This is a genomic window from Oleiagrimonas citrea (genome assembly GCF_012395255.1).
In the GTDB taxonomy this organism is placed as follows: Bacteria; Pseudomonadota; Gammaproteobacteria; order Xanthomonadales; family Rhodanobacteraceae; genus Oleiagrimonas; species Oleiagrimonas citrea.
This window is the reverse complement of the sequence record NZ_JAAZQD010000004.1, coordinates 1-461,373: the sequence shown is the minus strand read 5'-3', so window position 1 is coordinate 461,373 and position 461,373 is coordinate 1. Positions and strand designations below refer to the sequence as shown.

The 461,373-nt window shown below is 65.4% G+C and carries 391 protein-coding genes, 3 tRNA genes, 1 rRNA gene, 2 other RNA genes and 1 riboswitch (1 of these 398 only partly in view); of the genes, 177 read left to right on the top strand and 220 right to left on the bottom strand.

The window, feature by feature from the left end:
* Positions 1-2,079, bottom strand: the 5' portion of a protein-coding gene (locus HF690_RS11970) for a S9 family peptidase (protein WP_168609601.1). Its footprint begins 33 nt before the window's first position; 2,079 of the gene's 2,112 nt are visible here — the first part of the coding sequence; its start codon is at positions 2,077-2,079; the stop codon falls past the left edge of the window.
* A gap of 505 nt (positions 2,080-2,584) precedes the next feature.
* On the opposite strand from HF690_RS11970, the gene HF690_RS11965 reads away from it, so the two are divergent.
* The 10 genes from HF690_RS11965 (at position 2,585) to HF690_RS11920 (ending at position 14,383) form a co-directional block, all read left to right on the top strand.
* Positions 2,585-3,040, top strand: coding sequence for a pilin (locus tag HF690_RS11965; protein WP_168609600.1), 456 nt, complete (start codon positions 2,585-2,587; stop codon positions 3,038-3,040).
* Positions 3,041-3,204: 164 nt separating this feature from the next.
* Positions 3,205-3,666 (top strand): pilin, encoded by a 462-nt coding sequence (locus tag HF690_RS11960; protein WP_168609599.1) that lies wholly within the window; start codon positions 3,205-3,207, stop codon positions 3,664-3,666.
* A 114-nt stretch (positions 3,667-3,780) separates the two neighbouring features.
* Positions 3,781-5,748 carry a hypothetical protein gene (locus HF690_RS11955; protein WP_168609598.1) on the top strand — a complete coding sequence of 656 codons (1,968 nt, stop codon included), beginning with the start codon at positions 3,781-3,783 and terminating at the stop codon, positions 5,746-5,748.
* A 43-nt stretch (positions 5,749-5,791) separates the two neighbouring features.
* On the top strand, positions 5,792-7,843 hold the full coding sequence (locus tag HF690_RS11950) for a tetratricopeptide repeat protein (protein WP_168609597.1): 2,052 nt from the start codon (positions 5,792-5,794) through the stop codon (positions 7,841-7,843).
* Between the two features lie 239 nt (positions 7,844-8,082).
* Positions 8,083-9,270, top strand: a complete 1,188-nt coding sequence (locus tag HF690_RS11945; protein WP_168609596.1) for a DegT/DnrJ/EryC1/StrS family aminotransferase — start codon at positions 8,083-8,085, stop codon at positions 9,268-9,270.
* Between the two features lie 16 nt (positions 9,271-9,286).
* Positions 9,287-10,465, top strand: coding sequence for an aminotransferase class I/II-fold pyridoxal phosphate-dependent enzyme (locus HF690_RS11940; RefSeq protein ID WP_168609595.1), 1,179 nt, complete (start codon positions 9,287-9,289; stop codon positions 10,463-10,465).
* Positions 10,462-11,154: an acetyltransferase gene (locus HF690_RS11935; protein WP_168609594.1), complete on the top strand. Its 693-nt coding sequence runs from the start codon at positions 10,462-10,464 to the stop codon at positions 11,152-11,154. The genes HF690_RS11940 and HF690_RS11935 overlap by 4 nt, the downstream gene beginning before the upstream one ends.
* Entirely contained in the window at positions 11,147-12,607 is a 1,461-nt protein-coding gene (locus HF690_RS11930) for a lipopolysaccharide biosynthesis protein (protein ID WP_168609593.1), read from the top strand. Before HF690_RS11935 ends, HF690_RS11930 begins: the two co-directional genes overlap by 8 nt.
* Before the next feature lie 35 nt (positions 12,608-12,642).
* Positions 12,643-13,599 (top strand): glycosyltransferase family 2 protein, encoded by a 957-nt coding sequence (locus HF690_RS11925; protein WP_168609592.1) that lies wholly within the window; start codon positions 12,643-12,645, stop codon positions 13,597-13,599.
* Positions 13,600-13,735: 136 nt separating this feature from the next.
* The gene (locus HF690_RS11920; RefSeq protein ID WP_168609591.1) at positions 13,736-14,383 is read left to right on the top strand and encodes a class I SAM-dependent methyltransferase; all 648 of its coding nucleotides are present in this window, start codon (positions 13,736-13,738) and stop codon (positions 14,381-14,383) included.
* Between the two features lie 30 nt (positions 14,384-14,413).
* On the opposite strand, the gene HF690_RS11915 is transcribed toward HF690_RS11920, so the two are convergent.
* From HF690_RS11915 to HF690_RS11900, 4 genes are read right to left on the bottom strand one after another with little or no spacing between them, the layout of a single operon-like run.
* A complete protein-coding gene (locus tag HF690_RS11915) occupies positions 14,414-15,307 on the bottom strand; it encodes a glycosyltransferase family 2 protein (RefSeq protein WP_168609590.1) in 894 nt (297 codons plus the stop codon).
* Positions 15,304-16,242: a glycosyltransferase family protein gene (locus tag HF690_RS11910; RefSeq protein WP_168609589.1), complete on the bottom strand. Its 939-nt coding sequence runs from the start codon at positions 16,240-16,242 to the stop codon at positions 15,304-15,306. The genes HF690_RS11915 and HF690_RS11910 overlap by 4 nt, the downstream gene beginning before the upstream one ends.
* Complete coding sequence (locus HF690_RS11905) at positions 16,235-17,416, bottom strand: glycosyltransferase family 4 protein (protein WP_240151737.1); 1,182 nt, start codon at positions 17,414-17,416, stop codon at positions 16,235-16,237. The genes HF690_RS11910 and HF690_RS11905 overlap by 8 nt, the downstream gene beginning before the upstream one ends.
* Positions 17,417-17,435: 19 nt before the next feature.
* The gene (locus tag HF690_RS11900; RefSeq protein ID WP_240151736.1) at positions 17,436-18,287 is read right to left on the bottom strand and encodes a glycosyltransferase family 2 protein; all 852 of its coding nucleotides are present in this window, start codon (positions 18,285-18,287) and stop codon (positions 17,436-17,438) included.
* A gap of 200 nt (positions 18,288-18,487) precedes the next feature.
* Here HF690_RS11900 and pilB point away from each other — a divergent pair, with 200 nt between their 5' ends.
* The 4 genes from pilB (at position 18,488) to coaE (ending at position 23,184) form a co-directional block, all read left to right on the top strand.
* Positions 18,488-20,218, top strand: coding sequence for a type IV-A pilus assembly ATPase PilB (pilB, locus tag HF690_RS11895; protein ID WP_113063610.1), 1,731 nt, complete (start codon positions 18,488-18,490; stop codon positions 20,216-20,218).
* 71 nt (positions 20,219-20,289) lie between these two features.
* Positions 20,290-21,546 carry a type II secretion system F family protein gene (locus HF690_RS11890; RefSeq protein ID WP_113063611.1) on the top strand — a complete coding sequence of 419 codons (1,257 nt, stop codon included), beginning with the start codon at positions 20,290-20,292 and terminating at the stop codon, positions 21,544-21,546.
* A gap of 95 nt (positions 21,547-21,641) precedes the next feature.
* Positions 21,642-22,517 (top strand): prepilin peptidase, encoded by an 876-nt coding sequence (locus tag HF690_RS11885; RefSeq protein ID WP_168609587.1) that lies wholly within the window; start codon positions 21,642-21,644, stop codon positions 22,515-22,517.
* Positions 22,518-22,554: 37 nt separating this feature from the next.
* Positions 22,555-23,184 (top strand): dephospho-CoA kinase, encoded by a 630-nt coding sequence (gene coaE / locus HF690_RS11880; RefSeq protein ID WP_168609586.1) that lies wholly within the window; start codon positions 22,555-22,557, stop codon positions 23,182-23,184.
* Here coaE and mutT read toward each other — a convergent pair.
* The 3 genes from mutT to HF690_RS11865 form a co-directional block, all read right to left on the bottom strand.
* The gene (gene mutT / locus HF690_RS11875; RefSeq protein ID WP_240601688.1) at positions 23,181-23,600 is read right to left on the bottom strand and encodes an 8-oxo-dGTP diphosphatase MutT; all 420 of its coding nucleotides are present in this window, start codon (positions 23,598-23,600) and stop codon (positions 23,181-23,183) included. The genes coaE and mutT overlap by 4 nt on opposite strands.
* A complete protein-coding gene (locus HF690_RS11870) occupies positions 23,593-24,078 on the bottom strand; it encodes a dihydrofolate reductase (RefSeq protein WP_113063613.1) in 486 nt (161 codons plus the stop codon). Before HF690_RS11870 ends, mutT begins: the two co-directional genes overlap by 8 nt.
* 106 nt (positions 24,079-24,184) lie before the next feature.
* Positions 24,185-24,979 carry a thymidylate synthase gene (locus tag HF690_RS11865; RefSeq protein ID WP_168609585.1) on the bottom strand — a complete coding sequence of 265 codons (795 nt, stop codon included), beginning with the start codon at positions 24,977-24,979 and terminating at the stop codon, positions 24,185-24,187.
* A 131-nt stretch (positions 24,980-25,110) separates the two neighbouring features.
* Between HF690_RS11865 and HF690_RS11860 the strand changes: the two genes are divergently transcribed.
* Entirely contained in the window at positions 25,111-26,121 is a 1,011-nt protein-coding gene (locus HF690_RS11860) for a TIGR00266 family protein (RefSeq protein ID WP_113063998.1), read from the top strand.
* Here HF690_RS11860 and lgt read toward each other — a convergent pair whose 3' ends face one another.
* Positions 26,122-27,051: a prolipoprotein diacylglyceryl transferase gene (gene lgt, locus HF690_RS11855; protein ID WP_113063615.1), complete on the bottom strand. Its 930-nt coding sequence runs from the start codon at positions 27,049-27,051 to the stop codon at positions 26,122-26,124.
* A 150-nt stretch (positions 27,052-27,201) separates the two neighbouring features.
* On the opposite strand from lgt, the gene HF690_RS11850 reads away from it, so the two are divergent.
* Positions 27,202-29,205, top strand: a complete 2,004-nt coding sequence (locus HF690_RS11850) for a S9 family peptidase (RefSeq protein WP_168609584.1) — start codon at positions 27,202-27,204, stop codon at positions 29,203-29,205.
* A gap of 75 nt (positions 29,206-29,280) precedes the next feature.
* Here HF690_RS11850 and HF690_RS11845 read toward each other — a convergent pair whose 3' ends face one another.
* Complete coding sequence (locus tag HF690_RS11845) at positions 29,281-29,652, bottom strand: diacylglycerol kinase (protein WP_113063617.1); 372 nt, start codon at positions 29,650-29,652, stop codon at positions 29,281-29,283.
* A gap of 292 nt (positions 29,653-29,944) precedes the next feature.
* Between HF690_RS11845 and HF690_RS11840 the strand changes: the two genes are divergently transcribed.
* The 3 genes from HF690_RS11840 (at position 29,945) to HF690_RS11830 (ending at position 33,481) form a co-directional block, all read left to right on the top strand.
* Entirely contained in the window at positions 29,945-31,492 is a 1,548-nt protein-coding gene (locus HF690_RS11840; protein WP_168609583.1) for a peptide MFS transporter, read from the top strand.
* 95 nt (positions 31,493-31,587) lie between these two features.
* Entirely contained in the window at positions 31,588-32,850 is a 1,263-nt protein-coding gene (locus HF690_RS11835) for an ATP-binding protein (protein ID WP_206098351.1), read from the top strand.
* 52 nt (positions 32,851-32,902) lie between these two features.
* A complete protein-coding gene (locus HF690_RS11830) occupies positions 32,903-33,481 on the top strand; it encodes a response regulator transcription factor (protein ID WP_113063619.1) in 579 nt (192 codons plus the stop codon).
* 271 nt (positions 33,482-33,752) lie between these two features.
* Here HF690_RS11830 and HF690_RS11825 read toward each other — a convergent pair whose 3' ends face one another.
* A complete protein-coding gene (locus tag HF690_RS11825; protein WP_168609582.1) occupies positions 33,753-34,397 on the bottom strand; it encodes an arylesterase in 645 nt (214 codons plus the stop codon).
* Between HF690_RS11825 and HF690_RS11820 the strand changes: the two genes are divergently transcribed.
* The 3 genes from HF690_RS11820 to HF690_RS11810 all read left to right on the top strand — a co-directional run bounded on the left by HF690_RS11820 (position 34,396) and on the right by HF690_RS11810 (position 38,124).
* Complete coding sequence (locus HF690_RS11820) at positions 34,396-35,082, top strand: ABC transporter ATP-binding protein (RefSeq protein WP_168609581.1); 687 nt, start codon at positions 34,396-34,398, stop codon at positions 35,080-35,082. The two genes, HF690_RS11825 and HF690_RS11820, sit on opposite strands and share 2 nt — an antisense overlap.
* Complete coding sequence (locus tag HF690_RS11815) at positions 35,079-37,559, top strand: ABC transporter permease (protein ID WP_168609580.1); 2,481 nt, start codon at positions 35,079-35,081, stop codon at positions 37,557-37,559. Before HF690_RS11820 ends, HF690_RS11815 begins: the two co-directional genes overlap by 4 nt.
* Positions 37,560-37,647: 88 nt before the next feature.
* On the top strand, positions 37,648-38,124 hold the full coding sequence (locus tag HF690_RS11810; protein WP_168609579.1) for a hypothetical protein: 477 nt from the start codon (positions 37,648-37,650) through the stop codon (positions 38,122-38,124).
* A gap of 57 nt (positions 38,125-38,181) precedes the next feature.
* On the opposite strand, the gene mazG is transcribed toward HF690_RS11810, so the two are convergent.
* From mazG to HF690_RS11785, 5 genes are read right to left on the bottom strand one after another with little or no spacing between them, the layout of a single operon-like run.
* On the bottom strand, positions 38,182-39,024 hold the full coding sequence (gene mazG, locus HF690_RS11805) for a nucleoside triphosphate pyrophosphohydrolase (protein WP_168609578.1): 843 nt from the start codon (positions 39,022-39,024) through the stop codon (positions 38,182-38,184).
* Positions 39,025-39,054: 30 nt separating this feature from the next.
* On the bottom strand, positions 39,055-39,864 hold the full coding sequence (gene cysQ, locus HF690_RS11800; protein ID WP_168609577.1) for a 3'(2'),5'-bisphosphate nucleotidase CysQ: 810 nt from the start codon (positions 39,862-39,864) through the stop codon (positions 39,055-39,057).
* A 9-nt stretch (positions 39,865-39,873) separates the two neighbouring features.
* On the bottom strand, positions 39,874-40,431 hold the full coding sequence (nudE, locus tag HF690_RS11795) for an ADP compounds hydrolase NudE (protein ID WP_113063626.1): 558 nt from the start codon (positions 40,429-40,431) through the stop codon (positions 39,874-39,876).
* Between the two features lie 26 nt (positions 40,432-40,457).
* Entirely contained in the window at positions 40,458-41,237 is a 780-nt protein-coding gene (locus tag HF690_RS11790) for an inositol monophosphatase family protein (RefSeq protein WP_205300834.1), read from the bottom strand.
* Positions 41,234-41,995, bottom strand: a complete 762-nt coding sequence (locus HF690_RS11785) for a type II secretion system protein N (protein WP_168609576.1) — start codon at positions 41,993-41,995, stop codon at positions 41,234-41,236. The genes HF690_RS11790 and HF690_RS11785 overlap by 4 nt, the downstream gene beginning before the upstream one ends.
* A gap of 66 nt (positions 41,996-42,061) precedes the next feature.
* Here HF690_RS11785 and HF690_RS11780 point away from each other — a divergent pair, with 66 nt between their 5' ends.
* The gene (locus HF690_RS11780; RefSeq protein ID WP_168609575.1) at positions 42,062-43,429 is read left to right on the top strand and encodes an adenosylmethionine--8-amino-7-oxononanoate transaminase; all 1,368 of its coding nucleotides are present in this window, start codon (positions 42,062-42,064) and stop codon (positions 43,427-43,429) included.
* Between the two features lie 10 nt (positions 43,430-43,439).
* Here the strand turns inward: HF690_RS11780 and HF690_RS11775 are convergent, their stop codons facing one another.
* The 4 genes from HF690_RS11775 to hrpA form a co-directional block, all read right to left on the bottom strand.
* Positions 43,440-43,832 carry a DUF1761 domain-containing protein gene (locus HF690_RS11775; RefSeq protein ID WP_113063629.1) on the bottom strand — a complete coding sequence of 131 codons (393 nt, stop codon included), beginning with the start codon at positions 43,830-43,832 and terminating at the stop codon, positions 43,440-43,442.
* Between the two features lie 122 nt (positions 43,833-43,954).
* On the bottom strand, positions 43,955-45,649 hold the full coding sequence (locus HF690_RS11770; protein ID WP_168609574.1) for a tetratricopeptide repeat protein: 1,695 nt from the start codon (positions 45,647-45,649) through the stop codon (positions 43,955-43,957).
* A gap of 75 nt (positions 45,650-45,724) precedes the next feature.
* The gene (locus tag HF690_RS11765; RefSeq protein WP_168609573.1) at positions 45,725-47,821 is read right to left on the bottom strand and encodes a RelA/SpoT family protein; all 2,097 of its coding nucleotides are present in this window, start codon (positions 47,819-47,821) and stop codon (positions 45,725-45,727) included.
* Between the two features lie 60 nt (positions 47,822-47,881).
* Positions 47,882-51,898 (bottom strand): ATP-dependent RNA helicase HrpA, encoded by a 4,017-nt coding sequence (hrpA, locus tag HF690_RS11760; protein ID WP_168609572.1) that lies wholly within the window; start codon positions 51,896-51,898, stop codon positions 47,882-47,884.
* A 203-nt stretch (positions 51,899-52,101) separates the two neighbouring features.
* Between hrpA and HF690_RS11755 the strand changes: the two genes are divergently transcribed.
* From HF690_RS11755 to HF690_RS11730, 6 genes are all read left to right on the top strand, one after another.
* Positions 52,102-52,569 carry a Dps family protein gene (locus tag HF690_RS11755; RefSeq protein WP_113063632.1) on the top strand — a complete coding sequence of 156 codons (468 nt, stop codon included), beginning with the start codon at positions 52,102-52,104 and terminating at the stop codon, positions 52,567-52,569.
* A gap of 233 nt (positions 52,570-52,802) precedes the next feature.
* A complete protein-coding gene (locus HF690_RS11750) occupies positions 52,803-53,213 on the top strand; it encodes a hypothetical protein (protein WP_113063633.1) in 411 nt (136 codons plus the stop codon).
* 252 nt (positions 53,214-53,465) lie between these two features.
* The gene (locus tag HF690_RS11745) at positions 53,466-55,997 is read left to right on the top strand and encodes a glycosyltransferase (protein WP_240151750.1); all 2,532 of its coding nucleotides are present in this window, start codon (positions 53,466-53,468) and stop codon (positions 55,995-55,997) included.
* Between the two features lie 80 nt (positions 55,998-56,077).
* Positions 56,078-57,850 carry an autotransporter assembly complex protein TamA gene (locus tag HF690_RS11740; protein WP_168609570.1) on the top strand — a complete coding sequence of 591 codons (1,773 nt, stop codon included), beginning with the start codon at positions 56,078-56,080 and terminating at the stop codon, positions 57,848-57,850.
* Positions 57,847-61,599 carry a translocation/assembly module TamB domain-containing protein gene (locus HF690_RS11735; protein WP_168609569.1) on the top strand — a complete coding sequence of 1,251 codons (3,753 nt, stop codon included), beginning with the start codon at positions 57,847-57,849 and terminating at the stop codon, positions 61,597-61,599. Before HF690_RS11740 ends, HF690_RS11735 begins: the two co-directional genes overlap by 4 nt.
* A gap of 101 nt (positions 61,600-61,700) precedes the next feature.
* The gene (locus HF690_RS11730; protein ID WP_168609568.1) at positions 61,701-63,824 is read left to right on the top strand and encodes a M13 family metallopeptidase; all 2,124 of its coding nucleotides are present in this window, start codon (positions 61,701-61,703) and stop codon (positions 63,822-63,824) included.
* 293 nt (positions 63,825-64,117) lie between these two features.
* On the opposite strand, the gene murD is transcribed toward HF690_RS11730, so the two are convergent.
* From murD to HF690_RS11715, 3 genes are read right to left on the bottom strand one after another with little or no spacing between them, the layout of a single operon-like run.
* Positions 64,118-65,470: a UDP-N-acetylmuramoyl-L-alanine--D-glutamate ligase gene (gene murD, locus HF690_RS11725; RefSeq protein ID WP_168609662.1), complete on the bottom strand. Its 1,353-nt coding sequence runs from the start codon at positions 65,468-65,470 to the stop codon at positions 64,118-64,120.
* Positions 65,451-66,803 (bottom strand): UDP-N-acetyl-alpha-D-muramoyl-L-alanyl-L-glutamate epimerase, encoded by a 1,353-nt coding sequence (murL, locus tag HF690_RS11720; RefSeq protein WP_168609567.1) that lies wholly within the window; start codon positions 66,801-66,803, stop codon positions 65,451-65,453. The genes murD and murL overlap by 20 nt, the downstream gene beginning before the upstream one ends.
* Entirely contained in the window at positions 66,800-69,352 is a 2,553-nt protein-coding gene (locus tag HF690_RS11715; RefSeq protein WP_168609661.1) for a bifunctional aspartate kinase/diaminopimelate decarboxylase, read from the bottom strand. Before HF690_RS11715 ends, murL begins: the two co-directional genes overlap by 4 nt.
* Before the next feature lie 215 nt (positions 69,353-69,567).
* Here HF690_RS11715 and HF690_RS11710 point away from each other — a divergent pair, with 215 nt between their 5' ends.
* The 3 genes from HF690_RS11710 (at position 69,568) to HF690_RS11700 (ending at position 73,653) form a co-directional block, all read left to right on the top strand.
* Positions 69,568-70,437, top strand: a complete 870-nt coding sequence (locus HF690_RS11710; RefSeq protein ID WP_168609566.1) for a PhzF family phenazine biosynthesis protein — start codon at positions 69,568-69,570, stop codon at positions 70,435-70,437.
* 430 nt (positions 70,438-70,867) lie between these two features.
* Complete coding sequence (locus tag HF690_RS11705; RefSeq protein ID WP_338042912.1) at positions 70,868-71,401, top strand: (2Fe-2S)-binding protein; 534 nt, start codon at positions 70,868-70,870, stop codon at positions 71,399-71,401.
* On the top strand, positions 71,398-73,653 hold the full coding sequence (locus HF690_RS11700) for a xanthine dehydrogenase family protein molybdopterin-binding subunit (protein ID WP_168609565.1): 2,256 nt from the start codon (positions 71,398-71,400) through the stop codon (positions 73,651-73,653). Before HF690_RS11705 ends, HF690_RS11700 begins: the two co-directional genes overlap by 4 nt.
* 9 nt (positions 73,654-73,662) lie before the next feature.
* On the opposite strand, the gene HF690_RS11695 is transcribed toward HF690_RS11700, so the two are convergent.
* From HF690_RS11695 to HF690_RS11685, 3 genes are all read right to left on the bottom strand, one after another.
* The gene (locus HF690_RS11695; protein ID WP_205300833.1) at positions 73,663-75,399 is read right to left on the bottom strand and encodes a hypothetical protein; all 1,737 of its coding nucleotides are present in this window, start codon (positions 75,397-75,399) and stop codon (positions 73,663-73,665) included.
* Between the two features lie 162 nt (positions 75,400-75,561).
* Positions 75,562-76,140: a hypothetical protein gene (locus HF690_RS11690; RefSeq protein WP_205300832.1), complete on the bottom strand. Its 579-nt coding sequence runs from the start codon at positions 76,138-76,140 to the stop codon at positions 75,562-75,564.
* A 678-nt stretch (positions 76,141-76,818) separates the two neighbouring features.
* The gene (locus tag HF690_RS11685; protein ID WP_168609562.1) at positions 76,819-77,367 is read right to left on the bottom strand and encodes a glycine zipper 2TM domain-containing protein; all 549 of its coding nucleotides are present in this window, start codon (positions 77,365-77,367) and stop codon (positions 76,819-76,821) included.
* Positions 77,368-77,865: 498 nt separating this feature from the next.
* Between HF690_RS11685 and fusA the strand changes: the two genes are divergently transcribed.
* Complete coding sequence (fusA, locus tag HF690_RS11680) at positions 77,866-79,917, top strand: elongation factor G (protein ID WP_168609561.1); 2,052 nt, start codon at positions 77,866-77,868, stop codon at positions 79,915-79,917.
* Positions 79,918-80,112: 195 nt separating this feature from the next.
* A complete protein-coding gene (locus tag HF690_RS11675) occupies positions 80,113-80,526 on the top strand; it encodes a hypothetical protein (RefSeq protein ID WP_168609560.1) in 414 nt (137 codons plus the stop codon).
* Between the two features lie 78 nt (positions 80,527-80,604).
* Here the strand turns inward: HF690_RS11675 and HF690_RS11670 are convergent, their stop codons facing one another.
* Together HF690_RS11670 and HF690_RS11665 are read right to left on the bottom strand one after the other, a co-directional pair.
* Positions 80,605-81,102, bottom strand: coding sequence for a GreA/GreB family elongation factor (locus HF690_RS11670; RefSeq protein WP_168609559.1), 498 nt, complete (start codon positions 81,100-81,102; stop codon positions 80,605-80,607).
* A gap of 43 nt (positions 81,103-81,145) precedes the next feature.
* A complete protein-coding gene (locus HF690_RS11665) occupies positions 81,146-81,613 on the bottom strand; it encodes an SET domain-containing protein (protein ID WP_168609558.1) in 468 nt (155 codons plus the stop codon).
* Positions 81,614-81,746: 133 nt separating this feature from the next.
* Here HF690_RS11665 and HF690_RS11660 point away from each other — a divergent pair, with 133 nt between their 5' ends.
* The 3 genes from HF690_RS11660 (at position 81,747) to HF690_RS11650 (ending at position 84,614) form a co-directional block, all read left to right on the top strand.
* The gene (locus HF690_RS11660; protein WP_168609557.1) at positions 81,747-82,217 is read left to right on the top strand and encodes a hypothetical protein; all 471 of its coding nucleotides are present in this window, start codon (positions 81,747-81,749) and stop codon (positions 82,215-82,217) included.
* 27 nt (positions 82,218-82,244) lie between these two features.
* The gene (locus HF690_RS11655; RefSeq protein WP_168609556.1) at positions 82,245-84,020 is read left to right on the top strand and encodes an acyl-CoA dehydrogenase C-terminal domain-containing protein; all 1,776 of its coding nucleotides are present in this window, start codon (positions 82,245-82,247) and stop codon (positions 84,018-84,020) included.
* 114 nt (positions 84,021-84,134) lie between these two features.
* Positions 84,135-84,614 (top strand): GNAT family N-acetyltransferase, encoded by a 480-nt coding sequence (locus HF690_RS11650; RefSeq protein WP_113063651.1) that lies wholly within the window; start codon positions 84,135-84,137, stop codon positions 84,612-84,614.
* Positions 84,615-84,696: 82 nt separating this feature from the next.
* Here the strand turns inward: HF690_RS11650 and HF690_RS11645 are convergent, their stop codons facing one another.
* Positions 84,697-85,512, bottom strand: a complete 816-nt coding sequence (locus HF690_RS11645; RefSeq protein WP_168609555.1) for a SapC family protein — start codon at positions 85,510-85,512, stop codon at positions 84,697-84,699.
* Positions 85,513-85,818: 306 nt separating this feature from the next.
* Here HF690_RS11645 and HF690_RS11640 point away from each other — a divergent pair, with 306 nt between their 5' ends.
* Complete coding sequence (locus tag HF690_RS11640) at positions 85,819-86,391, top strand: HNH endonuclease (RefSeq protein ID WP_240151735.1); 573 nt, start codon at positions 85,819-85,821, stop codon at positions 86,389-86,391.
* A 131-nt stretch (positions 86,392-86,522) separates the two neighbouring features.
* The gene (gene dxs / locus HF690_RS11635) at positions 86,523-88,409 is read left to right on the top strand and encodes a 1-deoxy-D-xylulose-5-phosphate synthase (protein ID WP_168609554.1); all 1,887 of its coding nucleotides are present in this window, start codon (positions 86,523-86,525) and stop codon (positions 88,407-88,409) included.
* 71 nt (positions 88,410-88,480) lie between these two features.
* On the opposite strand, the gene HF690_RS15195 is transcribed toward dxs, so the two are convergent.
* The 5 genes from HF690_RS15195 to prmC all read right to left on the bottom strand — a co-directional run bounded on the left by HF690_RS15195 (position 88,481) and on the right by prmC (position 98,940).
* Entirely contained in the window at positions 88,481-91,228 is a 2,748-nt protein-coding gene (locus HF690_RS15195; protein ID WP_168609553.1) for an autotransporter domain-containing protein, read from the bottom strand.
* A gap of 84 nt (positions 91,229-91,312) precedes the next feature.
* Positions 91,313-92,122, bottom strand: coding sequence for a sulfotransferase family protein (locus HF690_RS11625; protein ID WP_113063656.1), 810 nt, complete (start codon positions 92,120-92,122; stop codon positions 91,313-91,315).
* 285 nt (positions 92,123-92,407) lie between these two features.
* Positions 92,408-97,078, bottom strand: a complete 4,671-nt coding sequence (locus HF690_RS15190) for an ESPR-type extended signal peptide-containing protein (RefSeq protein ID WP_168609552.1) — start codon at positions 97,076-97,078, stop codon at positions 92,408-92,410.
* A gap of 95 nt (positions 97,079-97,173) precedes the next feature.
* Positions 97,174-97,938 (bottom strand): hypothetical protein, encoded by a 765-nt coding sequence (locus HF690_RS11615; RefSeq protein ID WP_168609551.1) that lies wholly within the window; start codon positions 97,936-97,938, stop codon positions 97,174-97,176.
* A gap of 159 nt (positions 97,939-98,097) precedes the next feature.
* Positions 98,098-98,940, bottom strand: a complete 843-nt coding sequence (gene prmC / locus HF690_RS11610; RefSeq protein WP_168609550.1) for a peptide chain release factor N(5)-glutamine methyltransferase — start codon at positions 98,938-98,940, stop codon at positions 98,098-98,100.
* A 105-nt stretch (positions 98,941-99,045) separates the two neighbouring features.
* Here prmC and HF690_RS11605 point away from each other — a divergent pair, with 105 nt between their 5' ends.
* The gene (locus HF690_RS11605; protein ID WP_168609549.1) at positions 99,046-99,978 is read left to right on the top strand and encodes an alpha/beta hydrolase; all 933 of its coding nucleotides are present in this window, start codon (positions 99,046-99,048) and stop codon (positions 99,976-99,978) included.
* 99 nt (positions 99,979-100,077) lie between these two features.
* Here HF690_RS11605 and HF690_RS11600 read toward each other — a convergent pair whose 3' ends face one another.
* The 3 genes from HF690_RS11600 to HF690_RS11590 all read right to left on the bottom strand — a co-directional run bounded on the left by HF690_RS11600 (position 100,078) and on the right by HF690_RS11590 (position 104,140).
* Positions 100,078-102,756 (bottom strand): M1 family metallopeptidase, encoded by a 2,679-nt coding sequence (locus tag HF690_RS11600; protein ID WP_168609548.1) that lies wholly within the window; start codon positions 102,754-102,756, stop codon positions 100,078-100,080.
* Positions 102,757-102,906: 150 nt separating this feature from the next.
* Positions 102,907-103,470 (bottom strand): alkylhydroperoxidase, AhpD family, encoded by a 564-nt coding sequence (ahpD, locus tag HF690_RS11595; protein ID WP_113063662.1) that lies wholly within the window; start codon positions 103,468-103,470, stop codon positions 102,907-102,909.
* A gap of 130 nt (positions 103,471-103,600) precedes the next feature.
* Positions 103,601-104,140 (bottom strand): peroxiredoxin, encoded by a 540-nt coding sequence (locus HF690_RS11590; RefSeq protein ID WP_113064004.1) that lies wholly within the window; start codon positions 104,138-104,140, stop codon positions 103,601-103,603.
* Positions 104,141-104,295: 155 nt separating this feature from the next.
* On the opposite strand from HF690_RS11590, the gene oxyR reads away from it, so the two are divergent.
* The 5 genes from oxyR (at position 104,296) to HF690_RS11565 (ending at position 108,395) form a co-directional block, all read left to right on the top strand.
* Positions 104,296-105,246, top strand: a complete 951-nt coding sequence (gene oxyR, locus HF690_RS11585) for a DNA-binding transcriptional regulator OxyR (RefSeq protein ID WP_168609547.1) — start codon at positions 104,296-104,298, stop codon at positions 105,244-105,246.
* A complete protein-coding gene (locus tag HF690_RS11580; RefSeq protein ID WP_168609546.1) occupies positions 105,243-105,776 on the top strand; it encodes a hypothetical protein in 534 nt (177 codons plus the stop codon). The genes oxyR and HF690_RS11580 overlap by 4 nt, the downstream gene beginning before the upstream one ends.
* Positions 105,777-105,910: 134 nt before the next feature.
* The gene (locus tag HF690_RS11575) at positions 105,911-106,330 is read left to right on the top strand and encodes a rubrerythrin family protein (protein ID WP_043102137.1); all 420 of its coding nucleotides are present in this window, start codon (positions 105,911-105,913) and stop codon (positions 106,328-106,330) included.
* Between the two features lie 119 nt (positions 106,331-106,449).
* A complete protein-coding gene (locus HF690_RS11570) occupies positions 106,450-107,775 on the top strand; it encodes a heterodisulfide reductase-related iron-sulfur binding cluster (protein WP_240151734.1) in 1,326 nt (441 codons plus the stop codon).
* A 38-nt stretch (positions 107,776-107,813) separates the two neighbouring features.
* Entirely contained in the window at positions 107,814-108,395 is a 582-nt protein-coding gene (locus tag HF690_RS11565; protein ID WP_168609544.1) for a DUF3501 family protein, read from the top strand.
* A gap of 23 nt (positions 108,396-108,418) precedes the next feature.
* On the opposite strand, the gene HF690_RS11560 is transcribed toward HF690_RS11565, so the two are convergent.
* Positions 108,419-108,940 (bottom strand): adenine phosphoribosyltransferase, encoded by a 522-nt coding sequence (locus HF690_RS11560; RefSeq protein WP_168609543.1) that lies wholly within the window; start codon positions 108,938-108,940, stop codon positions 108,419-108,421.
* A gap of 52 nt (positions 108,941-108,992) precedes the next feature.
* Positions 108,993-109,271 (bottom strand): putative signal transducing protein, encoded by a 279-nt coding sequence (locus HF690_RS11555; RefSeq protein ID WP_168609542.1) that lies wholly within the window; start codon positions 109,269-109,271, stop codon positions 108,993-108,995.
* A gap of 124 nt (positions 109,272-109,395) precedes the next feature.
* Here HF690_RS11555 and HF690_RS11550 point away from each other — a divergent pair, with 124 nt between their 5' ends.
* From HF690_RS11550 to HF690_RS11525, 6 genes are all read left to right on the top strand, one after another.
* Positions 109,396-111,123, top strand: a complete 1,728-nt coding sequence (locus tag HF690_RS11550) for a glutamine--tRNA ligase/YqeY domain fusion protein (protein WP_168609541.1) — start codon at positions 109,396-109,398, stop codon at positions 111,121-111,123.
* Entirely contained in the window at positions 111,120-112,181 is a 1,062-nt protein-coding gene (gene rlmM / locus HF690_RS11545; RefSeq protein ID WP_168609540.1) for a 23S rRNA (cytidine(2498)-2'-O)-methyltransferase RlmM, read from the top strand. The genes HF690_RS11550 and rlmM overlap by 4 nt, the downstream gene beginning before the upstream one ends.
* 108 nt (positions 112,182-112,289) lie before the next feature.
* The gene (locus tag HF690_RS11540; protein ID WP_113063671.1) at positions 112,290-113,006 is read left to right on the top strand and encodes a TVP38/TMEM64 family protein; all 717 of its coding nucleotides are present in this window, start codon (positions 112,290-112,292) and stop codon (positions 113,004-113,006) included.
* 117 nt (positions 113,007-113,123) lie between these two features.
* Positions 113,124-115,019, top strand: coding sequence for an ATP-binding response regulator (locus HF690_RS11535; protein ID WP_338042911.1), 1,896 nt, complete (start codon positions 113,124-113,126; stop codon positions 115,017-115,019).
* 96 nt (positions 115,020-115,115) lie between these two features.
* On the top strand, positions 115,116-115,778 hold the full coding sequence (locus HF690_RS11530) for a LuxR C-terminal-related transcriptional regulator (RefSeq protein WP_168609538.1): 663 nt from the start codon (positions 115,116-115,118) through the stop codon (positions 115,776-115,778).
* Between the two features lie 118 nt (positions 115,779-115,896).
* The gene (locus HF690_RS11525; RefSeq protein ID WP_168609537.1) at positions 115,897-116,154 is read left to right on the top strand and encodes a hypothetical protein; all 258 of its coding nucleotides are present in this window, start codon (positions 115,897-115,899) and stop codon (positions 116,152-116,154) included.
* 27 nt (positions 116,155-116,181) lie between these two features.
* On the opposite strand, the gene HF690_RS11520 is transcribed toward HF690_RS11525, so the two are convergent.
* The 20 genes from HF690_RS11520 to HF690_RS11425 all read right to left on the bottom strand — a co-directional run bounded on the left by HF690_RS11520 (position 116,182) and on the right by HF690_RS11425 (position 133,099).
* Positions 116,182-116,454 carry a DUF2845 domain-containing protein gene (locus HF690_RS11520; RefSeq protein ID WP_240151733.1) on the bottom strand — a complete coding sequence of 91 codons (273 nt, stop codon included), beginning with the start codon at positions 116,452-116,454 and terminating at the stop codon, positions 116,182-116,184.
* A 145-nt stretch (positions 116,455-116,599) separates the two neighbouring features.
* Positions 116,600-116,675 (bottom strand) — tRNA-Lys (locus HF690_RS11515).
* Positions 116,676-116,749: 74 nt separating this feature from the next.
* Positions 116,750-117,436: a 7-cyano-7-deazaguanine synthase QueC gene (queC, locus tag HF690_RS11510; protein WP_113064007.1), complete on the bottom strand. Its 687-nt coding sequence runs from the start codon at positions 117,434-117,436 to the stop codon at positions 116,750-116,752.
* A gap of 87 nt (positions 117,437-117,523) precedes the next feature.
* The gene (gene queE, locus HF690_RS11505) at positions 117,524-118,210 is read right to left on the bottom strand and encodes a 7-carboxy-7-deazaguanine synthase QueE (RefSeq protein ID WP_168609536.1); all 687 of its coding nucleotides are present in this window, start codon (positions 118,208-118,210) and stop codon (positions 117,524-117,526) included.
* A 6-nt stretch (positions 118,211-118,216) separates the two neighbouring features.
* Positions 118,217-119,107 (bottom strand): tol-pal system protein YbgF, encoded by an 891-nt coding sequence (gene ybgF, locus HF690_RS11500; protein WP_193568473.1) that lies wholly within the window; start codon positions 119,105-119,107, stop codon positions 118,217-118,219.
* Positions 119,107-119,619 carry a peptidoglycan-associated lipoprotein Pal gene (pal, locus tag HF690_RS11495; RefSeq protein ID WP_113063685.1) on the bottom strand — a complete coding sequence of 171 codons (513 nt, stop codon included), beginning with the start codon at positions 119,617-119,619 and terminating at the stop codon, positions 119,107-119,109. The genes ybgF and pal overlap by 1 nt, the downstream gene beginning before the upstream one ends.
* Before the next feature lie 74 nt (positions 119,620-119,693).
* On the bottom strand, positions 119,694-121,016 hold the full coding sequence (tolB, locus tag HF690_RS11490; RefSeq protein ID WP_113064009.1) for a Tol-Pal system beta propeller repeat protein TolB: 1,323 nt from the start codon (positions 121,014-121,016) through the stop codon (positions 119,694-119,696).
* Positions 121,016-121,957: a cell envelope integrity TolA family protein gene (locus HF690_RS11485; RefSeq protein ID WP_168609535.1), complete on the bottom strand. Its 942-nt coding sequence runs from the start codon at positions 121,955-121,957 to the stop codon at positions 121,016-121,018. The genes tolB and HF690_RS11485 overlap by 1 nt, the downstream gene beginning before the upstream one ends.
* The gene (tolR, locus tag HF690_RS11480; RefSeq protein ID WP_113063687.1) at positions 121,944-122,399 is read right to left on the bottom strand and encodes a protein TolR; all 456 of its coding nucleotides are present in this window, start codon (positions 122,397-122,399) and stop codon (positions 121,944-121,946) included. Before tolR ends, HF690_RS11485 begins: the two co-directional genes overlap by 14 nt.
* A 4-nt stretch (positions 122,400-122,403) precedes the next feature.
* The gene (gene tolQ / locus HF690_RS11475) at positions 122,404-123,090 is read right to left on the bottom strand and encodes a protein TolQ (RefSeq protein ID WP_113063688.1); all 687 of its coding nucleotides are present in this window, start codon (positions 123,088-123,090) and stop codon (positions 122,404-122,406) included.
* A gap of 3 nt (positions 123,091-123,093) precedes the next feature.
* Positions 123,094-123,513, bottom strand: a complete 420-nt coding sequence (gene ybgC / locus HF690_RS11470) for a tol-pal system-associated acyl-CoA thioesterase (RefSeq protein ID WP_168609534.1) — start codon at positions 123,511-123,513, stop codon at positions 123,094-123,096.
* Between the two features lie 285 nt (positions 123,514-123,798).
* On the bottom strand, positions 123,799-124,842 hold the full coding sequence (ruvB, locus tag HF690_RS11465) for a Holliday junction branch migration DNA helicase RuvB (protein ID WP_113063690.1): 1,044 nt from the start codon (positions 124,840-124,842) through the stop codon (positions 123,799-123,801).
* A gap of 308 nt (positions 124,843-125,150) precedes the next feature.
* Complete coding sequence (locus HF690_RS11460; RefSeq protein WP_168609533.1) at positions 125,151-127,064, bottom strand: potassium transporter Kup; 1,914 nt, start codon at positions 127,062-127,064, stop codon at positions 125,151-125,153.
* Positions 127,065-127,078: 14 nt separating this feature from the next.
* A complete protein-coding gene (gene ruvA, locus HF690_RS11455) occupies positions 127,079-127,678 on the bottom strand; it encodes a Holliday junction branch migration protein RuvA (RefSeq protein WP_168609532.1) in 600 nt (199 codons plus the stop codon).
* The gene (gene ruvC / locus HF690_RS11450; protein WP_113064011.1) at positions 127,675-128,193 is read right to left on the bottom strand and encodes a crossover junction endodeoxyribonuclease RuvC; all 519 of its coding nucleotides are present in this window, start codon (positions 128,191-128,193) and stop codon (positions 127,675-127,677) included. Before ruvC ends, ruvA begins: the two co-directional genes overlap by 4 nt.
* A gap of 87 nt (positions 128,194-128,280) precedes the next feature.
* Positions 128,281-129,018, bottom strand: a complete 738-nt coding sequence (locus tag HF690_RS11445; protein WP_168609531.1) for a YebC/PmpR family DNA-binding transcriptional regulator — start codon at positions 129,016-129,018, stop codon at positions 128,281-128,283.
* Positions 129,019-129,073: 55 nt separating this feature from the next.
* Positions 129,074-129,721, bottom strand: a complete 648-nt coding sequence (locus HF690_RS11440) for an alpha/beta fold hydrolase (RefSeq protein WP_168609530.1) — start codon at positions 129,719-129,721, stop codon at positions 129,074-129,076.
* A gap of 138 nt (positions 129,722-129,859) precedes the next feature.
* A complete protein-coding gene (gene aspS, locus HF690_RS11435; protein ID WP_168609529.1) occupies positions 129,860-131,629 on the bottom strand; it encodes an aspartate--tRNA ligase in 1,770 nt (589 codons plus the stop codon).
* A gap of 138 nt (positions 131,630-131,767) precedes the next feature.
* Positions 131,768-132,331: a DUF3011 domain-containing protein gene (locus HF690_RS11430; RefSeq protein ID WP_168609528.1), complete on the bottom strand. Its 564-nt coding sequence runs from the start codon at positions 132,329-132,331 to the stop codon at positions 131,768-131,770.
* Between the two features lie 474 nt (positions 132,332-132,805).
* Positions 132,806-133,099: an FmdB family zinc ribbon protein gene (locus HF690_RS11425; RefSeq protein ID WP_168609658.1), complete on the bottom strand. Its 294-nt coding sequence runs from the start codon at positions 133,097-133,099 to the stop codon at positions 132,806-132,808.
* Positions 133,100-133,356: 257 nt separating this feature from the next.
* On the opposite strand from HF690_RS11425, the gene HF690_RS11420 reads away from it, so the two are divergent.
* The 4 genes from HF690_RS11420 (at position 133,357) to HF690_RS11405 (ending at position 140,952) form a co-directional block, all read left to right on the top strand.
* The gene (locus tag HF690_RS11420; protein ID WP_425495910.1) at positions 133,357-135,804 is read left to right on the top strand and encodes a TonB-dependent receptor plug domain-containing protein; all 2,448 of its coding nucleotides are present in this window, start codon (positions 133,357-133,359) and stop codon (positions 135,802-135,804) included.
* Positions 135,805-136,159: 355 nt separating this feature from the next.
* Positions 136,160-138,490 carry a glucosylglycerol-phosphate synthase gene (gene ggpS / locus HF690_RS11415; RefSeq protein WP_168609527.1) on the top strand — a complete coding sequence of 777 codons (2,331 nt, stop codon included), beginning with the start codon at positions 136,160-136,162 and terminating at the stop codon, positions 138,488-138,490.
* 33 nt (positions 138,491-138,523) lie between these two features.
* Positions 138,524-139,786, top strand: coding sequence for an MFS transporter (locus HF690_RS11410; protein WP_168609526.1), 1,263 nt, complete (start codon positions 138,524-138,526; stop codon positions 139,784-139,786).
* A gap of 71 nt (positions 139,787-139,857) precedes the next feature.
* The gene (locus HF690_RS11405) at positions 139,858-140,952 is read left to right on the top strand and encodes an NADH:flavin oxidoreductase/NADH oxidase (RefSeq protein ID WP_425495909.1); all 1,095 of its coding nucleotides are present in this window, start codon (positions 139,858-139,860) and stop codon (positions 140,950-140,952) included.
* Between the two features lie 67 nt (positions 140,953-141,019).
* On the opposite strand, the gene clpB is transcribed toward HF690_RS11405, so the two are convergent.
* The 3 genes from clpB to rluD all read right to left on the bottom strand — a co-directional run bounded on the left by clpB (position 141,020) and on the right by rluD (position 145,474).
* On the bottom strand, positions 141,020-143,605 hold the full coding sequence (gene clpB, locus HF690_RS11400; protein WP_193568471.1) for an ATP-dependent chaperone ClpB: 2,586 nt from the start codon (positions 143,603-143,605) through the stop codon (positions 141,020-141,022).
* An 83-nt stretch (positions 143,606-143,688) separates the two neighbouring features.
* Positions 143,689-144,441 carry a peptidoglycan editing factor PgeF gene (gene pgeF / locus HF690_RS11395; RefSeq protein ID WP_168609523.1) on the bottom strand — a complete coding sequence of 251 codons (753 nt, stop codon included), beginning with the start codon at positions 144,439-144,441 and terminating at the stop codon, positions 143,689-143,691.
* 73 nt (positions 144,442-144,514) lie between these two features.
* Positions 144,515-145,474, bottom strand: coding sequence for a 23S rRNA pseudouridine(1911/1915/1917) synthase RluD (gene rluD / locus HF690_RS11390; protein ID WP_168609522.1), 960 nt, complete (start codon positions 145,472-145,474; stop codon positions 144,515-144,517).
* Between the two features lie 36 nt (positions 145,475-145,510).
* Between rluD and HF690_RS11385 the strand changes: the two genes are divergently transcribed.
* The gene (locus HF690_RS11385; RefSeq protein ID WP_338042910.1) at positions 145,511-146,362 is read left to right on the top strand and encodes an outer membrane protein assembly factor BamD; all 852 of its coding nucleotides are present in this window, start codon (positions 145,511-145,513) and stop codon (positions 146,360-146,362) included.
* A gap of 9 nt (positions 146,363-146,371) precedes the next feature.
* Here HF690_RS11385 and HF690_RS11380 read toward each other — a convergent pair whose 3' ends face one another.
* The 3 genes from HF690_RS11380 to sucC form a co-directional block, all read right to left on the bottom strand.
* The gene (locus HF690_RS11380; protein WP_168609521.1) at positions 146,372-148,021 is read right to left on the bottom strand and encodes an NAD+ synthase; all 1,650 of its coding nucleotides are present in this window, start codon (positions 148,019-148,021) and stop codon (positions 146,372-146,374) included.
* A gap of 200 nt (positions 148,022-148,221) precedes the next feature.
* On the bottom strand, positions 148,222-149,094 hold the full coding sequence (sucD, locus tag HF690_RS11375) for a succinate--CoA ligase subunit alpha (protein ID WP_113063706.1): 873 nt from the start codon (positions 149,092-149,094) through the stop codon (positions 148,222-148,224).
* A gap of 13 nt (positions 149,095-149,107) precedes the next feature.
* Positions 149,108-150,268: an ADP-forming succinate--CoA ligase subunit beta gene (sucC, locus tag HF690_RS11370; protein ID WP_113063707.1), complete on the bottom strand. Its 1,161-nt coding sequence runs from the start codon at positions 150,266-150,268 to the stop codon at positions 149,108-149,110.
* A 284-nt stretch (positions 150,269-150,552) separates the two neighbouring features.
* Here sucC and HF690_RS11365 point away from each other — a divergent pair, with 284 nt between their 5' ends.
* On the top strand, positions 150,553-152,148 hold the full coding sequence (locus HF690_RS11365) for a sensor histidine kinase (protein WP_168609520.1): 1,596 nt from the start codon (positions 150,553-150,555) through the stop codon (positions 152,146-152,148).
* 27 nt (positions 152,149-152,175) lie between these two features.
* Here HF690_RS11365 and HF690_RS11360 read toward each other — a convergent pair whose 3' ends face one another.
* A complete protein-coding gene (locus HF690_RS11360; RefSeq protein WP_113064012.1) occupies positions 152,176-153,135 on the bottom strand; it encodes a LacI family DNA-binding transcriptional regulator in 960 nt (319 codons plus the stop codon).
* A gap of 302 nt (positions 153,136-153,437) precedes the next feature.
* Here HF690_RS11360 and pgmB point away from each other — a divergent pair, with 302 nt between their 5' ends.
* From pgmB to HF690_RS11330, 6 genes are all read left to right on the top strand, one after another.
* The gene (gene pgmB, locus HF690_RS11355) at positions 153,438-156,458 is read left to right on the top strand and encodes a beta-phosphoglucomutase (protein WP_168609519.1); all 3,021 of its coding nucleotides are present in this window, start codon (positions 153,438-153,440) and stop codon (positions 156,456-156,458) included.
* 77 nt (positions 156,459-156,535) lie between these two features.
* Positions 156,536-159,046: a TonB-dependent receptor gene (locus tag HF690_RS11350; protein ID WP_168609518.1), complete on the top strand. Its 2,511-nt coding sequence runs from the start codon at positions 156,536-156,538 to the stop codon at positions 159,044-159,046.
* Between the two features lie 132 nt (positions 159,047-159,178).
* A complete protein-coding gene (locus HF690_RS11345; protein WP_168609517.1) occupies positions 159,179-161,464 on the top strand; it encodes a glycoside hydrolase family 65 protein in 2,286 nt (761 codons plus the stop codon).
* Positions 161,465-161,543: 79 nt separating this feature from the next.
* On the top strand, positions 161,544-162,800 hold the full coding sequence (locus tag HF690_RS11340) for an MFS transporter (RefSeq protein WP_168609516.1): 1,257 nt from the start codon (positions 161,544-161,546) through the stop codon (positions 162,798-162,800).
* Positions 162,801-162,816: 16 nt separating this feature from the next.
* Positions 162,817-163,878: an alpha/beta hydrolase gene (locus tag HF690_RS11335; RefSeq protein ID WP_168609515.1), complete on the top strand. Its 1,062-nt coding sequence runs from the start codon at positions 162,817-162,819 to the stop codon at positions 163,876-163,878.
* Between the two features lie 87 nt (positions 163,879-163,965).
* The gene (locus HF690_RS11330; protein ID WP_113063714.1) at positions 163,966-165,357 is read left to right on the top strand and encodes a sigma-54-dependent transcriptional regulator; all 1,392 of its coding nucleotides are present in this window, start codon (positions 163,966-163,968) and stop codon (positions 165,355-165,357) included.
* 15 nt (positions 165,358-165,372) lie between these two features.
* Here HF690_RS11330 and HF690_RS11325 read toward each other — a convergent pair whose 3' ends face one another.
* The 3 genes from HF690_RS11325 to HF690_RS11315 form a co-directional block, all read right to left on the bottom strand.
* Entirely contained in the window at positions 165,373-165,783 is a 411-nt protein-coding gene (locus HF690_RS11325) for a VOC family protein (RefSeq protein ID WP_168609514.1), read from the bottom strand.
* A gap of 187 nt (positions 165,784-165,970) precedes the next feature.
* Positions 165,971-166,495: a single-stranded DNA-binding protein gene (ssb, locus tag HF690_RS11320; protein WP_113063716.1), complete on the bottom strand. Its 525-nt coding sequence runs from the start codon at positions 166,493-166,495 to the stop codon at positions 165,971-165,973.
* Positions 166,496-166,755: 260 nt separating this feature from the next.
* Positions 166,756-167,958, bottom strand: coding sequence for an MFS transporter (locus HF690_RS11315; protein WP_168609513.1), 1,203 nt, complete (start codon positions 167,956-167,958; stop codon positions 166,756-166,758).
* A gap of 125 nt (positions 167,959-168,083) precedes the next feature.
* Between HF690_RS11315 and HF690_RS11310 the strand changes: the two genes are divergently transcribed.
* On the top strand, positions 168,084-169,085 hold the full coding sequence (locus HF690_RS11310; RefSeq protein WP_113063718.1) for a polyprenyl synthetase family protein: 1,002 nt from the start codon (positions 168,084-168,086) through the stop codon (positions 169,083-169,085).
* A 42-nt stretch (positions 169,086-169,127) separates the two neighbouring features.
* On the opposite strand, the gene HF690_RS11305 is transcribed toward HF690_RS11310, so the two are convergent.
* The 4 genes from HF690_RS11305 to ubiH all read right to left on the bottom strand — a co-directional run bounded on the left by HF690_RS11305 (position 169,128) and on the right by ubiH (position 174,124).
* Positions 169,128-169,916, bottom strand: a complete 789-nt coding sequence (locus HF690_RS11305) for a dienelactone hydrolase family protein (RefSeq protein ID WP_425495913.1) — start codon at positions 169,914-169,916, stop codon at positions 169,128-169,130.
* Between the two features lie 93 nt (positions 169,917-170,009).
* Positions 170,010-171,590, bottom strand: a complete 1,581-nt coding sequence (locus HF690_RS11300) for a tetratricopeptide repeat-containing sulfotransferase family protein (protein WP_338042909.1) — start codon at positions 171,588-171,590, stop codon at positions 170,010-170,012.
* A 117-nt stretch (positions 171,591-171,707) separates the two neighbouring features.
* Positions 171,708-172,919 carry an FAD-dependent oxidoreductase gene (locus HF690_RS11295; protein ID WP_168609510.1) on the bottom strand — a complete coding sequence of 404 codons (1,212 nt, stop codon included), beginning with the start codon at positions 172,917-172,919 and terminating at the stop codon, positions 171,708-171,710.
* The gene (gene ubiH, locus HF690_RS11290) at positions 172,916-174,124 is read right to left on the bottom strand and encodes a 2-octaprenyl-6-methoxyphenyl hydroxylase (RefSeq protein ID WP_168609509.1); all 1,209 of its coding nucleotides are present in this window, start codon (positions 174,122-174,124) and stop codon (positions 172,916-172,918) included. The genes HF690_RS11295 and ubiH overlap by 4 nt, the downstream gene beginning before the upstream one ends.
* A 97-nt stretch (positions 174,125-174,221) precedes the next feature.
* Between ubiH and HF690_RS11285 the strand changes: the two genes are divergently transcribed.
* The 9 genes from HF690_RS11285 (at position 174,222) to HF690_RS11245 (ending at position 183,542) form a co-directional block, all read left to right on the top strand.
* Positions 174,222-174,794: a DUF6580 family putative transport protein gene (locus tag HF690_RS11285; RefSeq protein ID WP_146742237.1), complete on the top strand. Its 573-nt coding sequence runs from the start codon at positions 174,222-174,224 to the stop codon at positions 174,792-174,794.
* Positions 174,795-174,804: 10 nt separating this feature from the next.
* Positions 174,805-175,371: a cob(I)yrinic acid a,c-diamide adenosyltransferase gene (locus HF690_RS11280; RefSeq protein WP_113063723.1), complete on the top strand. Its 567-nt coding sequence runs from the start codon at positions 174,805-174,807 to the stop codon at positions 175,369-175,371.
* A gap of 7 nt (positions 175,372-175,378) precedes the next feature.
* Positions 175,379-176,296 carry a histone deacetylase family protein gene (locus HF690_RS11275; protein WP_206098362.1) on the top strand — a complete coding sequence of 306 codons (918 nt, stop codon included), beginning with the start codon at positions 175,379-175,381 and terminating at the stop codon, positions 176,294-176,296.
* Positions 176,297-176,447: 151 nt separating this feature from the next.
* A complete protein-coding gene (gene lptD / locus HF690_RS11270) occupies positions 176,448-178,865 on the top strand; it encodes an LPS assembly protein LptD (RefSeq protein WP_168609508.1) in 2,418 nt (805 codons plus the stop codon).
* A gap of 135 nt (positions 178,866-179,000) precedes the next feature.
* Entirely contained in the window at positions 179,001-180,350 is a 1,350-nt protein-coding gene (locus HF690_RS11265; RefSeq protein WP_168609507.1) for a peptidylprolyl isomerase, read from the top strand.
* A complete protein-coding gene (gene pdxA / locus HF690_RS11260) occupies positions 180,350-181,375 on the top strand; it encodes a 4-hydroxythreonine-4-phosphate dehydrogenase PdxA (protein WP_168609506.1) in 1,026 nt (341 codons plus the stop codon). Before HF690_RS11265 ends, pdxA begins: the two co-directional genes overlap by 1 nt.
* The gene (gene rsmA / locus HF690_RS11255; protein WP_113063728.1) at positions 181,372-182,145 is read left to right on the top strand and encodes a 16S rRNA (adenine(1518)-N(6)/adenine(1519)-N(6))-dimethyltransferase RsmA; all 774 of its coding nucleotides are present in this window, start codon (positions 181,372-181,374) and stop codon (positions 182,143-182,145) included. The genes pdxA and rsmA overlap by 4 nt, the downstream gene beginning before the upstream one ends.
* 50 nt (positions 182,146-182,195) lie before the next feature.
* Positions 182,196-182,579 (top strand): Co2+/Mg2+ efflux protein ApaG, encoded by a 384-nt coding sequence (apaG, locus tag HF690_RS11250; RefSeq protein ID WP_113063729.1) that lies wholly within the window; start codon positions 182,196-182,198, stop codon positions 182,577-182,579.
* Positions 182,580-182,606: 27 nt separating this feature from the next.
* Complete coding sequence (locus HF690_RS11245; protein ID WP_168609505.1) at positions 182,607-183,542, top strand: symmetrical bis(5'-nucleosyl)-tetraphosphatase; 936 nt, start codon at positions 182,607-182,609, stop codon at positions 183,540-183,542.
* A 72-nt stretch (positions 183,543-183,614) separates the two neighbouring features.
* Here HF690_RS11245 and secA read toward each other — a convergent pair whose 3' ends face one another.
* Positions 183,615-186,332 carry a preprotein translocase subunit SecA gene (gene secA / locus HF690_RS11240; RefSeq protein ID WP_168609504.1) on the bottom strand — a complete coding sequence of 906 codons (2,718 nt, stop codon included), beginning with the start codon at positions 186,330-186,332 and terminating at the stop codon, positions 183,615-183,617.
* Between the two features lie 177 nt (positions 186,333-186,509).
* Positions 186,510-187,442, bottom strand: a complete 933-nt coding sequence (locus tag HF690_RS11235) for a M23 family metallopeptidase (protein WP_113063732.1) — start codon at positions 187,440-187,442, stop codon at positions 186,510-186,512.
* 29 nt (positions 187,443-187,471) lie between these two features.
* Here HF690_RS11235 and HF690_RS11230 point away from each other — a divergent pair, with 29 nt between their 5' ends.
* Positions 187,472-187,951 (top strand): DciA family protein, encoded by a 480-nt coding sequence (locus HF690_RS11230; protein ID WP_338042908.1) that lies wholly within the window; start codon positions 187,472-187,474, stop codon positions 187,949-187,951.
* 240 nt (positions 187,952-188,191) lie between these two features.
* Here HF690_RS11230 and lpxC read toward each other — a convergent pair whose 3' ends face one another.
* The 18 genes from lpxC to rsmI form a co-directional block, all read right to left on the bottom strand.
* Positions 188,192-189,103 (bottom strand): UDP-3-O-acyl-N-acetylglucosamine deacetylase, encoded by a 912-nt coding sequence (gene lpxC / locus HF690_RS11225; RefSeq protein ID WP_113063733.1) that lies wholly within the window; start codon positions 189,101-189,103, stop codon positions 188,192-188,194.
* A gap of 372 nt (positions 189,104-189,475) precedes the next feature.
* Positions 189,476-190,684 (bottom strand): cell division protein FtsZ, encoded by a 1,209-nt coding sequence (gene ftsZ / locus HF690_RS11220; protein ID WP_168609503.1) that lies wholly within the window; start codon positions 190,682-190,684, stop codon positions 189,476-189,478.
* A 143-nt stretch (positions 190,685-190,827) separates the two neighbouring features.
* A complete protein-coding gene (gene ftsA, locus HF690_RS11215; protein ID WP_168609502.1) occupies positions 190,828-192,063 on the bottom strand; it encodes a cell division protein FtsA in 1,236 nt (411 codons plus the stop codon).
* Positions 192,060-192,812, bottom strand: a complete 753-nt coding sequence (locus tag HF690_RS11210; protein WP_168609501.1) for a cell division protein FtsQ/DivIB — start codon at positions 192,810-192,812, stop codon at positions 192,060-192,062. The genes ftsA and HF690_RS11210 overlap by 4 nt, the downstream gene beginning before the upstream one ends.
* Positions 192,809-193,783: a D-alanine--D-alanine ligase gene (locus HF690_RS11205; protein ID WP_168609500.1), complete on the bottom strand. Its 975-nt coding sequence runs from the start codon at positions 193,781-193,783 to the stop codon at positions 192,809-192,811. The genes HF690_RS11210 and HF690_RS11205 overlap by 4 nt, the downstream gene beginning before the upstream one ends.
* Positions 193,780-195,225 carry a UDP-N-acetylmuramate--L-alanine ligase gene (murC, locus tag HF690_RS11200; RefSeq protein WP_113063738.1) on the bottom strand — a complete coding sequence of 482 codons (1,446 nt, stop codon included), beginning with the start codon at positions 195,223-195,225 and terminating at the stop codon, positions 193,780-193,782. The genes HF690_RS11205 and murC overlap by 4 nt, the downstream gene beginning before the upstream one ends.
* Positions 195,222-196,304, bottom strand: coding sequence for an undecaprenyldiphospho-muramoylpentapeptide beta-N-acetylglucosaminyltransferase (murG, locus tag HF690_RS11195; RefSeq protein ID WP_168609499.1), 1,083 nt, complete (start codon positions 196,302-196,304; stop codon positions 195,222-195,224). Before murG ends, murC begins: the two co-directional genes overlap by 4 nt.
* Complete coding sequence (gene ftsW / locus HF690_RS11190; protein WP_193568470.1) at positions 196,301-197,545, bottom strand: putative lipid II flippase FtsW; 1,245 nt, start codon at positions 197,543-197,545, stop codon at positions 196,301-196,303. Before ftsW ends, murG begins: the two co-directional genes overlap by 4 nt.
* A gap of 3 nt (positions 197,546-197,548) precedes the next feature.
* On the bottom strand, positions 197,549-198,631 hold the full coding sequence (gene mraY, locus HF690_RS11185) for a phospho-N-acetylmuramoyl-pentapeptide-transferase (RefSeq protein ID WP_168609498.1): 1,083 nt from the start codon (positions 198,629-198,631) through the stop codon (positions 197,549-197,551).
* On the bottom strand, positions 198,621-199,991 hold the full coding sequence (locus tag HF690_RS11180) for a UDP-N-acetylmuramoyl-tripeptide--D-alanyl-D-alanine ligase (protein ID WP_168609497.1): 1,371 nt from the start codon (positions 199,989-199,991) through the stop codon (positions 198,621-198,623). Before HF690_RS11180 ends, mraY begins: the two co-directional genes overlap by 11 nt.
* The gene (locus HF690_RS11175) at positions 199,985-201,463 is read right to left on the bottom strand and encodes a UDP-N-acetylmuramoyl-L-alanyl-D-glutamate--2,6-diaminopimelate ligase (protein WP_168609496.1); all 1,479 of its coding nucleotides are present in this window, start codon (positions 201,461-201,463) and stop codon (positions 199,985-199,987) included. Before HF690_RS11175 ends, HF690_RS11180 begins: the two co-directional genes overlap by 7 nt.
* On the bottom strand, positions 201,460-203,238 hold the full coding sequence (locus tag HF690_RS11170) for a peptidoglycan D,D-transpeptidase FtsI family protein (RefSeq protein WP_240151732.1): 1,779 nt from the start codon (positions 203,236-203,238) through the stop codon (positions 201,460-201,462). The genes HF690_RS11175 and HF690_RS11170 overlap by 4 nt, the downstream gene beginning before the upstream one ends.
* Positions 203,235-203,507 (bottom strand): cell division protein FtsL, encoded by a 273-nt coding sequence (gene ftsL, locus HF690_RS11165; protein WP_168609495.1) that lies wholly within the window; start codon positions 203,505-203,507, stop codon positions 203,235-203,237. Before ftsL ends, HF690_RS11170 begins: the two co-directional genes overlap by 4 nt.
* Positions 203,504-204,415: a 16S rRNA (cytosine(1402)-N(4))-methyltransferase RsmH gene (rsmH, locus tag HF690_RS11160; protein ID WP_240151731.1), complete on the bottom strand. Its 912-nt coding sequence runs from the start codon at positions 204,413-204,415 to the stop codon at positions 203,504-203,506. The genes ftsL and rsmH overlap by 4 nt, the downstream gene beginning before the upstream one ends.
* Positions 204,416-204,471: 56 nt before the next feature.
* The gene (gene mraZ, locus HF690_RS11155; RefSeq protein ID WP_113063744.1) at positions 204,472-204,918 is read right to left on the bottom strand and encodes a division/cell wall cluster transcriptional repressor MraZ; all 447 of its coding nucleotides are present in this window, start codon (positions 204,916-204,918) and stop codon (positions 204,472-204,474) included.
* Positions 204,919-205,217: 299 nt separating this feature from the next.
* Positions 205,218-205,583, bottom strand: an RNA gene (gene rnpB, locus HF690_RS11150) — RNase P RNA component class A.
* A 14-nt stretch (positions 205,584-205,597) separates the two neighbouring features.
* Positions 205,598-206,773: a GGDEF domain-containing protein gene (locus HF690_RS11145; protein WP_168609493.1), complete on the bottom strand. Its 1,176-nt coding sequence runs from the start codon at positions 206,771-206,773 to the stop codon at positions 205,598-205,600.
* A 197-nt stretch (positions 206,774-206,970) separates the two neighbouring features.
* Positions 206,971-207,786 carry a 16S rRNA (cytidine(1402)-2'-O)-methyltransferase gene (gene rsmI / locus HF690_RS11140; protein WP_240151730.1) on the bottom strand — a complete coding sequence of 272 codons (816 nt, stop codon included), beginning with the start codon at positions 207,784-207,786 and terminating at the stop codon, positions 206,971-206,973.
* Positions 207,787-207,871: 85 nt separating this feature from the next.
* Here rsmI and HF690_RS11135 point away from each other — a divergent pair, with 85 nt between their 5' ends.
* The 10 genes from HF690_RS11135 to HF690_RS11090 all read left to right on the top strand — a co-directional run bounded on the left by HF690_RS11135 (position 207,872) and on the right by HF690_RS11090 (position 219,043).
* Positions 207,872-209,734, top strand: a complete 1,863-nt coding sequence (locus HF690_RS11135; RefSeq protein ID WP_168184636.1) for a penicillin-binding protein activator — start codon at positions 207,872-207,874, stop codon at positions 209,732-209,734.
* Positions 209,734-210,093, top strand: coding sequence for a YraN family protein (locus tag HF690_RS11130; RefSeq protein WP_168609491.1), 360 nt, complete (start codon positions 209,734-209,736; stop codon positions 210,091-210,093). Before HF690_RS11135 ends, HF690_RS11130 begins: the two co-directional genes overlap by 1 nt.
* Position 210,094: 1 nt before the next feature.
* Positions 210,095-211,465 carry an FAD-binding oxidoreductase gene (locus HF690_RS11125; RefSeq protein ID WP_168609490.1) on the top strand — a complete coding sequence of 457 codons (1,371 nt, stop codon included), beginning with the start codon at positions 210,095-210,097 and terminating at the stop codon, positions 211,463-211,465.
* Between the two features lie 221 nt (positions 211,466-211,686).
* Complete coding sequence (locus HF690_RS11120; protein ID WP_193568469.1) at positions 211,687-212,298, top strand: uracil-DNA glycosylase family protein; 612 nt, start codon at positions 211,687-211,689, stop codon at positions 212,296-212,298.
* A gap of 102 nt (positions 212,299-212,400) precedes the next feature.
* Positions 212,401-213,756 (top strand): nucleoside permease, encoded by a 1,356-nt coding sequence (locus HF690_RS11115; RefSeq protein ID WP_168609488.1) that lies wholly within the window; start codon positions 212,401-212,403, stop codon positions 213,754-213,756.
* Between the two features lie 6 nt (positions 213,757-213,762).
* Positions 213,763-214,728, top strand: coding sequence for a ribokinase (locus HF690_RS11110; RefSeq protein WP_168609487.1), 966 nt, complete (start codon positions 213,763-213,765; stop codon positions 214,726-214,728).
* Between the two features lie 49 nt (positions 214,729-214,777).
* A complete protein-coding gene (locus HF690_RS11105; RefSeq protein ID WP_205300830.1) occupies positions 214,778-215,398 on the top strand; it encodes an NUDIX domain-containing protein in 621 nt (206 codons plus the stop codon).
* A 151-nt stretch (positions 215,399-215,549) separates the two neighbouring features.
* A complete protein-coding gene (locus HF690_RS11100; protein ID WP_168609486.1) occupies positions 215,550-216,611 on the top strand; it encodes a PepSY-associated TM helix domain-containing protein in 1,062 nt (353 codons plus the stop codon).
* A 160-nt stretch (positions 216,612-216,771) separates the two neighbouring features.
* Positions 216,772-217,758 carry a tRNA dihydrouridine synthase DusB gene (dusB, locus tag HF690_RS11095; protein WP_168609485.1) on the top strand — a complete coding sequence of 329 codons (987 nt, stop codon included), beginning with the start codon at positions 216,772-216,774 and terminating at the stop codon, positions 217,756-217,758.
* Positions 217,759-217,918: 160 nt separating this feature from the next.
* Positions 217,919-219,043: a transporter substrate-binding domain-containing protein gene (locus tag HF690_RS11090; RefSeq protein ID WP_168609484.1), complete on the top strand. Its 1,125-nt coding sequence runs from the start codon at positions 217,919-217,921 to the stop codon at positions 219,041-219,043.
* A gap of 8 nt (positions 219,044-219,051) precedes the next feature.
* Here HF690_RS11090 and HF690_RS11085 read toward each other — a convergent pair whose 3' ends face one another.
* Positions 219,052-220,404: a hypothetical protein gene (locus HF690_RS11085; protein ID WP_168609483.1), complete on the bottom strand. Its 1,353-nt coding sequence runs from the start codon at positions 220,402-220,404 to the stop codon at positions 219,052-219,054.
* Positions 220,405-220,605: 201 nt separating this feature from the next.
* Between HF690_RS11085 and metK the strand changes: the two genes are divergently transcribed.
* Positions 220,606-221,850: a methionine adenosyltransferase gene (metK, locus tag HF690_RS11080; RefSeq protein WP_113063758.1), complete on the top strand. Its 1,245-nt coding sequence runs from the start codon at positions 220,606-220,608 to the stop codon at positions 221,848-221,850.
* A 131-nt stretch (positions 221,851-221,981) separates the two neighbouring features.
* Here the strand turns inward: metK and HF690_RS11075 are convergent, their stop codons facing one another.
* Both HF690_RS11075 and HF690_RS11070 read right to left on the bottom strand, forming a co-directional pair.
* Positions 221,982-223,067, bottom strand: a complete 1,086-nt coding sequence (locus HF690_RS11075; RefSeq protein ID WP_168609482.1) for an ATP-grasp domain-containing protein — start codon at positions 223,065-223,067, stop codon at positions 221,982-221,984.
* A 144-nt stretch (positions 223,068-223,211) separates the two neighbouring features.
* Positions 223,212-223,385, bottom strand: a complete 174-nt coding sequence (locus tag HF690_RS11070; RefSeq protein ID WP_168609481.1) for a hypothetical protein — start codon at positions 223,383-223,385, stop codon at positions 223,212-223,214.
* Between the two features lie 265 nt (positions 223,386-223,650).
* Between HF690_RS11070 and HF690_RS11065 the strand changes: the two genes are divergently transcribed.
* Positions 223,651-224,154 carry a hypothetical protein gene (locus tag HF690_RS11065; protein ID WP_168609480.1) on the top strand — a complete coding sequence of 168 codons (504 nt, stop codon included), beginning with the start codon at positions 223,651-223,653 and terminating at the stop codon, positions 224,152-224,154.
* A gap of 149 nt (positions 224,155-224,303) precedes the next feature.
* Positions 224,304-225,332, top strand: coding sequence for a phytanoyl-CoA dioxygenase family protein (locus HF690_RS11060; RefSeq protein ID WP_168609479.1), 1,029 nt, complete (start codon positions 224,304-224,306; stop codon positions 225,330-225,332).
* A gap of 119 nt (positions 225,333-225,451) precedes the next feature.
* Here HF690_RS11060 and HF690_RS11055 read toward each other — a convergent pair whose 3' ends face one another.
* Positions 225,452-227,116 carry a hypothetical protein gene (locus tag HF690_RS11055; RefSeq protein ID WP_168609478.1) on the bottom strand — a complete coding sequence of 555 codons (1,665 nt, stop codon included), beginning with the start codon at positions 227,114-227,116 and terminating at the stop codon, positions 225,452-225,454.
* 819 nt (positions 227,117-227,935) lie between these two features.
* Positions 227,936-228,598 (bottom strand): hypothetical protein, encoded by a 663-nt coding sequence (locus HF690_RS11050; protein ID WP_205300829.1) that lies wholly within the window; start codon positions 228,596-228,598, stop codon positions 227,936-227,938.
* Positions 228,599-228,809: 211 nt separating this feature from the next.
* Between HF690_RS11050 and HF690_RS11045 the strand changes: the two genes are divergently transcribed.
* Positions 228,810-229,346: a DUF924 family protein gene (locus HF690_RS11045; protein ID WP_168609476.1), complete on the top strand. Its 537-nt coding sequence runs from the start codon at positions 228,810-228,812 to the stop codon at positions 229,344-229,346.
* Between the two features lie 133 nt (positions 229,347-229,479).
* Complete coding sequence (locus HF690_RS11040) at positions 229,480-229,902, top strand: hypothetical protein (RefSeq protein ID WP_146742240.1); 423 nt, start codon at positions 229,480-229,482, stop codon at positions 229,900-229,902.
* Between the two features lie 133 nt (positions 229,903-230,035).
* Here the strand turns inward: HF690_RS11040 and HF690_RS11035 are convergent, their stop codons facing one another.
* Complete coding sequence (locus tag HF690_RS11035) at positions 230,036-230,233, bottom strand: hypothetical protein (protein WP_113064017.1); 198 nt, start codon at positions 230,231-230,233, stop codon at positions 230,036-230,038.
* Positions 230,234-230,605: 372 nt separating this feature from the next.
* Here HF690_RS11035 and HF690_RS11030 point away from each other — a divergent pair, with 372 nt between their 5' ends.
* A complete protein-coding gene (locus HF690_RS11030; RefSeq protein ID WP_168609475.1) occupies positions 230,606-231,226 on the top strand; it encodes a hypothetical protein in 621 nt (206 codons plus the stop codon).
* A gap of 12 nt (positions 231,227-231,238) precedes the next feature.
* Positions 231,239-231,613 carry a hypothetical protein gene (locus tag HF690_RS11025; protein WP_168609474.1) on the top strand — a complete coding sequence of 125 codons (375 nt, stop codon included), beginning with the start codon at positions 231,239-231,241 and terminating at the stop codon, positions 231,611-231,613.
* Positions 231,614-231,695: 82 nt separating this feature from the next.
* On the opposite strand, the gene HF690_RS11020 is transcribed toward HF690_RS11025, so the two are convergent.
* The 4 genes from HF690_RS11020 to HF690_RS11005 form a co-directional block, all read right to left on the bottom strand.
* The gene (locus HF690_RS11020) at positions 231,696-233,645 is read right to left on the bottom strand and encodes a prolyl oligopeptidase family serine peptidase (protein ID WP_168609473.1); all 1,950 of its coding nucleotides are present in this window, start codon (positions 233,643-233,645) and stop codon (positions 231,696-231,698) included.
* A gap of 203 nt (positions 233,646-233,848) precedes the next feature.
* Positions 233,849-235,666: a hypothetical protein gene (locus tag HF690_RS11015; RefSeq protein ID WP_168609472.1), complete on the bottom strand. Its 1,818-nt coding sequence runs from the start codon at positions 235,664-235,666 to the stop codon at positions 233,849-233,851.
* Between the two features lie 57 nt (positions 235,667-235,723).
* Positions 235,724-236,629, bottom strand: a complete 906-nt coding sequence (locus HF690_RS11010; RefSeq protein ID WP_168609471.1) for an ABC transporter ATP-binding protein — start codon at positions 236,627-236,629, stop codon at positions 235,724-235,726.
* Between the two features lie 23 nt (positions 236,630-236,652).
* Positions 236,653-237,060, bottom strand: a complete 408-nt coding sequence (locus HF690_RS11005) for a GntR family transcriptional regulator (RefSeq protein ID WP_168609470.1) — start codon at positions 237,058-237,060, stop codon at positions 236,653-236,655.
* 551 nt (positions 237,061-237,611) lie between these two features.
* On the opposite strand from HF690_RS11005, the gene HF690_RS11000 reads away from it, so the two are divergent.
* The 9 genes from HF690_RS11000 to HF690_RS10960 all read left to right on the top strand — a co-directional run bounded on the left by HF690_RS11000 (position 237,612) and on the right by HF690_RS10960 (position 245,488).
* Complete coding sequence (locus tag HF690_RS11000) at positions 237,612-238,253, top strand: transglycosylase SLT domain-containing protein (RefSeq protein WP_168609469.1); 642 nt, start codon at positions 237,612-237,614, stop codon at positions 238,251-238,253.
* Positions 238,254-238,341: 88 nt separating this feature from the next.
* The gene (locus HF690_RS10995) at positions 238,342-238,776 is read left to right on the top strand and encodes a MarR family winged helix-turn-helix transcriptional regulator (RefSeq protein ID WP_113063773.1); all 435 of its coding nucleotides are present in this window, start codon (positions 238,342-238,344) and stop codon (positions 238,774-238,776) included.
* 2 nt (positions 238,777-238,778) lie between these two features.
* Positions 238,779-239,537 (top strand): siderophore-interacting protein, encoded by a 759-nt coding sequence (locus tag HF690_RS10990; protein ID WP_168609468.1) that lies wholly within the window; start codon positions 238,779-238,781, stop codon positions 239,535-239,537.
* 242 nt (positions 239,538-239,779) lie between these two features.
* Positions 239,780-241,990 carry a patatin-like phospholipase family protein gene (locus HF690_RS10985; protein ID WP_168609467.1) on the top strand — a complete coding sequence of 737 codons (2,211 nt, stop codon included), beginning with the start codon at positions 239,780-239,782 and terminating at the stop codon, positions 241,988-241,990.
* A 67-nt stretch (positions 241,991-242,057) separates the two neighbouring features.
* Positions 242,058-242,414 (top strand): DUF1304 domain-containing protein, encoded by a 357-nt coding sequence (locus HF690_RS10980; RefSeq protein ID WP_168609466.1) that lies wholly within the window; start codon positions 242,058-242,060, stop codon positions 242,412-242,414.
* A gap of 12 nt (positions 242,415-242,426) precedes the next feature.
* Complete coding sequence (locus HF690_RS10975; protein WP_168609465.1) at positions 242,427-242,846, top strand: hypothetical protein; 420 nt, start codon at positions 242,427-242,429, stop codon at positions 242,844-242,846.
* A gap of 73 nt (positions 242,847-242,919) precedes the next feature.
* A complete protein-coding gene (locus HF690_RS10970; RefSeq protein ID WP_240151729.1) occupies positions 242,920-243,801 on the top strand; it encodes an aldo/keto reductase in 882 nt (293 codons plus the stop codon).
* A 268-nt stretch (positions 243,802-244,069) separates the two neighbouring features.
* Complete coding sequence (locus tag HF690_RS10965) at positions 244,070-244,510, top strand: NfeD family protein (protein ID WP_168609464.1); 441 nt, start codon at positions 244,070-244,072, stop codon at positions 244,508-244,510.
* Between the two features lie 42 nt (positions 244,511-244,552).
* Entirely contained in the window at positions 244,553-245,488 is a 936-nt protein-coding gene (locus HF690_RS10960; protein ID WP_113063779.1) for an SPFH domain-containing protein, read from the top strand.
* Positions 245,489-245,622: 134 nt separating this feature from the next.
* Here the strand turns inward: HF690_RS10960 and HF690_RS10955 are convergent, their stop codons facing one another.
* The 4 genes from HF690_RS10955 to HF690_RS10940 all read right to left on the bottom strand — a co-directional run bounded on the left by HF690_RS10955 (position 245,623) and on the right by HF690_RS10940 (position 249,282).
* The gene (locus tag HF690_RS10955; protein WP_168609463.1) at positions 245,623-246,510 is read right to left on the bottom strand and encodes an alpha/beta hydrolase; all 888 of its coding nucleotides are present in this window, start codon (positions 246,508-246,510) and stop codon (positions 245,623-245,625) included.
* A gap of 87 nt (positions 246,511-246,597) precedes the next feature.
* Complete coding sequence (locus tag HF690_RS10950) at positions 246,598-247,728, bottom strand: oxidoreductase (RefSeq protein ID WP_168609462.1); 1,131 nt, start codon at positions 247,726-247,728, stop codon at positions 246,598-246,600.
* Positions 247,729-247,819: 91 nt separating this feature from the next.
* Positions 247,820-248,608: a glutaminyl-peptide cyclotransferase gene (locus tag HF690_RS10945; RefSeq protein WP_168609654.1), complete on the bottom strand. Its 789-nt coding sequence runs from the start codon at positions 248,606-248,608 to the stop codon at positions 247,820-247,822.
* 68 nt (positions 248,609-248,676) lie between these two features.
* A complete protein-coding gene (locus HF690_RS10940) occupies positions 248,677-249,282 on the bottom strand; it encodes a class I SAM-dependent methyltransferase (RefSeq protein ID WP_168609461.1) in 606 nt (201 codons plus the stop codon).
* Positions 249,283-249,349: 67 nt separating this feature from the next.
* Here HF690_RS10940 and HF690_RS10935 point away from each other — a divergent pair, with 67 nt between their 5' ends.
* Positions 249,350-251,242, top strand: coding sequence for an ATP-binding cassette domain-containing protein (locus HF690_RS10935; protein ID WP_168609460.1), 1,893 nt, complete (start codon positions 249,350-249,352; stop codon positions 251,240-251,242).
* Between the two features lie 236 nt (positions 251,243-251,478).
* Here HF690_RS10935 and HF690_RS10930 read toward each other — a convergent pair whose 3' ends face one another.
* From HF690_RS10930 to HF690_RS10890, 9 genes are all read right to left on the bottom strand, one after another.
* The gene (locus HF690_RS10930) at positions 251,479-252,822 is read right to left on the bottom strand and encodes a sensor histidine kinase (RefSeq protein ID WP_240151728.1); all 1,344 of its coding nucleotides are present in this window, start codon (positions 252,820-252,822) and stop codon (positions 251,479-251,481) included.
* The gene (locus tag HF690_RS10925; RefSeq protein WP_240151727.1) at positions 252,812-254,212 is read right to left on the bottom strand and encodes a sigma-54-dependent transcriptional regulator; all 1,401 of its coding nucleotides are present in this window, start codon (positions 254,210-254,212) and stop codon (positions 252,812-252,814) included. Before HF690_RS10925 ends, HF690_RS10930 begins: the two co-directional genes overlap by 11 nt.
* A 28-nt stretch (positions 254,213-254,240) precedes the next feature.
* Entirely contained in the window at positions 254,241-254,513 is a 273-nt protein-coding gene (locus HF690_RS10920; RefSeq protein WP_168609459.1) for a hypothetical protein, read from the bottom strand.
* A gap of 4 nt (positions 254,514-254,517) precedes the next feature.
* Positions 254,518-256,953 carry an ABC transporter permease gene (locus tag HF690_RS10915; RefSeq protein ID WP_168609458.1) on the bottom strand — a complete coding sequence of 812 codons (2,436 nt, stop codon included), beginning with the start codon at positions 256,951-256,953 and terminating at the stop codon, positions 254,518-254,520.
* Between the two features lie 4 nt (positions 256,954-256,957).
* Entirely contained in the window at positions 256,958-259,378 is a 2,421-nt protein-coding gene (locus HF690_RS10910) for an ABC transporter permease (protein WP_240151726.1), read from the bottom strand.
* 16 nt (positions 259,379-259,394) lie between these two features.
* A complete protein-coding gene (locus HF690_RS10905; RefSeq protein ID WP_240151725.1) occupies positions 259,395-261,914 on the bottom strand; it encodes an ABC transporter permease in 2,520 nt (839 codons plus the stop codon).
* Positions 261,866-264,316: an ABC transporter permease gene (locus HF690_RS10900; protein WP_168609456.1), complete on the bottom strand. Its 2,451-nt coding sequence runs from the start codon at positions 264,314-264,316 to the stop codon at positions 261,866-261,868. Before HF690_RS10900 ends, HF690_RS10905 begins: the two co-directional genes overlap by 49 nt.
* Positions 264,316-265,077 carry an ABC transporter ATP-binding protein gene (locus HF690_RS10895; protein ID WP_168609455.1) on the bottom strand — a complete coding sequence of 254 codons (762 nt, stop codon included), beginning with the start codon at positions 265,075-265,077 and terminating at the stop codon, positions 264,316-264,318. The genes HF690_RS10900 and HF690_RS10895 overlap by 1 nt, the downstream gene beginning before the upstream one ends.
* A 279-nt stretch (positions 265,078-265,356) precedes the next feature.
* The gene (locus HF690_RS10890) at positions 265,357-266,610 is read right to left on the bottom strand and encodes an efflux RND transporter periplasmic adaptor subunit (protein WP_168609454.1); all 1,254 of its coding nucleotides are present in this window, start codon (positions 266,608-266,610) and stop codon (positions 265,357-265,359) included.
* A 231-nt stretch (positions 266,611-266,841) separates the two neighbouring features.
* On the opposite strand from HF690_RS10890, the gene HF690_RS10885 reads away from it, so the two are divergent.
* Positions 266,842-267,471 carry a glutathione S-transferase family protein gene (locus HF690_RS10885; protein WP_168609453.1) on the top strand — a complete coding sequence of 210 codons (630 nt, stop codon included), beginning with the start codon at positions 266,842-266,844 and terminating at the stop codon, positions 267,469-267,471.
* A complete protein-coding gene (locus tag HF690_RS10880; protein WP_338042907.1) occupies positions 267,468-267,737 on the top strand; it encodes a GIY-YIG nuclease family protein in 270 nt (89 codons plus the stop codon). The genes HF690_RS10885 and HF690_RS10880 overlap by 4 nt, the downstream gene beginning before the upstream one ends.
* Positions 267,738-267,766: 29 nt before the next feature.
* On the opposite strand, the gene HF690_RS10875 is transcribed toward HF690_RS10880, so the two are convergent.
* From HF690_RS10875 to ppc, 4 genes are all read right to left on the bottom strand, one after another.
* Entirely contained in the window at positions 267,767-268,861 is a 1,095-nt protein-coding gene (locus tag HF690_RS10875) for a HEAT repeat domain-containing protein (RefSeq protein ID WP_168609451.1), read from the bottom strand.
* 100 nt (positions 268,862-268,961) lie between these two features.
* Positions 268,962-269,270, bottom strand: a complete 309-nt coding sequence (locus HF690_RS10870; protein ID WP_113063794.1) for a hypothetical protein — start codon at positions 269,268-269,270, stop codon at positions 268,962-268,964.
* Between the two features lie 109 nt (positions 269,271-269,379).
* Entirely contained in the window at positions 269,380-269,817 is a 438-nt protein-coding gene (locus tag HF690_RS10865; RefSeq protein ID WP_168609450.1) for a hypothetical protein, read from the bottom strand.
* 2 nt (positions 269,818-269,819) lie between these two features.
* On the bottom strand, positions 269,820-272,543 hold the full coding sequence (gene ppc, locus HF690_RS10860; protein ID WP_168609449.1) for a phosphoenolpyruvate carboxylase: 2,724 nt from the start codon (positions 272,541-272,543) through the stop codon (positions 269,820-269,822).
* Between the two features lie 125 nt (positions 272,544-272,668).
* Positions 272,669-272,773, top strand: a riboswitch (S-adenosyl-L-homocysteine riboswitch).
* A gap of 19 nt (positions 272,774-272,792) precedes the next feature.
* Here ppc and ahcY point away from each other — a divergent pair.
* A complete protein-coding gene (ahcY, locus tag HF690_RS10855) occupies positions 272,793-274,220 on the top strand; it encodes an adenosylhomocysteinase (protein WP_168609448.1) in 1,428 nt (475 codons plus the stop codon).
* Between the two features lie 224 nt (positions 274,221-274,444).
* Here the strand turns inward: ahcY and HF690_RS10850 are convergent, their stop codons facing one another.
* Positions 274,445-274,813, bottom strand: a complete 369-nt coding sequence (locus HF690_RS10850; RefSeq protein ID WP_168609447.1) for a hypothetical protein — start codon at positions 274,811-274,813, stop codon at positions 274,445-274,447.
* On the opposite strand from HF690_RS10850, the gene HF690_RS10845 reads away from it, so the two are divergent.
* Positions 274,787-280,423 carry an alpha-2-macroglobulin family protein gene (locus tag HF690_RS10845; RefSeq protein ID WP_168609446.1) on the top strand — a complete coding sequence of 1,879 codons (5,637 nt, stop codon included), beginning with the start codon at positions 274,787-274,789 and terminating at the stop codon, positions 280,421-280,423. The genes HF690_RS10850 and HF690_RS10845 overlap by 27 nt on opposite strands.
* 1 nt (position 280,424) lies before the next feature.
* On the top strand, positions 280,425-282,632 hold the full coding sequence (locus HF690_RS10840) for a transglycosylase domain-containing protein (RefSeq protein WP_168609445.1): 2,208 nt from the start codon (positions 280,425-280,427) through the stop codon (positions 282,630-282,632).
* Here HF690_RS10840 and arsB read toward each other — a convergent pair.
* From arsB to HF690_RS10820, 4 genes are read right to left on the bottom strand one after another with little or no spacing between them, the layout of a single operon-like run.
* The gene (arsB, locus tag HF690_RS10835) at positions 282,629-283,714 is read right to left on the bottom strand and encodes an ACR3 family arsenite efflux transporter (RefSeq protein ID WP_168609444.1); all 1,086 of its coding nucleotides are present in this window, start codon (positions 283,712-283,714) and stop codon (positions 282,629-282,631) included. The two genes, HF690_RS10840 and arsB, sit on opposite strands and share 4 nt — an antisense overlap.
* Positions 283,711-284,214, bottom strand: a complete 504-nt coding sequence (locus tag HF690_RS10830; RefSeq protein WP_168609443.1) for an arsenate reductase ArsC — start codon at positions 284,212-284,214, stop codon at positions 283,711-283,713. Before HF690_RS10830 ends, arsB begins: the two co-directional genes overlap by 4 nt.
* Before the next feature lies 1 nt (position 284,215).
* Positions 284,216-284,668: an ArsI/CadI family heavy metal resistance metalloenzyme gene (locus tag HF690_RS10825; protein ID WP_168609442.1), complete on the bottom strand. Its 453-nt coding sequence runs from the start codon at positions 284,666-284,668 to the stop codon at positions 284,216-284,218.
* Positions 284,665-285,006: an ArsR/SmtB family transcription factor gene (locus HF690_RS10820; protein ID WP_168609441.1), complete on the bottom strand. Its 342-nt coding sequence runs from the start codon at positions 285,004-285,006 to the stop codon at positions 284,665-284,667. The genes HF690_RS10825 and HF690_RS10820 overlap by 4 nt, the downstream gene beginning before the upstream one ends.
* A 330-nt stretch (positions 285,007-285,336) precedes the next feature.
* Between HF690_RS10820 and metF the strand changes: the two genes are divergently transcribed.
* The 9 genes from metF (at position 285,337) to HF690_RS10775 (ending at position 294,041) form a co-directional block, all read left to right on the top strand.
* The gene (gene metF / locus HF690_RS10815; RefSeq protein ID WP_168609440.1) at positions 285,337-286,158 is read left to right on the top strand and encodes a methylenetetrahydrofolate reductase [NAD(P)H]; all 822 of its coding nucleotides are present in this window, start codon (positions 285,337-285,339) and stop codon (positions 286,156-286,158) included.
* A 46-nt stretch (positions 286,159-286,204) separates the two neighbouring features.
* The gene (locus HF690_RS10810) at positions 286,205-286,744 is read left to right on the top strand and encodes a DUF4124 domain-containing protein (protein ID WP_168609439.1); all 540 of its coding nucleotides are present in this window, start codon (positions 286,205-286,207) and stop codon (positions 286,742-286,744) included.
* 84 nt (positions 286,745-286,828) lie between these two features.
* Positions 286,829-287,746 carry a branched-chain amino acid transaminase gene (locus tag HF690_RS10805; protein ID WP_168609438.1) on the top strand — a complete coding sequence of 306 codons (918 nt, stop codon included), beginning with the start codon at positions 286,829-286,831 and terminating at the stop codon, positions 287,744-287,746.
* Positions 287,747-287,834: 88 nt separating this feature from the next.
* Positions 287,835-288,680 carry an SAM-dependent methyltransferase gene (locus tag HF690_RS10800; protein ID WP_193568468.1) on the top strand — a complete coding sequence of 282 codons (846 nt, stop codon included), beginning with the start codon at positions 287,835-287,837 and terminating at the stop codon, positions 288,678-288,680.
* 162 nt (positions 288,681-288,842) lie between these two features.
* Positions 288,843-289,103 (top strand): hypothetical protein, encoded by a 261-nt coding sequence (locus HF690_RS10795; protein WP_168609437.1) that lies wholly within the window; start codon positions 288,843-288,845, stop codon positions 289,101-289,103.
* A gap of 24 nt (positions 289,104-289,127) precedes the next feature.
* A complete protein-coding gene (locus tag HF690_RS10790; protein WP_168609436.1) occupies positions 289,128-290,933 on the top strand; it encodes a tetratricopeptide repeat-containing diguanylate cyclase in 1,806 nt (601 codons plus the stop codon).
* A 43-nt stretch (positions 290,934-290,976) separates the two neighbouring features.
* Positions 290,977-291,810, top strand: coding sequence for an SAM-dependent methyltransferase (locus tag HF690_RS10785; protein ID WP_168609435.1), 834 nt, complete (start codon positions 290,977-290,979; stop codon positions 291,808-291,810).
* 44 nt (positions 291,811-291,854) lie between these two features.
* Positions 291,855-292,220: a hypothetical protein gene (locus HF690_RS10780; RefSeq protein ID WP_168609434.1), complete on the top strand. Its 366-nt coding sequence runs from the start codon at positions 291,855-291,857 to the stop codon at positions 292,218-292,220.
* 45 nt (positions 292,221-292,265) lie between these two features.
* Positions 292,266-294,041 (top strand): tetratricopeptide repeat-containing diguanylate cyclase, encoded by a 1,776-nt coding sequence (locus tag HF690_RS10775; protein WP_205300828.1) that lies wholly within the window; start codon positions 292,266-292,268, stop codon positions 294,039-294,041.
* A 246-nt stretch (positions 294,042-294,287) separates the two neighbouring features.
* On the opposite strand, the gene HF690_RS10770 is transcribed toward HF690_RS10775, so the two are convergent.
* The 3 genes from HF690_RS10770 to HF690_RS10760 form a co-directional block, all read right to left on the bottom strand.
* On the bottom strand, positions 294,288-295,586 hold the full coding sequence (locus tag HF690_RS10770; protein ID WP_168609432.1) for a sensor histidine kinase: 1,299 nt from the start codon (positions 295,584-295,586) through the stop codon (positions 294,288-294,290).
* Positions 295,570-296,256: a response regulator transcription factor gene (locus tag HF690_RS10765; RefSeq protein WP_113063812.1), complete on the bottom strand. Its 687-nt coding sequence runs from the start codon at positions 296,254-296,256 to the stop codon at positions 295,570-295,572. Before HF690_RS10765 ends, HF690_RS10770 begins: the two co-directional genes overlap by 17 nt.
* Before the next feature lie 289 nt (positions 296,257-296,545).
* Positions 296,546-296,619 (bottom strand) — tRNA-Gly (locus HF690_RS10760).
* Positions 296,620-296,896: 277 nt separating this feature from the next.
* Here HF690_RS10760 and trmB point away from each other — a divergent pair.
* On the top strand, positions 296,897-297,610 hold the full coding sequence (gene trmB, locus HF690_RS10755; RefSeq protein WP_113063814.1) for a tRNA (guanosine(46)-N7)-methyltransferase TrmB: 714 nt from the start codon (positions 296,897-296,899) through the stop codon (positions 297,608-297,610).
* Positions 297,611-297,776: 166 nt separating this feature from the next.
* On the top strand, positions 297,777-299,594 hold the full coding sequence (locus HF690_RS10750) for an SLC13 family permease (RefSeq protein WP_113064023.1): 1,818 nt from the start codon (positions 297,777-297,779) through the stop codon (positions 299,592-299,594).
* Positions 299,595-299,601: 7 nt separating this feature from the next.
* Here HF690_RS10750 and HF690_RS10745 read toward each other — a convergent pair whose 3' ends face one another.
* Complete coding sequence (locus HF690_RS10745) at positions 299,602-300,042, bottom strand: Rieske (2Fe-2S) protein (protein WP_240151724.1); 441 nt, start codon at positions 300,040-300,042, stop codon at positions 299,602-299,604.
* On the opposite strand from HF690_RS10745, the gene HF690_RS10740 reads away from it, so the two are divergent.
* Positions 300,023-300,304, top strand: a complete 282-nt coding sequence (locus HF690_RS10740; protein ID WP_113063816.1) for a hypothetical protein — start codon at positions 300,023-300,025, stop codon at positions 300,302-300,304. The two genes, HF690_RS10745 and HF690_RS10740, sit on opposite strands and share 20 nt — an antisense overlap.
* 71 nt (positions 300,305-300,375) lie before the next feature.
* On the top strand, positions 300,376-301,296 hold the full coding sequence (gene yedA, locus HF690_RS10735) for a drug/metabolite exporter YedA (protein WP_113063817.1): 921 nt from the start codon (positions 300,376-300,378) through the stop codon (positions 301,294-301,296).
* An 11-nt stretch (positions 301,297-301,307) separates the two neighbouring features.
* Here the strand turns inward: yedA and HF690_RS10730 are convergent, their stop codons facing one another.
* Genes HF690_RS10730 through HF690_RS10720 form a run of 3 tightly spaced genes read right to left on the bottom strand, consistent with a single transcriptional unit; the run spans position 301,308 to position 304,528 of the window.
* The gene (locus HF690_RS10730) at positions 301,308-302,630 is read right to left on the bottom strand and encodes an ABC transporter permease (protein WP_240151723.1); all 1,323 of its coding nucleotides are present in this window, start codon (positions 302,628-302,630) and stop codon (positions 301,308-301,310) included.
* Positions 302,631-302,640: 10 nt separating this feature from the next.
* Positions 302,641-303,804, bottom strand: coding sequence for an ABC transporter permease (locus tag HF690_RS10725; protein ID WP_113063819.1), 1,164 nt, complete (start codon positions 303,802-303,804; stop codon positions 302,641-302,643).
* A gap of 37 nt (positions 303,805-303,841) precedes the next feature.
* Positions 303,842-304,528: an ABC transporter ATP-binding protein gene (locus tag HF690_RS10720; protein ID WP_113063820.1), complete on the bottom strand. Its 687-nt coding sequence runs from the start codon at positions 304,526-304,528 to the stop codon at positions 303,842-303,844.
* Between HF690_RS10720 and HF690_RS15020 the strand changes: the two genes are divergently transcribed.
* Positions 304,527-304,694, top strand: coding sequence for a hypothetical protein (locus tag HF690_RS15020; protein WP_168184641.1), 168 nt, complete (start codon positions 304,527-304,529; stop codon positions 304,692-304,694). The genes HF690_RS10720 and HF690_RS15020 overlap by 2 nt on opposite strands.
* Positions 304,695-304,720: 26 nt before the next feature.
* On the opposite strand, the gene HF690_RS10715 is transcribed toward HF690_RS15020, so the two are convergent.
* On the bottom strand, positions 304,721-305,962 hold the full coding sequence (locus HF690_RS10715; protein WP_113063821.1) for an efflux RND transporter periplasmic adaptor subunit: 1,242 nt from the start codon (positions 305,960-305,962) through the stop codon (positions 304,721-304,723).
* Between the two features lie 135 nt (positions 305,963-306,097).
* Between HF690_RS10715 and HF690_RS10710 the strand changes: the two genes are divergently transcribed.
* Positions 306,098-306,784, top strand: a complete 687-nt coding sequence (locus tag HF690_RS10710) for a fumarylacetoacetate hydrolase family protein (RefSeq protein ID WP_168609430.1) — start codon at positions 306,098-306,100, stop codon at positions 306,782-306,784.
* Between the two features lie 70 nt (positions 306,785-306,854).
* The gene (gene mscL / locus HF690_RS10705) at positions 306,855-307,259 is read left to right on the top strand and encodes a large-conductance mechanosensitive channel protein MscL (protein ID WP_113063823.1); all 405 of its coding nucleotides are present in this window, start codon (positions 306,855-306,857) and stop codon (positions 307,257-307,259) included.
* Between the two features lie 35 nt (positions 307,260-307,294).
* Here mscL and HF690_RS10700 read toward each other — a convergent pair whose 3' ends face one another.
* Positions 307,295-307,780, bottom strand: coding sequence for a MarR family winged helix-turn-helix transcriptional regulator (locus tag HF690_RS10700; protein ID WP_113063824.1), 486 nt, complete (start codon positions 307,778-307,780; stop codon positions 307,295-307,297).
* 80 nt (positions 307,781-307,860) lie between these two features.
* On the opposite strand from HF690_RS10700, the gene HF690_RS10695 reads away from it, so the two are divergent.
* Positions 307,861-308,376 carry an O-acetyl-ADP-ribose deacetylase gene (locus HF690_RS10695; RefSeq protein ID WP_168609429.1) on the top strand — a complete coding sequence of 172 codons (516 nt, stop codon included), beginning with the start codon at positions 307,861-307,863 and terminating at the stop codon, positions 308,374-308,376.
* On the opposite strand, the gene HF690_RS10690 is transcribed toward HF690_RS10695, so the two are convergent.
* The 12 genes from HF690_RS10690 to HF690_RS10635 all read right to left on the bottom strand — a co-directional run bounded on the left by HF690_RS10690 (position 308,373) and on the right by HF690_RS10635 (position 322,132).
* Positions 308,373-309,713 carry a dicarboxylate/amino acid:cation symporter gene (locus tag HF690_RS10690; protein WP_205300827.1) on the bottom strand — a complete coding sequence of 447 codons (1,341 nt, stop codon included), beginning with the start codon at positions 309,711-309,713 and terminating at the stop codon, positions 308,373-308,375. The two genes, HF690_RS10695 and HF690_RS10690, sit on opposite strands and share 4 nt — an antisense overlap.
* Before the next feature lie 60 nt (positions 309,714-309,773).
* The gene (locus HF690_RS10685) at positions 309,774-311,501 is read right to left on the bottom strand and encodes a BatD family protein (protein WP_168609428.1); all 1,728 of its coding nucleotides are present in this window, start codon (positions 311,499-311,501) and stop codon (positions 309,774-309,776) included.
* Between the two features lie 23 nt (positions 311,502-311,524).
* Positions 311,525-313,477: a VWA domain-containing protein gene (locus HF690_RS10680; RefSeq protein WP_168609427.1), complete on the bottom strand. Its 1,953-nt coding sequence runs from the start codon at positions 313,475-313,477 to the stop codon at positions 311,525-311,527.
* A complete protein-coding gene (locus HF690_RS10675) occupies positions 313,474-314,460 on the bottom strand; it encodes a VWA domain-containing protein (RefSeq protein ID WP_168609426.1) in 987 nt (328 codons plus the stop codon). The genes HF690_RS10680 and HF690_RS10675 overlap by 4 nt, the downstream gene beginning before the upstream one ends.
* Positions 314,457-314,927, bottom strand: a complete 471-nt coding sequence (locus HF690_RS10670; RefSeq protein WP_168184642.1) for a DUF4381 domain-containing protein — start codon at positions 314,925-314,927, stop codon at positions 314,457-314,459. The genes HF690_RS10675 and HF690_RS10670 overlap by 4 nt, the downstream gene beginning before the upstream one ends.
* The gene (locus tag HF690_RS10665) at positions 314,924-315,880 is read right to left on the bottom strand and encodes a DUF58 domain-containing protein (protein WP_338042905.1); all 957 of its coding nucleotides are present in this window, start codon (positions 315,878-315,880) and stop codon (positions 314,924-314,926) included. Before HF690_RS10665 ends, HF690_RS10670 begins: the two co-directional genes overlap by 4 nt.
* The gene (locus HF690_RS10660) at positions 315,877-316,872 is read right to left on the bottom strand and encodes an AAA family ATPase (RefSeq protein ID WP_168609425.1); all 996 of its coding nucleotides are present in this window, start codon (positions 316,870-316,872) and stop codon (positions 315,877-315,879) included. The genes HF690_RS10665 and HF690_RS10660 overlap by 4 nt, the downstream gene beginning before the upstream one ends.
* Positions 316,873-317,040: 168 nt before the next feature.
* Positions 317,041-319,227, bottom strand: a complete 2,187-nt coding sequence (locus HF690_RS10655) for a type IV pilus secretin PilQ (RefSeq protein ID WP_168609424.1) — start codon at positions 319,225-319,227, stop codon at positions 317,041-317,043.
* Between the two features lie 58 nt (positions 319,228-319,285).
* The gene (locus HF690_RS10650) at positions 319,286-319,810 is read right to left on the bottom strand and encodes a pilus assembly protein PilP (RefSeq protein WP_240151721.1); all 525 of its coding nucleotides are present in this window, start codon (positions 319,808-319,810) and stop codon (positions 319,286-319,288) included.
* The gene (locus HF690_RS10645; RefSeq protein ID WP_113063833.1) at positions 319,807-320,460 is read right to left on the bottom strand and encodes a type IV pilus inner membrane component PilO; all 654 of its coding nucleotides are present in this window, start codon (positions 320,458-320,460) and stop codon (positions 319,807-319,809) included. The genes HF690_RS10650 and HF690_RS10645 overlap by 4 nt, the downstream gene beginning before the upstream one ends.
* Positions 320,457-321,074 carry a PilN domain-containing protein gene (locus HF690_RS10640; RefSeq protein ID WP_113063834.1) on the bottom strand — a complete coding sequence of 206 codons (618 nt, stop codon included), beginning with the start codon at positions 321,072-321,074 and terminating at the stop codon, positions 320,457-320,459. Before HF690_RS10640 ends, HF690_RS10645 begins: the two co-directional genes overlap by 4 nt.
* On the bottom strand, positions 321,074-322,132 hold the full coding sequence (locus HF690_RS10635; protein WP_113063835.1) for a pilus assembly protein PilM: 1,059 nt from the start codon (positions 322,130-322,132) through the stop codon (positions 321,074-321,076). Before HF690_RS10635 ends, HF690_RS10640 begins: the two co-directional genes overlap by 1 nt.
* 429 nt (positions 322,133-322,561) lie before the next feature.
* Here HF690_RS10635 and HF690_RS10630 point away from each other — a divergent pair, with 429 nt between their 5' ends.
* Positions 322,562-325,090 carry a penicillin-binding protein 1A gene (locus HF690_RS10630; protein WP_168609423.1) on the top strand — a complete coding sequence of 843 codons (2,529 nt, stop codon included), beginning with the start codon at positions 322,562-322,564 and terminating at the stop codon, positions 325,088-325,090.
* 98 nt (positions 325,091-325,188) lie between these two features.
* The gene (locus HF690_RS10625; RefSeq protein ID WP_113063837.1) at positions 325,189-325,872 is read left to right on the top strand and encodes a hypothetical protein; all 684 of its coding nucleotides are present in this window, start codon (positions 325,189-325,191) and stop codon (positions 325,870-325,872) included.
* A gap of 111 nt (positions 325,873-325,983) precedes the next feature.
* Here HF690_RS10625 and HF690_RS10620 read toward each other — a convergent pair whose 3' ends face one another.
* The 7 genes from HF690_RS10620 to rpoZ form a co-directional block, all read right to left on the bottom strand.
* Positions 325,984-327,276 carry a citrate synthase gene (locus HF690_RS10620; protein ID WP_113064026.1) on the bottom strand — a complete coding sequence of 431 codons (1,293 nt, stop codon included), beginning with the start codon at positions 327,274-327,276 and terminating at the stop codon, positions 325,984-325,986.
* Positions 327,277-327,575: 299 nt separating this feature from the next.
* Positions 327,576-327,818: a type B 50S ribosomal protein L31 gene (locus HF690_RS10615; RefSeq protein ID WP_113063838.1), complete on the bottom strand. Its 243-nt coding sequence runs from the start codon at positions 327,816-327,818 to the stop codon at positions 327,576-327,578.
* Between the two features lie 97 nt (positions 327,819-327,915).
* Positions 327,916-328,857: a nucleoside hydrolase gene (locus HF690_RS10610; protein WP_168609422.1), complete on the bottom strand. Its 942-nt coding sequence runs from the start codon at positions 328,855-328,857 to the stop codon at positions 327,916-327,918.
* Positions 328,858-328,939: 82 nt separating this feature from the next.
* A complete protein-coding gene (gene recG, locus HF690_RS10605) occupies positions 328,940-331,036 on the bottom strand; it encodes an ATP-dependent DNA helicase RecG (RefSeq protein ID WP_168609421.1) in 2,097 nt (698 codons plus the stop codon).
* Positions 331,037-331,128: 92 nt separating this feature from the next.
* Entirely contained in the window at positions 331,129-331,512 is a 384-nt protein-coding gene (locus tag HF690_RS10600; protein WP_168609420.1) for a RidA family protein, read from the bottom strand.
* Between the two features lie 67 nt (positions 331,513-331,579).
* The gene (locus HF690_RS10595; protein WP_168609649.1) at positions 331,580-333,742 is read right to left on the bottom strand and encodes a RelA/SpoT family protein; all 2,163 of its coding nucleotides are present in this window, start codon (positions 333,740-333,742) and stop codon (positions 331,580-331,582) included.
* A gap of 114 nt (positions 333,743-333,856) precedes the next feature.
* Positions 333,857-334,150 carry a DNA-directed RNA polymerase subunit omega gene (gene rpoZ / locus HF690_RS10590; RefSeq protein WP_113063842.1) on the bottom strand — a complete coding sequence of 98 codons (294 nt, stop codon included), beginning with the start codon at positions 334,148-334,150 and terminating at the stop codon, positions 333,857-333,859.
* Positions 334,151-334,335: 185 nt separating this feature from the next.
* Between rpoZ and HF690_RS10585 the strand changes: the two genes are divergently transcribed.
* Positions 334,336-335,220 carry an MlaA family lipoprotein gene (locus HF690_RS10585; protein WP_113063843.1) on the top strand — a complete coding sequence of 295 codons (885 nt, stop codon included), beginning with the start codon at positions 334,336-334,338 and terminating at the stop codon, positions 335,218-335,220.
* 48 nt (positions 335,221-335,268) lie between these two features.
* Here the strand turns inward: HF690_RS10585 and HF690_RS10580 are convergent, their stop codons facing one another.
* From HF690_RS10580 to HF690_RS10545, 8 genes are all read right to left on the bottom strand, one after another.
* A complete protein-coding gene (locus HF690_RS10580) occupies positions 335,269-335,769 on the bottom strand; it encodes a GNAT family N-acetyltransferase (RefSeq protein WP_168609419.1) in 501 nt (166 codons plus the stop codon).
* Between the two features lie 22 nt (positions 335,770-335,791).
* Positions 335,792-336,097, bottom strand: a complete 306-nt coding sequence (locus tag HF690_RS10575) for an STAS domain-containing protein (RefSeq protein WP_113063845.1) — start codon at positions 336,095-336,097, stop codon at positions 335,792-335,794.
* A 5-nt stretch (positions 336,098-336,102) separates the two neighbouring features.
* Positions 336,103-336,771, bottom strand: a complete 669-nt coding sequence (locus tag HF690_RS10570) for an MlaC/ttg2D family ABC transporter substrate-binding protein (protein ID WP_240151720.1) — start codon at positions 336,769-336,771, stop codon at positions 336,103-336,105.
* Between the two features lie 48 nt (positions 336,772-336,819).
* A complete protein-coding gene (gene mlaD, locus HF690_RS10565; RefSeq protein WP_113063846.1) occupies positions 336,820-337,302 on the bottom strand; it encodes an outer membrane lipid asymmetry maintenance protein MlaD in 483 nt (160 codons plus the stop codon).
* Between the two features lie 70 nt (positions 337,303-337,372).
* Positions 337,373-338,146, bottom strand: coding sequence for a lipid asymmetry maintenance ABC transporter permease subunit MlaE (gene mlaE, locus HF690_RS10560; RefSeq protein ID WP_113063847.1), 774 nt, complete (start codon positions 338,144-338,146; stop codon positions 337,373-337,375).
* Positions 338,143-338,985 (bottom strand): ABC transporter ATP-binding protein, encoded by an 843-nt coding sequence (locus HF690_RS10555; RefSeq protein ID WP_113063848.1) that lies wholly within the window; start codon positions 338,983-338,985, stop codon positions 338,143-338,145. Before HF690_RS10555 ends, mlaE begins: the two co-directional genes overlap by 4 nt.
* Positions 338,986-339,119: 134 nt before the next feature.
* Positions 339,120-339,761: a guanylate kinase gene (gene gmk, locus HF690_RS10550; protein WP_113063849.1), complete on the bottom strand. Its 642-nt coding sequence runs from the start codon at positions 339,759-339,761 to the stop codon at positions 339,120-339,122.
* Positions 339,758-340,618 carry a YicC/YloC family endoribonuclease gene (locus HF690_RS10545; RefSeq protein WP_113063850.1) on the bottom strand — a complete coding sequence of 287 codons (861 nt, stop codon included), beginning with the start codon at positions 340,616-340,618 and terminating at the stop codon, positions 339,758-339,760. The genes gmk and HF690_RS10545 overlap by 4 nt, the downstream gene beginning before the upstream one ends.
* A gap of 134 nt (positions 340,619-340,752) precedes the next feature.
* Here HF690_RS10545 and rph point away from each other — a divergent pair, with 134 nt between their 5' ends.
* A complete protein-coding gene (rph, locus tag HF690_RS10540) occupies positions 340,753-341,481 on the top strand; it encodes a ribonuclease PH (RefSeq protein ID WP_113063851.1) in 729 nt (242 codons plus the stop codon).
* A 12-nt stretch (positions 341,482-341,493) separates the two neighbouring features.
* Entirely contained in the window at positions 341,494-342,102 is a 609-nt protein-coding gene (rdgB, locus tag HF690_RS10535) for an RdgB/HAM1 family non-canonical purine NTP pyrophosphatase (RefSeq protein WP_168609418.1), read from the top strand.
* On the opposite strand, the gene HF690_RS10530 is transcribed toward rdgB, so the two are convergent.
* Entirely contained in the window at positions 342,087-342,854 is a 768-nt protein-coding gene (locus HF690_RS10530) for an oxygen-binding di-iron domain-containing protein (RefSeq protein ID WP_113064029.1), read from the bottom strand. The genes rdgB and HF690_RS10530 overlap by 16 nt on opposite strands.
* 121 nt (positions 342,855-342,975) lie before the next feature.
* On the opposite strand from HF690_RS10530, the gene hemW reads away from it, so the two are divergent.
* The 4 genes from hemW (at position 342,976) to pepQ (ending at position 348,191) form a co-directional block, all read left to right on the top strand.
* The gene (gene hemW / locus HF690_RS10525) at positions 342,976-344,130 is read left to right on the top strand and encodes a radical SAM family heme chaperone HemW (protein ID WP_168609417.1); all 1,155 of its coding nucleotides are present in this window, start codon (positions 342,976-342,978) and stop codon (positions 344,128-344,130) included.
* Between the two features lie 63 nt (positions 344,131-344,193).
* Entirely contained in the window at positions 344,194-346,440 is a 2,247-nt protein-coding gene (locus HF690_RS10520) for a DUF1631 family protein (protein ID WP_168609416.1), read from the top strand.
* A complete protein-coding gene (locus tag HF690_RS10515; protein ID WP_168609415.1) occupies positions 346,437-346,790 on the top strand; it encodes a PilZ domain-containing protein in 354 nt (117 codons plus the stop codon). The genes HF690_RS10520 and HF690_RS10515 overlap by 4 nt, the downstream gene beginning before the upstream one ends.
* Before the next feature lie 75 nt (positions 346,791-346,865).
* Positions 346,866-348,191, top strand: a complete 1,326-nt coding sequence (gene pepQ / locus HF690_RS10510) for a Xaa-Pro dipeptidase (protein WP_168609414.1) — start codon at positions 346,866-346,868, stop codon at positions 348,189-348,191.
* Between the two features lie 37 nt (positions 348,192-348,228).
* Here the strand turns inward: pepQ and HF690_RS10505 are convergent, their stop codons facing one another.
* Together HF690_RS10505 and HF690_RS10500 are read right to left on the bottom strand one after the other, a co-directional pair.
* Positions 348,229-349,581: an aminopeptidase P N-terminal domain-containing protein gene (locus tag HF690_RS10505; RefSeq protein ID WP_168609413.1), complete on the bottom strand. Its 1,353-nt coding sequence runs from the start codon at positions 349,579-349,581 to the stop codon at positions 348,229-348,231.
* 1 nt (position 349,582) lies between these two features.
* Positions 349,583-350,146 carry a UPF0149 family protein gene (locus HF690_RS10500; protein ID WP_113063858.1) on the bottom strand — a complete coding sequence of 188 codons (564 nt, stop codon included), beginning with the start codon at positions 350,144-350,146 and terminating at the stop codon, positions 349,583-349,585.
* A 186-nt stretch (positions 350,147-350,332) separates the two neighbouring features.
* On the opposite strand from HF690_RS10500, the gene HF690_RS10495 reads away from it, so the two are divergent.
* The 7 genes from HF690_RS10495 to rpiA all read left to right on the top strand — a co-directional run bounded on the left by HF690_RS10495 (position 350,333) and on the right by rpiA (position 357,691).
* Positions 350,333-354,958: an EAL domain-containing protein gene (locus HF690_RS10495; RefSeq protein ID WP_168609412.1), complete on the top strand. Its 4,626-nt coding sequence runs from the start codon at positions 350,333-350,335 to the stop codon at positions 354,956-354,958.
* Positions 354,959-355,030: 72 nt separating this feature from the next.
* Entirely contained in the window at positions 355,031-355,255 is a 225-nt protein-coding gene (locus HF690_RS10490) for a TIGR02449 family protein (protein ID WP_113063860.1), read from the top strand.
* 30 nt (positions 355,256-355,285) lie between these two features.
* A complete protein-coding gene (locus tag HF690_RS10485; RefSeq protein WP_113063861.1) occupies positions 355,286-355,591 on the top strand; it encodes a cell division protein ZapA in 306 nt (101 codons plus the stop codon).
* Positions 355,592-355,650: 59 nt separating this feature from the next.
* A non-coding RNA gene (ssrS, locus tag HF690_RS10480) (6S RNA) lies at positions 355,651-355,838 on the top strand.
* Between the two features lie 82 nt (positions 355,839-355,920).
* Positions 355,921-356,532 (top strand): 5-formyltetrahydrofolate cyclo-ligase, encoded by a 612-nt coding sequence (locus HF690_RS10475; protein WP_338042904.1) that lies wholly within the window; start codon positions 355,921-355,923, stop codon positions 356,530-356,532.
* Positions 356,529-356,984: an EVE domain-containing protein gene (locus HF690_RS10470; RefSeq protein WP_168609410.1), complete on the top strand. Its 456-nt coding sequence runs from the start codon at positions 356,529-356,531 to the stop codon at positions 356,982-356,984. Before HF690_RS10475 ends, HF690_RS10470 begins: the two co-directional genes overlap by 4 nt.
* 65 nt (positions 356,985-357,049) lie before the next feature.
* Positions 357,050-357,691, top strand: coding sequence for a ribose-5-phosphate isomerase RpiA (rpiA, locus tag HF690_RS10465; protein WP_168609409.1), 642 nt, complete (start codon positions 357,050-357,052; stop codon positions 357,689-357,691).
* Between the two features lie 10 nt (positions 357,692-357,701).
* Here the strand turns inward: rpiA and HF690_RS10460 are convergent, their stop codons facing one another.
* Positions 357,702-359,321, bottom strand: coding sequence for an alpha-glucosidase family protein (locus HF690_RS10460; protein ID WP_168609408.1), 1,620 nt, complete (start codon positions 359,319-359,321; stop codon positions 357,702-357,704).
* A gap of 403 nt (positions 359,322-359,724) precedes the next feature.
* Between HF690_RS10460 and HF690_RS10455 the strand changes: the two genes are divergently transcribed.
* The 4 genes from HF690_RS10455 (at position 359,725) to HF690_RS10440 (ending at position 369,153) form a co-directional block, all read left to right on the top strand.
* Entirely contained in the window at positions 359,725-362,571 is a 2,847-nt protein-coding gene (locus HF690_RS10455; protein ID WP_168609407.1) for a TonB-dependent receptor, read from the top strand.
* A 105-nt stretch (positions 362,572-362,676) separates the two neighbouring features.
* On the top strand, positions 362,677-364,191 hold the full coding sequence (locus HF690_RS10450) for a tryptophan halogenase family protein (RefSeq protein WP_168609406.1): 1,515 nt from the start codon (positions 362,677-362,679) through the stop codon (positions 364,189-364,191).
* Between the two features lie 418 nt (positions 364,192-364,609).
* Positions 364,610-366,955, top strand: a complete 2,346-nt coding sequence (locus tag HF690_RS10445) for a TIM-barrel domain-containing protein (RefSeq protein WP_240151719.1) — start codon at positions 364,610-364,612, stop codon at positions 366,953-366,955.
* 191 nt (positions 366,956-367,146) lie between these two features.
* Positions 367,147-369,153 carry an alpha-glycosidase gene (locus HF690_RS10440; RefSeq protein WP_168609405.1) on the top strand — a complete coding sequence of 669 codons (2,007 nt, stop codon included), beginning with the start codon at positions 367,147-367,149 and terminating at the stop codon, positions 369,151-369,153.
* Positions 369,154-369,213: 60 nt separating this feature from the next.
* Here HF690_RS10440 and HF690_RS10435 read toward each other — a convergent pair whose 3' ends face one another.
* From HF690_RS10435 to HF690_RS10420, 4 genes are all read right to left on the bottom strand, one after another.
* On the bottom strand, positions 369,214-369,633 hold the full coding sequence (locus HF690_RS10435; protein ID WP_168609404.1) for a hypothetical protein: 420 nt from the start codon (positions 369,631-369,633) through the stop codon (positions 369,214-369,216).
* Positions 369,634-369,767: 134 nt separating this feature from the next.
* Positions 369,768-370,208: a GFA family protein gene (locus HF690_RS10430; protein ID WP_113063869.1), complete on the bottom strand. Its 441-nt coding sequence runs from the start codon at positions 370,206-370,208 to the stop codon at positions 369,768-369,770.
* Between the two features lie 71 nt (positions 370,209-370,279).
* Positions 370,280-370,639 (bottom strand): VOC family protein, encoded by a 360-nt coding sequence (locus HF690_RS10425; protein WP_168609403.1) that lies wholly within the window; start codon positions 370,637-370,639, stop codon positions 370,280-370,282.
* Positions 370,640-370,804: 165 nt separating this feature from the next.
* Positions 370,805-371,422, bottom strand: a complete 618-nt coding sequence (locus HF690_RS10420) for a cation efflux transmembrane domain-containing protein (RefSeq protein WP_240151718.1) — start codon at positions 371,420-371,422, stop codon at positions 370,805-370,807.
* Positions 371,423-371,793: 371 nt separating this feature from the next.
* On the opposite strand from HF690_RS10420, the gene HF690_RS10415 reads away from it, so the two are divergent.
* The 4 genes from HF690_RS10415 (at position 371,794) to HF690_RS10400 (ending at position 378,755) form a co-directional block, all read left to right on the top strand.
* The gene (locus HF690_RS10415; RefSeq protein WP_168609402.1) at positions 371,794-372,858 is read left to right on the top strand and encodes an endonuclease/exonuclease/phosphatase family protein; all 1,065 of its coding nucleotides are present in this window, start codon (positions 371,794-371,796) and stop codon (positions 372,856-372,858) included.
* Positions 372,859-373,354: 496 nt separating this feature from the next.
* Positions 373,355-375,547, top strand: a complete 2,193-nt coding sequence (locus tag HF690_RS10410) for an alpha-L-rhamnosidase-related protein (protein ID WP_168609401.1) — start codon at positions 373,355-373,357, stop codon at positions 375,545-375,547.
* A 3-nt stretch (positions 375,548-375,550) separates the two neighbouring features.
* Positions 375,551-377,011 carry an MFS transporter gene (locus tag HF690_RS10405; protein WP_168609400.1) on the top strand — a complete coding sequence of 487 codons (1,461 nt, stop codon included), beginning with the start codon at positions 375,551-375,553 and terminating at the stop codon, positions 377,009-377,011.
* A gap of 31 nt (positions 377,012-377,042) precedes the next feature.
* On the top strand, positions 377,043-378,755 hold the full coding sequence (locus HF690_RS10400) for an alpha-amylase family glycosyl hydrolase (RefSeq protein ID WP_168609399.1): 1,713 nt from the start codon (positions 377,043-377,045) through the stop codon (positions 378,753-378,755).
* A 111-nt stretch (positions 378,756-378,866) separates the two neighbouring features.
* On the opposite strand, the gene HF690_RS10395 is transcribed toward HF690_RS10400, so the two are convergent.
* A complete protein-coding gene (locus HF690_RS10395; RefSeq protein ID WP_338042903.1) occupies positions 378,867-379,904 on the bottom strand; it encodes a LacI family DNA-binding transcriptional regulator in 1,038 nt (345 codons plus the stop codon).
* A gap of 413 nt (positions 379,905-380,317) precedes the next feature.
* On the opposite strand from HF690_RS10395, the gene HF690_RS10390 reads away from it, so the two are divergent.
* Positions 380,318-380,617, top strand: coding sequence for a hypothetical protein (locus tag HF690_RS10390; protein WP_168609397.1), 300 nt, complete (start codon positions 380,318-380,320; stop codon positions 380,615-380,617).
* A gap of 388 nt (positions 380,618-381,005) precedes the next feature.
* Entirely contained in the window at positions 381,006-382,112 is a 1,107-nt protein-coding gene (locus HF690_RS10385) for a restriction endonuclease, SacI family (protein WP_168609396.1), read from the top strand.
* On the opposite strand, the gene HF690_RS10380 is transcribed toward HF690_RS10385, so the two are convergent.
* The gene (locus HF690_RS10380; protein ID WP_168609395.1) at positions 382,109-383,098 is read right to left on the bottom strand and encodes a DNA cytosine methyltransferase; all 990 of its coding nucleotides are present in this window, start codon (positions 383,096-383,098) and stop codon (positions 382,109-382,111) included. The genes HF690_RS10385 and HF690_RS10380 overlap by 4 nt on opposite strands.
* A 756-nt stretch (positions 383,099-383,854) precedes the next feature.
* Between HF690_RS10380 and HF690_RS10375 the strand changes: the two genes are divergently transcribed.
* A complete protein-coding gene (locus tag HF690_RS10375; RefSeq protein ID WP_168609394.1) occupies positions 383,855-384,178 on the top strand; it encodes a YkgJ family cysteine cluster protein in 324 nt (107 codons plus the stop codon).
* A 422-nt stretch (positions 384,179-384,600) separates the two neighbouring features.
* Here HF690_RS10375 and HF690_RS10370 read toward each other — a convergent pair whose 3' ends face one another.
* The 4 genes from HF690_RS10370 to rplM form a co-directional block, all read right to left on the bottom strand.
* Positions 384,601-385,290: a VIT1/CCC1 transporter family protein gene (locus HF690_RS10370; protein WP_168609393.1), complete on the bottom strand. Its 690-nt coding sequence runs from the start codon at positions 385,288-385,290 to the stop codon at positions 384,601-384,603.
* Positions 385,291-385,659: 369 nt separating this feature from the next.
* Positions 385,660-385,733, bottom strand: a tRNA-Gln gene (locus tag HF690_RS10365).
* A gap of 33 nt (positions 385,734-385,766) precedes the next feature.
* The gene (gene rpsI, locus HF690_RS10360) at positions 385,767-386,159 is read right to left on the bottom strand and encodes a 30S ribosomal protein S9 (protein ID WP_168609392.1); all 393 of its coding nucleotides are present in this window, start codon (positions 386,157-386,159) and stop codon (positions 385,767-385,769) included.
* A gap of 9 nt (positions 386,160-386,168) precedes the next feature.
* Positions 386,169-386,597, bottom strand: a complete 429-nt coding sequence (rplM, locus tag HF690_RS10355) for a 50S ribosomal protein L13 (RefSeq protein ID WP_113063894.1) — start codon at positions 386,595-386,597, stop codon at positions 386,169-386,171.
* Positions 386,598-386,730: 133 nt separating this feature from the next.
* Between rplM and HF690_RS10350 the strand changes: the two genes are divergently transcribed.
* Together HF690_RS10350 and coq7 are read left to right on the top strand one after the other, a co-directional pair.
* Positions 386,731-387,963 (top strand): (Fe-S)-binding protein, encoded by a 1,233-nt coding sequence (locus tag HF690_RS10350; protein ID WP_240151717.1) that lies wholly within the window; start codon positions 386,731-386,733, stop codon positions 387,961-387,963.
* Positions 387,960-388,601, top strand: a complete 642-nt coding sequence (coq7, locus tag HF690_RS10345; protein WP_168609391.1) for a 2-polyprenyl-3-methyl-6-methoxy-1,4-benzoquinone monooxygenase — start codon at positions 387,960-387,962, stop codon at positions 388,599-388,601. The genes HF690_RS10350 and coq7 overlap by 4 nt, the downstream gene beginning before the upstream one ends.
* Before the next feature lie 358 nt (positions 388,602-388,959).
* Here coq7 and HF690_RS10340 read toward each other — a convergent pair whose 3' ends face one another.
* Together HF690_RS10340 and speD are read right to left on the bottom strand one after the other, a co-directional pair.
* Positions 388,960-389,601 carry an HAD-IB family phosphatase gene (locus tag HF690_RS10340; protein WP_240151716.1) on the bottom strand — a complete coding sequence of 214 codons (642 nt, stop codon included), beginning with the start codon at positions 389,599-389,601 and terminating at the stop codon, positions 388,960-388,962.
* Positions 389,602-389,652: 51 nt separating this feature from the next.
* Complete coding sequence (gene speD / locus HF690_RS10335; protein ID WP_113063898.1) at positions 389,653-390,435, bottom strand: adenosylmethionine decarboxylase; 783 nt, start codon at positions 390,433-390,435, stop codon at positions 389,653-389,655.
* Positions 390,436-390,892: 457 nt separating this feature from the next.
* Here speD and crp point away from each other — a divergent pair, with 457 nt between their 5' ends.
* The gene (gene crp, locus HF690_RS10330) at positions 390,893-391,507 is read left to right on the top strand and encodes a cAMP-activated global transcriptional regulator CRP (protein WP_193568481.1); all 615 of its coding nucleotides are present in this window, start codon (positions 390,893-390,895) and stop codon (positions 391,505-391,507) included.
* A 51-nt stretch (positions 391,508-391,558) separates the two neighbouring features.
* On the opposite strand, the gene HF690_RS10325 is transcribed toward crp, so the two are convergent.
* The 8 genes from HF690_RS10325 to panE all read right to left on the bottom strand — a co-directional run bounded on the left by HF690_RS10325 (position 391,559) and on the right by panE (position 399,606).
* Complete coding sequence (locus tag HF690_RS10325) at positions 391,559-392,254, bottom strand: haloacid dehalogenase-like hydrolase (RefSeq protein ID WP_168609390.1); 696 nt, start codon at positions 392,252-392,254, stop codon at positions 391,559-391,561.
* 5 nt (positions 392,255-392,259) lie between these two features.
* The gene (gene trpC / locus HF690_RS10320; RefSeq protein ID WP_113063901.1) at positions 392,260-393,051 is read right to left on the bottom strand and encodes an indole-3-glycerol phosphate synthase TrpC; all 792 of its coding nucleotides are present in this window, start codon (positions 393,049-393,051) and stop codon (positions 392,260-392,262) included.
* A 77-nt stretch (positions 393,052-393,128) separates the two neighbouring features.
* The gene (trpD, locus tag HF690_RS10315; protein ID WP_168609389.1) at positions 393,129-394,163 is read right to left on the bottom strand and encodes an anthranilate phosphoribosyltransferase; all 1,035 of its coding nucleotides are present in this window, start codon (positions 394,161-394,163) and stop codon (positions 393,129-393,131) included.
* Positions 394,164-394,190: 27 nt separating this feature from the next.
* Positions 394,191-394,787, bottom strand: a complete 597-nt coding sequence (locus HF690_RS10310) for an anthranilate synthase component II (protein ID WP_113063903.1) — start codon at positions 394,785-394,787, stop codon at positions 394,191-394,193.
* Between the two features lie 95 nt (positions 394,788-394,882).
* Positions 394,883-397,042, bottom strand: a complete 2,160-nt coding sequence (locus HF690_RS10305; RefSeq protein WP_168609388.1) for a TonB-dependent copper receptor — start codon at positions 397,040-397,042, stop codon at positions 394,883-394,885.
* A gap of 69 nt (positions 397,043-397,111) precedes the next feature.
* Positions 397,112-397,477, bottom strand: a complete 366-nt coding sequence (locus HF690_RS10300) for a DUF2946 family protein (RefSeq protein WP_168184647.1) — start codon at positions 397,475-397,477, stop codon at positions 397,112-397,114.
* A gap of 101 nt (positions 397,478-397,578) precedes the next feature.
* Positions 397,579-398,607, bottom strand: coding sequence for a 2-dehydropantoate 2-reductase (locus tag HF690_RS10295; RefSeq protein WP_113063906.1), 1,029 nt, complete (start codon positions 398,605-398,607; stop codon positions 397,579-397,581).
* 69 nt (positions 398,608-398,676) lie between these two features.
* Positions 398,677-399,606, bottom strand: coding sequence for a 2-dehydropantoate 2-reductase (panE, locus tag HF690_RS10290; protein WP_168609387.1), 930 nt, complete (start codon positions 399,604-399,606; stop codon positions 398,677-398,679).
* Positions 399,607-399,707: 101 nt separating this feature from the next.
* Between panE and HF690_RS10285 the strand changes: the two genes are divergently transcribed.
* Complete coding sequence (locus HF690_RS10285) at positions 399,708-400,745, top strand: aminopeptidase (protein WP_168609386.1); 1,038 nt, start codon at positions 399,708-399,710, stop codon at positions 400,743-400,745.
* A gap of 187 nt (positions 400,746-400,932) precedes the next feature.
* Here the strand turns inward: HF690_RS10285 and HF690_RS10280 are convergent, their stop codons facing one another.
* The 8 genes from HF690_RS10280 to pdsR all read right to left on the bottom strand — a co-directional run bounded on the left by HF690_RS10280 (position 400,933) and on the right by pdsR (position 409,407).
* Positions 400,933-401,232, bottom strand: coding sequence for a hypothetical protein (locus HF690_RS10280; protein WP_113063908.1), 300 nt, complete (start codon positions 401,230-401,232; stop codon positions 400,933-400,935).
* A gap of 10 nt (positions 401,233-401,242) precedes the next feature.
* On the bottom strand, positions 401,243-401,566 hold the full coding sequence (locus tag HF690_RS10275; RefSeq protein WP_168609385.1) for a YbjQ family protein: 324 nt from the start codon (positions 401,564-401,566) through the stop codon (positions 401,243-401,245).
* Positions 401,567-401,640: 74 nt separating this feature from the next.
* Positions 401,641-402,432, bottom strand: coding sequence for an SIMPL domain-containing protein (locus tag HF690_RS10270; RefSeq protein ID WP_168609384.1), 792 nt, complete (start codon positions 402,430-402,432; stop codon positions 401,641-401,643).
* A 32-nt stretch (positions 402,433-402,464) separates the two neighbouring features.
* Positions 402,465-403,940 carry an anthranilate synthase component I gene (gene trpE / locus HF690_RS10265; RefSeq protein ID WP_425495912.1) on the bottom strand — a complete coding sequence of 492 codons (1,476 nt, stop codon included), beginning with the start codon at positions 403,938-403,940 and terminating at the stop codon, positions 402,465-402,467.
* Between the two features lie 146 nt (positions 403,941-404,086).
* A complete protein-coding gene (locus tag HF690_RS10260; protein WP_168609382.1) occupies positions 404,087-405,859 on the bottom strand; it encodes a peptide-N4-asparagine amidase in 1,773 nt (590 codons plus the stop codon).
* Between the two features lie 204 nt (positions 405,860-406,063).
* Positions 406,064-408,064, bottom strand: coding sequence for an ATP-binding protein (locus tag HF690_RS10255; RefSeq protein WP_113063912.1), 2,001 nt, complete (start codon positions 408,062-408,064; stop codon positions 406,064-406,066).
* A gap of 39 nt (positions 408,065-408,103) precedes the next feature.
* Positions 408,104-408,730, bottom strand: coding sequence for a hypothetical protein (locus tag HF690_RS10250; RefSeq protein WP_113063913.1), 627 nt, complete (start codon positions 408,728-408,730; stop codon positions 408,104-408,106).
* The gene (pdsR, locus tag HF690_RS10245) at positions 408,718-409,407 is read right to left on the bottom strand and encodes a proteobacterial dedicated sortase system response regulator (RefSeq protein ID WP_168609381.1); all 690 of its coding nucleotides are present in this window, start codon (positions 409,405-409,407) and stop codon (positions 408,718-408,720) included. Before pdsR ends, HF690_RS10250 begins: the two co-directional genes overlap by 13 nt.
* Positions 409,408-410,024: 617 nt before the next feature.
* On the opposite strand from pdsR, the gene HF690_RS10240 reads away from it, so the two are divergent.
* The gene (locus HF690_RS10240) at positions 410,025-412,010 is read left to right on the top strand and encodes a marine proteobacterial sortase target protein (protein WP_168609380.1); all 1,986 of its coding nucleotides are present in this window, start codon (positions 410,025-410,027) and stop codon (positions 412,008-412,010) included.
* Positions 412,007-412,624 carry a class GN sortase gene (locus HF690_RS10235; protein ID WP_205300826.1) on the top strand — a complete coding sequence of 206 codons (618 nt, stop codon included), beginning with the start codon at positions 412,007-412,009 and terminating at the stop codon, positions 412,622-412,624. The genes HF690_RS10240 and HF690_RS10235 overlap by 4 nt, the downstream gene beginning before the upstream one ends.
* On the opposite strand, the gene rpe is transcribed toward HF690_RS10235, so the two are convergent.
* From rpe to HF690_RS10220, 3 genes are all read right to left on the bottom strand, one after another.
* Entirely contained in the window at positions 412,582-413,250 is a 669-nt protein-coding gene (gene rpe / locus HF690_RS10230) for a ribulose-phosphate 3-epimerase (RefSeq protein WP_168609379.1), read from the bottom strand. The two genes, HF690_RS10235 and rpe, sit on opposite strands and share 43 nt — an antisense overlap.
* Positions 413,251-413,329: 79 nt before the next feature.
* Complete coding sequence (gene djlA, locus HF690_RS10225) at positions 413,330-414,121, bottom strand: co-chaperone DjlA (protein ID WP_168609378.1); 792 nt, start codon at positions 414,119-414,121, stop codon at positions 413,330-413,332.
* The gene (locus tag HF690_RS10220; protein ID WP_113063918.1) at positions 414,121-414,447 is read right to left on the bottom strand and encodes a c-type cytochrome; all 327 of its coding nucleotides are present in this window, start codon (positions 414,445-414,447) and stop codon (positions 414,121-414,123) included. Before HF690_RS10220 ends, djlA begins: the two co-directional genes overlap by 1 nt.
* 106 nt (positions 414,448-414,553) lie before the next feature.
* Here HF690_RS10220 and HF690_RS10215 point away from each other — a divergent pair, with 106 nt between their 5' ends.
* From HF690_RS10215 to HF690_RS10200, 4 genes are all read left to right on the top strand, one after another.
* On the top strand, positions 414,554-415,450 hold the full coding sequence (locus tag HF690_RS10215; protein WP_168609377.1) for a phosphoribosylaminoimidazolesuccinocarboxamide synthase: 897 nt from the start codon (positions 414,554-414,556) through the stop codon (positions 415,448-415,450).
* 238 nt (positions 415,451-415,688) lie between these two features.
* A complete protein-coding gene (locus tag HF690_RS10210) occupies positions 415,689-416,135 on the top strand; it encodes an HIT family protein (protein ID WP_168609376.1) in 447 nt (148 codons plus the stop codon).
* A 113-nt stretch (positions 416,136-416,248) separates the two neighbouring features.
* On the top strand, positions 416,249-416,713 hold the full coding sequence (locus HF690_RS10205) for an Mpo1 family 2-hydroxy fatty acid dioxygenase (RefSeq protein ID WP_168609375.1): 465 nt from the start codon (positions 416,249-416,251) through the stop codon (positions 416,711-416,713).
* A gap of 44 nt (positions 416,714-416,757) precedes the next feature.
* Complete coding sequence (locus HF690_RS10200; protein WP_113063920.1) at positions 416,758-417,171, top strand: hypothetical protein; 414 nt, start codon at positions 416,758-416,760, stop codon at positions 417,169-417,171.
* A gap of 104 nt (positions 417,172-417,275) precedes the next feature.
* Here the strand turns inward: HF690_RS10200 and HF690_RS10195 are convergent, their stop codons facing one another.
* Complete coding sequence (locus HF690_RS10195) at positions 417,276-418,085, bottom strand: SDR family oxidoreductase (protein ID WP_168609374.1); 810 nt, start codon at positions 418,083-418,085, stop codon at positions 417,276-417,278.
* Positions 418,086-418,226: 141 nt separating this feature from the next.
* Between HF690_RS10195 and HF690_RS10190 the strand changes: the two genes are divergently transcribed.
* From HF690_RS10190 to dinB, 3 genes are all read left to right on the top strand, one after another.
* Positions 418,227-418,535, top strand: a complete 309-nt coding sequence (locus HF690_RS10190) for an antibiotic biosynthesis monooxygenase family protein (protein ID WP_043102629.1) — start codon at positions 418,227-418,229, stop codon at positions 418,533-418,535.
* Between the two features lie 47 nt (positions 418,536-418,582).
* Positions 418,583-419,929 carry a DNA polymerase Y family protein gene (locus tag HF690_RS10185; RefSeq protein WP_168609373.1) on the top strand — a complete coding sequence of 449 codons (1,347 nt, stop codon included), beginning with the start codon at positions 418,583-418,585 and terminating at the stop codon, positions 419,927-419,929.
* Between the two features lie 70 nt (positions 419,930-419,999).
* On the top strand, positions 420,000-421,097 hold the full coding sequence (gene dinB / locus HF690_RS10180; RefSeq protein ID WP_168609372.1) for a DNA polymerase IV: 1,098 nt from the start codon (positions 420,000-420,002) through the stop codon (positions 421,095-421,097).
* 52 nt (positions 421,098-421,149) lie between these two features.
* On the opposite strand, the gene HF690_RS10175 is transcribed toward dinB, so the two are convergent.
* Together HF690_RS10175 and HF690_RS10170 are read right to left on the bottom strand one after the other, a co-directional pair.
* Positions 421,150-421,584 carry a hypothetical protein gene (locus HF690_RS10175; RefSeq protein ID WP_168609371.1) on the bottom strand — a complete coding sequence of 145 codons (435 nt, stop codon included), beginning with the start codon at positions 421,582-421,584 and terminating at the stop codon, positions 421,150-421,152.
* Positions 421,581-422,147: an RNA polymerase sigma factor gene (locus tag HF690_RS10170; RefSeq protein WP_113064039.1), complete on the bottom strand. Its 567-nt coding sequence runs from the start codon at positions 422,145-422,147 to the stop codon at positions 421,581-421,583. The genes HF690_RS10175 and HF690_RS10170 overlap by 4 nt, the downstream gene beginning before the upstream one ends.
* A gap of 137 nt (positions 422,148-422,284) precedes the next feature.
* Here HF690_RS10170 and HF690_RS10165 point away from each other — a divergent pair, with 137 nt between their 5' ends.
* Together HF690_RS10165 and HF690_RS10160 are read left to right on the top strand one after the other, a co-directional pair.
* Positions 422,285-422,605 (top strand): DUF6249 domain-containing protein, encoded by a 321-nt coding sequence (locus tag HF690_RS10165; RefSeq protein ID WP_168609370.1) that lies wholly within the window; start codon positions 422,285-422,287, stop codon positions 422,603-422,605.
* Between the two features lie 201 nt (positions 422,606-422,806).
* The gene (locus HF690_RS10160) at positions 422,807-424,306 is read left to right on the top strand and encodes a sensor domain-containing diguanylate cyclase (RefSeq protein WP_168609369.1); all 1,500 of its coding nucleotides are present in this window, start codon (positions 422,807-422,809) and stop codon (positions 424,304-424,306) included.
* A 60-nt stretch (positions 424,307-424,366) separates the two neighbouring features.
* Here HF690_RS10160 and lpdA read toward each other — a convergent pair whose 3' ends face one another.
* From lpdA to HF690_RS10140, 4 genes are all read right to left on the bottom strand, one after another.
* Entirely contained in the window at positions 424,367-426,163 is a 1,797-nt protein-coding gene (gene lpdA / locus HF690_RS10155; protein WP_168609368.1) for a dihydrolipoyl dehydrogenase, read from the bottom strand.
* Positions 426,164-426,175: 12 nt separating this feature from the next.
* Positions 426,176-427,270, bottom strand: a complete 1,095-nt coding sequence (locus HF690_RS10150; protein ID WP_168609367.1) for a mechanosensitive ion channel family protein — start codon at positions 427,268-427,270, stop codon at positions 426,176-426,178.
* 10 nt (positions 427,271-427,280) lie between these two features.
* The gene (locus tag HF690_RS10145) at positions 427,281-428,636 is read right to left on the bottom strand and encodes a dihydrolipoyllysine-residue acetyltransferase (RefSeq protein ID WP_113063927.1); all 1,356 of its coding nucleotides are present in this window, start codon (positions 428,634-428,636) and stop codon (positions 427,281-427,283) included.
* 150 nt (positions 428,637-428,786) lie between these two features.
* The gene (locus tag HF690_RS10140) at positions 428,787-429,626 is read right to left on the bottom strand and encodes a mechanosensitive ion channel family protein (RefSeq protein ID WP_168609366.1); all 840 of its coding nucleotides are present in this window, start codon (positions 429,624-429,626) and stop codon (positions 428,787-428,789) included.
* A 139-nt stretch (positions 429,627-429,765) separates the two neighbouring features.
* Between HF690_RS10140 and HF690_RS10135 the strand changes: the two genes are divergently transcribed.
* The gene (locus HF690_RS10135; protein WP_168609365.1) at positions 429,766-430,386 is read left to right on the top strand and encodes an RNA methyltransferase; all 621 of its coding nucleotides are present in this window, start codon (positions 429,766-429,768) and stop codon (positions 430,384-430,386) included.
* Positions 430,387-430,399: 13 nt separating this feature from the next.
* On the opposite strand, the gene HF690_RS10130 is transcribed toward HF690_RS10135, so the two are convergent.
* Positions 430,400-430,924 (bottom strand): hypothetical protein, encoded by a 525-nt coding sequence (locus HF690_RS10130; RefSeq protein WP_168609364.1) that lies wholly within the window; start codon positions 430,922-430,924, stop codon positions 430,400-430,402.
* A 161-nt stretch (positions 430,925-431,085) separates the two neighbouring features.
* Positions 431,086-431,532: a hypothetical protein gene (locus tag HF690_RS10125; RefSeq protein WP_113063931.1), complete on the bottom strand. Its 447-nt coding sequence runs from the start codon at positions 431,530-431,532 to the stop codon at positions 431,086-431,088.
* A 174-nt stretch (positions 431,533-431,706) separates the two neighbouring features.
* Between HF690_RS10125 and HF690_RS10120 the strand changes: the two genes are divergently transcribed.
* Together HF690_RS10120 and HF690_RS10115 are read left to right on the top strand one after the other, a co-directional pair.
* The gene (locus HF690_RS10120; protein ID WP_168609363.1) at positions 431,707-432,123 is read left to right on the top strand and encodes a universal stress protein; all 417 of its coding nucleotides are present in this window, start codon (positions 431,707-431,709) and stop codon (positions 432,121-432,123) included.
* A 121-nt stretch (positions 432,124-432,244) separates the two neighbouring features.
* Positions 432,245-433,066, top strand: a complete 822-nt coding sequence (locus HF690_RS10115; RefSeq protein ID WP_113063933.1) for a ferritin-like domain-containing protein — start codon at positions 432,245-432,247, stop codon at positions 433,064-433,066.
* Between the two features lie 66 nt (positions 433,067-433,132).
* Here the strand turns inward: HF690_RS10115 and HF690_RS10110 are convergent, their stop codons facing one another.
* The 3 genes from HF690_RS10110 to HF690_RS10100 all read right to left on the bottom strand — a co-directional run bounded on the left by HF690_RS10110 (position 433,133) and on the right by HF690_RS10100 (position 435,535).
* The gene (locus tag HF690_RS10110) at positions 433,133-433,852 is read right to left on the bottom strand and encodes a pepsin/retropepsin-like aspartic protease family protein (protein WP_168609362.1); all 720 of its coding nucleotides are present in this window, start codon (positions 433,850-433,852) and stop codon (positions 433,133-433,135) included.
* A 72-nt stretch (positions 433,853-433,924) separates the two neighbouring features.
* Positions 433,925-434,398, bottom strand: a complete 474-nt coding sequence (locus HF690_RS10105; protein WP_146742254.1) for a DUF6491 family protein — start codon at positions 434,396-434,398, stop codon at positions 433,925-433,927.
* Between the two features lie 63 nt (positions 434,399-434,461).
* Complete coding sequence (locus HF690_RS10100) at positions 434,462-435,535, bottom strand: NAD(P)-dependent alcohol dehydrogenase (protein ID WP_168609361.1); 1,074 nt, start codon at positions 435,533-435,535, stop codon at positions 434,462-434,464.
* Positions 435,536-435,634: 99 nt separating this feature from the next.
* Here HF690_RS10100 and HF690_RS10095 point away from each other — a divergent pair, with 99 nt between their 5' ends.
* Complete coding sequence (locus HF690_RS10095; protein ID WP_168609360.1) at positions 435,635-436,891, top strand: MFS transporter; 1,257 nt, start codon at positions 435,635-435,637, stop codon at positions 436,889-436,891.
* A 252-nt stretch (positions 436,892-437,143) separates the two neighbouring features.
* Here the strand turns inward: HF690_RS10095 and HF690_RS10090 are convergent, their stop codons facing one another.
* From HF690_RS10090 to rsgA, 4 genes are all read right to left on the bottom strand, one after another.
* On the bottom strand, positions 437,144-437,464 hold the full coding sequence (locus HF690_RS10090) for a hypothetical protein (RefSeq protein WP_168609359.1): 321 nt from the start codon (positions 437,462-437,464) through the stop codon (positions 437,144-437,146).
* Positions 437,465-437,753: 289 nt separating this feature from the next.
* Positions 437,754-440,459, bottom strand: a complete 2,706-nt coding sequence (aceE, locus tag HF690_RS10085) for a pyruvate dehydrogenase (acetyl-transferring), homodimeric type (protein ID WP_168609358.1) — start codon at positions 440,457-440,459, stop codon at positions 437,754-437,756.
* Between the two features lie 158 nt (positions 440,460-440,617).
* Positions 440,618-442,915 carry an NADP-dependent malic enzyme gene (locus HF690_RS10080; RefSeq protein WP_168609357.1) on the bottom strand — a complete coding sequence of 766 codons (2,298 nt, stop codon included), beginning with the start codon at positions 442,913-442,915 and terminating at the stop codon, positions 440,618-440,620.
* Between the two features lie 266 nt (positions 442,916-443,181).
* Positions 443,182-444,231 carry a ribosome small subunit-dependent GTPase A gene (gene rsgA / locus HF690_RS10075; protein ID WP_168609356.1) on the bottom strand — a complete coding sequence of 350 codons (1,050 nt, stop codon included), beginning with the start codon at positions 444,229-444,231 and terminating at the stop codon, positions 443,182-443,184.
* Between the two features lie 94 nt (positions 444,232-444,325).
* Between rsgA and HF690_RS10070 the strand changes: the two genes are divergently transcribed.
* The 7 genes from HF690_RS10070 (at position 444,326) to HF690_RS10040 (ending at position 451,075) form a co-directional block, all read left to right on the top strand.
* Positions 444,326-445,570 carry an aminotransferase class I/II-fold pyridoxal phosphate-dependent enzyme gene (locus HF690_RS10070; protein ID WP_338042902.1) on the top strand — a complete coding sequence of 415 codons (1,245 nt, stop codon included), beginning with the start codon at positions 444,326-444,328 and terminating at the stop codon, positions 445,568-445,570.
* A 46-nt stretch (positions 445,571-445,616) separates the two neighbouring features.
* Entirely contained in the window at positions 445,617-446,252 is a 636-nt protein-coding gene (locus HF690_RS10065) for an SGNH/GDSL hydrolase family protein (RefSeq protein ID WP_113063946.1), read from the top strand.
* Between the two features lie 114 nt (positions 446,253-446,366).
* Complete coding sequence (gene grxD, locus HF690_RS10060; protein ID WP_168609355.1) at positions 446,367-447,287, top strand: Grx4 family monothiol glutaredoxin; 921 nt, start codon at positions 446,367-446,369, stop codon at positions 447,285-447,287.
* A gap of 95 nt (positions 447,288-447,382) precedes the next feature.
* On the top strand, positions 447,383-447,865 hold the full coding sequence (locus tag HF690_RS10055; protein WP_113063948.1) for a thioredoxin family protein: 483 nt from the start codon (positions 447,383-447,385) through the stop codon (positions 447,863-447,865).
* Positions 447,862-448,443 carry a GNAT family N-acetyltransferase gene (locus HF690_RS10050; protein ID WP_113063949.1) on the top strand — a complete coding sequence of 194 codons (582 nt, stop codon included), beginning with the start codon at positions 447,862-447,864 and terminating at the stop codon, positions 448,441-448,443. The genes HF690_RS10055 and HF690_RS10050 overlap by 4 nt, the downstream gene beginning before the upstream one ends.
* Positions 448,444-448,619: 176 nt before the next feature.
* Entirely contained in the window at positions 448,620-449,699 is a 1,080-nt protein-coding gene (locus HF690_RS10045) for a glycerophosphodiester phosphodiesterase (RefSeq protein ID WP_425495911.1), read from the top strand.
* A gap of 83 nt (positions 449,700-449,782) precedes the next feature.
* On the top strand, positions 449,783-451,075 hold the full coding sequence (locus HF690_RS10040; RefSeq protein ID WP_168609354.1) for an MFS transporter: 1,293 nt from the start codon (positions 449,783-449,785) through the stop codon (positions 451,073-451,075).
* A 23-nt stretch (positions 451,076-451,098) separates the two neighbouring features.
* Here the strand turns inward: HF690_RS10040 and rodA are convergent, their stop codons facing one another.
* From rodA to HF690_RS10015, 5 genes are read right to left on the bottom strand one after another with little or no spacing between them, the layout of a single operon-like run.
* Positions 451,099-452,214, bottom strand: a complete 1,116-nt coding sequence (gene rodA / locus HF690_RS10035) for a rod shape-determining protein RodA (protein ID WP_113063952.1) — start codon at positions 452,212-452,214, stop codon at positions 451,099-451,101.
* Positions 452,211-454,127: a penicillin-binding protein 2 gene (gene mrdA, locus HF690_RS10030; protein WP_168609353.1), complete on the bottom strand. Its 1,917-nt coding sequence runs from the start codon at positions 454,125-454,127 to the stop codon at positions 452,211-452,213. The genes rodA and mrdA overlap by 4 nt, the downstream gene beginning before the upstream one ends.
* Positions 454,128-454,173: 46 nt before the next feature.
* Positions 454,174-454,665: a rod shape-determining protein MreD gene (mreD, locus tag HF690_RS10025; RefSeq protein WP_113063954.1), complete on the bottom strand. Its 492-nt coding sequence runs from the start codon at positions 454,663-454,665 to the stop codon at positions 454,174-454,176.
* Positions 454,662-455,603 carry a rod shape-determining protein MreC gene (gene mreC / locus HF690_RS10020; RefSeq protein ID WP_168609352.1) on the bottom strand — a complete coding sequence of 314 codons (942 nt, stop codon included), beginning with the start codon at positions 455,601-455,603 and terminating at the stop codon, positions 454,662-454,664. Before mreC ends, mreD begins: the two co-directional genes overlap by 4 nt.
* 55 nt (positions 455,604-455,658) lie before the next feature.
* Positions 455,659-456,705, bottom strand: coding sequence for a rod shape-determining protein (locus HF690_RS10015; protein ID WP_113063956.1), 1,047 nt, complete (start codon positions 456,703-456,705; stop codon positions 455,659-455,661).
* A 284-nt stretch (positions 456,706-456,989) separates the two neighbouring features.
* Here HF690_RS10015 and HF690_RS10010 point away from each other — a divergent pair, with 284 nt between their 5' ends.
* On the top strand, positions 456,990-457,928 hold the full coding sequence (locus HF690_RS10010) for a carbohydrate kinase family protein (RefSeq protein ID WP_113063957.1): 939 nt from the start codon (positions 456,990-456,992) through the stop codon (positions 457,926-457,928).
* Positions 457,929-457,938: 10 nt separating this feature from the next.
* Here the strand turns inward: HF690_RS10010 and glpK are convergent, their stop codons facing one another.
* The 3 genes from glpK to rrf form a co-directional block, all read right to left on the bottom strand.
* Entirely contained in the window at positions 457,939-459,447 is a 1,509-nt protein-coding gene (gene glpK / locus HF690_RS10005; RefSeq protein ID WP_168609351.1) for a glycerol kinase GlpK, read from the bottom strand.
* Positions 459,444-460,961 (bottom strand): glycerol-3-phosphate dehydrogenase, encoded by a 1,518-nt coding sequence (gene glpD / locus HF690_RS10000; protein WP_168609641.1) that lies wholly within the window; start codon positions 460,959-460,961, stop codon positions 459,444-459,446. Before glpD ends, glpK begins: the two co-directional genes overlap by 4 nt.
* A 316-nt stretch (positions 460,962-461,277) precedes the next feature.
* Positions 461,278-461,373, bottom strand: a 5S ribosomal RNA gene (gene rrf, locus HF690_RS09995); the annotation flags it as partial.

Here is a 461,373-nt window from a genome sequence, read left to right as displayed (position 1 = left end):
CGGCTTGTCCGTGGCCGGCGTCCAGCGCTTGAGCCAGGCATTGACCGTGTCGTGCCACTGCACGCTGTTATGCGGCTTCAGCACCCAGTGGTTCTCGTCCGGGAAGGTCAGGAATTCGCTCGGAATGCCCTGACGCTGCAAGGCTGTGAACGCGCCCAGCCCCTGCGTCAACGGAATGCGATAATCGTGCGCCGAATGCACGACCAGCATCGGCACGCGCCAATCCTTCACGTGGTCGATGGGATTGAACTTCTCGTAGTTCTGCGGCACCCGGAACTGCATGCCGCCGTTCTCGTGCTCCTCGAACCACAGTTCGTCCGTGGCGTAGTACATCATCCGCGCATCGAACACGCCGTCGTGGTCGACGAAGCACTTCCACGGCTTGTTCCACACGCCGGCCATCCAGTAGACCATGTAGCCGCCGTAGCTGGCGCCCAGTGCACAGGCGCGGTCGCCGTCGAGGAAATCGTACTTGTCCAGCGCGTACTTCCAGCCGGCCTTCAGGTCGTCCAGCGGCTTGCCGCCCCAGTCGCCCGAGATCGAATCGGTGAAGTCCTGACCGTAGCCCGTGGAGCCGTGGAAATTGACGGTGACCACGGCGAAACCCTGGCCCGCGTACGTCTGCGGATTCCAGCGATAGCTCCAGCTGTTGGTCATCGCACCCTGCGGGCCGCCATGGATGATGAACGCCACCGGATAGGTCTTGTCGCTGTCGAAGTCAGCCGGCGTCACGACATAGCCCTGCACTCGTTCGTCGTTCCAGCCCTTGAAGGTGAACCAGCGCGGCTGGCCCATGCTGACCTTGGCCAGCGCCGCGGCGTTGACGTGCGTGACCTGCTCGAGATCGCCACCGTCGGTGTGCGCGGTATACAGATCGCCCGGCGCGGTCAGGCTGTCGCGCACCAACACGATGCGGTCGACGGCGAGAGCGACGTCGTAGCCGGCCACATGTCCGTCACCGACCACTTTGTCGACACCACCGTCCTCGGCGTCGATGGCGAACAGCGGGTGCTGTCCCTCATCGTCGGCCGTGGCGTAGAGGGTCTTGCCATCGTGCGAAATCGACAGGCTTCCCGGCGAGCGGTCCCAGCCTTCATCCAGCTCGCGGGTCTTGCCCGTGGCCAGATCCATCTTCATGATCGCGAACCGGTCGGATTCGAAGCCGGGCGTCTTCTGCGCCAAATAGAACAGACTGCGGCCATCCGGCGAAGGCACCGGCCAGGCATCCCAGGCCTTGTTCGACGCCGTCAGATTCTTCGGCGCTGCCGAGCCGCTGGTCGGCACGCGGTAGATGTCGAAGTTGGTCGACCACGGCTCGGTGCGCCCGGCGATGCGGACGTCGAAGTACACCCAGTCGCCTTGCGGTGAGAAGCTGTACTCGCCGTCGTCACCGAAGGGTTTGGACGGGATGTCGCCATCGATGCCACGGCTGACGTGCACCGGTTCTCCGGCTACCTTGCCGCCCGCGCCGAGCTCTGCCACATACAGCTGCGAACGTCGGCCGTCGGACCAGGTGTCCCAATGCCGCACGAACAATTTCTTGTACAGCGTGCCGCTCGCCTTGTCCGCCGCGCGCGCGTCCAGCCGCTGACGCGTGCAGGCCAGCGTGGCGCAATCGGTGAAGGCATCCATGGTCAGGGCCACATGCACGCCATCGGGCGACAGCTTGAAGGTGGTGACGTTAAGCGGGTAGTGCGTCGCCTGCACCGGCGCTCCGCCCCGGGCCGAGACCCACCACAACTGGCTGCTGCCCGAGCGCGAGGAAAGGAAGAAGATACGGCTTCCGTCCCGCGACCAGCGCGGACTGGACGCGTTATCGACCAGGCGGTGCGGCTTGGCATTTCTCGAGCGGAGATCGAGAACATCGATGGCATGACGCCCCTTGTTGGCGTCGTAATCGGTACGGCGGATCGAGAACGCCACCGTATTGCCATCCGGCGAAAGATGCGGATCGCTGACGCGCTTGAGCATCACCAGGTCACGCACGTTGAACGGATGCTTGTCGCTCTTGCTGTCGGCGGCCGAGGCCTGGAAACAGACAGCACACAGCGACAGCGCCAAAAACGCTTGCTTGATCATGTTCGGAAGATCCCCGGGAAGACTGGCTCCGAACGGTAAGCCGCGAACCGCCGGCGTGCAAGCACGCAGAACTTCTCCCGAGCACTCGCCCACCATTCGAACTAGACCCTTTGCTTTACTTCGCGCAGCGAAGTGATTTTGTTCTGCCTTGCATCGGCCGATTTAGCCATCCATTACCTGCACTGCTGCGTCACACTGAATGTGACGTTTTTTGTCAGTCTATGCCGCAAGGCGTCACGATTTGCGTAGAAAATAAGCAATCTGATGCAAGCCTCGCACAATGCTCCACGAGCGCTTGTGGCAATTCGTGACCGCGGGCACAATCAACCGGCCTGCAACCATGAGGCAATAGGGGTGCGGGGAGCGTGGCATGTTTCATGCTGCGTTTCACGTGAGCTTTCTGGTCATTCCTGACAGTGGTGCGGGCCGATCCCGCCTAGGGGGATTCGGGACCGGAGCTCAGGGGCATCACAAGATTCATAGCTAGCTAAACAGAGGAATCACCATGAAGACGCAAAAGGGCTTTACCCTCATCGAGCTGATGATCGTGGTCGCGATCATCGCCATCCTGGCGGCCATCGCCATTCCGCAGTACCAGGATTACATCACCAAGTCGCAGTTCTCCGAGTCGCAGACCATCGCTGATGGCCTGAAGACCCCGATCGTGGAGTACTTCAACCAGACCGGCTCCTGCCCGACCAATGGCACCGGCGGCATCGTCAGCGCGACCAGCTATACCGGCAAGTACGTCGTCTCGGCCACGACTGCCGGTACCGCGGCCGCTGGCTGCACCATCGACGTGAAGTTCAAGCCTGCCGGCTCGGTCTCCACCCCGCTGGGCGGAAAGGACGTGATCTTCACCGGCCAGGACAATGGCGGCACCTTCTCGTGGATCTGCGACAAGGGCGGCGCCAGCGGCATCGCCGACAAGTACAAGCCGCAGGTCTGCAACGGCAACTAATTCGCCGACGCATACCGACAGGGAAACCACACAAATGGTTTCCCTACGGTTACGGAAGAAGCCCCTCATTCGAGGGGCTTCTTTTTTTGCATTAGCGCACAGATTGAATGCAACCATGGCATGCCCCTTGCTGCAAATCAGATAATTGACAGGGGAACCATGCCATGGGCCACCAGACCAAGAAGCAAGCAGCACCGAGTTACGCCAGAGGCTTCACATTGATCGAACTGATGATCGTTGTCGCAATCATCGCGATCCTCACTGCCATCGGCATCTCTGTCTACCAGGAATCCATCGCCAAGAGCGAGTTGAGCGAAGCCCTGACCATTTCAGACGGCCTCAAGACCAGCGTGGCCGAATACGACCATCAGGTGGGTTCCTGCCCCGCTGCCGGCGACGGCGGTATCCTCACACCTGCCAGCTACGGTGGGAAATACGTCGCCAGCGCATCCGTGAGCGGCAGCAGCGGCAACTGCGTGATCACGACACTGATGCGCAGCAATACCGTGGCTCAGAAGCTGCGCGGAAAGAAAGTCGTGTTCACCATGACCGCCAACAGCGGGACCGCGGAATGGAAGTGCACCAGTGATGCTCCCGTCAGCTACCTGCCGCAAGTCTGCCGCTGACTGCCGAACAGCCGCACAAAACCAAACCGGGATCGCGCTTCGAGTAACCCGAACTGCCCGAATGCATGAATTCGGGCATAGTGCGCACTTGCATTCCAAGACAAGCTCCGGCTCATGAAATATCGCATCCCGGCACTGATTGCCATGCTGTGCGTGACGGCAGTGCTGTACTGGCCTACGTTGCATGCACCATTTCTGTTTGACGACATCCCGAACCTGAGCGCCCTGGCCAGTATCGATCACATCGCCAGCTGGCGTGATCTGGGCATCTATCTTTCGCAAGCCCGAAGCTTCCCCGGTCGACCGCTTGCCATGCTCAGCTTCCTGCTGCAGAAATCGAGCTGGCCAGACCATCCACTCCCCTTCCATCTTGTCAATCTGGGTATCCATCTGCTTTGCGGATGGCTCCTGTACCTGCTGACACTGCGTATCGCGCGCGCATGGCTGAATGAAGAAGATCAACGCGCTCGGGCGTGGATCCCCGCGACCATGGCAGCTGCGATATGGCTGATCAATCCGATCCAGCTATCGGGAGTCGTGCTGGTTGTGCAGCGTATGACGCTGCTGATGGCCATGTTCGTGCTACTCGGCCTGCTGGCCTATACGCACGGCCTGCTTCGCCAGGAACTGTCGCCCGCCAGGCGCGGCGCCTGGATATTCCTGGGCTTGGGTATTTGCATGCCGCTTGCTTTTCTCAGCAAGGAAAACGGCATCCTTCTCCCGCTCTACGCATGGACTCTCGACGCTACCGTGCTCCGCGTGCACGTCAAGCGCCTGCCCCGGAATCTGCTCTGGTGGCGGCGACTCCTCATCATCCCCGTCGTGGCATTCATCGTCGGCTATCTGTTCTGGCTCATCCCTGCACAATGGGGTTACGACGGTATTCGCCACTTCGATGTCGGTGAGCGCCTGCTCACCGAGCCCAGGGTGGTACTTGACTATCTGGGCAAGATTTTCTTCCCACGCTTCGGCACTTACGGTCTCTACCATGACGGCTACCCGGCATCGCATTCATTACTATCGCCGTGGTCCACGCTGCCCGCCTTGGCGACTGTCATCGCACTCGTGATTGTCGCATTCGTTCAGCGGAAGCGATGGCCGCTGATGGCGCTAGCTGTTTTCTGGTATTTCGGCGGCCAGCTGATAGAAAGTTCCAGTGTGATGCTTGAACTGTACTTCGAGCACCGCAACTACGTCCCGCTGATGGGAATCGTGCTCGCGTTCTCGCTACTCCTGAGCAGCACAAACTCGCCATCGCGCAAACAACTTCTGACCGCAGCAAGCACGTTGTGGCTGATCGCTTGCGGTATTGCCACTGCATTCAGCGCACGCGTGTACTCATCCGAGGACAGTCTGGCCGTGACATGGGCTCACGCTCAGCCATACTCGGTTCGTGCACAGAGTTTCCTCGCCGACAGGCTGTTGAAGCACGGGCAGGTCGGCGCCGCACTGAAAACCATCGACACTATTGCTCGGCGCGCCCCCGACAATTCCATGCTCGCTGAGAACCGCGTCTATCTTCTGTGCATGCAAGGGCGCCTTGAATCGAACGATGTCGAGAATCTCAAGACCATTCTGCGCGATGCCACCTTTGATCGTGGAGGCTTCGAGAACATGGAAACACTGCGCAAGCTGGCCTTCACCCACCGATGCCCAGCGCTCGACCCAGCCACTTGGCTGGAACTAGCCGACACACTGCTCGCCAACCCGGCCTATCGAGACAACGGCATCGCCGCCGGCTACCTCCATTACCAGAAACATCTATGGGCTGTAAGCGAAGGAAATCTCGACATGGCCGTCCATCAACTTGATGCCACGTACCGCAATGATCCTGACGCAGAAATTCCGCGATTGAAAGCCAAATATCTTGCCAGTGCAGGACTCTACGACCAGGCTATCGCATCGCTTCGCGATACTGATTATGCGCGCCTCCCAAGACTCCGCAGATGGCTGGTCGACGACCGTGCAATCAATGCGCAAGACATGGCCCGGATTGAGGCCATGAAGCACGCAGCGCAAACGAAGATCTCCGGCCACCATGCAAATTTGAACAAGGCGCACACTCAAATCCCTCAGCCATGATCTCCCCGTTGCGCCCAAAGGGGCCCCGCCGTAGGCTGCGCCGATGACACTGCCCCCACACTCTCGCCGCAAAAGTGGCTGGCTGCTTCTCGCCATCCTTGCGATCACCGCGTTCGTGTACGCCCCCGGACTTACTGGGGGCTGGCTATTCGACGACTTCCCGAACATCGTCGAAAACCCCGGCGTGCAGCCGTCACACATCGATGTAGCGAGCCTGACACGAGCAGCGCTGTCCTCACCTTCCAGCCAGTTCAAACGACCGCTCTCATCCCTGAGTTTCGCGGCAAACTTTCTAATCGATGGCCTGCACCCGTTCGGCTGGAAACTGGTGAACCTGATCATCCACCTGCTCAACGGCCTGCTTCTTTACTTACTGGCCCGACGCCTTCTCACGCTCACCAGTGCCAGTCATCGCGCCCGCCCTAGTACCACCGGACCTCCCGGAAGTAGCCTGAAGCGCGAAGAACTCGTTGCACTCTGCATCACTGCCGCGTGGCTGCTTCTGCCCATCAATCTGACCGGCGTTCTGTATGTGGTGCAGCGCATGGAGAGCCTGGCCAACCTTTTCGTGCTATTGGGCCTGATCGGCTACATCAACGGCCGCGGACGCATGCTCGGACTATCGACATTCGACACCGTGCATGCCGCCAACCCAAGTCTGCGCAAGCCGCACGGACTGCTGTTGTCGGCAACCAGCATCATTGCATGCACCGTCGTCGGCGCCCTGGCGAAAGAAACGACGGTCATGCTGCCCCTGTACGCCTTTCTAGTTGAGTGGATCGTGTTCGGCTTCCAACGAACCCCGCCCCCCGCACGACAAGCACCACAGGACGCCGAAACGCAATCGAGCAAACGAGCAGATCCACGCATTCTTGTACTTTTTCTCGCAGTACTGGTCATCCCAATGCTTGCGGGCCTTTCATGGCTGATCCCTCACGTACTTTCTCCAGACAGCTGGGCAACGCGCGACTTCACTTTGCGCACACGCCTGCTTAGCGAGGCCCGCATCGTCGTCGGATACATAGCCTGGTCGCTGCTGGCGCTTCCTCACTGGCTGAGTTTCTACCACGACGACTACCATGTCTCGACCGGATTGCTGTCTCCATGGACAACTGCCGCCAGCATCGCGGCAATCGCCGCCATGCTGGCCATGGTGTTCGTTTTACGTCGTCGATACCCGCTCGCAGCGCTCGGCATCGCCCTGTTTCTGGGCTGCCACGTTCTCACTGCAACCATCTTGCCGCTCGAGTTGGTCTACGAGCATCGCAACTACTTCGCCAGCATCGGGCTGCTGCTGGCATCGGTACCGATGTTCGTGGTTTCCCCTCGGATGCCTTTCGGGCGGCTACGCATCGCTATATTCGTGTGCGCACTTCTGTTTTGGACCTCAATGACGGCCACCACCGCCTATGCCTGGGGCAATCCACTGCGCCTGGCCCGAGAACTGGCCTCACGCGCACCGGACTCACCGCGGGCACAATACGAGCTCGGCCGCAGCTACATCGTCGCCTCCCACTACGATCCGGATTCTGTGTACACACCGCAGGTCTACGCCCCTCTCGAGCGGGCCGCCAAGCTACCGGATTCATCGATTCTTCCGCAGCAAGCCTTGATTTTCTTTAATGCACGCATGCACCGCCCAATTAAGAAAGCATGGTGGAACAGCCTCATCGCCAGCCTGAAACGCCGTAAGCCCGGCGTGCAGGACGGAAGTTCCCTGGCAGCTCTCACCCGCTGCGCACGCGAAGGCCTCTGCCCTCTTTCGGAAAAAAACATGCAGGCCGCGTTCGAAGCCGCTGTATCGCACCCCGACACCGATGCACGAATCTGGGCCTATTACGGCGACTACGCATGGAACGTGATGGGCAAGCATGACCTGGGACTGCGGCAAATCAAACACGCGGTGGCCGCAAACCCCGATGAACCGGCCTACCACATCACGCTGGCGCGCATGCTGCTTGCACAAGGAGACATCAAGGGCGCTAACGATCAGATACAGGACCTGATAGGCCTCAATATCGGCGGCCGACTCGACAACAGCATTGCGACCCTACGGTCCAAAATTAGCAACATCGAGAATACGCAGGAACACTAATGGCGCGCTCAGGCTCCACGTTCCATGCGGTGTCTCCTGCTTTTTCATATACCCGGATGAAGTGTGCCGCGCACGAAGCAAGGGGCTGGTGGTATTCCGCGACGCACAGCACATGACGGCTAATTTCGCACGCTCGCTGGCCCCCAAACTTGTGGAGAAGATGAAACTCGCGCCCATGACACCGAACGCGGTCGCAAACCGCACTCGCCCATAACTGCTGCCCTGACAAATTACAGCCTATGTCGAAAGAACGCCCTCCGCACCTCATCTTTGGCGCACCACAAATCGGCGAAGAGGACATCGCCGAAGTCGAGGCCTGCTTACGCTCTGGCTGGCTGGGCACCGGGCCGCGCGTGGCACAATTCGAACGTGATTTCGCAGACTACAAAGGCATAGGCGAACAGCAGGTCGCCGCCGTGAATTCCTGCACCGCTGCGCTTCACGTAAGCATGATCGCCGCGGACCTCGAACCGGGCGACGAAGTCATCACGACGCCATTGACTTTCTGTGCCACAGTCAACGCGATCATTCACGCCGGCTTGAAGCCGGTGCTGGCCGATGTCAACCCGACGACGATGAACATTGATCCAGCAGCCATCGAGGACGCCATCACCTCACGTACCCGCGCCATTCTTCCCGTCCACTTCGCTGGACGCCCCTGTGACATGGAGGCGATCATGGCGATCGCCCGCAGGTACAATCTAGTCGTGATCGAGGATTGTGCGCATGCCATTGAAACCGAATACCACGGCCGCAAGGCAGGCACTTTCGGTAGTTTCGGATGCTTCAGCTTCTATGCCACCAAAAACGTCGTAACCGGTGAAGGAGGCATGATCATCGGTCAGGATACGGCACACATAGACCGTGCCCGCATCCTGGCTCTGCACGGCATGAGCAAAGATGCCTGGCATCGTTTCGGAGACAAGGGCTACAGGCATTATCAGGTTGTCGAAGCCGGCTTCAAATACAACATGATGGACATCCAAGCCGCCCTCGGCATCCATCAGCTATCGCGAGTGGAAGCCAACTGGGAGCGTCGTCGTGATCTATGGAATCGCTATACGGAAGCCTTTGCCGAGCTACCGATCGAATTGCCGGCCCCCGAGGAACCCGATACGCGCCACGCGTATCACCTCTACACGCTCCAGATTGATGGAGTACGTTGCGGCATGTCCCGCGACGATTTCATTTCCACGCTGAATGCCCGGGGCATCGGCACCGGCGTGCACTATCTTTCGATACCCGAACATTTGTTCTACCAGCAGCGATTCGGCTGGAAGCCCGAACAATGGCCGCACGCAATGCGTATCGGACGCAAGACCGTGAGTCTCCCACTGTCGCCAAAACTCAACGAAGACGAGATTCAACGCATTCTGGATCAGACTCGCCGGATCCTTGACCCGCCATCTCCAACCTACCCAGCCTGACTTTCAAGATACCCTCGTGACGCTCAAGACGATACGCTCACCAGCTGACCTCGCCATCCATGGCGCACCGCCCGCGTTCGACGACCCGTTGCACGTAGGCCGACCGAACATTGGGGACAAGGACACCATTCTCGAGCAGATCGCGGAGATTCTGGAGCGGAAGTGGCTGACCAACAATGGTCCAGTCGTACAGGAGTTCGAGCGAAGCATCGCTGACCGTCTGGGCGTCAAGCACTGCATCGCCATGTGTAATGGGACTATCGCATTAGAAATCGCCATTCGCGCCCTGGGACTCTCCGGAGAAGTGATTGTTCCCTCCTGGACCTTCGTCGCCACAGCGCACGCCCTACATTGGCAGGGCATCACACCCGTCTTCGCGGACGTCGATGGAAGTACCCAAAACCTCGACCCTGTTTCGGTCGAACGCATGATCACGCCCCGAACGACGGGCATCATCGGCGTGCATCTATGGGGGCGTGCTGCGCCAATCGACGCATTGCAGGCATTGGCCAACCGGCACGGTCTGAAGTTGATGTTCGATGCTGCGCACGCATTCGGCAGTACCTACAAACAACGGAGCATCGGACAGTTCGGGGCATGTGAAGTACTGAGTTTTCATGCCACCAAGGCTTTCAACTCGATGGAAGGCGGCGCCGTAGTGACGAACAACGACGAACTGGCGCAAGCCATGCAGTTGATGCGCAACTTCGGTTTCATTGGCTACGACGATGTCGCCTACCCAGGTACCAACGGCAAGATGATCGAGGCGTGCGCCGCCGTGGGGCTTGTCAATCTGAAGTCCCTTGATGACACGTTCGATCACAATCGGAGCAATCACGCGGCTTATGTCCGCGAACTGGCAGGCATAGAGGGCATCACCGTCCTGCCTTACGATCCGGCTGAACACAACAGTCACCACTACGTGGTGATCATGGTTAATGGCCACTCGAATGCAAGCCGCGATCAAATTCTCTCCGCGCTGCATGCCGAGAATGTCCTTGCCCGCAAATACTTCTGGCCGGGCGTACACATGATGCAGCCCTACCGTGACCTGCAACCCAATGCGGGTCATCACCTCCCGCAAACCCTCGCGGTAGCCGAGCAGGTGATCGTTCTGCCAACGGGAACTGCGGTGAATGAGTGCGATATAAAGACCGTTGCGGATATCGTACGAATGGCTGGACATCGAACATGAATGCTTCACGGAACCGTAGCGACGCCCTCTCCCCCGGTTTTTCCCGACTATGCATTTTCGGCGCAGGTGGATTCGGCAGGGAGGTCGCCTGGCTGGCTCGGCAGACCTGGGGCAAGAATGTCGACCTCCTCTTCGCTGTCGACGACGCCCGATTCCTGTGCGACGAAGTGAATAGGATCCCGGTCGAATTACTCGCGAACCTGAAGCCTGACGAGGATTTTCGCTTCTTGGTGGCGATCGGCGCTCCGGATGCCCGCCGTATCGCCGCACGGTCCTGCAGGGAAGCGGGCATGCGCGCCGCTCGACTTGTGCATCCGCGTGCTGAGACCTCGGAGCACGTCGAGCTCGGCCTCGGCACAATCATCTGCGCCGGCAACATCCTGACGACGAACATCTCAGTCGGAGAGCATGTTCATATCAATCTGGCATGCACGATCGGTCATGATGTGCGCATCGGAGACTTCACAACCATCTCACCCGGGTGCCACATTTCGGGGCATGTCCACATCGGTTCGAATGTTTTCATTGGCACTGGCGCAAACATCATCAATGGTGTGTCCGATGCACCCCTGACCATTGGAGATGGTGCAATCGTCGCAGCGGGGGCCTGCGTGACGCGGTCCGTCGAGCCCGACTCGATGGTGGCAGGCGTCCCCGCCGTGCCGAAACATCTCCGTCGCCATGGCTGAACTCGAACAACGCGCCACACATGCCACATGGTGGAGCGCTCTCGAGATTCTTGCGCGCTACGGCATGCAGCTTTGCGTCATGATCGTGCTCGCACGCGTGCTCTCACCGGCCGATTTCGGACTCATAGCGATGCTGCTCGTGTTCACAAGTATCGGAGCACTGCTCGTCGACTCGGGATTCGGCACTGCCCTGATCCAACGGCGCGATATCACCCTAGACGATGAAACCACGGTATTCACGTTTGCCATCACGAGTGCATGGATCCTGGCTCTCGTGCTGTGGTTCACTGCTCCTGCAATCGCAGATTTCTATCGTCAGCCGAAACTCGTATCGTTGACGCACCTGATGGTATTTCTTCTCCCATTGGGCGCATTGGCAGCCGTACCGGATGCGCTGCTGACCCGACGACTCGATTTCGCGTCGCGCGCCCGAGCAGAAGTATTCGCCTCGTTCATCGCAGGCGCTGCGGCAATCGCCCTGGCAATGGCAGGTTTCGGAGTGTGGAGCATGGCCTGGCAGGCGGTCATCGCACTAGGGCTTCGTGCTGTACTTCTTGCACGCTACGCGCGCTGGATTCCCCAGGGACGTTTCACGCGGACAGCATTCCGGAAACTTTTTGGCTTCGGTGGCTACATGTTGCTAGCCCGCCTGCTGGACATGGCCTATGTGCGACTGCAGGCACTCCTGCTCGGCCGGTTCTTCGATGCAAGCACACTTGGCTACTACACGCTTGCGCAAAATACCGAACAAGCGCCATCTTCCTTCATCGGCTCGCTGCTTAATCGCGTCGGCCTACCGGTCTTTTCGGAAGTTGCGGAAAAACCGAAACAACTGCGCGATGCCCTGCGGCAATCCCTTCGTGTATCCAGCTTCCTGTTCATGCCGTGCATGATTGGCCTCGCTCTGATTGCCCGACCTCTGATCGAACTCGTATATGGAACGCGCTGGGTAAATGCAGCACCGATTCTCAGCCTGCTTGCACTGGCATCCGCGTTGTGGCCCCTGCATGTACTCAACCTCGCTGCCCTCGCGGCCTCGGGGCGCTCGGATCTATTGTTTCGGCAAGAAGCAATCAAGAAGCTCTTCGCCATCGGCATGGTGACCGCTGCCAGTCCATTCGGTCCCCTGGCTGTGGCTGGCGCGGTCCTGGCCAGCAGCCTGCTTAGCGCATTCATCAATACCTGGTACATCCGCCGATTGCTCGATTATGGCTTGCTCAAGCAATTGTCCGACCAAGGAAGAACCATCGCTGGCTGCATCGTCAGCGCAATCGCTGGCAGCCTTCTTCTTCACTATCTGCCATCGACTCCCTGGATTGTCTCGGGAACAATTCTTATCGCAGGCTTGCTGTACCTGATTGTGGCCAGATGGTTGAACAACCCTGCATGGAAGGCCATGCTGCGCATCCTGGACAACCTTCGCCATCACACATCGCCCCATGCCCACGAATAAGCGTCACACATGCTCTTATCACATCCGGGTGACGCATGCCCATTCGTGACATATCCGTCTGCATCATTACCTGCAACCAGGAACGCTACATCCGACACTGTCTTGACAGCGTGCTCGCGCAAAACCGAACTCGCCTGCTCGAAATTCTTGTCGCGGACGATCATTCCGATGATCGCACCGGAGACATACTTCGCGAATACACAGAGCGTTATCCCGAGTGGATACGAGGCATCCACAATCCACGACGGCTTGGGGCATCGGAAAACCTCAAACGACTATGGGGCATGGCTCGAGGCGCCTATCTCGCACACCTCGATGGGGATGATTTCTGGCTTCCGGGAAAACTCGAACTACAGGCGGACTTCATGGATCGTCATCCCGAGTGCTCCGCGATATACACCAATGCGCGCACGGTGCTTCCGAACGACGAGAACCAGGGTTTGTTCAACGATGCACGCGCTGGCATGTACGACCTTGCCGCGCTGTTTCGAAGGGGAAATTTCCTCAACACAAGCTCCATGCTGCTTCGTCGTCCCCTGGCGCAGCCGGTGATTGATACGAAGAAGCCGTTCATCGACTTCCATATCCACCTTCTACTGGCACAACAAGGACTTCTCGCCCAACTCGACCGCGTCCTGGTCGGCTACCGCGTACATGCCGAGGGCGCCATGACCCGCACTTCCGGCGACCTGGTGCGCGAACTCTACTGGGAAGCCATGCTCAACGTTCCTCCCGAGCGTCTCTCTCGTTCGGACAAAGCGCACGGAATGGCCGACTTCCTTTGCCGCATATTCATGACTTCACGGCGCATGAAGCGCTGGGAATTGTTCCGCGCTTGGCTGCCCCGCATTCGCCGAGCGTCGCCATGCTCCGGCCTTACAACCGCTGCTCTGACGCTATTCGCCTTGATTCGGCGCATCATGTCCGAAGGATGGGACAGAATCCGCCGACGTTTCGGCTGCAAGGTCGAGCATGTGCTTTTCCGACGTTGATATAGAGGCTTTGATGAAATCGCTCCGTAGAACTGCACGATGGCTTGCAGCGAAAGTTCCCGGCGGCGACAAGTACTGCGTGCTCTGCGAGCAAAAAGTACGTCGCTTTCTCCCTTACAGAGACGGCTTACGAAGCATGCCTGCCCTGAGTCGCGCGCTGTGCATGATCGGCAGTGACGTCGAACAATTCTCCTGCCCCCATTGCGGCGGACATGACCGCGAACGTCATTTGCTCCTGTATATGCGCCACGCGGACATCTTCGACCGTGTACGTAATGCCTCGATCATGCACTTCGCACCGGAAGTCAAACTCTCGAGCCGGATAAAGCATGCAAAACCGTTGCGCTATATCCCGTGCGACCTGCATCCGCGATCGGAGGATATGCAGCGAGTGGACATGACGGCGATGCATCAGGGCGATGCATCGCTCGACCTACTGATCGCCAACCACGTGCTTGAACACATCCCCGATGAACCGAAAGCGCTGCGGGAAATTCACCGCGTCCTGAAACCCGGAGGTCTTGCCATTCTGCAGACTCCTTTTGCATCGCACCTGCAGCACACATGGGAAGATCCCGGCATTGTCCAGAAACAAGCGCGCTTGGAAGCCTTCGGACAAGAAGATCATGTCCGACTTTATGGCCTCGATATCTTTGCTCGCTTCGAACAGAGCGGGCTGCAGGCCCGCATACACGCCCACGAAGAACTTCTTCCTGACATCGACCCGACATATCACGGCGTGAATGCACTCGAGCCGTTCATGTGCTTTGAAAAACCCAGATGACCCGATGCGCAATCTCGCCTTGACTGCGGTTCAATCGAGCGGAGGCGTCAGATCCCGGAAACGGCCGCGAAGAAGATCGAAGCTTGCTAGCCAAAACCCCCTCACCGGGCTCAGGGATCTCGAACGCACCGAGCGCAGCAAGGCTCTTGAGGGCAAAGTGATACTACGGAACAACCATCCCGCCCACTTATCAAAACGGTTGCGAGCAAGCTTTCCGGCCAGCAACCAGTGCGCGCGCACCATGTGATACTCATAGAACAGCGAGCCGTTTCGTGAACTCAGCGACCCGCTATGTACCACCGCCGCATCCGTGCAGGGCACTACGCGGGCGTCTGCTTCGCACAGACGCTTCCCGAGAAGAACGTCTTCTCCATAGAAGAAGAAGTCATCGTCGAACAGAGCAACATCCAGCAGCTCGCTTCCCAACAGCAGACAGCAGCCGCTCGGGTAGGCGACAGTACCGGGAAACGGTTTACCCAAGTAGAGTGCGAGCAACGAATGATAATGCACGATCAATGGTCGGCCGCATGTGTCTTCTTCCGCGCGCACGGCCGGCACCACGACATCACGGCTCGTCGACAGGCATGCCTTCATCGCAGGCAATGCCCCCTGCATGGGATACGCATCGGTGTTCATGAGAAGCACCGGGCCCGGGCACGTCCGGCGGACATGTGCCAGCCCGAGATTGACACCGGCGGCAAAGCCCAGATTACGCGACGGTGCAAGCACCTCGATCTGCATGCCTCGCGCACGCAGTGCCTCCAGCTCCGCCTTCATCGCTGTACGTGAACGCCCACCGTCCTGCGAATTATCAACCAGCACGGCATTGCAGACGCCTTCGGAGAAAAGGGACTGCAGACATCTCAGCGTCTGCGCTTCCGTTCGGAAGTGCAGGATCAAGGCAACGACACCGCAGTGAATCATCTATCCACGCCCTCGAGAGGATCAGCGCGGAGTCCAGCACGAATCCCCGACCACATCCGCTCGAACTGCGTCTTGCGCTGCGGCCCCAGAATCAGCACGACCAATGCATTCACAGCCAGTTTCACCACGGCCCAGAACTTCCACACCCTTGGAACATACGTACGCCGCATCAAGATGACGGCATTGCGGTAAAGGAAGAACATGCGCAATGGCGAGCGCACTGGCCACACGCGCCAGCCCAACAACCAGAAACGCGCACCCGACACCCCCATGCTGTGCTCGAACACGGCACCTGGCACCCCCCAGAGGCTGTAGCCCGCCGCAGCGACCCGGAACGACCATTCTGTATCGACATGATCGATGAACAGCGATGCATCCAGACCACCCAGCGCGCGATACAACTCGATCGGAACCAGCGTGCCGCTTCCGTTCAGATTCGCGCAATGGACATAAGCATCATCACTGGGGTAGGCACGCTTCCAACGCCACCGCGTCGCCTGATGAAAACCATGCCGAAGTCCGGTATCCACATCAAGCAGGCTTGGGCCAACGCAACCGACACGCTCCTCCCGTTCACGCAGCGAATGCAGCGCGCGCTGAAGTACGTGCACACTATCCTTCAGCGGCACGCTGTCCTGATCGAGGAACAGAACCTCCTCGACTTCCGATGCACTCGCGCAGATTGCGTCCACGCCTCGATTGAGCGCTGCGGCCAACCCTTCATTGCGCTCACATTCGATCAACATGGTGCGCGGAACGGTATCGACCAAGCGGCGAATCCGAGAAAGCACCGGCTCTCCGGACGCATTGTCGACAAGGACCTTCAGACTCTTCGCAGGCAACGCCCGCAACTGGGCTTCGAGCGCGGGAACCTCGGGGTGATAGGTCACTGTCACGGTAGCCAATCGTGAAGGCATCGCGGTCGAATCATGCATCATCGCATTCCGACTGCTGTACAGAGGAGCCTGCTCCCTTGGCTCCTCCCGCCATGCCAGGCAGCGCAAGGAGATCCCTGAGACCCTCGCCAAAACATTCCCAGGTGAATGACTCAGCATGACACCGCAGCGCTTCCCGAGGCAAAGGTGAATCCAGCAATGCGAGCACGGCTGACGCGAATGACGAGGCGTCTCCGGGCGGCACCAATCGCCCGGAATCGCCTTCTCGCACCGCATCCAGGACACCTCCCGTGGCATAGGCCACTGTAGCAAGGCCGTGGGCGGCCGCTTCAACGGCAACCATCCCGAAACCTTCAGGATCGCCCGGTATTTCACGCACAGGAAAGACATGCACATCCGCTGCGCGATATGCAGCAGAGAGTTCCTGTCTATCCGTAATCACCCCCAGAAAACGGAGATTCGACTCGAGACCGAGTCTTGCGGCCAGTTCACGGATGCTTTCCACGCTCTGCGATTTCGCGTGCAAAGCCTGAGCGGCCGTATCGCCGATGACGATCAAAACAACGCTGGGTCGTTGCGCGACGATGACCGGAAGCACATCTCGTACAAATTCACGCAACCCCTTGCGCTCCGTCAGACGCCCAACGGAAAGAAGCACCGGACGCTTTGCCAGACCATGCGTCATACGAAAAACTGGAACATCACTCTCGAATGGGGTGCTATCCGGCATTTCCACGCCGGGATGCAGCAAGCCGATATGCTCTGATGGCACCCCCCTCTCTTCGGCAAGCAACCGAGTCGCTCGACTGTTGGCAATAACACGGTCCATGCGCCGAATGGCCGGAAACCACAGTAGACGATAGAGGCGATGACGCAACGCCAAGTCCAGGCCGTGCACATATACGGCTGCCCGTGCACCACACGTACGAGCAGCCAACCATGCAAGAGGTGCGGTGAGACCGCTTCCCGCCAGCACCCAATCGGGACGCCAACGACGCGCCTCCCTCCAGACAACCCAAGTCGCAGACCAAAGAAAGCGAGCCAGCGGCATCAAAGCCACCTCATGTACACGAACCCCCTCGGGGGCCAGAGCAGCCGAACCCCGAGGCCCGACAATCAGCACATCAGCGACTCGCGCAAGCTGCCGCGCCATGTTCCAATTCAAGCGCTCCATGCCGCCGACCAGCGGAGGCAGATTGCGCGTGACGAGCAAGACTTTCGGACGCCCCAACTCAATCTTCCCGTCGATAGGTAAGCGCAGTGATCTGCTCAGAGACCAAGCCAATCAGAAAGACGATCACCGCAGCACTCCACAACAAGGTGCTCATATTGGTCAATCGACCATAATCGAGGAAAGTCCGCGCATAGTTCAGACACCCCAGCGCAAAGAACACCGCGCTCGCGGGCACGAACAATTTCAACGGCGAGTACAGGGTCGCGATCTTGAAGATGATCAGCAGAAATCGCAGACCGTCGCGCAGAGGCTTGATATGGCTGGTCGTGCCGTCGCGCTGCGCAACCTTGATCGGGACATAAACCACACCATAGGCGCTACGGAAGAAGGCCATCGTGCTGGTGGTGGGGTAGCTGAAGCCGTTGGGCAGCAGATACAGAAACTGGCGAAACTTGTCCGCACGCACGGCGCGAAAGCCCGAGGTGAGGTCTTCGACACGGTGGCCCGTGATACGGCTGGCCAGCCAGTTGTAGAAGCCGTTCGCCAGGCCGCGGCCGACCCCGGCCTGACCGTCCCAGTCGCGAGCGCCCACGGCCATGTCGTATCCCTCGTCGAGTTTGCCCAGAAGACGCGGGATATCGTTCGGATCATGCTGTCCGTCGGCATCCATGAAGACCAGTATGTCGCCACTCGCGGCACGTGCGCCACGCTTGATGGCCGCGCCGTTGCCCATGGAATACGGCGACGAGACGCATTGCACGCCATGACGTTCGCAAAGAGCCTCCGTGTCATCGGTGGAACCGTCGTTGACGACAATGATCTCGGCTTCGGGTTGCAGGGCCCTAAGATGCGGCAGCAATTCGGCCAGCGCCGCCGCCTCGTTCTTGGCTGGAAGGATGATGCTGATCAAGAAATTCGCCCCTTGCCGGTTGCCCGGATGATAGCGTGAAGCCACTTCGACCGGTCTGGCCCGGAGGGTCCGACGACCGACCGAGGCCGGAAACGCGACATGGTAGGCCGTTCCGGACACCAAAAGCCGCATCCGGGCTGCCCAAACCGCCGTATTTGCGGTAGATTCGTATCATATTCGGGGGATTACGAAACATTCTTATGGCAACTCAGATGCAGCCCCCGCCGCTCACGGGCTTGACCGGCATGGCCCGGCGGCTGGTTCTCGATGGCGTCCTTCAGGAAGCCGATGCCCGCTCGGCTGCGCAAAACGCGGCCGAGAAAAAGGTGCCGCTGACCAAGTGGCTGATCGAGAAAGGCATGGTCGACAGCGCGCAGATCGCACGCGTGACCAGTGCCGAGTTCGGCATCCCACTGATGGATGCTTCCTCGATTCCGGTCAAGCAGATGCCGCTGTCCAGCGTCAGCGAAGCCCTGATGACGAAACACAAGGTGCTGCCGCTGTTCAAGCGCGGCAAACGCCTTTTCGTCGGCGTATCCGACCCGACCCAGTCGCACGCGCTCGACGAGGTCAAGTTCCATTCCAACTGCATCGTCGAGCCGATCCTGATCGAGAGTCAGCAGCTGGCGCGCACCATCGACCACGCGCTGGCCTCCGCCTCGACCACCATGGACGGTCTGGACGACGAGGAGGGGCTGGACGAGCTGATGACCGAGTCCGGCGACCTGGAGCCGGCCGACAACTCGGGCGTCGACGCCACCGGCGGCGACGACACGCCGGTCGTGAAGTTCGTCAACAAGGTGCTGCTGGACGCGATTCGTCGCGGCGCCTCGGACATTCACTTCGAACCGTACGAATCCCAGTTCCGCGTGCGCCTGCGCATGGACGGCATCCTGCGCACCTCGGCCAAGGCGCCGATGGCGCTGAGCAGCCGCATTTCCTCGCGACTGAAAGTCATGAGCGGCCTGGACATCGCCGAGCGCCGCGTGCCGCAGGACGGCCGCATCAAGCTCAACCTGTCCAAGACCAAGGCCATCGATTTCCGCGTCAGCACCCTGCCGACCCTGTTCGGCGAGAAGATCGTGCTGCGTATTCTCGACGCCTCCGCGGCCAAGATGGGCATCGACAAGCTCGGCTACGAGGACGACCAGAAGCAGCTCTTCCTCGAAGCCATGCACAAGCCCTATGGCATGGTGCTGGTGACCGGCCCGACCGGCTCGGGCAAGACCGTCTCGCTGTACACCGCGCTGAACATCCTCAATACCGAGGGGCGCAACATCTCCACGGTCGAGGACCCGGTCGAAATCCGCGTCGAGGGCATCAACCAGGTCCAGCAGAACGTCAAGCGCGGCATGACCTTCGCGGCCGCCCTGCGCTCGTTCCTGCGTCAGGATCCGGACGTCATCATGGTCGGCGAAATCCGCGATCTGGAAACCGCCGAGATCGCGATCAAGGCCGCACAGACCGGCCACATGGTGCTGTCGACCCTGCATACCAACGACGCGGCGCAGACCGTGGCGCGCCTGATGAACATGGGCATCGCGCCCTACAACATCACCTCGTCGGTGACGCTGATCATCGCCCAGCGCCTGGGGCGCCGTCTGCACGAGTGCAAGACGCACCTCGAACTGCCGCCCGCCGCACTGCTGGCCGAAGGCTTCAGCCAGGAAGAAATTGACGAAGGGCTGCACATCTACGACGCCAACGGCTGCGATGGCTGCAATGAAGGCTACAAGGGCCGCGTTGGCGTCTATCAGGTGATGCCGATGCTCGAGGATATCCAGAAGATCATCCTCGAAGGCGGCAATGCCATGCAGATTGCGCAGGTCGCGCGCGAAGCCGGCGTCTCCGACCTGTTCACCTCGGCATTGCTGAAAGTCAAGCAGGGCGTCACCAGCCTGGCCGAAATCAATCGTGTGACCAAGGATTAACGACTCCGTCGTCCCGCCCCTGACCCCGGAACGACGGAACCATCGCATAACCAACGTGGAAGAACGTGCCTATGGCTACCGCCACTGCCACCAAAAATGCCGGCGCTTCACGCGCCAGCGTGAGCAAGCTCACCATGTACGAGTGGGTCGCGCTGGACAAGCGCGGCAAGAAGATGAAGGGCGAGCTGCAGTCGAAGAATGCTTCGCTCGTCAAGGCCGAGCTGCGCCGTCAGGGCATGAACCCGCAGACCGTGCGCGAGAAGCCCAAGCCGCTGTTCGGTTCCACCGGCAGCCGCGTCAAGCCGCGCGACGTGGCCATCTTCAGCCGCCAGATCGCCACCATGATGGCCTCGGGCGTGCCGATGGTGCAGGCCTTCGAGATCATCGCCGGCGGCCAGCGCAATCCGCGCTTCAAGAACATGCTCACGGATATCAAGCAGACCATCGAGGGCGGCTCCACCCTGCATGAAGCGCTGGGCAAGTATCCGATCCAGTTCGATGAGCTGTTCTGCAACCTGGTGCAGGCCGGTGAATCGGCGGGTGTGCTCGATACCGTGCTGGATACGGTGGCCACGTACAAGGAGCGCATGGAGGGCATCAAGTCCAAGATCAAGAAGGCCCTGTTCTATCCGGCCATGGTCATGGCCGTAGCCTTCCTGGTCAGCATGATCATCCTGCTGTTCGTGGTGCCCGTGTTCCAGGATGTGTTCAAGAACGCCGGTGCCGCCCTGCCGGCGGCCACGCAGATCGTCATCAATGCATCGAAGTTCGTGCAGGCCTACTGGTGGCTGATCCTCCTGATCCTGGTGGGCAGCATCGTCGGACTGGTCATGGCCAACAAGCGCTCGCGGAAGTTCGCGCACTTCCTCGATCGCATGCTGCTGCGCTTCCCCATCATCGGCAATATTCTTCGCCAGTCGGCACTGGCCCGTTTCGCACGTACGCTGGGCGTGACGTTCCAGGCGGGCGTGCCGCTGGTCGAGGCCATGGACGCCGTGGCCGGCGCCACGGGCAGTATCGTCTACGGAGACGCCGTGCGACAGATGCGCGACGATGTCGCGGTCGGCCATCAGATGCAGCTGGCCATGCGCCAGACTGGTCTGTTCCCGAACATGGTGGTGCAGATGACCGCCATCGGTGAGGAATCCGGCGCGCTGGACAGCATGCTGTTCAAGGTCGCGGAGTTCTACGAGGAAGAGGTCAGCAACGCCGTGGACACGCTGAGCACCCTGCTCGAACCGCTGATCATGGTCGTTCTGGGCGTGATCGTCGGTGGCATGGTGATCTCGCTGTATCTGCCGATCTTCAAGCTGGCCGGCACGGTCTGATCGACCGCTCGGACGCATAATCATGAATCACCGGAAGGGGCGAGCATCACTCGCCCCTTCTTGCTTGCAGAACATCAACAGGGGTCCATCACGTCATGCTGCAGCCGCACCTGCTCGCCATCCTTCCATACTGGGCCTGGATCCTGGTCGGTGGCGTGCTCGGCCTGATGGTCGGGAGTTTTCTCAATGTCGTGATGTTGCGCCTGCCCGCGCGCATGGCGCATGCCTGGCGCAGCGAAGCACGCGAAATTCTCGAACTGGAAAACGTCGAGGAGACACCGCCGCCGGATCTGGTGCGCGAACCCTCGCACTGCCCGAAATGCAAGCACCGGCTCTCCGCGCTGGACAACATTCCCCTGTTCGGCTGGCTGCTGCTGGGCGGCCGCTGTCGCTACTGCAAAGCGCGCATCTCGATTCAGTATCCGCTGGTCGAACTACTGACCGCGCTGCTCAGCGCCGCCGTGATCTGGCGCTTCGGACCCGGCTGGGTCGGTCTCGCCGGACTGGCCTTCACCTGGATCCTGATGGCGGCATCGGGCATCGACTTTCGCACCCAACTGCTTCCCGACCAGCTCACGTATCCGCTGCTCTGGCTGGGACTGCTGCTCAGCTTGCTGCCGATGTTCATCCTGCCGCGAACCGCGATCCTTGCCGCCGCGATCGGCTATCTGAGCCTGTGGAGCCTGTACTGGCTGTTCAAACTGCTGACCGGCAAGGAAGGCATGGGGTACGGCGACTTCAAGCTGCTGGCCGCCCTGGGTGCCTGGATGGGGCCGATGGCGCTGCTGCCGATCATGCTGCTGTCCTCGCTGATTGGCGCCATCGTTGGCGTGAGCCTGATCGCGCTTCGCCGCCACCAACGCGACGTGCCGATGCCGTTCGGCCCGTTCATCGCCGCGGCAGGCTGGGTATGGTTCGTGTTCGGTCCCTGGCTGCTGCATGCCTACATGGCGACATTCGGACTGCGGTGAAACGCGCATGACCCGCAGCGCAACCAGCAATCAACACATGCATGCGTCCCCACACTGGGTCGCCGCGCTGACCGGCGGCGTCGCCGCGGGCAAGAGCGCAGTCGCCGAGTGTTTCGAGCGCCTTGGCGTCGCCGTCTACGATGCCGACGTGGCCGCACGCGACGCGGTTGCACCTGGAAGCGAGGGGTTGCGCGCCATCGTCATCGCCTTCGGCGCCGATGTGCTCGACGCGAACGGCGCACTCGACCGTCGCGCCATGCGTGAACGCGTGTTCGAGAATGACGCCGCTCGGCAGCAACTGGAGGCCATCGTGCATCCCGCCGTACGCGCATGGCTGCGCGACCGCGTGGATGCGGACCAGGGGCCCTACTGCCTCCTGGCGATCCCACTGCTTGCGGAAACCTGGCCGCAGTACGCATGGGTCGACCGCGTGCTGCTAGTCGACACGCCGGACGAAATCCGCCTGCAGCGACTGATGCGGCGCGACGACATCACGCCCGAACTCGCACGCAGCATGCTGGCTTCGCAGACCACTCGCGAGTGCCGCCTCGAACTCGCCGACGATGTCGTCGACAATGCCGGCACACCGGCGGAACTGGACGACCAGGTACGTGCACTGCACGAGCGCTATCTGCGGCTCGCTGCGGAGAAAGGCGAGAAGTCCTAATCCACCGACTCGGCCAGCAGCGCCATGATCGGCCGGTCGGCCGGCGTCAGTTGCTCGCGATCGAACGTTCTCGCGTCGACCCATTGCAGCGCCTGACCCTCGCAGGAACGCGGCTCGCCGTCCCAGTGCGTCACGCGCAGAGTCTCCAGATCCAGCTGCTTGTCGCCGTAACGCCAGGGAAATCGCGTCAACACCTCGCCGAGTTCGGCGTGGATGCCGAGCTCTTCGTGCAGTTCGCGCGCCAGCGCCTGGGCGGCACTCTCGCCGGGTTCGGCCTTTCCGCCGGGGAATTCCCAGAGACCTTCCAGCGACTTGCCCGGTGGACGCTGCGCCAGCAGCACGCGCCCCTGTCCATCGTTCAAGACGCCGGCGACGACGTGAATCGTCTCCGGCGTCGTTTCCAGCACGTCACTCACGCACGTATTCAACCGTGTCGAACGCGAAGGCATGGTTCTCGTCCTTGCGATGATGAACGCGCGAGACTTCCACCCAATCGCGGAAATTGACGCGCGGGAAGAATACGTCGCCGCCGTCGATATGGGTATCGACCCAGGTCAGATAGAGGCGCTGTGCGAACGGCAGCGTCTCGCGGTAGACCTCGCCACCGCCGATCACCATCAGTCCTGTACCTCCGGCCAGCGCTTGGGCCTCGGGAAGCGAGCGCACCGTCTCCTGCCCCGGGAACGGTGCACTGTGGCGCCGGCTGAGTACCAGATTGCTGCGGTCAGGCAGCGTGCGGCCGATTGAGACCGCTGTGTTGTAGCCCATCAGCACGTACTTGCCGACGGTCAGTTCCTTGAACCGCTTCAGGTCGTCCGGCAGATGCCACGGCATCTTGCCGTCCTTGCCGATCACGCTGTCGTTGTCCAGCGCTGCAATCAGGGAAATGGACATGGATTCTCCTGCAATGGAATGGAAAGCGGCACGCGCCGCGTCCGAATGCTGCGTGCAAGTTTACGTCCGAACGCGGACAGCGCCTACCGCACCATGAAGTCTTCGTTCACACCGCCACCACGGCCTTGATGGCCGGGTGCGGTTCGTACCCCTCGAACTGCACGTCTTCGAAGCGGAAATCGCCGAGCGCACGAACCTGCGGCGCCAGTTTCAGACGCGGCAGCGGTCGCGGCGTGCGGGTCAGTTGCTCGCGTGCCTGCTCGACGTGATTGGAATACAGATGCGCATCGCCAAGCGTGTGCACAAAGTCACCCACCTCCAGTCCGGTGACCTGGGCCACCATGTGCGTGAGCAGCGCATAGCTGGCGATGTTGAACGGCACGCCCAGGAAAATGTCGCCCGAACGCTGGTACAGCTGACAGGACAGCCGCCCGTCCGCAACGTAGAACTGGAACATCGTGTGGCACGGCATCAGCGCCATCTTCGGCAAATCGCCGACATTCCAGGCGGACACGATCAGACGCCGCGAATCCGGATTGCGGGCGATCTCGCGCACCACCCAGTCGATCTGGTCGACCACCTGTCCGTTGGCGGCGGTCCAGGCACGCCACTGCCTGCCGTAGATCGGGCCGAGATCGCCGTTCTCGTCGGCCCACTCGTCCCAGATACGCACCCCGTGCTCCTTCAGGTAGGCGATATTGGTGTCGCCGCGCAGGAACCAGATCAGTTCGTGGACGATGGACTTCAGATGCAGTTTCTTGGTCGTGACCAGCGGAAAACCCTGCCGCAGGTCGAAGCGCATCTGCCAGCCGAACACGCTGCGCGTTCCGGTGCCGGTGCGATCCGACTTGGGCGTGCCGTGATCAAGGACATGGCGTAGAAGATCGAGGTAGGTCTGCATGCCGCAAGGATAGCCCAAGCGCAGCGTCCGGTCGCGAGCGAGGGAAACGCCGGGGCATGACGAGCGTCACTCGAATGTGCCCCTTGCCCCGCCTAGAATCGAGGGTCTCCACTCCCGCACAAGGAATGCACATGGCCCAGTGGTTTTTCAGCTACAACGGCGAACAGGTCGGCCCGATGGACGATGCCGCCGCCCGCGAACAGGCGGCCCGCCGCCCCGAAGGACACTGCTGGCGCGAAGGCTTCGGCGCCTGGCAGCGCATTGCCGACACGCCCGAACTGCGCACCGGCGGCAGCGCCATCGCGCCCCCTGCCGCTCCGCCGCCGATGGCAACCGGCAGTGCCGACGAGATCGACTACCGCATCGTCGGCACTGACATGCAGTTCGTCGAGATCGAGCTGGACCCGGGCGAAAGCGCCGTCGCCGAGGCCGGTGCGCTCATGTACAAGGACGCAGCCGTGAACATGGACACCGTGTTCGGCGACGGCTCGCACAGCGGCCAGGGCGGCGGCTTCATGGACAAGCTGCTGTCGGCCGGCAAGCGCGTGGTCACCGGCGAGAGCCTGTTCACCACCGTGTTCACGCACGGCGGCGCGGGCAAGGCGCACGTGGCCTTCGCCGCGCCCTACCCCGGCACCGTGATGGCGATGAGACTGTCCGAGCACGGCGGCCGCCTGATCTGCCAGAAGGACAGCTTCCTGGCCGGCGCGCGCGGTGTGCAGCTGGGCATCTTCTTCCAGCGCCGCATCCTCACCGGCCTGTTCGGCGGCGAGGGTTTCATCATGCAGAAACTGGAAGGCGACGGCTGGGTCTTCGTCCATGCCGGCGGCACCGTGATCGAACGTGAGCTGAAAGCCGGCGAGCGCCTGGACGTGGACACCGGCTGCGTCGTCGCCTTCCACGACACCGTGAGCATGGACGTGCGCACCGTCGGCGGCATCAAGAGCATGCTGTTCGGCGGCGAGGGCATGTTCCTGGCCACGCTGACCGGCCCCGGCAAGGTCTGGCTGCAGTCGCTGCCGTTCTCGCGCATGGCCGGCCGCATGCTCGCCGCCGCACCGCAGGGCGGCGGCGAACGGCGAGGCGAAGGTTCGATTCTCGGCGGTCTCGGCGACCTGCTCGGCGGCGACCGCAACTTCTGATCAGGACTTCTCGGCGTCGGGCTTCGTTTCCGCCTGCACGACCCGGCGCTCCGGAACCGGCGCCCGACGCGAGAGCCACAGCAGCCACAGGCCGACCAGCACCAGCGGCACGGACTGCACCTGCCCCATCGTGACCCAGTTCGTGCCGAACAAATAGCCAGGCAAGCCATGATGGCCGAACTGCGGATCCGGCATGCGCACGAATTCAACCGCGATACGGAAGCAGCCGTACATCAGCGCGAACAATCCGGAAATGCGGAACCGCGGCCGCGGCTTGCGCGAGTACAGGTACAGCACGGTGAACATCACCACGCCCTCCAGCAGCAGTTCGTACAGCTGCGAGGGATGCCGCGGCAGCATGCCGTAGCGCTGCCAAGTCGCCTGCCAGCCCGGATGATGAACCAGGAACTCCAGATCCTCATTGCGCGCATCCGGAAACATGACCGCCCACGGCAGGTGGGTCGGCTTGCCCCACAGTTCGCCGTTGATGAAATTGCCCAGCCGCCCCAGTCCCAGACCGATCGGCACCAGCGGCGCGACGAAATCGACCGTGTCCATGGGATGCACCTTGTGGCGGCGCGACCACCACCAGCCGGCCAGCAGTACACCGAGCAGCCCGCCGTGGAACGACATGCCGCCGTCCCAGATGCGGAACAGCGCCAGCGGGTCGGTCCACAGCCAGTCCGCCGGGCGGTAGTAGGTCGCCATGTACCAGATGCGCCCACCGGCGATCACGCCCATCATCAGGAAGAACAGCAGATCGCTGTAGGCGTTGGCGCTGACCGGCAGGAACCCTCTGCGACGGCGGCGTTCGCCGAGGAACCAGGCAGCGGCGAATCCCAGCAGGTACATCAATCCGTACCAGTGCACCTGAAGAGGCCCCAGACGCAGGGCAACCGGATCGATGTGGTCAACGAAGGGTTGAATCATGGACGAGAAATCCGCGCGCAAAGCACAAGTTTAGCGACGTTGACGCGCGAAGCCAGTCCCGCACGCTGAAGCCGCCCTGTGGTCGGCCATGCTGTCGAAGCTATAATCGTGGCGGGGTGAGCTTGTTCCAAAAGCCAATTGGGGGATTTCATGCAAAAGCGTTTCTTGCGCCTTCTGGCCGCGTGCTCGTGCTGCCTGTACTTCAGCATCGGCGCCGCCTGGGCCTTTCCATCCACTGCGACGATTCCGCTCAAGGACTTCGCGCGCCATCCCGAACTGAGCGACCCTGCCCTGTCCCCGGACGGCAAGTACCTCGCCGTTCGAACCGATGATCCTGACGGCACGCATCACTCGGTCGTGGTCTACCGACTGGCCGACATGCACGTCATCAGCATCCTGAAGATGCCGCAGTACGAACTGCCCCTGGACATCACCTGGGTCAGCGCAACGCGTCTGGTCATCACCAAGGGCAAGGCCATGGGGTCGATCGGCAAGCCCATCAATCTCGGCCAGATCATCGCCTCCGACTACGACGGCAAGAACCAGCGCTACCTCTACGGCTACGACGCCAAGGGCAAACGCGCGGCCAACCGCGCGCGCGACGAGGGCTTCGGTACGCTCGCGGGTCTTCCCGACAAACCGAACGATCACTTCTATATGGACGTCTCGTTGTGGGACAACGAGAACATCAGCTCGATCTACAACGTCAATGCGGCGCGGAACACGCGCCATCTGGTCTCCGACATCGACCAAGGCGGCATGAATTTCCTGATCGACAAGGCGGGTCAGGCCACCTACGCCTTCGGCGTCAACACACAACAGGATTTCCGCGCCTTCCGCAACATCGACGGCCACTGGACTCCGTTGCCGGATAAGCTCGTGGGATCGCACTTCAAACCGTTCGCGTACACCCCGGACGAGAAGAAGATCTATGCCTACTCCAGCAAGGATGGCGGCCCATACCGCCTGATCCAGGCCGACGCGGACGCCAGCCATCCGGTTACCTTGACCGCCGACCCGTTCGCCAGTTTCGGCGGCTCGCAATGGTCGCCACCGCCCTACAAGCTGTTCGCGGTGACCAACCTCACCGGCATCCCCAAGGCGCACTTCCTGCAGCCGCAACTGCCCTCGGCCAAGCTGTACAAGGCGCTGAGCAAGGCGTTCCCCGGGCAGTACGTCAACTTCATCGCCTTCAGCCAGGACGGCATGACCCTGCTGTTCTCGACGCTCAGTGATCGCAATCCGGGTTCGTACTATCTGCTCGACCGGCACCACAACAAGGTGCGCAAGCTGTTCGATGCAGCACCGTGGATCCACCCGCAGCAGATGTCCGAGCGCCGCTCGTTCCGCTTCAAGGCCAGCGACGGCTTGATGCTCGAAGGCATCCTGACCCTGCCCAAAGGCCGCAACCCGTCGAACCTGCCAATGATCCTGCTCCCGCACGGCGGACCGTACGGCATCCACGACGACTGGCTGTTCACCGATGGTGCGTGGGACGCGCAAATGCTCGCCAGCCGCGGCTATCTGGTGCTGCAGGTCAACTTCCGCGGCTCGGGCGGACGCGGCCCGGCCTTCGAGCAGGCCGGCTACATGAAGTGGGGTACCCGCATTCAGCAGGACCTGATCGACGGCGTGAAATGGGCCATCGCCAAGCAGTACGCCGATCCGAATCGCATCTGCGTGTACGGCGCCAGCTTCGGTGGCTACTCTGCGATGATGACCGTGGTGCGCGCACCCAAGCTGTTCAAGTGCGCCATCGGCTACGCGGGTGTCTACGACCTGGACATGCTGTACCACAAGGGCGACATCCGCTATCTCCGCAGCGGGCGCAACTACCTGCACATGGTGATCGGCGACGATCCGAACGCGCTGGAGAACAACTCCCCGGTCGCCCAGGCGGGCAAGATCGATGTTCCCGTGCTGCTGGTCCACGGCAAGGACGACACCCGCGCGCCCTACGCCGGCGCCAAGGAAATGCGCGACGCGCTGGAGAAGGCAGGAAAGCACGTCGAGTGGATGGCCAAGTCCGGAGAGGGCCATGGCTTCTACGACGAACAGAACAACATCGATCTGTTCACCAAGATGCTCGCCTTCCTGAAGACGAACATCGGCCCCGGTGCACCGGTGGCCAAGCCGGCGCAGGCATCGAACTGAGATCGGTTCACCCGCATCCGGATATGAAAAAGGCCCGCTCACGCGGGCCTTTTTCATGATTCGCGGAACTGCGGTTCAGAACAGGCGCGGTCCGAGCAGCAGCCCCCAGCACAGCGCGACCAGCAGCATCAGCAGGAAGACCGCCGCCGACCCCATGTCCTTGGCGCGTCCGGCCAACTCGTGGAATTCCGGGCTGACCTTGTCGACGACCGCCTCGATGCCCGAATTCAGCAACTCCGCGCTCATCACCATCAAAGGCGTGCCGGCCAGCAGGATCTTCTCGACCGCGCCGTTGCCCAGCCACAGGCCGAGCGGGATCAGCACCAGGGACAGGTACAGCTCCAGCCGGAACGAGGCCTCGTGCCGATAAGCCGCGGACAACCCCTTCGCCGACCAGGTAAAGGCTTTCCAGATTTGTCGCGGACCGCGTGATTCGGTGCTGGCCATGGTTCGTTTCCCGATTTGCACAAGTGGGAACGAGCGCTCGCGCAACCGCGCCAGACGCTGGCAGCGACACACGGTCCGCAGCACGTTCCCGTAAGCGCGGCATGATGCCATACGCATCCGGGATCACGCCTCGATCGGCGCACTTTGCCATGCTGCACCGCATCAAGGAAGCGCGTGCCGATCAGGTACTCTTGAGGAAATGTGCCTCGCAGAAGGCACGATACGAAAGCACGACATTGGGGAGGCGGCTGCGCGCCGTCAGGGTTCAACTGACCGTCACAGCGGAAACATTATGAGCAACGCACCACAAGCACCTGTTTCGCAAACACGCTCGTTCACGACCGTGTTCCTGATCGAGATGTGGGAGCGCTTCGGCTACTACGGTATGCAGGCGCTGATCATCTACTACATGGTCCAGCGTCTCGGCTTCGCCGACGATCGCGCCAATCTGACCTGGAGCGCCGCCGCCGCCCTGATCTACGTCGCTCCCGCCATCGGCGGCTGGGTCGGCGACAAGATTCTCGGCACCCGCCGCACCATGCTGCTGGGCGCCACCATCCTCGCCGCCGGCTACGCGCTGATGGCCGTGCCCACCGAAAGCGTGTGGTTCCTGTATTTCGCGCTGGGCGTGATCGTGGTCGGCAACGGCCTGTTCAAGCCCAACGCCGGCAACCTGGTGCGCAAGATCTACGAGGGCGACGATTCCAAGATCGACAGCGCCTTCACCATCTACTACATGGCGGTCAACATCGGCTCGACCATCTCGATGCTGCTGACGCCCTGGATCAAGGACTACGTCAACGACACCTGGGGCCACGAACTGGGCTGGCACGCCGCCTTTGCGGTCTGCTGCTTCGGCCTGCTCCTGGGCCTGCTGAACTACTCCTTCATGCGCCTGACCATGAGCCATGTCGGCTCGCCGGCGGACGACAAGCCGGTGCAGTGGGGCAAACTCGGCGCGGTGCTCGGCCTGAGCGCGCTGGCGGTGCTGGCCGCGGCCGTCATCCTCAACTACGAGGGCGTCGCGCGCGCCTTCGTGATTCTCGCCGGCATCGTGGTCGCCGCGATCTTCATCTACCTGATCGTGATCGGCAAGAAGAACGAGCGACCGGGCCTGATCGCCGCGCTGGTGCTGACCGTGCAGACGGTGTTCTTCTTCGTCTTCTACCAGCAGATGTCGACCTCGCTGAATCTGTTCGCGCTGCGCAACGTCGACTGGAGCTTCAATCTGTTCGGCGCCCATCTGTGGACCTGGAAACCGGCGCAGTTCCAGTCCTTCAATCCGATCTGGATCATGGTCCTCAGCCCGATCCTGGCGTGGCTGTATACCAGCGCCGGCAACAAGGGCAAGGATCTGTCCATCGCCGCCAAGTTCGCCCTCGGCTTCGCCGCGGTGGCGATCGGCTTTTTCATCTACAGCGCCGCGCCGCACTTCACCACGCAGCCGGGCAAGGCCAGCTCCTGGATCATGGTCTGGGGCTACGGCTTCTCCTCGCTGGGCGAATTGCTCGTGAGCGGCCTGGGTCTGGCCATGATCGCCCGCTACGTGCCGGCGCGCATGGGCGGCTTCATGATGGGCGCGTACTTCGTGGCCTCGGGCATCTCGCAGTACCTGGGCGGCGTCGTGGCGAACTACGCCAGCGTGCCCAGAGACATCACCGAGCCGCTGCAGACCATGCCCATCTACACCAACCTGTTCTTCAAGCTGGGCGTGGCCGGCGTGATCTGCACCCTGATCGCGCTGTCCGTGCTGCCACTGATGCGCAAGCTCAACATGCAGCATCACGAGCACAACGTCGCCACCGATACCGGCATGCCGACGATCGGCTCGGAAGAGTAAGTTCGAGGCAATACGCTTCGCAAAGGGCCGCTGGTACATCCGGCGGCCCTTTTCTTTTGCGCTAGGATGAAGCCGCTTCCAACAGGCGAATCTCCGTGCACTCCCATTCCAACGCTCTGCGCACCGGACCGCGCGCACTGGCCCGCTCCCTGGCCTGGCTGCGGATCTCAGCCATCGCCGGCCAGTGCATCTGCATCTTCATCGTCTACCTGTGGCTGGACATGGCGATCCCGCTGCTGGCGCTGCTGATCGGTGTCGGCGCACTGGCCATCTTCGCCGTCTTCGCCGCCTGGCGCCTGCAGCGAACCTGGCCGCTGAGCGAACTGGAATGCGTCGGCCACATCCTCGTCGACACCCTCGTGCTGAGCTACCTGCTGTACCTGACCGGCGGCGCGAGCAATCCGTTCATCACCCTGATGCTGGTGCCGATCGGACTCAGCGCGGCGGCGCTGTCCACCGGCGCCGTGCTGGGCGTGGCGGTGATCTGCGGACTGGCCTACCTGGTTCTGCTGCTGTGGTCGATGCCGCTGCCGCCAATCCACACCTACGGCTTCACCGATTTCCGCCTGCTGGTCGCCGGCATGGTGATGAACTTCATCATCATGGCGTTGCTGCTGGGCGTGTTCATCTCGCGGCTGGCGCAGGCGCTACGCGATCAGCAGGGCGAGGTGCAGCGTATCCGCGAACGTGCGCTACGCGACGAAGGCATCCTCGCCATCGCCACCCAGGCCGCCAGTGCCGCGCACGAGATGAACACGCCGCTCTCGACCATGCGCACCCTGCTGCCCGAACTGCGCCGCGAGCACACCGACGATGCACAGCTCAACGAGGACCTGGAGCTGCTGCAGTCGCAGGTCGAGCGCTGCCGCGACAGCCTGCGCGAGATGGTCAGCTTCGGCAAGGCGCAACTGTCGCAGTCCCCGGAAAAGGTGAGCATGCAGCGCTTCGTGCAGGACTGTCTGCAGCGCTTCCGCCTGTTGCGCCCGGAGACCGATGTACAACTCACGCTGAAAGCGCCGCCCGAATTCATCCTGCACATGCAGCCCGGCCTGTGCCACGCGCTGATCAATCTGCTCAACAACGCCGCCGACGCGTCCGCCAGCACGGGACACGACGAAGTGTTCCTCGATGCACGCATCAACGGCCCCTGGTTCGAGCTCGCCGTGCGCGATCACGGTCCCGGCTTCGCCGATCTCGACACCCTGACTGGACTGGGCTACACCCAGAAGCAGACTGGCCTGGGTCTAGGCCTGGCGCTGGCCGAGGCGACCGCCGAACGCATGGACGGCGAACTGGTCGCGCACAACGTGGACGGAGGCGGCGAAATCCGTCTGCGCCTGCCGATTTCGGTCTACTGAAGCCGCACAAGCAACGGCAACTGCACACGCATCCGGTACACTTTCCGCCATCATGAATGCTTCCGACGCCAAACTGCTCATCGTCGACGACGACGTCACTTTTGCCCGCGTGCTCGCCCGCGCGCTCGCCTCGCGCGGCTTCCAGATCGAGATCGCCCACGATACCGACGATGCTCTGGCACAGGTGCAGCGCCTGCAGCCGGACTACTGCGTGCTGGACCTGAAGCTGGGCGAGCAGAGCGGATTGCAGCTGATTCCGCAATTGCGCCGTCAGGCACCGGGCATGCGCATCCTGCTGCTGACCGGCTACGCCTCCATCGCCACGGCCGTGGAAGCGATCAAGCGCGGCGCGCATGACTACCTGTCCAAGCCGGTCGACGCCGATGCGGTTGTCCGCGCATTGACGGGCGGGCAGCAGGAAAACCACGGCGAGAACGACGATCTTGTCGGCACGACCTCCGGCCCGCTGCCGCTGCGCCGCCTGGAATGGGAACACATCCAGCGCGTGCTCAACGAGTGCGAAGGCAACATCTCCGAGACCGCTCGCCGGCTCGGCATGCATCGCCGCACGCTGCAACGAAAGCTCGCCAAGCACCCTGTTCGCGAGCGGCCGCACGAACGCGACGAATGAACCTCAGCCGCACGCGCTGACGCGATCCAGACGCACGATCTGCTCGGCATCCAGTTTCAGCTGCGTCGCACCCGCCAATCCTGCCACAGCACCGGGCGTCAGCGCGTTCTTGCCAAGATCGTCCGCACTACGGTACTTGCCAAGCAGGGAATCGCTGACCGGTGCGAGATAGCTGATGACGCCGAGCGACTACAGCGCCTTCTCGTAATCGACGCGCTCCACCAGGTTGTACCCGGACCGTCTCAACGGCCCCTTACTGCAGCGAGCCGGATCAGCGCGGCGCAGCGTCCAGCAGCGGTTTCAGGGCCTCCCAGACATTCTTCAGCACACGCGGCTCGCCGGCCGCGGTGGGATGCAGGCCATCCGCCTGCATCAGGGCGGGATCGAGCGCAACGCCATCAAGAAGAAACGGCACAAGCCCCGTGTGGTACTGCTGGGCCAGATCGACGTAGACCTTGCGCAAGGCATCGCGATAGCGCGGGCCGTAGTTCACCGGCAGCTCGATGCCCAGCAGTAGCACGCGCGCGTGGGCCTTCTGACTGGCCTCGATCATGGCCGCGAGGTTATCGCGCATGCGGTCCAGCGGCAGCCCGCGCAGTCCATCGTTGGCGCCAAGTTCCAGCACCACGATCTGCGGTCGGTACTGTTTCAGCAATGCAGGCAGACGGTTGCGTCCGCTCAGACTGGTCTCGCCGCTGATGCTGGCATTGATTGCCCGCCACGACGGCCGCATATTCTGGAGACGGCCGTCGAGCAGATGGACCCATCCCTGCTCGGCGGCGATATTGTGGGCCGCAGACAACGAATCCCCCAGCACCAGCACCGTACGCGGCGCAGCCGCCTGTGCAGGCAGCGCAAACGACGCCAGGATGCAGAGGGTCCAAAGGGCATTCAGCAACACGGGAAGACGACGCATGACGGAATCCGACAAAGTGGCGCTCGATGCCCGCGATGTTAGCAAGCATGTCGTGGGACCGACCGGTCGCATCGACATCCTCGACAGCGTGACGCTGCGCGTGCCGCAGGGCGAGAGCCTGGCCATCGTCGGTGCATCCGGCTCCGGCAAGACCACCCTGCTCGGCCTGCTGGCCGGCCTGGACACGCCCAGCAGCGGCGAGATCCATCTGGACGGCCACCCCCTGCACGACAGCGACGAGGAAACCCGCGCGGCCCTGCGTCGGCAGCTGGTCGGCTTCGTGTTCCAGTCGTTCCACCTGATGCCCGCCCTGACCGCCGAAGAGAACGTCATGCTGCCGCTGGAACTGGACGGTGCCGAAGACGCGCGCACCCGCGCGCGCGACGCGCTGGACGCCGTCGGACTGGGCGCTCGCCGGAGCCACTATCCGCACCAGCTGTCCGGTGGCGAGCAGCAACGCGTGGCGCTGGCGCGCGCCTTCGTGCACCAACCGCGCATCCTGTTCGCCGACGAACCGACCGGCAACCTCGACCGCCGCACCGGGAACAAGGTCTGCGAGCTGCTGTTCGAACTCAACCACAGCCACGCTACGACACTGGTACTGGTCACCCACGACACGCAGCTGGCGGATCACTGCATGCACGTGGCTGAACTGGACGACGGACGCCTGCGGGAGCCGGCATGAAACTGCTGCGCCTGGCCCTGCGCACGCTGCGCCGCGAATGGCGCCTGCCGGAGCTGCGCACGCTGGCGGCGGCGCTGGTGCTGGCCGTGGCCGCGCTGGGTGTGGTCGCGACGCTGTCGGCACGGGTCGAACACGGCATCGTCGCCAGCGCCGCCGAACTCATCGGCGGCGATGTCGGCGTCCACGGCGCGTCGCCGCTGCCCGAATCGTTCGCGGCCCGCGCAAAGCAACTGGGCCTGAAGATCAGCCGGGACGCCACATTCCCCAGCGTCGCCTTCGCCGGCGATCGCAATCAGCTGCTGGACGTCACTGCGGTCGATGCCGCCTATCCGCTGCGCGGCCGACTGCGGGTGCAGGACGCCGAGGGCCACGAGCAAGCTGCTCACGGTCCCGCGCCCGGCGCGGTGTACCTCGATCATCGCGCGCTGACGGACCTACACCTGACCATTGGCCAGCCGGTGCAGCTCGGCGGACAGACGCTGCGCATCGCGGCGCAGCTGAACGCGCTGCCCGATGGCGGCCAGCTGGTCACGATGGCGCCACGCGCGGTGATGAATCTGCAAGACGCCCATCGCGCCGGGCTGCTCGGTATGGGCAGCCGCGCCGGTCACGATCTGCTGGTCGCGGGCGAACCGCCGCAAATTCGGCAATACGTCACCGAAGTGCGCCCGCTGCTGCAGAAGGGGCAGCGCCTGATTACGCCGCAAAGCACCCAGCAGCGTATGCGCGCCGCCTTCGACCGCGCCGGTGCGTTCCTGCGCCTGACAGCCTTGCTGGCCGCCCTGCTGGCAGGCGTCGCCATCGCGCTGGCCGCACAGCGCTACGCACGCCGCAAGACCGACGAGGTCGCCCTGCTGCGCGCACTGGGGACGCCACGCCGGCGCGTGCTGGGTCTGCTGGCCGCCACGCTGGCCGCGCTCGCGCTACCGGCGCTGGCGCTCGGCAGCGTGCTGGCGCTGGGGCTTTCGCAACTGGCTTGGCACCTCGCTGGCGAACTGCTCACCCGTGTGCCGACCCAACTGCCCTGGCTGCCGGCATGGGCGGCAGCCGGCATGGGACTGGCCGTGCTGATCGGTTTCGCCTTCCCGCCGCTGGCGCGTCTGGCCGACGTCGCGCCGGTGGCGGTATTCCGCCGCAGCCTTGCGCGACGCGTGCGGCGGTTCGACGTGCTCTATCTGCTGCCAGTCCTGGTCGCCGTGGCGCTGATCTGGCTGCAGGCCGGCAACGCGCGACTGGGACCGATCCTGGCCGCCAGCCTGTTCGGCGTGGTCGCCGCGGCGGTGCTGCTGTCGCTTCTGCTGCTGTGGCTGGCGCGCCGCATCGCCCCGGGGGCGCATCCGGGACTGCGTCTAGGTCTGGCTGCGCTGGCGCGCCGGCGCGGACTCAGCCTGATCCAGGCCACGGCGCTGTCACTGGGACTCACCGCCCTGCTGCTGCTCGGCGTGATCGCGCCGTCGCTGCTGCAGGGCTGGCGCAACGAACTGCCACCGGACACACCCAACTGGTTCGTGCTTAACCTGCAAAACGATCAGCGCGCCGGCTTCGAGCAGGCGCTGCGCGATCTGCATGCCGACGGCCTGAACATGCTGCCGCTGGCCGTGGGCAAGCTGGTGTCGATCGATGGCCAGCCCATCGACCAGAGACCACTGCCGAATCCGGACGCCAAGCGCTGGGCCGACCGTCAACTGCGTCTGTCCTGGACCGCCGCGCTGCCCTCCTCCAACCGCGTCGTCGCCGGCACCTGGCAGGGTGCCGATCCGCCGACGCCGATGGTCTCCATCGACGAACGCTGGCGCGATCTGTTCCAGCTGAAACCGGGCGACCGCATGACCTTCCAGGTCGGCGAAGCCACGCTGACCACGACTGTGTCCAGCGTGCGCAAGGTCGACTGGAGTTCGTTCCAGGTCAACTTCTTCCTGCTGCTGGACACCGCGCACGCGAGCCGGCTTCCGCATACCTGGATTGCCAGCTTCCATCTGCCTCGCGGCCAGTCCGGCGCACTGGCGACGCTGTCGCGCGACTACCCCAACCTCAGCCTGATCGACGTCAACGCCCTGCTGGACCGCGTGCGCGGCATCATCGACCGGGTCAACGTCGCCGTGCGCTGGGTGCTGGGCTTCAGTCTGCTGGCCGGCATCCTGGTGCTGGCCGCGGCACTGGCCTCCAGCGCGCGTGAGCGGGAGCACGAGGCGGCGCTGCTGCGCACCCTGGGCGCACACAAGTCGCAACTGCACGTGGCCGCCGCCTGCGAATTCGCCCTGCTCGGCCTGATCGCAGGCATCACTGCGGCAGTGGGCGCGGCCGGGGCCGGTCTGTGGCTGGCACGCGGGGTGTTCCGCATTCCGGGCTATCTGCCACCGTGGGAGCCGCTGCTCGTCGCCGCCGCAGCTGCGGCCCTTAGCGTGATGCTGATCGGCCTGGCCGGTACCCGCCGGGTGATCCGCACATCGCCACTCGAACTGTTGCGCCGCAGCTGAACGGAAACTATCCCACCGCGCGCATACGTCAACCGTTCACGGCCCTGTCGCGTTTTCCCGTTCACACCCCCGAACGAGGAAACGCACCATGCAACGCAAATTTCTGCTGTCTGCGCTCGCTACCGCCCTGATCGCCACAGGCGGCCTCGCCCTGGCGCAGCAAACCGCTCCGCCCGCCCCGCCCGCGCCGCCGGCCCCGGCGAACCAGCCCATGAAGATGGGCGTGCCGCATGCCTGGAAGGGCCGCATGGGCCAGCATCGCCACGGTAAGCACAGCATGCATCGCATGGGTCGTCGCGGCGGTCCGGCAGGTGCGGTGATTTCCGACCTGCGTCAGCTGTCGCGTCTGTACCGGGCAGCGGGCAAGGCCGACCAGCTTCCGGCGCTGTACAAGGACGTGCTGAGCAAGACCCAGAATCCGATGGTGCGCAACTACGCCTACGACGCGCTGGCCCGCGCGCAGATGCGTCCGCGCGACCCCAACGCGGCCATCGCCACGCTGCGCAAGAGCCTCAACGAGAACCTGACGCGCCTCAACGCCATGAAGGCGAAAGCGCCGAAGTAATCCGACCCGCCCATCGGACCGACGCCCCGGCATCACGCGATGTCGGGGCTTTTTCTTTCAGGGAGCCGACTCGACGCGATTGGACGACGCCGCGTCTTCGCCTTCGCGCTCTTCGTCCTTCACCCGGCGCCACAAGGCTTCCTGGCTGTCCAGGTCGCGCTCGGCCATCGACGTGCCCGACGCCTCCGCCAGAGCTTCCATGCGCCGGAAGCGGCGCTCGAATTTGGCGTTGGCATGGCGCAGCGCACGCGAGAAATCAACCTTGGCGTGACGCGTCAGGTTGACCAGCACGAACAGCACGTCGCCAATCTCGTCCTCCAGACGCGCGGCATCGCCGCCGGCGTCGAACTCGGTGCGCACTTCGGCCAGCTCCTCGTCGGCCTTCTCCAGCACCGGACGGTGATCGGGCCAATCGTAGCCCACGGCCGCGGCGCGCTTCTGCAGCTTCAGCGCCCGCTTCCACTCGGGCAGGCCGCGCGCGATGCCGGCCAGCGCGCTGCGATCTTCCTCGCCCTTGTCGCGCCGCTCGTCCGCCTTGATCTGCTCCCAGGCGCGCGTCTGTTCCTCGGCATCCTCGAAGGAGGCATCGCCGAACACGTGCGGGTGACGCCGCACCATCTTGTCGCTGATCGATCCGACCACGTCGGCGAAATCGAACACCCCCGCTTCCTCGGCCATGCGCGCGTGGAACACCACCTGCAGCAGCAGATCGCCGAGTTCGTCGCGCAGGTCATCGTAGTCGCGCCGGTCGATGGCATCGGCGACCTCGTAGGCTTCCTCGATCGTATAGGCGGCGATGGAGTCGAAGTCCTGCTGCACGTCCCACGGACAGCCGTGTTCGGGATCGCGCAAGCGCGCCATGATCGTCAGCAGTTCGTCGATGGAACGGGGGTTACTCATGCTTCGAGTTCCGCGATGGTTGCGTGGCCGTCACGACGCCAGGCGCGCGGCCCAGTCGATGTCGGCGTCGCCGACGGCGATGAATTCGGGATTGAGCAGCGAGTCCTTGCGGTTGTAGCGCAACGGCTCGCCGTCCAGCGTGCGCACGTCGCCACCCGCGGCTTCCAGCACGCAATGCGCGGCGGCCGTGTCCCATTCGGAAGTGGGACCGGCACGCAAATACAGATCGGCCTCGCCGCGTGCGACCAGGCAGAATTTCAACGACGAACCACGCGCGATCAGCTCGTGCTCGCCCAGCCGCGTCAGCAGTTCGCGCTGCCGCGCGCTGCCGTGCGAGCGGCTGCCGGCGATGGTCAGCGGCGCGGCGGCCTGGCGCGTTTGCAGCCGTTGCGGTTCCTCATCGGGACGCTCCTGCCGGAACGCACCGTGGCCGTGGCGCGCGTAGTACAGGTCGCCGGTCACCGGCGTCTGCACCACGCCGAGTACGCTGCGATCGCCCTCGATCAGGGCGATGTTGACGGTGAACTCCCCGTTGCGCTTGACGAACTCGCGGGTGCCGTCGAGCGGATCGACCAGCCAGTAGCGTTCCCAGCCGCGCCGGGTTTCCCAGGCGATGTCGACCGACTCCTCCGACAGCACGGGGATCTCCGGCGTCAATGCACGCAGGCTGTCGACAATGATGCGATGCGAAGCCAGATCGGCCTCGGTCAGCGGCGAGTCGTCGGCCTTCTGCTCGACGTCGAAATCGCGCTTGTAGACACCGAGGATCGCATCGCCGGCGCGACGCGCGATGTCGATGACGGAAGCGGTCAGCGCGTCGCCGCGCAGGGAATCGTTCATGTCCTTCCTTCAGGGGCGATACCGGCCGGCGAGGTATTCGCGGGCCATGAACAGCGCCGCGATGGAGCGGCCTTCGGTGACGTCTTCGCGCGCCATCAGGTGGTGCAGTTCCGACAGTTTCCATTCCACCACTTCGAGCGGCTCCGGTTCGTCGCCCTCGAGCTTCTCCGGATACAGCTCCTGCGCCAGCACCACATTGGTGACGTGGCTCATGTACGCCGGCGACAGCGACAGCGAACCGATGTGGCGCAGCGAACGCGCGCCGAAACCGGCCTCTTCCTTCAGCTCGCGGTTGGCGGCCTGCTCGACGCTCTCGTCGCGGTCCATGCGCCCCTTGGGCAGACCCAGTTCGTAGTGGTCGAGGCCGACGCTGTACTCGCGCACCAGCAGCACGGTGTCGTCGTCGCGCATCGGCACGATGATGACCGCGCCCAGCCCGGAACTGAGCAGGCGCTCGTGGGTGCGCCGTTCACCGTTGGAGAATTCCAGATCCACTTCCTCGATGTGCAGGAAGCGGCTGCGCTCGACCTTGCGGGTGTCGTGGATGATCGGATACTTGCGGCTCATTCCACCATTGTACGCCCGCTGGGATGTCAGGTCCGCTGCAGGCGTCGCAGCACCGTCTCGTGCAACACCGGCACGGCGGCAAGCACGCTGCGCGTGTCCAGTCCGGGCTCGTTGCCGTCCAGATCGCTGAACACGCCTCCGGCTTCGCGCACGATCACCGCCAGCGCGGCGATGTCGAGGATGTTCACGTCCGACTCGACCACCACATCCAGGCCGCCGCGCGCCAGCAGATGGTAGTGACAGAAGTCGCCGTAGCCGCGGATGCGGTTGCTGTCGCGGATCAGCTGCCCCAGTGCGTCCCAGCGCGCGTCGGCGGTCAGCGTGGCGACATTGCCGGTCGAGATCGACGCCTGCGCCAGCGTGTCCGTGCCGGCCACATGCACGGTCTCGCCGTCGAGGAACGCGCCGCCGCCGACGGTGGCCCACATCGTCTCGCCGAAGATCGGCGCGGAGGACACGCCCAGCACCAGCTGACCGCGATGCATCAGCGCGATCTGCGTGGACAGGAACGGCGTGCGACGGACGAAGCTCTTGGTGCCGTCGAGCGGATCGACCAACCACAGGAAATCGCCCTCGCCCTGGCGGCCGAATTCCTCGCCGTAGAAGGCATGGTCGGGATAGCGTTCGCCGATGATCCGGCGGATCGCCTGCTCGGCCTCTCGGTCGGCGACGGTGACCGGCGTGTCGTCGGCCTTCCGTTCGACCCGGACGCCGTGCCGCCAGTAGTGGCGGATCACCTCGGCCGCGGCCTGTGCCGCCTCGCGCGCCGTGTCCAGCGCCTGCTGCAGAGAAAACGTGTCGCTCAACGTGCTGCTCCCATCACCGCGCCGCCCTCGCGACGAACGATCAGTGTGCCATCTTGCTGCAGCGTGCCCAGATGCGACAGCACCTGTCGCAGCCGCGGCGCATTGCTACGCGCCTGCAGCCGCGCATCGAGACGCCAGCCCAGCAGCGAAGCCTGCGCCTGGCCCGAAAGCGCCAGCGGACCGCCGTCATCGCTCAGCTGGGCCTCCAGCGTCGTGGCCGCGCGCTCGTGCAGGCGCGCGCGCAGCGTGCCCAGGGCCACCGGACCCTGCGCGTCGACCAGCGCCGCCTGCGACCACGTGACCGTGCCGTCCAGTTGTTCGGGCCAGCGTCCGCGCACGCGCAGACGCGGAATGTCCACGACCACTTCGCCCATCGGTCGCAGACCGGGCGATCCGATCGTCACCGGTAGCGCCTGCGCATGCACGACCGCATGCAGCCGCTCACCGATCACGGCATCATCTCGCCGTTCGAAATATCCGCGCCCCTGCAGCAGCGGGCCGTCCAGATGCAGATCCAGCCTCACGCGTCCGAACAGGGCGACCCGCGACAATGCCCAATGCACTTCGCCGAATGGAATGCCGTCGTACACGACCCCTTCGGCGCGCCCGTTCCAGACGCTGCCGTGCACCGCCTCGACCTGCATGCCCGAGGCGTGCGCGCGCGCCAGTCGCCAGGCCCACGAAGCCGGAAAGAACGCGACCAGAATGATCGCCGCGAGCAGCGGAAGCAGCCAGACCAGCGTGCGAACGCGGATCACGGGCGGCCCCGCCTGCCATAGTCCGCCGCTTGAGTACAAGCGCCCGGGACGGGGATGATATTAGGCATGAACGACACCAAGAACCTCTCCGGCAACGCCGCGCTGGCCGCGCGCGATCTTCGACACGTGTGGCATCCGTGCACGCAGATGCACGACCACGAGACCATCCCCATGGTACCCATCGTGCGCGGCGAAGGGGTATGGCTGTTCGACGCCGACGGCAATCGCTACATCGACGGCGTCAGCTCCTGGTGGGTGAACCTGTTCGGTCACGCCAACCCGCGCATCGCCGACGCCCTGGCCGATCAGGCGCGGACGCTGGAGCACGTCATTTTCGCTGGACTGACCCACGAACCGGCACTGCGTCTGGCCGAGGAACTGGTGCGGGTGACACCCGAGGGCCTGAATCGCGTGTTCTACGGCGACAACGGCTCGTCCGCCATCGAAGTGGCGCTGAAGATGAGCTTCCACTACTGGCTCAACCAGGGCCACGGCGAGAAGACCCGCTTCATCGCCCTGACCGGCAGCTACCACGGCGAGACACTGGGCGCGCTGTCGGTCAGCGACGTGGCGCTGTACCGCAAGACCTACGCGCCGCTGCTGCTGGAACCGATTCTGGCGCCGTCGCCGGATACTTGGGATGCCGAACCGGGCGAGTCGCCGACCGAGATCGCGGCACGCCGCCTGGAAGACATGCGCGCCGTGCTGGAACGCAACGCCGGCGAGGTCTGCGCGGTGATCGTCGAACCGCTGGTGCAGTGCGCCGGCGGCATGCGCATGTACCACCCGGACTACCTGGCCGGTCTGCGCAAGCTCTGCGACGAGTTCGACGTGCACTTCATCGCCGACGAGATCGCCGTCGGCTTCGGCCGCACCGGCACGATGTTCGCCTGCGAACAGGCCGATGTGCGTCCGGATTTCATGTGCCTGTCCAAGGGCCTGACCGCCGGCACCCTGGCGCTGTCGGCAGTACTGACCACCGACGCCGTGTACGAGGCGTTCTACGACGAATACGCCAGCGGCAAGGCTTTCCTGCATTCGCACAGCTACACCGGCAACCCGCTGGCCTGCCGCGTGGCGCTGGAGACGCTGGCGATCTTCGCCGACGAACCGGTGATCGAGAACAACCGTCGCCTCGCCGCGCACCTGGCCTCGCGCCTGGAACCGCTGCGCGACCACCCGCACGTCGCCGACGTGCGCCAGACCGGCATGATCGCCGCCGTCGAGCTGGTCCGCGACAAGGCCACGCGCACGCCGTTCCCATTCGAGGAACGCCGCGGCATGCGCGTGTACCTGCACGGCCTGACCCGCGAATGCCTGTTGCGTCCGCTGGGCAACGTCGTCTACTTCATGCCGCCGTACGTGGTGACCGAGAGCGAGATCGACCATCTGGTCGACGTCGCCATCGAGGGCATTGAGCGCGCGGTGGCCTGAGCCGAACGATTCAGACCGGCCAGGCGCCCAGCACCGCGCCGTACAGCGTGAACTGCAGTGTGTGGTAGCCGCCGTCGAGCAGGAACAGCTTCATGCTGCGCCGCGCGAACAGGTAGTTGATGCCGAAGCTGGTCGCGACCCAGCACAGCCCCGCCAGCACACCCGCCCCGACCGCGAAGCGGAACTGGGGCGAAGGCCCGAGGAACAGCGCGAACACGAACGCCGCCAGCAGACTCAGCACGAATGCGCCGACAAACGTGCGCAGAAGCGGCGGCACCTTCTCCGGATCCACGCCCGCCTCACGCGCCCACAGCCGCTGGAACACGAAGCCGTACCAGAGACTGCCCAGCACGAAGCTGGACATCGCCGCAGCGAGTACGGCCCACAGTTGGATATCTTCCATGACTCACCCCGCGTCACACACAGCACCGGGGCACAAGCTTCCACAATCAGGACGCATCTGTCATTGCAACCAAAGTGGCAGGCCGTAAGGCATGCCCGGGCGGGCTCGCCTCCCGCTGGATTTCAACCGTTTCCGTTGCCGATGCGTGAACGCAAGGCCTGCAGACGCTGTGCGTCCGGCCGCAGTCTGGCGGCGGCTTCCACGGCTTGCCTGGCGGCGGCGCGGTTGCCCTGATTCAGGCTATTCTCGGCCTGATCGAGCCATGCGCTGGCCAGGCGGCGACGCATGCCCGTCTGCGCGGCATCGCCGGGCACCAATTGCTCGAGCACCTTCAGCATCTTGTCGGCCTGCGCCAGATCGCCCTGGTTCATGGCCTGGTCGAACCGCGTGGTCGCGTGCGCGGCCAACCCCTGCAAACCGGCCAGGGCGGCGCGATTGTTGCCGTCGATGTTGAGCACTTCGCTGTACAGATCGTAGGCACTCGCCCCCGGTGGCAGCATGATGTCGCCGGCATCGAGCGCCGCCTTCGCCCGCTTCAGCAACCCATCGATGCGCGCCTGCTGCTTCGGCGTCAGCGGCGTGGCCGCCTGATCCTGACCGGACGCTGTCTGCTGCTGATCGGTCAAACGCGAGCGCGCGGCGGCCAGATCCGCCGAATGCGGGGCCAGCTTCGCGGCCTGATCGAGCAAGGCGGAAGCCTGCTTGAAATCCTCGGCATCGATGGAGGCGTTGGCGCGCAGAATCAACGCCTGCGCCACCTGCCCCACGCCGGCCTTGGCCTGCGCATTGTCGGGGTCGAGTTTCAGCACCGCCTGGAACTGCGCCAGCGCGTTGTCGCTGCCGTCCCCGGTGAACGACCCCGCGCGCAGGGCGTCGCGGGCCTGCTGCAGATGCTGCTGAATGGCCGCCTCGGACTGCTGTTTGGCCTGGGCCAGATGCGCACGCAGCGACGGCAAATCGCCATACCCCGGCATCAGCGAGGCAATCTCGCCGATCAGATCGTCGGCCTGATCCAGCTGACCGTTGTCGAGCGCGCTGCGCGCCTGCCCCGCCAGCGCGTCACCGACCTTGTCCAGGCCATGGCGTGCCACGGCGTTGTCGGGATCGGCCTTCAGCGCCTGACGGAACAGCCTGGCCGCACCCTGGTCACCATCCAGCTTGCCCTGGGCCAGGGCCTGCTGCGCCTGGGTGATGAGTGCATCGGTCTGCGCCTGCGACTGGCGCGCCTGCAGCAGCTTCTGCGAGACGGCATGCACCGCGTCGCCACCGCCGAGCAGCTCGCGGGCATCCTCCAGCGCGGACTGCGCGTCGGCATAGTCGCCCTTGGCCATGGCATCGCGGGCCCGCTTCAACTCGGCTTCGCCGACCTTGCGCAATCCCGCGTTGGCCTGCTCGTTATCCGGCTCCAGCGCGCGCACGGCTTCGTACAATTCTCGCGCGCTGTCGCCCTGATTGCCTTCGAGATGCCCGGCCGCGTAGGCCTTGTCCGCGCGCGCCAGCAGACTGTTCAGCTGGGTGCGGGGAAACAGGCTGCGCAACGCATCCTGCTTGACCCAGGCCAGCGTGCCCAGCGCCAGCAGGATCACCGCCAGCAACGGCCACAGCCAGCCACGACGCGAGCCCGAACGAGTGGGTGCCGAAGGCGTGGAGGCGCGCGACCGCTTTCGCGTCTCGCCCGGAAGCACCATCTCGGACTCTGACGGCGATGGTGCGGAGGAAGACGGCGGTGCGGAAGACGAGCGACCGTGAAGCTCGTCGAGATCGCCCAGACTCGGCTCGGTGCGGCCTCGCGACCCGGAATTGCGTTGTTCGCCCATGGAAGAGCTCGAAACCTTGACTCCGTTCAGCTTAGCATCGTCAAACCCGCGCCAGCACTTGCTTCAGGGCTGCATTCAGCCGGCAGCCAGCCGTTGCACCTCGATCACGTTGGGCAGGGTTTCCAGACGTGCCAGCAGCACCGACAGCTGTTCGAAATCGCGCACCCGCAGGGTGAAGGTCATTTCCGCCTCGCCGGTGCGCGCAAACAGTCGGCTGGACGAGGCCACGATGGGCGCGCCGAAGTTGGTGATCAGGCCGGTGACGTCCTTCTGCAGCCCCTTGCGGTCGTAGCCGAGTACGCGCACCGTGGCCTCGTAGGCGCGCTCTGGTACGTGCCCCCATTCGACGTCGATCACGCGCTTGGGATCGCGCCGCGCCAGCCGCGCCAGGCTGGTGCAGTCACGCCGATGCACCGACACGCCGCGCCCCTTGGTGATGTACCCGCGCACCGGATCGCCCGGCAGCGGCTGGCAACAGCGCGCCAGCGTGGTCATCAGATCGCCCACGCCCTGCACGCGCATGGCGCCCGGATCGACCCGCTCGGTACGCCGCGGCGTGGGCCGGGGGGCCGGCGCGCCGGCTTCACGTTCGGTCAGGCTGCGCGCGATCTGGGCCGTGGACAACTCGCCCAGGGCCAGCGCCACCAGCAGTTCCTCGAACTGCTGGAAACCGAGCTTGCGCGCCAGCGCGTCGTGGTCGGCGTCGGTCATGGCCAGACGCTTGAGTTCACGCTCCAGCAGCGCTCGACCGGCGGCCAGATTCGCACTGTGCTCCTTGCGCCGGAACCAGGCGCGCACCTTGTCCTTCGCGCGCCCCGAATGCAGATAACCGTGATGCGGCGACAGCCAGTCGCGGCTGGGTTCGGACTGCTTGGCGGTGAGAATCTCCACGCGGTCGCCGCTGCGCGGCTGATGCGTCAGCGGCACGATGCGGTCGTTGACCTTGGCGCCGCGGCAGCGATGTCCGACGTCGGTATGAATGTGGTACGCGAAATCGAGCACAGTCGCGCCGCGCGGCATGTCGACAACTTCACCGCGCGGGGTCAGCACGTAGACGCGGTCCTCGTCCAGCGCGGTCTCGAAATCGGCCAGCAGACCGGCATCGTCGTCGCCGCGCGACTCCAGCAACGTGCGCAGCCAGGCCACGCGCTTCTCGAACTGCGCATCGCCCGACCCGCCTTCCTTGTAACGCCAGTGAGCGGCCACACCGAGTTCGTTGTCGCGATGCATGGCGTGAGTGCGGATCTGCACTTCCAGCGTGCGCCCGCCCGGCCCCAGCACGGCGGTATGCAGCGAGCGGTAGCCATTCTGCTTGGGCCGCGCGATGTAGTCGTCGAACTCCTTCGGGATGTGCGGCCATAGACCGTGCACCACGCCCAGCGCGGCGTAGCAGTCGGCGACATCGTCGACCAGGATGCGCAGGGCGCGGATGTCATACAGCTCGGCGAAATCCAGATGCTTGCGCTGCATCTTCTTCCAGATCGAGTGGATGTGCTTGGGCCGACCCGCGATGTCGGCCTTGATGCCGGCTTCGCGAAGCGCCGTACCCAGCGTGTCGATGCATTCGCGGATGAAGCGCTCGCGGTCGACGCGGCGCTCATCCAGCAATTTCGCGATGCGCTTGTAGACGTCCGGCTGCAGGAAGCGGAACGCGAGATCCTCCAACTCCCACTTCAACTGCCAGATGCCCAGACGATTGGCCAGCGGCGCATGGATGTCGGCAGTCAGTTTGGCCAGCCGCCGCGCTTCCTCGGCCGGCAGCTTCGACGCGCCGCGCATGCGCAGCAACTGGCGAACCAGCAGCACGAACACCACGCGCACATCGCGGATGATCGCCAGCAGCAGACGCCGCAGCCCCTCGCTGGCACCGCTGCGCTCGGCATGCAGCGCCCACACGCGCTCGGCGGCGAACTGCCCTTCGACCAGCCTGACGACCCCCGGCGGCAACGACTCCGCCGCCCGCTCCCAGGCCGCGTGATCGTGCTCGGCGACCGCAAACCACAGCGCTGCGGCACGGGTTTCCTCGTCGCAGCCCAGCGACGCCAGCAACTCCAGTGTCTGCGTCTGGGACTCGCAGGGCGCCTCCGGCAGACCGGCGCAGGCGTTCATCGCGTCACGCAGCAACGGCGTGTCGGCAGTGGGAGTTTGCGGCGGACGGGTGGATTCGGCCATGGGAAAAGCCTAGTACGAAGCGTGAAGCGGACGAAATGACGACGCGTGGTATCGCCATGCTCAGGCGTCGCCGCCGCGCTCGACCTTGTGCAGCGCGCGCACCATGCGCTTGGGCGAGACCGTGACCGCCGTGCCCAGTTCCTGGGCGAACAGCGACACGCGGAATTCCTCGATCATCCAGCGCAGCGCATCCAGATCCTCGCCCGCCGCGCCGGCTGCCCGCTGCTGCAGCCAGGCGCGCCAGTACGGCAGCACCTGCAGCAGGCGCTGCTGATCCTTCTTTGGGTCCTGCTGCAGGCGCTCGGCGCGCAGGCGCATGGCCTGCAGGTAACGCGGAAACTGGCGCAGGCGATCCAGCGGCAGTTCGCGCAGGAACCCCGGTTGCAGCAGGGCATCGAGCTGCTCGCCCAGATCGTCGTAGCTGGCCGCGGCGAACCCCATCAGCGGCGGTTCCAGCCAGGGCTTGAGCTCGGCCTGCGCCTCGATGATCGGCTCGGCGCACTTCAGACGTTCGACCGCCGCCGCGAACACACCGCGTGCCAGCGTGTCCTGCAGCGCGTCGAAATCGGCGCGGGTACGCACATCCAGAATCTGCACCGCCAGCAGATCGGCCAGGCCGCCCTCGACCAGATCCTCGCGCAGGCCGTCGAGGCTTCCCAGCGGTGCGTACTTCAGACCGATCGTGTTACCGATCGGCAACTTGCGCCGCGCCTGCTTCAGCGCCGGCGCCAGCGACAGCCGCAGCAGTCGCTCCACGCCGCTCCGGTGCTCGGCGAGCGCTTCGTCCGCGCGCTCGAAGACACGCAGCGCCACCGAGGTGCCCTGATCGACCAGGGCCGGCCAGGCGTCCAGCCCGCCCTCGGAGCGCACGCGCTCGGGCAGGTCGTCGAAATCCCAGCTGACCACATCCTCGCGGGTCAGGTCGGCATCGGCCTGACGCGAGAACGCAGCGCGCGCATCGCCGCTCCATTCCGCGCGCAGGGCATCGAGACTGCGCGAAGTCGCCAGCGTGCGGCCGTGCTCGTCGTGCAGCCGAAAGCGCATGGCGAAATGCGCGGGCAGCTCGGCGCCAGCGAAGGCGTCGGCTGCGATCTCCACGCCGGTCGTGCGTTCGAGGAACCGCGCCAGGGCAGCATGCAACGGCTCGTCGCCGACCGTCTCGGCCTCGCAGAAAGCCCGGGCGAAGTCCGGCGCCGGCACGAAGTTGCGGCGCAGGCCCTTCGGCAGGCTGCGGATCAGCGCCGCGACCTTGTCAGCCAGCAGGCCCGGCACCAGCCACTGACAGCGCGTGGCCGGCAACGCATTGAGCATCGCCAGCGGTAGATGCAGTGTCACCCCGTCGGCCTCGTCGCCGGGCACGAAACGGTATTCGAGCCGATAGCGCTGGCCGTCGATCTCCAGCCGCGCCGGGAAGGCGTGCGCATCCAGGTCCGGCGATACGTCGAGCACGTCGTCGAGCGACCAGCGCAACGCGGCCTGCTTCGCTGGCGGCGCCTTGCGGTACCACTTCTCCAGCGTGCTGCGCGAAACGATATCGGCAGGCAGCTTGTCCTCGAAGAACACGGCGAGGTCCTGCGGCGACTTCAGCAGCCCCTCGCGGCGCTGCTTGGCTTCCAGTTCGTGGGCCTTTTCCAGCACGCGCTGATTGGCGCGGACGAAATCGGCGCGCGTGTCGATGTCGCCGGTCGCCAGCGCCTGCTCCAGGAAGATCGCGCGCGCCAGCGCCGGATCCTGCTTCTCGAACGTCACCATGCGCCGCTCGGCCAGACTCAGACCGAACAGCGTGACCTGTTCGTACGCCACCACCTTGCCGCGCTTGCGCGACCAATGCGGGTCGCTATGCGAGCGGCGAATCAGATGCGCGGCCTGCTCCTCGATCCAGCGCGGATCGACGCGCGCGCAGAGCATGCCCCACACGCGTCCACCGACGTCGAGAATCTGCGCCGCGAACAGCCAGTTCGGCGGCGACTTCGCCAGCGACGAGCCCGGAAAGACCTTGAAGCTGCGCTGGCGTGTGCCGCGAAACACGCCCTTCTCGTCCTTGTGCGCGACCTGGGTCGGCAAGCCAGCCAGCAGGCAGCGGTGAATGGCCTCGTAGGCTTCGGCGGGCAGCGTATCCGCGTCGTCCTGCCGCTGCGGCGCGCGCGCAGAATTCGCAGCCTGTGTCGACCCGGTCTTTTCAGCGCGCGCAGGCGCTTTGCCCCGACGACGGCGTGAGGACGCTTCCGGCTTCCCGGCATCACGCGCCAGATCGCCCATCGCCAGCTTCAGCTGCCGATGCAATTCGCGCCACTCGCGCATGCGCAGGTAGCTGAGGAAATGCTTCTGGCACCAATCGCGCAATTTCGACTGGGTCAGATCCTCGTGCGCCATCGTGTACGCGCGCCACAGATTCAGCACGCCGACGAAATCGGATTTCGGATCGGCAAAGACCTTGTGCGCGGCATCGGCCTGGCCACGCGCGTCGGCGGGGCGTTCGCGCGGGTCCTGCACACTCAGGAAGGCGACCACGGTCAGCAGGGCATCCAGCGTATCGCGCTGCTTCGCTTCGACCAGCATGCGCGCCAGCTGCACGTCGATGGGCAGACGCGCCAGCTCGCGACCGATGGGCGTCAGCGTGCGCGCATCGTCGATGGCCGACAGCTCGGCCAGCCGCCGGTAGCCGTCCGCGATGGCGCTCGGCTCGGGCGCTTCGAGAAACGGAAAGTCCTCGACCTCACCCAGCTTCAGACTAAGCATGCGCAGGATCACGTTGGCCAGCGACGAACGCAGCAGCTCCGGATCGGTGAAGGGCGGGCGACCGTCGAAATCGGTTTCGTCATACAGCCGCACGCACACGCCCGGCCCCACGCGTCCGCAGCGGCCCTTGCGCTGATCGGCGGCGGCGCGCGAGATCGGCTCGACGTGCAGGCGTTCGAGCTGGCTGCGCTGGCTGTAGCGCTTCACGCGCGCGGTGCCGGTGTCGATGACATAGCGGATGCGCGGCACGGTCAGTGAGGTCTCGGCGACGTTGGTCGCCAGCACCACGCGCCGCGCCGGTCCCGGATGGAACACGCGATCCTGATCCTTCGCCGACAGGCGCGCGTACAACGGCAGCACCTCGGTATGGCGGTACTGACGGCGCGAAAGCAGCAGATGCGCGTCGCGGATCTCGCGCTCGCCGGGCAGGAACACCAGCACGTCGCCGCGCGGGTCCTCGGCGCTGAGTTCGTCGAGCACACGCGCGATGTGCTCGGCGCTGCCCTGCTGGATGCCGCCCGACGAACCCGACAGCGCTTCCAGCGGCCGCCAGCGCACCTCGACCGGATAGGTGCGGCCCTCGACCTCGATCACCGGCGCGTCGTCGAAATGCTCGGCGAAGCGCTTGGTGTCGATGGTCGCCGAGGTGACGATGATCTTCAGGTCCGGCCGCCGCCTCGCCAGCCGCTTCAGGTAACCGAGCAGGAAGTCGATGTTGAGGCTGCGCTCGTGCGCTTCGTCGATGATAAGCGTGTCGTAGGCGCTCAGCCATGGATCGCGCTGCGTCTCGGCCAGCAGGATGCCGTCGGTCATGAACTTGATCAGGCTGTCGTCGCTGACCTGTTCGGTGAAGCGCACCTGGAAGCCGACCTGCTCACCGATCTGCGTGCCCAGTTCCTCGGCCACGCGCCGCGCCACGGAACGTGCCGCCAACCGCCGTGGCTGCGTGCAGCCGATCAACCCCGCCGCACCGCGCCCGGCAGCCAGGCACAGCTTCGGCAACTGCGTGGTCTTGCCCGAACCAGTCTCGCCGGCGATCACCACCACCTGGTGGTCGCGGATCGCCGTCATGATGTCGTCGGCGCGCTCGCTGATCGGCAGCGCGGCGTCGAGTCCCACCTTCGGCACCGTCGCCGCGCGCGCCTCGCGACGCGCCACCGAGGCCTCGATGCGCTCGTGCAGGCGCGCCCGTTTCGCGGCGTCCTCGCCACCCTCGCGCTTCAGGCGCCGCCACTGGCCGAGCAGCCTTCCGTAGTCGCGCGAGCAGACCTGCCCCAGGCGCTGGCGCAGCGCAGGCAGGTCACGGATGTCGTCACGGTCGGGGAGCGGAGTGTTCATGGAATCGAACATGATAGCCCGGCCCTATGGCCGCAATCAGCACTATCCATTTCCTTCCCGGCGCATTCGCCCCCATTTATGTAGACAACAGGGGACGCGCTCATGAATCGCTGTCCGTCGACGTCCGACGTCGGCCACATCGGATTCAGGGCGTCACCCTTAGGATCGAGCATCCATCCAACCCTCAGCAAAGGAGACTACGCATGGCCATCGATATCGGCATTGCACAACAGGATCGCGAGGCGATCGCCGGCAGCCTTTCGCGTCTGCTGGCGGACACCTATTCGCTATACCTGAAGACCCACAGCTTCCACTGGAACGTCACCGGCCCGCAGTTCAACAGCCTGCATCTGATGTTCGAACAGCAATACAACGCGCTGTGGATGGCCGCCGACGAGGTCGCCGAGCGCATCCGCACACTGGACATCGTCGCACCCGGTTCCTACACGCAGTTCGCCAAACTGACGTCCATCAAGGAAGAGACCGGCGTGCCGGCATGGCAGGACATGGTCGAGCAGCTGGTCGAGGGACACGAAGTTGCCGCTGCCACCGCGCGCAAGACGGTGAAGGTGGCCGAGGAGGCCGGCGATGAAGGCACCGCGGACCTGGTGATCGGCCGCCTCAAGGACCACGAGAAGACCGCATGGATGCTGCGCTCGCTGCTGCAGTAACCGCTGCTCGCTACGTCCCCCGCACCGAAGGCGCGCCGCATGGGCGCGCCTTCTTTTGCATCGGATCGGAACACTCGTTGCGCGAGCCGTTCGTTGCGGACGTCTGCAGCCCGTCAACGAGCCTGCCAGAGGTCGCCGAGAGGCGTTTCCGCCAATGCGAAACGTTCCTATCGCCAAACTCCTCTGATTGAGGCAATATAGTCTCGAGGCCCAAAAATCAACAGGTTGGGGATATGAGCGCGACGATCGAACTTTTCGAACTCTTCAAGGAGCGCCTGACGGTGCGTTCCGATCACGCAGCTGGACAGATCCTGGGCGTGAAACCGCAGACCATCAGCAACTGGCGCACCCGTGGCAGCCAGGCCGAACCCAAGCTGATCGAGACGATGTGCCGCAAGCTGGAGCAGGATCCGATGCCCTGGCTGCTGCGCGCGCAGGCCGATCAGGCGCACGACCCGGCCAACGGCCTGGTCTGGAAGCGCATGGCGACGCGTCTGGGCATCTCCCTGACCGCCGTCGCGCTGGCCGTCAGCAAGCTGTTCTCCGACGCCAACATGCAGATGGCCGTCGCCATGGGCGGCATGGACGAATATGCCTGGGGCGCGATGAGCTCCATGAGTCAGGCGCTCACCATCCTGTCCTAAGCTGCCATACCCGGCGCACCCTAGTTCGAACGCCGCGGATCTCCGGTCCGCGGCGTTCGCGTGTCCGTCGCCTGAGCGCAACCTGACCGCGATCCCGCATCGCGTTGAGCCGGCGCAATGCCTTGGGTAAGCTCGTTTCCCTCGCCCCGCACCGACGGGCCCGGCCATGCCCGTGACGCGCCAGCAGGACTCCCCTTGACTCCCGAAGCCCGAACCTACGACAGCCGACATCCCGTGTTCGCTGCCGTGGTCATGGCACTGGTGCTGGCCGTGCTCAACATCGGACTGTGGTGGTGGGCCAACCTGCCCAACGGACCGACGGACCTGCAGGGGCCGATCAGCGGCTTCGCCTACAGTCCGTTCCAGCGCTATCAGAGTCCGTTCGACAACGACAAGCCGAGCGACAAGGACATCGCCGGCGATCTGAAGCTGCTGTCGCGCTACACGCAGCACATCCGCACCTACGACGCGCTGCAGAACCCGGAAATCTACCGACTGGCGAAAAAGCAGGGGCTGGACGTCATGGCCGGTGCCTGGATTGATCGCCGCCTGGTGCACAACGACGACGAGATCCGCGCCGTCATCAGCCTGGCGCGCCGCTACCCGAAGACCATCACCCGCGTGCTGATCGGCAACGAGGTGCTGCTGCGCGACGACATCAAGCCGGACCGGCTGATGGCATACCTGGACCGCGCGCGCGCGGCGATCCGGCAGCCGGTGTCGGTGGCCGAACCGTGGCACATCTGGGAGAAATACCCCGAACTGGTGCAGCACGTCGATTTCATCGCCGTGCATCTGTTGCCGTACTGGGAAGGCGTGCCGCGCCGCGACGCCATCGGCGATGTGCTGCAGCGCTACGAAGAGCTGCGCCGGATGTACCCGAACAAGCCGATCGTGGTCGGCGAGATCGGCTGGCCGTCCAACGGCGACCGCTTCCATTACGCCAACCCGTCGGTCTCCAACGAAGCGATCTTCCTGCGCCAGTGGTTCCAGGTCGCGCGCGAACGGCACATCCAGTACTACGTGATGGAAGCCTTCGACCAGCCCTGGAAGGAACAGCTCGGCGAGGGCCGCACCGGCGCCTACTGGGGCATGTTCGGTGCGGACCGCAAACCGAAGTTCGCCTTCAAGGGTCCGGTCACCGAGGACACCGGCTGGCCGTTCAAGGCGCTCGCCGCCAGCCTGCTGGCGCTGATCCCGATGGTCTGGTTCGGCCGCCGCTACAGCCGTTTCAAGCTGGCTGGGCGCTTCTTCTTCATGCTGCTGCTGCAGCTGGCGGCCGGCGTGATCGTGTGGGCGGCCACCCTGCCCTTCAACTTCTACCTCAGTCCGTTCGACTGGGCGATGCTGGTGCTGCTGTTCCCGGCACAGATCGCCATCATCGCGATCCTGCTGATCAACGGCTTCGAGTTCACCGAAGTACTGTGGCGCCGGGGCTGGCTGCGGCACGGCGAACTGCTCGAACCGGACCCGCCGGCGAAGCAGCCGTTCGTGTCGATCCATCTGGCCTGCTACAACGAGCCGCCGGAGATGGTGCAGGTCACACTGGACTCGCTGGCCGCGCTCGACTACCAGAACTACGAAGTGCTGGTGATCGACAACAACACCAAGGACCCGGACGTCTGGAAGCCGGTCGAGGCCTACTGCGAGAAACTCGGCCCGCGCTTCCGCTTCTTCCATCTGGAGCCGTGGCCGGGCTTCAAGGCCGGCGCGCTGAATTTCGGCTTGAAGGAAACCGACGACCGCGCCGAGATCGTCGCCGTGGTCGACGCCGACTACGTGGTGCGCCCGGACTGGCTGTCGCGTCTGACCGGCCATTTCCACGATGCCGATGTCGCCGTGGTGCAGTGCCCGCAGGCGCACCGCGACTTCGCCGACAACACCTTCCGCCGCTGGACCGCGTGGGAATACGACGGTTTCTTCCGCATCGGCATGCACCATCGCAATGAGCGCAACGCCATCATCCAGCACGGCACCATGACCATGGTCCGCCGCAGCGCGCTGGAAGGCACAGGCGGCTGGTCGGAATGGACCATCTGCGAAGACGCCGAACTGGGCCTGCGCCTGATGCACGCCGGCTACCAGCTGGTCTACGTCGACGAACTGATGGGCAAGGGCCTGACGCCCGCCGATTTCAAGGCCTACAAGAGCCAGCGCTACCGCTGGGCCTTCGGCGCGATGCAGATCCTCAAGGGTCGCTGGGACTGGCTGGTGCGCAAGGGCCCGCTCAGCGCCGGCCAGCGCTTCCACTTCCTCACCGGCTGGTTCAGCTGGTTCGCCGACGCGCTGCACTTCATATTCACGATGATGGCGCTATTCTGGACCGCCGGCATGATCGGCCTGCCGCAGTACTTCAGCCTGCCGATGCAGCTGTTCCTGATCCCGGTGATCGGCTTCTTCATCGCCAAGGCGGTGTTCGGCATCGTGCTGTACCGTGCCCGCGTACCCTGCGGCTGGCGCGACACGCTGACCGCCTCGGTCGCCAGCATGGGTCTGTCGCACGCCATCGCGCGCGGCATCATGCACGGACTGACCCGCAAGAAGACGGCCTTCGTGGTCACCGCCAAGAGTCGCCGCCTGGGCGAATCGAGCTTCGCCGCGTTCGCGCCGGTGCGCGAGGAAGGTCTGATGGCCATCGCGCTGGCGCTGGCCATCGGCGGCATGGCGTTCGCCTTCGGCAGCACCTACCTCGAAGGCACGCTGTGGATGATCATTCTGGGTGCGCAGGCGATACCCTATGTATCCGCGCTGGCCGGCGCCTGGGTCGCCCATCGCAGCGCCTGACGCCCGCCGCGCCGCGGCAGGCCGATGCTATCGTCGCCCTGTCGTCCGAAACTTGCCACGGAACCGGTTGTCACCCTCTCATGCGTCCGCTCTCGCGCATCGTCCTCGCCTTGTTGCTCCCTCTGCTGGTGCTCGCGCCGCTGCGCGCGCAGGCGGGCGTCACCGTGCGCGTGCAGGGACTGAACGACGACCTGAAGCAGGCCGTGACCGCCGCCGTGCGCCTGAGCCAGTACGCCAAGCGCGACGCCAGCGCCGCGCAGGTGCGGCGGCTGTATGCAAAGGCGCCCGACGAAGCACGTCAGGCGCTCCGCCCCTACGGCTATTACGACGCACGTGTCGACGCGGACCTGAAGCAGAACGGCGCCGACTGGACTGTCACGCTGAAGGTGACGCCCGGCGATCCGGTGATCGTGCGCAACGTCGACATCCAGCTCGACGACGCCGCGCGCAAGCTGCCCGACGTGCGCAGCGCCATCCGCCAGTTCAAGCCGCGCAAGGGTCAGCGCATGGACGACGGCCTGTACACGGCCTCGCGCGACGCCATCGCGGGGGCGCTGACCGCCGTCGGCTACCTCGATGCGCGCATGACCGTGCACAAGGTCGAGGTGACCCGCGCCACGCACAGCGCGGTCGTGCACCTGGCCTGGAAGGTCGGCCGACGCTATCGCTTCGGCAAGGTAACTTTCGAGGGCAGCCAGTTCCGGGACGGTTTCCTGAATCGCTACGTGCCGTTCAAGCGCGGCGACTATTTCTCGCAGCCCGATCTGCTACAGCTGCAGCAGGCGCTGACCGGCGCGGACTACTTCGCGGTGGTCAACGTGCTGCCGGACATCGAACATGCGCACGACGGCGTGGTCGATATCAATGTGCAACTGAAACCGGCCAAACGCAGCGTCTACACCGGCGGTCCGTTCATCGGCACCGACACCGGCGCCGGCGTCCGTCTCGGGCTGGAACGGCGCTGGGTCAACAACCGCGGCCACAAGTGGAAGAACGAACTGGTGCTGGCGCAACGATTGAAGACGCTCAGCACGCTCTACCAGGTGCCGCTGCCCGGCACCAATCAGCGCAGTCTCAACTTCGGCGCCAACTACCGGCAGGCCGACACCGACACATCCAAGTCGCGCACGCTGGAACTGGTCGCCAGCGAGAGCAGGCTGTGGCACGGCTGGCTGCGCACGGTCGGCATCCATGCGCTGTCGGGCACATTCACCGTCGGCAAGCGCGGCGGCGATCCGGACAACACGCTGGGCATCGAGCGCGGCCAGAGCACGCTGGTGTATCCGGAAATCTCGCTGGTGAAGAAACAGGGCGCGGATCCGAACTACGTGCGTCACGGCTGGCGTCTGAGCCTGACCGCGCGCAGCACGCTGGGCACCGTTCTTTCCGACACGCGCTTCGCGCAGGTCATCGCCGACGCCAAGTGGATCGATGCCTTCAGCCGCCGCGACCGACTGATCGTGCGCGGTACCGCCGGCAGCACCGTGGTCGGCGACTTCAGCCAGTTGCCGCCGCAGTTGCGCTTCTTCGCCGGCGGCGACCAGTCGGTTCGCGGCTACGGCTACCAGTCGATCGGACCGCGCAACCGCTACGACCGCATCATCGGCGGACGCAATCTACTGGTCGGCAGCGTCACCGCCGAGCACTATTTCACAACCACCTGGGGCATGGCCGCCTTCGTCGACGCGGGCAACGCCTTCAACGGCAGCGACTACCGGCCGCGCATCGGTGCCGGCCTGGGCGTACGCTGGCGCTCGCCGGTGGGCATGATCCGCGTCGACTTCGGCGTGCCGGTGCATGACCGCAATGCCCACGGCGTCGAACTCCATCTCGTCATCGGGCCGGACCTGTGAAGGGGCTGAAGCGCATCGCGATCGCATTCGGCGTCCTGCTGCTGATAGCTGGGCTGGCGCTGGGCTGGCTACTGGGCACCGCGTCGGGCCTGCACTTCGCGCTGGCGCGCGTCGAGCACGCAACCGGTAACGCCCTGCAGATTCAGCAGTCGCAGGGACGTCTGGCCGGACCGCTGACCCTGTCCGGCGTGCGCTACCGCGACGCGCAGAGCGGACTGGACGTGCGGATCGCGAAGATCGAACTCGACCTGCACCCGCTGGCCCTGCTGCGCGGACGCGCTCACTTCGCTCGACTGGCCGTACAACAGGTCGACGTGGCCTTGCCGACGCATCCCACACCCGCCACTGCAAGCGACACCGGACCGATCTCACTGCGCGCGCCGTTCGACGTGATGCTCGACCGGGTGCAGGTCGGCCACGTCCGCATCCATCGCGGCGACGAGGAGGTGTTCGTCTCCGACCGTCTGGACCTGGCCGGCGCCTGGACGCACGACGGCGTGCAACTGCGGCGCCTGCAACTACGCGCACCGGATGGCCAGGTCGATCTCGACGGAACGATGACCTTCGGCCGCGGCTACCCCGGCAAGGGTTCGCTGCGCTTCGACTGGAACGCCAACGGCACACGCTGGGCCGGCACCCTGCATGCCGACAACAACGGCCGCGCGGCCAGCGCGAAGATCGAACTGACGCAACCGTCCGTGGCGCACATGCAGCTCCGCCTCACCCCGCGCGCGCCCTACGCCTGGAAAGCGCACATCGTGATTCCGCGCGGAGAAGCCGCCCCCTGGATCGGCAAGGGTTCGATCCAGCAATTGGCCGCCACGCTCGACGCCCATGGCGACAGGCAGACCCTGAACGCCAACGGCTGGCTGGAGCTCGACACCACCCGCGTGCAACTGGCCGCGCTGCAGGTGCACGCAACCCAGAACGGCCAGCCATGGCAACTGGAGCACCTGCAGATCACTTCGCCCCAGCACAAGGGCGTGCTGCAGGGCCATGGAAGCATCCGCCTCGATCCGGCACCGCTCCAGGCCGCGCTGGACCTGCAGTGGAAGGACGTCACGCTTCCCGCCGAACTGACCGGTCAAGCGCTGGCCAGCCAGGGTTCGCTGCACGTCGAGGGCAATACCGAGCATTATCGCGCCACGCTCGACGCCCAGGCCGGACCACCGGGCCGCCCCTCGCACTTGCAGGCGCAACTGCAGGGCGCGTCGGATCGGCTCACGATCGAGAACCTCACCGTCCGGCAGGCCAAGGGAAAACTCGATGCACATGGCGAGTTGCAATGGAGTCCGCAGTTGCAATGGCAGGTCGACGCCAAGGCCGATCATTTCAATCCGGGCGAATTGCTGGCCGGATGGGACGGCGCACTCGACGCTGTGCTGTCCAGCCAGGGCCGCATTGCCGACCAGGACACGCGCGGCACCCTGAAGCTGGACAAACTCGATGGCACGCTGCGTCAGCGTCCTGTGTCGGGCCACGGCACGCTCAACCTGTCGGCAAACCGGGTCGTGAGCGGTGCGCTGCAGCTGCGCTCGGGTTCGGGCGAACTGCAGATGAACGGCAAGGACGGCCCACGCAACGATCTCGACGTGCAGCTGCGCATCGCATCGCTGGGCGACTGGCTGCCGCAGGCGCGCGGCGCGCTGCGCGGACATCTGCGCATCCGCGGACGGTGGCCGAAGCTGGGCGTCCGCGGTCAGCTCGACGGCGCCAAGCTGGCCTGGCACGACCAGCAGGTCGCACAGGCGCACCTGAACGTCGACATCGACGACCTCAGTCACCCCGGCGGCACACTAGCGCTCAAGGCCAGCCAGGTCGACGCCGCCGGCTTCGCCTTCGCTTCGCTGACAGTGGACGGTCGCGGCAATCGTCAGCGCCATACCCTTCGCCTTGATGCCAAGGGCGACCTGCTGTCCCTTTCCGTGGCGCTGTCCGGCGGCATGCAGGGCGACGCCTGGAAAGGCACGCTGCAGCAGCTCGACCTGGGGCTGACCGGCACGCCGGACTGGCGCCTGCGCGCGCCGGCGACGCTGGCCTGGAACCAGGGCGAAGGCACACTCGGTCAGGCCTGCCTGAGTCCGGGCCAACCGCAGCTGTGCCTGTCCGCCGAGCGCCAGCGCGACGGCCGCCTGCATGCGCAGTACCGCATGCGCGAACTGCCGCTCGAACTGATCCTGGCTATCGCCGGCAACGACCTGCCGATGCGCGCGGACGGCGTGCTCAACGGCGACGGCGATATCCGCCGTGACGCCAAGGGCCGGTTCGACGGCCAGGCGCGTCTGCAATCGGCGCAGGGGCGGATCTTCTACGTCGACCACCCGAACCAGCCGCTGATCCGCTTCCACGACCTCGACGCCCGTCTCGCCATGACGCCACAGGAGCAGCGCCTGCGCATCGGCGCGTCGCTGCAGCAGAACGGACGTCTCGACGGCGACCTGCGCGCCAGCGGACCGAACCATGCGCTCAGCGGCCGGCTGCGCATGCACCTGGACAATCTGCGGTTCGTGGAACTGTTCACCACCGAAGTCGCCAACCTCCAGGGCGACCTCAAGGCCGATCTGAACCTCGCCGGCACGCTCGACGCGCCGGCCGCCAGCGGCGAGGCCCTGGCCGACGGACTCTCCGGCGAAATCCCCGGACTGGGCCTCAAACTCAGTCAGGGCCGCCTGCGCCTTCGCGGCAGCAACGCACAGGAACTGCGCGTCGACGGCCAGATGCATTCGGGCGACGGCGATCTGCAGGTCGCCGGTCGTATCGGCCTCGGCAACGGCACCGGCACGAACATCCGGCTCACCGGCAAGAAGGTGCAGGTCGCCGACATCCCGTCGGCCGAGGTCAGCGTCTCGCCGGACCTGACCGTCACCCACAGCGCCGAAGGTCTGCACATCGGCGGCACGCTGGGGGTGGACAAGGCCGACGTGAAACTGGAGAAACTGCCCGGTGCGGGTGCCACCCAGGCCTCGCCCGACGTGGTCGTGGTCGACGCCGAAAAGCCGGCGCAATCCCAGGGCGCCGCCCTGTCGGTCAGCACCGACGTGCGCGTCGACCTGGGCGAGAACACGCACGTGGTCGGCTACGGCCTGAACGGCAACCTGCGCGGCAACCTGCACGTGATCGGTCGCAGCGGCAGGGGTACGCTGGGCCAGGGCCAGATCCGCGTCGACGGTACCTTCCGCGCCTACGGCCAGGATCTGCACATCGAGCAGGGCCGCCTGCTGTTCGCCTCCACGCCGCTGGACGATCCCGGCCTCGACCTCCGCGCCGTGCGCAAGCTCAACCCGAACGCCACCGTCGACGACGGCCAGGTAGTCGGCCTGCAGGTGCGCGGCACCGCCAAGCGGCCCGAACTGACGGTGTTCTCGAACCCGGTCATGGAGCAATCCGATGCGCTGTCCTACCTGATCACCGGCAAGCCGCTGTCGCAGGTCAAGGGCGGCGAAGGCAGCATGGTGAACTCGGCCGCGCAGGCACTCGGCTCGGCCACCGGCGACCTGCTGGCCAAGGGCATCGGATCCAAGCTCGGCATCAGCGACATCGGCGTGTCCAGCAACGACGCCCTGGGCACCGCCGCGTTCACTGTCGGCAAGTACCTGTCCCCGCGCCTGTACCTCAGCTACGGCGTCGGCCTGTTCCAGCCCGGCCAGGTCGTGACCCTGCGCTACATCCTCAGCCGCCGCTGGAATTTCGAGGCGCAGCAGGCGACCGAGTTCAGCCGCGCCAGCTTCAACTACCGTTACGAACGCTGAATCGGCATCCATGACCTATGACCTATAGGGCCGCCCGAACCGTTCCACCGGGCCCTCGGTCGTACTAAGGTGGTCTACTTTCCATGCCGAGGTGAAGCACCATGCAACGCACATCCTGGATTCTCGCCGCCGCGGTCGCGATGACGCTGAGCGCCTGCTCGCCGTCGTCCAACGACCAGAAGGGCCAGCAGCCCAGCGCCAGCGCTCCGGCGCCGGCCAAGACCGCCAGCGTCGCCGCAAAACCCGTCTCGGGCGTCGACATGGCCGGCATCGACCATTCGGTGAAGCCCGGCGACAACTTCTTCGACTACGCCAACGGCGCGTGGCTGAAGACGGCGAAGATTCCGGATGACCGCTCCAGCATCGGCAACTTCCTGACCATCTACGAGCGCACCCAGAAGCACATTGACGACATCATCGAGGGCACTGCCAAGAGCAACCCGGCGGCCGGCACCGAGAACCGCAAGATCGCCGACTACTACGCGGCCTACATGGACACCGCGGCCATCGAGAAGATGGGCCTGAAGCCGATCCAGCCCGAACTCGACGCCATCGCCAAGATCAAGTCGCGCAAGGACCTCGCCGAGGTGCTGGGCAGCCGCCTGCGTCAGGACGAAGATCCGGTCAACAACACCGACTTCCATACCGACCACCTGTTCGGCCTGTTCGTGGCCCAGGGCCTGACCGACCCGTCGCACAACATCGCCTACCTGCTGCAGGGCGGCCTGACCATGCCCAGCCGCGACTACTACCTGTCCAACGACAAGGCGATGGCCGGCTTCCGCGACAAGTACAAGGCCTACATCGCCGCCCTGCTGAAGCAGGCCGGCACGCCGAACGCCGAGGCCGAAGCCAAGCGCGTGTTCGATCTGGAAATGAAGATCGCCAAGGCGCAGGAAAGCCTGGTCGACAGCCAGGACGTGCACAAGGCCAACAACCTGTGGTCGATGAGCGACTTCGCCAAGAAGGCGCCGGGCCTGGACTGGAACGCCTACTTCAAGGCCGCCGGCCTGAACGACCAGAAGGTCATCGACGTGTGGCAGCCGAAGGCCTTCGCCGGCCTGTCCAAGCTGGTCGCCGATGCGCCGCTGGCCGACTGGCGCGCGCTGCTGCGCTTCCACACGCTGGATGAGCACGCCAGCCTGCTGCCCAAGGCCTACGCCGACCTGGCCTTCGACTTCCACGGCAAGACGCTGACCGGCGTGCCGAAGCAGCAGCCGCGCGCCAAGCGCGCCATCGCCGCGACCAGCTACGCGCTGGGCGACGCGGTCGGCAAGCTGTACGTGAAGAAGTACTTCCCGCCGGAAGCCAAGAAGCAGGTCGAGGATCTGGTGAACAACCTGGTCGCCGCCTTCGGCTCGCGCTTGCAGCATCTGGAGTGGATGACCCCGGCCACGCGCGCCAAGGCCAAGGAGAAGCTGGATACCCTGAAGGTCTTCGTCGGCTATCCGGACGCCGGCCACTGGCGCAACTACGGCAGCCTGAAGGTCACCGCCGACAACCCGCTGGCCAATGCCATGGCGGTGTCGAAGTTCAACTACGACTTCGCCCTGTCCAAGCTGGGCAAGCCGGTCGACCGCGCCGACTGGTGGATGACGCCGCAGACCGTCAACGCGCTGAACATCCCGCTGGAGAACGCGCTGAACTTCCCGGCCGCGATCCTGCAGCCACCGTTCTTCGATCCGAAGGCCGACCCGGCACACAACTACGGCGCCATCGGCGCGATCATCGGCCACGAGATCAGCCACAGCTTCGACAACATGGGTTCGCAGTTCGACGCCGAGGGCCGCCTGCACAACTGGTGGACGCCGGCTGACGCCAAGCACTTCAAGGAAGCCACGCAGAAGCTGGTCGACCAGTTCAACCAGTACGTCGCGCTACCGGGCCTGCACGTCAACGGCGAGCAGACGCTGGGCGAGAACATCGCCGACGTCTCCGGCCTGACCGCCGCCTACATCGCCTATCACAAGTCGCTGAACGGCAAGCCGGCGCCGGTGATCGACGGCCTGACCGGCGACCAGCGCTTCTTCCTGTCCTTCGGCCAGGCCTGGCGCAGCAAGATGCGCGAAGCCGCCCTGCGTCAGCGCGTGAACACCGACGTGCACGCGCCGCCGCAGTTCCGCGCCGAGACGGTGCGCAACCTGGATGGCTGGTACAAGGCGTTCAATGTGCAGCCGGACCAGAAGCTGTACTTGAAGCCGGATCAGCGCGTGCAGATCTGGTAAGACCGCACCACCGCAAAAACGAAAAGGCCGCGCAGCGATGCGCGGCCTTTTTCGTTTCGGAACCCGCCAGATCATGTTTGCGAACCGGCTTGAGCACAGCGCGAGATGCGCCAGACCGTGCTCCTTTCGACAGTCGAATTCCGTGATGCCGGCAACGTACGCAACATCGAAACCAGACATGAGGGGAAAGCCATGATGACCGCGCTTCCTGCAATCGCGGACGTGCATGACATAGGACATCCTGCCTCAAGGCAACGCGGTCATGTCGCGACATGCGCCGGATCACGCCCGACTCAGGCGATGCCGAGTCCTTCGATGCTGGCGATGCGCGCGGCGTCGAAACCGGCCCGTGCGGCGAAGCGGCGGCCGCGTTCGGTGTAGTCGCGGAACTGATCGAAACTGGGCGCGCCGGGTGACAGAAGCACCACGCCCTCGGGCGGCGCCGCTTCGCGCGCACGGGCGATGGCGGCGTCCAGCGTATCGGTCTCGATCAGCGTCGTCGCGCATCCGGCCGTGCGCAGGGCGTCCAGCACACGCGCGCGGTTGGCGCCCTGCACTACCAGCGCATGCGGCGGACGTTCGCGCAGCGCCTCGGCGAAACCGCGCCAGTCGAGACCACGATCGTGACCGCCGAGGACCAGCACCGTCTGCGCGCGCGGCAGACTGTCGAGCGCCGCCAGCGCCGCCTGCGGCGTGGTGCTGATGGAATCGTTGATCCAGCGATGCCCGTCGCGCTCACCCAGCGGCTGCAAACGATGCGGCAAGGCGTGAAAGGTACGCAAGGCCGGCAGCGCAGCCTCGGCATCCAGCCCCATCTGCTCCAGCGCGGTCAACGCGGCACAGGCATTGAGTGCATTGTGCACGCCCGGGAGCGGCAAATCGGCGACCTCGAACAGGCGCGACGCGCCACGGTACAGACCGCCGTCGGCCACATGCCACCCGTCCACCGCGCCGAAGACAATGCGCTGCGGATGCACCGCCGTGCGCGCCAGCAGGTCCGGCTGCGTGCCGTTGACCAGCAGCGTGCGCGCCGCATCGGCCAGCTTCAGTTTGTCGGCGACATAGCGCTCGCGCGAGCCGTGCCAGTCCAGGTGTTCCTCGTACAGGCTGGTGATCACGCCCAGTTCCAGCGGCCCGGCCTCGCCAGTCTGAAAGCTGGAAAGTTCCACCACCCATAGCGCCGCATCGCCGTCGAGCAGTTCCAGCAACGGCAGACCGATGTTGCCGGCCAGCGCCGTGCGTACGCCCAGCGAACGCGCCAGATGCGCGAGCAGTGCGCTGACGGTGCTCTTGCCCTTGGTCCCGGTGACGCCGATCACGCGCGCGTCGGGACGCTCGCCGAACCACAGCGCCGTGCCCGAAGTGAACGTCGTGCCCTGCGCCTGCGCGGCCAGCAGCTCGGGCTTGTAGGCGGAGATGCCCGGCGACTTGATGACGACGTCGAAAGCCGAGAGCGCCTGCGCGTCCGGCGCCTCGCCGCACACCGTCAGATCGGTCGCCGCCAGATCGTCCGCCTCGCCCTCTCGACAGAACAGCGTCAACGCCTGACCCGGAAGCCGTTGACGCAACGCGGCCAATGCCGCGCGCCCCTCGCGTCCCGCGCCCCAGACCGCGACGCGCTGGCCTTCAAGCGCCGCGAATTTCATCCAACGCTCCGGCCAGTCGGGACGGAATGCGATGCGCATCGGCGGCATCCAGCCACGGCTCCAGCGCCAGTTCGGTCGCATCGAGCTGCGGCAGGATTTCGTCGGCGAAGCGCGCCACCAGCGCATCCTCGCGCCACTCCGGGCGCTGGCTCAGCGCGTACATGGCCGCACGCGCTTCCGCGCCCTCGCCCACGCACTCGAACGGCTTGTGGTCCTGATACTCCATCAACGCATCGAAACCGGCGCGCTGCGATTCGTCGTCCAGCAGATTGCGACCGAAGATGCCCATCAACCGAGGTTTGGGCAGGAACGGCGCCAGCGCCAGGAACACGAAATGACACTTCGGACACTGTCCGCACCAGCGATCCGCGGGTTTGGGGCCGAGAATGCGGAAGTTGCGGTTGCAGCTGGAGAAGGCGTCGAAATAGTCGCCGCCCAGACGCGCGAAGGCGCGCGTCACCGCCAGCTCGGCGAACGGGCGCAGCAGCGAGAAATAATCCAGATCCGCGGCCACGTGGCGATGCAGCCAGTCGTGCAGCCGGCATTCGAAATCGAAGCCCTTGCTCCACTGGTGATTGACCTCCTGCCCTTCGTATTCCAGCGTCGCAGCCGAGGCCGAGCGCTCGTTGGCGAAGGCGATGCCGTCGAAGCCGTACAGGATCGCGGCCACGGCCAGGATCGCCGAATTCACCGCCGTCACCGGGATGTGGCCGTTCCACGCGCCCATGCGGTTGTAGTCGAACAGCACCGACGACAGCTCGCGACCGATGTTCAGCATCGGCAACCCGGTGCGTTCGGCGCAATGCGCGATCAGCGGCGAATTGCCGACCCAGACCGCCGTGGCCTCGCCGCCGACCGCCTTGATCGCCTCGATCGCGACCAGCGAATCCTTGCCGCCGCCGATCGGCACCAGCGTGCGACGCGGCAGGTCCAGCGGCACCGCCGGCGACGGCGCTGCGCCGTCGCGCGGGAAGGCGATGCGCTCGCGCAGATCCAGTCCGTTGCGGTAGGCGAACTCGGCCAGACCGTGCAGATACAGCGTGTCTAGCAGTTCTGCGGTGTCGGCGTCCGGCGCAGCGCCATCGACGACGATGCGCGGTGGCACGCCGGCCTTGTAGTAGCTGATGCCGGCGACGAAGTGCAGCAGACGCAACGCGGCGTCAAACGCGCCGCGACGCGCCTCCGGCAGCGCCGGCGCGTCCGGAAAGCGGATGCGCTCGATCAGCTCCGGGCCGTCGTCGAAGGCATAGGCCAGCTCGGCCACGCCATCGGCGTAGCCGCAGCGGACGAAACGGAAGCTCGCGGCCTCACGCGGGTCGCTCAGTGCACTCATTCGATCACGATCTCGTCGGCGGTTTCCCGCAGATTGTAGTTCGATGCCATCACCGCGCCGTAGGCGCCGGCCTGGGCAATCAGCATCACGTCGCCTTCCTCCGAGACCGGAAGACGACGGTCGTTGCCGAGCACGTCGCCGGTCTCGCAAATCGGACCGACGACCTGATACAGCGCGGTGGCCTCGTCGTCCAGGCGCGACAGATTCACGATCTCGTGCCAGGCCTCGTACAAGGCCGGACGGATCAGATTGTGCATGCCGGCGTCGACACCGAGGTAGTGATGCCCGCCCTTGCGCTTGTCCTGCGTCACGCGCGTCAGCAGCGCGCCGCACTCGGCGACCAGATAACGGCCCGGCTCCATCCACAGACGGTACTGCGGATAGGCCGCCTTCACTTCGCCGAGCACGCGGTCCAGCGCGTCCAGGTCCAACGGCTGCTCACCCGGATGCGAGGGCACGCCGAGGCCGCCGCCGATGTTGAGAATCTCGACGCTGCCGATGCGCTCGGCCAGCGTCGCCAGCTGCGCGTAGACCTCGCCCCAGTGGCCGGCATCGAGGATGCCCGAGCCCAGATGGGCATGCAGACCCTGCACGCGCACGTCGTGCGTGCGCGCCAGTTCCAGAAAGCGGTCCAACTGATCCAGCGGCAGACCGAACTTCGAGCCGCTGCCGCCGGTGCGCACCTTCTCGTGGTGTCCCAGGCCGCGCCCCAGATCGACGCGCAGCATAATCGAGCGACCGGCGAACAGTTCACCCCAGTGTTCCAGCGGGTGCAGCGCGTCCAGCGTGACCGTGGCGCCGTCATCCAGCGCGGCGGCGTAATCGTCGCGGCGCGCGAAGTTCGGCGTGAACAGACGCGGCGCCTCCGGCGCGGCCGCCTTCGCCGCCGCCAGCTCGCCGGGCGAGACGCACTCCAGACCGAAGCCGGACGCGGCCACCGCCTGCAGGATGCGCGCGTGGGGGTTGGCCTTGATCGCGTAGTGCACGTGATCGACCGCACGCAGGTTCTTCAATCCGTCGATGCGCGCCTGCACCGTCGGCAGGTGGTAGACGTAGCGCGGACTGCGCTCGGCGGCCAGCTGCAGCAGACGCGCGCGTTCGCCGCGCCACCAGGCCGGCGCGATGTCCTGCTCGCCGCTGCCGTACAGCGCCTGCCAGCTCGGGCCGAACAGCTGCGAATCGTCGCTGCGCAGACTGCCCGCGCGCACCAGCAGCTCGTGCAGGCGCGGCAGCAGATCGTCGACCACGTCCTCGTCGACCACGAAGGTCAGATTCAGGTTGTTCGACGACTGCGAAATCATGTGTACGCGCAGCTGCCCGAACTCGGCCAGCACCGAGGACAGCTGATGCAGCATCGAACGCATGCCGCGCCCGACCAGCGTCACCGCCGCGCACGGGGCGATCACCTTGACCCGGCAGACCTTCGCCAGATCGGCCGCCAGCGCGGCGACGGCGTCGGAATCGAGCAGGTTCTCGGTCGGGTCCAGCGACACGGTGACGTTGGTTTCGGCCGAACCGATCAGGTCCACCGAGATGCCGTGCCGGCGGAAGGCATCGAACACCTCGGCCAGGAAACCGACCTGCTGCCACATGCCCACCGATTCCATCGACACCAGCGTGATACCGGCACGCGTCGAGATCGCTTTGACGCTGGGCGCAGCCTCGCGCACCAGGGGACCGATCTCCGTGCCTTCCATGTCAGGGCGATTCGTGTCCTTGATCCAAAGCGGCACGCGCGGTGCGCGCAGCGGCGACAGGCAGCGCGGATGCAGCACCTTGGCGCCAGTGGTGGCGATCTCCTGCGCTTCCTCGTAATCGAGTTGTCGCAACAGGCGCGCCGAAGGCACCTGCCGAGGATTGGCGCTGAACATGCCGGCGACGTCGGTCCAGATCTCCACGCGCGCCGCCTTCAGCACGGCGCCGAAGCAGCTGGCCGACGTGTCCGAACCGCCGCGTCCCAGCAGCACGCAGCGGCCGTCCTCGTCGCGGGCGATGAAGCCCTGCGCGATGAACACGTCGCCCTGCCCCGCCAGCCGCTCGGCCAGCGCCGCGTCGGGCTGCGCGTCGACGGTGGCCGACAGCGTGCGCGTGCGGGCGTTCTGGTTCGGCAGCGACACGGCGCGCAGACAATCACGCGAGTCGACCCATTGCGTCGCCAGCCCCTGCGCCGTAAGAAAGGCCGCGCCGAGCGCGCTCGACAGCAGTTCACCGTGCCCCTGCACCAGGGCCTTCCAGGCCAGCGGGTCCGCCGCGTCGGGGCCGTTCTTGGCCAGCGCCGAAAGGTCCGCCAGGCGCGATTGCACCGTGTCCGGCAGCGCGATGCCCATCACCGCCGCCAGTTCGTGATGGCGCGTGGCAATGGCTTTTGCGGCTGCGACGCGGACCTCGGCAGCATCCTCGGCGCACAGCGTCTTGAGCGCATCGGTGACGCCGGCCAGAGCCGAGACCACCAGCAGCACGCGCGAACCTTCATCGCGACGCGCAGCGACCAGCTCGCGGATGTTGCCCCAGCGCTCGGCGCTGGCGACGCTGGTGCCGCCGAACTTCATCACCACCCAGGGGGCGTCGACAGGCAGAGTGGAGACGACTTCGTTCACGATTTCAGTTGCATAGTGGGAGAAAAGGTCATCCGGCCAGTGTGCCCTGCGCGTGGCAAAACGCAATCATCGCGGTTATAGCGTTTTCACATGTCCCGGAGGTGGCCGCGACATGGCGAAGAAGCGTCACGTGTATTGTAGGCCACCCGTCTGCGCACCGTTCCGCCATGACCCCACGACGCTATTTCGAGATCGACGTCTTCACCGACCGCGCCCTCTACGGCAATCCGCTGGCCGTGATCGTCGACGCCGAGGACCTGGACGATGCCGCCATGCAACGCATCGCCACGTGGACCAACTTCTCCGAGACCACCTTCCTGCTGCCCCCAACCACGCCCGAGGCCGACTACCGCGTGCGCATCTTCACCCCGCGGCAGGAACTGCCCTTCGCCGGGCATCCGAGCGTCGGCAGCGCCTTCGTCGCGCTGGCCTGCGGACGCGTGGACGCGACGCGCGGGGCACTGGTGCAGGAATGCGCTGCCGGACTTCTGCCCGTGCAGGTCGAGGGCGACGATGCGCGGCGGACAATCCGCGTGCAGGCGCCGCCGGCCCGCATGCAGATGCTGTCCACCACGCAGGCCGACGTCCTCCGCGACGCGGTGGGCGCAACAGCCGCACGCCCACCGCAGATGATCGACAACGGCCCGCACTGGCTGACATGCGACCTGGCCGACGCAGCGACGGTTCGCGCGCTGGAGCCGGACATGGGCGCACTGGCCGCGCAGTGCCGGGAATGGGACGCGGTCGGCGCCTGCGTGTTCGGTCGCGAACGCGACGGCCGCGCGGACATGGCCGTGCGTGCCTTCTGCCCGGCCGACGGCATTCCCGAAGACCCCGTCACCGGCAGCGCCAACGCGGCCATCGCCGCCTACCTGCATGCCGAGGGCGGACTCGACGACTACGGTCGCCGCTACACCGCCAGTCAAGGCCGCGAAGTGGGCCGCGACGGCATTGTGGAGGTGAGCGTCGACACCGAGGGACACGTGGCCGTGGGCGGCCGCTGCGTCGTCGTGGTCGAGGGCCGTCTGAACCTCTGATCGCCCCGCTTTGATCGTCCCGCATGGGAACCTCGGAAGCCTCCCCTCTTGTGTCACCCCGGCGAAAACCGGACAAGCACGCAACGCGCAGAGCGTCCGAAGAATGGCCCCGGAGGGGCGAGCGAAGCGAATAACCAGCGTCTTTCTTTCCAATGGCGCTGAAATCGCTGGACTCCTGCTCCCGCAGGCATGATGACCGAAGGACGTGTCCGTAACGCCTTTGGCAGCGACAGTTGCCCGCACTCGCAGCGCATCGCATGCTGTGCGGATGGTTCGCGGAGTCCCATGCAGCAGGGCGCGCAAGCGCCCGGTTACGTCTGTTGCCCAGGTGCCCGGTCGGCGGCGTGATCGGCGTCGACACCGGTTCAGCCGCTGAACGGCCTGGCTCTGCAAGAATAGGCGTACGCCGACGCCAGAGGACGTACCCAACGTGCAAGCGCAACCTGTCCAGACGCCGCCCGACACCATCACCAGGGTTCCGCCGCGCAGCGGGATCTCGCTCCGCATCAACGGCGAACCCTATCTGCATACCGGCGATCCGGCGATGCCGCTGCTGTGGTACCTGCGCGACGTGCTGCAACTGACCGGCACCAAATACGGTTGCGACAGCAATGTCTGCGCTGCCTGCACCGTGCTGATCGACGGCAAGCGCGCCCTGGCCTGCGCACGCACCATGGAAACCCTGGCTGGCAGCGACGTCACCACGGTCGAGGGCCTCGCCGGTCCGGACGGTCGTCTGCACGCCCTGCAGCAGGCCTGGATCGACGAGGACGCAATCCTGTGCGGCTACTGCCAGCCGGGCTGGCTGATGGCCGCCGCGGATCTGCTGCGCCGCAAGCCGAATCCGAGCGACGCCGACATCGACGCGCTGCCCAATCTGTGCCGCTGCGGCAGCCAGCCGCGCATCCGCCGCGCCATCCACCGCGCCGCCGCGCAACTGCTTGCCACGAAGGCCGCAAAATGACTGTCCGCGTACCGCTGACCCGGCGCCGTTTTCTGCAGATCATGGCCGGCGCGACCGGCGCGCTTATCGTCGGCGTTCGCCAGGCGCGCGCCGACGACGGCGACACACCGCTGGCCCTGCTCGGCGATCCCGTCACGCGTCTCGGCCCCTACGTGCGCATCGAGCCGGACGGGCGCGTGATCCTTGGCGCACGTGATCCGGACTGCGGCGAAGGCACGCACACGTCCCTGCCGCGCATCATCGCCGACGAACTCGACGCGGACTGGACCCGCGTCGAAGTGCTGTCGCTCGGTCCCGATCTGGTTAGCGGCAACGACAGCCTGCACTGGCGCTATGGCCATCAGCGCAGCGGAGACGGCAGCAGCATTCCCGCCGCCTGGCAGGACCTGCGCACCGCCGGCGCTCTGGCGCGATGGCTGCTGGTGCAGGCCGCGGCGCAGACCAGCGGCGTCGCGGCCGCCAACCTGCGCTGCGAGAACAGCGCCGTGATCGCGCCGGACGGCCGCCGTTTCGACTACGGATCACTGGTGAAATCCGCCCTGCGCCAGGCCCCGCCGCAGACCGCGCCGCCGCTGAAGACGCCCGACCGCTTCCGCCTGATCGGTCGACCCGCCGGCGACGTCGACGCCGAAGCCATGGTGCGCGGCGAGGAAAAATTCGCCATCGACCAGTACATGGCCGAGGCCCTGACTGCCGTGGTGCTGCACTGCCCCTGGCCCGACGGCACGCTGGACAGCATCGACACCCAGGCCACGCTGGCGATCCCCGGTGTGCGCAAAGTCCTTCAATTCCAGCCGGAACCCGGTCAGCCGCTGGGCAGCACACCCATCGCCAACGGCGTGGCGGTGCTGGCCGACGACACCTGGTCGGCGCTGCGCGGACGCGACGCGCTGAAGCTTTCCTGGAAACCGGGCAAGAACGCGAATGCGTCCACGGCGGCCATGGAACAGCGTGCCCACGATCTGCTGCAGAGCCAGGCCGAACCGACCCGCCACGTGCGCGAAGACGGCGATTTCGCCGAAGCTGCGAAGAAGGCCGCACACCGCGTCGAGGCGCTCTACACGCAGCCGTTCGTCGCCCACGCCACCGCCGAACCGATGAACTGCCTGGTGCGCATCGACACCGACCGTATCCATGTGGTGACCCCGACGCAGTCGCCACAGGAAGCCCTGACCGTGGTGCAGCGCCTGACCGGCATGCCCGCATCCCGCATCGACGTGCAGGTCCCGCGTACCGGAGGCGGCTTCGGGCGCCGCCTCGACCACGATTTTCTGGCCGAGGCGGTGACACTGGCCAAGGCGACCGGCACCGCCGTCAAGCTGATGTGGACCCGCGACCAGGATCTGCAGCACGATTTCTACCGCCCCGGTGCCCTGCACCGCATGCAGGCGCTGCTGGACCGCCGCAAACGCCTGATCGGCTGGAACGTGCGCAAGGCCAGCGCCTCGGTCCTGGCTGGACGCGAGGTGCCAGCGGATCGGCTGTGGACCTCCGAGAACAACCCCGACGCCCTGCCCGCCGGCCTGATCCCGAATTTCAGTTCGACCTGGTACGAGCTCGACAGTCCACTGCCGCGCGGACCCAGCCGCGCCGGGCACGACGTAGTGGACGCCTTCGCCACGCAGATGTTCCTCGACGAGATTGCGCACGTCCTGCGCAAGGATCCGCTCGATCTGCGCATGGAACTGCTCGGCGAACCGCGCATGCTTCCCGGCATGGCGGCCAGCATCCCGATCGACACGGCCCGTCTCGCGAACGTACTGCAACGGGTCGCCGTGCGCATCGACTGGCGCAAGCGCCGCACCAACGGCCATGGTCTGGGCATCGCCTTCCACCACATCGACGGCGCCTACTGCGCGCATGCCTTCGAGGTGTCCGTGCGCGGCGAGCGGCTGCGTATTCACCGCGCCGTATGCGCGATCGATGTCGGCCGCGTGGTCAATCCGCTGGGGCTGCAGGCGCAGGCGATGGGCGCGACCGTGGACGGGATATCCACGGCGCTCGGTCAGATCATCCAGATACGCGACGGTCGCATCGTGCAGACCGACCTCCACGATTACCCGCTGGCACGCATGGCGCAATTGCCCAACGAAGTCGAGGTCATCAGCATCCCCTCCGACCTGGCTCCAACCGGCGCCAGCATCGTCGCCATGCCCTCGGCGGCGCCGGCCTTGGCCAGCGCAGTGTCGGCCGCGACCACGATCCGCGTGCGCCGCCTGCCGCTAATGCCGGAACTGCTGCGCAAGCTGTAGGCGAACCCACTACCAATTGTGACTGCGCGCGCCCTTCGGCGCCGCGCAACCCGGCGGCAGCACACCGCCGGAAACCCGCGCGGTCTCGCACTCGACCGATTGCGACGAGGATTGCGGCAACGATACCGGCGCGGCCGGCGCCGCCGTGGACGCGCCCATACCCGGCACCAGCGGCTTCGCCGGCGCCATGTTCAGACGCGGATCGTCGCTCTTCGCGGACGGTCCGCTGGGCGGATCGCCGCCGCAGCCGAAGCCCAGCAACCAGCCACCGCAGTGAATGCGCACGCCACGCCCCAGGTCGAACGTCTTCTTGAAGCTCAGTGCATCGACCAGATTCTGCAACCAGGCGGTGAGTGCGTCCTGGTTATCCGGCGCCCAGTACTTGTCGAAGATCGTCGGCTTGTAATCGAGGCCGTGATAACGCCGGGTCATCACGTCGGAATTACCCTGCGGCTGACGCTGGATGTATGCCGGAACACCGTCCGGGCTTCCCTTTCCAGCCTGACGCTGCGCGGCCTCTCCGTGCCCGGGTTGAGAGACGGGCTTCTTGCCGAAACGGTCCGACTGCTGCGCCCACGAAGTATCGTCCGGCCGCGGCGGTGCCACGACCGTGCTGGATCGCGCCGGTGCGACCGAAGAGGATGGCGTCGGCGTGACGCTCGGCGGCTGGACATGCATATCCGGCACCGATTCGACCTCGGTCCGGGAGGACGAAAGGTCGACTTGCGGCGCAGTCGTCCCAGCCACATCGATGCGTACCGTGGGTGCCTGTACCGGGGCGGCGGGCAGATCCTGACTCGGCGCCTCCGCTGGCGCGGCCACGGCTATCGGCGACTGTGCCGCAGTCGGCTCGACCGCTGCCGCGTCGATCTGCAGTTTCTGCGTCGGCTGCACGGCAATCTGCTGCCGCGGCGACACCTTGCCGACATCGATCTGCGGTTGAGGCTGCGGCAACGCTGGCGGCGACGCCTGTACCGGCTGCACCGCGGCCGGTGTGGCCTGCTCGGCCTGGACGTCGAGTTTCGGCGCGCCCTGAACCGGCTTGGGCCGCTCGATGGCAATCGGCTGATCCATCACCGAGGGCGAGGGCACGGTCGTCTGCTGGTCGAGCGTCACTTTGGGCGGCGGCAACGCCATCTTCGAGGGTTCCAGCACCACCTTCGGCGGCGGCGGCACCGCAATCGCCGGCGCATCCGGTTTCGGCGGCGACACCGGTGGCTGTGCCACGGGCTGCACCTGCGGCAGCGGCTGCGGTTTCTCCTCCACCTTCGGCTCGATGCGCGCGATGCGCACGTCGATCTTCGGACGCGCCGGCGCGGACACGGGAATCGGCGCCAGATTCGGCGCCTGTGCCGGCGTCGCGACGGCGCGCTGCGCGACCTGCTCCTTCACCGGAGTCGGCTTGCGCGGCGGCACCGGCGGCGGCGGTGGAGGCGGCGGCGGGCTGCTGTCGATGAAACGTACCTGGATGGCGTTTTCCTGCCCCTGCGGCGTCGGCGGCGCGTAGTGCGGCGGGCGCACCAGAAGCATCGCTGTCGCGACCACCAGATGCACGAGAATCGAGAGCACCCAGGCCGTGATGTTCAAACCGTGCTGCGGCGGCGGCTTGCGCCAGCGCATCTGATGCAGCATCAGCCGGGTCGTGCGACTGAACGTGCCCTTCCCGGTGGAGATCGATCGACGGGAATGCGGCGACCAGCGGTGATGCTCCGCGATCGGCGTATGGACATAGCCCAGCCATTTCATGCGCGCACACCGAAACACGCCCGCCGCAGGCGAGGCGCAACGTCAAGGATGATGAAGGTACTCGGCATCCTCATGTCCGCGATCCGTAACACGCGCAGATCCGACACGGACCCGGCAATCCCGGACACCTTAACAGTGCCCGGCAACCAGCGGCAGTGCTCATCATCCACCACCGCCGTACCTGGATGTCGCGTTCGCATCCGCTCGCCGCTTTCGTGCGCAATGCGGCGGCAGCGGCGCACCCGAGACGCGGGCCGTCTCGCAATCCACCCGCACGAGAAGCGGTCTGGCGGGTGTCCTGACAGAGGCCTTCCGCGCATGACCCGTCGCCCCCGCACCCGGCGCAAGCGGCTTGGCCGGCGCCATGCTCAGGCGCGCATCGCCGCTCTTGCTCGAAGGCGGCGGCGGCGGATCGCCCGCGCAACCGATCGCCACGCCGATACCGAACAGGCTGCTGGCGCAGTGCAGGCGAATACCGTGTCCCAGATCGAATGTCTTGTGATAAGCCGTCGCGTCCACGAGATGCTGCAGCCACTCGCTGATGCCGTCTACATGTTGTGGCGTCCAATAAGGAGAGAACACGGTTTTCTTCACCGCGATCCCGTGCGTACCCCGCGTCATGAGGTCGGGAAATCCCTGCAGGGCGGGCTGGATGAACTCGGGCACGCCAGGCGACCGGGCATGGCCATCGGTCGGGCTGGCATGCACGGGAGCTGGCGGCTCGAAGCGGTCCGGAGCCATCGCCCAGGACACCTCGGGCGCATGTTCCGGACGGTGTCGCGAAGGAGCGGACGGAAACGGCGCCCCGGCAGCGCTCCGCACGGGCAGAGTTTGCACGCGCAAAGTGCGACGCACGGGCGATGTGCGCCTTGCCGACACGGGCCACGGTGGCACTGCGGGCGGAGGTACGGGGCGATGCGTGCGGATAAAGCGAAACCGCAGAGAACCGTTCCGACGGGGCGCGGTACGGTTCCGTGGCCGTACCGGATGGACGCGCACCATCCACAGCGCGAAACCCAGATTGACCAGCACGGAGAGCAGGCATGCCGCGACCTCGACACCGGCGAACCTCGTCCCGCGCACGCGATGCCGCGCACACGACAAAGTCTCACCGGAATCTCGACCCCTGGAGCACGCAGCGCCTCCCTTCTTGTTCTCGTGTCTGGACTCCCGCACCGTCATCCGTACACGCACAGGCGCACGACCCATCGATGTCGAATCCCTCGTCGGACGCGAGATGCGCAAAGGCTCGAATGCATGAGGTGTTTCTCCGAATGATCTTCCCTGGCTTCGGTCTGTCCGCGATAACAAACGGGATGACTGCCGAACATCGGCGAAGGCGGCCGGGGCTGCCCGGCCGCCTTCGCTCCACATGCCCTTTGGAGTGCGGCGACCCTGTCGAGTTCCCGCTGCCGGCATTTACTCCGCGGGTCGCACACGGTCGTCCACGCGAACACGCAAACGGCGACCCGGATCGTGATCCATGCGCGTGCGATAGATGTCGCCGCGATAGCGATAGGTCACGTTGTACGCGACCACGCGATCGCCCGCATAGACCGAACGGGTGTGACAGCGCCGGGCATAGGCGGTGCGCACTTCGTCGCGACCGCCTGCGGAAGCGCGGTTGCCGATCGCACCGCCAACGACCGCACCGACCACGGTCGCGGCCTTGCGCCCGTCGCCCTTGCCCACGGTGTTGCCCAGCACGCCACCGATCACGGCACCGAGCAGCGTGCCCGCGGCCTGATGGCCGTTGTCGCGATAAACCTCGCGACCCACCGGCACATCGCGGCAGACTCGCTGCGGCCGATAGGCATGGCGATACAGCGGGCGCACGGCGGTCACCCGCGCATAGTCGATGTACGCCTCGTGGCCGTAGCCGTGACGCGCCCAGGGCGGATTGGCCAGCGCGGAGGTGCTGGCGGCGATGGCGGTAACGAGCGTCAGGGTGGTAACGAAGCGTTTCATGGCACGACTCCTTTATCGGTGGTGCGATTCGCATTCTCCGCATCGGCATTGAATTGCCTCTTAATCGCGAAATCGGGCATGTCAACGCGCCGCGCATTCATGCGTTGCACAGGGCCACTTGACCTGCGCCAGCAAAAGGACAAGGCTTGATGCCCCCGCCATGACCGCCCGCCCAGCGCACCGCGCTCCCGGCGGCCAGCGTTCCCGAGCGGACGACCATGACGGCCTCCAGGGATACCCTGATGTGTCCCAGTGCAGGTGTCGTGATGTCCAGAAGGCCCACAGCAAACCGAGCGTGGCGCAAGGCAACCGGATATCGTCCGGGCCGTCTGCGGGCGGCGTGTCGCACACATCCGGGCCACAACGGCCTCATTCGCACGCTCGCCACATGGCCCGCCCGCTCCCGCCCAAGCGCTCGCGATTCGCATGCGATCAGATCACGACCCCCGCACAGGACCCCGTCAGGACATTCCCCTCACCCTCGAAGGGAGGCAGGTCATGTCCCAACGTCAAGCAAGCATCCGCAACCTCGCCCTGTCCGGCCACGCCGGCGCCGGCAAGACCACCCTTTTTGAAGCCCTGCTGCATGCCGGCGCGGCGATTTCCTCGGCAGGCACGATCGAGCGCGGCGACACCGTCTCCGATCATGATCCGCTGGAACGCGAGCATCAGCACTCCATTGACACGTCACTGGCCAGCCTGGACCGCGACGACTGCCGCATCCAGCTGATCGACACTCCCGGCTACGCCGATTTCCGCGGTCCCACGCTGTCGGCCATGAATGCGGTCGAGACCATGGCCGTGGTCGTCGACGCCACGGCCGGCATCGAGCACGGCACGCGTCGACTCATGCAGTATGCAGGCCAGCGCAAACTGGCGCGCCTGCTGATCGTCAACGGCATCGACCGCGTGAACGGCGAGACGTTGGCTGCGTTGGTCGACGCGTTGCGCGACCAGTTCGGTCCCGAATGCCTGCCGGTCAATCTGCCCGCGGAGAACGGGACCAAGGTGCTGGACTGCTTCTTCCACGATACCGGCGAAACCGACTTCTCCTCGCTGGCCGATGCGCACCGGCAAATGCTCGACCAGGTCGTGGAAATCAACGAGAGCGTGATGGAGCACTACCTGGATGCCGGCGAAGGCGACCTCAGCCGCGAGGAACTGCACGACGCCTTCGAACAATGCCTGCGCGAAGCGCACCTGGTGCCAATCTGCTTCGTCTCCGCGCGCACCGGCGTCGGGGTCGAGGAACTGCTCGATCTTACCGCTCGCCTGCTGCCCAGCCCGACCGAAGGCAACCCGCCGCCCTTCATGCGCGAGCAGGACGGCGACAGCGAGCCGGTGCTGACCGTGGCCGATCCCGACCGTCACGTGCTGGCCGACGTGTTCAAGATCGTCAACGACCCCTTCGTCGGCAAGCTCAGCGTGTTCCGCGTGCACCAGGGCACGGTGCGCAAGGATTCGCAGTTGTTTGTGGACGACGGCCGCAAGCCGTTCAAGGTCGGCCACCTGTTCCGCCTGCAGGGCAAGGAACACGTCGAGATCGACGAAGCCGGCCCGGGCGAGATCGCCGCGGTGGCCAAGGTCGACGACATTCATTTCGATGCCGTGCTGCACGACGCCCAGGCCGACCAGCACATCCATCTGGCGCCGCTGGACCTGCCGCAGCCGATGTTCGCGCTGGCGCTGGAGCCGGCACGCAAGGGACAGGAGCAGAAACTCTCGCAGGCGCTGCACCGTCTGTGCGAGGAAGACCCGTGCCTACAGGTCGAACACCACAAGGAACTCAACGAGACAGTGCTTCGCGGCCTCGGCGATCTGCACCTGAAGGTCGCGCTGGAGCGCATGAAACAGCGTTACGGCGTCGACGTGAAGACGCACCCGCCGCGCATCGCTTACCGCGAGACCATCAGCAGCAGCGCCGAAGGCCATCATCGGCACAAGAAGCAGACCGGCGGCGCAGGCCAGTTCGGCGAAGTCTTCCTGCGCGTGGAACCGCTTCCGCGTGGCGCGGGCTTCGAATTCGTCGACCAGGTCAAGGGCGGCACCATTCCCGGACAGTTCCTGCCGGCCATCGAGAAAGGCGTGCTGCAGGCCATGGAGAGCGGCGCAGTGGCCGGCTACGCCATGCAGGACGTGCGCGTGATCGTCCATGACGGCAAGCATCATCCGGTCGACTCCAAGGAGATCGCCTTCGTCACCGCCGGCCGCAAAGCCTTCCTCGACGCCGTTGCCAAGGCCGGGCCGCTGGTGCTGGAGCCGATCGTCAATCTCGAGGTGTCGATTCCCGAGGCCAGCGTCGGCGACGTCACCGGCAGCCTGGCCTCGCGGCGTGCGCGTATCCTCGGCACGGACACTCTGCGCGGCGACGAGCTGGTCATCAAGGCCCAGGTGCCGCTGGCCGAACTGACCGACTATCAGACCGAACTGAAATCAATGACAGGTGGCCAGGGACGCTACGCGATGGAAATGAGCCACTACGAGGCCGTGCCCGGCGGCGTGCAGAAACGTCTGTGCGATGCCTGGCGGCCGCACGCGGAAGCCGTCTGACACCGCGCTCGGAGCCACATGGCACAACGCCACGGCGCGCGCAGGCAACAAATGCGGCACGCGTCGTGGCGACTTTCATTGCCCCGCTGCCCCCCGATTCAGGCGCATCGCATCATGCGTCCAGTCCCGATATCATCCGCGGGCGCTCACGCAGCGCACATTCAAACATCAACAACAAACATGGAAGGGGATTTCATGATGAAACGTTTCGCTCTGGCGACGCTGGCATGCGTCGCCCTGCTCGCCGTGTCCGCCTGCACCAAGGCCGTGCTGAAGCCGGCACCGGCCATCAGCGTGCCGTCCGGCGTCAGCCAGGCGCAGGTCAAGAAGTCGATCGTGTCGGCGCTGGAGGGTCGCAAGTGGACCCTCGACAAGATCGAGGACGGCACCATCCTGTCCACGCTGCACCTGCGCGATCACACGGCGACGATCCGCATCACCTACAACACCCAGGCGGTGAACATCACCTACCTGCACAGCACCAATCTCGATTACAGCCAGCGCGGCAGCACGCGCTACATCCACCGCAACTACAACGGCTGGATCAGCTACCTGGAGCAGGACATCACGCGCAACCTGCAGAATCTCAGCGCCACGCAGGGCGGCTGAACACGCAAAAAAACGGGCGAATGCGCAGCATTCGCCCGTCATTTCCAGTCGTTCGGCGATGCCCGCCGTACGCACCGGTCACGATGCGTAGTCGATACCCAGCACTTCGATGACGCGATCCCCGGCCGGCCGCTTCCACACCACCTCGTCGCCCACCTTCGCGCCCAGCAGCGCCTTGGCCAACGGGGACACATAGCTGACCAGCCCTTCGTCGGCCTCCGCTTCGTCCTCGCCAACGATACGGTAGGTGTGCTCGCCCTCGTCGTCGGCCACCTCCACAGTGGCGCCGAACGCCACGCGGTCGCGCGGCTGACCGTCCGGATCCACCACGCGCGCACTGCCGACCCGCGCCTCCAGCCAGCGCAGGTCGCGCTTCACGGCCTGCAGCTCGGCCTTGGCCTCGATGTCGTCTTCCGCCGCATTCAACGCATGCTTGCGCGCCTGGGCGTTCTCCAGTAACGCGCGCAGCTTCGTCAACCCGGAAGGCGTGACGTAATTGGGATGGGGACTGATCGGCCGCTCCGGCAATTCGCTGCCGACCGGCGAATCGGATTCTTTGACGAAAGCTCGACTCATGCCTCCGAAATGGAGGCTCGGAGCCGTCGATTCAAGAAAACCCTCAGCACTTGGGCTGCAGCAGCGTCCCGGTGCAGTTCGGCGAACCGCAACGGCACGCCCACAGCTTCTTCATCTTCGCTGTGTGCGGCACCTCGAGCACGATGCCGTAGTTGTAGGTCAGCTCTTCGCCCGGCGCGATGTCGCGCTTGGCCTCGATCAGCACCTTGTCGTGCTTCGGGTTGCCGTCGTCGGCCTCCTCGATCAGCGCCTCGCAGTTGGGATCGCAGCTGTGATTGATCCAGCGCGCGTTGTTGCCGTCCACGTTGGCATCGACGATGTACTTGTCATTGAGCGTGAACAGGAACGTGTGCCCGGTATCGGCGCCGTCGCCGTACAGGCGATCGGCCTGCGCGTGCGTGATGAGACGCCCCTTGTAGCGGATCACGGTTTCGCCCTTGGCGATCGGAGCGAGGGCGAACACGCCGTTGCCGTGGATCGGCGAACGGCGGGCGGCAATGCGTCGTGGCATGAGCGGTTCTTCGCGAGGAAAAGAAGCATCATGCCGCGCGCACCAACGATTGCAAGGACATCGTGTCGCAACGGGTGGCATCTACGCTTCCGGGCGTTAGAATCGAAATTCGAACATTCGTTTGGAGGCAGGCATGAAACGCGTTCTGAGCGTGGTACTCCTGATCGCATCGTTGGTCGCGCTGAGCGCCTGCGGCCCGACGCGCAAGAGCGTGTTCCCGCCGCTGGTCAGCATCCAGCAGTTGCACGTGACGGCCGACGGCCAATGGCAGATGCAACTGCGCATCCAGAACAACAGCTACGACGGCGTGAAATTCAGCGCTGTGCACCTGGACATGAAACTCCACGGCGTCGCCGCAGGCCGCATCGACCAACCCATCGATCTGGACATCCCCGCGCTCTCGGTCGATGTCGCCGAAGTCCGCATCATGCCCTCCGCCGCCGCCGCCAAGCTCCTCGCCGCATCCGGAAACTCGGTTCGCTATCAGCTCAGCGGCAGCGCGACCGGCCAACCCGAGCAGAGCAAGAAGGCCCGCACCTTCAAGGTGCAGAGCCAGGACACCTGGTTATCGCCCGTTCCCGGCATCGCCGACACCTGGCGCTGAGCCCACACCGCACCCACAGGATCCGACATGACACTATACGCCGCCCCGCTCGATGACATGCGTTTCGCCTTCTACGACCTGCTCGGCGGCGACGCCACGCTGGCGCGTCTGCCCGGCGGCGAAGCGCTGGGTCGCGAGCTCATCGACGCCGTCCTGAACGAAGCCGCGCGCTTCAACGAACAGGTTCTCGCGCCACTGAACCAGAAAGGCGATGCCGAGGGCTGCCACTTCGACCGCGACACCGCCTCGGTGCGCACGCCGGAGGGCTTCCGCGAGGCCTACGCGCAGTACGTCGACGGCGGCTGGGCCGGATTGACCGCGCCAGAGGCTTTCGGTGGCCAGGGCTTGCCGCACAGCATCGGCGCACTGGTCAAGGAGATGATCGACTCGGCCAACCTGGCCTGGGGTACGTACCCACTGCTGTCGCAGGGCGCCACCGACGCGCTGCTGGCGCATGGCGAGGACTGGCAGCGCGAGGTCTTCCTGAAACCGATCGTCGAAGGTCGCTGGACCGGCACCATGTGCCTGACAGAACCGCAGGCCGGCTCCGATCTCGGCCTGCTCAAGACGCGTGCGGAACCGGGCGAGAACGGTGCCTACCGCCTCACCGGCACCAAGATCTTCATCACCGCGGGCGAGCATGACTTCACTGAGAACATCGTCCACCTGGTGCTAGCACGCCTGCCCGACGCACCAGCCGGCAGCCGCGGCATCTCCATGTTCATCGTGCCCAAGTTCAAGGTCGCCCGCGACGGCGCCATGGGCGAGCGCAACGCCGTCGCCTGCGGCGCCATCGAGCACAAGATGGGCCTGAAGGGATCGGCCACCTGCGTGATGAACTTCGACGGCGCCGAGGGCTACCTGATCGGCCAGCCGCACAAGGGCCTGATGGCCATGTTCACCATGATGAACGCCGCCCGCCTGGCCGTGGGCATCCAGGGACTTTCGCTGATCGAGCGCGCGATGCAGAACAGCTTCGCCTACTGCCGCGAACGCCTGCAGATGCGCGCGCTGTCGGGCGCCGTGGAACCGGACAAGGCCGCCGATCCGATCATCGTGCATCCTGACGTGCGCCGCATGCTACTGACCCAGCGCGCCTTCGCCGAAGGCGGGCGCGCGCTGGCACTGTACGCGGCGCTGCAGAGCGACATCGAGGAACGCAGTGAGGACGCCGCCGAACGCGCCCGCGCCGGCGAGGTGCTCAGCTTCCTCATCCCCATCTGCAAAGCGCTGCTGACCGAGGCAGCCGTCGAATGCACCTACCATGCGCTGCAGACCTACGGCGGCCATGGCTACATCGCCGAGCACGGCATCGAGCAGTTTGCCCGCGACGCACGCATCACCACGCTGTACGAAGGCACCACCGGCATCCAGGCGCTGGACCTGCTCGGCCGCAAGGTCATGCAGCTGCAGGGCGCGGGACTCAAGCATGTGCTCGGCGACATCGCGGCGTTCTGCCAGCAGCACGCCGAGGACGAGACGCTGGGCGAGTTCGTCGGACCGCTGGCCGTGCATGCCAAGACCTGGGGCGAACTGACCCAGGAAATCGGCCAGCGTGCCCAGGGCCATCCCGACGAAATCGGCGCGGCGGCCGTGGACTACCTGTTCTACTCCGGCTACATCGTGCTGGCCTGGATGTGGGCGCGAACCGTGGCCGCCCTGCCCGAGTCCAGTCTGGATGCCGAAGCGCAGGCCGGCAAACGCGACACCGCGCGCTTCTACTTCAGCCGCATTCTGCCGCGCACGCATGCGCATCGGGCCGCGATCCAGTCCGGCATCGACGGCGTGCCCGCCGTGCGCTGAGGCACGACGAACCGGGCAGAACGTCGCGCGATGCACGATTCGCACTTTCCGGCATCGCCGCGAAGGTGTAGAACTGCACACCCGCGCCCCGGGCGCCGTAGTCAGCGAGCTGTCATGAGCGATTCGCCCTTCCTGATCCGTCTGGCCAGCCCCGACGACGATGACTTCATCATCGGACTGGTGCCGCGTTTCGTCGATTTTCCGCTGCCCGCCTGGCGACGACGCAACGAATGCATCGAAGGCATCCGCAAGGACCTGTCCGAGCACCTGGAAGATTCGCCGGCCAACAGTTTCATGTTCGTCGCCGAGGATCGCGACAGCGGCATGCGGCTGGGCTTCGTGCATCTGCAGAAGACGCAGGACTTCTTCAATGGCCGCACCAACTGCCACATTTCCGATCTGGCCGTGTCGCCGAAGCAGGAAGGACGCGGCATCGGCAAGGCCCTGCTCGATCACAGCCGCGAGTGGGCCGAGGAGCACCACTGCCACATGATCACGCTGGCCGTTTTCCCGGGCAACGAGCGCGCACGACGCATGTACGAGGCCGCGGGCTTCGACGTCGACCTGGTGCGCATGGCGCAGCCGCTTCGATAGAGACGCTCACGCGCTTCGATGAAGCACAAAAAAACGCCCATCCAGCCGGATGGGCGTTTTTCGTCGATCCGCGCAGCGGGGATCAGGCGTCGTTGCCGGCCTTGGCCTGGTTCTCCGCCTCTTCCCTCATCTTGGCTTCGAACTCGGCCCGCTCTTCCGGCGTGAAGCGCGCGTGCATGCGCTGCACCAGTCGATCCAGGTTCGAGAGCGAGAACAGGTGCGCGAAGATCCAGGTCAGCGAGCCGTCCTGCATCAGGCCGTGCAGCGTCTCGGCGTCGAGGCCCTGCAGCTTCTGCTCGTCCACCACGTAGAGACCGTTCAGAACGACGTTCTTGCCCGGCATCTTGATCTCGATCGTACGGCTGGTGAACAGCTCCAGATCGTGCAGACGCTTCATCAGCTCGCGCGTGCGGCGAATGTGCTGCTGGAACTCACCCAGGAACGCGACCGCCTGCTTCAGGGTCTCGGTGTCCGTGCCGTCCTCGTTGAACAGGCGCTGCCCTTCCTCGGTACCGAATCCGGGATAGGCCTCGTCCAGGAACACGGCAAAGTCGTCGCCGTCCTTGCCTTCTTCCGGCGGCTTCTCGGCCAGCACGAACGGATAGCGGCGGACGAACGCGGGCACGTAGGTGTCGGATGCCCAGAACCCGTTCTCATCAACCATCAGGTTCTCTTCCTGACGCAGGCCGAGCAGGACGATCGGATTCAGATCGTCCAGGCTGTCGCCGGCAAACAGGATCGGATAGTGATGCGCCGCATGCGGGAACTCGACGCAGGACAAGGGCACCGAGTGCGCCTTGGCCGCGAAGGCAGCGCTGGGAATGGGCTTGATTCGCAGATTCTTGTGGGAATCGCGGTTGAGCGGCACCGGGCGCTCGTAGAAAAGAACTTCGCTCACTTGGTCATTCCTCGTTGCCCGTCGTGCCGGACCGCCCCTCCGGGGTCCTCGAGAACGCGACGACGGCTTTTGGTCAATCTCTGATCATACCAGCGCACTGGCCGGGCAGTAAGACCATCGCCACATTCGCCGGCTAGGCTGAAATCGTGCGCAGCCTGCCCAGAGGGTTAAAAACCCTATTTTTTCCGCTATGCTCGGAACAAAGCAGGAATCGGGGTCGCGCGAAAGGCCCGCCCCACCGGCAGGAACGCTTATCTCGCCCCACCACGAGGGATCGATACGCAGATGCTGACGGAAGATTCGAACATGCACGACCTGCACTCCACGCGAGTGCTGGCCCTTGACGCCGGCGGTCGAATCCTCGACTGGATCAGCTGGCAGGACGCGGTTTGCCTCTACGTTCGAGAGGCCGTGGCCTGGACGCTCGGCGATCCCTGCCTGACCGTGCACGGCGGCACCAATCGACTGACCGGTGCCCAGACCACCCTGCTGCTGCACCCGATCGTCGCCAGCACCGGCCATTGCAGAGCCAGTGGCATCGCCCCCTCGCCGGCACTGACCAACAACGCGCTGTTCGCCCGCGACAAGTACCTGTGCCTGTACTGCGGCGAGCATTTCGCCCGCAGCGCCCTGACCCGGGACCACGTCATGCCGGTTTCGCGCGGCGGCCAGGACATCTGGGAGAACGTGGTCAGCTCCTGCACCCACTGCAATCTGCGCAAGGGCAACCGGACGCCGCAGCAGGCGCACATGCCGCTGCTGGCCGTGCCCTACCGGCCCAGTTGGGTCGAGCACCTGATCCTGTCCAACCGCAACATCCTGGCCGACCAGATGCAGTTCCTGGTCAACCACCTGCCGCGCAAGCGCCGACCGAGCTGAAGCGCTACCCGCGCCCGGAAAACGCCCGCGCAGCGCCTCATCCGGGCCCGGAACCGGGGCCATGATGCTGTCGAGCGCGGCGATTGCGCGCAGTACAGGACAGAACGCACCGATGGTGCGAAAATACGGCAATGATCGACGCCACACGCTACCCCCTACTGGCACGCATCGAACATCCGTCCGACCTGCGCCAGCTTTCGCAGACGCAGCTTCAGGATGTCGCCGACGAACTGCGTGCCTACCTGATCGAATCGGTCGCCAGCTCCGGCGGCCATTTCGGCGCGGGCCTGGGCGTGGTCGAACTGACCGTGGCGCTACACTGGCTGTTCGAGACGCCGCACGACCGGCTGGTCTGGGATGTCGGCCACCAGTGCTATCCGCACAAGATCCTCACCGGCCGCCGCGACCGCATCACCACGATCAAGAAGAAGGACGGCCTGGCGCCGTTCCCGCGCCGCGAGGAGAGCGAGTACGACACCTTCGGCGTCGGCCATTCCTCGACCTCGATCTCGGCCGCGCTGGGCATGGCCATCGCCAACCAGCGCCGCGGCGACATGCGCAAGGTCGTGGCCGTGATCGGCGACGGTGCGATGACGGCCGGCATGGCCTTCGAAGCCATGAACCACGGCGGCGACGTCGAACCCGAAATGCTGGTCGTGCTCAACGACAACGGCATGTCGATCAGCGAGAACGTCGGCGCGCTGACCAAGACCCTGGCCCGCCTGCTCGCCAACCGCACGCTCAACAGCTGGCGCGAACGCGCCAAGCGCGCGATCCCGCGGCAGTCGTTCATGGGGCGCTTCTTCAAGCGCTGGGAAGAGCACGCCAAGGGCATGTTCATGCCCTCGACGCTGTTCGAGGAACTGGGCTTCCACTACACCGGCCCCATCGACGGCCACGACATGGACGCGCTGGTCGCGGCCATGAAGACGGTCAAGGACCTGCCCGGCCCGCAGCTGCTGCACGTCATCACCACCAAGGGCAAGGGCTACGCGCCGGCCGAGAACGCGCAGATCGACTACCACGCGGTCGGTCCGTTCGACCCGCAGGCGGGCGTCATCAAGAAGGCACCCGGCAAGATCACCTACACCCAGGTCTTCGGCGACTGGCTGTGCGACATGGCAGCCGCAGACGAGCGCCTGTACGGCATCACCCCCGCCATGCGCGAGGGTTCCGGCCTGGTGCGTTTCTCGCGTGAATATCCGCAGCGCTATTTCGACGTTGCCATTGCCGAGCAACATGCCGTGACGCTCGCCGCCGGCATGGCCTGCGAGGACGCCAAGCCGGTGGTGGCGATCTACTCCACCTTCCTGCAGCGCGCCTACGATCAGGCTATCCACGATGTGGCGCTGCAGAATCTCGACGTGCTGTTCGCCGTCGATCGCGGCGGCGTGGTCGGCCCCGACGGCGACACGCATTCGGGCAGCTTCGATCTCAGCTACCTGCGCTGCCTGCCGAACATGGTGGTCATGGCGCCGGCCGACGAGAACGAATGCCGCGCCATGCTCAGTACCGGCTTCAAGCACGAAGGCCCCGCCGCGGTGCGCTATCCGCGTGGCACCGGTCCGGGCGTGGCGATCCACGAGGACCTGGAGACCCTGCCCCTCGGCAAGGCCGAACTGCGACGGCGCGGCCACGGACTGGCACTGCTCTCGTTCGGCGCCATGCTGGCGCCCGCCGCCGAACTGGCCGCCGAGCTGGACGCCACGCTGGTCAACATGCGCTTCGTGAAGCCGCTCGATGAGGACATGATCCTGGAGATGGCTCGCACACACGATGCCTTCGTGACGTTCGAGGACAACGCCGTGGCCGGCGGCGCCGGTTCCGGGGTGGCCGAATGCCTGGCTGCGCACGGCATCGCCATGCCGATTCTTCATTTGGGTCTGCCGGACAAGTTCCTCGAACACGGCAGCCGCGAGGAAGTACTGAGCATGGCCGGTCTCGATCTGCCTTCCATGCGACGCGCCATCCTGGCGCGCTTCCCCCAGCTGGCGCAGCGCACCACGGCCAACGGCTGAAGCATTCACATCTCGACACAAGAAAAAGGCCCGCGCGATGGCGGGCCTTTTTCGTTCCCTGGCGATGCCTCCTACCAGCTGTAGCGCGCCTGCAGCATGCCGCGGCTGCCGTGATAATGGTGGCCCGCTGCGCCGTGCCAGGACAGCGACGCCTGCCAGCGAGCCGACGTCCACGTCACGCCCGCTCCGCCGCTCAGTGCGCTACCCGGCAGTGCACTGCTGGTCACATCCTTGGGATAGTCGCCCAGGCTCTCCGTCACCATGATTGCGCGGTCGCCACCCCAGCCTTCCGTGCCCGCCTGCACCCACGGCTGCCAGTGACCCCACTCGGCGCCGATGCGCAGGCCCGCCTGGTAGTGCGACAGATGCTGGCTCACCTTGCCGTAATGCAGCGCCAGCAAGGTGATGCCTTGCTCCTGCGCCGCATCGTACCGTGCGTTGACGGTATCCATCCCCGCGTACGGCGTGAACGACCAGCGCCCCGCGCGGGCGGTGTAGTCCACACGTAGCGCAGCGCCGTTGTAGCGACCTTCACCGTGCGCGGTCTGGATTCCGCTCACCACGCTCAGATAGCGCTTGCTGTCCTGCTTGAGCTTGCCCACACCGAAGCTGCCCGACACCTTCCAGCCGCCGTTGCGCCAGATGCCGTACACGAAGCCGCCGAACGGTTTGGCGCGCACCTGCATGGCGTCCACCGTCGTCGTCGTCGTTCCGCCCGACACCGCCACGCCCAGCACGAAGCGGTCCGTGATGACGTGACCATAGCCGGCCGCCGCGCCGTTCAGCTGATAGCGCGAGCCCTGGCCCAATCCGCCCAGACCGGCCATCGTCTGGCCCCAGACGCCCTGGCGACCCTGGGCCGTCGGACCCATCCGGCCCAGCACGGCGTCGAAGGTCTGCTCCATGCCCAGACTCACCGTGCTGGCGTAGTTGGGGTACCCGTCTGCGAACGCCGCCGCGTTCGGCGCCAGCGTGAGTGTCACGTCGTTGCCGCTGTAGCTCACCAGCGGTGTCAGGTAGGCCGCGAAGGCCGGATCGAAGGTCGTCTTGGCGAACGTGCCGCGGACGCCGCCAGACGCATGCACCAGGTCGTAGCTGGTGTCGGCCAGGTACGCGCCCGGATCGACCACGATCGCCAGCGTGCCATCCAGGCTGGCCTTGCCGCTCACCCGCAGCTGGCTCGAACCCGTGCCCGGCGCCGGGTCCGGCGTGACCTCCAGGCTCAGCGTGCCGTTCGGACCCTGCACGTAGTCGCCCGACAGCGTCAGGATGCCCACGCTGCCGCCCGGCATCACCGTGCCGCCCAGATTGCTCACCGCACCCGTGATCGTGCCGTGGCCGCCCAGCGTGCCGCCGGTCACCGTCACGTCGCCGGTCAGTACCGTGTCCGGATGCGCGGCATCACCCACTTCCAGCTTGCCCGCGCTCACCGTCCAATCGGTGGTCGCGTTGCTGCTGCCGGTCAGCGTCCACATGCCCGAGCCGGTCTTGGTGTAGTTCGCGAAGCCCGCGTACTGCGGGCTGCCGCTGTAGCTTGTCGGCATCGCCATCACGATCTGCGTCAGATCGAAACTGCCGCCGGCATCACCGCCAAGCACCAGCGCGTCGCCGCCATTGGTCGTGCCGCTCGTGCTGATCACGTTGCCGACAAAGCTGTAGCCGTCGCGCAGCTCCAGCGTGTTACCGCCGCCCGAAAAGTCGACCGCGTCGGCCTGCACATCGCCACCGGTGCCGTCGCCGTTCATGCCCGACTTGCCGCCTGCGATCGCGCCGCTGTTGATCAGCGTCGCACCGCCTGTGGAGACCACGCCGGCACCACCGGTGCCGCCCATGCTCGAACTGCCGTTACCGCTGACCAGCGTGCCCGCACCACCGTCACCGCCGGTGATGCTGCCGGTGTTGGTGAAGGTATTGTTGCTCGCGCCGATGACCAGTCCGGCGCCGCCGTTGCCGCCGGCACCGGTGCTACCTTTCAGGGAGCTGAATTTCACGTCGTCGTAGCCGCCTGCATGGCCACCAGCGCCGCCCATGATATGGCCGGCGTTGCTCGCGTCATGATCGCCGGTGCCAACGTAGAGTCCCGCACCGCCACCGCCGCCACCGCCGCTGAGGTAAGCGTCACCGCCGGCGCCACCCGCGCCGCCCGCGACCGTTCCACGGTTGGAAAACGTCGAACCCGCGACCCCGAGGGCCGCACCCGCGGCACCGCCGCCACCGCCGCCTCCATAGGCATAACCGAATCCACCGGCGCCGCCGGTTCCTCCGGTCACGGTCACGCCCGCACCGACCGACAGATCACCCGTCGAAAGCACGCCCGGATTACCGCCTCCACCGCCTGCACCAGTACCAGCGACGCGACCGACGGTTCCGCTGCCCGTGCTGCCGCCGCCACCGTACACGCCACCGCCGCCGCCGCTGCCGCCGAAGAAGCTGTTCGAACTCGGATAGATGCCGCCCACTCCGCCATCGCCCGAACCGGCGCCGCCCAAGCCACCGGCTCGAGTGGTGCCGCCCGAACCGCTGCCCTGAGCGGAGGGGCTGCCGCCGTCATTGTCCAGCCCCGTGGCACCGTTGCTGCTCGTCGTGCCCGTGCACGAAGCGTCGATCGTGCCGGACGTCTTGCTGCAACTCTGCGCCAGACTGACCACTGGCGCCGAAGCCAGAATCAGGCCGATCGCCGCCGTCAGGGTCGCCATCTTCAGGCGATACGCGGAACCCGATGCTCCGAGGCTACCGCCATGCGAACTGCAAGTCTGCTCCGAGGCGACCTGTACGACGCCCAGCGCCTTGTTCCATACCTGACGGTACATCTTGTTCATGCGTATTCCCCTGCGAATAGTTGGATTCTTTGCTGCACCGGCCGGCCGGCATGAGCGGGCACGAACGGCTTCAGATTCCGTCCGTTACACGACCCGGACCCCGTGAAGGTTCAGTTCCGGATTACGCCAGAAAGCATCGTTCTCGAATCGGTTGAACACATCCGGCGGCAACACTGTCCGGCGCTCGACTGCGCCCACCTTCGGCCGCACCGTGTGCAGGCCCGGCGTGCCCGCCTTGATGTCGAAGGCTTCGGCGTCGAATTCGATGTGCTCGAAATCATGCTGGAAGGCCGGCTCGCCGATGAAGTCGTAGATCGCCGCCATGGCCTTGCCCGGATCGCTCACCAGCGTCTCGTACTGCACCAGCATCAGTTGGCCGGCATGCGCACCGAAGAATGCTTCCTTCAGCGCGTTGTAGGCGTAACCGACCATGCCGTCGCCCTTGGCCACCCCATCGGCGCGCGTGTACACCGTGCCGCCAACCGTGTAACTGAAGATCGACGACGGCTGGAAGGTGTTCTTCTGGACCAGTCGCTCGATGCTGTCGATGACCCAGGGCATGTGTCGCACGCAGGCGATCACCCTGGACTCGGGAAACAGCTCGGCAATCACGTTCATGCGCGCGCACCAGGCGCGGCTGGTGTCGAAGATCACGTCCTCGTCGCGATCGGCGTAGTAGTTCTCCACCACGCCCTCCAGCACGCGACGGCGCTGGTCATCGTCGATGAAGACGGAAAATTCGTTTCGGCCGCTCATCTCGCCGAGCATCGCGCCCAGCAATCCCGCGACCGGACCACTCATGCCGGCAGTGAACCGCGGGTTCTGACGCAGCAACGCCGACAGCAAGGTCGAACCAGAGCGTGGCAGACCGGAAATGAAGTGAATGCGATGCATGATGATCCTTGCTTGATGGAACCGCCCATCAGCGATACGGGCCCCTTCATGGGTACCGCGCGCACTGACGATTCGAATACCGGTTTTGGTTTCACAGGAGTATGAAGCAGGGCTGCAGCCTCACAAAACGAAGCCTCCTGGGGTTCCTGAAACGTCCCACCGGACACCAACGATGTTCGTGCCCTCCTTGATCGTTGCTTGCATCGCCCGATCCGTGCATCGATGCATCCTTCCAGAGACAAAGGCCCGACACAGCGAAGTGCCGGGCCTTCATGCCTCACCCACTTACCAGCTGTAGCGCGCCTGCAGCATGCCGCGGTTGCCGTGGTAGTGGCTGCCCACCGCACCGTGCCACGACAGCGTCGCGTCCCAGCGGCCGGCCTTCCACGTCACGCCCGCTCCACCGCTCAGTGCGCTGCCCGGCAGTGCACTGCTGGTCACGTCCTTGCGGTAGTCGCCCAGACGCTCCGTCACCGTGATCGCACGATCGCCGCGCCAGCCTTCCGTGCCTGCCTGCACCCACGGCTGCCAGTGACCCCACTCGGCGCCGATACGCAGGCCCGCCTGGTAGTGCGACAGATGCTGGCTCACCTTGCCGTAATGCAGCGCCAGCAAGGTGATGCCCTGCTCCTGCGTCGCATCGTAGCGGGCGTTCACGTTGTCCATGCCCGCGTACGGCGTGAACGACCAGATACCCTTCCGCGCCGTGTAGTCCACGCGCAACGCCGCACCGGCATAATGGCCGCCGCCAGTCGCCGTCTGCATACCGCCCAGCGAGGCGAGGTAGCGCTTGCTGTGCTGCTTGAGCTTGCCTGTGCCCAGGCTGCCCGAGACCCGCCAGCCACCGCTGCGCCAGATGCCGTACACGAAGCCGCCGAACGGCTTGGCGCGAACCTGCATGGCGTCCACCGTCGTCGTCGTCGTGCCGCCCGAAAGCGCCACGCCCAGCACGAAGCGGTCCGTGATGGCGTGGCCGTAGCCCGCCGCCGCGCCGTTCAGCTGGTAGCGCGAGCCCTGGCCCAGTCCGCCCAGGCCGGCCATCATCTGGCCCCACGCGCCCTGACGCCCTTGCGCCGTCGGACCCATCCTGCCCAGCACCGCGTCGAAGGTCTGCTCCATGCCCAGGCTCACCGTGCTGGCGTAGTTCGGATACCCGCCCGCGTACGCGGCTGCGTTCGGCGACAGCTTCAGCGTCACGTCGTTGGCGCCGTAGCTCACCTGCGGCGTCAGGTACACCGCAAAGCCCGGATTGAAGGTCGTCGTGGCAAACGTCCCACTCACGCCACCGGCCGCGTGCACCAGGTCATAGCTGGTGTTGACCAGATACGAGCCCGGATCGACCATGATCGCCAGCGTGCCGTCCAGGCTCGCCGCGCCGCCCACCTGCAGCTGGCTCGACCCCGTGCCCGGCGTCGGATCGGGCGTGATCTCCAGACTCAACGTGCCGTTCGGACCCTGCACATAGTCGCCGGCCAGCGCCAGAATGCCCACGCTACCGCCCGGCATTACCGTGCCGCTCATGTTGCTCACCGTGCCCGTGATCGTGCCGTGACCACCCAGCGTGCCGCCGGTCACCGTCACATCGCCAGTCAGCACCGTGTCCGGATGGGCGGCGTCGCCCACTTCCAGCTTGCCTGCACTCACCGTCCAGTCGGTGTTCGCGGTGCTGCGGCCGGTGAGCGTCCACATGCCGGAGCCGCTCTTGGTGTACGTCGCAAAGCCGTGATAGCGCGGGCTGCCGTTGTACGTGGTCGGGATGGCCATCACGATCTGCGACAGATCGAAACTACCGTCCGTATCGCCGCCCAGCGCCAGCGTGTCACCACCGTTGGTCGTGCCGCTCGTGCTCAGCACGTTGCCGACGAAACGATAGCCGGCGCGCAGCTCCAACGTGTTGCCGCCGCCAGAGAAATCCACCGCGTCGGCCTGTGTGCTGACAACGGCCGCGGCAGTCACGACGCCTGCGCTGGACGGACCGACCGGCGGCCCGCTCGGCGCAGTCGGCTCGGCAAGCGTACCGTCCGCACCCACCACGCCGCCGGCGATAAGGCCTGCGTTGATGATCGTCGAGTTGCCCGTCGACACCACGCCCGCACCACCGGCGCCGCCAGTCCCGGCGGTATAACCGGTATACCCATCACCGCCGTTGCCACCGTTGCCGCCCTGGACGGTGCCCGTGTTGGTCAGGGTCATGCCCGTACCGACGATACCGGCACCGCCCGCACCACCGTTGGCGCCGTCACCCGCCGACCCGGACCCGGACCCGTAGTAGCGGGTATAACCGGCATTACCGCCGTTTCCGCCGTTACCACCCTGTACGGTACCGGCGTTGGTCATCTGGAATCCGCTTCCGGATACGCCGGATCCGCCCGAGCTGCCTGCGACACCGCTCGCCTCGCTGAAACTGGGCCCTATCCCCGGCACCTCACCACCTCCGGACCCTGCTGCGTAGCAGTCTCCGGTGCAGTAACCGCCCCCCGCGCCTCCCGCAATCACACCTGCATTGTCCAGCGTGAAGTCCGAACCGATCACACCAGCGCCGCCCGAACCTGACGCCCCCGGGGTGGCAAAGGCATGAACGCCCGCACCGCCAATCCCGCCGGTAATCGTGCCGGTGTTGCCGACGCTGAATCCACTCCCACTGACGCCGGCACCGCCGCTGCCGGCGTCTCCCGCGTAATAGCTCCGCGACGAGGAGTAGCCGCCCGCGCCACCCTCGACACGGCCCGTGTTGTCCAGCGTGAATCCTGCGCCGGCCAGGCCATCGCCGCCATTGCCGGCATCGCCGCCATGCCCCGTGAAACCACCGGTACCGCCAACACCGCCGACGATACCTCCGTCGTTGGCAATGGAGGACTGATCCAACTGCGCACCCGCACCACCCGTACCACCATGACCGCCGTAGTTGCCGACGGTATAGCCGGCGGTACCACCGTAACCACCGGCGCCACCGGCCACACTGCCGTGGTTCGTCAACGTCAGGCCAGCACCCCCAACACCGGCTCCACCCGCACCACCGTCACCGGCGACCGCACCACTGCTGGGGCCCGATATGGAGCTACCCTTCGTGCCGTCGCCGCCGTGCACCGAACTGCCCGCCCCCACACCAAGGGCGGTACCGCTCGACGCCATGACACCCAGACCACCCGCACTGCCGTCCACCGACAACGTCGAACTGCCGACGATATCGGCCGTAGTCGATGCATCACCCACCTGCAACGTGCCACCCTGCAGCAGCCAGCCCTGCTGCACCGCTGCGATGCCGGTCAGGGTCCAGGTGCTGGCCCCAAGCTTCTCGAACTGAGTGAATCCGTAAAACACAGGCGTGCCGCTATAGGTGCCTGGCACGGTGGACACGATCTGTCCTAGGTCGAACGTGCCGTCAGTATCGCCACCCAACGCAAGCGCATCGCCGCCGTTCGTCCCGCCACTGGTGCTCACCACGTTGCCGATGAAGCTGTAGCCCGATACCAGAGTCAGCGTGTTGCCGCCGCCGGAAAAATCCACCGCATCGGCCTGCACACCGCCGCCCACGCCACCACCATCGGCCCCGGACACGCCACCCGCGATCAGGCCGCCGTTGACGATGTCCGCGCCACCCGAGGAGACGACGCCCTCACCGCCAGCACCGCCCTGTCCGAAGTTGTCCGCAGAACTGTCGCCGCCCTGGCCACCGGCGCCGCCCTGAACCGTGCCGGTATTGAGCAGACTGAAATCGCTGCCACCGACGCCGGCACCGCCGCGCGCACCGTCGCCGCCAAGGCCATCGCTGCTGCCGGAGTAGTAGTACGAACCACCGTATGCAAGACCACCTTTGCCGCCAGCACCGCCGGTGATGCTGCCGGCATTGGTGATCGCGCTGCCCATCGTCACCTGCGCGCCCGCGCCGCCGATGCCGCCGGCACCGTCGCCGTTATGGTTGGCCGTATACGATTTGCCGCCATCGCCACCCACACCGCCGACGATGGTTCCACCGCTCGCATTGTCGAGAGTCAGCCCGCTGCCGCTCACACCGGCGCCACCGCCCCCGCCGATACCACCTTTGATGTAGAAACCGTAACCGCCGACACCACCGGCCCCGCCGGCGATGCTTCCACGGTTGTCCACCGTCGAGCCGGCACCCTGGATGCCCGCGCCGCCGGCACCACCGGCGCCCGCCGCGTAGGCCGTGCCACCCACACCACCCGTACCGCCGGAGACGGTACCCGCGTTGTCCACCGACGACTGACCGGCCATCACACCGATACCGCCGACGCCACCCGCGCCACCATAGGCACCCTTCGTGTAGTAGTCGGCATCGCTGCCCGCCGCGCCGCTGCCGCCTGAACCCATGCTCGAACCCATCACCTGCAGGGCCGCCGTATCAGCCACCGCGATACCGGTGGCTCCCGTGCCCGAGTTGGTCACGTTCACGGAGCCCGTGCCGTCGCCCAGCGTCAACGAGCCGGCATGTACCACCGCACCGCCGGTCAGTGTCGTGCCATCGCCGGCGAGCGCCAGCGAACCGGTACCCGACGCGCTCAACGATCCGGCGCCGCTCAACGGAGCCTGGATCGTGACATCGGCTTGCATCGAGAACACGGTGGCTACGTCGAGCGAAGGCAAGGCGCCCGATTCGGTGATCGTGGTCGCACCCGTGAAGTCGAACTGGATGGTGCTGCCCGGATCGCTATTGGCCTGGGCAATCGCCCAACTGAGCGTGCCCACGGTCGCCGTGTTGCCGTTGTCGCTGGCCTGGGTCACGGTATAGGTGCTGGCCGCCATCGCCGGCAGCGCGGTCGCTCCCACGCCCAGAAGCAGCGCGGCGGCGCAGGCCTGCGCCAGACGGCTGCGCGGCGGCGTCACGCCCACCGATCGCGACGCTCCCACGCCGCCGCGCGAGGCCTTTGCGAACTCTGTCGCGACCTGCACGACGCCCAGCGTGCGATTCCAGACCAGACGGTAGATCTTGTTCATGTTGTTCCCTGTTCCTGAAGTGTTGCTTGTTGTGGATCCGTGAAGCACGGATCGGCTATGTCGTAACGGCTAGACGCTGCACAGCCGGTGCAGGTTCATGCCCGGGTTGCGCCCAAAGCATGGCTTTGAATCGGTTGAACACATCGGCGAAAACACCGTCTTGCCTGCTTCCGCACCGACGTTCGGACACGCCGCTCACAGGCCCTGTGCACCGAGCTTGAGATCGAAGGCTTCGGCATCGAATTCGAGGTACTAGAAATCCTGCGCGCCAGACCACTCGCCGATGAAGTTGTGGATCGCGGTCGTCGCACGTACTCGTCGACAAGGTCTCGTACTGCGCCCGCACCAGCCTGTCCGCATGCGCGCCGCAGAACGCTTGCTTCCACGCGTTGCAGGGCATGACTGACCGTGCCGTCGCCTTTCGCCACACCGTCGGCACGCGTGTACACGGCGCCATTCGCGCTGAAATGGACGATCGGAGACGGATCAAAGGCGTTCTTCTGGAGCTGACGCTCGACGCTGCCGACGGCCCTCTGCATGGGATCCACGCAGGCGATGCACCGGGGATCGGGAAACAGCTCGGCAACCACGTTCATGAGCGCGCCTCGGTCGCAACGGGTGCCGAAGATCACGTCCTCGTCGCAGCCGGCATCATCGTTTTCGAACACGCCGCTGGGCATACGGCAGCGTTGCGCATCATTGATGAATGTGGGGAATTCCGTGCAGCCGGGTATCGCGCCCAGCAGCCCGGCCACCGGACCGCTCGCCCCCGCCTCGAAACGCGGGTTCTGGTGCAGCAGCGCCGACTGCAGCGTCGCGCCGGAGCGCGGCAGACCGGAAATGACATGAATACGCTGCATGACCCCCCTCGCCCTATGCAGCAGAAGGCGACGAACGAATCGTCGCCTTCAACGCCTACTGCGAGGGGCACGCTTCCTGCGCATGGACACGTGCCCTTGCCTCCCCCGCCTGAAATCAGAGTATAGGCAAACTGTGATGCAGTTCACAATTTATATCGGCTATGGCGAGCGAAACCGTGCACCGCTGACGCGCTCGCGCCCTTCCAGATCGCAGGCCGTGAACACGTGCGTGAAACCGCCATCGTCGGTGAGCAGGGCACGCACCGCCGGCCCCTGCTTCCAGCCGTGCTCCATCAGCAGCCAGCCGCGCGCCCGGAGATGGCGACGTGCGCCGGTGACCAGCACACGAATCGCATCCAGACCGTCCGCGCCGGACACCAGAGCACCGCGAGGTTCGAAACGCAGATCGCCCTGCCCGACGTGGGCGTCGTCGTGCTCGATATAGGGCGGGTTGGACACGATCAGGTCGAACTGCCGATCGGCAAGCGGGCCGTACCAGTCGCCCTGCAGGAACTCGACGCGCTCCAATCCGTTCGCCAGCGCGTTGCGCCGCGCCACCTGCAGCGCCGATGCGGAAACGTCGACGGCGGTGACCTGCGCCTGCGGCCGTTCGGACGCCAGCGCCAGCGCGATGGCGCCGCTTCCGGTTCCCAGATCGACCACCTTCAGCGGAACATCCTGCGGCATGCGTTGCAGCGCCAGCTCGACCAGCAATTCAGTCTCCGGACGCGGGATCAACGTATCGGGTGTGACCTCGAGATCGAGATGCCAGAAACCGCGCCGCCCCAGGATGTAGGCCACCGGCTCACCCTGCTCGCGCCGCTGCAGCAGAGCCTCGAAGGCCTGGGCCGACGCCGCATCGACCGGGTCCGTCGCATGCGCGAACAACCAGGCGCGATCCACGCCCAACGCATGCATGAGCAGCCACTCGGCATCGCCCCGCTCGGCCACGCGCTCGGCGGCGGACATAAGAAGATCGCGTACCTGCGGTGTGCGGACCATGCGTGAACTCGGCTCGAAGATGAATCCGGGCGCGTGCCGTGCATCTGCACCGGAACCGCCACCGTATCTGGGAAGTGTACCGGCCCGAACGTCAGGAAACGCTCCATGTCCGCACTTCACCCACGCTCGCTGTCGCGCCTGCTCCTCGCAGGCCTGCTTCCGCTCTGTCTGAGCGCCTGCGAGGCGACCTTCTTCTCCGCGCTGAATACGGTCACGCCCGCGAACGCGGTGCAGGCAAAGCGCGGCATCGTCTTCGAACCGCAGCATGACCTTGCACTGGACATCTACCGCCCCGCTCATGCACACCACGCACCGGTGGTCGTGTTCTTCTACGGCGGCGCCTGGCAGGACGGCAAACGCCAGTGGTATCGCTGGGCCGGGGAGACGCTGGCGCACCACGGACTGGTCGTCGTGGTGCCCGACTACCGGAAATTCCCGCAGGTGAAACTGGACGGATTCATGCACGACGCCGCCCGCGCCGTGGCGTGGACTCGAAAGCATGCAAATGCCTACGGAGGGGACCCGAATGACTTGTTCCTGATGGGGCATTCGGCCGGCGCACACATCGGCGCATTACTCGCCACCCACGCTTCCTGGCTGCAGCAGGTCGGCATGGAACCACGGCAGCTTCGCGGTTTCATCGGGCTTGCCGGTCCGTACGATTTCCTGCCGCTGCGTGAGCAGGTGTATGTCGACATGTTCGGTCATACGCATGCGCAGCAGCTGCGCTCACAGCCGGTGAACTATGTGGACGGCAACGAACCGCCGATGCTCCTGCTGCAGGGCGGCGACGACAAGCTGGTGGCACCCGACAACGCACTGTCCCTGGCCGCCGCGATGCGCGAGCATGGCGAACGCGTGCAGGACCACGTCTATAGCGGCGTCAGCCATGCCGGCCTGCTGCTGTCGCTGTCACAGCCGTTCCGCTACAAGGCCACGGCCTTGCGCGACACGCTGGGCTTCATCGATGCCCACAGCCTGGATGCACGCGCCAACCCGGACGCGCACGCGCGCAGCGAAGCCCGTGCCTCCCCCTGATCGCGCACCGCTAAACGGGGACCGCCTCTTCCTCCGCAGAGGTCATGAAAAATCGGGCGGCCGAAGCCGCCCGAAACACCATGACGCGCGTATCGCGAATCAGCGCGTGATCGCGGATGGATCCTGCGCTTTCTTCAGCGCCGCGCACAGCTTGATCGACTCGGTGGTCTGAGCCAGACCGCGGTCGGCTCCGGGCAGGTCGTCCAGGCGGGGGGTGAAGAACGCCTGCAGACGCTCGGCGTCCGCCATCGAGCAACCGCCACCGCCGGCCAGGTTCGGCACGTAGCCGCTGGCGAAGGTACCGGTGCGCTTGACGACCTGATCGTAGTGCCCCTTGAACCAGGTCCACAGTGCATCACGCCCCTGCTGCGTATCGCGATGTCCGGTCAGCAGACGGAACATCTCGCCCACCTTCACCTGCGGACTGAGCGCGAAGTTCCACACCCGCTCCGCCTGCGCACCCGGCGCATGCGAGAGCGCTGCGAGCATGGCGTTGCGGCGGTCCGCGTCCGTGGTCTTGTTCAACTCGGCAATCAGCGCATCGACCACCGGCTTGCCTTTCTCCTCCACGGCAACCGTCAGATCCTCGGAAAGCAGGTCCGGATTGGCTGCGGCCAGGTTCAGACGTCCTTTCGCGTTCTTCTCCAACGCGCGATCGGCCTGCTGCAGCAACGCGGCGCGCACGGCGGGAAGCTTCACGCCAACACCGAGAAAACCGGCCAGCGCACTGCGCGTCAAGGCATCATCCGACGACTCGCCCTTGCGCTTCACGTACCCCAGCTTCTGCAGACGAGGCAGGTAGGCCTCGCTGGCCAGCTTGCGCAGGGCCGCCCGTTGCGCATCCGTCTGCGCTTCGTGCTTCCAGATCCAGGCAAAGGTATCCAGCGGCGCCAACGCCACCTGCCGCGTCTTGGACGGAGCCAACCGGCGCACCGCTTCCATCGCCGCGGACGCATCGATGTCTCCACGATGGAACGCCGCCTTGACGGCATCGGCATAGGCCAACTTCTCGGCATCGTTCAGCGCGCCCAAATGACCGTTGAGCTTGGCCAGATCCGTCTTGTCCATGCTGAAGCGGTAGTAACCGCGCGCATCGGCGTTGGGCATATACCAGGCCGGGCACTGACCGCCGGACAGCTGCATGGTCGCGGTCTTGCTGTCCAGCATCTGGCACTGCACGCCGGCTTTGCCCGCCCCCGTGCGCACGCAGACCGGGATGCCCCACAGGCGATTCGGGTCGCCGCTCGAACCCAGCGGAAGATAGCGGTCCTGCGTCAGATGCAGCACCGGATGCGTGCCGCTGCAGTCCAGGCGCGTAGAGACCATCGGCACACCGGACTGGTCGAGGAAGCTGCTGAAGGCATGCTTGAAGGCCTCGCCCTTGCCCGCCGCCTTGTCGATCGCGCCAACCAGGTCGCTGGCCTTGGCGTTGCCGAACTTGTGCGCCTGAATGTAGGCACGCATGCCCTTGCGGAAGGTGTCGACGCCGACGTAGTGCTCGAACATGCCGATCACCGCCGCGCCCTTCTGGTAGGTGATGCCGTCGAACGCGGTCTGGATGTCGCCGTTGCCGGTGATCGGCTGGCGAATCTTGCGCGCGCTGACCAGGCTGTCATTGCCCATCGCGCCCTCGGCGCGGCTGACGCGGTCCAGGTCGGCGCGGTATTCAGGATGCACCTTGGCGGTGACCTTCTGCTGCATCCAGGTGGCGAACGCCTCGTTCAGCCAGATGTCGTTCCACCAGTCCAGTGTGACCGTGTCGCCGGTCCACTGATGCGCCAACTCGTGTGCCTGCACGTTGAACGAATTGCGCACGGCGTCCGATGGCGAGTTCTTGTCCATCAACATCAGCCAGTCACGGAAGGTGACTAGTCCGGCGTTCTCCATGGCGCCCGCGGAAAAATCAGGGGCAGCAAGCAGATCCAGCTTGCCGAACGGATAACCGAAACCGTAGTACTGCTCCAGCGTCTGGATGATGACCGGCGTCTCGCTCAGTGCGATGTGGATGCGCGAACCCTCGCCGTGCGGAGCGATGCCGCGCAGGCGGATCGGTTCCTTGCGCCACGCGTTGGGTTTGATCTCACCACCCGACACCACGTCCCAGGGACCGACCGCGAAGGCGACCAGGTAGGTTGGCAGCGGCTGCGTGGTCTTGAAGTCCAGCGTCTTCCAGCCCTTGCCGTCCTTGCTGGACTTGGCGATGGCGGTGTTAGCGACGGCGACTTCGTCGTTGGGCACGGTCAGCACGATCTTGTACGGCGTCTTGAAGCCGGGTTCGTCGAAGCTTGGGAACGCGTAGCGCGCGCTGATCGGCTCCATCTGCGTCATCGCATATGGACGACCGTCGCGCGTCACCTTGTACAGGCCCTGCAACTGATGGTTGAAGGGCGCCGAGTAATCGAACACCAGCTTCAGTTCCTGTGGCTGCAGCGTCTTGCCGAAGTCGATGCGCACCACGCCCTGCTTGGGTGCGGCATTCACGTACTGGGCAGCGTGCGAGACGCCCTTTGCATCGATCACGCGCACGCTGGATACCTTCAGGTCCTTGCCGTGCATCCATACGTGGTCGGCCGCCTTTTTCAGTTCGACACGGATGGTGGTGACGCCGGCGAAGCGGGTCTGCGCCGGATCGACGCGCAGATCGAGCGTGTATGCCTCCGGCACGGCCCAGCCCGGCAGTCGCTCCAGCGGCGGCTTCATGTCAGCGCCACCGGCAAAGGCGGAAGAAAAACAGGCCGCCAGTGCAGTAAACGCAAGCGTATGGGTGAGTCGTCGCATGATCGTGATCTCCGGATCGGGGAATGCAGCATCCGAAGCTACGCGGCGCAGTACCTCCGGGACACGTGCCGAAAGGCACGCTGCCCGAATACGGACACGAAAAAGCCGGCGTGCGCCGGCTTTTTCACTCGCGGGGAAAAATGCGGTCGCTCAGGCTGCCGCCCTGGAAGCGCTCGAACCCGCGACTTCGGCCTGCTCCAGCGCCACCGCCACACCATGCACCACGGCGGCAATGCGCGCCGCGCTCTGCACGGCCTGCGCGCCGACTTCGTGCTTGCGCAGGGTCTTCTCGTGCGAGGCCACGCAGGAGCCACAACCGTTGATCGCCGATACGGCCAGCGAAGCCAGTTCGAAATCGATCTTGCTGCCGCCTGGCTTGGCCATCACGTTCATGCGCAATCCCGCGCGCAACGTGGCGTACTCGTCGTTCTCGACCAGGTGCAGGAAACGGTAATAGACATTGTTCATGCCCATGATGGCCGCTGCGGCGCGCGCACCGCGCAGGGCGTCTTCATCGGCGTGTTCGCTCGCCCACGCCGCCATGGAAGCGGTGAATGCGGCATTGCGCGAAGCGATGGCCGAAGCCAGCGCGACCACCGCGATCTGCGACTGGGTCAGCCCCGGCGCGCCGTTCTCGCCCAGCACCGATTCCAGGTTCAGGCGCAGGTCCTTGGCGTACTCGGGCAGTTGCGATTTCAGTTCAGCAAGAGACATGGGGGAAATCTCCGTTCGAGGACGGCACACGGCGACGCGAACGCTGGCGCGCGCACGGAATGTCCGGACAGGGGGATAGAAAAGAAAGAAAAAAACCCGCGCGCCCGCTGGGAGCGCGCGGGAATCTTGGTCAGGCGGCCTTGAGCGTGTCTTCGCCCGACTGCCAGTTGCACGGGCACAGCTCGTCGGTCTGCAGCGCGTCGAGCACGCGCAGGACCTCGGCCGGGTTGCGCCCGACACTGCCTTCGGTGACGTAGACGAAACGGATCACGCCTTCCGGATCCACCAGGAACGCGGCACGACGGGCGACGCCCTCGTCGTCCAGGATGCCCAGCGCGCGGCTCAGATCCTTGTTGATGTCGGCCAGCATCGGGAACGGCAGATCCTTGAGATCAGCATGATCCTTGCGCCAGGCCAGATGCACGAACTCGCTGTCGGTGCTGGCGGCCATCACCTGGCAGTCGCGATCAGCGAACTGCTCGTTGAGATCGCCGAAGCCCTTGATCTCGGTCGGGCAGACGAACGTGAAATCCTTCGGGTAGAAGAATACGCAGGTCCACTTGCCTTCGTAGGTGGTGTTGTCGATCTCCGCAAAGGCCTTGTCCAGGCTCTCGATCGAAACGGTGGCCTTGAGATTGAACTGCGGGAACTTGTCGCCAACGGTAAGCATGTACAACTCCATGAATGGGTAATGGGTTTCAGGGGAAAAGACGCTCGATGCAAGCGTCGTCACGGACAAGAATAGGGCGCGCACTTGCATTCTTCAAATTGATTGTTAACATCGGATTCATAGCAATAGGCTATTGAAATGCAGCGGGGCACCCGATGAACCTGCGAGACCTGCATTACCTGGTCGCCCTGGCCGAGCACTGCCATTTCGGCCGCGCCGCCGAGGCCTGCTTCGTCAGCCAGCCGACCCTGTCCACCCAGATCCGCAAGCTCGAGGACGAACTGGGTGTGACCCTGGTCGAGCGCACACCGCGCAAGGTGCTGCTCACCGACGTCGGTCGCGAAATCGCCGCCCGCGCCCGCGACGTGCTCAACGAGGCCGAGCAGATCCGCGCCATCGCGCGGCGCACGCGCGACCCGGAATCCGGCACGGTGCGGCTGGGCATCTTCCCCACGCTCGGTCCGTATCTGCTACCGCATGTCGTGCCGATGCTGCGCGAGGCCTTCCCGCGGCTCGAATTGCTGCTGGTCGAGGAAAAGACCGAGGTTGTGCTCGAGCGTCTGCGCGAGGGCAAGCTGGACGCCGGCATCCTTGCGCTGCCCATCCACGAGGAAAGCCTGCACGTCGAGTTCCTGTTCGAGGAACCATTCCTGCTCGCCGTGCCCGAAGGTCACCCGCTGGCCGACCGCAAGCGCCTGCGCCTGGACGATCTCGCCGACGAAAGCCTGCTGTTGCTCGAGGACGGCCACTGCCTGCGCGATCAGGCGCTGGAGGTCTGCCAGCTGGCCGGTGCCGGCGAGCGCACGGGGTTTCGCGCCACCAGCCTGGAAACGCTGCGGCAGATGGTCGCCGCCAACGTCGGCGTCACCCTGCTGCCGACACTGGCGGTCAACCCGCCGGTGGCGCGTGTGGGCAGCATGCGGCTGATCGAATTCGGCGGTCATCCGCCGCACCGCCGCGTGGCCATGGTCTGGCGCAAGAGTTCGGCCATGGACGGTTTCCTGCGCCGCCTGGCCGAAGTCTTCCGCAAGCTGCCGCCCGAACTGCTGGACGCGCACGCCACCGCGCTGCAGTCACGCCCCACATCCAAGGAGGCATCGGCGTGAAGCTTTCGCGCATCGCACGACTCGCTCTGCTCGCGCTGTGCCTGGGTGCATGCAGCGCCTGCTCGATGCAGAAACTCGCCGAACGCATCACGCCCGACGGTGATCTCGCTCTGGTGCATGCGCTGTTCAAGGACCTGCACGCCGGTCACACCGACGCCGCGCGCGCGCACTTCGACGCCAAGAACGCGCCCTCCGACAAGACGCTCGCCACACTCACCGCCCTGCTCGCGGAAACGCCGAAACCCCAGCTCGTCGGCGCGAACGTCACCAAGCAGAACAGCGATCCGTGGCAGACCACGCTGACCTACCAATTCGGTCGCGGCGAGCACGTGCACGTCTTGATTCTGCATATCGATGGCGCCGAAGGACATCGCCGCATCAACACCCTGCACATCGGCACCGGTAGCGACATGCACGGTCTGATGCGCATCGCGACCTGGTTCTTCTCGGGTCTGCTGGTCGTACTGGCCGCGGTCGTCATGCTGGTGATCTGGCTCGTTCGGCGTAATCAGCGCAAATACAAACGATAGCGTAGAACTATCAACTTCATCGAAACAATCAATTTCAATCAAGACCCAGCCGCGCGCTAGGCTGGGCCGCAGGGGCGGCATGCCGAGCATGCCGCCATGTTTCCACCTCCCAGCCCGAAGCCACGAGGTACATCATGAGCAATCTGAAAGGCTCCAAGACCGAGCAGAATCTGAAGGACGCGTTCGCCGGCGAATCCATGGCCAACCGCCGCTACCTGTATTTCGCATCCAAGGCCGACGTCGAGGGCTACAACGACGTGTCCGCCGTGTTCCGCTCCACCGCGGAAGGCGAGACGGGCCACGCGCACGGTCATCTGGAGTACCTGGAAGAAGTGGGCGATCCGGCCACCGGCCTGCCGTTCGGCGGCACCGAGGCCAACCTGAAGTCGGCCATCGCCGGCGAGACCCACGAGTACACCGACATGTACCCGGGCATGGCCAAGGACGCCCGCGAGGAAGGTCACGACGAGATCGCGGACTGGTTCGAGACCCTGGCCAAGGCCGAGCGCTCGCACGCCAACCGCTTCCAGAAGGCGCTGGACGAGCTGCAGTAATACCGCGTCATCGACATCGCGCGCGCCCATTCCGCGGCGCGCGCGATGTCGCCGCATACGCCGACGCCCGTCGGCATTCCGTTGCACCGTCACACCCTTGCATGGCCGAGGAGATTCGCATGTCCCGAGAAGGCAGTCTGGAAGCACCCACCCGGCACCCGCTGGACTGGCTCAACGACGAATTCTGGGATCAGCAGGCGCTCGACGCCGAACTCGAACGCGTCTTCGACATCTGCCATGGCTGCCGCCGCTGCGTCAGTCTGTGCCACGCCTTTCCGACCCTGTTCGACCTCATCGACGAATCCGAGACCATGGAAGTCGACGGCGTGGACAAGGCCGACTACGCCAAGGTCACCGAGCAGTGCTACCTGTGTGACCTGTGCTACCTGACCAAGTGTCCGTACGTGCCGCCGCACGAATGGAACGTGGATTTCCCGCACCTGATGCTGCGCGCCAAGGCCGTGCAGTTCCGCCGCGACGGCGCACCGATGAAGGCCAAGGTGCTGTCCAACACCCGTACCGTCGGCAAGCTGGCCTCGATTCCCGTGGTGGTGCAGACCGTCAACGCCGCCAACCGCTCCAAGCCCATGCGCAAGCTGCTGGAGAAGACGCTCGGCGTGCACCGGGACGCGCGCGTGCCGACCTACCACGCGCCCACTGCGCGCCAGCGCCTGAAGCATCTGGACGGCCATGGCGAGGCGCTGCCCGCCGGTCGCACCCGTGGCAAGGTCGCCGTGTTCGCGACCTGCTACTGCGATCACTCCATGCCCGAGGCCGTCGAGGACCTGGTCAAGGTGCTCGAGCACAACCGCGTGCCGGTGCGCATGGTCGAGCGCGAGAGCTGCTGCGGCATGCCGAAGTTCGAGCTCGGCGATCTCGACACCGTGCGCAAGTACAAGGAAGAGAACATCCCGGTGCTGGCGAAGATGATCCGCGAGGGCTGGGACCTGACCGCCGCGGTGCCTTCCTGCGTGCTGATGTTCAAGCAGGAACTGCCGCTGATGTTCCCCGATGACGAGGACGTGGCGCGGGTGCGCGACCATTTCTTCGACCCGTTCGAATACCTGGCCGAGCGCCACAAGGACAACAAGCTCGCCACCGACTTCAAGCAGCCGCTGGGGAAGGTCGCCTGGCAGGTCGCCTGCCATCAGCGCGTGCAGAAGATCGGCCCCAAGACCCGCGACATCCTGCAACTGGTGCCGGACACCGAAGTCGTCACCATCGAGCGCTGCTCCGGCCACGACGGCACCTATGGCGTGAAACGCGAGACCTATGCGATCTCGCGCAAGATCGCGCGCCCGGTCGAGAAGCGCGTGCAGCAGGCCGAGGCCGCGCACTTCACCAGCGACTGCCCGATGGCCGGCGAGCACATCGCCCACGGGCTCGACGACAAGCCCGGCAACGAACATCCGATCAGCCTGCTGCGCAAGGCCTACGGCCTTTGAACGCCGCCGCTGCCCCTTCGACACCACATGCTTCGACCATGAAACCACTAACCCGAAACGACCTGCTATCCCTGGAAACCTACGCCGCCGAGCGCAGCGATTTCCGCGCCCGCGTGATCGCGCACAAGAAGCCGCGCAAGGTGCATCTGGGCGAGCACCTGACCCTGATCTTCGAGGATCGCCTGACGATCCAGTACCAGATCCAGGAGATGCTGCGCGTCGAGCGCATCTTCGAGGCCGCCGGCATCGAGGACGAACTCGGCGCCTACAACCCGCTGATCCCCGATGGCGGCAATCTGAAAGCGACGATGCTGATCGAGTATTCCGACCCCGAAGTGCGCAAGCGCGAACTGGCGAAGCTGCGCAACGTCGAGCACGACATCGCGCTGCAGGTCGGCGAGCTGCCGCCGGTCAAGGCCATCGCCGACGAGGACCTGGAGCGCAGCAACGAAGACAAGACCTCGGCCGTGCATTTCATGCGTTTCGAACTCGACGACGCCATGCGCGCGGCATGGAAGGACGGTGCGCCCGTGTTCCTGAGCTGCACGCATGACCACTATCCGGTTCGCGTGCAACTCGACGCCAACCAGCACGCGGCGCTCGGCGCCGACCTCGACTGAACGGGCGAAGCGTCTCGCTGCGTTCAGTCGTAGCGCAGCAGGCTGTGCAGCGGGGCGTCGGACGCCCAGCGCTCCCGCCCCTGCAACATCGCCAGCTCGATCACGACCGACGCGCCGCACAGCTCCGCGCCCAGCGAGCGCATCAGCTCGGCACTCGCTTCCAGCGTGCCGCCGGTGGCCAGCACATCGTCGACCAGCAGCACGCGTTCGCCCGGACGCACGGCGTCGCGATGCACTTCGAGCCGGTCGCTGCCGTATTCCAGCGCGTAGTCGACGCCCACGGTGTCGGCCGGCAGCTTGCCCGGCTTGCGCACCGGCACGAAGCCCGCACCCAGCGCCTGTGCCAGCGCCGCGCCGAAGATGAAGCCGCGCGCCTCGATGCCGCACACGGCCTGCACGCGCTTACCGCGCCAGGGCTCGGCCAGCGCCTCGATGCACTGCGTCATGCCGGCGGCATCGGCCAGCAGGGGCGTGATGTCCTTGAAGACGATACCCGGCTTGGGAAAATCGGGAATGTCGCGGATCAGCGCGTTCAGTGCGTGCATCGTCAATCGGGTCCGGCGGAACGGACCCGCATGATGCCAGAGCGGCGGCGCATCAGGTGCCGGCCGGCAGCGTCGAGTCGCCCCAGCCCGGGTCCTCGGCGGCGCTGCGACGCGCTTCGCTGAGCTGCGCCTCGATGCGCTTGACGATCGGTGCGGCCCGCTCGATGCAGGAATCGGGCACGGCCACGGTGATGAAATCGCGCGCGGGCAGCTGGCCGACACCGCCGATCAAGTGCTCGCCGGCGATGAAGGCGGGAATCTCCTCATGCTCGAGCGCGTCCTTGACCAGATGCGCGTCGATCATGGATTCGGCGTGGTAGATGGTGCGCATGGCTCCAAGCTACTCGCGCTGCGCAGGCACTGCAACTGTGCGCGAACCGCGCGATGACTGGCCTGCGCGCACCGGACCTGCGCTAAACTGTGCAGCTTTGCAGCATTGCGACGAGTGAACGCCGATGGCGAGCGAGACCGCCCCCGTACAGCATTTCATCCGACAGATCGTGCGCGAGGACATCGAGTCCGGTCGCCAGCCGTCGATCCGCACGCGTTTTCCGCCGGAACCGAACGGTCATCTGCATATCGGCCACGCCAAGGCGATCTGCCTGGATTTCGGCATCGCCGCCGAGTTCGGCGGCCGCTGCAACCTGCGCCTGGATGACACCAATCCCGGCAAGGAGCTGCCCGAGTACGTGCAGGGCATCCAGGACGACGTGCACTGGCTGGGCTTCGAGTGGGCCGAACTGCGCCACGCCTCGGACTACTTCGAAGTGTTCTATCGCGCCGCCGAGAAGCTGATCCAGGACGGCAAGGCCTACGTCGACGATCTCAACGCCGAGCAGGTACGCGAATACCGCGGCACGCTGACCGAGCCGGGCCGCAATTCGCCGTTCCGGGATCGTTCCGTCGAGGAGAACCTGGACCTGTTCCGGCGCATGCGCGCGGGTGAGTTCGGCGACGGCGAGAAGACCCTGCGTGCGAAGATCGACATGACCGCCGGCAACATGAACATGCGCGACCCGGCCATCTACCGCATCCGCAAGCAGACCCACCAGAACACCGGCGACGCCTGGCCGATCTACCCGATGTACGACTTCGCACACTGCCTGTCGGACGCGCTGGAAGGCATCACGCACTCGTTCTGCACGCTGGAGTTCGAGGACCACCGCCCGCTGTACGACTGGTTCGTCGACCACGTCGACCTGGCCGGACACCCGGACCTGTGGCAGCCGCTGGTCGAGGCCGGCATCCCGACCGCACCGAGCAAGCCGCGCCAGATCGAGTTCGCCCGCGGCAACCTCACCTACACCATCATGAGCAAGCGCAAGCTCACTCAACTGGTGCAGGAAGGCCTGGTCGACGGCTGGGACGATCCGCGCATGCCGACCCTGTCCGGCGCGCGCCGCCGCGGCTTTCCCGCCGCCGCCATGCGCGCCTTCTGGGAACGCATGGGCGTCAGCAAGCAGAACAGCAACATCGACTTCGGCGTGCTCGAAGGCTGCGTGCGCGAGGAGCTCGACGCCCGCGCGCCACGCCGCATGGCCGTGCTCGATCCGCTGAAGCTGGTGCTGACCAACCTGCCGGAAGGCCACGAGGAAACCATCGAGTTCCCCAACCACCCGAAGGACGAAAGCTTCGGCACGCGTGCGCTGCCGTTCTCGCGTGAGGTCTGGATCGAACGCGGCGACTTCGCCGAGGTGCCGCCCAAGGGCTTCAAGCGCCTGCTGCCCGAGGGCGAGGTGCGTCTGCGCGGCATCGGCATCATTCGCTGCAACGAGGTGGTCAAGAACGATGCAGGGGAAGTGACCGAACTGCGCTGCACGCTGGACCCGGAAACCCGGCCCGGCGGCAACGACACGAACCGCAAGGTCAAGGGCACCATCCACTGGGTCAGCGCCGCACACGCGGTCGCAGCCGAGATTCGCCTCTACGACCGCCTGTTCGATGCCGAGAACCCGGGCGACGAGCGCGACGGCAAGACCTTCAAGGATTACCTCAATCCGGAAGCCAAGCGCGTCGTGCAGGGCTACATCGAACCCGCCGCGGCCGAGGCCGAGCCGGAAGCGCACTGGCAGTTCGAGCGCACCGGCTACTTCGTCGCCGACCGCCACGACCATCGTCCGGAGCGCCCGGTCTTCAACCGTAGCGTGAGCCTGCGCGACACCTGGGCCCGCAAGGGCCGGTGAGCGCCGACGCGCGCCATCGCCTGCTGGCCTGGTGCCGTCCCGGCTTCGAGGCCGAATGCGCGCAGGAGCTGAGCGCGCTGGACACCCGCTTCGGCGGTGGCGGCTACGCGCGCGCCAAGCCCGGCGAAGGCTTCGTCGAATTCGTCGCGCTCGATTCCGACCTCGCCGGGCGCATCGCCGAGGCTGCTGGTGCCGAACGGCCGGTGTTCGCCCGCCAGCTGATGCACGGCATCGGCCGGATCGAGGAGCTGCCGCGCAAGGACCGCCTGTCCGTCCTGCTGCCACTCATCGCCGGGGACGAACGACGCTGGTGCGACGCCTGGGTCGAGTCGGCCGACAGCGATGCCGGGCGCGAACTCAGCGCGCTGTGCCGGGCGCTGAACGGCGCACTGATCGCGGGCCTCAAGCGCCAACACGCGATCGACCGCGACGCGCACTGGCGTCTGCATGTGGCCCTGCTTTCTCCGACCCAGGCGCTCGTCTGCGCCACCGACATCCACGCCAGCGCCCCCTGGCCGGGCGGCATCCCGCGACTGCGTTTTCCGCGCGGCGCACCCAGTCGCTCGACCCTGAAGCTGGAAGAAGCCCTGTTGGTTCTGCTCGACGAACGCGAACGCGAGGCCTGGCTGCAGCCGGGCATGCGCGGCGTCGACCTGGGCGCGGCGCCCGGCGGCTGGACCTGGCAACTCGTGCGTCGCTCGATCCACGTGACGGCCATCGACAACGGCCCGATGGACGCGGCCCTGATGGAGTCGGGACTGGTCGAACACCTGCGCGCGGACGGCTTCCGCTATCAGCCGCCGAAGCCCGTCGACTGGCTGGTCTGCGACATGGTCGAGCAACCGCGCCGCGTCGCCGCGCGCATGGCCGAATGGCTGCGCCAGGGCTGGTGCCGGCAGGCAATCTTCAATCTCAAGCTGCCGATGAAGAAACGCTATGCAGAAGTCCAGCTATGCCTGGACCTCCTTCGCGACCGTGTCGACGGAACGCTGGACCTGCGCGCGCGGCAGCTGTACCACGATCGCGAGGAAATCACGGTGTTCGCGCGCCGTGCGTGAAGCATCGCCGGTCCGAATCGCTGTGTCTGCGGCAGAGCGTCGCGCTGGAGTTTCGTTAGGATGGGGGTCCGTACACTTCGCTCCCGGAACCGAACGGACCCTCGCCCCGTGAAACGCCTGCGCGCCATGCTGCCTCTGCTGCTGCTGCTGACTACCGGCATCGTGCTGCTGGCCGGAGGCATGGGCAGCTATCTGGCGCCGGGACGCCTGGCGCAGGAGCATGCCGCACTGCTGGAAGCCGTACAGCAGCACCCCTGGCTTTCGCGTCTGGCCTACATCGGCCTGCTCACTCTGGTCACGTCCACCGGCATACCGGGGAGTCTGCTGGTCATCATCGCTGGCGGTCTGGTCTTCGGCGAAATCCAGGGCACGCTGCTGTCCTCGATCGGACTGCTGCTCGGCTCGCTGCTGCTGTTCCTGGCCAGCCGCTACGCCTTCGGATGCGGCCGCAAGCCCGCCCCCCGAGTGGTCGAACGGCTGCGCCACGGATACGCGCAGCATCCGGTCAACTACACGTTCTTTCTACGTTTCGTGCCGGTGTTCCCGTTCGGCGCCGTGACCGTCGGATTGGCCTGGCTGCGCTGCCCGATGTGGCTGTTCCTGCTCAGCAGCTTCGTCGGCGGTTCGATCATGCTGATCTTCGAAACCGCCATCGGTGCGGACCTTGGTCGCAACCTTGCGGCGGGTGAAGCCATGGGCTGGCGCTTGTTCCTCGATCCGCACATGCTGCTTCCACTCGGCGCCCTGGCGCTGCTCGCCGTGCTCCCGGTCGTCATCCGCAGACGGCAAGCACGCAACGGAGAGCGGAAATCCGGTCAGGATTGAAGCCGAAGGCCGAAGCGCTACAATCCCACCATCGACCACGCCACCGCAACGGGGGCGGCAAACATGTCTGATCGTGCACCTTCACGACTCAGTAAATGGTGGCGGCGCGCTTCACTAGTGCAGCGGCTCGTCCTGGTGGCACTGGTGCCTTCGGTCGTCTCGACCATGTTCCTGGCCATCCTTCTGACGCGCCACCAGATCGGCACACTGCAGGATCTCACGCGCAGCACGGCCAGCGCCTACATGACCCAGGCCGCAGTCGATGCAGCCCCTCTTCTGCGCAACCGGAATCTGCCTGAACTGCGTCGCCTAGCGCGCTCCATCGGCCGCCTTCCGCACGTCAATCAGGTCCGCATCCTCGATGGAACCGGTCGCATCATCGCCGCCGCGCAGAATCCCGTTCCGGAAAATGCCTCGCTGATCCAGCTGCGTCAGGACATCGCCCAGCGCGACACCGGCGGGAAATCGATCGGCACGCTCGTCGTGCATATCGACACCGAGGCATCCCTGCTCACGCAGTACACCGACATCCTCGACACCCTGCTGTGGGTAAGCATCGCGATCCTGCTGGCCATTCTCCTGAGTTGGCAGCAGGCGCGCTGGATCAGTGCGCCATTGCGACGCCTGTCCGTGGCCATGGGCGGGCTCGGACGCTTCGACCACGCGCTTTCCGTCGAGGTCACGGACGATTCCGAAATCGGCGAGCTGCAGCGCGGTTTCAACAAGGCCGCAGCCAGTCTGCATACCCTGCACCGCGACATGGAGCGACGCATCGAGAACGCCACGCAGGAACTGGCGCACAAGAACGATGCACTGGAACAGGCCAGCAAGGCCAAGGCCCGTTTCCTGGCCAGCGCTACCCATGACCTTCGGCAACCCCTGTACGCACTGACCCTGTTCTCCTCCTCGCTAGCCGAACAGGAGACCCAACCCGAACGCCTGGACCGCATCTCGCACGTACAGCAGTGCATCGAATCCCTGGATCGCCTGTTCAGCGAACTGCTCGACCTCTCGCGCCTGGAGGCCGGCGCGATGCAACCGGAACTGCGTGACTTCCCGCTCGACGAACTGTTCCAGGAGGTCAGCCGGAATTTCCGCATCCAGGCCGAAAAGCAGGAACTGCGACTGATCACGCGCCCCACACCGGTGTGGGTGCACAGCGACCGCACCATGCTCGCGCGCATTCTCAACAATCTGGTCAGCAACGCGCTGCGCTACACCCGCGAAGGCGGCGTGCTGGTAGGCGCACGCCTGCGCGGCGATCGTATCCGCATCGACGTTCGCGACACCGGCATCGGTATCCCCGAGGAGCATCAGGCGCATATCTTCGAGGAGTTCTACCGGGTCGATTCGGGACATGAGGAGCACCGCGACGTACCCGCCCAATCCGGCAGTCAACGCGGCCTCGGGCTGGGTCTGTCGACGGTACAGCGCCTGGCGGAATTGCTGGGCACCGAAGTCGAACTGCGCTCGCATCCCGGACGCGGCACGCTGTTCACGCTGCTGGTGCGTCGCGGGCGTAGCAAGAGCCGTACGACCTCCCCCATCCGCAACAAGCCGCGCGCGTTGCCACGCACGCATCCTTCCCTGGAACTGAAGGACGTGCGCGTCATGGTCGTCGACGACGACCAGGCCATCCTCGCCGGCATGCACGATCTGCTACGTAGCTGGGGCTGCAAGGTGCGCATGGCGACCGACTGCGACCGCGCGCTGGAACAGGCCAGTCGCAGCGAAGTACCCGACATCGTCATTTCCGACCTGCATCTCGGCACCGGCCGCAACGGCGTCGAGACCCTGCATGCCCTGGCCGAGCACTACGGCGCCAAGCCCGGAAACCCGCCGTTCGCTCGTTTGCTGGTCACCGGTGAAACCGAGCGCAGCCGCCTGCAGCCAGCGCTGAAGTCCGGCGTGCCGATCCTGTTCAAGCCGGTCGCGTCCGAGCCGCTGCGCGAAGCCATCATCACCCTGCTGCGCACGCGCACGCGGGCCGCCGCCATCTCGACCGACGACTGAACGACCACTCCGCCTATTTCCTATGACATAGGCCACGAACCTTGCCGTGCCCGTCCCGGTGGAGCAGAATCAAGGCCAGTCACACGGAGAACCGTGATGCGCGTACTGATCGCAGACGATCACAGGCTCGTGGTCGAAGGCGTCAGGCTCAAACTGTCCGAGCTCGGTCCGGACAACGAGTTTGTCGTCGCCACGACGGTGGACGAACTCTACGCGATTCTGCGTGAATCGCCGCCACCGGACATCGCCCTCATCGACCTGTCCATGCCCGGCGCACGCGATTGCCGGCACATCACCGAAGCGCTGCGGATACAGCCGCGCATGCGCGTGCTGATCCTGTCCGGCTGCGAGGACAGCGGCCTGATCAACAAGCTCATCGACAGCGGTGCGCACGGTTTCATACCGAAGGCCTATTCGCCCGACGTCATGCTGTCGGCGATCCGCCTCGTGCTCTCGGGCGGCACCTACATTCCGCCGATGGCGCTGAACCAGTCCTCCAACGACAGCGAACGCTTTAGCTTCGACAGCGGCGACCCCTCGGAGGCATCCCAGGAAGAACAGCTCGCCGAACTGCTGACCGACCGCCAGCTGGACGTGCTCCGTCTGCTGTCGCGCGGAAGCCCGAACAAGGTCATCGCGCGCGAACTCGGCATCAGCGAAGGTACCGTCAAGATCCATCTGGCAGCGATCTTCCGCGCGCTCAACGTGCGCAACCGCGTGGAGGCCGTTGTCGCCTCGCAGCAGCTGGGGCACGCCTGAAAAGTATCCAGCAGCCCCCAGCGGCTGGCCGCTTCACTGGAGTGTCATGCCAGCGGCAACAAGCTGAAATCAGGGTGGAGAACACTGCGCGGCAACGCCCCCGCCAAGGACTTCCGGCATGTCCACCCTCTCCCGACGCGACCGAGCCCGGCAGCAGGCCCACATGTGGCAACGCCTCGCCGAGCAGTGCCGCCGCTGCGGCGATCACGACCTGGAACACGATGCGCGCATGCTGGCTCGGCGCTATCAGCGCCTGATTGAAGACGACATGAGCGACGCATCGTTCACCACGCCCACAACCGAATCATGTTCGAACAGGGCGCCAGCCTCGCTCTCACAACGATCCGGGCACCGCTCACTGCGCGAATGCGTCTGATCCTCTCGGCATCTTCGGGTGGAGACTTCAGCGATAGATTTCCTGGATATCGCTGACCCGCCCCTGGATAACGGTGATAAACACGGTCTTGTTGTCGAAATCGTATTCCAGGCGATAACCGCGCAGCGCGCCGAAACGGTTCTCGACCGGCTCGCGACTGCTGGGCTTGCCTGCAATGCGCAGCACCATGCCTTCGCTATCACCGACCGAAATCAGGCGAGAACCAAAACGGATCGTGGAACCGGCGATCACCGCCGTACTGAACAGCAAAGCCGTAGCGAACGCTAGCAGACGTCTCATTTCCGATGCCCTCCTTGTCGGTCCAGCGACGGCATGCATACAGACACACCTTTCATGCTACACCCGAAGCCTACGCTAGCAGGCAGATCGAAGCGCACATGCATGGCACGAACAGGGATATGAACTTAAGCGAGCAGCAGCAAAATGGTGGGCCGTGTGAGACTCGAACTCACGACCATCGGATTAAAAGTCCGGTGCTCTACCAACTGAGCTAACGGCCCATTTGCCTTGCGCGTTGCGCGCCGCACGCGACGGACGTCGCGCGGGAACCGGCGATTCTACCTGTTCGCGCAGATCAACGGTAGTGCGTCGGGTCCTCGACCCCGGCTTCGGCGAAGCCCTGCGCACGCAGGCGACAGGCATCGCAGTGCCCGCAGGCGCGTCCGCCGGCATCGGCCTGATAGCAGCTGACCGTCTGCGCGAAGTCCACACCCAGCTCGACGCCGGCGCGCACGATGTCGGCCTTGCTCATCGACATCAGCGGTGCGTGGATGCGCATCGGCGTGCCCTCCACCCCGGCGCGAGTGGCGACCTGGGCGAGGTTCTGGAAACTCTCGATGAAGGCCGGTCGGCAATCCGGGTAGCCGGAGTAGTCCACGGCGTTGACGCCGCAGAAGATGTCACTCGCGTTCAGGACTTCGGCCCAACCCAGCGCCACCGAGAGCATGATCGTGTTGCGGGCCGGAACATAGGTCACGGGAATCCCGTCGCCGCCCTCCTCGGGCACGTCGATGTCGTCGGTCAGTGCGGAGCCGCCGATGCTACGCAGATCCACGTCCACGACCTTGTGCGCGCTTGCGCCCACCATCGCGCAAACGCGCGCGGCGGCTTGCAGCTCGGAATCGTGCCGCTGACCGTAGGCGACGCTGAGTGCATGCACCGCGAATCCCTGCGCCCGCGCCATGGCGGCCACCACGGCCGAATCCATGCCGCCTGAGACCAGGACCACGGCATTGCGTTGGGGGGAAGTCTGCTCTGTCATCGAACTGTCCGCGAAGATCGAACCGGGCATTATCGCGGTTTGCGCACGATCGTGCATCCGCGCACTACGCGTGCCCGAGGGGATCGCTCAATGGCCCGGCGCGTCGCCCCACAGCTGCTTGTGCATCTGCATCTGCAGACGTACCGGAAGACGATCTTCCAGGATCCACTCCGCCAGCTGACGCGGCGCGAGTTTCCCGTGCACCGGCGAGAACAGCACCATGCAGCGCTGTTCCAGCGCATGTTCGCGCACGGCGGCGCGTGCCCACTCGTAGTCCTCGCGATCGGCGATCACGATCTTGATCTGATCGTGCGCCTGCAGGTGATCGAGATTCGACCACAGATTGCGCGCCGCTTCGCCGGAGCCCGGCGCCTTCAGGTCCATCACCTTGCGCACGCGGGGATCGACACCGGACACGTCCAGCGCGCCAGAGGTTTCCAGCGACACTTCATGGCCGGCTTCACACAAACGCTGCAACAGCAACAGGCAGCGCTTCTGCGCTAGCGGTTCACCGCCGGTCACACACACGTGGCGCGTGTCAAAAGCGCCGACGTCGGCAACCAGATCATCAATGTCGCGCCACTCACCGCCCTGGAACGAATACTCGGTGTCGCACCACACGCAGCGCAGCGGACAGCCGGTCAGGCGCACGAACACCGTAGGCCAACCGACCGCGTCGGCCTCGCCCTGGATGGAATGGAAGATCTCGCACACGCGCAGCCGTTCGGCGCCGCTGGCGGAAACCCCGGTCGTGCCGGTCGCCTGCTCGTTCATGGGACGTCAGTTCGCTTGCTGCAGCTGAATATCGTGCAGGCGCTGCTGCGCCAGATTGGCCACGGAGCTGCCGGGGTATTTCTGGATCACCGCCTGCAGGGTCTTCTGCGCGGCATCTTCCTGCTTCAGCGCATCCTGGCAGTAGCCGATCTTCAACAGCGCGCCGGGCGCCTTTTCGCTGTCCGGATACTGCTTCAGCAGCGTCTGGAAGGTCTGCAGCGCGATGTCGTAGTTCTGCACGGTGTAGTAGGACTCACCCAGCCAGTAGAAGGCGTTGGGCGCGAGTGCGCTGTTCGGATACTGCTGGATGAACTGGCGGAACTGGCGCGAGGACTGCACGAACTGACCGTTACGCAAGGCGGTGAACGCCTGGTTGTAGGCATCCTGCGCCGCTTGTGGATCGGCACTCGCCGGAGCACTGGCACTGCCGGCCGGAGCCGGACCGCGCGCCTGCGCTGCAGCCGTGGTCGAGGCCGATGTCGCGGGGACGCCACCAGCCTTCGCGGCGGTACTCGCGGTAGAAGCCGGAGACGACGCGGAAGCACCTTGCGCGGGAGCGCCGCCCTCGAGCTTGCGCAGCCGGGAATCGAGGTCGACGTACTGGTCCTTGCCGGACTGCTTCAGCTGCTGGATCTCGTGCTGAAGCTCTTCGACCTGTCCCTGCAGTTGCTGGACCTGGGACTGCAGCGCCTGGACCTGATTGACCAGCACGGTGCCGCCCCCCTGTCCGGAATCCTGTTTCTGCTGGGCCTGCTCCAGACGCGTGACGCGCTCGGACAGACTCAGCCGCTGGGCCTGTACCGGAAGCATGCCGGCGGCCAGCAGCAGCAAGGCGGCTGCAGATGCAGCCGCCTTGCCGTGACCGACAGGTGTGTTACGTGTCGATCGGTCTTTCATCACTTGGCCGTGTATTCGATCTCGACACGACGGTTCTTCGACCAGCACGCCTCGTTGTGCTCGCGGCAGGTCGGACGCTCTTCGCCGTAGCTGACCACGGTGATCTGATCCGCCGAAGCACCGTTGGCTTCCAGCGCGGCAGCCACCGCGTTGCCACGACGCTCGCCGAGGCCGAGGTTGTACTCGCGGGTACCACGCTCGTCGGTGTTGCCGGCCAGACGCACGTGCGCCTGCGGACGATCCTGCAGATACTTGGCGTGGCACGCCATGATCTCCTGGAACTCCGGCTTGATTTCGCTCTTGTCGAAATCGAAGTACACCACGCGCTGACGCAGGCAGGCATTGGTGTCCAGATCGGCCGGGGTGAAGCCGGTCGGCTTCGGCGGCGGAGCCGGCTGTTCCGGCGGCGGCGGCGGCGGCGGAGTCGGCTTGACCTCCTGCTTCTTGCTGCACGCCGCCATGCCAACAACGCACAACAGCGTGACGAGGGTAGTGCGAACGCTCTTGTTCATGGCTTTTTCCTTTCTACTCTTGGGTTTCCGACAGTCTTTGTACTACACGCCGTTGATCCGGCTTGTTGGAGTGTTCACGGTTTCCGATACGGCCCCCAGGAAGGCTCGCGCACATCGCCATCGGAAAGCACGAGCCGCTGCCTGACCTTGCCGTCAGCGGATACCGAGTACAACACGCCGCGTAGTCCTTCGGTCGCGGCATACAGCAGCATACTTCCGTTGGGAGCGAAACTCGGCGACTCGTCGAAATTCCCAGGAGAGACGAAATGCTCCTGTCCGCCGAGGCTGCGGTCCATCACCGCAATACGATACACGTTCCCTTTGCCCTGCACCATGGCGATCTGTTTGCCGTCATAGCTCACGGAAGCGTCGGCATTGTAATCGCCCTGGAAGGTCACGCGAGTGGGGGTTCCCCCGTTCGCGTTCACCTCGTATAGCTGCGGTTTACCCGAGCGATCGGAGGTAAAGATGATGTTGTTGCTGTTGGGCACCCAGACCGGCTCGGTGTCGATGCCGTAGTTGTGGGTCAGACGCTTGGCTTTGCCGGTGGCAAGATCGATGATGAAGATCTCGGGGTTTCCGACGTAGGACAGCGAGACCGCCAGCTTGGTCCCGTCCGGCGAAAAGGCCGGCGCGCCGTTGATGCCCTTGCGCGCCGAAACCAGGCGCCGCGCGCCCGTGGACAGATTCTGGATGTAGATGGCCGAATTGCCGCTCTCGAACGAGACGTAGGCCAGTTCGTTGCCATCCGGCGACCAGGTCGGCGACAGCAGCGATTCGCGCGAACGAACCACGACCTGCGGGTTGTAACCGTCCGAGTCAGCGACGATCAGCGAGTACCGGATGTTCTTGCCGGTGCCGACCGCGGTGACATAGGCAATGCGGGTGTAGAAGGCGCCGCGCACGCCGGTGATCTTCTGGTAGATCTGGTCGGCGATCTGATGCGCGATGTCGCGCAGCTTGCTGGCCGGCGCCGTGTAGGTCGACTGCAGCATCTGTTTCTTGGTGTTGACATTCCACAGCTCGAAGCCGATCCGGTACTGACCGTTGTCGGCATTCTTGACGTGGCCGACGACGATGTAGTCCTGCTTCAGCAGGCTCCATGTCGGGAATTTGATCTCATTGCCGCGTGTGGGAAATTCCACCACATCGCTCTTGTCCAGGGTGCGGAACTTGCCCGAGCGAGCCAGATCCATCTGCACCACATCACTGACCTTGGTGGTCGGCGGCGGTCCGACCGTCTCGTTGCCGAACGGCACTACGGTGATCGGAATCGCCGACTTGGTGCCGTTGACGATGTTGATGTTCAGTCCCTGACTCTGGGCCTGCGCCGGCGAGAACACCAGCGCGCCGAGCAGGGCGAACGCAAGAGCGAGCGTGACACGGAATTTGAGCATCATTCGTTGACCATGAAGTGAAGCGTGAGTCGGCGTGCGAACACTTTCTCGAACCCGTGATACGGCAGAGGCGAAGCCCGCATCACTGCATTTTCGACCGAGCGTCGGGCCGTGGCGTCGAACGGACAGCTCGGCTCCACGTTGGCGCTGATCACCTGCCCGCCGATGATTTGCACGATATCGATCTTGCAGGTCGTACCCGCAGGGATGTTATCGGGTCGCAGCCACGCCTGTGTGACGGCATTCTGAATGGCGGCCTGGTACTGACCGAGCAAGCCGCTGTCCTGGCCCGCCGTGCCGGACTGCGCTTGGTCGGCCTGCGGGGTATTGGCCGGCGCATCGGACGTATCTTTCTGCTTCTTCAGATCGTCGCGCTGGGCCATGCGCTGCGCCTGGCGATCAGCCTGCTGGCTCTGCTTGCCGGCGGCGTCCATCTGCTTGAACAGCTTGTCGATCTCGGCCTGCTGCTGCGCCTCCAGTTCGGACATGCGCTGCTTCTCGCGCTCGCGCTGCGCGCGCTGAGCGTGCTCGGCCTTCTCCGTCGACTTGGCCACAACCTTCTGCTGATCGCGGGTATCCGGATTCTTCGGCGGCGGCGGCAGCGTCTTGACCGGGGCCGGCTTGGGTTTGTCCGTGTCGACCTTCGGCTTCTCCGCCTTCGGCGGCGTGATCTTCGGCTTGGGCGCCTTGGCCTTGGACGGCGCCGGCAGCGGCGCGCCGGTCGGCCCCAGCAACGTGGCCTGGATCACCGGGCCGGCCAGCTGGATCGGCCGGCTGCAGGTCACCGGATTCCACGACTTGGGCAGACCCAGGCTATTGATCGCCTGTTCCCAGGTGTTGCAGGAAATCGTCGCCAGCAGCAGGAACGCCACGATGCCCAGATGCAGCAGGGCCGCGAAAACGACGCCCCAGACCGTGGCCTGTCGATCAGCGACGTCCATGCGGGGCATCCGGCGCAGCGGGCGGCTGCGTCATCAGGCCGATGTTGGGCACGCCGGCCTGCTGCAGCAACACCATGGCCTGCATGATCTTGCCGTAGTCGACCCGTTCGTCGCCGCCGAACATGACCGAAACGTTCGGATTGTTGCGCACGAAGGCGCTGACCTTGGTCACCAGCGTCTGCGCGTCGACCGGCTCACGCTTCTCCGCACCTAGGGTCAGGTACATGTTGCCGTCCTTGTCCAGGCTGACCAGCACCGGCTGCTTCTCGTCCTGCAGCGACTTGGCGGCGGCCTGCGGCAGCTTGATGTCCACGCCCAGATGCAGCAGCGGTGCGGTAACCATGAAGATGATCAGCAGCACCAGCATCACGTCGATGTAGGGCACGACGTTGATTTCGGCCTTGAGCTTGTGGCGCTTGTGGCGTCGCATCGAGGGGCGCATGGGATCAGACGCTCTCGTCGGACAGGGTCTGGCGCTGCAGGATCGAGGAGAATTCCTCCTGGAATGTCTCGTAGCGCGTGGCGATACGCTCGACCCGGTTGGCGTAGCGGTTGTAGGCCCACACCGCCGGAATGGCCGCGAACAGGCCCATGGCGGTGGCGACCAGCGCCTCGGAAATGCCCGGCGCGACCATGGCGATGGTCGCCTCCTTCACGTTGGCCAGGCCCTGGAACGCGACCATGATGCCCCATACCGTGCCGAACAAGCCGACGTACGGGCTGATGGAGCCGACGTTGGCGAGGAATTCCAGGTTCTGCTCCAGCCGCTCGATCTCGCGCGTACCGGCCACGCGCATGGCGCGCTCGGACGCCTCCAGCGTGGTGCGCGGATCGCGCCCCTTGCGCTGCCGCTGGCGCGCGAATTCGCGGAAGCCCGCGCCGAACACGTTGACCAGGCCGCGACCGGGTTCGTCCTCGGCACCGACCTCACGGTACAGCGCGGCCAGATCGACGCCGGACCAGAAGCGCTCCTCGAACGCATCCGCGTTGCTGACGGCCTGATTCATCAGCGTGTACTTGCGCACGATGATGACCCAGGACAGGAACGAGAACACCAGCAGCACGCCCAGCACCAGCTTTACCGGCAAGCTGGCGTGCAGAACCAGGTCGAGGATGTTGAGATCGCCGTTCATCGGTCAGGAAATCCTTGCCAAGAGGTCTTCGGGAATGGGGCACGGACGCATGTCGCCCAGGTTCACGCAGGCCGCGCGCACCGTGGCGCGCACCAGCAGTTTGCCGTCCTGGCGGTGAATCGCCTGCGCGAAGGCCATGCTGGCCGGGCGCAAACGTTCGATCTCCACCGACGCGCTTAGTTCATCGTCCAGTCGCGCCGGCGACACGAAGCCGATCTGCATGTCGCGCACCACGAAACCGATGCCGGTCGCATCGCGCAGACGCTGCTGGTCGACCCCCCGCGCACGCAACCACTCGCTGCGTGCGCGTTCGAGAAACCGCAGGTAGCCGGCGTGGTACACCACGCCGCCCGCGTCCGTATCTTCCCAATAGACTCGTATCGGCCACCTGAACGGGGCTTCACTCGGCGTGTTCTGCTGCATGCGTGCGTACTGATTGCGTGATCCGGTTCATCCTACCCGACCCGGTCGATCCCGTGCAGGCAACGCAGGCGGCCGCGACCGGAGCGGGGTACCGGGTTCACTTATGGGCACGAGATCTTTGCATGTAGGCAGCGTGGCTGAGCCCATAAGTGAACCCGGTACCCTGGCAAGTCTGGGCGTTTCGGCAAGCCTTCTACCCAGCAAGATTGAGCGTTTCGGCAAGCCTTGCACCCTGGCAAGCACCAACCTCCCGGCAAGCCCCGACCCCGGCCCCCCTCCTTTGCGTCAGCCCCCATCTCCATCGAACAGATCGGTCGCATGCGAGGCCGTCGGCGGGGGCTGCAGGCCAAGATGCCGCCAGGCGCGCGCGCTGGCCATGCGGCCGCGTGCGGTGCGCACCAGGAATCCCTGCTGGATCAGATACGGCTCGACCACATCCTCCAGCGTGCCGCGATCCTCGCTGAGCGCGGCAGCCAGCGACTCGACGCCGACCGGACCGCCGTCGAAATTCTCGATGATCATGCGCAGCAGGCGGCGGTCGAGATCGTCGAAGCCCTCGGCATCGACGCGCAGCATGTCCATCGCCGCGCTGGCGGCCTCATGGGTGATGACGCCACCGCTGCGCACCTGCGCGAAATCGCGCACGCGGCGCAGCAGGCGGTTGGCGATGCGCGGCGTGCCCCGCGCCCGTCTGGCGATCTCACGCGCGCCCTCGACGTCGCACTCGATATCCAGAATGCGCGCCGAACGCCGCACGATGGCCAGCAGTTCCTCGGCATTGTAGAACTCCAGCCGCTGGATGATGCCGAAGCGATCGCGCAGCGGACCGGTCAGCAGGCCGGCGCGGGTGGTGGCGCCGATTAGCGTGAACGGCGGCAGGTCCAGCTTGATCGAGCGCGCGGCCGGGCCCTCGCCGATCATGATGTCGATCTGGAAATCCTCCATCGCCGGGTACAGCACTTCCTCGACCACGGGCGAGAGGCGGTGGATCTCGTCGACAAAGAGCACGTCGCCGCGCTCCAGATTGGTCAGCAGCGCGGCCAGATCGCCGGCGCGCTCCAGCACCGGACCCGAGGTCGAGCGCACGTTGACGCCCAGTTCGTTGGCGATCACGTGCGACAGCGTGGTCTTGCCCAGACCCGGAGGACCGAAGATCAGCACATGGTCGAGCGCTTCCTGGCGTCGCCGTGCGGCCTCGATGTAGATCGCCAGCTGCTCGCGGACGGGCTTCTGGCCAAGATAGTCGTCCAGCCGCTGCGGACGGATCGAGGCCTCGATGGCATCATCTTCGAGCGTGGCATCGTTGGCGAGTACGCGGGTGTCGGTCATGCCGCCATTATGGACGATGCGCGTGGGATCAGGGGAACGAGCGCGCTTGCCGTGCACGGCCTGCCGGAACGCCAGAGCTTGCCAGGACAAGACTTGCCGTCATGCCGGAGCTTGCCAGGGTACCGGGTTCACTTATGGGCCACGCTACGTCGCCTACGTGTAGGGATATCGTGCCCATAAGTGAACCCGGTACCCCGCACGATTCAAGCTCGCCGCAAAAACCGGTCCCGCTCCGCACCAAACTCGCCGCAAGCCCTGCCCAAGCCCGGCACCCCGCTCCGCACACCAAACGTACCGCAAGCCTTGCCTCAGATCTCCACCTGCGCGCCCAGCTCGATCAGGCGGTTGCCCGGAATCTGGAAGAACGCCGTGGCCGGCAGCGCATTGCGCGACAGGAACGCGAACAGCTTGTCGCGCCACAGTGCCATGCCCGGACGGCGAGTGTCGGCAACGATGGTCTCGCGCGACAGGAAGAACGTGGTGTCCATCATGTCGAAGTCGAGACCGCGCTGACCGCACAGCGCCAGCGCCTGCGGAATGTCCGGGTCCTCGGCGAAACCGAAGCGCAGGGTCAACAGGAAGAAGTCGCCGCCCAGTGCGGTGATCTCGATGCGTTCGTCGGCGTCGGCGACCGGGGTCTCCAGGGTCTCCGCCGTCAACAGCACGTTGCGCTCGTGCAGCACCTTGTTGTGCTTGAGGTTGTGCAGCAGCGCATGCGGCACCGAACTCTGGTTGGCGGTCAGGAAGATCGCCGTGCCCGGCACGCGGGTCGGCGGATGTTCGGCGATGTTCTCAATGAACGGCTGCAGCGCCAGGCCGCCCTGCTTGATCTCGCGCACCACCAGCTCGCGGCCGCGGCGCCAGGTCGTCATGATGGTGAACAGGAACAGACCCATGACCAACGGGAACCAGCCGCCGTCGGGGATCTTCAGCGTATTGGCGCCGAAGAACGCCAGATCCACGGTCAGCAGCGCCAGACCAACGGGCAGCACGACCAGCCAGCTCCAGTTCCACAGTCGCTTGGCCACCATCATGACCAGGATGGTGTCGATGGCCATCGTGCCGGTCACGGCAATACCGTACGCGCCGCCCAGCGCCTTCGACGAACCGAACGCCACCACGGTCAGGATCACCGCCACCATCAGCAGGCGATTCACCCACGGCAGGAAGATGTGGCCGATGGCGTCCGGCGAGGTATGCACCACCTGCATGCGCGGCACGAAGCCGAGCTGGATCGCCTGACGCGTCACCGAGAACGCGCCCGAGATCACCGCCTGCGAGGCGATCACCGCCGCCGCGGTAGCCAAACCGATCATCGGGTAGCGCGCCCAGTCCGGCACCGCGTGATAGAACGGATTGCTGATCGCCTCGGGATGATGCAGCAGCAGGCCGCCCTGACCGTAGTAGTTCAGCAGCAGCGCCGGCATCACGAAGAAGAACCAGGCCAGGCGGATCGGTTTGCGGCCGAAATGCCCCATGTCGGTGTACAGCGCCTCGGCGCCGGTCACGCACAGCACCACCGCACCGAGAGCGATAAAAGCGGCCACGCCATGTGCCTGGAAAAAGTGGATGGCATTGCGTGGATCAAGAGCCCAGATCACTTCCGGCGCCTGAATGATGTTCCACACGCCGATCACAGCCAGCGAGGAAAACCACAGCACACAGATCGGGCCGAACAGCGCGCCCACTTTCGCCGTGCCATGCCGCTGCAACCAGAACAGGCCCAGCAGCACCACCACCGCGAGCGGCACCACCCAGTGCTCCAGATGCGGCGCCACGACTTCCAGGCCTTCCACGGCGGAAAGCACCGAGATCGACGGCGTGATGACGCCGTCGCCGAAGAACAGCGCCGCGCCCAGCAACGCCATCAGCATGACGATGCGGCGCATGCGCACCGACCCGGTGCCGACCGCGCGCTGAGCCATGGTCATCAGGGCCATGATGCCGCCCTCGCCGCGGTTGTCCGCACGCATCACCAGGCTGACATACTTCACGGCCACCACGGTGATGAGTCCCCAGGTGACCAGCGACAGCACGCCCAGCACCGTGCTGTGCATGGGCTTGAGGCCGTACTCGGGCAGGAACACTTCCTGCATCGTGTACAGCGGACTGGTGCCGATGTCGCCGAACACTACGCCGATGGCGCCGAGCACCAGCGCCGGAAGGCTGCCGTGAAGCTGCTCGCCGGACGGCGGAAGGGGTTGCTGCGTCTGTTCGCTCATGTCGTTTCCGTTGCTCAGCCGCCGAGGGCGGCGCGCAATGCCTTGCGAATGATGGTTTCGGCGTCGTCGCCTTCGGCGGCGGCCTTCTGCGCCAGGCGCGTGGCTTCGGCCGGCTTGTAGCCGAGCTGCTGCAGGGCGATGACGGCTTCGGACTGGGCGTCCTGCGGCGCCGGTGCGCTGCCGCCGATGCGGGTCGCGCCGGTCGCGGCCAGGCCGTCCACGCGATCGCGCAACTCCACGATCATGCGCTCGGCGGTCTTCTTGCCGATGCCGGGAATCTTGGTCAGTGCGGTCACGTCGCCGGCCTGCACCAGACGCGCGAATTGATCCGCGGACACGCCCGACAGCACCGCCAGCGCGATCTTCGCGCCGATGCCGCTGACCTTCAGCAGGCTGCGGAACAGCTCGCGCTCGGAGGTGTGCAGAAAGCCGTACAGCACCACGCTGTCGTCCTTCACCGCATGATGCGTCAGCAGCGTGACTTCCTTGCCGGTGGCCGGCAGGTCGTAGATGGTCGACATCGGCGCCTCGACGTCGTAGCCGACGCCGCCCACGTCCACTAGCAGCCACGGCGGTTGCTTGGATACCAGAATGCCGCGCAGCCGCCCGATCATCGACGTCGTCTCCAGGCGCTGCGCGGAATGCCCACGCGCGCCGTGCTGGCGCGGGTGTGCGCATGCGTCAAAGCGATTGCCAGCGCGTCGCCGGCATCGGCCTGGATCGGGCCTTTCAGGCCCAAGAGCACACTCACCATGTGTTGCACCTGTGTCTTGTCCGCGCGGCCGCCGCCAACCACGGCCTGTTTCACTTCCGAAGCGGCATATTCGTGCACACTCATCCCCTGACTGACCGCAGCACAGATCGCCGCGCCGCGCGCCTGTCCCAGCTTCAGTGCCGAATCGGCATTGCGCGCCATGAACACGCGCTCGATGGCCACTTCGCCGGGCCGGTGCTCGGCGATGATGGCACACAGTCCGTCGTAGATGCGTTTCAGGCGCTGCGGAAATCCGCCCTCGCCCAGCACCGTCAGCGTTTCATGGAACACATGCACGCTGCGCCCCTTGGCATCGACATCGATGATGCCGACGCCGGTGCGCTGACTGCCGGGATCGATGCCCAGGATACGCACGGCGGCGGGCGCCGCCGGCGGCGTCGTTGTGGTGGATGCGGTCACGAAGCGACCGCGATCCCCGTCCATCCGCGGCGAAGCGCGCGCTTACGCATACGCTTCGGCCGGCAGATCGGCGTTGGAATAGACATTCTGGCTGTCGTCCAGATCCTCGAGGAAATCCAGCAGCTTGGCGACGGTCTGGGCGTCCTCGCCTTCCAGCGCCACCTCGACATCGGCGCGCTGGGTGATCTCGGCATCGTCGGGTTCCAGACCGGCGGCGACCATGGCGTCCTTGACCGCCTGGAAATTGTCCGCATCGGTCAGCACTTCCAGCGCGCCGTCGTCGAAGGTCGTCACGTCCTCGGCACCGGCCTCGATCGCGATCTCGGTGATCTTGTCCTCGTCCGCGCCGGGTGCGAACGACAGCACGCCGAGGCGCTTGAACATGTAGGCCACGGAACCTTCCGTGCCCAGGTTGCCGCCAAACTTGGAAAACGCGTGACGCACTTCGGCCACGGTGCGGTTGCGGTTGTCGGTCATGCATTCGACCAGCACCGCCACGCCGTGCGGCGCGTAGCCCTCGTAGCGGATCTCCTCGTACTCGACGCCTTCCAGCTCGCCGGTGGCCTTCTTGATGGCGCGCTCGATGTTGTCCTTGGGCATGGACACGGCCACCGCCTTGTCCACGGCCAGCCGCAGGCGCGGATTGGCATCCGGGTCGCCGCCGCCCATACGCGCGGCCACGGTGATTTCACGCACCAGCTTGGTGAACACCTTGCCGCGCGCGGCGTCCTGCTTGCCCTTGCGGTGCTGGATGTTGGCCCATTTGGAATGTCCGGCCATGTGCTGCTTCCGTCAAGAAATCGAAAGACGCAATTCTAATGCAGGCACGGGGCGATCATGAAACCGTTTCGACACCCGCCTTGTCGTGCGCATGCTCGAACCGTCCCTGACGCAGAAAGCGCACGGCCTGGGCCGCCGCTTCGGCGGAGAAAATCAGGCCGCTGTGGCTGGCCGTCACCACGCAGTGGTCGCGGATGCCCGGCAAGCGCGTTTCGCTGACCGCGACGCTGCCGTCGTGGTCGCCCTCCAGCGAACCCAGCGCTGCGCCCAGGCCGACCGGCTTGGAACCGGCAATCACGCCGACCTCGCGCTTGCCGTCCCAGCGCTGCAGGCCGTGTTCGAGCAGTTCCTTGCTGTGTCCCAGCATCCAGGCGCCGCCGGCCTCGGCCAACCGCTGCGCCGAGGCGCTGCCGTTGAGCGGCGACCCCATGCAGACAATGCGGCCGGGCGGCAGGTCGTCCTGTCCGCGGCAGGCGCGCAGCGCGACCAGACCGCCGAGACTGTGGCCGACCACATGCACCGTGCCGGGTGTCTCGCGCAGCTGCTTGCGCAAACGCTCCAGCGTGCGTTCCAGCGGCGCGGCCACGCTGAGATAGTCGAACACGTCGACCTCGAAACCCTCGCTTTCGAAGCGTCGCCGGAGCATGAGGAGCGCGATGCCGCGCATCCACAGTCCATGCAGCAGTATGAGGTGGTCGGACATGCGAGGGTTCAGTGGCTCGGTGAAAACAGCCCGCAGCTTACTGCGTCAAACGTAGGGTTTACGTGAACGCGTACCTGACGGCGAAAAACGCCGGCAGGATGTCGCACTCATCCGAGCAGCGCCGGCGCCGGCCGCGCGTCAGTCGTCCGAAGCGCTCGGCGCGACCTGAACGTGCAGCTCGTCGAGCTGCGCCACGGATACCGGCGACGGGGCGGCGGTCATCAGATCCTGCGCACTGGTGGTCTTGGGGAAGGCAATCACGTCGCGGATCGATTCCGTGCCGGCCATCAACGCAGCGATGCGGTCGATGCCGAAGGCGATGCCGCCATGCGGTGGCGCGCCAAGCTTCAGCGCCTTGAGCAGGAAGCCGAACTTGGCCTCGGCCTCTTGCTCGCCGATGCCGAGCAGCTCGAACACCGCGCTCTGCATGTCCGGGCGATGGATACGGATCGAGCCACCGCCGATCTCGGCGCCATTGAGCACCATGTCGTAACCGCGGCTGACGGCGTTGTGCGGATCGGCCTTGAGCATGGCGACGTCGTCGGCCTTCGGCGCGGTGAACGGATGGTGCAGCGCTACAAAACGACCGGCCTCCTCGTCGTGCTCGAACATCGGGAAATCGGTGACCCACAGCGGCTTCCAGCTATTCTCGACCAGACCTCGGTCCTTGCCGACCTTCAGCCGCAGCGCGCCCATGAACTCACTGACCGTGCCCCACGGACCGGCGCCGAACAGCAGCAGGTCGCCATCGGCCGCCTGCGTGGCTTCGAGGATGCCGGACAGCGCCTTCTCGTCGAGGAACTTGGCCACCGGCGAACTGACGCCCTCCAGACCGCCCTGGGCGTTGTCGACCTTCATCCACGCCAGGCCCTTGGCGCCGTGCTTGGCGGCGTGCGCGGCCAGCTCGTCGATCTGCTTGCGCGACAGCTCCGCGCCGCCGGGCACGCGCAGTGCGACGACACGACCGTTCGGATCGTTGGCCGGGCCGGCGAAGACCTTGAACTCGACATGCTTGACCGCCTCGGCGACATCGACCAGCTCCAGCGCGATGCGCAGGTCCGGCTTGTCCGAGCCGAAGCGACGCATCGCCTCGTGCCAGGTCATGCGCGGGAACGGCGCTTCCAGCTGCGCCTCGACGACCTCGTCGAACACCTCGCGGATCAGATTCTCGACGTAGTCCTGCACGTCGGCTTCTTCGACGAAGGCGAACTCCATGTCGAGCTGGGTGAATTCCGGTTGGCGGTCGGCGCGCAGATCCTCGTCGCGGAAGCAGCGCGCGATCTGGTAGTAGCGGTCGAAGCCGGCCATCATCAGGATCTGCTTGAACAGCTGCGGCGACTGCGGCAGCGCGTAGAACTCGCCTTCGTGCACACGGCTGGGCACCAGGTAGTCGCGCGCGCCCTCGGGCGTGGCCTTGGTCAGGATCGGCGTCTCGATGTCCTGGAAACCGGCCGCATCCAGACGGCGGCGCAGCGCCTGCACCAGACGGATGCGCGTGCGCATCATGCGCTGCATCTCCGGACGGCGAAGGTCCAGATAGCGGTAGGTCAGGCGCATGTCCTCGTTGGGGTTCTCGTGCAGCGCGAACGGCAGATCGCGCGCCGCGTTCAGCACCTCGACCTCGCTGGCCAACACTTCCACGCGGCCCGTCTTCATCTTGTCGTTGAACGACACGCGCGCACGCACCTTGCCCTTCACGCGCAGACAGAACTCATAGCCGACCTCGACCGCGGTGGCGAAGGCCGCCTCGGTATCCGGGTCGACCACGACCTGCACGATGCCCTCATGATCGCGCAGATCCAGGAACACCACGCCGCCGTGATCGCGACGGCCGTCCACCCAGCCGCAAAGAGTGATGGTCTGGTCGATCAGCGCCTCGTCGATGAGGCCGCAGTAATGCGTGCGCATGCGCTTGGAACTCCGGGCCGCTGAGCGGCGGTGCAGATGAAAAAGACCCGGAATTCTACCATCGCCGGCGCATCGGCCGGGATCGCCGCCATTCGGGACGGTCCGGCACCCTCCTTGGCGATCGACGCGCCGAACGCCTCACCAGCGCCGATGAACGACGAACTTGGCCCGACAGCCGTGGCTGACCCACACGCCTGCGCGGTTGTAGCCCCAGCTGTAGCCCTTGGTGCAGCGCGCATCGGACATCTGATGAACCAGCCGCACGTAGCCGCGACGACCCACGTCCACACGGCACATCTGGTAGCGCTTCTTGTTGCTGTCGCACTGCAGACGGATTTCTCGATCCCGACCGTATCCGCGACGGTGTTCGCCATGATGCGTTGCGTGCCGCCAGTCGCTGTGTCCGTAGCGGTGCGCTCGACCCGCCGCGGCAAAGCGCCCGCGGCAGCCGTTCTTCACCCAGATTCCGTGACGATTGACGCCCCAGCTCCGACCGCGAACGCATGCGGACTTGGACTCCTGCCGCACCAGTCGCGCATCCCGCCACGGCATGGCGCACTCCTGGTACTTGTTGCTGTTACTGGCACAGTAGACAGTGTCGGTCTGGCGCGTCTGTGCCTGAACCGGGACCGACCCGAACAGCATGACCCCGGACAGCACGCTCGTGGCGAGCGCATACAGCGTGGAGATGGATATGTTCATGACCGCCTCCGATCACGGATGAAGTACCTCCGTATCCGAACCGGATACGGGCCGCTTCGCTGTCGACGTCGTTCTCGCAGCAAAGCCTTCCCGGACCTTATCACCGGGAGTCGCCGGCGGAACGCTCCCTGCACGAACGGCTCATGCCTTTGCGTCTCGAAGCAGCACCTTTGTCGTATGGACCTGTAGCGATTTGCATCGTCCATTGATGCATGTTCCGCTGGAAAAAATCAGATCGCGCACCGGGAACATGGTCTGTCCGGTGCACTCGACTATGCAGTCATCGCCACCGCTTCTCTGATCACCACCCGGATCGACGTGCTCGCGGCTCGCCACGGGTCATCCTCCCGCCGGCCGCACGCTGGGCACGACGATCTGGCACACCCAGGGACGCTGAGCCTGCCTGCCACGGGCATTCGCCTTCGTCACCTTGTCGCAACGGCCGCGATCCCCTGCGTATTCAAGCCCGACTGTTCAGTCCGCGGAAGGCGCTGGACTTGCGGGTTTCTCTGCCGGTTTGGCGGCCGGCGCATCTGCGGAAGCGGGCTTGTCGCCCTTGTCCGCCAGATTGCGCTTGGTGTCGCCGTCCTTCTTGAAGTCGGTCTCGTACCAGCCGCTGCCGGCCAACCGGAACGACGGCGCAGTGACCTGCCGCTGCACTTTCGGTTCGCCGCAAACCGGACAGGTCTCGGGATCGGCATCGGACAGTTTCTGCAAGCGGTCGAAGGCGTGGCCGCAGGCCTGACATTGAAACGCATAGATCGGCATCGGAAGTATCGCTCTCACGGAATTCCCAGCACCCCGCCGTCATCGGCGCAGAGTGCACAGACGCGCGATTATCGCGCCTGCGGCAAACCGGAGCAACGCGGAGAAGCTGTGCACGACCGCGCATTAAAACCACACCATGAGGAAATATTCGTTGACATTTTTATAACAGTGCGCCTAGGTTCGAAGCAGAAACGGATGTCCATACCTGGCGCGGAGGCTCTGAAGCACCCTCTGCGCGAAATTCGTTTTTCCGAGTTATGGGGAGTACGACAATGCCTTTGTCCAGAACACTGACCCGCAGCCTGCTGGCCGGGTGCATCGCAGCTGCGCTGATGTCCACAGCACACGCGCAATCCACGAATACCGACAACGCAAAGAACAAGAAGGCGACCGAACTGCAGACGGTGGTCGTCACCGGCACGCGCAGTTTCGACCGCACCGAGGCCGACTCGATGGCACCGATCGACGTGCTGTCGCCGCAGGACCTGAAGAATACCGGCGCCACCAACCTCGCCAGCGCGCTGCGTACCCTGCTGCCGTCGCTAAACTTCCCGCAACCGTCCGTGACCGACGCCACCGACGCCACCCAGCCGGCGCAGCTGCGCGGACTGAGTCCGGACCAGACGCTGGTGCTCATCAACGGCAAGCGCCAGCATTCCACCGCTGTACTGAACACCAACGGTTCGCTGGGTCGCGGTTCCTCTCCGGTCGATCTCAACGCGATTCCGATCAACGCCATCGATCACATCGAAGTGCTGCGTGACGGCGCGGCGGCGCAGTACGGTTCCGACGCCATTGCCGGCGTCATCAACGTGATCTTGAAGGGCGGCGCCAAGCACGGCTCGGCCAGCATCACTGGCGGCCAGTACGACACCGGCGACGGCGATACCTGGCACGGCGGCGCCGACGGCGGCTTCAAGCTGGGCGACGGCGGCTGGGTGCACCTGAGCGCGAACTACATGCACCAGGACCCGACCAACCGCGCCGGTCCCGATCCGCGCTACCCCGCCGACCCGACCTACAACACCGTCACCTTCCACTACGGCCTGCCGCAGACCAAGGCCAAGCAGGCCGCGATCAACCTGCAGTACGACCTGACGCCGAACGCGCAGCTGTATGCCTTCAGCCTGTTCAACAAGCGCAATGTGTCCTCACAGGGCTTCTTCCGTTCGCTGTCGACCTACGCCTCGCAGTATCCGAATGCCGTGGCGCAGTATCCGGGCGGCTACCTGCCGGTCGAGAACAGCGCCATCCGCGACGACTCCGAGGTACTCGGCGTGCGCGGCAAGGTCGCCGGCTGGAACTACGACGTCAGCTACAACACCGGCGGCAACCACTGGAAGATGCACACCAGCAACACCTGGAACTACTCGCTCGGCGCGAACTCGCCGACCGTGTTCCAGATCGGCACGCTGACCAACCGCGAGAATCTGCTCAACGCCGACTTCAGCCGTGACGTGCACTTCCCGGGCATGGACGCGCCGGTGACCGTGGCCTGGGGTCTGGAGTACCGCCACGAGAAGTTCGAGATCAAGCAGGGTGACGGTGCCTCCTACGCCTGCGGTCCGGTGCTCGGCGCCAGCGGCTACCCGAGCTGCGGCGGCCAGGTGTTCTCCGGCTACACGCCGAACGACGCCGGTTCGCATTCGCGTCACAATCGTTCCATCTACCTGGATCTGGAAAGCGACCTGACCAACAAGTTCAGCGCTGGCCTGGCCGTGCGCAACGAGCACTACAGCGACTTCGGCGGCACCACCTCGTGGAAGGCCTCCGGTCGCTACGCATTCAACGACACCGTAGCCGCGCGCGCCACGGTGTCGACCGGCTTCCGCGCACCGTCGTTGCAGCAGGAGTACTACTCCAGCACCGCGACGAACTTCGTCAACACGGGCAGCGGCCTGGTGCCGGTGCAGATCCGCACCTTCCCGGTCGACGACCCGGCCGCGCAGGCGCTGGGCGCGCAGCCGCTGAAGCCGGAGAAGTCGCACAACTACAGCTTCGGCCTGGTGTTCACCCCGGCCAACGGCCTGTACGCCACCTTGGACGCCTATCAGATCGACATCGACAACCGCATCATCCTGTCGGGCAACCTGACCGGCAGCGCGGTGCAGACCTATCTGATGTCGGCCGGCTTCACCGATGTCGGCGGCGGTCGCTTCTTCACCAACGCCGTCGACACCCGCACCCGCGGCGCCGACCTGGTGGCGACCTATCCGTGGTACCTGCAGAGCGGCTCGACGGTGAAATTCACCGGCGGCATGAACTACAACAAGACCGACATCCGCAAGATCGCGAACAATCCGCCTCAGCTCGGTCTGGCCGGCCTGACCCTGCCGATCATCGATCGCCAGGAACAGGGCCGCATCACTGTGGGCACGCCGCGCACCAAGACCTTCGTCGGCGCCGACTGGTCCGTGAACCACTGGACCTTCCACTCCCAGGCCACGCGCTACGGCACCTGGACCTCGCGCGGCAGCAGCGCCAGCTCGGACCAGACCTTCAGCGCCAAGGTGCTGCTGGACCTCTCCGTCAGCTACGCACAGTCGGGCTGGACCTTCACGCTGGGCGGCAACAACGTCACCAACGTGTATCCGGAAAAGAACGATGCCAACAACAACTACCACGGCATCCTGACCTACCCGCTGACTTCGCCGTACGGCTTCAGCGGCGCGTACTACTACGGAAGTGTGGCGTACGACTGGTAATACACCGCAAACCTGCTCCAACTTTTCGGCCCCGCACCCGCGGGGCCTTTTTTTTGGACGTCCAAATGATGGGCGTCCAAACGCCGGGACACTTCATGCCTTTTATGCATGATCGATTCATCGCCGCGCACAGCGAACCTGCTAGGATGAAAACCGTCACTGCGCATACCGCACACTTCGCGGCTAGCCGACAACGGCCCGGAGGTGGTTGCGCGATGCCCGTTCACGTCGCGAACGGCGCCGCGCCAGTCAGCGGCTCACGCCATGCAGTGCACGCTGCCGGTCGCACGACCGCCACCGCACCACAATCCGGCCCACGGTTCCGCGAAGCTCGCCGCATCGACGAGGAGTCCGCGTGAACCCGACTGCACGAAGCGAACAGCCCCCCGAACCTGCCACTTCGCACGAGGACGTGCGCTGCCTGCTGGCCACCGATCTGGACGGCACCTTCCTGGCCGGCTCGCCGGAGCAGCGTCTGCGGCTGTACCAGCTGATCAGTCGACGCGAGGACATGCTGCTGGTCTACGTCACCGGACGCGGACTGGAAGCCGTGCTGCCGCTGCTGGCCGATCCCACGCTGCCGCATCCGGACTACATCATCTGCGACGTCGGCGCGACCGTGGTCGACGGCCACGACATCCACGCCGTGGAACCGCTGCAGGGCCGCATCGCCGCACGCTGGCCGGGCGAACAGGCCGTGGTGCGACACATCGGTGAGCACGAAGGCCTGATCCGCCAGGACGTGCCACAGGAACGCCGCGTTTCGTATTACTGCTCCAGCGACGCCATCAGCGACAAGCTCGAACAGCAGGTGCGCGAACTGGGCTGCGAACTGCTGCATTCGGCCGAACGGTATCTCGACGTCCTGCCGTTCGGCGTGAACAAGGGCGCGACCCTGCGCGGACTGATCGATCACCTCGGCATTCCCCAGGAACGCGTGCTGGTCGCCGGCGATACGCTCAACGATCACTCGATGTACGGCAAGGGCTTCGCCGGTGTCTGCGTGGGCCGATCCGAACCTGGTCTGCTCGAAGCCACCGCGAACACCGATCAGACCCTGCATGCCGAGAAACCCGGCTGCGGCGGCATCCTCGAGGCACTGGCGCATTTCGAACTGCTGGACGCCGAGCACCTGGATGCCGAAGACATCGTGCCCGACACCGGCAAGGCCGAGCTGGTGATGGTCTACCATCGCCTGCCCTACGAGGAAGTCGTCGAGGACGGCCAGGTGCACCGGCGGCGGCCGAAGTCGCCCAACGGCATCATCCCCACCCTGCTCTCGTTCTTCGCTGGCGGACGCAAGGGGTCGTGGATCGCCTGGTCCACCCATGATCCGAAGTCGGGCGAGGATTTCGAGGTGCACACCGCGGTCGACGCCAAGCGCTACCCGGACCTCACTGCGGCGCGCGTGCCGCTGACCAAGAAGGACGTCGACATCTTCTACAAGTCCTTCTCCAAGGAAGCCTTCTGGCCGCTGTTACACACCTTCTGGGAGCGTGCGCGTTTCCGCGAAAAGCACTGGCGCGTATTCTGCCGCGTCAACCGCGCCTTCGCCGAGCGCACCGCCGCCGAGGCCGCCTCCGGCGCCACGGTGTGGATCCACGACTACAACCTGTGGATGGTGCCGGCCTACCTGCGTGAACTGCGGCCGGACGTGCGCATCGCCTTCTTCCATCACACGCATTTCCCTTCCGCGGATGTGTTCAACGTGGTGCCGTGGCGGCGCGACATCATCGGCAGCCTGCTGCAGTGCGACTACGTCGGCTTCCACATTCCGCGCCAGGTCGAAAACTTCGTCGACGTGGTGCGCGGCGTGGCGCCGGTGAAAGTCATCAAGCGCGAAAACTGCGCGCCGCGCTTCCTCACCTATGGCTGCGCCGCCGGACTGGATCGCGTCAGCCGCATCATCGACGTCGGCCGCCGTCGCGTGCATCTGGGCGCGCACCCGGTCGGCCTGGACGTCGACCGCGTGCGCCGGCTGCTGGACGCGGACGACTCGCGCCAGCGCCGCCGCCATCTCAGCAGCGAACTGGACGGCCGCAAGTTGATCCTGTCCGTCGAACGCCTGGACTACACCAAGGGTACGCTACAGAAGCTGCAAGCTTACGAGCGCATGTTGGAACGCAATCCCGACCTGGTCGGCGAAATCACGCTGTTCTGCGTATGCGTGCCGGCGGCCAAGGAGATGACCGTCTACCGGCAGCTGCAGACGCAGATCGAGCAGGCCGTCGGACGCATCAACGGCCGCTTCTCGAAACTGGGCTGGACACCGGTGCAATTCTTCTTCCGCGCGCTGCCGTTCGAGGAACTGCTGTCCTACTACGGCGTCGCCGACGTCATGTGGATCACGCCGCTGCGCGACGGCCTGAATCTGGTGGCGAAGGAATACGTGGCCGTGCAGGGCATCGTCGGCCATCCGCATGCCGGTGTGCTGGTGCTGTCGGAGTTCGCCGGCGCCGCCGCCGAACTGAAGGGCGCGCTGCTGACCAACCCCCACGATATCGACGATATGGCCGAAGTCTGCCTGCGCGCGATCCGCATGGACGCCAAGGAAGCCGGCAGCCGCTTGCAGGGTCTGTTCGATATCGTCGAGCATCACGATCTGGGCCGCTGGGGACAGGGTTTCCTGGACGCGGTCGCCGAGACCGGAGACAGTCCGGGCACCGCCGTTCCTGCACCAGCCTGACCCAACCGATCACGATTCCACGAAGGATTTTTCATGCTCCGCACGGCTCGACAGCTTGCCTCGCTGCTGACCGGCGTTGCCCTGCTACTGCTGGGCAACGGCCTGCTGAACACCTTGATTCCCGTGCTGGGCGGCACACTGGGATTCTCCAGCGGCCTGCTCGGCGCCATGACATCGGCCTACTTCGCCGGGTTTCTCGCCGGCACCTTCATCATTTCCGCACTGGTGCGGCGCATGGGCCATATCCGGGCGTTCGCGTTCTGCGCCGCTGGCTTCGCGTGCCTGGTCCTGCTGCTTTCACTGACCACGCAACCGCTGATCTGGCTACTGCTGCGCTTCGCCATCGGTGTAGTCGTGGTTGGGCTGTACACCGTTATCGAGAGCTGGCTGAACAGTCAGGCCGAGCCGCAGCAGCGCAGCAGCGTGTTCGCGACCTACATGGTGGTGAATCTGGGCTCGCTGGCGCTGGCGCAGCAGTTTCTGCAATTCCGTCCGTCGCAGAGCGCGGTGCTGTTCGTGCTTGTCGCCCTGCTGGTGTGTGCCTCGACGCTTCCGGTCCTGGCCACGCGCATGCGCCAGCCCGAGGTGCAGCCGATGCCGCGCTTGCGTACACGCCGTCTGTTCCAGCTTGCTCCGAGCGCCGGCATCGGCGCGCTGCTGTCGGGTCTGACCATGGGCGCGATGTGGGGCCTGGCGCCGGTCTACGCCGCCTCGACCGGACTCGGCGCTGCCGGCATCGGCACCTGGATGAGCGTGTTCATTCTCGGCGGCGCGGCGCTGCAATGGCCGATGGGCCGGCTGTCGGACCGCCATGACCGCCGCATCATGCTGATCGTGGTCAGCGCGCTGGGCGCGATCGCCGCCGCGCTGCTGCCGATGCTGGCCGGATTTCCCATCACCGCGAACGTGCTGCTGTTCGTCTTCGGCGGCATGGCGTTCGCGGTGTATCCCATCGTGGTCGCTCACCTGCTCGATCACGTTCCCGCCGAGGAACTGCTTCCGGCCAGTACCAGCGTGCTGCTGGTGAACGGGGTCGGTTCCGCCGCGGGACCGCTGCTGGCCGGTCTGCTGATGGGATCGCTGGGCACCGCATGGCTGTTCGGCTGGGTGGTGCTGTGCATGGGCGGCACCGCAGGCTACGTCGCGTTCCGGCTGCTCACGTTCGAACGCGAACAGACCGATGCATCGGCCTTCGTGCCGATGCTGCGCACCACTCCGACGGCGATGGAAATGCATCCAGTGGTGGACGCGGAAACGGAAGCCGAGGCGACCACCATGCACCAGGACGAACGCTGAGTTCCGCTTGCATGCGACGCCCTTCGCCCACACAGCAGGAAAACCCTTCCCCGCCCCACAAGGAATCTCACGTGAGCCATCTGTTCTCACCGCTCGAACTCGGCCCGCTCGAACTGGCCAACCGCATCGTCGTCGCCCCCATGTGCCAGTACTCGGCCGAAGACGGCAGCGCTACCGACTGGCACATGATGCATCTGGGCAATCTGGCGCTTTCCGGCGCTGGGCTGCTGATCTTCGAGGCCTCGGCCGTCGAGGCGCGCGGTCGTATCACCTGGGCCGACCTGGGCCTGTACAGCGACAGCAACGAGCAGGCGCTGCGCAAGGTCGTCGGCGCGCTGCGCCAGCACGCACCGACCGCACTCGGCATCCAGCTTGCGCACGCCGGCCGCAAGGCCTCCACGCATGTGCCCTGGGACGGCGGCGCCGCAATCGCGCCCGACGACGTCCGAGGCTGGCAGGTCGTCAGCGCCTCGGACCGCCCCTTCCACGATGGCGATCCCGCACCGCGCGCGATGACACAGACGGACATCGACGACGTTGTGCAGGCCTTCGCGGACGCGGCGCGGCGCGCGGACCGACTGGGCCTGGACCTGATCGAGATCCACGCCGCCCACGGCTACCTGCTGCACCAGTTCCTGTCGCCGCTGAGCAATGACCGCGACGATGACTTCGGCGGCAGCCTGGAAAACCGCATGCGACTGACCCTGCAGGTCTTCGACGCCGTGCGCGCTGCGGTGTCCGATCGCATGAGCGTAGGCATCCGCATCTCCGCCAGCGACTGGGTCGAGGGCGGCTGGGATCTGGCCCAGAGTATCGAACTGGCCCGGGCGCTGGACGCCCGCGGCTGCCAGTTCATCCATGTCTCCAGCGGCGGCCTGGACCCACGCCAGCAGATCGAGGTCGGGCCCGGCTACCAGGTACCGTTCGCCGCGGCGATCAAGGCCGAAGTGGCCATGCCGGTCATCGCCGTGGGCCAGATCACCGAGGCCGCGCAGGCCGAAGCCATCGTCGCCGAAGGCAAGGCCGACGCCGTGGCGCTGGCGCGCGGCATTCTGTACGACCCGCGCTGGCCCTGGCATGCCGCGGCCGAACTGGGCGCGACGGCGCATGCACCTCCACAGTACCTGCGCTGCGCGCCGCACGGGCTGGGCAAGCTGTTCGGCTGAAGCGACGCACCACGAAAAAGGCCGCGGCATGCACCGCGGCCTTTTCGTTCTCCTCGTACCGATGCCGTCAGCCGCCGGCGCTGAAGACCAGATGGCCGCCTTCGGCCTCGACGAAGATGGTGTCGCCGGGCGCGAAATCGCCGCGCAGGATCTTCTGCGCCAGCGGGTTCTCCAACTGCTGCTGGATGGCCCGCTTGAGCGGCCGTGCGCCGTACACCGGGTCGAAACCGACGTTGGCCAGCAAGTCCAGCGCCTTGTCACCGATGGACAGCTTCAGCTGACGCTCCTCCAGCCGTTTCTCCAGCTGCTGCAGCTGGATCTTGGCGATGGCGCGGATCTGCGCCTTCTCCAACGGGCGGAACACCACGATCTCGTCCAGACGGTTGATGAACTCGGGCCGGAAGTGACCCTGCACCACGCCCATCACCGCGGCCTTCATCTTGGTGTAGCTCTCCTCGCCTTCGCCGTCGATCTCCTGGATCATCTGGCTACCCAGATTGGAGGTCATCACGATGACGGTGTTGCGGAAGTCCACCGTACGGCCCTGCCCATCGGTCAGGCGACCGTCGTCGAGCACCTGCAGCAGAATGTTGAAGACGTCCGGATGCGCCTTCTCCACCTCGTCCATCAGGATCACGCTGTACGGACGCCGGCGTACCGCTTCGGTCAGATAGCCGCCTTCCTCGTAACCGACGTAGCCCGGCGGCGCGCCGATCAGGCGAGCCACGGAGTGCTTCTCCATGAACTCGCTCATGTCGATGCGGATCATCGCTTCCTGGGTGTCGAACAGGAAACCGGCCAGCGCCTTGCACAGCTCGGTCTTGCCCACACCGGTCGGGCCGAGGAACAGGAACGAACCGTACGGACGATGGGGATCGGACAGGCCGGCGCGCGCGCGGCGGATGGCATCGGACACGGCGGTCACGGCTTCGTCCTGACCGACCACGCGCTCGTGCAGCGCCTGTTCCATCTTCAGCAGCTTCTCGCGTTCGCCTTCCAGCATCTTCGACACCGGGATGCCGGTCCAGCGACTGACCACCTCGGCGATCTCCTCCTCGGTGACGCGATCCTGCACCAGCTTGAAGTCCTGCTGTTCGGCAGCCTGGGCCGCGGCCAGCTGCTTCTCCAGTTCCGGCAGCGTGCCGTACTGGATCTCGCTCATCTTGGTGTAGTCCTGGTGGCGCTGCGCGGCCTCCAGCTCGACCCGGGCGGCCTCGATCTGCTCCTTGACCTTGGTCGCGCCCTGCAGCGCGGCCTTTTCGGATTTCCAGATCTCGTTGAGATCGGAGAACTCGCGCTCCAGCTTGTCGATGTCCGCTTCCAGGTCGGCCAGACGCTGCTTGGAGGCGTCGTCGGTCTCCTTCTTCAGCATCTCGCGCTGGATCTTCAGCTGCGTCAGGCGACGCTCCAGGCGGTCCAGCTCCTCCGGCTTGGAATCGATCTCCATGCGGATGCGCGAGGCGGCCTCATCCATCAGGTCAATGGCCTTGTCCGGCAGCTGACGGTCGGTGATGTAGCGGTTGGACAACGTGGCTGCGGCGACGATGGCCGGGTCGGTGATCTCCACGCCGTGATGGACCGCATAGCGCTCCTTCAGGCCGCGCAGGATCGCGATGGTGTCCTCCACCGTCGGCTCGCCCACGAACACCTTCTGGAAGCGGCGCTCCAGCGCGGCGTCCTTCTCGATGTACTGGCGGTACTCGTCCAGCGTGGTGGCGCCAATGCAGTGCAGCTCGCCGCGAGCCAGCGCCGGCTTGAGCATGTTGCCGGCGTCCATCGCACCATCGGCCTTGCCGGCACCGACCATGGTGTGCAGCTCGTCGATGAACAGGATGATCTGGCCTTCATTCTTGGCCAGATCACTGAGCACGGCCTTCAGACGCTCCTCGAACTCGCCGCGGAACTTCGCGCCGGCGATCAGCGCGCCCATGTCCAGACTCAGCACACGCTTGCCGCGCAGGCCCTCGGGGACCTCGTCCTTGATGATGCGCTGGGCCAGCCCCTCGACGATGGCGGTCTTGCCCACGCCGGGTTCGCCGATCAGAACCGGGTTGTTCTTGGTGCGCCGCTGCAGCACCTGGACCACGCGGCGGATCTCCTCGTCGCGGCCGATCACCGGGTCCAGCTTGCCGGACTCGGCGCGCGAGGTGAGATCGATGGTGTATTTCTCCAGCGCCTGGCGCTGGTCCTCGGCGTTCTCACTGGCGACTTTCTCGCCACCGCGGATCTTGTCGATGGCGGCATTGATACGCGCCTTGTCGGCACCGGCGGCCTTGAGCGCCTTGCTCAGCTCGCCGCCGGACTCCAGCGCCGCCAGCACGAACAGCTCGCTGGCGATGAACTGGTCGCCGCGCTGCTGGGCCAGCTTGTCCGTGAGGTTGAGCACGCGGTTCAGCGCGTTGCCGACATTGAGTTCGCCGGCCTGCCCGCTGACCTGCGGCAGGCCATTGAGCATCTCGCCCAGACGCTCGCGCAGCAGCGGCACGTTGACGCCGGCCTGCGACAGCAGCGGCGTGGTGGAACCGCCCTGCTGGTCTAGCAAGGCGGTCATCACGTGCACGGGCTCGAGCATGTTGTGGTCGCGTCCCACGGCAAGCGACTGGGCATCGGCCAGCGCCTGCTGAAAACGCGAGGTCAGTTTGTCCATGCGCATTTCGGGATCTCTCCTGCAAAGATGGTGGACGGCCGCGCCGCCTCTCTGCATAACGAAATGCGGTCGCCCGGACGGGCTTCAAGTCACACCGCGCGCCGGGTCCAGATCAGGCTGGCGAAACGGCCGCTGGCCGCCCCTTCGCGGCGATAGGAATACAGGCGCTCGTCGCTGTACGTGTCGAAACCGCCACCATGCACCCGCGTCACACCGAGTCGGCGCAATCGCTGCCGGGCCAGCAGAGCGAGATCGCAGTGCCAGTGCCCCGCTCGGGTCGGACGAAACGCCGCCTCGGCCTGTGCGTCGACGGAAACGAAGGCATCGCGCACGGGGGTATCGATCTCGTAGCTCTGCGGACCGATGCAGGGTCCCAACCAGGCCAGCAGACGTTCCGGGCGCACGGTCATGGACTGCACGACGGCTTCAAGAACACCTTCGGCGAGCCCGCGCCAGCCGGCATGCGCAGCACCGATCTCGCCGCCATCGTCGCTGCACAGCAGAACCGGGAGGCAGTCCGCGGTGAGAATCGCCAGTACCGTGCCCGGCACGCGCGACACGGCAGCGTCGGCCTTCGGTTCGTCCGCAACGGCCAGCGGTCCGAGTTCGGCCACCGTAGTGCCGTGCACCTGCTGCAACCAGCGTGGTGCCGAGGGAAGTCCCAATGCCTGCACCAGCGCACGCCGGTTGCTGCGCACCACCTCGACGTCATCGCCACTGCGCAGCCCCAGATTGAAGCGGTCGTACGGCGGTTGCGACAGACCGGGACCGATTCGGGTGCTCACTGCCGCGCGCACCGTGGCGGGCGCGGGCCAATCGGGAATGATCCAGGAATCGTGCATGCGAGGAGTGCGCTTCAATCCATCATAGAAAGCGCATCAGCATACCCGGTCGTGGACGCGCGCAGAAAATGCTTCACGCCTGCGCTGCATCCTCGCGCAAGGCGGCAATCAGGTTCTGCATGTCCTCGGGCGCATCCGCCTCGAAGGCCATCTCCACCTCCCGGATCGGGTGCACGAAGGCCAGCCGTTCGGCATGCAGCGCCTGGCGGCGGAATCCGCGCAGCGTCTCGACCAGATGCTCGCTCGCGCCCTTGGGCAGGTGCAGGTGACCGCCATAGAGCGGATCGCCGACCAGCGGATGCTGCACGTGGGCCATGTGCACGCGAATCTGATGCGTGCGGCCGGTTTCCAGGTTGCACTGGATCAGGCTGTGCGCGCGGTAGCGTTCGCGCAGGCGATAGTGCGTCACCGCGCGTTTTCCGGTGTCCTCGTTGCGCACCGCCTGCCGCAGGCGGTCGACGGGGTGACGGCCCAGCGGCGCGTCGACCGTGCCGCCGGCCACCAGCGCGCCACGCACGACGGCGGCGTACTGGCGCTGCACGTCGTGCCGCGACAGCATGGCGACGAGCGCGGTGTGCGCAGGCAGCGTCTTGGCCACCACCATCAGGCCGGACGTGTCCTTGTCCAGGCGATGCACAATGCCGGCACGCGGCAGCTCGGCAAGGCGCGCGTAGTGATGCAACAGCGCGTTCTGCAGCGTGCCGTCGGCATTGCCCGCGCCGGGATGCACCACCAGACCAGCCGGCTTGTTCAGCACCAGCAGGTCGTCGTCCTCATGACGGATGTCCAGCGCGATGGCCTGCGGCGCCAGCGGCACCTCGTCTTCGAGCCGGGCGTCGATCTGCACCCACTCGCCGCCCTGCAGGCGCTGTTTCGGCGCCACCACGGCACCATCCACGGTCACGGCGCCCTCGCGCACCCAACTGCTGAGGCGGGAGCGCGAATACTGCGGGAACATTGCCGCCAGCGCCTGGTCCAAACGCCGACCCGCCTCGTCCAGGGGAACCTGCGCGCGATGCTGGACCGCACTCATGCCGCCGCCACCGGCGAACGTCCGGTTTCCGCTATCATGGCCCTTCGCTCAAGCACTCGACTGCCCTCTATGCGCGTTTTCTTCAAGCAATTTTGCATTCTCGTCCTGGTTCTGTCCGTGGCGTCCTGTTCGATGTTTCGCCACAAGGCGGACATCAATACCATGCCGGTCGGCGCGCTCTACCAGAACGCCCACACCTCGCTGGAGAAAGGCGACTACGCCGCCGCCGAGAAGGCCTACAAGCGTCTGATCGCGCGCTTTCCCTCGGGCAAGTACAACGAGCAGTCGCAGGTCGACCTGGCCTACGCGCAGTACAAGGACAACAAGCCGGATGATGCGTACTCGACCATCAACCGCTTCATCAAGACCTTCCCGACGCACAAGCATATCGACTATGCCTACTACCTGCGCGGTCTGATCAACTTCAACCGCACCACCGGCATCGTCGAGCGCTTCGTCGAGCAGGACCAGTCGCGCCGCGACCAGGGCTACCGCCTGCAGGCCTTCGACGACTTCAGCCAGCTGACCCGCCGCTTCCCCGGCAGCAAGTACGCCGCCGACGCACGCCAGCGCATGATCTTCCTGCGCAACGGCCTGGCTCAGTTCGAGATCAACGTGGCCACCTTCTACCTGAAGCACAAGATGTACGTGGCTTCGGCGCATCGCGCCAAGTACGTGATCGAACACTATCAGCGCGCGCCGGAAGCCGGCGACGCACTGGCGATCCTGTCGCGCAGCTACAAGAGCCTGGGCCGCGACAAACTGGCCGCGCAGGCCCGGGAGGTCCTGAAGCTGAACTTCCCGAACCATCCGTACCTGAAGGACCCGAACTGGCCGCACTTCGCCTCGGTCTGGAAGCGCATGGTGCCCTTCGTCAATCACCACTGACGGTTCGGATCACTTCCATCCCGATGTGATCGGATAGCGCCGCTCGCGACCGAACGCGCGCGGCGTCACCTTCGGACCCGGCGGCGACTGGCGGCGCTTGAACTCGTTGCGCAGCACCAGCGTCGCCACGCGACCGACGGTCTCGGCGTCGAAACCGGCGGCAACAATGTCCGCGCGCGACTGCTCGCGCTCGACGAAACGCTCCAGGATCGCATCCAGCTCGTCATAGGCCGGCAGCGAATCCTGGTCGGTCTGATCCGCGCGAAGCTCCGCGGACGGCGGCCGTTCGATCACGGCCTCGGGAATCACCGCACCCTGGCGGTTCCGCCAGCGCGCCAGGCGGTAGACCTGCGTCTTGTAGACATCCTTGATCGGCGCATAGGCGCCGCACATGTCGCCGTACAGCGTGGAATAGCCGACTGCCATCTCGCTCTTGTTGCTCGTCGCCAGCAGCAGTCGACCGTGCTTGTTGGACAGCGCCATGAGCAGCGTGCCGCGGATGCGCGCCTGCAGGTTCTCTTCGGTCAGGTCGGCCGGCTTGCCGGCGAAGACCGGCGTCAGCGCACCGATCATGGCTTCGAACGCCGGCTCGATGGCAACGGTTTCGTACCCAACGCCCAGGACCTCGGCCTGCGCGCGCGCGCCATCCAGAGACAATTGCGAGGTATAGCGCGAGGGCAGCATCACCGCATGCACCCGCTCCGGGCCCAGCGCATCCACTGCCAGCGCCACCGTCAACGCGGAATCGATGCCACCGGACAACCCCAGCAGGACACCGGGGAAGCCATTCTTGGTCACGTAGTCGCGGATGCCCCACACCAGGCCGTCGTACAGCGCCTGCTCGGGATCGTCGCCGGCCTCGGGCCAGTCCTCCGCGACGAAACGACCACTGGAGGCATCATAGCGGGCCGACAGCAACGCCTCGCGGAACGCCGGCGCACGCGCGGCGACGCGGCCGTCCGCATCGATCAACAACGAGGCGCCGTCGAACACCACATCGTCCTGGCCGCCGACAACGTTGACGTAGGCAATGCCCACGCCATGCCGCTTCGCCTGACGCTGCAGCACGGCCAGCCGCTCGGCCTGCTTGCCCGTGTCGTAGGGCGAGGCGTTCGGCACCACCAGCAGCTGCGCGCCCGCCGCGCAGGCCGCGTCGACCGGCGCGTCGATCCACACGTCCTCGCAGATCAGCAGCCCCACGCGCACGCCGGCGATGTCCATCACATGGGGATCGGTGCCGGGCGTGAAGTAGCGTTTCTCGTCGAACACGCCGTAGTTGGGCAGCGCGTGCTTGGCGTAACGAGTCCGCTCCGCGCCGTCGCGCAGCAGACTCAACGCATTCAGCAGTGGACGCTGGAAGGCGTGCTCGTCGGCCGTGTGCGCCACGGCGCGCGCTTGCGCGGGGTGGCCGATCAGCACGTCGACGCCGAAGGTCTCGCGCGCGACACGCTCCATCGCCGCATCGCAGGCCGCGATGAAACTGGGACGGCGCAGCAGGTCGTCCGGCGGATAGCCGCTGATGGCCAATTCGGGGAAGACCACCAGATCGGCGCCGGCCTCGCGCGCACGGTGCGCCAGTTCGATCGCGCGCGCGCCGTTGGCGTCGACCGCGCCGACGGCGAAATCATGCTGGGCCAAAGCGAACCGCAGTACTGCCATGTCAGGGGTGCTCAGCTCTGTTCGGTGCAGGCGGCATGATAGCCACTATGCCTGCCTTGCGTGGGCCAGGCGCGCCGCGGACGAACGACCTGCACGACACGCAGGCCGTGCAATGCAGGCCCGATGGGCGCCGCGCCGCATACGCGAAGGCCGCGGGCAAGCCGCGGCCTTCGTCCATCATCCATCGATCGGACGATGACTTACTTCATGCGCTCGGCCAGGGCCTTGCCCAGGTCGGCCGGCGACTTGACCGTGGTCACGCCTGCCTTCTCCAGCGCGGCGAACTTGGCCTCGGCCGTGCCCTTGCCGCCGGAGATGATGGCGCCGGCATGGCCCATGCGCTTGCCCGGAGGCGCGGACGCACCGGCGATGAACGACACCACCGGCTTGGTCACGTACTCGGAGATGAACTCCGCCGCGTCTTCCTCGGCGCTGCCGCCGATCTCGCCGACCATGATGATGCCCTCGGTCTGCGGATCGTCCTGGAAGCGCTTCAGGCAGTCGATGAAGTTCATGCCCTGGATCGGATCGCCGCCGATGCCGATGCAGGTCGACTGACCCAGGCCCTCGTTGGTGGTCTGGAACACGGCTTCATAGGTCAGCGTGCCCGAACGCGACACGATGCCGACGTTGCCCGGCGTGTGGATATGACCCGGCATGATGCCGATCTTGCACTCGCCCGGGGTGATGATGCCGGGGCAGTTCGGGCCGATCAGCACGGTTTCCGGATGCGCATCCAGCACGTTGCGCACGCGCAGCATGTCCAGCACCGGAATGCCCTCGGTGATGGCGACGATGACTTCGATGCCGGCGTCGATGGCTTCCAGGATCGAGTCGGCCGCGAACGGCGGCGGCACGAAGATCACGGACGCATTGGCGCCGGTCTCGGAAACGGCTTCCGAGACGCTGTTGAAGACCGGGCGCTCCAGGTGCGTTTCACCGCCCTTGCCCGGAGTGACGCCACCGACGATCTGGGTGCCGTAGTCGATCGCCTGTTCGGCGTGGAAGGTGCCCTGCTGGCCGGTGAAGCCCTGCACGATCACCTTGGTGTTCTTGTTGACAAGTACGCTCATGCCTTGATGCTCCTCACTTCGCCGCGGCGACGGCCTTCTGCGCCGCGTCGTTGAGATCGTCGGCCGGCGTGATCGCCAGGCCGGAGTTGGCCAGCAGTTCGCGGCCCTTCTCGACGTTGGTGCCCTGCAGGCGCACGATCACGGGGATCTGCAGGCCCACTTCCTTGACCGCGGCAATGATGCCCTCGGCGATCAGGTCGCAGCGCACGATGCCGCCGAAGATGTTGACCAGGATGGCACTGACCTTGTCCGAGGACAGGATCAGCTTGAAGGCCTCGGTCACGCGCTCCTTGGTGGCGCCGCCGCCGACGTCGAGGAAGTTGGCCGGCTCGCCGCCTGCCAGCTTGATGACGTCCATGGTGGCCATGGCCAGACCCGCGCCGTTGACCATGCAGCCGATGGTGCCGTCCATGGTCACGTAGTTCAGGTTGTGCTGCAGCGCAGCCGCCTCGGCCGCATCTTCCTGGGTCAGGTCGCGCATGGCCTTCAGGTCGGCATGGCGGAACTCGGCGTTGTCGTCGGAGTTCACCTTGCCGTCCAGCGCGGCCAGACTGCCGTCCTCGAGCACCGCCAACGGGTTCAGCTCGACCAGCGACAGGTCCTTCTCGTTGAACAGCTTGTACAGGCCCATCATGATGCCGGTCAGCTGACGCACCTGCTTGGCGTTCAGGTCCATCGCGAAACCGATCTGGCGGCACTGGTACGGCTGCAGATCCTCGACGTAGTCGATGGCAATCGTGTGGATGTCCTCGGGCGTGTCCTTGGCGACCTGCTCGATGTCCACGCCGCCGTGCTTGGAGGCGATGAAGGAGATCGACTTGGTGTCGCGGTCGACCAGCACCGACAGGTACAGCTCGCGGGCGATGTCGGTGGCGTCGGTGACCAGCACCAGGTTCACCGGAAGCGCGCGGCCGCCGGACTGGTAGGTTTCCATGTTGGTGCCGAGCATCGCTGCCGCGGCGGCCTTGACCTCGTCCAGGCTCTTGCAGAACTTGACGCCGCCGGCCTTACCGCGACCGCCTGCGTGGATCTGGGCCTTGACCATCCACTGGCTGCCGCCCAGGGCCTTGGCGGCCTCCACGGCGGCGTCGGCCGAATCGGCCACCTTGCCCGGCGGCACGGTCACACCGTACTGCGCGAACAGCTCTTTTGCCTGATATTCGTGAAAGTTCATTCGATACCTCGAACGTTCGTGGAACGCGCAGTCGGGCGGCGGGCGCGGAGAGCGCGGGCACGGCGACGGCGATGGATGCACGGCGGCGGGAATGGGCGGAAAGCCCTGGCGAATCCGCGCGCGACAGCCCACTATTGTCCAAGAACCGCCGCGCGATGGAAAGGGGCCTTTGCGCATACGTGCTGTCGAACACGCGCTCAAACGCCCGGCACGGCTATACTTCAGCGAGATTCAAGCCGCCCTCAGACGGCGCCTGCTCCACTGCCTCACGCCACGGGAATCGTATGTCCAGCGCCAGCATGGCTCGCCGCGAACTGTATTTCCTCAACTGGTTCCGACTCGCCCAGGCCCTGGTCTACGGCCTCCTGGCCTACGGCGCCACCGGCAGCAAATGGCTCAACCCCGACCACCCCGCAGTGGCACAGATCGTGGCCATCGTCGCCGTCGTCTACGCCGTCATCGCCCTGCTGCGCACCCGCGCCTGGCTGACGCGCCCGGTGCTGTATACCTCGGTAGCGATCAGTCTGGACATTCTCATCGCCATCGCAGCAGTCCTGGCGATGCACAACGCGCGCATCGGCATCGCCATGATGCTGATGGTCAATCTGGCCGGCGCCGCACTGGTTCTGCCGATGCGCCTGGCGCTGTTCTTCGCGGCGGTAGCCGCGCTGGGGCTGCTGGCACAGGTCTTCTTCGCCACCAAGTTCAACGGTTTCGACGGCGAGCTACTGGAAAGCGCGCTGTTCGGCATCGTCTACCTGGCCGCTTCCGGCATGTGCAATATCCTCGGCCGGCAGATGCGTGCCTCCGAGGAGCTGGCCCAGCGCCGCGGCCTGGATCTGGCCAACCTGGCCCAGGTCAACGAACTGATCATCCGCCGCATGAAGACCGGCGTGCTGCTGGTCGACGATGGCAATCAGGTGCACCAGTTCAACGAATCGGCCTGGATGCTGCTCGGCAGTCCGCCGATGAACCAGCGCGACCTGGGCACGCTGGCGCCGGAGCTGTCCCGCCGCCTGTTCCACTGGCGGCATTACGACAAGCTGGACGAGACCGCCATCGCACTGGCCGAAGGCGTCCCGGAAGTCGTGCCGCGCTTCACGCGACTGGCCGCCAACGACGATTCCAACATCCTGATCTTCCTCGACGACACGTCACTGGTCTCGCGCCGCGCCGAGGAGCTGACGCTGGCCTCGCTGGGCCGCCTTTCGGCGTCGATCGCGCACGAGATCCGCAACCCGCTGGCCGCGATCCGCTATTCGGCGCAGCTATTGGCCGAGTCCGAGGATCTGGTCGACGCCGACCAGCGCATGGTCGAGATCATCAACAACCATTGCAGCCGCCTGAACGAGATCATCGAGAACATCCTGCAACTGTCCCGCCGCGAGCGCTCGCGGCCGGAGACATTGGACCTCAACGCCTGGGCACTGGATTTCGTCGAGGAATACTCCGAGAGCAACGACCTGGGCAGCGATTCGCTGCGCGCCATCGTGCAGCCGACGGCGGTCGAGGCGGTGATCGATCCGCAGCACCTGCAGCAGGTGATCTGGAACCTGGTGCAGAACGCCCTGCGCTACGGTCGCATGCCCGGCGAGCCGGCGCGGGTGATGCTGATCTCGCGCGCCGCCAGCGACGCCGGCCCGCCGCTGCTCGAAGTCGTCGACCGCGGACCGGGCATTCCGACCAAGGTTGCCGCGCAGATCTTCGAACCGTTCTACACCACGCACGAATACGGCACCGGCCTGGGCCTGTACCTGTGCAAGCAGATGTGTGACGCCAACCAGGCCGAACTGGAATACGTGCCGGTCGCCGGCGGCGGCAGCTGCTTCCGCATCACCCTGGCGCCGCCGGCGCAGGCGCCGGTCTCCAGCGACAGCTGATCGCGCCCCGACCCAGGCGATGTGACGCTAGGTCGAACGCACCACCAGCGTCGTCGGCAGCATTTCCGACTCGGCCGGCTTGCCCTCGACCAGTGACAGCACCTTGCGCGCCAGCAGCATGCCGCCCTCCTGCCAGTTCTGCCGCACCGAACTCAGCGGCGGCAGGAAGCTGGCGCCCAGCGGTGAATCGTCGTAACCGACCACGGACACGTCGCTGGGCACGTGATGCCCCAGCTCGACCAGCGCGCGGATCGCGCCCATGGCGAGCAGATCGCTGCAGGCGAAGATGCTGTCGAAACGCACCTTGCGCCGCGCCAGCGAATGCACCGCGTCGACGCCCGACGACAAGGTGAATTCGTCACGCCGCAGCAGCAGCGGCTTGATGTTGTGCCGCGCCAGTTCATCAACGAAACCGTGCAGACGCTCGGCGATCTCGGGATGGTCCGGGTTGCCGATGAACACCGGATGGCGCCGGCCGATCGAGACAAAGCGCTCGGCCACCGAAATGCCGCCGTGTCGGTTGTCGCTGCCGACCACGACATGCTTGTCGCTTTCCGACTTCGCGCCCCACACCACCATGGGCAACCCCAGCTTGTCGTACAGGCGCACGGCCTCCTGCCGCACACCCTGGCCCAGCAGGATCACGCCGTCGGCGGCCTGCACGGCGGCGGCGGTCGATCCCTGACGGGTCGTGAGCAACACGCTGTAGCCGGCCGAAGTCAGCTCCTGGGAAATACCACCCAGCAAGGTCAGCGGGTACGGGTCCCACATGGTGCGGTCACTGCTGGGCATCATCTCGACGATGACCGCGATGGTGTGACTGCGACGCAGGCGCAGATTGCGCGCGTTGACGTTCAGTTTGTAACCGTGCTCGCGCGCCAGCTCCTGTACGCGGGTACGCGTGCGGATGTTCACCAGCGGGCTGTCCGACAACGCGCGGGAAACGGTGATCTTGGATACGCCGGCCAACTCGGCCAGATCGGCCATGGTCAGGCCCGGACGTGGTGCGCTGGGTTGTTTCTTCTTGCTTCGTGTCAACGGTCTATCCCGGATACCCGATCCGTGGCCGGACGGCCCCGCCAGCCAGTATTACCGTTCGCGCCGCTTCCGTCCATGGCTTCCGGCACATGCGCCGGCGTTGTTTTCCGCATGGCCGGCGAGAAATGATATCGATAACTTGATATCGATATCATTCGGACGTATGCTCGCCGATTATTCACGGGGTGGGGATGCTTTCGTGGCATGCACTCACCCGAACCAGACATCGGAACCGGGGAGCAGACGAAGACATGCACGAGGCCACGACGCCCGACGCCAGCGACGCCTTGGAGACCCAGACGGCATCGATCGATCCATGGCAGTTCGTTCGCCGTCGTAGCGACCGCGCCGGTTTCGCCCAGGACGAAAGCCTGTTCGCCCTCGCCAACGGCCACCTCGGCGTGCGCGCCGGGCTGGAAGAAGACCGCGGCGCCAGCCACGGCAGTTTCCTCAGCGGCGTATGGGAACGCACGCCGATCGAATACCACGAACGCTTTCCCGGCTTCGCCCGCACCACGGACACGCGCCTGCCCATCGCCGACGGCATCGGCATCGCCCTGGAGCTGAACGGTGAAGCCGTGGACCTGGATGCCGGCGAATGGCTCGACTTCGAGCGTCGCCTGGACCTGCGGCATGGGCGCTACCACCGCCGCCTGCGCTGGCGCTCGCCGCAGGGTGCCACGCTGGAGATCGAATCCGAGCGCCTGGTTCCGTTGCAGCACCGAGCCGCGCTGGCAATCCGCTACCGGGTGCGTTCGGTGGACTTCACCGGCACGCTGACACTGCGCTCGCAGCTGAAAAGCGCGCGCGACGCCGCCGAGCAGGGTGACGACCCGCGTTTCGGCACGCGCGTCGAAGGCGGACTGCGCGTGACTGACCTCGGCGTGCACGAGGCCAGCGCATGGCTGACCCAGCGCACCACGCACAGTGACATCCAGCTGGCCTGCGCGCAGTGCCACCGCAACGCGGACGAAGCCCAGCTGGATCAGGGCGCGGAAACCGTGGGCCAGACCTTCACGCACCACCTCGCCCCCGGCGAAGCCGTGACGCTGGAGAAATACGTCGCCTACGCCTGGACTCGCCCCGGCGAAAACGTTGAAGCCAGTGAACTGGCCGACCGGGCCATCGCCGACGTGGAAGCAGTCGCCGCCGAAGGCTACGACGCGCTGTGCCAAGTCCAGTCCGATCAGATGCAGCGCTTCTGGGATGCCGCCGATCTGGCCATCGACGGTGATCCGGCCACCGAACAGGCGCTGCGCCTGAACCTGTTCCACGTGTTCCAGTCGACCTGCCGCGATGGCAGCGCCAGTGTCGCCGCCAAGGGCCTGACCGGCGAGGGCTATGAAGGCCACTATTTCTGGGACGCCGAAGTCTTCATGCTTCCGGCGATGCTGGCGAGCGCCCCGGCGCTGGCCCGCAGCATGCTCGAATACCGCCATTCGGTGCTCGAACCGGCCCGTCGCCACGCTCGCGAGATGAATCACCCGCGCGGCGCGCTGTTCGCCTGGCGCACCATCAGCGGCGACGAGAGCTCGGCTTATTTTCCCAGCGGCTCGGCGCAGTACCACATCAATGCCGCCGTGGCGTGGGCACTTCGCGCCTACGTCGAGACCACCGGCGACGAAGCGTTTCTGATCGACTGCGGCGCGGAGATGCTGTTCGAGACCGCGCGCGTCTGGCTCGACGTGGGCCATCACGATCCGCGACGCGGCCACGCCTTCTGCATCGCCGCAATCACCGGTCCCGACGAATACACCGCCCTGGTCGACAACAACCACTACACCAACCGCATGGCGCAGCGGCATCTGCGCTACGCCGCCGAGGTCGCCGGCTGGCTCGCGGAAAATCACCCGGACGCCCATGCTGCTCTCGCTGCACGCATCGACCTGCGCGAAGACGAGGCCGGGCAGTGGCGACGCGCCGCCGACGCCATGTACCTGCCCGTGGACGAGGCCACCGGCGTGTTCCCGCAGGACGACACCTTCCTCGACAAACCGCGCCTGCCCCACCGCGACGACGGCGGCGAGAAGCATCCGCTGCTGCTGCGCATGCATCCACTCACCCTGTACCGCCACCAGGTCTGCAAGCAGGCCGACGTGGTGCTGGCGCTGGTGCTGGCCGGCGAGCACGTGGACCGCATCGCCAAGCGCCGCAATCTGGAGTACTACGAGGCCGTCACCGTGCACGACTCGACGCTGTCGGCCTCGACCTTCAGCGTACTGGCCGCCGACGTCGGCGATGTCGAGAAGGCGCACCGTTACTTCCTCGACACCCTGCGCGTGGACCTCGACGACTCGCACGGCAACGCCGCGCATGGCGTGCATCTGGCCGCCATGGCGGGCAGCTGGCAGGCCCTGGCCTGGGGTTTCGGCGGCCTGCGCCTGCATGCCGACCACCCGATTCTGGCGCCGCGTCTTCCCAACGCGTGGAACGGCTACCGCTTCGGCCTGACCTGGCACGGCGCACGGCTGCGTGTCGCCGTCGATGCGCATGGCGCGCACTACACCCTGATCGAGGGCGACCGCCTGCGCATCGAACACCACGGCGAGACACTGGACCTGCGGGGCAACCACACCGTGTCGCGTCCGCTGCCCGCCGCGGCACCTGCGCCGACCGTCTTCCCGCGCCGCTTCGAGGCCGTCGTGTTCGACCTGGACGGCGTGATCGCCGACACCGCGGGCGTGCACGAAGCCGCCTGGCGCCGCCTGGCCGCGGAGATCGACGTGCCGCTGGCCGACGACATCGGCGAACGCCTCAAGGGCGTGGATCGCCGCGCCTCGCTGGACATCGTGCTGGAACAGGCCCCGCGCGCGTTCGACGACGCCGAGCGCGAGGCACTAGCGGCGCGCAAGAATGGCTACTACCGCGAACGAATCGAGCAGTTCGGCCCGCAGGACCTGCTGCCCGGTGCCCGCGAGGCGATCGCCTCGGTGCGCGCGGCCGGACTCGGCATCGCACTGGCCTCGGCCAGCCGCAATGCGCCGCTACTACTGGAACGCCTGGGCATCGCCGACCTGTTCGACCACGTCGTCGACGCCAACCGCATCCGCCATTCCAAGCCCGACCCGGAAATCTTTCTCGCCGCGGCGGCCGGCCTGGGCGTCGCCCCGTCCGCCTGCCTCGGCATTGAGGACGCGGCGGCCGGCGTCGCCAGCATTCGTGCGGCCGGCATGTGCGCCGTCGGCATCGGTTCGTACGAGACGCTCGGCGACGCCGACGCCGTCCTGCCGAGCATCGCCGCATTCGACCTAGGAGCTTTCGCGACGCTGTAGTCGAACGTCGCTCGTGACCGGATTCGCAACACCCACAACCACACTAGACACAACAGAACGATTGGGGAGGTAGCACCATGCAACGCCAAACTCGCTTGACCCGACTGGCTCTCTCGGCCGCCATCGTCGCGGCGCTGGTCTCCGCGCCCGCCTTCGCGGCGGACAGCGGCCAGAGCACCGCAAGCACCGCGCAGAACACGCAGCAGAAGGCGAACGCCAAGACCACGCAGGACCTCGAACAGGTCGTGGTCACCGGCGCACCGACCTATGCCGGCGTGAAGAAGATCGACGCCAGCTTCTCGATCACCACCGCCAACGACACCGAGATCAAGAAGGCGAACCCGTCCAGTTCCGCCGACTTGCTGAAGATCGTCCCGGGCATCTGGGCCGAGTCCAGCGGCGGCCAGACCGGCGCCAACATCGAGCTGGCCGGCTTCCCGGGCGGCGGCGACGCGCCGTTCGTGACCTTCGCCCTGAACGGCTCGGCGGTGTATCCGACGCCGACGCTGTCGTTCATGGCCAACGGCTCGCTGTTCCGCATCGACGACACCATCCAGCGCGTCGAAGTACTGCAGGGCGGCCCGTCCACCGTCTACGGCAACGGCCAGATCGGCGCCACCGCCAACTTCATCCTGCGTCAGGGCACGGCCAAGCCGAGCGGCGACATCGGCGTGACCTACGGCTCGGAAGGCCTGTACCGCGTCGACGGCTTCTACGGCGGCAAGCTTTCGGACAACTGGTTCTTCAGCGTCGGCGGCTTCTACCGCACCTCCGACGGCGTGCGTTCGCCGCAGTTCCCGGCCGACGAGGGCGGCCAGCTGACCGCCACGCTGTCGCGCGATTTCGACAACGGCGACATCATGTTCTACGCGCGTTCGCTGAACGACAAGAACCTGTTCATCACCGACGTGCCGGTGCGCGTCAGCGCCGACGGCAAGAGCGTGTCGCAGTTCCAGAACTTCGATCCGCTGACCGGCACCTTCGCCAGCAACGAGCTGCGCTCGGCCAACTTCCAGGTGTCGCCCGGCAACCCGCCCGGCTCCATCAATGCCGATCTGGCCAAGGGCCGCGGCAGCGACATCCACATGTTCGGCTCCAACCTGAACATGTACTTCGACAACGGCTGGACGCTGAGCAACAAGTTCCACGTCACCGCCGGCCACATGCCGACCAACGCGCTGTTCAACAACTTCTCGCCGGAATCCTTCAGCCAGTATCTGAATGGCGAGATCGCCAACACCAACGGCAACCCGGACATCGTCACCGCCGCCGGCGGCATGGCGACAGGCGGCAGCGGCACCTACGTCAACGGTGGCGGCATGGTCGATCCGAACCAGGCCGTGGCCTCGCTGGGCTTCTGGGTGGTCGACAAGAAGATCCGCTCGTTCTCCGACGAGTTCCGCCTCAGCACGCAGCTGTCGGACAACAACACCCTGACCATGGGCACCTATCTGGCCAGCTACTCGTCCGATGACCACTGGTACCTGGGCAACAACATGCTGGTCACGGCCGAGAACAACGCGCGCCTGATCGACGCTTCGCTGAACAACGGCGTGCAGCTGTCGCGCAACGGCGTCATCAGCGGACCGTTCTATGCGCTGACCGAGAACTGGAGCGGCCGCAACGTCGCCGGCTACATCTCCGACCAGTGGACGCTCGGCAAGTGGACCCTGGACGCCGGCTGGCGCGTCGAGCACCAGAAGGCCGACGGCACCGTGTCCAACGACACCAGCATGGACCTGGACGGCAACCCGCTGACGGCCTACAACAACAATACCGCCGTGGAGAACGGCTCGTTCACGCCGATCAGCTACTCGCACACGCACGGCTCCTGGACCGTCGGTGCGAACTACGAGATCACGCCGCACATGAGCGTCTACGGTCGCGTCAACGAAGGCGTGCATTTCCCCGGCTTCGACGACTTGCGCAGCGGCCAGGCCAACGTGCAGCGGATCAAGAACTTCGAAGCCGGCTTCAAGTTCCAGAACCGCCAGTTCTACACCAGCCTGACCGCGTTCCGCCGCATCTTCTCGGGCGTGCCGTACCAGCAGTTCACCGCCGACGGCAACAACGTCACCAGCATCTACGGCGCCAGCTCGCACGGCCTGAACTTCACCGCGCGCTACAGCCCGACGCGCAACCTGTCGTTCGACCTGACCGGCAACTGGCAGGACAGCGTGTACGCGCACTACTACTCGGCCGCGGTCGGCACCTCGCCGGGCTTCGACTACAACGGCAACGTGCTGCAGCGCCAGCCGCGCCTGCAGTTCCGCTTCACGCCGGACTACGACATGCCGACCAGTTGGGGCGATCTGAACATGTTCGTGACCTACACGCATGTCGGCTTCCGCTACTCCGACATCGGCAACTCGCAGCCGCTGCCGTCGTACTACACGCTGGGCGCCGGCGTGGTCGCCAACGTCGGCCAGCATCTGCAGTTCCGTTTGCAGGGCAGCAACCTGACCAACCAGATCGGCCTGACCGAGGGCAACGCTCGCGTGACCGATTCGGGCGTCAGCAACGGCCTGGAAATGGTGCGACCGATCTTCGGCCGCGAAGTGTTCCTGCAGGCCAAGTACAAGCTCTGATCGCGGGTCTCCCCCGCTTTTTCCCCGGACGCGTCCCCGAACGCGTCCGGGGCTTCCTCTTCCTGCGGCCCCGCCGCCCGATTCTCCGCGTGACGCCAGGGACGACGTAGCGCAACCTGCCGGAGTCCACCCATGCGACCACCGTCCTCCGCACGCTTGCTGTCGAGCCTGCTTGCCCTGGCCTGCATGAGCGCGCCAGTCGTGGCCGCGACACCGGACAGCTTTCTCCTGACCGCGACCCAGCGCGATTTCGGCCACTACTTCCCGACCTACCTGGCCAACGGCTACTTCTCCACCATGAGCACGCCGCGCGGCACCGGCCCGGCGCGCGCCTACATGGTCGCGTTCATGGACTACACCAAGGGCGACATCTCGCGCCCGGCTGCCATCCCCGGCTGGAGCGAAGTCGACTACAACCCCGGCGGCGGCTGGCTCAACGCCGTGCGCCTGGACGCCAGGCACTTTGCCGACTACGCACAGACGCTGAACATGCGCGACGGCACCCTGAGCACGCGCTACCGCTTCGACTACGCGCACCGCGCCACAGACGTGCGCGTAACCACCTTTGTCAGTCAGGCCGACAAGCATCTCGCGGCGACGCGCTTCACCCTCACCCCGCACTTCAACGGCACCGTGAAACTGCGCTTCCCGCTACGGCTGTGGTCGCGGCATGCGCCGCGCTTCGCCATCGGCAAACTGGACTACGCGCAACTGACCGACGCCGTGATCGCCAGCGGCCAGAATCTCGGCAACAAGCCGGTACCGACCGCCGATCGCGCGCCGATCTGGTATCCGGGCTACACGCGCATGCTCGATACGCGCGGCAATGCGAAGGCGCGCACCCTGAGCGTCGACGGCCGGGCCGTACGCGGCCTGCGCATGGCGATGGCGGCGGCGCTGGCCCTGCCCGACGGACTGACGGTGCATTCGCTCAAGCTGCACAAGGGGCCGCACCGGCTTTCGCTGGACCTGACCGCCGAGGTCGAGGCCGGTCGTACCTACACTTTCGTCAAGTATGTCGCCGCCTCGCGCCAGGGCTGGGGCGGCAATGCGCAGGCCGACCGGGCGCTGGCGCTGACGGCGCGCCAACGCGGCTTCGGCGCGCTGCTGACCGAACATCGCGCCGCCTGGCATCGCCTGTGGCGCAGCGACATCGTCATCGACGGCGATCCGCGCGCGCAGAAGGCCGTGCATTCGGACCTGTACTACCTGCTGTCCAACACCACCACCGGCACCGCCTGGCCGATGGGCGCCTGTGCGCTGACGCCGAACTACGCCGGCCACGCCTTCTGGGACAGCGACTCCTGGGTGTTCCCGGCGCTGCTGCTGCTGCATCCCGAACGCGCCAAACCCATCGTCATGTTCCGCCACCGCACGCTGCCCCAGGCGCTCGACCGCGCCAAACAATTCGGCGTGAAGGGCGCGATGTATCCGTGGGAAGCCGATCCGCAGACCGGCATCGACAACACACCGCACTTCGCCCACGAGGCCTGGCGCGAAATCCACGTCAACGCCGACGTCGCCATCGCGCAATGGCAGTACTACCTCGCCACCGACGACCGCGCCTGGCTGCGCCGCACCGGCTGGCCGGTGATCCGCGACGTGGCCCGCTTCTGGGCCAGCCGCGTCACCTGGGACAAGGCCGCCAAGCGCTACGAAATCCTGCACGTCACCTCGCCCGACGAGGCCTACGATGACGTGCCCAACGACAGCTTCACCAACGCTGCCGCACGCAAGGCGCTGCGCATCGCCACGCGCGCCGCGGACATCGTCGGCGCGAAAGCCGATCCGCGCTGGGCGACCATCGCCGATGCCCTGTACGTCCCGTTCGATGCGAAGACGAAGCGTCATTACGACTTCGACCCGTCCGCGCCGCACGACAAGATCACCTGGATGGGCTCGTCGCTGGCCTGGCTGATGTATCCGAACCTGGACCTGCCGATGACGCCGACGGTGCGCCGCAACGACCTGGCCTGGCAGCTCGAACAGCTGAAGACCCACGGCGACGATCCCAACGAGATGATGATGGTGATGCTGGCCGTGGCCGAAGCCGAACTCGGCGACGCCCGACGCACCGGCTACTGGATCGACCACAACCTGCACGGCTTCCTGAAACCGCCGTTCAACGTGCGCACCGAGACCCGCGCCAACAACGCCGGCTACATCCTGGCAACCTCGGCCGGCTTCGTGCAGAGCCTGGTGTACGGCCTCAGCGGCCTGCGCCTGGAGCACGGCGGGCTGACCGCGGCGTATCCGCCGGTGCTGCCGCCGTCATGGAAAGCCATGACACTGCGCAACGTGGACTACCGCGGTAGGCGCTACGACATCGTCGTCGACCGCGACTCCTCGGGACACGTCCGCCTGCGCGGCCTGCCGCCGGGCATCGCCCACGCAGCCGCGAAGGCACAACATCCGTGATGTGCGCCGCGCACCGTCCCCCGACATACTGCGCCGGTACGCCGGTGTCCCGCCCTTCCCTTTCCAACCGGTAGCGCCGATGCCCACCACGACCTCGACTTCGTCCCGATACCTCATCTTCCTGTCCATCGGACTGAGCTACATGGTCTACGCCGTGCTGCTCAACAGCGTCGGCACGGTGATCGCGCAGTCCATCGCCAGCTTCGCCATCAGCAAGGAAACCGGCAGCGTGCTGGAGGCGTTCAAGGACCTGTCCATCGCCACGGTGTCCTTCGTCACCGCCTCGTACCTGCCCAAGCTGGGCTATCGGCGCGCGATGATTCTCGGCCATGTGCTGGTCGCCGGCGCCTGCGTGGCGATGGCGATGCATCCGGTGTTCGGCATGACCGAGATCACCTTCGCGATCATCGGCAGCACCTTCGCCCTGATCAAGGTCGCGGTGTATTCGTCCATCGGACTGCTGACGCCCGACCGCCAGCGTCACGCCAGCATGATGAACATCCTCGAAGGCCTGTTCATGGCCGGCATGCTCAGCGGCTACTGGCTGTTCGGCGCCTTCATCGACGACGCCGATCCCGGCAACCTGGTGTGGGTGAACGTGTACTGGGTACTGGCCGCGATCAGCCTCGCGGTGGCGGTGCTGCTGGCATTCTCGCGCATGGACGAATCGGCCGCACACGGCGACGAGGCCGGTCGCCCCGCGGCGTTCATGGACATGCTGCGGCTGCTGGTCAAGCGCATGATCTACACCTTCATCGCGCTGATCTTCCTGTACGAGCTGATCGAACAGGGCGTGGGCACGTGGCTGCCGACCTTCAACCGCGAAATCCTGCAGCTGCCGGCGGCGATGAGCGTGCAGGCGGCCAGCATCTACGCCGGCTCGCTGGCCATCGGCCGCCTCAGCGCCGGCCTGCTGCTGCGACGCATCCACTGGTTCACGCTGATCACGATCTGCCTGGTCGGCATGGCCGCGCTGGTGCTGCTGACCCTGCCGCTGGCCGCACACGTGCCGCACAACCCGGACGTGACCTGGTTCAACGCGCCGCTGGTCACCTACGCCTTTCCGCTGATCGGCCTGCTGATGGCGCCGATCTACCCGGTGGTCAATTCAGTGATGCTCAGCGCCCTGCCCAAGGATCGCCACGCGGCCATGACTGGCCTGATCGTGGTGTTCTCAGCACTGGGCGGCACGCTGGGTTCGTTCATCACCGGCACCGTGTTCCGGCTGTTCAGCGGCCAGGACGCGTTCTATCTGACGCTGGTGCCGATGGTGCTGATCCTGGGCTGCCTGGTCGTGTTCCGCCGCGAGACGCGGCTGGTGCCGGCCCAGCCCTGACAGAGAGACCCTCGCCATGCGCATCCCCCTGTTTCTAGCACTCGCCGCGTGGGCGTTCATAGTCAGCGCCGCGGGCGTCGCCCCATCGACCTCGACCGCGCGTCGGGCGGACGCCGTGCAGCTTTCGGCCAGCACGGTGCCGTATTCCAGTTTCGCTTCGGCGGCCTCGCGCAAGGTGTTCCGACGCATGCTCGAACAGGGACGGCACGCGCCGCCGCTGGACGGACCGATCCAGGCCAATCGCGCCTACTACGCGAAGATCAACCGCGTCCGCGTGCAGGTCATGCGCAAGCGCTGGGCCGTGCACATCGAGCGCACCACGCTGGGAGGCGTGCCGGTGCAGATCGTTACGCCGGCCGCGGGCATCGCCAGGGCGCAGCGCGATCGCGTCCTGGTCAACCTGCACGGCGGCGCGTTTCTGTGGGGCGCGCGATACGGTGGACTGGTCGAGTCGATTCCGCTGGCGGGACTGGGAGGCTACAAGGTCATCAGCGTGGACTACCGGCAGGGGCCGGAACATGTCTTTCCCGCCGCCAGCGAGGATGTCGAGGCGGTCTACCGTGTGCTGCTCAAGCGCTACAAGGCCGCCGACATCGGCCTCTACGGCTGCTCGGCCGGCGGCATCCTCACCGCCGAGGCCACCGCGCGCATCCTCGTGCACAAGTTGCCCGCGCCCGGCGCCATCGGCACCTACTGCAGTTCGCTGACCGACCTCGGCGGCGACTCCGCCTACCTGGCACCGATGCTCACCGGTGGCGGCCCGGTGACCCATCCGCTGAAGCTGCTCGACCTGCCGTACTTCCGCGGCGTGCAGGCCGACGATCCGCTGGCGTTCCCGGCCAACGATCCGAAGCTGGTCGCCCGCTTCCCGCCCACGTTGCTGATCACCGGCACCCGCGACTTCACCATGAGCTCGATGGTCTACAGCGCCAACCTGCTCGAACGCGAAGGCGTGGACGCCGAACTGCACGTCTGGAATGGCATGTGGCACGCCTTCTTCTCCGACCCGGGCATGCCCGAATCGCAGCAGGCCTACGCGGTCATGGTTCGCTTCTTCGACCGCCATCTGGGCCATTGACCGCGGCCGAAACCGGCAACGAAACGTCTTTGCCGCTACTGAATACTGCGGGTATGCTTCTACCCGCCCCTTTCCCACGCAGATGCCATGAGCAAACAGAGCGTCCTGGTCGTCGACGACGAACGCGACATCCGTGAACTGCTGACCATCACCCTCGGACGTATGGACCTCGAGGTCGACGCAGCCAGCAATGTCGCCGAGGCGCGGCAGCTGCTGGGTGAGAACACCTACGATCTGTGCTTCACCGACATGCGCCTGCCGGACGGCTCCGGCCAGGACCTGATCGAGCTGATCGCGGAACAGCATCCGGACATGCCGGTGGCGATGATCACCGCCTACGGCAACGTCGACGCCGCGGTGAATGCGCTCAAGGCCGGCGCCTTCGACTTCGTCTCCAAGCCGGTCGACATCAAGGTACTGCGCAACCTCGTGCAGACCGCGCTGCGTCTGTCCGAGGAACGCCGCAACAGCGAAGAATCGGAGGAGGCGCCGATCGGCAGCCGGCTGATCGGCTCGTCGTCCGCCATGCAGCAGGTGCGCACCACCATCGGCAAACTGGCGCGCAGCCAGGCGCCGGTCTACATCAGCGGCGAGTCCGGCACCGGCAAGGAGCTGGCCGCGCGGCTGATCCACGAGCAGGGTCCGCGCGCCGGCGCGCCGTTCGTGCCGGTCAACTGCGGCGCGATTCCGTCCGAACTGATGGAAAGCGAGTTCTTCGGCCACATGAAGGGCAGCTTCACCGGCGCGCACGCCGACAAGGAAGGCCTGTTCCAGGCCGCGCACGGCGGCACCCTGTTCCTCGACGAGGTCGCCGAACTGCCGCTGCACATGCAGGTCAAGCTGCTTCGCGTCATTCAGGAAAAGGCCGTGCGCCCGATCGGCGGCCGCGGCGAAGTCACGGTCGACGTGCGCATCCTGTCGGCCACGCACAAGAACCTTGCCGAGCTGGTCGAACAGGGCCACTTCCGCCAGGATCTGTTCTACCGCATCAACGTGATCGAGCTGCAAATCCCGCCGCTGCGCGATCGCGGCGACGACGTGCGCGAACTGGCCGACGTGATTCTGGAGCGGCTGTCTCGCGAGAACGGCGAATCGCCCGTATCGCTCAGCGAAGACGCCTTCGCCGCGCTGCACACCTACACCTTCCCCGGCAACGTGCGCGAACTGGAGAACATTCTCGAACGCGCCCTGGCGATGTGCGAAGGCGACACCGTGCAACCGGACGACCTCATGCTGCCCGACCACGCGCCGCGTTCCCTGGGCGCCCCCGGCACATCGGCCACAGCGGCAAGCACCGAAGCCGCACCGCTGCCGCACAACAGCGACCAGCCACTGGACGACTACATCTCCAATCTGGAGCGCGAGGCGATCATGAAGGCGCTGGAAGAGACGCGCTACAACAAGACCGCCGCCGCGCGAAAGCTGGGCATCACCTTCCGCGCGTTGCGCTACAAGCTGAAGAAGCTCGACATCGACTGAGCGTATCAGCCCCGCCTAGGCCGTCACGCCACCGAGCCGCTCGCGGGCCGCGTCCGTGACCGGCGCGAACAGGTTGACCAGGTTTCCATCCGGATCGCGCAGCAGCAGCGAGCGGTTGCCCCACGGTATCGTCTTCGGCCTCTGCACGACCTCGGCCAGGTTGTCGCGTAACCGCTCGTGGACCGCATCGACGTCTTCGACGCGAAACTCGAGGATCGCCGAACGGTTATCGGCCGGACCTGCCGCATCCCCGGCGTCGAACAACGCCAGTGTCCGCGCGCTACCGATGGCCAGCGTGCAGGACGGCATCTTCAGCTCCGCGAAGTCCTCGGTGTACCACGTGGGCGAGCAGCCGGTGACGTGGGCATAGAAATTCACCAGACGCTTGATGTCGTCGGTGATCAGGCGGATCGATACAAAATCCATGACGGTCTCCTTCGTGGGTGCCTCGCGACATAGCGCGGCACGAGAAGGAGAAGCTAGTCGCCTCCCACTGACAGCGTGGTGTCAGCAGGATGTCCGCCAAGCACACGTCGAACAGCGCGCAGGCACGAAAAAGCCCGCGGTGAAGCGGGCTTTTCGGTCGAAACAGGTACGAAAGACGCGTGGGGGATCAGAACGGTACGTCGTCGTCGACGAAATCGCCGCCACCGCCCTGCGGCGGCGCACTACCGCCACCACCACCACCGCCGCCATACTGCTGCGGCGCCGGACGACCGCCACCTGACTGCTGCGGAGGACGATTGCGGTAACCACCGCCACCGCCGCCGCCACCACCGCTGCCGCCACCCATGTCGCTGCCGCCGCCGAGCATCTGCATCTCGTTGGCGATGATCTCGGTCGAATAACGCTCGATGCCGTCCTTGCCGGTGTACTTGTCGGTGCGCAGCGAGCCTTCGATGTAGACCTGGCGGCCCTTGCGCAGGTACTCGCCGGCGATCTCGGCAAGGCGGCCGAACATCTTCACGCGATGCCACTCGGTGCGTTCCTGCTTCTGGCCGGACTGCTTGTCGGTCCACTGCTCACTGGTGGCCACGCTCAGCGAGGTAATCGGCGTGCCGCTGGCGGTATAGCGCGTCTCCGGGTCCGCACCGAGATTGCCGACCACGATGACCTTGTTGACTCCTCTGCTCGCCATATTCTTTCGCCTTTTATCTGGATATTTCGTGTCGTTGGGCAGGCCCCTCGACCGGATCGTGCGTTCCGGCACCCGGCAGCCCGCCTGGGCCGGACCATAGTAGCGGGCCACGGCCGGACTTGGATACCAGATGGTACTGCATGCGCGCCACCCGGGACCGCGGCGCCCTGCCCGACGCGGCGTAGGGGCTTCCCGCATGCCCGGGAAAGGGATGTCCCGCCATCGGCGGGCAGGCCGAGAGAGAGAGCGGGATGGAGCCGTCAGGCCGGCTGGGGCCCGACGGTGACGTCGAAGTCGACCTTGCGCATACCCCACAGCACCAGCGCCGCCCAGGGCAGCGCCAGCACCGCCGCGATCAGGAACACGCTGGCGTAGCTCCACTGACCCATGCCGATACCACCAAGCAGACCGCCGACAAAGGCCCCCAGGAACTGGCATGTCGCATACGCGCCGAGGGCCGCGCCGCGCATGTGCTGCGGGGCCAGACGCGAGACCAGACTGGGCAGCGTCGCCTCCAGCAGGTTGAAGCAGCTGAAGAACACGCCTGCACCAATCCACAGCCACGCATGACTCTCGCCCGCTGCGGCAAAACCACACAATGCCAGCGCCAGGCCCAGCGCACACACCAGTACCAGCTTCAGACTGCCGGACACCGTACGCACGCGGCGCAGCACGCCGCCCATGACCACGATCGAGAACAGCATCACCGGCAGATACAGCTCCCACTGGTGCTGCAACGGCAGGCCGGTCTCGTGCAGCATCACCAGCGGCAGCACCACGAAGCTGGCCGTGAGCATGGTGTGCATCACGAACACCGAGGCATTGAGTACCAGCAGCCGCGGCTTGACCAGCATGTGCAGCACGTCGCCGAAGCCGGCCGCGGCCGGTGCGCGATGCAGTTGCGGCTTGGGCACCAGGACCCACAACAGGATCAGCGCGCCCAGCGCCAGCGCGGCGGTCGTGCCGAACAGGCCTTCCAGCCCGCCCGCGGCCGCCAGCGGCGCGCTGAGAATAATCGCCAGAATGAACGCCATGCCGACGCTGATGCCGATGATCGCCATCACCTTGCTGCGGTTCTCCGGCTCGGAGAGATCCGCCGCCAGCGCCTGACTGGCGCCGGACACCGCGCCGATGCCCTGCATCGCGCGTCCGATGATGATGCCGACGATGCCGTGCGCGAACGCTGCAATCAGGCTACCGGCGACGAACACCAGCAGGCCCATGGTGATCGTCGCACGACGGCCCACACGGTCGGAAAGCATGCCCATCGGCACCTGCAGTAAGGCCTGGCCGAAACCGTAGATGCCCATGGCCAGACCGACCAGGAACGCCGTCGCGCCCGGAAGGTGTCGCGCGTAGGCGCTGAACACCGGCATGATGAGGAACAGGCCGAACATGCGCAGTCCGACCACACTGGCCAACGCCGAAGCGCTGCGGATTTCCTGCCTGCTGAGCTTGCTCACGGAATGACCATCCTCACGTCGAGTAAACGCCCATTATAGGCGCCGATCCGTATCCCTCGCCCCGACACGGCGTCGCACCTCTATAATTGGCCGCTCCACTTCCGTTTTCCGAGGCCGCAGCACCCATGTCCGTACCCGCCGACGCCCGCTCGCGCTCTGTCGATTTCACCTCCGTGCGCGACCTGGCCGCTCCCGACATGGCTGCCGTCGACGCACTGATCCGCGACCGTCTCAGCTCGGACGTGGTGCTGATCAACCAGGTCGCCGAGCACATCATCGGCGGCGGTGGCAAGCGCCTGCGCCCGATGCTGCATACGCTGGCCGCGCGCGCAGGCGGCTATGACGGCGAGGAGCACATCAAGCTGGCCGCGGTGATCGAGTTCATCCACACCTCGACCCTGCTGCACGACGACGTGGTCGACGAATCGGATCTGCGCCGTGGACGCAGCACCGCCAACGCGGTCTGGGGCAACGCCGCCAGCGTGCTGGTCGGCGACTTCCTGTATTCGCGCTCGTTCCAGCTGATGGTGGAACTGGACCGGCTGTCGATCCTGCGCATTCTCGCCGACACCACCAACACCATCGCCGCTGGCGAAGTCATGCAGTTGCTCAACATCGGTAACGCCGACGTCTCCGAGGACGACTACCTGCAAGTCATCGAGCGCAAGACCGCGGTGCTGTTCGCCGCCGCCACCGAACTCGGCGGCGTGCTGTCCGACCTCTCCGAGACACAGTGCGCAGCGCTGCGCCGCTACGGCATGGAACTGGGCTACGCCTTCCAGATCGCCGACGACCTGCTCGACTACGTGTCGGACGCCGACACCATCGGCAAGAACATCGGCGACGATCTGGCCGAAGGCAAGCCGACGCTGCCGCTGATCTACGCGCTGCAGAGCGCGCCGCCGGCGCAGGCCGATGCCCTGCGCGAGGCCATTCGGCACGGCGGCCTGGATTCGCTGGATCACATCATCGCCGCCATCCGTGAATCGGGCGCCCTGGAGCGTACCCGCGAACGGGCCCAGCAGCATGCCGCCGCCGCGCGTCAGGCACTGGACACATTGCCCGAAAATGCTCATCGCGACGCCCTGCTTACGCTGGCCGACTACGCGGTCGAGCGCACGTTCTGAACCCTGCATGCGGTCGGCCCACGTGCCGATCAAGCCCCATGGTCAGCGCCCGTCCGCGCCGGCGAAGGCATCATCCAGCCAGTGCGCCATGAGGCGATAACTGCGCCGTGCCGCACGTGCGTCGTAGCGGCAGCCCGGCGCGTGCTCGTCCGTCTCGGTGAAGCAGTGCACGGCATGGCCGAGCACCACGAACTGCCAGTCGGCGGGACTGCCGCGCATTTCGTCCATGAACGCGTCGGCTTCGCCCATGGTGCCCTTGTCGTCGGCCCCGTTCATGACCAGCACATGCGCCCGGATGTTCTTGGCGAGGGTCGGATCGCCGGTGGAAAGCCCGCCGTGGAAGGACACGACCGCGGCGATATCGGCACCGCTGCGCGCCAGATCGAGCACGGCCGAACCGCCGAAACAGAACCCGATCGCGGCCAGACGCTTGCGATCGATGGGCGCCGACGATGCCTGCGCACGCAGCACCTGCAGAGCCTTGCTCACGCGTTTACGCATTTCCGCGCGGTCGCCGTAGAGCGGCCGCACGGCGGATCGCGCCTGCGCGGTATCGGCCGGGCGCCGCCCCTTGCCGTACATGTCGCCGACCAGAATCACGTAATCGCGACCGGCGATGCGCTTGGCCTTGGCCAGGGCTCCGCTCGTGACGCCATACCAGTTGGGAATCATCAGCAGACCCGGCCGCCTGCTCGTGGAAGCATCGTCGTAGACCAGTGCGCCCTGGTAGGTCCTGCCCTCCAGCTGCCACTGCACGTCGCGCACCCGCATCTTCGCGTCTGCCACCCCACTGAAGGCGCAGAACACGCATGCCACCAGGAACCCCGCCATCGCCGTTTTCATAGCGCTCTCCCCGACTCGCCCCTGCGAGCCGGAGTGTAGCGCCGCGATCGCACGGAATGCGCGTACCGGAACGACCTGCGGTCAGAGCAGGTCGGCGATGGCGTCGTGCAACGACTGCATCGGTTCGGCGTACCGCTTCCATTGCCCGATGCCACGGGTATGAATCGGTTCGCGCACCTGGGCGCTGCTCGGCGTGGCCACCGGCGCTTCGTTGCGCTCCGGATGCAGACAGGCGGACTCGACGTCCAGGCCGCAATGCGCCAGAACCTCACGCATCGTCGCTTCCGGATCGCCGACCAGCGAGGCATACGGAACGTCCATCATCGCGCCGGGCAGCGCGGCATGCCAGTGATCGCGAAGCCGCGCATAGCAGCGGTATGAGTGCGCCAACGCCTCCAGATCGTAGCTGTAGGACGAGACATTGCCGAACAGCGCCTTGTAATTCGAGAAGCACACATCCATCGGGTCGCGCGACATGTGAAGAATCGGCGCATGCGGCAGCGCCCGGCGAATGAACGCAACCATGCGCATGTTCGCCGGCAGCTTATCGATGTAGAACCGGCTCTCGCCCGCTCGCCACTGGGTCTGCTGCAGGTATCGGGCGCCCACCTCGCGAAAGTCAATCTCGCCGCAGCGCTCGATGATCCGACGCATGCTCTGAGTCGTCGCCGGACGTTCATCGGCCACCCAGTGCAGCTGGCGCCAGAATTCGACCAACTCACCGGCCGTCGAGACCTGCGAATGGCTGGACAGCATCCGGTCCAGAAGCGTCGTGCCCGAGCGCGGCATGCCAACGATGAAGATCGGCACGGGCCCCTCGAAATCCGCTTTGCCCGGGGCCGAGGCAGCGACGACTTCGGGCGTATCGATGAAGGCGTCGATCAACGCCTGCTCGTCCTCGCGGTCATACGGATTGAGCTCGTGCATCAGGGCATTGCAACGCGCCAACGCCGGCCATGCTTCCTCGGTGCGACCGAGATCATCGAGCACCTTGAAGCGCGCGTATTCGAATTCGGCGCGGACGAATTTCGTCGAATCGCTCGACTCCCTCTCGGACAGATGGCGCAACTGCGCCTCGATGTGCGAAAGGTGGTTGTGCTCCGGTGTCTGCTTGCGCAGATTGACCCGCACCGTCATCGCATCGCCGTAGTGCGGCCAGCGTTCCAGACACCGGTCCAGCACCGCGATGGCTTCGTCGATATCGCCGGAGAACTGCAGCAGCATGGCGTGCATGTGGTGATCGTCCGGGTCATCCGCGCCCTGCTCGATCGCCCGCTCTATGAGCGCGCGCGCCGCATGGATTTCACCCAGCGTGAAGCGATGGTGCGCCTGCGCGACCAGCAACGAAGCCGGCGGATCGGGCGCTTGTGCGAGAAAATCCAGACAGTTGCGGGCCGCCACGACTTCGCCGCGCGCGATCAGGTGATGAATCAGATGCAGCAGCAGCGGAGCATTCTTCGGCAGATGCTCGACAGCCTGCAGCAATGGCGCACTCGACGCGCGCATGTGCCCCAACTTAAACAGGACGTCCGCCAATTCGAGGCAGGCAGGGACATCTTCCGGGTTACGCCGGATCAGCGACTCGAGCGTATCCTTCGCCGCGTCGAGTTGATTGGAACGAATCTGCTGCGCGGCACGGCTGCGCAGATCATCGGCTTGCACGGTGGAGTTCGTAGCGTTCATTCCCCAAGCATACTTGTCGGGGACCCGCCTGCACACATGCACATGCGGGACGCTGCAGAAGCATCCGCTGGGACCGGAAAACGCCAGGGGACGGAATCAGATCCCGGCAGCATGTCCCGCGAACAGACGACGGCTCCAGCCCCCTCGCGCCACGCCGCGCATCCCCAGGCCGCGCAGGGTCACCAGCACAGGATGACGCCAGCCGAACACACGCTCGATCATGTCGAACGCATGCGCATCCATGCCGTCCGCGCTCCGGCGACGACGCGCGTAACGGCGCAGGACAGCATCCGCACCGAGATCACGGTCCGCCCGGCGCGCGTCGCGCAGCGTATCGCGCAACTCGGCCACATCGCGCAGCCCCAGGTTCACGCCCTGACCAGCCAACGGATGCACCGCGTGCGCGGCGTCACCGAGCAGCACCAGACGCTCGGCCTGATAGCACTCGGCCAGTTGCAGACGCAGCGGAAATCCGGCGCGAGCACTGGTTTCCACGATCGGACCAAGGCGGAAATCGGTCGCCACGCCCACCGCATGGCAGAACGCGGCGTCATCGAGCGCGAGCACCTCGCGGGCGCGGGCCTCGGGCAGCGTCCAGACCATGGAACAACGGCCGTCGGCCAGCGGCAGCAGGGCGATCGGCCCCTCCTGCAGAAACCGTTGCCAGGCCGTCGATGCATGCGCACGCTCCGTGCGCACATGTGCCACCACGCCGCGCTGCGCATAATCGCGGCCGCGGGTGCCGATGCCAGCCTGCTGCCGCAGGGGTGAACCCGCGCCGTCCGCGGCGACCAGCAGACTCGCATCCAGCGTCCGGTCGTCGTCGAGGCGGATTCGCACACCGTCCGCACGGGCTTCATGGTCGACGACGCGCGACGGACAATGACGACGCACGCCAGCCGCATCAAGTGCGCGCCAGAGCACATGCTGGACCAGTCGATTCTCGACGATCCAGCCCAGATCCCGGCGTTGCAGCTCGGCAGCGTCGAAATCCAGCGATGCGCCGTTCTCGGCATCCCAGACATGCATGTGGCGATAGCCGCAGGCGCGCGCGGCGAGAATGTCCTCCCACGCGCCCAGTTCGTCCAGCAATTGCGCGGACGAAGGCGCCAGCGCCACGACGCGCAGGTCGACCTCATCCTCGGCACGCCAGGGCGTGGGTTCACGCGCCTCGACCAGCGCCACCTCGAATCCTTCGACGGCCAGTGCCAGCGCCGTGGCCGCACCGGCCATACCACCACCGGCCACGACCACATCCACCGCATTCTCACGACGGCGACGCCGTGCCCGCGATTCCGGAAGACTCATGGCGCACGCTCCAGCACCGCACGCGGCGGCTGTCCTCGAAACCCCATGCCGTGACGCTGCAAGGCATCGCGCAACGGCGGCAAGAACGCGCCCGAGAGCAGACCCAGCGAACGCAGGGGCGCCAGCAAGGGCTGCTGCAGGCAGGCCAGACGCACCAGGCCATGGCTCATGGCCATCACGCCCTCGCGGTCCGGCGCGCGGCGCGCGGCGTAGGCGCACAGCAGATCGGCATCTCCCGGATCGGAGGCGTCGATCACGCATTCGGCCAGAGTCAGCGCATCGCGCAGTCCCAGATTGAAGCCCTGCGCGCCGATCGGATGCACAGTCTGCGCGGCGTTGCCGACCAGCACCGCGCGCGGGCCGACGATGCGCCGCGCGGCGACGCGCCGGATCGGATGGGCGAATCGCATGCCCGGCTGACGCAACCGGCCCACGCGCCAGCCGAAACGCTGCTGCGCGAAATCCACATAGGCCTCGTCGTCCATCGCCGCGATGCGCTCGGCCTCGTCCGCCGATACCGTCAGCACCAGACCAGCACGATCCTGCTTCAACGGCAGCAGCGCCACCGGACCGTCATCACTGAAACGCTCGTAGGCGCGCCCCTGTAGCGGGCGCTGCGGCGTGACCGTGCAGACGAACAGTGTCTGTTCGTAATCATGTGTGTCCGTATCGATGCCCAATGCTTCCCGCACCATCGACCCGGTGCCGTCCGCGCCCACCAGCAGGCGGGCATGCAGCGTGCGCTCGCCTTCGGCATCCTCGATCCGGACCAGCCAGCCTTCGTCATCGGCCTGCAGCGAACGCACAGTGGCGGGTGTCAGACGGCGCAGGCCGCTGCACGCATCCAGCCGCTGCTGCAGCGCATGACCGAGTTCGCGCGCCGGCATGGTCCAGCCGAGCGCATCGACGCCGGCCGATGCGGCGTCCAGACGCGCACTGCCGAATTCACCGGCGCGGCTCACGTGGATCTGGCGGATCGGCGTGGCGCTGGCCTCGGCGTGCGTCCACACGCCCAGCTCACGCAGTCCGTTCCGCGTCGCGCGCGCCAGGGCGAGGTTGCGCTCGCTGTAGCGCGGCGGCGCCTCGCGGCGCGGCGCGGCGGACTCGACCAGGGTGGCCGCGAGACCGGCTGCGTCCAGTGCAATGGCCAGGCTGGCGCCCACCAGGCCGCCGCCGATGACCAGAATGTCGGTACGTTCAGTCATGCCGCGTAGGATACTCGCTGCGAGGTCAAGTCTGTCGAAATCCGACAGATGCAGTATCCTTGCGTGGATATTCACCGCCTACTTCATGGTGCCCTTGATGCAGCCCAACACGCCTCGCCTGATCACGCCACGCAGTCTGGTGCTCAGCGGCATGATCGTTTTCGCCGTCGCCGTGCGCCTGCTGGCCTACTTCCAGCCCGATGCGCTGCCGCTGAACTTCTCGCCGGTCATGGCGATCGCGATCTTCGGCGGCGCGCTGTTCACGGACCGCCGCCTGGCGCTGCTGGTGCCGCTGCTGGCGATGTTCGCCTCCGACCTGGTGATCGGCCTGCACGCGCTGATTCCGGTGGTCTACGGATGCATGGCGCTGGGCGTGCTGCTGGGTTCGGGTCTGCTGCGCCGCAAGCGCAGCGCGCTGCGCGTGATCGCCGCCTCGGTCGGTGGCGCCACAGGTTTCTACCTCATCACCAATTTCTTCGTCTGGCTGACCTCGGGCATGTACGCCATGAGCGCAGCCGGCCTGGGCGCCTGCTATCTGGCCGGCCTGCCGTTCTACCAGTACGGCTCCCTGCCCGGCACCCTGCTGTGGAGCGGCGTGCTGTTCGGCGGTTTCGCCCTGCTTTCGCATCGCTACAAGGCGCTGAACGCGTTGCCGCAGCCGGCCCGCTGAGTCCGACGCCGTGGGCAAGCGCCTGTCGAAAATCTACACCCGCACGGGCGACGACGGCAGCACCGGCCTCGGCGACGGTTCGCGCATCGCCAAGGATGCGCCGCGCGTCGTCGCGTACGGCAGCACCGATGAACTCAACGCCACGGTCGGCATGGTGCTGGCCTGCGAGCACGTGCCCGATCCCGTACGCGAGGTGCTGACCCAGGTGCAGCACGACCTGTTCGACCTTGGTGGCGAGCTGTGCATTCCCGGCATGGCGATGATCCACGATGGGGACATCGAACGCCTCGAACAGCAACTGGACGGTTTCAACACCGACCTGCCCGCGCTGAAGGAATTCATCCTGCCCGGCGGCGGCATGGCGGCCGCGCAGTGCCATCTCGCGCGCACTGTCTGCCGGCGCGCCGAACGCGAAGTGGTGACGCTGTCACGCGACGAGGAAGTCCGCCCACAAGCCGTGCGTTATCTAAACCGCCTTTCCGACCTGCTGTTCGTGATCGCCCGCGTGCTGGCTCGCGCCAGCGGGCATGGCGAAGTGCTCTGGCAGCACGAGCGGCGCAAGAAACCGGCTTCCTGAAGCCTTGATCCGGCTCTACACCCACCCGGCGTGCCTGCTGCACGATCCCGGCCCGGATCATCCCGAATCGCCGGCCCGCCTGCGCGCCGTGCTCGATGCGCTCGATCACGACCATTTCGCCGCGCTGGACCGTGTCGAAGCGCCGCGCGCCAGTCGAAAACAGCTGCTGCGTGTGCACACGCCCGAGCATCTGGCCCGCGTGCTCGAAGCGCGCCCCGATGAACATCGCCTGCGCCTGGACGAGGACACGGTGATGTCGGCGGACTCGGCCGAAGCCGCGCTGCGCGCCGCCGGCGCGGTGATCGCTGCCGTCGACGCCGTCATGTCAGGAGCCTGCGAGCGCGCCTTCTGCGCCGTGCGACCTCCCGGCCACCATGCTACCGCCGAGACGCCGATGGGTTTCTGCCTGTTCAACAGCGTCGCAGTGGCAGCGGCGCACGCCCTGTCCGAGCATCGCCTGAAACGCATCGCCATCGTCGATTTCGACGTGCATCACGGCAACGGCACGCAGGACATCTTTGCGCGCGAGCCGAAGGTGCTGTACGTCTCCAGCCACCAGGCCCCGCTGTACCCGGACACCGGCGAGGCGACCGAGACTGGCGTCGGCAATCTCGTCAACGCACCGCTTCCGCCAGGCACGCGATCACAGGAATTCCGCCAGATCTGGGACGGCCTTCTGCTCCCGCGCCTGCACGATTTCCGTCCGCAACTGGTGCTGGTCTCCGCGGGCTTCGACGCACACCGGCGGGACCCGTTGGCCGAACTGCAACTGGAAGCCGAGGATTTCGCCTGGCTGACCAGCCGACTCATGCAGCTCGCGGACGCACATGCCGGCGGACGCCTGGTGTCCAGCCTGGAAGGTGGCTACGACCTCAGCGCTCTCGCCGCCTCCAGCGCCGCACACGTTCAAGAACTCATGAGCTGATCCCGACGCCTCGAAACCGCGCTTCCTTCGCACGCGCTGCCGTCCGAACGCGGTTTCTGCTAGCGTACGTCCGTTAAGTTGCCGTACGACCGGCGCCGTGCGCCGCTGCGGTCGTGGCCTGAACCGATATCAACACTGAGGAGACCGGGCCTTGTCGACCCGCCTGCCCGCCCCGCCCCGCAGACGCCTGCTCGCCCTGGCCATTGCTCTAGCTGCCAGTAGCGCCGCGCACGCCCAGGATGCGCCCGAGGCCCCAGCAACCGCGCCTGTGCCGCCCGTGATGCGCGGCCAGAAATCGCCGCCGCCCTGTCCGTTGGGATCGCTGTTCTGCCCGCCGCGCCCAGTCAGCTATGCGCTGTGCCGTCCCAACGCGCTGCTGAACTTCTACCAGCCGGGGCTGCCGCAGGACACCACCGGTCGCGAGCAGGCCGAGACAGATATACGCGCCGCGCACGTGGACAGCTCGAACCGCTCTGTCTACCGGCTGGACGGACAGGTGCGCCTGCAGCGCTACGACCAGCTGCTGCGCGCCGATCATGTCGACTACAACGACACCACCACGGCCTACAATGCCCAAGGCAACGTGCGCTACCAGGACAGCACCATGCTGCTGTCGGCGCACCGCATCCAGGGCACGACGATGCCGGACCGCAGCACCGCCGACAGTGTCCAGTACCAGCTGCTGGAGTCGCACGGCAACGGCGCCGCCGACACGGCATGGCTGTTCGACCCGCAGCACAGCAAGCTGAAACAGGCCACCTACTCCACCTGCGACCCAGGTGATCGCGTGTGGGAATTCCGCGCCAAGCAGATCGACCTGAACAAGCAGACCGGGGTCGGCGTGGCGCATCACGCCACGCTGCGTTATCACCATGTGCCGATCCTGTATCTGCCGTACATGAGCTTCCCGATCGACAATCGGCGCAAGAGCGGTTTTCTGTACCCGACCTTCGGCAACAGCTCCAACGCCGGCTTCATGTACAGCCAGCCGTACTACCTGAACCTGGCGCCGAACTACGACGCCACGCTGACGCCGAAAATCTACAGCGATCGTGGCGTGATGCTCGGCTCGCAATTCCGCTACCTGACCGATCTCGGCCGCGGCGTCCTGAATGTCGATTACCTGCCCAACGACAAGAACGCCGGCAGCGACCACAACGACAAGGTGCGTTCTGATCTCTCCGACGGTGCGGATCGCTACTTCATCGATTTCCATCACCGCACCAACCTCGGCAAGAACTGGAATTTCTCCACGGTCTACAAGCACGCATCGGACCGGTACTACTTCCAGGACTTCAGTTCCGACCTCGTCCGCGCCTCCACCACGGAACTCGCCTCCAATGCATACTTGCTCGGCCACGGCGACTGGTGGAACGCAGCCATTGGCGTCGACCGCTATGAAAGCGTCGACCCGCAGCTCACCGAACGAAACCTGCAGTACAGACGCTGGCCGCGCGGCGTGTTCAGAATGGATGTTCCGCTCTCGCGCAACCTCGACTTCGGTCTCAGGAGTGAGGCTGTCGCCTTCCGCCGCATACGCTCGCTCGAAGGCAACCGACTGGACCTGCAGCCCTACCTCTCCTGGTCGCTGGGCGGCGCCGCATGGTTCGTGAAGCCGCGCATCGCCTACCGCTACACGCGCTACGACCTGATTGGCGACTTCAACCAGTACACCACGTACACCTACCCGAACCGGACCCCATCGCGCTCGCTGCCGATCTACAGCGTCGACAGCGGTCTCTACTTCGAGCGCAACACGAGCCTGTTCGGCCATGAATACACCCAGACACTGGAACCGCGCCTTTACTATCTGTACGTGCCATACCGCAACCAGAACGATCTGCCACGCTTTGACACGCGCCTGATGAATTTCGACTTCTGGCAGCTGTTCACGACCAATCGCTTCTCCGGCGCCGATCGGCAAATGGATGCGAACAATCTGACCGCGGCCGTCACCTCCCGCCTGCTGGACGAAAACGGCGACGAGCGTGCCTCGATCAGCTTCGGACAGATCCGATACCTGCAGCCTCAACGGGTGCAGCTGACGCCGAACACGCCAGCGACCGATTACAGCGGTTCGGCCTACGTCAGTCAGCTGTCGCTGAAGCTCTCAGATGACTGGCGCCTCAACAGCAGCTACCAATGGAGTCCGAACACCCGCCACAACCAGGTTGCTACGCTCGGCGTGCAGCGTCGCGTGGGCGCGGACGGCGTATTCAACTTCGCCTACCGCTATCGCAACCGGTTCCTGGAACAGTTCGACACTTCTGTGGTCTACCCCGTATCGGCCCGTTGGCGTCTGCTGGGTCGCTGGAATGTTTCCCTGCGTGATTCGGTCAGCACCAACCCGCAATGGCACCGCGGCCACCCCAAGACCCTCGAAGCCGTCGCCGGCGTCGAGTACGACAGCTGCTGCGTCGCCATCCGGCTGGTCGGGCACCATTACGTGCGCGACAACCTTGGAAACACCAACAACGCCATCATGCTGGAGATTGAGTTCAAGGGCCTGGGCAGCACCACACCACAGACCGAGAGCTTCCTGCACCGTGCTATTCTTGGCTATCAGTAAGCGGTCGCGCCTGGAGGCCTCGGCGCCCCCGCGAACCGCCACCCACGCAGCATTCAGAACGGGCCCGACGCGCGACCGCCCGACTCAAACCGGCACCCGCGGGGTGCCCCACGGACCCATCAGGGCACGATTCCGATGAAGCAGATTGTCACGTCCCTCCTGATTCTTCTGGCACTGGCCGCCGCGCCGCTGCATGCGCAACTGCTGCCTCAGGCGCAGAGCAAGCAGCCGCAGATGATCGACCGCATCGTCGCCGTCGTGAACGACGGCGTCATTCTGCAGAGCGATCTGGACCAGGCCATGCAGACGGTGATGCAGCAGTATGCCGGTCATTCCGAGCAGCTCCCGCCGCACCAGATCCTCGAGCGCCAGGTCCTGCAGCGCCTCATCCTCATGAAGCTGCAGGTGCAGAAAGCCGCCGAACAGGGCGTGCGTGTGTCCAACCAGGACATCAACCAGGCTACCGAGAATGTCGCCAAGCAGAACAACATGACCGTCGATCAGCTGCGCAGCGCCATCACGCAGCAGGGCGGCAGCTTCGCCCAGTTCCAGCAGCAACTGGCCGAGCAGGTCATGGTCCAGCATCTGCGCGACTCGGTCATCCGCAACAACGTGTCGATCACGGATGCCGAGATCGACAACATGCTGAAGAACCCCGCCTATTCGGGCGGTGAGGTGCACCTGGCGCACATCCGCGTCAGCATGCCGTCCGGCGGCTCAGCCAGCGATCTGCAGGCCGCACAGAACAAGGCCGAAGCAGCCGTCAAGGCCATCCACGGCGGCATGGACTTCAATTCCGCCGCGATCCGCTATTCCGATGCCGACGATGCCCTCAAGGGCGGCGACCTCGGCTGGCGCAGCCTCGACGAAATCCCGCCGGCCTTCGTCGACATCGTGACGAAGATGAAGCCCGGCCAGGTCACCCCGCCGCTGCGCGGCCCGAACGGCTTCCAGATTCTCAAGCTGATCGGACGCCGTGCACCGCAGGCCAAGGTCGTGACCGAGTATCACGCGCGCCAGATCCTCATCAAGCCGACCGAGCTGGTGACCGAGGCGCAGGTCAAGAAGAAGATCAACGACCTCTATCGCCGCATTGTCGACAAGCACGAGGACTTCGCCAAGCTGGCCAAGGAAAACTCGGACGATGACACCACCGCCAACGCCGGCGGCGACATGGACTGGTTCCCCGCCAATGCGTGGGGCGCCTCGATTCAGCAGAAGCTGGATTCGCTGCAGGACGGCCAGGTGTCCAAGCCCTTCGAAGTGCAGAAGGGCGTCTGGGACATTGTGCAGCGCCTCGGCGTGCGCGAGAAGGACCGCACCGACGAGGAGCGCCGCAACCAGGCCCGCCAGGCCATCGGCAACCGCAAGGCGCAGGAAGCCTATGAGAATTTCCTCCGGCAACTGCGTTCGACCGGCTACGTGAACATCCGCGTGCCGTCGCTACGGGAACCGAAAGACAACGGCACCGGTAGCAGCACCTGATGCACGCCGCCGCGGCCTTTCTGCCGCGGCTCGCCGTCACCGCCGGCGAGCCGGCCGGCATCGGACCCGAGCTGGTCGCGCGACTGGCTATGCGGCCCCTGCCCGCCGACCTGATCGCCATCGGTGACGCCGATCAGCTGCGTCGCGCCGCGGCGCATTGCGGCCTGACCCTGCAGATCACGGACGACGACGGACAGCGCATCGCCGAACGGCAGCCCGGACAGATCCGCGTCGCGCATCATCCGCTGCGCACGCCCGAGCAACCCGGCCAGCCGGATCCTCGCAACGCCTTCCAGGTGCTGAACACGCTCAGCCATGCCGCCGACGGCTGCATGAGCGGCGAATTCGATGCCGTGGTCACGGCGCCGGTGCAGAAATCGATCATCAACGACGCCGGCGAACCATTCAGCGGGCACACCGAATTCTTCGCCCGCCGCGCCAATGCCTCCGTGGTCATGATGCTGGCCAGCGAAGGGGGCGCAGAACGCCCCCCTCTGCGCGTGGCGCTGGCCACGACGCACCTGCCGCTACGCGCCGTGCCGGACGCGCTCGACGTCGACATGCTCTGCGCCAAGCTGCGCATCGTCCATGACGCGCTGCAACGGCAATTCGGTATCGCCGAGCCACGCATCGGCGTGCTCGGCCTGAACCCGCACGCCGGAGAAGGCGGCCATATGGGGCGCGAGGAAATCGACATCATCGAACCCTCGATGCAGATCCTGCGCGAACAGGGCCTGCACCTGCTCGGCCCCTTGCCAGCCGATACGGCCTTCGTGCCCGCCATGCGACCGCGCATGGACGCCGTACTGGCCATGTATCACGATCAGGCCCTGCCGGTGCTCAAGAGCGAGGCGTTCGACAGCACCGTCAACCTGACACTGGGTCTGCCCTTCGTGCGCACCTCGGTCGATCACGGCACCGCGCTGGAGCTCGCCGGAAGCGGACAAGCCGATCCCTCCAGCCTGATCGCAGCGGCCCGACTGGCGTTGCGACTGATTCCGCATGCACGGTCACCGCAGACATGAGCCGCGCCAAGAAGCACTTCGGTCAGCACTTTCTGCACGAACACGGCTATCTGGACCGCATCGTCGCTGCCATCGCACCGCAACCCGGGGATCGTCTGGTCGAAATCGGCCCCGGCGAGGGCGCGATGACGTTCCCGCTTCTGAAACGGGCGGGCCGCATGACTGCGATCGAGCTCGACACCGACCTGATCCCGCGCCTGCGCGAACGCGCAGCGGACATCGGCGAACTGGAGATCATCCAGGCCGATGTGCTCAGCGTGGATTTCACCGCCTTGGCCGAAGGGCATCCGCTGCGCATCGTGGGCAACCTGCCCTACTACATTTCCAGCCCGATCCTATTCCACTGCCTGAAGCACGTCGATGCCATCACCGACATGCACTTCATGCTGCAGAAGGAAGTCGTGGACCGCATGGCCGCCGCACCGGGAAGCAAGATCTACGGACGCCTCAGCGTCATGCTTCAGCTGGTCTGCGAGGTCACCGCGCTGTTCACGGTTCCACCCGGAGCGTTCCGGCCGCCTCCGAAGGTCGATTCCGCGGTAGTGCGGCTGCGCCCGCGTCCACTCGCACAGCGTCCCGATGTCGACGCGAATCGGCTCTACGCCGTGGTCCGGGCAGCCTTCGCGCAGCGCCGCAAGACCCTCGGCAACGCGCTCAAGGGGCTGCTCGACGCACCGAGCATCGCTGCCTGCGGCATCGATCCGAAGGCGCGTGCCGAAACCCTCGCGCCCGCCGATTTTGTTCTGCTGACCCGCGCATTGACCGCTTGATCACACTCGCGGGCTTGCCCCGCGCACAGCCAGTGCCGGACAATCGTCCCATGAATTCAACCAGCCCGTACGCCCTCGCCGTCCAGATTCAGACCCGATTCGATGCCGATAAATCGCGTCCCGAGGATGACCACTACGTTTTCGTCTACACCGTCACGCTGCACAATGCCGGCGAAATCCCCGTACAACTACTGAAAAGGCACTGGTTGATCACCGACGCCAACGGCGGCACCGAAGAAGTGCGCGGCGAAGGCGTGGTCGGCGAACAGCCATGGATGCGTCCCGGCGACGATTTCGAGTACACCTCGGGAGCGGTGCTGAAGACCGACGTCGGCACGATGCGCGGCAGCTATCAGCTGGTCGCGGACGATGGAACGCATTTCGAGGCCGATATTCCGCAGTTCACGCTCTCGATTCCGCGCACACTGCACTGACAATCCCGACATGGAGCGAGACGCCTGATGGCCGTCTATGCAATCGGCGATGTGCAGGGATGCTACCCGGAACTGCAACGCCTTCTGGACAAATTGTCCTTCGACCCGGCCGCCGACCGCCTCTGGTTCTGCGGCGATCTGATCAACCGCGGCGGCCAATCGCTGGACGTTCTGCGATTTCTGCATGGTCTGCGTGACCACATCGTGATCACGCTCGGCAATCACGACCTCAGCCTGCTCGCCATCGCCCAGCGCAAACGCGACGCACAGCGCCGAGTGAATCCCGAACTGCGCGAGATCCTGTTCGCCGACGACGCTCCCGTGCTGCTTGAATGGCTGCGCCAGCAACCGCTGCTGCACAGCGACAAGGACCTGGGCTGGACCATGGTGCATGCCGGCCTGGCGCCCCGCTGGAGCCTGCGCCAGGCCAAGCGCGCCGCCCACGAGGTCGAACGCGAGCTGCGCGGCGACAAGCACCCGCGACTGCTGGCGAAGATGTTCGGCAACACGCCGGCATCATGGTCCCCCAAGCTGCGCAGCGAGGAACGCATGCGCGCCGCCATCAACGTGTTCACGCGCATGCGCTACTGCGATGTGCGCGGCCGCATCGACTTCAACGCCAAGGACATTCCCGGCACACAGAAACCCGGACTGTATCCCTGGTTCGAAGTCCCCGGCATGCGCCGGCGCGATACGCGCATCGTCTGCGGGCACTGGTCGGCACTTGGCCTCTTCGCCGGACTCGGTGTGTACGCCATCGACACCGGATGCGTGTGGGGCGGCAAGCTGACGGCCCTTCGTCTCGACTGCGAAGAGCCTCAGATCATCAGCGTGCCGGCCGAGGCGAGCCGATCCCGCCCCGTTGTCCGCGATGAGCGAAACGGCAAGAACAAGGACCCCAAACGCGAAAAGGGCAAGAAACCCGATAAAGCCGAGAAGCCCGAAAAACGCGACCAGCACTGACGGAGGTCGGACCTGCTCCATGAAAAAACCCCGCCAAGGCGGGGTTTTTTCATGTCCGAAACGCTGCAGCGGTCAGTCCAGACGACCGTGGCAGTGCTTGTACTTGCGACCGGAGCCGCACGGGCACGGATCGTTGCGGCCGACCTTGGGCCCGTCGCGCACCACCGGGGACTCGGGATGCGGGGCGCCTTCGCCGCCGTCTTCCTCATCGCCCATGGCGCGTGCATCGGCATGCTGGAACTGCAGCTGCTTGGCCTGTGCCTGACGACGCTGCTCGGCTTCCAGCGCGGCCACCTCTTCCTCGCTGCGAATGCGCACGCGAGCGAGCATCTGCGTCACTTCGCTCTTGATGCGGTCGAGCATCTTCGAGAACAGCAGGAACGACTCGCGCTTGAATTCCTGCTTCGGCTGCTGCTGTGCATAGCTGCGCAGATGGATGCTCTGACGCAGGTAGTCCATGCTCGCCAGATGCTCCTTCCAGGCGTTGTCGAGCACTGACAGCATGATGTGCTTCTCGAGCTGACGCATGGTTTCCGCGCCAAGCTCTGCTTCCTTGTCCGCGAACATCTTCTCGGCCGCCTCGCGCACGTGCTCGAGGATCATCTCGGCGTCGATCTCTTCCTGGCTCTCGACCCAGCGCTGCAGCTCGAGATGCAGGTCGTATTCGCTCTGCAGAGTGCGATCCAGACCGGCGATGTCCCACTGGTCGTCGATGCTGTCCGGCGGCACGAAGGCATTCACCAATGCAGTGAACACGTCGTCGCGAATGTCGCGCACGGTCTCGGAAACGTCCTCCGACTCCAGCAACTCGCGACGCTGGTTGTAGATCACCTTGCGCTGATCGTTGGCGGTGTCATCGAATTCGAGCAGGTGCTTGCGGATGTCGAAGTTGTGCTGCTCGACCTTGCGCTGCGCCTTTTCGATCTGACGGCTGATCATGCGATCTTCCAGCGCGTCCTCTTCCTTCATGCCGAAGGCGCGCATCCAGCGTCCCACGCGCTCGCCGGCGAAGATACGGACCAGATTGTCCTGCAGCGACAGATAGAAGCGCGACGAACCCGGATCGCCCTGACGACCGGAACGGCCGCGCAGCTGATTATCGATACGGCGCGACTCATGGCGCTCGGTACCGATGATGTGCAAACCACCGGATTCCAGCACCGCGTTGTGCCGCTTCTGCCATTCGGCCTTGACTCGCTCGCGGTCGGCGTCCGTGGCGTCTTCCGGCAATGCCGCCAGGTCGACTTCCAGACTGCCTCCGAGCACGATATCGGTACCGCGACCGGCCATGTTGGTGGCAATCGTCACCGAACCCGGCGCACCGGCCTGCGCCACGATGTGCGCTTCGCGTTCGTGCTGCTTGGCATTGAGCACTTCGTGGCGAATGTTCTGCTTGTGCAGCTCGTTGGCCAGCAACTCGGACACTTCGATCGAGGTGGTGCCGACCAGCACGGGCTGCTGACGCTGCTGGCAATCGCGGATGTCCTCGACGATGGCCTTGAACTTGTATTCCTGGCTGAGGAAGATGATGTCCGGATTGTCCTTGCGGATCATCGGCTCATTGGTGGGGATCACCACCACTTCCAGACCGTAGATCGACTGGAATTCGTAGGCTTCGGTGTCCGCCGTACCGGTCATGCCCGACAACTTGTTGTACATGCGGAACAGGTTCTGGAAGGTGACCGTGGCCAGCGTCTGGTTCTCGCGCTGGATGGGCACACCTTCCTTGGCCTCGACCGCCTGATGCAGGCCCTCGGACCAGCGACGACCAGCCAGGGTGCGTCCGGTGAACTCGTCGACGATGATGACTTCGCCGTCGCGCACGATGTAGTCGGTATCGCGCTGATAAAGCGCGTGCGCACGGAGGGCGGCGTTCAGATGGTGCACCACGGCCAGATTGGCCGAATCGTACAGCGTGCTGTCCGGTTCGATCACGCCGGCCTGACGCAGCAGTTCTTCGGCGTGCTCCATGCCCGCTTCGGACAGGTGCACCTGTTTCTGCTTCTCGTCGGCCCAGTAATCGCCCTCGGCTTCCTCGCTCTCCTGCCGGCTCATGTGCGGCACGATCTTGTTCACCGCCACGTACAGCTGCGGCGAATCCTCGGCCGGACCGGAGATGATGAGCGGCGTGCGGGCCTCGTCGATCAGGATCGAGTCGACTTCGTCGACGATGGCGTAGTGCAGCCCGCGCTGATAGCGCTGCTCGCTGGACAGCGCCATGTTGTCGCGCAGGTAGTCGAAACCGAATTCGTTGTTGGTGCCGTAGGTAATGTCGGCGGCGTAGGCGGCATGCTTGTCCTCGTGGTTCATGTCCGGCCAGACCACGCCGGTGGTCAGACCGAGGAACCCGTAGACCTTGCCCATCTGCGCGGCATCGCGGCGCGCCAGGTAGTCGTTGACGGTGACCACGTGCACGCCCTTGCCTTCCAGGGCGTTGAGGTAGACCGGCAGCGTCGCCACCAGGGTCTTGCCCTCGCCGGTACGCATCTCGGCGATCTTGCCCTGATGCAACACCATGCCGCCGATCAGCTGCACGTCATAGTGGCGCATGCCCAGCACGCGCTTGGACGCTTCGCGCACGGTGGCGAAGGCCTCCGGCAGCAACTTGTCGAGCGACTCGCCACCATCGAGGCGCTTGCGAAATTCGTCGGTCTTGGCGCGCAGCGCATCGTCAGAGAGCTGCTCGAATTCGGGCTCGAGCGCATTGATGCGCGCCACGGTCTTGGAAAGCTGGCGCAGCACGCGCTCGTTGCGGCTGCCGAAAACGCTCGTCAGTAGGCGATTGAACATCGAAGATCCGATTTGATTAACGAATGGCCGCAGCGCGCGCGGTCGAATCCGCAATCATACTACGCACGCCGGCTCCCTGCCCTGCCAATGGTGGCATACCCCGCCGGTTTCAAGCACCCGACGTCGGGCCGACCCGTTTCATCGCGCCGGAAGCGCGACGCACGGGTCGCAAGAACCCTAGCGGTGGCTGCGAACGAAGGCCAGCGGGTTGATCGCGCGGCCCTTGAACCAGACCTCGAAATGCAGATGCGGACCCGTGGAACGGCCCGTCGAGCCGGTCAACGAGAGCTTCTGGCCTACCCGCACGCGTTCACCGACATGCACCAGCAGCTTGCTGTTATGTGCATAGCGCGTCATGTAGCCATTGCCGTGGTCGACTTCCACCACGTTGCCATAGCCGCTGCGCTTGCCGGCGTAGGTGACGATGCCCTCGGCCACCGCATGTACCGGGGTGCCGATCGGCGTGGCCATGTCCAGTCCGGAATGGAACTCGCGATGGCCGTTGAACGGATCGGTCCGGTAGCCGAAATACGAGGAGATGTAGCCGCCCGAGATGGGCATGCCGGTCGGACGCAGGCTCGAGGCCACCTTGCGATCGAGAAGCAGATCTTCCAGCGCCTTCAGCTGTACCTGCTGGCGGTCGAAGCGGTTCGACAGGCTGCTGATGCTCGTATTGAGGGTCTGTGGCAACGAGAACGTCGCCTCGCCGCCATCCTCGGCGCCACCGATGGCGGGCGGCTGGTCGAAGTCGAACTCGCCGTCCTTCAGCTTGCCGGCCTTCGCCAGGCGCTCGCCCAGCGCATCCAGTCGCACCGACTGGGCCTGGAGTTCGCCGAGTTTGACCGCCAGCGCATTGACGTCGCGCTGCGCATCGGCATGCACCTGCGTCAGCCTTTGCTGCTGCTGCTGAATGGTCTGCCGCATGGCCTGAATCTCGCGAACCGCGCTGTCGCGAGGTCGGACCACCGCCAGCGCCGCTGCCGCCCCCAGGCTCGCCACCACGAGCAACGCGCCGGCGGCGATCGCCAGCACACGTGCACGCAATGCGACGTTGGCGGTGTCGTAGGTCTTCGGGGCCTGCTTGTTTCGAGGAACGAGTATGATCTGCATTACTTCAACAACTTGTTAGGTTCGACTCCGTGCAACCACCACGCCAGCGTTCGGCTTTTCGCATACACACCAAGACCGCCAAGGTCGTGGGTGACTGCAAGCCCGTGGCCGCGCTGCGTGAGCGTGCCCGAGCATTGACCGCACTGGACGAACGGTTGCGCCAGACGTTGCCATCCCCCCTGAGGGAGCAGGTCCGCCTGGCTGACCTGCGCGATGACCGCATCGTGTTTCTGGCACCGACTCCGGCCTGGGCGTCTCGATTGCGGATGTGTCAGGGCGATCTGCTCGCCGCTGCCCACAATCTGGGCGCCAAGGCCAGTTCCGTCGTCGTGAAAGTGGCTCCGCTGCTACCCGAACCGGAAGAACCGGTCGCTGCGAAACCCCTTCCCCGCGCTGCCGCGGACCACCTCCGCAAAGCGGCGCAGTCCCTTTCGGACCATGAATTGAAGGCCCTGTTCCTGAGTCTGGCGTCCGTCGCCGAAGATTCTTCTTCCCCTCCAGAGTCGTAATGACTCCCCCGCAACGGCTGAACTCCCCTTGCCCGCTGCGTTTCACATTGTTTTCGATTCCGTCGCTCGCGACTGCGACCGACGTCTCAGGGTTTATAGCACGTTCAGCTTATTTGCAAAGTCATAGATCTCAGGATTTTGCGAGATTTTACGCAGGTTCTTACGATTTCCGAGCATAAAAACGCCCCCGACTGAGCCGGAGGCGTTGGATTCACCCCGAAATGGATGAGCGTGCCGGTGTTACACGGCCTGCGCCGGATGCACATAAGAAATCGGCGCATTGGCGGGATCGTCGAAGATCACCTCTTCCCAGGCGTCGGCATTCGCTTCCAATGCACGCAGCAGCTTGTTGTTGAGCTCGTGGCCCGACTTGTGGCCGTAGAAGGCGCCGATCAGACTGTGACCCAGCATGTACAGGTCGCCGATGGCGTCGAGAATCTTGTGCTTCACGAATTCGTCTTCGTAGCGCAGACCGTCCTCGTTCAGAACACGGTAGTCATCCAGCACCACGGCGTTGTCCATCGAGCCACCGAGGCCCAGATTGCGCTCGCGCAGCATCTCGATGTCGCGCATGAAACCGAAGGTGCGCGCACGGGAGACTTCCTTCACGAACGAGGTCGTGGAGAAATCGATCTCGGCGCTGGAGGTGCGCTGCGTGAAGATCGGGTGATTGAAGTCGATCGAGAAACCCACCTTGAAACCGTCGAACGGCTCGAAACGGGCCCACTTTTCGCCATCCTCGACCTTGATCGGCTTCTTGATGCGAATGAACCGCTTGGGCGCCTGCTGTTCCTCGATACCGGCCGACTGCAGCAGGAACACGAAGGGACCCGCGCTGCCGTCCATGATCGGCACTTCCGGTGCAGACAGGTCGACGTAGGCGTTGTCGATACCGAGGCCGGCCATGGCCGACATCAGGTGCTCGACGGTGCCCACGCGCACGCCGTCCTTGACCAGGGTGCTGGACAGTCGCGTGTCGCCGACATTCTCGCAGCGCGACGGGATCTCGACCGGTTCGGCCAGATCGGTGCGGCGGAAGATGATGCCGGTATTGACGGGGGCCGGACGCAGGGTCATGTAGACCTTGTCGCCCGTATGCAGGCCGACGCCAGTGGCACGAATGATGTTTTTAAGAGTGCGCTGCTTGATCATGCCTGCAACCTTTTATTGGGACAGCAGCCCAAAGTGGGTGAAAGGCTAACACAGTTTTAACTACCGAGATAGTGTACCGGTGCGTTCAAGTGTGAGCAAGGTATCACTTTCGTTCAGGTCAATACGACTGCGTATGCCGGACTCGGGGCATGGACCGTCTTGTCATGGATGATGCACTCGCCGGATCGACCCTCCTGTACAGATTTTTCCAGTCGGCGACAGCGGTAAAAATGCCGTGCGGTTCCGCCGGCGCATACAACGCCGAACGGCCCCGCACGGAAAGATAGGACCTGCGTCGGAGGACGGGAGTTCCGACGCAGGCATTCCTCGATCACACAGATTCGGGCCGTGTATCGGACCGAACCTACGCGATCAGTCGGCCTGACGACGCAGGAAGGCCGGGATATCCAGGTAGTTCATACCCGGATCGCTATCGGCCGCGGGGGCCGGCTCGACCTTGGCCTGCGCCTTCGGCTGCGGTTCCGCATAATCCACGACTTCGTTGCCGGTACCCGTGCGCAGCACCACCGGACGCGGCGGCTGGCGCGTGGCAGCCGGCTTCGGCTTGCTGCCGGCGCGAGCGTCGTCGCGCACGCCCTGGCGCAGCGGCTGGCGCACCGCGGCCGCGCGGTTCAGGCCGGTCGCGACCACGGTCACACGGACCTCGTCCTTCAGCTCGGTGTCCAACGAGGTGCCCAGCACCACGGTGGCGTCTTCGCTGGCGAAGTCGTGCACCACGCGGCCAATCTCGTCGAACTCGCGCATGGTCAGGTTCGGACCGGCGGTGACGTTGACCAGGATGCCGCAGGCACCGGACAGGTTCACGTCCTCCAGCAGCGGGTTGTTGATCGCCGCCTCGGCCGCGGCCTGGGCGCGGTCGTCGCCAGTGGCGCTACCCGAACCCATCATCGCCATGCCCATCTCGGACATCACGGTACGCACGTCGGCGAAGTCGACGTTGATCAGGCCTGGGGCCGTGATCAGGTCGGCGATGCCCTGCACCGCGCCCTGCAGCACTTCGTTGGCGGCCTTGAAGGCGCTGAGCAGGGTGACCTCGCGGCCGAGCACGGTCAGCAGCTTCTCGTTGGGCACGGTGATCAGCGAATCGACGTGCTGCGAGAGATCCTCGATGCCCTTCATCGCCACCTGCATGCGACGGCTGCCCTCGAAGGGGAACGGCTTGGTGACCACGGCCACCGTCAGGATGCCCTTCTCCTTGGCCAGCTGCGCCACTACCGGCGCAGCGCCGGTGCCGGTGCCGCCGCCCATGCCGGCGGTGATGAACACCATGTCGGTGCCTTCCAGCATTTCCTCCAGACGTTCGCGATCCTCCAGCGCGGCCTGGCGGCCGACTTCCGGATTGGCGCCCGCGCCCAGACCCTTCGTCACGTTCGCGCCCAGCTGCAGCGCGACCTTGGCGCCGCAGTTCTTCATCGCCTGGGCGTCGGTGTTGGCGCAGATGAACTCCACGCCCTCGATGTTGGCATTGACCATGTGAGCCACGGCGTTACCGCCGCCTCCGCCCACGCCGATCACCTTGATCACCGCATTCGGTGCCAGTTTTTCGACTAGTTCAAACATTTCCCGTCCTCCGTCAGTGTTTCACTTTTGTCGTTGTTGCCCGGTCCCAACACATGCCGGAATCCGGGTTTGGCAGGGAGTTCCCCTGCCCGGTTGCGCCTCCGTGCGCATCCTGTTCCTTGCTCCGCCGCGCCGAGACGCGGTCAGAAATTTCGTGTCAGCCAGTCGCGCACCTTGTCGACCATGCCGCCCATGCCCGGCCCGATCGGACCACCGGCCAGGCGCGATCCACCGCTGCGCGCACCATGCAGAAGCAGGCCCACGCCGCTGGCGTTGATCGGATTGCCGACCACATCGCCGAAACCGGCGACCTGGGTCGGATGACCCAATCGCACCATCTTGTGGAAGACTTCCTCGGCCAGCTCCAGCGCGCCTTCCATGCGCGAGGCGCCGCCGGTCAGCACCACGCCGGCCGCGACCATGCTCTCGAAGCCCGAGCGGCGCAGTTCGTCCTGCACCATCTCGAAGATTTCCTCGTAGCGGGCCTGCACCGACTGCGCCAGCGCCTGCCGCGCCAGCCGCCGCGGCGGACGGTCGCCGACGCTGGGCACCTGGATGGTCTCCTCGGCCCTCGCCAGCTGCGCCAGTGCGCAGGCGTACTTGATCTTGATTTCCTCGGCGTGCGCGGTCGGCGTGTGCACGCCGTAGGCGATGTCGTTGGTGACTTGGTCGCCGCCCACCGGCAGCGCCTTGGTGTAGCGGATCGCGCCCTGGGTGTAGATCGCGATGTCGGTGGTCCCGGCGCCGATGTCGACCAGGCATACGCCCAGCTCGCGCTCGTCGTCGGTCAGCACCGCCTTGGCGCTGGCCACGGCCGAGGGCACCAGTTCGTCGACCGACAGGCCGCAGCGGCTGATGCACTTGGTGATGTTGTGCACCGCCGGCGCCGCACCGGTGACCAGGTGCACGCTGGCCTCCAGGCGCACGCCGCTCATGCCGACCGGGTGGCGAATGCCGTCCTGGCCATCGATGCGGTATTCCTGCGGCTCCTTGTAGAGCACCTTGCGATCGGCCGGAATCGCCACCGCGCGCGCCGCCTCCAGCACCTGCTCGAGGTCACCGGACGTGACTTCGCGATCGCGGATCGCCGCGGTGCCGTGCGAGTTCTTGGTCTCCAGGTGGCTACCCGAGATCGAGGCGTAGACCGAACGGATGTCGCACCCGGCCATCAGCTCCGCTTCCTCGACCGCGCGCTGGATCGAATGCACGGTGGACTCGATGTCGACTACCGAACCGCGCTTGAGCCCACGCGAGACGTGAGAGCCGACGCCGATCACCTCGACCGGTTCACCCGGCTCGTACTCGCCGACGATCGCCACCACCTTGGAGGTGCCGATATCCAGGCCCACGACCAGCTGTTTTTCGTTCTTGCGGTTCATGTCTGCGGAACTCCCCTGCCTGCCGCGGGCTGCGCATTCGCCTCGGGTTGCGGCCAGCGCACGGCGAAACCGTTGGCATAGCGCAGATCCACTCGGGTAAAGGATTTGCCGTCGCCGTCCTGGGCCAGACGCGGATACACGTCGAGAAAACGCTTCAGACGCTGCTCCACGTCGTCGCTGCCGATGACCAGTTCGGCGCCATTGCCCAGTTGCAGGCGCCAGCTGGCTCGGCCGCTCAGAGCCACGCCATCGACGCGCAGACCGGCCTGCGCGAACGGCTCGCGGACACGCTGGTAGAACGCGACCACTTCCGGTTCACGCGCATCCGGACCACTGAGCTGCGGCAGCCCGCCGATCGCCGCCGCGCCGGGCGCGGTGAAGATCCCGCCGTCGCGGCCAATCAGACGGTCACCGTTCCAGTGCGCGACGGGTTGCCGTTCGTGCACGCGCAGTTCCAGCGTGTCGGGCCAGACCTTGCGCGCCTCGGCCGAAGCCACCCACGGCAGTGCCTGCACGGCCTTCTGCACACGATCCAGGCGTGTCGCGAAGAAGCCCTTGCCCAGATAGGGTTCGACCGTCGCGCGGATCTTGTCGGCGCTGACATGCTGGTAGGACGCCTGCACCTGCAGCGTACGGATCGGCCAGCGATCAGACGCGAACCAGCCACGCACCAGACCGACCACCGGCAGAATCACCAGCGCCACCGCGATCAGCCATGCCGCACCGCGCAGGGAAATCGGTGCCTTCATGCGCCGCCTCCCGCACGCGCCGGCGTGCTGTCGAAGCTGGTCTCCAGGATGCGCTGGCACAGCTCGTCGAACGGAATGCCGACGGTGGCCGCCGCCTTGGGCACCAGCGAATGCGCGGTCATTCCCGGCGCGGTATTCACTTCCAGCAGCCAGTTGCGGCCCTGTCGGTCGCGCATCACGTCGACGCGGCCCCAGCCGCCGCAGGCCAGCGCATCGAACGCTGTCCGCGCCAGCGCGCGCAGTTCGGCCTCGGCCTCGGCATCGTCCAGGCCCGGACAGATGTACTGCGTGTCCTCGGCCACGTACTTGGCGTGATAGTCGTAGTACGCGCCCTTGGGCACGATGCGGATCGACGGCAGCACGCGGTCGCCGAGAATGGAGACGGTCAGTTCGTCGCCCTCGATCAGCTGCTCGACCATGAGGTCGCCCGGATAGCGCGCCGCCAGCTCGACGGCGGCGTCGAGATCGGCTTCCTCGAACACGCGCGTGATGCCGACGCTGGAGCCCTCCCACGCCGGCTTGACGATCACCGGCAGACCGAGGCGCTTGACCACGGCATGGACGTCGCCGCCACGCGGCAGCGGCTCGAAGCGCGGGGTCGGCAGCCCGCGAGTCAGCCACACCTGCTTGGCGCGAATCTTGTCCAGCGACAGCGCCGAACCGAGAATGCCCGATCCGGTGTACGGCACGCCGAGCGCGTCCAGCGCGCCCTGCAGCTGACCGTTCTCGCCGCCGCCGCCATGCAGAATGTTGAACACGCGCGCGAAGTGGCCCGCGCGCAGCGCGTCCAGCAGCGCAGGGATGCCGTCGATGGCGTGCGCGTCGATGCCGCGCGCCTTCAGCGCGTCCAGCACATTGCGACCGGAATCCAGCGAAACCTCGCGCTCGGCCGAATTGCCACCCATGACCACGGCCACGCGACCGAATTCGCCCGGGGAACGCAGCGTCGTGTCGTCGACCGGCCGGTTCATGCCTCACCTTCCTGTTTCAAGTGACCGGCCGCGGCCAGCGCCGCAGCCGTGCTGCCGATGTCGCCCGCGCCCAGCAGCAACAGCAGATCGCCGTCGCGCAGCAGCGCCGGCAGCGCTTCGGCAAATTCGCGCGGATGCTCGACCAGCACCGGCGCAACCTTGCCGCGCGCACGCACGGCCCGCGCCAGGGCACGACCGTCGGCGCCCGGAATCGGCTTCTCGCCGGCCGGATAGACCTCGGTCAGCACCAGCACGTCGGCCTCACACAGCACGCGCGCGAAGTCGTCCATGTGGTCGCGCGTACGGCTGTAACGATGCGGCTGGAACGCAACCACCAGACGCTTGTCCGGCCAGCCGCTACGCACGGCGTCGAACACCGCCGCGATCTCGCTGGGGTGATGGCCGTAATCGTCGATCAGCATCACGCTGCCCTGATCGAGCGCCAGTTCGCCGCGGCGATGGAAGCGCCGGCCCACGCCCTGGAAGCTGGCCAGCGCACCGACCAGAGCGGTTTCGTCCACGCCCAGCTGCCAGCCGACCGCAACCGCGGCCAGCGCATTCAGCACGTTGTGCCGGCCCGGCAGATTGAGCGCCACCGGCAGCGGCGTCTTGCGTCCCGGCAACTGCAGATCGAAATGCATCTCGAAGCCGCGCTGGCGCAGGTTCAACGCACGCACGTCGGCGTCGGCGTTGTCGATGCCGTAGGTGACCACGCCGCGCGCGATTTCGTGCGACAGCTTCTCGACTTCCGGATCATCGACGCACAGCACGGCCAGACCGTAGAACGGCAACCGGTGCAGGAAGTCGGCGAAGGCCTGACGCACGTTGGCGAAGTCGCCGCCGTAGTTCTCCAGATGGTCGGCATCGATGTTGGTGATGACGGCCAGAATCGGCGACAGCATCAGGAACGAACCGTCCGATTCGTCGGCCTCGGCCACCAGATACTCGCCCGTGCCCAGTCGTGCGTTGGCGCCGGCCGAATTGAGCTGGCCGCCGATCACGAAGGTCGGATCGTACCCGGCCTCGGCCAGCACACTGGCGGTGAGGCTGGTGGTGGTGGTCTTGCCGTGTGTACCGGCGATGGCGATGCCGCGGCGGAAGCGCATCAGCTCACCCAGCATCTCGGCGCGCGGCACCACTGGAATGCGACGCTCGCGCGCGGCCATCAGCTCGACGTTGTCTTCCTTGATCGCGCTCGAGGTGACCACAACGTCGACGTCGGTGACATGCTCGGCGGCATGCCCCTCGCGTACGGTCACGCCCAGTTTCTGCAGACGCTCGGTGACCGGCGTGCGTGCGCGGTCGGAACCGGACACGGTGTAGCCGAGGTTCTGCAGCACTTCGGCGATACCGCTCATGCCGACGCCACCGATGCCGATGAAGTGCACGCGACGGAACACGGTCATGATGTCGTCGTGGGGTCGCAGTCGACGCACGCTCATGCAGCCACCTCCAGGCAACGGTCGGCGATGCGCGCCGCGGTGTCGGCCTGTGCCAATCCGCGTGCGGCCTCGGCCATCTTCAGCAGTTGCGCGCGGTCACTCAGCAGCGCCTGCAAACGTGTTTCCAGATCGTCCTCGCGCAAGTCGCGCTCCTGTATCAGTTCGGCGGCGCCGGCTTCGCACAGCGCCTCGGCATTCTTGGTCTGGTGGTCGTCAACCGCGTACGGGAACGGCACCAGGATCGCGCCCAGCCCGGCAGCGGCCAGCTCGGCCAGCGTCAGCGCACCAGCGCGGCACACGGCCAGGTCGGCCCAGGCGTAGCTGGCGCTCATGTTCTCGATAAACGCCTCGACCCGGGCTTCGACGCCGGCGTCGCGGTAGGCCTTGCGCGCGGCATCCAGGTCGCGCATGCCGCATTGATGCAGCACTTCCGGCCGCGAAGCCGGCGGCATGCGCCCCAACGCGGCCGGCACAAGACGATTCAGGGTGCGCGCGCCCTGGCTGCCGCCCAGCACCAGCAGGCGCGCCGCGCCGCTGCGATCGGCGAAACGCTCGGCGGGCGGCGGTACCGCAGCGATGTCCTCACGCACCGGGTTGCCAACCCACTCCGCCCCGACCTCGATCGGGAACGCGTCGGCGAATCCCACGAGCACTTTTCGCGCCAATTTGGCCAGTACGCGGTTGGTCACGCCCGGCACTCGATTCTGTTCGTGCACCAGCAGTGGAATACGCAGCAACCATGCGGCGAGACCGCCCGGCCCGGCCACGTAGCCACCCATCGACAGCACACTGCGCGGCCGATGCCGCCGCAGCAGTCGCCATGCCGACAGCACTGCGCGCAGCAGCACGAACGGCGCGGTCAGGCGCGTACGCCAGCCCTTGCCGCGCAGACCGCCGATGCGCACCGTATCCATCTCGATCCGATGCGCTGGCACAAGCGTGGTCTCCAGACCGCCCTGCGCACCCAGCCAGATCACCGGGATGCCGCGCGCGCGCAGCTCGGCGGCCACGGCCAGCCCGGGGAAGATGTGGCCGCCGGTGCCACCGGCCATGATCAGAACGGGACGCTGCGCGGTCATGCCGGCGCCTCCTCGGTCGCGCTCGCATCGGCGACGTTCGCATCGGCGACGCGCGCACTCTCGTTGCGCACGGCCATGCGCCGGGCGTCGCCCGCACGATGGATCTCGTAGCCGGCGCGCAGCAGCACGCCGAGCATGGCGCAGGTCATCATCACGCTGGAGCCGCCGGAACTGATCAACGGCAGCGTCAGGCCCTTGGTCGGCAGCACGCCGAGATTCACGCCCGCCGACACCATCGCCTGCAGGCCGATCATCAGCGAGATGCCAAAGGCCACATAGCCGGCGAAATGCTGGCCCAGTTCGACGCCACGCAGCCCCAGCATCAATCCGCGGCCGACCAGCAATGCGAACAGCGCCAGCACCACTACGATGCCGACCAGACCCAGCTCCTCGCCGATCACAGCGAGGATGAAATCGGTGTGCGCCTCGGGCAGGTAGAACAGTTTCTGTACGCTCTCGCCCAGTCCCACTCCGGTCCATTCGCCGCGCCCGATCGCGATCAGCGCCTGGGTCAGCTGGAAACCGTCGTTGAACGGGTCCTTCCACGGGTCCAGGAACGTCATCAGACGACGCACGCGATAGTTCTCGCTCAGCGCGGCCGCCGCCAGCAGCGGCGCGGCCACCGCGGCCATGCCGAACAGATAGCGCATGCGCGCGCCGCCCAGCCAGATCATGCCCACGGTCACGGCGATGATCAGCGCGGAGGAACCGAAGTCCGGCTGCAGCAGCAGGCTGATGACGATCAGCCCCGCCACCACCAGCGGATTGACGGTGCCGAACAGCTTGCGCTCGACCGCCTGCTTGTGGCGCACCAGATAGCTGGCCAGATACACGATCAGCAGCAGCTTGATCGCCTCGACCGGCTGGAAGCTGGTCACGCCCAGATTCAGCCAGCGCCGCGCACCGTTGATGCGCATGCCGATACCCGGCAGGAACACCGCCAGCATCGTCGCCATGCCCAGCAGCATCAGCGGCATGCTGAACTTCTCGACGAACTTCAGCTCCACGCGCATGGCGATCACTGCCAGCACCGTGCCCAGCGACAGGAACAACAGATGCCGCTTGAGGTAGTAGAACGCACCGATATGCTTGCCGTCGGCCACCGCGATGGACGCCGAGGCCACCATGACGATGCCGATGCTCGCCAACGCCACGATGGCCAGCAGCAGCACCGGGTCATAGCGGCCGCGCGGCCCCTCCCGGCGCCTGGCCTGTTGCGACGATGGCGAAATCAGCAGCATCGATCAACGCACCTTCAACGTCGCCAGTCCGATCAGGACCAGCACCACGGAAATGATCCAGAAGCGCACGATCACGCGCGGTTCCGGCCAGCCTTTCAATTCGAAGTGATGATGGATCGGTGCCATGCGGAACAGCCGCTTGCCGGTCAACTTGAAGCTGGCCACCTGCAGCATCACCGAGGCGGTCTCGATCACGAACACGCCACCCATCACCAGCAGCACGATCTCCTGCCGCACGATCACCGCGATCAGACCCAGCGCAGCGCCGATCGACAGTGCGCCGATGTCGCCCATGAAGACCTGCGCCGGATACGTGTTGAACCAGAGAAAGCCCAGTCCGGCCCCGGCCAGCGCGCCACAGAAGATCGCCAGTTCACCAGCGCCCGGGATCGACGGAATGCCCAGGTACTGCGAGAACACCGCGTTGCCGGCCAGATACGCGAAGATGCCGAGCGCGCCAGCGACCAGCACGCTGGGCATGATGGCCAGGCCGTCGAGGCCGTCGGTCAGATTCACCGCGTTGGAGAAGCCGACCACCATCAGGTAGCCGATCACCACGAACAGCACGCCCAGCGGCAGCGCCACGTGCTTGAACAGCGGCACGAACAGCGCGGTTTCCGGTGGCGTCTTCGCAGTCACGTACAGGAAGATTGCGGCGGCCAGACCAAACAGCGACTGCAGCAGATACTTCCATCGCGCCGGCAGGCCGCGGCTGTCCTTCAGTACCAGCTTGCGGTAGTCGTCGTAGAACCCGATGCCGCCGAACGCCAGCGTCACCGCCAGCACCACCCAGACGTAGCGATTGTGCAGATCGGCCCAGAGCAACGTGCCGATGGCGATGGCGACCAGGATCAGCAATCCGCCCATGGTCGGCGTACCCGCTTTGCTCAGGTGCGACTGCGGACCGTCCTCGCGTACCACCTGGCCAGCCTTCATCGCCGCCAGCTTGCGGATCATGCCCGGCCCCATCAGCAGGCATACGGCGAGGGCCGTCAGCGCGCTCATGATGGTGCGGAACGTGATGTATTCGAACAGGCGCAGCGCGCCCAGATAGGTCGAAAGCCATTTGGCCAGTTCAAGAAGCATGCGGCCCCCCTTCTTGCGCATCTGCTTCGAGCGCGGCGACCACGCGATCCATGGCGGCGCTGCGCGAGCCCTTCACGAGGCAGGTGACGCCTGCATGCAATTCCTTGCGCAGGACTTCGATCAGCGCGGACTGATCGCTGAAATGTTCGCCGCCGGAGCCGAAAGCATCGCAGGCGGCACGACTGAGCAGGCCGACGCCGAACAGCCGCGCCAGGCCGTGTTCGCGAGCGTAGGCACCGATCTGCGCATGCAGTTCGCGCGCATCCGGTCCCAGCTCGGCCATGTCGCCCAGCACCAGCCAGCTTTCGCCTTCGGCCAGCCCCAGCGTGTCGATCGCGGCACGGGTCGAGGCCGGGTTGGCGTTGTAGCTGTCGTCGATCAGTTTCCAGCCCCCCGGCATGGTGTGGCTGCGAAGTCGACCGGGCACACCGCCGGCGTGATGCAAGCCATGCGTGATGTGCTCCAGCGGCACCTCCAGCGCGCAGGCGATCGTCGCCGCCGCCATCGCATTGGCAATGTTGTGCCGACCCGGCAGGGGCAAGGAGATCTCGGCATCGCCCTGCGGGGTGCTCAGCACGAAACGGCTTCCACCCGCATGCATTTCCACGATTTCGGCGCCGACATCGGCCTCGCGCTCAAGGCCGAATCGCAGCGCTCGGCGCGTGCCGAGCAGGCCGGCGAAATAGTCGGCGAAGGCATCGTCGGCGTTGATGATCCCGATACCGTCCGGCGGCAGGGAGCGGTACATCGCGCCCTTGGTCTCGGCAATGTTCTCGATGCTGCCCATGCGCTCAACATGCGCCGAGGCGATGTTGTTCACGAGGCCGATATCGGGCCGCGCGATGGCGGCCAGATAGTCAATGTCCCCACGCTTGCCCGCGCCCATCTCCAGGACGGCGTATTCCGCGTCGTCGGGCATCTCCAGCAGCGTCAGCGGCATGCCGATCTCGTTGTTGAAGTTGCCGGCGTTGACGTGGGTGCGGCCGTGTCGGGCAAGAATGGTCGCCGTCAGGGTCTTCACCGTGGTCTTGCCATTCGATCCGGTGATTCCGATCACCCGCGCCGACGACGCGCGACGACGTGCGCCGGCCATGTCACCCAGCGCCTTCAGCGTGTCCGACACCAGGATCTGCGGGATCTCCACATCCTGTACCCGGGAAACCAGAGCCGCCGCCGCGCCCTTCTCGGCGGCAGCGGCCACATGCTCATGTCCATCGAAGCGTTCGCCGACCAGGGCCACGAACAACTGGCCGAGTTTCACGTGACGGCTGTCCGTGCTCACGCCGCGAATCAGGACGTTGTCACCGTGCACGCGGCCATGCGTCCATTCGGCGATTTGCTGCAAATACTTCGTCAGCATGCGTGCACCTCCATGGCGGCGCGTGCCACTTCCAGGTCGTCGAAGGGATGCTTCTGGCCGTTCACTTCCTGATAGTCCTCGTGCCCCTTGCCGGCGATCAGCACCACGTCGTTGGCACCCGCCATGTTCAGCGCCTCGTGGATGGCCGCCGCGCGATCGCGCTGCACCACGGCCGCTTGCGGCCGATCCATGCCGGCGAGAATCTGCGCGACGATGGCGTCGCCGTCCTCGCCTCGAGGGTTGTCGTCGGTGACGATGACGCGATCGGCCAGACGCTCGGCAATCGCACCCATGTGCGGACGCTTGCCGGCGTCGCGCTCGCCGCCGCAGCCGAACACGCAGATCAGCATGCCGCGCGTGTGACCGCGCAGACTGTTCAGGGCCTGCTCCAGCGCATCCGGTGTGTGCGAGTAGTCGACCACCAGCAGCGGCTGCCCGGCTTCACCGCCGAGCCGGCTCATGCGCCCGCGTACCGGATGCAGCTGCGCCAGCACTTCCGCGACGCGTGTGAAGTCCTCGCCCAGCGCGCCCAGACAGGCGGCGACCAGGAGCAGGTTCGCGACATTGAAGCGCCCAAGCAGCGGGCTTCGCACCGCAGCATCGCCCCATGGCGTGTGCAGCACGAAATGCAGACCGTCGCCGTGCGCTTCCACATCGGTCGCGGTCACTTCGGCCTGCACGCCGCCGACGCTCACGCGCAGGCATTTCACGTCTTCCGACACGCGTTCGGCCAGACGGCGACCGAATGCGTCGTCCACATTGATCGCGGCAGCCTTCAGTCCGGGCCAGTCGAACAGCCGTGCCTTGGCCTCACCGTAGGCCTGCATGCTGCCGTGGTAGTCCAGATGGTCGCGCGTCAGATTGGTGAAGGCGGCCAGATCGAAGTCCACCCCCTCCACGCGTCCCTGATCCAGCGCATGCGAGGAAACCTCCATCGCCACGTGACTGGCACCCGCCTCGCGGAACCCGGCCAGCAACGCCTGCATGCTCAAGGCATCCGGCGTGGTGCGCTCGCCGCGCTCGATCGAACCGTGCAGGCCGCTGCCCAACGTACCGATCGTAGCCGCACGATGTCCCAGCAGCGTCAACGCCTGCGCCAGCATCTGCACGCACGACGTCTTGCCGTTGGTGCCGGTGACGCCGATCACGGTCATGCCCTCGGAAGGCTGCCCGAAGAAGCGCGCAGCGAGTGGCCCGGCCTTGTCTCGCAGACCGTCGATCCAGATCACCGGCGCGTCGATCTCGGGAGCGGCGCGCTCAGGACCCTCGGCGAGAATCACCGAGGCGCCCTGAGCGACGGCCGCAGGGGCAAACGTGATGCCGTGCGCGTGCTGGCCGGCCAGCGCCACGAAGGCGTCGCCAGCGCGCACACGGCGCGAATCGATCTGCAGACCCGTGACCGCGATGTCGCCGTTCGCAGGCGCATCGGCCACACCCGCCAGCAGGTCGTGAAGACGCATGCTCGCCGTCATCGCGCACCCTCCTGTCGCGAGCGACCGCCCTGCATCGCGGCCGCGCCGCCGTGCGACGCATACAACTGCGGCACGTTGTCCGGCGGAATGTCCAGCAGGCGCAGCGCACCCTTCATCACCGAACTGAACACCGGCGCCGCGACCGTCGTGCCGAAGTAGCCACCCTGCGCGCCGCGCACGATGACCACGCCGACCAGACGCGGATTGCTGGCCGGGACCATGCCGGCGAACAGCGAGTTGTAGTTCGAATTCGAGTAGCCACCTGCCTCGGCAATGTGCGAGGTGCCGGTCTTGCCGGCAACGGTGTAATTGGCGATGGCCGCGGTACGGTAAGCCGTGCCACCGGGCTCGACCACCGTCTTCAGCATGTTGACCACTTCCTGCGCCACACGCGGACTGAGCACACGCTTGGGCGTGTTGTCCTGACCCTTGACGAAGCTCGGTGCACGCAGCAGCCCGCCATCGGCGAACACGCAGTAGGCCTGCGCCAGCTGCAGCGCGGTCACACTGAAACCGTAACCGTAGCCAATGGTGGCCTGGCGGATCGGCCGCCAGTCGCCGCCGATCGGCAGCAGACCTGCGGATTCGCCCGGAAACCCGCTGCCGGTGCTGGCACCGAAGCCGAAATCGCGGAACACCTTATACATGGCGTCCGGGGTCAGGCTCAGCGCCATCTTCGCCGCGCCGATGTTGCTGGACCGGGTAATGACCCCGGTGACATCGAGCACACCGTTGTTCTCGTCGTCCTTGATGGTGTGGCCGTACAACTGGATCCAGCCCGGCGAAGTGTCGATCTTGGTGGTCGGCGTCCACTTGCCACTTTCCAGCGCCGCCGCCACGGTGAAGGCCTTGGCGGTGGAACCGGGTTCGACCACGTCAGTCACGGCGCGGTTGCGGCGCTGCGCCGGATTGCTGTTGCCGACGGCATTGGGGTTGTACGACGGCAGATTGACCATCGCCAGCACTTCGCCGGTGCGCGGGTCCATGATGACCATCGAGGCCGAGGAGGCCTTGAACTTCTTCACCGTCTCGTCGAGCTGGCGGTAGGCCAGATACTGGATGCGGCGATCAATGCTCAGGGTCAGGTCGTGTCCCGGCTTGGGCGCGCGCACCATGTCCACGGTCTCGACGGTGTGGCCGAGCCGGTCGCGGATCACGCGCTTGCTGCCCGCCTCGCCGCTGAGCCACTGATCGTAGGCGCGCTCCAGCCCTTCCTGACCGTGATCGTCGATGTTGGTGAACCCGAGCACGTGTGCGGTGACCGCGCCCAGCGGGTAGTAGCGGCGGAACTCGCGCTGCTCGTTCACGCCCGGAATCTTCAGATTCAACACGGCCTGTGCCGCCTCGGGACTCATGCGCCGCTTCAAGTACACAAATTCGCGATTGGCGCGCTGATCCAGGTACTGCTCCAGATCGTCTGCGTCGATGCCCAGGGCGCGCGCCAGTTCCGGCATGCGGTCGGTGTGGTCGAGCACTTCCTGCGGATTGGCCCAGATGGACTCGACCGGCGTCGACACCGCCAGCGGCACGCCATTGCGGTCGAAAATACTGCCGCGCGAGACCGGAATCGGCACTTCGCGCAGAAAGCGCGCATTGCCCTGCGCCTGATAGAAGCGCTTGTCCACGACCTGCAGCTTCACCGCCTGCGCCAGCAACCCCAGCGCCGCCAGTGACAACAACGACACCACCAGCGTCATGCGCCGCCGCACGCTCGGCCCGCGCGCACGTTCGCGCTCGGGCAGCTGCAGTTCCGGTTTGGCGCGGTTGCGGCTCATCGGCGGATCAGACGGGTGTCGGCAGCGGTGGGATTGACCATGCCCATCTTCGCGCGGGCGATGGTCTCGATACGGCTCGGCTCGGCCCAGGTGGCCTTTTCCAGCTCCAGGCGGCCGAACTCGACATTCAAGGCGTCGCGCTGCGACTGCAGCTTGGTCAACTGCACGAACAGCACGCGGTTCTCGTGCCGCGCCCAGACCACCGCAATGGCGCTGATCAGGACCAGCGCCAGCAGGATCGGCAGCAGCAACACGAGACGGGCCGTCATGGCAGTCGCTCCGCCACACGCAGCACCGCGGAGCGGGCGCGCGGATTCGCTTCCAGCTCGGATGCGGAAGGGAAATGCGCCTTGCCCACCGCGCGCAGTTTCGCCGGCGGCGCCTCGGGCGGCGGCAGGTTGCGGCGACCGGCCGGACGGATGCCCGACTGGCTGCGGATGAACTGCTTGACCACCCGGTCCTCCAGCGAATGGAAACTGATGACCACCAGACGCCCGCCCGGCGTCAGCCGTGCGAGCGCTCCCTCGAGCCCCTGTTCCAGCGCATCCAGTTCGCCGTTGACCCGGATGCGCAATGCCTGGAACGTGCGCGTCGCAGGGTGCTTGCCCTTCTCGCGCCGACCCAGCAGTCGCTCCAGCAACTGCGCCAGTTCGCCGGTTCGGCGGATCGGCTGCGTCTCGCGCTGCGCCACGATGGCGCGCGCGATGCGGCGACTGAACCGCTCCTCGCCGAAGCGCCAAAGCACATCGGCGATCTCCTTTTCATCCGCGCGCGCCAGAAACTCCGCCGCGCTCTCGCCGCTGTCCGGATCCATTCGCATGTCCAGCGGCGCATCGGCCATGAAGCTGAAGCCACGCTCGGCCTCGTCCAGCTGCGGCGAGGACACGCCGATATCGAGCAGGATTCCGTCCAGCCCCTCTTCCGTCGCCGGCCACTGCGCCAGTTCGGCGAAGTTGCCGCGCCGGATGCGGACACGCGCGTCGCCGGCGAAGGCCATCTCGGCCTCGGCGATGGCCTGCGGATCTCGATCCATCAGCAGCAGGCGGCCATCGGGCCCCAGGCGCTCGAGGATCGCGCGCGCATGACCGCCTCGACCGAACGTGCCATCGAGATATCGCCCGCTTGCCTTCACGGCGAGTCCCTCCAGTGCCTCCTCGAGCATTACCGGGATGTGCATCAATTGACTTCCCATTGCGCCATCCCGTTTCGTCGTCGTCCGTTCGTTCGTTACCGTTACAACCTCAGTTCCGCCATGTCGTCGCTGATCTGATCCTCGCCGATGGTCTGGCGGATGCGGCTCAGATGCGCCTGCTCACTCCACAACTCGAACTTGGTGTCCATGCCCAGCAACACCGCTTTTTTCTCGATGCCGGCCGAAGCGCGTTGGCTGGCCGGCAACAGAATCCGCGAGGCGCTGTCGGGCTCGACGTGGGCTGCGGCACCGACCAGCTTGCGCTGCAGATCACGATGCACGGCCTTCACGCTGGGCAGCGCATTGACCTGATCGCGCACCCGCTCCCATTCGCTTTGCGGGAAAATCCACAGACAGCCCGCCTCGAACGGGTTGTACGCCACGACCAGACGGTTACCGCACTCGCGCGCGACCAGATCCCGATACGCAGTCGGGATGGCCAGGCGGCCCTTGTCGTCGACGGTAATGGCGGTTTCGCCTTGGAACATGGCTAGGGACTTCCACGAATTCCCACGAATTCACACTGGAACCCACAATAGTCTCAGCCCCTGAGACTGTCAAGGAATTTTTGCTTGCAGATCAAGGACAAAGACAACGGTTGCTGAATTTTTATGCAGTTTCTCAGGAACTGCTTTGATGCCCTTGAAATCGGTAACTTTTTTGTGCGATTCGAGCAAACGGACGGAAGACTTTCCCCACTTCGCCGATCACTACCCGCATCCACCGATGCAAAAACGCCCTCCCCGCACGGGGAGGGCGTCGGGCAGCATCGCTGCCGCCATGGATAAGATGGAGCCGGCCTGTAAGCCGGGTTCTGTACGCCTTGCGGCGCGACAGTCATTCCTCTCGGCCTGGCGTCACCGCCAGGCTCCAGCAACCTACCCGGGAACAACGCGGGCCGCGTTATCGTTCCCCTATTCGGTCTTGCTCCGGGTGGGGTTTACCGTGCCACGCGGCGTTGTCCCCGCGCGCGGTGCGCTCTTACCGCACCGTTTCACCCTTACCTGATCCCCTTGCGGGGCCATCGGCGGTCTGCTCTCTGTTGCACTGGCCGTCAGCTCGCGCTGCCCAGGCGTTACCTGGCACCCTGCCCTATGGAGCCCGGACTTTCCTCGACGCGCGCAAGGCGCGACGCGACTGTCCGGCCGACTCCGACGCCAGTGTACTTCATCCGTCGGCGAGCGCGGGGGCAGGCGACGAAGTTTCTTCCGCCGACTCAACGCGATTGCGCCCGTTGCGCTTGGCCCGGTATAGCGCCTCGTCAGCCCGGCGCAGGGCCTCGTCCAGCGTGGGGGCCGCGCCGGGACCGAGCGCGGCCACGCCGATCGAGACGGTCACGTGCAGATCCGGTGCTTCGTCCGGCGCGGCCATGGCCGCCACCTCTTTGCGCAACCGCTCGGCCATCTTCACGGCACCGTCGCGCGTGGTGGCCGGCAATGCCAGGGCGAACTCCTCGCCGCCGATGCGACCGGCAATATCGCCGCTGCGCAGCACGCCGTGCAGGTGTGCGCCCAGACGCGTCAGCACCACGTCGCCGACCGCGTGGCCGTACCGGTCGTTGATCGACTTGAAGTGATCGACGTCGAGCATGAGCACGGCGACTTCGGTCGTCGACACCGGCGCATCGCGCACGGCGGCGACTCGCGCCTGGAACTCGCGGCGGTTGCACAGGCCGGTAAGCACGTCGCGCGTAGCCAGATCCTGCAGTTGACGGGCATAGCGCACGATGCGCCGGATCATCGGCCGGAAGATGCCCAACGCCTCGAACAGCAGCACCAGCAGAACAACACCCAGAATGATGTGCTGCAAGATTTCCATGCGCTGTAGATGCACCTCGCCAGCCCGCACATGAACAGAAGCAACCGCTTCCAGTCCGTCGGGCAGGCGCTTGCGGGCCAGCGCGCGCAAGGCGCGCAGGGACTCGGCGAACTGCGGATCGCCGGGCACACCGCCATCGATGCGCTGGGCAAGGCCGATGAAACGCTCGATGTTCTGCCCGAGTCCGTCTCGATACAGCGCCAGCGCGCGCGGCTTGCCGTAGGCGATGAAGGACGACTCGCCTTCATCGCGGGACAGGATGCGGTATTCCTTCTCGAAACGGACAAGACTGGCATGCAGCACGGCATGCGCCTGCGCCGAGCCGTCCGCATACTCATCGGCCATCTGCGCAATGCGTTCGCTCAGGACGATCTGGCGCGTGCTCATCGCGGCCACGGCCGCCGAGCCGTCGTCCTCGCGCAGGACGCGGCCGAGAATCAGGTGGGAAAACACCGTGCATACGGCGATCAGGCCGAGCGCGACGATGTAGCGATAGGTCAGGGCACGGCTGGACAATCCGGTCATGGGCACGCGAGGGTCGGAAGGAACATAACCGGGCGCCCATGCGCGACGGAAAACCCGGCGCATGCCGTCAGGCGTCCACGCCGACGTTTCACCCACGAATCGGGAACGCCAAGTTCGCGCTCCGCGCCGGCTCGCGTCCTGACCTTGCCGGCAAGCGCTCGATCTTAGCGCTCCATCTCCAAGAACGGCACCCCGGCTCAGTCGCCGTAGAGCGCCTTGCGCGATGCGCCGCTGATGGAAGCCGCCAACTTGGCCGCCTTCGACGGCGGCAATTCCTCGCGCAGAAGGGCGAACAAACGCCGCCCCTCGGCCAACTGCGCCTCGGCAGCATCGGCGCAACCGGCCACCAGCAGCACGCACTCGCCGCGCTGCTGATCGGCATCGGACGCCACGCGCTCGGCCAGCTCGGCCAGCGGCTGGCCGAGCACGGTCTCGAACAACTTGGTCAACTCGCGCGCCAGAACCGCCTCGCGCGCCTCGCCGAAGGCATCACGCATATCGGCCAGGGTCTCCGCCACGCGGTGCGGCGACTCATAGAAGATCAGCGTGCGCGTTTCGCTCGCCAGTTCCGCCAGACGCGTTCTGCGCGCACCGCGCTTGGCTGGCAGGAATCCCTCGAACACAAAACGGTCGCTGGGCAGACCCGCGGCGGAAAGTGCCGCGATCGCCGCGCACGCGCCGGGCACAGGGGACACACGGATGCCCGCTGCCCGTGCGGCGCGGACCAGGCGATAGCCCGGATCGCTGACCAGGGGCGTACCGGCGTCGGAGATCAGAGCGACGTCCTCGCCCTGCAGCAGACGCTCGACCAGTGCCTGCGCGATGCCATCCTCGTTGTGCTCGTGCAACGCCTTCAATGGCGTGTCGACGCCCAGGTGTGTCATCAGCGGCTTGCTGTGGCGGGTGTCCTCGGCCGCGATCAGTGCCACCGAGCGCAGGACCTCCACGGCGCGCGCGGAAATGTCCTCCCGATTGCCGATGGGCGTGGCGACGACATGCAGGGTACCGGGCATGGCTTGATCCATGTTCAAGACTGAGTACGAAGTCATCCGCTATGATCGCTCAAATCGCTGTGCAATGAATTTTCGAGGAACACGCATGCGCATGATCCGTGCCCTGGGCCTGCTCGGCCTTCTGACGCTCGCCGGCTGTGCCACGGTCAACGGCCCGACCGCGCAGCAGCAAGCGCAATCCGCGCAGGTGACGCGCCTGGAACACCAGGGGCAATACGCACAGGCCGCGCAGGCCTATATGCAGCTGGCCACGCAGAATGCCGGTTCCGGCAGCTATTTCCGCCTGCGCGCCGCCGAAGACTGGCGCCAGGAAGGCGACCTGAACAAGGTCGAGCGCGCCCTGTCCGGCATCGACCGGCGTCAGCTGTCTGCCACCGACCGTCACCGCTACGACCTGCTGCAGGCGCAATTGGCCTTGAACAACGGCGACACGGCGCGCGCGCTGGCGCTGACATCCGCGCCGGTCGGCCAGCTGTCCCCGGCGTTGCAGCAGCGCACACTCGAACTACGCGCGCAGGCCTTGGCGGCAGCCGGCCAGCCCTATCAGGCTGCCCGCATCCGGGTGCGGATGGACAACCAGCTGCAGGGACTGGACCAGGCCCAGAACGAACGCGACATCGTGCAGTTGCTGGGCCGCCTCGGCCCCGGCGAACTCAAGCAGCGCCGCGACACACTGGCCGACGGCAACCCGATGCAGCCCTGGATCGACCGCGCCCTGAACCAGCTCGGCGCCGGCATGTCCAACAGTGCGCTGGACGCAAACCAGCCGGTCGGTACCGTGATGCCGGGCCAGCCACTGGGCCAGGGCTACCACAACCCCGGCAAGGTCGCGCTGCTGCTGCCGCTGACGGGCTCCCTGGCGCGCGCCGCGACCCTGATCCGCGAAGGCTTCTTCACCGCCTACTTCAATGACAGCGTGGGGGGCGCGCATCGTCCGCAGGTCAAGGTCTACGACAGCGGCGGCACGCCGGCGCAGTCGCTGGCCGCGTACCAGCAGGCCGTGCAGGACGGCGCGAATCAGGTCATCGGTCCGCTGACGCGCGAGGACGTGGCCGCGGTCATCGGCCAGAACACGCTGCCGGTACCGGTGCTGGCCCTGAACCATCCCGACACGGACCAGGTGCCCCCGCCGGGCGTCAATGAATTCGGCCTGCTGCCGGAGACCGAGGGCGCCAGCGTCGCCGACCACATGCTGGCGCAGGGACTCAAGCGCGCCTATCTGGTCGTCTCCACCGAAGATTTCGCCCAGCGCGCCGGCAAGGCATTCACCCGCGAATTCACCTCGCACGGTGGCGAAATCGCCGGACAGCTCTCGCTCGACCCCCAGACCATCAACGTCGGCTCGCAGATCCAGACCATCGCGCCACCGCCCGCGCCATCCAAGGCCAGCACCGACAAGGACATCGCCGACGCCTACAACCAGCGCGTCGCCAAGCTGGAAGACGGCAGCGGCATCTTCCTCAGCATGCGTCCGGAGCAGGCGCGTCTGGTCATGCCGCAGCTGCGCCTGGCGCAATTGCGGCAGCCGGTGTTCGCGACCTCGCACGTCTACGGCGGCTACGACAACCCGGATGCCGACCGCGATCTCGACGGCGTGAGCTTCTGCGACGCGCCGTGGCTGTTCGACGCTCAGCCCGGCCTGCCCTCGCGCAGCAGCATCGCCAACCTGCTGCCGGCCACTACCGGCACCGGCGCTCGCCTGTTCGCGTTCGGCATGGACGCCTGGTCGCTGACGCCCTACCTCGGTTTCCTGCGCACGCACCCCGGCAGCTACGTACCGGGCGCCACCGGTCAGCTGGTCGAGGACGATTTCGGCCGCATCCAGCGTGTGCTGACCTGGGCGCGCTTCCGCAACGGCCTGGCCCACCCGCTCTCCGGCAGTCTGGACGTCGGCTCGCCGACCGATCCGACGACGGCCAACGCCGCGCCGGCCGCTGTCGGCAACTGATGCGCGCCATCGGCGACGCGTTCGAGGATCGCGCCTTGGCGCACCTCGAACGCGCCGGTCTGAAAATCGTCGCGCGCAACTTCCGCACCCGCTTCGGCGAGCTGGACCTGATCATGCGCGACGGCGCGACACTGGTCTTCGTCGAGGTCCGCTACCGCCGCAATCGCGGCTACGGCGGCGCGGCGATGTCGGTCACGGCGCGCAAGCGTGAGCGCCTGGTGCGCGCCGCGGAAGGCTATCTCGCCGCGCATCCCGAGCACGCCGCACGCGACTGCCGTTTCGACGTGATCGCCTTCGAGGGCGATGCCGAACACCCCGACACGGCCTGGCATCGCGCCGCCTTCGACGCCGAGGCGTGAAATGGCCTTGAACGACACCTTCCTGAACGAACTCCGCGCGGCGCTGGGCGACGAACACGTACGCACCGACCCCGCCGAGCGCCTGACCTACGGCTACGACAACTCGCGCCGTCAGGCCATGCCCGACGCCGTGGTCTTCGCCGACAGCCACGATCAGGCCATCGCACTGGTGCGCCTGTGCCGCGCGCATCGCGTGCCGCTGATCGCGCGCGGCCGCGGCACCAACACCACCGGCGCGACCGTGCCGGTCGCCGGCGGTGTCGTGGTCAGCTTCGAGCGCATGAACCGCATCCTGCGGATCGACCCGGACAATCGCCTGGCCGTGGTCGAACCCGGCGTACTCAACGGCGACCTGCAGACCGCGCTGGCGCCGCACGGTTTCTTCTGGCCGCCCGATCCGACCTCGTCGCCGTTCTGCTCCATCGGCGGCAACCTCGCCTGCAACGCCGCCGGACCGCGCACGGTGAAGTACGGCAGCCCGCGCGAGAACACATTGGGACTGCGCGCCGTGGCCGGTACCGGCGAAGCCTTCCGCTGCGGCGTGCAAACCAGCAAGGGCGCGACCGGCTACGACCTCACGCGCTTGCTGATCGGCTCCGAGGGCACGCTGGCGCTGATCACCGAAGCCACGCTGAAACTGACGCCGAAACCCTCCGCCCTGCGCACGCTGCGCGCGACCTACGCCGACGTCGCCAGCGCCGCGCGCGCGGTGGCGCGGATCATGTCGCAGCCGGTCACGCCCTGCGCGCTGGAATTCATGGACAGCACTGCGCTTAAGCTGGCGCGCGACCATGCCGGCGACAACGTGCCCGACGCTGGCGCGCTGCTGATGATCGAGGTCGACGGCGAACCCGACGCGCTTCCCGGCGCGGTCGAGGCCATTTCGCGCGCCGCCCGCGGCGATGGCCTGCTCGACCTGCATGCCGCGGCCGATGCCGACGAAGCAAAGATGCTCTGGGCCGCGCGCAAGGCGCTGTCGCCCGCGCAACGCAAGCTGTCGCCGAACAAGATCAACGAAGACGTGGTGGTGCCGGTCAGCCGCCTGCCCGAACTGGTCGCCGCCATCGAGGCGCTGGCGCGCGAGCACGATCTGCCCATCGTCAGCTTCGGTCACGCCGGCAACGGCAATCTGCACGTCAACCTGCTGCCGCGCGACAACGCCGAAATGAAGCGCGCCGAACCGTGCCTGCACAAGCTGTTCGAAACCGTTGTCGCCCTCGACGGCACCCTGTCCGGCGAACACGGCATCGGCCTGGCCAAGCGCGACTTCATGCCGATGGCACTCGGCGCGGAAACGCTCGAACTGATGCGCGGCATCAAGCGCAGTTTCGACCCGGACGGCATCATGAATCCGGGCAAACTGCTGCCGTAAGCCACAGTCTGAGTCGGGGCTGAAGACTCAAAGCACTGCTGCCGTAACCCCACCGGACCGTCATCCCGGCGAAAGCAGTGACCTAGCGTCTGTTTGCTAGCCGTAAGACACTGGATCCCGGCTTTCGCCGGGATGGGGTACGGACGAACCTGCATCGGCGCCTCCCCGCTGCGCTTCGATCGGCTGTACGCTGAACCGAAATGCATCGTTCTCGAACAATCATGGCCGAAGACCTGCAAAAACCTGCTTCGCCCTCCTTCGAGGCATTGCTGCAAGAGATTCGCGGCTGCCGCCTGTGCGCCGCGCATTTGCCGATAGGTCCGCGCCCCGTACTTCAAGCGGCAGCGGACGCACGCCTGCTGATCGTCGGTCAGGCGCCCGGACGGCGCGTGCACGAGAGCGGCGTACCGTTCGACGATCCCAGTGGCGAGCGCCTGCGCGATTGGCTCGGCGTCGACCGCGACACCTTTTACAACCCGAATCGCATCGCCATCGTGCCGATGGGCTTCTGCTATCCCGGTACCGGCTCCGGCGGCGATCTGCCGCCGCGCCCGGAATGCGCGCCGACCTGGCACCCCCGCGTGCTGCCGCTGCTCGGCGCGGTGCGTCTGACCCTGATCATCGGTCAGTACGCACAGGCCGCCCTGCTCGGCGACACACGCGGCACCAACCTCACGGCCACCGTGCAGGACTGGCGCACCCACCTCGAACACGATCGCCTGCCGCTGCCGCATCCCAGTCCGCGCAACAACCGCTGGCTCAAGCGCAACCCCTGGTTCGCGGAAGAACTGCTGCCGGTGCTGCGCCAGCGCGTCGCCGACGCCTTGGCCTGACGCAGGCCCGCAGCTTGCCGTTTTCGCGGACATTCCTCTACTCTGCGAAGGTTTGATGGCCATGGGGCGGTTCCCGAGGCCGCTATGCGGGGGACGCCCACCATGCTCAAGTTTCGCCTGACCGTCATGAACTTCCTGCAGTTCTACATCTGGGGAGCATGGCTGCTGACCATCGGCGCATGGTGGTTCCAGACGCGACACTGGTCGGGCACGAGCTTCGGCGCGATCTTCTCGACCATGGGCATCGCCTCGCTGTTCATGCCCTCCATCGCCGGCATCATCGCCGACAAGTGGATCAACGCCGAACGCCTGTACGGCATCCTGCAGATTCTCGGTGCCGTGGTGCTGTTCTGCGTGCCGTTCGTGCACGACCCCGAACTGATGTTCTGGGTGATGCTGCTGAACATGGTCTTCTACATGCCGACCATCTCGCTCTCCATCACGGTGGCGTACAACGCGCTCAAGAGCGAAGGCCACGATGTAGTGAAGACGTTTCCGCCAATCCGCGTGTGGGGCACCATCGGCTTCATCGCCGCGACCTGGACGGTGAGCCTGATGCACTTCGAGACCTCGCCGCTGCAGTTCCGCATCGCCGCGGCCGCCTCGCTGCTGCTGGGCCTGTACGCGTTCACCCTGCCCAAGTGCCCGCCCAAGCTGAATGCCGCGCAGAGCGTGTCGCTGGCCGACCGCCTGGGCCTGACCTCGTTCGTGCTGTTCAAGAACAAGAACATGGCGGTGTTCCTGATCTTCGCCATGCTGCTTGGCGCGGCGCTGCAGCTGACCAACGCCTACGGCGACACCTTCCTGCACGACTTCAACAAGCTCGCGCCGTACAAGGACATGGCGCCACTGGACTGGCACACCTTCTTCGCCTCGCTGAACTGGCACTCGTTCTCCGAGCTGGCCACGCGTCTGGCGGTGGCGCATCCGGCGATCATCATCTCGATCTCGCAGTTCTCGGAAACCGCGTTCATCCTGACCATCCCGTTCTTCCTCAAGCGCTTCGGCATCAAGGCGGTGATGACTATGAGCATGCTGGCCTGGGTGCTGCGCTTCGGCCTGTTCGGGCTGGGCAATCCGGGCGGCGGCCTGTGGATGATCGTGCTGTCGTGCATCATCTACGGCATGGCGTTCGACTTCTTCAACATCTCCGGCTCACTGTTCGTCGAGAGCCAGGCCGACCCGAAGATCCGCGCCAGCGCGCAGGGCCTGTTCATGTTCATGACCAACGGCGTCGGCGCGGTGCTCGGCAGCCTGATCGCAGGCTGGGCCATCGACACCTTCTTCACCGACCACACCTGCAACGACGCCGTCGCCGTGTGCAAGGACTGGCCGGGCATCTGGATGGCCTTTGCCGGCTACGCGCTGATCATGGCGCTGCTGTTCATTCCCCTGTTCAAGCACAAGCACGTGCGCGACGAGAACCGCCTGCCGAAGCAGGCCGCCAGCGAGGCCTGATCCGCCATGGCAACGCAGGTCATCGTCGTCGGCAGCTACAACCAGGATCACGTCTGGCAGGTGGACCGTTTCCCGCAGCCCGGCGAGACCCGGCGCGGCAGCGGCTTCCGTACCGGTCCGGGCGGCAAGGGGTTCAACCAGGCCGTGGCCTGCGCGCGCCAGGACGTGGCGACGGTCTTCATCGGCGCGCGCGGCAAGGATGCGCTGGGTGAAGGCGCCGCCGCGCTGGCCGAGCGCGAAGGCCTGATGGGCTGCTGGCAAGTGCGCGAGGACGTGCCGACCGGCACCGCCGCGATCCTGGTCGAGGCCAGCGGGCAGAACCAGATCATCGTCGACCTGGCCGCCAATGAACGGCTCGATCCGGATTTCCTGCGCGCGCAGTCGACTCGGTTCGCCGATGCACGCGTACTGCTGGTGCAGCTGGAGAACAACCTCGACGCGACGCGCGCAGCGCTGGAACTCGGTGGCGAACACAACCTCACCTGCGTGCTCAATCCCGCGCCGGTGCATCCCGATCTCGATGCCGGTCTGCTCGGTCTGGTCGACGTGCTGACGCCCAACGAAAGCGAATTCGCGCAACTCTGCGCCCGTTTCCTCGACGCCGAGGTCGCTACCGACGATGTCGCCAGCCTCGACGACGAACGCCTGCACGCGCTGTGCCGCCGGCTATGCAACGGCAGTGTCGTCGTCACCCTCGGTCGCCATGGCAGCTTCGTCTCGCATGGCGCCGCCCGCCGCGGCGACGAGGCCGACTGCTATCGCGTCGCGGCCGAGACTGTGACGCCGGTCGACACCACCGGCGCCGGTGACGCCTTCTGCGGCGCGCTGGCCGCTGGTCTCGCCAGCACGGATAGCGCGCGCTTCGCCGATGCCGTGCGCCAGGCAGGCCGTGTCGCCGCCATGTCCACGGAACGCGCCGGCGCCGCCGTCGCCATGCCGCGACGGGACGAAGTCGCCGCGCGGTTCCGTTGAAGATCTGCACGACCCTGACCGTTCCCGAACACGCGAAGCGCTGCGCACGGTGAACACCAACTCCGCAGCCCCGGACCTTTTCCCCGTTTACGCCACGATGCGGGCGTCCATCCGTGCCGAGTTGCGGTCGATCCGGCCGTTGGACGCGATGGAGAACGATCACTTGACCGACGCGTTGGCGTGGGTCGAATCCGGTGCCGAGCTATGCCGCCTCGCCAAGCCGGCCACGCCGCCCAAGCATCTGGTCGCCTACTTCGCCGTCGTCGATGACGGGCACATCCTGCTGGTCGATCACCGGAACGCGCAGCGCTGGCTGCCGACGGGTGGTCACGTCGAACCCGGCGAGCACCCTAGACAGACCGTGGCACGTGAACTCAAGGAAGAACTGGGCCTCGCCCCCGGTCATCCCATCGCAGCGCCGTTGATGGTCACCTGCACGACGACCGTCGGCCTCACCGCCGGCCACGTCGACGTGTCGCTCTGGTACGTGGTCCACGCCGAGCGGACCCAACCCATCGTCTTCGACGAGGGTGAATTTCTGGCAGCCCGCTGGTTCGTCTTCGACCAAGTGCCTTTCGCCCGGAGTGACCCGCACATGCCCCGGTTCATCGCCAAGCTGGCCGCGGACCACCCTCCCGGGACACGCAGGGGCGCCGTCGTTTCCCGATGATCGGCCAACGTCTCTGGCGTGGGTGCGCGCGCTGGGCAGCCGTCTCATGAAGACAACCAGCAACGAAGCTTCTAGATCAGGTCTATGCGCGAACTTTACGAGTAACAATGCCTCTCAATAATATCCCGCCTTTCCCCTGGAAACCCCTCTCATGCGCCACTGGCTGCGACGCCTGCACTTGTGGTTCGGCCTCAGCGTCGGACTGGTCTTCTCCCTGATCGCCCTGTCCGGCACTGCCATAATCTACGAGCACCCGCTGCAGGCATGGCTGTATCCACAACTACAGGCGCACGGCGCACACCTGCCCGACACGGCTCAGCAGGCGCGCATCCTCGACAAGCTGACCGCCGGCGGCGCACAGCGCACCGGTCTGCGTGCGATCGACCTGCCCTCGGCCGATGCGCCCTACTGGAAGCTGACGACCACCGACGGCACACACATCTACGTCGACCCGCAGGGCGACAAGGTGCTCCTGACGCGCCAGCGCAGCAACGATGCGATCGGTCTGCTGCACCGTTTCCATGCGCGCCTGCTGGCCGGATCGACAGGAAATCTGCTGGTGCGCATCCTGGGCTTCTCCGCGCTGTTCCTGCTGCTGTCGGGCATCGTGCTTTGGTGGCCGCGCAAGGGCCATGTCCGCCAGAGCCTGCGTCCGTACACGCAACCGCCGACGCGGCGCTGGGTCAGCTGGCACCGCAGCATCGGCGTGATCGCCCTGCCGCTGATGCTCACCCTCACGGTGACGGGCACCTGGCTGACGTTCCGCGGCGAACGTCCCCGCACGCCGCAAACCGCGACGCCCGCGAAACGCGCGCCGGTACCGTCGACGGCACAGGTCGCCATCGACTGGGCCTCGGTGCTTGAGCGCGCGCGAGCGGCGGCGCCGGACGCCACGCTGTCGATGGTCAGCGTGCCCGCACGCGGCCGCTCCAATGTCGACGTGCGCGCCACGCAACCCGGCAAGGGCCGAATCACGCTGCAGGTCGACGCCGCCTCGACACAGCCGGCTCGGTTGCAGGTCCGCCCGCGCAACCGCGGTGGGCGCAGCGTGATGCGCGTCGTGCATGACCTGCACGCCGGTCGCATCGGTGGCACGTGGTGGGAAGTGCTGGCCGCCCTGGCGGGTCTGCTGCCGCCGTTCTTCGTGGTCACCGGCTTCCTGTTCTGGTGGACGCGACGCAAGCTTCGAGCCAGAGCGCGTGCGGCGGGCTGAGTCGCCCCACGTCGTGCACGGTCACCTTGCCCGGCACGCCCGGGCGATGCCGACATCGGACCAGGCATCCATGCATGCGTGACGCCGGTCGGGCGTTCGTCGCTCCACGGTGGGGCTGAGCGCCGAGCCGGGTGTCGCCGACTGCCGTACAATACGCGCCATGCGCATCGGTCCCCACGTCATCGACCCGCCGGTGGTGCTGGCCCCGATGGCCGGCGTCACCGACAAGCCGTTCCGGCTCCTGTGCAAGCGCATGGGGGCCGGTCTGGCCGTGTCCGAGATGACCACTGCCGACCCGCGCCTGTGGCACACCACCAAGTCGCGCAAGCGCATGGATCACGACGGCGAACCCGACCCCATCGCCGTGCAGATCGCCGGCTACGACCCGCACATGCTGGCCGAAGCCGCGCGCTTCAACGTCGATCATGGCGCGCAGATCATCGACATCAACATGGGTTGCCCGGCGAAGAAGGTGTGCAACGTGTGGTCCGGCTCCGCGCTGCTGCAGGACGAGCCGCTGGTCGCGCGCATCTGTCGCGCCGTGGTCGAGGCAGTCGACGTGCCGGTGACGCTGAAGATCCGCACCGGCTGGAACCGCGAGAACAAGAATGCGCTGACCATCGCCCGTATCGCCGAGGACGCCGGCATCGCCGCGCTGGCCGTGCACGGCCGCACCCGCGCCGACAAGTACCAGGGCGAGGCCGAATACGAGACCATCGCCGCGGTGAAGCGGGCCATCTCGATTCCACTATTCGCCAATGGCGACGTCACCTCGCCGGAACGCGCCCGGCACGTGCTCGACGTCACCGGCGCGGACGCCGTGATGGTCGGACGCGGTGCACAAGGCCGACCGTGGATCTTCCGCGAGATCGCACACTATCTGGCCACCGGCGAAAAGCTTCCCGAGCCAACGCCGGACGAAGTCTGCGCGATCCTGTGCGAACACCTCGAACACCTGCACGCTTTCTACGGTGAACACCAGGGCGTGCGCATCGCCCGCAAGCATCTGGGCTGGTACGCCAAGGACCGTCCCGAGAACGCGGCCTTTCGCGCCGTGGTCAACCGTGCCGAATCCGCCGCCGAGCAGCTGCGCCTGACCCGCGACTACTTCGCCCGTCTCGCCGACGACGCAGCACTGGCGGCCTGAACTCGCGCTGCGCCGGCTAGCTGGCGTAGCGCAACTCGTGGATGCGCATCGCCATGCCATCCGCCACCTCCCGATGCCCTGAAGCCGGTCGCACATCGCGCTAAGCTGGGCCAGCGCATCGCGTGCGCGATGCGCTGGATATCGACACTGGGAGTCCCGGATGACCATGCGTACGCCGCGCACGATCCTGCTTTGTCTTTGCACGCTGTTGCTCACCCCCCTCGCGTTCGCACAGAACGCACCCGCCGCAAGTGCACCCGCCCGCGCTGCCACTGCCGTCGCGCCGGCGCGGAAGCTGACCGTCGGCGTGAAGGTCGCGCCGCCCTTCGTGATCCGGGACGGCGACCACTATCGCGGTCTGGCCATCGACCTGTGGGAAGAAGTCGCCGCCGACCACGGCTGGAAATTCCAATACAAGTCCTACGACCTGGAAGGTCTGCTCAATGCTGTGCAGAGCCACCAGGTCGACGTCGGTCTGGGCGCAATCACCGCGACGGCACAGCGCGAGCAGCGCATGGACTTCGCCCACCCGATCACCAGCTCCGGCCTCGGCGTCGCCGTGCGCAACCAGAGCGGATCGGGCTGGCTGGCGGTGGCACAGGCACTGGTGTCGCCGGCCTTCCTCAGCGTCATCGGCACCCTGATCGTGCTGCTGCTCGCCGTCGGCCTCCTGGTCTGGAGCCTGGAGCACAAGCACAACCCGGAACAGTTCGGCGGCACGCGCGCCCAAGGCATTTTTTCCGGTTTCTGGTGGGCCATGGTGACCATGACTACCGTCGGCTACGGCGACACCGCGCCGCGTACGGTGCCCGGCCGCCTGCTCGGCATGGTGTGGATGCTGGCGGCCCTGATGGTGGTGTCCTTCTTCACCGCCTCGATCACCAGCGCACTGACCGTGGGCCAACTCAGCAACCGCATCCGCACCGCCGATGACCTGAGCCATGTCCGCGTGGCCAGCATCGCCGGCAGCACCAGCGGGCAATGGCTGCAACGCAACCAGGACAGCTTCGTGCATGCCGACTCGTTGGACGATGCACTGGAACGCCTCGCTGCCGGAAAGGTCGATGCGGTGGTCTACGACGCACCGCTGCTGCGCTGGCAGATCAACCAGCAATTCAGCGGCCTGCGCGTATTGCCGCTGCGTCTGGAGCGACAGGACTACGCGTTCGCCCTGCCGGACAACAGCCCGCTGCGCGAGCAGATCGACACCTCGCTGCTGCAGCGAATCAACGCACCGGACTGGAACCAGCGCCTGAAGAAATACTTCGGTCCGGACCGTCCCTAAGCGCCCGCTCAACGTGTCGGCATGATTGCCGGCGGCATGGCCGACACGCTGAGCAACCGCCCGCGTGCGCGTCGCACCACCGCGCCGGCGACCGGCTGCAGCCGACCGTCACGCTCGGCCCACAGCCCGACCAGCCAGCCATCGTCGGTGCGCCAACCCCGATGGCCGTGGCCGATCCGGCCGAGCACCCGCTGCCCGTTCACGCGCACGTAGAAATACGTCGCCTCGTCGCAGAACCGGTTCCACGCCAGATCCTGACCGAATGGCAAGCGGTTCGTGCCGGCCTCGGGATGCGCCGCCGCGGTTCGCCGAGCCATGCGCAGCATGCGTTGCATGACAGCCTTCTCAATCTTCGGCACCGGCAACTGACCCGCCTGTGGGCTGCGGTCGTAGCGCGCAGCGAGACGCGCAACCGCCTTCCGATAGGGTCCGCAGTCGCGGACCGCACAGCGCAGCGCGTCGACGTGCAGCGCATGATCGAACCGCAGGCGCACGCGCTGCGGACTGGCCCAACGCTGACCGGCCCACCACTGCGTGGAAACATCCACGGTGTCCGCATCCACGCGCCGCTGCAGCATCACATAGGTGTCATGCCCCGCACGCACGAGCGTGATGCGCTCGCCGGCGCCGATGCAAGGAGCCTGGTCCAGCATCGGCGCGGGCAAGACATGCGCCACACCGTCTGCATCGACGCGGAACCATGTCCGGTACGCGCAATCCGCCGAGCCCTGCACGCTCTCCACGGCGCCGATGCGTGCGGAGGCCAGCCAGTGCAGCGTCAGATTCGGGCTACCGGAAGCCCACTGCCTCACCTGCTCCGTCAAGGCCGGCGTCGGATGCACCTGCAAGGACCGGAACACGCCTTCGGGCGAAGGCACTGCCGCCGGATTGTCGCCGGCCACGACACGTGCCGTATGCACGGATGCATCCGAGGCTCGCCAGACCGACGCAAGATCCACATCCACCGACACGTCCGCCGCACGCAGAACCCGCACCAGAGCAGTCAGCGGTTCATCCAGCCCAGCCCCGAGTCCTCTTCGGCTCAGCAACTCGTCCATGCGTGCGCGTTCGAGCGCCCAGGCCCGCTTGCGCACCTCGCGCCCGGAAAAGCCGTAGCGCATCGCTGTCCACAGCGCATCATCGCGATCGGCCCGCCACACGCTCGCGTCCCGTGCAGCCCCAGCGTCTACGTGGGTGCGCTCCAGATCCTGGATTGCCATCTCCATACGCTGCAACGCCGGGCTTTCGCAGAACATCCGCTGCACCGGCAGCGTCCGCCCGGTACACGACCCCTGCGCCGCCCGAACCGGACCGATTAGGCCTGCCAGAAGGGCCAACATCAGCACACCCTTGTATTTCATCGACTTGCTCCACGCTTCGCACATGCCCAGACTCAGGGCGACGAACGGCGTCCGTCGGGCGCACCGCGGCCCGCATGCGGCGCAGGTTCGGGCGGTTTGCGGGCATGCGACGCCGCAGCGCACGATGCAATCGCGAAGCAGCGGTTGTATCATGGCGCCTTTCGTTTATCTCTTTATCCGCAAGGAAGGATATAGGCCTCGATGAGCAGCTACCTCTTCACCTCCGAGTCGGTCTCCGAGGGACACCCGGACAAGATCGCCGACCAGATCTCCGACGCCGTGCTGGACGCCATCCTGGCCCAGGATCCGCGCGCCCGCGTGGCCTGCGAGACCATGGTCAAGACCGGTGTCGCCATTGTTTCCGGCGAAATCACCACCGACGCCTGGGTCGACATCGAAGATCTGACCCGCAAGGTCATCCTCGACATCGGCTACGACTCGTCCGAAGTCGGCTTCGACGGCGCCACCTGCGGCGTGCTGAACCTGATCGGCAAGCAGTCACCCGACATCAATCGCGGCGTCGACCGCAAGAAGCCCGAGGAACAAGGCGCCGGCGACCAGGGCCTGATGTTCGGCTACGCCTGCAACGAGACCCGCGAGCTGATGCCGGCTCCGATCTACTATTCGCACCGCCTCGTCGAGCAGCAAGCCAAGGTTCGCAAGCAAAGGAACAGCCCGCTGCCGTGGCTGCGTCCGGACGCCAAGAGCCAGGTCACCCTGCGCTACGACGACGGCAAGATCGCCGGCATCGACGCCGTGGTGCTGTCCACGCAGCACGATCCGGGCATCAAGCACAAGGAAATCCTCGACGGCGTCTACGAGCACATCCTGAAGCCGGTGCTGCCGGCCGCGTGGCTGAAGACGCTGACCAAGTCGAAAATGCACATCAACCCGACCGGCAAGTTCGTCATCGGCGGTCCCGTCGGCGACTGCGGCCTGACTGGCCGCAAGATCATCGTCGACACCTATGGCGGCATGGCCCGCCACGGCGGTGGCGCGTTCTCCGGCAAGGACCCGTCGAAGGTGGACCGCTCGGCCGCCTATGCCGCGCGCTACGTAGCCAAGAACATCGTCGCCGCCGGCATCGCCGACAAGTGCGAGGTGCAGGTCAGCTACGCCATCGGCGTGGCCCGCCCGACCTCCATTTCCGTCACCACCTTCGGCACCGGCAAGATCCCGGACGAGAAGATCGAGGCCCTGATCGCGCAGCACTTCGACCTGCGTCCGTACGGCATCATCCAGATGCTGGATCTGATCCATCCCATGTACCAGCGCACCGCCAGCTACGGCCACTTCGGCCGCAAACCGGTGACGAAGGCGCATTACAGCTACGAGACCCTCGAGAACGGCCGCAAGACGCAGCACAAGACCGACGCGTTCGAGGCGTTCCCGTGGGAGAAGACGGATCGTGCGGAAGAACTGCGCAAGGCGGCCAAACTGAAGTAACGTCGCGTCGAACACACGGCAGTATCGAGAACGGGCGGCTCCAGGCCGCCCGTTTTTTTTTGCCGCTTCCATGGACAAGCCTCGCGAAACTGTTTGTGCCGAGCCTTGCGCGGAATCGAAGCGTGGCGCAGTCAGGGCTCCTCGGATGCGATAAGCGCGGCCTCGCCGTAGGAGTCCATGACGCGCTGATGTTCGTCCGATCGCTTGAAGTCCCCAAAATGCACTGGGTCACAGGCATCGAGCGAATAGTCGCAGCGCCCCTGCATGAGCATCGCCGTCATCGCCCTGAGCAGAGGCACCTCGGGAAGCTTTTCCTCTACAAACAGGAACTGGCCCGCCTGGTTGACCTCCAGGAAATACATGTCGCCCTGCTGATCGACAACCAGATCGGCACAGCCGACAACGATGCCCAGCTTCTTCATGAGCCTGCGAATGCGCTCCTCCCACGCAGCCGGCAGTTGCACTGTCTCCATGCGGGTCTCGTCCGCGAGAACCTGCTGACGCCAGTCCAGATAGGCGGCCCCGGACTGCTTGAGCACACGCACAGCGAAAATCCGATCACCGATCACGGTCACGCGAATGTCTTCGGTCTTGTCGATGTACCGCTGGAAGATACCGGGACACATGGCGATGGACGCCTCGGGCAGTTCCGAATCCGCATCGAGCAGGGTCACACCCAGGTCGTACAGCTTGCCCTTGGAACGGCTCAACCAGCTGTGCGGATAGAACGTCTTGTAGATCACCCGCCCCCAACGCTGAATCAACCGTGCGACGTCCTCGGCATGATTGGTCACCACCATGTCGGGGAACGGAATATCCAGCTCGGCCGCTGCCTGCAACTGCACGAGCTTGCTCTCGGCCGCGTAGGCCGCGACCGGATCGTTGATCCAGAGCGTATCCAGAACCTTCGTACCCAGATCGAAGAGGTTCTTCTGGAAAAATTTCCACTGCACGGTGAGGAATTCGCGATCCGACTCCATGCACGGTTCGGGCTCGGGGGCCGCCGGCCGCCGGAACCAGATCGAGCGGGGCGCATCCGGGCAGGCATCCGACCACCAGCGCATGCCGCCACCGTCGGCGTGAATCGAGATACGCCGTCCCACACAACTGAAATCCGGAGCAATACGGGTCGGAATATCCATGCGATCGAGGGACCAGCGCAATGCAGCCGTATGCGGTTCATTCCACTTGGCCAGAATCAGGACAGCCTTGTCCATGTGCGTCTCCGTTCAAAAATCGTGCTCGATTTTGAGTTGCTTTCACATCAATGGCCGACCGTTGCAAGACCGAGCAGGCAACGGTCGGCCCGGACGCAGTTCACTGCACCCGTCATACGATGCAGCGACTTGCAATCGCGACGATTAGGGCAGGAAGCCCAGGTCGGTCGGATCCGGCGTGTCATTCGAGACCGAACCGGACGTCACGGAGTGGTAGCACCCCTTCTTCAGCTCATCCGTATTCTTGCGGCTGATCTCACTCGCCACGACGCGCCCGAACGGGCGGGTGGTGCGATCGGTCACCTTATTGCTCTCCATGATGCAATCTCCTTGTCAAATACAATGAACGAGGTGCGCGAATAACATTGCCCCTCGAGTGCCCCGAATAATCGGAGGGACACTGCCTACCGATTCTAGAACCATCGCTATAAAAAAACGTGAAAAAAATCACGCATGGGCCCGCACGGCAATAAATAACACCCACTCAATGCCGGTTAATGGCTAATCCAATCGCTGCGCGCAGAATTTGCCGAACATATGGCATTGATGCAAAGTTGAGGCTTGCTGTTTCTGGAAAATCCGCATGAAAACCGTCTTTTCCTGTTTTGTGCTCGTCGCCGCTACGATCAGCGCCCCGGTTCTGGCCAAGTCTCCACACTGCTCTCCCTTGCTCGGTCGCTGGGCCGTCGTCAAATCACGCCTGCCGATGCCGCCAGCACAGCGGCCGAAAAAGGTCGTCATAGCATTCCGCCACGCGGACCTGGCGAAGCTGACGATGGATGTCGATATCGTCTACGCAAACGGCAAAGAGGTACACACCGTCAGCACCGCCACGCTCGACGGCGCTTCGTATCCGGTGAAGGGCAGCCCCGAGGCCGATCTCTATGCAATGAAGATGCCGCAACCCGATACGCTGGTCCTGGCGCTCAGCATGCATGGCATACCGGCCTCGACACGCATCTACACGGTCGCTGCGGACCATAAGCACATGACTGAAACGGCCGTGTATTACGACAAGAACGGCCACCCGATTCTGAAAACTCACTACTTCACGCGGATGGGACCGAAACATTCCGACCGTATGTGATGAGTCAGGCAGCTTCCTGTCGTGGCAAGCGAGCCGGGAAGTATCATGCTCGCTCCTTGATGCCGGAAGCGACTGGGTTTCGCGCACCGCCGGACACAGCTTGAAGCTGACAACGACTTCGACGACCCAATCGGAAAAATCATTTGTCCATGCCCGTATCCCTGCCTTCCTCGACCGAGACCGGTGCACTCGGCGTTCCTCACCTCAAGCGCATGTGGGCGTTCGCCGTGGCGGCACGGTCCGCCACGGAACCATCGCGCCCCGGCGAAGAGCGGCTGGATCACCAGGTCCTCAATGCGCTGGGAGTCGGTCTGCATCAGACCTGGGAATACCTGATGCACAACGCTTCGACATTCGAGGCCTTCGAAGCCTGGATTGTGGCCACGGCTGGCACGCCCGATCCATTCAACGTCGAGCGCCTGCGCGCTGCCGTTCATCGCGAACCATGTCCAAAAGTTGCCCGCGCCTGGCTGGATGCCATCGAGGCAAGCCCGCCCGTACTGAGCGACGCGGACCTCGCTCATTGGAACGAACACGGTTACGTCGTGCTGCACGATGCCATCACCGAGGCCGAACGACAGGCCGCCGTGAAGACCATATGCGCCCATGTCGGCGCCGATCTCGAAGACCCCGAGTCGTGGTATCGATCCAGCACCGATCGCCACGGCATCATGGTCGAGCTGATCCAGCACTCGGCGCTGGATGCCGCGCGCCGCTCACCGCGCATCCACAAGGCGTTCGCGCAGTTGTGGGGAACCGCCGACCTGTGGCCCACGGCGGACCGCTGCGGATTCCATCCGCCGCAGCGCCAGTATTGCCCCTTCCCCGGACCGGATCTGCACTGGGATCTCGATCTCGCTGCACCGCTCGCGTTCGACACGCAGGGCATCCTCTATTTCACCGATACGCCGGCCGAACAGGGGGCACTGACTGTGGTGCCGGGTTTCCACCACAAACTGCCCGACTGGCTGACCACGCTCGAACCCGGCGTCGATCCGCACCAACAGGACCTCCATGCACTGGGCTCGAAGCCGATTGCGGGCCGCGCTGGCGACCTGGTGATCTGGCACGCCTGGCTGCCACACGGCAGTCGCCCCAACCTGGGTGAACGCCCGCGGATCGTCCAGTACATCACGCATGCAGCCACCGTCGGCATGACAACTGCCCGCGCTGGCTGACAGGGAACGAATCGAGCACATCGATCTCCCGACGAAAATGCACTTCGGCGATCGACTGCAACGAAAAACGGGATGCCTGAAGCATCCCGTTTTTCGCATTCAGGACCTAATGGCCCGCTTTACTTGTGCATGGCCTTCTTGCTCTTGACCATGCCTTGCCCACCATCGTCATCGAGCACCAGGTTACCCAAAATCGACCAGGCGAAGTCGAGCTGCAGCTTGCCCTGGAACGAGGGATCGTTCAGACCGAAATAGAAGTCCGCCGCATACGGCTTCTCGCGATTGTCCGGATCCTTGTAGTGCCCGGGCGTGGACTGGTATTGCGCCTGTCCGTGGCAGCTCATGCAGTTGGTCTGCACCCCGTACTCGTTGGTGATCACCTTACCGTCCGGCTGCGTGATGCTGCCCCTGGCCTGGAAGGTCGACGGCGAGAAACCGGCTTCCAGATGCGGGTTGTAGGCGATCACGGAATGACCGACGCTCTGGCCGCCATTGATCGGTTGCGCCGGCGCGACCATCTGGTACGAGAGCGCCATCGCGTAGTGACCGGACTCCGCATCCATGTCCTGCTGCGGACGGGCCGCCGCGATGGTGCTGTCGCTGGGCAGATACGGCTGGTTCGGGTTGGCCGACCACCAGAAGGTCTGCCAGGCCCAGCGCGTGGTCTCGCGCGTGGTCACGTGCATGCCGACCAGAATGGCGATGTCGCCCGCGGACACTTTCATCTTGGTCTGCGAAGCGATGGCCGGCGCTTCCTGCGCCGTGATCACGTGATGGATGAAGTCGCTCACATGAAACGTGGTGGACGCCGTGCGGCCGGCACAGCCCTTATCGATCGCGTTGCCCGTGCTGGGACCGCTCTGATTGACGTCGACGTATACACACGCGCCCCAGTCCGGTTCCGGGAAGGTCTTCGCCGGCGAAGGCGTGCCAGGCCAGCCGGGCATCGTGTAGATGCCGTCCTTGACGTTCCCATCGGTCTCGTTTTTCTGAATGACCTTGTAGACCGGCTTGATCGTGATGGCGCTGGTCGGGAACACCGGGATCTGCGTGTAGCCCTCCTTCAGGTAGCGGTTAAGCGTGCTCTGAAGGAACAGCTTGTTGCGGATCGCATGTTCGGCAGCGGCCGGGTTGTAGGCCACCGTGACGAAGATTTTGGTATCGCCGTCCGGAATCGCCGACGCCGACTTCAGCATCGGCTGAAGATTACGGAACTGATGCGGCATTTCCAGCTTGAAGCGGCTGCCCGGACGCAGCAGTTGCGACTTCTGCAGCAGCACCCGTCCCTTGACGACATCCGTGCCCAGCCCGGACTGGATGCGATAGATCATGTTCGAGGGCGTGGTCCAGGTTTCGAAAGCGCGCACGGGCGTGCCGTTGACCTTGCCGGTGTACTGGGTCAATCCCGCCCAGATCGACCAGGCATGCCGAATCAACGCCGCCTGATTGCCCGAATAGACCCAGCCGTTGACGGTGGTTTCCGACTGCGGATACGCCTCGCCGGTCGCATTCGGAAGATTGGGCACGCAGACCAGGTTGCCGTTGAGGTTGGCGATGTCGCCACCCTTCATCACCTCGTTCTGGCAGGTTCCCAGTTGCTCCAGCGTGGTCTGCTGGAAACTGCCGCTCAAGGTCTGACAACTGGCGGACAGCGCATCCCCCTGAACCGCCGCGCCGGTACAACTCAGCAGATAGGATCCCGGCGGCGGCCCGGCCGCCACAGCAGGAGCCGTCCAGACCAGGCAGGACACACCCGCCCATGCAAGCATCGATGCGATCTTCATGTTCCCCTCCTTCCTTGATTTCCCATCCAACGAAAGTCGGCACGCCGCACCGCGACGCGCTCGCCTGCTCCGACTCCCCTCCGGAATGTCCGCCGCATGCTGCCGGCCAGCCACCCCATATCGATCGACGTACCATCTAGAACGTCGACCAAAGCTTTGTTGAACGTATCCCTGTGCGGGCGCGTCCGCGCTTCGCTCTGCGGCACGATCCGAGTACTCATCGCATGATCGGTGCAGCCCTTTACACGACCATATGCCACCGAGCCGTGAACTTATGCACAAATCTGGCAATCTTATGATGAAGATTCCATGCAGAGATGTGTTCGGACATTCGCCGTGCAAACCAGGCACGGCACCATGCCTGTACACCAGCGGAACCCCAATTGAACATGCCGCATACGCGGCGCTGACGTAGTCATAGTCCGCGCCGCCCTCATGCTTGGAATACGCGACTTCAGCCGGGCAATGATCGGGCCACACCCTTGCGGCAAATGTGTCACAACAGGTGACGAGCCACCCAGGCTCTCTCTTCGTTGCCCCAGATACCTGAAAACACCCTACTCGCGTAGCATCGACTGCAGTGAACAGCGTGTGGAACGGAATAGAACCCGGCATGTTTGAAACCCGCATACGGCTCGAATACGGGTCCGCTCCCGGCACACTTCAGGAAAATGAAAAAAAAGTGGGGTGACAGGCGACACAATGGAGACTTCCATCGTGTCGTCATGCCACCCCACTCTCTGTTCACGTCAGCGCACGAAGTCTATCGACTTCAACCTCAGTCACGAGTAGTGCGCGAACTTTGCACGTAACATTGATTTAGCGATTCGCCCCACTACTACCCCTGCCGCCGGTCGCGAAGCCCTGCCCAGTCTGTTCATTCATGCGTTGAGAGCCACCCAACGCACCGCCTGCGGCATTCGGATCTGCCGGCATGAAATCACCCTGATGGTTACCCAGAGCCAGACGATGATCGGGGGTATGCACCCAATGCCACGACCCGGACGGCAATGGCTTCATGGACACATATTGGAAATTCGCCGCATGGGTGCCGTCCTTTTTCTCCATGACATGCAAGGCCAGCGTGACCACGACATCGCTCGAGATCGGCTTCCCGTGATCCTGTGCAGGCTTCGTGATCATCTTGTTCAGCGTGGCACGCAATACCCTGACCAGGCTCGGGCGCACCTTGTACGCCGGGGTGACATCCGTCACCGTGCCCTGCTTGTCGACATGAACCAGGACCGGCAGCGTCCGCATATCCGCATCCGCGGCCGAATTGGCCTTGACACTCGTCTGGGCTGCAAACGCAGTGGTGACCGCAAGAAATGCGCTCACGCCCAAAATGGCAGAAACAAAACGTGACATAGCTTCCCCTCCTTGTTGGTATTGGATCTTCTGGCAAGCAAACCGCGCACCATTGTTTTCATCATACCCTTGCTGAGGACGCAAGCAAAAACGGCCTGCAGAGCGGGCAAACACGACCCGTTTCCGGAAATCCGTAAATCGCCGCCGGCCTCTTCAGTAGAGTCTGCATCTGATGCGAACCTTCCATCCAGCATCATCAACTCTCCCGATCACCGCAGACCATGACTTCCGTTTCGGAAACACATCCGAACCGTGACCGTAAAATCCCTGTCGAATGTCTGCACTGAAACAGACCGCCTCCTTCCCTCTACACGAAACCCTACGCATGCGCGAAACCGTCCTCGAATTCTGGTTCGACGAAATCGATCCGAAAATGTGGTGGGCCAAGGACACGGACTTCGATGCCCGCATCCGCAAGCGTTTCGGTCCCGTGCTGGAACAGGCGGTCGCCGGCGAGTTGCATGACTGGCGCGAGACGCCTCGCGGCCGATTAGCGGAAGTGATCGTGCTGGACCAGTTCTCACGCAACATCCACCGCGGCACGCCGCAGGCATTCGCCCACGATCCCATGGCGCTGGCATTGGCGCAGGAGGCCATTCGCGCAGACGCACCGACCCGCCTTTCACCGATCGAAAGCAACTTTCTCTACATGCCGTTCATGCACAGCGAGTCGCGAGTCATCCAGGCCTGGGCCGACTCGCTGTTCCGCGAAAATGGCCTGGAAGAGAATTACCGCTTCGCCGTGCGACATCGTGAAATCATCGAACGTTTCGGTCGCTATCCTCATCGCAACGGCATACTTGGACGCGCGTCGACGCCGGAGGAAGTCGCGTTCCTCGAACATCCCGGATCCAGTTTCTAGGCTCGCCGATGCGACGGACGGAGGCGACAACCGATCGCGGCAAGGTACTCGCGCCATCCATGCTCGCGTTCTCTGCACGTCGCCGCGCTGCCCCGTACAATTCCCGCAATGGTCCGCTGTCAGGATGGCTTTCATGAACTCCAGAGCACGTCGCATCGTCGCAGGCGCAGCCGGCATCCTCAGCGCCCTGATCACTGTCGCCGTCATCGAGTACGTCGGCCACAGTCTGTATCCGCCGCCGGAGAACCTGGACTTCTCCGACCATAACGCGGTCGCTGCCTTCATCCGCTCCCTGCCGACCGGCGCGTTCGGCTTCGTCCTCTCGGCGTGGGCATTCGGCGTGCTGGACGGCACGCTGGTCGCCATCGTGATCGCACGCGCCAGGGCCGGACTCTATGCGACCCTGATCGGCGGTGTGGTACTGATCGCCGCGCTGGTGAACCTGACCATGTTTCCGCACCCCATGTGGTTCCAGATCTCGGCCATCGTGCTGATCGCCACGGCAACGCTGACCGCGAGTCTCGTCGGCCAATTCCTGCTCCCCGCGCGAAACTGAGCACGACATCGACATGCCGGAATGCTCCGGAACAGGTCGACCCGCACTCACGTCTGGTCTCGGCAAACCCGGGTTCCACGCAAAAAAAAGGCCGCACAAAGCGGCCTTTTCCACGTATTCATCGCGATGATGGCTAACCCGGGCGTACGCCCAGGATGCGAGCAGGCAGCATGACGATTCCCTTGAGGAAGGCGAACACGCCCTCGACCGCCACACCGAGCAGCCGGAACGGCAGCAGAAGCAGCCACACGAACGGATAGAGCACCAGCGCAAGCAGCGCCAGCGGCCAACAGAACACGAGCAACAGAAGCCAGAGCACGAACGTCAGCATGGCAGTCTCCCGGCATTCGACGAAAATAGACAAGATAATCATGAGGTCATCGGCGTGGTCCATCCAGTGCCGAAAGCCATGTCGCCCAGGATCAGACCGGGAACACGCGTGCGCCGGACGCACGGCTGTGCACGCGACGCCCGGCCGCGCATGTCCGTATCCAGGAGCGTCAAGCGAACACATCGCGGCTTCCCTGCCGCAATTCGACCACATCCATCCCTGCAATGGGGCCGTGCAATGGGCCATGCCGGACAAACATGTCGCTCACCATGCTTATCAAGCCTGAATCGAATGACGCAACTTTTTGATTGTATATATAAAAAAGTCGGCTCATGATAAGCAAGAGAAGGATTCCGTGCAGGAGGAGGCCGTATGAAGACGCTCGGATTCGTCGTGCTCGCACTGACCTGCATGATCGGCCACACGGCTCTTGCCCAGCATGCTCCCGCGAAGACCCATCCTCGCGACATGCTGGCCGGGATCGATACCAGCGCCCCCTTCACCGTCTGCAACGCTCGCTATGCCTTGTGCACCAAGGCCACATGCACACCAGCCGGGAACAACCAGTACGACTGCACCTGCAAGGTGAAGAAAGGCTGGTCGGCCGGCACCCAGACCTGCGCCCAGATCCAGCAGCTGGAAGCGCAAGGTCGGATTCCATCGCGCTACTACCCGATCAAGAGCTTCGTGACCTGCCCCGGCCCAACCACCTGGGCATTCTGTCTGGACAAGGTCTGTACGCCCAGTATGGACGGCAAGACGGCCCATTGCGTCTGCATCGGCCGCACATCGAAACGATACGTGGTACCCACCAGCAAGAACACGCCGGCCACCTGCAGCGGTAATCCCGTCGTGTCCTCGGCCAGCATCGTGCAGTTGTTCACCATCACCCAGTACCTGAAGACGCAGCCGGAGCTGCAACCGCACAACTTCGAGGTGCTCAACAAAGCGACGTCCGGCCATGCACGGCCCACGTCGGCGACCGGGCACTGAGGACCATCCATCATGCGCCGCGCGACCTTGACGACCACAGTGGCGGCGATACTGATCGGGCTGGTCCTTCTCTGTATCGAGGCGACACCCGCCCTGACCGGACTGTTCTTCGCGCCGTTCGCGCTGGGACCGCTGTGCATCACGCTGCTGCTTGCCCTGCTGTTCTCGGAACGGCGGGCTGAGGCGATCCTGCTGGCCTCTACCGTCCTCTACATGGCCTGGTTCGGCTATCTGTACATGGACATCTTCCACTGGCATCCCGACCCGCAGAGTGCAATCGGTCTGCTGCTTGCGGGACTCTACGCACTACCCGTGATGCTGGCGTTCTGGGCCGTTGCAGGACGCAGGCAGCACATCGCCAACCACCAGCCGATCAAGCGCACCTGAACGGGCACCGCGCGATACCTTTCCGAGTCTCCAGAGCTCATCCGCGAGCCACCCTCGGCTCCTCGGCGTCGAACGGTGTCTGTCATGGATCCGTTGCGACAGGCACGGACTGCGCATCTTGATGCCCGGTCACGCCTGGCACCGAGCCGAGGCCCGGACCGGCGATGCGCAGATTCCGCTGCATATAGGTGCGCATTTCGACATCCGGCGGACGCGGCGCTGCCCCGCCCAGATGACGATGCAGCATGCGCAGAATCAGATAGCCCATGACCTGACGCGCCAGGTCGTTCTCGGCGACATGCCCGGCATCCGGGTCGATCAGAAGGCTGACATCCTTGTGCAGCATCTGCAGGCGTGCGGCATACGCGATCACGCCACGCAGTGCGATACGGCGATCCATGCCGCCGGCCATCATCAGCAGCGGCCCGCGCACGCGCCGGGCGTTGGCCAACGGTGACTGTTCGTGCAAGCGCCGCATGCGGACCGGATCGTCCGGGTCCAGGTCGAGCTGACGCATCCAGTCCACGAACGGAATCGCCGACGAGAGTCTCAGCGCCTCCCGACTGCGCGCAATCCAGCGCACGGTCCAGGAAAAGTCCGTTGGCGGCACGATGGCGACGCCGACCTTGAACAGATCCGGCTGCCAGGTCATCCCCAGCAACGTGGCATAACCGCCGAACGACGCGCCGAAGATACCGACGCGATCCGGATCGCCGATGTGCCGATGCAACAGGAAGTGCACGCCATCGACGATGTCCTGCTGCACACGCCCGTTGCCGTAGTCACCGTGCGCGGCGAGCATGTAGCGGCGCCCCAACCCGGTGGAGCCGCGGAAGTCCGGCTCGAACACGGCGTAGCCGCGATCGGTCAGTAATTGCACATAGGCCGAGAACTCCGGCCGCACGTGATTCCACGGACCGCCGTGCGCCAGCACCACCAGCGGCACATGCGCCGGGTCCCGGCCCGGCGGCAACGACAGAAAACCGACCAGCCGCATGCCGTCCGAAGCGCGATAGGAGAACGGGATCTTGCGCGATGTCGCGGTCGCCGGCACCGAGGCAATCGGCCTGCGATCGCGATCCAGGCGCGGAAAATCGAGAATCCGCCGCAGGGAACCGGTACGCGGATCGTATAGATACCAATGTCGCCCCTGCAGCCGGCTGGAACGCACCGATATCAGCCAGCGCGCATGCGGCCCACGTCCAACATCGATGTGCAGATCGCGCTCATGCAGACGTCGATCCAAACGCTTCATCTGCGTCTTCATGGCTCGCGTCAGACCGTAGTCAGCAGCGTGAACGCTGCGGTACCCCGTGATCAACGGCCGCCCGCTGTCCGGATCGAGCGTCACCCACTCCAGATCGGCGCGACCGTGCGGATCGCGCTGCACCGTGTGCAGATGTCCCTCCGCATCGAGTCGCTCCAGGCCGATCAGGTCACCGTCCAGATTCCCGCTCAACAGCAGCGACCGCCCATCGGGGCTTGCCGACAGGAAGTTGCACACACGCAGATCTCGACAATGCCTGACCGCATGCCATGTCCCACCGACATCGCGATGCAGAATCACAATCGCACCCTGGCGATAGCGCGCCATAAAACGCAGACGCCCCTTGCCGTCGAAGGCGTAATCGACGATGCGATCCGCGGAGATGTCCAGCACGGTGCGCTGTCCGCGCAGGCCGATGCGCACCAGGCGCCAGCGTGTGCCGCCCTGCGCGTCCGGCACTTGCTCGCGCACGATCACGGCGGAAGCATGCCGCGGATCGACACCCATCCATTCCCGCTGCGCCGGTCCGCCCAATGTGGTGACGATGCCGTTCTCCCGCGCGTCGTCGGTCGATATCGCGAAGACCTGTCGCGAGGACACCAGCAGCAGGTGCCGGCTATCGTGCGTGAAGGCCAGCTGCACGGCATCGGCACGGCGAAGCAGACGCCGAGCCGGGCCGCCACCTGTCGGCAGCAGCCACACCGCACGCTCGTTCCCCTGCAAGCGCAGATACGCCACGAAACGGCCATCCGGAGACAGCGTCACGGCCGACGTCGCCGCACGGCTCAGATACGATGCCAACGACACATGAGGAGCAGCAGGTCGTGCACGCTCCGCGGCGACGGCAGCACGCCAGGTACCGGAACCCATTGGTGCGGGCTGCGCCGAAGCACTCGCCATCATCATCACCGCAAGCGCTGACGCGAGACGCCGGAGAGCAGGTCTCACGAGTCGATCTGCTGCCCGCTTCACGACACGGATTCCGATGCGTTGCGCGGATACAGCAGCCACAGACTGATCCAGGCTGGCACGCCGATCGCCAGACACGCCGCCAACCAGGCCATTCGCGCGCGCCACGGTATGCGACGACGCGCCCCCAGCCACACGCCACCGATGAGCGCGATCACCGACCACGCCCCGGCCAGCCACCACATCGGTGCCGGGACCGGTGTCCTCGACGTCGCATAGGCCCGCGGTGGCGCGAACAGATTCCGGCCCGCCTCACCCAGACGATAGAGCAGCGGCGACGGCAACCAATGCCGATAGCGGAAGATCGCGGGAAAATCCTGATGCAGTTCGCGACGTGCGAGCGTCTTCACGCGCCCATCGTCATGCACATGCACCAGCACCTGTACCGGATGCACGCCATGCGGCAGATAGGCACCGCCGCTCAGATCGAAATCGATCAGATAGCCATCCACCATCTCGACTACGTCGAGCCGGGCCAGATCGCCGAAGTTACCGGGAAGCTGCACGCGCTGGCGCGGTTTCATCGCCCCCAGCCCATCGACCAGTGGCAGGCTGTCGTAGAAATACACGGCCCGATTGCTGACCACGGCCAACTGCGCACCGACCGGCTCGATGTCGAACGCCGTTTCGCCGGCGGGCAGCGTGATGCGCGGACGAACCTGCGCCGCAGCACTGTCGTACTGATATATGACATGACCGCCGAACAGCATCTGATCGCCAGGCCGCAGTCCCGGCAGGGTGCCCACCGGCTGCACGGGAACCGGAAAAGCGGCCTGCCGGCGTCCGATGCCGATCTCTCCGACACGCTTCCCATCCCGCTGCCGAAAGACCTCCAGACGCATGCGATCCTGACTGAACACCAGGCGCTGCCCGCGCTGCGCATCGACGAATGCCGTCGGCGCTTCGTTGGTCAGACGGCCTCGCCGCACGGCCCCGCCGATCTTCTCGCCAAGCGTGTAGACCTTGGACAGATCAATCTGCCTGCGCAGCACTTCGCTCTCGCGGTCATGCATGCCCTTCAACGCGGCCTTCATGCGCTGATTGCCCGTCATGCGGCTCAGCGCGACGTAGCCGTCGGACGGTGGTGCGGTCATGTTGATCGGATCCGTGCCGAGCATGGTCCAGACCATCTCCCCGCCCAGCGCCAGCAGCGCGAAACCCAGCATGATCGTCATCTGCAACGGCAAGGCCGTGATCAGCGTGGCGGGAAGACTTCGCGGCAGCGCGCTCAGGTCCGGTTTGAAGGCCGTCCACAACAACCCCGCAAGCCAGAGCAGAACCAGTGCCTGCACCACCAACGCGTCGACGCCGCCCGCACGACTCTCGTACAACGCCAGCACGAAGATGATCGCCGTGACGGCGATCCGCCGGTTCGCCAGCGTGACATAGCTGCCTGCGAGATAACCGCAGGAGGTCAGCAGCAGCGCCGCCAGGGGCAGCAGTCCATGGCGCAGATCGACCACCCGCGCCGTGAACGCAATCTGATACCCCAGCGCCGCCAGCAGCGGCAGCACGATCGCCGCGGCCAACAGAACCGCGCCCGCTCCAGTCAGCGCCAAGGCAATGCGCCAGGGTGCCAGGGGCCGGTGCAGCAGATTCAGCCACGCGCTGCCGCGTCGGTATCCGCTCATCTGCACCACGCCCAGCACGACGCCGCTCAGCAGGTAGACCGCCGCGAAAGCCTGATAGAACAACAGCGTCTGCTGCCCTGGATCGAGCAGGCGGCAAATAAGGAACAGCACCACCAGATGAAGCGCCGCATAGGCGATGGCCCAGCCACGGAAACGCTGCAGTTCGGCCTTGAACAGTTCGAACATGATCCAACCTCGACATCGGACGCGCGTCGGCGACGCGCTCGGGGAAAGGGCTCGCCGTCAGGCCGCCGCGGGAGAAGCGTGGTTCTTGCCCAGAAAACCGTTCACGGCACGATCCAGGCTGACCGGCATGCTTTGCATCGAACGCACGCCGTGGCTTTCGAGAAAGCTGCCGAAGTCATCGTCCTGATCCAGCACCAGGTAGTGATGCAGGCCCTCGATGCGCTTGTGTTCGAGCAGGCCCGGCACCTCGGAAGGCGGCGGCCCCTTGAACGGCATGTCGGCGATCCACAGACGCACGCGGGCGCAGAAATCCTCCGGCGCCGACATGTGCATGAGCCGCCCGTGCTCCATCACGATGAGATTGTCGGCCACGCGCTCGACCTCCTCCATCTGGTGCGAACAGTAGATCGCCGTGCAGGCCTCGGCCGCGCTGGAATACAGCAGCGCCTCCAGGAATGCGCGCTTGGCCACGACATCCAGGCCCAGCGTCGGCTCGTCCAGCACCAGCAATTCCGGCGACTGCGCCAGAGCCAGGGCCAGATTCAGCCCCGCCCGTTCGCCACGCGAAAGCTGGCCGACCTTCTGCTCCGGAAGTACGTGGTAGTGCCCGATGACTTCCTCGAACGCAGCCTGATTCCAGTGCGCGTACTGCTTGCGCTGCATGCGCGTCACGGCGTCCACGCGCATCCATCGCGGCAGAGAGTGCTCTTCGTTCACGAAGCCGATGCGGCCGCGCAACGCCGGCGTCAAGGCGTCACTGCGGCAACCGAGAATGCGCGCATGCCCGCTGCTGGGCGCCAAGAATCCGAGCAGAATCCGGAACAGTGTGGACTTGCCCGCACCGTTGGCGCCGACGATCGCGTGCACGTTGCCGCGCGGCACGCGCAGATCCAGATGATCCAGCGCAAGTTTACGATCGTAGCGCTTGCACAACGCCTCGGTCTCGATGACGTACTCGCTCATCGGAAAATTCCTTGTGAAATCCCTCAGGCGGTCTTGCGTATCAGGACACGCAGCGCTTCATCCAGACGCTGCAAGGCCTGCTGCGGCGGGTAATCCAGCGCCACCACTTCATGCACGAAGTGGCGAATGGCGTCGTCCAGACGGCGTTCGCGCTCGTCGTCGCTCAAGCGCTGACGCGGCGGTGCCACGAACAAGCCCAATCCCTGCCGCGACTCCACCCAGCCCTCGCTGCCGAGTTCGGCATAGGCCTTGGCCACGGTGTTCGGGTTGATACCCAACTGCTGGGCAAGACCGCGCACGCTGGGCAGTTTGCCGCCCGACTCGAGTTCGCCGGTGGCGATCTTCATGCGCACGGCATCGACGATCTGCTTGCTCAGCGGGCGCGAATCGCCGGTCGCGACTTGTATGGCCAGGACTTGGGTGCGCGGCATGTCCGCTCTCCGTATGGTGTACTACGATACATAGTACACTTTGCGCAACCTACTCCGTCAAGGCCATGGGTCATGGTAGGCGGATATTCCAAAGGAATGGGCGAGAACACGGACCTCTTGTGACCCTGCTCACCGCCTATCACCCGCTTTCAATACCGCATTGGCACTTCGTCGAGCAGCGCGAACACCGTAGCGATCCCGACCACCTCCATCCCGACACGGCGGGTCGCACCGGACATAACCTATGCATCGCCTGCTCGACGGCACTTCATGTGCCACCTCTCCTGCGCGGGTGGACGACCACATCATGGATCAGCTTTCCCCTACAGACATTGGGACATGAATCACGGAAGCTATTCGTGCTCCACATGCGGCATCGCGTTTCGCGCTTGGACGGCCGGCGCGTATCGGCAAGTGGGGTTCGACCTAGGCACGACACGGTGAAGGTTGGGGGACCCGATCCGTGAAAGGGTAAGCCCGCCCACAGAAAGCCAGTGTTCACACGCTGGCTTTCTGCTTTATCGCTCAGCGTCACTGCTACCCTAGGGCGCATGACTGCTACAAGGACCGTTCGCGCATACCGCATCGTCTCGTGCGCACTCACCGCGCTCTGCCTGATCCTGCTCGCCGGCTGTGCCTCGAACCCGCCCCGGCACACCGACAATTTGTGCAAGGTGTTCGACCAGCATCCGGACTGGTACGACGCGGCTCACGACGCGCAGAAGCGCTGGGGCACCCCGATCCATGTGCTGATGGCCTTCATCAATCGCGAGTCGAGCTTTCGCAAGCGCGCGCGGCCCGACCGCCCCTGGTTCCTGTTCATTCCCCTGCCGCGCAAATCCAGCGCCTACGGCTACGCACAGATCCAGGACCCGGCATGGGAGGACTACAAGAAAGCCAACGGCGGCCTGTTCAAGAGTCGAACGGACATGAAGGACGCGCTGGACTTCATCGGCTGGTACACCGACCGTATCCATCGCGCGCTGGGCATTTCCAAATGGGACGCCAAGCACCTGTACCTCGCCTACCACGAGGGTATCGGCGGCTACCGTAGCGGACACTGGAAGCGCAATCGCTCGCTGCTTCGCACGGCCAACGGCGTAGCCTACCGCTCCCGCCAGTACGGCGCGCAGCTCAAGCGCTGCGCGGTGCGCTTCCGCTGCCGGCACTGGTATCAGTTGTTCTGCCACTGAGGTATTGCATTGGAAATGCCCCGAAGTTAGTTGACAAAGTCAACCATGACGGCAAGAATATGGTTGATATTGTCAACTTTATCCCGCCATGTCCTCCACGCCCCCCGGTGATGCCCTGCATCGTCTGTTGCACGCCTACAAGCGCGCCATGCGCGAGGCTTATCGCGCTGCCGGCATCGACCTGCCCTCTTCGCACGTACGCACATTGAAGGCGATCTGCGGCCTGCCGAAATGTACCGCGCAGGCCATCGCCGAACGCATGCATCGCGACAAGTCGCAGATCACCCGTGTCGTGCACGACCTGCAGGCGGCCGGACTGATCACGCGCCGCCCCGACCCTGACGACGGCCGCCGCCAACTCCTCGCGCCGACCGCTTCCGGCAAACGCCTGCGCGCACGCGTTGCCGAGGCCGAACGCGAAGCCGGCACCCGCATGGTGCGCGGCCTACCGCCGACGTCCGTCGCGACATTCGTGCGCATGGCCGAAACCATGGCGGCCAACCTGGACACCACGGAGTCCTGAACATGAATCGTCCCGCCCCCTACCGCTTCACCGTTCTCGGCAAACATGCCGTCACTCCACGCATGCTGCGCGTGACCCTGGGCGGCGAAGGCATGCAACGCTTTCCCGACGATCAGGCCAGTGCCTACGTCAAACTGCTTCTCCCGGTTCCTGGCCAGGATCGTCCGCTTCTGCGCACCTACACCGTGCGCGCGCAGCGCGACGACGCCATCGACATCGACTTCGCGCTGCACGGCGAGGATGGCGGCGGCCCGGCTTCCGGCTGGGCACTGAGCTGCGCTCCCGGCGACGCCATCGAAATTGCCGGCCCCGGTCCCAAGAAACAGGTCGATCCCAAAGCCGACTGGATATTAATGGTCGGCGACATGACCGCCCTGCCTGCGCTCAGCGTGAACCTCGAACAACTGCCTCCGGACGCTCACGGCCGCGCGATCATCGAAGTGCCGGACGAAGCCGATATCCAGACGCTGTCCGCTCCCACCGGATTCGAGCTGCAATGGGTCCTCAATCCGCGCCCCGGGTACACGACACCGCTTCTGGACGCAGTCGAAGCGCTCCCGTGGCCACAAGGTGAGGTCAACATCTGGGCAGCCTGCGAATTCACCAGCATGCTCGCGCTGCGCACGCACTTCCGTGACATCCGCGGCATGACGCGGAAGCAGGTGTACATCTCCAGCTACTGGAAGCAGGGCAGCGACGAGGAATCGCACAAATCGCTGAAACGCACCGACGCCGAGCAGAACGAAACCCGCGCCGCCTGAGTCCCGGCCTGCTGCGATCATTCCGACGAAATCGCCGCTTGTCCGAGACAGACAAACCCACACCGACCCACACCGACTCGGCCTACACGACATGCCGCGTGCAGGCCATTGCGCCTGCCGCCACGAGCACAGGCCACGCCCCTCACGGTGCGGGATGCCCGAGCGTCCACTCTCCGATAGGCTTGCAACAAGCCCGCACGAAGCCGGCACAGGCCGACCGGCAGGGCGCGAGGGGAGTGGACATGCTTCACCGGACCCGAGCCTGGATCGCCGCCGCCATGCTTTTCGGGCTGGCTGCCAGCGCGCATGCGCAACGTCCGAAGACCTGTCTGGTGCTGGGCGGCGGCGGCGCCCGCGGAGCAGCGCACATCGGCGTACTCAAGGTGCTCGAACGCGAGCACGTGCCCATCGACTGCATCGCCGGCACATCAATGGGGGCCATCGTCGGCGGCCTGTACGCGGCCGGCTATTCGGCCGATCAGATTCAGGACATCCTCCAGCGCATCGACTGGAAGGACATGTTCCGCGACGACCCACCCCGCGAGGACCTCCCGATGCGCCGCAAGCGCGACGAGCTGCGCTTCCTGGGCGGCATCGAACTGGGCCTGCACGACGGTCGCATCGCCCTGCCCCGCGGCGTCATTCAGGGCCAGAAGATGCAACTGCTGCTGCGTCGGCTGCTGCTGTCGACACACCAGATACCCGACTTCGACCACCTTCCCATCCCTTTCCGCGCCGTCGCCACCGAAATCGGAACAGGCCGCAAAGTGGTCTTTTCGAAAGGCGATCTGGCCCTGGCCATCCGCGCCAGCATGTCCGTGCCGGGCGCCTTTGCGCCCATCCGCTATCGCGGCCACCTGATGGTCGACGGTGGCATGGTCGACAACGTGCCCATCGACCTGGCCCGCGAGATGGGCGCGCAGCGAATGATCGTGGTCGACGTCAGCCAGCCGCTTGCCGCCGAGAAGGAACTGAATTCGCCCTTCCACATCGCCAATCAGATGCTGACCGTGATGATGAAACGCGAGACCGACAAGCAACTGGCCACGCTCGGTCCCGACGACATCCTGATCACGCCGGCGCTGGGCGACTTGACCAGCGCCAGTTTCGACCGGGCGTCGCAGGCCATCGAACTCGGCGAACAGGCCGCACAGAAGAGCGCTTCGTCCTTGCAACGGGACGCGGTGGATGTGGCCACCTATGCCCGCTTCGCCGCAGCGCATCATCCAGCGCCCTTCGATCCGCCGCTGATCGCATTCCTGGATGTGCTTCACGATGGCAGCCGCACATCGGGTTACATCGAGCAACGCCTCTCCGACGAAGTCGGCCGGCGTTTCGACCCGCGCCGGCTGGACAAGGCCATCGGCCGCGCCTACGGCTACGGCACCTACCAGCGCATCGCCTACGACCTGGAAGAACGGGACGGCAAGACCGGACTGAAAGTGGAGCCGGTCGACAAGGACTGGGGACCGAACTACCTGCGCTTCGGCATGCGCCTTTCCGACAACTTCGCCGGACGAAACAGCTACCGATTGTTCACCGAAGCCAACCTGACCGGTCTCAACGACCATGGCGGCCAACTGCGCAACCGCGTGCAGCTGGGCGAAGTGACTGAACTGTTCAGCGAATTCCTGCAGCCATTCGGCAAACGCGGGCGTTTCTACGTTGCACCCTATCTGCAATACAGGGCCTACGATGTCCCGCTGCAAGGCGGCGGCTCGATCAATTACGCCGAATACCGCCAGCACCGCAGCCGCGCCGCACTGGAACTGGGCTGGACACCCAACGCGATGTGGCAGCTTTCCGCCGCCCTGGAACGCGGCCACGACAGTACGCGCCTGCGCGTAGGACTGCCCGTCTTTCCCAACTTCTCCTCGGACTTCGGCGGCGTGCTGCTGCGCGTGTCGCATGATTCCCTGGACAGCTCCGCCTTCCCTTCCCGCGGCACACGCCTGGACCTGTCCCAGGAAATCCTTCTGCGTCAGCTGGGTTCCCCGGATACCCAGCGCATCAGTCGCCTGCGCTGGGATACAGCCCTGTCGTCCGGCGCCAACCATTTGCTGCTGGGCGCAAGCGCCCATTCGGCCAGCGGGTCCCCTCGTGACATCCGCTTCATCGACTACGGCGCTCTCGGCGGCCTGACCCACCTTTCCGGTTATGCGGACAACCAGATCTATGCACGACAGACGGCTCTGGCGCGCGCGGTCTACTATCGCCGACTGACCAACGCGCAGCACCTGTTCAGCGTCCCGGTCTATCTGGGCGGAAGCCTGGAAGCGGGCGGCGATTGGGACAAACGCAGCCAGATCGGTCGCGACCCGATTTTCGCGGGAAGCCTGTTCCTCGGCATCGATACCTACCTGGGGCCCATCTTCCTCGGCTACGGACAGGCCCAGGGCGGTCACCGCGCGCTCTATCTGACTTTCGGTTCGCTGTTGCGCAGCGACGAATGAAAGCGCCACCCGAACGCGAATGGCATGATGCCGTCATTCGCGTTCACCACGCATGAGGGATCAACGCATGTCCACAAGCGCCGACATCCTGGTGAGTCTGATCGCCGTGCTGCACGGGGGCTTTCTGATTCTCGAAATGTTCCTGTGGACTACACCGGTCGGTCGCCGCGTATTCGGCTTGCGCCACGAGCAGGCGCAAGCGACCCGCGTGCTCGCCGCCAACCAGGGGCTGTACAATGGCTTTCTCGCCGCAGGACTGATCTGGGGACTGGTCGACAACGCGCATGGGCTGGCGATCAAGACGTTCTTTCTGGCCTGCGTGGTCCTCGCCGGACTGTTCGGCGGCTTCACTGCCAATCGCCGCATTATCGTGGTCCAGGCGCTGCCGGCCGCGGTGGCGCTGTTCCTGATGTGGATGGCCTGAACGTTCGTGCACATGTTGCTGCTTGGCGGAATGCTCGCTGCCAGCGGCACGCCATCGCGGACATTCCCGGCACATGCCGCATTCGAAGCACTCGAACACGCGACCTTCCCCGGCGGGTATGCGTATACGTGCATCCGCGTCGATGATCGCGACCCCTCGCCCGCCTTGCTGAAACGGGTGCAGCGCAACGTACCCGGCGCCGTTCCCGCCTCGGCCTGCACCGCAGCATCGGTGCCCGTGACCTATCGCCTCACCGGCGAGCACGCCGTGCTGATCAGCACATCCCATTTTCATCGGACCGAAGCAGATCGCGCGGAAGCGAATCTCGACATCCACGCGGGGCCGATGGCCGGCAATGGGTATACCGTGTACTTCCGGCTCGTCGCCGGTCGCTGGCAATGGGTCGGCACGAAGATGCGCTGGGCGTCGTAAACGACATCACTGGACGCTTGAGAGCGCTCCGACCGATTGCGACACTGAGCGACCGATCCCGCAGCGAACGCGCATGAACACCATGGACAAAACCCTGCTCTCCCCCATCGTCGCCGGCATGTGGCGCATGGCCGAGTGGAATCTGGATGTGCCGGCGCGCGTGCGCTGGATCGAGCAGGCGTTAGAGCTGGGCATCCATACGTTCGACCATGCCGATATCTACGGCGACCACGCGGTCGAGACGCTGTTCGGCGAAGCGCTGAAGGCATCGCCTTCGCTGCGCGCGTACCTGCGCATCGTCACCAAATGCGGCATCCGGCTGAAGTCGACACAGCGCGGTGTGGCCGTGCAGCACTACGACACTTCGCCTGCATATGTGCGCGCGCAGGTCGAAGCGTCGCTGCGCAAGCTGCATGTCGATCAACTGGACCTGGTCCTGATCCATCGCCCGGACTATCTGATGGACGCCGAAATGCTGGCCGGGACCTTCGCCGCGCTCACGAACGAAGGCAAGGTCGCGCACTGGGGCGTGTCCAACCACACCACAAGCCAGTTCGAGTTGTTGCAGGCACATCACCCGCTGGTCACCAACCAGATCGAACTGTCGCCGCTGCATCTCGATGCGCTGGACGACGGCACGCTGGACCAGGCGCAACGGCTGGGGCTGCGGCCGATGATCTGGTCGCCGCTCGGCGGCGGTCGGCTTTTCACCGGCGAGGACGAGACCGCCGTGCGCGTGCGCGACGTGATGCAGCCGATGGCCGAACGGCTCGGCGTGTCGCTGGCGACGCTGGCCTATGCGTGGATGCTTCGCCATCCGTCCCGTCCGCACCCGATCACCGGAAGCGGCCGCATCGACGGTCTGCGCGATGCCGTGGCGGCACTCGACGTACCCCTTTCCACCGAAGACTGGTACGCGATCTGGACCGCCAGCACCGGACACCCCGTGCCCTGAATCACTACTGCCGCAAGGGTGCGCGCAATGCACGCTCGCGGCGCACCACCGCCACGCGGACATCGCTTTCGACACACGCTGCACACGCTTCGAACAGCGTGTGTCGAAGACCTACGCAGGCACGCGGCGCACCCCCACGGAACCGCCCGGAATCGCCCCCGAAAATCCGGCAACGGCGCCCCATTTGCGGTAAAATACACACCTGCCTGATTCCCTAGCAGCGCACCCTCGAACGCGCCCGCAGAATCGGTGCGAAGGAGGGGGAACCATGAACGCTTCGCAGATGCTCGGCACCGCCTTGCTGGTGGTCGGCGCGATCGTCGCCGTGTCCGAAATGCACACACTCACCATCTATCTGATTGCCGTGGCGGTCGCCTGCTTCGTCGGCGCCGGCGCAGCCTTTGCCGGCGCAAGCCTGCCCATGACCCTGGGCATCACGGCGGTGGTCGCCGTGCTGGGCATGCCCGTGGCGCACTGGATGCGCGGCCGCTTGCGCAATCATGCGTCCGAGCACGTCACTCATGACGATGTCGGACGTACCGTGCAGGTCACGTCGATCAACGACGATCACCTGCGCGTGTCCTACCGCGGCACTGCCTGGCACGCGCGCATGCAGGACGCATCCGCCGCCACGCCGCATCCTGGCCAGACCCTGCGCATCGTCGCCCGCGACGGCAACGTGCTGGTCCTGGCCGCCGACGCTGCATAACCGCAGCGCGGCCTTCCATTTCTTTTTGACAAGGAGAGCTCCATGTCCGTGAGTCTTGTTTTCGCCATCGTCCTGGTGGTGATCGCGCTTACCCTGATCAGCCGCGGCCTGCGCATCGTGCCGCAGCAGCACGCCTGGGTGGTCGAACGTCTCGGCCGTTTCCATCGCGTGCTGGAACCCGGCCTCAATCTGCTTATTCCGATTGTCGACAACGTCGCCTACAAGTTCGATCTGCGCGAGACGCCGATGGACGTCGAAAAGCAGGTCTGTATCACCAAGGACAACACGCAGATTTCCATCGACGGCGTGCTGTATCTGCAGATCACCGACCCCAAGGCGGCCGCCTACGGCACTTCCGACCCGATGTCCTCGGTCGAGCAGCTGGCGCAGACCATCATGCGTTCGGACGTCGGCAAGAAGCAGCTCGACGAAGTGCTGTCCTCGCGCACCGAATTGAACGAATCGATCGTCAGCGAGCTGGACCGCGCCGCCACCAACTGGGGCGTGAAAGTGCTGCGCTACGAAATCCGCGACATCAACCCGCCGCAGGAAGTGATCCGCGCGATGGAACTGCAGATCACCGCCGAACGCCAGAAACGCGCGCTGATCGCCAAGTCCGAGGGCGAAAAGCAGCAGGCGGTGAACGTGTCCGAGGGCGAACGCCAACAGCAGATCAACCGTGCCGAAGGCGCCAAACGCGCCAAGATCCTGCAGGCCGAGGGCGACGCCCAGGCCGTGACCACCGTGGCCGAAGCCACTGCCCGCGCGCTGGCGACCGTCGGCGCCGGACTGCAGCAGGCCGGCGCACAGGACGCCATGAAGATGCAGGTGGCGCAGGACTTCATCAGCCAGTGGGGCGGCATCGCCAAGGAGTCCAACGTGATGATCGTGCCATCGGACATGGGCGATCTGTCCAAGGTCGTCGGCACCGCGTTCAAAATTGTCGACGGTGTAAAGCCCGCAAGTGCGGCGAACTGATCCCGCTTCGACCGCACATCAAGAAAAAGGCGCCCGATTCGGGCGCCTTTTTCGTAAGCGGTTGTAGATCCGCTTCTTCAACGTTCTGCCGGATGCGTCGAACACATCCGCGACCGCTATGCTGTCTGACCGGCTCATTCGGTCCCCGCGTCGTCCGACGCGAACTGCTCGTCCAGCCATTCGCCCAACTGCGCGAACACGCGGCTGCGCGCCGGCTCGGCCTCATTGAAGATTTCGTGATACAGCCCGTCGAGCACTCGGCCGTCCAGCCTCGACGGCGGACCCGCGGCAATGAAGTCGCAACTTCCCGAGGCATCGACCAGATGATCGTCACCGGCAGCCAACAACAACGCCGGCACGGAGAGATCATCGGCCTGCGCGATGCAGTAAGCGCCGGAACGGAAGATGAAATCGGCCAGTCGCGGCGTGATGCGGTTGTCGCAGTTCGGATCGTCGTCGTAGAACGGTGCCACCGCGGCGTCATGGGACAGGTACTGTCGCTTGAGTCCGTTTCGAAGCGGAAGATTCGGCATCACGCTCGCGAGCACACCGGCCAGACGCTGCATCAAGGCCGACTCGTGACTGCGGAACGCCGGCGAGGAGAGCACCATCGCCGACGGTCGTACCCGCCCTTCGAGCACGGCATGCGCCGCGACCAGTCCACCCATGCTGTGCCCGAACAGTAGCGGCGGCGTTTCGAAGTCGATGGCGTACGCGGCGTACATCGCCGCCAGATCGGTCAGCAGATCGTCGCTGCGCCGCAAGGCGCCGCGCGGCCCAGGTGACTGTCCGTGACCGCGTTGATCGTAGCTGCAGACATCCCAACCGCGGCCGGAAAACCAGGCAGCGATGTGCCGGTAGCGGCCGCTGTGCTCGCCCAGTCCGTGCACCAGAAGCACGCCTCGCTGCGTGGAAGGGTCCGGCCAGCGACGACGGAAAAGCAGCTGACCGTCGGCCATCCGCACATGATCGAACTGTCCCTGCGGTCCCGGCAGCGGGTCGGCGCGCAATGCAGTGTTCATCGAATCGCCCTCGATGGCTCCGGACCGATCATCCTATGTCGCGCGCGTAACGCCAACTTCCTGCGCGGATGTGGCGAACAGAGAGAGTCAGTCCGGCACGCTGCGCAAAGCGACTGCCGCTGATTGCAGTGCGGGAAAACCTGCCTGCGCCGCCGCCCACTCCTCGGAACTCAGATCCAGATCTTCGCTGGCACCGGCACGTGCCGATTTCGCACCGGCCTCGAGCACGGCCATGAGCGCAAGCGCCTGCACCGGTGTAACTGGAGGCTGCGCAATGCCAAGGACGGCGTCACGCACGGCAGCATAATAAAGACGATGATCGCCGGACGGTGCAGCCAGGGAAACCTGTTCGCCGTTGCCATCGGTGAGCCGCAGCGGATCGGAATCTTCTCCCCACCCCTCCGCGCCCGGCCGCATGCCTTCTCGCAACTGGGTCTCCTGCGGGTCGGCAGCCTGCTTGCAAAGACTGCCGCGCTCGCCATGCACCAGAAACCGGGGCGTGTCGCCCGCCACCAACATGCCGGCGTGCAGGATCACCTGCAGCACGCCGTAATCGAGCACCGCGTGAAACCAGTCGTCGACCACACCTCCGCTGCGTTGCGCCAGGCGGTGCAGCGTGACGCGTTGAGGCAGCCCGAACAGCACCAGTGCCTGATCGATCAGATGCGGGCCGAGGTCGAACCAGAGTCCGGCGCCCGGCACGGCCTGTTCGCGCCAGCGCTCGCGCACCTCGGGACGGAAACGATCGATGCGCGATTCGAACTGCACCACGCGACCGATCCGCCCGGCGGCAATGGCCTCGCTCACGGCGAGAAAATCACTGTCCCAGCGCCGGTTCTGGAACACCGAAAGCACGCACCCCGACTCCTTCGCCAGTCGCGTCACGTGGCGAGCCTGCGCCAGGTCCAGCACGAAGGGCTTGTCCACGACCACATGCTTGCCCGCGCGCAAGGCCGCCTCGGCCAAGGGCGCATGCGCCGCATTGGGGGCGGCGATCACAACCAGATCGACATCCTCGTGCGCGATCAGCGCCGCCGCATCGGCCACGACTTCCGCATGCGGGATGTCGCGCTGCACCTGCACCGGCTGACTGGATGCCACCACCGCGACGTCCATGCCATCCACAGCGCCGATCAACGGCGCATGAAAAGTGCAGCCGGCGTAGCCGTAACCGATCAGACCGACGCGAAGAGGGCGGGATGCATTGGGAGTACTCATGTTGTGATCGTGCCCGCTTCCGCGCGCCGAAGCGAGTGCACGGCGCACACGGACATGCGCTTGCAATCGTCATCCACGCACGATGCGCCCGTCATCGTCCGAGCCGAAGCGCCGCCACGCGCCGTTGCCGCGGCGGCACCAGGCGAATCTGGAACAGCGTCGGCCAGCACTTGCCGGTCACGAACAGCCGCCTGTGCTCGGCATCCCAGGCGATCCCGTTGAGCACATCGTCCTCGGGATTGGGCAGCTTGCTCACATCCAGCAATCCTTTCAGCTCGATCCAGCCGACGACGTGCCCGGTGGCCGGATCGATGCGCGCGATGCGTGTGGACTGCCAGATGTTGGCGAACAACTGGCCGTCGACCCACTCCAGCTCATTGAGGTTGTGCACCGGCTGGCCGTCCGCAGTGACATGGATCGTGCCGATCTGGCGCAGCGTGTCCGCATCGAGCACGCGCAGATTCGGCGTGCCGTCGCTCATGTACAGCCGGTCACCGTGCCGTGTCAGCGCCCAGCCCTCGCCGGGATAACGGAACAGGCGCACGGGCTTGAGCGTATGCAGGTCGTAGACCAGGCCCATGTGCTGACGCCAGGTCAGCTGGATCAGACGATCCTTCCAGGCGACGATGCCCTCGCCGAAGATCTTCGGTGGCAGCCAGGACTGCTGTACAACCTTGCCACTGCGTAGCGCGACCTTGCGCACGGACGAAGCGCCCTCCATGCCAGTGCTCTCGTAGAGAAACCCGTCCCGGTAGAACAGCCCTTCGGTGAACGCATTGCTGTCGTGCGGATACCGGTGCACGACCTTGAAGCCGTAGACCGGAATCGCCGCGTACAGCGGCGACGACGCAAGCAACAGGATCGACAGCACCGCCAGCATCGAGCGGACGGCGATGCGTCCGCATACCGGGCCGCGCCGCGGACCAGGGCTCACCGCACGCTTCGCGTTCACGCAACCGCCGGCTTGCGCGCCACCAGGTCGATCAGCGCGGACATGCCCTCATGCCGCCCCTCGTGCAACTCGGCGTCGTAACTGGCCAGGTGCTCGATCTGCAGGTCCGCGAAGGCTTCGCGCAGCATCGGTTCGGTGTACATGTTCTCCGCCTCGGGCGGGCCGCCGGTGCCGTACTCCAGCTGCTCGGGACGGTAGCCCTGCAACAGCAGCAGACCGCCCGGCTTGAGCGCGCGCTGCATGTCCGCGAACATCCGCGCGCGGAAATCCGGGTCGGCAAACTGGATGAAGATGCCCGCAATCACGTCGAAGCGCTCGCGGCCGAAATCCCAGTTCGCCAGATCCGCCAGCTCGTAGCGCAGCTGCACGCCGCGCTCGGCGGCCAGTCGTCGGCTCTTGTCCAGCCCGACCTGCGAGCCGTCCACGGCCAGCACGTCCAGCCCCTGCTCGGCCAGCCATACGCCGTTGCGGCCGTCGCCATCGGCCACCGCCAGGGCCGTGCCCTGCTTCGGCAGACGCGACTGCTGCGCGACCATGAACGCGCTCGGCGCCGTGCCGAACAGGTAGCCGTCGCCGGCATAGCGCTCGTTCCAGTCCACCATGAACGTTTCTCCTTGCGTGGGGGGAATCGTGCGCATTCTACGCGTCCGACCCCGGTACAATGACGTCATGTCCCTGATTCAACTTCTCAAGGTCGACTACAGCGTCGGCGGCCCCTTGCTGCTCGACGGCATCGACTTCACCCTGGAAAGCAACGAACGCGTCTGCGTGGTCGGTCGCAACGGGGCCGGCAAATCCACGCTACTGCGGCTGCTGGACGGCACCATCGTGCCTGACGACGGCGAAATTCGCCGCCAGACCGGCATTCGCGTGGCGCGCCTGACCCAGGAAGTGCCGCAGGATGCCGACGGAAGCGTGTTCGACGTGGTTGCCTCCGGACTGGGCGATCTGGGCGCGCAGCTGGCCGCCTTCCACCACGCCGCCCACGAAGGCGACACCGAGGCCATGGCCCGCGCGCAGGAACGCATCGAGGCCGGTCACGGCTGGGATCTGGACACTCGCGTCAGCCAGACCCTGTCGCGCCTGGAGCTCGACGGCGACGCCGACTTCGCCGCGCTGTCCGGCGGCATGAAGCGCCGCGTGCTGCTGGCGCAGGCTCTGGTGTGTGCGCCCGACGTGCTGCTGCTGGACGAGCCGACCAACCATCTCGACATCGAAGCCATCGACTGGCTGCAGGAGTTCCTGCGCAACTTCAGCGGCAGCATCGTGTTCGTCACCCATGACCGCCGCTTCCTGCGCCAGCTGGCCACGCGCATCGTCGAAATCGATCGCGGCCGACTCACCGACTGGCCCGGCGACTACGACAACTACCTGCGCCGGCGCGAGGAACGCGCCCACGCCGAAGCCCAGGCCAACGCCCTGTTCGACAAGCGCCTGGCGCAGGAGGAAGCGTGGATCCGCCAGGGCATCAAGGCCCGCCGTACCCGCAACGAGGGCCGCGTGCGCGCGCTGAAGGCGCTACGCGCCGAACGCGCCGAACGCCGCGAGAAGACCGGCACCGCGAAGATGCAGCTGGCCGACGCGCAGGCCTCGGGCCGCAAGGTCATCGAGGCGAAGGACATCACCTTCCGCTACGGCGACCGCGTGCTGGTGAAGGACTTCTCCACTACCGTGATGCGCGGCGACCGCATCGGCATCATCGGCCCCAACGGCGCCGGCAAGACCACACTGATCCGCCTGCTGCTCGGCCAGAACGCACCCGACCACGGCAGCGTGAAGATCGGCCAGGGCCTGGAAGTGGCCTACTTCGACCAGCACCGCGCGCGCCTGGACGAAAATCTCAGCGCCGCCGACAACGTCGCCGAGGGCCGCGAATTCATCGAACTCAACGGCAAGCGCACCCACATCATGGGTTACCTGCAGGACTTCCTGTTCGCGCCCGAACGCGCCCGCGCACCGATCACGCGGCTGTCCGGCGGCGAACGCAACCGCCTTCTGCTGGCCAAGCTGTTCGCCCAGCCGTCCAACCTGCTGGTGATGGACGAACCCACCAACGATCTCGACGTCGAGACGCTGGAGCTGCTGGAAGACCTGCTGGCCGACTACAAGGGCACGCTGCTCCTGGTCTCGCACGACCGTGAATTCCTCGACAACGTGGTCACCAGCACCCTGGTGATGGAAGGCAACGGCCACATCGGCGAATACGTCGGCGGCTATGCCGACTGGCTGCGCCAGCGTCCGCAAGCCCGTTCCCCCGACGCAACCCGGGCCCCCGCGAAAGTCACGCCGCCATCCGAGACAGACGCAAGCAGTCCTGCGCAACGAAAGGACAGCAAACAACCCGCGCGCAAGCTCAGCTACAAGGACCAGCGTGAACTGCAACAGCTGCCCGCCCGCATCGAGCAACTGGAGACCGACATCGCCGCGCGCACCGAAGCGATGAACGACCCCGGCTTCTACCAGCAGGACAGCGATGCCATTGTCGCCGCCAACGAGGCGCTCGCCGCCCTGCAGAGCGAACTGGAATCCGCCTACGCCCGCTGGGAAGAACTAGAGGACTGAACGACCCCGCGAATCAAGACAGCGCGTCTGCAGCAGACGTTGCCCGATGCTGCAGGAAGACGGCGGGTGCCAGATCGCCCCTGGCCAATCGAGCAGACGCTGGCCGACTTGCACGTCGCACGCCGCCGCCGAACCACGCCACCGGTCCGCAGGCCGCGCTGAAACCGCCGCGCAACGCTCGCTAGCGCTGACGACCAACGTGACATGGCGCATGCACCTGTCGGCATGGACACGCATCAGCCGACCGGGAGCCAGATCCGCGCAAGCGCCCCGCGCGCGTCCTTTCTCGCCACCAGACTGACGCCGCCCTCATGGGCCTCGGCGATCTGGCGCACCAGCGCCAGCCCGATACCGGAGCCGCCCGGCTTGGTGGTGAAGAACGGCACGAAGAGATTGTCGCTGCGCGGCGGACCCGGCCCATTGTCGATGACTTCGATCAGCGCTCGTGCGTCCTCGCGCCGCCAACGCACGCGCACGAGACCGCCCTCGGCCGGCGCCGCCTCGACCGCGTTGCGCAACAGGTTGATCAATGCCTGCTCGATCTGGTCAGGGTCGGCCTGCACCCGCAGTGCTTCGCCGTCTTCCACCTGCACCGGGCAGCGCTGCTGCAAGTGCGCGGCCTTCTTCGCCAGCTGCGCCAGATCGACGTCGCGCATGTTCGGCGAAGGCAGACGCGCCAGACTGCTGTATCCGGCCAGGAAGCGCGCAAGCGCGCCAGCGCGCTTGCCGATCACGTCCAGTCCGGTCCGGAAGTCTTCGCGCCAGTCGTCCGGCAACGGATCGCGCGCGGCCAGCGTGGCGAGGGTGTCGGCCATGGACTGGATCGGCGCCAGCGAATTGTTGACCTCGTGCCCCAACACGCGCAGCAAGCGCTGCCAGGCCTGTCGCTCTTCCTCGCGCAGCACTCGGCCGACGTCGTTCACGACCAGCAGCCGCCCGCCGCGTCCGCCGCTACGCAGCGGTGCATGACGCACCTCGAAACGACCGGTACGACCCGGAAACGCACGGGTGATGGTCTGAATGGGCGGTGCATCCAGCAGTGCGGCCAGCCCCAACTCGGCCGCGCTCGCCCCGAACAGGCGATGCTTTTCGGCATTGAGCAACTGCTGCCCGGCCGGATTCACCAGACGTAGGCAGCGCGACTCGTCGAAGACAAACACCGCACTGTCCAGCGCCGCCAGCGTCTTGCTCAGCAGATACGAGGACTCCTCGAATTCCAACCGCTCCCGCTGCAGACGCTCGGCGAGCCGATTGACATCGTCAGTCATGTCGCCGAGCACACTTCCGCGGGTACCGCGCAGGCTGTAATCGCCCTGCCGCAGCGCCTCGATCAGGCTCGACAAGGTGTACATCGGATGGATCACGCGGCGGTACTGCCATCGTGCGACCCATGCAGTCAAAGCCAGCACCGCTAGCGCGGACGGCACGATCCACCGCGCACCCGGCAGTCCGAAGGTCAACACACCCACCAACGCCAACAGCGCCGGCGCGGCGATCAGCAGGCCGCCGTAAAGCACGCGCGCCTCGAAACGCGGCATCTGCCCGCGCGTGCGCGGCGTCGGGGTGGAGTCAGTCGGCATGTCCCGCAGTATCGCGCAAACCGTGCTTTTCCATGCGTCGATACAGTGTCTGCCGGGTGATGCCCAGCGCGTCGGCGGCCTGCTGCAGGTTGCCTTCGTGACGCTCCAGCGCGCGCTGCACCAGCACCGCCTCGGCCTGATCCAGCGTCATGCCTTCGAAATCTCTTCCGCCGCCAGCATCGACTTCGCCCGGCGCGCCGAACGTCAACGCCGCCGCGCTGACCTGATCGTGCTCGGCCAGCAGCGCCGCGCGTTCCATGAGGTGCTGCAATTCGCGCACGTTGCCGGGCCAGCGCCAGGCCAGCAGCGCGCGTTCGGCCGAAGCGGTCAGATGCAGTGGATCGCGTCCGTGCCGCGCGGCGCTTCGCGCAAGAAAGGCACGCGCCAGCGGCGGGATGTCGTCGCGCCGCTCGCGCAACGGAGGCAGCCGCACTTCCAGTGTGTTGAGGCGATACAGCAGATCCTTGCGGAATCGCCCGGCCGCGACCTCCGCGTCCAGGTCTGCGTTGGTCGCCGACACCAGCCGCACGTCGGTGGACTGTGTCCGCGAGCAACCGAGCCGCTCGAATTCGCCATCTTCCAGGACACGCAGCAGCTTGGGCTGCTGCGAAGCCGGCACGTTGCCGACCTCATCCAGAAACAGCGTGCCGCCATCGGCCAGTTCGAAGCGACCAATGCGCTCGCCCTTGGCGTCGGTGTAGGCGCCGCGCACGTGACCGAACATCTCCGACTCGAACACGCTCTCGGCGATGCCGCCCATGTTGACCTTGACCAGCGAGCGTTCCGCGCGCGGCGAAAGCGCATGAATGCGCTGCGCGATCACGCCCTTGCCGGTGCCGTTCTCGCCCAGCACCAGCACATTCGCATCACTGGGTGCGATACGTGCGATCAGATCCAGCACACGTCGCATCGGCGCCGATTCGGCAATCAGCGCGTCCGGCTCGTCACCCCGAAGGAGCGCATTCTCGGCCTCCAGGCGTCGCTGCCGGCGCGCGCTCTCGCCCAGCGCGATCTGCGCGCGAAGCACACCCATCAGACGCATGTTCTCCCACGGCTTCTCGATGAAATCGGCTGCCCCCAGACGCATCGCCTCGACCGCCAGCGGCACATTGCCCCAGGCCGTCATCACGATCACCGGCATCTCCGGCACGTGCTGGCGAAGCTGTTCGAGCAGCTCCAACCCTTCCTCACCGGACGTTGTGTCCCGGGTGTAGTTGAGATCGATCAGTGCGGCGTCGAAGCTGCGACGGCGCGCCTGCTCCAGCGCCGTCGCCGGACCATCCACACCAACCGCACCCATGCCCTCGGCCTTCAACAACATGCGCAGCGCTTCGCGCACGTCGGCCTGATCGTCGGCAACCAGCACGCTGGGGTTCGTCGGGCGCTTCATGACTTCATCCATCTTCGCAGTGTAGTGCTCACTCGTAACGCAGCGCGACCGCCCAGGCCACGCGCAGGTCGCGTAGCATCGGCACCAGCGTGGGGAATGCGGAAATGCCGATCAACGCCGCCAGTACCGGCACGAACACGCCCAGGTCGTGGGCACGAGTGCGCAGCCCCGGATCGGCCAGCAGCTTCGACCCCGGCCAGAACAACCCCAGCCCGACGCCCATCACGGCCACCGCCGGCAAGGTGTATCCCGGCCGCCTCGACAGACGCCTTCCGGTCTGACGCACTTCCCGGGTCAACATCAGATCACTCTCCGCGCAAGGCATGCATGGGCGGCGTGCGCGCCGCGCGCAATGCCGGAATCAGGCAGGCCGCCAAACTCGCCAGCACCAGCAGCACCGCGACCACGATCATCGCGGCGGGATCGAGCACCCCGCTGCGCCCGAGCAATTCCAGCATCACGCTACGCAGCGGACGCGCAACGCCGAGCGTTACCGCGAAGCCGAGCACCAGTCCCGCGCCGACCTGGAGCAGGCCGCCGCGCAGCACCCACGCAAGCAGTGTCGAGGGCCTGGCTCCCAGCGCCATGCGCACACCGATTTCCTGCTCCCTCGCCGCCACCGACACCGCCATCACCGCATACAGGCCGGCGCTGGCCAGCGCCAGGGCGAGCACCGCGAACACGCCGATCAGCAGCAGATTCATGCGCACGTCCGCCGTCTGCGCGTCGACGATGGAACGCAACGTGCGCAGGTGTGCGATCGGCTGTGTCGGCGCCACACTGGCCACGACCCGGCGAACCATGTCGCGATCATGCATCGGCTCGCCCTGCACACGCAGCGCGAAGCGCATCGGTTCGAAGTAGCGGAACGCATTGATCAGCGTATCCGGCGCCTGCGCCAGCGGCACGTACAAGATCGGCGGCTGCGAGCCGAGCGGACCGTACTGGCTGGTGCTGTCCACCACACCGACGATACGTGCCTCGACGACGCCCTTGTCCACGTCCATGTCGATCAGCTTACCCAGCGCCTTGCCACCGTACTCGCGGTCGGCCAGCACGCGGTTGATGATCGCCACCGGTTCGCCGCCGCGGATGTCCTGCGCATTAAACGCCCGCCCCTTGCGCACGGCGATATCGAACGTCGCGAAGAAACCGGGACTGATCGCGCGGAATTGCGTGCTGCCGAAACGCTCGCCGCCGGGACGATGCACCGTGCCGATGTTGAATTGCTGCCCAACTGGCAAGTTCGTGGTCACCACGGCCGCACGCACGCCCGGTTGCATGCGCAACCGATCCAGCACCTGCTGCGACAGATGCTGGACACTCTGCGCATCGGGGTAGGTCGCCTTCACCGGTGCCAGTTCGAAGGTCAGGATGCCGCGATCGGAAAAACCGAGCTGAGTCCGCGCCGCATCGTAGAGCGTATGCAAGAACACGCAGGCGGCCACCAGCAGCACCGTCGCCAGCGTCACCTGCGTCACCACCAGCAGTCGCCCCAGACGCTGGTCGCCGCGCCCGATACCGTTGCGCCCTCCCTCGCGCAAACGGTCGACGTCGCCCAGCCTGCCACTACGCCATACACCCAAACCCGCGGCAATCAGCGCGGCCGCCACGCCGGCCAGGAACGCCAGCGTCAGCGTGCCCGTGTCGAGCACAGCGGCGCTCAGGTCCACCACGTCGGTCGACACCACATGTCGCAGCAGACGCAGTCCGAAGTCCGCCATCAGTACGCCGAGCAGCGACGCAAGCAGACCGACCAGCACGGCGTCGGCCAGCGCCGGCAGTGCCTGCCGCCACGCCGACGCACCCAGCGCGCGGCGCACGGCACCGTCATGGCCTCGCGCCAACGCGCGTAGCAGCATCAAATTCCCCAGATTCACCAGTGCGATCAGCAGCACCAGCAGCGCGCTAGCCATGAATAGCAGCAGCACGCCGCGCTGTCCCGCGTGCTGGTTGTCGTGCAGACTGATGGCGCGAAACTGCCGACGGCTGTACCACGCACGCGCCTGCGCTGACATGTCGCTCTGTTCGTACAGCGGGCGAACCCGTGCTTCGACCTGGGCCGACACCGAGGCCAGGCTCACGCCCGGCTTCAAGCGGACAACGGTGAGGAAGTTGGTGCCGTTGTCCCGGCTGTTGGTCGAAAAAGCCGTCGGCAACACCAACGAAGTCTTGCCGAACAGATCGAATCCCTGCGGCAGCACGCCGATCACGGTATGCGGCGCCCCCTCGATGGAAAGCTGCTGCCCGATCACGCCACGATCCGCACCGTAATAGCGCTGCCAGAAGGTGTAGCTGAGCATCACCGCCGGCGCGCCATGCGGGCGATCCTCGTCCGCTGTGAAAGTGCGGCCCAGGAACGGCGTCACGCCCAGTGTCGGTAGCAGATGGCGGTCAGCGAGCATCGTAGGCACCTGCACCGGATGCCCCTCGACGAACACATTGGACGGCGCCAGCGAAGTACCGATGCCCATCGACGCCACGCCCTGCATGCCCTGCAGATGTTGGTACATCTGCGGCGAAGTCGACGCCATGCCATTGGCCAGAATCATGCCGACAGCAGCCAGACGTTGTGCCTGCGGATACGGTAAGGGCTGCATCAGCGTGCCCCGGATCAGCGCGAACACCGCAGTGCTCGAACCGATGCCCAACGCCAGCACCGTGGTCGCCAGCAGCAGGAATCCGGGTCTGCGCAGACTCGCGCGCCACGACCGCAGAATCTCGTTGAACACGATGCTCATGGTTTCACTCTCCTCGCAATGTGCGCATCGGTTGCACGCGCGACGCGCGCAGACCGGGCGCCAGACAGGCCATCAGACCGGCAAGCAGCAGGGTGAGACACACGCCGGACAATGCCAGTGGATCGAACAGTGAACGGTTGCCCAGGGCACCGATCACCGAACGCTCCACACCCGAAAGCGACAGCGCGAGGATCACGCCCAGGGCCAGCCCAATGGCGATCTGCAGCAGCCCGCCACGCAGCACCAGACCGGTCAGGCCGGTCGGCGACGAACCGAGTGCCATGCGCACGCCGAACTCGCGCTCACGCGCAGCCACCGTCACCGCCATCACCGCATACAGACCGGCCGCCGCCAGCAGCAGTGCCAGCACCGCGAAAATACCGATCAGCGTCAGGTTCAGACGCATGGCTGCCGTCGTGCCGTGGACAATGGCCCGCATCGTGCGCATCTGCGCAATCGGCTGCTGCGGGGCGATGTCCGCCACCGCCTGACGCACGCGCGCCCGGTAGTCCTGCGGATCGCCGTGCACGCGCAAGGCGACGCGCAGTGGCTCGAACTTGCGCAGCATCTTCATCATGGCGTCCGGTATCTGCTGCAGCGGCACGTAGACCGTGGACGGTGCCTGCTTCAACGGACCGTATTGATGCGTATCGTCGACCACGCCGACGATGCGCGCCGACCACTGGAAAGCATGGCCGCCGAATTGAATCTGCTGGCCCAGGGCATGCCCGTCGTAGCCGCGTTTGACCGCACTCGCACTGACTACGGCCACGGCCTCGGCGCCCTGCGCGTCGGTAGACGCAAACAGACGGCCCTTGCGTTGACGGATGCCAAACAGCTTGAAGAACCCCGGACTGACAGCGTGGAACTGCGTATTGAAGACCGGACCGTCCGGCGATTGCATACCCGCCTCCAGCTGGCTGGAAACGCCAACGCCCGAAGGCAGATTGGTGGTCATGGCGACCTGCGTCACACCAGCCACCGCATGCAGGCGCTCTTGCAGCCGCCGCGACAGATCCAGCACGGAAGCCGTGTCCGGATAGTCACCCTTCACCGGCTTCAACTCGAAAGTAAGGATGCCCTGACTGGAAAACCCCAGCGGCGTGTGCGCGGCATCGTAGAGCGTGTGCAACAACATGCCGCTGCTGCTAAGCAAGGCTGTGGCCAACGCCACCTGGATCACCACCAGCACGCGACCCAGGCGACGGCTGCGACGATTCAGTCCATTGCGACCGCCTTCACGCAGCGTTTCCAGAGCGTTCGCCGCCAGACTGCGCCACAGCCCCAGTGCCGCCGCCAGCACAGCGCCAACCACACCCACCACGATGCCAAGCACACTGGCCAGCAAGGCGGGATGCAGAATGCCTTGCGGTCGCCACGCGTCAGGAATCCATCCCTGCGCCAGCGCCAACGCCAGCTCCGCCAGGGCGATGCCCAGCCCTGCGCCGAGCAGCCCCACCAGCGCGCCTTCGGCCAGCGTCGGCAACGCCTGCCGTAACCGCGGCGCCCCCAACGCACCGCGCACCGCGGCATCATGCTGGCGTAGCAAGGCGCGCGTCAGCATCAGGTTGGTCAGATTCACCAGCGCGATCATCAGCACGCACAGGGCACTGCCGAGAAACAGCAGCAGCACCGGCCGCGCATCGGCATGCAGCCAAGTGCTCAACGGGCGGACAATGAACCGTGTGTGCTCGTCGCGATGACTGCCCAGCTGCCGATACATCCCGTGAATGCGCGCATCCAGGCGCGCCGACATGGCGTCCAGACCGACACCTTCATTCAGCCGCGCCACGGCGAACTGGTTGGCGGATGTCGCCTCTACCGACCCTTCCGGCGGCGGGATGAACGGCAGCATCACGTCGCCGCCAAACCCCATCCGGTCGTAGCGCGCGGGCAGCACGCCGACGATGGTGTAGCGCGCACCCTCGATCCGCAGACTGCGCCCGATCGCGTCGGCGCGTCCCGCGAACCGGCGCTGCCAGAAACCGTGGCCCAGGATCACCACATGCGGACCATGCGCGCGCGCCTCGTCGGCGGTGAAATTACGCCCCAACTGCGGTACCACGCCCAGCGTCGACAACCACGACGGCGTCACGTGCACCGCCGGTACCAACGCCGGATCGCCATCGCCCGCCACGTTGACCGTCGACCACTTCTCGGCCAGACCGATCGAGGCGACACCCGGCAGCGACTGCATGTGCCGGTACTGACGGACCGTGACCGTGCCCACGCTGCCGGCACGGCTGCGGCCCATCATCACCACCCGCGAAGCCTGCGGTATCGGCAACGGCTTTAGCAGGGTCTGCTCGATCAGCGTGAACACCGCCACACTGGCGCCGATGCCCAGCGCCAGCACGCCGCTCGCCAGCAGCAGGAAGCCGGGCCGACGCACACTGGCACGCCAGGAACGTACGATCTCAATCATCCATATCGGCATCACTTCACTCCCCACGCAATACAAGCATCGGCTGTACGCGCCCGGCGCGGCGCGCCGGGGCTAGACAAGCCATGACACCCGCCGCACCGAGAACTAGACAGACCGCCGCCATGGACCAGGGATCAAACATCCGACGCCCCAGCTGCGCGACCGCTGCGTGCAGCAGGCCCGAGCCGGCGACACCCATCAGCAAGCCGATGATCAAGCCCCAGGCGATCTGCACCAGACCGCTGCGAACGACTTGAAGCAGCAGACCTCGCGGCGAGGCCCCCATTGCCGCGCGCACTCCGAATTCCCGTGCACGCGCGGTGACCGCCATGGCCATCACCGAGTACATGCCTACGCTAGCCAGCAGCAGCGCCAAGCTGCCCAGAACCCCCACTAGCAGTAGGCTGAATTTGGTATCCGACGTGATGTCATGAACGATGTCAGCCATGCTGTAGAGACGACTGATGGGCTGGTCGGGCGCGACTTCCGCCACCGCCCGACGGACTGCCGCGCGATAACGCTCCGGTCGACCATGGACCTTGAGCGCGAAACGCAGCGGCTCGATGCCGCGGAAGACCAGCAGATCGTCCTCAGGCATCTGTGCGAACGGCAGATACAGAATCGGGCGCACCGAATCGGGGTCCTCAGGGCCGAACTGGTAGGTGTTGGCCACGACACCGACGATTCGAGCGGAAAGAATGTTGACGTTCGTGCGCGGCCGCTTCAGCGCGAACTGCTGGATGGTCTTGCCAAGCGCGTGTCCGCCGTAATGGACGTCGGCGAATCGCTGATTGACGATCGCGACCGCCTCGCCGCCACGCACATCACCGTCTGCAAAGGCTCGCCCCTTCAGTACGTGGATGCCGAACAGGTGGAAATAGCCGGGACCTACACCGCGGAACTGTTCGTTGAATTCCTCGCCTCCCGGCAGGTGCAAGCCGCCGATATTGAACTGCCCCCGATCGTCACCGGCTGGTAGATTGGTCGTCATGGTGGCCTGTTCAACGCCCGGCATCCGCTGAAGACGTTCGGTCAAACGCCGGGAGAGCGTATGCACCGCACTTGCATCGGGATAGGTCCTTTCGACCGGGGCCAGTTCGAATGTCAGCACGCCACGGGGATCGAAGCCGAGGTTGGTTCGTGCATTGTCGAGCAGCGTATGCAGGAAAATGCCCGCCGCACACAGAAGCAGAGACGCCAGCGCCACCTGGGCGATCACCAAAGCACGTCCGACCCACGCGCCGCGACGGCCCAGACCACTGCGCCCGCCTTCGCGCAAGCTGGTCATCGACAATGCGGCTCTGCCGCGCCACAGCCCGAGCGAAGCCGCCATCAGCGCGCTAAGTACGCTGATGAATCCGGCCAGCGCCCACGCGCGTCCTCCCAGACGCAAACCATCCGGACGCGTCCATTCCACGGCCATCCAGTCCACGGGCATACAGGTTCGCAGTGCCAGCAGGCCGGATGCCGCCAGCGCCTGTCCGATCAGCAGGGCGACCAGACCGATGAGCAGCCCCTCGGCGATCAACGGCAGCGCCATCCGCCAGGGCGATGCGCCGAGTGCGCCTCGAATCGAAGCCTCGTGGTCACGGTTCATGCTGCGCAGGACCATCAGGTTGGTCAGATTGACCACCACGAGCAGCAGCAGCAACGCGGCACAGGCCAGCCACATGACCGCCATGGCACGTTGTCCCGCATGCTGTTGCTCGCCGAAGCCCTGAGCACCGAAAGGTTCGCGCCTCAGGTCGGTCTCCCGCTGCCCCCGTTCGGCGCGAACGCCGCGCATCCGCGTCACCACCTGCGCACCCAGTCCGTGCAGTGTGCTTCCGGGTTGCCTGCGCACGACCATCGTGAAGACATTGCTGTCATCGTGCGATTGGCTGGGCAGCGCCGAAGGCAGGGCGATCTGCGCCCGGCCGAGATCGAACCCCGCGGGCAGCACGCCGACAATCGTGTGCGCAACACCTTCCACGCGCATGCTGCGCCCGATCACCGACGGATTCCCACCAAAATGCCGCTTCCAGAAGCCGTGGAAGAGCAGGACCGCCGGCGCTCCATGCGGCCGATCCTCGGCAAGATCGAAGTTGCGCCCAAGCACGGGTCGCACGCGCAACGTGGGCAGCAATCCGCGATCCATCTCGAGCGCCGAGACCATGACGGGCGAATCGCTGCCAGCGACATTCACGGTCGGAAGAACCCTGAAAAGTCCATGCTTGGCAACACCTGGAAGATCGGCGAGCTGCTGGTATTGCTGGGACGAAACCAGGCCGACATCCCCCTGCTCGACCGGACCCAATGCTGCCAGTTGCTGCGCCTGCGGATAAGGCAGAGGCTCCAGCAGGACGCCATCGATCATGCTGAACACGGTACTCATGACGCCAATGCCCAGCGCCAGCACGCCGCTCGCCAACAGCAGGAAGCCGGGCCGACGCACACTGGCCCGCCAAGCCCGCCACATTTCACTCCATGCGATACCCATAACGCCCCTCACTCCCCTCGCAATGCGCGCATCGGCGGCACGCGCGATGCGCGCCATGCCGGCCGCAGGCAAGCCGCAAAACCAGCCAGTGCGAGCACTACGCAGACCAGTACCCACGCCAACGGGTCCACCTGATCAATGTGTCCCACACCCGTGACGGAAAGGGCCTCCGACATATGTGCCAACACGCGAGCCGCGCCCCACGCCAGCACCATGCCCAGCACCAAGCCGATGGCCACCTGATACATACCGCCACGCACCACCAGTTGGATCAGCCGCGCAGGTGAGGCGCCTAGCGCCATACGGGTGCCGAACTCGCGTTCACGGGAAGCCACGGCCACCGCCATCACCGCATACAGCCCCGCCACTGCCAGCAGCAGCGCCAACGAAGCGAACAGACTGACCAGCCACATGCTGAGGTGGCCATTGGCGGTGGTCTGCCTGACGATGGCGCGCATGGCTCGCAGATGGGAAATGGGTTGACCGGGTACCACTTCAGCCACGGCCTTTTGCACCGCTACGCGCCATCCGGCCACACGGCCCTGGACGTGAAGTGCAAAACGCAGCGGCTCAATCTTCTGCACAACCTCGAACGTGGACGCGGGCATCTGCACCAAGGGCACGTAGAGCACCGGCTGCATCGGCGCCAGTGGCCCATACTGATACGTGCTGGCGACCACCCCGACAATGCGCACCGGAATGGCCGGACCTTCGTTCATGTCAATCTTGATGAGCTTGCCGACCGCGTCGCCGTCGTAATACTTCTTGGCCAGATCGCGGCTGACCACGGCGACCGGCTCGCTGCCGCGCGTGTCGTCATGCGTGAACACCCGCCCCTGATACCTGGCGATGGAAAACACTCGGAAAAAGCCGTTCCCCACGCCATGCAGCTGGGCATAGAACTGTTTGCCCCCAGCCGTTTCAACACGGTTGTTGAATTGATCGTAGAACCCATCGCCCGTGGGCAGATTGGTGGTCACAGCCGCACCGGTAACGCCAGGCATCAGGCGCAAGCGCTGCACCAAACGCTGCGACATTGCCTGGATCGACGCGGCATCCGGATAGTGTGCTTTTACCGGCGCCAACTCGAAGGTAAGAATGTGATCGCTGGAAAAACCAAGATGCGTGCGTGAGGCGACATAAAGACTGTGCGCGATAACACCGGCCGAGCTCAGCAGGGCCACGGCCATGGCTACCTGGGCCACCACGAGCGCGCGTCCCAGTCGGCCACTGCGCAGCCCCAACCCGCTGCGCCCGCCTTCGCGCAACGTATCCACGCCCATCGCCTGACGGCTGCGCCAAACACCCAGCCATGCCGCCAACAGCGCGCCAATGACAGCTACCGCAAAGGCGAACAACCACGCCATCGCCCCCACCGTGATCTGGCCACCATGTAGCCACTCGACAGGAATGCGCTGTCGCAGCACCGCCAAGCCGCCCCATGCTAGAGCCATGCCGATGAAAGCACCGCCTATGCCCACCAGCAGGCCCTCGCCCACGGCGGGTAGCAACAGGCGCAGGAACGGCGCGCCCAAGGCATGCCGAACGGCGATGTCATGGGTTCGCGACAGCGTGCGCAGCAACATCAGATTGGTCAGATTGACCAGTGCAATCAGCAGCACCATGGCGGCGCTGGCCGTGAACAGCATCAACAGCGGCCGCTCGCCACGATGCAGGGTGACATCCAATGTGGCAGCGCCAAACTGCGGCCTGTCCCAATGACCGCCCATGCCCATGTCGCGATACATGGCCCGCTCACGCGCGTCGACTTGCGCCGCGATGCTGCGAATGGGCACACCGGCCTCCAGGCGTGCAATGGCCATGTGGCCGCTGTGGTCGTAATCGCGACTGGCCGCGGGCAAAGCCAATGGCAAAAAGATACCGCCACCGTGGGACAAGGTATCCAACCCCTTGGGCAGCACACCGATGATGGTCGCCGCACGCCCTTCCACCAGCATGCGGTGACCCACCATGTCGCGGGCGCCGCCATAACGGCGCTGCCAGAGGCCATGGCTTAGCATCACCACGGGCGGACCACCGGGACGATCCTCGGCGGCATTGAAATTTCGCCCCAGTATGGGCTGGATGCCCAGCGCGGGAAGCATGCCGCGATCCATGTACGTCACCGGTACCTGTTGTGGTACGCCGGCACCGGAAATATTGGCCACCGAGCCCGGCCGGATGAGTCCCAGCGCCTTCACGCCCGGGATGTTCTTCAGGAACTGGTACTCGTGCGGCGAGATCGGCCCCACCTCACCCGAGAAAATCTTGCCCAGGACCACTACCCGTGATGCCTGCGGAAAGGGCAGGCGTTGCAGCAAGGTACCGTTGATCAACACAAACACGGCCACGCTGGCGCCGATGCCCAGCGCCAGCACGCCGGTCGCCAGCAACAGGAAGCCTGGCCGGCGCAGGCTGGAGCGCCAGGAATGCCAGATCTCGGTCAGCCAGATTGGCATCAGGCCACTCCAACCCGGTTGCCGATCAGGTCGTCCAGGCGTGCTTCGTCCTCGCGGCGCAGACGCTCGAAGGTTTCCTCGTCGACCACACGGCCGTCGAACAGACGCACCTTGCGCTCGGCCAATTCGGCGTAGCGCGCGTCATGGGTGACCATGCAGATCGTGGCGCCGCCCTTGTGCAGTTCGTCGAGCAGCGCCATCACGGCCTCGCCGTTGCGCGAATCCAGATTGCCGGTCGGTTCGTCGGCCAGCAGGATCGCCGGTTTGCCGACCAGCGCGCGCGCCACCGCGACACGCTGCTGCTGACCGCCCGACAGCTGCGCAGGGTAGTGCCGCAGGCGGTGCGCCATGCCGACACGATCCAGCGCTTCGCGCACGCGTTGGCGACGTTCGGCACGATCAATGCCGCTGCGGTAGGTCAGTGGAAGCTCGACGTTCTCCTCGATACTGAGATCGCCGATCAGATTGAAGGCCTGAAAGATGAAACCAATCTCCGCGTTGCGGATGCGAGCACGCTCGGCGGCATTGAGGCCGGCCACGTCGTGGCCGTTGAGCGTGTAGTTGCCCTCCGACGCCGTGTCGAGCAGCCCCAGGATCGACAGCAGCGTGGTCTTGCCGCAGCCGGACGGGCCGGAGATCGACACGTATTCGCCACGCTCGATAGAGAGGTGCACATCGGACAACGCGTGCGTTTCCACCTCGTCGGCCTGAAACACCTTGCGCACGCCCTCCAGGGCGATGACTTTTCGATTCTCGTTCATGCAATCACCATGATTTTTGGATGTTCGAACGTATGGCGGCACAACGGTGACACGCCCATTTCTTCGCGAAGCCCCGTATCCAGATGCCTTCCCTGGCCCTTGAACTCCCTGCTGTAAACACTCCACGCCTCGCTCGAGAACCACGGAGCACCGAACTTCGCACCCCCGCGAAGTTCGGCTTGGGTGCCTTCCCTGACCATTACACTCCTTGTTGTGAACGCTTCGATCCTTGCCCGGCCACGGCGTCCCCAGCCTGCCGGGCTTTCCCTCGCCCCCACTTCAATGCACCCGGATGCGGTCGTAGCCGTCCCACTGACTGGCGTCGGACAGAATCACCTTGTCGCCGGCCTTCAGGCCACGCAGGACCTGCACACGGTCCACCGACGTCGCACCCACACGCACCGGCACACGCGTTGCGGTGCCGCCGTCGCCGTCGAGACGGAACAGACTGATGTCGCTGTCGGCCTTGGCCAGTGCCGGGCGGCCCACCGACAGTACGTTCTTCAATTGCGCGATGCGGATGCGACCGTCGACCGACAGATCCGGACGCGCGCCCGGCGGCAGCTTGCCGAGCAGACGCACGTCCACCTGCACGCTGCCATCGGTCACCGCCGGATCGATGCGCTCGACCTGACCCGATACGACACCGTTGTGGGTATCCACGCTGACCGGCATGCCCATGGCAACGTCCTTGGCCTGCACCTCGGGCACCTTGAGCCGCGCAATCAGCACATCCGGCCGCGCCACCTGCGCCAGGTTGGCGCCGGCCGCGACCTGCGCACCCTCCTGCACGGCCACCTGCTGCAAAACGCCGGCGATGCCCGCCTTCACATCCAGCGCATCGGCCTGACGCTGGCGCAGCTGCAGATTGCTGCGCTGCTGCGCGAGATGCGCTTCGACCGCATCCATCTGCGCATGCAGGCTGGCCGCGAATGAAGCTACGCGCTGCTTCTCGATCTCCATCCGCGCCTTCAGTTGCTTCAGCGCGATCTGGCCCTGCTGAAACTCCACGCGCGGGATCAGGTTCAACTTCTCGGCCTTGGCATCCGCGTCGGCCTTGACCTTGGCCGACGCGTAATCGGACTGCGCCTTGGCCAGTTCGGAGCGCTCGTCCAGCAACTGCGACTGCAATTGCGCGCGCTTGGAAGCGACATCCGCCTCGGCCGCAGCCACCTGCGCCTGCGCATTGCGCAAGGCATCGGCCACTTCCGGATTGCTGAGCTTCATCAGCACCGTGTCCGGCTTCACCTTGGCACCGGGCCACACCCGGATGCTGTCAACCTGGGCCGCCGTGACGGCCGAGATCCAGCGCTTGTGACGCGGTACCAGCGTGCCGGTGGCGCGCACCTCACGCAGCATGTCGCCGCGCTTGACCGTACCGATCCACAGACTCGAACGATCGGCACTCGGCAGCGCCGGCCCCATCCAGGCCGCTGCGGAGATGACGACGGCCAGCGCCAGCACACCGCCGCCGATCAGCAGCAGGCGTTTTCGCTTCTTGCGTTGCTTCAGTTTCGGGTTGGCGATATCCATGACCCAGGTACAGCAAACACCGTGCCACGCCAGCGCACACTGAAAAATGCATGAAATAACAATCCACTAGCCTTTTCGTGTTCAGCCAGAATCAAACGCGGGCATGTCCGAATCCGGACATCATCATCCGCATGCGTACGCCAGCCACGCGGATGGCGCAGCGCCGGCGCAACGCTGGCGTCCACCAACGAGCCACGTAAGATGCACGCAACGACCGCCACGGAGTGACGCATGTACACCCTCTACTTCGCCCCCGGCACCGCCGCCATGCTGACGCACCTGACGCTGATCGAATGCGGCGCTCCCTACGAACTGAAGGCGGTAGATCTGGCCGCTGGCGAACAGCGGAGCGAGGCCTATCTCGCGCTCAATCCCGCCGGCACCGTGCCGACGCTGATCGTGGACGGCGCCTCGCATGGCGAAACCGCGGCCCTGGCCATGCTGCTGACCGAGCGCCACCCCGAAGCAAAACTCGCCCCGGCCATCGGTGATGCCAAGCGCGCCGACTACCTGCAGTGGATGTTCTACCTGGCCGACACGCTGCAACCGGGTTTCCGGCAGTGGTTCTATGCCGACGAGTTCGTGCCCGAGAGCGCCGAGAGCATTGCCGAAGCCGGCCGCCACCGCATCGAGGCCTCCTGGACGCGCATCGCCGAACACCTCGACGCGCATGGCCCGTACATGCTCGGCGAGACCTTCAGCGTCGTCGATCTGTACGTCGTCATGCTGATGCGTTGGGCACGCAACATGCCGCGGCCGGCCACCGACTGGCCATCACTGGCTGCGCTCGCGGCGAAAGTGAAGGCGCGCCCGTCGTGGAAGACGCTCTACGAGCGCGAACAGCTCAGCGAATGGGCGTGAATGCGGCACCGCCCGGGCCGGAGGCCTGGGCCGTCTACCTGCTCGAATGCGTCGATGGTCGCGTCTACACCGGTATCGCCCGCGACCCGGAGAAGCGCTATGCCCAGCACGTCGCCGGCAAGGGCGCGCGCTTCACCCGCAGCAACCCGCCGCGCAAACTGCTCGGTTGGGTCTGGGTCGAATCGAAGAGTGCCGCGCTGAAGCTGGAAATCGCCTGGAAACGCCTGCCGCGTGCAAAACGCGTCGCGCGCCTTGCGAAAAATTGATCCGGATATGTACGTAGATGGTTCAAAGCCTACTGCGTAGACTTTCTCGGATTTGAGCAAGCAACCCTACGGATGATGAATCCGTTGCGTTCCATGGCCGGCTCCACCCGAACATTTACCGTTGAAGTATGCACAGTGATGCCGTCGGAACTCGTTCGCAACACGATAGGGTCACCGGGAAGGTTGAACAACTTCCGTATATGCGGCTTGCCATAAGGCGTCATGTCTACCTCCAGCAACGCGCCGCTTTGCATACCCAAATGGGCATATCCGGTGAGCACCCACGCCCTGCGCGCATCGATGGACTGAATGTGGACCACATTGCCGGATGCCAAGCGATGCTTTTTTCCATGCTTGAGCCAGTAAAGCGCTCCGACAAACTCACCGCGGTTCGCGCCCATCAATCGTCCGCCACTCCACGAAACCGAATTCCTTCCAATGGACCGCTGATTCTCACTCGTTGGTTCACAGAACCAGTCCGGAGGTTCTGTACCGGTGGCCGCCTGCCAAGGAAACCAATGCGCGAATGGATTTTCGTCCGGTGAAATGTACTGATCTCTCACCGGGCGATTCGGTGTGGACATGAAATAAGCGTCCAGCGCATGTGGGCGTCCTGAGCGAATCGCTCGAATACCACGCGATGCCAGCGTTCGAATGGCCGGGTACCAGTGTTCCTCCGACAGCTTTCTCAAAGAGGAAATACTCGACGAATCCTGCAAAAGCACCAAACTGTGCACAGCTTGTGCCACGACTTGCCATTCGTTGTCATGCAGTCGGGCACGCAGGGCTACCACTTGCCCATCAGCATGCATGCGCCCCAGCGCCCATGCGGCCACAACGCGCAGCGGCCAGCCCTGTACCTCGAGATAAGCCGCCACACGGACTTGTGCCGATCGAGCGCGTTCGCCCAACCGTCCCAGATGCCACAAACACTCGATCGTGCGATTTCGAGCAAAGGCGGCAGCGTGATCGAGTTGGTCTTCCAAAATCACCGACCCGGCATCAACTCGCGCAAGGGTAGAAGGCGGTGCACACAGTTGTTCGCAAGAACGGACATCTCTGCAAAGACGCTGAGGATGCGCCAGAATTCCGGACAAAAGCAGTGCGGACAGCATACCGATCATAAGCGTTCCCCTTGCGTGCACGGGATCGAATCATGGGATGCCACATGCATCATCGACACATACTGTGCGCGTCACATTCCTGCACACCGAGTGAACGCGTTCAGGCTGCCGCCAGAAATTGTGCGTGGAACATCGATGCCAGCATCACGCCAAGCCCGGCGAACAGCGCGATGCCGACGATCACACCCAGCGCATTGACCGCAAAGCGCATCGGCGGCAGATGTGCCCAGCCGCCGGCCTGCCTCGCCTGCGGCTGCAGTACCCAGACTAGGGCCGCAATCCAGGCCACCACCACCACGATGCGTACCGTCATCGTCGACGGGTTCATCTGCGGAAACACCAGCAAGGCGAACAGCGTCAGCAGCAGCGACAACGCGCAGACGATCCAGTAGCGGTAGCGTGTTCTCATGGCGTGCTCTCCTCGGACGATGACGGCCTGCTGGCCGCACGGGCAACGGTTCGCGCACCGCGCCTGCAGCGGTCACGGTTCGTCAGGATACGGGAAACGCGAACGCAGTTCAGACGTCGCCTGGGTGCAGGTATCCGGCGGCCCGGCACCCGAACTGGCCACGCGGCGCCGGTGCTCCGGGTGCGCGCCTGATGAAGTGCCATGACGCCGCAGCAGGCGTGTCGCGACCAGAAGATTCTTCGCCGGCAGCACCAGACCCGACTCCAACGGCGTCAGGAAGAGCGACATGAAGATCACGCGTCCGGCGCCCACCGCTGCGCGCCGACGGATCGACAGCGCGGCAGGCCCGATGCACGATCACCGTGTAGATCAGTACCGGCGGAATCGTGACCAGGGTCAGCCACAGCGTGGTGGCCACCGTAGCGTGGGTCGCACCGGTGGCCGCGAAGGCACAGGTCGACGTCAGCCAGCCGACATGGAAGACATACACCTTCAGCAGGCGCGCGCGCCATCGGCGCAGACGGGCGATGGGGGCGGCCTCGGTCACGATCAGCCCGTATTCTGCAGACCCTGCGAAACGCCGTTGACGCAGGCCACCAGCGCGCGCAGCAGCGGACCGTCCTCACTGCCCTCGGCGCGCCAGCGCTTGAGCAGATCGACTTGCAGCAGGCTCATCGGGTCGACGTACGGATTGCGCAGGCGAATCGACAGCGACAGACGCTTGTCATCGTCCAGCAGAGCGTCGGCCTGCTTCAGCTTCAACAGCACGTCACGGGTGCGCTCGAACTCGCCGCGGATGCGCGGGAAGAAATGCTCGTGCAGTTCGCCGGACAGTTCCGAGAACGCCTCGGCGATGCCCAGGTCGGCCTTGGCCAGCACCATTTCCACATCGTCGATCAGGGTCGACAGGAACGGCCAGTCGCGCGCCATCTCGGCCATGGTATCGAAACCGAATGCCTCGATGCCGCGCTGCAGCGCCGACCCCAGACCGTACCAGCCCGGCATGATCGCGCGACACTGGGTCCACGAGAACACCCACGGAATGGCGCGCAGGTCCTCGACGCCACGCATCGAACGACGACGCGATGGACGCGAGCCCAGGGTCATGCGCTCGATCACATCGATCGGCGTGGCCGTGCGGAAGTACGGCACGAACTGCTCGTCGCCGACCAGCTCGCGATAGGCCTCGCGGCCCCAGGCGGCGAGCGTGACCATGCGCTCGCGCCACAGGTCCTCGCGTTCGTCCGGATCGCGCGGGCGCAGACTGGCGTGCAGCGCGGCGCCGACGGTCTGTTCCAGGTTGCGCAGCGCCAGCGCGCGGATGCCGTATTTGCGATGGATCACCTCGCCCTGCTCGGTCATGCGCAGGCGGCCGCCGACGCTGCCGCGCGGCGACGCCATCAGCGCCGGCGTGATGCGCGCACCGCCGCGGCTGGCCGAGCCGCCGCGTCCGTGGAAGAAGGTCAGCTCGATGCCGGCCTGCTCGGCCACCTCCAGCAGCTCGACCTGAGCGCGCTGCAAACCCCAGCGCGCGGCCAGGATGCCGCCGTCCTTGCCGCTGTCGGAGTAGCCCAGCATGATCAGCTGGCGATCGCCACGCGCAGCCAGATGCGCGCGGTAGACCGGATCGGCCAGCAGCGCGCGCAGGGTGTCGGGGCCGTTGGTGAGATCGTCGACCGTCTCGAACAGCGGCGCCACATCCAGCGGTACGCGGCCTTCGTCGTCGACCAGCCCGCCGTGGCGCGCCAGCGCCAGCACCGCCAGCACGTCGGCGGCGGACTCGGCCATGCTGATGATGTACGGCCCGGTGGCGGTGACGCCGTAGCGCTGGCGCGCATCGGCCAGCGTCGCGAACACCGCGCGTAGGCGCTCGGCGGTTTCGTCGTCGTTGTCGCCGAAGGTCTCGTCGCCGGCCGCCAGCGCGCGCAGGCGCTCGGCGCGCTCAGCCTTCGGACGCTCGATCCAGCCAGCGTCGCCGATCAGCGCCGCCAGCGCATCATCGTGCACACGCGAGTCCTGCCGCACATCGAGCCGCGCCAGATGGAAGCCGAAGGTGCGCACGCGACGCAGCAGGCGCTGCACCGCGAACAGGCCGGCGTGCTCGCCCTTGTGCGTGGCCAGGCTGTCGGCGATCAGCGCGACGTCGGCCTCGAAGGCGGCGGCATTCGGATAGCCGCTGTCCGCGTCTTCCAACGTCGCTTCCAGGCGCGCGCGCATCAGCGTCAGCAGGCAACGATAAGGCATGTCGCGATGACGCGGGCGGATCGCCATCGCGTCTTCGAGGAACTGGTCGGTGTACTGTGCCAGGCGCTCGCGCAGCGCGGCGCTGACCTCGACGCGGTCCTCGGTCTGGCTCAGCGATCGCTGCAGATGCGCGCATTCGCCGATGTAGCGCTCCAACACCATGGCGCGCTGCGCGCGCAGGGTCTCGGAAATGGTGTCGGCGCCGACGTTCGGATTGCCGTCCATGTCGCCGCCGACCCACGAGGCGAAGCGCAGCAGACGCGGCAGTTCGGCCTCCAGACCGTAGACATTCTTCAGCTCCCGCTCCAGCGCCTCGTAGAACACCGGCAGCACGCGATACAGCGAACCGGTCAGGTAGTAACCGACGTGATCGAACTCATCCTGCACGCTGGGGCGCACCGGCGAAGCCTCGGCGGTCTGCCAGCCGGCGGTCAGCGCCATCTGCATGCGCGCGGCGTCGGCCTCGCGCTCGGGCGGCGGACGATGGGCGTCGAAGTCGGCGACCAGCGCCTTGACGATGGCCTCTTCCTTCTCCAGCAGCGAGGCACGCACGGCCTCGGTCGGATGCGCCGTGAACACCGGCTCGACGTCGAGCTTGCCGATCCAGGCCAGCAGCTCGTCGGCATCCACGCCGCGCTCCTTGAGCTGACCGAGCACGTCGGCCAGCGATTCGGGTTGCACGGCGGCCCCGGCCAGCTGGTAGTCGCGGCGGCGGCGGATGCGATGCACGCGCTCAGCAACGTTGACCATCTGGAAGTAGGTGGCGAAGGCGCGCGCCAGTGCCTCGGCGTCGTCGGCACTCAGACCGGCCAGACGTCCGGCCAGGCCGCTGATTCCCGCACCGGCCTCGCGTCGCCGGATGGCCGCAGTGCGCACGTTCTCGACGCGTTCGAAGAAAGCCTCGCCGCCCTGCTCGGCCAGCATGCGACCCACCATCGCGCCCAGCGTGCGCACGTTCTCGCGCAATGGGCCGTCGTTGGGCAGGAATTCCAGGTTACGGGCGTCGTCGTGATCGTGCGATGCAGTCATGCGTCCTCCTGTAGTCATTCCTTACATCATACGGGTGCGTACGTGCATGAACGCTGAGTAAGGCATCCGCGCATAGAACGAATACGTATGCATCCGCATGAAGCGATATAATGGCGCTTCCAATCTTGGCCGAGGGGCGTTGCGTCCCTGTGGAACGGCGTCGCCCGGATGCGACGGCCGCGTTCGCAGGGTCAGGCTCGGCATCCCTTTCGCAACTGCGCCCATCTCAATCCGCCACGGAGTACCAACATGAACGCCGTCGCCAACGACGCCACCCAGGACTACAAGGTCCGCGACATTTCCCTGGCCGATGCCGGCCGTCGCCGCATCCGCATGGCCGAGCAGGAAATGCCTGGCCTGATGTCCATCCGCGAGAAGTACGCGCCGCAGCAGCCGCTGAAGGGCGTGCGCCTGTCCGGCTCGCTGCACATGACCAAGGAAACCGCGGTCCTGATCGAGACCCTGAGCGCCCTCGGCGCCTCGGTACGCTGGGCCTCGTGCAACATCTTCTCGACGCAGGACGACTGCGCTGCTGCCATCGCCGCCAGCGGCATTCCCGTGTTCGCCTGGAAGGGCGAGACGCTGGAAGAGTACTGGCAGTGCACGCTGGACATGCTGACCCATCCGGGCATGCAGGGTCCCGAGCTGATCGTCGACGACGGCGGCGACGCCACGCTGCTGATCCACAAGGGCGTGGAGATGGAAGACGGTTCGGACTGGGTCGACCAGCCCGGCGCCAGCACCGAGGAGCAGGTCATCAAGAACCTGCTGAAGAAGACCCGCACCGAGCGTCCCGGCTTCTGGAAGAAGGCCGCCGCCGACTGGAAGGGCGTGTCCGAAGAAACCACCACCGGCGTGCATCGCCTGTACCAGCTGGCCGAACAGGGCAAGCTGCTGATCCCGGCAATCAACGTCAACGACTCGGTCACCAAGTCCAAGTTCGACAACCTGTACGGCTGCCGCGAGTCGCTGGCCGACGGCATCAAGCGCGCCACCGACCTGATGGTCGCCGGCAAGGTCGCGGTGGTCTGCGGCTACGGCGACGTCGGCAAGGGCTGCGCGCATTCGCTGAAGGGCTTCGGCGCGCGCGTGATCGTCACCGAGATCGATCCGATCTGCGCCCTGCAGGCGGCGATGGAAGGCTTCGAGGTCTCCACGATTGAGGACACCCTCGGCAAGGGCGACATCTACGTCACCACCACCGGCAACCGCGACATCATCACCCTCGAGCACATGAAGGCGATGAAGGACAACGCACTGGTTTGCAACATCGGCCACTTCGACAACGAGATCCAGGTCGAGAAGCTGCAGTCCGACACGTCCATCAAGCACGAGAACATCAAGCCGCAAGTGGACCGCTATACCTTCCCGTCCGGCAACAGCATCTACCTGCTGGCCGAGGGTCGTCTGGTGAACCTGGGCTGCGCGCACGGCCATCCGGCCTTCGTGATGTCCAACAGTTTCTCCAACCAGACGCTGGCGCAGATCGATCTGTGGGCCAACAAGGACAGCTACGAGAAGACCGTCTACCGCCTGCCGAAGAAGCTGGACGAGGAAGTCGCGCGTCTGCATCTGGAGCAGATCGGCGTAAAGCTGACCAAGCTCACGCAGGATCAGGCCGACTACATCGGTGTGCCGGTGGAAGGTCCGTTCAAGCCGGAACACTACCGCTACTGAACCCGATACACCCTTATCGAAAGGCTCCCGGTTGCGACCGGGAGCCTTTTTCATGTCTGGCGCCATGGCGCCCGGGCGTGAAACCGTCAAGCGGATGACGAACCATGGTCATGGCTTCATCTGCACTCCCGGTCGGCGCCATCGTATTGCCCTGATTTGAACAGACCGATATCCGGATGGCATGCCAAGATGACGTCATAGGAACTCCGTCAGGGCGTCATTCGTCATGCCGTCGCCAAGCGGAATACGGCCCCACAATGCTCGATATCCGGATACCGGACATCACCGGATTCCGCTTGTCGCGTAAAAGGCGGGTAATCGAAGTTCCACATCGTCAACAATCCGGCATGCATGAGTGATTCGTTCAAGGGAGATTGGGCATGAAAAGCCATGGAAGCAAAACGCTGATCGGCACGACCCTGGCGCTTTTCATGATATTCGCCAGTGCTGCGCAGGCCGCAAGCGGCCCTTTGCAAATTCGCCGCATCTCTCCGGACGGCAACGACGTCCAACCCGGCCAGGAACTGGTGATCCAGTTCGACCGCACCATGGTCCCGCTGGGGAACATGAAACGCCATGACGGCAACGTGCACGTGAGCGTGGCTCCCGATCCCGGTTGCGAATGGCGCTGGCTGGACACCAGCGAACTGGCCTGCCGCCTGCACAAGCAGAAGCGCTTCCGTCCTGCCACCCGGTACACGGTGACCGTGGATACAGCGTTGAAGGCGATGGATGGAAGCCATCTCGACGCGCCGGTGACGCAACGTTTCACCACCTGGCGACCGCGCGCGGACTGGGCCAGCTTCGAAGGCTGGCTGTCACCGGTGAAGCCCAGCTACAGCGTGCGTTTCAACATGCCGGTCACGCTGGCCGAGGTGGCCACGAAACTGGTCTTCGAGAGTGCCGACGAGCGCGTGCCGGTCAAGGTCACGCCCTACACCACCAAACGAACCGGACCGATCTGGCTGCCGGTTCCCGGTGCACCGGGTGCACTGGTGCTGGTGAACCACCCCAAGCCGGCCAAGCCGCTGGATGCGAACAAGCCTCTGTACGCGGCGCACCGCGTGTGGCAGGTAGTGCCGCAGCATGACCTCAAGCCCGCCACCGACTACGCCCTGACCGTGATACCGGGCCTGAAGAGCCCCATGGGATCGCTCCCCGGCGAGGGCGGCGTGCCGAACGGCGCCGACATGCATACCTATGGCGCGTTCGCCTTTGGCGGTATCCAATGCCGGGACAAGAGCGGGGATACGTACGTCGTGTCTCCCGGACAAACGTCCACATCGCGCTGTTCGCCCAGCAGCCCCAACCTTCTGTTCGACGTGCCGGTGCCGCGCGCCACGCTCGAAGCCATGCGCTGGCAGCCGCTCCCGCCCACCGACCTGCACGAGCGTTGGAAGAACTACCCGCAATGGTTCCTGCGCCCTTCGCGGGACCCCTCGGGCGGCGGCAGGAGCTATCCGCTGACCTTCAAGCTGAAGGCGATGCACGACTATGCGATCACCGTGCCAGCCGGGGTGAAGGATATGTTCGGGCGCCGACTGGCCAAGTCGGCGACGGTGCGCTTCCATACCGGCCACTACGACGGCTTTCTTGATCTGCCGCCGCTGCCGGCCATCCTCGAGGCCGGCGAAAACACCGTGGTTCCGATGCGCTTCATGAATGCGGACCTGGATGGATTCCGATTCGACTACCGGCGCCTGTTCGCTGGCAACCTGCGTGGCGACACGCCAACCGGGACCACCCCGGCGCGTACTGTGGACCTGCTGCATCGTCCCGGCATCAAGATCGTACCGGACCAAGTAACCCATACGTCGCTGGGCGTACGCGAACTGCTGGACCAGCGCTCCGGCTTGCTCTGGGGCGAGCTGAAGTGGTCGGCGCCAGAACATCAGAAAGTCCGTGCGATGTTGCAGGTCACGCCCTACCAGGTCTTCGCCAAGCTGGGGCACTTCAACAGCATGGTGTGGGTGAACGACTTCAAGACCGGCAAGCCAGTCGCGGGCGCCAAGGTACGACTGCTGTCTGCACCAGCCGGGCAATTCAACCGTTTGGTCACCGCGGCCGGTCACACCGTCACCACCGATGCCGACGGCATGGCTTCGCTTCCCGGCAGCATCGCGCTGGGCAAATCCTGGTTCAATCAATGGGGGCGCGATAGCCGCAAGTTCTACGTGTCCGTCACCCATGGCAAGAACATGGCCCTGCTACCGCTGACCGGCACGTTCAGGCGTTCCCTGTATGGCGCCAGCCACAGCACGGTGTGGGCGAACAACCGACCGCAGTACGGCCACATGCGCACCTGGATGGTCAGCAGCCAGGGCATCTACCAACCCGGCAGCAAGGTGAAATTCAGCGTGTTCGTGCGCAACCAGGACAACGCCAGCCTGGTCGCGCCGCCCGACCTGGACTACACGCTGAAGGTCACCGACCCCACCGGCAACGTGGTACTGACGCGCCAGCACCTGAAACTGTCCGCGTTCGGCGATGCCCAGGCGCAGCTGCATGTAGGCCCGAATGCGCCGACCGGCTGGTACGACGTCAGCCTGTCCTGGCCGACCCCGACCGGCCGCGCCCGCCAGCAGACCGGGCGTTTCATGGTCACTGAATTCGTGCCCGCGCCCTTTCACGTCCAGGCCATGCTCAAGGGCACGTATTTCGGTCCCGGCGACACGGTGCCGGCCAGCGCCAGCGCGCGCCTGCATGCCGGCGGACCGTACACCGATGCCAAGGTGCGCTTCACCACACAGATCGTGGCGAGCACATTCGCGCCGGATACCCCGCTGGCCTCGGGTTTCAGTTTCGGCGGATACGATTACAACGCACCACCCTCGGTGACCGTCGCCCAGACCGACGGCATGCTCGACCATGACGGCAACAGCAGCACGAAGATCAAGCTGCCAAGCAAGACGCACATCGTCTACGGCCGTGTGCAACTCGAGGCGGCCGTGCAATCGGCGCGAGCCACTCGCGTGGCTGCTCAGGCCAGCGCGGTGTATACAGCACGCGACCGCTTCATCGGCCTGCGCACCGACTCGTGGCTACAGAACGCCGGCAAGCCGTTCGACGTGCAGTACCTGGTGGTCGACGCTGACGGCACCCCGCAAGCCGGCAACGCGGTGAAGCTGGATCTGCAGCACCGCGTCATCAGCAGCACCCGGGTGAAGAATGCCAGTGGCGACTTCGACGTCCAGCAAGACGAAAGCTGGCACAGCGAAGACCACTGCCAGGCGCGCTCGACCACTCGTCCGGCGCAATGCGCGTTGACGCCGAAGCATCCCGGCAACTATCGCGTGATGGCCACGGTAACCGACACCCGCGGCCGCGTGCAGAAGAGCGTGCTGTGGACCTGGGTCACCGGTGCCGGTGAGGTTCTGTGGCCCCACAAGCATGGCGTGACCCTGGTACCGGACAAGAAGATCTATCACGTCGGCGACGTGGCCCACGTGATGGTGCAGAACCCGTACCCCGGCGCCCAGGCGCTGGTCACGGTGGAACGCTACGGCATGCTGTGGAAAAAGCGGGTGACGCTGAAGGGCGGCGCACCAGTGATCGACGTACCGGTCGACAAGTCGATGTTCCCCGGCGCCTACCTGTCGGTGACCATTTTCTCACCCCGAGTCAGCCCGCCGTCCGACCCTGACCTGGGCAAACCGCAGGTGGCGATGGGTTATCTGCCGCTGCACATCCAGGGCAAGGGCAGCGCGCTGAAGGTCGCAGTCGCGCCGGACGCGCCGCTGCACAAACCGCGCGAGACCGTGAAGGTGGACGTCAAGGTGCGCGGCCCACACGGCAAGGCGCCGGGACGCACGCGACTGGTCGCGGTGGTGATCGACCAGTCGGTGCTGGACCTGCTGCCCAAGGGAGCGGCCACCTACGATCCGCTGGCGCGCTTCTACGCACCGCCGCAGGGACCGGACATGGGCAACTACAGCCTGGCCGAGCAGCTGATCAGCCGCCTGCAGCCGCGCAACGGCAAGGGCCAGAGCCCCGGCGGCGGCGGCGGTGCCAGCGCCGGCCCCAACGTGCGCAGCCAGTTCAAGTCGGCGGTGTACTGGAACGCGACGCTGGTGACCGACGCCAGCGGCAACGCCACGTTCCGCTTCAAGCTGCCGGACAACCTCACCCGCTGGCGCATCCTGGTGGTGGCCATGCGTCCGGGCGAAGCGATGGGTCTGGGCGATGCCAGCGTACGCGTGAACCTGCCGATCCAGATCCAACCGGCCCTGCCCAACCAGGTGCACGTGGGCGACCACTTTGGCGCCGCCTTCAATGTCACCAATCGCACCGATGCGCCGCGCACCGTCGATACCACGTTGTCGGCCAGCGGACCGATTGACGGTGGCCGTGTCCACCGCAGCGGTCCGTTGCGGCTGGGCAAGTTCGAGCACGGCCTGAGTTGGCTGAAGGTGCACGCGACCGACGCCGGTGCGATCCGCTTCACCGGCAAGGCGGTCTCCGGCACGCTGGGCGATGCGATGACCACCACCATTCCGGTGCGTCGCGCCGGTGCCACCGAAGTGGCCGCCGAATATGGCAGCCTCACCGGCGGTGACAAGCAGCTGCCGGTGAAGTTGCCCAAGGGCGCGCTTCCCGGTTCGGCGAAGCTGGACGTGAACCTCGCGCCGACCCTGATCGGCGGCCTCGACGGCGCCTTCGCTGTGCTGCGCGACAACCTGCTGCAGACTTGGGAAATCCGTCTCAGTCGCGGTGTGCTGGCTTCCGACTACCTGCGCCTGAAGCCGGTCATCGGCGATACCTTCCGCTGGCCGAATGCTGGCCACGAGGTTCAGCGCACGCTGGACGCCGCCTCGAATTTCCAGGCTCCCAACGGCGGTATGGCGTTCTGGATTCCAAGCCAGAGTTTCGTCAGCCCGTACCTGTCGGTCTACACAGCACTGGCCTTCAACTGGCTGCAACGTGCTGGGCACACTCCGCCCGCTGACGTCGAGAAACGTCTGCACGACTACCTGCGCACGCAGATCCTGGCGCGCAAGGGTGACGAGGGCGCGGCACCGATCCTCCGTGCCGGCGCGATAGCGGCACTGGCTCCCGGTGGCCAACTGCCCAAAGGCACCGTGGCCGGCATGGTTCCCGACCTGCACCGGCTCGACCTGTTCGGCCAGGCCCTGCTGCTGGAAGCCGCGCTGGACACGCACGACCACGCCAGCGCTCGCGCCATCGTCAAGTCGCTGTTCTCCTATGCCGAGGAATCGGCAGGCGCGATCTCCTTCAACGAGCGCCGCAGCGACAACTACGTCTCGCTCCTGTCCACACCGTTGCGCTCCAACTGCGTCATCCTGGATGCGCTGGCCAAGTACAAGAAGGAGATCGGCGACCAGGGTCTGCTCGGCGACACGCCGGCGAAACTGATGCGCTGGGTCACCCGCCAGCGACGCAACGCCGGTGGCTGGCCCAACAGCCAGGAAAACGTGTTCTGCACCACGGCCATCGTGCACTACGCGGATGTATACGAGACGCCGGTCAAGCAGTTGCACGGCAGCATCGTGGTCTCCGGCAAGGCGGTCGGCGGCGCCGATTTCGCCTCGCGTCGCGCAGGTGGTCAGCGCGTGGCACACACGCTGGACAAGGCCGAGCGGACCGGACCGTTCCAGGTTGCGGTGCACCACGGTGGAACGGGCCGGCTGTACTACAACGTGCGCCTGACCTACGCCATGCCACCCGATGCACTGGGCGCCACCGATGCCGGCATCAGCGTCAGCCGCGCCTACTTCGTGCAACGCGGCAAGCACTGGCTGCCGGTGGCGGCGGACACCGTGCTCAAGCGGGGCGACATTGTCCGCGTGGAACTGTCCGTGGATGCGCCCACCGAGCGTCATTTCGTGGTGGTCAGCGACCCGTTGCCCGGTGCCTTCGAAGCGGTCAACCGGCAGCTGGCGACGGCGATGACCAGCACGCCCTCGGCACGTCCCGGCGTGTCCGTGCTGATGTTCGACGCCGGCGCCTGGCCCAACATGTCGATCGTCAGCGGCGGCTTCTACCACCGCGAAACGGCGCTCGATGCGGTGCGCTTCTACGCCGACGATCTGCCTGCCGGCCACTACGTGCTGGTCTACAGCGCCCAGGTGATCAGCCCCGGCCGGTTCATCGCGCCGGCCGTGCATGCGCGCGAGATCTACCAGCCGGATGTGTTCGGACGTGGCCGCGCCCAGCACCTGACTGTCGGAATGCCGGGACACTGAGATGCCCCGACGGCGGATCGTACTGGGCTCGACGGGGGCGGTGCTGATCGCTGCCGCCGGCCTTGCCGTCGCTACCTGGCAGGCGCTGATGCCACTGCCGGCCACCCTGGTTCCCCCGGCCGCCAGCGTGCGGCAGGTGCTGGCGGCCGATGGCACGCCGCTCAACCGCAGCTATCGCGACCGCCTCAACACCACCGCCACACTGCCATTGTGGCGGATACCGAAGCGCATCCGTGCCGCCTTCGTGGTCTCCGAGGACAAACACTACTGGCAGCACGCCGGAGTGGACTGGCGCGCGCGCCTGGCCGCGCTGTGGGGCAACCTGCGTGCCGGCCACGTGGAGCGCGGTGCCAGCACCATCGGAGAGCAGGTAGCGCGCATCCTCAAGCCACGTCCTCGCACCTACTGGAGTCACTGGACGGCCGGCTTCGACGCTGACCGCCTATTGCACCGCTTCGGCCACGCGGCGGTGCTGGAGTTCTACCTCAACCAGGTGCCCTACGGCGCACGCCGTCGCGGCATCGTGCAAGCGGCGCATTACTACTTCGGTCGTGAACCGTCCGCATTGAATCCGGCCGAGCAAGTGGCGCTGGCCGTACTGGTGCGCTCCCCCCGCCGCTACGATCCTCGCCGCCATCCGCGGGCCCTGCGTCGCGCCGTGGATCAGCTGGCCGCGCGCATGCACGCGCAGGGGGCCGTCGGTGCCGCTGGATGGAACGGTATCCGTCGCGCCCCGATCACGCCGGGACGGATGTCGTTGCCGGTCCGTGCCGGTCCATTCGTGGTCTACGCGAACCAACGCGCGCGTGCGCTGGGCATGGATGAACCCGTGCTGCACACCACCCTGGATCCGGACCTGCAGCGCTTCGTGCAGCAAGTGCTGCGGCAGCGCCTGCAGACCCTTCGCACTCGTGGCGCTCTCAACGCGGCGGCGCTGGTGGTGGACAACGCCAGCGGTGCGGTGCTCGCATGGGCGACCGCACCAGCCGGTAACGGGCTGGGCCTGGACCCGGTCGTCGCCCCGCGTCAACCGGGTTCCACGCTGAAGCCCTTCGTTTACGGCCTGGCCATGTCACGCCTGGGCTGGCAGCCCGACCACGTGCTCCGGGACACGCCCCTGGCAGAACCGGTCGACAAGGGTGTGCATCGCTACCGCAATTACAGCGGCCGTCACTACGGCCGCGTCAGTCTGCGCTACGCGCTGGCCAACTCGCTGAACATTCCCGCCGTGCGCACGGCGCAGGCCGTAGGTGCACCGGCCATTGTCGACCTGTTGCAGCGGTTCGGCTTCTCTGGCCTGGACAAGAGCGCCGACCACTACGGCCCGGCCATCGTGCTGGGCGATGCCGCAGTGACGCTGTTCGACCTGGTGCAGGGGTATGCCAGCCTGGCCCGTCATGGCGAATACCTGCCGCTTCACGTGCTCAAAGGCGCCCCACCGGTCACGCCCCACCCTGTGCTATCGCCGCAGATCACTTCCGTACTGGCCAGCATACTGTCCGACCCGGACGCGCGCAGCGCCGAGTTCGGCGCCGACAGCGTGCTGGACCTGCCCTATCCCACCGCAATCAAGACCGGCACCTCCAGCGACTACCGCGACGCCTGGACCGTGGGTTTCGACAACCGTTATACCGTCGGTGTCTGGGTTGGCCGCCTGAAGGGGGGCGTCACCGATCAGCTGACCGGCTCCAGCGGACCCGCGCCGGTGCTGCGTCAGATATTCGCCAGACTGCGCAGGCATGCACCCTACGCCGGGCTGTGGCATGACCCCCGCCTGTACCATGGCCCAGCCTGCGAATGGATCGGCCCGCCGTCCTGCATCCGGCGCCTGGAATGGCGATTACCGCAACGGGCGTTCGCTGCGCCAACGCGTCCATCCATTGCCATCGCCCAGCCCGTTGCCGGCGAAGTCCTCGCTCTCGACCCACGCATTCCGCGCACGCGCCAACGACTGCCATTGCGACTGGACACCGACCACGCCACCGTGCGCAAAGTCACCTGGCGCATCGACGGCGCCATCGTCGCGCGCGCTTCCGGCGACACCGCATCATGGATGATGACGCCCGGCCGACACCGACTTGAGGCGAACGTATGGTTGCAGGGTGAGCACACACCCCGACCATTGCCCGGCATCGATTTTGAGGTTCTGGCCGGAAAGGCATTACCGCCAGAGAGTCGTGCAACCGCCCCACACACCCATCGACCCTAGCCGGTCTTGGCCTTGGCATCCCCCGCCTCGAACCAGTGTTCGGTACGGTTGACCACGCGCACCACCGACAACATCACGGGGACTTCCACCAGCACACCGACGACTGTCGCCAACGCCGCACCCGAACGCAGGCCGAACAGGCTGATCGCGGTGGCCACGGCCAACTCGAAGAAATTGCTGGCGCCGATCAGCGCGGACGGCCCGGCCACGCAGTGCGGTACGCCCAGACGACGGCTCAGCACATAGGCCAGCCCGGCGTTGAAATAGACCTGGATGATAATGGGCACCGCCAGCAGCACGATCACCAGCGGCTGACGCAGGATCGCCTCGCCCTGAAAACCGAACAGCAGCACCAGCGTCGCCAACAACGCCGCCGTCGACCACGGGTCGATGCGCTTCAGCGTGCGCGCCAGCGCGGCCTCGCCGCCGCGCGCCAGACGCGCGCGCCGCCAGACCTGCGCGATCGCCACCGGCGCCACGATGTACAGGCAGACCGACAGCAGCAGCGTCGCCCACGGCACATGGATCGCCGCGACACCCAGCAGCACCGCCACGATGGGCGCGAATGCGACCACCATGATGGCGTCATTGAGCGCCACCTGCGCCAGCGTGAAATGCGGCTCGCCGCCGCACAGCCGCGACCACACGAACACCATGGCCGTGCACGGCGCCGCCGCCAGCAGCACCAGACCGGCAATGTAGGCGTCATGCTCGCCGGCCGGCAGCCAGGCCGCGAACACGTGGCGCACGAACAGCCAGCCCAGTAACGCCATCGAGAACGGCTTCACCGCCCAGTTCACGAACAACGTCACGCCGATGCCGCGCACCTGCCTGCGGACCCTGGACAATTCCGCGAAATCGATACGCAGCAGCATCGGCACGATCATCAGCCATACCAGTCCGGCGACCGGCAGATTGATCTGATGCACTTCCATCGCCGCCAAGCTCGCAAAAGCATGCGGCAGCACATGGCCCAGCGCGATGCCGGCCACGATGCACAACAGCACCCATACGCTCAGATAGCGGGCGAAGAAACCGATGGCCGGCGGCGCTTCGCGCACCGTCTCCGATGTCGCATTCATGCGTCGTCTCCGCCTTGTCCGATGTCGCGCAATGCACCCTGCAGCGCCAGTCGATCCAGCTTGTCCACCGGCAGAGCCAGCAGCAGGTCCACCCGGCGCCGCAGCAACACCCACGCCTGCAGATACGCGCGGCGGCGCGTCTCCTCATCGCCTTCGACCGCCGCCGGATCGGGCACACCCCAGTGCGCACTCACCGGATGGCCGGGCCAGACCGGGCAGACCTCGCCGGCCGCGTTGTCACAGACGGTGATGACGATATCCATCGCCGGGGCTTCCGGTGTCGCGAATTCATCCCAACTCTTGCTGCGCAGCGCACCTTCGTAGCCGAACTCGCGCGCCAGCGTCTCGGCCATCGGCTGCACACGGCCACCCGGATGACTGCCCGCGCTGTGCGCGGCGAAGCGCCCCGCGCCGAGCACATTGAGCATCGCCTCGGCCATCACGCTGCGCGCGGAATTGCCCGTGCATAGGAAAAGCACGTGTCGGATCGGTGCTTCCATGTCAGCAGCACGCCTTTTCAGTGGCCGGCTTCGCGGACGCGCCGCAGCACGGCCCGCCGGTCGATGCGGCATCGGGCGCATCCGTATAAGTCGTGGCCGTTCCCAGGGTGCGGAAGGTCTCCCAGCGCACGCCCTGTGGGTCCTGCGCCCAGAACTTGTCCGAACGCGCGTAACAGCAGACCGTGCCCTGTTCGGCCAGGGTCACCGCATCCGCCGTCTGCAGGCGATTGCCCAGTTCGTCCAGCTCGCCCGCTTCGTCGGCCTGCAGTCCCAGATGATCGATGCCGGCCGCACCGCCGCGCTGCGAAATGGCGAAATTCACACGCGGATCGTCCAACATCCATTTCGCGTAGTCGGCTTCGACCACGGTCGGGTCGGTACCGAACAGCGTGCGGTAGAAGCCAATGCTGGCCTCCAGATTCTCGACATTGACGTGTACGTGAAAGCGTTTCATGACGAAGTTTCCTTGCAGGAGCCGGAAGCACGCGGCGCGCACGCCACGTCCGCCGAACCGGCGCAACAGTTGTCGGTAAGAAAGTCGAGTAGACCGTTCATGCGGTTGTAGTTCGCGCGACAGCGGATGACGCGGCCTTGTCGCTCGTCCGCCACCAGCCCGGCCTGACGAAGCTGATTCAGATGATGATTGAGCGTGGCGCCCGCCAGGCCGGTCGCACCGGCCAGTTCGCCCACGGCCATACCCTCGCTACCGGCCTGCACAAGCAGGCGGAACAGGGCCAGGCGATGTTCGTGCGCCAGGGCGGTCAGGCATTCCAGAGCATTGGTTGATTCCATATTTCTAGAATTATAGAAATAATTGCTGCGGTCAAGCCCATGAACACCGAATCCGTAAGGTCCACCCCCACCCCGCCTGGTTCGTCTTTTGATGTAAACACCCACCCAGCAGACGCAGCGTAATGCCATCCACCGCGATGGGCCCCCTTTCAGCCTGCTACACCCTGGCGCAGCCAATCGACTGACACCCAGTCTCGGCGACGCGAATTCACCACGCCCCCTATCTCTCCTTCCGCACGGATCCTTGCACCCGCGCTTGCACATCCGCACCGAATCCGACACCATTCTCTTTATCTTGATGAAGAGATACATACTCAGGAATCGGGCCTCATGACCGCCATCTCGCTGGAATTCTTCCCCCCCAAGACTGACAAGCAGCGCGCCCAGTTCGAGAGCGCCCTGCCGCAACTCCGCAAACTCGACCCCGACTACGCCAGCGTCACCTTCGGTGCCGGCGGTTCGACGCTCAGCTATACCCCGCAGACTGTGAAGGCCCTGATGAACGCCGGACTGGACGGCGCGCCGCATTTGTCGTGCATGGGCGGCACGCGCGCCGAGATCGCCGCGCTGCTGGACGACTACAAAGCCATGGGCTGTCGACGCCTGGTAGCGCTGCGTGGCGACACACCGTCGGGCATGGCCGGGCCGGGCGACTTCACCTACGCCTCCGAACTGGTCGCCTTCATCCGCGAGTACGCGGGCGACCACTTCCACATCGAAGTCGCCTGCTACCCGGAGACGCACCCGCAGGCGGACGACGCACTGGCCGATCTGCGCCACTTCAAGCACAAGGTGGAATGCGGAGCGAACGGCGCGATCACGCAATACTTCTTCAATCCGGACGCGTATTTCCGCTTCGTCGACGACGCGCGCAAAGCGGGTATCGAGGTGCCGATCGTGCCGGGCATCATGCCGATCTCGAACTTCACTCAGCTCAAGCGCTTCTCCGACACCTGCGGCGCCGAGATTCCGCGCTGGATCGTCAAGCGCATGCAGGCGTACTACGACGACGTCGAGAGCGTGCGCGCGCTGGGCGCGGACATCGTCGCCGAGATGTGCCGACGGCTGCTCGATGGCGGCGCACCGGGCCTGCACATGTACACGCTCAACCGCGCCGTGGCGACCATGGCGGTGGTCGAACGCCTGAACTGAGCGACCGTTCTGTCCCGGGCCGGAGCCCGCGGCGTATGCTTCGACCATGCCGCGACTGGCCCTCTTTCTCCTGCTGCTGACCGCCGCGACTTTCTGCCGTGCGCAGACTGCGGTCCACCGCTGCGTGTCGGTCGACGGCACGCCGGTGTTCACCGACCAACCCTGCCGCAGCATGCAGGCCGCCCGCATCGGCGCCGTCCAGCCTTCCGCGACGCCGCATGCCTGTCCCGCCACGCGCGAAGCCCTGCGTCAGCGCGTGGCAGCCGCCTTTGCCGCGCACGATGCCAACGCCCTGGCGGGGCTGATGCTGTGGGAAGGCTACGACGACCGCGAAGCCGTGCGCGAGATCGCACAGATGCGCGCGCGGATGCGCCAGCCCCTGCTGGGCGTGACCGATGACGGCGCGCCACCACCCGCGTCCACGTCGCAGGCACCCGTCACGGTCGACGCACCGTCTTCGACCACCGCCGCTCCGTCTTCCGCGGCCGAGCTGAATGTTCACCTGGGCGGCGTGGCCGCACAGGAGGCCGGTCCGCTGCGCTTCCGGGTGCTGTTCCGGGCCGGCTGCTACTGGCTGCAGCCCTGAGGCTTGATACCGGGGTGACCGCGGGCACATGCCCCGGTAACGCGCAGCCGGTATCATGGGCGGATTGTCCGAGGAGAAAACACCATGGCGACCAACTACCCCGAGTGGATCTGGCACAACGGCGAAGTCATGCCCTGGCAGAACGCCACCGTGCATGTCATGGCGCACGCGCTGCATTACGGGTCGTCGGTGTTCGAGGGCATCCGCAGCTACGTGACGCCGGACGGACCGGCCATCTTCCGCCTTCAGGATCACCTCAAGCGCCTGTTCCATTCGGCCAAGATCTACGACATGGACATGCCGTTCACCCAGGAACAGCTGAGCGCCGCCTGCCACGAAGTCATCCAGCGCAACGGTCTCGAAAAGGCCTATCTGCGCCCGCTGGCCTTCCGCAGCCTGGGCGGCCTGTCGCTGTCGGCGGACTGCCCGACCGAGGTCACCGTTGCGGCATGGGAAATGGGCACCTACCTCGGCGCCGAGGCGCTGGAGAACGGCATCGATGCCTGCGTGTCCAGCTGGCAGCGCTTCGCACCCAACACCATTCCGGCCGGTGCCAAGGCCGGCGGCAACTACCTGTCCGGCCAGCTGGTCGCGCGCGAAGCACGCCGCCTCGGCTTCGGCGAAGGCATCGCCCTGGCCTCGACCGGTCTGCTCAGCGAAGGCGCGGGCGAGAACATCTTCCTGGTCTTCGGCAAGCAGATGTTCACCGTGCCGGTCAGCGCGGCGATCCTCAACGGCATCACCCGCGACACCCTGATGAAGCTGGCGCGCATCGACGGCATCGAGGTGATCGAGCGCGACATGCCGCGCGAATATCTGTACCTGGCCGATGAAGTGTTCATGTGCGGCACCGCCGCCGAGATCACGCCGATCCGCTCGGTCGACGGCAAGCCGGTCGGCACCGGCAAGGCCGGTCCGGTCACGCGACGCATGCAGGAACTGTTCTTCGGCCTGTTCGACGGCCGCACCGCGGATCCGGAAGGCTGGCTGGAGCCGGTCTGATCCCGGAATAGCAGCCACAAGAAGCCATACGAGGCGTCCCGCACGGCGGGATGCCTCAATCCGTGACTCCTGTCATAGTATTCGGGTCATGAATACCGCACCGAACGAATCCACTGCCGCCCCATCGCGCGGCAGCATCGCCTGCGTGGGCCTGGGCATGGTGCTGGGGTCGCACCTCAGCCCGCTCGCGCGCAGCCATATCGAACAGGCCGACGTGGTCTTTGCCGCCCTCTCGGACGGCGTTGTGGAGATATGGCTCGAGCGCATGCATTCCGACGTGCGCAGCCTGCAGTCCTACTACGGGGATGGCACGGACAAGCCCCGCATCACGACCTATCGCGAATGGGTCGACGTGATGATGTCCGAAGTCCGCGCCGGAAAACGGGTCTGCGCCGTCTTCTACGGTCATCCCGGCGTATTCGCCTGGTCGCCGCACGAGGTCATCCGGGTTGCGCGCGAAGAAGGCTACGCCGCACATATGGAGCCCGGCATTTCGGCCGAGGATTGCCTCTATGCCGACCTCGGCATCGATCCGGGCCGCACCGGCTGCCAGCACTATGAAGCGACGCAGCTTCTGTTCTACAAGACCCCACTCAATCCACAGGCCTATCTGGTGCTGTGGCAAGTGGGCCTGGTGGGCGACCTGTCAATGAAGCGTTTCGCCACCGGCCCCGAGTACCGGCAAGTGCTGGTCGACGTGCTGGCACGCGATTATCCGCTGGACCACGAAGCGATCATCTATCGCGGCGCCACCCTGCCCGTCCAGCAACCGCGCATCCGCACGACAACGTTGCGCGAACTGCCAAAAATTGATATCAGCAGCGAGGAAACCGTTGTTCTTCCGCCGGCTTCGACCTTGATCAGCAACGATGAGGTCGTCGAGCGACTCAGGAAACTCGATCAGGCTCTCGACGTACCTGCAACGGCCGGGTGAAGCGCCGGAAAACAGCTCGTGATACATCTTAAAAGGTGATCCGGAGGGGTACGGCCAAGGGGGGGACATCAAGCCCGACATGCGGCTCGTCCAGAACGCCAGGGAGTACGTGTAGTACGCAGTAACAGGGACCGTCTATCCATAACAGCAACAGGGGTCATCATGACAAACACCATCGAACTACTGGAATCCATCGGCCAGGATGCATCACTGCGCCATGCGTCCGCGCAAGACTTGGAACAAGCGCTGGAATCGATGCACGCCAGCGACGCCCTTCGACGTACCGCCCGAACCGGCGATGTTCGGCACGTGAAGATGGAGCTGGGCGGCAAGGATGGCAGCGTCAATCACAACCCGCCTCCTTTCAACACCCAGACTCCGCCACCGCCGCCGCCACCGCCGCACAAGAACGAGCAAGCCTGAGCATCGAATCGGTTCGTTCGTCTCATGACCATTCGTTCATGCTTGCGACAACTTGGAAGCGTCACTCTCGCAGTGGCGCTTCTTTGCTGCGCCACGAGACCGGCACTGAGCGGGACACCACCCAAAACACTCACGGCCTCGGATTTAATCGCGCAAGCGGAGCATGTCGGCACCAGCTACCGCCACCAGCTGCCCGAAATTCTCGAGAAGCTCCACAAGATCGAGCATCAACTGACGCCCGAGCAGCGCCTGCACCTCGAATACTTCGATACTCTGGCGTCGCAGCATTCAGGCAACAACGCTGCAACCATCAAGCTCTACGAGCGAGTCGTGCATCAGACCAAGGACCTGTCCTTGAGTGTGCGGGCACGTGCACGATTGACCGCGATGTACCTGAACAACAGCAACAATTATCTGAAAGCGTACACATTAGCCAATACGCTTCTGGAGGATTATCCGAAAATCACGGACGCCCGCACTCGCTTCAATGTGCTGATTGCCGTGACTCGCGTCAAAGAGGCTCAGGAGCAATACGACAAGGCCCTGACCTACGTGGAAGAAATGGAAACCCTGGCTACCTCCAAGCAACGGTTGTGCACTGCGAGGGCTTTCCATACGCAGATTCTCTTCTACAAGGGGGGCTCGCTGGCCTCGACACAAGCGGCCTACGAAGATGCTGTCGCCACATGCCTGAGCGCTGACCTCGTTGCACATGCCAACGCGCTCCGTCTCGATCGTGCAAGCATGATGGACGACGCCGGCCATCCCGACCAAGCGATTGAGCTGCTGCAGCGCATTGCGCCCAGCATTCACAAGATCGGCGTGCAAACGCAGATCGCTTCACTGCATGTCACGTTCGCACAAGCCTATCTCCTGCAGAAAAAATACGCTCTTGCGAAGAAATCCGCGCTGGCCGCACTGGCGTCCAATAATCCCGGCGATTACAACTGGACGCTGGAAAGCGCATACAAGGTTTTATACAAAACTGCCCAAAAGCAGGGCGACCCAGCAACAGCTCTGACGATGTATCAGAAATACATCGATCAGTACAAAGCCACCACGGATGATGCGCAGGCACAGGCAATGGCCTATCAGATGGTCAAACAGGACGTGCTTGCCAAGAAACTCAAGCTCGAAGAACTGAGCAAACAAAACAAGATCCTGCAACTTCGACAGTCGCTGGATCGCAAGTCTGCGGAAACCAGCCGCCTGTACATCCTGCTTCTTCTCTTCGTGCTCGCCTCGATCGGTTTCTGGGCCTATCGAACCAAGCATTCGCAACTGCGGTTCCGCCGCATGGCGCGCGAAGACGATCTGACGGGCACCTTCAATCGGCAGCACTTCCTGGACTGCGCGTCGCGCCTGCTGCAACGCATGCAGAAGACCGACAACGAGGCGTGCCTGATGATTCTCGACATGGATCATTTCAAGCGCGTCAACGACATGTACGGCCACATCACCGGCGATGTCGTACTCAAGCACGTCACGAACATCTGCCGACACGAACTCCGAACCTCGGACGTGTTCGGCCGGCTCGGCGGCGAGGAATTCGGCATTCTGATGCCGGGATGCACGCCCCAGCAGGGCAAGGAAGTCGGCGACCGCATGCGTCGCGCACTGGTGAATGCGCCGATCCAGGTACTGGAGAACGAAAGCCTGACGATCACTGCCAGCATCGGACTGGCCAGCACGCGCACATCCGGCTATCAGCTCAAGCGCCTGCTGGTTCATGCCGACGAAGCGCTTTACGAAGCCAAGCGCAATGGCCGCAACCAGTTGATGATCAGCTCCGGCGCCGCAAGTCCCGAAACCGCGGCGCAGCCGGGCTAGGACGCATGATCGTCGTCACCTGCGGCCACTTGGACAGAACGGCATGAACACGCCTTCCATGCTTTCCGAACCCCCATCTCGACGCGGCAGCATCGCCTGCGTCGGCTTGGGCATGGTACTTGGATCGCACCTCACCCCACTGGCCCGCAGCCACATCGAACAGGCGGACGTGATCTTCGCCGCCCTGTCCAACGGCATCGTCGAAAAGTGGCTGGAGCGCATGCACCCCGACGTACGCAGTCTGCAGCCCTACTACGGCAAGGGCGATAAATCGCGCAAGGTGACCTACCAGGAATGGGTCGACGTGATGATGGCCGAAGTACGCAAGGGGAAAGTGGTCTGCGGCGTGTTCTACGGCCACCCCGGCGTATTTGCCTGGTCACCCCATGCGGTGATCGAGGCCGCGCGATCGGAAGGCTATGAAGCGCACATGGAACCCGGCATCTCCGCCGAGGATTGCCTGTACGCCGACCTCGGCATCGATCCAGGCCGTCGCGGGTGTCAGCACTTCGAGGCCAACCAGCTGCTGTTCTTCGATACCCGCATCAATACCGACACCTATCTCATACTGTGGCAAACAGGACTGGTCGGAGACCGCTCATTCAAGCGCCTGAGGACAGAACCGGCCTATCGCCAGTTGCTTGTCGAGGTACTGAACAAGGACTATCCGCTGAGTCATGAAGCGATCGTCTATCGCGGCGCGACATTGCCCATAGAGCAAGCTCGTGTTCGTCGGATCACGCTCGGCGAACTGCCCAACGTCGACATTACAGCGGAAGAAACGGTAGTGATCCCCCCACTCTCGCGACCGCGTCGCAATCGAGCGATGATGGCGCGACTGGATGCACTGGACCGAATGTTCGAGAATCCAGGGTAGATGCGCGTGGCAACGCCATACCGCGAGAAGACGACTGCAGCTGGGTGAAGCGCATCCTGTCCAGTCCCGCGACGCCCTACCCGCAGGGCACGCTGGGGACGAATGACAATGAAAAAGGGGATACGATGGACACGATCGAAATTTTGGAAGCCATCGGCAAGAATGCGTCGTATCGCCACGCATCCGGCGAACGTCTGCTGGGCATTCTTTCCGCAATGGATGCCAGCGAGAGTCTCGAACGCACCGCGAAAACCGGGGATCAGCATCACCTCGCGGTCGAGTTCGGGCAAGAAATCGTGTCCATGGTCCAAAGTCAGGTCCAGGGAGGGTACGAGGATCAGGAAGACGATGAGCCGTGTCCGGAACGAGACGGTGAAGACGAAAGGACACCGCTCTCGCCGGACTCCTGAGGGTTAGCGTTCTACAGACAGAGCTTCACGATGCGAAGACACTGGATGTTCATCGCCGCTTTCTCGATCGCCTTCATGCCTGCCATGACGAGTGCGCATGCACCTGTGGGCACGCAAAGCGAGCCGGCACCGGCCTCGACGACATCCCATGCTCTGCTGCAACGTGCCGACGAGATCAAGACCAAGAATCATGCTGAATTTCTGCGCACGCTGGAACTGCTGCATCAGCGGGAGAGTTCGCTGTCCGACGACCAGCGCTGGAAGTTGCGTTACTTCGACGCATGGCAGATCGCGTTCGATGGAAATTATCGCGAATCCAATAAAGCACTGCACAAGATCATCTCCGACTCCACGGACCCTTCCGTAGCGGCGAGAGCATCCGCCCTTCTGATCTATACCCTGAACGCAGGTCAGCACTATGAGGCTTCGTACAAGCTAGCCAGTCGATTAGTGACGGAGCTTCCCGAGATCAGGGACTCAAACACTCGAATCGTGATCCTGGTCCAGGTATCGCAGATGCTCGCGCTGGCCGGACAATACGAACTGGCACTGAAATATGCCCGCCAGATCGAAGACGCGCTGCCACCTGGCGCAAGCAAGTGCAAAGCGTTGACGCTGGAAGCCAGCACGCAGATCGAAGGCCACACACTGCAGTCCTCGAGTCCCGCGCTCAACCAGGCTATCGATTCCTGCCTGAAGGCCAAACAGATCGTCTATGCCAATGTCTTGCGCATAGACAAAGCGAACCTGCTGATCGAGGAAGGCCATCCTGACTCGGCTATCGCATTGCTGGAACAACTGGCTCCGAGCGCGCGCAAAAGCGGATATCAACGTCACGTGGTCGAATACCACGTGCTTCTCGCAAAGGCCTATCTGAAAAAGAACGACGACGTTCGCGCACGTAGGTACGCATTGGAGACCCTGTCCCTCGAGCATGCCGAAAATTTCGAGGAAGACATCATCGAGGCTTACCACATTCTCTACCTGGTCAACAAAAAGACCGGACGGCAAGCCGATGCGCTTACCTACTACGAGAAATATGTGGCACTCGATCAAGCTTCCACCCAGAAGGCCAAGGCTCGCGCACTGGCTTACCAGATGGTCAAACAAGAGGTGCTGGCCAAGAAGACGCGAGTGGACGCACTCAGCAAGCAGAACCGTATCCTGCAACTGCGTCACGCCCTCGATTCCAAGCAAGCCGAAACCAATCGCCTGTACGTGCTGATCCTGCTTCTACTGCTCGCCGGCATCGGATTCCTGCTGTACAAGATCAAGCATTCGCAGCTCCGGTTCCGGCGCATGGCGCGCGAGGACGATCTGACCGGAGCATTCACTCGCCAGCACTTTTTCGAACAGGCCGAACATGTTCTGCGGCGCATGCAGAAAAACGACAACGAAGCCTGCCTGATGATCCTCGACATGGATCACTTCAAGCGCGTGAACGACATGTACGGTCACATTACGGGCGACTCCGTACTCAAGCACGCAACAAGCATATGCATGCGCGAGCTTCGTTCCTCGGATGTGTTCGGGCGCCTCGGCGGCGAGGAGTTCGGTGTCCTGATGCCCGGCTGCACGCCGCAACAGGGCAAGGAAATCGGCGACCGCATGCGTCGCGCATTGATGAATTCCCCGGTCCGCGTACTGGAAAACGAGAGTCTGACGATCACCGCCAGCATCGGACTGGCCAGTACGCGCACATCCGGATATCAGCTCATGCGCATGATGCTTCATGCCGACGAAGCGCTTTACGAAGCCAAGCGCAATGGCCGCAATCAGCTCATGATCAGCTCGGGAAACACTGCCACGGCGATGGCCTGAGCAACTGGAAATACGACTCGACAGCGCCCCGTGCCGTCCGGAGCAGGCACACGTCCCCATCGCTCGGGCCCATCCAAAAGCATGAAGCCCCACACCTCCGACACCCACGGCAACAACCGATGCGTGCCGTCTCTTGATACAAGGGGGTCTGCACAGCGCTTCAATGGCCCAGCACAATGGTCACAGTCGACCGATCCGCGGCATCACGGAAGCCCGACCAAGAACGCAACCAGCTGAAAAGATCCGTCAGGAACGGTGCGTGCGCGGGAACAGCACGGTCGCGACCACGCCCACCACATCCTCGCGCGGACGGATGGCCACGTGCCAGCCATACAACTCGCAGAGTCGACGCACGATGGCCAGTCCCAATCCGGCGCCGCTACCCGTCGCGCCCTCGCCGCGCGTGCCGCGCTGGAACAGCGCGTCGGCCTCTTCCGCCTTGATGCCGCGCCCGGTGTCCTCGATGACGATGCGATCCTCGAGAATGCTGACTTCCACTTCGCCGTGCTGCGTGTACTTGATCGCATTGCCGACCAGGTTTGTCAGCACCACCGCCAGCACCGAAGCCGGCGCGTCCACCTTCAGCGGCTGCACGCTGCGCAGACGAAGATCGACCGGCTTGCCGCGCATGTGCGGGCGCTGGCTCTCGATCACATCCTCGGCCACCTTCGCCGCCTCCGTGATTTCACCGAACGTCGGACCGCGGCGTTCGGCGCGCGACAGCAGCAGAAGCGCCTCGATCATTTCCGTCGCCTGCCGCGAGGATCGCTCGATGCGCTTGAGGCGCTCGCGCAACTTGTCATTGAGATCCGGCGAGGACTGCAGCAATTCGGTAGTACTTGAAATCACCGCCAGCGGCGTGCGCAGCTCGTGGCTGACGTCGGAATTGAACTCGCGATCGCGCTCGACCAGCGCCGTCAGGCGCTCGGAATATTCGTCCAGCGCCTGGGCCAGCTCGCCGATTTCGTCATCGGCAACATGCGGCGCCAGCGGCTCGGCCTTGCCGATGCGGCGGAAATCCCGGAGCCGGGCGGCCAACTCGGTCACCGGGCGCAATACCCGTCTCGACAACCAGATTCCCAGCGCCAGCGAAAACAGGCTGAACAACACCACCGCCGCAACCAGGCCGATCATCAACTGGCGCTTGCCCTGCTCGTCGCGACTGACGTCGTAGCGGATGAAGCCGATCAGGCCGTACTTGCGCCGCACCGCCAGCTTGTAGTGGTGCATGTTGCCGTCCGGCCCGACCTCGGAAATATCGTGCACACCGCTGGCCAGGTCCTGCCAGGCCAGCGGCATCTTGTACAAGGTGCGATCGCTCTTGAACCAGCCTTCCACCAGCTCCGAGTGCGCCTGATAGTTGGGATTGGCGTGCAGCCGCTCGATGTTGTTGTCGACATCATGCTGCAAGGCATTGACGACCAACTGGTCCTCGACCTTGGCGCGCACGTAGAGCGCGGCCATGGCGAACAGCACCGAAAGGCCGATGCCGAACAGCGCGAACGAGACGATCAGGCGAGTGCGCAGCTTACGTCGGGAGCGCATCCGGATCGACCATGCGGTAACCGATGCCGTGGCGGGTGTGGATCAGCGGCTTCTCGAACGGCTTGTCGATGGCCGCGCGCAGACCGTGGATATGCACACGCAGGCTGTCGCTGTCGGGCAATTCCTCGCCCCAGACCTTCTGCTCCAGATCGTGCCGGGTGACCACGGACGGGCTGGCGTCCATCAACGCCTGCAGCAACTTCAGGCCGATCGGATTGAGCTGGATGGAGGTCCCGGCGCGAGTCACCGTGAGCGTGTCGAGGTTGTAGGTCAGATCGGCGACCTTGAGCACGCGGCTCTGCGGCCCCTTTCCGCGTCGCGCCAGCACTTCCAGGCGCACGCCCAGTTCCTGCAGCGCGAAGGGTTTGGTCATGTAGTCGTCGGCGCCCGATTCGAAACCGGTGATCTTCTGCTCCAGCGCGTCGCGCGCGGTCAGCATCAGAATCGGCGTCTGCTTGTGCGCCTCGTGACGCAGCTTGCGGGCCACTTCCAGGCCGTCCATCCCTGGCAGGGTCAGATCCAGCACAATGACGTCGAAATCGTGCACCACGGCCAGATGCAGCCCTGTCACGCCGTCGCCGGCGAAATCGACGATGTGGTGACGATCCTCCAGATAGTCACCGATGTTGGTGGCCAGGTCGTTGTTGTCTTCGATGACCAATACGCGCATGCGACGTCCTCGGTACAGCGCCGGACATGACGCCGGCGGTTCAAGCTTAACGGGAATCGGGGCAAACCGGGACACCGGACAAGAAAAGGCCCGGACGGAAGGCTGGGGGAAGTCGCCGCGTCCGGGCCCAAGTCGCTGCCCCGATCGTCACGGTCGCGAAGCGTGCGGCCTGGGGAAGGCCGGTCGCGGACCCGTGACGATTCCTTTCTAGGCGCGCACGGTTTAAACGGCCGTTAACCGCCAGAGATGGAAGCGTTAAATCAGGGGACACTCGGCCGAATGGCCGAGATGGAGCGGGTGACGGGAATCGAACCCGTGTCATCAGCTTGGGAAGCTGAGGTTCTACCATTGAACTACACCCGCGCGGATGCAGGGCGATTACATCGGGTTTGCTTCGTCCGCGCAAGCCCGATGTCGCAAACGCGCGAACCGACGACACGCATCGGCGCGGCACGCTCGGCTACAATGCGCGCATGGGGGTCCGCCTTCTCGACCGCGCATCGCGATCCGGCACCCGGCTGTTGCCGGCCGTCCGGAACGCGCACGCTTCGACCGATAGGCGCGCACGCCCGAAACACCCGATTCGACAAGGTATTCCGATGCACATCTTCGCGTCGATCGCCGCCCCGGAGCGCGAGCGATGACTGGTTCCGATCCGTCCAGCGACCACAAGGACACCGACCGCCGCCGTCCCGTGCGCAGCTTCGTGCTGCGTGAAGGCCGCATCACGCCGGCCCAGCAACGCGCCTTCGATGCGCACTGGGCGCGTTTCGGCCTGGACTACAAGGGCCAGCCACGGGATCTGGACGCGGTGTTCGACCGCCGTGCACCGCGTGTGCTGGAGATCGGCTTCGGCAACGGCGAGGCCCTGGCCTGGGCGGCGACCCACGATCCGGACCGTGACTACATCGGCGTCGAAGTGCACCGACCGGGCGTCGGACGACTCATGAACGCTCTGGCCGAGGCCGAAGCCACGAACGTGCGCATCTACCGCCATGACGCCGTCGAAGTGCTGCGCGAGGAGATCGCGCCCGAGAGCCTGGACGAAGTGCGCGTGTGGTTCCCCGACCCGTGGCCGAAGAAGCGGCACCACAAGCGACGCCTGATCCAGCCCGACTTCGTCGCCCTGATCGCCACGCGCGTACGGCCAGGTGGCCTGTTGCACCTAGCCACCGACTGGGCCGAGTATGCTGAACACATGATCGAAGTCATGGAAGCCTCCTCCGCATGGCGCAACCGGGAAGGACCGGGCAACGTATCGGAACGACCGGCCTGGCGCATCGAGACGCATTTCGAACGCCGTGGCCTGCGACTCGGTCACGACGTCTGCGACCTGATCTACGAACGCCAATGAGCCTTTTCACGAGCCCCCTCGGACACGCATCGCGGTGAACGCATTGATCCGACGCCCGATTCCACCCGCCACGCAGCGCCCGGCCGCACGCGAGCGGCGCTGAACGGTCCGCCACGACGACGCCCCCATGGACAGCACCGCCGCCGGCATGACACTGACTCCCGACATGATCCTGGTCCTCGGGCTGGTGGCCTTCACCATGGCCATGCTGGTGCTGGAGTGGATCCGCGCGGACATGGTCGCGCTGCTGGTGGTGGTGGTGATCGGCCTGACCGGACTCATGCCGGCCACGCAGGTGTTTCAGGGGTTCGCCGGCAACGCGGTGATCGCCATCCTGGCGATCATGATCATGGGCGCGGGACTGGATCGCGCCGGCGCGCTGTCCAAGGCCGCGGCCTTCGTCATGCGCATGTCCGGCGGACGCGAGTCGCGGCTGGGCATCGTCGTCAACGGCGTGACCAGCGTGTTCAGCGCCATCATCCCCAGCCAGGCGCTGGCGGCGCTGATGATTCCGGTCACCAGCCGCCTGTCCGCACGCACCGGCGTACCGCTGACGCGCATGCTGCTACCGATGGCGTTCTGCATCCTCACCGCCACCAACACCACGCTGATCGCCAACTCGCCGCTGATCCTGCTGAACGACCTGATCGCCAGCGCCAACCGCAATCTGCCGCCCGGCGCGCACACCATCGCCCGCTTCAGCCTGTTCAGCGTGACCCCCATCGGTGTGACCCTGGCCGTGATCGGCGTTACCTACTTCGCACTGTTCGCCAAACGCCTGCTGCCGGCGCGCGAGGACGACCGGCAGAAAGTCACGCCGGGCCGTACCGAGAGCTACTTCGCCGAGACCTACGGCATCGTCGGCACACCCGCCGAACTGACCGTCACCGCCGAGAGCGCGCTGGTCGGCATGAGCGTGGGCGAGGTGGAACAGCTGCACGGCGCGCCGCTGATCCTGGCCATGAAGAACGGCAACGAATCGCGCATGGCGCCGCCGGCCGAGGAGATGATCTGGGTCGGCACCGTGCTCGGCGTGCTCGGCGCGCGCGAACAGGTCAACGAATTCGCCAACAATCAGCTGTGCCGGGTCTCGCCGCGCATGCGCCAGCTGGCCGACCTGTTCAACCCGGCCCGTGCGGGCATTTCCGAGGCGGTGGTACCGCCCAGCTCCAGCGTCATCAAGCAGCGCATCGGCGACCTGCACCTGCGCAAGCGCTTCGGCATTGCAGTGCTGGCGGTCAACCGCGGCGAGCAGGTGTTCCGCGAGGACATCCGCGGCATCAGCCTGCGCGCCGGCGACACCCTGGTGCTGCACAGCCACTGGAACGACCTGGCGATGATGCAGGCCGACCGCGACCTGGTCGTCATCACCGACGTGCCCAAGGTCGAGCAGCGCCCGGGCAAGCTGTGGCAGGCGCTGGGCTTCTTCCTGCTGGCGATGGGGCTGGCCCTCTTCACCGACCTGGACCTGCCGGTGGCCATGATGAGCGGCGCGATCGGCATGCTGCTCACGGGCGTGCTGACCATGGACGAGGCCTACCGCGCAGTGAACTGGAAGACCATCTTCGTCACCGCCTGCCTGATTCCGCTGGGCTGGTCGATGGACTCCACGGGCGCCGCCGCCTGGTTGGCGCAGGAAGTGCTGCACTACTCGCACGGCGCCCCGCAATGGTCGCTGCAACTGGCCATCGCCGTACTGACGCTGCTGTTCTCGCAGGTGATGTCGAACGTCGGTGCCACGGTGATGATGGTGCCCATCGCCATCAGCGTGGCCGTGGCGACCGGCGGCAACCCGGCCGCCTACGCGCTGATCGTGGCGCTGTCCTCGTCCAACACCTTCCTGATCAGCTCGGGTCACCCGGCGCTGATGATGATCGCCGGACCGGGCGGCTACCGCTCACGCGATTTCCTTCGCGTCGGCCTGCCGCTGACCATTCTGATGCTGGCTGCAACACTGGTCGGCATCAATCTGATGTACCACTGACCCGCGCCTAGAGGCCGGTCAGGAGCACCTCGTCGTTCTCGATCTCGATGCCCACGCGCGCCAGATGGTCGCCCTGACACGGGCCACCCGTGCACAGGCCGCTCTCGATGCGGAAGCTGGCGCCGTGCGCAGCGCAGACCAGCACACGATCCTTCAGCAGGAAACGGCCCGGCGCCCAGTCCAGCCGCCGGCCCGCGTGGGGGCAGACATTGTGGTAAGCGTGGATCTGGCCGTCCGCACAGGTCACGATGAAGGCATGTTGCTCGCCGGAAAGCTCCTTTTCGATGCCGATCGCGGCACCTTCGGCGACATCTTCCACCGCACACAGATGCACGGGAAAAACGGAATCGGCAACCTCTGGCACTTGTGTCACGGCGTCATCGACCTCATGGTGGAAGGCGAGATTGTAGCTTCTTGCGAGAATTGCCATGCGCACGCGCTTGTTCATCCTGCAACGCCCCCGCCACCCACTCGCCCGTCTGGCGCTGGCGCTGCTGGGCTTGGCCGTGTTCGGCGCCCTGCTGGTCTTCGGTCTGATCGCGCTGGCCGTGCTGGTGGCCGTCGGCGGCGTGCTGATGCTGGTACGCGCCTGGCGCGGCCGCCATGCCGACGGCAACGCGCCGGATGACGGCTCACGCCCGGCCGATCCAGAGGTGCTGGAAGGCGAGTACGTGGTGATCCGCGAAAGTCGCCACGTCCGGCACTCCTGACCCGCGTTCACTCGGGCGTTGCCGGCCCGACAGCGCTACACTGCGCGCCCGTCCCCTGATCCGATGCGCGCATGACCCCGACCGCAGACTCCCCGGCTGCCCCGGCCGAGCAACGCTGGCTGGTGCCTCTGGCGCTGGTCTCGCTGTACGTGGTGTGGGGCTCGACCTACCTCGGCATCCGTTTCGCGCTGGTCAGCTGGCCCCCGTTCATGCTGGCGGCGATCCGCTTCGCCCTCGCCGGCGTCCTGCTGTATGCCTGGCTGCGACTGCGCGGCGCCGCGCCGCCGACGCGACGGCAATGGCGCAACGCCGCCATCACCGGCACCCTCCTGCTGCTCGGCGGCAATGGTCTGGTCTGCTACGCGGAGCAGAGCGTCAGTTCGGGCATCGCCGCCGTCGCGGTGGCCTCGATGCCGCTGTTCGCCACGCTGTTCAACGGTTTCTACGGCGAGTGGCCGCAACGCAATGAAATCCTCGGTCTGGTCATCGGCTTCATCGGCGTGGTGGTGCTGAATCTTGGCAGCACGCTGTCCGGATCGCGTCTCGGCGCACTGGCCCTCGTCAGTGCCGCTGCGCTGTGGGCCTTCGGCTCCTCGTGGAGCCGCCGCCAGGACATGCCGGCCGGCCCCATGAACACCGCCGCGCAGATGCTGTGCGCCAGCATCGCGCTCACCCTCACGGCCTTCCTCACCGGCGAGCGCCTGCCCGCGCATCCCGAACTGCATGCCACGCTGGCGATCGGCTACCTGGTCGTGTTCGGTTCGCTGATCGGCTTCAGCTCCTATGTCTATCTGCTGAAGACCGTGCGCCCGGCGCTGTCGACCAGCTACGCCTACGTCAATCCGCCCGTGGCCGTGCTGTTCGGCCTGATGCTCGGCGGCGAACACGTCGGCCCAGTCGACCTGGCGGGCATGGCGGTGATCCTGGTCGGCGTCGCCATCGTGATCTTCTCGCGCGGACGCGCGGCGCGTGCCGCGAAAGCCGGCGGCTGAAGCTCGCTCCGTCAGGACTCGCGCAGAGCCGTCGTCACCGGCAACCGCGCCGCGCGCACGGCAGGGAACAGTCCGCCGATGAAGCCGATGGCCAGCGCCCACTTCAGTCCGTTCCAGAGCAGTCCCGGGGAGACGCGGAACTGGAACACCACCTGGCTGAAGTTCGCACCCAGTGTGGATGCGGTGTAGCCATTGAAGATCAACCACGTCACCAGCCCACCGAGCAGACCACCCAGCGCCGCCAGCAGCAGCGTCTCCAGCATCACCGACACCACCACCGGCACGCTGCGGAAGCCGATCGCGCGCAGGGTCGCGATCTCGCGCGCCCGCGTCGCAACGGCCGCGAACATGGTGTTGAGCGCGCCGAACACCGCGCCGATCGCCATGATGATGCCGACCACGAGTCCGACGATGCGCAGCGTCTTGGTCAGGTTCTCCGACTGTTTGGCGAAATAGGTACGCGTGGTACTGGCGTCGACTTTCAGGCGCGGATCGCTGGTCAGCGCCGCCTTGAACGTGTCGAAGGCCGCCGGCGATGTCAGCTTGGCCGTCACCGATTGCACGCTGCTGCCGCGCCGGTAGGCGGAGGCCACGGTCTTCACATCGCCCCAGAGTTCGGAATCATGCGAGTCATGGGAGACGAACGTGCCGACCACGGTCCATTCCTGACCGCCCAGGCGCAGCTGGTGGCCCACCGTCAGCCCGGCAAACTGGCGCTGCGCGCCCTGGCCGACCACCAGTTCGCGCAATCCCGGCTTGAATCGCCGACCGTCGATCAGGGTGACGTTCGGCCGCAACGCCCACGCCTGCTCGCCGACGCCGCGGATCTGCACATTCGCCTCGATGCTGGCGTCGCTCTTCTTCGGCAGATTGGCAACCACCACCACTTCCGGCGAGGCGATCGGCTTGCCGGACGCGTCGCGGGCGACGCCCGCCGCCTGCGAGATGATGTCCACGTCGTTGCGGCCGAGCACCGAGTTGAGCTCGGCCTGCGAGCCGCCGCGCAGCACGATGGCGGTGTCGTCCGAACCGGTGCGCTGCAGGGTGCTCTGGAAGCCCTCGGCCATGGCCAGCAGCGCCACCAGCACACCGACCACGCCGGCAATGCCGATGACGATCACCGACGAGGCGCCGAGACGTTGACCCAGCGTGCTCAATCCGACCTGCGTCACCGAGAGCGTCCGACGGCCACTGCGCGCCAGCACCAGCCAGAACACCAGGGCCACGGCGATCGCCACGGCACCGATCCACGGCATCCTGACCCAGAGTCCCACCGCGACGACCAACGCGATCACCAGACCGGCATTGACGAGAAAACGCTTGAAAGTCCGCATGACAATCTCCTCAACGTCCAGCCAGTGCATCGACAATGTTCAGACGCATGCCGCGCAGCGCCGGCAGCGCACCGACCAGCAGCCCGATCAGCACCATCAGCGCGACGCCCATGCCCCAGGTGGCCGCTCCCAGTGACGGCAGATTCACCAGCCCGCCGCTGCCCTGGGTAACCAGCGGTCCGAGCGCCGACGCCACGCCGAGTCCGATGAGCCCACCGATCAGCAGCAGCAGCACGGATTCGGCAAGTACCATCATCAGGACGCTGCGACTGGAGAACCCGATGGTCTTCAGCACCGCCAGCTCCGAAGTGCGCTCGCGCACCGCCTGCGCCATGGTGTTGCCGGCCAGCAGAATCAGGGTGAAGAACACAGCACCCATGATGCCGACCACGATCAGGCCGATGTTGCCGATCTGCTTGGCGAAGGAAGCCTGGAAGGCCTGCTCGGTCTGCGTCTTGGTCTCGTTGGGCGAGTTGGCCGAAAGCGCGTCGATGCGGTTGGCGGTTCGATCAGCCAGTGCCGGATCGGACAGTTCCTCGATGTACCAACCCACCGTGCCCTGACCGAAGGCGTTGGCCTCGTTGAAATAGGTCCAGTGGAAGAACAACGCCTGATCCAGTCCGTTGGCCGCGTCCTTGCTCACATCGAAGATGCCGACGATGTCCATCGGCCAGGTCTTGTCGCCATTCTTCTGCGGGAAGATGGTCGATTGCAGCGGAATCTTGTCGCCGACCTTCCAGCCATAGCGCTTGGCCAGCGTGCGCCCGACCACCGCGCCGGTGCGCGTGGCGTCGAACGCCTTGCGCTGCGCCGGATCGAGCAGGATCTCCGGATACAGGTCCAGGTATTCCGGGCTGATGGCATAGCTGAAGACGAAGTTCTTCGGGTCCTGATACACACCGCCGAACCAGTTCGCGTAGCCGACCTTGCGCACGCCGGGTATCGCGGCGATGCGGTTGCGCAGCGCCTGCGGCAGCGGCTGGATGATCGAGTAACGCGACGAAGTGACCAGCCGTCGCGCGCCGACCGCGCTGGTGCTGCCGCTCTCGAACGCCGTGCGCACCGAGTCCAGCATGCCGAACAACAGAAAGGCCGCGACGATCGAGACGATGGTCAGGATCGTCCGCGTCTTGCGACGGAACAGCGCGGCCCAAATCAGATGCAGGTATTTCATGTGGCGTCCCCTCCCACGTAAACGGCATTCACGACCCTCAGGCCGTGGCCTGCTCCACCAGCGTGCCCTTGTCCAGATGCAGGATGTGATCGGCGTACTCGGCCGCCTTGGGGTCATGCGTGACCATCACGATGGTCTTGCCGTGCTCGCGATTGAGTGTGCGCAGCAGACCGAGTACCTCCTCGGCTGATTCGCGATCCAGATCGCCGGTCGGTTCGTCGCAGACCAGCAGGGTCGGGTCCGAAACGATGGCCCGCGCGATTGCCACACGTTGCTGCTGGCCGCCCGACAGCTCGGACGGCTTGTGCGTGACGCGCTCCTCCAGGCCCACCAGCTTCAGGGCGATGCCTGCGTTGTTCCTGCGCTGCGCGGCCGACAGCTTGGTCAGCAGCAGCGGCAGCTCGACGTTGCGCTGCGCGGTGAGCATCGGCATCAGGTTGTAGAACTGGAAGATGAAGCCCACGTTCGAGGCGCGCCAGCGGGCCAGCGCATTGGCACCGAGCTGGTCAATGCGCTTGTCGCCGACCGTGATGCTGCCGCCAGTCGGCACGTCCAGGCCGCCGATCAGATTCAGCAGCGTGGTCTTGCCCGAACCCGACGGCCCCATCAGGGCCAGGAAATCGCCCTCGGCCACCTGCAGATCGATGTGGTGCAGCACCTCGACCTTCTGCTTGCCGCGCGCATAGGTCTTGCTGACGTCTTGAATGTCGATCAACGTTCCCATGATGAAGCTCCCCGCCACTGATGTCGCTGAAGATCATTCCGTCGCGCTGCGCGATGATCGCGCGCGCCGTCGTCGAATCGATGCCGCCCTACCCCACGGCAGTCTTGCACAGCTTGCCCGGCGGCCGCAGTCCGACAAAGGGCCGAGCATCAAGCATTGCGGATGACAGGTGTCACCCGCGCACGACGCGGCTCAGCGCGTATCGGACGCGCTCTTGACCTTGTCGCCGTCACGCAGCGAAGCCGGCGGACGGTCTATGACACGCGTGCCCACCGCAAGACCGGCGGGCAGCAGACGCAGGTCGCCGTAGGTCTGCTTGGCCGGCGACACGGCCTGCAGACGTGCGTGTCCATCTTCGATGCGGAAGAGCACCGAACGTCCATCGCGCTGCACGATGGCGGTGGCCGGCACCAGCACGCCCTTCGGTGTATCGCCGATGCGCTCGGGCTGCTTCTCCAGGAAGGACACGCGCACGCCCATGTCCGGAATGATGCGCGCGTCCTTGCTTTCCAGCGCCACCCGCACCTTCACTGTGGCTTTGCCGCGGTCGGCAGCCGGCACGATGGCGACGACATGCGCGGGAATCGTCCAGTCCGGGTAGGCGTCCAGCACGGCCTCGGCCGGCATGCCCGGTTTCACGCGGCCGATATAGGCCTCGTTGACGTCGACATCGACTTCCAGCGAGTCCATGTCGACGATGGTGCCCACGCCGGTGCGGGTGAAGCCGCCACCCGCAGCCGCCGGGGCGATGATTTCGCCCACTTGCGCCGTCTTCTGTGTGACCACGCCGGAAAACGGCGCACGCACCACGGTGTAGTTGTAGTTGACCCGGGCCACGCGCACCTGCGCCTGCGCGGCCTTCGCTTGCTTGCGCTGGGCATTGAGTTGCGCCTGCAGCGACGCGACACGAGTCCGCGCCTGTTCCGCCTGCTGCGTCGAGACCAGGCCGCGTGCGACCAGATCGTCCTGCCGCGCCATGTCGTTGCGCGCCTGGCGCAGCTCGGCCAGGGTCTGCAGGGTCTGCGCCTGCGCAGCCTGCGCACTGGCCTCGGCCGCATGCAGCTGCGCCGCCTGCGCACTGTCCTCCAGGCGCGCCAGCACCTGCCCCTTCTTCACGTGATCGCCTTCCTCGATCAGCACCTCGGTCAAGGTACCGACGATCTGCGCGGAGACGGTCGCCTGACGACGCGCGGTGACATAGCCGGTGGCTTGCAGAACGGCCTGCCCTTCCCCGGATGCGGCCGGCGCCGAAGCCGTGACCGTCGTCACAGCGACCGCAGCACGTCCGAGCAGCACCCAGCCACCGACGGCGAGCATGCTCGCCAACACGACCGCTGCGCCGACGATCCAGGGCCAGCGTCTCGGCCCCGTGTCGTGATCGTCACGCTGCGAGCGGTCGATGTGTAGTTGCTTGAGCAGGTCGTCGTTGTCCACGTTGCGCTCCCCGTCGCCCGATTCGCGAACACGTCCAGCATGCCGCACCCGCCCCCTCAGCGGAAGCGCGATCCATCAGAGGGCTTTCATGACAGCTGTCATTCGTTACGCTGTCGCTTTGCCCGGAGATCCACCATGGCCCATGTCATCCCCGCTCCCGAACCCGCCAGCATCCCGGTGCTCGGCAGCGACCGGCGCTTCCCCGTCCGCCGCATCTTCTGCATCGGCCGCAACTATGCCGATCACGCCAAGGAAATGGGCGCCAGCGTGGATCGCAAACAGCCCGTGTTCTTCACCAAGCCGGCCGACGCCATCGTCACCGACGGCGCCAACACGCCATACCCCCCCGCCACCGAGGATCTGCACCACGAAGTGGAAATGATCGTGGCGCTGGCGCGCGGCGGACGCGACCTGGACCCGGATGCCGCGCAGGCCGCCATCTTCGGATACGGCGTCGGTCTGGACCTGACTCGCCGCGACCTGCAGGCTCGCGCCAAGGAAAAAGGGCTGCCCTGGGACGTGGCCAAGGCCTTCGATCACTCCGCGCCGGTCTCGACCCTGCGCCCGATTGCGCAGGGTGTACCGGACGCCGATACGGTGCTGCGCCTGCAGGTCAACGGCGAAACACGTCAGGAGACCACGCTCGCCTCCATGATCTGGTCGACGCCGGAGATCATCGTCGAGCTGTCGCGTCTGTTCGAACTGAAAGCCGGTGACCTGATTTTCACCGGCACGCCGGCGGGCGTCGCCGCCCTGCATCGCAGCGACTGTCTGCACGCCGAACTGACAGGCATCGCCGAGCTGGATACCCGTATCGTTTGACGCACGCACCCGTGCACGTCTGCGGTACATTGTCGACTACAGGGGTTTCATCACAGCGGAGGGGAAGCACATGGGCATGATGAGCGAGTTCAAGGAATTTGCCGTAAAGGGCAATGTCGTGGACATGGCCGTGGGCATCGTCATCGGCGGCGCGTTCGGCACCATCGTCAAGTCGCTGGTCAGCGATGTGATCATGCCGCCCGTCGGACTGATCACCGGCGGCATCGACTTTTCCAAACTGAAATGGGTGCTGCACGCCGCGGGCGCGGACGGCAAGGGCGAGGTCGCAATCCACTACGGCACGTTCATCAACAACGTCATCAGCTTCCTGATCGTCGCCTTCAGCATCTTCCTGGTCATCCGCGTCATGAACCGTCTCAAGCGCAAGGAAGAGGAAAAGCCGGCCGAACCCGCCGCGCCGCCGGCGGATGTGCAATTGCTGACCGAAATCCGCGATCTGCTGAAAAAATCCTGACCCCAAAGGCCCGTCGGCGTCGAAGCGTCGGCGGGCTAGCGGTTCTGCGCGCTGCTCGGCAGGATCGCCGCATCCGCCTCGGCGCCACCGTCGAGGGCCTGCAGGTTCTCCTTGATCCGCGTCAACACGTCGATCATGTGCTGCAGATCCGCCATGTCGATGTCGCGGGTCGCATCCTCGCGCAGACCGTGCGCGATCTCTTCCATGTCCTCGGCCACCGCGTTCGCACGCTCGGTCGGATACAGGCGCCAGCAGCGGCGGTCGTTGGGATCCGCGCGTCGCTCGACGAATCCGGCCGCCTGCAGGCGGTCGATGACACGGCCCACGGCGATCGCCTCCATCTCCAGGAATTCAGCCAGCTCGCTCTGCCGGATGCCCTGCCGCATGTGCAGGCATTTCAGCGCACGCCACTGCGCACGCGTGAGGTTGAAGCGTGTCGCTCGACGATCGAAATGCTTGCGAAAAAGCAGCGTGACGTCGTTGAGCAGGTAGCCGATGGACATGTCCCGGATGGTCGTCATAGTCGAAAAAGTAGATGTACGATGCTGAAGCCAAGTCTACGACATTGCCGACCCTCTCGTTTTCCGCAGGACAGGAATCGATGGAGCTCATCCGCCAACGCGCCGACATCACCACGCTGGAACTCGACGCCATCGTCAATGCCGCCAATCCGACCCTGCTCGGCGGCGGTGGCGTGGACGGAGCCATCCACCGTGCAGCCGGACCGCGCTTGCTGGCAGCCTGCCGGGATATCGAGGAAATTCGCCCCGGTGTACGTTGCCCGACCGGAGAAGCTCGCATCACCCCCGGCTTCGACCTGCCTGCGCACCATGTGATCCATACGGTCGGGCCAGTCTGGCGCGGAGGCGACCAACAGGAGTCTGCGCTGCTGGCCGCCAGTTATCGCAACAGCCTGCGCCTGGCGATCGAACACGGATGCCGCCATCTCGCCTTCCCGGCGATCAGCTGCGGCGTGTACGGCTACCCGCTGGACGACGCTGCGCGGATCGCGGTCGATACGCTGCGCGAAACCGGTACCGGGCACGCCATCCGCATCGTGCTGTGCAGCTTCGACAACGCCGTCGATGCGGCCTGGCAGCGGGCCCTGAACGCCTAATCGCCCTCGACCGACTCGAGCGCGGACGGAATGCTGTCGTCCAGCGGTTCGACATCCTCACCCCGTGCGATGACCACGGCGGCCGCCAGATCGCCGGTCACGTTGAGTGCCGTGCGCGACATGTCCAGCAGCCGGTCGATGCCGAGCACCAGGCCGATGCCCTCCGGCGGAATGCCGAACATGCCCAGGATCATCGCGATCACCGGCAGCGAGCCACCCGGCACACCGGCCGCGCCCACACCGCCGAGCACGCAGATCAGCAGCACCAGCAACTGCTGCGCGAACGACAGGTCGACACCGAAGAACTGCGCCAGGAACAGCACCGTGACGCCCTCGTACAGCGCCGTGCCGTTCATGTTCGCGGTCGCCCCCAGTGTGCACACGAAGCGGCTGATGCGACGCGGAACGCCAAGACGGCGCTCGGCCGCCTGCAGCGTCGTCGGCAGCGTGGCGCTGCTGGACGAAGTCGAGAACGCCGTCACCATCGCCGTTTCCGCGCCACGGAAGAAGCGTCCGATCCGCATCCCGCCGAGATAGCGCACCAGCAATGGCAGCACCACGAAACACTGCAGCACCAGCGCCAGCAGGACCACGCCCACGTATCGCGCCAGTTGCAACAGCACATCCCAGCCCAGCCGGGCAGTGAGCGTGAACAGCAGCGCAGCGACCGCGTACGGCGCGACGCGAATCACCCACTCGATCAGCCGCAGACTGATGTCGTACACGCCCTGCATGGTGCCGACGAACGTGCGCGTGCCCTCACTGCGCACCACGGCTGCGGCGATGCCGAACATCAGGGCGAAGAACATCAACCCGAGCAGATTGCCGTCGGCCGCCGCGCGCACCGGATTCAGGGGCACGATGCCGAGCAGCATTTCGCGCGCGGAAATCGCCTCGCGCTTGGAGGCGATCTCGCTGGCGCGATGGCCGGCCTCCGCCAGCAGCTGCTCGCCCACTTCATGCGGCACGCCCTGACCGGGCCGGAACACGTTGACCAGGATCAGACCGATGGTCACCGCCACGGCGGTCACGCCCAGAATCCACACCAGCGTTTTCAGGCCGACGCGCCCCAGAGAGCGCGGATCGCCGATCTCCACCACGCCGAGCACCAGTGCCGAGAACACCAGCGGCACGACCAGCATGAAGAGCAAGCGCAGAAACAGATCGCCGACCGGCTGGGTGACGTAACCGATCACGACTTCCAGCCAGGGCGCGTCGTGCGCCAGGGCATAACAGGCCAGACCGGCCAGCGCGCCGATCAGGAAGCCGATCAGCATCTGCGTGTGCAGCGGCAGGCCGCGACGGGACGCGCCCGCTGCGTTTCCGGGACTCGACATCAAATCACTCCGTCAGGATTTCCCTGACCGAGTCTACCCGTTGCGACGGCAGCGTGGGCGTCAGCGCGAAGGCGGATACAAAGGCGGCAGCACGCTCGTCGTCGTCTTGCCGCCGGAAGCCTTGCGCCAGGCGAAACCGGCCCGGAAAGCCTGCGCCAGGCCGCCACGGGCCACGGATGCTTCCCCATCGACGGCGTAACGGCTGCGTTGCAGTCGCGCGATGGCCTCGACCTGCGCCGCATCGTCCAGCTGCGCGCCCAGGTCCTGCAGATGACGGATCGCCGGCCGCTCGGCCCGCGCCCAACGCAGCAACGCATGCGCAGCCGCATCTAGGTCGTCGCTGCGCGCCGCGACGAGAAAAGCATTGCGCAAAGCCCTGGCACGACCGCCTCGCTCATCCGCATCGACAGTACGCTTGCGTTGCGCATTGCCGCGACGACGCCACCACCATGCCGCGACCGCCAGCGCGCTGAGCAGCCACAGTACCCCGCTAGCGAGCGCGACCCAGCGCCACGTCGTATCACGCGCTGCCGGTACTTTTTGCACGGCCACCGACGGTGTCTTCGACGTGGTCCCGGCCGGGGCCGGCGTCGATGCGGCGGCACTGGATGCAGGCGCCGGCGAAGCAGTTCCTGTGGACGAGCTCGTCGCCGCCGCGGCGACCACGGTCAGGGTATGTGCAGGAATCTTCGCGGTTTCCTCGCGATCAGTCTGCGTGTTCCACCAGCGCAATGTGATCGGCGGAAGTTTCAGTATTCCGGCGCGATTCGGCACGATGGCAAAACCGCGCGAGCGCGAACCGGTGATCCACTGCCCGTTGTTGCGACTGACATCCTGCGTCTGATCCGGATAGACATCGGCGCCGGGAATATCCGGCAGCGTCGGCTCGGGCAGCGATTCAGCGGGCAACCCGGTCGCTCCTTCCTGCAGCGTGACCGTGACCGGCTCGCCCACCTGCACCTTCCCACTCGCGGGCAAACCACTGAGATTCAACTCCACCTGACGCGCAGGCAGCCAGGGACCGTTGCCGGCTCCCGCTGGACGCGGCCGCACATGCAGTTCGATCACCTTCGACTGGGCGCCGATGGTGCGCGCCGTACCGAAGAAATCACCCATGCCCGAACTGTCCACCGTGCGCCCGCGGAACACGATCGGGGTCACATTCAGCGTGCCGGCCTTCTGCGGAATGATCGCGTAATGACGCTCGATCACACCGTATGTGCGCCCGCCGCGCTGTGTCTGGTAGCGCTGATCGCGGCCCAGTGTCTGCACCTGCGCGTGATCCACGTTCGGCGGCGTGAGATTGCCGTCCAGCATCGACGCGGCGTAGTAGAGCTTCACATCGAGCGCAATCTGCTGGCCGACATACGGGTTCGTCGTGCTGGGCGTGATCTCGAGAAAGGCGGGATCGCCGGCATGACCGACGCCCTGTGCAGGCGCATCACTGACATGCAAAGTCAGCGGTGAAGTGCGCTGCCCGCCCACATCCAGCGCCGGGATCCGCAATGCGCCGGCATGCAGCGGACGCAACGTGATCGAAAGCGTGTACTGCGACTGCGCTTTGCCGTTGATCCAGCTCTCGGTGGCGCCACGGGCCTGCCCGAGCATCTGGAAATCCTTGTGCAGCGGTGACAGGTCCGGCGACGAGATCGACCCATCGCTGGAATGCAACGTCAGCGTGACCGTGTCGCCCAGCGCCACCTGATCGCGGTCCAGTGTCGCCGTGACGCCGCTGGCCATCGCCGCCGCCACCATCACCAGCCACGTCAATGCAATCGCTCCGATCATTCGTCGCAACGGTCTGTTCACGCTCAGTCACTCCCGTCCGTATCGGTCTGCGCGGCACCGTCGCCGCGTTGCTGACGACGCTGGTATTCCAGCTGAAACTTGCGTCGAAGCAGGCCACCGGGATCATCCGGCACGCGCTGCAAGGCCTGTTGCATGGCCTGCGGCAGCGACTTGCCCTGCCCGGATGCATCCTTCGGCCGCGTGCCCAGCGCGTACGCCTTCTGCGCCCCGCTCCGGGTCTTGCCCAGTTGGGCGTCCATGCGCTTCTTCAAAGCCTGCTGTGCGCGGCGCTCGGCCTGTTTGTCCTGTGACTGCGAAGCCCTGGACGGCTGTTCTTTCGAAGCATCCTGCCCCGACTTGCCCTTGCCCTGTGCAGCATCCCTCGCACGCTGTGCGTCGGAGGCGCTGCCCTTCTGCTGCCCCTTGCCGGATGGATTGTCTTTGGCCCCATGCGACGGCGCATGATCGTTCGGCGACTTGCTCTGATCCTGCGCGCGATGCGAGGAACCGGAACCGTTCTTGGCCTGCCCGCTTTGACCGTTCTGCGGTGAGGCACCGCCCCCTTTTCCGCCCTGATCGCGCTGTTCGCCCTGACCGTTTCCCTGCGACTTGCGCTGTTTGCGCAGCCAGTCCTGCACGCTTTTTCGATTGGTGCGCGCATCGTTCAGACCGGGATCCGCGGCCAGCGCCTGGTCGTAGGCCTTGATCGCCTCTTGATAGCGGTGCATGTGCACCAGGGCGTTGCCGCGGTTGTACTCGTTCTGCGCACCCTTCGCCTGCGCGAACGACTTCGCTGCCGTACGGTAATCCCCCGCGCGATAGGCCGCTGTACCGCGCAATGCGGGGTCCTGCGCCAGCTTCTGCGCTTCGCGGGCATGCCCCTCGGCCAGTGCTTTCGCAGCCTGCTGGTCCCGCGTGTGCCAGGCGTTCTGCCAAGTCGTTGCCTGCGCCCGCACCGGCAACGACCAGCCCGAGAGCAACAGCAACGGCAACATCAGCAGTACGCCGCGCCGGAAACCGAAGGCCGCCAGCAACAGCACCGGAAGCAGCAGCCAGGGACCGCGATCCCGCCACGTCTGTGCATGCTGGCGTGTGTCACGCGGTCCCGATTGGGTGCGCAACTGCGACGCCAGCGCCTGGATGTCGGCGTTGTCGGCCTGCATGGGCACGTATCGTCCTCCGCCGGCCTGGGCCACTGCGCGCAGCGAAGCATCATCGCGCTTGGCCATCAATGTCTGCCCGTTGCCGGTCCGTTCGAATCCTCCGCGCGCCTGCGGCACCGGCGCCCCCTTGACGGTGCCCACCCCCAGTACCGATACACGCATGCCCGCTGCATGCGCTGCGCGGGCCGCGGAAATCGCCTGCACATCGGCATGATCGTCGACCACCACGATGGAGCCATCATGCACGCCCGCGCCCTTCAGAAGACGGGTGGCACGGTGAATGGCGCTACTCATGTCGTCGCCCTGGACCGGCATCACGTCCGGTGCCAATGCGTTCAGCAGCTCTCCGAGCGCGCTGGCATCGGCCGTGAGCGGCGCCACGGTGAACGACTCACCGGCATAGGCGATCAGCGCATTCTGTCCACCCTTGTTGGCCTGCAGCAGCGCATGGACCTTGTAGCGCACGCGGGTCATGCGATCGGGGCTCACGTCCGTCGCCAGCATGCGCTGCGACAGCGACACGGCCACCACTTGCGCGCGCTGATTCATGAAGACCGGTTGCGGCATACGTTCCCAGGTGGGGCCGGCCAGGGCCAACGCCGCCAGGGTCCATGCGGCCAGCACGGCCGCCAGCAGCACCCAACGCCGATGTGCTCCGCCTTCGACAAGATGAGGCAGCAACGCGGCATCCACCAGGCGGCGCAGCGCGGCGCTCTGCCCGCTCCGCTGCACCAGCCATGGCAGCACGGGAAGAACGGCCAGGGTCAGCAACCACCACGGGCGAAGAAAATGCAGGGCATGCAGCGCATTCATGCTGTGGCCTCCTCGCGGCGGATGGAACCCAGCCAGGCCAGCAGCGCCAGCGCCATGGCCGCGCCCAAGGGCCACGGGTACAAGGGCTGCCGCGGTCGGCGCATGACATTGCCTTTCAGCGTCGGCTCCAGCGCGTCGATCGCACGGTACGCCTGTGCGAGTTCGTGCGTGTCCGTGGCCCTGAAGAAGTGCCCACCGGTCATCGACGCGATGCGGCGCAGCATCCCCACATCCAGACTCTGATCGCCGCCCAGGGCGTTGCCGAACAAATCGAGCGGGCTGGTCTGCGCCGCACCGATGCCGATGGTGTAGATGCGAACATCGGCGGCCTTGGCGATCTTGGCCGCGTCCGTCGGCGAGATGCTTCCAGCCGTGTTGACGCCATCCGTGAGCAGCACCAGCACGCGCTCGTCACCGGGCAGCTTGCGCAGACGGCGCACGGCCACGGCGATGGCGTCGCCGATGGCAGTATTACGCCCGGCCAATCCCACCGCCACATTGCGCAACTGCGCGCGAACCGCATCCAGGTCGTAGGTCAGCGGGGTCACCAGATAGGCACGCGTGCCGAACAGGATCAAACCCACCTGATCACCCTCACGCCGATCGATGAAGTCGCCTGCGATCGCGCGCACGGCGCCGAATCGACTGACCGGCACGCCGCCGAGCTGCATATCGCGCAGGCTCATGCTGCCGGACATGTCCACCGCCAGCATGACGCCCCGCCCGGACCGCTCCAGCGGCTGTGGCGGCCCGATCCATTGCGGCTGCGCGGCCGCGATCAGCAAGAGGCACCAGACCAGCGTCCAAAGCAGTCCGCGCCCACGCAAACTTGCTCGGGCGTCGTTCGTCTGCGCCAGAGACGGCGGCAATGCACGATGCGGAAGCCGCAAGGCACGAACGGGCGCCTGCGCCGGCAGCCAACGGCGCAGCACCCACGGCAACGGCAACAGCACGAACAGCCACGGCCAGACGAAACCGATCATTTCACTCGCCTCGACACGACATGTCGCAGCCACCGCTCCGCGGCCGCCAGCGAGGCCTCCGCGTCGAAGCTCGGTTCACGCTCGTACAGTGCCGTGCGCAAGACCCGCAACGGCGCTGTATCCAGGCCACGCGGCGCGCACGCGCCGATATGTGCATCCCATGCCTCGCCCTGCAGCGACGCCGCACGCGGGTCGTGCAGACGCGCCGCTCGGCGCAGCCACGCCGAGAGGCCCGCCGCCAGCCAGGCTCGGCCTTCCCGCGGATACTGCTCCCGCAGCGCCAGCAGTTCATCGTGGATCATCCGCCAGCGGCGCCGCCGGCGCACCCTTCGGCTCATATACAGCACTGCGCCTGCGATCAATATCAGCACGACGACCGCCAACAGCCACCAGCCATAGGCCGGAGGCCACCACGAAGGCGGCGGTGCGGGGTGAATATCACGCAGCGTCGGACCGGGTGTCATCATGCTCCCTGCCCCTTCAGCGTGATACCGAGCAGTTGCGCAACCGCCGTGATGGGCTCGTCCACCGTGTCGATGCGGCGGCATGGGATCTGCAGCTCACGCGCCAGGTTCTGCAATGCCCGCGGCGCGCGACCCAGAGCCTCGCGGAATTGCGCTCGTGCGGCACGACTCTGCAAATCGAGCGTACGAACGGTTTCCTGCCAGGCCACCGGATAACGACCCGCCGGCGGCAAGGTGCTCTCCAGCACATCGGCGATCACCAGCACTCGGATGCTGGCCTGCCGGCGCAGCGCTGCCATGGCTGCACGCGCGTCATCGTCGACGCTTTCTCCATCGCTGATCAGCAAGACTTGACTGCCATTGCGCGCCAGGCGCCTCACGCGATGCAGCGCTTGCGAGAGCGGCTCCACACGTGTCTCTTCCGGCTCCGGATTCTCGGGCCCGCACAGTCCTCGCAACAGGGTGAGCGCTCCGCGTGTTCCGCCCTGTGGCCGAAGAAGCTTTTGCTCCTCGCCGAACGTGGCCAGTCCGACGCGCATACTCGTCGCCACACCGAGCCAGGCCGCGAGCGCGCAGGCGCGGGCCGCCTGCACCGATTTGTAGCGGCGCCGGGTCCCGAATCGCATGACCGTGTGTGTGTCCAGCAGCACGACCAGACTACGTTCGCGCTCTTCCTGAAAGAGTTTGGTATGCAGTTCTCCGCTGCGTGCCGTAAGACGCCAGTCCAACCGCCTCACGTCATCGCCAGGCTGATACGCCCGCGATTCCCGGTAATCCATGCCGCGTCCGCGCAGCGAAGCTGCGTGAGAACCTGCCCGCGATGCATGTACCCGATCGACGGGCGGCGCGAGACGACGCGGCAATTGTCGTCGCAGCGCCAGCAATTCATCGAGCGAGATCCGGGTGATCCCGTCCGCCGCGTCGGCTTTCCGCAACGAGTCCATCGCAGCGCTCACGGCAGCGGCACGCGCTCCAGCACACGCGCGATCACGTTATCGGGATTCACGCCGGCTGCCTCAGCCTCATAGCTGATCAACACCCGATGCCGAAGCACGTTGGGCGCCACGGCATGCACGTCTTCCGGCAGGACATAGTCACGCCGCTGCAACCAGGCGTGCACCCGGGCGCAACGATCCAATGCAATCGTGCCGCGCGGACTGGCGCCCCATTCGATCCAGCTGGCCAATTCCGGGTCATAGCGACCGGCATCGCGCGTGGCCAGGATCAGTTCGGTCAAATAGCGCTGCAGAGCCGGAGCCATGTGCACATCCAGCGCAGCACGCCGTGCCGCGAACACGTCATTCTGATGGAGCAGCCGCCGAACCGGCTTCGGTACGGACAGGGCTTCCCGGCTCTGTGCACGTGCCAGTTCGAGAATCGCCAGCTCGGCCTCCGCATCCGGATATCCGATGGTGACGTGCATCAGGAAGCGATCCAGCTGCGCCTCGGGCAACGCGAAAGTGCCTTCGTGTTCGATCGGATTCTGCGTGGCCATGACCAGGAACAGGTCGGGCAATGGCCAACTGCGCTGGCCGATGGTGATCTGCCTCTCCGCCATCGCCTCGAGAAGCGCGGACTGCACCTTGGCCGGCGCGCGGTTGACCTCGTCGGCCAGCACGATGTTGTGGAACAACGGACCGCGCTCGAACTCGAAGCTGCCGCTCTGCGGGCGGAAAATGTCGGTGCCGGTCAGGTCCGCCGGCAACAGATCCGGCGTGAACTGCACACGATGGAAGTCCGCCTCGATGCGTGCTGCCAATGCCTTGATGGCTGTAGTCTTCGCCAGCCCCGGCGCACCCTCGACCAGAAGATGGCCATCGGCCAGTAGCGCGATGAGCAGGCTTTCGACCAGTTCCGGCTGCCCGATGATCGCACTCGCAAGCTCCTCCCGAAGCTCCGCGAAAGACTGCTGCAGATCGATTTCCGGACCAGTTTCAGTCTGACTCATGACGGGCGCGAACCTCCTGCGTATGTCGGATATGCGTGGATGGGCATTGCGTATGCATCGCCAGGCACGGCCTTGGGACAGCGATCGACCCGGAAAGTTTAGCGCCGCGCTTCGCCACAAACGAAAAGGCGGCCTTACGGCCGCCTTTTCCTGTTCCTTCGAGACGCCTCAGCGTCCGGTCTCGCTGAGAATCTTCGGTGTCACGAAGATCAGCAGCTCGGCCTTGTTGTTCGTCCGATTGTGCGAGCGGAACAGGTAACCCAGGATCGGGATATCGCCCAAGCCCGGAATCTTCGCCACGTCGTTGCTCTTTGTGATCTCGTAGATGCCGCCGAGCACGACGGTCTGTCCATTGTCGACCAGCACCGACGTATTGATCTCGCGGGTGTCGATCTGCGGCACCTGGCCGCCACCCGGACTGGCGATGAAGGAATTGAGCGCGTCCTTCTTCACGTTGATCTTCAGGTACACGCGCTTGTCGGCCGTGATGGTCGGCGTGACCTTCAGTTCGAGCACAGCGTCCTTGAACTGCACGGTGGCATTGCCGGCACCGCCGCCTGCACCCTGGTTCTGGAACGTCACGTAACCGATTTCCTGGCCCTGGCGAATCAACGCCTCCTGCTGGTTGGCCGTGATCACGCGCGGACTGGAGATGATTTCCGTCTGGCCTTCGCTCTGCGCGGCCGACAGCTCCAGGTCGAGCAGATAATTGGCGCCCAGGATAGCCAGACCGATGCTGCCCGAAGGCTTGCTCACCGGAAGGTTGACGTTGAACCCACCCGGATAGACGAGCGTGTCGCTGTTGCCCGTCGCCACGTTGTAGGCGCCGACGGCCAGGCCATCCGCACCCACCGGCGTGCCATCCGAAGCCTGGCCACCAACGTTCGGCGCCGTGGACACGATGTTGCCGCTGTTCTGCTTGAAGCCCTGCACGCCCCACCGCACACCCAGTTCGCGGGTGAAGTTGTCGGTTGCCGCGACAATGCGGGACTCGATCAGGACCTGCTGCACCGGACGGTCGAGAACACCGACCAGTTTACGGATCTGCTTGATTTTTTCCGGCGTGTCGTTGATGAGAAGCGTATTGGTACGCTCATCGTAGGAAACACTGCCGCGCGGGGACAAAAAGCCGCGGCTCGCACTCGCGGCGCCGCCCGCGCCACCGCCACTGCTCTGCAGGCTCTTCTGCGTGAGCAGCTTGGCGATATCGGCCGCCTTGCCGTAGCTGATGGGAATGTACGCCGACACCAGCTCCGCCTGCTCCTGCGACTTCAGGCGCGCTTCGGCCAGATTCTGCTCGTATTTGGCAATCTGTTCCTGCGGCGCGATCCAGATCACGTTGCCATTGCGACGCTTGTCCAGTCCCTTCGCACGCATGATCACGTCGAGCGCCTGATCCCAGGGCACATTGACCAGACGCACGGTCACACTGCCACTCACGCTGTCCGCTGCAACAATGTTCAGCCCGGAAACCTGCGCCAGCAGATTTAGTGCCGACCGCACCGGAATGTTCTGGAAATTGAACGTGACGCGTTTGCCCGAATAGACCGGCGCCTCGCCCGGCTGCGGCTTGTCCGACTTCTTCGCCCTCTTCGGCGTGATGTCGACCACGTACTGGTTGTTGGTCTGATAGGCCGAAGTGTCGACATTGCCGCGGATCTGCAGAACCATCTGCCCGCCATTGGTGGTCGCATGCGTGCTCATGCTCTGCACCGGCGTGGCGAAATCGGTCACATCCAGGGTCTTGGCGAATTTGTCCGGCACGACGACGTTGTTCATCTGCACCGTGACGTGATCGTCCTCCTGCTGCAGATTCACATCGGCACCGCTGCCCGTGAAACTGATCAGCACCTTGCCTCCGCCATTCGCGCCGCGGCGGAAATCCACATTCGAAACCTGCGCGGCGTCGGCCGATTGCACCTGCTTGCTCGGATCGCTGTTCGCGACATTGCTCGAACTATCGGCATCGCCACTGTCCACCGTCAGCATCAAGCTGTCACCGTTGACGCTGGCGTGGTAACTGGCGGTACGCAGCAGTTCGACCACGACACGGGTACGATCACCGGCCGACACGACCGAGTAGCCCGACGTCGCACCGGTGCCGACGTCGAAATGACGTTTGCTGACCCCGTTGCTGATGCCGTCGAGATCCACCGCGATGCGCGGCGGCGTGCTGGTGGTGAAGATCTTCGGCTGCGGCGGAGCGCCGTCGAACTGCATGTTCAACTGCACGCGGCCACCCGGCAGCGTCTGGTAAGTGACGTCCTTCAGCGTGCTGGTGGCCCAGGCGGAGCCGGCAAAGCTCAACGCAAGCAGCGACAACAGAGCGAGAACGCTGTTTCGGAAGGCAACCATGGCCTGGCCTCGACGATGCATAGTTGTGGTCATCATGTACATCACCCCCGATGGGTCTTCATTGCACGTCGAGCGCGATGCTCGCCTTGCGTTCCATCCAGCCGCCGGACCCATTCGGTACCAGCTCGACAAGATCGACGTGATCCTCGGCAATGTCCGTGATACGGCCATAGTTCTGCCCCATGTAGTCATTTACGTGTACTGGATGAATGACCCCACCGGGATCCTTGATCAGCGCCTCCATCTTGCCGCCCTGACCGATCGTGCCGACCATCTTCAGACTGTCCAGCGCAAAGGATTCGAGCGGCTGGCGCGGACGATTCTCATCCGGACGCGGCCCGGACTTCGCATTCTTTGCGCTGTCATTCGGACTCGGCGCAAACGGATCGCGTTTGGCCTGATCCTTGTAGACGAAGCTCTCGAACGTCTTGATTACCGGAAGCGGCGGCAACGGCGCGCCCTTCTTGGCCTTTTCCTGCGCAACCCAGCGATGCAGGTCCGAGGTGCCGCGCGTACAACCACCGAGCACCAGCAACGAGGTCAGCAGCAGCAACAGACGCATGGTGTTCTTCCGCATGCTCATTTGCCCCTCCCGCCCGGATGGCCGGCGCCGGTCTGGTCGTCCTCGTCATCCAGGTAGCGATAGGTCTTGACCGTGCCTTCCAGCGTCAGACGTCCGTTGGTGGCGACGCCGCCCGGCCCTGCTTTCTCGGCCTTGAGGGAAACGTTGTGCATGGTCAGGATCACCACGCGCGGCAATGAAGCCACACCGCTGATGAACGTACCGAACTGGTGATAGGTGCCGGTCATCTTCAGCTGGATCGGCTTCTCGGCGTAGAAATCCTTTTTGGATTCCGGGCCGGGGGCAAAGGTTTCGGTCTGCAGGCCGGACGCGAGCGCCGTCTGCGAGATGTCGACCAGCAAGGCCGGCATTTCGGTCTTGCTCGGCAACTGGCGCAGCATCTGTCGCAGCATGTCCTGCATGTCGCTGAGCTGCTTGCGCAATGCCTCGAGATTGACGGCCTTGGACTGCTTGCTCATGAATTCGCTGCGCAAGGTATGTTCCTTGCGTTGCAAACTTGCCAGTTCATCCTGCTGATTGCTGGTGTAGAAGTACCAGCCCACCGCCACGATCACGACAAGCAGGATGACGATGAAGAAGGTCTTGACCGATTTCGGCCAGCCACCGACATTGTTGGTATCGAGATTGCGAAGTTCGTCGAAGAAACTCATTTCTTCGCCCCTCCCTTCATCGCCCCACCCTTCGGCGATGCATCCGCCTGGCTGTCGCTGCTGTCCTCGGACTTCGGCTTGACCATCTTCATGCTCAGATTGAACACATACGGCATGCGGGTGTCAGCGCCGGTGTTGTCGGTGCGGCCCAGTTCGACCTGACTCATCCACGGCGATTTCTCAAGGTTGCGCATGTACTCGGCGACGCTGGCGTTGGACTGTGCAACGCCTTTCAGCTTCAGCTGGTCGCCTTGCTGCTGCAGGCTGGTCAGTCGCACGCTGGACGGAATGGTCTTCACCAGTTCGTCGAACAGATGGACCATCTTCGAGCGGTCCGCCTGCAGTTTCTCGATGATGCGCTTGCGCGCCAGCAGATGGTCGCGCACCTTCTCCAGATTCTTGATTTGCGCGATGCGCTGATCGAGCTGGTGGATCTGGCCCGTGAGATAGGTATTGCGCTCGTTCTGATTGCTGATGCGCATGTTCATCCACATGCCCCAGACAATCACAATGGCAATGCCGGCGGCGAACGCCAGGCCGAGATGCGTGTAGAACTCGCGCTCGCGTTGCTTGCGCCGTTCGGCACGCCAGGGAAGCAGATTGATACGCGCCATCAGTCGAAACTCCTCATGGCGAGGCCCGCGGCGATCATCAGCGAAGGCGCATCTGCGGCCAGCTGCTGAGCCTGGGAGCGGGAAGCAATCGACATCTGCGCCAACGGATTGGCCACCATGCACGGCACGCCGAGCTGGTCCTCCACCATTTCGCTGACGCCGGCGATGCCGCCCGAACCGCCGGCCAGGACCACCTGGTCGACCTTGCTGTATTCGCTGCCGGCGAAGAAGAATTGCAGCAGACGGCTGATCTGCTGAACCATGGATTCCTTGAATGGCTCCAGCGCTTCCTGTTCGTAGGTATCCGGCAGACCGCCCTGACGCTTGGCGCGACCGGCTTCCTCGTAGGACAGGCCGTAGCGACGCATGATCTCGTCGGTCAGCTGCTTGCCACCGAAGACCTGTTCACGCGAATAGATGGTGCGCTGGTTCTTCATCACCGCCAGCGTGGTCATGGTGGCGCCGACATCGACCACGGCGACCAGCGCATCACGCGCGACCGAAAGCTGGTCGGCAATCAGCGTGAAGGCGTTCTCCATGGCGAAGGCCTCGACGTCGATCACCTTGGCGGTCAATCCGCCCAGATCGAGTGCGGCCACGCGCATGTCGACGTTCTCGGTGCGCGACGCGGCGAGCAGAATGTTGCTCATCTCCGGGTTGTCGCGCACCGGCCCGATCTTCTCGAAGTCGAGACTGACTTCCTCGATCGGATACGGAATGTATTGATTCGCCTCGACCTGGACCTGGCCTTCTAGATCCTCTTCCGAGAGATCTGACGCCATCGGAATCACCTTGGTGATCACCGCCGATCCGGCCACGGCTGCCGCGGCGAAGCGCGTTTTCGAGCCCGATCGTGCCAGCGCACGACGCACCGCGTCGCCGACGGCCTCGACCTCGACGATGTTCTTTTCCACCACTGCATTCGGCGGCAAGGGCTCGACCGCGTAATGTTCCACGCGATAACGACCACCCGACCGGCTCAGCTGCAACAGCTTGACCGCAGTGGAACTGATGTCGACGCCGATCAGCGGCGGCTTCTTGGGAGTGAACAGACTCACGTTTCCCCCTTCCCCATGCGCCCTTAGGAGCGAAATGTGCGCAACGGCATTAAATATGAATTTTAACAGCTTGGCAACAGGGCATTAATTCTTTCCAGCCTGCCCTCCCGATGCACGTTTTCCGGTGCCTGGCGCACTCGCTTCACCACTACGAGGCCGCCCTTTTCCTTGCGCCGGGGAAACATCCTAGCGGCAAACTCAGGTAAGTCGACAACTTTGTGCCGTATCCATGCGAATGGCGACGTAAAGTCGTGACGCATCGCACGTCGCGGCAGGCATTCCGTGACCCACGCCCACCCGCGAGACGGCATCGCCGGCAAACGTGCACGAACGCGCAGCCCGGGGCGCCGCTTGAACACGCAAGCGCCCGGCGCTCTATACTCGGAGTCTTGTGTGTTCCTGCATTCCTTCCAGACAAGTTCCGTATCCATGCCAACAATCAAGCGTCTGCTCCGCTACGCACTGATCCTCGCGCTGGCGGGCGCACTGCTGGGGGCCATCGCCGTCGGCGTCGCCTACTGGATCATTTCTCCGCGTCTGCCCTCGGTCGACTCGCTCAAGGACGTGCAGATGCAGGTTCCGCTGCGCGTGCTGAGCGCCGACGGCAAGCTGATCGCCGAGTTCGGCGAGATGCGCCGGCTTCCGGTGAAGATCGAGAATGTGCCCGCGCGCCTCAAGCATGCCGTGCTGGCCGCCGAAGACGACGACTTCTATCATCACGGCGGCGTGGACTGGAGCGGTACGCTGCGCGCCGCCATTCACGTGGTGCTGAGCGGCGGCAAGAAGACCCAGGGCGGTTCGACCATCACCCAGCAGGTTGCGCGCAACTTCTTCCTCAGCTCGCAGAAGACCTACACCCGAAAGATCACCGAGATCTTCACCGCCTTCCGCATCGAGCACGAGCTGACCAAGGACGAGATCCTGCAGCTCTACCTCAACAAGATGTTCCTCGGCCACCGCACCTATGGCGTGGGCGCTGCGGCGCAGTACTACTACGGCAAGACGCTCGACCAGCTGACCATCGCCGAATGCGCGATGATCGCCTCGACCTTCCAGCGCCCGTCCGTGGTCAACCCGACTGACCACCAGCGACTGGGTCGCGCGCGTCGCGACTACGTGCTCGGCCGCATGCTGGCCAACAACTTCATCACCAAGGCGCAGTACCAGCAGGCCAAGGCCACGCCGCTGCACGCCGCACCGCACCAGCTGCCGATCGCCGTGCATGCGCCGTATCTGGCGGAAATGGTGCGCCAGGCCGCGCTGGACAAGCTCGGCAATGCCGCCCTGACCGACGGCTACGTGATTCGCACGACCGTGAAGGCGAAGGACCAGGCCGATGCCGACGCCGCCGTGCGCAAGGGCCTGATGGAATACGATCGCCGCCACGGCTATCGCGGCCCGGAAGCGCACGTGCAGCTGCCGCCGCAGGCACAGCCGTCCGACTACCAGAAGATCCTCTCGCATTATCACGAGGTGGCGGGGCTGGAGCCGGCGCTGGTCACGGCCAGCAACGCTGACGACGCCAATCTGATGCTGGCCGATGGCCGCTCCGTGCAACTCAAGCTCTCCGCAGTGTCCTGGGCGCGCAAGTACCTCCGTCCGCGCGCGCGCGGGCCCAAGCCGCAGCACGTCGATGACGTGCTCAAGGCCGGCGACATCGTGCGCCTGCGCAAGGATGACAAGGATCAATGGCAACTGGCGCAGATTCCGGCCGCGCAGAGCGGCCTGGTATCGCTCAACCCCGACGACGGCGCGGTGCTCGCACTGGTCGGCGGCTTCAGCTTCCAGCGCAGCAAGTTCAATCGCGCACTGATGAGCGGCAGCGGCCGCCAGCCCGGCTCCAGCTTCAAACCGTTCATCTACTCGGCGGCGTTCGAGCACGGGTTCACCCCCGCCACCATCATCAACGACGCCCCCGTGGTGCTGCCGGACCCGTCCAAGCCCAACGGCCAGTGGACACCCTCCAACGATGACGGCAAGTTCGACGGCCCGATCCGCCTGCGCACCGCGCTGATCAAATCCAAGAACCTGGTGTCCGTGCGCCTGCTCGACACGCTCGGACTTCAGTTTGCGCGTCAGTATGCACTTCGCTTCGGATTCGACCCTGACGCCGTGCCCAACAACCTGTCGATGGCGCTCGGCACCGCCTCGGTTTCGCCCATGAGCATGGCCCGTGCCTACGCTGTGTTCGCCAACGGCGGCTTCCTGATCGACCCGTACTTCATCGCGGAAATCGACAACCGCGACGGCAAGGCCATCTACAAGGCCAATCCGCTGCGCGCCTGCCGCGACTGCCAGGCGCGTATTCTGCAAAACAGCGACGAGAGCGACAGCCTGCCGCCCGCTCCGTCCAGTTCGGTCGCCGCTGCTGCGCAATATGCCGGTACCGACGGCCTGCTGCCGCTGCAGCCGATCGCCTCGGCCAGCTCCCCGAAGCCGGCTGAAGCGGCCAGCACGGAGGCACCCCGCCTGGCGCCGCGCGTCATCGGCATCCGCAATGACTACCTCACCACCTCGCTGATGAAGGACGTGATTCTGCACGGCACCGGCATCGCCGCCCGCGCGCTGAAGCGTCCGGATCTGGCCGGCAAGACCGGCACCACCAACGAGCACCGCGATGCCTGGTTCTGCGGCTTCAACGACAAGGTCGTGACCACGGTATGGGTCGGCTTCGACAACTTCTCGTCGCTGGGCTACGAATTCGGCGCCAGCGCCGCACTGCCGATCTGGATGCACTACATGGGCGCTGTGCTGAAGGGCACGCCGGAATCGGCACTGCCGCGGCCACCAGGCATCACCAGCCTGCTGATCAATCGCAATACCGGCCTGCCGACCACCAGCGACGATCCGGACGCCATGTCCGAGATCTTCAAGGTCGAAGACGTGCCGCACCTGCAGGAAATGGCCCGCAAGGCCAAGCAGGACAAGAACCAGAAGCACGCCTACGACATCTTCTGATCGGGCCGGCGCGCCGCCCTACCGGCGGCGCGCCGCGCACGGCTATCGCAAAACGGAAAGCTCGGTTAGGCTGTAGCCGGACGTACGGAGTGCACGCCATGGCCCGAGGTCGGCATCACCGCATACACGCCCAGGATCGCCTGCACCGCAACCGTCAGCGCGTCGCCCAGGAAGCGGCCCGCCTGATGAGCGAACACGGCATCCGCGACTTTCACCACGCCAAACTCAAGGCCGCCGAACGCATGGGGGTCGACGACGAGCAGGCATTGCCGCGAAATCGCGAGATCGAACAAGCTCTGCGCGAACGCCAGCGCATTTTCCACGGACACGAACAGCCACAGGCGCTGCGTCGCCGACGCGAAGCCGCGCGCGAAGCCATGGGTTTTCTGGCCCGCTTCGAACCGCGATTGGTCGGCGCCGTGCTCGACGGCACCGCCGACAGCCACTCCGCAGTCTGCCTGCATCTGTTCTGCGACGAACCCGAAGCCGTGCCGCGCTTCCTCGACGAACGGGGCATCCCGTTCGAAGTGCAGACCCGTAGATTGCGAGAAACCCGCGACCGCAGCAGCGAGTATCCGGTCTACCTATTTCGCGCCGACGAGCTGCCGTTCGACCTAACTGTGTTCCCCCGCGTCGCCCTGCGACAAGCGCCGCTGGGACGCATTGACGAACGCCCCATGGAACGCGCCTCGCTCAATGCCGTGGACGAGTTGCTGGCCCTGCCCGACAGCAGCAACGACCAGAATTTCGAGGACATGCTGACCAACGCGCTTGGGCGCTGAAGCGTCTACCGTGCCGCCGCGTTTGTCACCACGTCGAACACCACGGCTTCCGTGAACGAAAAACGCCCCGACAAGCGGGGCGTTTTTCGTTACTGCACGAGGACGAAGCGCTCAGCGCTTGTCCATCGCCATGTAGTCGCGCGGCGTGGCACCGGTGTAGACCTGACGCGGACGACCGATGCGCGAACCCGGGGTCTCGTGCTGCTCGATCCAGTGCGAAATCCAGCCGGCGGTGCGGGCAATGGCGAACATGACCGTGAACATCTCGGTCGGGATGCCCAGCGCCTTGTAGATGATGCCGGAGTAAAAGTCGACGTTCGGATACAGCTTGCGCTCGACGAAGTACTCGTCCTTCAGCGCCGCCTCTTCCAGCTTCATCGCCACGTCCAGCAGCGGATCGGACACGCCCAGCGCGTCCAGCACCTCGTGACAGGTCTTGCGGATGATCTTGGCGCGCGGATCGAAGTTCTTGTACACGCGGTGGCCGAAGCCCATCAGGCGGAAGCTGTCGTTCTTGTCCTTGGCGCGCTTGACGGCGCTCTCGACGTTGTCCGGCGTACCGATCTCCTCGAGCATCTTCAGCACGGCTTCGTTGGCACCGCCGTGCGCCGGTCCCCACAGCGCGGCGATGCCGGCGGCCACGGAGGCGTACGGATTGGCGCCCGTCGAACCGACCAGACGCACAGTCGAGGTCGAGGCGTTCTGCTCGTGGTCGGCGTGCAGGATGAACAACAGATCCAGCGCCTTGGCTGCGACCGGGTTCATCTCCAGCGGCTCGCTCGGCACCTCGAACATCTGATGCAGGAAGCGATCGCAGTATTCCAGGTTGTTACGCGGGTAGCGGAACGGCCAGCCGATGGAATAGCGGTAGCAGGCGGCGGCGATGGTCGGCATCTTCGCGATCAGGCGGATCGCCGCCATCTTGCGCTGCTCGGGATCGTCGATGTCCAGGTCGTCGTGATAGAACGCCGACAACGAGGCGATCGCGCTGCACAGCATCGCCATGGGATGCGCATCGTGATGGAAGCCGCGGAAGAAGTGCTTCTGCGACTCGTGCATCATCGAATGGTGCGTGACGTGATGCTCGAAGTTCTTGAACTCGCCTTCGTTCGGCAGCTCGCCGTTGAGCAGCAGGTAGGCCACTTCCAGGAAACTGGAGTTCTCGGCCAGCTGCTCGATCGGGTAGCCGCGATAGAGCAGCACGCCCTTGTCGCCGTCGATGTAGGTGATCGCACTCTTGGTGCTGGCGGTGGCAGCGAAGCCAGGATCGAAGGTGAAGTGGCCGGTGCTCTTGTACAGCGACGAGATATCGACGCAGGACGGCCCCAGGGTAGGCTCGATCAGCGGAAGGTCGGTGCTGGTTTGGGTGCTGTCGTCGGTCAGCTTCACGGTCTTGTCAGACACGGCGTACTCCTTGGCATGCGTTCCGGCGCGATCGCGGGGGCGGCGCCGGTGGGGGGACATGAGATCTACAAGCACGGCAGGTCTGCATATCGGCCCTGCCGGACGGGCGTTTGCGCGCCCATCAATCTTCCCATTATGGCACAACACGCCCCCGTACGGAGGCAGTGAGGCTGGACCGGCGGCGGGAAAACGCCGGCTTCAGGCACACGAAAAGCCGCAGTTTCCGAGGAAACCGCGGCCTTTCGAGACAACCGGGTGGATACCGCTGCGGCCAGGCCGACAGGGCATCGCGCGACGACTTACTTGCCGTAGCGACGGCGGAACTTGTCCACGCGGCCGCCGGCGTCGATGGTCTTCTGCTTGCCGGTGTAGAACGGGTGAGAATGGCTGGAGATTTCCACCTTGATCAGCGGATACTCGTTGCCATCCTCCCACTTGATGGTTTCCTTGCTGGACATCGTCGACTTCGTCAGAAAGGCGAAATCAGAGGACTGGTCCTGGAACACCACCGGCTGGTAGTTCGGATGGATGTCGGGCTTCATGGCTCGCTCCGGGCTAAAGCGCGGGGAAAAGACGGGCATTGTAGCGAGCAGGCCTGCCTTGCCGCAAGCCTTGTCGCACCCTGCCCGGAAAATGGGTTCAGATCGCTGTGTCGGGCACGCCGAGCGCACGCGCCACCAGGGCTTCGAAACGCCGCATGTCCACGTCGAACACGACACGTGCATTCGCCGGGCGATCCAGGCGCGCCTCCCAATCGACCACGGTCATGCCGCGGGTGCGTGCGCCGACCATCTCGACCATGACAGGATGCGCCTCGGCCCGCTGCACCAGCTCGGGATCCAGCGCCACCGCCATGGCCAGGGCGTCGGCGGCAATCACACCGGTGCGTCCGCGACGGGCATTCCAGGCGCGTGAGGTGGCACCGATGCGGGCATAGAACTCTGCACGCGCATCGCCGTTTTCCAGCCAGCGGTCGAACTGCGCGCCCTCGAACGCGTGACGCACGGTCGCCTCCCAGTCCACCAGCTCGAAGGCGGGAAACGCCTCGAACACCACGTGCGCGGCTTCCGGGTCGAAACCGATATTGAATTCAGCAGGCGTACTCAAGGTGTTGCCGTGGCCATTGACCGCCCCACCCATGATCACGAAGCGTCCAACGCGCGAAGGCAGCGTCGGATCGAGGCGCACGGCCAGCGCCACGTTGGTCAGGGGGCCGAGCGCGACCAGGGTGGCGCCGGGATGCGCATGACTGAGACGGATCAGCGCCAGCGCCGCCGATTCGGACTCGGCGGTCCGCTTCGGCTCCGGAAAGCCGACGTCGCCGAAACCGTCCGCGCCGTGCACCAGCGCGGCGTCCTCCGACGGCGCCTGCACCAGCGGAACCGGGCAACCCGGATGCACCGGCGTATCCGCCCCGATCAGGTCCATCAGGGTCAGCGCGTTGCGAACGGTGTGGTCCAGACCGACGTTGCCGGCGGCGATGGTCAGCGCATGCACGTGACCGTGCGCGTGGGCCATCAGCAGGGCCAAGGCGTCGTCGACGCCGGGATCGGTATCAATGATGAGGTGCGGCTTGCTCATGCGTGTATCCGCAAGGAAAACGCACAGCATAACGCGAGCCGACTCTCGACAGCAGCCCCGTTCACGTGAATCCGTGCCGTATTCAGGCGTCGGCGTAGCGGGCCGCAGTGCCGATCCAGCGGCGCACGAGGCGCTCGGCACGCTGCGGATGATCGCGCAGCATGGCCGCACCCACGCGCTGCACGGCCGGCAGCAGATGCGCATCGCGCGCCAAATCGGCGACACGGAATTCGAGGCGCCCGGTCTGCCGCGTACCCAGCACTTCACCCGGACCGCGCAGTTCCAGATCCTTCTCGGCGATCCGGAAGCCGTCGCTGGTCTCGCGCATCACCTGCAGTCGTTCGCGTGCCAGCGCAGACAGCGGCGTGTGATAGAGCAGGACGCAGCTGGAGGCGACGCTGCCGCGCCCTACCCGTCCGCGCAGCTGATGCAGCTGCGCCAGCCCCAGCCGCTCGGCATTCTCGATGACCATAAGACTGGCATTGGGCACATCCACGCCGACCTCGATCACGGTCGTCGCGACCAGCACCGCCACCTCGCCGCGCTTGAACGCCTGCATCACGGCCAACTTCTCGCGCGCCTTCATGCGCCCGTGCACCAGCTCCACACGCAGGCCGGGGAGCGCCGCGGCCAGCTCCGCATGCACCACCTCGGCCGCCTGTGCCGTGAGCTGCTCGGACTCCTCGATGAGGGTGCAGACCCAGTACGCCTGCCTGCCCTCACCGCAGGCCGCACGCAGACGCTCGACCACCTCGCCACGACGCGAGCCGGCAATGGCGACGGTCTGCACCGGCGTGCGCCCGGGCGGCAGCTCGTCGATCGAGGACACATCCAGGTCGGCGTAGGCGCTCATCGCCAGCGTGCGTGGAATCGGTGTGGCGGTGAGTACCAACTGGTGCGGCACCAGATCGCCCTCCGCACCCTTGTCACGCAACGCCAGACGCTGGTGAACCCCGAAGCGATGCTGCTCGTCGATGATGACCAGCCCCAGCCGCTGGAACGCCACGCCCTCCTGCATCAGGGCGTGCGTGCCGACCACCACCTGCGCGCCGCCGGCCACGGCTTCCAAGGCTTTCTTGCGCGCCCGGCCCTGCACTTTGCCGGCCAGCCACGCCACTTCGATGCCCAGCGGCTCCAGCCAGGCACGCAGATTGGCCAGGTGCTGCTCGGCGAGCAGCTCGGTCGGTGCCATCAACGCGGCCTGCCAGCCGCACTCCACGGCGGCCAGCGCGGCCAGCGCAGCGACCACGGTCTTGCCGCTGCCGACATCGCCCTGCACCAGACGCAGCATCGGCTTGCCCTGACACAGGTCCTCCAGCACTTCGGCATCGACGCGCGTCTGTGCGCCAGTCAGGGCAAACGGCAACTGCTGCAGCATGCGCGCACGCAGACTTCCGTCCCCGTGCAACGCGGGCGCGCGGCGACTGCGCACCTGCGCGCGCAGCCGTTGCAGACTCAGGTGCTGAGTCAGCAGTTCCTCGAAGGCCAGCCGCTGCTGCGCCGGATGCACGCCGCGCGCCAGCGCCGCGAGATCGGCTTCCGGTGGCGGACGATGCACGGTCAGCAGCGCCTCGCGAAGCGAGCCCAAGCCCAATCCCTCGCGCAACGGCGCGGGAATCAGCTCCAGCGCGTCTTCGTCGGGCAACCGTTCGAGCGCTTTCTCGATCACGCTGCGCAGCCGCTTCTGCCCCAATCCCTCCGTCGTCGGATACACCGGCGTCAGACGGGCATCCAGCGGCGTCCCCTTCTGCACGCGCTGATACTGCGGGTGGATCATTTCCGGGCCGCGTGCGCCCATGCGCACGTCGCCGTAGCAGCGCAGACGCGTGCCGATACGCAACTGATCGGCCTGCGCCTTGCGGAAATGGAAGAAGCGCAGCAGCAGTGTCGATGTCGAGTCGTCGCCGATCGCCACCTTCAGCTGCGCGCGATAGCGGAAACCGCTCTCGACCGCCTCGACCTCGCCCTCGACCTGGGCCGGCTGACCGATCGCCAGCTCGCGTATCGGCGTGATCCGGGTGCGATCCTCATAGCGCAGTGGAAGATGGAACCAGAGGTCCTGCACGCAGGCGACGCCGAGCTTCTCCAGCGCGCGAGCCAGCGCGGGACCGATCCCGTTAAGTACAGTGACCGGCTCGCGACCGGCATTCGCGGCAGTGGCGGCGTCAGCTCCCTTCATCGTCGCGAGACTAGCCCAGAATCACCCGCGAGTTCACCAGCGAAGACCTCCATTGCGTGCAGGGCCATGCCGCGGAGCATCGACGCATTGCGTCATTCCAGGACCAGGATGCCGTCGACTTCGATCTGCGACCCCTTGGGCAGCGCCGCCACCTGCACGGTGGCGCGTGACGGGTACGGCTGCTCGAAATACGACTCCATGACCGCGTTGACGGCGGCGAAGTGCGCCAGATCGGTCATGTAGATGCCGACGCGCACCAGATCCGACAAACTGCCGCCAGCCGCCTCGCAGACCGCCTTCAGATTCTCGAACACACGGCGGGCCTGCACCGTGATATCGCCCTGCACCATCACGCCAGAAGCCGGGTCCAGTGGGATCTGGCCAGACAGGTAGACGGTCTGCCCCGCACGCACGGCCTGCGAGTACGGGCCGATGGCGGATGGAGCGTTGTCGGTGGCGATGATGCTGCGGGACATAGTCACCTCGGAAGGATCGGAAACAAGGCCGCAGAGCATAGCAAGGTCCCGCCGCCGCGGGCCGCACTCAGACTGGATACCGGTAGACGCCGTTGACCACACCGGCACGGCGCACACCGCGCATCACGTCGGCCAGATGCTTGCGATTCTTCACTTCGATCATGAACAGCAGCGTGGCGGCAGTGAGATCGCGCTCGATGTACTCGACATTCTCGATGTTGGACTCGGCATCGGCGATCGCCGCGGCCACGGTGGCCAGCACGCCGGTGCGATTGATGACCTCGATGCGCAGCTCGACCTTGAAGTCGCCGTGCACCTTGCGGTCCCAGTCGATGCCGATGCAGCGCCCCGGCGACTTGCGGAACTCGACCATGTTCGGGCATTCGGTGCGATGCACCACAATGCCCTTGCCGGCCGACAGGTAGCCGATGATGTCGTCGCCCGGCACTGGATGGCAGCAGTTGCCGAAACTGATGACGCCGCGCTCGTCGCCGGTGATGAGAATCTTGTCGCGCGACGCGTCGCCGGCAGCATGGCGCGCTTCGCCGGTCTTACCGACCAGCTGCGCGGCGACCTGGTCCGGCATGCGATGACCCAGCGCGATATCGGCCAGCAATTCCTCGAACCGCTTGAGCTTGTTGTCAGCCAGATAGCGTTCCAGCGTCTTCGGACGGATGCCGTCCAGGCTGGCGCCACGCGCATCGAGCGCGCGATCCAGCATGCGGTGTCCGAACTGCACCGCGTCCTCGTGCTGCAGATGCTTGATGAACTGGCGGATGGCGGTGCGCGCCTTGCCGGTCACCACCACATCGAGCCAGTCCAGCCGCGGCATCGACGACGGTGCCGTGATGATCTCCACGCGCTGCCCCGAATCCAGCCGCGTGCGCAACGGTACCAACTTGTCGTTGACGCGGGCCGACACCGCATGATCGCCGACATCGGTGTGCACGGCGTAGGCGAAGTCGATGGCCGTGGCGTTGCGCGGCAGCGACATGATCTCGCCCTTCGGCGTGAACAGGTAGACCTCGTCCGGGAACAGATCGACCTTCACGTTCTCGATGAACTCGGAAGACGAATCGGTGACGGCCTGCCGCTCGGCCAGACCGGCCAGCCACTCGCGGGCCCGCGACTGCGCGCTGTTGGCCGGACCGCTCTGGGCCTTGTAGCTCCAGTGCGCTGCCACGCCGCGCTCGGCCACTGAATCCATCTCTTCAGTGCGGATCTGGATTTCGATGGGTGCGCCGAACGGCCCGAAGAGAACCGTATGCAGCGACTGGTAGCCATTGGCCTTGGGAATCGCGATGAAATCCTTGAAGCGCTTGTCCACCGGCTTGTACAGCATGTGGATCGCGCCGAGTGCCTGGTAGCAGCGCATCACGTTGTCGGTCACCACGCGGAAACCGTACACATCCATCACGTCGTCGAACGATTTGTGCTCGCGACGCATCTTCATGTAGATGCTGTAGGGCGCCTTGACCCGGCTGACGACCTTGGCGCGGATGTCCTCCTCGCTCAGGCGCTTTTCCAGCGCGGCCTCGATCCGGCTCATCACCTCGCGTCGATTGCCCAGCGCGCTGCGGATGCGCGCGCTGATGACGCGGTGACGGTCCGGGTAGAGCGCACGGAAACCGAGATCCTGCAGCTCGGCCTTGATGCGGTTCATGCCGAGTCGCTGCGCGATGGGTGCGTAGATCTCCAGCGTCTCGCGCGCGATTCGCCGGCGCGAGGACGACTCCTTGGCGCCCAGCGTGCGCATGTTGTGCAGGCGGTCGGCCAGCTTGATGAGGATCACGCGCAGGTCGCGCGCCATCGCCAGCAGCATCTTGCGGAAACTCTCCGCCGCCGCTTCCTGGCGACTACGGAACCGCACACTGTCCAGCTTGGTGACGCCATCGACCAGCTCGACCACCACATCGCCGAACTCCTCGACGATCTGCTCGCGGTCGAGCTGGGTGTCTTCGAGCGTGTCGTGCAGGATCGCGGCGATGATGGTTTCCGCGTCCAGGCGCAGATCGGCCAGCAACGTGGCGACGGCAACCGGATGCGTGATGTAGGGCTCGCCGCTCTTGCGCTTCTGCCCGGCGTGCGCGTCGGCGCCGATCAGGTAGGCGCGACGCACCCGCGCGACATCTTCGGGCGAAAGATATTCCGAAAGCCGGCGCTCAAGCTCGAGCACGTCTTCGGGAATCGCGCCGTTCGCTTTGCTGCCCGTGGGCGTGGCCGTCGCCATGCGGTCGCGACGACCGCTCAGGCCGCCACCCTCCAGACACGGCAGGCTGCCGTCCGTCGCGCCACGCGGGACACATGCTGACAAGGGGCGTGGCAACGGCGCTCGTGCATGGAATTACTCTTCGGCGCTCTTGGTAGCCACCTCTTCCTCGACCTCGGCCGCGGCCCACTCCAGCGCTTCGCGCTCGGCACGCTCGCGCTCGGCGCGGTCGATTTCATCAATGGTGGCCTCATCGATGCGCTGCTCGGCGATCTCGCGCAACGCCAGCACCGACGGCTTGTCGTGCTCGGGTTCGACCAGGGACTCGGCACCCTTGGCCAGCTGGCGTGCGCGGCGGGTCGCCATCAGCACCAGCTCGAAACGGTTGTCGACCACCTTCAGGCAGTCCTCCACGGTAATGCGGGCCATGCGGAATTCCTAAGAAAAAAAAGGTACTTATTCAGGGTGAACAGTGTAGCTTCGGGCGTAGTTGGCTGGCAACGGCACATCGGCATACCATGCCGGTTGTGGGAATGACTGGTCAGCGTACGCGAATATAATTAAACTCTACGGTTCATATAAGGACCCGCTGCTTTCCTATGCGCCCATCCCTGATGCAGACATTCCGACGCGCCGCCCTCGTCGCTGCGGTCATCGCGCTTGCCGGCTGCGCCATCGCCAAACCGCGCACCGATGACCCGCTGGAGAAGTACAACCGCAAGGTGTATGCGTTCAATAACGCCGTCGACAAGGTGGCGATCCGTCCGGTCGCCGTTGGCTATCGCAAGATCACGAATCCGCCCGTACGCCGCTCGATCAGCGACTTCTTCACCAATATCCGCATGCCGATCACGGTCGCCAACGACCTGCTGCAGGCACGCCCGAAGAAGGCGCTGAGCGCCTCGGCACGCTTCCTGGTCAATATCACGCTGGGTCTGGGCGGCTTCTTCGACCCTGCCAGCCGCATGGGCCTGCCACTCGACGACACCGATTTCGGCATCACCCTTGCTCGTTGGGGCGTCCCCGACGGGCCGTACCTGGTGCTGCCGTTGATCGGACCGACCACGGGCCGCGACGTATGGCACCTGCCCGTCGACAGCTATTTCTTCGACCCGATGTCGATCTACTCGCGCAATCAGGGACGCTTCGACCACGGCCAGCAGTATCTGCCCTCGATGCTCTACCTGGTCACGCTGCGCGCCCGCGCGATCGACGCGGAAGGTTTTCTGGAATCGGCCTACGACCCGTACGTCTTCCTGCGCGATGCCTATCTCCAGCAGCGCACGTACAAGCTCTACGACGGCAACCCGCCGGCCAGCGTCATCGACCAGATGCAGGGCCTGAACGAACAGGGCTTCGATCCCGACGAACTGCTCAAGCAGCAGCAATCCTGGGAGAAGAAGCAGAAAGAGAAGGACGCAACGGGCGCCGCCCCGACGACGCAACCGGCCGCGCCGGCATCGTCCTCCTCGGCACCGGGCACCCCCTCCGGCGCGTAACCCCACAAGCCTTTTTCCGCCGCGCCGCACGGCGTGGCGGAAAAAGGATCAGGCTTCGAGATCGAGCTGCCAGTAGCCCACGTCGATCCAGCGATCGAACTTGCGGCCGACCTGCTCGAAATGCGCAACCTTGCGGAAGCCGAACGCCTCGTGCAACGCAACGCTGGCGGGATTGGGCTGTGCAATCCCGGCGATCGCCGTATGCATGCCGGCGGCACGCAGATCGGAAAACAATCGCTCGTAGAGACGCCGCGCGTACCCCATCCGCCGATGCGCAGGATCCACATACACGGAACATTCGACGCTGAAACGATAGGCGGCGCGCGCCTTCCAGGGCGTTGCGCAGGCGTAGCCGCAGACACCGTCGCGCGGTGTTTCCAGCACCCGCCAGGGGTGCACCGGATCATCCACACAGGCGCGGCGCGCCATCTCCACCACGGAGACCGGCACCTCCTCGAAGGTGGTCGTGCTATTCAGGACGTAGTGGTTGTAGATGCGGCAGACCGCACCGATGTCTTCTTCGCGGAGAGGGCGTACCGAATCCTGCATGCCGCCCCTTCGAACGACCGGCTCAGCCGATGCCGAGAAGCGGTTCGGCGTCGCTGATCTCGGCCAGCAGGTACATGCTCCTGGGCAGATTCTCGACCTGCAACGTCGCGCCGCGTCGACGCGCGTGCGCCATCCACGCCAGCACGCAGGCCAGCCCGGCGCTGTCGGCCGCGGGCACGCCGGCAAGATCGAGCACGCGGGTCTCGCCGCGCGACATGCGCTCGATGCCCTGCCCGTAGGCACGTGCGGCCGTCGCGAAGGTCAACGGACCGGACACGGCGAGCGTGTCCGGTTGCGTCTGGTCGAAATGCACGTTGGCGTCGCTCATCGCGCTCAGCTCGCGGTGTCCTTCTGCATCTTGTCCAGGGTCTCGGCGCCGTTCTTCTCCAGACGCTCGATCAGACCCTCGATGCCCATCTTGCGGATCTCCGCGTCGACCTGCGCGCGGTAGTTGGTGATGTAGGAAATGCCCTCGATCACCACATCGTAGGCCTTCCACTGACCACTGGAGGTCTTGCGGAACGCGTAGTCCACCGAGATGGTCTTGCCGTCGTCCAGCATCACCTGGGTGCGCACCATGGTGCGGCGGTCATTCAGCTCGCCACGGTACGGCAGCACCTTCACGCTGCCCTTGGTGTAGTTCAGCAGCCCTTCGGCGTAACGGTGCGTGATCGAATCGTAGAACGCCTTGGCGAAGCGCTCGCGCTGCTCCGGCGTAGCTTCACGTGCATGACGGCCCAGCACCAGAATCGAGGCATAGTCGATGTCGAAGTGCGGCAGGAAGATACCGTCAATGACGCCGATCAGCTTGTTCTTGTCCTGCTTCAGCTCGGCACGATGACCGTCGATGGCATTGGACAATTCGGCGGTAATGGTCTTGACCACCTGCTGCGGCGAGGCCGTGGCCGGCACGCGCGTGGCGGCCTGGGCCGAGGCGGGCAACGCCAGCATCGCGCCCGGAACGAGCATCGCGCAGGCGAACACCAGGTTACGTAGTTTCATGGGACATCGTCTCCGTTTGGGAACAGCGGGTCGCGCAGCGCCCGGTGGTTATGGCTTTTTCTTGTCCTTGTCGCCCGGCGAGCCGTTGACCAGGAACTTGCCGATCAGATCTTCCAGCTGCACCGCCGACTGGGTCAGGATCACTTCGTCGCCGTTCTTGAACGAGTCCGGCGATCCACCCGGCTGGATGCCAATGTATTGATCGCCCAATAAACCGCTGGTTAACACCGACGCGGAGGAATCCTCGGGAATCTGGTTGAAGCGCTTGTCGATGGACAGCGTCACCAGCGCGTCGAGCTTCTGCGGCTCGAGCTGGATCGACTGCACCGAGCCGATGCGCACGCCCGCCAGCTTCACCGGCGCGCGGTCCTTGAGCTGACCGATGTTGGTGAAGCGCGCCTTAAGCGTGTACGAATCGCCATGGCGCACGTTGACCAGCGACGTGGTCTGGGTCGCCAGGTAAGCCAGCGCGGCGAACCCCAGCACGATGAACAGGCCAGTGCCGACGGCATAGGAACGTCTCTGGGTCACGGCAACATCCTCAATGAACTCTGTAGATTCGAATCGATGAAAAAGTAGTGCGGGCGCATGTTCGCGTTCCTCACATCATGAATGCGGTGAGCACGAAGTCGAGCGCCAGAATGGCAATGGACGAGGCGACCACGGTACGGGTGGTGGCGTAGGCCACGCCCTCGCTGGTGGGCGGCGTCGTGTAGCCCTGGTGCACCGAGATCAGCGTGACCACGGTGCCGAAGGCCAGCCCCTTCCAGATCACGCCGTCGATGACGTCTTTCCAGACCTCGACATTCGAGGTCATGTTCGACCAGAAGGTGCCGTTGTCGATGCCCAGCCAGGTCACCCCGACCAGATGGCCGCCGAAGATCGCCATCGCCGAGAACACGCAGCACAGCAGCGGCATGGCGATGATCCCGGCAATGAATCGCGGCGTGACCACGTAGGCGACCGGATCGACCGCCATCATCTCCATCGCCGAAAGCTGATCGGTGGCGCGCATCAGGCCGATCTCGGCGGTGATCGAGGTGCCCGCGCGACCTGCGAACAGCAGCGCGGTCACCACCGGGCCGAGTTCGCGATAGACCGACAGCGCCACCACCGTGCCGGTGGAAGCCGTGCCACCGAAAATCTCCAGCACGTGATAGAGCTGCAGCGCCAGCACCATGCCCACGAACAGGCCGCAGGTCATGATGATGATCAGGCTCATCGCGCCGGTGAACCAGATCTGGCGCACGATTTCGCGGAAATAGCGCAGGCTGCGTGGCATAGCGGCCAGCAGCGTGGGCAGGAACAGGCCGGCATCGCCGATCTGCGCCAGACCTTCGACGACGAGGTTGCGACGTTTCACCCGCGCATTCATGCGGTCTCTCCCAGGCCCAGTTCGGCGGCGTAGTCGCCAGCCGGATAATGGAACGGCACCGGCCCGTCGGGTTCGCCGCCAAAGAACTGTCGCGTCCAGGGCGAACCGTCGTTGGCGATCTCCTTGGGATCGCCCGACGCGACCACCTTGCCGTTGGCGATCAGCACTACCCGATCGGCGATCTGCTGGATCGCGGCCAGTTCGTGCGCCACCAGCACACTGGTGATGCCGAGCGTCTCGTTGAGCGTGCGGATCAGCTTCAGGACCTGATTCAGCGCGATCGGGTCCAGCCCCACGAATGGTTCGTCGTACAGAATCAGCATCGGATCGAACACGATGGCGCGCGCCAACGCCACGCGCCGCGCCATGCCGCCTGACAGTTCGCTCGGCATCAGCCGCGACGCGCCACGCAGACCGACGGCCTGCAGCTTGTTCAGCACGATGTCGCGAATCAGCTCTTCCGGCAGCCGGGTGTGCTGGCGCAGTGGAAAGGCGACGTTCTCGAACACGTCGAAATCGGTCAGCAATGCGGAATTCTGGAACAGGTAGCCGACACGCTCGCGCAGCTTGAACAAGCCCTCGCGAGACAGCTTCGCCACATCCTCGCCGTCGACCAGCAATTCGCCGGCATCGGCCGGCGTCTGTCCGGTGATGTGCTTGAGCAGCGTGGTCTTGCCGGTACCGCTGGGCCCCATGATGGCGGTGATCTTGCCGCGCGGGATATCCAGATCCAGTCCGTCGAAGACGGTTCGGCCGCTGAAACGCGTGGTCAGACCGCGCACGCGCACCAGCGCGTCGCCGGTCGGCGCGGAATCGGGGGAAGCGATGGCGTCAGTCATAGGTCTTCCAAGATAGCCGAGCACGGGCGCAGCGGCTAGATACCGGCGCAACTATGGGGGCACATCCGCTGAACCCAAGCGCAACGGATCCACGGATACGAAAACTGCGCACCACGTAACGAACGTGGAGCCTTTCACACACCGGGCGCGAGCAATTCCTCGATCAGCGCCTCATGCCGTCCGCGTTGCAGCGGCGCACGCAGTCGCACGGCACGCACGATGGCCTGCAAGTCGTCCAGGGCATCCTCGAAACGGTCGTTGACGATGATGTAGTCGAATTCGTGCGCATGCGCGATCTCCTCACGCGAATTGCGCAGGCGGCGCTCGATGACCTCCGCGCTGTCCGAAGCACGTCCGCGCAGACGACGTTCCAGTTCGACGCGCGAAGGCGGCAGAATGAACACGCCGACGCAATCGGGCATCGCCGCGCGAATCTGCTGCGCGCCCTGCCAGTCGATCTCCAGCAGCACGTCGCGCCCCTGCTCCATCAGATCCTGCACGGTCTTGCGCGAAGTGCCGTACAGATTGCCGTGCACTTCGGCATGCTCGAGAAAGATGCCGTCGGCGACCTCCTGCTCGAATGCCTCGCGATCGACGAAATAGTAGTGTTCGCCGTAAGCCTCGCCCGGCCGCGGCGGACGCGTGGTGTGCGAGATCGACAGCGAGATCGCCGGCTCGTGCTCGAGCAGCGCGTTGACCAGCGTCGACTTGCCCGCGCCGGACGGCGCGGCGACCACGAACAGCGTGCCTTGCGGGTTCGGATGCGACGCGTTCATTCGATGTTCTGCACTTGTTCGCGCATCTGCTCGATCAGCACCTTCAGTTCGACCGCGGCATTGGTGCTGCGCGTATCCACCGCCTTGGAGCCGAGCGTGTTGGCCTCGCGGTTGAACTCCTGCATCAGGAAGTCGAGGCGGCGACCGACCGGCTCGTCCAGACCGAGCACGCGGCGCGCCTCGGCGATGTGCGCGTCCAGACGATCAAGCTCCTCGTCGACATCGGCACGGGTGATCTGCAGCACCAGCTCCTGCTCCAGACGCCCCGGATCGGCCGGCTGCTTGATGTCGGCCAGGCGCGTTTCCAGACGCGTGCGCAGACCGGTACGGATGTCGGGCATCATCGTGCGCACCTCGGCGACGATCTTCTCGATACCGTCCAGACGCTCGGCGATCAGCGCGGCCAGCTTGGCGCCCTCGCGCTCGCGGGTCGCGGTCAGTGCGTCCAGCGCCTCTTCCAGCGCGTCGGAGAACGCCTTCTGCAGCGCATCGCGATCCACCTCGGGCTGTTTCAGCACGCCGGGAAAACGCAGCAGTTCGGTGCTCTGTGCCTGCAGACCCGGGAACCGCGCTGCCATGTCCAGATGCAATTCGGCCAGACGTGCGAGCAAGGTGTGATTGACCTCCAGCGCATCGCTGCGATCTTCGCCGCGCAGGCGCACGGTCACGTCGACCTTGCCGCGCGACAGGCGCCGGGACACGATCTCGCGCAGCAGCGGCTCGAACGCGCGCAGCTCGTCGGGCAGACGCGGACTCTGTTCGAGATAGCGATGGTTCACCGTGCGCACCTCGCAGGCCAGCGTGCCCAGCGGGCCGCTGGACTCGGCGGATGCGTACGCGGTCATGCTGCGGATCATTCGGCGATTTCCGGAAGTCGAAGGGCGCCATGGTAAACGCTCGCGACGAGGCTTGCCCAATCCGCGCCCGGCGAGACACGGATCATGCGGGTATCATTCCGCCTTTGTCGTACCCAACGGAAACACCCCAAGCCATGAGCGAAACCCATCGCCCCAGCGGCCGCCAGCCCGATCAGCTGCGCCAGGTCGAGATCCAGCGCCACTACACCAAGCACGCCGAAGGTTCCGTGCTGGTCGCATTCGGCGACACCCGCGTGCTGTGCACCGCCAGCATTGAGGAGCGCGTGCCGGCGTGGCTGCGCGGCAAGGGCGAGGGCTGGATCACCGCCGAATACGGCATGCTGCCGCGTTCGACCGGCAGTCGCATGGCGCGCGAGGCCGCACGCGGCAAGCAGAGCGGCCGCACGCAGGAGATCCAGCGGCTGATCGGCCGCAGTCTGCGTGCCTGCGTCAATCGTCAGGCATTGGGCGAACGCGTCGTCACCCTGGACTGCGACGTGCTACAGGCCGACGGCGGCACCCGCACGGCGGCCATCACCGGCGCCTACGTGGCGCTGGTCGACGCGGTCAACGTGCTGATGAAGCGCGAGAAGCTCAAACGCAACCCGATCGTCGGCGCGGTCGCCGCGGTCTCCGTCGGCATCTACCAGGGCTCGCCGGTGCTGGACCTGGACTACGCCGAGGACTCCAGCTGCGACACTGACATGAATGTCGTGATGAACGACGGCGGCGGTTTCATCGAAGTACAGGGCACCGCTGAGGGTCACGCTTTCCGCCGCGACGAGATGGACGCCCTGCTGGGTCTGGCCGAGAAGGGCGTCGGCGAACTGGTCGCCGCGCAGCGCGCGGCCCTGGCCGGATAAGGAAGCCCGACGATGACGCAACGCATGGTCCTGGCCAGCGGCAACGCCGGCAAGTTGCGCGAACTGCGCCATTTGCTGGCAGGGCTGGACATCGAACTGGTCGCCCAGGGCGAGCTCGGCGTCGACGACGCCGAGGAAACCGGGACCACGTTCGTCGAGAACGCCTTGCTCAAGGCCCGGCACGCGGCGCGCATCACCGGTCTGCCGGCGCTGGCCGACGATTCCGGTCTGTGCGTGGACGCCCTGGAAGGCGCGCCGGGTCTGTACTCGGCACGCTTCGCGGGCGTGCACGGCGACCATGCCGCCAACAACGCGAAACTGCTACGCATGCTCGACGGCACGCCCGAGAGTGCGCGCGGCGCCTTCTTCATCTGCGTGCTGGCGCTGCTGCGCCACGCCGACGACCCGGCACCGCTGATCGCCGAGGGCCGCTGGCGTGGCCGTATCCTGGATGCGCCACGCGGCGAACACGGCTTCGGCTACGACCCGTTGTTCCAGCCAGACGGCCAGACGCAGAGCGCTGCCGAACTGGACAACGCCCTGAAGAACCGCCTCAGTCATCGTGGCCAGGCGCTGACGCACCTGCGCGATGCGCTGGGAACATTTCAGGCGGCGATGTAGTCCTCCTGCGTCAGACGATCCACCCCGCACTCGAGCTGTTCGACCCAGTCGATGAACCGCTTGACCATGGCCGCACCCGCGAACGGACGGCCATGCTGCGGCACGATCATGTCGATATCCATGTTGCGCGCCATGCGCGCCCACAGGCGGCAGACCCGGTTGGACACCATGTAGCGCTGATGGAAACCGAGCATGGAGGGAATGTGCGCATCGAAGTCCTCGACCGGCGCGAACGGACCGTCGCCCATCGACGCCCCCAGATCGCCGCTGAAAAGGATCTTCGACACCGGATCGTAGAACTGGAAGTTGCCCACGCTGTGCAGGAAGTGCGCCGGTACCGCCTGGATCACCGTGTCGCCCATCGGTATTTCCGCGCCACGATCGGGAATCAGCATGAAACGGTCCGCCCCCGTGTTCTTCTGGTAGTGCGGCACGCTGTGCGGCACGAACCGTCCCCACAGCCGCGAGCAGCACACCGTGGCCGGCGTGTACATCAGCCAGCGGTCGACCGCGCCGATGATGTCCGGGTCCTGGTGCGACGCCAGGATGTAGGTCAGGTCCCTCAGCTTCACATACGGCGAGATCGCCATCGAGAGCGGCGTGTACAGCAAGGCGCCGCCCGGATCGATCAGCGCGGTCCGATCACCGTGCCGAACCAGAAACTGGTTGGCCTGCACGCCGTCATCGCCCCGCACCAGGTCGGGGAAGACGACAACGGTATGACCGTCCTTTGCATAGAGTTCGATTGCCATGAATTGCGTCCAGCAGAAGTAACCGCGCCATTGTCCGGCGGACTCGATGCGGTCGTCTTGATCCTGGTCAAGCGCGCGCATCAGAGGCGCTGTTTGCCGCGCAAACGGCTACCATAGACCGATGATCGACCTCCCGCCGCTGTCCCTCTACGTGCACATGCCCTGGTGCGTGAAGAAATGCCCGTACTGCGACTTCAATTCCCACGGACTGCGCGACGCCGCCGCTCCGTACGCCGATTACGTGGATGCGCTGATCGCCGACCTCGACGGCGACCTCGCCGATTTTGGGCCTGCGGTCGCGGATCGCCCGATCGTCAGCGTGTTCTTCGGCGGCGGCACGCCGAGCCTGTTCCCACCCGAACAGATCGCGCGCTTGCTGCGCGCGGCGCGTCAACGCCTGCGCTTCGCAGCGGACGCCGAAATCACCCTGGAAACCAATCCCGGCACCGTCGAGCACGGTCGCTTCGAGGATTACCTCGCCGCCGGCGTCAACCGACTCTCCTTCGGCGTGCAGAGCTTCGATGACGCGCTGCTGCGGCGCCTCGGACGCATTCACTCTTCCGGCGAAGCCGAAGATGCCTTCGGCCTGGCGCGGCAAGCGGGCTACGACAACATCAACCTCGATCTGATGTACGCCCTGCCCGAGCAGACCGTGGACGGCGCGCTGCGCGACCTCGAGCGCGCACTGGCGCTGCAGCCGACCCACCTCTCGCACTATCAACTGACGCTGGAGCCGAACACCGCCTTCGCCGCCCATCCGCCGCCGTTGCCCGACGACGACACGGCGTGGGACATGCAGGAGGCCTGCCAGGCGCGCCTGGCCGAGGCCGGTTTCGCCCAGTACGAAGTCTCGGCCTACGCGCAGACGGGACGTCGCTGCCAACACAATCTCAACTACTGGAGCTTCGGCGACTACCTCGGTATCGGCGCCGGCGCGCACGGAAAAATCAGCGATGCGCGCGGTGTACGGCGACGCTGGAAACAGCGTCTGCCGAAGACCTATCTCGCCGCCGAAACCCAGCACGCACGCATCGGCGGCGATCGACTGATCCCGGAATCCGAGCGCGCCTTCGAATACATGCTCAACGCGCTGCGCCTGATCGACGGCACGCCGATGCAAGCGTTCAACGCACGCACGGGACTTCCGCTGTCTCGCATCCGCGACACCCTCGACGAGGCGATCCAGCGCGGGTGGCTGACGGACGACCTGTCGCAATTGCGCACCACCGCACAGGGCCAGCGCTTCCTCAACGACGTGGTGGCGCTGTTCATGTAATCCATGGCAGGCATCACGCCGCCGGGATGGCGTACAATCCGGGCATCGGAGGCCGGGGGCAGCATGGAACATCCAGGCGACCACCAAAAGGAACCAGGCATCGGCACGACGCTGGCACCGCGCGCCCGGCGTCTTCTGGCGCGCGTGCACGATCTGTGCGAAGCCGCGCTGCATCCGATGCTGACCCAGATCCTGGACGAATTCGACGAGCAGATGTTCCGCTTCGCCGACCAGGCCAACAACAATACCGAACAGGAAATCTGCCTGGCCTCGCAGCGTGAGGTGCGACGTGGCCGTGCCGATTTCGCCCCCCGCTTCCTGAGTCGCCTGCGCAGTGGCTTCGAGCGCTTCCACCTGGATGACGCCCAACCAAACCACGATCCGCGCGCAGGGCTCGGACTCTCTCTCGTCGACGTCGACGATCAGGAAGAGGAGTCGATCCTCGGCACCGCCGAAGCCCGCGTGGAGATCCGTTCGGGCATTCCCCTGCTGGAGCTGGGCTACCGCTTCGCCGCTCTGGTCGGCATGCCCGTGATCGAATCCGACGCACTGCCGGTCGGTCCGCGCGCGATCTGCGCGGCCTGGCAGTACGCCAGCAACGAACTGGACCTGCCGCCGGCGCATCGCCAGCACCTGCACAAGCTCTTCAGCCGCCACCTGCTGCGCGAGGCACCGCGACTGTTCGAGGCGTTGAACACGTTGATGGCTGCCCAGGGCCTGCTGCCGGACCTGAGCGCACTACTGGCACGTCGTATGCACGGCGCGCAGAACAAGAGCGACAAGACAGCCAAACCCGACGACACCATACGCGATGAAGATTCGGCACCGAATGCAGCGGCACCGCAAGCCGCGCCGGATCACCACGGACGAAACGAGAAGACCGAGTCCACCATCGCCTTCACAGTGTTGCGCAATCTGCTCGCGCAACGCCGTAACGCGCTCGGGCTGAACGCAGAGAGCACGCCCCCTTCGGGCCCCGCCAGCACGCCGGAGCAGCTTCAGGACGCGCTGGCCCGACTGCAGCAGCAGTCCGACACCACCGTGCTGGAAAACGGTGCGCGCCACGTGCGCAGCATGAAGCATCTGCGCCAGGATCTGCAGGCGCAGTTGCGCGCACTCAGCCCCGACGGACAACCACTGGCCTTCGATGCCGACCAGACCGACACCATCGATCTGATGACGATGCTGTTCGACCATCTCGGCCGCGACATGCCCATCGACGGCCACGCCGCCACGCTGATGACGCGCATGCAGGTACCGATGCTGCGCGTGGCGCTGTCCGATCCGGAATTCTTCTCCAAGCAGGACCATCCGGCGCGGCAATTGCTCGGCTCGGTGCTGGATACAGCCACGCAGTGGCTCGACGGCGCCGGCGAATCCGCCGATCCGGTGCTGGCGCGCAAGCTGCAGGATGTGGTCGAGCGCACCGCCGAGGAATTCGACGGCGACGTGCAACTGCTGGACGACCTGCGCAAGGATCTCGACAGCCAGCTTTCGGTGCTGCGACGCCGCGCCGAGATCAGCGAACGCCGCCACCTCGAAGCCGCGCAGGGCCGCGAACGGCTGCTGCTGGCGCGAAACCGCGCCAGCGAACTGGTCGCCGAACGCTTGCAGAGCAGCAACGCCAGCGGCTTGCTGCGCACCATGATGGAACAGGCCTGGACCGACGTCCTGGCGCTGTCCATGCTGCGCTGGGGCGAACGCAGCAAGGCTTTCCGTCAACGCCTGGAAGTCACCGACAAGCTCCTGCGGCAGCGAACCGAACAGGACGACTCCGAGCTACGCGAGGAAATCACCGAGGGCCTCAGCCAGGTCGGCATCCACGGCGAGGAAGCCGAACAGATCGCGCGCCACGTCGTCACCAAGCCGTCTGCCGGCGAACCGGCGCCGGAACTGACTCGAACCGAACTGGCGATGCGCCTGAAGCAGCGTCAGCGGCTGGGCAGCGGCGAGACCGAGAAACCCGAGAGCGAACCGGCGCAGGATCAGCGGGACCCGGCTGCCCAGGAAGCGCTTGCCACCCTGCGTCAGCAACAATATGGCGCCTGGCTCGAGTTCATCCGCCCCGACCAGAGTGTGCTGCGGCGCAAGCTGGCCTGGTTCTCGCCGGTCACCGGGCACTGCCTGGTGGTCAACCAGCGTGGTGTGCGCGAGGACGTCGGCAATCTCAGCGAACTGGCGGCCATGATGGCTGCGGGCAAGGTACGGATTCCGACCGAACGCAACGAGTCCCTGCTGGATCGCGCCTGGAGCGTCATCGTCAAGGGACTGCGCCAGTTCGCCCGGAACACCGCGGAGCAGAGCGCATGAATGCATCCGAGCAACGCCGCGCGCCGCGCCGCCGCGTCGGCACCGCCATCACCGTCGACAACGCGATCAGCGACGAGCGTCTGGGTCATATCGGCAACATCTCCAGCAGCGGCCTGATGCTGATCAGCAACAAGCCCCTGCGCGCGGACGCCATCTACCAGCTTCGTCTCACCTTGCCTTCGCGCGGCCAGGGCGAGCACACACTGGAATTCGGCGTGCACGAACAGTGGAGCGAAGCCGCCAATGTACCCGGCCAGTACTGGACCGGCTTCCGCATCATCGCCATCAGCGAGTCCGACGCACTCAAGCTGCGCAAATGGATCGAAGCGCCCGGCGGCGAATTCGTCTGACCGGCCCGCACGCGGTTTGGCTTTGCCCTGCCGTCCAAGGCACCATGGGCGTCTGATTCAGACGGACGCACACCCATGAACGACGCACTCGCCCAAGCCTACCCGCTGCACATCGCCACCCTGCGCCAGCGCGCCGACGCGGCGCTGGAGGCCGTCGGCCGCGAGCACCTGGTCATCCCCGCCGGGCACCCCATTCCCAAGCACCTGGACGACATGGACTACCCGTTCGCTGTGCACCCCGCATTCAAGCAGTGGGTGCCGCTACTGAATGCGCCGGGTAGCTGGATCGTCTACACACCGGGCGAGAAACCGGTGCTGATCTACCTGCAGCCGCAGGATTTCTGGCACCTGACGCCCGAAGACCCGAACGGTTACTGGGTGGAACACTTCGACATCCGCCTGATCCGCAAATGGGAGGACGCGCGCCAGCACCTGCCGCAGGACCCCGCGAAGTGCGCCATCCTCGGCCAGTCGCGCGATGGTATCGAGGATTTCATTCCCGACGCACCCGAAGCGGTGATCCAGTATCTGGACTACCACCGCGCCTACAAGACGCCGTACGAACTGATCCGCATGCGCGAGGCCAGTACCCTCGGCGCACGCGGTCATCGCGCCGCCGCCGCCGCCTTCCGCGCCGGCGAGAGCGAGTTCGGCATCCACATGGCCTATCTGCATGCCGTGGGCCAGACCGACGCCGAGCTGCCGTACCACAGCATCGTCGGCCTCAACGAGCACAGCGCGGTGCTGCACTACATGCACTTCGACATGGCGCCGCCGGCGCGCAATCTGTCGTTCCTGATCGATGCCGGTGCCAGCAGCGGCGGGTACGCCAGCGACATCACCCGCACCTACGCCGCACCCGAGGCCGAGGATTTCCAGGCGCTGATCGACGCGGTCGACAAGGCGCAGCGACAACTGTGCGACGGCGTGCGCGCCGGACGCGACTACCGCGAACTGCACCTGGAAGCGCACCAGTTGCTGGCCGGCGTGCTGAAGGACCAGAACATCGTCGACATGAGTCCCGAGGCCATGGTCGAGAGCGGCGTCAGCGCGACCTTCTTCCCGCACGGCCTGGGCCACAGCATCGGCCTGCAGGTGCACGACGTCGGCGGCTTCATGAAGAACGACAAGGGCGACACCGTCGCCCAGCCCGACGGCCATCCGTTCCTGCGCATGACGCGCTCGCTGGAAACCGACATGGTCGTCACCATCGAGCCGGGGCTGTACTTCATCGACATGCTGCTGGCGCGCCTGAAGGAACGCCCGGAGGGCAAGCACGTCAACTGGAACCGCATCGATGCCCTGCGCCCCTACGGCGGCATCCGCATCGAGGACGACGTCATTTGCACCAGCGGCGATCCGGAAAACATGACGCGCGACGCCTTCGCCGCCCTGGACTGAGTCCTGAAACGGAATCGATGAACGGGCCGGCCGTCGATCAGCGGCCGGCCATCAGCGCCTCGATCGCCTCGACCTGCTTGGGCACGCCCTCGGTGAGCACCTGCGGCCCGTCGCGGCCGACCAGCACATCGTCCTCGATGCGGATGCCGGTACCGGCCCAGCGCGCAGCCGGACCGTCGGCGTCGGGCGGGATGTACAGGCCCGGTTCCACCGTCACCACCATGCCCGGTTCCAGCATGCGCGGTTCGCCGTCGATGCGGTAGTCGCCGACATCGTGCACGTCGAGACCGAGCCAGTGACCGGTCTTGTGCGGAAAATAGCGTCGGTAGCTGCCTTCCTCGAGAATCGAAGCCACGCTTCCGCGCAGCAACTTCAGTGCACGCAGCCCCTCGACGATGACCGTCACGGCGGCATCATGCGCCGCACTGAACGGCTGCCCCGGACGCACCTGCTCGATCGCGGCCTCCTGCGCCGCCAGCACGACTTCATACAGCGCGCGCTGATCGCGCGTGAAACGGCCGCCGACCGGGAACGTGCGGGTGATATCGGCGGCATAGCAATCAACCTCAGCACCGGCATCGATCAGCAACAGGTCGCCGTCGCGCAGCGGCGAGCGGTTGGCGTTGTAGTGCATGATGCAGGCGTTGGCGCCGCCGGCCACGCTCGGCATGTAGGCCGAGACCGCACCCTGCGCGCGCATCGTGCGCAGCAACTCGGCTTCCACCTCGTACTCGGCCATCCCCGCCTGCACGCCGCGCATGGCGGCCTGGTGCGCGGCAACCGACACCTTCGCGGCGCGCCGCATCAGCTTGATCTCCGCCGCCGACTTGTACAGCCGCATGTCATGCAGCAGATAGCCCAGCGCCAGGAATTCCTTCGGCACGACGCCACCGCCGCGCAGCGCGCGCAAGCGCCGCATCCATGCAAGCAGGCGCGCATCGAACTCCGGCTCCTGGCCGAAATGGCAGTACACGCGGGCACGCCCTTCCAGCATGCCCGGAAGGATGTCGTCGATATCGTCGATGGGAAATGCGTCGTCGACGCCGCAGGCCTCCACCGCCCCCTCGGTGCCCAGTCGCGGACCGTCGAGACGCTCGCGATCGGCGTCGCGCTCGCGGCAGAACAGGATGGTTTCCGCCACATCGCGACCGGGCAGCAGCGCCAGCACCGCGTGTGGCTCGGGAAAACCGGTCAGATAGTGGAAATCCGAATCCTGCCGATAGGGCCAGGCCGCATCGGCGCTGCGCATGCGCTCGGGAGCGGCGGCAATCAGCAGGGCCGCATCGTCGCCAGCCAGGCGCATCAATTGACGACGCCGGCGTGCGAATTCCTTGGCAGCGATGGTTGCAGCGGTCACCTTGCGCGGCGTGCGCTGGGTCCGTGCGTCCATGTCAGTGCACACGCTTGCCCGGATGGGCGCCGCCCGATGCACGCTTGCCGGCGACTTCCGCGTGCAGCACCAGTGCGCCCACGCGTACGAACTCGCTCACTTCCATCAGCGAGCGTTCGTCGTCTTCGTCGCCATCGACCGCCAGCTCGGACCCGGCAATGACGCCGAAATCGCGCAGAATCTCGTTGCCGTCGTCGGAAAGATCCTGCTTGCGCTGCGCCGAAGCCAGTCCGAACCCACCGAGGAACCCCCGACACCATGACACCAATGCCTGCGCCCGCTCGGTGAGCGGCCGCTCGGCGTCTGGCTGCAGCGGTTCGAATCCCATCTGGGCATCGTCCAGCGCGGCGCGGCAATCGCGGCACAGTGCCTGCAGATGCGCATCGAGCTGGCCACGCGCCCCCTCCTCCTCGACATCCAGCTCCAGCGCCTGCAGTACGCGACCGGACTCGATCGTTCCGCCGCCACAGAGAAAGCCCGTGAGCGAGCCGTGCAATTCGCTGGCGTCGACGCCAACACGGGCCCGCGCGAGTTCGGTTTCGAGTTCGGCGTGCGTCACATTCATGCCTGTAGAGCCGGTTGCTGAAATTTGGTGCCAATTCATTCTGGCACCCATAACGGCGATTGCCTACACTGCTGCAGGGGGAACCTCACCTGCGGGGGCGGGTGCATACACGTCCCGCTGAAATCCATCTGCACAGGTGACACGATGTCCGGAAGCTTGGCAGGTCGCTCGGCAGTGCGCCGCTGCATGCATGCTCTGCGCCAACGCGCAGCGCATCGTCATGCTGCGGCAGGCACGCTTACGCGCAGCGCTGTGCGTACCGCACTGCAGATCGTCATCTGTTTCGGTGCGCTTCTGGCCAGTCTGGACGCCCCCTCCGCCAGCGCGCATGTGCGCACTTACTATTTCGGCCACATCGGCGCCGCCCAGGGCATGGCGCAAAATACCGTCGGTGCGATCCTGCAGGGCGACAAGGGGTACATCTGGCTGGGCACGCAGGGCGGATTGCACCGCTATGACGGCTACCAGCTGAAGCGCTTCCATCACGACGCCAATCGCACAGACAGCCTGCCCGACAACGTCATCAGCGCACTCGCCAGTGATGGCGACGGGCACCTGTGGGTCGCCAGCAAGGTCGGCGGACTGGTCCTGTTCGATCCCGACCACAACCGTGTGCTGCCCATTCCCGGACACTGGTCGCAACGACTCAACGGCATCACCTCACTTGCAGGAGGCGGCGGCAAGCGTCTTCTGGTCGCCGAACGCGACGCTATCGTTTCCGTCGATCCATCGCTGAAACACGCCCGCGTGCTCTGGAAAACGCTGCAATCGAGCACGCTGAACAGCAAGACCACGCTGACCGAATGCGGTCCCGACGGTCCTTTCTACGGCTTGCACGACCGTGAACTGATCGTGCTGGGCCGCGACGCCGAACATACCCGTGTGGTGCGCATCGACCGCGGCGACGCACGCACGGTACTGTGCCGCCGCAATGGCCGCTTGCTGCTGGGCGCTGGCAGCGGTGTGTATCTCCTGCAACCCGACAGCGGCGCAACACGGCGAATCTGGCCGCAACCGGAATCGCAGGCGCCCGACAACACAACCGTCAATGCATTGACCGAGGACCACGCCGGCCGCATCTGGGCCGCCGTCGAATCCGTCGGGCTCCTGCGTCTCGATGTCGATGAAAAGCATCCCGAACTGCTGCGTCCGCACCCCGGCATCAAGGGAAGCCTTCCGGACGACAACGTGCAGCAGTTCTACGTGGATCGTTCCGGGCTGATCTGGACCGGCGGAGTGACCCACGGCGCCGCCTATTTCGACCCGGATGGCGCGCCCTTCCACTACATTCGCGACGAACGCTCGCCCACAAGCCACGATTTCGTTTCCAACAACGTACGCGCGCTGTACGAGGACGAGAACGGCAAGATCTGGCTGGGACTGGCCAGCGCGGGCCTCAGCATCTATGACCCGAAATCGGACAGCTTCGACAGCCTGACACCGATTCTTCTCCGCGCCCTGCCCAAGAGCGAGCCCTCTTCGATCACGGTCTTCGCGCTGGCACGAAGCGGTTCGCGCTTCTGGATCTCGAGCAACCGCGGCGTGATGGTCCTGGACATGGCCCAGCGTTCCGCGCACCTGCTCGACCCCACACTGACCTCGAAAGGCGACCCGAGGCCCAGTCGCAGCCTGCTACGGGACCGCAGCGGGTCGCTCTGGATCGGCATGTACGACGGCAGCGGCGTATACCGCTATCGCGACGGCCAGCGCGTCCAGCATCTGGTACATCGCAAAGACGACCCGGAGAGCCTGGCCGCCGGCATCATCCTGGCCCTGGCGCAGGATGCCCAAGGGCGCATCTGGATCGGCACCAGCACCGGGCTCAGCGTCTACGATCCACGCAAGGACCGCATGCGCACGTTCCAGGAAGAGCCCGGCGTCGAGGACAGTCTGAGCAGCCACGTGGTGATGAGCCTGTTCATCGACAGCGGCGGCGTGCTGTGGGTCGGTACCCAGTCGGGCCTCGATCGACTGGTCTCGCTCGACGACAACGGTGCGCACTTCCACCGCATCACGAGCCGGGACGGTCTGCCGGACGGCACCATCTATTGCCTGCGCGAAGACAACGAGCATGCACTGTGGATGAGTACGAACCGCGGTGTCGTGCGGATGGAACCGTCCAGCGGCAAGATCACCGCCTTCAGCATCCAGGACGGCCTGCAGGGCATGGAATACAACTCGGGCGCCTGTCTGAAGATGCGCGACGGCGAACTGGTCTTCGGCGGCGTCAACGGCTTCGACAAAGTGCGGCCCGAGCGCGTCAAACCGGGCACCTTCCAACCAACGGTCAACCTTACCAGCATCCAGATCGGCGCCAACAACCAATCGGTCCTGCCTATCGACGGCCGCGTGCGCATGCAGCAGTCCGCGCGCGCCATCCGCTTCGAATTCGCGGCCATGGACTTCGCCGCGCCGCAGCAGAACCGCTTCCAGCACCGTCTGCTCGGCTTCGACAAGGACTGGATCGACGACGGCACCCGGCACAGCGCCACCTACACCAATCTACCCGCGGGCCGCTACCGATTCGAGGTCCGGGGCAGCAATCACGATGGCCGCTTCAGCGCCACGTCGCACAGCGTCGCGCTGATCGTGATCCCACCGTGGTGGGCCTCGCGCGGCATGTACGCCCTGTACATCGCGCTCGGCGTGATGCTTTTGCTGGCCGTGTACCTGGCTTTCCGCGCACGTCGCATGCGCGAGCGTCATCACCAGAACCAATTGCAGGAACGCGAGGACCGCCTGAGCATGGCCCTGTGGGGTTCCGGCGACGAATTCTGGGACCTGGACCTCGTCAACGGCCGCATGTATCGCCTCGGCGCCGAACAACTGCTCGGCAAAGGCACGCCGACCGAAATCGATTTCGACGACTGGTGCAACTATGTGCTGCACCCGCAGGACCTGGGACACATCCGCAAGGAGATCGCGGCCTGCCTGGGCGGCGAAACCGACCACTTCGAATCGGAATACCGCCTCAAGACCACCCAGGGCGAATGGATCTGGGTGCTGGGGCGCGGCAAGATCGTCGAGCAGGACACCGACGGCAAGCCCACGCGCATATCCGGCACCGTTCGCAACATCACCCGCATGCGCAGCGAGGATCGCGATCGGCGCATCGCCGCCGAGGTCATCCGCAGCATGAGCGAAGCGGTGACCGTGGCCGACCTCGACTTCAAGTTCAGCTCCGTGAACGCCGCCTTCACCCGCATGAGCGGCTACAGCGACGCCGAAGTACGCGGGCGCGACACTTCCCTGCTCAACTGCAACCAGCAGCCGGACAGCGTCTATACGCACATGCGCCGCGAACTGCAGAGCCACGGACACTGGCGCGGCGAGCTGTGGCAACGCCGCAAGAACGGCAGCGACTTCCTGTGCTGGGTCGAACTGCGCGAAGTCTGCAACGCACACGGTACGCGCACACACTATGTCTGCGTGATGACCGACATCACCGACCGCAAGCGCGCCGAGCAGGAACTGCGCTACCTGGCCAACTACGACATGCTCACCGGTCTGCCCAACCGCACGCTGCTGGGCGAGCGCCTGGGCGACTCGATCCTGCGCGCCCGGCGCGGCGGCCAGCGCCTGGCGGTGCTGTACGTCGACCTGGACCGTTTCAAGCACATCAACGACTCGATGGGCCACACCACCGGCGACCGCCTGCTGAAAGCCGCCGGCGCACGCCTGCGTCAGTGCGTGCGCGAGCAGGACACCGTGGCCCGCGTCGGCGGCGACGAATTCACCCTGGTGCTCGAGGACGTCGGCGGTTCCGGTGAGGTCATCGGCGTGGCGCACAAGATCATCAGCGCCTTCAACGAGGCCCTGGTGCTGGACCCGCACCAGGAAGTGCTGATCTCGCCCTCCATCGGCATCTCGCTGTACCCCGATCACGGCGAAGTGCCCAACGAACTGCTCAAGCACGCTGACACCGCGATGTACCAGGCCAAGGAACACGGCCGCAACACGTGGATGATCTACAACGACGCCATGGACGCCGACGCCCGCCTGCGCGCCACCATGGCCGGCGCGCTGCGGCGCGCGCTGGAACGCGACGAGATGCGCGTGGTGTACCAGCCGAAGATGGCACTGGACGATCACGAACTGATCGGCTTCGAGGCCCTTGTGCGCTGGCGCAGCGCCGAACTCGGCGATGTCGGTCCCGGAATCTTCATTCCGCTGGCCGAGGAAACCGGCATGATCATGAAGATCGGCCAGTTTGTTCTCGAACGCGCCTGCCAGGATCTTCGCGCCTGGCGCGACGCCGGGCAGGACAAGCTGACCATGGCGGTGAACCTGTCGATGGTTCAGCTGCAGCGCAGCGGACTGGCCAAGCGTCTGCAGCACACGCTGCAGGAACACGGCGTGCCGCCGGAGTGCCTGGAACTGGAGCTGACCGAGAGCACCGTCATGGCCAACGTCGAACAGTCCATGCGCACACTCGGCGAACTGCGCGCCATCGGCGTCAGCCTGGCCATCGACGACTTCGGCACCGGCTATTCCTCGCTGGCCTACCTCAAGCGCCTGCCACTGACTGTGCTGAAGATCGATCAGGCCTTTGTTGGCGACATCACCACGGATCCGGACGACGAGGCCATCACCGCCACCATCATCACCATGGCGCACTCCCTGGGACTACAAGTCGTGGCCGAGGGCGTGGAAACCGCCGAACAGGCCGAATACCTGAGCGCGCACGACTGCGATCTGATGCAGGGCAACTGGCTCTCGCCGCCTCTGGAAGCCACTTCCTGCCTCACATTCTGCGAAGAACACGAGCGTCGCCGACAGGCCTTGCATCCGACTTCCTCGGGCACTACGTAGCACGTCACACTTGCACACCCACCCCGCGAGATGCGAAAAAGCATCTAAGACCGCTCGTTCACGCGAATCCGTATGAACCAGACCGATCCACTCAAAGCCGAACTCGCTGCGCTGAACGAGACACTCGATCAGCTCCTCCAGACCGTCCAGCGCATGGACGAGGAGAACCGCAGCCTGCGTCACAGCCAGGAACAGCTCGCCACCGAGCGCGCCGGCCTGCTGGCACGAAACGAACAGGCGCGAAGTCGCGTCGAAGCCATGATCCAGCGACTGAAGTCGCTGGAAAGCTCGGGTTGAAACCTGCTGCATCCATGAGATCCTAACCACATGTCCGAGCCGATCACGATCCGTCTCAACGACCGCGAATTCCTGGTCGCCTGCGAGCCGGAAGAACGTCCGGGACTGCTGGCCGCAGCCAGCTACCTGGATAGCAAGATGCGCGAATTCCGCGCCAACGCGCGCAGCCCGGGCTTCGACCGCCTGGCCGTATTGACCGCGCTCAGCGTCACGCATGAACTGCTGGAAACCCGCCAGCGTCAAGAATCCGAGCAACGCGTGTTCGGCGAGGGCATCGAGACTCTGCGTCGCAAACTGGAAGGCGCATTGGAACGGGCTTCCGGGTCACGTAACTGAATCTTTCCGCACTGAACCGCTGACGCTTTCGCACAGGCGCGCTAGAATAAGCGCCAAGGTGTTCCCTGCGGTGTACGACAGCGTTTCGTTACATTTGCCTTGTTCCTAACTTTCGACCTGGGTCGGCAACAAGGTGGCCGGTGAGCATGTCCGTCGCGTACGGAAAGCCTGAAACGCCATCTGCGCCCTCCCACCTGATCCTTTCGGATCAAGGTCGTTCGAAGCGCATCGGCATTGTGGAGAACACCCCTCATTCCGCAGAACGGCCCCGTCGGGGCCGTTTCTGTATGCGACCATCCGATCGCACCACGCGCCTGGCAGGATTTTCCGTGACCGACCTGGACGACACGCGCACATCGCTTCGCCGCAAGATGACCGAGCAGCGCCGCGCCCTCGGACCGCAAGCGCGGATGAGCGCCGCGCAGGGTCTGCGGCGGCAACTGGATGCCCTGCCCATGTTCCTGAACGCGCAACGCGTGGCTGGCTACTGGGCGAGTGACGGCGAGCTGCCGCTCAACCTTGTGCTGGCCGCAGCAGCCCTGCGCGGGCAGCAGCTGTATCTGCCGCGGATCGAGGCCGGCCGGCACATGGACTTCGCCCCCTGGAAGCTGGGCGACGATGTCGAACCCAACCGTTTCGGCATCCCGGAGCCGACAAACCGGGACGGCCTGCTCGAAGGACGCGAACTGGACGCCGTGCTGGTGCCTCTGCTGGCCTTTGACGGGCATGGCCACCGCATCGGCTATGGCGGCGGCTTCTACGACACCCACTTCGCTTTCCTGCGCAATCAAAAGCGGCCGACTCGCCCGCTGCTGATCGGGATCGGCTACGCTTTCCAGCAGTGCGAGGCGATCGAGCCGGCCGAATGGGACGTGCGCCTGGATGTCGTCGCCACCGATCAAGCACTCATCGACTGCAACGACCACGACGGAGCGTCATGAACTACTGGCTGATGAAATCCGAACCCGAGACGTTCTCGCTGGACGATCTCGAGCGCAAGGGCAGCGAACCCTGGGACGGCGTGCGCAACTACCAGGCGCGCAACTTCATGCGCGATGACATGCGCGTCGGCGACAAGGTGTTCTTCTACCATTCCAACTGCGACGTGCCGGGCATCGTCGGCATCGCCAAGGTCGCCAGCAAGCCGTATCCGGATCCGACCCAGTTCGATCCCAAGAACCACTACTTCGATGCCAAGAGCTCGCGCGACAACCCGCGCTGGATCCTGGTCGACATCGCCTTCGTGAAACGCCTCAAGCGCACCATCTCGCTGGCCGAACTGAAGGACGATCCGGCACTGGAAGGCATGCCGCTGGTGCGCAAGGGCAACCGGCTCTCGGTGATGCCGGTGGATGCCGCGCACTGGAAGCACATCCTTAGCCTGGAAACATGAGCGCCGGCCATCCCGATCCGGCATTCCGCGGCCACGCCGCATTCTCCTGACCTGAACGACGCGCCATGACTTCATCCAACGAAAAACGTCTCGCCGGCGAAGCCGCCATTGCCTATGTCGAAGACGACAGCGTCGTCGGCGTCGGCACCGGATCGACCGTGGCCTTCTTCATCGACGCCCTGGCCGACATCAAGGACCGCATCCGCGGCGCCGTGTCCAGTTCGGAACAGTCCACCGAACAGCTGAAGAAACACGGCATCGAGGTACTCGACCTGAATGCTGTCGGTCCGCTGGACCTGTACGTGGACGGCGCCGACGAATGCGATCCGCACAAGCGCCTCATCAAGGGCGGCGGCGCGGCGCTGACACGCGAGAAGATCGTCGCCGCAGCTTCGCGTCAGTTCGTGTGCATCATCGATTCCAGCAAGCAGGTCGACGTGCTCGGCAACTTCCCGCTGCCGATCGAGGTGATCCCGATGGCGCGCAGCCATGTTGCCCGCCAGATCAGCAAGCTCGACGGCCATCCTGTATGGCGCGACGACACCGTCACCGACAACGGCAACTGGATCCTCGACGTGCACGGCTGGCGCATCACCGATCCAGTCGCGCTGGAAGCCGAGCTGAACCAGATCGCCGGCGTGGTCAGCGTAGGCCTGTTCGCGCGGCGCGGCGCCGACGTGGTGCTGGTCGGCGACCGCAAGCTCTGATCCGCGCGGATCAACCCTTCACGCACGCGAACAGCACACCGTAGGACGGCAGCCGCAGGCGGCCGTCCGCGATCTCGCCCTGCACCAGACGCGCCGCGTTCATCGCTTCGAGCGGCGTATCCACCGGCGCGTCGACGTCCAACGGCTGATCCGACAGGTTGAAGCAGGCCAGCACCGTCTCGCCCTCGAAACTGCGCGTGAACGCAAGCAGTGGCTCAGCGCTGTCGAGCATGCGGATGTCGCCCCAACGCAAGGCCGGTTGCGTCTGCCGCCAGGCCATGAAGGCGCGGAAGCCGTGCAGCATGGAGTCGGCATCGCCTTCCTGTCGGGAGACCGCCAGCGCGCGGTGCGTATCCGGCACCGGCAGCCACGGCGTGCCAGCGCTGAAGTCACCGTGCTCACCTTCGCCCCAAGGCATCGGCGTGCGGCAGCCGTCGCGCCCCTTGAAGTTGGGCCAGAAAGTGATGCCGTACGGGTCCTGCAGCTGCTCGTAAGGCACGTCGGCCTCGCTCAGTCCCAGCTCCTCGCCCTGGTAGACGCACACCGAGCCGCGCAGCGAGCACACCAGTGCGGTCAGCTGGTTGGCCAGATGCGGCGGTGCATCGACGCCGCCCCAGCGCGTGACCACGCGCTCGACGTCGTGGTTGGAGATGGCCCAGCACGGCCAGCCATCGGGCATATGCGATTCGAGATTGCGCACCGTCTCACGGATGTGCGCGGCGTTGAAGTCCTCGGTCAGCAGCTCGAAGCTGTAGCCCATGTGCAGGCGCTTGCCGTTGGTGTACTCGCCCAGCGTGGCCAGCGAATCCTCCGAGGAAATCTCACCCAGAGCCGTCGAATCCGGATACTCGTCCAGCAGCGCGCGCAGGCGATCCAGAAATGCCAGGTTCTCCGGCTGTGTGTTGTTGTAGTAGTGGTACTGGAAGGCATACGGATTGTCCGGCCGGAATCCGCGACCGACGCGCTGATCCTGCGGCTTGGCCGGATTGTCGCGCAGTTGCGCGTCGTGATAGCAGAAGTTGATGGAGTCCAGTCGGAAGCCGTCGACGCCGCGATCCAGCCAGAAGCGCACGTTGTCGAGTACCGCATCGCGCACCTGCGGATTGTGGAAATTCAGATCCGGCTGGTCGGCCAGGAAATTGTGCAGGTAGTACTGCCCGCGACGCGGTTCCCAGTGCCAGGCCGGCCCGCCGAAGATCGACATCCAGTTGTTCGGCGCGGTGCCGTCGGGCTTGGCGTCCGCCCACACGTACCAGTCGGCCTTGTCGTTGTCGCGGCTCTGCCGGCTCTCGCGGAACCAGGCGTGCTCGATCGACGTGTGACTGAGCACCTGATCGATCATCACCTTCAGGCCGCGCTTGTGCGCCTCGGCCAGCAGGCGGTCGAAGTCGGCCAACGTGCCGAACATCGGGTCGACATCCCGATAATCGGCGATGTCATAGCCGAAATCGGCCATCGGAGACGTGAAGAACGGCGCGATCCAGATCGCGTCCACGCCCAGTCCCGCTACGTAATCCAGGCGTTCGACGATACCCGGCAGATCGCCGACCCCATCGCCATTGGTGTCCAGAAAACTGCGTGGATAGATCTGATAGATGACGGCTCCGCGCCACCATGGAAGTGCATTCATTGAGAAACCCCGGACGCTGTTCCCCCCGCGCCGATATCGGCATCGACGCTGCTAGACAGCGAATCGCCCCAAGCTTAACTGTGCATAGGCACCGGAGCCGATGGGGTTGCATACGTATTCATATCCACGCCCGAGTGGCGCAACTTCCCGGAAGGAGGCGCGCCTCAGCCCGGAAATACAGGGCTTCGGACGGTCATTCACGACGTTTTTCCGCAAGAACGCACGCCTTCGGGCGCACATGAATACGTATGCACAATCCTCCGCCAGAGAACGAGCCGGAGCTACCATCGAGGAAATGTTACGCAGCCGTGACAAGGCTCGAACGTTTGTTGTAACCGATCGCCGCCACGGCATCGGCGACAAAATTCCTAGAAACGCGATCCATTCGGGGAGGACAACCAAGATGATTCTCAAGCGCAATCTGCTGAGCGCCGCGCTGGCGTCGGCGATGCTGATGACGGCCACGGGCGCGTATGCCGCCCAGCCGGCCGCCAACGGCCAGGCCCAGGACAGCAATCAGGCGACCAGCCAGAAAGCTGACAAGAAAGAACAGAAGAAGCGCGCTTCGGCGACCAAACTGAGCGCCGTCGAAGTCACCGGCTTCGCCAGCAGTGTGCAGAACTCCATCGCCACGCAGCGCAACTCGGACGTCATCGTCGAGGCCGTCTCCGCCGAACAGATCGGCAAGCTGCCGGGCACGTCCATCGCCGATTCGCTGGGCCGCCTCCCCGGCCTGGCCGTGCAACGCCTGAACGGTCGCCCGCAGGTGCTGACCATCCACGGTCTGGGTCCGGACTTCAGCACCGCGCTGGTCAACGGTCGCCAGCAGGTCAGCACCGGCAACAACCGCGGCGTGCAGTTCGATCAGTACCCGGCCAGCTGGTTCAACAGCGTCCAGGTGCATCTGACCCCCTCGGCGGCGCTGGTCGGCCAGGGCATGGCCGGCACCGTGGACATGCACACGATCCGTCCGCTCGAGCAGGACAAGCCGATCGCGGCGTTCAACGCCAGCTACATCTGGAACAGCATGAACCAGGTCGCCCCGGGCAAGGGCGTCAGCGACAAGGGCTACAAGGTCAACGGCGTGTGGGTGCACCAGTTCGCCGACCGCACCTTCGGCGTCACGCTCGGCCTGGACATGGAATCCAATCCCACCCAGATCCAGCATCAGGCACCCTGGGGCTACCCGACCGACAACTCCGCCGCGGGCGGCAACGCGCTGATCGGCGGCTCGAAGAACTACGCGACGTCCGACCTCTTCAAGCGCACCGGCCTGCTGGCCACGCTGCAGTTCCAGCCGAACGAGAACTTCACCAGCACGCTGGACATGACCTACGACCGGTTCCATGACCGCCAGCACTCCAAGGGCATCGAATTCCCGCTGGCCTGGGGCAATGCCCAGCTGGAACCGGGCTACACGGCGCAGGGTGGGCTGATCACCAAGGGCACCTTCACGCATGTGAAGCCGGTCATCCGCAACGACTACAACCGCTCGCTGTCGAAGGTCTACAACGTAGGCTGGAACAACAAGTGGCGCATCAACGAAGACTGGTCCGCTGAAGCGGACGCCAGCATTTCGCATGCCGATCGTCGCGATGCCTTCATCGAAAGCTACTCGGGTACGGCCTTCGGCGCCGACAACGGTCCGTTCGACACGCTCAACTTCACCCAGGGCGGCAGCGGCAACCTGTGGCAGCTGAACAACTCGCTCGACTACAGCCCGAGCCAGGTCGTGCTGACCGATCCGCAGGGCTGGGGCGGCGGTAGCGGCCTTGTGCAGGGTGGCTTCGTCAACGCGCCGCACGTGGTCGACCGCATTTCCGACCTTCGCCTGAGTGCCGAGCGCAGCTTCGTCGACGGCCCGATCGCCAGCATCAAGTTCGGCATCGATCGCGAGGACCGCAAGAAGAGCTTCAATATCCAGCAGCGCTTCCTGGTACCCAACAACGGCAACCTGACCTACACCACCTCGCCGTGGGGCGCGCAGACCGCGGCCCTGCCGTCGGGCGCCTTCTCGGACACGCAGCTCAGCTTCATGGGCGTGGGCAACCTGCCCATCTACGACCCGATCGCGTTGATCCAGAACGGCACGTATGACCAGGTACCGGCCTATCAGTCGAGCCTGCCGATGCCGCCGGACTGGAAGGTCCACGAGAAGGACACCACGCCGTTCGTCCAGTTCAACCTGGACACGCAGCTCGGCAACTTCCCGCTGCGCGGCAACTTCGGCCTACAGGTTGCCCACACCACGCAGGATTCGCAGGGCGGTCGCGTGGCTCCGGGTAGCTCCTACGTCGGCAAGACCGCGGTGATCCCTGTGCAAGGCGGCACCTCGTACACTCGTTATCTGCCCAGCGTGAATCTGGTGCTCGGTCTCACCGATCAGACCGACCTGCGCTTCGGCGCCGCGCGTTCCATGGCCCGTCCGCGCATGGATCAGATGAACGCGAGCTTTGCCGTCAACACCAACAACACGCATCTGGCTTCAAGCGACCCGAACAATGCGTATTTCAGCAGCAACAGTGGCAATCCGAAGCTGCTGCCGTCGATGGCGGACAACTACAATCTGAGCATCGAGCACTACTTCGGCAACAGCAAGGGCTACGTGTCTCTTTCGGGCTACTTCCTGAAGCTCAGTGACTACATCAACCCGTCAACCACCGTGCTGACAGATTTCTCTCAGTACACGGCGTACGCGGGCACCACCGATCTGTCGCAGCTGGGTACGACCTTGGGCATTGCCTCGGTGCCCACCAATAGCGGCCGAGGCTACGTGAAGGGCGTCCAGGCCGTGCTGAACACGCCGCTGGGCCTGTTCACTCCGGTGCTCGACGGGTTCGGTGTGATCTTCTCCGGCAACCTGACCAAGAGCTCGATCGTGTATGACGGCAATCCGGATCCGATCACGGTCCCGGGCCTGTCCGAGCACGTGGTGAACAACACGATCTACTACGAGCACAACGGCTTCCAGGCCCGCGTGAGCCAGAACTACCGCAGCAGCTTCCTGGGCCGCGTCTACGGCATCAGCGCCTCGCGCATCGAGCAGACCATCAAGGGTGGCAGCACCTACGATGCGCAGATCAGCTACAGCCTGCAGAGCGGCCCGATGAAGGGACTGACCATCCTGCTGCAGGGCTCGAACCTGTCCAACAAGAAGTTCATCACCTACCAGAACCACGACCCGCGTCAGATCCTGACCTGGGAAAACTACGGCCGCCGTTACGAAGTCGGCGTGTCCTACAAGTTCTAAGTAGGCACTTCTCTCTCTGGCTTTGCCCAGATCAGCCCCGTTGCGTAGCATCAACGGGGCTTTTTTTTGCCTGTCGATCCGACAACCGACATGGAATCCGGACTCATGAGCGCATCCCCCATCCGAACGGTCGTCATCCTCGGCGGCGGTACCGCCGGCTGGATCACCGCCGCACTGCTGAGCCGTGCGTTCGGCCCGAACCTGGCGATCCGTCTCGTCGAATCCGACGCCATCGGCACCGTCGGCGTGGGCGAAGCGACCATTCCGCAGATCCAGCACATCAACCGCTTTCTGGGCCTCGACGAACGCGAAGTCCTGAAGGCCAGTCAGGGCACCTACAAGCTCGGCATCCAGTTCAACGACTGGGGCCGCGTCGGCGATTCCTATCTGCACGCCTTCGGCGATATCGGCCTGCCGCTTGGCCTGATTCCCTTCCAGCACTACTGGCTTCGCGATCGACAGCGCGACGGCGCGCCCGACCTGTGGGCCTACTCGATCAATGCCCACGCGTGCCAGGCCGGACGCATGGCCCAGATGGAACGCGTCGGCGACAGCCCGCTGACCGGCCTACGCCATGCCTATCACCTCGATGCCGGACTGTATGCGCGCTACCTGCGCAAGCAATGCGATCCGGCCGTGGTGCAGCGCGTGGAAGGCAAGGTGGTCGACGTGAGCCTGCGCGATACCGACGGCTTCATCGAATCGGTGCGACTGGAAAACGGGGACGTGATCGAGGGCGACCTGTTCGTCGACTGCTCGGGCTTTCGCGGCCTGCTGATCGAGCAGACCCTGCACGCTGGCTACGACGACTGGAACCACTGGCTTCCCTGCAATCGCGCCACGGCCGTGGCCAGCTCCCGCATGGCGCCGTTGCGACCCTATACCCAAGCCAACGCGCGCGCGGCCGGCTGGCAATGGCGCATCCCATTGCAGCATCGCAACGGCAACGGCCATGTCTACGCCAGCGATTTCATCAGCGACGACGAGGCCGCCGCCACACTGCTAGCGAACCTGGAAGGCAAGGCGCTGACCGAACCGCGGCTGCTGCGCTTCAACACCGGCTGCCGACGCCGCTTCTGGCATCGCAACTGCATCGCCATCGGTCTCTCCGCCGGCTTCATGGAACCGTTGGAGTCGACCGGCATCCACTTGATCCAGTCCGCCGTCAGTCGCCTGCTGTCGATGTTCCCGGACCGCAGTTTTGATCCGGCCCTGATCGACGAATACAACCGCCAGACCCGCTTCGAATACGAACGCATTCGCGACTTCCTGATCCTGCACTACCGCGCCACCGAGCGCCGCGACACGCCCTTCTGGCGACACTGCAGCCATATCGAGATTCCCGACAGCCTTCAGCGCAAGCTGGACGTTTTTCGCGCCAGCGGCCAGATCTACCGCGACGGCGAGGAATTGTTCACCGACGTCGGCTGGCTGCAGGTGCTGATCGGCCAGCACATCGAACCGCAGCGCTATCACGCCCTGGCCGACGCCGTGTCGCCGCAGCAACTGGACGAATTCCTCGCGCATATCCGCACCCTGCTCAATCGCGCGACGGATCAGATGCCGACCCACGAGGCATTCATCGAGCGTCACTGCAAGGCACCGCCGCCGCCTCGCTGAGCGTGCCCTGCAACCGTATGCATCTGCTGCATCGCAGCACCCATGAAACCCGCGATGCATCGCAATGAATACGTATGCGTAAAGGCAATTTAAGGCCTGCGGAAGGCCCGGCCGTGGCATCGTAGAGAACGCGTCCCGCGCATCGTGCGCGTGACCCGGGGACCTGTCCGATACACCCGTTGCGATCAGCCTTCACGCCGGGAACATGCCATGCCCACGCGCCATTCGCCGACGACCCGCGCACTGCGCGACCTGCCGCCTGCAGCGGTGTCAGACCGTATCCCACCGGCATGCGCAGCACACCGCGGCCTGATCGGACGCTATCGCGAAATACACGCCCTCTTCCATCCTTTTTCGGTGAAGCGTTGCGAGAACGAACGCTTCACGACAGCACTGCATGCATAAAGGCTTTCCGACCATGCCCATTCGTACGCTCTGCGGAGTACTCCTGTTCGGCGCAGCCGCGTCCATCTCGGCGATGCCTGCGCACGCTTCCTCACCGAAGCCACTCGCGCGGATCGTCGCCGACGATGGCGTAAGCCTGAAGATCGACCACGGCACGCTGTCGCTGCAACTGGTGCGCGACAATGTGCTGCACGTGCATTTCCAGCCTGGTGACCGGCACACGCCGCCCACACTGGTCATGTCGAAACACGCGCCTCGCAACGCGCAGCATCCGGTGAAGATTCAGCACTCGGGCCAGCACATCACCTTGCGCGCCGCCGGGCTTCTGGTCGACGTCGATACCCAGCGCGAAACGTTGTCCGTGCGCCGCCCCGGAGCCACCCGCCCGCTGTTGTCGCAGACCCAGCTGGATACCCTGGCCAAGGGCCGCATCGATCTCGGCTTCTCGGCCAACGCGCCGCTATACGGCATCGGCGGCTTCGACGCCTTCGAGAAAGCCGGCGCGGACCTGCTGCGGCACGGTCGGCAGGTCGCCAAAGCCGGTCATCAGGGCCATGCCGGCGCGCCGCTGGTATGGAGCACCGACGGTTTCGCCGTGCTGGTCGACAGCAAGGGCGCGCGATTCGATCTCGACGACCACCGCATGCGCATCGACGGACTGTCGCGACCGGATGCGGACTACTACCTGATTGCCGGCGACCCGAAGGCCATCTTCGCCGCGGTCGCCGACCTCAGCGGTCACGCTCCCTTGTTCCCAAAATGGGCCATGGGCTTCACCAACAGCCAATGGGGCATCGACCAGAAAGAATTGCTGGACATCGTCCACACCTACCGCGCCAAGCACATCCCGATCGACAACTTCACGCTCGATTTCGACTGGAAAGCCTGGGGCGAGGATCACTACGGCGAATTCCGCTGGAATCCTAAGAAATTCCCCGACGGTCCATCCGGCAAACTGGCCAAAGAGCTGGCCGCTGAGGGGATGCAGCTGACCGGCATCATGAAGCCGCGCATCCACGTGAACACCGTGGAAGGCCGCTTCGCCACCGCGCACCACCTCTGGGTCCCCGGCGAGAAGGTCAGCAACGACTATTTCTCGCACAAGCCGGTCAAGGACGTCGATTTCGACCTGCCGCTGACACGTCAGTGGTTCGGCAAACTGGCCATGAAGTACTCCTTCGACGAGGGCATCGTCGGCTGGTGGAACGACGAGGCCGACGAGACCGGCGACGACACCCAGTTCCTCAACATGCAGCGATCGCTGTACGACGCCCAGCGCGCCCACACCGACCTGCGCGTGTGGTCGATCAACCGCAACTTCTGGCTCGGCTCGCAGCGCTACGCCTACGGCCTGTGGTCGGGCGACATCAAGACGGGCTTCACCAGCATGGCCGGCCAGCGCCAGCGCATGCTGGCTTCCATCGACACCGGCGCGATGCTTTGGGGCATGGATACCGGAGGCTTCAAGGGGCATCCGTCGAACCAGAACTACGCCCGCTGGATGCAGTTCGCCGCCTTCGTGCCGATCTTCCGCGTGCACGGCGATTCCAGCCAAAAACGCCAACCATGGCATTACGGTGCCAGAGCCGAACGCGCGGCCACCGCCGCCATTCGCCTGCGCTATCGCCTGCTGCCCTACATCTACGCCTACGCCTGGCAGTACCACGCGCACGGCGTCGGTCTGGTGCGTCCGCTGACCTTCGACTGGCCGCACGATCCGAAGGTCCGCAATGACGTCGGTGCGTGGATGTTCGGTGACAGCCTGCTGGTGTCCCCGGTGGTGAAACAGAACCAGACGAAGAAACACATCTACCTGCCCGCCGGCACCTGGACCAACTGGTTCACCGGCGCGCGCTACGCAGGCGGACGAATCATCACGCTGAACACCGACAGCACCGACTGGCGCGACATCCCGCTGTTCATCCGCCAGGGTGCGATCATTCCGACCCAGCCGGTGATGGACTACGTCGGCCAGCATCCGGTGAAGACCATCACGGTCGACGTGTTCCCGGCTGCGCACGCTACGCACTTCGACTATTACGACGACGATGGTCGCACCTACGCCTACGAACATGGCGTGTATTACCTGCAGCGCCTGAGCACGCGGCGCGACGCGAATGGCGTGCACTTCCGCATCGACGCGCCATCGGGCCGCTACACGCCAGACCTGCGCCACTACCTGGTGAAGATTCACGGCACCGACGCCCAAACGATCACCGGCGTATCCCGACGCTACGCCGACCTGGATGCGCTGCGAAATGCCGATGGCGAAGGCTGGGCCACCGGGCACGACCGCTACGGCCCGGTGACCTGGGTACGGCTGGATGCGCGCCACGCACGCGCCATCACGCTGCACTGAACAACAACGAACCAACAACGAGACCGCGGCCACCGGCACGCGGTCCATGACAACGATCCGGCGGCCCACGCCGGACAGGCTTCCGCCGCACCGGACGCGCGTCGGAAGCCGATGCGACACGGGGGAATCTGCCGCGCCGAGTCCGTTCACGGCCGCGCGGCGCATGACCACAACGAGGAGGAGGACACCCAATGCAATTTCGCAAACCCATGGCGCTGCATGCGCTCGCACTCGGCATGGCCCTGGCCCTGACCGGCGCCTGCGTCAGCACTCCGGTGCATGCCGCCAGCAACGACAACAACGTGGAGTGGAACGGCCTGTTCCACGATCAGGGGCCGATGTACGACAACCACCCCGAACCCACGGCCAGCCAATCGGTAACGCTGACCCTGCGCACTTTCAAGAGCGACATCACCAGCGCCAACATCAAGTACTACGACAGCGCCGATTCCAGCTTCCACTGGGTCGCCATGCACTGGGTCTCCAATGATCCGACCGGCCGCTTCGACTACTGGCAGGGCACCATTCCCGCGAGCAGCTCGGAGAAGTACTACCGCTTCCAGATCAACGACGGCTCGTCCACGGCCTGGTACAACGCCGCCGGCATCAGCTCCAGCGAGCCGAGCTCCGGCGACTTCTTCATCATCCCCGGCTTCACCACGCCCGACTGGATGAAGAACGGCGTCGTGTACCAGATCTTCCCCGACCGCTTCTACAACGGCGACACCTCCAACGACGTCACCAACGGCCAGTACACCTATGCCGGTTGCGCCACGGAGAAGCACACCTGGGGCAGCAGCGTCACGTCCAACGTCGGCGGCTGCAACAGCGCGGTGTTCTTCGGCGGCGACCTGCAAGGCGTCATCGACAAACTGGGCTACATCAAGAACACGCTGGGCGCGGACATCGTCTACCTGAACCCGATCTTCAAGTCGCCTACCAACCACAAGTACGACACCGAGGACTACACCACCGTCGACCCCGCGTTCGGCACCAACAGCCTGCTGCAGACCCTGATCGGCGACGTCCACAGCACCAGCAACGGCCCGAAGGGCTACGTCATCCTCGACGGCGTGTTCAACCACACCGGCGACACCCATAAGTGGTTCGACCGCTACAACTGGTGGAGCAGCAACGGCGCCTACGAGTCGCAGTCGAGCACCTGGTACGACTACTACACCTTCCAGCAGTGGCCGGGCACCTATTCGGGCTTCTTCGGCATTGCTTCGATGCCCAAGCTGAACTACGGCGCCAGCGGCTCGGCCGTGCGCAATGCGATCTACGGCTCCAGCACCTCAGTCATGCAGACCTACCTGAAAGCGCCGTACAGCATTGATGGCTGGCGTCTGGATGCCGCGCAGTATCTGGATGCCAACGGCAACAACGGCAGCGATGCGGTCAATCACCAGATCATGCGCGAGATGCGCACAGCGGTGATGTCGGTGAACCCGAACGCCGAAATCCTCGGCGAATTCTGGGGCGACGCCTCCTCCTGGCTCAGCAGCGGCGACCAGTGGGACGGCGCCATGAACTACAACGGCTTCACCAACCCCGTCTCCGAATGGATCTGCGGTGTCGACGAGAGCGGCAACAGCAATTCGCTGACGCCGAGCGGCCTGGACAGCTGGCTGCACGGCACCCGCGCCGATCTGCCCACCGACGTGCAGCAGACGATGACCAACGAACTGGGCACGCACGACACCTCGCGCTTCGCCACGCGCTGCGGCGGCGACATCTGGAAGACCTATCTGGGCCTGATCTTCCAGATGACCTACGTCGGCACACCGACCATCTACTACGGCGACGAGTACGGCATGCAGGGCGGCAACGACCCGGACGACCGCCGCACCTTCGACTGGTCGCAGGGCACCACCAACAACAGCGCGGTGGCCCTGACCCAGAAGCTGATCGCCATCCGCAAGCAATACTCGGCGCTGCGCACCGGCTCGTTCATGACCCTGCTGACCGACGACAGCAACCACATCTATGCGTTCGGGCGTTTCGACGCCAGCCATCGCATTGCCGTGGTGCTGAACAACGACAGCAGCAGCCACACCGTGACCGTACCGGCCTACCAGTTGAGCATGACCGACGGCAGCACTGTCACCGACGTGCTCAACGGCGGCACGTATACGGTGCAGAACGGCAACGTGACCGTCACCGTCGACGGTCACTACGGCGCGATTCTGGAGCAGTAATCACGCACGACCCGTCACGCCGCCCGCAATGGGCGGTGTGACTTTTTGCAAGCGGAAAACCTAACGCAGCCAGTTCCGTTTGATGCCGGTCCGCGCCATCCACACCAGCGCGATGGCGACCAGCAGCACCAGTCCCTGCAGCACATACGCCGGAGCCGGTATGGCCACGCTTCGCATCAGACCGAACACCGCGATGTCCTGCGCGATCACGCCAAGCAGCGACAACACCAGCACGGGCATCGCCCAACGCCGGCGCAGCACCAGGCCGAGGGAACCCGCCGCGCCGAACCATACTGCCGTGGCCGTCGCGGCGATGGCCCATGCCGGCCTCGCCGCATACATCGCCTGCTCGGCCGCCGCCATCTTCGCCACGTCCTCCGGCGCCAAGGTGACGTCCACCAGGTATGCCGCACAACCCAGCAGATTCCACAGCAGCGCAACCACCGCCACCGGAATGAACCACTTCGGTGCCTTGCTCATGCGCTCTCCCCTCCAACGTGCATGACCACCATGGAAAGTATGCCCGACGGGACCGCGCCATCCATCGGCGCATTCCTCCTAGGCCATTCGAACGAACCGGCGCGCGACGCGTACCGTTCCGAACGTGAGAACGTTCACGCCTCCCACTCACCTTCGTCGACGTACTCGACGTCCGCGATCCAGTTCTTGCTGCGTCGGTCCAGACGGGCATCCCGGCTTTCCTCGCCGAGATGCGACGACACGCGCTGCAGCAGGGAAGGCTCGATCCCGACGAACGTGTTCACGTTGACCACGGCATAGCGGCGACCTTCGATGCGACTGACCGCCACCGGCACCACGCCGCAGTGCGCGCAGACGAGAAAATCCGCCGTGCGTGTGCCGAAGGCATAGCGGGAAACACGCGCCGGGTCGTGCAGCGCGATGCGCAACGACGCATCGGGATGCGACGTCCACACGCCGCCGTGCCGAGTACAGAACGAGCAATCGCAGGCGCGCGCCGGAATCCGTGATGGGTCGGGTTCCCAGCGCAGAGAGAATTCGATGTTTCCGCAATGACAGCGGCCCCGAATCAGCATGTTCCGTACTCCACGTTATGCGGCGCTCTGGTGAATAGGTCTGCGGTCCTGCCAGAACGAATCCGGCCAGTCTAATCCGCCGGCCACTCCCGGAACACGACGCAGACCGTGGTGCTGTCCAGCACCGCGAATTCGCGCGCGCCCCACGGCTGTATGATCACCTTCGGCACGTTGGGATGCAGCCATTGCGGCCCGCGCGCGGAGATTTCCGCATGCAGCGCGTCGATGTCGTCCGTCTCGATCGCCAACTCCGGCCGATCCATGGCCGCGTAGTCGGCATTCTCGACCAGGTATGCCTTGGCACCGTCCCGTGCCACCACGGCCAGCGTGTCGTCGCGATACATCACCTCGAAACCGAGACCACCCACGAACAGATCCAGGCCATCCTGCAGATCGTCGTAGAACACCTTGGGAATCAGGTTCTTCATCATGGAGCACGCCCTCGCTGAAGCGAGCCGGAATTCCATCCCGACCATACCCTCCGCCGAGCCGGATCGCCAAGTAGCACCGCTTGTCCGCGATGCGCCTGATGCATCGCCGCAGATCCACAGGCATCACCCCTGGCATGGCGAACGCTGCGCTGACCTGACGCAGCCTCAGGAAGCGGCCACCCGCTCCTTCCGGGCCGCCTCATAGATCTCGCGCGCGGCATCGAGATTGATCAGGAATATTCCCAGGCCAACGACCAGATCCGGCCAGGGCGAGACCGTCACCGCAGTGACCAGCCCGGCCAGGACGATCGCGACATTGGCCAGCGCATCGTTCCGCGCCGACAACCATGCAGCGCGCGTGAGACTACCGCCAACGTGGCGGTAACGCGCCAGCAGGTAGGCGCAGAACAGATTGACCGCAAGCGCTCCCGTTCCCGTCAATGAAAGCAGCGTGGCGTCGGGCGCCACGGGAACGGACAACTTCTGCCAGGCCATCCAAAGCGTCGACACGCTGGGCACGAGCAGCAGGGCAGCCATGCCCATTCCGACCCGCGCACGACGCCTCAGACTCCACCCGAGCGCCACGACGATCAGGAGATTGACCGCCGTATCCTCCAGAAAATCGATGGAATCGGCAAACAGCGACACCGAGCCGATGGACAGCGCGAGCGCGAATTCGACGCCGAAATACGCCAGATTCAGTACAGCCACCAGTGCGACGACCTTGCGCAATGTGCGATCCATGGAGTTCATGCTCGATTCCGGAAGCCCCACGCGCAGCATGCGCGCCTGCCGTCCTACCCTAACCCCGATGCACGTCTTCGCGGCAAGCCGTCCTGGCATGACGGTGATGGCTGGTGTCTCGCAAGTACGATCGCACAAATGAACAACTCGGCCCCAACGCGAGCCTCAACCGAGACCCGCTTCGCCTTTCCTGCAAATACAGGCGGGACTACGCCTTCCGTCGTATTGATTCCCTACGACGATGATCGAAGGCTTGCCTGAGGGGCCCGACTGCCCTGCCATGCGCGGTCGGACGACATGGGGCATGCAGCGATCCGGCGTGGACGCCAGGCAGGTCGCACGTATCCACGGCCAGAACACAACCGTCTTCGGTCCGGGACGCCGCATCGTTACAGGGAGTTGGATCGATCATGCCGTACTACTACCCGCTCAAGCGTCTCCCGGCGCGTCAACGCAAGCACATCGTCGAAGGACTGCAACGGCTGCGTAAAGGGTTCCGCCCTCCAACACCGAGTGAAGAGGTGCCGGATGCAGGGGTGCCGATTCCCGAGCGCGACCTGCGCGAAAACCTGCTCATCGCCACCTGGAACATCCGCGAGTTCGACTCCGGCAAGGGCGGCGCACGCACCGACGAAGCCATCTACTACATGGCCGAGATCATCGATCAGTTCGATCTGGTCGCGGTGCAGGAAGTGCGCGAGGACTTGAACGCGCTCGACCGCCTGCGAGCCGCGCTCGGCAAGCATTGGGACTGCATCTATACCGACGTGACCCAGGGTCGCCGCGGCAACGGCGAACGCATGGTGTTCCTGTACGACACACGCAAGGTCCAGTTCGGCGGTCTGGCCGGCCAGTTGGTCATTCCGGGCGACCTCCAGACGCTGCAATTCGCACGCACGCCGTTCATCACCAACTGGCACTGCGGCTGGGCGCGTTTCTCGCTGTGCACGGTGCACATCTACTACGGCACCAAGAGTGCCAACGACAAGAAACGGGTCGAGGAGATTCGCTCGCTGGTCAAGCTGCTGAGCAAACGCACACGCAAGCACACCGTCGACCGCGGCGGCGAGAAGGTGAAGATCAACGGTGAAAACCTGGTCCTGCTGGGCGACTTCAACATCTTCAACCGCAAAGACCAGACCATGGAGGCGCTGACCGAAGGCGGCCGTTTTTCGGTGTCGCCCGAGTTGCAGCAAGTACCCGGCAGCAACGTCGACAAGAAGAAGCACTACGACCAGATCGCGAGCGGTTCGTACAAGTTCCGTTTCCAACCCACCGAACGCGCCGGCGTGTTCGACTACTACCAGTACGTGTTCCGCGAAGCCGAGGACGCTGCGCGATTCGAGACCCAGCGCGGCAAGCTCAGCTTCCGCCAATGGCGAACCTTCCAGATGTCCGACCATCTGGTGATGTGGCAGGAATTCCGGATCGACTACTCGGACGAATACCTGGCAGCCATGCAGCCCGTTCGTTGACGCCCGCCGAACCGCTCGTTTTCACAACGAAGAGGACGGAGTGGCATGCCGCTCCGTTCGTGGAATCGGTCTTCGGGGCGAACAAAGCACGAGCAAATGGGATAGCGAAAGAGACCCGTCCTGCCAACGCACGGGCTGGACATGTCTCCATAAGCCTTGCTCCCTCCTGCACCTTGCCGTGATTCTGCGGTCTGTGACACGGCGTGATCGGCCGGCCTGCGGCCCGCGATCACACCGATTCCTGAGGCCGAAATGACCGAATCCTGACGTACCGCAATCCAACAGCGGGGCGATGAATACGTATGCATTCACTGGCTCCCGCCACACCCGCATGCCTACCATGCAGGACACATCAAGATCCGACCGTGCGCCGCGCATGTCCCGGCTGGCCGCCGTAGAATCGGACGTTCCTGTAGCTGAAGTAGTGGGAGGACGCGGCCATGACCCGCATGAGCAAGCGTGATGCGGCGCGTACGGCGTCGTTCGGGGGTGCGGCATGCTGAGTGTGCTGATGACGGCGGCGATGGCCGCGGGACAGGCGACAGCGCCCGTCTGGCACCACCGCGTCGACTGGATGAATCGGCACGCCACGATGCAGACCGCACCCGGCGGTCGCTACGTGCTCAAGACCGATACCACGACGCGCACCATCGACCCGCAAGCCTTCACGGTCGACACCGCCAGTCCGCTGTTCGACGGTCTGTTCGCGATGGCGCAATCGGACCTGAAGAAGATCTCGGTCGAGAACATCACCGATGGCGCTTTCGACCACGGCAAGCCGATTCCCTGCCACTGCCTGATCGCCGGCAAGAAGTGGCCGTTCGTGTGGACGCGCGACCTGTCGTTCTCGATCGACCTCGGCCTGTGGCGCTTCGTGCCCGAGCGCGCGCGCAACTCGCTGCTGTTCAAGCTCTCGCCGACGCGGGGCAAGGACGTACCGCAGGGCCAGTACGTCATGCAGGACACCGGTTCGGGCGGCAGCTGGCCGATCAGTACCGACCGCGTGGTGTGGTTCCTCGGCGCGCGTCATCTGCTCGGCGACAAGGCGTTTGCCGACAAGGTCTATACCGCGCTGAACGACACCATGAGCCAGGATCGCCTGTACGCCTACGATCCGGTCACCGGGTTGTACCGCGGCGAGACCTCGTTCCTCGACTGGCGCGAACAGACCTATCCGGACTGGACGCAGAACAACGTGGTGTTCATCGCGCAGTCGTTCGCACTGTCCACCAACGTGCTGCATTACGAGGCGCTGCGCCTGGGCCAGCAGATGGCAGCCAAGCGTCATGACGCCAAGGTCGCCGCACGTTACCGCGCGCAGGCCGATGCGCTAAAGAAGGCGATCAACGCACACTTCTGGCGCACCGACCGCGGTCTGTACATGAGCTACATCGGCGGTCGCGTGCATCCGGCCCCGTTCGACGCCTACGACCTGCTGGGCACCGATCTGGCCATCGTCAGCGGCGTCGCCGGTCCCGAGCGCGCGCGCCAGGCGCTGGCGAACTACCCGACCTGGCCCGCCGGCAGCCCGGTGATCTGGCCCGAACGCCGCAACCAGCCGATCTACCACAACCGCGCGATCTGGCCGTTCGTCAGCGAATACACGCTGCGTGCGGCGCGCCGCGTGAACGACCCGGCGCGCATCGCCCACGAACTGCGCACGCAGATGCGCGGCGCGGCGCTGGAAGCGACCAACATGGAGAACTACTCGCTGCGCACCCAGTCGATCCACGTCGACGAAGGCAAGCTCAGCGGGCCGGTGGTCGATTCGCCGCGCCAGGAATGGTCGGTCGCCGGCTACCTCGACATGGTGCTGCATGGCGTGTTCGGACTGGAAAACGACAACGCCGTGCAGCCGAAGCTGCCGACGTCGCTCATGCCGATGCTGTTCGGCAACCGCAAGAGCATCTCACTGCATCTGGGCCAGCGCACGGTCACGCTGAAGCGCCCGGCGAAGCTCGACGGCAACCTGCTGGTCGCCGGCACCGTGCAGCACAAGGGCGACGACACGGTCGTGCAGCTGGTGGCGAAGACCGTCAAGGCCCCGCCCCTGCGCATGAACGCGCCGTTCTACCTGCCCGCAACGCCGGATGCGCCGAAGGTCGTCGCCGACGGGACCAAGTGGCGTGTAACCGCCGCCGCGCCGGGCGTGCTGTACATCAACGGCCATCGCCATGGCGCGATCGATGGCCATGCGGATCTCGCCAAAGCCGACGGCCTGCAGTGCTTCAGCGTCACCGTCCGCGGCAAGGACGGCCTGGAATCCCTGCACAGCCCCGAAGTCTGCAAGGGCGACATCGCCACCGTGGACGGCGGCTGGCCGCGCAGCTGGAAGGCGCCGCGCAGCGGCACGTTCACCGCCTGGCTGCGCTACAACAACGATCACGGCCCGATCAACACGGGCGTCACCGCCGGCGTGAAGCGGCTGAAAATCTTCTGCGGCAAGCTCGCGCCGCAGGTCCGACCGATCGTGCTGCCGCACAGCATCGCCGAACAGAACTCGACCATGGTGCAGTTCCATGCCGTGGCCGGGCAGTCGTGCAGCTTCGCACTGGAGCAGGGCTTCAACATGAGCAACCTGCAGCACTTTGTGCATTTCACCGGCGGCCAGGGCGGCGCCTCCGGTCCGCTCAACGAGGCGGACGTCGGCGATCTGCACATCGCACCACTGCCGAAACAGGGGAACTAGAGCATGACGCGCAAACCCGAGCTGTCGTTCTGGCAGATCTTCAACATGTGTTTCGGATTTCTGGGCATCCAGTTCGGGTTCGCGCTGCAAAACGCCAACGTCAGCCGCATCTTCCAGACTCTCGGCGCGGACGTGAACAGCATTCCCGCGCTGTGGATCGCCGCACCGCTGACCGGCCTGATCGTGCAGCCGATCATCGGCCACTTCTCCGACCGCACCTGGAACCGCCTGGGCCGCCGTCGTCCGTACTTCCTGGCCGGTGCGGTGCTGGCCACGCTGGCGCTGATCGCCATGCCCAACGCCCCCGCGCTGTGGGTCGCGGCAGGATTGCTGTGGATCATGGACGCCTCGTTCAACGTGTCGATGGAGCCGTTCCGCGCCTTCGTCGGCGACCAGCTTCCGACCCATCAGCGACCGCTCGGCTATTCGATGCAGAGCGTATTCATCGGCATCGGTGCCGTGGTGGCTTCGCTGCTGCCCTGGGTCCTGGCGCATTTCGGCGTCGCCAACACGGCCCCGGCCGGCCAGATCCCGACGACCGTACACATCGCCTTCTACGTCGGCGGCGCGGTGCTGCTCGGCGCGATCCTGTGGACCGTGCTGACCACACGCGAATACCCGCCCGCGCAGTTGCAGGACTTCAGTGAAGCCGTGCGTACGCCTGCTCCCGTGGACGCCTCCCGTGCGTGGACGATCGGGCTGGCGTTTCTGGTCGTGGGGCTGATCACGCCCGCCGTGATCTATTACGGGCACCTGGAAAAGGAACTGTATCTTCTTGCCGGCATGCTGATCGTCTTCGGCGCCCTGTTCGTGTGGCTCAGTCGTACGCGTAGCCACGGCATGGTGCGCCAGGTCATGGGTGACCTCTACGGCATGCCCGGACCGATGCGCAAGCTGGCCTGGGTGCAGTTCTTCTCCTGGTTCGCGCTGTTCGCCATGTGGATCTACACCACCTCGGCAGTGACCGCGGTGCAGTACGGCACCACCGACACGCAGTCGGCGCTGTACAACGAAGGCGCGAACTGGGTCGGTGTGCTGTTCGGCGCCTACAACGGATTCGCCGCCGTGGCCGCCGCGCTGATTCCGCTGATGGCGCGCGCGATCGGCCTGCGCTGGAGCCACCTGATCAATCTTGTCCTCGGTGGACTGGGCCTGATCTCGTTCCTGTTCATACGCGACCCGGACTGGCTGCTGCTGTCCATGGTCGGCGTCGGCTTCGCCTGGGCCTCGATCCTGTCCCTGCCCTACGCCCTGCTGTCGGACAACCTGCCGACCGAGAAAATGGGCGTGTACATGGGCATCTTCAATTTCTTCATCGTCATCCCGCAGCTGCTGGCCGCCAGCGTGCTGGGCATCCTGCTGCGCGTGTTCTTCCACGGCCAGCCGATCTACGCGCTGATGCTCGGCGGCGCGAGCCTGATCCTGGCCGGCCTGCTGACGCTGCGCGTGAGCGAACCGACCTGAACCGAACCGTTTTCCGCAAAAGGGAACCGCCATGTCCAACCCACGTCGCTTCACCGCTGGCGTCACCGCCCTGGCACTGAGCCTTGTCGCCAGCAGCAGTGCCTTCGCCGCCGCGCCGCACGCACCGGCCGACTTCGTCGGCACCACGCAGCCGTTCGCATCCAACGCGATCTACTTCGTGGTCACCGACCGCTTCGTCAACGGCGACCCGTCCAACGATCATCGCCACCAGGGCGGCGCACACCCGACCTTCGACATCCCGGTGCACGGCCCGAACGGGCAGACCGCGAACCTCGGCTACTTAGGCGGCGACTTCAAGGGCGTGCTGGAAAATGCTGGCTACATCCGCGGCATGGGTTTCGGCGCGGTATGGATCACGCCGATCGTGGACAACCCGGACCAGGCATTCACCGGCGGGAAACCGGTCAAGTGGGGCAGCACACTCACCGACCACGGCAAGAGCGGCTACCACGGCTACTGGGGCATCAACTTCTACCGCGTGGACGAACACCTGCCCAGCAAGCACCTCGACTACGCGCAGTTCACCCACGGCATGCACGCCGCCGGCCTGAAAGTGGTGCAGGACATCGTGCTCAACCACGGCTCGCCCGCCTTCAGCATGCCGGTCAAGCAACCGCAGTTCGGCCAGATCTTCGACGCCAACGGCAAACTCATCGCCGACGAGGACAACCTGCCGCCCTGGAAGCTGGACCCGGTCAAGCATCCGCTGCAGCGCTTCTACAACGCCTGGCCCGACCTGGCGCAGCTATCCAACAACAACGACCAGAATCCGGCGGTGCTGAAGTACTTCGTCGACGCGTACCTGAAGTGGATCGGCGAAGGCGCGGACGCCTTCCGCATCGACACCATGAACCACATGTCCACGCGCTTCTGGGCCAAATTCGCCGCAGCCATTCATGCCAAGCATCCGGGCTTCTTCATGTTCGGCGAAGCGTTCGACTCCAACGTCGACAACCTCGGCAAGTACACCTGGAAGAGCGGCGGCAGCATGAGCCTGCTCGATTTCCCGCTGAAGGACGCGATGCGCAAAGTCTTCGAGCACCCGCACAGCGACTTCGGCACGCTGCAGGCCGCGCTGTACCTGACCAACGGCCCGTACGCCAACCCGTACCGTCTGGTCACCTTCTACGACAACCACGACATGAAGCGCCTGGATGCCAGCGACAACGGCTTCATCGACGCGAACAACTTCCTGTTCACCGCGCGCGGCATTCCGGCGATCTACTACGGCTCGGAAATCGGCTTCGAACGCGGCAAGGGCGAACATCAGGGCAACCGCAACTATTTCGGCCAGAAGCGCATCGACGCCGCATCGAAGTCGCCGATCTACCAGCACCTGAAACGCATCGCACAGCTGCGCGAACACACCCCTGCGCTGCAACGCGGCCTGATGCTGGTCGAGCACATGAAGGGCGACCAAGCCGCCTTCTACCGGGTACTGCAACACAACGGCACGCACCAGATCGCACTGGTGCTGCTGAACAAGAGCGACCGGCCCGCCAACTTCAGCGTGCAGCGCTACCTTCAGGCTGGCCACTGGCAGGCCGCCCTGGGTGGCTCCGACATCGATATCGCGAAGCACGGCACGCTGCACGCGACCGTGCCGGCACACGGCGCGCGCGTGTATCTGCTCGATGCTGTCGCCCAGCAGCCGGATCTGGTCGCCGAGCTGACCCGCCTGATGCGCGAGCGCGGACACCCGAGCGGCGTCTACACGCACTGAACCCGGTTTCCGCGCGCGTCACGTCATGGCGCGCGCGGCATACGCACTCGCGGGTCATCGATGCAATGGAAGTCTCCCGCGCAGCAATGCGTCGCGCGGACATTGGTGCGCCTAGGACACGTCGCGCACGCTGGACTTGCGCACCACCAGCTTGATCGGAAGGATCGAGGTTTCCACAGGATCGCCGTGGATCAGGTGCAACAGGTTGTCGACCAGGATCGTGCCGGCTTCCTTGGTATCCTGCCGCACCGTGGTCAGCGGCGGATGCGCGAAGCTGGCACTGGGCACGTCGTCGAACCCGGCCACAGCCACGTCCCCCGGCACGCGCAGCCCGTGCTCGTCCAGCGCACGCATGGCGCCGATGGCGATCAGATCGCTGGCCGCGAACACGGCGTCGAACTGCACGTTGCGATCCAGCAGCACGGTCATCGCCGCATGCCCGGACGCCTGCGTGCTCTCGGCATCCACCTGCAAATCCGGATCGACCTTCAGACCGGCGTCCGCCAGCGCTTCGGCATAGCCATGATGACGCTCGAAGAATTCGGGATAGTGCCGTGTCGCCTCGCCCAGAAACGCAATGCGCTTGCAGCCCTGCTCCAGCAGGTGCTCGGTCACGACACGGCCGCCGCTGTAGTTGTCGCAGCCGATCGAAGTATCGGGCTGATCCGGCAGCACCGCGCCCCAACGCACAAAATGCGTGCCCTGCTCCACCAGCTTGCGTGCCTTGTCGCAGTAGGCCAGATAGTCGCCGTAGCCGAGCAGGATGATGCCGTCGGCCTTCTTGCTGTCGGCATAGTCGGCATGCCAATCGTCCGACGCCTGCTGAAAGGAGATCAGCAAGTCGTAGCCCCGCTGCGTGCAGGCCCGCGTAATCGAACCCAACATGGCCACGAAGAACGGATTGATGTGCGAATCGTCGCTGGTCGGGTCCTCGAAGAACAGCAGCGCCAGCGTGCCCGAATGCTGCGTGCGCAGGTTCGAGGCGTTCTTGTCGACCTTGTAGTTCAGCTGCCGCGCCACCTCCTGCACCTTGCGCCGCGTCTCCTCGCTGACCAGCGGACTATTACGCAGCGCACGCGACACCGTGGCCTGCGAAAAGCCCGTCATGTACGCGATATCGATGGAAGTGGGTTTCTTGCCAGTAGTCACGAGACGATACAGAGCAGCCAGACCAGACCGCCGCCCGCGTCCCTGGGAACGGCCAGGGACAGTGTACTGGGTTCGGGGGTGGAGGCTACAGGGTGGGCGAGGCGAAAACTCCGTCGTCCAGAGCTGCGTCACGGCACGCGGGTACTCGACGATGCGGTACAGCTTCAGCTTGCTTCATACCGCGCAGCCCCGCGCAATTTTGTGATCAACATTGTCCCTGACAACTTTTCCAATGAGTCGGGCAGGTTCGCGGCCTACCTCCCGCACGCGAAGGTAGAGGAACGGCACCGGGAACGATTGCTACGAAGGGGAAGGCACCAGTTCGGAAGCGTGGAAGAAGGACAAAAAACCAACCGATACAAAGACCTAAATAGCCAACATGGCAGGCTAAATTTCGGAATCCAACTTTGTAAATGTCTTTCTCCAAAACAATCGTTGGAGAAAAAATGGAAATTGAGCTACGTCATGTCGCGAAGGTTTGGGTTACATCTTCCGATCCGAATGAGAAAGACCACCTAGCCGGCATGCTGCGAGGACTGGCAAACGGCATCAGTGGCTTTAGTACCCTGCGAGGACAAACCAATGCTCGCTGCCATCGTGGGTTGCCGTTGCGCTTTCGATTTCATAGCCGCCAGAAACGGCGTGAGTTCATTCGTGTAGCGACCGGACATTTCGACGAAAAAATCGTAATCAAGAAATTCCGCACTCTTTAATCGTGAACCTGAGTTGTGCGTTTCGATCTGAACGGGACGCACAACTCTACGTATGAGAAATCTCAGGCTAGGTTTTCGCTTCTTCTTTGGAAAGTGGTTTGACGGCACTACTCTCAAGCTCGCTGGCCGTCAGGAGGACCAAGCCTTGCCCACGTAGCGAGACAGCGAACGTTACGAGATGGATGATGTGGATGGTCTGCGACGAGGGATCGTCGGGGACTGGGCACCTGAGAAGCACCTACGCCTTCAACGCTACGTAGACATTTCCCGAGCGGCCCACCGGAAATTCAATGGCAACTCTTCATACAGCGAGGTTTACGAATTGTGCTCACCAGGAAGCTCGTCGACCCACTTCCATATCAGCACGTACGGTTGCTAAGCTCCAGTGATGCCAAACTTCAGCCCTGATACTGCTGCTCTTGCTGAGCGCGCTCAACAAGTCCTCGAGGAAATGTGGGGAGAGGTGATGGAGTTGCCTGACCCAGCTGCGCACAGGCACCCTCGACTGTCTCAGGACATCAATGACCTGATCCAGAATGGTGGAAACACCTATCCATACATGCTTTTGACACAGGTGCTTGGCAAAGCAACCGATACGTCGCTCAACACCCTCTGCATACAGGACAGCTCATCCCTTGGTAACGCATGGGACGCACGGTCTCTCGCCGCTAAAGTGACGGTGCCCTGGAACGATGCGAACGGCAAGCCTTTCCCGGGCAAGAACGCTGACCCATATGTGAACAATCCGGCACGCTGGAAGAACTTCGGAGCAGAGATGCGAGCTTCGACGCGCGCAGTCGAGATGTACGACCAGCTCGAGGCTCTTGTGCAGCTAGCCGAGGCGAATGAAGCCCTGTCCGCTGAAGATATCCTTCGCCTGGTCCTGATCGAAGCTCGCCTAATTCTAGAGGCAAATAAGCAGCCGTACTTCGGTCCGAAACGTAGTAGCGCCACAAGGATTTTGGCACTTTTCGACGAATTTCTACAAGCTCGATCCAACGGCGTTCGACTGCAGGTAGTCTGCTATGCCCTTTATCAGGCACTCGCAGAGGCATGTCCAACCTTTGGCTCAGTTAGCTCAGAGTCAACAAACACATCTGATCATTCTTCGAGGCGCACAGGCGACATCGAATGCGTTGTAGATGATGATGTTGTACTAGCGGTCGAGATCAAAGACCGAAGGATTCGCCTTGATGACGTCGAAGCTACGATACTCAAGGCTCGCCAGAACGGGGTCGATAATGTGCTATTTGTCGCCAGAGTGGAACCCATCTTCGACGATGAGTCAGCCATTAGGGAGCGCGCAAGGCGCGAATTCGAGAACGGCATCGACGTCAACTTCGTCCCGTTTAATCAACTAGCCAATCATATCCTCACGCAGCTCAGCCCGAACCAGCGCACGGACGTATTGAGGAAGGTTCACGATGCGCTGCATGAACTTGGTGCAAGCTATGTACACACAAGGGCTTGGACGGGTTTGCTGACAGCCGTCTAGCCAGATAGTGCACGCTTCAATTGAGTAGCCACGATCGTGGCAAGGGCTGGCGGTACCGCATTCCCGATCTGAGCGTAACGCTGACTTTTTCGCCCGACGAATTCAAAGTTGTCTGGAAATGCCTGCAAGCGCGCGGACTGTCTAACGGTCAGCCTTGAGCAACCCTCAACATCGCCGCGTCGCGGCTTACCTCCACTTATCAGATGTTCGTGATAGCGCTCTATCACACCATCCGGGTCAAGGATATGCGTTCTGTTTCCACCAGCTGATGCTGGAATCGTGAAGGATGGAGCCTTCATGTCTAGAGGGCGCCCCTTTCCGTTAAGCAGCATGCCAGCATAAGGACTCCGGCGGAGAATGGGGTTTTTCGCATATACCACTCGCGCCGTATTAGGTTCGTCCTCAGGACACCCTTTCAAGGCTCTCGCCACTGAGACGTGACGCTTCCGTCGCCCTCCATGCGTGGGTTCTGGAAATGCGAACTCAGTCGGCTCACTCGTACCCACAATGATGAGGCGCTGCCTCTTTTGAGGAACGCCGTAGTCCGCTGCATTAAGCACCGTCCACTGGACGTCGTAGCCAAGCGCGCGGAGATCATCGAGCCTCTCTTCCAGGTAACTACGGAAGCGACTGGTCGCCAGACCAGCGACATTCTCCATCAAGAATGCCTTGGGCTTGACCTCACGCACGGCTCTAACAAATTCAGGCACCATGTCACGCAAATCGCCATGTCCCAACTGTTTACCCGAGACTGAGAATGGCTGGCATGGTGGACCGCCCGCGACGAGATCGATGGCTCCGCGATAACGCTTAAAGCTAACCTGGCGAACATCCTCCCAAAGATGATCCATCTCCGGCATGTTGTGCGCGTGCGTTGCCATCGCCACCTTGTCGTACTCCAGAGCGGCGACCACGTCCCAGCCGGCGTCTCGGAGTCCAAACGACAGACCACCTGCACCCGAAAACAAATCAATCGCTTTAAGCATTCTTGGCTCGATCCAATGTCAATAATCCTTGAGGGTCGCCACCGAATTTACGTAGAGCGCTCCCACGAGGGCGCTTAGGCTCGATGTGGATCCGTGACAACACTTCTCGGTGGTCAATTCCACGCTCCCCAAGCTCGCCGAGCAAGACGGCAATGACAGCTAGATGAGTAGGAACGCGCCCACGACTGGCGTAGTTCGAGAGCGACACCCTGTTCATACACAGGAGTTCGGCGAACCCCGTCAATGTGAGTCCTGCTTTCCTTACGTTCCGTTGGAACTCGTCGTAGTCCATAGAATCAATGCTACCTCACGCAAGGTCATGAAGCTATGACCCAGAGTCATTAATTTATTACATTTATGAGCGGACTTTACCGGAAGGGCTGCCACATGAAACAGATTCCGTCGGCTAGAGGCGGAGGCAATTTAAGTCAGGATATTGCCCAGCTGCAACACCCTGCCCCGCCCGCCCCGACCGTGATGATGTAAGGTGGGCAAACAAGCGCATCCGAAACGACTTGTTTTGCGCGTTCCGCGCGGCCGTCTGCCGCCCGCCTCGCTCCCACTCATGCCACGCCGCGAGACCCAGTCCCCGGGAGCGACCATGTCCAGTCTTTTCGCATGCAGCGCGCACGCAATCCCCCTTCCACACATCTGTCGCCTGCTTGGCGCCGACCATCGTGTTTTATGGCACAGTCCAGTCACACCGCTCCGCAGCCCGCTTATGGGGTGCCGTCGCGGCCGACCGAACTTCTCCGTATGAACGCGCGCAAGCTTCCTGCGCCGCGCAAGGCTCATTGTTCATCCTGCGACGCGGTATGTTGCCGGCTGACCGTGGTTCTTCAGGCGTCGGACCGCATTCCGGACCATCTCACCACCCATACGGACAACGGACTGCACGTGATGGCCAAGGACCCGGAGGGCTGGTGCGTGGCGATGGACGGTGCCCGCATGAACTGCGGTATCTACGAAACGCGCCCTTCGGTATGCCGGCGCTTCGTCATGGATGGCCCCTATTGCAGGGCCGTCCGTACTGAACATGATGAACGCCCTACCGACAGCACGGCTCTGACGCCCGCCTGACGGCAGGCTGTCCGCACGCGCGCAACGCCGCTCTCGATGCCCCTCATGGAGGGACGCCGCACGAGCACGAACCAAGACTTTCTTTCACTCAACGCAGGAGTCCCGGATTGGCAAAGACCAATTACTCATACGAAAAGCGTCAACGCGAAATCGCCAAGAAGAAGCAGAAAGAGGAAAAGTTGGCCAAGAAGCGCGCTGCGCGCGAAAGCCCCCACCAGGACGCTACGGGCAACGCTTCCGCAGGGAGTCCGTAAGCGCGATGGCCGATGCTGATCCGGTAAATCCGGGTCAGAATCCAGGCCGCTTCGCGTTGAACGTGGAGGGCCGCGGAAGCCTCATGTCGTCTGGCCCGCAGATCGCGCTCATGGTCGGCCAGCCTGTTCTTCAGACCGGCCGACAGCTCGAGTTCGACACGTCGCCGCTCACGCCGCGACGCCGAAAAGCGCGCCAACGCCGCCCGTCAATGCCATCGCCAGGGCGCCCCAGAATGTGACGCGCCAGGTGGCCAGCATCACGGGAGCACCTCCAACGCGTGCGGCCAGAGCACCCAACAGAGCCAGAAACAGGAGCGAGCTGCCCGAGACCGCCCACAGGACCATGGACGTCGGGACCAGGACCGCGACCAGCAACGGCAGGGCCGCGCCCACCGCGAACGTACCGGCGGAAGCAAGCGCAGCCTGCACGGGACGCGCAGACAAGGTCTCGGAGATGCCCAGCTCATCGCGTGCATGCGCACCGAGCGCGTCATGCCGCATCAACTGGGTCGCCACCTTCGCGGCCAGGTCCGCATCCAGCCCGCGTCGGACATAGATCGCCGACAATTCCGCATGCTCGTGCTCCGGACGGGTGTCCAGCTCCTCTTGCTCGCGGGCCAGGTCGGCACGTTCGGTGTCGGCTTGCGAACTGACCGACACATACTCGCCGGCCGCCATCGACATGGCGCCCGCGACCAAGCCGGCCACACCCGCAACCAGAATCGCCTGGGGACTCGCACCGGCCGCTGCAACGCCAAGGACCAGGCTCGACGTGGAAACAATGCCGTCGTTGGCGCCAAGCACGGCCGCCCTGAGCCAGCCGGTCCGATGCGTTCGGTGTGCTTCCACGTGCTTCATGACACGACTCTCATAGATGGTGAGTCCGGAACGTATCACGGCCGAACCCTGCACTGGGCCTCGCTTCTTCGTACCGGGCACTGCGTGGCCAGCTTCCGGCTACCCGAATCTGTTCCCGGCACATTTGTCGAATCCGGCTCGACTTGCCTTTCCTGCAGACAAAAAAAGGCCCCGCCGAAACGGGGCTTTTTATTGGCTGGAGGGACCAGGATTGTTTGGCTCCGTCCATGGGCCTCACCCCTCCGCGCTACGCGCTCCGGGGCCAGCCTTCGGCTGTCCAAATTTGTTCCCGACAAATTTGTCGAACGAGCTCCGACTTACCGTTCTCCCAGCCAAACAAAAACCCCCGCCGGAGCGGGGGTTCCTGTTTGGCTGGGGGACTAGGATTCGAACCTAGATAGGCAGAGTCAGAGTCTGCAGTCCTACCATTAGACGATCCCCCAAGAAGCGGATCGGCCGCGCAGTATATACGAAACTTAGCGCTTCGAGAACTGCGTGGCGCGACGTGCCTTGTGCAGACCGACCTTCTTGCGCTCGACTTCGCGGGCGTCACGGGTCATGAAGCCGGCCTTGCGCAGCGGCGACTTCAGATTTTCGTCGTACTCGACCAGCGCGCGGGCAATGCCAAGGCGGATTGCGCCGGCCTGGCCGGTGATGCCGCCGCCGCTGACGGTGACCTTGATGTCGAATTTATCGGTCATCTCGGTCAGTTCGAGCGGCTGGCGCACGATCATGCACGAGGTTTCACGACCGAAGAACTCGTCCAGCGGCTTGCCGTTGACGACGATCGAACCGTTGCCCTTGCGCAGGAACACGCGGGCGGCGGAGGACTTGCGACGGCCGGTGCCGTAATTCTGCTGAATCGCCATGATGATTCCTTAAAGCTCCAGCGTCTGGGGCTGCTGCGCGGCATGCGGGTGCTCGGCGCCACCGTACACCTTCAGCTTGCGATACATCGCGCGGCCCAGCGGATTCTTGGGCAGCATGCCCTTCACGCCGATCTCGATGACGCGCTCGGGGTGCTTGGCCAGCATGTCCTGCAGGGACATATGCTTCATGTTGCCGACATAGCCGGTGAAACGGTGATAGGTCTTGTCACCCATCTTCCTGCCGGTCACGGCCACTTTTTCCGCGTTGATCACGACGATGTAATCGCCGGTATCGACGTGCGGAGTGAACTCCGGCTTGTGCTTGCCGCGCAGGCGGCGAGCGACTTCGGAGCAGAGCCGACCAAGCGTCTTGCCCGTGGCGTCGACCACAAACCAGTCGCGTTTGACGCTCTCGGACTTGGCGCTGAACGTATTCATCTCGAAATACCCGTCTAGCCGCCCTGTAGGGCGGACCGCAATGGTGAAACGAAAGGCGCGAAAGAATAGCCGAATCCGGCACTCCGCGCAAGCCGGTCGATCAACCGACCGTGCGTAAGAGGGCGATGATAGCATGAATCGCATGTTTGACGACCCCCTTACAGGATCAGCATCCACGCCTCAGGCACGCATCGCCGAACTCGCCGATCAATGCGTGATGTGCGGCCTGTGCCTGCCGCACTGTCCGACCTACGCGCTGGACGCCACCGAAGCCGAATCGCCGCGCGGCCGCATCCGACTGGCCCGCGCGCTGACCGACGGCTCGCTGACCGGTGACCTGAACCCGGTTCGCGAATATCTCGACCACTGCCTGAGTTGCGGACAATGCGAACGCGCATGCCCGTCGCAGGTCCGTTATGGGGAGCTTCTGGTCCAGACCCGCGCGATCATCGGGCCGGCACCGCAACGACCGACACGTCTGCTCGACATCGTATCGCATCCACGCCTGGCGACTCCGTTGATTCGACTTGCGCGCGTGTTGCGCGCACCGCAATGGATGCCGGCCCTACTTGAACGCGTTCACAGCGGAACTGCCACGAGCATGCGCGCGGCGCTGCGCATGCTCGGATCAAGCCCATCACGCGGCGCGGCAGCGAGATCCGACACGCGACCTGCGCCGACACCCGAGCGCCCGCGCGTCGGCCTGTTTCCGGGCTGTATGGCCTCCGAACAGGAGGCCGCTGCCCTGAAGGCGGTCGAACGTCTGCTTGATGCAGCGGGCTTTGCCGTACAGCACCTTCCCGTCCGCTGCTGTGGCGCCATGGACCGGCACGACGGCCTTCCCGCGCGCGCTACCCGAGCCGCGCGCGCCACGGAAAAGGACTGGCGTCACGCGGATTCTCCCGAGACCGTATTGACGATCACATCCGGTTGCCTGGACACCCTGCGGCACGATCTTCCGGCAACCCGTGTCGAAGACGCACTGGACTTTCTGGCGCGACACGCTGATCGACTGCGCTTCCGCCCGCTCGCCCTGCGTGCGGCACTGCACGTGCCCTGCACACGAGGCAGCGAATCGACGGGCGAGGACGCGGCGCTCAGGCTGCTGCGCCGCGTGCCCGAACTCGACGTGCAGGTCCTGCCGACCGCCCCGGGCTGCTGCGGCGCGGCCGGCAGCCATGCGCTCACCTTCCCCGCGCGCGCCGAGCGCCTGCGCGCGATCAAGCTCGAACAGATCGATGACTTGGCAGTCGACCGTCTGTTGTCGTCCAATATCGGCTGCCGCCTGCACCTGGCCGCCGGCAATCCCGCGTTGCCGACCGAGCACCCGCTCACCCTGCTGGAACGCCAACTGGAATCCGCATGAACGCACGCACCCTGACCCCGCTCGACCGTTTCTTCATCGGTGTCGAAAACGCACTCGAAGCCGTCGCGGGCCAGCCCGACGCCCAACGCCCATCGCCAGCACAGGCGCACCCCGATGTCGAAATGGAAGACGCCGATCGCCGCCATGCCGCCGGCCTGATGCGCATCAACCACACCGGTGAAGTCTGCGCACAGGCGCTATACAAGGGACAGGCGCTGCTGGCTCGTGACGACGAGACTCGCGAACATCTGCTGCAAGCGGCCGTGGAAGAAACCGACCACCTGGCCTGGTGCGCGGATCGTCTACGCGAACTGGACAGTCGTCCGAGCCTGCTCAACCCGCTGTGGTTCGTCGGCAGCATGGCCATCGGCGCGGCCGCGGCCGCGGTCAACGACCGTGTCAGCCTGGGCTTCGTGGTCGAGACCGAACGACAGGTCGAGGCGCACCTGGCCGAACACATCGAACGCCTGCCCGCCGGGGACGAACGCTCGCGCGCGGTGCTCAGACAGATGCAAGAAGACGAGATTCGCCATGCCGACAACGCCCTCGCGCGCGGCGGCATCGAACTGCCGGCGCCAATCCCGACGCTGATGGCGTTGACCTCGAAGGTGATGAAGGCGGTCGCCTACCGGATCTGACCAAGCGGTGGCCCTGGATGCAGCGCTCGCCCTTTCTTCGGCGCGCATGCGGTGCTTGAGTCGGCCGGGTCCCGGTGTTCGCCGGGATGACGACTACGCGAGATCGCAGTGACCCAAGATCACGACGACGACCACCCAGGATCACGCCCCCTCTTGAATGAAGGCCATGCGGATGCCGGCTTTCCAAGAAGCCGGCCGTCCAGGATGGCGACCAAGAGCGATGACGGCCATGCGTGATGATGCTCGCGTGATGACAGTCCGGCCATGGGGCCGCTCGGATGGTGAGCAACGGAATGGCGCGCGCCCCGCTTCCGCCGGGTCATGCCGCGCGGGAACGGTCGCGCGAGCACCGGGGTGTTCAGATGGTCCGCGCTCCGGCGGCGCCCATGAGCCGGCCGCGGAAGTAGGCGCGATGGGCGAGCGCGAGCATGGCGTGATCCTCGGCGGTATCGCCGTAGGCATGGATCTCGCCGAAGCTCGACAGATCCCAGGCCGCCCGTACGCGCCGCGCTTTTTCCTCGCCCACGCACTGGGCGCCCTCGTAGCGGCCGGTGACGAGGCGGTCGACCACCTGCAGGCGTGAACAGATCACGGGCAACCCGTGTTGCGCGCACCAGGGCTGCAGGTAGACATCCAGCGCGCCGGAGACCACGGCCACCACGTCGCCGCGGCGGCGATGATCGTCCAGGCGCTGCATCATGCGCATATCCAGCCGCGTCGGTAATACGTTCCGCGCGAAGGCTCCGCCCGCCGCGCGCAGCGCGTTCGCCGGCAGGCCGCGGAATCCAAAACGCACGACCTCGGCGCGGATGCGGCTGCCGGACACCCAGCCGGCCTTGTAGCCGGCATACATCGGCCCGAACCAGAGGCCACCCAGGTAACGACGCCACGACGGAGTGGCCGCGCGCATGAAATCGGCGAAGGTCTCGCGAACGGTCAGCGTGCCGTCGAAGTCGAACAGCGCCAGGCCCGGCGTTTCCGGTGGTCGGTCCATAGGCATGTCGAGGCATTCACCGATGTGAAAACGGCCCGCGTCGTGCGGACCGTCTCGTCACATCAGGTTGCGGCCGTGGAACAGCTCTTCGATCTCGCGACGCACCAGCAACTCGATGCGCTTGCGATCCTTGAAGGACAGCTCCTCGGAATGCGCCTCGAACAGATAGGTATCGAGGTCGAAGTCCTTGATGTGCATCTTTGTGTGGAACATGTTCTCCTGATACACGTTCACATCGAACATCTCGTACTTCTGGCGGATGTGCCGCGCCAGATAGTCCTGGATCGAGTTGATCTTGTGGTCGATGTAGTGCTTCTTGCCCTTCACGTCGCGGGTGAAGCCGCGCACGCGGTAGTCCATGATGACAATGTCGGACTCGAAGCTGTCGATCAGGTAGTTCAGCGCCTTCAGCGGCGAGATGACGCCGCAGGTGGCCACGTCGATGTCCGCACGGAAGGTCGCGATGCCGTTGTGCGGATGCGTTTCCGGATAGGTGTGGACGGTGATGTGGCTCTTGTCCAGATGCGCCACGGCGCCGGAGATCGAGTCCTTGCCGAGCTTCTCGACCACCGGCTCCTCGGAGATGAGGATGGTGACGGAGGCGCCCTGCGGATCGTAGTCCTGGCGTGCGATGTTGAGCACGTTGGCGCCGATGATGTCGGCCACATCCGTCAGGATCTGCGTCAACCGGTCGGCGTCGTAGGCTTCGTCGATGTACTCGATATAGCGCTGCCGCTGCTCCTCGGAGACGGCATAGCAGACATCATAAATATTGAAGCTCAGGGCCTTGGTAAGGTTGTTGAAGCCCTGGAGCCGAAGACGCGGAAGCGGTTTCACCACGGCTACCCTCCGGAATGCTCGGGTCGGCTCTGGCGCAGAGGTCACCGGCAAGATGGGATCAGCGGTCGGGGCGGGACCATCGCAGGGATGCCCTTGCCCGCCGCACGGAACGCAGCGCCACGACAGAAGCGCCGCGCCGGAATGCGCAATTATGCGGCATGCCTGCGGGGATTTGAAGAGATGCAAGTATCCTGTTCCCCGCTCCAGACAGGTCGTGGGAAGGCACAAATGCGAACGCATGTTCATCCGTGCGAAATGGCTTCCGATTTGGCTTAGGCGCACAAGTCATAAATAGCTATAGTATGGAGATGCATGCCGGTTCCGCGTAGGGGGAGTTCCCGCGGGACCCGTTGACTGTCGCTGACGGAAGTACATCGTGGCCCAACTAAAATACCTGCTACAGCAGCAATTCGTCCGCCATCACGCGCCCGGGGGGCTCGGTCCCGACCCGCAATCGATGGAGCGCTTTCTGGCGCACTGCCATCGTCGTCGCTATCCGAAGAAGACTGCCATCGTCCGCCCGGGCGACCCGGCCAACACGCTGTACTACATCATCGACGGTTCGGTGACGGTGTGCAGCGAGGACGAGAACGGGCGTGAACTGATCCTGGCCTACATCAACCGCGGCCAGTTCATCGGCGAAATGGGTCTGTTCGTCGATCAGTCGGAGCGCGAATCGCTGGTGCGCACGCGCACCACCTGCGAGCTGGCCGAAATCAGCTACGAACGCCTGTTCCAGCTGTTCGAGAGCACGCTGAAGGACGAATGTCCGAAACTGCTGTTCGCGATCGGCTTCCAGCTGACCAACCGCCTGCTGCGCACCTCGCGTCAGGTCAGCCGCATGGCGTTCATGGACGTCACCAACCGCGTCGCGCGCACCCTGCTGGACCTGTGCGACGAGCCAGACGCGATGACGCATCCGGATGGCACCCAGATCCGCATCTCGCGCCAGGAAGTGAGCCGTATCGTCGGCTGCTCGCGCGAGATGGTCGGCCGTGTCCTTAAGCAGCTCGAGGAGCAGGGCATGATCGACGTCTCCGGCAAGACCATCGTGGTGCGCGGCACGCGCTGACCCCGAGAAACACACCGCGCCGCACGGATGCGGCCGGCACGAGCGCAAGGCTCAGTGCCAGTGTACGCGAGTGACGCTACGACCCAGCTCCCGCTCGACCCGCTTGCACCACTTTGGCGAAGCATTGACCAGCACCGCCTCCGCCGCTTCGCGCAGCATCGGCAGATCGTAGGCCGAATCGCCGTACGCCACGGCCCAGGGCGGCTCGACGCCGGCCCCCTTCAACGACTCGATCTTGCGCACCCCGACGTTGTGCAGCTGCACGCGCATGCCCAGGCGACCACTTCGCAGGCGCGAGGCCAGAATCGGAAGATCGCGCAGACCGAGCTCGTCGAAGATGCTGCGCACCAGGGTCTCTTCGCACCCCGTCACCACGATGACCCGATCGCCGTCGCTCAGATGCTGCCGCAGCCGCGTGAGCGCCGGGCGGTGGAAACGGCGCGGCTGACGCACCAGCTCGATGCCGAAATCCCGCGCCAGGCGACGATAGCCGTCCTCGCGCAGACCGCACAGCACGGCGAAGATCAATGCCTTGACGGCCCAGCGCCGGGTGAACGGCAGCGTCGGCAGGAGCGGCACGCACAGACCGAGGCCCAGCCACTTGCGCCAACGTCGGCGTTCCAGGCGTGCGCGCACGAACGCCGCGAAGGCATCGCCGCGCAGCACCACGCCATCGAAATCGAACAGCACGACGCGCGATACCGGAGCAGCCTCGGCCCCGGCGTCCGCTTCCCTTTCTGCACGCATCGTCGTCAGCTGAAGAACAACCGCTTCAATTCCGCACCCGGGTCCTCGGCGCGCATGAATGCCTCACCGACCAGGAATCCCTCGATGCCGGCCTCGCGCATCCGCTCGACGTCCTCCGGCGAACGGATGCCGCTCTCGGTGACCAGCACGCGGTCGTAGGGCACGTAGTCGCGCAAGTCCATCGAGGTGTCGAGCGAGGTCTTGAACGTACGCAGGTTGCGGTTGTTGACGCCGATCAGCGACGCCGGTACCGCCAGCGCGCGATCCAGCTCGTCGAGGTCGTGCACTTCCACCAGCACGTCCATGTTCAACTGCGCAGCCAGCAGGGTCAGTTCCAGCAGCGCATCGTCCTCCAGCGCCGCGACAATCAGCAAAATGCAATCGGCGCCGATCGTGCGCGCCTCGTACACCTGGTACGGCGCAACGATGAAATCCTTGCGCAACACCGGAAGACTGCAGGCATCGCGTGCCGCTTTCAGGAAGGCCTCGCTGCCCTGGAAGAAATCCTTGTCGGTCAGCACCGAAAGACACGCCGCACCCGCCTCGGCATAAGCCTTGGCGATCCGGGCCGGATCGAAGTCGTCGCGGATCACGCCCTTGCTCGGACTGGCCTTCTTGACCTCGGCGATCACCGCCGGATCGCCGGCGTCGATGCGCGCTTCCATCGCTGCAGCGAAGCCGCGCGTCTCGGGCAGGTCCGCACAGCGTGCAGCCAGCTCCTTCAACGGCAGCTGGGCTTCGCGCTCGGCGATTTCCTCGGTCTTGCGGGCGAGAATGCGATGAAGGATGTCAGACATGGTCGAAACGGGGAATGGAGGAAGGTCGACTCGGCTCGCATCTTAACGGCAAACGCCGCCGATGTTGCACCCCCGCGTCAATCGCCCGCCAGACGCTTTGTCGCGGCCACGAAATCGAGCATCTTGCGCTCGGCCGCGCCGCTCTCGATGGCCTCGCGCGCGGAGTGAATGCCGCTGTCGATGCTGTCGGCGCTACCGGCCGTATACAGCGCCGCACCGGCATTCAACTGCACGATGTCGCGGGCCACGCCCGGCGTGCCGGCCAGCACCTCGCGCACCATGCGCATCGATTCCTCGGCATTATCCACGCGCAGGTTGCGGCTGGACGCCATCGCCAGACCGTATTCCTCCGGTTCGATCTCGTACTCGCGCACCATGCCGTCGCGCAACTCGCCGACCTTGGTCGTTGCACCCAGCGAAATCTCGTCCAGGCCGTCGCGGCCGTACACCACCAGCGCACGCCATACTCCCAAGCGTTCAAGCACGCGCACCTGGATACCGACCAGATCCTCGTGAAACACGCCCATCAGGATGTTCGGCGCGCCAGCCGGATTGGTCAGCGGACCGAGGATGTTGAACAGCGTGCGCACGCCCATTTCCTTGCGCACCGGCGCGACGACCTTCATCGCCGGATGATGGTTCGGGGCGTACATGAAGCCGATGCCGGTCTCGTCCAGACAGTCCGCGACCTGCTTCGGCGTCAGGTCGATGCGCGCGCCCAGCGATTCCAGCAGGTCCGCGCTGCCCGACTTCGACGACACGCTGCGGCCGCCGTGCTTGGCCACCTTGGCGCCCGCCGCCGCGGCGACGAACATCGCCGTGGTGGAGATGTTGAAACTCGACGCACCGTCGCCGCCGGTACCGACGATGTCGACCAGGTGCTCGGTGCCGCGCGCCGGGACCGGCGTCGACAGCTCACGCATCACGCGCGCCGCGCCAGTGATCTCGCCGATGGTTTCCTTCTTCACCCGAAGACCGGTCAGGATCGCCGCGGTCATCAAGGGACTGACCTTGCCGCCCATGATCTCGCGCATCAACTCGATCATCTCGTCGTGGAAGATTTCGCGATGCTCGATGGTGCGCTGCAACGCCTCGTGCGGGGTGAAAGCCATGAAAGCGACTCCGTGTACGTATTTGTGTCAGGCTGCCTTGGGCAGCGGCAAACCGAGGAAATTGCGCAGCAGATCATGCCCCTGACGGGTCAGGATCGACTCCGGGTGGAACTGCACGCCCTCGACCGGCAGCGTCTTGTGCCGGAGACCCATGATCTCGTCCAGGCTGCCATCGGGGTTTTCGGTCCAGGCCGTGATCTCCAGACAGTCCGGCACCGAATCCGGCGCCACCACCAGCGAATGGTAGCGCGTGGCCTCCAGCGGGTCCGGCAGCCCGGCGAACACGCCCTGGCCGCGGTGGCGCACCGGCGAGGTCTTGCCGTGCATGATCTGCTTGGCACGCACTACTTCCCCGCCGTAGATCTGGCCGATGGACTGATGGCCCAGGCACACGCCGAAGATCGGAATCTCCGCGCCAAGCTGCTCGATCGCCGCCAGCGACACGCCGGCGTCGTCGGGTGTACCCGGCCCGGGCGAGATCATGATGCGCGAGGGCTTGAGCGCGCGGATGCCGTCGACATCGAGCGCATCGTTGCGCACCACCTTCACCGGCTGGCCCAGCTCGCCCAGGTACTGCACCAGGTTCCAGGTGAAACTGTCGTAGTTGTCGATCATCAACAGCACGGAGCATGTCCTCGATGGAGCGGCACGGGCGCCGCCAGGGCGCCCTATTGTGACGGCCGCATGCGCCGCCGTCACCTGACGACTGGTCATGAGCGCTACATGTGTACCGCCAGCTTGATCCAGGCCGTGCGACCCGGCTCGTTCACGCGCACCGTATTGACGTAACCGGCCAATTCCACCGACGACGCGTTGATGTGCTCGGCGTAGGTGCGGTTGAACAGGTTGTCGATGCCCGCGCTGAGCGTCAGTGCATCGTCGAGGCGAACGCCGCCGTTAAGCGAGAACACGGCAAAACCGGGCGTCGGACCGAGATCCTGGCCGACGATGTTGCCCTCGCCCACCGCCACGCGGTGCTGCGCGACCACGCCGCGCCACAGCCCGCCGACCGACCATTTCCCGGTGTCGTAGGTCAGACCCAGCTTCAGATCCAGCGGCGGCATCTGCGGTAGCGGGCGATGCTCGGTGCGGTTTGCACCCCAGGCATAGGCCAGCGTGGCATCGACTTTCCAGCGCTTCGTCAGCGCATGGGTGACTCCGGCCTCGCCGCCGGCGATGCGTGCGTCGACGTTGCGCACCGCGCCGGTGGTCATGCCCGTGGGGTAATGGATCAGGATGAAATCCGCGATCGCGCCGTAATAACCGGAGACCCACGCCTTGGTGCGTGCATCGCGATATTGCAGGCCGATGTCGAGCTGGGTGGTGCGTTCCGGGCGCGTGTGCAGGAAGGCGCTCCGCGACGTGTCGACGTGCTGGCCGAACAGTTCCCAGTAATCCGGGAAGCGCTCGACATGGCCGATGCCGGCATAGAAGGTAGCGGGCGCAGAGGCCAGATCGCGCTCGTAGCGGACGAAGCCCGACGGCAGCGTGTCGCTGCGGCTGGCCGCGACCGTGGGCGTGGCATCCATCATCATGCCCATACCGCCGCTCATGGCCGTGCTCGAGGTCATGCCAGCCATGCCGGACGACATGCCATCGGCCTTCAGGTGATAACCGTGCGCATGCGCGCGGTCCAGACGCGCACCGGAAATCAGTCGCTGCCGCTCCGTCAGGTCCCAGTGCAGCTCGGCGAACGCCCCGGCCGTCTCGATGCGGGCATCGCGGACTCGCGGCAGCTCCTTGTAGTAGTTCATGCTGCCCGGCGGGCCGCCGTTGCGCGCGCTGTGCACATTGCCGGAACCATCGAAGCCGGCCGTCAGACGCACGTCGTCACTCCACTCGAAAGTGCCGGCCAGGCGACCACCGACCGTGCGCCGATCGACATTGCTGGCCATGGCCATCGGCATCCGGCTGTTCGGATCGGGATGGCGCAGCGTGAAGTTGTCCATCACGTGATCGGCATAGTTGGTGTACACGCGGGCATCCAGCTTGGTGAAATGCGTGCTCAGGTGCTTCTGCACCACGTGCAGTGCCGCGCTCTTGCGCAGAAACTGCGCGCCGTCCATGCCGCTGAACGCATACGCGGCCTGACCATTACCGCGACCGGCCGTGAGCTCCACGCGGGTATCGTCGCTGGGCGTCCAGCCGAGTGTGGTGTCGACGTTCCAGCGCTCGTAGCGGCTGTGCACACGATGCCCGGAGCCGTCCTCGTAGTCGCCGGCGCGCGTGTGATTGGCGGCCACCTCCAGATAGCCTTGCGGCGTACCGGCGCGCAGGTCGACCATCTGATCGTTGCGCCCGCGCGTGCCGCCCAGCAGGCTGCCGTCGAACGACCAGCCGGGTTCGTCGTAGCGCTCATGCTCGCGCTGGAAAAGCACCGTGCCGGCCGAGTTGCCGGGACCGTAGAGCACGGTTTCCGGCCCCTTGATGATGGTCACCTTGTCGTACAGCTCGGGCGCAATGTAGGCCGTCGGCGGGTCCATGCGCGACGGACAGCCACCGGCGATCTGGCCGCCGTCTACGAGAATGTTCAGGCGCGAACCGACCATGCCGCGCAGCACCGGATCGCCGTTGCTGCCGCCCTTGCGGATGGTGTCGAAGCCGGGAACGGTCTTCAGCAGGTCCGCGCCGTCGCTGGCCGGCACCGGCTGGTGCGCCGCCTTCGGATCGAGCGTCACGGTCAGCGGCGCATCCTGCATCGGTGCGGTCACGACCACCGGCTGCAGCGCCTGGGCCCGATCGGTTTTGGCATCGTGCTTGTGCGACGCAGGCTGCGAAGGCGCTGCCGAGACGGCAAGAGGAAAAGTCAGGGCCAGCGCAATGCCGGCCGCGAGAGTACGGCGCGCGCAGGCACGCCCTTTCGGGGAAAGAGGAAACATGGATTCATCCTGCAAACAATACGCATCGCCGCGCACGGCCATCGGCCCTGCGCGGTGTGGAGACAGCAATCAGGCCTGCGCCTGCGGCGGTCCCCGAGGATGCGAAGCAAGGATGGAATACGGCGTGTCGACGAGCGGTGCCGGACCGGCTGGCGGCAGCGGCGGCAGCGGCGCGGCCAGCACGAGTGCCGGCGGCACACCCACCTGCAGCGGAATGTGGCAGAACAGGCTGCAGTACGCGCAAGCATCCAGCGGCGCGCCATGCGGCGTGCCGTGTCCTTCGGATGCCGTGTGGCCGACCGTCGGACCGCAGTCCGCGGCCATCGTCATCGGCGGCATGAGCACCCGCGAAACCACGGGCGCGACCGCAGTCAGGACGAGCGCGGACAGGCACAGCCAAGCCAGCACACGGAATTGTCGGCGCGAGAAGATCAAGCAGCGAACCCCGGAAAGCCACATGCCGCAGTCACGTGCGGCGACAGAAGGATCGCACGCCTCGGTTTCGTTCGCCTGTGACATCGTGTCGCGAAAACAGGCTAGCGCGACTCCGCTGCGGTGCGCAGTTCGTCCCAAAGCTCGCTGCGACGCCAGATGCGACGATCGCCCTGTTCGGCTTCGTGCACCAACGCCAACAGCCGCGCATTGGCCGGTGCGGGCATTCCTTGTCGCGAGGCCAGACGGACCACCTCACCGTTGATGTGCTCGATTTCGGTGCGCCGGCCCGCGGCCAGGTCTTCCCAGGTCGAGGAACGCGCCAACGGATCGATCGCCAGCAGGCGCTGCGCCAGCAAGCCGAACACGGCATCCGGCGCACGCAACAGCGTGGGCAACCAGCGCGCCGGCAACGGCGTCAGGCGCGCGGGGCGGATACCCGCCGCCTTCAGCGCGCGCAGCGCCTCGTCCTGCAGCAACGCCAGGCATCTGCGGTAGTCGCGCAGCGCCAGCTCCTCGCGCAACGGCAAGTCCGACAGCGCGTTGACGCCATTGTTGAGATTGAGCAGCAGCTTGGCCCACTGCACTTCGCGCATGTCATCGCGCAGTTCCAGCGGCAGACCACAGGCTGCAAAGGTCGCCGCGAACGGCGCCAGCGCGGCATGCCGCTCGGCCATGAGCGTGCCGGCCGAGGCGCGATGCAGCCGGCCGTGTCCACGGTGCAACACATTGAAAGGCACCATGCCAGCCAGGACCGTGCACTTCGGCAGCGCCTCGCGCAGCACAGGCACGTTCTGCAGGCCGTTCTGCAGACTGAGCACCACGGCGCTCTCGCGCAGCACGGGCGCTAGCGCCTGCGCCACCGCGGGCGTGTCGTCGGACTTGACCGTGATCAGCACCAGTTCCGCGGTGCGCGCGACCGTGATGTCGGTGACGTAGTCCAGATCCTGCGGCAAGCGTTCGACGCGCCCGCCATCCAGATCGGTCAGACGCATGCCATGTTCGGCAATCACGGCGCGCACGCGCTCGCGTCCCACCAACCGCACCCGCGTCTGCATGCCCAGATGACCGCCCACGAAGCAGCCGATGCTGCCAGCGCCGATCACGGCAATCTCGGGATGCGGCTCGTTCATGGCTTGCGCGCTCGTACCGGGTGCCGACAGCCTAGCGTACCTGTGTGCGTGGCGGCGCCGAGCCCGCCGTCACTTGCCCTGCGTGACCCGTTCGCGACGCGCCTCGTAGGCCCTCACGTGCAAATGCGCGGCGCGCAGCACCGGATAATTGCCCTCGCCGCCGCGACGCAGCAGATCGCCGAGGATATGATCGCCCTCGGTGCGGCTGCCGCTCTCGACATCGCGCAGCATCGACGCCATCAGCACCGAGTCGACGTCCGTGATGATCCGGCGCACCCGCTGCGTGGCTTCCTCGCCCGGTGGATATCCGCACTGCGTGGCGACAGCAGCGCATTCGTCCCAGAGCTTCAGCGCCAGATCCCCGGCGCCGGCCGCGATGATGTCGCCGACCGAAGCGCGCATCAGGCAGGTGATGCCGGCGAGGTTGGCGATCAGCACCCACTTCTCCCACATTTCCTGGCGGATGTTTTCGCTCAACCGCACGTCGAAGCCGGCGTCGTCGAGCACCTTCAGCACGGCCGGCTCGGACGACGTGGCCTGCGGATCCAGTTCGCCGAAGACCAGTTTGTGGGCAGGCGCAAAATGCTGGATCCGCCCCTCCGCATCGAGCGCGGCGGAAATCAGGCACAGGCCGCCCAGCACCGCTTCGTGGCCGAACCGCTCGCGCAGCACCTCCAGATGCCGCATTCCATTCAGCAGCGGCAGAATGCGCGTATGCGGACCGACCGCCGGTGCGAACGCGTCCATGGCGCTGTCGAGATCGTAGGCCTTGCAGCTGAGCAGAATCAGATCGAACGGCGCATCCAGCGCATCGGCCGTCACCGTCGGCGGCGCGGGCAGATCAAGATGGCCCACGGGGCTGCGCACATGCAGCCCGCGCTCGGCCAGCAGCGCGGCGCGGCGCGGCCGCACCAGAAAGGTCACGTCGCGACCCGCGGCCAGCAGCCGGCTGCCGAAATAGCCACCCGTCCCGCCGGCACCGAGGACCAGAATTCGCATTGCACAGTCTCCAAGCGTTCGCATTCGCGCACACCATACCGCGACCGGCCCTGTCGTGGACGCCGCCGGACAGCATCGGCGCTTTGTCGGACAATAGGCGCATGCCCCGTGTGCTGCGCCCGCTCCTGCTGCTGTCCCTCGCCCTGCTGCTGAGCGGCTGCTACTACCTGCACCTGGCCACCGGCGAGACCCGCCTGCTGATGCGCCGCGAACCCATCCGCAAGGTGCTCGACGCTCCCGGCACCGACCCGGCGCTGAAAGCCCGCCTGCGGCTGGCGCTGCGCGCCCGCGCGTTCGCCTCCGACCGCCTCGACCTGCCGCGCAACCGCAGCTACACGCTGTACGCCGACATCGGTCGACCGTTCGTGATGTACAACGTGTTCGCTACGCCGCCGCTGTCGATGCGACCGATCACGCACTGTTTCCCGATCGCCGGCTGCGTGGCCTACCGCGGCTACTACAAGAAGACACGCGCCGAAGCCGAAGCCGGGCGCCTGCGCGTCAAGGGCGACGACGTCTACATCGGCGGCGTGCCCGCCTATTCCACGCTCGGCCACTTCGCCGACCCGATTCTGTCGAGCATGAACCGCTGGAGCGACGACGAGCTGGTCGGCACGATCTTCCACGAACTGGCGCACCAGAAGCTGTACGTGAAGGGCGACACCGCCTTCAACGAGGCCTTCGCCACCTTCGTGCAACGCGAGGGTCTGCGGCAGTGGCACGCTGCCGAGCATCTGGCGCCGTCCAATCCCGGCGCGACGCAGCGCGCGGAGCGTTTCACCCGACTTCTTCTGAGAACGCGCGAACAACTGGTGAAACTGTACGCCAGCGACCGCAGCGATGCCGAGAAGCGACGCCTGAAAAAGGCGGCCTTCACCGAACTGCGCACGCGCTACCGCACACTGCGCGCTGGCCCGTGGCGCGATCACGCCGACTACGACGCCTGGATGGCACAACCGCTGAACAACGCCGCGCTACTGCCGTTCGCGCTCTACGATCGCGACGTGCCTGCCTTTGCCACGCTGTTCGCGCAGGTGCACGGCGACTGGCCCGCGTTCTTCGCCGCCGTGCGGGCGCTTTCGAAACTGCCCGCAGCGCAGCGCCACGCGAAACTGGACGCACTGCGCACACATTCTTGAGTTAAGCCTCGAAAGGCTCTCTCGGCGTGTGACGCACGCATTCCCTCCGGGAATCATCCGAGCGAACACCGGGACCCCGCGACTTCGCATGCCGCCGGCGGGAAAATCGCCGGACTCCAACTTTCAGCGACATCCATCCCGACGAATGCTGCGCCGATGCACCAAGTGCAGACCGCGGCGACGATTACTATCGCGGCCCGTCCTGCGCCACGTAGTGCCGTTCCGCCGTGCGCGGATCGAAGTACACCGCCGTGATGACGCCGGTCTCGGGATCGACGAAGCGCTCGCCGGTGTCCTGCCAGTGCGCCTCGATGCGCTTCGGACCGATGCGCTTGTAGCGCCAGCTCTCGAACGCCACGCCCGCGCCCAGCACCAGCGCGCCGTAGAGCAGCCACGGCAGCGCGTGCAATCCCTGGCTGGTCAACAACACGCCCAGCGCACCGAGCAGGCACAGCACGCCGAGCGTCAGCAGGACGGTACGCAGCATGGCCGAGTCCTCAGGCGTCTGGTTCGAGCACCACCGCGGTGCCGTAGGCGACGATCTCGCTCATGGTCTGCCCGATTTCGGAGGAGTCGTAGCGCATCATCACCACCGCGTTCGCGCCCATCGCAGCGGCGTTGGTGACCAGACGGTCCAGCGCGTGCCGGCGCGCCTCTTCCAGCAGCGAGGTGTACTCGTGAATCTCGCCGCCGACCAGCGAGCGCAGGCCGGCCATGATGTTGCCGCCGATGCCACGGCTGCGCACCACCACGCCGAACACCTGCCCCTTCACTTCGCGTACCCGTTTGCCGGGGACGTTTTCGGTGGTGACGACCAGCATCGTTGCTCTCCTATCGGTATGGGCGCCGTTGCTTCGCCCGACATCGTAAAGTCGATTCGGCTCGAACGACTAGATCAAGGGGATACGCTACCCGCATCCCCGACCGCGATCATGTAGACGGCATACATGTCTTGACTGAGCATGATCGAACCAGTACGCAGATGCGTGGGTACGCCCGCCACATCCACGGAAGGCAGCGCACCTCGCGCCACGGGGGGCGGCGCAGGCAGCGCATTGCCTGCGAAACCTACTTCGGCATTCCAGGTACCCGCCTGCACGCCGTAGCTGAAATTCGGCGCGACCTCGGAAATGCTGTACACGCCACGGATACGCACCCCGTAGGCTTTCGCCAATTGCTGCGCCGCAAGTTTTGAGTTGGCAATGGCGCGCGCGCGCAGTTTCATCATCAGCGAAGCACGATCGCTACGATCCACGCTTGTGGACTGCACCAACACGTCCTTGCTTGCCGGCAGATCGCTGACGAAGCGCTTCATTTTATCGAGACTATCAAACGTCACCGAAACCTCACGATCGACCTCGGTACCGTCATGTACCTGCTTGCCTTCGTCGTAGTGCGTGGCCTCGCTCATCGACAGGCTGCTGGCGCGCGTGAGATCGCTGATCGCGCCGTGCTTGTCGATGGACGTGAAAAGCTGGCCGATGCGTTGCTCGACCTGAGCACGCGCCTGGCCCGGCGACGGATCGGTCGCGGTGACGTGCAAATTGACCGTAAACCGGTCCGGGATATAGCTGCCCTCGGCGTGACCCTTGACCAGCAGATGCGGCGCATCCGGTAGCGCATGCATCTGCGCCTGCGCGAACGCCGGCAGTGCCAGCGCGGCCAGCACGAAGATCCATCGTTTCATCGTCGTTCCCTCCCCTGGGCGATGCGACGAAGCTACAACCCTTCCGCCGCCTGCGCCACTGCGCGGAACAGGGCGCGACCCTTGTTCATGGTCTCTTCCCACTCGGCGGCGGGATCGGAGTCGTAGACGATGCCGGCGCCGGCCTGCACGTGCAGGCGGCCGTCGTGGATGACGGCGGTGCGGATGGCGATGGCGGTGTCGGCGTCGCCCCACCAGCCGATCCAGCCGATCGCGCCGGCGTAGATGTTGCGCTTGTACGGTTCCAGTTCCTGGATGATCTCCAGCGCACGAATCTTCGGCGCGCCGCTCAGCGTGCCGGCCGGGAACGCGGCCTTGAGCACGTCCATGTAGCCGATGCCGTCGCGCACCGTGCCCTGCACTTCCGAGACGATATGCATGACGTGCGAATAGCGCTCGATGCTGAAGGCGTCGGATACTTCCACGCTGCCGTCGACGCTGACGCGGCCGACGTCGTTGCGGCCCAGGTCGATCAGCATGACGTGCTCGGCGCGTTCCTTGGGATCGGCCAGCAGTTCGGCTTCCAGCGCCTTGTCCTCTTCGTCCGTGGCGCCGCGCTTGCGGGTGCCGGCCAGCGGGCGTACCACGACCTTGCCGTCCTTGAGCCGCGCCAGGATCTCCGGCGAGGAACCGACGATCTGCGTCGCGCCAAGGTCCAGAAAATACATGTACGGCGACGGATTGAGCGCGCGCAACGCGCGGTAGACGTCGACCGGACGCGCATGGAACGGCACCGACAGACGCTGCGACGGCACCACCTGGAAGATGTCGCCGGCGCGGATGTATTCCTTGGCCGTCTCGACCATGGCCTCGAACTCGGCGCGCGTGAACGAGGACTTGAAGTCGCTCTCAGCCAGCGGTTCGGGGTGCAGATTCTCCGGATAGGTCGAGCCGGAGTGGCGCAGGCGGAAGGTCAGCTCCTCCAGTCGCCGCTGCGCGCGCGCCCAGGCCTGTGGCTGCGACGGATCGGCGTGCACGATCAGGTACAGACGCCCTTTCAGGCTGTCGAACACCGCCAGCTCCTCGGCCAGCATCAGCAGCACGTCGGGCGTGCCCAGCTCGTCCGGGCGATCCCACTGCGCCAGGCGCGGTTCGATGTAGCCGATGGTCTCGAAGCCGAAGTAGCCGACCAGGCCGCCGGTGAAGGCCGGCAAGTCCGGCAGGCGCGGCACGTCGTAACTGGTACGCAGCGCCTCGATCTCGGCCAGCGGATCGTCCAGCTCGCGGGTCTCGACCACTTCGCCGAAGTCCTCGACCTCCAGCGTGTTCGCGCGCAGCTTGAACACGCGCTTGGCCGGCAGACCGATGATGGAATAGCGTCCCCAGTTCTCGCCGCCCTCGACCGACTCGAACAGGAAGGTGTACGGGCCGTCGGCCAGTTTCTGATACACCGACAGCGGCGTATCCAGATCGGAAAGCACCTCGCGCACCACCGGAATACGGGTGTGGCCGGCGTCGGCGAGCGCGTTGAATTCGTCCTGGGTGATCACGGGCATGGCATGACTGGGCAAGGGATCGCGGCAAGATAGCAGGCCGCGCCGGTGCGGGGACAGCAGCAGGCGGCATAAGCCGCGCCGCCGGCCGCATCCGCGCTTCCGCTGCAAAGACTGCGGAAGCGCGGTCCCGCGTCAGATCCTCACCAGCGCCACAGCGCATCCTCGTTGCCGATGGTGAAGAAGCCGCCACCGAGGTTCATCAAGGGCGTCCAGCGGTAGCGGTTGTGGCCGCCGCAGCCCTCGCCGTCCGTCACGTCCAGCAGATCGTAGGTGTCGCTGGTCAGCCGGCGGTCGAAGCACTGCCCGAGGCTGTTGTCGTAATGGACGTGCTGCGCGCCGGTCCACGGCGACACGCTGGCCAGATTGCCCGATGCATCGAAGTTGTACTGCACCGAAGGCGTCACCTCGTTGTGCAGATGATCGCTGAACACCACGCGCCGACCCTGCTGGCTGCGCCGCGTGCGGTCGAAGGACTGATCGACCTGCATCGCCAGCCGCTCCAGCCCGTCGCTGCCGACGTAGTCGTTGTAGTCGAAGTACAGCGGGAAGGCGATCTCGCGCGTGGTGACGTGCGCCGGGCCGAGGCCGCCAACGCGTGTGGTCACGTGCACCTTGGTGTGCTGATCCAGCGTCTGCCGGAACTGCGTGTCGGAGATGGTGAAATCCTGCACGCTGGAAAAATCGACTTTCTGATGGACCTGCGTGTCGACGCGGCCACGCGAGGTCATCACGTAGCCAGCCACACTGAAATCACGCGTCGAGGTGGTGCTGACGCGCGTCTGCGTATCGCTCAGCGTCTCGATGTCGTCCTGCTGCGCCGGGTCGGCTTCGAGCGTGTTGCGTGTCAGCGCGCCGGTCACGACCTTGCGCGCCGGGTCGCGGTAGATCAGCAGATTCGCGGCCATCGAGAAGTGGTTGCCGGTGTTGGTCACGCCCAGGGTAACGGCATGCGGCTGACCGTCGTCCAGCTGCGCCGCGAACGGCGTCAGGTTGACCCGGAACGGACGGAAATCCAGCGTCTGCACACCCGGTATCGGACGCCACAGCGCGGGGCTGACGCCGCCGGTGTAGATCCACGGATACACCGGCGCCACGCCAGCCGGCTGGCCGTCGATGTAGACCATCGTCTGACGGAAGCCGGAGCCGCCACAGGAAGACAGCTTGTCGGCCACGGCATCCGGCACGCAGAACTGCCAAAACTCGTCCGAGGCCTGACTCTGCGCATACACGTCCATGTAGATCGCCACCATGTTGCGCGGCAGGTCCAGCGTGCGTCCGACCTGCGGCGTGCCGGGACTGACCGACATGGTGTCGCCGTCCGGATTGGACGATAGCGGCACGATCATGTCCGGCACCCGCGGCGCCGGTCCGGGATAGAACACCAATTTCGCACTGCCGTGAATGACGCCCGTGTAGGTGCCGTTGACGACGTTGCCGAGGATGGTGCGGCCCGATTGTGGCTGGCGCAGCAGCGCGCTGTAGTCGGTCAGATCACGCTGGATCTGCCAGTGCGGGCTGATGTTCGAGGACGGCTCCTGGGTGGTGCCGAAGTACACGTTGACGCCGCCCAGCCAGAGGCTCGCGGTGCGGTCGAACTGGCGACCGGCGGTGACCGACCAGTCCATCACCAGCACCACGCGCGCCCACGGTCCGCGGCAGCGCGCCGGCGGCGCATAGTCGAAGGTCTTGGGCGTGAAGTTGGCGAACTGCACGTCGGAAAACAGCGGCACCACGCACGGCCGCGTCGGCGGCGTCGGCACGTCGGGCAGCGCGGTGACCGCACCCGTTTCGCCCAGCGGCGGCGAGGATGACACGTCTGACGACGCACCGGCGGCGCAGACCGCACCAGCCAGACCAAAGGAAAACAGCAACACCGCTGCCGTGCGCAGCGGACCGGACAGACACAGCCTCATGGCGATCCCTCCATGTGTCGAAGCGCGCGCCCGCGCATGCGCCGATCGTTTCGACGACATGTCGACACGCGAGATGCGAGACCGCCCCTGTTCAGTCTCCCCTGCGGCGCAGCATGGACGTCCATACGGATGCGATGCCGCGACCAGTCTTCGATCCTACTGCAAGCGTGGCGCGATCGACGTGAAGCCGCCGAGATTTCTGCGTCAGGACAGCCGTTCGCGCGGCATGCCGCGCAGACGCATCGTGAACGCCACGCCGCTTCCGTCGTCGAGATTGCGCGCTTCGGCGCGGCCCTGATGGCGCTCGACGATCAGACGCACCACGTACAGACCGAGACCCAGATGCGTGGCCCCCTCGTGCCCGCGGTCCTCGCGTACGCTGACCAGCGAATCGAACAGGCGGTCCTGCATCGACGCCGGCAACGGTGGACCCTGGTTGGCCATCTCCAGCAACGCCTCGTCGCCCTCGACACGCAGACCGAGACGAATCCAGCCGTCCTCCGGCGTGAACGACACGGCATTGCCGAACAGCTTGTCCAGCGCCTGGGCGATCAGCTCCGGCGCGCCATGCAGCGTCACCGGCGCATCCGGCAGTTCCAGCTCGATGCGGCGCGGCGCGGCCAGCTCACGGTAGCCCTCGGCGCAACCGCGCACGACCTCGCGCAGATCGAAGGTCTCGGCCTCGGCTGCTTCGATCGCGCGCTCCATGCGGCTGGCCTCGCTCATCGCACGCACCAGCGATCCCATCCGGGTGACGCCGTCGCGGGCGCGCTGCAAATAAGGCCGCGCGTGCTCGGGCAGGCCGGCGTGTTCGAGGTTGTCCAGCGATGACTTCACGATCGCCAGCGGCGTGTTGAGTTCGTGCGAGAGCTTGGAAGCCAGCGTGCGCAGGTAGTCGGTGTAACCAGCCACCGCCTGGGTCAGACGTTCGAAGCTGCGCGCCAGATCGCCCAATTCGTCGGTGTCGTCGTGCGACGGGAACGCGCCCGAATGACGCCCGTCGCGCGCCTGCGCCCGCTCGGCGGCGTCGCGCAGGCGACCCAGACGCATGCTCAGGCGCGTGGCGAAGCCAAACAGCACCAGCCCGGCCGCCAGCAATACGCCGAGACTGGCCAGCAGCAGCGCGAACAGCGCGCGATTGGCCAGCAGCGGCACGGCCAAGCTGGCCTGATCGAGCTGCAACGCGCCGCGCAACACGCCGTGGGCGTCGCGCACCGGCACGGTGACGCTGAGGATCACGCTGCCGCGCTGCTCGCCGAGCGTCCACGAGATCGCCTCCTTGCCGGCCAGCGCCTCACGCACCTGCGGCGTGTCCAGGCGCGGCGCGTCCTGGGTCCACGGCTGCGCCGCATCGAACGGCGCGGCAATCAGCAGGCGGTAGATGGTGTAGGCCAACCAGCCCGGACGCCGATGCGGATCCTCGTGCGTGCGCAGCGAGCCGGCCGTCGCCAGCAGCCACGCGTGCGGGCCGAGCAGACGCGCCTGCACGCCGTCCGGCGCCAGCTGCGCCAGTTCCGCCGACAGCGAACGCGAATAGCTGAGCAGCGGCCGCACCGGCTCGGTCAGATCGGCCGTGGCGGCATCGGCGTCGTGCACGCTCAGGCCCAGGCCATTCACGCCCAGCGAGCGCGGCAGGCGCAACTCGATGCGATAACCGCTGCCATCGTCCTGCCACTGGCCGTTGACGTGGTCGGGGAAGCCATCGTCGCGGCAATCGTTCAATGCCGGCGCGGAGAATCCGCCTGGCGCGGCGCTGGCGATCAGATAGGTGCACAGCAATCGTCCGCGCGCCAGCGTCAGCAGCACATGATCGGCGCGCATCGCGTCCGGCGCATCGGCGTCGCGGCGCGTGCGCGTGGTGTCGCGGATCGACGCGAACAGGTACAGCCAGGCGTCGTCGTGCGCCAGCATCAGGCGGCCGCGGTCGCCCAGCGGCTGCGCCCATGGCGTCATCGGTCCCCAGTCGTCGCCGTAGCCGTCGACGGTGATCGCATCGACCGGACGCTGCACGTACCAGCCGCTGCTCTTCGGCAATGCCGCACCGACCACCACCAGCGAACGCGCCAGCGCATGCGCCGAGGCCGCCAGTGCCTGCGCCTGTCCGCGCCGCAGCAACGTCTCCATCTGCCGCACGTAGAGCAGGCCCACCAGCGGCAGCACCAGCGTGCACAGGGCGACCAGAAGCAGTTTGCGGCGCAAAGTCATGCGGGAGGGTTCCGTCGCGCGATCACATCGCTCACCAGCTTACTTCTTCCCGGACTCGGCCGGCGGCGGACCGGAAGCGGGGTCGTAGCGCAGGTACCGCGAATGCGCGACCACCTGCGCGAACGCGTTCAGCGTTGCGGCACGCTGCGGGTTCTTTTCACCGATGCTGATCGACCAGCTGTAATGGATGCCGGTGCGCTGGCCCGGATCGCAGAACATCACGGCATCCTCGACACCGTCGCTGCCGTGGTAACGCACGCCGGAACAGGTCACGCCCCTGGGCGTCGGCATCGACAGCGCGGCGATGGTCGCTTTCGGATCGCGTCGCCGATACTCATCCCGGTCCTTGTCCAGATCCTGCTCGAGGGTCTGGCCGTGCGAAAGCCAGACGTTCAGCACCATCACGCCCTCGGGCTTGCCGGTCCAGTCCCCGCGATAGATCACCATCGGCACGCCGACCCAGCGCGCATGATCGCAGCAGTCCGCCGTCCAGCCCGACGGCACATCGGTAACGATGGACCAGCCAGGCCACTTGTCCCCGGCTCGGCCATAGGCCACGGCGGACTTTCCGGATGCGGGCGCCGCCTGTGCAGAAACGGCGCACAAACCCAGCAGCAGTGCAAAACCGAGTCGAATCGCGCGCGGCGCCGCGCTCAAGGTTTCCATCGGTAACCGACGCCGTGCACGGTCTCGATGGCATCGAAGTCCGGCGCGATGGCGACGAACTTCTTGCGGATGCGCTTGATGTGCGAGGTGATGGTCGCGTCGTCGACCACCAGTTCGGCCTCGCGCATCAGCTGGTCACGGTTTTTCACATGGCCAGGGAAGCGCACCAGCGTGTGCACCATCCAGAACTCGGTCACGGTCAGCGGAATCTCCGCGTCGTTCCAGGTCACGCGCATGCGTTCGGATTCCAGCTTCAGCGGGCCGTGTTCGATCACCGTCTCGCTGGCCTCGGGTGTCTTCAGCGCCTCGATGCGGCGGAACAGCGCGCCGATGCGCGCGGCCAGGTGATGCAGGCTGGTGTCCTTGCTGAGGTAGTCGTCGGCGCCCAGGCGCAGACCGGAGATCACGTCGAAGTCCGAATCGCGCGCGGTCAGGAAGATGATCGGCAGCGTCGACGATTTTGCACGCAGTTCGCGGCACAGATCGAAGCCGCCCTCCGGTTCGTCGCCGAGGCCGATATCGATAATGACCAGCTCCGGCAGACGCGATCCGAACGCACTGGAGGCGTCGCGACGCGACGGATAGCCACGCACTTCGTAGCCGAAACGCGTCAGCGCCTCGACGTAGTTGGCGCGGATGGACGGTTCGTCCTCGACGATGGCGATGCTGCGCCCCATGAGCGGGCTCCTTGCGAATGGATGATCGTTGGCTTGCAGCCTGCAACGGCGCGCGGCCCCGCGCAAGGCGCAAACCGCACCTGCCCGCATTCGGCCACATCTGGACCGCGGATTGCCCGCATCGCGTCCCCGCACGCGCCGCGCCGACGTCTTTCATGGATACCGAGGAAGCACACCGGAGATGCCCATGACCACCGCCACCGAAAACACCGACCTGCAACGCGGCATCGAACCGCTGCGCGTGATCCTGGCGATCGGCGCGCTGTTGCTGGGCCTGCTGGTCGGCCTGCTGTGATGAAACTTCAGGAGACGCCCATGAACCTGTTCGACGACTTTCTGCCGATTGCCGTGGAAGGCGCCGGCCCGACGGCGGCGGAAGGATGCGCCGCCGCCGTGGAACCGGTCGAGCCCGATCCGGACTGGCATCCGCTCTAGTACTCCCGCCCACCCCTGGGTGATTCCGATTGACCCCGCTCTTGCGGGGTCTTTTTTTGGACGTCCATACCGCACTGCCCGCAACACGCCACATCCGGCCCGCATTCGGTCCGATCGCGGTCGCCTACCGGACCCACGCGCGCCCTGCAATGGCACCACCGCCAACGAAAGGACGCCTCGTCATGAACGACATCGCTCGACGCTCCGCCCGCCGCCTGGACTGGCGCCCGCCGCTGGTTCTGCTGCTGTTGCTGCTGTGCACCGCCACGCTGCGCGCGCAGCAGGCACCCGGCAGCGGCGAATTGCGCCTGATCGACGCCGGTGGCGTGGCGCATGTCCAGGCCAGCCTCGACACCGACGTCGCCTACCGGGTCGACGGCCTGGTCGCCGACGTCACCGTGCACCAGCGCTTCCGCAACGACGGCAAGGACTGGATGCAGGGCGAATACCTGCTGCCGCTGCCCGACGGTGCGGCGGTGTACGCAATGACACTGCACATCGGCAAGCGCACCGTCGTCGGCGAGATCCGCGAGAAGCAGGCCGCGCGCAAGGTCTTCGCGCAGGCGCGCGCCAGCGGACGCAAGGCTGCGCTGGTCGAGGCCGACAGCGGGAACCTGTTCCGCACCGCGGTGACCAACGTCGCGCCCGGCGAGCAGGTCGATGTCGAACTGCACTACTGGCAGCGCGTGGACTACCGCGACGGCACCTTCTCGCTGCACTTCCCGCTGACCTACACGCCCCGCTACCACATGGCGAAAGGCGCCGTGTCGGCGGCGCACGATCCCGGCATCGCCGCAACGCAGGCCTTCGCCTCGGCCAAGAGCGAACCGCCGCTGCGCACGCAGATCGCGGTCACGCTCAACCCCGGCGTGGCGCTGGCCCGCGTCGTCAGCCCCAGCCATGCCATCGAGACCTCGCACCACGGCGCGACCTGGAATGTGCAACTGCGCGATCCCAGCGTGGTGCCCGACCGCGACTTCATCCTGCGCTGGACGCCGCAGCCGCAGACGCAGCCGAACGTGGCCAGCTTCGTGCAGACCGTCGGCGGCGCGCACTACGCCACCCTGATGGTGATGCCGCCGCAACAGCAGGCACGCACGCTGCCGCGCGAGCTGATTCTGGTGATCGACACCTCCGGTTCGATGCAGGGCGCGTCGATCCGCCAGGCGCGCGCGGCGCTGGATCTGGCGCTGAAGAACCTGCGCCCGGAAGACCGCTTCAACGTCATCGAATTCAACTCCGACATGAAAATGCTGCACCCGCAGGCGGTGCAAGCCACACCGCAGGCCGTGCAGCAGGCGCGCGATTGGGTCGCCGCGCTGAACGCCGGCGGCGGCACCGAGATGGCGCCGGCGCTGCAGGCCGCGCTCGACGGGCATGCGCCGGAGGGCTATGTACGCCAGGTCGTGTTCGCCACCGACGGCGCGGTCGACAACGATGCCGGCCTGATCAACATCATCGACCGCGACCTCGGTGATTCGCGCCTGTTCCCGGTCGGCATCGGCAGCGCGCCCAACGCCGGGTTCCTGAAACAGGCCGCCGTGCACGGTCGCGGCAGCGAGACGCTGATTCCGGATCTGCACGAAGTCGGCGACGCCATGCGCGGCCTGCTGGCGCGACTCGGCCACCCGGCGCTGCGCAACCTGCACATCGACTGGCCGCACGGCGCACAAGCCTATCCGCGCGCCCTGCCCGACCTGTACCTGGGCGAGCCGCTGCTGGTCACCGCACGGCTCGATGCGCCGGGCGGCCGCGTGCAACTGCACGGCCAGCTCGCCGACCACGCCTGGACCGCCCCGGTGTCGCTGGATGCGGCGCGTCCGGCGCGCGGTCTGAATCGGCTGTGGGCACAGGCGCGCATCGAGCATCTCGAAGAGCAGCTGCGCCAGGGCGGTGACGAGGACACGCTGCGCCCGCAGATCGTGAAGACCGCGCTGGATGCGCATCTGGTCAGCCGCTATACCAGTCTGGTCGCCGTCGACCGCACGCCGGCGCGCGACAAGCCGCAGGCGCTACGCGACACGCGGATTCCCAACGTGCTGCCGGCCGGCTCGGCCTTCGCCCAGACCGCCACCTCAGCGCGCGTGTGGATGCTGCTGGCGGCGCTGGTGCTGCTGCTCGCCCTGGCCGCCGCCTGGTGGCAGCGACGCGAAGCGGAAGACGCATGATGCTGCGGCGCACCCGCTGGCTGGTGCCTGTGCTGCTCGGTATCGCCGTGCTGCTGGGCGGCCGCGCTGGCTGGATCCACGCCAAGGCGATGCTGGCCCAGGTGCTGCTGGAACGCGCCTGGGCCGGCAGCGACCACGGCCGCCATCTGCGGCGGCCGTGGCCGTGGGCCGACATGGCGCCGATCGCTCGACTGCGCGTGCCACGGCTGCATCAGGATCTGATCGTGCTGGATCGCGACAGCGGCCAGGCGCTGGCCTTCGGGCCCGGCTGGACGCCCTCCAGCGCCGCGCCCGGCGCATCCGGTCTGAGCGTCATCAGCGCCCATCGCGACACGCAGTTCGACTTCCTCGGGAAACTGCACACCGGCGACCGCATCCTGCTGAACAGTGCGGAGGGCGCGACGCGCTACCGGGTCATGCGCGCGGAAGTCGTCGACAGCCGCCACGCACGCCTGCCGGCCGCTGACAGCGCCGACGGCCTGCTGCTGGTGACCTGCTATCCGTTCGACGCCATCGTACCCGGCGGCCCGCTGCGCTACGTGGTGCTGGCGCAGCGCGTGGACGACGCGACTCAGCCGATCGCGCGGCGCATCGCGTCGATCTCGGCCCGGTAGTCGGACGCGCCGAAGATGGCCGAGCCAGCGACGAAGGTGTCCGCGCCGGCCGCGGCGATGTCGGCGATGTTGTCGGCCTTCACGCCGCCATCGATCTCCAGACGAATGGCCCGGCCGCTGGCGTCGATGCGTTCGCGCGCCTGACGCAGCTTGTCCAGCGCCGCGGGAATGAACTTCTGCCCGCCGAAGCCCGGATTGACCGACATGATGAGCACCAGGTCGATCTTGTCCATGACGTAGTCGAGGTAGCTCAGCGGCGTGGCCGGATTGAACACCAGACCGGCCTGGCAGCCGCACTCGCGGATCAGGCCCAGGGTGCGGTCGACGTGTTCGACGGCCTCCGGATGGAAGCTGATGAGGCTGGCACCGGCCTCGGCAAAATCGGGCACGATGCGGTCCACCGGCTTGACCATCAGGTGCACGTCGATGGGCGCTTCGATGCCGTACTTGCGCAGCGCCTTGAGCACCATCGGCCCCATCGTCAGATTGGGCACGTAGTGGTTATCCATGACATCGAAGTGCACCCAGTCGCCGCCGGCCTCCAGCACGGCGCGGGTGTCCTCGCCCAGCCGCGCGAAGTCGGCCGAGAGGATGGACGGAGCGATGACGGGAGTTTGCCTGGCCATGATGGAATCCGGTCGTTGAAGGGACGAAGGGCGGCCTGCCTGCACGCAGGCCGTTGTAGCACGAGCGACCCGCGCGGGCTTACTTGAAGCCGCGCTCGGCCTTGATGCGTTCGTAGGCAGCGTTGATCTCGCTGGCGCGTTCCTCGGCGCGCTTGCGCAGATCCTCGGGCAGGTCGCCGAGGCGGTCCGGGTGGTGCTCGGAGATCAGCTTGCGGTAGGCACGCTTGATGGCGCGATCGTCCGCGTCGCGCTGGACACCGAGGATCGCGTACGGATCGGGACCGGATGGCTCGCGACGCGGCGGCGTGTAGCCACCACCGTGGGCGCCGCCCCAGCCGCGACCGCCGCCGCCCGGGGGCGTCCAGGCGTAGCCCTTCATCGCCATCACCGCCATCAGTTCCATCTCGCTGATGCGCAGCGCCGCGGCGAGGCGGCGCAGCAGCTGCATCTTGCCCTCGCTGGCGCCTTCGGCCAGCACCGTCTCGACCACCACGTCGAGAATGGTGATGGCGTGGTCGCGACGGCCACCGGTCCACTGGCGCAGCTGCGCCAGTGCCGCGTCGAGGTCGAAGTCCGACTGCTTGCCGAGATTGAAGCTGGCGACGGCGTGACGGCGCTGCTCCTGGGTCAGGCCCATGCGCGCCATCAGGCGCTCGGCGACCGCGATCTCCTTTTCGCTGACGCGGCCGTCGGCCTTGGCCACCGCGCCGAGCAGCGCGAACAGTGGCTGCACCACCTGATCGAACGAAGTGCGCGGACGCGCGGCGCGCTGCGAAGACGTCAACAGCCAGCCGACCACGCCGCCGATGATCGCGCCCGCGACATTATGCAACAGCAGATAACCGATGACCGCGCCGATGATCGCCCCCATTACCGGGACGCCTCCGTCTGTGGGGACGCCGGCGGCTGCGCGGCGAACCACGTCGCCAGGGCCTTCAGCTGGGACTCGCTGAGCGGACCCAGCGCCGCCCGCATGACCGCCACGTCGCGGCGTCCGTCACGGTACTGATGCATCGCGTCCAGCAGGTAGTCGGCGCGCTGCGCCGCCAGATTCGGCGCACCGGGCACCACGGCGATGCCGTGTTCGCCGTGGCAGGCCGCGCACATGCCGAGCTGTGGCGGAGGCGTCGCGTCGCCAGCCTGCGCCGCGACGGGCGCGGCCAGCAGCAGTGCCGCCCACAGGGGAAAAGCCTTCATCGCCGTTCCGAAGCCGTGTCAAAGTCGCCCATTCTACCAGCCCGCCGCCGCGCGTTCGCGGCCGCGCACCGCTACAATGGCCGTCCGTTCCCAGGAATGTCTCGCCGTGCCCACCTGCCTGAAGCAATCGGACCTGCCGGGTCTGCAACCGACCTACCGCGGCAAGGTCCGCGATGTCTACGAACTGTCGGACGACCGCCTGCTGATCGTCGCCAGCGACCGCCTGTCCGCGTTCGACGTGATCCTGCCCGACCCGATCCCCGGCAAGGGCGAGATGCTGACGCAGATCTCCAACTTCTGGTTCGGCAAGACCGAACACCTGATGCCCAACCACCTCACCGGCACGCCGGTCGCTGAGGTACTGCCGGAAGGCACGGATGTCGCGCTGTACGCAAAGCGCGCGGTGGTGACCAAGAAACTGACACCGGTGCCGGTCGAGGCCATCGCCCGCGGCTACCTGATCGGCTCGGGCTGGAAGGACTACCAGGCCACCGGCCAACTCTGCGGCATCGACCTGCCGGCCGGCCTGCGCCAGGCCGAGCAGCTGGCCGAGCCGATCTTCACGCCCTCGACCAAGGCGGCCGCCGGCGACCACGACGAGAACATCGGCTTCGACCAGATGGTCGCCAAGATCGGCGGCGAGCTGGCGGAGAAGGTGCGCGAGGCGACGCTGGCGATCTACCGCTTCGCCGCCGCGCACGCCGCCGAACGCGGCATCCTCATCGCCGACACCAAGCTGGAGTTCGGTACCGACGCCGACGGCACGCTGTACGTGATGGACGAAATGCTCACGCCCGACTCCTCGCGCTTCTGGCCCGCCGACGAATACAAGGTCGGCACCAGCCCGCCCAGCTTCGACAAGCAGTTCGTGCGCGACCACCTGGAGACGCTGGACTGGAACAAGAAGGCGCCCGGCCCGTCGCTGCCGTCGAGCATCATCGAAGGCACCGCTGCGCGCTACGCCGAGGCGCTCAAGCGCCTGGCCGGCATCGTGCTGGACTGAAACGCAGCGAATGCGGATCGGGCGCAACACGCCGATCACGACACCTTGCCGTCATCCCGACGAAAGCCGGGACCCAGTGACTTCACGGCACGAACAAAGACGCTAGGTCCCGGCTTTCGCCGGGATGACGACCGTACTGCTGTACCGCTGCTCGAATCAGGCTGGCTTTATCGCACGGCAACGTTGATCCACCCGTGCTCGCGCGAGCATGAAACGGACCAAACGAGGACCAGACCTCATGAAGCATGCTCCCGCTGGATACGCGTGTCCGTTCTGCGGCATTGCCGCGACGCTGCCATCGCCTCGTCCAGAGTCCGCCGTCGTCCTGGTGGATACCAACGTGTTCGCTTTGATTCCGACGCACCACTACGCCGGAATAAAAGGCAACTGCCTCGTGGTGCCCCGACGCCATGTTGAAAACGTATGGGACATCCCGGACAACCTCGGCAACGATTTCTTTCGTGCCACGCGTCGCTTGGCGGAGGCCATGCGGACGGCCTTCGGATGTGAGGGCATCTCCACTCGCCAACACAACGGGCCGGCCGGCGATCAGGATGTGTGGCATTACCACCTTCATGTATTTCCTCGCTACGCCAATGACGGCCTGCATGCAGGCCCAAAAGCGCCCTACACGAACGAGGAGCGCATCGCGTTGGCCGCCGCGCTCCGGGCGGCTTTGGGGTAAAGCGGTCCACGCACGTTGCTTGCGGGCCGGACCGCCTGCATGCAGCATACGAGCTGACCATTCATCCCAGCGGACGCGCTGACGCGTGCCGCCCAACTCAAGCGATCCACGCCATGCGCGACGCACACCAATGGTTCGCGGCCTACAGCCAGGACCACCAGAACGCCACCAACCGCGCCATCCACTGGGTTTGCGTGCCGGTGATTCTGTGGTGCGTGATCGCCGCGCTGTGGCTGATTCCGGTGCCGCCGATGCTGGGCCGTCAGGGACTGTGGGCGGTCGGCATCATGTTCCTGTCGTTCCTGTTCTACTACCGCACTTCGCGCGCCATCGGTCTGGGCATGGTGGTGGTGTTCGCGGCGTTCGGCCTGATCGCGCACTTTGCCTACCTGAAACTGGGCGTGGTCCGCCTGGCGTGGCTGGCGGGCATCCTGTTCGTGCTGGCCTGGATCGGCCAGTTCGTCGGCCACAAGATCGAGGGGCACAAACCGTCGTTCCTGACCGACCTGACCTATCTGCTGATCGGCCCAGCCTGGCTGCTGGGCAAACTGATGCGCCGCTTCGGCCTGCGGTACTGACGCCGGCTGCGGCACAATAGCGGCTTTCCGCACCGGTCAACGCCATGAGCTCACTGCTGGCGATCAGCGCCTCGCTGGTCTACCTGATCCTCGCCGACAGCGTGGTCGCGCTGCTGCTGGCCCTGATCTGCTGGGGCCTGCTGCGCTGGACCACGCGCTGCCCGGTGCCGTTCAACCGCGTGTACCTGGCCTGCCTGCTGTGGGCGCTGGCCGCCAGCGCGGTGACCATCGGTCTGATCTCGCTGGGCGGCAAGCAGGCCGTCGGCCCCGGTCATCTGCTGCTGGCCTCGGGCTGGGTCCGCGCTGCGGTGCTGCTGGACATGCTGCTGGGCGTCGCGCTGCTGTGGCGTCTGGTGCCGCGCGGCGACGGCCACCGCATCACGCTCGGCAATGCCTGCCTGTGCGTCGGCGTGATCGCCGTGCTGGCCCTGATTCCGCTGGCCGGCTTCTCGCACTGAGCGCCGCCCGGTCGCGGACGAACGCCCACTTCTCCGTTCTCCGTAGATCCGCAGGCAAACCGAGGCCGGCGCGGGTCATGCGACGGCGTTGAAGATGCCGAGCCTTACGGACGGAAATCGCGCGGTTTCACGCCGAGCCGGCGCTCGAGTTCGCGATTGTCGGCGACCAGGTCCTCGTCCAGCCGCGCCACCGCGCCGCGCACGCGGGGACTGAGCCGCGCCGCCAGCCGCAGCGCCAGGCGCGGAACCGGCAATGGCAGCGTCCAGCGCGGCAGACCAGCGCGCACCCGCGCGAACATCTGGTGAGCGCTGAGGCGTTCGCCGCCGCCAGCCTCCAGCACGCGATCCGGTGCGTTCTCGACATGCAGGGCCGCGAACACCGCCGCGGCCAGATCCTGCGCATGCACCGGCTGACGCAATCCGCGCCCGGCCGGCAGCGGAAACACCCGCCAGCGCATCGCGCGCTGCGCCAGCGGCGTCAGGCTGCGATCACGGCCGTCGCCATAGATCAACGTGGCGCGCAGCACGGTCCAGCGCAGACCCCGTCGTTCACAGGTCGCGGCCAGTCGCGCCTCGGCATCACGCAGCCGTGCGGCCAGCGCGCGTTCGGCGTCCAGCGGCGCCTCGCGCTTGCTCTCGGCGCTCATCGACGACATCGCCACGATGCGCGGCGTCCCGGCCAGGGTCGCCCGCTCCAGCCACGCGACAAAGTGATCCAGCGGCCCCAGGCAGACCACGGCGTCGACCTCCGGCAACGCCGGCACGCCATCCGGCAGCGTCCCCCGTATCCACGCACCGGCATCGTCATCGCGGGGCTGACGGCTGACCGCCGTGAACGCATCGCCCGCCTCGCGCAACTGCGGAAGAAGGAACCGTCCGATGGACCCACTGGCGCCGAACACCACCACTCTCATGCAGAGAAAACCCTTTGAAATCAAATTTCTGATAGCGGAAACCGTTCCACGGATACCGCCACACGGCACAACGGGAAGTTAACCCTTGCGGCGGGATGCGGATGATAGGCTGCACCTTCGAGCCGCCGCCGGGAGAGTTCCATGATCGCCCGAATCTGGCGCGGGATCACGTCACGCGATCTGGCCGACGAGTATCTCGCCCATCTGCAGGAACAGGCCGTGCCGCGTCTGGAAGGCGCGAAAGGGCTGTTGCACTCGTACATCCTCCAGCGTGAACAGGGGGACAAGAGCGAATTCCAGGTCATCACGCTATGGGATTCGCACGAGTCCATGCAGGCCTGGGTCGGCGGCGATCCGGAACGCGCCGTGTACCTGGACGAGGAGGATCGCTTCCTGCTCGACATGGAGCCGCTGGTGCGTCTGTACGACACCCACGAGATCATTCCCTGACCTTCTGTCGCCGCCTTTGAGACCCCTGGGCGGCAGGCTTCCCGCCCATGACTCTGCGCAGCCTCTTCGTCGACTTCAACAGCTATTTCGCCTCGGTCGAGCAACACGACGACGAAGCGCTGCGCGGCCGTCCGGTGGCGGTGGCGCCGGTGGCCGCCGAAACCACCTGCTGCATCGCCGCCAGCTACGAGGCCAAGGCGTTCGGCGTGAAGACCGGCACCATGGTGCGTGAGGCACGCCGACTGTGCCCCGATATCGTGGTGGTGCAGGCGCGGCCCGAGCGCTACGTGCACTGGCATCACGAACTGATGAAGGCCATCGACCGCGCCATCCCGGTCGGCGTACCCGGCTCCATCGACGAGGTCGCCTGCGAACTGGTCGGTCGCCAGCGACAGCGCGCCGTGGCCGAGGACGTCGCACGACAGGTCAAGATCGAGATCGACAAGGCCGCGCCCGGCGGTGCGATCCGCTGCTCGATCGGCATCGCGCCCAATCCGTGGCTGGCCAAGACCGCCTCGGACATGCGCAAGCCCGACGGCCTGACCGTGATCGAATCCAGCGACCTGCCGCACGCCCTGCACGCGCTGGAACTGCGCGACTTGTGCGGCATCGGCCCGTCCATGCACCGCCGCCTGCTCGAACACGGCATCCACAGCGTCGCCGACCTGACCGCCGCCCCGCCGCACCTGCTGCGTCACGCATGGGGCGGCATCGAGGGCGAGCGCATGTGGGGGCTGCTGCACGGTCAGTGGCTGCCGCCGGCGAAGACCACGCGCAGCTCGATCGGCCACTCGCACGTGCTGAATCCGGAACTTCGCACCGCGCACGGCGCACGCGCGGTGCTGGCCAAGCTACTGGCCAAGGCAGCGATGCGCCTGCGCCGCGACGATCTGCTGAGCGGCGCGCTGGCCGTGCACATCCGCTTCGTCGGCCACGACGAACGCTGGGGCGCCGACCTGCGTATCGATCCCACCGACGACACCCGCATCCTGCTGCACCGGATGAACCGGATGCTGGACGGACCGCGCGACCGCCGCGACGCCCTGCCCGGCCCGCCGCGCGCCACGCCACTATCGGTCAGCGTGACCCTGCACAAGCTGGTCGCGCGCACGCAGAGCAGCGGCTCGCTGTTCGCGCCGCTGGAATCGATGCGCAAGCTGGATGCCGTGGTCGACCGCATCAACGCCAAGTACGGCCTCAACAAGGTCTACTTCGGCAGCATGCAGACCGCGCTCGAACACGATGCCGCGCCCATGCGCATCCCCTTCAGCCACATTCCCGAGGCGGTCGAGCACGATGCCGAGCAGCATCCGCTGTGGCTGAAGTCGATGAACCAGGCCAAGGTGCTGGCCGAGGGCGAGCACCGCCGCCGCGAACGCGACCGGCAGCGCTGATACTTCGCGCTCGGGCTTTGAGGGCAAGCTGCGTACAATCGCCCGGGACCGTTTCTTCACCGCCTCGCTCATGCCCTCGCCGCGCAAGATCATCCACGTCGACATGGACGCGTTCTACGCGTCGGTGGAGCAGCGCGACGATCCGCGCCTGCGCGGCAAGCCCGTGGTGGTGGCCTGGCGCGGCGCGCGCTCAGTGGTGTGCGCGGCCAGCTACGAGGCGCGCCCGTTCGGCGTGCGTTCGGCGATGCCGGCGCTGCGCGCGGAACGGCTGTGCCCGCAGGCGATCTTCGTGGTCCCGGACTTCACCCGCTACAAGGCCGTGTCGCGGCAGATCCATGCGATCTTCGCGCGCCATACCGACCTGATCGAACCGCTGTCGCTGGATGAAGCCTACCTCGACGTCACCGATGCCAAGTCCGGTCTGCCTTCGGCCACCGCCACCGCCGAGGCGATCCGCGCCGCGATCCTCGAGGAAACACGACTCACCGCCTCGGCCGGCATCGCGCCGAACAAGTTCCTGGCCAAGATCGCCTCGGACTGGAACAAGCCCAACGGCCAGTTCGTGATCCGTCCCAATCAGGTCGAAGCCTTTCTGACGCCGCTCGAGGTGGGCAAGATTCCCGGCGTCGGCAAGGTCATGCAGCAGCGCCTGGCGAAGCTCGGCATCCGCACCGTCGGCGACCTGCGCACGCACCCGCGCGCGGCGCTCGAACAGCGCTTCGGGCGCTGGGGCGGGCGTCTGTACGAACTGGCGCGTGGCATCGACGAGCGCCCGGTCAGCAACGAACGCGAGCTGCAGCAGATCTCCTCCGAGGACACCTTCGCCGAGGATCTGCCGCTGGATGCACTGGAAGCGGATATCCGCCGCCTCGCCGGCAAGACCTGGGGCGCCTACGAACGCAAGATCGACGACGAGCACCCGCGCGTGGCCCGCACCATCGTGCTGAAGCTGAAGACCGCCGACTTCCGCACCCTCACCCGCAGCCTCACGCCGCAGCAGCCGCCGCAGAGCGAACGCGAGCTGGCCGATATCGCCTGCGCGCTGCGCGGTCGCGTGGAGCTGCCGGAAACGACCCGCTACCGCCTGGTCGGTGTGGGGCTGTCCGGCTTCGTCGACGCCGACAGCCATCTGGTGCAGAACGACCTGTTCGGCGACCGCATACCCTGAGACGCGCATCGCGCGGCATCGCAGCACATGCCGACTGGCGAACGGTCAGCCTTCATCCGCGCGGACGCAGCACATACCGCGCCGAACGATCGAACACCGCGAACAGCGCGATGGTGATCAGCGCAGTCGCTACCCAGCCATGTTGAAGCAACTGCGAAAACGGCAGCCATCCGCCCGCGCCGCCCAACTGCAGGCCGACGCCCAGCACCACGCTGTACCCCACCGCGAGTCCCCCGAGCACCCGCCAGCGGAAACGGCGCACCTGCGTGCGACGTCGCCGCACACCCTCGACACGAAGCGCGACCTCGGAGGCGAAATCAGCATCCGGCACCGGACGCGGAAGACTTTTCAGCTCGCGGAACAGGGCGGCGTCCAGGGCATCCTCGTCCTCCGTTGGCCGGCCCTCGCGCACAGCGCGCCAGACACATTCCTGCGCCTCCCAGGCCGATTCGTCAACGGGGTCGTGATGCGGCTTGCGCGTAGTCATGCGGGTTCTCCGATCTGTTCGGCCATGCGTGCGCGCAACAGCTTCCGCGCGCGATGCAGGTGGCTTTTCACGGTGCCTTCGGGCGCGTCCAGGATGCGCGCAATCTCGGGAATCGTCAGCTCTTCCAGATGATAGAGCGTCAAGGCGGTGCGCTGGACCGGCGGAAGGTCATCCATCTGCTCCAGCAGCCATGCGGTCATTTCGCCCTGTGCAGCGTTCTGCGCGACATCGAGTCCACTGTCCATGCCATCCAGCAACGCCTGTCCTTCCTCGCCACCGACGCAGGCCGACAGCGCCTTGCCCCGGCGCTCCATGTGCCGCAGCGCGATACGATAGGCGATGCGTCCGATCCAGGTCTTCAGCGCGCTGTCGAAACGGTACTGATGCAAGCACTGATGCACGCGCAGAAAGGTCTCCTGGCACAGATCGCGGGTCTCGTCCGGATCGCGCACGATGCGCTGGACGATATGCCAGCACAGCCCCTGATGCAGACGCACCAGGCACTCGAATGCTCCGGGCCGACCTGCGGTCACGGCCTGGACCAGTTCGCGGTCGCTCATCATGCGGGAAGTCGCCTCATGCATGCATGGATACGTCCGCCATCGGAATGGTTGCAACGTGCCTGCTGCAACCATTCGGCGCAAGCGCGTATCCATCCTCCATGAACGGCGCATTCGCCGCCCCGACCACGGAGTCCTGCATGTCCTTTCTCATCCCCATCGTGTTCTTTCTCTGCGTCACCTACGCCATCAAGGCCGGCTTCGACGCCATCGTGCGCTACCGCATCGTCAAGGAAGGCGTGTCCGGCGAGTTGATGGAATCGATGATCGCAACCGAACGCGAACAGCGCCGCTACAGCTCCCTGCGCTGGGGCGTGTTCCTGGTCGCCATCGGTGTCGCCTTCGGCCTGATCTCGGCGTTCGGCTGGACCTCGGTGACGCCGGGCGCCATCACCGTGATCGCCGTCTGCGCCGGCATCAGTCAGTTGATCTACTACGCCATCGTGCGCCAGAAATCCTGATTCATCGTCGCGACTTCGCGTCGGCGGCATCGACGATGCCGCCGACGCAATCCACCCCCTTCTGGAAACTAGAACCGGCAACGGAAGCACCCACTTTCGCCAACCGCATCACAAATCTGCGCAATGCAGGTAGAGTGGTCCATGTCACCGCGCCAACGGCACGGTCGATAGCGGAACACGAAGAAGCGCTTGGACAGGGGCATGATTTCACGCCAGGACCCGCACGCACCGAGACCCGCCCAGCGCGGCGCGTTCCTGCGGGCCGCAGGCTTTCTCAAGACACATCCGATTCTTCTGCATCTGGGCCTGATCCTGGCCTGGCTGCTGCTGTGGCGTCTGTCCGCGCTGATGCAGTATGCACCGCACGCAAGCCTGTGGTTCCCACCGGCGGGACTGAGCTTTGCCGCACTGCTGCTGATCGGCTGGCGCGCCGTGCCGGCTCTGATGCTTTGCGGCGTCGGCGCGACGTTCTGGATCGACCGCATCTACCAGTCGCACACGCCGTGGCGGGAGCTGCTCCTGACCGGCGTCATTTTCGGCGTGGCGCACTGCGCCTCGTACGGCATCGGCGCCGGACTGCTGCGCCGCATCATCCGCCGCAGCACCCTGCATTCGCTACCAGGCATCATCATCGCCTTCCTGGTGCTCGGCTGCCTCGCCGCACTGAGCGCCGCATGGTCGGGCGTCGAATCGCTGCGCGTGGCCGGGCTACTCGCCGCCTCGGCCAATCACGGTCTCTGGCTGCCGTGGTGGGTCGGCGACATGGCCGGCGTGCTGGTGCTCACGCCGCTCTTCCTGGCCCTGATCAGCCAACTGTTTCCACAGATCGAATCCTGGTTCGGCGGCCTGCAGTTCCAGGTCCAGCCCCAGCACCGCTGGCCCTATGCGGGCAAGCTGCTGGTCAGCGTCGTGCTTCTCAGCGCGCTGATGCTCACGGCAGCGCACTTCCGCCAGCCGGAAATCGCCTTCGGCACGTTTTTCCTGATCCTGCCGCAGATGTGGGTGGTGTACACCGAAACCCCGTTCCGCAGCGCACTGAGCATCGCGATCTTCAGCACCGCGCTGGCCTTGTGGGTGGAAATACTCGGCCTGATCGACCAGGCGCTGGTCTACCAGTTCGCGATCTGCGTGATCGCCGCCAACACCTATTTCGGCTTGGCGGTGCCCGTGTTGCTGGCGCGCAACCGGAAGCTGAGCGAGATGGCCTTTCAGGACGCGCTGACCGGCGCGTGCAGCAAGAGCCACTTTTTCGAGGATGGCGAACGCGCGCTGATCGAGGCACGCAAGTATCGACTCCCGGCCACGCTGATCGTGCTGGACATTGACCGCTTCAAGCGCATCAACGACGAATACGACCATGCCGTCGGCGATCAGGCGTTGATCCGCGTGGCCGAGACCGTGCGTGCGCACCTGCGCGCCGCCGACGTGTTCGGACGTTTCGGCGGCGACGAATTCATGCTGCTGCTGCCCGGAATCGGCCTGCAGCAGGCCCTCGCTGCCGCCGACCGCCTGCGTCTTCACCTGCAGCGCACCGAAGCGCCGGGCACCTCGCAAACGCTGTCGGCCAGTTTCGGCGTCGTGGAACTCGCGCGCGGTGAATCCACGATGCAGGCCTTCAAACGCGCCGACCGCCTGCTGTTGCAGGCCAAGCGTGACGGACGCAACCGCATCGGCAGCGCCGTGCCCGAAACGACGGAGTGAGGCGCGGCGCACAAGGCACCGCGCCGAACGCACCATACGGCGTCAGGCGCCGCCGTGACGTCACTTCTTCTTTTTCTTGGGAATGTACAGGTCCGTGATGGTGCCTTCGTAGACCTCGGCCGCCATGCCCACCGATTCACTCAGGGTCGGATGCGGATGCACGGTCAGGCCGATGTCGGCCGCCTCGCAGCCCATCTCGATCGCCAGCGCCAGCTCGCTGATGAGATCGCCCGCGTGCGGACCGACGATGCCGGCGCCGACGATGCGGTGCGTGTCCTCGTCGAAGATCAGCTTGGTGAAGCCCTCGGTGCGGTCGATGCCGATGGCGCGGCCCGACGCTGCCCATGGGAACTTGCCGACGCCGACCTTCAGACCCTTCTCCTTCGCCTCGCGCTCGGTCACGCCGACCCAGGCGATCTCCGGATCGGTGTAAGCCACCGACGGAATCACGCGCGCGTCGAACTGGCTCTTCATGCCGGCGCAGACCTCGGCCGCGACCTTGCCTTCGTGCGTGGCCTTGTGCGCCAGCATCGGCTGACCGACGAGATCGCCAATGGCGAAGATGTGCGCCACGTTGGTGCGCATCTGCCGATCGACCGCGATGAAGCCGCGTTCGGAGACGTTCACGCCGGCCTTGTCGGCGCCGATCTTGTTCCCGTTGGGGCTGCGGCCGATGGACACCAGCACGCGGTCGAAGATCGAACCGTCCGGCTGATCGTCGCCCTCGAACGTCACCTTGATACCGTTCTTCTGCGCCTTGGCTTCGACCACCTTGGTCTTCAGATGGATGCCCTTGTAGCGCTTGGCGATGCGCTGCTGCAGCGGCTTGACCAGGTCCTTGTCGGCGCCCGGCATCAGCTGGTCCATCAACTCGACCACGGTCACTTCGCTGCCCAGCGCGGCGTACACGGTGGCCATTTCCAGGCCGATGATGCCGCCGCCGACGACCAGCAGCTTCTTCGGCACGTCGGCCAGTTCCAGCGCGCGCGTGGAATCCATGATGCGCTCGTCGTCCCACGGGAACATCGGCAGCTTCACCGACTGGCTACCGGCGGCAATGATCGCCTTCTCGAAGCGGATCAGCTTGGTGCCGTCGGCGCCCTCCACTTCCAGTTCGTGGGGCGACACGAAGGTGCCCGTGCCCTGCACGGTGCGCACCTTGCGCTGCTTGGCCATGCCGGCCAGACCGCCGGTCAGCTTGCCGACCACCTTGTCCTTGAAGTCGCGCAGCTTGTCCAGATCGATCTTCGGCTTGCCGAAGGAAATGCCGTGCGCGGCGATGGCTTCGGCTTCCTCGATCACGGCAGCCGCGTGCAGCAGCGCCTTGGACGGAATGCAGCCGACGTTGAGACAGACGCCGCCCAGCGAGCCGTAGCGTTCGACCAGCACCGTGTCCTGATCCAGATCGGCGGCGCGGAACGCCGCGGTGTAGCCGCCGGGGCCGGAACCGAGCACCAGCACCTGGCAGGTGATATCGGCCTTGCGGCCCGTCTCGGAAGCGGCCGACGCGGATGCAACTTCCGGCGCTGCCGGCGCAGGAGTCGGGGCCGGTGCAGGGGCCGGCGCGGGCGCCGCCTCGCTCTTTCCGGCGTCGTCCGAACCACCCGTCGCGCCTTCCTCGACCTCGAGTGTGAGGATCACCGAGCCCTCAGCCACTTCATCGCCCTCGGCGATCTTCAGCTCGACCACCTTGCCGGCCGACGAGGCAGGAACTTCCATGGTCGCCTTGTCCGACTCCAGCGTGATCAGGCCCTGCTCCTTCTCCACCCGATCGCCGGGCGCGACGAGCACCTCGATGACGGGCACCTTGTCGAAGTCGCCAATGTCGGGAACCTTGATCTCGATGGTCTTGGCCATGCCTGAAAATCCTTACTTTTTCTCGTTGCCGCCATCGGCGGCGTGGGGATCGTCTGCGGGAGTCGAAGCGGGCGACGCTTCGGCGATCTCGCGTTCGACATCGCGCACGGCGTCGTTGCCGTGGCGATGTCCGGGGTCCTGCACATCGGGCCCGCGCGGTGCGCGCTCGTCCTCGCCGTCCTCCGGAGGACGGCGCCAGGTACGCACATGCAGGTCGCGCTGCGGGAAGGGAATCTCGATCTCGTATTTTTCCAGCGCCGTGTGCAGCGCCCAGTAGTAGGCCGCCGTCACCGCGCCCGGTCGACGCGTGGCCTCGGCGTTGAGCCAGACCACCAGCTTGAAGTCCAGCGAGGAATCGCCGAAGCCGGTCAGCCACACCTGCGGCGCGCGCGGCCCCTCGTTGGTCAGCGTGAACGGCACCTCGGCGGCGGCTTCCAGCGCGGCCTTCTTCACCAGTTCCTTGTCGGTGCCGTAGGCGACGCCGAACTCCACCTTGATGCGGCGCGAGACCTCGCGCAACGTCCAGTTCACCACTCTGCCGTTCACGAACTCCGAGTTCGGCACCAGAATGTCGATATCGTCGTTGGTGGTGATGCGCGTGGCGCGGATGTGGATGTCGCGCACATGACCGTGCACGCCCGAGGCCAGTTCGACGAAATCGCCGACCTTCAGCGTGCGCTCGAACAGCAGGATCAGGCCGGAGACGAAATTGTTGAAGATCGCCTGCAGACCGAAGCCCAGGCCCACACCCAGCGCACCGGCGAACACCGTCATCTTCGCCATCGGCACGCCGGCGACGTTCAGCGCCACCAGGATGCCGATCACCATCAGAAGGTAGTGCACCACCCGCTCGATGGTGTAGATCGACGACTGGTTCACCTGACCGTGCTTGTTGCCGTAGCGCCGCAGCAGGAACTTGATGACCGCCGAGGCGACCATGAACAGCACCAGCAGCAGCACCGCGAACAACACCGAACCGACGGTGATCTTCACCCCGCCGATCTCGTAGCCGTAGTTCAACCACTCGCCCACCTGCTTCACGCCATGCTCGACGGCCTTCTTGGGCGCGTCGGGGATGACCGAATCGGGGGCGAGCCAGGCGAGCATCAGCGGCAGGTCACAGCAGCAGACGACGGATGTCGCCCAGCGTGCGGGCCAGGTACGCGGCGAAGCGCGCAGCGTCGGCGCCATCGATGACGCGGTGGTCGTACGACAGCGACAGCGGCAGCATCAGGCGCGGCTGGAAAGCCTCGCCGTCCCACACCGGCTGCATCGACGAGCGCGACACGCCGAGGATGGCGACTTCCGGCGCGTTCACAATCGGCGTGAACGCGGTGCCGCCGATGCCGCCCAACGACGAAATCGAGAAACAGCCGCCGGACATCTCGGCCGGACCCAGCTTCTTCTCGCGCGCCTTTTTGGAGATCTCGCCCAGCTCGCGCGCCAGCTCCAGCAGGCCCTTCTTGTCGCAGTCGCGGATCACCGGCACGACCAGGCCGTCCGGCGTGTCCACGGCGATGCCGATGTGGAAGTACTTCTTCAGGATCAGCGTCTCGCCGGAAGCATCCAGCGAGGCATTGAACTGCGGGAATTCCTTCAGCGCCGCAACCACGGCCTTGATCATGAACACCAGCGGCGTGACCTTGAGGCTGTCGTTCTCCTTGGCCAGGCGCTTGCGGAAGGCTTCCATCTCGGTGATGTCGGCCTGATCGTGCTGGGTCACATGCGGAATCATGGCCCAGTTGCGGGCCAGATTGGCGCCGGAAATCTTCTTGATGCGCGAGAGCTTCTTTTCCTCGATCTCGCCGAACTTGGCGAAATCGACCTTCGGCCACGGCAACAGGTCCAGACCGTTGCCGCCGCCGGAACCGCCGCTCGGACGCGCGCCGGAGGCCAGCGCATGCTTGACCCACGCCTGCACGTCCTCGCGCTGGATGCGTCCCTTGCGACCGCTGCCCTTGACCTGATGCAGATCCACGCCGAGTTCACGGGCGAAGGCACGCACGGCCGGGCTGGCGTAGGGCGCATCGCCCGGCATCACCACGCTGGCGTCGAACGGCACCGGCGGAGTGCGGGTCTCACCGGCATCGGTCGATGCCGCGCCGCGACTGTCCGCGGGCGCCGGGGCCGGAGCAGGCGCTTCGGCCTTGCTCGGTGCGGGAGCTGGCGCAGGTGCAGGGGCCGGAGCAGACGCCTCGGCTTGTTCTTCACCACCGCTCGAAGCGCTGTCGTCCGCCGGCTCGTAGGTCGCGATCACACTGCCTTCGGCAACTTCATCGCCCTCGCTGACCTTGACCTCCTTGATGACACCGGCGCCGGGCGACGGCACCTCCATCGTGGCTTTGTCCGATTCCAGCGTGACCAGGCCCTGGTCCTTCTGCACCGAATCACCCGGCTTCACCAGTACTTCGATGACGGGAACGCCGTCGAAATCACCGATATCCGGTACGCGAATTTCCTGGACTTGGGCCATGGATCCTCCTGGCGGGGTTGAGCTGAAACCGGTGATAACGCCGGCGAACGTGGGGGGAACGTCCATGATATGACGAATCGACGCGCTTGTTTCATCTTGCGCGCCGAATCTGGGCAAAAAATCGCTCTCTATCGAGCCAAAAACGCCCGGTCAGAGCCTGTCGGCATCGATCTTGCGCACATTCAGGTCGCGCTGCGGGAACGGAATGGAAATGCCTTCGGCGTCGAAGCGCTCCTTCACCGCGCGCACGAAGTCGGTCTGCGTGGCCCAGAAGTCGGGCGCCTTCGTCCAGCCCCGGATCACCAGATTGACGCTGCTGTCGGCCAGTTCGGTCGTCCACACGCCCGGCGCGGGATCGTCCAGCACGCGCTTGTCGGCCTTCAGCAGATCGCGCGCCGCGTCCATCGCCTTGCCGATGTTCGCATCGTAGCTGATGCCGACCGCGACTTCGAAGCGTCGCGTGCCGCGGGCATTGAAATTGATCACCGCTTCGCCGCCGACCTTGGCGTTGGGAATCACCACGTCGCGGCCGTCCGGCGCGATCAGCCAGGTCTGCATCAGGTCGATGCGGTCGACCGTGCCCAGGAACGATCCCACCTGCACGAAATCGCCGACCTTGAACGGCCGGAACATGATCAGCAGCACGCCCCAGGCCAGATTCGACAGCGATCCCTGCAGCGCCAGACCGACGGCCAGGCCGGCGGCACCCAGCACCGCGACGAACGACGCCGAGGGAATGCCCGCCGTGCTCAGCGCGGCGATGATGACCATCACCAGCAGCAGTCCGAACAGCGCATTGCGCAGAAAAGCGACCAGGGTGATGTCGACCTTGGCGTGATTCATCGCGCGCCGCCCCATGTTGGCCACGCGACCGGCGATCCAGATGCCGATCACCAGCACCAGCAACGCGATCAGCAACTTGATGCCGTATGACTTGAGATCGGCTGCCAGATGATCGGGCAGGCCGAGTCGATTGAAGAGATCCGTCATGGCTTCGCCTTACTTCCACAATGAAAAATAAAGCATCAGGTTACCATCGCCCCGCCGGCTGCCCGACCATTCCGCAGCGCGTTCGGCGACGACGCCTGCTTCCGGTACATTGGCGGTTCATTTCCACGCACGCACCGACATGGGCAAACCTCGCGCACCCGCCGACCCCGATCGCGTCATCGCGCCCGGCACCATCGCCGCCAAGGGACAATCCGGCGACGCCAACGCGCTATGGCGCTATGAAAAGCACCGCCGACAGAATCTGCAGGCCACGCCGGGACCGCATGCCGTCGCACTGGTGCTCGACCGCCTGAAAGCCGACTTCAACGTGCCCAAGATCTTCCGCAGCGCCGAGGCCTTCGGTGCGCACGCCGTGCATCTGGTCGACGTTGGACCGTTCGACCCGGCACCGGCCAAAGGCGGATTCAAGCATGTCCCGGCGCGGTTCCACGAGCGCTTCACCGACTGCGCCACGGCGCTGGCACAGGACGACTTCACGCTGGTGGCACTGGAGCCGTTCGCCGACGAACTACTGCACGAAATCGAACTGCCTCCGCGCTGCGCGTTCGTGCTCGGCCACGAACTGCACGGTCTGAGCGAAGAGGCTCGCGCGCAGAGCGGCGCGCGCTTCGTGCGCATCCCACAGTGGGGCGCGGTGGACAGTCTCAATGTCGCCGTGGCCGCCTCGGTCGCGCTGTATGAATTCGCGCGCCAACACGGCACGCCGACGCCCGCGCCACGCCGCAACGCGCAGCGCTGACCCCCGACGAACCTCAGCCGCGTTTCGCCGCAGCCGTGAAACGCTGCACCACTGCAACCGTGCCCAGATGCCAACCCAGCCAGGCCAGTACGGGAACCGCAATGGCCTTCAACGCCAGACTGATCAACGTGGTGCGATTGACCTTGGCGATCAGCGCGCGTGTCAGCTCCGGATACTGCGCCTGCGCCAGCAGATCGACGCTCGAATGCTGGAAGCTCTGCCACTGCGCGAACAACAGTACGCCGCTGGCCAGTGAATAGGCCGCCAGCGCGAACGCCAGCCAACGCAGCAACGGACGCGCCCAGCTTCGCCACAGCAGTACGCCAGCCGATGCGCTGAGCGCGAGTCCCGCCACCAGCACATACACGGCATCCCAGGCCAGCATCCAGCCCATCCGCGAGGATTGCGCGGCCGCTGCATCGCCGATCAAGTGCATCAACCGCCACGCATGCATGGCGTACTGCAGCACACCCCAGGCGGTCAGCAGCAGCACCAACCAGACGACGATACGCAGAAGAAACAGGTGACGTTCACTCATGGGGACGCTTGCAGAGTCTTCGAAACAGTCTTTCAGTCTAACTGCTTGTGCCATGCGTCACCGCCTGCCACGAAAAAGGCCGGCAAGCCCGGGAGGCTTGCCGGCCCGAGTCGCGTCATCCGGCCACACGGCCCGGAGGCCCGCATCGCCGGCGCACCGGATCAGCGGCGCGAGATCGTGAAAGCGCCCACGTCGATGCCCAGATCGACGCCCTCGCCTGTCCCGGCCAGCGCCAGCGACACGGTGCCCTTGGTCAGCACCTGCGCCGAGCTGGACTTGACTACGCCGGCATGCGCCTGGGCCTGGGCGTAGCGACCGAGCACGTCGGCGATCGTGTGCACATCGGAAAACCGACCCTTGCCATCGTCGATGTGCCACTTACCGGCCGTCAGTCCTGCGCCCTTCACAGTGATCTTCACGGGCATGCTGGTGCCGTCGGCGCAGGTGACCATTCCGGTCCCTTCGGCATGCTTGTAGATGGCGGACCAGCCCGTCATCGAATACGTGAGCTTGCAGTCCAGCGTCGGCTTCGCGGCCATCGCCGGCACGGCCATCGCCGCGCAACCAACCAGCACCGCACCCATGAGCATCGAGCGTCGAATGGTCATTGATTACCTCCTTGCGTGGGTTCAACGTGGAACGGCGACCAGTCTTGTCGGGCGTCGATGAATCGCGGCAAAAGTCCGTATGATCTTGTTCAGGAAGTATTTCGAACGCGGCGTCGGGTGCGTTTGGACGCGACCGGGCGCATACTACCTGTCATGACAAGTATTGGAGGCGTCATGAGCAAGCACTACCTGGTGGGATACGACGGTTCGGCATCCGCGGACCGCGCCTTCGCATTCGCCGCAGATCAATCCCGACATGACGGTGGCCGTATCCGCGTCGTCTCCGCGCTGCAGGTGACCGATGCCGGCGCCGATTCCTGCGCGGCCATGATGACCGACGAGGGCGCGCGCCAGGCCCGAGACATGCTGAACGCGCTGAAAAACAGCGCATCCGATCTGGGCAGTCGCATGGATACGGAGGTCGTCTACGGCAGTCCGGGCGATGTGCTGCTGGCGCAGGTCGCTGCGCACGGCATCGATCACATCGTGGTCGGCCACAGCGGCCGAGGCGTGCTCGCCCGCTGGCTGATCGGCTCGGTCTCCGACGACATCCTGTCGCGCGCACGCGTGCCAGTCACGGTGGTGCGCTGACTGCCGACCCGCACCGCTGGTCTTTTTCGGGGCGGCTTGACTATGCTAGTTGTCATAAGAACGTCACACGCGGCCCGGTGACGAACCGAGCACGCGTCGTGCACGCAAGGAGACCTGCCCGATGCAAGATGCCAGAGCGCTGCCCTGGAAACTCGAGGACATCGACTTCACACGCTTCGACGCCGAGAAGGCTCGCGCGGACGAAGACCTTATCTGCCTGATCTGCGCGTCCTCGTTCATCGAAAGCGGCTCGGATCTCTACACCCGTAACCTGGTCGAGCACTACCGGGACGATGAGGCGGTCCGAACCTGGCTCGACGACCACTGGGAACACGAAGAGCTGCAGCACGGCCGCGCCCTGGCCACCTACGTCCGCCACGCCTGGCCGGACTTCGACTGGGACAGCGCCTTCGCCGACTTCTTCGCCGAATACGGCGCGGTGTGCACCAGCGAAGAACTGGAACCACGTCGCGGCCTGGAGCTGGCCGCCCGCTGCGTGGTCGAGACCGGCACCGCCAGCCTCTATCGCGCGATCCACACGCAGACCGAGGAACCGGTGCTCAAGCAGCTGACCGAGTACATCAAGAGCGACGAAGTACGCCACTACAGCCACTTCTACAAGTACTTCCGGGCCTACGAGAAACGCGAGCGCAACGGACGTTGGCGCGTGCTGCGCGCGGTGTTCCGCCGTCTGATGGAAATCCGCAACGAGGACGGCGACATCGCACTGCGCCACGTGTTCGCCTACCGCCGCCCGGAGCTGAACGAAGACCCCGAGGCCTTCAAGCAGGCCAGCAGCCGCATCTACGGGCGTATCCGCAAGCATCTGCCCGCGGAGATGACGGTGAAGATGCTGCTCAAACCGCTGAATCTTCCGCCGCGCCTCAGCGCCGGCCTGCAGACTCCACTGACCAAATTGACCGAGCGCTTCGTGCTGCGCTGAAGCCGACACGCATCATGCGCACCGCGATGGCCGCTTCGCGCCCTGCGACGCGAAGCGGCACCTGCCTCACTTCTTCTTGGGCAACGGCTTCCATTTGGATGCATCGAAGCCACCGACCTCGAATTCGAGGTCGCGCTCGCCGCTGCCCTTCATGCGCACCTTCATGTGGATGACGGACGCCTTTTCCAGGCGTGCGATGAAGCCCTTCTCGTCCCGGAACATCAAGGCAGGGCGACCGCCCTGCGGCACATAGGCCTTGAGCTTGACCGTGGTGTCGTCGAACTTCACCGGGACAGTGCAGTTGCCCTTGCAGACGAATCCCTGGCTACCGTCGGCATAGAGAAACACGCTCAAGCCCCAATCACTGTGCCGACGCAGGATCAGGCGCAGATCGAGCGCCGCCGGACGACTGACACCAATCGCCGCTGTGCTCTGCGTGCCGCCCGCCATCGGCGCGACTTGGTACACCCACAGGCGCTGCAGCCGCTCCTTGGTCGCCTTGGCCTTGGCCTTGGCGCGCAAGTCGTCGAGCTGCGGCTTCACCTCGGCCGCAGCCTTGGTGTCGGGATACTTGGACACGATTTCCTCGCCCAGCGGCACCGCCAGGCTGTAGCTCTTCATGTCCACCATCTTCTGATAGGTCGTCAGCGCATCCTGCGCACGCGCTTCGGTCGCCGCCTTGCGCGCTGCCGCCTGCTGTTCCGGGGTCGGCCCCTTCGAGCAGGCGCCGAGCGCCACCAGCATCACCACGAGCGCCGCAGCGCGGCGGGCAGTCCTGTACATCATCGAACACGCTCCGAGTGCATCGACGGCCTCGCCGTCAGTCACCGGCCAGTGTATCGGCTACCGCAGGCGCCTTCAGCTGCCGCTGCCGTTCGTGGTCTTGTGCATGTCCGGCGCGGGCTTGGCCATCACCTCGACATCGCCCCGGTGCTTCTGCGCATCCTTGATCATGTCCCTGTCCAGCGGACGGATGCGGCGGATCTGGCAGGGAACCCCCGTGTTCGACGGGATGATCGAGTCGAAGGTCGCGCTGACCTGCTCCATGTGCGAAGTGATCGAGATCGCCGGCGTGTATTCAAGCCCCGGACACGACGGCAGGTCCATCAGATAGACCCGCCGGGGTGTCACGTAGGCCACCACCTGATGATCGTTGATCGGATCCCAGGCATAGAACCCGCGGATGGAATTGAGCTGGATGTGATTGACCGGCTGGCCGGCCGCGGCCTCGAACCGGGCCGCGCGCGCGGCCCGGTCCTGCGAGGACGGCACACTTGCACAAGCCGCCAGAGGAATCAGCATCGATGCCAGAACCCACGTACGCGCTTTCATCACACGATCCTCCAGTCAGGAGCTTGCGTTGTATTGAACCAGACCACCGCCCGCCGAGCGAGTTCAGGCAGCTTCCGGCTCGCGCAGACTGTCGTTGTCGATCACGAAACGGTAGCGGACGTCGCCGCGCAGCATGCGCTCGTAGGCCTCGTTGATCTGCTCGATGCCGATCACCTCGACATCCGCCGCCACGCCGTGCTCGGCGCAGAAGTCCAGCATTTCCTGTGTTTCGCGGATGCCGCCGATCAGCGAACCGGTCAGACGCTTGCGACCCCGGATCAGCGAACCGGCGCTCAGCGCCTGCGGTTCCGGCAGACCGACCAGGACCATGGTGCCGTCGCGGCGCAGCAGGCCCAGATAGGCGTTGTAGTCGTGTGCAGCGGAAACCGTGTCGAGGATGAAATCGAAACGGCCGGCATGCTGCGCGAAGACGTCCTCGTCGCGGGTGGACAGGAAATCGTCCGCACCCAGCGCCAGCGCGCTGTCGCGCTTGCCCGGCGAATGGCTGAGCACGGTGACGTGCGCGCCCATGGCCTTGGCCAGCTTCACGCCCATGTGGCCCAGACCGCCCAGGCCGACCACGGCGACCTTGTCGTCCTTGCCGACGTCGTAGCGGCGCAGCGGCGAATAGGTGGTGATACCCGCGCACAGCAGCGGCGCGGCGCGATCCAGCGGAATGCCCTCGGGCACGCGCAGCACATAGTTCTCGTCGACCGTGATGCGGGTGGAGTAGCCGCCCCAGGTCGGCCGGCTCTTGTCCAGCTTGCCGTCGGTGCGCTCGTAACCGTTGTAGGTCACGCTCATGCCTTCGCTGCAGAACTGTTCCTCGCCGTCCAGGCAGGCCTCGCAATGACGGCAGGAATCGACGAAACAGCCGACACCGACGGTATCGCCCTCTTTCCAACGCTCGACCTGGTTGCCGACCTTGACCACGGTACCGACGATCTCGTGGCCAGGCACCATCGGGAAGATGCTGCCGCCCCAGTCGTCGCGCGCCTGATGGATATCGGAATGGCACACGCCGCAGTAGCGGATGTCGATGAGTACTTCATGCGGTCCCGGCTCGCGGCGCTCGATGGCGAACGGGGCCAGCGGTTCGGTGGCGGACGGGGCGGCCCAGGCGGGGGTCTTCAGCATGGCTCGGCTCCTGTATGTCGAAACGACATTTGAATTAATATACTGAGCGGTGCAGCCTAACACGGCGCACCTCTTCTTCCCTGTACAAAGCCTCAACGCATGGCCCATGACGCCCCCGCGAATGCCGCGCCGCTTCGCGCCTACCCCGCATTCGTGCATTTCTGGATCGCACGCATGGCCTCCGGCTTCGGCTTCCAGATGCTGTCGGTCGCCGTTGGCTGGCAGATCTATGCGCTGACCGGCAACGCCTTCGACCTAGGCCTGGTCGGCCTGGTGCAGTTCGTGCCCTCACTGCTGCTGGCGCTGCCGGCCGGACACATCGCCGACCAGTTCAATCGTCGTCGGATCGTGGTGACCTGCCAGGCACTGGAATGGATCGCCATCGCCGCGCTGGCGCTGGGCAGCTGGCAAGGCTGGCTGAGCGAAACCGGCATTCTGACGCTGCTGTTCGTCATCGGCCTGGCGCGCGCGGTGGAATTTCCGACCCGGCAGGCCATGGTGCCCGGACTCGTGCCCGCCTCCGTGCTGCCACGCGCGATGGCGATGAACGCTTCGGCGATGCAGGTGGCGATGATCGCCGGTCCGGCCGCGGGTGGCTTTCTCTACGTCGCCGGCCCGGATGCTGTGTACGCCACGGCCGCGATGCTGTACCTGGTCTCGATCGTGCTGCTGGCGCGCCTGCGCTACGACCACCGCCCGCCGCGCCGCGAGCCGGCGACGCTGAAGACCGTGTTTGCGGGCGTCAGCTTCATCCGCGCGCGACCGGCGATTCTGGGTGTGATCTCGCTCGACCTGTTCGCCGTGCTGCTGGGCGGTGCGACGGCGCTGCTGCCGATCTTCGCCCGCGACATTCTGCACACCGGCCCCTGGGGACTGGGCCTGCTGCGCGCCGCGCCGGCGGTCGGCGCGCTGCTCATGTCGGTGTGGCTGGCGCGGCGCACGATGCAACGCCGCGTGGGCATGATCATGTTCGCCTCGGTGGCCGGCTTCGGCGTGGCCACCGTGGTGTTCGCGCTCTCGCACGTGCTGTGGCTGTCACTGCTGGCGCTGGCCGCTCTGGGCGCGTTCGACATGGTCAGCATGGTCATCCGCGGCGCACTGGTACAGCTGGACACTCCGGATGAAATGCGCGGCCGTGTCAGCGCCGTCAACTCGATCTTCATCAACACCTCCAACCAGCTCGGCGAATTCGAGTCGGGCATGATCGCGGCGTGGATCGGCGCGGTCGGCTCGGCGCTGGTGGGCGGCCTGGGCACGCTGGTCGTGGTCGGTCTGTGGATGTGGATGTTCCCGGTGCTGCGTCGACGCCAGACCCTGGAGAATCCTGCGGAAGAACAGCCTCCCGCATCGCCCTGACGCCTCGCCTGTACATCGCACGCATGCGCGGTGCATGGCCGGAAGCGCCCGCAGGACGCTGAAACCGACGGCTGGTGACGCGGACGCCCGGCTGAGCGAGTCGAACACCGCTCTTCCGCGCGCCCGTATGACCAGATTATGTCCCTTATGCACGATAAGTGACGATGGCCATGACGAGGCCGCCGCTGCACCCAAGCGGATTGCAGGGAAGGCAAGATACCTGCGTGTACGGGAATTCGAATGCGCGAACGCTCAGGCGCTGCGCGACAGGTGCATATCGTTGCGGGCGCCGCTCTCGCGTCCCTTGCGCAAGGCACTGACACGACGCAGCCAAGCCAATGCTTGCGCGGCCGGGTCCTGTTCCCCGTGGAGAATGATGTCGACGATTTCCTCGCCGTCATCCAGGCATACCGCTGCGGGTCGGCCGTCGGATTCGTAGTTGCGCTGCGCGACCAGGCCGGCGAACTTCACCGCACTCTCGCAGAGCATGAACGCCCCGACGAACTCGTCGCCCTGCGACACGGACCAGACGCCGTCCTGGCAGATGATCTTGTAGACGATTCGCTGGGTCATGCCATCCACCGTCCGAGCATGGGTGGGCCGGCGGGCGTCCGTGCCGCCGGCTCGCCGGTTTGCCTTGTTCCGACACTTCCCAACATCCTGTGGGTGGACCTACGGTCAGCTCATCCAAGCCAAAAAGCGCCGGAACGGAACCAGTGTCGCGATTTGGCGGCGCGGCGTCTGCCGGATGATCGCGCCTTCGCGTGTAGGCGAAGTCCGACACCACGTTCTTCGCGCAAAAAAAGACCCGGCTCGCCGAAGGCTTGCCGGGTCAGCATAGGGTTTACTTTTTTCGGAACCGTTACACCGACAGCGGGTTCGGCTTGTCGGCATCGAGCTTGTACTGCTTGATGGCCCGCGCCACGTCCTTGGCATTGACCGCGCCCTCGCGCGCCAGCGCGGCCAGGGCCGCGTGGGCGATCCAGTAGCGGTCGACCTCGAAGAAGCTGCGCAGGTGCTCGCGGGTGTCGCTGCGACCGTAGCCATCGGTGCCGAGCACGGTGTAGTGCTTGCCGTCCGGCATGAAGGCGCGGATCTGGTCGGCGTACTCGCGGACGTAGTCGGTGGCCGCGATGACCGGACCGGCACGATCCTTCAGGCACTGCGTGACATAGGCCTCGCGCGGCTTCTTGGCTTCCGGGTGCAGGCGGTTCCAGCGCTCGGCATCGAAACCGTCGCGACGCAGCTCGCTGAAGCTGGTGCACGACCAGATGTCGGCCTCGACGCCGAAGTCGTCCTTCAGCAGTTCGGCCGCCGCCATGGCCTCGCGCAGGATGGTGCCCGACCCCAGCAGCTGCACGCGCGGCACGCTCTTGGACTTGCCCTTGGGCTTGTCGGCCTCCTGCAGCAGGTACATGCCCTTGAGCACGCCTTCCTCGCAGCCCTCGGGCATGTCCGGATGGGTGTAGTTCTCGTTCATGACCGTGAGGTAGTAGTACTCGTCCACCTGCTCGGCCAGCATGCGACGCACGCCGTCCTGCAGGATGATCGCCACCTCGTAGGAGAAGGTCGGGTCGTACGCCTTGCAGTTGGGAATGGCCCCGGCCAGCAGGTGCGAATGACCGTCCTCGTGCTGCAGGCCCTCGCCGTTCAGCGTGGTGCGGCCGGCGGTACCGCCAATCAGGAAGCCGCGCGAACGCATGTCGCCCGCCGCCCAGGCCAGATCGCCGATGCGCTGGAAGCCGAACATCGAGTAGTAGATGAAGAACGGCAGCATCGGCTGATCGCTGGTCGAATAGCTCGTCGCCGCCGCCATCCAGGCGCTCATGCCACCGGCCTCGGAGATGCCTTCCTGCAGCACCTGGCCCTTGATGTCCTCGCGGTAGTACAGCAGCTGATCGGCGTCCTGCGGGCGGTACTTCTGGCCGAACGGCGCATAGATGCCGATTTGCCGGAACATGCCTTCCATGCCGAAGGTACGCGCCTCGTCGGAGACGATGGGCACCACGCGGGGGCCGATCTCCTTGTCGCGCAGCAGCAGGTTCATGCCGCGCACCAGCGACATGGTGGTGGAGATCTCGCGATCGCCGCTGCCCTTGGTGATCTGCTTGTAGAAGTCCAGGTCCGGCGCCTTGAAGGTCTTGCTGGACTTGCTGCGACGCTGCGGCAGCGCGCCGCCCAGCGCCTTGCGGCGCTCGCGCATGTACTGCACTTCCTCCGAGTCCTCGCCCGGGTGGTAGTACGGCACGTCGTCCAGCTGATCGTCCGGCACCGGAATATTGAAGCGATCGCGGAAATGGCGCACCGCGTCGGCGTCCAGCTTCTTCTGCTGATGGGTCGGGTTCTGCGACTCGCCGGCCTCACCCATGCCGTAGCCCTTGACCGTCTTGGCCAGGATCACGGTCGGCATGCCCTCGGTGTTGGAGGCGGCATGATAGGCCGCATACACCTTGTGCGGGTCGTGGCCACCGCGGTTCAGGCGCCACACGTCCTCGTCGGACAGGTTGGCGACCATGGCCTTGGTCTCAGGGTACTTGCCGAAGAAATGCTCGCGCGTGTAGGCGCCGCCGAAGGCCTTGCAGGCCTGGTACTCGCCGTCCAGCGTTTCCATCATCAGCTTGCGCAGCACGCCCTTGTCGTCGCGCGCCAGGAGCGGATCCCAGTAGCTGCCCCAGACCAGCTTCAGCACGTTCCAGCCGGAACCGCGGAAGCCGCCTTCCAGCTCCTGGATGATCTTGCCGTTGCCGCGCACCGGGCCGTCCAGGCGCTGCAGGTTGCAGTTGATGACGAAGACCAGGTTGTCCAGCTTCTCGCGGCCGGCCAGCGCGATCGCGCCCAGGGACTCCGGCTCGTCGCACTCGCCGTCGCCCATGAAGCACCAGATCTTGCGATCGGTCTTCGGCATCAGGCCACGGTGCTCCAGGTACTTCCAGAACTGCGCCTGGTAGATGGCCTGGATCGGGCCGAGACCCATCGACACCGTCGGCACCTGCCAGTAGTCCGGCATCAGCCACGGATGCGGATACGAGGACAACCCCTTGCCCTTGCCGGCCACTTCCATGCGGAACAGGTCCATCTGCTCGGCGCTGAAGCGCCCTTCCAGGAACGAGCGCGCGTAGATGCCCGGGCTGGAATGGCCCTGGTAGAAGATCAGATCGCCCGGATGGTCTTCGCTGGGCGCGCGCCAGAAGTGGTTGAAGCCGACGTCGTACAGGGTCGCCGAGGAGGCGAAGCTGGCGATGTGGCCACCCAGGCTGCCCGGTTTGCGGTTGGCACGCACCACCATCGCCATCGCGTTCCAGCGAATCAGCGAGCGGATGCGCCATTCCAGCGCCGCGTCACCGGGGCTCTTGGCCTCCATGTGCGGCGGAATGGTGTTGACGTATTCGGTGGTCGGGTCGAACGGCAGGTACCCGCCGGCGCGGCGCGTGGCGTCGACCATGCGGTCGAGCAGGAAGTGCGCGCGTTCCGGGCCGTCGGCATTGATGACCGCGCTGAGCGAATCGATCCATTCCCGGGTCTCGGTGGGGTCGAGATCCTGGTCGAGGATGTCCTGCAGTTGATCCATCGGTTTTCCTCCGCGGCGCGTCCGTGGGGATCGGGCGCCCGCTCATGTCGAACAGGGGGAAGGCCGCGCGCATGAATCGCGCGGCGAGTCCATCAAGTTTACCGCTCACGGCGAAATGCGCCAATGTCACGGCCGTTTAAACGACGTTCGCCGCTGTTTCAGCCCTCTCCGCGGGCCATTTCGGCGCGAATCTGCGCCTCGACGCAGGCGATCGCCGTCATGTTGACCACGCGCCGCACCGTCGCCTGCGGTGTCAGCAGGTGCGCGGGTTTGGCCACGCCCATCAGAATCGGACCGATGGTCACGCCGTCGGACATGTGCCGGGTCATGTTGTAGGCGATGTTGGCCGCATCCAGGTTGGGGAACACGAACATGTTGGCCTTGTCCGTGAGGTTGGAATTGGGGAACAGGCGCGTGCGGATCTCCGGGTCCAGCGCCACATCGGCCTGCATCTCGCCCTCGACCTCCAGTCGCGGCGCGCGCGAACGGATCAGTTCCAGCGCACGACGCATCTTGCAGGTGTTGGCGGTCTCGCGGCTGCCGAAGTTGGAATGCGACAGCAGCGCGATGCGTGGCGTGATGCCGAACATCTTCAGACGCATCGCCGCCATCAGCGTGGATTCGGCAATCTGCTCGGCGCTCGGATTTTCCTCGACATAGGTGTCCAGGAAGAAGAACACGCCCTTGTCGGTGGAGACCGCCGACATCGCCGAAGCGCCCTGCGCGCCCTCATCCAGACCGATGATGTCGGTGATGTAGCGGAGCTTGCGGTGGAAGTGCCCGACCAGGCCGCCGATCATGGCGTCGGCGTCGCCGCGCTCGACCATCAGGGACGCGATGGCAATGCCGCGCGAACGCACCACGGCCTTGGCGTGGGCCGGCGTCACGCCACGACGCTCCATCAGGAGATGGTAATGCTGCCAGTAGTCGTCGAAACGCGGATCGGAGTGGATGTTGCACAGCTCGAAGTCGCGATCGACCTTCAGGCGCAGGCCGGCGCGCTCGATGCGCTGTTCGATGACGTCCGGGCGGCCGATCAGGATCGGCCGTGCCAGCCCTTCGTCGACGATGGTCTGCGCCGCGCGCAGAATGGTGTCTTCCTCGCCCTCGGCGAAAGCCACGCGCTTGAGGTCGGCCTTGGCGCGGTCGAACACCGGCTTCATGGTCAGGCCGGTGCGGAAGACCACGTTCGACAGCTTGTCGCAGTAGGCCTCCATGTCCTCGATCGGCCGCGCGGCCACACCGGACTCCATGGCGGCCTTGGCCACTGCCGGCGGCAGTTGCACCAGCAGGCGCGGATCGAAAGGCTGCGGAATCAGGTAGTCCGGACCGAAATGCGGTACCTGGCCGCCGTAGGCACGCGCCGAGACGTCCGACGCCTCGCGACGTGCCAACTCGGCAATGGCGTGTACGCAGGCCACCTTCATGGCCTCGTTGATGACCGTGGCACCGACATCCAGCGCGCCACGGAAGATGTACGGGAAGCACAACGCGTTGTTGACCTGGTTCGGATAGTCCGAGCGGCCGGTCGCGATGATGCAGTCGGGACGGACCTTCTTCGCCTCTTCAGGCAGAATTTCCGGATACGGATTGGCCAGCGCCAGGATGATCGGCTTGTCGGCCATGCTCTGGACCATCTCTGGCTTCAGCACGCCGCCGGCGGACAGGCCCAGGAAGATATCCATGCCCTCGATGATCTCGCCCAGCGAACGCTTGTCGGTGTCGCGGGCATAACGCTGCTTGTCCGGGTCCATGTTGTCGCGACCGGTGTACAGCACGCCGTCGCGATCGACCGCCAGGATGTTCTCCGGCTTCAAACCCAGCGACACCAGCATGTCCAGGCAGGCGATGCCGGCCGCGCCGGCGCCAGCCGTGGCCAGTTTCACGTCCTCGATCTTCTTGCCGGTCACGTGCAGCGCATTGATGACCGCCGCGCCGACGATGATCGCCGTGCCGTGCTGGTCGTCGTGGAACACCGGGATGTTCATGCGCTCGCGCAGCTTCTTCTCGACGATGAAGCACTCGGGCGCCTTGATGTCCTCGAGGTTGATGCCGCCGAAGGTCGGTTCCATCGAGGCAATGATGTCGACCAGCTTGTCCGGATCGGTCTCGTCCAGCTCGATGTCGAACACGTCGATGCCGGCGAACTTCTGGAACAGCACGCCCTTGCCTTCCATCACTGGCTTGCCGGCCAGCGGCCCGATGTTGCCCAGCCCCAGCACCGCGGTGCCGTTGGAGATCACCGCCACCAGATTGGCGCGCGCGGTCAGCTCGGCGGCTTCCTGGGGATCATCGACAATGGCCTCGCAGGCCGCCGCCACGCCGGGCGAATAGGCCAGCGCCAGCTCGCGCTGGTTGATCAGCGACGTGGTCGGCGTGACCTTGATCTTGCCGGGCGTGGGAAGACGGTGATACTCGAGCGCGGCCTGCGCGAGTTCCTTGGAAATGCTGGACATGAAGAGTGGACTCTGACGGCGGGAGCCATGGCCATGGAGGACCGGAAGCGCCCATGCTAGCCACCTGTCCCTCACGCGGCAACGCATGGATGCACGCGGCGCCACACTTGCCACGGCAACATGGTAGTCACCCACAACGTCCCCGACATAACCGCCCCCATGCCCCATGGGTGTCAAGAACGCCTCGACGTGTCTTGCCGATGCCCGAAGGGTCGCCGACACAGGCACCGATTCACGGCGCCAACCGGCCCGACGCTTTTCGGTGGTCAGACTTCGTCCCGACCCCGGCCCCGCTGACCGGAACGGCGACCCGGCGTCTTGGCCCGGCCCTGCTGCTTGAGGCGCGCTTCCAGCGTCGCCGCCTGCTCCTCGCGCTCGGTCTTGAGCTTGACGTAGTTGCGCCAGCGCTCCGCGTCCAGCTCGCCGGATGCGATGGCCGCCTGCACCGCGCAGCCGGGTTCGGTTTCGTGCGCGCAGTCGGCGAAGCGGCAGCGCAGCGCCAGTTCCTCGATGTCGGCGAACAGGTCCAGCGATTCCTCGCCGGTCAGCTTCAACTCGCGCATGCCCGGGGTGTCGATCAGGCAGGCGCCGCCGGGCAGTGGCAACAGCGCGCGATGCGTGGTGGTGTGCCGACCGCGACTGTCGCTGGCGCGCACCGCACCGGTGGCCATGCGCGACTCGCCCAGCAGCGTGTTGGTCAGGGTCGACTTGCCAGCGCCGGAGGAGCCGACCAGCACCACCGTGTCGCCGGGCCTGAGGTAGCCGGACAGCTGTTCGATGGTGGCGGGGTCACGTGCGTTGATGGCGTGCACCGGCGTGGCGTCGGGCAGTCGCTCGCGCAACGCGGCGCACTTGGCTTCCACGTCCTCGGTCCGGTCGGCCTTGGTCAGCAGTACCACCGGCTGCGCGCCGGAACCCTCGATCAGCAGCAGATAGCGTTCGATGCGGCGCGGATTGAAGTCGCCATCGAGACCGGTCAGCACCAGCACGTAGTCGATGTTGGTGGCGATGATCTGGCGCGCGTAGCGTTCGCCGGCGGCGGCGCGGGTCAGCGTCGAGCGGCGCGGAAGAATGCGTTCGATGGTCGGTGGCTCGGCCTCGTCCAGCACTACGAAATCGCCGACGGCCGGACGCTCCGCAGGATCGATGCGGCGCTTCAGGAAGCGTCCGTCGGGCTGCGCGGCAATCACCGCATGCCCATCGTGCACCTCATAGCCGGCGCGATGCTGCGCCACCACGCGGGCGACGCGCGCGGCAGAATCGCCGTCGCGCCAGCCAATGCGGCGCAGCGCCTCGATGTCGGAACCGGAACTCATGACACGATTATGCCCTGCGAAGCGCCGCATCGCGGCCCCACTTGCTCACGAAGCGCTGTTAGCATGCGGGCAAATCCACTCGTGAAGCCCCGCCGTGACGCCGATCGCACCCAGCGCCCGCCTCGCCGAAGTCCGCTACGAGATCCGTGGCGCCCTGGCCCGCCGCGCGCGCGAGATGGAAGCGGCCGGCGCGCCGATCGTGCACCTGAACATCGGCAACCCGGGGCGCTTCGGCTTCCGCGCCCCGGCACATCTGGTCGACGCCATTCCCGCCCACCTGGCGCACAGCGATGGGTACTGCCAGGAACAGGGTATCGACGAGGCTCGTGACGCCGTCGTCGCGCGCCAGCATGCGCGCGGCGTGGCGGACGTCGACGCCGATCGTGTGTTCATCGGCAACGGCGTCAGCGAGCTGATCGACATCAGCCTGCGCGCCCTGCTCGGTCCCGGCGACGAAGTGCTGCTGCCCAGCCCGGACTATCCGCTGTGGAGCGCCTCAACCGTGCTCAACGGCGGTCGCCCGCGCTACTACCGCTGCCTCGCGGCCAACGGCCATCTGCCCGATCCCGAGGAGATGGAACGCCTGATCACGCCGCGCACCCGCGCCATCGTGCTGATCAACCCCAACAACCCGACCGGCGCGGTATACCCGCGCGCGCTGCTCGAACGTATCGTCGCCCTGGCGGCCCGACATGATCTGCTGCTGCTCAGCGACGAGATCTACGACGACATCGTGTACGACGGCGCGGCCTTCGAACCGCTGGCACCGCTGGCTGGCGACGTGCCGTGCCTGAGCTTCTCCGGGCTGTCCAAGGTGCACCGTGCCTGCGGCTTCCGCATCGGCTGGATGAGCCTGTCCGGCGATCGCGCGCGCACCGCCGAACTGCGCGACGCGCTGCAGTTGCTGTCCGCGCTGCGCCTGTGCGCCAACGTCCCCGCGCAGTGGGCCGTGCGCGCCGCGCTGGAAGGACCCAATACCATCGGCCCGCTGCTGCAGCCTGGCGGCCGCCTGCACGCCGCGCGCCAGGCCGTGCTGGACGGCGTCGCCGCCAGCCGCCATCTGGAACTGGTCGCCCCGCGCGGCGCGCTGTACGCCTTCCCCGCCGTGCGCGCCGAGACCCTGCCCACATTCGACGACAGCGACTTTGCGCTGCGTCTGCTGGAAGAGGAAGGCGTACTGCTCGCCCCCGGCTCCAGCTTCAATGTCGAAGCCAGCCGCCACCTGCGTCTGACCCTGCTGCCGGAACCGGACACGCTGCGCGACGTCTTTGTGCGCATCGAGCGCGTGCTCGAACGCATGAGCGAGACCACGGCACGTCCCGCACGCGCCTCGGCCTGAGCGCGCGTTCACCCGCCCGCGTCCGGAATCGCGTAGGCTGGTGCGCATGATCGATGCTTCCGAAGCCTGCCGCTATCTCGCCCTCGGTGACTCCTACACCATCGGCGAAGGTGTCTGCGCGCACGACCGCTGGCCGCAGCAAGTCGTGAACGCCCTGCGCCGCGAAGGCCTGCGCATGGACGATCCGCAGATCATCGCCGTCACCGGTTGGACCACCGACGAGTTGGCCGCCGGCATGCGCGCGGTCAGCCTGCAGCCGCCCTATGATCTGGTCAGCCTCGGCATCGGCGTGAACAACCAATACCGTGGCCGCGACGTCGGCAACTACCGCGAGGAATTCGCCGAACTGCTGGCACGCGCGGTGCATCTGGCGGGCGACCGTCCGCGTCAGGTGATGGTGACGTCGATCCCCGACTGGGGCGTGACCCGCTTCGCCCGAGAACAGGGACGCGATGCTGCCGCCATCGCCCGCGAAATCGACATCTACAACGCCGTCGGCCGGGACGAGACCCTGCGCGCCGGTGCGCACTGGGCCGACGTCACCGCCCTGTCCCGCGCCTGCGGCGACGATGCCGAGATGCTGACCGACGACGGGCTGCACCCCTCCGCCGCGCAATACACGCTCTGGAACCAGCGCCTGCTGCCCCTGGCGCGCACCCTGCTGCGCCAGCGGCGGGGTTGAAAATCGGCGCGAACGCCCCGACACCAGCGGGTATTCGACTTCGGAGGAGATCGGGCTGCGGGTCAATCCGCGTTATCATGCCCGGCCCCGCTCCACCTACCACGGAACCCCGCCATGTCCCTTGATACCGCCACCCGCGAACGCATCCAGTCGCTGCTCGACACGCACCGCGTGGTGCTGTTCATGAAGGGCGACCGCCACCAGCCCATGTGCGGCTTCTCCGCCGCCGCGGTCGGCGCGCTCAGCGACATTCTGGACGACTTCCATACGGTCAACGTGCTGGAAGACCAGGACATCCGCGAGGGCATCAAGGTCTTCGGCGACTGGCCGACGATTCCGCAGCTCTACGTCGAGGGCGAACTGGTCGGCGGCTCGGACATCGTGCGCCAGATGTACGCCTCCGGACAGCTGCACGCGTTGTTCGGCGCCGAGGTCCCGGACCGCACACCACCCGAAATCACGGTGACCGACAAGGCCGCCGAAGCTATCCGCGACGGCATCGGCAACGCCCAGGGCATGGCCCTGCACCTGAACATCGGCGCCGACCACAGCGCCGGCTTCCAGCTGGCCCCGGCCGGCGACCACGACATCGTCAGCGTCGCCAACGGCATCGAGATCCATCTCGACCCGGGCAGCGCGCAGCGCGCCAAGGGCATTGTCATCGACTGGGTCGAGACCATGCAGGGCGCGGGCCTGAGCCTGCGCTTCCCCGGCGCGGCCGAAGTGCACGACCTGAGCGTCGCCGAACTGAAGACCCGCGTCGACGCCGGCGACATCACCGTCGTCGACGTGCGCCCCGCCGATCAGCGCGCGCTGGCACCGTTCCCGGGCGCGCGATCGCTGGAAGAGGAAGGCGAGGCCGCCTTCGCCAACCTGCCCAAGGACACGCCGATGGCGTTCCTGTGCCATCACGGCGTGTCCAGCCGCGGCGTCGCCGAGCATTTCGCCGCGCACGGCTTCACCCAGGTGCACAACGTCGCCGGCGGCATCGACGCCTGGTCGCAAGAGATCGACGACAGCGTGCCGCGCTACTGAACATCGGCACCTGCAACACCGCGCCTGGCGCGGTAGGATCGAGCAAGGCCGGACATTGCGCCGGCCTTGTTTCGTTGTCCCCGCTGGAGAACCCGATGAAACGCCTGCTTTCCCTGGTCGCGCTCGCGGCCCTGGTCGCGACCGGCGCGATGGCCGCCACCGCGATGCCCTACAACCCCAAGGCCGACGCCAAGGCCGAGGTGCACCACGCCCTTCAGACCGCGCAGAAGAACGACAAGCCCGTACTGGTGTTCTTCGGCGCCAACTGGTGCCCGGACTGCCGCGCGTTGGCCAAGGCCATCAAGACCGGCAAGAACGCCACGCTGATGCACGCCAACTTCAACATCGTGAAAGTGGACGTCGGCAACTTCGACCGCAATCTCGACATCGACAAGCGTTTCGGCGACCCGATCAAGAAAGGCATTCCGGCTGCGGTCATCGTCTCGCCACAAGGCAAGGTGCTGTACGCAACTCGCGCCGGCGAGCTGGCCAACGCCCGCCACATGAGCGATCAGGGCGTGTACGACTTCTTCGAACAGCGTCTGTCGGAGATCAAGCAGGCCCACACTTCCGAATGAGTCCGGCCCCGGACTCGACCGGATCGATCGTCTTCGCGCAGGTGCGGCTGGACACGCCGCGCCTGCTTCTGCGCACGCCGACGGATCGGGATCTGGATGACCTTCTGGCGATCTATGCGCGCCCCGATGTCACCCGGTACGGCATCCATCCGCCATGGACCGAACCCGCACAGGCGCGCGCATGGCTGGACCACGCCGAAGCTGGAAACACGCGCGGCGACGCGCTGACACTCGTGCTCGAGCACCGCGAAACACACCGCGTCATCGGCACCTGCATCCTGTTCCACCTTCACACCGAATCCCGTCGCGCCGAGATCGGTTACGGCCTGCATCCCGAACACTGGGGACAAGGGCTGATGCACGAGGCCCTCACGGCCCTGATCGCCTACGCCTTCGATGACATGAAACTGCGCCGCATTGAGGCCGACATCGACCCCGCCAACGCCGCTTCGCGCCGCGCGCTCGAACGCCAGGGATTCGTTCACGAAGGCCGCCTGCGCGAGCGCTGGGACGTCAACGGCCGCATCACCGACTCCGACCTCTACGGCCTGCTGTCATCCGACCGGGCCACTGGCTGAGTGCTCATCCGCCGCGCATTGTGTCGCGGCACGCCACAGACTCTGCCTTGGAATGGAAACATGGGCGCAGCATCCTGCCTGGAACAGGACGCCGCGCCCCGGTGTTCCGCCCACTGGGAGTGCGCTCCATGAAGCGTTTATGCTGGCCCGGCCTTCTCCTGCTCGGATGCGCCATCATGCCTGCTCGCGCAATGCCACCACATGAAAAGCCGCTCGCTCCGCGCGTGCAGGTCATCGGCCACCGCGGCGCACCGGCGTTTTATCCCGAACACACGCTGGCCTCGTATGCGCGGGCCATCGACGACGGTGCCGATTTCATCGAACCGGATCTGGTCATGACCCGCGACGGCGTACTGGTGTCGCGTCATGAAAACGAGATCGGCGGCACCACCGATGTAGCCAACCACCCTGAATTCGCCGACCGCAAGACGACCAAGCGCATCGACGGACACGAAGTGAGTGGCTGGTTCACCGAGGACTTCACACTGGCCGAACTGAAGACCCTGCGCGCCCGCGAGCGTCTCCCCGCCTTGCGCGGCACCGCCCACGATGGCCGCTTCCAGATCCTCACCTTCGACGAAATCATCGATTTCACCGCCGCCGAATCTGCCATACGCGGACGCGTCATCGGTCTCATCCCCGAGATCAAACACAGCACCTATTTCCGCGAACGCGGCCTGCCGATGGAAACGGCCGTGCTGACGACGCTCGGTGCCCATGCCTATACACGCACCGCACCGGTCGAGATCCAATCGTTCGAGACCGCGAACCTGAAATTCCTGCACGAGAAACTCGGCGGTGCCGACGCCCATCGGCAGCACCCCAACATGCGCCTTCTGCAGTTGATCGACACGCCGGACCGACGCCCCTACGATGTGGCCGCTTCCGGCGGCACGCTGGCCTACGCGCAGATGATGAAGCCCGAGGGACTGCGCGACGTGGCCCGCTACGCCGACGCCATCGGCCCGCCGCTCGAGGCGATCATCCCGCGCACGAACGAAAACACCCTTGGCACCCCGACCGGACTGGTGCATCGCGCCCACGCGGCCGGCCTGGAAGTCCATCCCTACACATTCCGCCCGGAAAACCGCTATCTGGCCCGGGAATTCCAGCGGGGCAACGATCCGAACGCCACACACACGGCCGGGCTTATCGCGCAAATCCGCGTCTTCCTGGCCGCCGGCATCGACGCCTTCTTCACGGACGACCCCGCCGCGGGACGTGCGGCGGTGGAGGATTTCGCTTCACCGCAATAAGGCTTTCACGGCGCATCTGGACACATTCGCTATGATCGAACGGATACCGCGGCCCGCCGCGCCGCACGGGAATCCGCCGCCGCATGTCCAGCCTGGAACGCCTCTACCGCAAACTTGTCGTCGATTCGGACCCGTCGCCGCGTAACGGTGCCGCCCTGCACGAAGACGAACCGCGCAACTTCTTCCTGTTCGTCGGCAGCCACTTTCTGACCAAGCTCGGCGATGCGCTGAGCAATCCCAAGACCACGCTAACCTGGCTCGCCGGAAGCCTGGGCGTGGCCAGCTGGATGACCGCGCTGCTGGTGCCGCTGCGCGAATCCGGCAGCATGCTGGTGCAGATCGGACTGGCCGGCATCGTCGAACGCTTCCGGCACCGCAAATGGGTATGGACCCTGGGTGCGCTGCTGCAGGCCGGCTGCATGTTCGGCATGGCGCTGTGCGCGCTGCTGCTTCGCGGCTACGTCGCGGGACTAGTGCTGCTGGGCCTCCTGGCGCTGTTCGCGTTGTCGCGTAGTCTGTCGTCGGTGGCCTCCAAGGATGTGCTGGGCCGCACACTGCCGAAGCGGCGTCGGGGACGCGCCAACGGCTGGGCCGCCAGCACCGCCGGCGTGGCCACGCTGGGCATCGGCGCCACCGCCGCCTGGCTGGGACCCGGACAGTTTCCGGCTCCCGACTATGCCTTCGTGCTCGCGGGCGCGGGGCTCATGTGGGTCGTGGGCGCACTGCTGTTCGCGGGGCTGCGCGAACCGGCAGCCGAAAACGGCGGCACCGATACCGACACGCGCCTGCGCATGCTCTTCCGCGACCGACGCCTGCAGCGCTTCGTCATCGCGCGTGCGCTGCTCATGTGCACCGCCCTCTCGGCGCCGTACTACGTGATGCTGGCGCACCGGCACGGCGGCGAGACCCTGCGCCTGCTGGCCGTATTCGTCACCGTCGACGGCATCGCCTCGATGCTCGGCGGGCCGGTATGGGGACGCCTGGCCGACCGCTCCAGTCGCCACGTGATGCTCATTGGCGGACTGGCGGCCTCCGTGCTGGGTGCCGTGCTTGCAGTCCTGGCGTTCGGCTACAGCGCGCTGCTCAGTCCGGCCTGGTTCATGCCGCTGATGTATTTCCTGCTGTCCCTGGCGCATCAGGCCGTGCGCACCGGCCGCAAGACCTACGTCATCGACATGGCCGAAGGCGACACGCGCACCGACTACGTCGCCGTCAGCAACTCGGCCATCGGCGTCCTGCTGCTGATCGTTGGTGGCGGCATCGCCGCGCTTTCTTCCTGGTCCCTGTCCGCTGCATTGGCAGTTCTGGCGGCGATGGGCGGTTGCGGAGCCTTATTGTGCGCGCAGCTTCCATCGGTCACGGACGGCGAAGACTGAATCCGCCCGCGACCCGCGCATGCTCATTTGAGCATTTTTCTGTGCGCATGAATCGACATCAGCACGCCGAAGCCCGCCAGCAAGGACACCGCCGACGTGCCGCCGTAGCTGATGAGCGGCAACGGCACGCCTACCACCGGCAACAGACCGGTGATCATGCCGCCATTGACGACCACGTAGACGAAGAAGCTCAATGCGATCGAACCGGCCAGCAGCCGCGAGTACGTTTCCCGCGCCTCGGCGGCAATCCACAGACTGCGGCCGACGATGAACAGATACAGCGTCAGCAGCAGCAGCACACCGAACAGACCGAATTCCTCGCCGAACACCGCGAACACGAAATCGGTGGTGTGCTCGGGCAGGAACTCAAGATGCGACTGGGTGCCGTGCTGCCAGCCCTTGCCGAAGAAACCGCCGGAACCGACCGCGATCTTGGACTGGATGATGTGCCAGCCCGCACCCAGCGGATCGGATTCGGGGTTCAGCATCGTCAGCACGCGCTGCCGCTGGTAATCATGCATGAAATGCCAGGCGACCGGCGCCGCCAGCACGGCCAGTCCCAGCAGCGAAAGAATGCGCTTCCAGCCCATGCCCGACAGGAACAGGACGAAGGCACCGGCCGCGGCCACCAGCAACGCGGTGCCCAGATCCGGCTGTTCGGCAATGAGGCCCACCGGAATGCCGATCAAGACCGCCGCGCCGAGCGTGTGCTTCCATGATGGCGGCAGATGCCGCGGATGCAGATACCAGGCCACCATCATCGGCGTGGTCAGCTTGAGCAGCTCCGACGGCTGGAAGCGCACGACGCCCAGGTCCAGCCAGCGATAGGCGCCACGTCCCTCGCCAACGATGGCGACGATCACCAACAGCAGCACCGAGAAGCTGTACAGCCACGGCGTCCATGTGCGCAGATCGCGCGGCGAGATGCGCGAAATCAGCAGCAGAAGCAGACCGCCGAGCAGAAAGCGCAAGGCCTGATTGATCACCAGTCGCACATTCTCGTCGCCAGCGCTGTAGAGCGTGATCAGACCGGCGCAGGCCAGTACGCTCAATCCGCCCATCAGCGGCCAGTCCAGACGCTTGTGTTCCCACAACCGCACCGCGAAGCGACGCAAGCGCATGCCGAGTGCGTTCATCATCGCGATGCCCCCGGCGAATGGCTCGTCGCTTGATCGACTGTCGGCGGCGGCAGCGAACCCGGTGGCTGCTCGGCCAGCCACGCATCGAAGATCTTGCGTGCGATCGGCGCCGCGACACTGCCGCCCCATGCCCCGCGTTCGACGACCACGGCCACCGCGATGCGCGGATCACTGGCCGGCGTGTAGCCCTCGAACAACGCGCGGTGCCGTTTCGCCAATGCCTTGAGGTCGGTCCGGTCTTCGTAGGCCTTGGTCGTCCGCGAGTAGCGCTCGGCAGTGCCGGTCTTGCCCGCGATGATGTACGGGAATCCGTCGCCCAACCCGTGCGCCGTGCCCTTGTCCGCATTAACGACTGCGATCATGCCCTTGCGCACCACTTTCCAGTCGTTCGGATCATGTGCGATCGGCTTGCCGGGCGGCGGCGGCTTGACCGGCTTGCGCTTGCCGTCGACACCGGCTCGCGTCGCCACGAGCAGATGCGGACGGTGCGGAACGCCGCCGTCGGCCAACGTGGCCAGCGCATTGGCCAGCTGGATCGGCGTGACCACCCAATAGCCTTGCCCGATGCCGGAAATGACCGTCTCGCCCGGATACCACGGTTGATTGCGATGGATGCGCTTCCACTCGCGCGAGGGCAGCACCCCGGCCGCCTCGCCGGGAAGGTCGACGCCGGTCGGTTTGCCGAAACCGAATTGCGCCATCCAGCTGCTTAGCTTGTCGATGCCCATGTCCAGCGCCAGCTTGTAGAAATAGGTGTTCACCGAGCGCTCGATGGCATAGACCAGATCCGTACGGCCCACTCCGCCGCGCTGATCGTCGCGATAGCCGCGCGACTGCCCCGGGATGTAGAACACGCCGGTCGACATGACCGTATCGGAAGGTTTGCGGAAGCCCAGCTCCAGACCACCCAGACCGATGAACGGCTTCACCGTCGAACCCGGCGGATACCCGCCGCGAATGGCGCGATCCAGCAGCGGCTTGTCCGGGTCTTTCAGCAATTGCGAATAATCGGTGCGACTGATGCCACCCACGAAAAGATTCGGATCGAAACTGGGCACGCTGACCATCGCCAGGACCTGCCCATTGCGCGGGTCGATGGCCACGGCGGCGCCGGCCTGTCCGTCGAACGCCGCATAGGCGGCCTTCTGCAGACGCGCATCGATGCTCAGATACAGGCTCTCTCCCGGTACGGGCGGATGCGTCTGCAGCACGCGCTGCACGCGCTGGTCGGCATTGACCTCGACCACTTCGTAACCCGGGTCGCCGTGCAGCTGGCTCTCGTAATAGCGTTCGATGCCGGTCTTGCCGATGTGCGTGGTGCCGTCGTAACGATCTGGATCGACGTGCTTGAGTTCTTCCGCATTGATGCGCCCGACATGCCCGACCACATGTGCGAACAACGCTCCCTGCGGATAGTTGCGACTCAGGTATGGCACCACATCGACGCCGGGGAAACGCCAGCGATTGACCGCGAACCGGTCGATCTCGTCCTCGTTCAGGCGCAGCTTCAGCGGCACGCTCTGGAACGCGCGATGCTGTTTCAGGCTGCGGTGAAAATCCTTCAGATCCTGGTCGCTGAGATGAACCACCATGCCCAGTTGCTGCAGCATGTCGTCCATGTTCTTGACGCGTTCCGGCACCACATCGAGCCGGAATGCCGGCACGTTGTCCGCCAGCAGCACGCCGTTGCGATCGTAGATCAGACCGCGCGGCGGCGGCAGACGCCGCAGGTGCACACGGTTCTGCGTCGAACGCGTCGCATATTCGTCGTGCTGCACCACCTGCAGCCAGAAGAAGCGTCCGGCCAGCACCAGCAGGGCAAGGGCCACCAGCACGAAACCGGTCAGCGCACGCACCCGGAACAGATGCGCCTCGATCTGCTCGTTCTTGATGCGAGTCCGCTTCAGCGCCATCGATCACGCGCTCCCATTCTCGTCCCGCTGAATGCCGCGTGCGCGCTCATGCCTCGTGAGCGCGCAAACGAGCGCGCACGTCGTCGAGCAGCAGGAACAGGAACGGCCACACCACTGCGCCGACCAGCGGCGCCGCGGCAAAACTCAGCGGCGGCAGGGGATAGCCGGCAAAGCTGCGCAGGATCAGATCGATGATGCGATCGTTGGCCAGCAACGCCAGCACGGCCAGCGCCTGCTGCCACATCGGAAAAAAGCGCAGCCGCGCACGGAAACGCAGCACGATGAACACCAGCACCGTCAACCGCAGCGCCTGTTCACCCAGCAGAATGCCGTCGATCACGTCCGCGCCCAGACCGATGGCGAACGCCACACCCAGACTGACCACGTCATTGGATTCTAGCGCCCAGTAGATCAGCACCAGTGCCGGCCAATACGGCTTGAACGCCATCACGCTCTGCGGCAGGGGCAGCAGCATCAGCAGCAGAGACAGCACCACCGTGCTCCAGAAGACGATGGCGCGAACGCGTTGCCGGTTCATCGCGACCTCCGAGCCGAAGTCGACGACGAGCCGACCGCATCCGGCGCGAGTGCACGGGGCGGTCCGTCGACGCTGGCCGGGGCCGGGGGACCGACGGGCGGCGCCAAGTCGCGCAGCAACAGGACCTCATCGGCACGCTGCATGTCCGCACTCGGTTTGGCACGTGCCGTCAGGAACATCCCTGACAGCTGCGGCTCGACATGCGTGATCGTGGCAACCGGAAAGCCCGGCGGAAAACGCCCGCCAAGACCCGAACTGACCAGCTTGTCGCCCACGCGCACATCCGCCGACACCGGGATCGTGGTCAGCGAAAGCTGTCCGGACTCATGCGATCCATGGGCCACCGTGCGCAAGCCGGTACGGGTGTCCGTCACAGGAATGGCGTGATCAGGATCGGTGATGAGCATCACCGTGCAGGTCCCGGGCAGCACCTGCGTCACCTGTCCCATGATGCCGTGTGCATCGATCACCACCTGCCCCACCTTCACGCCCTGATGCGCGCCGGTATTCAGGGTCAGGCGATGGCTGAAGGCTCCCAGATCGATGTCGATGACTCGCGCCAGTTGCACGTTCATGCCCAGTTGCCGGCGCGTATCCAGCAGTTTCTTGAGGCGCTTGTTCTGGCGCGACACCGCGGCCATGTGATTCAGTCGCGCGTTGGCCAGAAGCAGGTCGACGCGCAACTGCTTGTTCTCCTCGGTCAGCTTCCGGCGATCGGCAAACGCCACGCGTGCGGCGCGGAACCCGGATGCCGGCAATCCGGCCAGGTGATAGAGCGGCTCCACGACAATGGCCGCGCCGTAGCGCACCTTGCCCATCCAGTGTCCGCGGTGGTCGAGCACCATCAGCACGGAGGCGATCGCCAGATAGACGATCAATCGCAAGGTTCCCGCCATGTTGGCGGAAAACAGCGAACCCCCGTCACGTGTCAATGTCATGCCCTTCCCGCCGGCGTCCGATACGCATGCTGACGCATCCGCCGTTTGCCTGCCATTACTCGCCGGTGAAGAAGTCGCTGCCGTGCTGGTCGATCATCTCCAGTGCCTTGCCGCCGCCACGGGCGACGCAGGTCAACGGATCGTCGGCGACCTGCACGTACAGGCCGGTCTCCTCGGTGATCAGGCGATCCAGGTCGCGCAGGAGCGCGCCGCCGCCGGTCAACACGATGCCGCGCTCGGCGACGTCCGAGCACAGCTCGGGCGGGGTCTGCTCCAGCGCGGCCTTGACCGCGGCGACAATGCCGGAAATGGGCTCGTGCAGCGCCTCCAGCACTTCGTTGGAGTTGATGGTGAACATGCGCGGCACGCCCTCGGCCAGATTGCGGCCGGAGATCTCGATCTCCTTGACCTCGGCCTGCGGATAGGCGCAGCCGATCTCCAGCTTGATGCGCTCGGCGGTGGAATCGCCGATCAGGGTGCCGTGGTTGCGACGCACGTAGTTGATGATGGATTCGTCGAAGCGGTCGCCGCCGATGCGCACAGACTGCGAGTAGACGACGCCGTTGAGCGACATCACCGCCACTTCCGACGTACCGCCGCCGATGTCGAGCACCATCGAGCCGCGGGCTTCGTGCACCGGGATACCGGCGCCGATCGCGGCCGCCATCGGCTCCTCGATCAGGAACACGTCGCGGGCGCCGGCACCCTCGGCCGATTCCTTGATGGCGCGGCGCTCGACCTGGGTCGAACCGCACGGCACGCACACCAGCACACGCGGGCTGGGACGCAGCATGCGCGACTTGTGCACCTGCTTGATGAAGTGCTGCAGCATCGCCTCGGTCATGGTGAAGTCGGCGATCACACCATCCTTCATCGGACGGATGGTGGTGATCGAACCGGGCGTGCGGCCGAGCATGCGCTTGGCGGTGCTGCCGACGGCCTCGACGCGGCGCGGTGCACCCGAGCCGTGCTCGTGGCGAATGGCGACAACCGAGGGTTCGTTCAACACGATGCCCTCGCCACGCACGTAGATGAGCGTGTTGGCCGTGCCCAGATCGATGGAGATGTCGTTGGAGAAGAACCCGCTAAACCATTTGAACATTGCGCTGCACGCCGCCCTTGCGTGTGATGGGGAAATAAGCAGGTCAGTCTAGTCAGCGCCGACAGGCTGCGCAAGCAAACAATCGTTAAGAAAGTCTTTGTTTCGCCTAGAGATGCGCGCAATTTCGCATCTCGCGCATGAACGCCCTCGCGTGGCTTTCGCACGGGTTTACGCATCCTGGGTCGCCGGATCGGCTCGTAGACGATAAAATGTCCAGGTTTTGTGCGGATGCGGCTCCATGGACCCGCGTCCGTCCACCTTTTCGCACGGGGAACGCACCACGCATGTCTGCCTTGATCTGCGGCTCGCTGGCCTACGACACCATCATGGTCTTCGAGGACCGCTTCAGGAACCACATCCTTCCGGACAAGGTGCACATGCTCAACGTGGCCTTCCTGGTCCCGGGCATGCGCCGCGAATTCGGAGGCTGCGCCGGCAACATCGCCTACAACCTGAAGCTGCTGGGCGAGGACCCGATCCCGATGGCGACGGTCGGCCAGGACTTTGCGCCCTACCGCACGCATTTCGACGCATGCGGCATCGATCTGAGTCAGGTCAAGGAACTGCCCGAGCTGTTCACGGCGCAGGCGTTCATCACGACCGACCTCGACGACAACCAGATCACTGCGTTCCATCCCGGCGCGATGATGCACTCCAACGAGAATCATGTCCGTGACGTGGCAGCGGCCACGTTCGGCATCGTTGCGCCCGATTCGCGCGAAGCCATGCTTCAGCACGCCAAGGAATTCGCCGAGCGCGGCGTTCCGTTCATCTTCGACCCAGGCCAGGCCATGCCGTTGTTCAACGGCCAGGAATTCCGCAACCTGATCGAAATGGCGCAGTTCGTCACCGTCAACGACTACGAGTCGCAGGTATTGCAGGAGCGTACCGGCTGGACGCCGCAGGACATCGCGGCGCGCGTGAAGGGATACATCGTCACGCGCGGCGCCAAGGGTTCGCATATTTACGCCGACGGCGTTCTGCACGAGATCCCGCCGGCCAAGGTCAACAAGGTGGCGGATCCGACCGGTTGCGGCGATGCCTACCGTGCAGGCCTGATCTTCGCGCTGATGCGCGACATGGACTGGCCGACCGTGGGCCGCGTGGCCTCGCTGATGGGTGCGCTGAAGGTCGAGCATCCCGGCACGCAGAACCAGCGCTTCGACTTCGCCCATTTCGCCGAGCAGTTCCAGCAGCAATACGGCTACGCGCTCGACGCCTGATTTCCCGCGCTCAGTCTTCCACGCGGTACTGCATGGTCGCTTCGACGGCCCTCTGCCAGCCTGAATACAATGCCTCGCGCCGCACGGAGTTCATCTGCGGCGTGAAGCATCGATCCAGTGCCCACAACTTGGCGATCTCCTCGCGATCACGCCACACGCCTGCGGCCAGCCCAGCCAGATAGGCAGCCCCCAGTGCCGTGGTCTCGTTGATTTTCGGACGGATCACCGGCACGTCCAGTATGTCGGCCTGGAACTGGGCCGTGAAATCATTCGCGATCGCGCCACCGTCGGCGCGCAATTCCTTCAGCTCGATGCCCGCATCCTGCTGCATCGCGTCTAGCACGTCGCGTGTTTGATAAGCCATCGATTCCAGCGCGGCGCGGATGAAGTGCTCTTTCTGCGTGCCGCGCGAAAGTCCGAAGATCGCCCCACGCACATCGCTCTGCCAATACGGCGCTCCCAATCCGGTGAACGCCGGCACCATGTAGACGCCGTCGTTGTCGCCGGCGCGTTCGGCGTAGGCCTGGGAGTCACTCGCTTTGCCCAGCATGCGCAAGCCGTCGCGCAACCACTGCACCACCGATCCCGCTACGAAGACGCTGCCTTCCAGCGCATACTCCGTTGTATCGCCGATGCGCCATGCCGGCGTGGTCAGCAGACCGTGTGTCGAAATCCGCGCTTCTTCACCAGTATGCATCAGCAGAAAACAGCCGGTACCGTAGGTGTTCTTTGCCATGCCCGGCTCGAAGCATGCCTGACCGAACAACGCCGCTTGCTGGTCGCCGGCGATGCCGCAGATCGGTACATCGTGACCGAAGAAATGCTTCGCCTGGATCCGGCCGTATTCCTCGCTGCAACCGCGCACTTCAGGCAGCATCGATTTCGGCACGCCGAAGAGCTCCAGCAGATCGTCGTCCCAGCGCTGCCGATGAATGTCGTAGAGCAACGTTCGCGAGGCATTGGTGATGTCGGTGACATGCACCTGGCCGCCGGTCAGATTCCAGACCAGCCAGCTGTCGATCGTGCCGAACAGCAATTCGCCCTTCTGCGCGCGTTCCCGTACGCCTTCGACGTTCGCGAACAGCCACTTGATCTTCGTCGCCGAGAAATAGGCATCGATCAGCAAACCGGTACGTTCGCGCACCAGCTTTTCGGTCTCGCTATTACGCATGTGTCGGCACAACTCGGCCGAATGCCGGGATTGCCACACAATCGCGTTATGCACCGGTTCGCCAGTCTTTCGATCCCAGACAACGGTGGTTTCGCGTTGATTCGTGATCCCGATTCCCGCCACGCTCGACGCATCCACCTCCGCGTTGTGCATGGCCTCGGTCAAGGTCACGAGAACGCTTGTGAGGATTTCGCGCGGTTTGTGTTCGACCCAGCCCGGTCGCGGGAAAATCTGCTCGAACTCACGCTGCGCCTTGCCCACGACCCGCCCTTCGGCGTCGAACACCATCACCCTGGAGCTGGTCGTGCCCTGGTCGATCGCCACGATGTGATCGCGTTCTCTGCTCATGCCCCCGCTCCCTGGATTTTGGATTCGTCGGCCACGCCCAGTGACTGCACGGCATCATGCATATAGCGTTCCAGCTTCTCGATCGATGGTTTGTCGACACGAAGTCCCAGTTTGGTGCGCCGCCACAGAATGTCCTCCGCCCTGCGGGCCCACTCGTTACGGATCAGATAATCGACCTCTGCGCGATACAAATCTCCGCCGAAATGCGCACCCAGATCCTGCATGCATCGGGCTTCGCCCAGCAAAGTTTCCGTACACGTCCCGTAATGACGCAACCAGCGATGCGCAAGCGAAGCCGGCAACCATGGCCAACGACGCGACCATGTGTCGAGCATCCGTTCGGCATCGGCGAAATCACCGCCAGGCAGCGGGTCGCCGTCTTCGGTCCAGGCAGGTCGATCCAATTCCAGTTCCTCGACAAGGCGATCCACGGCATCTTCGGCCAGACGGCGGTATGTAGTGATCTTGCCGCCGAACACATTCAACAGCGCGGCCCCCGACGTTGTATCCAGATCGATGCGGTAATCGCGGCTGACGGAGGATGCGCTACCGCCTTCGTCCAGCAACGGGCGCACGCCACTGTAGGACCACACCACGTCGCTCGGTTGTATGCGCTGCGTGAAATAGCGATTGACGGCTTCGCACAAATAGCGCATTTCCTCGTCGTCGATGCGTACTGCGGCGGGGTCTCCTTCGTAATCCACGTCGGTGGTGCCGATCAGGGTGTAATCGGCTTCATACGGAATCGCGAAAACGATCCGTCGATCCGGTTGCTGAAATAGATAGGCGTAATCGTGTTCGAACAGTCGCGGCAGGACGATATGGCTGCCTTTCACCAGCCGCAAGTTCGGATGTTCTTGTTCTCCCAACACCTCACCGAGGAAGCTTCCCGCCCAGGGACCGCATGCGTTCACCAGCATGCGAGCCTTCACGACCTCCCGCTTACCTCCCGAGTGCTCCAGGACGGCAACCCATCTTCCGTCTTCCACTTTTGCGGAGATGCATCGTGTGCGCACAAGAATCTTCGCACCGCGTCGCTCGGCATCCATTGCATTCAAGACAACCAGGCGCGCATCTTGCACCCAGCCATCCGAATAAACGAAGCCGCGGCGGTAACTACTCTTCAACCCGGCACCACTGACATGCTCGCGCAAATCCACCACCTTCGAATCCGCCAGCGTGCGATGAGCTGCCCCCAGATGGTCGTATAGAAGCAGTCCAAGTCGAATCATCCAGGCAGGTCGTAAATGCGACTCGTGCGGCAACACGAACAATAGCGGCCAAGTGATATGTGGTGCGAGACGGAGAATCACTTCGCGCTCGGCGAGCGCCTTGGCCACCAATCGGAACTCGTACTGTTCCAGATAACGCAGCCCACCGTGAATCAGCTTGGTGCTGGCGCTGGAGGTGTGGGCGGCCAGATCATCCTGTTCGCACAACAACACGGATAATCCGCGCCCGACTGCATCTCGTGCGATACCTGCACCATTGACGCCGCCCCCGACGATCAGCATGTCGATGTCGTAGTGCACACTGGCCTCCAGTTCGTGTGCTGTTGGCTGACTGGAGCCTTACGCTAGCACGCCGCATGGGAAAGACATCTAACGTCATGCATGACCCGATGTCAGCCGAAGGCAGTCCCCAATCGGAGGCATCACTGCATACACCTGGACGCGAAGAGTTGGCAAACGAGTACGTATGTTCCCATCTAGTGCTGCAGCATCCGTCAGCGCGTTGCATCGCCAGGGCGGTGCGCTCCGTTCGGTGCACGCCGGGACGCGGTGCATAAAAAAAGCCCCCGAGGCATCTCGGGGGCTTTTCGTATGAGGTCCCTGGCGGTGACCTACTCTCGCATGGCAACTGCCACACTACCATTGGCGCGGGTGCGTTTCACTGCCGAGTTCGGGATGGGATCGGGTGGGACCA

What these genes read in the sequence shown, in the direction of transcription:
- HF690_RS10655 (WP_168609424.1), bottom strand. Translation starts at nt 319,227, where the DNA reads ATGGTTGCCTTCCGAAACAGCGTTCTCGCTCTGTTGTCGCTGCTTGCG.
- HF690_RS11425 (WP_168609658.1), bottom strand. Translation starts at nt 133,099, where the DNA reads ATGCCGATCTATGCGTTTCAATGTCAGGCCTGCGGCCACGCCTTCGAC.
- HF690_RS11365 (WP_168609520.1), top strand. Translation starts at nt 150,553, where the DNA reads ATGTCCAGCGCCAGCATGGCTCGCCGCGAACTGTATTTCCTCAACTGG.
- HF690_RS11060 (WP_168609479.1), top strand. Translation starts at nt 224,304, where the DNA reads ATGCCCGTATCCCTGCCTTCCTCGACCGAGACCGGTGCACTCGGCGTT.
- HF690_RS11560 (WP_168609543.1), bottom strand. Translation starts at nt 108,940, where the DNA reads ATGCACGCACTGAACGCGCTGATCCGCGACATTCCCGATTTTCCCAAG.
- HF690_RS11525 (WP_168609537.1), top strand. Translation starts at nt 115,897, where the DNA reads ATGTCCACCCTCTCCCGACGCGACCGAGCCCGGCAGCAGGCCCACATG.
- mrdA (WP_168609353.1), bottom strand. Translation starts at nt 454,127, where the DNA reads ATGGCGCTGAAGCGGACTCGCATCAAGAACGAGCAGATCGAGGCGCAT.
- HF690_RS10700 (WP_113063824.1), bottom strand. Translation starts at nt 307,780, where the DNA reads ATGACGACCATCCGGGACATGTCCATCGGCTACCTGCTCAACGACGTC.
- HF690_RS11850 (WP_168609584.1), top strand. Translation starts at nt 27,202, where the DNA reads ATGCAAAAGCGTTTCTTGCGCCTTCTGGCCGCGTGCTCGTGCTGCCTG.
- HF690_RS11385 (WP_338042910.1), top strand. Translation starts at nt 145,511, where the DNA reads ATGGCCCTTCGCTCAAGCACTCGACTGCCCTCTATGCGCGTTTTCTTC.
- HF690_RS10385 (WP_168609396.1), top strand. Translation starts at nt 381,006, where the DNA reads ATGCCAAACTTCAGCCCTGATACTGCTGCTCTTGCTGAGCGCGCTCAA.
- secA (WP_168609504.1), bottom strand. Translation starts at nt 186,332, where the DNA reads ATGTTCAATCGCCTACTGACGAGCGTTTTCGGCAGCCGCAACGAGCGC.
- mreC (WP_168609352.1), bottom strand. Translation starts at nt 455,603, where the DNA reads ATGACATTGACACGTGACGGGGGTTCGCTGTTTTCCGCCAACATGGCG.
- HF690_RS10505 (WP_168609413.1), bottom strand. Translation starts at nt 349,581, where the DNA reads ATGGACGCACGGACCCAGCGCACGCCGCGCAAGGTGACCGCTGCAACC.
- HF690_RS10790 (WP_168609436.1), top strand. Translation starts at nt 289,128, where the DNA reads ATGACCATTCGTTCATGCTTGCGACAACTTGGAAGCGTCACTCTCGCA.
- HF690_RS10015 (WP_113063956.1), bottom strand. Translation starts at nt 456,705, where the DNA reads ATGTTCAAATGGTTTAGCGGGTTCTTCTCCAACGACATCTCCATCGAT.
- HF690_RS11755 (WP_113063632.1), top strand. Translation starts at nt 52,102, where the DNA reads ATGGCCATCGATATCGGCATTGCACAACAGGATCGCGAGGCGATCGCC.
- HF690_RS10390 (WP_168609397.1), top strand. Translation starts at nt 380,318, where the DNA reads ATGTCTTTCTCCAAAACAATCGTTGGAGAAAAAATGGAAATTGAGCTA.
- dxs (WP_168609554.1), top strand. Translation starts at nt 86,523, where the DNA reads ATGATCGACGCCACACGCTACCCCCTACTGGCACGCATCGAACATCCG.
- sucD (WP_113063706.1), bottom strand. Translation starts at nt 149,094, where the DNA reads ATGAGCGTACTTGTCAACAAGAACACCAAGGTGATCGTGCAGGGCTTC.
- HF690_RS11030 (WP_168609475.1), top strand. Translation starts at nt 230,606, where the DNA reads ATGAAGACGCTCGGATTCGTCGTGCTCGCACTGACCTGCATGATCGGC.
- HF690_RS10930 (WP_240151728.1), bottom strand. Translation starts at nt 252,822, where the DNA reads ATGCCGACTGACTCCACCCCGACGCCGCGCACGCGCGGGCAGATGCCG.
- HF690_RS11775 (WP_113063629.1), bottom strand. Translation starts at nt 43,832, where the DNA reads ATGGAAGATATCCAACTGTGGGCCGTACTCGCTGCGGCGATGTCCAGC.
- HF690_RS11665 (WP_168609558.1), bottom strand. Translation starts at nt 81,613, where the DNA reads ATGCCACGACGCATTGCCGCCCGCCGTTCGCCGATCCACGGCAACGGC.
- HF690_RS10615 (WP_113063838.1), bottom strand. Translation starts at nt 327,818, where the DNA reads ATGAAGCCCGACATCCATCCGAACTACCAGCCGGTGGTGTTCCAGGAC.
- HF690_RS11420 (WP_425495910.1), top strand. Translation starts at nt 133,357, where the DNA reads ATGGGGAGTACGACAATGCCTTTGTCCAGAACACTGACCCGCAGCCTG.
- HF690_RS11055 (WP_168609478.1), bottom strand. Translation starts at nt 227,116, where the DNA reads ATGAAGATCGCATCGATGCTTGCATGGGCGGGTGTGTCCTGCCTGGTC.
- ybgF (WP_193568473.1), bottom strand. Translation starts at nt 119,107, where the DNA reads ATGAAAGACCGATCGACACGTAACACACCTGTCGGTCACGGCAAGGCG.
- HF690_RS10955 (WP_168609463.1), bottom strand. Translation starts at nt 246,510, where the DNA reads ATGAACACTGCATTGCGCGCCGACCCGCTGCCGGGACCGCAGGGACAG.
- HF690_RS10720 (WP_113063820.1), bottom strand. Translation starts at nt 304,528, where the DNA reads ATGGGAACGTTGATCGACATTCAAGACGTCAGCAAGACCTATGCGCGC.
- HF690_RS10195 (WP_168609374.1), bottom strand. Translation starts at nt 418,085, where the DNA reads ATGAGAGTGGTGGTGTTCGGCGCCAGTGGGTCCATCGGACGGTTCCTT.
- HF690_RS11935 (WP_168609594.1), top strand. Translation starts at nt 10,462, where the DNA reads ATGAATGCTTCACGGAACCGTAGCGACGCCCTCTCCCCCGGTTTTTCC.
- HF690_RS10415 (WP_168609402.1), top strand. Translation starts at nt 371,794, where the DNA reads ATGCCGTACTACTACCCGCTCAAGCGTCTCCCGGCGCGTCAACGCAAG.
- HF690_RS10495 (WP_168609412.1), top strand. Translation starts at nt 350,333, where the DNA reads ATGCATGCTCTGCGCCAACGCGCAGCGCATCGTCATGCTGCGGCAGGC.
- HF690_RS11695 (WP_205300833.1), bottom strand. Translation starts at nt 75,399, where the DNA reads ATGAAATGGCTGGGCTATGTCCATACGCCGATCGCGGAGCATCACCGC.
- queE (WP_168609536.1), bottom strand. Translation starts at nt 118,210, where the DNA reads ATGAACGAGCAGGCGACCGGCACGACCGGGGTTTCCGCCAGCGGCGCC.
- HF690_RS11460 (WP_168609533.1), bottom strand. Translation starts at nt 127,064, where the DNA reads ATGAGCGAACAGACGCAGCAACCCCTTCCGCCGTCCGGCGAGCAGCTT.
- tolR (WP_113063687.1), bottom strand. Translation starts at nt 122,399, where the DNA reads ATGCGCCCCTCGATGCGACGCCACAAGCGCCACAAGCTCAAGGCCGAA.
- HF690_RS11340 (WP_168609516.1), top strand. Translation starts at nt 161,544, where the DNA reads ATGCCCACCACGACCTCGACTTCGTCCCGATACCTCATCTTCCTGTCC.
- lpdA (WP_168609368.1), bottom strand. Translation starts at nt 426,163, where the DNA reads ATGGCCAAGACCATCGAGATCAAGGTTCCCGACATTGGCGACTTCGAC.
- HF690_RS11830 (WP_113063619.1), top strand. Translation starts at nt 32,903, where the DNA reads ATGAATGCTTCCGACGCCAAACTGCTCATCGTCGACGACGACGTCACT.
- HF690_RS10775 (WP_205300828.1), top strand. Translation starts at nt 292,266, where the DNA reads ATGTTCATCGCCGCTTTCTCGATCGCCTTCATGCCTGCCATGACGAGT.
- HF690_RS10610 (WP_168609422.1), bottom strand. Translation starts at nt 328,857, where the DNA reads ATGAGCAAGCCGCACCTCATCATTGATACCGATCCCGGCGTCGACGAC.
- HF690_RS11950 (WP_168609597.1), top strand. Translation starts at nt 5,792, where the DNA reads ATGACACTGCCCCCACACTCTCGCCGCAAAAGTGGCTGGCTGCTTCTC.
- HF690_RS11685 (WP_168609562.1), bottom strand. Translation starts at nt 77,367, where the DNA reads ATGAAACGCTTCGTTACCACCCTGACGCTCGTTACCGCCATCGCCGCC.
- HF690_RS11840 (WP_168609583.1), top strand. Translation starts at nt 29,945, where the DNA reads ATGAGCAACGCACCACAAGCACCTGTTTCGCAAACACGCTCGTTCACG.
- rsmI (WP_240151730.1), bottom strand. Translation starts at nt 207,786, where the DNA reads ATGCCCGGTACCCTGCATGTCGTCGCCACGCCCATCGGCAATCGGGAG.
- ruvA (WP_168609532.1), bottom strand. Translation starts at nt 127,678, where the DNA reads ATGATCGGGCGGCTGCGCGGCATTCTGGTATCCAAGCAACCGCCGTGG.
- HF690_RS11350 (WP_168609518.1), top strand. Translation starts at nt 156,536, where the DNA reads ATGCAACGCCAAACTCGCTTGACCCGACTGGCTCTCTCGGCCGCCATC.
- HF690_RS10725 (WP_113063819.1), bottom strand. Translation starts at nt 303,804, where the DNA reads ATGAAATACCTGCATCTGATTTGGGCCGCGCTGTTCCGTCGCAAGACG.
- metK (WP_113063758.1), top strand. Translation starts at nt 220,606, where the DNA reads ATGAGCAGCTACCTCTTCACCTCCGAGTCGGTCTCCGAGGGACACCCG.
- mreD (WP_113063954.1), bottom strand. Translation starts at nt 454,665, where the DNA reads ATGAACCGGCAACGCGTTCGCGCCATCGTCTTCTGGAGCACGGTGGTG.
- HF690_RS10895 (WP_168609455.1), bottom strand. Translation starts at nt 265,077, where the DNA reads ATGAACGAGAATCGAAAAGTCATCGCCCTGGAGGGCGTGCGCAAGGTG.
- HF690_RS10455 (WP_168609407.1), top strand. Translation starts at nt 359,725, where the DNA reads ATGATTCTCAAGCGCAATCTGCTGAGCGCCGCGCTGGCGTCGGCGATG.
- HF690_RS10285 (WP_168609386.1), top strand. Translation starts at nt 399,708, where the DNA reads ATGCCCCGTGTGCTGCGCCCGCTCCTGCTGCTGTCCCTCGCCCTGCTG.
- HF690_RS10680 (WP_168609427.1), bottom strand. Translation starts at nt 313,477, where the DNA reads ATGAATGCGCTGCATGCCCTGCATTTTCTTCGCCCGTGGTGGTTGCTG.
- HF690_RS11865 (WP_168609585.1), bottom strand. Translation starts at nt 24,979, where the DNA reads ATGCAGACCTACCTCGATCTTCTACGCCATGTCCTTGATCACGGCACG.
- HF690_RS11770 (WP_168609574.1), bottom strand. Translation starts at nt 45,649, where the DNA reads ATGGGCGAACAACGCAATTCCGGGTCGCGAGGCCGCACCGAGCCGAGT.
- HF690_RS10255 (WP_113063912.1), bottom strand. Translation starts at nt 408,064, where the DNA reads ATGACTTTGCGCCGCAAACTGCTTCTGGTCGCCCTGTGCACGCTGGTG.
- panE (WP_168609387.1), bottom strand. Translation starts at nt 399,606, where the DNA reads ATGCGAATTCTGGTCCTCGGTGCCGGCGGGACGGGTGGCTATTTCGGC.
- trpC (WP_113063901.1), bottom strand. Translation starts at nt 393,051, where the DNA reads ATGTCTGACATCCTTCATCGCATTCTCGCCCGCAAGACCGAGGAAATC.
- HF690_RS11565 (WP_168609544.1), top strand. Translation starts at nt 107,814, where the DNA reads ATGAAACCACTAACCCGAAACGACCTGCTATCCCTGGAAACCTACGCC.
- HF690_RS11890 (WP_113063611.1), top strand. Translation starts at nt 20,290, where the DNA reads ATGGCTACCGCCACTGCCACCAAAAATGCCGGCGCTTCACGCGCCAGC.
- HF690_RS11130 (WP_168609491.1), top strand. Translation starts at nt 209,734, where the DNA reads ATGCGCGCCATCGGCGACGCGTTCGAGGATCGCGCCTTGGCGCACCTC.
- HF690_RS10745 (WP_240151724.1), bottom strand. Translation starts at nt 300,042, where the DNA reads ATGAACAAGCGCGTGCGCATGGCAATTCTCGCAAGAAGCTACAATCTC.
- HF690_RS10165 (WP_168609370.1), top strand. Translation starts at nt 422,285, where the DNA reads ATGTCCTTTCTCATCCCCATCGTGTTCTTTCTCTGCGTCACCTACGCC.
- HF690_RS10170 (WP_113064039.1), bottom strand. Translation starts at nt 422,147, where the DNA reads ATGATGAGCGACCGCGAACTGGTCCAGGCCGTGACCGCAGGTCGGCCC.
- HF690_RS15195 (WP_168609553.1), bottom strand. Translation starts at nt 91,228, where the DNA reads ATGAACAAGATGTACCGTCAGGTATGGAACAAGGCGCTGGGCGTCGTA.
- HF690_RS11005 (WP_168609470.1), bottom strand. Translation starts at nt 237,060, where the DNA reads ATGCCGCGCACCCAAGTCCTGGCCATACAAGTCGCGACCGGCGATTCG.
- HF690_RS10820 (WP_168609441.1), bottom strand. Translation starts at nt 285,006, where the DNA reads ATGGAATCAACCAATGCTCTGGAATGCCTGACCGCCCTGGCGCACGAA.
- HF690_RS11325 (WP_168609514.1), bottom strand. Translation starts at nt 165,783, where the DNA reads ATGGATTTTGTATCGATCCGCCTGATCACCGACGACATCAAGCGTCTG.
- HF690_RS10905 (WP_240151725.1), bottom strand. Translation starts at nt 261,914, where the DNA reads ATGGCGCGCATCGCGCGTGCCGCCGATGCGCGCATTGCGAGGGGAGTG.
- HF690_RS11295 (WP_168609510.1), bottom strand. Translation starts at nt 172,919, where the DNA reads ATGAGTCTTCCGGAATCGCGGGCACGGCGTCGCCGTCGTGAGAATGCG.
- HF690_RS10420 (WP_240151718.1), bottom strand. Translation starts at nt 371,422, where the DNA reads ATGCTGCGCGTGGGGCTTCCGGAATCGAGCATGAACTCCATGGATCGC.
- HF690_RS10105 (WP_146742254.1), bottom strand. Translation starts at nt 434,398, where the DNA reads ATGAAAGCGCGTACGTGGGTTCTGGCATCGATGCTGATTCCTCTGGCG.
- HF690_RS11265 (WP_168609507.1), top strand. Translation starts at nt 179,001, where the DNA reads ATGAAGCAGATTGTCACGTCCCTCCTGATTCTTCTGGCACTGGCCGCC.
- hrpA (WP_168609572.1), bottom strand. Translation starts at nt 51,898, where the DNA reads ATGAACACTCCGCTCCCCGACCGTGACGACATCCGTGACCTGCCTGCG.
- HF690_RS11115 (WP_168609488.1), top strand. Translation starts at nt 212,401, where the DNA reads ATGCTCAAGTTTCGCCTGACCGTCATGAACTTCCTGCAGTTCTACATC.
- HF690_RS11655 (WP_168609556.1), top strand. Translation starts at nt 82,245, where the DNA reads ATGACACTATACGCCGCCCCGCTCGATGACATGCGTTTCGCCTTCTAC.
- HF690_RS10730 (WP_240151723.1), bottom strand. Translation starts at nt 302,630, where the DNA reads ATGCGGACTTTCAAGCGTTTTCTCGTCAATGCCGGTCTGGTGATCGCG.
- HF690_RS10800 (WP_193568468.1), top strand. Translation starts at nt 287,835, where the DNA reads ATGAATACCGCACCGAACGAATCCACTGCCGCCCCATCGCGCGGCAGC.
- rplM (WP_113063894.1), bottom strand. Translation starts at nt 386,597, where the DNA reads ATGAATACGTTCAGCGCCAAGTCCGAGAGCGTCAAACGCGACTGGTTT.
- HF690_RS10555 (WP_113063848.1), bottom strand. Translation starts at nt 338,985, where the DNA reads ATGACTGACGCCATCGCTTCCCCCGATTCCGCGCCGACCGGCGACGCG.
- HF690_RS10990 (WP_168609468.1), top strand. Translation starts at nt 238,779, where the DNA reads ATGAATCGTCCCGCCCCCTACCGCTTCACCGTTCTCGGCAAACATGCC.
- HF690_RS10490 (WP_113063860.1), top strand. Translation starts at nt 355,031, where the DNA reads ATGAACCAGACCGATCCACTCAAAGCCGAACTCGCTGCGCTGAACGAG.
- HF690_RS10400 (WP_168609399.1), top strand. Translation starts at nt 377,043, where the DNA reads ATGTCCAACCCACGTCGCTTCACCGCTGGCGTCACCGCCCTGGCACTG.
- tolQ (WP_113063688.1), bottom strand. Translation starts at nt 123,090, where the DNA reads ATGAACGGCGATCTCAACATCCTCGACCTGGTTCTGCACGCCAGCTTG.
- HF690_RS11650 (WP_113063651.1), top strand. Translation starts at nt 84,135, where the DNA reads ATGAGCGATTCGCCCTTCCTGATCCGTCTGGCCAGCCCCGACGACGAT.
- HF690_RS10325 (WP_168609390.1), bottom strand. Translation starts at nt 392,254, where the DNA reads ATGCGTGCAGAAAGGGAAGCGGACGCCGGGGCCGAGGCTGCTCCGGTA.
- mazG (WP_168609578.1), bottom strand. Translation starts at nt 39,024, where the DNA reads ATGAGTAACCCCCGTTCCATCGACGAACTGCTGACGATCATGGCGCGC.
- HF690_RS10530 (WP_113064029.1), bottom strand. Translation starts at nt 342,854, where the DNA reads ATGGCAATCGAACTCTATGCAAAGGACGGTCATACCGTTGTCGTCTTC.
- HF690_RS10945 (WP_168609654.1), bottom strand. Translation starts at nt 248,608, where the DNA reads ATGCTGGCGGTGCTGTCGATCCTGTTGCTTGCGTCGTCGCCGCTGTAC.
- tolB (WP_113064009.1), bottom strand. Translation starts at nt 121,016, where the DNA reads ATGCTCAAATTCCGTGTCACGCTCGCTCTTGCGTTCGCCCTGCTCGGC.
- pal (WP_113063685.1), bottom strand. Translation starts at nt 119,619, where the DNA reads ATGAACAAGAGCGTTCGCACTACCCTCGTCACGCTGTTGTGCGTTGTT.
- HF690_RS10080 (WP_168609357.1), bottom strand. Translation starts at nt 442,915, where the DNA reads ATGTCCAGCATTTCCAAGGAACTCGCGCAGGCCGCGCTCGAGTATCAC.
- HF690_RS10380 (WP_168609395.1), bottom strand. Translation starts at nt 383,098, where the DNA reads ATGCTTAAAGCGATTGATTTGTTTTCGGGTGCAGGTGGTCTGTCGTTT.
- murD (WP_168609662.1), bottom strand. Translation starts at nt 65,470, where the DNA reads ATGAAATTCGCGGCGCTTGAAGGCCAGCGCGTCGCGGTCTGGGGCGCG.
- pdsR (WP_168609381.1), bottom strand. Translation starts at nt 409,407, where the DNA reads ATGGGGCGCAGCATCGCCATCGTCGAGGACGAACCGTCCATCCGCGCC.
- HF690_RS11765 (WP_168609573.1), bottom strand. Translation starts at nt 47,821, where the DNA reads ATGGCCGAATCCACCCGTCCGCCGCAAACTCCCACTGCCGACACGCCG.
- rpoZ (WP_113063842.1), bottom strand. Translation starts at nt 334,150, where the DNA reads ATGGCCCGCATTACCGTGGAGGACTGCCTGAAGGTGGTCGACAACCGT.
- HF690_RS10460 (WP_168609408.1), bottom strand. Translation starts at nt 359,321, where the DNA reads ATGAATGCACTTCCATGGTGGCGCGGAGCCGTCATCTATCAGATCTAT.
- HF690_RS10660 (WP_168609425.1), bottom strand. Translation starts at nt 316,872, where the DNA reads ATGAGTCAGACTGAAACTGGTCCGGAAATCGATCTGCAGCAGTCTTTC.
- HF690_RS10430 (WP_113063869.1), bottom strand. Translation starts at nt 370,208, where the DNA reads ATGCTGATTCGGGGCCGCTGTCATTGCGGAAACATCGAATTCTCTCTG.
- grxD (WP_168609355.1), top strand. Translation starts at nt 446,367, where the DNA reads ATGTCCCTTGATACCGCCACCCGCGAACGCATCCAGTCGCTGCTCGAC.
- HF690_RS10910 (WP_240151726.1), bottom strand. Translation starts at nt 259,378, where the DNA reads ATGATTGAGATCGTACGTTCCTGGCGTGCCAGTGTGCGTCGGCCCGGC.
- HF690_RS10840 (WP_168609445.1), top strand. Translation starts at nt 280,425, where the DNA reads ATGCCCCGACGGCGGATCGTACTGGGCTCGACGGGGGCGGTGCTGATC.
- HF690_RS11145 (WP_168609493.1), bottom strand. Translation starts at nt 206,773, where the DNA reads ATGACCGGATTGTCCAGCCGTGCCCTGACCTATCGCTACATCGTCGCG.
- HF690_RS11700 (WP_168609565.1), top strand. Translation starts at nt 71,398, where the DNA reads ATGACTGTCCGCGTACCGCTGACCCGGCGCCGTTTTCTGCAGATCATG.
- HF690_RS11380 (WP_168609521.1), bottom strand. Translation starts at nt 148,021, where the DNA reads ATGGCAGTACTGCGGTTCGCTTTGGCCCAGCATGATTTCGCCGTCGGC.
- HF690_RS11915 (WP_168609590.1), bottom strand. Translation starts at nt 15,307, where the DNA reads ATGATTCACTGCGGTGTCGTTGCCTTGATCCTGCACTTCCGAACGGAA.
- HF690_RS10125 (WP_113063931.1), bottom strand. Translation starts at nt 431,532, where the DNA reads ATGACCATTCGACGCTCGATGCTCATGGGTGCGGTGCTGGTTGGTTGC.
- HF690_RS10200 (WP_113063920.1), top strand. Translation starts at nt 416,758, where the DNA reads ATGAGCTCACTGCTGGCGATCAGCGCCTCGCTGGTCTACCTGATCCTC.
- HF690_RS10600 (WP_168609420.1), bottom strand. Translation starts at nt 331,512, where the DNA reads ATGTCCCGCAGCATCATCGCCACCGACAACGCTCCATCCGCCATCGGC.
- HF690_RS11815 (WP_168609580.1), top strand. Translation starts at nt 35,079, where the DNA reads ATGAAACTGCTGCGCCTGGCCCTGCGCACGCTGCGCCGCGAATGGCGC.
- HF690_RS10240 (WP_168609380.1), top strand. Translation starts at nt 410,025, where the DNA reads ATGAACGACATCGCTCGACGCTCCGCCCGCCGCCTGGACTGGCGCCCG.
- HF690_RS11625 (WP_113063656.1), bottom strand. Translation starts at nt 92,122, where the DNA reads ATGCATCGCATTCACTTCATTTCCGGTCTGCCACGCTCTGGTTCGACC.
- HF690_RS11860 (WP_113063998.1), top strand. Translation starts at nt 25,111, where the DNA reads ATGGCCCAGTGGTTTTTCAGCTACAACGGCGAACAGGTCGGCCCGATG.
- sucC (WP_113063707.1), bottom strand. Translation starts at nt 150,268, where the DNA reads ATGAACTTTCACGAATATCAGGCAAAAGAGCTGTTCGCGCAGTACGGT.
- HF690_RS10885 (WP_168609453.1), top strand. Translation starts at nt 266,842, where the DNA reads ATGTACACCCTCTACTTCGCCCCCGGCACCGCCGCCATGCTGACGCAC.
- HF690_RS11035 (WP_113064017.1), bottom strand. Translation starts at nt 230,233, where the DNA reads ATGCTGACGTTCGTGCTCTGGCTTCTGTTGCTCGTGTTCTGTTGGCCG.
- HF690_RS10675 (WP_168609426.1), bottom strand. Translation starts at nt 314,460, where the DNA reads ATGATCGGTTTCGTCTGGCCGTGGCTGTTCGTGCTGTTGCCGTTGCCG.
- HF690_RS11310 (WP_113063718.1), top strand. Translation starts at nt 168,084, where the DNA reads ATGTCCGTACCCGCCGACGCCCGCTCGCGCTCTGTCGATTTCACCTCC.
- coq7 (WP_168609391.1), top strand. Translation starts at nt 387,960, where the DNA reads ATGAACGCACGCACCCTGACCCCGCTCGACCGTTTCTTCATCGGTGTC.
- HF690_RS10305 (WP_168609388.1), bottom strand. Translation starts at nt 397,042, where the DNA reads ATGTTTCCTCTTTCCCCGAAAGGGCGTGCCTGCGCGCGCCGTACTCTC.
- HF690_RS10520 (WP_168609416.1), top strand. Translation starts at nt 344,194, where the DNA reads ATGGAACATCCAGGCGACCACCAAAAGGAACCAGGCATCGGCACGACG.
- HF690_RS11205 (WP_168609500.1), bottom strand. Translation starts at nt 193,783, where the DNA reads ATGAACCGGCCGGTCGACGACACGACGCTGCGTTCCCCGGGCGAATTC.
- ahpD (WP_113063662.1), bottom strand. Translation starts at nt 103,470, where the DNA reads ATGTCTCTTGCTGAACTGAAATCGCAACTGCCCGAGTACGCCAAGGAC.
- HF690_RS11920 (WP_168609591.1), top strand. Translation starts at nt 13,736, where the DNA reads ATGCCTGCCCTGAGTCGCGCGCTGTGCATGATCGGCAGTGACGTCGAA.
- lpxC (WP_113063733.1), bottom strand. Translation starts at nt 189,103, where the DNA reads ATGATCAAGCAGCGCACTCTTAAAAACATCATTCGTGCCACTGGCGTC.
- HF690_RS11825 (WP_168609582.1), bottom strand. Translation starts at nt 34,397, where the DNA reads ATGCGTCGTCTTCCCGTGTTGCTGAATGCCCTTTGGACCCTCTGCATC.
- HF690_RS11430 (WP_168609528.1), bottom strand. Translation starts at nt 132,331, where the DNA reads ATGAACATATCCATCTCCACGCTGTATGCGCTCGCCACGAGCGTGCTG.
- pdxA (WP_168609506.1), top strand. Translation starts at nt 180,350, where the DNA reads ATGCACGCCGCCGCGGCCTTTCTGCCGCGGCTCGCCGTCACCGCCGGC.
- HF690_RS11810 (WP_168609579.1), top strand. Translation starts at nt 37,648, where the DNA reads ATGCAACGCAAATTTCTGCTGTCTGCGCTCGCTACCGCCCTGATCGCC.
- HF690_RS10445 (WP_240151719.1), top strand. Translation starts at nt 364,610, where the DNA reads ATGCCCATTCGTACGCTCTGCGGAGTACTCCTGTTCGGCGCAGCCGCG.
- HF690_RS11245 (WP_168609505.1), top strand. Translation starts at nt 182,607, where the DNA reads ATGGCCGTCTATGCAATCGGCGATGTGCAGGGATGCTACCCGGAACTG.
- HF690_RS11045 (WP_168609476.1), top strand. Translation starts at nt 228,810, where the DNA reads ATGCGCGAAACCGTCCTCGAATTCTGGTTCGACGAAATCGATCCGAAA.
- HF690_RS11075 (WP_168609482.1), bottom strand. Translation starts at nt 223,067, where the DNA reads ATGGACAAGGCTGTCCTGATTCTGGCCAAGTGGAATGAACCGCATACG.
- HF690_RS10825 (WP_168609442.1), bottom strand. Translation starts at nt 284,668, where the DNA reads ATGAAACGCTTTCACGTACACGTCAATGTCGAGAATCTGGAGGCCAGC.
- HF690_RS11485 (WP_168609535.1), bottom strand. Translation starts at nt 121,957, where the DNA reads ATGGACGTCGCTGATCGACAGGCCACGGTCTGGGGCGTCGTTTTCGCG.
- prmC (WP_168609550.1), bottom strand. Translation starts at nt 98,940, where the DNA reads ATGGTCCGCACACCGCAGGTACGCGATCTTCTTATGTCCGCCGCCGAG.
- HF690_RS11945 (WP_168609596.1), top strand. Translation starts at nt 8,083, where the DNA reads ATGTCGAAAGAACGCCCTCCGCACCTCATCTTTGGCGCACCACAAATC.
- HF690_RS10965 (WP_168609464.1), top strand. Translation starts at nt 244,070, where the DNA reads ATGAACGCTTCGCAGATGCTCGGCACCGCCTTGCTGGTGGTCGGCGCG.
- HF690_RS11745 (WP_240151750.1), top strand. Translation starts at nt 53,466, where the DNA reads ATGGCACTGGTGCTGGCCGTGCTCAACATCGGACTGTGGTGGTGGGCC.
- HF690_RS15190 (WP_168609552.1), bottom strand. Translation starts at nt 97,078, where the DNA reads ATGAACAAGATCTACCGTCTGGTCTGGAATCGCACGCTGGGCGTCGTG.
- rdgB (WP_168609418.1), top strand. Translation starts at nt 341,494, where the DNA reads ATGACGCAACGCATGGTCCTGGCCAGCGGCAACGCCGGCAAGTTGCGC.
- HF690_RS11690 (WP_205300832.1), bottom strand. Translation starts at nt 76,140, where the DNA reads ATGGCTCCGGACCGCTTCGAGCCGCCAGCTCCCGTGCATGCCAGCCCG.
- HF690_RS10670 (WP_168184642.1), bottom strand. Translation starts at nt 314,927, where the DNA reads ATGATGACACCCGGTCCGACGCTGCGTGATATTCACCCCGCACCGCCG.
- pilB (WP_113063610.1), top strand. Translation starts at nt 18,488, where the DNA reads ATGGCAACTCAGATGCAGCCCCCGCCGCTCACGGGCTTGACCGGCATG.
- mlaE (WP_113063847.1), bottom strand. Translation starts at nt 338,146, where the DNA reads ATGAATGCGCGGGTGAAACGTCGCAACCTCGTCGTCGAAGGTCTGGCG.
- metF (WP_168609440.1), top strand. Translation starts at nt 285,337, where the DNA reads ATGACCGCCATCTCGCTGGAATTCTTCCCCCCCAAGACTGACAAGCAG.
- HF690_RS11575 (WP_043102137.1), top strand. Translation starts at nt 105,911, where the DNA reads ATGAGCAATCTGAAAGGCTCCAAGACCGAGCAGAATCTGAAGGACGCG.
- HF690_RS10405 (WP_168609400.1), top strand. Translation starts at nt 375,551, where the DNA reads ATGACGCGCAAACCCGAGCTGTCGTTCTGGCAGATCTTCAACATGTGT.
- dinB (WP_168609372.1), top strand. Translation starts at nt 420,000, where the DNA reads ATGCCCTCGCCGCGCAAGATCATCCACGTCGACATGGACGCGTTCTAC.
- recG (WP_168609421.1), bottom strand. Translation starts at nt 331,036, where the DNA reads ATGAAGGGAGCTGACGCCGCCACTGCCGCGAATGCCGGTCGCGAGCCG.
- HF690_RS10740 (WP_113063816.1), top strand. Translation starts at nt 300,023, where the DNA reads ATGCGCACGCGCTTGTTCATCCTGCAACGCCCCCGCCACCCACTCGCC.
- HF690_RS10050 (WP_113063949.1), top strand. Translation starts at nt 447,862, where the DNA reads ATGAGTCCGGCCCCGGACTCGACCGGATCGATCGTCTTCGCGCAGGTG.
- HF690_RS11010 (WP_168609471.1), bottom strand. Translation starts at nt 236,629, where the DNA reads ATGAGCGAGTACGTCATCGAGACCGAGGCGTTGTGCAAGCGCTACGAT.
- HF690_RS11285 (WP_146742237.1), top strand. Translation starts at nt 174,222, where the DNA reads ATGCAGCCCAACACGCCTCGCCTGATCACGCCACGCAGTCTGGTGCTC.
- HF690_RS10870 (WP_113063794.1), bottom strand. Translation starts at nt 269,270, where the DNA reads ATGAGAACACGCTACCGCTACTGGATCGTCTGCGCGTTGTCGCTGCTG.
- HF690_RS11925 (WP_168609592.1), top strand. Translation starts at nt 12,643, where the DNA reads ATGCCCATTCGTGACATATCCGTCTGCATCATTACCTGCAACCAGGAA.
- cysQ (WP_168609577.1), bottom strand. Translation starts at nt 39,864, where the DNA reads ATGAACGATTCCCTGCGCGGCGACGCGCTGACCGCTTCCGTCATCGAC.
- gmk (WP_113063849.1), bottom strand. Translation starts at nt 339,761, where the DNA reads ATGAACGCGTCGCATCCGAACCCGCAAGGCACGCTGTTCGTGGTCGCC.
- oxyR (WP_168609547.1), top strand. Translation starts at nt 104,296, where the DNA reads ATGAACCTGCGAGACCTGCATTACCTGGTCGCCCTGGCCGAGCACTGC.
- HF690_RS10095 (WP_168609360.1), top strand. Translation starts at nt 435,635, where the DNA reads ATGGCCCATGACGCCCCCGCGAATGCCGCGCCGCTTCGCGCCTACCCC.
- HF690_RS10110 (WP_168609362.1), bottom strand. Translation starts at nt 433,852, where the DNA reads ATGATGTACAGGACTGCCCGCCGCGCTGCGGCGCTCGTGGTGATGCTG.
- HF690_RS11600 (WP_168609548.1), bottom strand. Translation starts at nt 102,756, where the DNA reads ATGCGACGACTCACCCATACGCTTGCGTTTACTGCACTGGCGGCCTGT.
- HF690_RS10695 (WP_168609429.1), top strand. Translation starts at nt 307,861, where the DNA reads ATGGAGCTCATCCGCCAACGCGCCGACATCACCACGCTGGAACTCGAC.
- clpB (WP_193568471.1), bottom strand. Translation starts at nt 143,605, where the DNA reads ATGCGCATGGACAAACTGACCTCGCGTTTTCAGCAGGCGCTGGCCGAT.
- HF690_RS10150 (WP_168609367.1), bottom strand. Translation starts at nt 427,270, where the DNA reads ATGCTCGCCTGGCTCGCCCCCGATTCGGTCATCCCCGACGCGCCCAAG.
- ftsZ (WP_168609503.1), bottom strand. Translation starts at nt 190,684, where the DNA reads ATGTTTGAACTAGTCGAAAAACTGGCACCGAATGCGGTGATCAAGGTG.
- HF690_RS10830 (WP_168609443.1), bottom strand. Translation starts at nt 284,214, where the DNA reads ATGGAAGCACCGATCCGACACGTGCTTTTCCTATGCACGGGCAATTCC.
- HF690_RS10040 (WP_168609354.1), top strand. Translation starts at nt 449,783, where the DNA reads ATGTCCAGCCTGGAACGCCTCTACCGCAAACTTGTCGTCGATTCGGAC.
- hemW (WP_168609417.1), top strand. Translation starts at nt 342,976, where the DNA reads ATGATCGACCTCCCGCCGCTGTCCCTCTACGTGCACATGCCCTGGTGC.
- HF690_RS11040 (WP_146742240.1), top strand. Translation starts at nt 229,480, where the DNA reads ATGAACTCCAGAGCACGTCGCATCGTCGCAGGCGCAGCCGGCATCCTC.
- HF690_RS10580 (WP_168609419.1), bottom strand. Translation starts at nt 335,769, where the DNA reads ATGCAGGATTCGGTACGCCCTCTCCGCGAAGAAGACATCGGTGCGGTC.
- HF690_RS11090 (WP_168609484.1), top strand. Translation starts at nt 217,919, where the DNA reads ATGACCATGCGTACGCCGCGCACGATCCTGCTTTGTCTTTGCACGCTG.
- HF690_RS10130 (WP_168609364.1), bottom strand. Translation starts at nt 430,924, where the DNA reads ATGAGTGAACGTCACCTGTTTCTTCTGCGTATCGTCGTCTGGTTGGTG.
- HF690_RS11125 (WP_168609490.1), top strand. Translation starts at nt 210,095, where the DNA reads ATGGCCTTGAACGACACCTTCCTGAACGAACTCCGCGCGGCGCTGGGC.
- HF690_RS10220 (WP_113063918.1), bottom strand. Translation starts at nt 414,447, where the DNA reads ATGAAGGCTTTTCCCCTGTGGGCGGCACTGCTGCTGGCCGCGCCCGTC.
- HF690_RS10750 (WP_113064023.1), top strand. Translation starts at nt 297,777, where the DNA reads ATGATCCTGGTCCTCGGGCTGGTGGCCTTCACCATGGCCATGCTGGTG.
- HF690_RS10500 (WP_113063858.1), bottom strand. Translation starts at nt 350,146, where the DNA reads ATGAATGTGACGCACGCCGAACTCGAAACCGAACTCGCGCGGGCCCGT.
- trpD (WP_168609389.1), bottom strand. Translation starts at nt 394,163, where the DNA reads ATGGCTTTCACCCCGCACGAGGCGTTGCAGCGCACCATCGAGCATCGC.
- mscL (WP_113063823.1), top strand. Translation starts at nt 306,855, where the DNA reads ATGGGCATGATGAGCGAGTTCAAGGAATTTGCCGTAAAGGGCAATGTC.
- pgmB (WP_168609519.1), top strand. Translation starts at nt 153,438, where the DNA reads ATGCACGAGGCCACGACGCCCGACGCCAGCGACGCCTTGGAGACCCAG.
- HF690_RS10625 (WP_113063837.1), top strand. Translation starts at nt 325,189, where the DNA reads ATGGCCCGAGGTCGGCATCACCGCATACACGCCCAGGATCGCCTGCAC.
- HF690_RS11615 (WP_168609551.1), bottom strand. Translation starts at nt 97,938, where the DNA reads ATGCAGCGTATTCATGTCATTTCCGGTCTGCCGCGCTCCGGCGCGACG.
- HF690_RS10515 (WP_168609415.1), top strand. Translation starts at nt 346,437, where the DNA reads ATGAATGCATCCGAGCAACGCCGCGCGCCGCGCCGCCGCGTCGGCACC.
- HF690_RS10295 (WP_113063906.1), bottom strand. Translation starts at nt 398,607, where the DNA reads ATGAACGAGCCGCATCCCGAGATTGCCGTGATCGGCGCTGGCAGCATC.
- nudE (WP_113063626.1), bottom strand. Translation starts at nt 40,431, where the DNA reads ATGAGCCGCAAGTATCCGATCATCCACGACACCCGCAAGGTCGAGCGC.
- HF690_RS11740 (WP_168609570.1), top strand. Translation starts at nt 56,078, where the DNA reads ATGCGTCCGCTCTCGCGCATCGTCCTCGCCTTGTTGCTCCCTCTGCTG.
- HF690_RS10120 (WP_168609363.1), top strand. Translation starts at nt 431,707, where the DNA reads ATGAGCAAGCACTACCTGGTGGGATACGACGGTTCGGCATCCGCGGAC.
- HF690_RS10260 (WP_168609382.1), bottom strand. Translation starts at nt 405,859, where the DNA reads ATGAGGCTGTGTCTGTCCGGTCCGCTGCGCACGGCAGCGGTGTTGCTG.
- HF690_RS10575 (WP_113063845.1), bottom strand. Translation starts at nt 336,097, where the DNA reads ATGAGCGACGCCAACGTGCATTTCGACCAGACGCAACCGGACACGCTC.
- HF690_RS10920 (WP_168609459.1), bottom strand. Translation starts at nt 254,513, where the DNA reads ATGTTGACCCGGGAAGTGCGTCAGACCGGAAGGCGTCTGTCGAGGCGG.
- ruvB (WP_113063690.1), bottom strand. Translation starts at nt 124,842, where the DNA reads ATGACCGACACCCGCGTACTCGCCAACGATGCCACGCTCGAAGATGAT.
- HF690_RS10900 (WP_168609456.1), bottom strand. Translation starts at nt 264,316, where the DNA reads ATGCCAATCTGGCTGACCGAGATCTGGCATTCCTGGCGCTCCAGCCTG.
- HF690_RS11235 (WP_113063732.1), bottom strand. Translation starts at nt 187,442, where the DNA reads ATGCAGATCATACTCGTTCCTCGAAACAAGCAGGCCCCGAAGACCTAC.
- HF690_RS11660 (WP_168609557.1), top strand. Translation starts at nt 81,747, where the DNA reads ATGAAACGCGTTCTGAGCGTGGTACTCCTGATCGCATCGTTGGTCGCG.
- HF690_RS11845 (WP_113063617.1), bottom strand. Translation starts at nt 29,652, where the DNA reads ATGGCCAGCACCGAATCACGCGGTCCGCGACAAATCTGGAAAGCCTTT.
- HF690_RS11640 (WP_240151735.1), top strand. Translation starts at nt 85,819, where the DNA reads ATGCACGACCTGCACTCCACGCGAGTGCTGGCCCTTGACGCCGGCGGT.
- ftsL (WP_168609495.1), bottom strand. Translation starts at nt 203,507, where the DNA reads ATGACGGCCCGTCTCGTGTTGCTGCTGCCGATCCTGCTGGCGCTGGTC.
- ybgC (WP_168609534.1), bottom strand. Translation starts at nt 123,513, where the DNA reads ATGCAGCAGAACACGCCGAGTGAAGCCCCGTTCAGGTGGCCGATACGA.
- HF690_RS11960 (WP_168609599.1), top strand. Translation starts at nt 3,205, where the DNA reads ATGGGCCACCAGACCAAGAAGCAAGCAGCACCGAGTTACGCCAGAGGC.
- HF690_RS10235 (WP_205300826.1), top strand. Translation starts at nt 412,007, where the DNA reads ATGATGCTGCGGCGCACCCGCTGGCTGGTGCCTGTGCTGCTCGGTATC.
- HF690_RS10980 (WP_168609466.1), top strand. Translation starts at nt 242,058, where the DNA reads ATGTCCACAAGCGCCGACATCCTGGTGAGTCTGATCGCCGTGCTGCAC.
- HF690_RS11670 (WP_168609559.1), bottom strand. Translation starts at nt 81,102, where the DNA reads ATGAGTCGAGCTTTCGTCAAAGAATCCGATTCGCCGGTCGGCAGCGAA.
- HF690_RS11870 (WP_113063613.1), bottom strand. Translation starts at nt 24,078, where the DNA reads ATGTCCATTTCCCTGATTGCAGCGCTGGACAACGACAGCGTGATCGGC.
- HF690_RS10440 (WP_168609405.1), top strand. Translation starts at nt 367,147, where the DNA reads ATGCAATTTCGCAAACCCATGGCGCTGCATGCGCTCGCACTCGGCATG.
- HF690_RS10960 (WP_113063779.1), top strand. Translation starts at nt 244,553, where the DNA reads ATGTCCGTGAGTCTTGTTTTCGCCATCGTCCTGGTGGTGATCGCGCTT.
- ftsA (WP_168609502.1), bottom strand. Translation starts at nt 192,063, where the DNA reads ATGAACCGCAAGAACGAAAAACAGCTGGTCGTGGGCCTGGATATCGGC.
- HF690_RS10485 (WP_113063861.1), top strand. Translation starts at nt 355,286, where the DNA reads ATGTCCGAGCCGATCACGATCCGTCTCAACGACCGCGAATTCCTGGTC.
- HF690_RS10410 (WP_168609401.1), top strand. Translation starts at nt 373,355, where the DNA reads ATGCTGAGTGTGCTGATGACGGCGGCGATGGCCGCGGGACAGGCGACA.
- HF690_RS11305 (WP_425495913.1), bottom strand. Translation starts at nt 169,916, where the DNA reads ATGGCGGGGTTCCTGGTGGCATGCGTGTTCTGCGCCTTCAGTGGGGTG.
- HF690_RS10160 (WP_168609369.1), top strand. Translation starts at nt 422,807, where the DNA reads ATGATTTCACGCCAGGACCCGCACGCACCGAGACCCGCCCAGCGCGGC.
- HF690_RS10630 (WP_168609423.1), top strand. Translation starts at nt 322,562, where the DNA reads ATGCCAACAATCAAGCGTCTGCTCCGCTACGCACTGATCCTCGCGCTG.
- rpiA (WP_168609409.1), top strand. Translation starts at nt 357,050, where the DNA reads ATGACTTCATCCAACGAAAAACGTCTCGCCGGCGAAGCCGCCATTGCC.
- HF690_RS11750 (WP_113063633.1), top strand. Translation starts at nt 52,803, where the DNA reads ATGAGCGCGACGATCGAACTTTTCGAACTCTTCAAGGAGCGCCTGACG.
- glpD (WP_168609641.1), bottom strand. Translation starts at nt 460,961, where the DNA reads ATGCTGATCGTCGGGGGCGGCGTCAATGGTGCAGGTATCGCACGAGAT.
- HF690_RS11345 (WP_168609517.1), top strand. Translation starts at nt 159,179, where the DNA reads ATGCGACCACCGTCCTCCGCACGCTTGCTGTCGAGCCTGCTTGCCCTG.
- HF690_RS10810 (WP_168609439.1), top strand. Translation starts at nt 286,205, where the DNA reads ATGCCGCGACTGGCCCTCTTTCTCCTGCTGCTGACCGCCGCGACTTTC.
- HF690_RS11550 (WP_168609541.1), top strand. Translation starts at nt 109,396, where the DNA reads ATGGCGAGCGAGACCGCCCCCGTACAGCATTTCATCCGACAGATCGTG.
- HF690_RS11025 (WP_168609474.1), top strand. Translation starts at nt 231,239, where the DNA reads ATGCGCCGCGCGACCTTGACGACCACAGTGGCGGCGATACTGATCGGG.
- HF690_RS11885 (WP_168609587.1), top strand. Translation starts at nt 21,642, where the DNA reads ATGCTGCAGCCGCACCTGCTCGCCATCCTTCCATACTGGGCCTGGATC.
- HF690_RS10690 (WP_205300827.1), bottom strand. Translation starts at nt 309,713, where the DNA reads ATGTCGAGTCCCGGAAACGCAGCGGGCGCGTCCCGTCGCGGCCTGCCG.
- apaG (WP_113063729.1), top strand. Translation starts at nt 182,196, where the DNA reads ATGAATTCAACCAGCCCGTACGCCCTCGCCGTCCAGATTCAGACCCGA.
- HF690_RS11410 (WP_168609526.1), top strand. Translation starts at nt 138,524, where the DNA reads ATGCTCCGCACGGCTCGACAGCTTGCCTCGCTGCTGACCGGCGTTGCC.
- HF690_RS10985 (WP_168609467.1), top strand. Translation starts at nt 239,780, where the DNA reads ATGCTTCACCGGACCCGAGCCTGGATCGCCGCCGCCATGCTTTTCGGG.
- djlA (WP_168609378.1), bottom strand. Translation starts at nt 414,121, where the DNA reads ATGGGGGCGATCATCGGCGCGGTCATCGGTTATCTGCTGTTGCATAAT.
- HF690_RS10785 (WP_168609435.1), top strand. Translation starts at nt 290,977, where the DNA reads ATGAACACGCCTTCCATGCTTTCCGAACCCCCATCTCGACGCGGCAGC.
- trmB (WP_113063814.1), top strand. Translation starts at nt 296,897, where the DNA reads ATGACTGGTTCCGATCCGTCCAGCGACCACAAGGACACCGACCGCCGC.
- HF690_RS11715 (WP_168609661.1), bottom strand. Translation starts at nt 69,352, where the DNA reads ATGAAGTTCGGCGGCACCAGCGTCGCCAGCGCCGAGCGCTGGGGCAAC.
- arsB (WP_168609444.1), bottom strand. Translation starts at nt 283,714, where the DNA reads ATGAATGCGACATCGGAGACGGTGCGCGAAGCGCCGCCGGCCATCGGT.
- HF690_RS11955 (WP_168609598.1), top strand. Translation starts at nt 3,781, where the DNA reads ATGAAATATCGCATCCCGGCACTGATTGCCATGCTGTGCGTGACGGCA.
- mraZ (WP_113063744.1), bottom strand. Translation starts at nt 204,918, where the DNA reads ATGTTCCAAGGCGAAACCGCCATTACCGTCGACGACAAGGGCCGCCTG.
- rodA (WP_113063952.1), bottom strand. Translation starts at nt 452,214, where the DNA reads ATGATGAACGCACTCGGCATGCGCTTGCGTCGCTTCGCGGTGCGGTTG.
- HF690_RS10470 (WP_168609410.1), top strand. Translation starts at nt 356,529, where the DNA reads ATGAACTACTGGCTGATGAAATCCGAACCCGAGACGTTCTCGCTGGAC.
- HF690_RS10685 (WP_168609428.1), bottom strand. Translation starts at nt 311,501, where the DNA reads ATGATCGGAGCGATTGCATTGACGTGGCTGGTGATGGTGGCGGCGGCG.
- HF690_RS10710 (WP_168609430.1), top strand. Translation starts at nt 306,098, where the DNA reads ATGGCCCATGTCATCCCCGCTCCCGAACCCGCCAGCATCCCGGTGCTC.
- HF690_RS11335 (WP_168609515.1), top strand. Translation starts at nt 162,817, where the DNA reads ATGCGCATCCCCCTGTTTCTAGCACTCGCCGCGTGGGCGTTCATAGTC.
- ubiH (WP_168609509.1), bottom strand. Translation starts at nt 174,124, where the DNA reads ATGACTGAACGTACCGACATTCTGGTCATCGGCGGCGGCCTGGTGGGC.
- HF690_RS10995 (WP_113063773.1), top strand. Translation starts at nt 238,342, where the DNA reads ATGTCCTCCACGCCCCCCGGTGATGCCCTGCATCGTCTGTTGCACGCC.
- HF690_RS10065 (WP_113063946.1), top strand. Translation starts at nt 445,617, where the DNA reads ATGATCGATGCTTCCGAAGCCTGCCGCTATCTCGCCCTCGGTGACTCC.
- HF690_RS10115 (WP_113063933.1), top strand. Translation starts at nt 432,245, where the DNA reads ATGCAAGATGCCAGAGCGCTGCCCTGGAAACTCGAGGACATCGACTTC.
- HF690_RS11710 (WP_168609566.1), top strand. Translation starts at nt 69,568, where the DNA reads ATGACCCCACGACGCTATTTCGAGATCGACGTCTTCACCGACCGCGCC.
- HF690_RS10045 (WP_425495911.1), top strand. Translation starts at nt 448,620, where the DNA reads ATGCCTGCTCGCGCAATGCCACCACATGAAAAGCCGCTCGCTCCGCGC.
- HF690_RS10915 (WP_168609458.1), bottom strand. Translation starts at nt 256,953, where the DNA reads ATGAGCATCGTGTTCAACGAGATTCTGCGGTCGTGGCGCGCGAGTCTG.
- rsgA (WP_168609356.1), bottom strand. Translation starts at nt 444,231, where the DNA reads ATGAGTTCCGGTTCCGACATCGAGGCGCTGCGCCGCATTGGCTGGCGC.
- HF690_RS10270 (WP_168609384.1), bottom strand. Translation starts at nt 402,432, where the DNA reads ATGAAACGATGGATCTTCGTGCTGGCCGCGCTGGCACTGCCGGCGTTC.
- HF690_RS10055 (WP_113063948.1), top strand. Translation starts at nt 447,383, where the DNA reads ATGAAACGCCTGCTTTCCCTGGTCGCGCTCGCGGCCCTGGTCGCGACC.
- HF690_RS10645 (WP_113063833.1), bottom strand. Translation starts at nt 320,460, where the DNA reads ATGAGTTTCTTCGACGAACTTCGCAATCTCGATACCAACAATGTCGGT.
- rpe (WP_168609379.1), bottom strand. Translation starts at nt 413,250, where the DNA reads ATGGCCAGGCAAACTCCCGTCATCGCTCCGTCCATCCTCTCGGCCGAC.
- ftsW (WP_193568470.1), bottom strand. Translation starts at nt 197,545, where the DNA reads ATGCTGCTGATTTCGCCATCGTCGCAACAGGCCAGGCGCCGGGAGGGG.
- HF690_RS10950 (WP_168609462.1), bottom strand. Translation starts at nt 247,728, where the DNA reads ATGAGTACTCCCAATGCATCCCGCCCTCTTCGCGTCGGTCTGATCGGT.
- murG (WP_168609499.1), bottom strand. Translation starts at nt 196,304, where the DNA reads ATGACCGCGCAGCGTCCCGTTCTGATCATGGCCGGTGGCACCGGCGGC.
- HF690_RS11930 (WP_168609593.1), top strand. Translation starts at nt 11,147, where the DNA reads ATGGCTGAACTCGAACAACGCGCCACACATGCCACATGGTGGAGCGCT.
- mraY (WP_168609498.1), bottom strand. Translation starts at nt 198,631, where the DNA reads ATGCTTCTTGAACTGGCCAAATGGCTTTCGACCTATCTGGGCGCGCTG.
- HF690_RS10545 (WP_113063850.1), bottom strand. Translation starts at nt 340,618, where the DNA reads ATGATCCGCAGCATGACCGCGTACGCATCCGCCGAGTCCAGCGGCCCG.
- HF690_RS11520 (WP_240151733.1), bottom strand. Translation starts at nt 116,454, where the DNA reads ATGAGACGTCTGCTAGCGTTCGCTACGGCTTTGCTGTTCAGTACGGCG.
- pepQ (WP_168609414.1), top strand. Translation starts at nt 346,866, where the DNA reads ATGAACGACGCACTCGCCCAAGCCTACCCGCTGCACATCGCCACCCTG.
- HF690_RS15020 (WP_168184641.1), top strand. Translation starts at nt 304,527, where the DNA reads ATGATGAAGCTCCCCGCCACTGATGTCGCTGAAGATCATTCCGTCGCG.
- HF690_RS11590 (WP_113064004.1), bottom strand. Translation starts at nt 104,140, where the DNA reads ATGCTTACCGTTGGCGACAAGTTCCCGCAGTTCAATCTCAAGGCCACC.
- murL (WP_168609567.1), bottom strand. Translation starts at nt 66,803, where the DNA reads ATGAGTGCACTGAGCGACCCGCGTGAGGCCGCGAGCTTCCGTTTCGTC.
- HF690_RS10770 (WP_168609432.1), bottom strand. Translation starts at nt 295,586, where the DNA reads ATGCGCTCCCGACGTAAGCTGCGCACTCGCCTGATCGTCTCGTTCGCG.
- HF690_RS11330 (WP_113063714.1), top strand. Translation starts at nt 163,966, where the DNA reads ATGAGCAAACAGAGCGTCCTGGTCGTCGACGACGAACGCGACATCCGT.
- HF690_RS10435 (WP_168609404.1), bottom strand. Translation starts at nt 369,633, where the DNA reads ATGAGCAAGGCACCGAAGTGGTTCATTCCGGTGGCGGTGGTTGCGCTG.
- HF690_RS11910 (WP_168609589.1), bottom strand. Translation starts at nt 16,242, where the DNA reads ATGCATGATTCGACCGCGATGCCTTCACGATTGGCTACCGTGACAGTG.
- lgt (WP_113063615.1), bottom strand. Translation starts at nt 27,051, where the DNA reads ATGATTCAACCCTTCGTTGACCACATCGATCCGGTTGCCCTGCGTCTG.
- HF690_RS10765 (WP_113063812.1), bottom strand. Translation starts at nt 296,256, where the DNA reads ATGCGCGTATTGGTCATCGAAGACAACAACGACCTGGCCACCAACATC.
- ahcY (WP_168609448.1), top strand. Translation starts at nt 272,793, where the DNA reads ATGAACGCCGTCGCCAACGACGCCACCCAGGACTACAAGGTCCGCGAC.
- murC (WP_113063738.1), bottom strand. Translation starts at nt 195,225, where the DNA reads ATGAGCGTGCGTCGACTGCGACCCCACGACGACATCATGACCGTGTTC.
- HF690_RS10795 (WP_168609437.1), top strand. Translation starts at nt 288,843, where the DNA reads ATGACAAACACCATCGAACTACTGGAATCCATCGGCCAGGATGCATCA.
- HF690_RS10925 (WP_240151727.1), bottom strand. Translation starts at nt 254,212, where the DNA reads ATGAAGCGCCCGACGAACCCCAGCGTGCTGGTTGCCGACGATCAGGCC.
- HF690_RS11555 (WP_168609542.1), bottom strand. Translation starts at nt 109,271, where the DNA reads ATGCGCACCATCTACCACGCCGAATCCATGATCGACGCGCATCTGGTC.
- HF690_RS10450 (WP_168609406.1), top strand. Translation starts at nt 362,677, where the DNA reads ATGAGCGCATCCCCCATCCGAACGGTCGTCATCCTCGGCGGCGGTACC.
- rluD (WP_168609522.1), bottom strand. Translation starts at nt 145,474, where the DNA reads ATGAGTGCGGTCCAGCATCGCGCGCAGGTTCCCCTGGACGAGGCGGGT.
- HF690_RS11820 (WP_168609581.1), top strand. Translation starts at nt 34,396, where the DNA reads ATGACGGAATCCGACAAAGTGGCGCTCGATGCCCGCGATGTTAGCAAG.
- HF690_RS10570 (WP_240151720.1), bottom strand. Translation starts at nt 336,771, where the DNA reads ATGAAACTACGTAACCTGGTGTTCGCCTGCGCGATGCTCGTTCCGGGC.
- HF690_RS10350 (WP_240151717.1), top strand. Translation starts at nt 386,731, where the DNA reads ATGAATCGCATGTTTGACGACCCCCTTACAGGATCAGCATCCACGCCT.
- HF690_RS10370 (WP_168609393.1), bottom strand. Translation starts at nt 385,290, where the DNA reads ATGAAGCACGTGGAAGCACACCGAACGCATCGGACCGGCTGGCTCAGG.
- aceE (WP_168609358.1), bottom strand. Translation starts at nt 440,459, where the DNA reads ATGGATCAACTGCAGGACATCCTCGACCAGGATCTCGACCCCACCGAG.
- HF690_RS10010 (WP_113063957.1), top strand. Translation starts at nt 456,990, where the DNA reads ATGTCTGCCTTGATCTGCGGCTCGCTGGCCTACGACACCATCATGGTC.
- coaE (WP_168609586.1), top strand. Translation starts at nt 22,555, where the DNA reads ATGCATGCGTCCCCACACTGGGTCGCCGCGCTGACCGGCGGCGTCGCC.
- crp (WP_193568481.1), top strand. Translation starts at nt 390,893, where the DNA reads ATGGAGCGCTTTCTGGCGCACTGCCATCGTCGTCGCTATCCGAAGAAG.
- HF690_RS11605 (WP_168609549.1), top strand. Translation starts at nt 99,046, where the DNA reads ATGTCCGCACTTCACCCACGCTCGCTGTCGCGCCTGCTCCTCGCAGGC.
- HF690_RS10975 (WP_168609465.1), top strand. Translation starts at nt 242,427, where the DNA reads ATGTTGCTGCTTGGCGGAATGCTCGCTGCCAGCGGCACGCCATCGCGG.
- HF690_RS11120 (WP_193568469.1), top strand. Translation starts at nt 211,687, where the DNA reads ATGGCCGAAGACCTGCAAAAACCTGCTTCGCCCTCCTTCGAGGCATTG.
- fusA (WP_168609561.1), top strand. Translation starts at nt 77,866, where the DNA reads ATGTCCCAACGTCAAGCAAGCATCCGCAACCTCGCCCTGTCCGGCCAC.
- HF690_RS11675 (WP_168609560.1), top strand. Translation starts at nt 80,113, where the DNA reads ATGATGAAACGTTTCGCTCTGGCGACGCTGGCATGCGTCGCCCTGCTC.
- HF690_RS10250 (WP_113063913.1), bottom strand. Translation starts at nt 408,730, where the DNA reads ATGGAAACCTTGAGCGCGGCGCCGCGCGCGATTCGACTCGGTTTTGCA.
- HF690_RS10090 (WP_168609359.1), bottom strand. Translation starts at nt 437,464, where the DNA reads ATGACCCAGCGAATCGTCTACAAGATCATCTGCCAGGACGGCGTCTGG.
- rsmH (WP_240151731.1), bottom strand. Translation starts at nt 204,415, where the DNA reads ATGCACATCCCGGTAATGCTCGAGGAGGCACTGGAGGGACTCGCCGTG.
- HF690_RS11135 (WP_168184636.1), top strand. Translation starts at nt 207,872, where the DNA reads ATGCGCATGATCCGTGCCCTGGGCCTGCTCGGCCTTCTGACGCTCGCC.
- HF690_RS11445 (WP_168609531.1), bottom strand. Translation starts at nt 129,018, where the DNA reads ATGGCCGGACATTCCAAATGGGCCAACATCCAGCACCGCAAGGGCAAG.
- HF690_RS10845 (WP_168609446.1), top strand. Translation starts at nt 274,787, where the DNA reads ATGAAACGCCATGACGGCAACGTGCACGTGAGCGTGGCTCCCGATCCC.
- HF690_RS10340 (WP_240151716.1), bottom strand. Translation starts at nt 389,601, where the DNA reads ATGCCTATGGACCGACCACCGGAAACGCCGGGCCTGGCGCTGTTCGAC.
- HF690_RS10650 (WP_240151721.1), bottom strand. Translation starts at nt 319,810, where the DNA reads ATGAGCATGCGGAAGAACACCATGCGTCTGTTGCTGCTGCTGACCTCG.
- rph (WP_113063851.1), top strand. Translation starts at nt 340,753, where the DNA reads ATGAGCGAAACCCATCGCCCCAGCGGCCGCCAGCCCGATCAGCTGCGC.
- HF690_RS10280 (WP_113063908.1), bottom strand. Translation starts at nt 401,232, where the DNA reads ATGCTGCGTACCGTCCTGCTGACGCTCGGCGTGCTGTGCCTGCTCGGT.
- glpK (WP_168609351.1), bottom strand. Translation starts at nt 459,447, where the DNA reads ATGAGCAGAGAACGCGATCACATCGTGGCGATCGACCAGGGCACGACC.
- HF690_RS10640 (WP_113063834.1), bottom strand. Translation starts at nt 321,074, where the DNA reads ATGGCGCGTATCAATCTGCTTCCCTGGCGTGCCGAACGGCGCAAGCAA.
- HF690_RS11360 (WP_113064012.1), bottom strand. Translation starts at nt 153,135, where the DNA reads ATGGCCGATCTGGCCGAGTTGGCCGGCGTATCCAAGATCACCGTTTCC.
- HF690_RS10175 (WP_168609371.1), bottom strand. Translation starts at nt 421,584, where the DNA reads ATGACTACGCGCAAGCCGCATCACGACCCCGTTGACGAATCGGCCTGG.
- aspS (WP_168609529.1), bottom strand. Translation starts at nt 131,629, where the DNA reads ATGCGCACGCATTACTGCGGCCTCATCGACGAGGCGCTGATCGACCAG.
- HF690_RS11100 (WP_168609486.1), top strand. Translation starts at nt 215,550, where the DNA reads ATGCGCCACTGGCTGCGACGCCTGCACTTGTGGTTCGGCCTCAGCGTC.
- HF690_RS11000 (WP_168609469.1), top strand. Translation starts at nt 237,612, where the DNA reads ATGACTGCTACAAGGACCGTTCGCGCATACCGCATCGTCTCGTGCGCA.
- HF690_RS11085 (WP_168609483.1), bottom strand. Translation starts at nt 220,404, where the DNA reads ATGAAATACAAGGGTGTGCTGATGTTGGCCCTTCTGGCAGGCCTAATC.
- HF690_RS10100 (WP_168609361.1), bottom strand. Translation starts at nt 435,535, where the DNA reads ATGCTGAAGACCCCCGCCTGGGCCGCCCCGTCCGCCACCGAACCGCTG.
- HF690_RS10805 (WP_168609438.1), top strand. Translation starts at nt 286,829, where the DNA reads ATGGCGACCAACTACCCCGAGTGGATCTGGCACAACGGCGAAGTCATG.
- HF690_RS11530 (WP_168609538.1), top strand. Translation starts at nt 115,116, where the DNA reads ATGCGCGTACTGATCGCAGACGATCACAGGCTCGTGGTCGAAGGCGTC.
- HF690_RS11110 (WP_168609487.1), top strand. Translation starts at nt 213,763, where the DNA reads ATGGCAACGCAGGTCATCGTCGTCGGCAGCTACAACCAGGATCACGTC.
- ppc (WP_168609449.1), bottom strand. Translation starts at nt 272,543, where the DNA reads ATGACTGCATCGCACGATCACGACGACGCCCGTAACCTGGAATTCCTG.
- HF690_RS11780 (WP_168609575.1), top strand. Translation starts at nt 42,062, where the DNA reads ATGAACGACACCAAGAACCTCTCCGGCAACGCCGCGCTGGCCGCGCGC.
- HF690_RS10185 (WP_168609373.1), top strand. Translation starts at nt 418,583, where the DNA reads ATGACTCTGCGCAGCCTCTTCGTCGACTTCAACAGCTATTTCGCCTCG.
- HF690_RS10275 (WP_168609385.1), bottom strand. Translation starts at nt 401,566, where the DNA reads ATGCTGGTCGTCACCACCGAAAACGTCCCCGGCAAACGGGTACGCGAA.
- HF690_RS11440 (WP_168609530.1), bottom strand. Translation starts at nt 129,721, where the DNA reads ATGTCCGACCACCTCATACTGCTGCATGGACTGTGGATGCGCGGCATC.
- HF690_RS10425 (WP_168609403.1), bottom strand. Translation starts at nt 370,639, where the DNA reads ATGATGAAGAACCTGATTCCCAAGGTGTTCTACGACGATCTGCAGGAT.
- HF690_RS10375 (WP_168609394.1), top strand. Translation starts at nt 383,855, where the DNA reads ATGAACGCGCGCAAGCTTCCTGCGCCGCGCAAGGCTCATTGTTCATCC.
- HF690_RS10940 (WP_168609461.1), bottom strand. Translation starts at nt 249,282, where the DNA reads ATGGTGGACTGGAACGAGCGCTATGCCGGCGACGGCTACCTGTTCGGC.
- HF690_RS11170 (WP_240151732.1), bottom strand. Translation starts at nt 203,238, where the DNA reads ATGAGCCGCAACCGCGCCAAACCGGAACTGCAGCTGCCCGAGCGCGAA.
- HF690_RS10145 (WP_113063927.1), bottom strand. Translation starts at nt 428,636, where the DNA reads ATGGCCCAAGTCCAGGAAATTCGCGTACCGGATATCGGTGATTTCGAC.
- HF690_RS11730 (WP_168609568.1), top strand. Translation starts at nt 61,701, where the DNA reads ATGCAACGCACATCCTGGATTCTCGCCGCCGCGGTCGCGATGACGCTG.
- HF690_RS11180 (WP_168609497.1), bottom strand. Translation starts at nt 199,991, where the DNA reads ATGCTGACGAAGTATTTGCAGCAAATCGCCGAATGGACGCATGGCCGC.
- HF690_RS11015 (WP_168609472.1), bottom strand. Translation starts at nt 235,666, where the DNA reads ATGTTCGAACTGTTCAAGGCCGAACTGCAGCGTTTCCGTGGCTGGGCC.
- HF690_RS11175 (WP_168609496.1), bottom strand. Translation starts at nt 201,463, where the DNA reads ATGACGGCGAGCATGCGTCTTCACGACCTGCTGGCGGGTGTGGCCGAT.
- pgeF (WP_168609523.1), bottom strand. Translation starts at nt 144,441, where the DNA reads ATGCACGATTCCTGGATCATTCCCGATTGGCCCGCGCCCGCCACGGTG.
- HF690_RS11210 (WP_168609501.1), bottom strand. Translation starts at nt 192,812, where the DNA reads ATGAAGGCACCGATTTCCCTGCGCGGTGCGGCATGGCTGATCGCGGTG.
- HF690_RS10140 (WP_168609366.1), bottom strand. Translation starts at nt 429,626, where the DNA reads ATGACGGATCTCTTCAATCGACTCGGCCTGCCCGATCATCTGGCAGCC.
- HF690_RS10210 (WP_168609376.1), top strand. Translation starts at nt 415,689, where the DNA reads ATGAAGCATGCTCCCGCTGGATACGCGTGTCCGTTCTGCGGCATTGCC.
- HF690_RS10970 (WP_240151729.1), top strand. Translation starts at nt 242,920, where the DNA reads ATGAACACCATGGACAAAACCCTGCTCTCCCCCATCGTCGCCGGCATG.
- HF690_RS11065 (WP_168609480.1), top strand. Translation starts at nt 223,651, where the DNA reads ATGAAAACCGTCTTTTCCTGTTTTGTGCTCGTCGCCGCTACGATCAGC.
- dusB (WP_168609485.1), top strand. Translation starts at nt 216,772, where the DNA reads ATGCGCATCGGTCCCCACGTCATCGACCCGCCGGTGGTGCTGGCCCCG.
- HF690_RS10595 (WP_168609649.1), bottom strand. Translation starts at nt 333,742, where the DNA reads ATGGCGACGGCCACGCCCACGGGCAGCAAAGCGAACGGCGCGATTCCC.
- queC (WP_113064007.1), bottom strand. Translation starts at nt 117,436, where the DNA reads ATGACAGAGCAGACTTCCCCCCAACGCAATGCCGTGGTCCTGGTCTCA.
- HF690_RS10875 (WP_168609451.1), bottom strand. Translation starts at nt 268,861, where the DNA reads ATGATCGGTATGCTGTCCGCACTGCTTTTGTCCGGAATTCTGGCGCAT.
- rsmA (WP_113063728.1), top strand. Translation starts at nt 181,372, where the DNA reads ATGAGCCGCGCCAAGAAGCACTTCGGTCAGCACTTTCTGCACGAACAC.
- ssb (WP_113063716.1), bottom strand. Translation starts at nt 166,495, where the DNA reads ATGGCGAGCAGAGGAGTCAACAAGGTCATCGTGGTCGGCAATCTCGGT.
- HF690_RS11070 (WP_168609481.1), bottom strand. Translation starts at nt 223,385, where the DNA reads ATGGAGAGCAATAAGGTGACCGATCGCACCACCCGCCCGTTCGGGCGC.
- HF690_RS10890 (WP_168609454.1), bottom strand. Translation starts at nt 266,610, where the DNA reads ATGGATATCGCCAACCCGAAACTGAAGCAACGCAAGAAGCGAAAACGC.
- HF690_RS10135 (WP_168609365.1), top strand. Translation starts at nt 429,766, where the DNA reads ATGGGCAAACCTCGCGCACCCGCCGACCCCGATCGCGTCATCGCGCCC.
- HF690_RS10935 (WP_168609460.1), top strand. Translation starts at nt 249,350, where the DNA reads ATGTCCCTGATTCAACTTCTCAAGGTCGACTACAGCGTCGGCGGCCCC.
- HF690_RS10585 (WP_113063843.1), top strand. Translation starts at nt 334,336, where the DNA reads ATGCAGACATTCCGACGCGCCGCCCTCGTCGCTGCGGTCATCGCGCTT.
- rpsI (WP_168609392.1), bottom strand. Translation starts at nt 386,159, where the DNA reads ATGGCGATTCAGCAGAATTACGGCACCGGCCGTCGCAAGTCCTCCGCC.
- HF690_RS10190 (WP_043102629.1), top strand. Translation starts at nt 418,227, where the DNA reads ATGATCGCCCGAATCTGGCGCGGGATCACGTCACGCGATCTGGCCGAC.
- HF690_RS11570 (WP_240151734.1), top strand. Translation starts at nt 106,450, where the DNA reads ATGTCCCGAGAAGGCAGTCTGGAAGCACCCACCCGGCACCCGCTGGAC.
- yedA (WP_113063817.1), top strand. Translation starts at nt 300,376, where the DNA reads ATGACCCCGACCGCAGACTCCCCGGCTGCCCCGGCCGAGCAACGCTGG.
- HF690_RS10205 (WP_168609375.1), top strand. Translation starts at nt 416,249, where the DNA reads ATGCGCGACGCACACCAATGGTTCGCGGCCTACAGCCAGGACCACCAG.
- HF690_RS11965 (WP_168609600.1), top strand. Translation starts at nt 2,585, where the DNA reads ATGAAGACGCAAAAGGGCTTTACCCTCATCGAGCTGATGATCGTGGTC.